The organism is Sorangiineae bacterium MSr12523, from assembly GCA_037157775.1.
In the GTDB taxonomy this organism is placed as follows: domain Bacteria; phylum Myxococcota_A; class Polyangia; order Polyangiales; family Polyangiaceae; genus Pendulispora; species Pendulispora brunnea.
Genome location: CP089982.1, coordinates 5,362,058 through 5,823,430 on the forward strand (window position 1 = coordinate 5,362,058; position 461,373 = coordinate 5,823,430).

The window sequence follows — 461,373 nt, forward strand, 5'->3', positions numbered from 1 at the left end:
GCGCCCCGAGGGCTTTCCCACGTGGCGAAAGCCGTAATCGCGCGGGATGCCGCCGCGCGACTCCAGATTGTACTTGAGCATCAGCCGCTGCGCGGCGAGCGTCGCGGCCTCCGCCTCGTGCACGTTGGGGCTTTCCGCGAGGGCGAGCAGGCGCGCAATCCGCTCGACGATGCGTGCTTCGCGGTCATCGGCGAAGGTTTCGCCCCAGCTTCCCGTGCCCCCCGAGCCGTCCGGCGCCTTGGGCATGCCGGTGGCCTTTGCATCGATGCCGTGGCGGCGGCACGTCTCGCGGAAGGCAGGTCCGTGCGGCGTCTCGTCCGAGGCCCCGAGCACCTCCGAGACGTATTGGTGGGCCATCTCGTGCTTCAGGACCTCGACGACGATGCCCCACGGCTGGGAAAGCAGCAAGGGACGCGAGATCTCGAGCGTGCGCGTGGCGTGCGACCAACGCCCGAGAACGGATTGGGTTCGCGTCAGCTCGATGGTGGGCGCGACGAGTGCGTCGCCGAAGTAGGAGGCGTTGATCTGCTTCCACACGGCAAAGAGCTCGCGCACCAAGGCCGTTTCGAGCTTCGTCGACAATTCGTTGTTCGCGTTCGATTCGGAAGAGGGCACCGGCGTGCGATCTTGATGAACGGATGTGTCCCGTCAAGTGCTGCACGGCATGGTGAATGCACTTTCTGACGACGAGGACACCGAAAAGGAGAATGCCATGCCGAGAAAATCGACCATTGCAAAGGCACGCCAAGCAAAACGAGAGGGAAAGGCCCCCACGACCCAAGCGGGTGAGTTCGTTCACGAGGAGATCGAACACGTCCGCGAAGGCAAACACGGCGCACGCTCGGCCAAGCAAGCCATTGCCATCGGTCTCAGCAAAGCGCGGCGTGCCGGGGTGAAGGTGCCGAAACGCACCACGAAGAAGAGCAGCGCGCCGAAGCGCGCGAGCGCCAAGCGAGCCACTCCGAAGCGCGCGACGTCCAAGCGCACCTCGCCCACGTCGCGCACTCGTTCCCGCGCCACGACGCGTGCCTTGAAACGCGAAGGAAAGAGCGCCGTTTCGAAGCCGGCACTCTCTCGGCAAGCGCGCAGCGCCGCGCGTGCCCGCGGACAGAAGACGCACGCGCCGAAAACGGCGAAGCGTCCGACGCGCCGCACGCGTTCCACACCGAAGCGAACGAGCCGTTCGAAGCGCGCGTCCTAGACGCAGCGGTGCAAATTGCCCCGTCCGATGCGTCTTACGTAAACGGTGCTAGATAGGACGGCGTGCAGACGTACATCCTCGAACATGCCACGCCGCGAAGGTTCGCCCGCGCGGAATACGATCGAATGCTGGACCTCGGGTTCTTCCGCGGGGAACGTGTCGAGCTCATTCGCGGCATGCTCCTGCAGATGACGCCCACGGGGCCGCAGCACGCGAGTCGCGTGACGGCCCTCATGGAGGCCTTCGTTCCGCCGCTACTGAATCGGGCGACGGTTCGTGTGCAGCAGCCGTTCATCGCGCACGACGAGTCGGAGCCTGCGCCGGACGTTGCGCTGGTTCCGTTTGGCCGCTACGCCGGCATCCATCCCGAGCGTGCCTTTCTCCTCGTCGAGGTGTCCGACGATTCCTCGCTCGAATACGATCGGACCACCAAGGCGGTGCTCTATGCCGAGTCCGGTGTCGACGAGTACTGGATCGTGAACCTGCGCGACGGTGTCGTCGAAGTGCACGGGGCGCCCCTGGATGGCCGGTATGCACGGGTCGAGCGCGTCGCCAAAGGAGCGATTTTGGCTCCCTTGGCGTTTCCCGATGCGGTGGTTCCGCTCGAGCGGCTCTTTCCGTGACCGCTACTTCTTGATCGCGTAGACGACCTGAATCTGGCCGTGGAAGGTCATCTCGCCGGCTTCGACCGGCGTATTGACCGAGGACTCGGCCTTGGCGGCGGCGTACGGCATGGGGGGCGGCATGTCGCGGCCGGAAACGACCTCGCTCACGGAAACGATGGAGCCGACTTCGACGCCGCTCAACTTGGCAAGCGCTTCGGCGCGGGTCCGGGCGTCGGCAACGGCCTTCTGGCGGAGATCGGCCTCGACGGCGTCCTTCTTCTCGAGCTCGAAGTTGATGCCCCAAATGTTGTTCGACCCCGCTCCCGCGGCCGAATCGATCACGTTGCCAACTTTCGTGACGTCGCGAACGACGATCTGGACGTTGTTGCTCACCAGGTAGAACCCCGCGGGGCCGGTCTTCGCCGGCGGTGACGGGGGAATGCTCTTCGCGGCCGTCGTGGGGGCGGGCAACGTTTTCGGTCCTTTGGGCGCGGCGCCCGGCTTGCCCGGGGCCGGTGCGGGCGCGGGAGGCGCAATTTCCGGCACGCCGGCGCCGCCGACGTAGGGCTGCGGCGGTATATTCAATTCGCGCTCGAAACGAACATTGAAGTTGCTCGTTTGAATATCCTTTTCGGCGATCCCAACGCGCTTCAGCGCGGCCACGAGCTGGGTCATTTGAGCCGAATTGCGCTGCATCGCTTCGGTGACCGTCGGAGCGCGCTCCTCGACCCCAAGATTGATGTACGCGATATCCGGTTTGGCGTGCGTCTCGGAATGGCCGACGACCAGAATGGACGGCGGCGAGGAAGGCGATGCGGCACCGGCGCCTTCGCTGTTGTTTGCACAGCCGCCCGCTCCCACCGAGAGTGCGAGCGTGGTGGCAGCGAAACCGATTTTGGCCAGCATCGAGAACGAACGCGTGAAAAGAGTCATGGGAGGATCTCCGGTCAGGTCTTTCTTGGCAGTCCTTCTACATCAACTGCACCTACCCGAACGCGATTCTCGTACCCGTCTTACAGTTGGGTTTCTCGAAAAAACGAAAAGCCCAACAATGGAAGAGGCGAGAAGAGCGGCGAACGGTCTCGTCCGTTCGGCCGGCTCAATCGGCGTCGCGGCAGCAGCGGAAGCCAGTTTGATAAAAGGAGAAATGCTCGTCGTGCGCGCGGGTCACGACGCGACATCGGTTACGCACCGGACCCCAATAGCCACCCATCGACGAGGACGCATGCCCGGATGCGCGCCCGTCGACCCATTCGTCGACGTTGCCCGTCATGTCGAAGACGCCGAACGGACTTTGGCAACGTGGCCGCGATCCCGAGGGCTCGCGCTGATCGATCGGGGTGAGCCAATGCGCGGGCGCCGATCGGCCCTTCGGGCTTCCCGGCGGACGAAGCGGTGCATCGATGTGGCACGCCGACGCATCCCTCGTGAGCCCGTAAGGGTAGGGCAGGAGCTTGTCTCCCTCGCAGGCGAGCATCCATTCCTCCGCGGTGCAGAGGCGTTTGCCCCGGCTCTCGCAGAGCTTCGCGGCCTTCGGCCAGCTCACGTCCACCATGGGCAACTCGCCGGCGCGGCCTGGGTATTCGTAACGATCCATATAGAAGGACATGTGCCGCGTCTTCGTCTTGCACACGCTCGGGGCAAACTCCGCGCAGCGTAGCGGCTCGGGGCTTTTGACCTCGTCCGTGTTGGGCAACCAACGACGGCAGTGTTGCTCGATCTGCGGGCAGAACTCGCCGTCCACGCGAGCCGCCTCGACCGGCTTCTGCTGCTGCGGTGCCGTCCGCGGAAGAATCGGCAGGGCCACGAAGGCGACCCCGAGCATGCTCTTCCACCGATTCACGCGCGGCATTCTCCCGTTAGCTTGTCCCGACCTGCGCAAGAAAGCCACTTTGATCGAGCAAGCGAACACGGCTTGGTGTACGCTCCCGCGCAAGCAAACGAAAGAAAACGAAAACATTGCGAAGGTGACCTCATGGATCGACGAGAATTTCTTCGTACGGCAGCAGCAGGTTGCACTGTGGCAGCGTCGGGAAGCGCGATCTCGTGCGGCGATGCGCCCGCGGCATTGACGGAGCGAACGGCCTTGGCGGGCCCCGTCGGCCAGAATGCGCGCCGCACGGGGCTGACCGTCGAGGGAGACCATTTTCTCCTCGACGGGGAGCGATTTCGAATCATCTCCGGGGCGATTCACTATTTTCGGATTCACCCCGATCAATGGCTCGATCGACTGCAGCGCCTGCGCGCGATGGGGCTCAACACCATCGAGACGTACGTCGCGTGGAATTTTCACCAGCCCACACCCAGCGAGGCCGACTTCAGCGGATGGCGTGATTTGGGACGCTTCATCCGCCTGGCCGGCTCGCTGGGCCTCAAGGTGGTGGTGCGCCCGGGGCCGTACATCTGTGCCGAGTGGGACTTCGGCGGTCTGCCGGCTTGGCTGCTGGCGAATTCGAAGATTCAATATCGGTGTAGCGATCCGGAATACGAAAGGGCCCTGGACCAATGGTTCGATAAGTTGATTCCACGCCTCGCGCCCTTGCAGTGGAGTGCGGGCGGTCCGATCATCGCGGTCCAGATCGAAAATGAATACGGTAGCTTCGGCAACGATCAGGCGCATCTGAAACACATCGAGGGCGTGCTTCGCCGGAATGGCATCGACAGCCTTCTCTTCTGTTCCAACGGGACCGCCGACTGGATGCTGCGCGGAGGGAATCTGCCCGGCGTGCTCGCCACCGCGAACTTCAGCGGCGACCCGACGGGCGACTTCGACGCGCTACGGAAATTCCAGCCGAATGGCCCTCTCTGGTGCACGGAGTACTGGGATGGGTGGTTCGATCACTGGGGGGACAACCACAATCGGACCGACCCCGCGGAGACGGCCGCGAACGTCGACAAGATGCTGGCCATGGGGGCCTCGGTGAATCTGTACATGGCTGCGGGTAGTACCAACTTCGGATTCTGGGCCGGCGCCAATTACGGGCCTCATTATCAGTCGACGATTACCAGTTACGATTACGATTCACCCATCGGGGAGGCGGGCGAGCTCACGGAGAAGTTCACCAAGCTGCGCGCGGTGATTGGCAAATACGCTCCGCTGCCCACCGATCCGCTGCCGGATCTTCCCCCGCGCCTCGCGCCCCAAACGGCCACGATGCGCAGCGCGACCACCCTGTTCGGGTCGCTCGACCGACTCGGCCACGCCGTGCATCGTGGTGCGCCGGTGCCGATGGAGCAGCTCGGGCAGGCGTACGGCTTGATCCAATATCGAACCCGCATTCAAGGACCGCGGGCCAAGGGCAAGTTGACCATCCAGGGGCTCGCCGATTGGGCGCTCGCCTATTTGGATGGCAAGTTCGTGGGCCGGTTGGATCGCAACACGCCGAGCGTGGGCCCCGACATTGCCGTTGCCGGCGAGTCGAGCCAGCTCGATCTTTTGGTGGACTGCCACGGGCGCATCAACTTCGGCCCGAACAACCGCGATCCGAAGGGGATCAACGGCAACGTGCTGCTCCACGGGCAGCATGCTCTGTTCGGCTGGGACATTTGGCCGCTGCCCCTCGACAACCTCGATGTCCTGCAGTTCGGCGCCGTGCCCGCGAGCTTCACCGGCCCCACGTTCTACCGCGCGAGCCTGACCATCCCGAGCACCGCCGACGGCTTTCTCGCTTTCCCGAATTGGCAAAAAGGCATGGTCTGGCTCAATGGCTTTTTGCTCGGCCGCTACTGGGACCGCGGCCCGCAACGCCGTCTGTATGCGCCCGCGCCATTGTGGAAAGCGGGTCGCAACGATCTCGTGCTCCTCGAGCTCCACGGCGCCGGCTCTCAAATCGAGCTGCACAGCGGACCCGATCTGGGTTGATCGGACATCCGCTTGACGCGGAGGATCGCCCCCCTCATCATGCGAGGGCCTCGGCAAAAGGGGGGCGATGGGCGCGTCGAACTTGCAAGCTCCGATTCCCGCGCGCGTCCTCGCGCGCATCGGCGCCACGGTTCAAAATAAATACCGCATCGACCGGATGCTCGGCATGGGCGGCACGGCCGCTGTGTATTCGGCGGTCCATCGCAACGGCCACCGGGTGGCCATCAAGTTTCTGCTCGATCGCTACGCGGACGATCCCGAAATAAGCCAGTTGTTCAGCCGCGAGGCCTACGTTGCCAACCAAGTGGGCCACCACGGCGTGGTGCCGGTGCTGGATGACGACGTGGACGAGAGTGGGTGCCCGTTCCTCATCATGCCCCTGCTCGAGGGCGAGAGCCTCCGCTCCCGCTGGGAGCGCGCTGACAGGCGCCTGCCCTTGGACGAAGCGCTCGTTCTCATGGCCGATGTGCTCGACGTGCTGGCTGCGGCGCACGCCCAGGGCATCGTCCATCGGGACATCAAGCCGGACAACCTGTTCGTCACGACGGCCGGCCACGTTCGCGTGCTCGACTTTGGCATTGCACGCCGGCTCAATGCCGATGCCACGGTGAGCATGACCGGTCGCATGGTCGGAACCCCGACCTTCATGCCCCCCGAGCAGGCCATGGGCGAGCGCCGCCGCGTCGGTTCGCATAGCGACTGCTGGGCCGTAGGGGCGACCCTCTTCGCGCTCCTCACGGGGCAGTTCGTTCACACGGCCGAAAGCGCCGAGGCCCTACTGGTGGCCGCCGCTACGCGAACCGCCCGTTCGCTTCGAGAGCTTCTTCCGGAGGCGGCCCCCGCGCTCGTGCACTTCGTCGACAAGGCGCTGGCCTTCAACCCCGAGGACCGCTGGCTTTCCGCCCGCGAAATGCGCACCGCGCTGCCCGAGGCCTTCGAAGCCGTTGCCGGCGCCCCCTTCAGCACCGCCGTCTCCCGCATCCGCGCCGACATCGTCGACGAACTGTCCCCGCGCAGCAACGATTTGCGAAACCAACCGACGCTCCGGCCTCACCAGCAGGAGCCCCCCGATACCGACGTGGATCCCGCCAGAGCGTTCAAAACGGAGCAGATCCTCCCAAGCCTTCCGCCGACCGAAGCGCCCCGTCGCGACCGAACGAGCCACATGCCAACGATGCGCGCCGGAGCGCCTCGTTCCCAGACGCCGCCCATGGTGCAAGGCGCCTCTTCAATGGGTGAAGACCTGGCGAGCGATCGCTCAGGGCGACTATTCCATTGTGCGAATGGCATTGCGGTTGGACATTGGGGATGCGTCTCGTTCGTCGTGTGGCGGGAGGGAGTTACACGCGAGAAGTTCGCCGAACAGAGCGACGGCCTCGCCGAAGTCGTGAGGAGTCATCCCGCGGGAGCGGGATTCATGTGCATCATCGAAGCGGGGACCAAACCCCCCGACAACGCTTTGCGGAGAGCTTCGGCGGAGATGCTGGCCTCACACGAAAACAAGATAAAGTGCGTTTCCATCGTGTTGGGAACCGACGGATTTTGGGCTGCCATGACCCGCAGCGTGCTCATTGGAATGGGGCTGTTGCTCCCACGCTTGCCACCGGCCACCGCCTCATCGCGTGTCAAAACCTCCCTCGAATGGATGCGCAGCTACCTGACCATTCCAAATGTCGACCGTGGTGCGGACTTCATCGAGCACGCGCGTAAGCAGCTGCGCGAGCAGAAGGCGGATCTTTGAGCCGCTTGCTCGGTGTTTCTCTAGCGCGATCGTTCAATGCCTTTCGCTCGATGGCGATGCTTTCCATCAGATGCCGAATGTCCATCTCGGTATTATTGATTGACACGGTGAATCGGATACCCTCCTGACCCTTCGGCACGGCTGGAAATCCACCAGGGCAGGTATAAATGCCGCGTGAGCGAAGTCCTTGCGCAAAGTGAAACATCGCTTCCAGCTCTCCGCAGGGAACGAAGAACATCGGACTTCGGTCTTCGGCGACGAATCGAATGTCGAGTTGGCGTGCGAGCGACAAGACCAAATCGATACGATCGGTCAGCTGCGTCTGAAGATCCGAAAAGTCGGAGCGTAAGTGAAGGTCTGCGGATGCGACGGCCGCACCGAGCATGGGCGGCGGGACGGGGCCGGAGAACAGCATGGGCCCGCCGCAAAGACGTACGCTGGTCCGCATCTCCGCGCTTGGAAAAACGATGGCGCCACCGCCGGCGGCAAACGCTTTGTTCAATGAAAGAGCGACGATGACGCGGCGTCGATCGGAAAACTGTTCCAATATCCATCCCCGGCCGTGCTTGCCGAACCACGAGGTGGAGTGCGCATCATCGACGTAAAGATGGAGAGCTGGATACTTCTCCATCAGAGCCGCCAAGTCCGAAACCGGAGCGAAGTCCCCATACATCGAATACAGTCCGTCGAGAAGCAGCCAGACTCGTCGATGTTTGCAGGCGAGCCTTGCGAGCTTTTGATCGAGTCGATCGATGTCAAAATGAGGCACGGTCGCCACCGGCATGCCATCGAGCAAGCACGTCGCCATCTTCACGCTGGCATGGGTAAACACGTCCACGAGAACAGCGTCCTCGGGTTGAACGAGGACCGGCAGAGCGGCCATATGCGCGAGCGTAGTGGACGGCGCGACGAGCGGAAAACCACCGGTCATCGCTTCGAGAGCGCTCTCGAGCTGCAGATACAGCGCCGACTGCAAGTACGCCCGCGAATACGAAAATTGCGTTCCGTAGCGACGAATCGCACGGACCGCGGCATCGTTCAATTCAGGGCGTTGTTCCAGCCCGAGGTAGCTGCATCCACCGAAGTTGAGGAGGACCTGACCACCGATCTGAACCTGCCGACCGAAGTACTCCGTGTCGTCGGCGGTCTGCATCATCAGACCGGCCCGGGCAGTCTTGCCGATCCGGCGTTCGACGAGCGGGAGAAGGTGCGACGGAGCATAGGCTGTCATCATTTCCTCTGACGGCACGAGAACAATGCTCTAATAAGCAGCGGAGTATTCTCTCTCGCTGAACAGGGTGCGACATGGCAGACGCCTTTCAAAAGCCAGCCACTGGGGTGCAAATTCTGCATCGAACCAGTGGAATGGCCGTCGCACAATTCGGTCGCTTGTGTGTGGTAATCTGGCGGGACGCCGTAACACAGCCCACGTTCGACTTGCAGCGGGCCGGCCTGGAGCACGTCGTGCGCAGTCATCCCGATGGGGTAGGGTTCTTGTGTGTGATCGAGCCGTCGACCAAACCTCCGGATGATGCTTTGCGACGGGCGTCGGCGGAGATGGTCATGTCCCACGGCGCTCACTTGAAGTGCACGGGCGTGGTGATTGAAGGTGAGGGGTTCCGCGCTGCCATTACCCGGGGTGTTTTGTCAGGCATGGCTCTCTTGCTCTCCCGCAAGGTGCAGGCGATGGCCTTTTCGGACACCTTGAGCGCGCTCAAATGGATGCGCAGTTACGTCCCAATCGGTCCCATCGACAGGCCGACGACGTTCATCGAGCAAGTGCGACAAGAACTTGCGCCCTTGGCCGATCGATAATCGCTTCGCTGTCGCGTTGCGAACATTGGATTAGGTATATTCAAATACGTGTCGTTGTTGACTGCGTAATATACCTGTGATCGTTCGCGATCACGCGCTCGGGCGCCGTGCCGAGATACTATATATACGTCTAACGGCTCGAGAAGTTTATAGTCTTTATCGGAGTTGCCAAAAATCAACTCCCTTACGTCAAAAAAGTGTCGCTCGGGCACCAACGGAAGTGGCCGGAGACGGGCAGTGGTGGTCACCTTCAAACACACGGGGGGACAGGCTCTCCGTTAGGGTTCCGCGGCCCGGCACCGCGAACGATGTGCGAGTGAATACGAAGGTATCGCTGCAAAATTATGAATGCCGATCACGAACGGCTCGACCTGCTTCAAAAACCCCTCTATATCGCGATCATGGGGAGGTGTACCGCACATGATACGATGGAAGTGGGCAGCACGGTTGCTGGTATGTACATCGCTGTACGCATGCGGGAGTCCTTCCGACGCGCCGGCGAATGAATCGAGCCGCATCGAGCAGTCTTCCGCGGCCAGCGTCGGCGAAGTCCCTCCGGGTGTCGAGCGAGGGAAGCCGGGTAACATCGGCGTCAGCGTCGACTATGCCTACAGCGATATACCCATTGCGGGCGTGGCCGGCGGGAAAAACGTCGTTTTCGTAGGTCAGCCGATCAACGGCAAGGTGGTGGCCCTCGATCGGTTCACGGGGGAACCGGTCGGTGAGTTACCTTCGCCAGCCGAGGGCTTCGCTGTCCCATTCATCATCCACACCGTGGGCGATCCCGACGAGGGAAGGGTCACCGTCCTCGGGGCCGGGGGATACCCGAGCCCGAAGCCGTTCGTTCCGGCCAATCCTACTTTGTACGAGTTCACCTATCACTACGATCGGCTGCACGGATTCGGCGCCACGCGCACACGCGACATTCCCTTTACCAGTGTGCTGGTGGGCTTCGCGGAGGACTTCGTGCACCTCGACGATGGCCGATACCTCGTTTCCGACGCCATCCTCGGCAGCATTTGGGTCGTCCAGACCGACGGCTCCATCACTCCCGGTATCGTTCCGAAAACGTGGCGCGCCGAAGATCGCATTCCACAGTTGGCCTTCTGCGAAACGGGACCCACCACGCAGGTCAACGGTTATCCCTTCCGCTTCTCCGGTGCTACCCAGCCGGGCGTGTCGCCCCTCGCTGTACGACGAGGTACGGTTTACTTCAACACGACCTGCGGGCGCGGCCTCTATCGATTTCCGTTGCGCAGTCTCAGCGACCATCGCCAACCCTACGAACGTGCGCGCGACATCCGCCTCGTCCAGGCTGTTCCGCCCCATGTCGTCATGGAGGAGCTCCTCGACTTCACCTTTCACCCGTACGATCCATCCGATCATTGGCTCTATGCGGCCGACGCGCTAAAGCTCCGAATCATCCGCATCGACGTGGACACGGGGCGCCGTCAGATCGTCGCCGAGGACGCGAGGCGCTTCGATTTTCCCTCGTCTCTCGGGTTTCTTCCGCCCATTGCGGGGATCTCGCCGATCGTCGTGGTTTCCAACCAGCAGGAGCGGACTCCTCTCACCAACGATGCCGTAACCACCACCACGTTTCAGTTGCCTTTCATCGTTGCAAAGGTCTTTGTGCCGTAATCGGCTCTACGGTGCAGACCTCTGCCGAAGTTGATTTTTGCGTCAGATGCACCTAGGCAATGGGCCCCGAGATGATCGGTATTCCAATAATGGTACGCTGATATTCAACTACGCCCACTTGACTCACCGGCGAAGCGACCGTATGTGGTCGATCTCGACCAAGCCCGTCAAGAAAACATCGGATTGGCGCGAGTCTTCCATATAGGCATTTGGTATCTCTCGGTGATACGTGTCAGGCCGCCTCGCCCTTCAGCTTATTTTAGTGCGCTACGAACTTTTGCAGTGCGGCAACCAAGGGGAGACAACGAGAGAGGTCAATGTCCGAAATCGACGTCAACGATGTGGCCATTTTCGTCCGCGTGATCGAGCTAAGTGGCTTTGCGAATGTGGCACGAGAGCGCCGAGTCCCCACGTCTACCGTGAGTCGTGCCGTTTCCCGCCTCGAGCAGGCGCTTGGGGTTCGTCTGGTTCAGCGCACGACCCGCAACATGATGCCGACCGAAGAAGGCCGGATGTTCTACGAGGACGTGGCGCCAGCGCTCACCGTCGTCCGAAATGCCGCACGCGGTCTGGAGGGAGCGGGGCGTTCGCCGCGCGGACGGCTGCGGTTATCCGCCCCGCACGACGTCGGCACGACATTCCTCCCGCCGCTCGTCGTCGAGTTTGCGCAGCGGTTCCCCTTGGTCAACGTAGAGGTTCATCTTTCGTCGCGCATGGTCAATCTGGTCGAGGAAGGGTTCGACTTGGCCGTGCGCGCGGGTCCGTTTTCGGAGACCAGCTTGGTGTCGCGGCGGGTCGGTGACATCGAGTGGGATCTCTACGGCTCCGCATCGTACGTCGAGCAAAACGGGACACCGCGAACGCTCGAGGACCTGGACCATCACACGTGCGTTCTGTTTCGTCCGCGCGGTGGCGAGACCGAGTGGCGGCTGCACAGCCGTGATGGAAAAGAGCCGGAGACGCGCAAGGTGCGCGGCCGCATCGGCGGGGACGATTTCGAATTCGTGCGCGCCGCCATTCTGGCCGGCGGTGGCATTGGGCTTCTGCCGCGCATCACCGCCTCGGGCGACGTGGCCGCCGGCAAACTGGTTCGCGTTCTGCCTCAGTACGAAGTGCACAGCGGCGTGCTGCACATCGTTTATCCGTCGGCGCGTCAGGTACCGGCCAAGGTCGCGCTGTTCAGCGACTTCGTCATCGATATTTTCGCGCGGCTGGACCTGGGCGATGGCATCCCCGACGGGCACGTGAACCATCACGCACCCCAGGCGGAACTCCTCGAAGGCGAATAGCGAGAGGCGCCCCTCACGGAATGATTCGGCGGCGACGGAGGTCGCCGAAGATGCCCAGGAACATGGCCTCGGTTTCCACGTACTCGTGAAATCCCGCGCGGCGGGCCTTCGAGCCGTCGGCGAACATGTCGTAGTCCCACGAGAAAACGAAGTCCCCAAAGCGCCACGACGAGACGGCTTCGTAGGGCAGGGGCTCGAGGCCGTGCTTCTCGATCATGCGCTTCCAGAGCGGCGCCTTGTCGGCCATGACGACGTCGAGCGACATGGTCAATGGCGGTGCCACTTCCAAATCGAAGAAGCGCGCAATCTTGGGCCACATTTCGTTCCAACGGAAAAGATCACCATTGTTGATGTTGAAGGCTTGATTGGCGCAAGCCTCGCTCGTGGCAGCCCAGACCGTTGCCTTGGCAAGTAGTCCGGCGTCGGTCATCTCGAGCAGCTTGTCGTAGGCGGCCACCTTGCCGGGAAAGCGCAACGGCACGCCGAGCTCTTTCGAGATGGATGCATACACGGCAATGACCATGGCCAAGTTCATCGGGTTGCCGAGGCCGAACCCGCACACGACCGAAGGTCGGATGGCCGACCACGTCCAAGCTTTGCCCTTCTGCCGAGCCTCGAGAAAGCTCTGCTGGTCCACGTTGAACTCGGGCGGCATGTGCCCGGCGTCGCTCTCGCGTGCGGGCGTCTTGAACGGTCCGAGGTGGGCGCCGTAAACCTTGTAGCCCTGCATCAAGCTGATGTGCCGCAGGCCGCGCGCGACCGGCTCGATGGCCTCGACGACGTTCACGAGCATCGCCAAGTTCGGCGGCACCAGTTCGGCCCATGTCGGACGATCCTGGTAGGCCGCGTAGAAGACGTGGGTGACGTGGGTCAGATCGGAAAGCTTGGCGCGGACGTCCTTCGGATCGAGAAGATCGACGCTGACGTGCTTCACGTTCGGACGCGACGGCGTCGCAGCGCGACGCGAAAGACCGATGACCTCCCAGTCCTCCAAGGTCGAGAGATGCTCGATGAGATTCCCCCCGATGACCCCTTGTGCGCCAACGACGAGGGCGACGTTCTTGCGTGTGCTCATGTTCCTGAAAGTGGGGGTGCCGGGCCGCGGCCGTTAGCCGGGCCCAGGGCACATCATTTGTGAATCGAAGTCACGTGGGCGTGTTCCAGCCGCCCACGGATTCCACGAGGCGATCGGCCTCTTTCGGTCCCCAGGTGCCAGGCTCGTACGCGTGGAGCGGGCTCGGTCCATGCAGAATCGGGTCGACGATCGCCCAGGCTGCCTCCACCACGTCTTGCCGTGCGAAGAGCGTCGCATCGCCGGCCATCGCATCGCCCAGCAGGCGCTCGTACGCTTCCATGCGCCCGCCGTGGCCTTGCTCCGGCTCCTCGACGATGGAAAGCTCGATGGGCTTTCCCACCATGCGATCGCCGTACTCCTTGGCGCGCGCACCCAGGGCGATGACCACGTTGGGGCTGACGCGGAAGCGGATGTAATTGCCCATGCTGGGCGCCGCCTCCTTGAAGACGACCTGCGGCGGGTTGTTGAACTCGATCATCACCTCGGTGACCGTCTTCGCCAGCGACTTGCCTGCGCGCACGTAGAAGGGCACGCCCTGCCAGCGCCACGAATCGACCCACAAGCGCAGCGCGGCGTACGTGCCGATGTACGAATCGGGCTTCACCCCGGGCTCGCCGCGGTAGCCGTTGAACTGCCCGCGCACCAGGTTCTCGACGTCCAGCGGACGGATGGTGCGCAGGACCTTGGCCTGCTCGTCGCGAATGGCCTCCGCGTAGGTGCTCGAGGGCGCCTCCATGGCCAGGTAGCTCACGATCTGCAAAAGGTGATTCTGCACGACGTCGCGGATGACCCCCGTCTCGTCGTAGAACTTGCCGCGCCCCTTCACGCCGAAAGATTCGGCCATGGTGATTTGCACATTCTCGACGTAATGCCGATTGAGGATCGGTTCGAGGAAGGCGTTGGCAAATCGGAAGTAGAGGATATTTTGCACCGCCTCCTTTCCCAGGTAGTGGTCGATGCGGAAGATCGACGACTCGGGAAACACTCCGTGCAGCGTCTGATTGAGCTTCTTCGCGGTCTCCAGATCGCGACCGAACGGCTTTTCCACGACCACGCGTGCGTTGGTGGCATTTCCCGATTTGGCCAGCTGCTCGACCACCGTAGGGAACATGCTGGGCGGGATAGCCAGGTAGTGCAGCGGCCGCTGGGCACCACCGAGGTGCGTGCGCACCTGCGCGAACGTCTGCGCATCGGCGTAGTCGCCATCGACGTAGCGAAGTTGGGATACGAGTTTCGCGAACGCCGCCTCGTCGAAGTCGCCCGCGGCGTTCAAACTGTCGCGCGCACGCTCGATCAATTGGTCGCGCGTCCAGCCGGACTTGGCCACACCGACGATGGGCACATCGAGTCGCCCGCGCCGGATCAGCGACTGCAGAGCGGGAAAGATCTTTTTGTAGGCCAGATCGCCGGTGGCGCCGAAGAACACGAGTGCATCGGAGTGGGATTCCTTCTCGTTGCTCATGTGCATCATGTAACCGGTTCGGTGCATCAAGGTACAAACGTTTCGATAGGGCTATGCACGTGGGGCCACGGGGCGGCCGCGATGCCAGACGGTCGAGATGGCTTTGCTGTTCGCGATGGTGTGCGATGGATCCGCATCGAGCACGATGAAGTCGGCTCTCTTTCCGGGCCCGAGCACCCCGCGGTCGCCGAGCTGGAGCAGAGCCGCGGCATGCTGCGTGGCCAGGCGGATGGCTTGCAGCGGTGTAAGCCCGGCCTCGACCATCAGCGCGAGCTCGCGATGCTCGGACACACCGGGCACGCGCAGCGGTGTGCCGCCCGAGTCGGCGCCGAAGCCGATGGAAATGCCTGCATCGTGCAGCGTTTTCAAATTGCGAAGGTTCGTCGCGAGCGAGGCGCGGGCCGCGGCGGATTTGGGCTCGCCCTGGGTCCGTGCACGCCACGCGGGATCCTCGAACCGCGCGCGAAGGGCGGGCTGAAGCGCGCGCTGGGTGAAGGACTCGGTGGTCCAATCGGGTCGCTCGGCGTAGGCGAAGGTGGACTCGTCGAGCGCCAAGGTGGGGACGTACCAGGTGCGGTTCGCTTCGAGCAGGCGCACGAACGCGTCGTCGACACGCGCATCGCGCACGCCGTGGGCAATGAGGTCGACCCCGGCGCGGGCGACCGCTCGGGCGTCTTCCAGATCGTGGATGTGGGCGGCCACGCGAACGCCGCGCGCGTGGGCTTCGTTTATGACGGCCTCGTAAATGGCGGGCGCCATTTTGACGGGAAGCGCGCCGGCGAAGTCGTCGAGCCAGAGTTTGACGAAGTCCGTGCGCCGATCGGCCATGTCGCGCACGGCGGCGCGGGCCTCGGCGGGGGTGCGCGGACGCACGAGCTGGTCGTTGCCCAAGGGAAACATGGCCTCGGGCGGCGCTCCGTTGGGCACACCGATCCCGCGGTCGACGCCGAACAAGTCGGCGCCGGGGTGCTTGCCCGCGTGCATCTCGTCGCGTAGCTCGCAGAACAATGCGCCGTTCAGACCGAGGGACGTGACCGTGGTGACGCCGTAGGCCTCGTACTGCGCCAGTTGGCGAAGGATGTTCGGTCGCGTGTAATGCCCCGGGCCGACGTCGGCCCCATCGACGAGCCCCACGTGGGCATGGTTCGAGACGAGGCCGGGCATGATGGTCTTGCCCTCGCACGCGACGATGCGCGCGCCCTCGGGGATCGGGCCGGCGTCGTCACCCGCGGCGACGATGGTCTCGCCCCGCACGACGAGGATCGCGTTGGCGATCGGTGCCCGATCGGTGCCATCGATGAGCGTGGCGCCGCGCAGAACGACGGTGTCGCTCATGCCGTTTGCCCTCCGTCGATGACCACGAATTGGCTGGTTACCGCGCGCTGCGTGGCCAGGTTGTACACGAGTTGGGCCACGTCCTCGGGCGTGGTCGGCTCACCCAGGAGCGAGCGCTTTCGAACGCGCTCGGCCACGTCCTCGCGCCCGGCCCACCATCGGGTCATCACGAAGCCGGGAACGACGCACGACACGCGCACCTCGGGCGCGAGGGCCCGCGCGAGCGACTTGGTCAAACCGTGCAAGGCGGCCTTGGAGACGGCGTACGGCAGCGACGAACCTTCGCCGGTCAGGCCGGCGATGCTGCCGATGTTGACGATGGCCCCGCGGCTTGCGCGCAGGTACGGCGCTGTGGCCCGTGCGGCGTGGAACGCACCGCGCACGTTGACGGCCAACACCGTGTCCCACACGTCGTCCGGGATGGCCTCGAGATCGCTCGCCGAGCCACCGGGTACCGGCGGGCTCACGGCCGCGTTGTTCACCAGCCAGTCGATGCGCCCGTGCTCGCGAACTGCCGCGTGCACCATCGCGTCGACGGCATGCGCATCGCGCACGTCCGCGCGAACCGCCCGCACGCGCAGGCCGCGCCGTTCGGACTCCGCGACGGTGTCCTCCGCCTCGCGCTCCGAGCGGCTGTAACTGAAGACCACCTGCGCGCCCGCCTCCGCGAACCGCAACACCGTGGCCCGACCGATTCCCGTACCTCCGCCCGTGACGATGGCGACGCCTTCATGCATGCGCCGTAATTAGGGAACGATCGGTTCCAAATCAAGGGCCTCCTCGTTCGACGGCGCCGGAAGGGCGTGGAGATCGCGTTCCAACGCCTCGGCGATGCGCGCGGGCGGCAAGGTTCCCGTGAGCCAGCCGAGTTTCAACCCGGTCATGCTGCGCACCATCTCGCGGTGCACGAAGGGAATGCGCGAGACGGCGGCCATAAAACGATCGCGCATCCACCCGAGAAGGCGCGCGTCCGATTGAAAGAACGGCGTCAGCGCCCGCGTGGCCAGTTGATAAAAGCCGAGATGCCGCCGCCGCTCCTGGGTGTAGCGCTCGAGCGGGGCGGGGCCGGTGAAGCAGTCGGCCAGGATCATGGCATCGTAGAGCGCGAGGTTGCAGCCTTGTCCGAGCTGCGGACTCATCGCGTGCGCGGCGTCGCCGAGGTAGACGACGGAGCGCGCGCCCCAGCGCCGCATCGTGACATCGCTGTACGACGAAAAGGTGATCTGCTCCGCGCCCTCGATCTGATCGAGCACCGGCCCGGCCATCGGGGCGTGCGCGCGGACCTCGCGCTTCCACGCGCCGAGATGCATGCGCACTTCGTCGAAGCGATCCGCGCGCAGGCTCCAGAACAAGGTGACGAGCGGCTTGGCCTTGGTGCCCCGTGCACTCGGGCCCAGCCCCGTGGGCAGAAGACCGAGCATGCGCTCCGTTCCGCGCACGATCTGGTGCAGCCGCCCGGTGAACTGGCCCTCGGGATCTTCTCCGATGAACCAGAGCGCGCCCCAGCGGTACGGCCGCACGCGCGCCTCGGCGTTTCGAAGGCGCGAGCGCGCGCCGTCGGCCACCACGACGAGCTGGTACGGGCCATGGCGGCGCCCCTCCTCGTCGATCACGTGCGACGTGCCGTCGGCGTTTTCATGGATGCTCTCGATGGAGACGCCGCAGCGAACCGTGATGTCGCTCCGGCGAACCGCATCGAACAGCGCCTCGAACAGGACGCCGCGATGCAGGCCATAGCCCGTGAGCCGGGGCTCCAACGTCGCATACGACAGGTCGAAGATGGCGCGGCCCCGCTCCGTCTCGCAGAGGAGTCGCTCGACGCGCGCCCCGCGTGCGGCCACCTGCGGTAGAAGCCCCAGTCGACCGAGCACCGCCTGACCAATGGGCTGCAGCACGATGCCGGCGCCGACGGGACCGGGCTCGGGCACCCGCTCGTAAATGGTCACGCGGTGGCCGGCGCGCGACAAAAAGAGCGCAGCGGCAGGGCCCGCCGTTCCGCAACCGACGACGGCGATCTCCAACGGAGCATTCTCGGGCATGGTGAGCTCTTGTCTTTTACGTGAGGAAGCCTAAGTTACTACCCGTAGCCGTCGTGGCTACCCGGACGAGGTGCGCCGTACCCGGTAACGATAAGACGACGCGATTCCAAGGAGGAACGCGTCATGGCATGGGTGTATCTCGTTATCGCAGGTCTTCTCGAAGTCTGCTGGGCCATCGGCATCAAGTACACCGAGGGCTTCACCAAGCTCGGACCGAGCGTGGTCACCGGGGTGGCCATCGTGGCGAGCATGCTGCTCTTGGCCTACGCATCGCGCACGCTGCCCATCGGCACCGCCTACGCCGTCTGGGTCGGGATTGGCGCCTTTGGTGCGGCCGTCCTGGGCATGGTGCTTTTCCACGAGCCATTCACCGCAGGCCGCGTCTTCTTCCTCGCGCTTTTGGTCATCTCCATCATCGGGTTGAAGCTCACGAGCCCCCAGGCCTCCTCGTAGCGACCGTGCTAGAGTCGCCGTAGCATGGCGGTTCCCGCGTTGGAGCTTCGCGAGGTCACGAAGCGCTTCGGTGACAAGGTTGCGGTGGATGGCCTCTCCCTGTCGCTCGAGCCGGGGGCCTTCCTCGGGCTGCTCGGCCGCAACGGGGCAGGGAAGTCCACCACCCTCAAGATGGTCACCGGCCTGCTCCGTCCCACGCGGGGAAGCATCCGCGTGCTGGGCTTGGACATCGAAAAGGAGCCGCTCGAGGTCAAACGCCAAATCGGCGTCATGCCCGAAGACATGGCGCTGCTCGACATGCTCACCGGCCCTCAATACCTGCGCTTCGTCGGCCGCATGTACGGCCTCACCGACGACGTCATCGATGCGCGCGCCCAGGAGCTTTTCCTCAAGCTGGACCTCACGCCCGGCCCGCGCGCATTGCTTGCAGACTACAGCTTTGGCATGAAGAAGAAGGTCGCGCTCTGCGCGGCCATCCTTCACGGTCCGCGCCTGGTCTTCTTGGACGAACCCTTCGAGGGCATCGATCCGGTGACCAGCCGCACCATCAAGGACATCCTCGTGGCCATGCGCGAGCGCGGAACCACGCTGGTGCTCACCTCGCACATTCTCGAGGTGGTGGAGCGTCTCTGCCCGCTCATTGCCATCCTGCACGATGGCCGGCTGCACGGGTTTGGCCCCGTCGAGCAGCTTCGCGCGGGCGGCGCCTCGCTCGAAAGCGTGTTCGTCGATCTGGTCGGCGGCGCCCGCACCGGGGAGCTTTCTTGGCTGTAGCCTCGAACTTCTCCTTGGTGCGCGCCGTCATCGCGAGCCATGCGCAGGGTGCGGCCAACCGCATGCGCCGTGAAATGGGGCGACGCGGCCTGGTCATCATGGTGCTCTTGATGACCCTCCTGGTCACCGTGCTCGTGATCCCGCTCGTCGGCTGGGCGGCGACCATCGGCTACTTCGGCGGAAAGTACATCACGGAGCCGTTCATGCAGCGCATGCTCGGGCTCTTTCTGCTCATGGTCTCCTTCGGCGGCGGGGTGCTCAGCGGCACCACCGGCGGCGGGCGTCAGATCGCCTGGGAGAGCTACCGCGCCTTTCCCGTGCGCCACGCCGCGCTCTTCGCCGCGGAGCTCGTGGCAAGCTTGCTCGATCTGGTGCCGCTCATGCTGTCCGCGATGGTCATCGCCCACGTGGTGGCCCTCGGCATCGCATTGCCGCGCGCGGTGCCGGTTCTCGCGTTGGTAACCTTCGAGACCATCGGCTTCGTGCTCATCACCCAGACCGTGATCTCCAGCCTGGCCGCGGCACTTCTGCGACGGCTGCGCATCGCGTTTTCCGCGCTCATGGGGGCCATTGGCTTTGCCTCGTTGATCTTCGCCTCCGCGGTCGAGGGACCGGCACCCAGCTTGACCGCGAAGGCCGTCATGAGCCGGATGACGCAGGCGCGGGCGGCCATCGAGGTCGCGGCCGAGTGGTTCCCGGGCACGTGGGGCATCCGCAGCGTGCGGCATGCCGCGAATGGGAACTACCTCGCGGCATTGGCCGAGCACACGTACCCGCTGGGGGTGCTCTTGGTCGGCGTCTTCTTCGCGTCGCGTTTGATGGCGCGCGAGGTGGCCTCGGGTGGCATCGTGGCCTCGGCCCAAGCTTCGCGGCTGTGGAGCTTCCGCTCGCCGGCCTACGGCGTGGCGCGTCTCACCTGGCTCACCTTGATGGATAGTGCGCTCGGGCGCGTGGGACTCATTGCACCGCTGCTCACCATCGTCCTGATCCGCCTTCCGCTCCTGCACTGGCTCGGCACCGGCTTGAGCACGCCCGGCGCGTACGCGTACGTCGCGCTATCGACGTCGGCCATCCAGCTCAATCAATTCGGCCTCGATGGCCATGGCATCAAGTCGCTCTTCCTCCTGCCCGTCTCCACCGAGGATCTCTTTCGCGGAAAGAGCTGGGGCCTGGCGACCTATTTTCTTCTGCAGGCCGTGTTGCTCGCGCTGCTCTTCGCGCTCGTGCAGAAGACGCCCACGATGGAGATCGTCGCCGGAAGCTTCCTCGGAGGGGCCTTCTTCCTCACGCAAAACATGGTGGGACGATGGACGTCGGCGTGGCTGCCGCGCCGACTTCCTCGCCGGGACATGCGCGGTACGGGGGCACCGGGCGCGTTGCTCTTGGTGTCGCTCGCCTTGACCGTGAGTACCGGCGCAGCCTTTGGCGGACTGTACGCGGCCTGCCAGCGTTTCGCGCCCGCGTGGCTCGTACCAGTGAACGTCACCGTGTTCACCGGTTTGCTCATTCTCGATCGGCTCACGCGTCCCATCGCCGTGCGCTACTTCGAAGAACGCCGCGAACGTGTGCTCGAGGCCATCGGCTAGCCATGGGTTAGCACGCCACGTGCTAGACCTGAGCCCAACATGCGTGAAAAGCGGCCTCGGGCGCAGGTTCATCCAGTCCTCGCGAGCATTCGACACATGATTCGCGATCGCCGCGGCGTCTCGGCGATTGAATTCGGTCTTCTCCTCGTCGCCATCCTGCTGCTCTGCGCGGGCGGCTACCGAATGCTGGCCAAGAGGGACCAAAAGGCCACGCAGGTCGCCGAGGCGACGATCGCCGGCAATGCCGATTGGACGCCCTCGGGTGGAGGCGGCGAGCGCGGGATCGGCGGCGGGAGCAATCCGCCCGGCGGTGAGAGCAGCCCGAGTGGAGACTTGTGCGATGGTCGCTCGTGCGGTGCACCGGGTTCCTGTTTCGTTGCCGGCACGCAGGTGGCCACGCCCTCGGGCGATCGCCCCATCGAGAGCCTGCACGCGGGCGATCTCGTGGTGGCTCGCAACGAGGAAGGCGACGTCGAAGCGCGCCCCATCGTACGCACCTTCGTGCGCCCGGCCCGCGCATTGGTCGACGTGCACACGGTCACCGTCGACGACGCCCACGATCGCGTGCGCTCCACACCGGAGCACCCGTACTTCACGCTGAACCACGGTTGGACGGCGGCGGGTGCCCTCGCGGCGGGCGAGACCTTGCTCGATCCCGCGGGGCACGAAGTGCAGGTGACCAAGGTCGTGCGCATCGCGCAGGAGGCCGAGGTTTACAACTTCGAGGTCGACGTCGACCACACGTACTTCGTGGGCAGCCATACGAAGGTGCTCGTCCACAATGCGTGCGGCGATCCCGACTTCAAGGATTACCCGCGTCCCACCGGCACCACGGGAACCGATGCCGTCAAAGCAGAGAGCGATGCCGTGAAGGCTGCGCAGAAGGCCGCGGCCGACGCGAAGAAGGCGGCGGACAAAGCCAAGGCCGAGCAAAACAAGGCGGACCGCATGGACGCCAGCGTGGCGGCGGGCGCCAAGATTCCCCCGGAAAGGGTCCAGAAGGTCAAGGACGACGCGGCCGCGGCGCAGACGACGGCGGACAAGGCGAAGCAGGATGCGGAGGACGCGAAGAAGCACGCGGAGAGTTTGGCCCCCGCCGCGGAGAACCAGCATATCCACGATACGCTCGACAAAATTCCCGGGAAGGGCTCGACGGATTGGGGAGCCAATGCGCCGCCCGGCAAGATGGGGGACAACTGGGGCGTGCAGTACGGCAACAACGGCGGAGACCTTCCGCCCCCGGCGAAGGCCGACCCAAGTCCGTACCGCGAGTACCGCGTCGATCCGGGCGGGACGGCCATCGACGGAAAAGCCGGCAATCGGCGCATCGTCATCGACACGCGCAATGGCGATGCGTACTACACGTGGACGCACTACGGCTCGCACGGCGATCCGGCGTTCGTGAAGATCCGCAACGGGTGGCCGTGAAACTCGATCTCAAGGTGAGCGGGGTCGTGCACGTGCCGGACTTGGACCTGGACGCGGTGCGCGCAGCCGCCAAGGTGCACGGTGCCATCGTCTACGCGTTGCCGGATACGGGCATCACCGATCGGGAATCGTTCTTCGGGTGGTTTCGCGCGAACGTGCCGCAGGATCCGCCGCTGGTGAGCGCGCGGAGTTGGGACGCCTTCCGCGACTCCATCCGCAGCGGTCTGCTCGACGAAAAACCGCGCCGCTTCGTCATCGTGTGGCCCAACTCCGCCGCGATGGGCCCTGCGGAGGAGCGCCAGAACGCGCTCGACGTCCTCGCCCAAATCGTGAGCGATCTGGCCGACACGCGCGCAACCCGCGGCCGCACGAAGCACGTTAGCGTTCTCGTCGGGTAAAGCGCCCGGCGATGGGCGATGCGATCGGTCGAATGCGCGACTCGCACGCGCGTTCGACCGATTTTGTCATTCCATCATCGAAAGATTGAACGGAGTGACCGAAGGGGGGCACTGCCTTCGCTGAGGGCCTTTCGGCCGCGGATTCGGGTCGAAAAATCTTTGCAATTATTAATGGCGATGATCGCAACTTCTAGTTGCGGTCCGTATGGCCCGCCTCTAACAAAATCGCAATGCAACTGCGCCTCACAGCCGCTTTTCTTTTGCCGCTTGTCTTCACCGCATCCAAGCCCGCGAAAGCACAGATGGCCGACTCGCTCGCGTCCGTCAGCTACGAGCACTACCCGAACGTGGACTCGCCCAGGGACTCGGGCTCGACGATCGGTCTCGAGGTCTTTCGCTTTCGAGCCGGACTTCCCATCCCGCTCACCGAATCGAAAAAAACGATTCTCCTTCCCGGCCTTTCGTACGAACTGCTCGGTTTTCACGGGGAAGGGGCCAACAAGCCGAACATCGGCACCTTGCATGCACCTTCCGCCTCGCTCGGACTCCTGCAGGTCTTCGGCGATCGGTTCATCGGCATGGCCATGGTGGGCGCCGGCTTTGCCTCGGACTTTCGCGACCCCGTTTCGGCCGACGATCTTCTCTTCACCGTCACCGGGATGTTTCTCTACAAGTTCGACAAGAATTTTACCCTCGGCGCGGGCGTCACCTACGACCGCCGCTCCGGCAATTTGCTGCCGCTGCCCGCCATCGGCGTCAATTGGCAGATCAACAACGAGTTTCGCATCCGCGGCTTCATCCCGGCGAGGCTCGACGTGGAGTACCGCGCGCTGCCATGGCTCACGGTGGGCTTGCGCGGCACCTTCGAAGGCAATCGCTTCCATCTCAGTGAGAAGCAGTATGGCGCCTCGGATCTCCAGCTCGCGTACTCGATCATCACCGTCGGGCCCAAGGTCACCTTCCGCCTCGCGGACATGATGCATCTCGATGTGTACTCGTCCGTTGCCGTCATGCGCCGCTACGAAGCTTTGCGGGATGGCGACTCGCTGGGCAGCGCCTACCTGCATCCCACGGTGCTCAGCGGGATTCGGCTTTGGTTCGGTCCCTCGGGTTGGCGCACCGACCAAGACCCCGCGCCCATCCCCCCCAAGGAGGGAGAATCGAAGTAAGTCGTTGGACGACTACCGATTCGCGGTTCGACGGCGTGGCCTCGCGCTACCGGCGCGTTTCTCTGGCGGAAGGAGGCCCGTAAGCAGGGCGTCCACGAGCCGCACGATGTCATCGCGCGCCGGCGCTTCCCGTTTGGCGAGGCTCCTGAACATGAGGGTGCCCCGCACGGCTTCGCGGAAGGTCACCCAATCGAAGGTCCTCGGGATGTCGCCCCGAGCGATGGCGCGGTTCACGATGGCGTCGATGCCGCGGGTCTCTTCGTAGGCCATCCATGCGGCGCGCACGCTCGGGAACACGGGGGTCCTCTCGCGATCGTCGAGCAGCGCGACCCGCAGCATCGCCTTGCCGCCCACGGTGTCGACGAAGCGGGCCATCCCACTGAGCCACTCGATGACATCGGCCCGGAACGAGCCCGCGTTGGGCAGGGGGCCAAACTGCGCGGGCAGCGATGCGAGCGCTGCGGCCACCAAGGCGTCTTTGGTGGGCCAGCGCCGGTACACGGTGGTCTTGTTCACGCCCGCGCGCGTGGCCACCTCTTCGATGCCGAGCCCCGCGTACCCCACGCGCACGACTTCCTCGAGGGTCGCCTGAAAGATAGCCTCCACCACCGGGGCGCCGCGCAGGGCAGCGGCCTTCGCCTTCTTCGTCATTCGGAAGCTCTCGTTCCCCGTCTTCGCATGGATTTTCGCCCGCCGGAAGCCTCCAGCGCCCGCAGCTCGTCACGCAGCCGATCGCACCATGCGAGCTCGTTTTGCCAGAGACTTTCCAGGTGCCCGAACGTGGAGGCAAAGAGCACCCTCTGCGGCGCATCGATGGCGTACTGCTCGGCGTTGCGCGCGAGCTCCTCTCCCTCCCGCGCGATATGCGCAATGTGCGCTTTGCAGAACTCCGCGTAATGCTCCACGAGCATCGTCCGCTCCTCCGGCGCGAGCAGATCGAAGGCCGTGACCTTGTAAGAAAAGAGCTCCCGGTATTCGCGCGGGCTCGACTTCGTATCGAGCATCAACTCGCGAAAGCGCAGCGAGCCCCGATCGGTGATGGCATACGTCGTGGCTTGTCGCCCGCTGCGCTGCGCGGCCGGCACGCGCTGCTCGGTGATGTGCTTGTCCTTCTCGAGGGCGGCCAAGAGCGGGTAAATGCGCCCGTTGCTGGCCTTTGCAAAGGGCCCGATGATGTCGTTGATGATCTGCGCCATGAGGTAGCCCGTGGTGGGCTGGCGCATCAAAAGGGAGAGGACGATCAGCTCGTACATCGCGTTCGGTTCCACCGTACGCGACGCGCGGGCGCGCGGCCATCATTGGGGACAATGGCAATTGCCGTCGCAGAAGAACACGCGGGGGCAGGCCGTCGGGCGACAGGCTTGGTCGCAGGCGGCCTTCAGCGTGTAGTACGTCCCGTTGTCGTCGCAGAACCACCGGGAGGGGCAGATGATCTGCGTCGAAAGGACCTCGTCCAAAACCGTGCTTGGCGATTCCGAATCACCATCGGGGGCAGTGCTGCAACCCATCGCGACGGCGAGGATGACGCCCGCGAAACCGAGAATTCGCATGATTGGCTCCTTCGTTGAACGTCCAGCCGCTGCTCATGCAACGCGGGATCCACGCGAAATTGCCGCGAAATTCGACGAATTGGGCCGCCGATGCAACGTTGCATGTTGCACGATGCAACGGCGGTCAGCCGTCGCGTGGGTCGCGCGCGAGCTTGCGTAGATCGGGCGCACCCACGGGGGCCTCACCTGCGTAGGCGTCGGTGACGAATTCGAGCTTGTTGCCGAAGGGATCCAAAAAGTAGAGCGAGGCTTGTCCGGGCGGGCCGAGGCGGCGCGGTCCATCGAAGGGCACGTCGGCGGCGGCCAACACGTCGCGCGCCCGGTCCATGTCTTCGCCCTTCACGGCGAGTGCGAGGTGCGGGTGCCCGCGTTCGGGCGCGGGCTGACCGTCCCCCTGCAAGAAGAGATCGACGCGCGGCCCGAAGCCTTTGCCGAAGCGGAGGGAGAGATGCAGCGGGCTATTTCCCTCGTTCTTCAACTCGCCCGCACGCTCGGGCCGGCGCTCGCGGAAGGCCGCCGCCTCGTCGAAGCGGCCAATCACCGTGGCGCCCAGGAGATCGACGTAAAAGCGCTCGGCCAGCGCCAGATCGCCGACGGGGAGGGTGAGATGATCGACACCGCGAACGACGTTTTTCAGGGAAATGGACATGCAGGGCTCCTTGAAGACAGGTCTCAATGACCTGTCATGATGACTTATTGGATCCCACGAGCCTGCTTGTCAATGCGGGCCCGGCATGTTCCTCTGCGCCCGTGCTTCGCCGTCTTGCAGGAGTTCTTCTCTTGGCCGCCGCAACGACGGCGGCGTGCGGGGGGACCGAGCCGCCTCGCACGGTCTCACTGCGCATGAAAGGGCAGCCCCCCGCCGCCACCGTGACCATCGACGATCAGTGGATCGGCACCCTGGCGCGGGTGACCCGATTTGGAGTGGCCCTGCCGCCGGGCCGGCATCGCATCACCGTGGAGGCGCCCGGCCACTTTCCCTGGGACCGCCTCGTCGAGGTGAAGGAGGGGGATGCCCCCGTCCAGCTCGACGTCGCGCTGGTCCCCGTGCCGGACTGAGACGACGTTCACAGCGGAAAATCGTTGTCTTCTTGACGAAACCGTGGCACTTGTCCGCCCCCTACCACAGGAAAGAAGGATTGACCGAATGGCCAACCGCGCAATTTGGAGCATGAGAAAGCGTCACGAGTGGCTCGCCAAGCCCCCGAAGACCCGTCGCATCAAGCGCGCCACGCGTCTTCGCTGCGGCCTGCAGGACGCGATCGACCGCAAGAACACGGGCTCGCAAGAGCAATCCTGATCGGCCTCGCGAGCGAGTCCGGGGCCTGATCGGCCCCCGAGCGGGTCGGGGCTGATTTGTCCGGGCCACGCCCGTCGTCAGGAGTCCGCGCGAAACTTCGTCGCGGCATAAGCGAGCAGCGAGAGGGCCGGTACGATCGCCGCGGTGAGCACGATTCCCCGCGATGACCGGCTCGCCGCCGCAGCGGCCGCATGAAAGAGGAAGATCGTCGGAAGGATCGCGAGAAGCACCGCTGCCGCGAAGCGCAGCGTCGTGCCGCCGTCCTTCCTTTCGGTGCGTCGGACCGACGCCGCCAGCAGCGTGAGCGCGCCGCCGGTGAGGGCGGTCACCGCCGCTGCGACCGAGCGCCCCGCGGCACCGGGGCCGCTTGCTTCCTCTTGTTGCACCGTGGCGGTTGTCCCCGACGCGACGCTCGCGCCGTCTTTCGTGACGCGAATGCCACGCGTGTGATCGACGAAGTCGCTGCCATCGAAGGTCCAATCCGAGCCGCGGGCCATCGTCGGGAAGAAGCCCTGCAAGTCGATGCGTGGGCAGGCGACGAGCAACGCACCCGCCAAGAGGGAAACGAGAAGCCCCGCCGCCACCGGCCCCGCCGCATTCCGCCGAGGGCTACGCCCTAGCGCTTCCAGTGCAAGCCGCTCGCTTCGCGCCCGCACGCCCGCGAGCGAGGCCCATACACCTACCCCAGCACACACGGGGGCGACCGGCCACGTACGCCCGACGCGCACCAGCCAGGCGACATCGCCTTCGTCGGTGGTGGCCGTCAGCAGCAAGGCGAGGGCCAGAGAAAGGCCCGCGAAAACAAGAGCCCGCCGAGCTCCCCGGAGATCCCATGTCCAAGCCGATCCGACGGACATTCGGGCGGGGAATCGCGCGAAAGGTGAAAAGCGCGAAAGCTTGGAAAAAACTCCGGGCATCACGTGTTACAGTAGCGAAAGGCGTCGTGCTCGGATGCTACTCAAGTCCAGCGATAATGCGGCAAGGGAAAACCCTGGCGGGCACGGCACAAATCGGGCTTCGCGCAAGCGGCCCATTACGGAAACACTCGCTGCGGCGGCGGAATCCCCGTTGACCCCCGAGTGCCGGCATGTCCGGAGGAGGAAAAGCGTCATGCAGAGTACCTATGGTCCCAATCCGAAGGGGCTGTCTCGGTAAAATCTGACGCAGGACCACCCTCGACAACGCCAGCCGATGGTTGCGACGCAGCCATCGCACCGCGCTGCGCGGGAGCCTGCCGCATCGCAGGGGCCATCACGAGAGTGTACGCCCAACGATGCGCGGCAGCGGTCATCCGTAAGCGTCCCGAACATCCCCTGATTCCGCGGCCTCAATGGTGAGGTTGGCGGATTCGGGAAGGGGCCAGTACCGGCGGCCCGGGTGAACACAAACCTTCACCCGGGCCGTTGACTTTTCAGAGGCCACCGATTGCCCGATCTGGCATATTGACGAAGGCCACACGACAGCGCTACGAAAGCGCTTGCAGCACGCGGGAATAACTCAGTTGGTAGAGTGCAAGCTTCCCAAGCTTGATGTCGCGGGTTCGAATCCCGTTTCCCGCTCTGATTCTTCGAGAAAAGCGCTGCTTTCGCGGACAGCCCGACAAGGCGCAGACTGACGAAGCAGGCGCTCAGGCAGGGAAGCCGTCAGCGACGCGGTCGCGTACGGCGTCAACCGCGCGGGTTTAGCCCTGCGTGGTGGTGAAGTTGGAGTGGCCCGCGCGCTGCATGATCTTGAGCGGCCCATCGCCGCGGATCGCCATCCACGTGATCCCGGAGCGCGTAGGTCGTGGAAAGTGATGGCTTCATCCTCGTTGTCGTCGTGAAGAGCTCCGCATGCTTGGTACCTGCCCGGTTAAGGTCCTTCCGGAAGAGGGACACGAGCCCACCGTTGCCGGCCGGCGGGGGCATGTACGGGAAGAGTGGGCCTTTGCCATCGCGTTCACGGTGCAGGGTGACCACGACGGGCAAGAGCGCTCTTCGAACGAGAATCGTCGTCTCGTGCCGTTCTTCGGCATAGCCACGATGTCGGGCCCGCGGATGCGGTCTACGGCTTGGTGGATGAGCACCACCCGATGTCGAGGTCTTCGCAGGATAGAGGACCGAGCTGCCCACCGCGGGCGTAGAGGTAAGTGGCAAAGGTGTTGCGCTAAACATGACTGATCGACAGCGTGAGCTCTTCGGTGCAGAAGACGCGTGCGCGGCTCACGCCGAGGCCTAAACCGGGCTCTGTTCGAGGCGGCTAGCGCACATGTCCACACGAAACTTCTAACGTTGATGACGACCGCGCCCGTGGGTTCCTTCAGCTTCGCGCTCGATGGCTCGCCCAACAAGGCAAAGTAGAGTGTTCGCGCGAAGGAAGCCACGCCGTAAGGTAAGCCGCGCCCCGGTGATTCGGCAATATTGTGATCGGTACGCAACGGACCACGGGCATAGGCCGAACCACGGCGAAGTGTGTAGATTGCGGTTCATCCAAAAGGGCAATGCAGTGACCCAAGACCAGATAGAGATTTGGAATCGCGCCGCGCTGGATAAAGGTGGGGCCAACCCGCGCGCGGGTGACATTGCACTGAGCTCCCTCCTCCTTGCCCATGGCACCGTCTGCAACGGAGGAGTTTTCCACGCGGTCGTGGACGTGTTGGACGCCGAGGAGGTACGAGCCTCGTGCGCGGGGTACCGATTCTTCGGTTTCGATGACGTGGCGGAGCTTCTCGAACTCGCGAGGGAGCGGGCCGATTCGTGGCGAGACGAAGACAGCGCGATCTTCGATTCTCGATACGGACGGTCTATCCCCCAAGACCATGCCATCGTGGAGCGCTTTGAGGCGCACCTCGCTGGGCATCCTGACTTGTACGCGCCCCCGGACAGAGTCGAGAGGCGCGCGCTTATCGATCCCGAGTTCGTTAGCCGGCTCTTCCGCCCTCGTTCCTGATGATCCACGTCCGTCGGTTCTCTTCGATGACACCGGCCTCGCAAAGAGTCTAGACATCGTACGAGGTGACGCACGCAGCATCGGCCAGCTTGGCCGCCGTGAATTTTTTTATGGGTTCTTCCTGATGACGTCCGTCCGCGCGTTCGTCGCTCGTCGGGGCCGTTTGAGGAGAAGTGGCTTCTCGTTTCCACTGCCTTTCCCGTAGGTAAGATCGCCGCGGGCGAGCATGGCCTTGACCTCGTGGCGGACCTTCTGCTGTTTCTTGCCGAGGAGTTTAGCAAGATCGGTCACGCCTACATGCCCTCGTCCGTGGAGATACAGCTTGATCGCCTTCTGGAGCTCCTCGGGAGATTCTGCATTTGCGCGCCGCCTGGACGGCTTCCTCTTCGACGAGGACCAGCCCCTTCTCGGCCATCGAAACTTCGAACGGCGCCGGCTTCCTCCCCGTACGCGTCTTGATGCTGGCGATGCGCATCTTCTTGGACGTTTCTCGTCGGTCGATTCGAAGCCGCAGCAGAAGTCGAGTGCCGCGAAAAGCGCCGAGGTGCCGCGCACCTTCTCCCTTCGTCGCCCCGATCTCCCTTGTTGGCGTGGTGGATGAACAGCACGGTGGCGCCGGTATTTTCCGCGAGCGCTTTCGCCTTCAGTAGTGGTCCGGCGGCGCGTACGTGGTTCTCGTCGGCCGCCGGGGCCGCGGATGCCAGGCCGTCGATCACGACGAGAGGGGGAGAAGGTTTTCGAGCTCGGTCCCGAAGGTCTCATCGTTGGCGTAGACATCGGGAATGCACAGCCGAAGTCCTCGTTCGCTCCGCCGAGCACCTTCACGCGCCGATGCACCTCATGCCGCCCGTTCTCGTAGTCGACAAGGATCGTCTTCCCTTGCTTGACTCCGAACTTCCCGAGAAGCCTCTCGAGCCATCCGGACGCGTCGATGGCTCGAATCGATTGCCGAAGTCCAGCGCCGACCGCGGCAGCGAGAACTTGCGAGTCCGTTATGGTCAATCGACGTTTGCGTTTAACCTGCTTCGGTGAGAAAGCGACGGATGTGCGCGGCGATGGCCGTGTGCTCCTCCTCTAGGGCGAAGTGGCCGGTGTCGAGGAGGTGGGTCTCGATATGGCGCAGATCCTTCGCGTAGGCCTTGGCGCCTTCCACCGTGAAGATCGGATCGCCCTTTCCCCAAACGACGAGCGTCTTGGGCTGGTGCTTGGCGAAGTACGCGTGCCACTCCGGGTAGCGCGCGGGGTTCGTGTGGTAGTTCGCGTGCAGCGCGTACTGGATATCGAAATTGCCGGGGCGATCGAGGCCGGCTTGGTCCATGTTCCACGCGTCCGGGTTCATGGCGTCGGGGTTTTTCGCGCCCGTCTTGTATTGCGAAATGGTGCCCTCGCGCGACATCAGCTTGCGTGCCGCCTCCTCGCGCTCGGCGTTGCGAGGGCCCGCAAGGGACGAGAGAAACTCGCGCGCCATGGGGGATAGGCCCTCGTCGTAGGCATTCGCGTTCTGCACGATGAGCGCGCGGATCCACTCGGGGCGGCGCGTGGCCAGGCGAAAGCCCACGGGGCCGCCGTAATCCTGGACGTACATGGCGAAAGGCGGAAGGCCGATCGCCTGGACGAAGTGCTCCATCACGTCCGCGAGATGATCGAACGTGTACGCGAAGCGATCCGCGGCCGGCGCATCGCTGTTGCCGAAGCCGGGGTAGTCCGGGGCGATCACGTGGAAGTCCTGCGCAAGCTCCGGAATGAGATCACGGAACATGTGCGAGGACGACGGGAAGCCGTGCAGGAGCAGAACCGGCGTCGCACCCTTCGGGCCGGCTTCCCGGTAGAAAATGGAGAGTCCGTCGACCTTGGCGGTCCGGTACGCAACGAGGGAAGCAGACATGGCCGTGATCCTTTCGGTGTCATCCGTGACACCATCAAAACAATGTTTTGACGGTGTAAGGTCGGTGGCGTAACCTGTCAATCGTGATATCGACGGTTACAGCGCCGTTCCTCTTCCTTGGGAACCATCCAGCGCTCGACTTTCTCAACACGGCGCCGCGGGATGGCGAGCGGCTCATGGACTACCGCACCCTCGCAGCGTGGACGGAGGAGGCGGGCCTGGTGCTTCCGGAGGACGCGGCCGTTGCCGCCTCGCGCTGGGGAAGCACCGCGGAGGCCGCGGCGGTCCTCACGCGTGCCCACGCCCTTCGCGAGCTTTTTCGCGACGTCGTCCACTGCATCATCTTCGGCAGCACCGTCGCCGCGGAGTTGCTCGTGCAACTCAACGCGGCCCTGCGCGAGGAATCGGGCGCCTACATGGAACTAAGCCGCAACCCCAAGACGGGCGGCTTCCAGCGCATCACCCGGCTGGCCCTCGCCAACGCGAGCGATCTCCTCGCGCCCATCTTGCGAGCGATGGGCGCGTTCCTGGCCGAGGCGAACCTGGATCTGCTGCGCGCGTGCGAAGACCCGACCTGCGTCCTCGTCTTCTATGACGTCTCCAAGAACCACGCCCGTCGCTGGTGCAGCATGGAAGCCTGCGGCAACCGCCACAAGGTCAACGCCTACCGCGCACGAAAGTAACGCGACTCATGCTCTCGAGCTTGCAGGTCGCAGAGGCCAACGGCTGCATCGTCGTCACCGACAATGAACGCGATTTCAACGGCGTGCAGGTCCTCAATCCACTCCGGGGTGGATAAGTTTCACTCCACCCGCGTTCCGTGACACCGGCCCGCAACCTTCTTCATACGATGATGGCCCGCGGCAACCGGAGAAGGCAATCTGTGCTCTCAAACCAGCATCGACTGCTGGGCGAAGATACCTGCCATCGCGCCGTGCGATGATGCCGTGGTGACCGAGGCCATGAGGGGGTTGGCGAGGTCGCCGGCGGCGTAGATGCCGGGCATGCTGGTTTCGCGGCGCTCGTCGACTTTGAGGGCGATGCCGAGGGGCGTATCCACCGTGGCGAGGCCCAGTGATTCGTGCAGGCTTGCGGACGGCTTGTTTCGCGGATGGGCGAACAGGATGTCGACTGCGACATTGCGGCCGGTATCGAGATTGACGGTGGCGATATGGCCCCCGTGATGGGCGATCTCGGTGATCCGGCCATCGACGACAGGTATGTTGCGGCGCGCCAGATCGGCCCGGATATCGGGTGGAATGTCGTGACCATCGGCGAAGAGCGTCAACGTGTCGGTCCAATCGTGGTACAGCCTGATATAATTGTGCGACTGCGGGCCGGACCAGATAAGGCCCCAATGCTGGCCGGCGACTTCAAAGCCATCGCAATAGGGACAGGGCACGATGGACGTGCCCCAGCTTTCGGCAAAGCCCGGAACATCAGGCATCTGGTCGGCGACGCCATAGCTCAGGATCAGGCGGCGCGCGCCAAGGCTTTCGCCATCGGCAGTGAGGACGGAGAAATCGTCGATAGCCCCGGAGACGCGGTCGGCCCGGGCACTGACCAGCCTGATCGTGGGATAACGCGCCAGCTGCTGCCGTGCCTCGGCCAGGATGTCCAGCGGTGGCTTGTGATCGTGACCGAGCAGGCCATGCGAGTGGCCCGCAAAGCGATTGCGCGGCAGGCCGGTATCGAGAACGGTGACCTTGCGGCGGGCACGGCCTAGCTGCAGGGCGCCGGCGAGACCGGCAAAGCTGCCGCCGATGATGATGACGTCATCCAAGGTGATAAGCTCCGTGTTGTGGATGGAGGGGGTTGGGCTGGGCCTGGCGCGAAATATCGTCCAAGCGATACGCGCCGGAGACGAGCAGCCAGCAGGGCTTCGGCATCGACGAGAAAGTCGCCCATCGCCGGCGCGGCTCGGGGAAACTTGTTTTGGAGGACAGGTTGAAACCTGCCCATTGCCTTGCACAATTCAGATACTGCATGGTATCGTAATCCAAGGATTAGGATACTGTCAAGTACTGGAATTGCCGTGACCGAAAACAGCCAGGGCCGGCGCGGCCGGCCCGTCAACGAGGCGCTTGGCCAAACGATCGTCGACGCCGCGTGCGAACTCTTTGTGGAATTGGGCTTTCAAGCGACGACATTGGACAAGGTCGCCCAGCGGGCGAAGATATCCAAGCTCAGCATCTATCGGCACTTCGAGAACAAGGAGGCGCTGTTCAGCGCGGCCATCGCGGCCCGCTGCCATCAGTTTGCACCACAGGCCCTTGTTGAAGGCCTCGACGGTTCGGCCGAAGATCAGCTCATGGCGGTGGGATCATCCCTGCTTCGCACGCTGTTGAGCCCGGACGTCCGCAGTGTCGAAGCCATGATCATGGCCGACAAGACGAATCAAACGTCGTTGAGCAAGCTCCATTACGAAGCCGGCCCCGCCCATGTCATCGCCCAAATCGAGGCCCTGCTGCGTCAGTTGCATGCGAAGGCGCTTCTGAACGTGCCCGATCCTCTCCGGTCCGCCCGCTTGTTTGCTGCGCTTTTCAAAGGATCCGATCTCCTGATGATCGCACGCTTCGATGAGGCGAGAGCAGAGGACGACAACGAAATCGAATCCTATTGCCGGTCGGCCGTCGCCATGTTCATCGCCGCGCACGGTGGCAACGACCACGCGGGCGGATAAGCATTTGATTGCTCCGGCCGTTTCCCTCACTCCCACTCGATGGTGGCCGGCGGCTTCGACGAGATGTCGTACACCACGCGGTTGATCCCGCGCACCTCGTTGATGATGCGGTTCGAGATGCGCCCGAGCAAGTCGTAGGGCAGGGGAGCCCAGTCGGCGGTCATCCCGTCCACTGAGCGCACGGCTCGGACGGCGCAGGTCTCTTCGTAGGTGCGCCCGTCGCCCATGACGCCGACGGACCGCACGGGGAGTAGCACGCAGAAGCTTTGCCAGATCTCCTCGTGCAAACCGGCCTTGTGGATCTCGCTGGTCACGATGGTGTCGGCGGCGCGGAGTACGGCGAGGCGCTCCTCCGTGACCTCACCGAGGCAGCGAATCGCCAGACCCGGTCCGGGGAACGGCTGCCGGTAGAGCAGATCGCGCGGCATGCCCAAGGCCTCGCCGGCGGCGCGCACTTCGTCCTTGAACAGCTCGCGCAGGGGCTCGATGAGCTGCAGGTTCATGCGCTCGGGAAGACCGCCCACGTTGTGGTGGCTCTTGATGACCGCACTGGGGCCCTTGAAGGAAACGCTCTCGATGACGTCTGGGTAGAGCGTGCCCTGGACCAGGTAGCGTGCGCCTTTGACCTTGGCGGCTTGCTCCTCGAACACGTCGATGAAGACCTTGCCGATGATTTTTCGCTTTTGCTCCGGATCGGTCACGCCGCGCAGGGCGTCGAGGAAGCGCTTTTTCTCGTCCACCGCGATCAGGTTCAAGTGGAAGTTCTCGCGGAAGGTCGCGACCACTTGCTCCACCTCGCCCTCGCGCAGCACGCCGTTGTCGACGAAGATGCACGTGAGACGATCGCCGATGGCCTTGTGGCAGAGCACCGCCGCCACCGAGGAGTCGACACCGCCCGAGAGGCCGCACACCGCGTGCTCGTCCGGGCCGACCTTCGTGCGCACGATCTCGATGGCCTCGTCGGTCCACGAGCCGGGGGTCCACGTCGGGTGAAGTCCCGTGACGTCGAACAGGAACGAGGCGAGGATGTCCGAGCCGCGCGGCGTGTGCACGACCTCCGGGTGGAACTGCACGCCGTACACCTTGCTCTCGGTGTTGCCCACCGCACAGAAGGGCGTGTTGCCCGAGACGCCGATGGTCGCGAAGCCCGGCGGCAGCGACACGATGCGGTCGCCGTGCGACATCCACACGTCCAACGTTTCGCGCTTGGAGAAGCGATGAAAGATCCCCTCGGGCCGCTCGACCACCACACGCGCGGCGCCGTACTCGCGCGCGTTCGCACGTTCGACCTTGCCGCCGAACGCCTGCGCGATGAGGTACAGGCCGTAGCAAATGCCAAGAACGGGAATGCCCAGCTCGAACACACGCGAATCGACTTGCGGGGCACCTTCGTCGTAGACGCTGGAGGGGCCGCCCGAAAGGATCAGCGCTTTGGGATTGAGCTCACGCACCTTCTCGAAGGGAACGGTGCAAGGATGGATTTCGCAATAGACGCGCTGCTCGCGGATTCTTCGCGCAATGAGCTGCGTGTATTGCGAGCCGAAGTCGAGAATTAGGACCAGCTCGCGCTTTTCACTCACACGCGCGGCATAGCAGGAGGGCCGTCCGCACGCGACGGAAATGCGACGGAAATCCGCGGAAAAGCCGACGGGTGTGGTACGCAGTCCCCATGGTCCCCGACTTGATGATTGCGGTAGCGCGCACAGGCCCGGTCCAGGTTCCGCTGCCACGGTACCAAACAGCGGGTTCGGCAGGAATGGACCTCGTGGCCGCACTCGAAAAACCCGTGCGCATCAAGCCCATGGAGCGCGTGCTCATACCGACCGGACTGCGCTTTGCGATCCCGCCTCAATTCGAAGGGCAAGTGCGGCCGCGCTCCGGGCTTGCCGCCAACGATGGCCTCACCGTGCTCAACGCGCCGGGCACGATCGACTCCGATTACCGCGGCGAAGCAAAGGTGCTCCTGGTCAACCTCGGTTCGAAGGCTGTCACGATCGCACCGCTCGATCGGATCGCCCAGCTCGTCATCGCGCCCGTGGCACGCGCGCAGCTCTTCGAGGTCGCAGCCCTGGATGAAACGGCCCGCGGCGAGGGCGGTTACGGCTCGACGGGCAAGTAAGCGCCAGCCTATGTGCCAACTCGAGCCACGCGCTGACCGATCTGTCCGGAAGAGCTGGTTACATCGTCAATTATTTCAATTGGTTGCGTAAAATTTGTTCGTGGCTCACCGCTTGCTGAAAGGGTGGGCCATGAGGAAGACCCATTCGCTTTTTTGGACGGCTTGTTTCGCAGCAGCCGGCTCGCTGACCATCGGCGGTTGCGGAAGTAGCTCGGGGGGCCAGGCGGAGGAGGAGACGGGCGAGATCAACGCCTCCCTTCACCGCGCGCAGGGATGCGGCGATCTCCTCGACGACTTGAAACGCGACACGCGCCTGAAGATGGAGAAATCCATCGACCAGCAGATTGCATCGCTCCAGCGCTGCTTGCTCACGGACTGCAACGGCTCCGGCGGCGTGGGCATGGACTCGGGCTCGAACGGTGCCCCGACGGACGCCGGCGGCGCCGGGGGAGGCCGCGGCGGTGAATCGGCCAAGTCCTACTCGCAGACGAACACGCAGGTGAAGGGCGTCGACGAAGCGGACTTCGTCAAGAACGATGGCAAGTACATCTACATCCTTCACGGGCGCGCCTTCAAAGTGCTGAATGCGTGGCCTTCCAAGGAATTGAAGGAGTCCTCCACGTTCGACATCGAAGGCAACCCGTCCGAGATGTTCGTGGCCGACGGCAAGGTGGTGATTTACTCGTACGTGAACGGCGTCGATGTGTTCACCGCCGCCGGCGTGTCGCCGAAGAATCGCATGCCCAACTACTATGGCTACGGCTTCGCCGGCGATGGGCGCGCAACGGACGTGGCCGGGGCTCCTGCGCAGGGCGGAGGCTCCAGCACGCCCTACGTGCCGCTCACCAAGATGACGGTGCTCGCCCTCGAGGGGACGACGCCCAAGGTGGCACGCGAGGTCTACTTCGAGGGAAGCTACCTCGATGCACGCCGCGTGGGCCCGCACGTGCGCACCGTGCTGCAGGGGTACGCGTATGGCCCGCGACTCAAATACAGCTATTACGATTTGGTTCCGCCGACGGCGCAAGGCCAAAGCAATTATCCGAAGACGATCCCCGAGCAAATTGCGGTGCTCCAGCAGATTCGCGCGGACAACGAGGCCATCATCGATGCGAGCACCTTGGCGGATTATTTGCCGTACACCTTCGTGAAGAGCGCCGAGGGGACGAAGGCGCAAAGCGTGGCGTGCGAGGACTTCTACGTGCCCACCGTGGGAAGCACGGAAAGCGGCGTTTCCGAGGTGGTTTCCCTCGATTTGAACGATCCCCATGCGGTCCCCAAAGAGACCGCGATCCTCGGCCGCGCCGATACGGTTTACGGCGGGACCGATACGTTGTACCTCGCTGCGCGCGCGTGGAGCTGGCCTTCCTTCGCGTGGCGATCGGGGAGTGTGCCGTGGGGCGAGCAGCCCGCGCTGCCGGTGAGGGCCATTTCGTCGGCGCGCACGCACATTCACAAATTCGAATTCAAGACGGATGCGAAGTTCCCAAATTACCAAGCATCCGGCACGGTCAAAGGAGCCATCAAGGATCAGTTCTCGCTCGATGACCAAGATGGCTACCTGCGCGTCGCCACGACGGAGTCGCGCACGTACATCGATGGGAAGGGCCGGTATTTCTGGCCCAGGGCCACCCTCGATGCGAACGGCGAGCCCACACCCGATTCGCAGACCAACCAATGGCCCACCGCGATGAATCAGCTCGCCGTGCTCCAGCAAAAGGACGGGCTTCTTCTGCCAGCGGGCAAGGTGGAAAACCTGGCCCCGAACGAGTCGATCTACAGCGTGCGCTTCGTCGGCTCGCGCGGGTACGTGGTGACGTTTCGCCGCGTCGATCCGCTGTTCGTGTTCGACTTGTCGTCGCCGCAGAATCCCAAGGTGCTGGCTGCGCTCAAGATTCCGGGCTTCAGCGAGTACATGCACCCCATCGACGATCGGCACATCCTCACCATCGGGCGCGATGGCGACCAACAGGGCAGGGCGCGTGCGTTGCAATTGCAGATCTTCGACGTGGCGGACGGCGCCAACCCGGTGCTGAAGCATCGCTTTACGTTCGAAAGCGGCACGTATGGATCCAGCGAAGCGGAGTACGATCACAAGGCGTTCACGTACTTCGCGGACAAGAAGCTTCTCGCGTTCCCGTACTACAATTACGGATCGTACACGGGCACCACGACGAGCACCCTCGAGCTCTTCAAGGTCGACGTGAACACGGGCATCACCAAGTTGACGAGCCTCGATCAGTCGCCGCTCGTGGCGCAGCAGCATGGGCAGGGCTACTGCGGCGGGTATTACCAACCCGGTGTTCGCCGCGGCATCTTCCTGGAAGATTACGCCTACTCCATCTCGTACGGCGGACTGGTGGTGCGAAACGCGGCCAAGTTGGACGAACCGCCCGTGACCCTGGCGCTTCCCAGCCCGCAGATCAACAGCGGGTACGGGCCGGCCTGCTATTAGAGCGACAAACAATTCGACTCCCGTCGGCTTTCTGCGGATTTTCGTCGCATCGCTTCGTTGCTCCTCCTCGAATTGGCAAGAGCAGTTATCGTCGGAGCGCCTCGCGCTGCTAGAAACTCCTTGAAATCCTCGGTCCGTCGAACTGTTTGTCGCTCTAGGCGATTCGAAGCCGAGCTGAGAATCTTTTTCGCCGTTCGCACGTCTCTCGAGGGTGCGAACGGCGATCGTCTTTTTGTCGGCTTTGGCGCTGGGGGTCGGCGGCTGCAGTTCGGAGCCCGAGCGGCCTGAGCCTCTCTTCGTTCGGGTGGCGCTGGTTGGTGCCACGGTCGGGCCGGCGAAGTTCGATGGCACGCGTTGGGATGCGCTGACCGTGCTGCCCAACCTCGTGGCCGGCGTCACCCGCGAGGCCGGGGGCGAGACGGGTACCGCGATCATCGCCGCGCATATGACGGGGGAGGTGCTTGCGCCGTTCGAAAAGCCCGATCCTGCGGGCTGGGCCGAGCTCACGGGGGTGCGCCGCCCGCTCACGGGTTGCGGGAGCGATACCTTGACCCCCGCGTGGTCGTCCGCCGAGTGGCGGCACGTGCGCCTTTCCGATGCCACGCGGCTTCGTGTTCACCTCGTCGATCGCGACGACATCGGCAGCGACGAACCCATTGGCGACGTGGACGTGCACGCCGGCTACCTGCGCGAGGCGCTCGAAAAGGGCATCGTCGTGCAGGTGCCCGTGTCCGATCAGACCCACGGGCAGCTGCTCTTCGTCGGCGTTTCCGTGGCCCCCGAAGCTTAACTCGTCGGCGTGGGGCGCGGGATGCGCACGGCCGCGCTGCCCAGGCCGGAGGGGAGGAACGCGAAGCCTTTCTTCGGTGCTTCGGGCTTGGAGCGGTAAACGCGGCGGAGATCCACCTCGGTGTAGCGCACGCAGTGGCGGTGCCACTCCAGGATGCCGGCCATCCAGGACTTGAGATGGTCCGCATGGCGCTGAAGCAGTGCTCGCAGAGGCGCATCGAGCTTGAAGTCTTCGAACAAGGCCGGCAGATCGTTTTTGACGACGTGCTCGAATTGCTTCATGCGCTCTTTCATCAAGCGCACCACGATGTCGCGCGCCTTCCAGCGGTCCACGTCGAGAAAGTTCTCCACCACGAGAACGATGTTGTGCACCTCGCCCTCGAACTCCATTTCCTTTTGGTACGAGAACAAGTCGTTGGTGAAGCAGGCGTAGTCTTGCGCCGCCGTCTCGAGTTCGCGCAACACGCGCGTGTGGCGAATCTCCTCGGGGATCACGTCGAAGTGGGCCAGGCGCTCGAGGGACAGGGTCAGATCCGAGCCAAACGTCTTGCGGCGCATTTCGACGTAGTCGATCGGATCGGGGATGCGGTTCTGCGCCTGGTTGGCGAGCTCCCAGAGCCAGCTCGCCAGCATGTCCTCGATGGACTGGCGGAACACCTTGCGCGCCGCCGCGCTCATCGGACCTGCGGTGCGATGCCATAGGTTGCCGAGGCCGCGTTCCAGCGGGTTCGTCGGCTCGGGGGTGGCACTGGCATCGAGCGGCATGAACAGCGCGAGCCGGTCGTTGCAGGCCTTGGCCCCGGCGTGGTTGCGCGGCACACCGAAGACCTGCGGGTAGAAATCGTCCGCGTAGGTCCCCCACGAGAGCCAGTCCGTCGAGAGGAAAACCTGCTCGCGCGTGCCCTTGGCGTGGATCATCGCCGCGCAGTGCGCGAGATCCAATCCGAGAAAGCGCCGCTCGTCCCAGATGCCGCGCTCCAGGCCCGGCACCGCCTCGAAGAGGCCCATGCTCTGCGCCCATCCCACCGAGTAACGACGTGCCGCTGCCAGGTGTTGGCTGGTTTGGATGGGGAAGGGCATGTAGAGCTCGGGCAGCTGGAGGTGCCCGACGGGCTGCAGCGGCTTGTGCGAATGCTGGCGGGCGTGCCCCCGGAGGCCTGGGCCGAACGACAACTGACTCGCCGAGATGCCGATGCCGGTGGGGCCAGGCAGGGTGGGCCCGGACGAAGCCTGCAGGCTCTCGTTCATGTAGCGGCTCGAGCGCGCGTGCCACTCGTGGCCACCCGATTGCCAATCTTGAAGGCCTTTCACGTACGCCGCGACGCCAAGCTGCGCGTTCGCCGGGACCGCGTGCTCCACGAACAGACCGGGCACCTCCGTGAGGGCGGTGTTCTCGAATTGTTGCAGGCGCGAGGTCAGAAGATCGTTCACCCGATCCGCGGCTTCCTGCGTCGAGCACTCGAAGAAGCGTTCGAACACGAGCACGGCATTGGAGTTTTCGCCCTCCTGCTGCACCTCGCGCTGGTACGAGAACAAGTCGTTTCGAAGGTGCACGGCATCCGCGAAGGCGTCGGAGAGCACCTCCATCGGCCGCGTGCCCGCGAGGTTGGCCGGGATCTCCGCCCCCACCGCGTATTCCACGAGGTTCGCCGACCAGGGCGCGCCGCCGACCCTGCGGCGCATGTGCATGTACTCGATGGGGTTGGCGATGCGACCGATGTCGATGTTGATGAGCTCCCACATCGACTCGACCATGAGATTGTGGGTGCTCGTGATGAAGCGGTCGCGCCATGCATCGGACATCGCCGGTGTGGTGCGCGCCCAGAGATCTTTCAGCCCGGCCTCGGCGGGGTTGGTTGGCTCGGGCGATTCGTCCTTGCCGCGGGTCATGAAGCGCTCGAGCTGGGCGAGGTAGGCTTGTGCGCCGGCGATGTCCCGGGAGTGCTTGAAGTGCTCGAGAAAATGGTCGTCGAAGAAGAAGACCCAGACGTACCAATCGGTGATCAAGTCGAGCGCAGGCCCGTCGCAGTCGGGATGGGTATACGCGCACATGATCCCGTAGTCGTGCTTGAGCAAGTCCTCTTCGGTCCAGACGACGCCGCCCCCGGGCTTGGGCGCATCGAGCATGCCCAGCTGCCGTGCCCACGCCGTGCTGTGCTCGCGCGCCCTCTCCAGGTTCGGGTTGAGACGCGCTGGATACGGCATATAGAAATCCGGCAACCTGAATGCCTGCATGACGAAAAGCCCTCCCGACGGTCCTGTTGCGCGCGTGTGCGGCGCCCCGACGCAAACCTGCGAAAGCACTCGTATCATCGCGCGCGCGCCCTCGTCCAGGTGCGACGTGCGCCGTTGTTTCGATGTCACCCTTCGCGAAATTCAATATTGCGAATACCAACTTCGCACTGCGCTTGCGGGGTGGTCCAAACATCGCCCGAGACTCTCGCCTCAAGCGCATCGTTCGTGTGCGCCGAAGTGCGCTCGATGGGCGCCGCATCCTGATCGAGGGCGCGTGGTGAGTCGGTTGCGCTTCGCTCCGACCCGCACCGCATCGCAGGCGTGGATTCGCGGTCGCGCTAAAATGCTTGAGTAACCTTTTTTTTGCGCACGGCATTGAGGCCGCACGAACGATTGTTATCGTTCAATGTATTGAACTGCGTCATGGGCGAGATACCGCTCGTTGGGAGCACGATCCGGGGGTGGCGTCTGGTTCGGTTGCTCGGCGTTGGCCCGGTCTCCGCAGCCTACGAGGTCTACGACGACAAGGGGCAGCACGCTGTGCTCAAGCTGTGCACCATCCCCGAAAGGGACGCGCACAACCTCTTCCTGCGCGCCGTCTACGCAGCGAATCGCTTTCACCATCCCCGCGTGGTGCCGATCCTGCAAGACGGTACGGACGAGAGCGGTGCGCCGTTCGTGATACGGCCGTGGCTCGATGCACAATCGCTCGCGGAGGTTGCGGCCGAGCGTGACATCACCGAGAAAGAAGTGCTGCGTATGGCGGAGCAGCTGCTCGATGCGCTCGAGATGGCGCACGCGCATGGCCTCACGCACGGCGCGCTCACGCCGCACAACTTGTTGCTCACGCCCAAAGGGTCCGTCCGCCTTTGTGACTTTGCGATGACCCCATCGGTGGGCATCGATCGCCCATCGAACCGCGCGAGCCACGCCGAGGTCCGCGATCGCGTGTCCGAAATGCGCGCGGGCCCGTACACCGCGCCCGAGCGGACGAGCTGGACCGGCGGACGCGCCACCGAGGCAGGCGACGTGTGGTCCGTCGGCGCATGCATGTACTTTGCACTTTGCAAGCGATCGCCCAAGGGCGAGCGGACGTCGCAGAACCTACTGAACGAGCTGCCGCACATCTCCAAAGCGACGCTTGCCATTTTGAACCACGCGCTCAACCCCAATCCGGACGATCGCTACGAGAGCGCCTACGCGATGCTCGGTGACGTGCGCCGCGCCATGCAGGGGCGCCGGCCGAAGCTCTCGTTTGCCGAAAAGCCCATCCCGTCCGGCGGCTACCGCGCCCTGTCGGTGGTCACGGGCGAGCACGTGGGCGCGGCGCTGACGCGCATCGGCCGCCCATCGATGACCGACCTCGACGTCCGCGCCCAATGGCGCGGCAACGCCGCCCTGATTCTCGCCATCGTCGCCCTCGTCGGCGTCGCCACCGCGGTGATGGTCCACGAAAAACTCACCGACCCCCCCTCGGACCCTGCGTCGAGCGAGTCGAGGTAGCTCCCAGAAGAAGATTCACAGGGAGGCGGGGAGGCGGGGAGGACTGACGGCAAGGGCGGCACAGAAGGCTTTTTTGGGGTTTCCAGTTGGCCCATTGGCCCGATCGGGAACCAAAAAAACTCCCCGCCTCCCCGCCTCCCTGTTCAATCCTCTCGAGCCGTTAGCCCTCGCCGCGCTTGATGGAGAAGGCGCGGATTTTTTTGTGGAGGTTCGTGCGCTCGACGCCGAGGATGACCGCGGTGCGTGAGATGTTCCAGCCGGTGAGCTTCAAGGTGTCGACGATGTACTTGCGCTCGGAGAACTCGCGGAATTCGCGCAAGGTCATGTAGGTACCTGGGGCGGGGGGGCTCGAGAGGGTGCCTTCGTCGTGGTCGCCGTCGGGCGGGGAGGGGAGGATCGACGGGCTCTCCGTGCCCGGTGCATCGCGCTCGTCCTCCTCGCCGAAGGGGCTCTCGTGCGGGTCCTCGGGTAGATCGGCGATGGTGACGCGGTCGCCGGACAGAATGGCCATGCGCTCGACCACGTTTTTCAGCTCGCGCACGTTGCCGGGCCACTTGCGTGCGATGAGCGCCTTCACCACCTCGGGGTCGATCGGCTTTTTCTTCGTGCCGTTCTCCCGCGCGAAGGCCTCCATGAACGCCTCGGCCAAGAGCGGAATGTCCTCCACGCGCTCGCGCAGCGCCGGGCTGCGGATGGGGAACACGTTGAGTCGGAAGAAGAGGTCCTCGCGGAAGGTCTGACGCTCGACCGCCTTGGAGAGATCCTTGTTCGTCGCCGCGAGAACGCGCACGTCGACGTGCATCACGTGCTCGCTGCCCACGCGGGAGATTTCACCCGACTGCAGCGCGCGGAGCACCTTGGCCTGCGCGACCAGGTCCATGTCGCCAATTTCGTCGAGGAACAAGGTCCCGCCGTGCGCCTGCTCGAAGAAGCCGCGCTTGCGCGCCTGGGCGCCGGTGAAGGCGCCGCGCTCGTGGCCGAATAGCTCGCTCTCGATGAGTTCGCGCGGGATGGCCGCGCAATTCACCTTCACGAACGGCCCGTCGGTGCGGGGGCTGAGTCGGTGGATGGCGCGGGAGATGAGCTCTTTGCCCGTCCCGCTTTCGCCCGTGATGAGCACGCTCGCCTTGGTCGGCGCCACCTTCTCGATGTCGTGGAACAGACGACCCATCGCGGGGCTCTGCCCGATCATCTCGTAGCGCTGCGACTGCAGGCGCGTGACCTCGGCCAAGGCGCGGCGGGTTTGCGCCGCGTCGAGCACGTTCTTGACGCTGACCAGGACGCGCTCGCGGGCCAGCGGCTTCTCGAAGAAGTCGCTCGCACCCAGCTTGATGGCCTGCACCGCGTCGTTCACCGTGGCATGGCCGCTGATGACCACCACCGGCAAGTCCTTCGTGGCCTCGTCGCGGCGGAGGCGTTCGAGCGCTTCGAGCCCGCTCATGTCGGGCAGCTTCACGTCGAAAATGGCCAAGTCCACCGGCGATTCCGGGCTCGCCAAGATGCGCAGCGCTTGGCCCGCCGTTTCGGCCAGGAGCACGCGGTAGCCTTCGCCGGCGAGCACCAACTCGAGGGCGCGGCGGATGTTTTTCTCGTCGTCGACGACGAGGACGGTCTTGGCTCCGGGGGCCCCCGAATCGGCCGTCAGTGGTTGTCCCGATGATCCGCCGACGCTCATGGTTTTAGACTCCTCGAGCCTTCATGAATTCCAGAAAATTGTCCGCCTGCAGAACCAGCGCGCTCTCCGGGTAACGCTTTTTGAGCGTGTTGAAGGCCTCGCGCGCCTCGGTCCATTTTCGCATTTTGAGGTACGTCTCGCCGAGCAAGAGCAGCGCTTCCGGGATGAGGCCGAACTCCGTGCGAAGCTCGCTCGGCTCGCCTTTCTGCAGCGGATCGGGTGTGGTGTGGCGGCAGGCGAGCTCGCCCCCGAAGTTTCGGATGGCGTACTGCACACGGCCGACGGTGGCCTCGAAGTTGTTCTTCGCCAGGTAGAAGCGGCCGACGCTCAGCTCGTGGCCGACCAGCTTGATGGTGACCTTTTCGAGCAAATCGCAAATGCGCGGGCTCTCCTTCGCCTCGGGGTAGTCCTGAAGGAAGCTTTTGAGCTCGCGATACGATTCGAGGGTGGCGACCTGATCGCGTTCTTCGCTGGCGGGCAGCAGAAAGGAATCGCTGATCTGATTGTACTGCGCCTCGGCGATGCGGGAGCGCGCGTAGCCCACCTCCGCGGTGAGCGAGCGGTGGTCGTGCACGAATTGCTTGTAGCCGCGAATGGCCTCCCCCAGCTTGTCCTGCTCGAAGTCGGCATCGGCGATGCGGAGCTCGGCGAGCGGGGCATACCGCGAATAGGCGTACTTGCGTTTCACCTCGCGGAAGAGGGCCTGCGCCTGCAGCCAATTGTGCGCTTTGAACTCGTCCAGCGCCTTGTTGTAGTCGCGCTCTGCGTTGGCGGCGTAGGAGAGGCCGGTCTTCGACTCGGGGACCGGGCAGCCGGTGAGGCCGAGGGTGGTGGCGCCAAGAATTAAGGTGAAGAAGGTAGATTGGAGGAGACGCGACATGATGCCGGCCCCACGTTTACCGCGTTCAGGCATCTGGACGCCAGCGCAGGATCCGCCTCGGGGGGGCGGTTCCTTCGCTTTCGGCGTGCCGGACGAACATACGCATCAAAAGACGGGTCTTGTCCTGGATGTCATCGGGCGCATCGCCCCCGATGTCGACGGTCCCGTCGGCTAGAACGTTGACCACGAGGCGGTGCTTCTCTTTGGCCGTGAACGCGAACCCTTCGTAGCGGTACGGGGGTGCGTAGGCTTGCGTGGGGGCAATCTCGATGCGGCGTACGCTGGCGGGACGCGATGCAACGGGGATGTTCGAAAAGGACTCCGGGGCCTCGGGAATACCGGTTGCTTCCGCACGTTCCGCGCGTGCGACATCGTCGGGCGGCAGACGGGCGTCCCGTTCCAGGATGAAGCGAATTCCCCGTTCGGGGTGCGCACCGATGATGGCCATGGTTCCCCTCCAGCTATTTGACCTTTACCTGCTCGGGCGGCAACTGGCCATAGACCTATGGTAAACCTCTCGCCGTGGAAAAGAACCCGATAACCCCCGAGGGCTATGTAAGGCTGCGTGACGAACTCCATAACCTCAAGAGCGTGGAGCGGCCGAAGATCATCCAGGCCATCGCCACGGCGCGAGAACATGGAGATCTCAGTGAAAACGCGGAGTACCACGCCGCGCGCGAGAAACAGTCGTTCATCGAGGGCCGCGTCAAGGAGCTCGAAGCCAAGCTCGCCCTCGCCGAGGTGATCGATCCCGCCAAGCTGTCCGGCGACAAGGTTGCCTTCGGCGCCACGGTGAAATTGTCGAATCTGACGACCGATGAGGAGGTGCAATACCGCATTCTCGGCGCCGACGAGGCCGATCTCGCCCAGGGCACCATCAGCGTCACGAGTCCGCTGGCGCGCTCCCTTCTTGGAAAAGAGGTGGGGGACGAGGTCAAAGTTCGCATGCCCGGCGGCGACCGCACCTACGAGATCCTGGAAGTCTCGTTTAAGTAAGTACTTGCTGAATTTCTTATCGTTGCAATGAGCGCCGTAAGGCCCGAATGAGTGCCGCTCAACTCTCCTGGAGCGATCCGGTCGAGAGGCTTCCGGGAATTGGCCCCAGCTCCGCGAAGGTTCTCGCGGAGCAAGGGGTGACGTGTGCTGGCGATCTCGTGTGGACGTTGCCGATCGCGTTCGACGATGGGCGCCATCCTTCGAGCGTCGCGGAGGCGCTGGCGGGCGATCCCGCAAGCCGTGTGTGCGTGCGCGGGCGGGTGAAGTCGGCCGGGCCCGTGTTCTTGCGCGGCCGGCGTGGGGTTCGCGTCATCGTGGAAGATGAAGAAGAAAAGAAAGAATCGGGAGGGGGATCGGGATCGAGAGGGGGGAGAGGAAGAAGCAAGAAGCCGACCCTGACGGCGTGGTGGTTCTTCATGGCGCACGCCGTCGTGGCGGCGGCCAAGGTGGGGGAGTTTTGTCTTCTGACGGGCCGCGTGAACCCGGAAAAGCGCGTGATGGCGCATCCCGACTTCGCGATGGATGTTCCGGGCGCGCGCACCGTGAGGGCGCGCTATCCGCGGTTGGGCATCTCCGAAGGGGCCGTGCGCAAAGCGATCGCCGCGGCGCTGGAGGGCGACGCCGTGCCGGATCCGGTGCCGCCGTCGATCGCGGCGCGTGAGAAGATGCCGGCGCTCGAGCCGGCGATGCGCGCGGTTCATGGGCGAGGGGGCGTGCTCGAGGAGCCGGCTTCGGCGGAGGTTCTCGCGTGCCTGGGGGAGCGCCTGGCATGGACGGAAGCGTTGGCCCACGTGTGGGCGCGTCTTGGTGCGGAGGAGCAAGGGCCGCAAGGTGGCGCGCGGCCGCTGGCGCGCGACGAGACCGTGCTCGCGCGGCTCCGCGCGGAATTGGGCTTCGAGCTGACCGCGTCCCAAGAGCGCGCCATCGCGGAGATCGGCGAGGACTTGGCGGGAACGGCGCCGATGCGGCGGCTGTTGCTCGGTGACGTGGGAACCGGGAAGACGGCGGTGTTGCTGGCGGCGGCCGCGCAATGCGTGGCGGCAGGGGCTCAGGTCGCCATTTTGGCGCCGACCGGGGTGCTCGCAGAGCAGTACCTCGATGCAGCGCAGCCTTTGGTGCGCGCCACCAAGGGCATGCTCGCGCTGGTGACCGCTGCAACGCCCGCCACGGCGCGACGCCGGCTTGCGGAGCGCGTGGCGCGGGGCGATGTGCACATCGTCGTGGGAACGCATGCGCTTTTGTCGCAGGATCTGCAATTTGCGAGGTTGGGCCTCGTCGTGGTGGACGAACAGCACCGTCTCGGGGTTGCCCAGCGCTTGGCCCTCGTGGGCAAAGGCAAGGAGCGCAAGGAGCGGCCGCATTTGCTCACGGTGAGCGCGACGCCCATCCCGCGGACTCTGGCCCTGGCTTTGCGCGGTGAGCTGGCGACATCGCGGCTCGAGGAACGGCCGATGGGGCGCCCGCCGGTGACGACCCGCACGTGGCCGCGCGCCGGGATGGCAAAGATCATCGAGCGGCTGCGCGACCGGTGTGCGCGCGGGGAACGGGCCTTTTTCGTCTCGCCCCGCATCGAGGTCGATCCCGACGATCCCGCGGGCGATCCATCGAGCGCGGCCGTCGTGCGCGCGGACGAGCTGGCGAAGGCGCTTGCGCCGCACACCGTAGCCCTGGTTCATGGAGGGATGCGACCCGACGAGAAAGCGGCGGCGATGCGCGCGTTCCGTCGCGGTGAAGCGTCCGTGTTGGTCGGCACCACCGTCGTGGAGGTGGGGCTCGATGTGCCGGAGGCGACGATCATCATCATCGACGGCGCCGAGCGATTCGGCCTGGCGCAGCTTCATCAGATGCGCGGGCGCGTGGGCCGCGGCGCGCAACCGGGCACGTGCGTTCTCCTGCACGACGAACCGCTCGAGGGCGAGGCCAAGCGCCGGCTGGAGGCCATCTGCCGCCTTTCCGATGGCGCCGATGTCGCGCGGGCCGATCTGGAGCTGCGCGGCGCCGGTGAGCTCGGGGGCACGCGTCAATCGGGGGTGGAAGAGGAGTTGCGCTACTTGGATCCCACGCGGCCGCCTCCGTGGCTCGATCGCATCGAGGCCGATGCGCGCGATCTCTTCGCGCGCGATCCCAAGCTGGAGAAGCACCCGTACTTGGCCCGCGCCGTTCGGCGGCTCGGGCTGGCCATGGCCGTGCGCGAGGAGGCCGGATGAACGCGGCATGGACCTTTGCCCGAAAGGCGGCGCTGCCTCGCATCGGGGCCATCTTGCTGGCGTGGATCGCGCTCTTGGTCGTCGAGCACGTGGCGGTGGGTTTCGGCTACCGCGCGCTGTTCGTGGGCACGTGGGAGATGGGCGCGGCGCGCAACTTCGTCAGCCCGATTGCGCTTGCCATGCTGCTGCCGGGCGCGGTGCTCGCGTACCTCTTCGCCGAGCTCGCGCGCAACAGCGTCATCGATCACGCCGCGCGCGTGGCTTGCGGCGTGTTCGCCGGGCTGGCCTCGGCGGCGGTGGCCATCGGCGTCTCCGGCGGACGGCACATGGAGAGTCTCGCCGTCCGGGCACCGTTCGTGGCGCTCCTCACGCTTCTCGGGGGCGTTGCGTCGTACCTGGCGGCGCCGCGGCTCGTCGCGCTCGCAGCGCGGGCGCCCCGTGCTTTCGCGGCCGCGGGTGCGGTGGGTGCAGTCCTTTTCTGGGCGGCGGACGCCTTCGTGCTGCCGCGGCTTTATCCGGCGTTCCACCTCGGGCTCTTCGTGCTGATGCTCGCCTCGGCGGCCTTCGTGGCGCGGCTCGTGTGGGATTTCTGGCGGACGGGCACCGTCGTGCTGGCGTTCGCGCTGGCCTGTGCGCTGGTCACGCCCTGGGCGGCGAAGCGGCTCGCGACCGTGGACAATTTGCGCGTGGTGCTGCTGGAGCATGCTCCGCTGATGGGGCGCGCCGTGCTGCTTGCGGCGGCCATTGCGCCGCCGGCCGAGGATCTGGACGGCGGCGATGGCCCGGCGAGCCTCGATAGCGTGACCAGCGCGAAGCTGGTCACGGCGCAAACGGGGCAGGTTCCGCGTGCCCTGGATTGGACCGGGCGCGACATCGTGCTCATCTCCGTGGACGCGCTTCGGGCGGACCACGTGGGCGCCTACGGTTACGATCGGCCGACCACCCCGAACATCGACAAATTGGCCGCGGGGGGCACGCTCTTCGAGTCGGCGTACTGTCCCACACCGCACACGTCGTACTCGATCACGTCGATGATGACGGGCAAGTACATGCGCCCGCTGCTCCTCGTCGGGCTCGGCGAGGATTCGGAAACGTGGGCCAAGTTGATGCGGCAGTACGGGCACCTCACCGCGGCGTTCTATCCGCCGGCCGTGTTCTTCATCGACGCCTCGCGCTTTACGACGTTCGAGAAATCCGGTCTGGACTTCGAGTACCGCCGCGTCGAGTTCTCCACCGCCGACGAACGCGCCGACCAGGTGGGGCGCTACCTCGAGCGCGGCGCGCAGCCTTCAAAGCCGCTCTTTCTGTGGGTGCATCTCTTCGAGCCGCACGAGCCCTACGTGATGCACCCCGAGCACCCATTTGGCTCGCCGGATGCCCTGACGGACCGCGATCGCTACGACAGCGAGGTCGCCGCCGCGGATGCGGGCATCGGGAAAATCTTGGCGCGCGTGCGCGAGAAGCGCCCCAACGCCGTCGTGATGCTCACCGCGGACCACGGGGAGGAATTCGGCGAGCACGGCGGTCGCTACCACGGCACCACCGTGTACGACGAGCAAGTGCGCGTGCCGCTGATCGTGGCCGGTGCGGGCAGCCCGAAACGGGTCGCGTCGGTGGTGCAGACCATCGATCTGCTCCCCACGACCTTGTCGGCGCTGGGGATCCCCCGGCCGGCCCGCCTGCGCGGACGCGATCTGGGCGCTTTGATCGCCGATCGGCCGTCCCCGGAAGCCGCCGCGGGTGGCCTGGCCTTCGTGGAAACCGACCATTTTACCCTGCTGGCGCGCGGTCAGGACCGCCTCGTGTGCGCGCGCAAAGCCGGGGCGTGCACTCTGTACGACGCGAAGAGCGATCCGCACGAGGAGCACGACGTGGGCGCGGCCCACCCGGAGACGGTGAAGGAGCTCCGTCAATTGACGTCGGCCATTGCGCGCGAGCACGGCCGCCTGGAACGCGGGGAGGCGCAAGGTTGGCCCGAGGCGCTTCGCCGCGGAACGCAGGGCGATGTGGAGGCCGCAGCCGATGTGGCCATGCTTCTCGATGACGTGCGGCTCGATGTGCGCCGCAAGGCGGCCGAGGTGCTCTTCGATCTGCGCGCGCCGGCGACGGCACCGGCGCTGCAGCGGGCGCTCTCCACTGCGGAGGATCCCCAGGTTCGCGCGGGTTGCGCGCTGGCGTTGGTCCGGCTGGGCGAACCTCCCTCCCACGCGGCCGAGGATGCGCTCAAGTCGCCCTTGGAGTGGAAGCGCCGGGCGGCGCTGGCCTTCGCGGAGCGGGGCGATGCGCGTGGGCTCTCGGAGCTGCTCGCCTGGTGGAACGAAAGCAGCGGCGAGCGCGAGATGAAGCTCGATTTCGAGCGCGCCAAGGAGTTGCTCGCCGCCTTCGCCAAGCTGCGCGATCACAATGCCGTTTTGCCCTTGGTGCGGGCGCTGGGCGACGTGCGGTTGCGGCCATTCATCGCCGATGCGCTGGCCGCCATCGGGGAGCCTTCGGCCCGGCCGGCCTTGTTGGCGGCGTTCGCCACCGAGCGCTACGTTCCCACGCGCCCGCATTTGGCCCGGGCGCTTCTCGCCCTGGGCGCCTCGCGCGAGGAAATGCGCGCGCCGCTTCTGCGCTTCGCCGGGTTGCCCGAGCCCATGCCCGAGGCCCTGGGGTTTGCCATCGAGGCGAAGATCCTCGACGAAGCCCACGGAGGCTGGGTGTCCCCATCCGCGAAAGGCGGCGCCCCGAGCCCCGAGGTCGCGCTGATCTTGCCGACGCCGCGGCAGAAGCGCGCTGCGCCGTTGCGCTTGCTGGTGCTCCTCGAAAAAGAGGGCGACACCGTCCAGGGCACCGCCGAGGGGCGGCCGGTGTCCTCCGCCTCGGGCGAAGGCGCCCTTCGCGTCCTGGAGCTGGGGCCCGAAGCTCTGGAATTGCCCCGAATCCACCTCCAGCTTGCCGCCCCCGGTGGCATCCGGGCGCTCTGGCTTTTGCCGCATACCGAAGAGATTGAGCCGCCTCCTCCGGAACCATGGGATGCCGGAAGCGTTGACCCCGCGGATTCCGGGCAATAATACCCTCGACGGCAAGAAGCCGGCCTCGCCGGGAGTATTCCGCTGCCGCGGTTCGACTTAGGCGCGGATTTTGATTCGAATCGTATCATCTCGCAGTAAAGGTAGTCCGCGCATCGGAGGCGAGACCGTGGCCGAGAATCCCAAAGAAGAAGAGAAGACGTCGGAAGCGAAGGACCAAGCCGAGGGCACCCACCCGGAAAGCCCCGCCGCCCCCGAATCGCCTGCTGTCGAGGAAGCCGAGAAGCTCGAGGAAGCCGAGAAGGCGGAAAATCCGGACGAGCAAGGCGACGAGGACGACGAGGACGAGGAAGACCAGGCCGCGACCCAAGAAGCCATCGCCCGACGCGTGGCCGCCCTCGGCGAGGAAGACGCCATCGAGCGCATCGCCCGCGCCGAAGAGGAAAAGCTCGCCGAACGCCGTCGCTTGCAGCGCGAGGCCAAGAAGGGCAAGAAGAAGACGGGGCTCGAGGCTGCGGCGTCCAAGCGCCTCGCCAAGATTGGCACCAAGGCGCCCGGGCCCAAGCGCTCCGTCGCGACCGCGGTGGACGCCGATCCGCTCATCGAGAAGACGGCCGAGTTCTCCAAGTGGGTCAAGAAGAACCAAAAAGGCGTGGGCATCATCGCCGCCGCCGTGGCCGTTGTCGGTATCGGCTTCGGCGTCTATGCGTACATGCAAGACAAGCGCGAGAACAATGCCTCCGTGGCCCTGGCCGCCGCCGTGGCCGACGAACGCGGACGCATTGGCGATCCGGCCAAGGAAGACAACGATCCGGATCGCCCCAAGGATCCGCGCCCCATCTTCAAGACGGCGGTCGAGCGGCGTGATTCCGCGCTCAACAAGTACCGCGAGATCGAGACGAAGTACGCGGGCACCGGCGCCGCGTTCCTGGCCCGCCTGGGTGAGGGCTCGCTCCTCCTCGACAAGCAGGATCCCGAGGGCGCCATCGCCGCCTTCAACGATGCGCAGAATTCGCCGCTGGCCAAGGTCGATCCGGAAGTGCGCGGCCGCGCCCTCGAGGGCCTCGGCTTTGCGTACGAGCTGAAGGCGCAAGCCGCGTCCGGCGACGAAAAGACGAAGTGGCAGGACGAAGCGCTCAAGCGCTTTCACGAGCTGGAAAATACGGACATCGAGGGCTTCAAGGAGTTCGGCATCTACCACCAGGCCCGCGTTTCCCAGGACAAGGGTGACAAGGACAAGGCCAAGGAGCTGCTGAAGACGCTGAACGAGCGCCTGAGCAAACCCGGCGAGGGCAAGGTGTTTCCGGCGCTGCAGCAGCTCGTCGAAGATCGGCTGCGCGCGCTCGATCCCACCGCGCTCCCGCCGAAGACGCCGCTCGGCGCGTTCGGTGGCAACAAGCCCACGGAGGCGCAGATTCGCGCCATCCAGGAAGCGATGCGCAAGGCCCAGCAGAAAGGTGGAGGCGCACCTCAGTGAGAGCTTGGAAACGAACCGCGCTGGCAGCCTTTGGATTGCTGGCGATGGGCGCCGGCTGCGCAACGTCCGAGACCGCCAACGATCGCGTCAGCCCGGAGGTTCCGCTTTGGTACCGCCGCCCGGCCAACACCATGTCCGTGTTGCTCAAACGCTCGCTCACCGCGACCGGGCGCACGACGGGTGAAGACTGGGAACGCGGCCGCACGGAGATCGATGCCGCCCACGGCCGCATCTTCCTGGGCACGGCGGATCGCGGCTTCTACGCGCTGCGCGCCGGAGATGGCAGCACCATCTGGCGCTTCGAGACACTCGGCGTCGTGCAATGCGAGTCGCTGTACGATCCGGAGCTCGACCTCGTGTACTTCGGCTCGCACGACGGTGCGCTTTACGCGGTGCGCGCCTTCGATGGTTCGCTCGTGTGGCGCTATTTCACCGGCGCCGAGGTGGCCCGCCGGCCCGTGCGCAATGGCGAGATGCTCTACTTCGCCAACGGCGCGGACCAGCTCTTCGCGGTCGATCGCCGCACCGGAAAGAGGAAGTGGCAAGCCCAGCGCACGTCGGCGCTCGGCATGGAGATCGCGGGTTACGCGGGTCCGGCGCTCGCGAACGGCAAGGTTTACCTCGCGTACTCGGACGGCCACGTCGTGGCCTATGACGCGCGCGATGGCAGTGAAAAGTGGACGCCCGTCGACCTGTCCGCCGAGGCCGAGCAGAACACGAGCGCGGGCGAGGTGCCGCGTTACCTCGACGTGGACACGACGCCGGTGCCCAACGAGATCCCAGGCTCGGGCAACGTCGTGTACGTGGCGAGCTACGCGGGCGGCGTCTTTGCGCTGGATGCGGAGACGGGCTCGCGCGTCTGGGTGAACGATCAGGCGCGCGGTGTGACGGATCTCACGCTCTTCAACGAACCGGCGCACGCGCCCGATCCCAACGGTCCCGATCGCGACGGTCCCACGGTGCCCGCGCGCAAGCTGCTCCTTGCGTCGAGCGGCACCACGGGCCTCTGGGGACTCGACCCGGCGACCGGAAAAATGGTGTGGCGCAACGACGTGCCCGAGGGCGGCGTTACCGCGCCCGTGCAAGTCGCCGGCGCGCTGCTCGTAGGCACCACGCGCTATGGGCTCTTTCTTCTATCGCCGCGCAACGGCCGCGTGATCGACGGCTTCGACATGGGCACGGGCGTGGCGCAGACACCGGCGGCCTTCGGCAACCGCGCCTATGCCATGACCAACGTCGGCACCTTGCTCGGTATTCAAATCGACCCGCCGGCCCGTGTCGCGTCATCGTCGCGGCGAGCCTACTGGTCTCCGTAATATCGGATTACGTCACGCTGGGGGCCTTCGCGCGGAACTCCAGCGTGTCGCCGTTGATGAATCGGGTCAGTCGATCGAATTCATCCGTCTTCTTGAAGGCACGATAGAGCGCGGTTCCTTGTTGGACCGCGCCATCGATGAGCGGAACGCCGTCCTTCACCGGCGGTAGCACGTCATTGCCATTCGGGCTGTGCACGAAGGCGGCGTATCCGAAAAGCGCAATCTGGTCCTTGCCCGCGCCACCGGTGCCCGCGTAGTCGAGCTCGATCTTCCCATTCTGATCGGCATCGAGCACGAGGACCATGGCCCCGTAGGCGATGCGGTATTTCGAGGCCGGCAGACAGGGGCACTTGGCCTCGTCGTCGCAGGAGCGCTCGCAGAAGAAATTGGCCTCGCTGGGCAAGGGCGGCGCATCGAAGGTGATGCTGGTCGATGCCAAATCGAAGGGCACATCGATGGCAACCTCGGGGAGGGGATCCGGATCGCCCCCGGCGAGCTGCGCCCAAATGACCCCGAAGCGGTACTTCTTCGCCGGATCGAGTTGCGTCTCGAGGGAAATGGGAACGGTGCGCGGGAACGTGTTGCTTCCATTGCCTGCGTCCGGGGACGGATCCGACGAATCGTCGTTCGAGCTGCACGCGGACAGCGTGGACAACGCGAACGACGAGACGGCGGCACCGAGCAACGTAAGCAAGAAGGAGCGGAGAACCATCGCTCGAAGTTACCACGCCACGCCGCGAGTCTTTTCGCGACGATGCGACGATCCATGGACTTTCACGGGCTCACATTGAATCCGGACACCTGGACGTGTGGGATGCTCCCTGCGAGATCGGAACGTCGGTAGTCGGCGCGCAACGTGATGGCCTCGCCGGGCCACAAGGTGACGTAGTTGTCCGACCATCGCACCGGTACGACCTCCGCACCGTCGCGTCCTTGGCGCAAACTTGCACGCAGAGCCAGGGCTACGACCTGCGATGTGTTGCGCAACGTCACCTCGGTGGCGAGATTCTCTTCACCCGTAGCGAACGTCTTCGACGACGATGCAACGGTGGCGGGCGCCAAGCTCTCGAGGCCGGTCAGATCGGCATACGATACCGTGGGCGTGTACCACCACGTCGATTGCGGATAGTCGAGAACATCGGCCTTCGTCGAAAGCCAATACACGTTGCGATCGACCTCGCGCCCCGACGCGTCCCCATCCCCATCCCCATCCCCATCCGAGAGCAGCAGCCGGACCAGGTACGTGCCCGTCGCACCCGATGGCGCGGGTAGGGTGAGCACCCGCTTGGCGGCGTTGGCATCGGCCACGATGGCGGACGCCTTTTCGTCGGAGAGCACGGTGCCGTTCATCGCGAACGCGGTCGCGCGAACCGTGAGCCCGCCCTTCGCCTCGAGCCCCGTGTTCACGACGACAATCGAGCGATCGTCGTACGAGTACTGCACATGGAGCGGCCGCAAAGCCTTTTTGGCGCCGAAATACGAACCGGCCGTGGCCAGATTGTGGTCCCAGAGATGCCAATAGAGCGTGGGCCACGCATTGTTCAGCATCCAATAAATGACGCCGGTGGCCGGATTCGCCGTATCGGAAAAATCGCGCCCGAACGCCTCGAATTGCGCGCGGTTCGCTTCGTAATTGGACAATTGCGCTTTGCGCAGAAAGTCCGCCTGGTCCTTGGGTGCACCGTACCGATTGGCGAGCGCGGTGGAGAACACGGCCAGCTTGGAGAACACTTCCTTCTTGGCCAGGTGGTAATGCGCCTGATTCGGCTTGCTCCAGAGGTCCTCGATTTCCGTCGGCGTGAGGAATCGCCGTAGGCTATCCAGCTCGGGAATCGTGGGCCCGGAGCCCACCTCGGATGCGAATCCGTAGGCGCCACCCAGCTTGTCCTCGTACCAGTAATGCGGCGGGATCCACCAGTACGGGCCATCCATTTTCATGCCCGAAGCCCCGAGCTGCGGCGTGGATTTCGCGGCCGCCGACGGGATGATCGGTGCCTGGAAATCGGCCGCGCGCAAGGCATCGATGTACGTCTGCTCGACGCGTGCGGTGGCGGCGTTGTCGCTGCCGATGAAGAAGCCGAGCACGCTCGGGTGGTTGACCATACGTTGCGCCTCGGCCAACGTCGATGCACCGGCCACGCGGTAATCCTGCTCGCTCCACGTGCTGTACTTTTCCCACTTGGTACAGCACTCCCAGCCCGGCAAAAGCATGATGCCCAGGCGGTCTGCGAGCTCGAGGAGCTCGTGGTCTTCTTCTTTGCCCTCCATGCGGATCGTGTTCAGCCCGAGATCGCGCGCGTAACGGAGTTCGTCGGCGAGCCGTTCGGGCTGCGGGCGCAGGAACAGATCGGACGCCCATCCGCCGCCGCGCACGCCAAAGGGTTTGCCATTGACCAGGAAGCGCCGGTAGCCCTGGGGGGTCAGCTCCGAGCGAACATCGCGGATGCCGAACTGCGTCGTGGCACGGTCGGAGCCGTACGAGGTGTCCGCGGAGACGGTCATCGCGAGCTCGTAGAGCGGTTGGTCGCCGAACTGCGCCGGCCACCAGATGCGCGGGTGCTCCAGCCGCAAGCCGGCATGGGTTTCCGGTGCGAATGTGACGGTCTTCGTTTCGTGGGGACCGAGTGCGATGCGTTGCTGGATGCGGATCGGGCGGTCGGCACCGGTGATGATGGCGGCCACGGTGGTTTCGGTGGCCGTGTCGCCGTGGTTCGAGACTTCCGCCTTGATGGTCAAGCTGGCGCGGCCGAGGCCCGGGAGTTCGAGCGACGGGAGTGCGCGCGGGTTGGCGACGGACACGGGGCCGGTACGTACAAGGCTGACGTCGCGCCAGATGCCCATGTTGTTGTCCGGCGCCAGCGGGCTCCAGTCGAGAAAGCTGACCGTGAGATCGCGGAACGGGTCGGCCGGCATGGCCTTGATGGCGATGGCGTTGCGGCCGGGCCTCAGGAGATGCGTGATTTCGAACTCGTACCTGGGGTACGCGCCCGCGATGTCGTCGGTGCCTGAGGCGCCCGAGACGCCGGAGACCTTGGTGCCGTTGACCCAGAGCTCACCCCGCGAGATGACGCCGCCGGCGAAGCGCAGGAACGTGTGGCCTGCGGTGCCTGCCGGGGGCGCGACGAACTCCTTGCGGTACCACCAGGGCACCTTGAAGTCGGCCGGGTCGACCGAGTCGCGCAAGTTGGTCGAGAAGTTCGGATCCGGGTAGCGGCCGTTGGCCACGAGGCCGGCCATCACGGTGGAGCGCGCCGGCACGGTGAGCCAGGTGCGGTCGTCGAACCGGGGTGCGGAGAGCACGTCGCCATCGACGTCGAGCGACGCCGAGGATTGCATGCGCCAGTTCTGGATGACGTGGGTGCCATCGCGCAGCGTGATGATGTCCAGTGCGTCGGTCCGAGCGTCCGCTGTCTCGGCCGGCGTCCCAGACGTCGACTCACAGGCCGGCAGCGAGGCGCCGAGCACACCGAAGATCAATCCGCCCGCAATCAAGGATCGATGTCGTCGCATGAGGGCACGCTAATGCCATCATCACGACGACGACATCCGGAACGTCTCGAAACGGATCACGATGTCGCTGCGTCTTCGCGATGACATCCCACGCGGCGCACGTGGCCATGGTTCGACGTGCGCGTAACGCCGTGACGCGATCTCGGTGGCACCGGGGGCGGTGAGCGTGGGCCGTACGAACCGGCAGAAAACCCCGGGCTTTGCCCCGCTCGAATGTCGCATAAGATGCATTATGTAAACTTTTCGAAACCCCGTGGAGAAGCCCGCCGGAAGCCTGACGGAAGCCTGACAGAACCTAGCGGGAGCCGCCCGCGGAGGCCCTGGGAAGACATGTTTCGCTCTCTCGCTTTCGAGGGAGCGCCGGCATCATGACCGCCGATGAACGTGCATGATCCGATTGCGGTCGTCGGTATGGGGTGCCGGCTGCCCGGCGGTGTGTCGTCGCCCGATGCGTATTGGCGATTGCTCTGCGACGGGGTCGATGCGACCTGCGAAGTCCCGAACGGACGCTGGCCGGAACTCGAGGCCTTGTACGATCCGAACCCGGGTGCCGTCGGCAAGATCTACACGACGCGCGGAGGCTTCCTGGTGGCGGACGTCGAGGCGTTCGACGCCGGCTTCTTCGGCATCTCGCCTCGTGAGGCCATGGCCATGGACCCGCAGCAACGCTTGTTGCTCGAGGTCGCGTGGGAGGCGCTCGAGGACGCGGGCCTGCCGCCCCGAGGCCTCGCCGGCGGACGCACCGGTGTCTTCGTGGGCATCTGCGCGAGCGACTACGCCGAGACCAAGGACCCGGCCGACGTCTACTCGGGCACGGGAAACTACTTCAGCGTCGCCGCAGGCCGGATGGCGTACGTGTTCGACTTCCGGGGGCCGGCCATCGCCATCGACACCGCATGTTCGTCGTCGCTGGTGGCGGTGCATTTGGCCTGCCAGAGCCTCCGACTCGGCGAGTGCAACGTGGCGCTGGTGGGTGGCGTCAACTTGCTCCTGTCGCCGAGCAACACGACGTACTTTTGCGCACTGAAGACCATGGCCCCGGATGGGCGCTGCAAGACGTTCGACGCCGCGGCCGACGGATACGCCCGCGGCGAAGGATGCGTGGTCCTCGTGCTCGAGCGGCTCTCGGATGCCGTGGCGAACGGCCACGACGCGGTCGGGCTCATTCGCGGTTCGGCGGTGAATCAAGACGGCCGAAGCAACGGCTTGACCGCGCCGAATGGCCTTGCGCAGCGGGACGTCATTCGCGACGCGCTTCGGGCGGCGGGCCTGGAACCTGGCGATGTCGCGGCCGTCGAGGCGCATGGAACGGGCACGCCGCTGGGCGATCCGATCGAGATGGAGGCGCTGGCGACGGCGCTGGGCGAAGGACGCCGGAGCCCGCTCGTGGTGGGCTCCGTGAAGACGAACTTCGGTCATCTCGAGGGTGCGGCGGGCCTGGCGGGCCTGCTCAAAATGCTGCTGGCCGTTCGTCATGGTCGGATCCCGCGGCATCTGCATTTCCGCGATCCGAGCCCGGACATCGCGTGGGACGAGCTTCCGGTCGTGGTCCCGACGCAGACGATTTCGTGGCCGCCGGGCCGTCGCATCGGCGGCGTGAGCTCGTTCGGGCTCAGTGGCACGAATGCCCACGTCATCGTGGAGGCTCCGCCGGAGGTGGCGATCCCGGACCGCCACGAAGGGCCTGCCGAGCGGCTGCTGTTGATCTCCGCCTCGAGCGCCGCGGCTCTGGAGGCCCGCGCACGGGCGTTCCGCAACACGGTGGCCTGTACGGACCTCGCGGATCTCTGCTACACCGCCGGCGCCCGGCGCGCGCACCTCACGCACCGGCTGGCGGTCGTCGGCACCGATCGCCGCGGTTTGCTCGAAGGCCTCGACGCCTTCGTCGCCGGCCAGCCCCTCGCGACCGTGGCGACTGGGCGTCACGAGACCGGCTCGAGGCAGCTCGTGTTCGTCTTCCCAGGACAAGGCGGTCAATGGCGCGGCATGGGTCACGGACTCTTATCCGAGCCGGTCTTTCGCGACGTGCTCGTGCGGTGCGACGAACGGGTTCGTCGTGAGGCCGGCTGGTCGCTGCTCGAGGAGCTCTCGCCGGACAACGCGGCCAGCCGAATCGATGCAACCGAGGTCACCCAGCCGGCGACGTTCGCGCTGCAGGCCGGCGTGGCGGCGCTCCTCGCGTCGTGGGGTGTCGTGCCCCATGCCATCGTCGGGCACAGCTTTGGAGAGATCGCGGCCGCGCACGTGGCCGGTGCGATCGGCCTCGAGGACGGCCTGCGCATTGCGCTCGCCCGGGGCCGCGTGATGAAGGCGTCGTTTGGCAGCGGCCGCATGGCGCTCGTCGAGCTTTCCGTCGCCGAGGTGCAACGCGCCGTGCCGCACCTCGGAACGCGCGTATGGATCAGCGGAATCAACGGCCCCAAATCCGTGGTTCTTGCCGGCGACGGCCCTACCCTCGTCGACGTCGTTCGAGGCCTGGAGGAGCGCGGCCTGTTTGCTCGCTTGCTCTGGGGCGAATACCCGTCGCACTGCCCGCAGATGCTGCCGTTCGCCCGCGATCTCGCGCAGTCGCTCACGGAGCTCGACGTTCACGCGCCCAAGGTCCATCTGGTGTCGACGGTCTCGGGCCGCACCTACGCGCCGGGCGATTTCGAGCCGGCCTACTGGGGTCGCAACCTGTCCGAACCCGTGCAGTTCGAAGCGGCGATCCGGCACCTGGCCGCGACGGGCGCCGACGTTTTCCTGGAGATCGGTCCGCACCCGCAGTTGACCAAGTCGATGCGAGATTGCCTGCCGCCCGAGACCGTGGTCGTCGGATCCTTGCGCCGCGACGGCGGCGAGCGGCCGGCGGTTCTCTCCGCCGTTGGTGCGCTGTATGCCGCGGGGTGCGACCATTCCTGGGAGCAGCTCTTTCCAAAACGTCGCCTCGTGCCGCTCCCAAGCTATCCTTGGCAGCGCGAGCGGTACTGGCAACGCCGAAGTCGACCCGGGCACCGCGAGCCCATGGAGCACCCGCTCCTCGGGCGGGTCGAGTCCACCGCCGGGGGCTCGTTTCGATGGCGCAACCGTTTGACCGCGGACGGGTTGCTCGGCGATCACCTGATTCACGGCGAACCCGTCATGGCGGGCGCCGTGTACGTCGAAATGGCGCTCTCGGCCGCCCACGAGATTTTCGGCAGCCTGGATGGCGTGGCCGTGGAGGATCTGCGTCTGCTCTCGGTCTTCGTTCCGCCGCGCGAGCTCGAAGCCGTGGCCGAGCGCGAGCCATCCGGAGACGTGCTCTTGCGATTCGGCAGCCGCGGTCTCGATGCCGAGGCAACCGCACGCATCGAACATGCCTCGGTGCGCCTCGTTGCGGGGCGGGTGCCTGCGCAGACCGTCGCATCCCAGGACATCGAGAGCATCCGCCAGCGTTGCCCCGAGCACGTTCGCCAGGCGGATTGGCTCGCGTTCCTCGGCGGCGTCGGCGTAGAGCTCGATCGTGGCTTCGTGTGCCTCGAGCAGCTATGGCGCGGCGAATCCGAGGCCGTTGCCCGTGTCGCCATCTCCAGCGATCTGCGCTCCGAGGCTCGAGGGTTCTGCCTCTACCCCGCATTGATCGAGGGCGCCGTCGAATGCCTGGCCGTCGCCTGTTTGTTCCAGCGGCCCGAGTTGGCGATACCCGTTGGCATCGACTCGATTTGCTTTCATCGCGCGCCAGGCTTCAAGGCTTGGGCCCATGCCGTCGTCCGCTACGGTGCGGACGGTTCGCCCGGCGGGGATACCTTTCTGTTCGACGAGAACGGCGACATCGCGCTCGAATTGCGCGGTGTCCGACTCCGCCGGATCGACCCGGCTGCGCCATCCGGAGAGCGGGTGGCGGACTGGTTCTACGAAGAGGCCTGGGAACCCCTGCCCTGCGCCCCGCTCACGACCGACTCCATTCCGAGCAAGGCGAAATGGCTGGTGTTCGCCGATCGCTCCGGAACCGCGACCGCACTCCGTGCGGCCCTGGCCGAGCGCGGCGAAGCCTGCCTTCTCGTGTACGCCAGCGATGGGTACGAAGAGATCGAACCGGACGCGTACCGAATTCGACCGACGCGGGCGGACGATTACGCGCGTCTGTTGGCCGAGGGCTTCGCCGATCGTCCCTGCGCCGGTGTGGTGCATCTCTGGAGCCTCGATGTGGCGCCGTTCGAGCAGACGACCGTCGAATCACTGGAGATCGCGACGGATCTCGGGTGCATTTCGGCGCTGCATCTCACGCACGCGTTGCAGGCCACGCAACCGCGGCCGAGACTCTGGCTCGTCACATCGGGGGCGGTGCCTTTGGGCGATGCCCCTGTCCAGCCTGCGCAGGCGCCGCTCGCGGGGTTCGGCAAGGTACTCACGCTGGAGCACCCCGAGTTCTCCTGCAGCCGCCTGGATCTCGACCCGCGCGCCCGAAGGGACGTTCGCCCATGGTTGCAGGAGCTCACGCAACCGGGCCAGCGCGACGGCCGAATCGCGTACCGCGATGGCATGCGCTACGTGGCTCGATTGGCGCGCGCGAACGTCGGGTCGTTCGCGCCGGACGACGTGCACGTTCGGCCGGACGCCACGTACCTCGTTACCGGAGGCACCGGCGGGCTCGGTCTCGCATGCGCGCGGCGGCTCGTTGAGCGGGGGGCTCGTCATATTGCCCTGCTCGCGAGGGGCAAGTCGAGAGCTCGCTCGGATGTCCTCGAGGGCTTGCGCGAGCGGGCAAACGTCGAGGTGTTCCATGCCGATGTCGGACATCGCGACGAGCTCCGCGCGATGCTCGCCGAGATCACCGCGCGCATGCCGCCCGTTCGCGGTCTTCTTCACGCGGCGGGAACGCTGGCCGATGCCACGATCGACCAGTTGACCGAGCCGCGTTTCCGCGCGGTGTTGCCGGCCAAGATCGCGGGCACGTGGCATTTGCACGAGGCGACCCGGGAGCTGCCGCTCGATTTCTTCGTCCTGTTCTCCTCGGGGGCATCGCTCCTCGGCTCGGCGGGGCAAGCAAACTACGCCGCCGCCAATGCATTTTTGGACTGCCTCGCCCACGCACGACGGGGGCTCGGACTTCCGGCCCTGAGCATCAACTGGGCTGCTTGGTCGGAGGTGGGGATGGTCGCATCGCGCGCGGAGGACGGCACGCTTTCATCGTGGGCGGGGACGTCGCTGACCACCGAACAGGGGCTGCGCGCTCTCGAGGTGCTGCTCCAGTCCCGCATCGCTCAATGCGGCGTTTTCCCCTTCGACCCCATCTCGCGGGCGGCCTCCAATTCGGACAGCCCTTCGAGCCTTCGCCAGCGGCTCCTCGCCGAGCCCCTTGCGGGACGAGAAATACTCGGGCAATTCGTGCTCGACAGCGTGGCCCGCGTGCTGAGGATCGCGCCGTCGAAGCTGACGACCGATGCCCCGATCAACCACTTCGGGCTCGATTCCCTGACGGCCATGGAGCTCAGGAACGCGATTCAAGCGGAACTCGGCATCGCCCTCAATACGATTGCCCTGCTGCGAGGTCGCAACATCGCCGACCTTACCGTGGAACTTTTCGAGCAGTTCCTGCTCGACCACATCGACGAACTTTCTGACGCGAATGTCGGGGCCCTGACGCAACAGCTAGAGGGATGATCCCGCCACTCTGGACCACGCGCTCACGAAGGGCGGCAGCATCAGGACGCCGTGTTGAGCCAGGGTCTCGTCCCGCAGCCGCGCCGCGAACGTTTCGATGCCGACGTCCGCGGCGCTGGCCAGCTCGAACCTTTCGATCACCGGGAGCATGCTGCGCAGGCCGGCGGCGATGTACTCGTAGCCCGCCCAATCGGTGCCACCACCCGCGGGCGCTTCGACGTGCATTCGAGGAGCAGGCAGCCCGGCATCGACGAAGGCGCGAAACAGCTTGAGCCCCATCCGCGTTTCCAGCCCCGCGCGCTCGAACGCCGGAGGCGCCCAGTCCCACACCCGAGAAAGCAGGGACGATGGCGGAAAGGCTACCGGTCCGATGGACCATTCGATGTCTTGAAATGCCACGATTCCGTTCGGGCGAACGTGGGCTGCGAGGTGGCGCACCCACCGCGCCGGCTCCGGGATGTACGTTAGAACGAGGCGTCCCACCACGGCGTCGAAGTCATCGTCCAGCGCGATGGTCCGTATGTCGCCTTGGAGGAAGGAGACGTGGTCGAATCCGAGCTGCCGAGTCCTCGCCCTCGCCTTCTCCAAGATCGCGTCGTGGCAATCGACACCGATGACCTGCCCGGTGGGCCCGACGAGGTCCGCGAGGAGCAAAGCCACGTCACCGCCTCCGCTGCCCACGTCCAGCACCTTCATCCCCGTCGAGATCCCCGCCTGCTCGAAGAGGCGGCGGGTCGTAGGGTCGAAGAGCATCGACTGTGCGCGCAGACGCTCCGTTTCCGCGTCGGAGCGTCCCATGACATAAACCGAATCGTCGCTCATGGACAGGCGACGGTTCCGGTAATGACTCCGTTCCGATAGAAGGCGCCGGACGGCCGGAAGTTGGCCGCCCGACCACTGTCATCGGCTCCAATGCAGATGATCTGGATGTCGTTCGTCGCTTCCCCCACGGCGGGATTGAAATCGTGCGCGCCCATGGCGCCATCGTAGTCGATGCTCTGATTGCGCGTCAGCGCGTCGAATGCTTTCGAGATGCTGTCGGCGCCCGTCGCCACCACCGGGGCCGGCGGAATCAGTCGCTCCAATCCCGTTGCCAGGGCCGTGCCGGTGAGCGGTTGATCCCCCAGCGCAACGATGGAGTAGGCCAGGAGATAGGTCGCATCGTATCCGCCGGCCGCATAAAAGCTCGGCGTCGCGCCCTCGTTGGCCCCTTGGTAGAGAATCGTGAACTTGGAATAGAGAGGCCCGGTTCGGCCGGCGGCCGTGGCCACGATTCGCGTGCGCAGGCCTTTCGACGCAGGCTGCGCGTTGACGGTGGCGAGAAGATTTCCCGTGAGCGTGGCGCCGGTGATGTTCAACCATCGAGGCCGATACGTGGCCGTCCAGTTGGATTCGGTGGGGCCCAGGATCTTCTGGCTGATTTCATCGGCTCCGCCCGCGAGGATGATATGGGGCGCGAAATCTTTCAGTCGCGTGATGGCCTTGGCATATCCGGTGTCAGGATTGGGGTCCGTGCTGGGATCTCCATAATCGACGTCGGCGTACTTCTCGTCGGCCAAGTTCTCGGCGGCCGTCTTGCCATTGTTGAATCGCATGTTGTCGAAGACGGTGCTCGCGAGGCCTTTCCCGAAATTGTCGCCACGGTGCAGGAGCGCCACCTTCATGGCCTCGTTGGCGGCGATGACCCCGGCGTCGCGAAGCTGCTTCTCGATCACGGGGACGAGCGCGGCGTGCGTGCGTGCGTGCTCGGTGTCCGAGGGAACCGTGCGCCAGACGAGCCGCTTCCCCTTCGGGCGCACATCGAGCGTCGTGATGAGCGCCGCACCCCCGGTGGGCCCCATGAGAAGCACGTCCGCACCGGCTGCGTAGTCGGTCGAGAGTTTGGCCACGTTGGAGCTGAACGAGGGGCCGATGATCGCGGGAACGTGGACATCGTCGATCAAATGATGCGCCGCCCGCATGAAACTCACTTGTTCGTCGCAGACGATGAACGCCAGTGGACGCCGAGGCCCGCCCTCTTTGGCGGGCGGCAACCCCGTGTTCGAGTTCAGCTTGAAGTCCTTCCGGGCGAGATCGACGGCATTGATGATCGGCGCGGCGGCCGAGGCTTGCGTGCCCGTCATCGGCATCATCAAGCCGAGGTAGATCGTGCTGTCGTTCGCGTAGTCGCTGGAATCCGCCAGCGGCGTGGTGCAATCCTCCGAGGTCAACTTGACACAGCGATGCGTTTGCTTGTCGCAGACATGCGGCGCATCCGCCCCATACCTTGCCATGCAGGTAGCGCTCGTGTCGCATCGGGTTTCATCGGTGATGGCCTGGCAGAGATGATCGCTGTTGCAAACCGTCGAGGCGAAATCCGGTCCGCGCGCCGTGCAATCGGCCGTGCTGTCGCATTGGGTGGTGTTCTGCCCGAGCAGCGCAACACACGAGCTCACGGTGAGCGTGATGAAAGACATGGCCGTAAGAACGGCGACACGAGAAAACGTTCGCACCATGGTAACCCCCATATCGCTAAATCTTGCGCACGTACGCGAGCAATGGAATTACGTCGGCGTCGGACAATTCGGGAAATGGATGTTTGAGCCCTCGCGCGAAGAAACGAAAGAGGCGCTGATAGTGAATCATGACATCTTCGAGCGTGGCTGCATTGTTGTTGTGAAAGTATGGCGCAGTCTTGCTCACGCCATAGAGAGGAGGAATGTCGAATCGATCGAAGTCTTCGATCTTTCCCGTCATGAGAATCCGCCCCGGGTCGTCGGTTTCCCTGATCTGCTGACTACCATCGGGCAGCGTGATCGTATAACGGCGAATCGGGAGTCCGTTGTTCTGGGGTAAATCGAACCCGGGCGGTTCAGGGGCGGATACGCCGGCATTCGTGAAGGTGGGAAGATTCGACCCGTCGTACGGGGGGACCAATCGCTTCTCGCGAAAGACCGTCTGTGTCGGGCCGTTGTGGCAACCGCCGCAGAAGTCCTTGAAGAGCTCCTTGCCCTTTTGCTCGAGGGGGGTGAGCGGCGGATCGGGATCGTGCGGGGTCGGATTTCCCGCCGACAGCTCGCCCTCCAGGATTCGTACGCCGAACGACGAAAACTGAGTGCGCTCGAAACGCGCGATCCGACGGAGGAACTCATCCCCGGGTTGTCGTTTGATCTCGGCATGCGATTGGAAGGCGGTGAGTGCTTGCGCTTCCAGAGCGGCGACCCTTCCGTCGAATTGAAAGGGTTGGCTGAATGCCGTATTGCGAATCGTGGGCACCGCGCGAAAGATGTCCACTTCGGTCGCCGCGGGATCGTCCGTGAGCCGCACATTCGGGGGAAGCGGAACTCTGACTCGAATGAGTCCTTTCGTGCGCAGTGTGGTGAAGTCGTTTCCAAAGTCATCCGCGTCAATCGACCGGAAGAGCGGATCGTCCGCCTTGGGATCGATCCGACGGGCTCGCAGCAAGGCTTGGTAACGCGCCTCGGCCGTTTGAGGCGTCAGCGCGAAGTCATCTTCGGGCCGATGGCACGTCGCACACGATCGCCGATTTCCTTCGAGTTGCGGCACGTCCGTGAAGAAGAGGAGAGCACCGCGAAGCGCATCCAATTTATCGAGCGGGTTCGGTAAGTCGATGTCGACGGAAATGCCCAGGCCCTGTAGCTCGCGCTCGGCGGCCACGATGGGATCTTGCTCTTCACGGGATTCGTTTGCACATCCCCCTGCCGCCGCCAAGACGATGGACCACCCCAACATCGAACTTCGAAGATTCGATATTCCCATGCGCCCTCTATTGCAGCATCCGCCGAGGTGGCGTCCACTAATATTGTTCGCAAATCTTATTTCCGGTATTCAATGCGTCCGCAGGGTATGCACGACGATGGCCGGGGCGACCCCCAATCGGATCGGCGGCCCCGAGGTGCCCAGGCCAGGATGGACGTACAATGAGGAGCGGCGCCTGCGATAAAGGCCCGAGGGAAAGGGGTGAAGGAGATGAAGCAACGAGAGGTGCCCCTTCGAAAAGGGGATGGCGACCTGCCCTCCGTGCGTGTGCCCGCTCAATGTAAGCGGGATTCCAGCTTTCTCCGCCTGATCGAAGCGCTCGGGATCGTGCGATAGAAGCACGGAGGGTACGCCAGCCGGGCAACCGGCCATGGCGCGTTCGAGATTGTCGCGTTGGGTCCAAGTATCGTCGATTCCGGCAAGGTAGAGGCGCGCTTTATCGCGGATGAGAAGCATTCCCTCGTTGCGAAGTACGTACGCACCGCGATGCCGAAGTGCGCACACCAGGCGTTCGGCGTCCCCGAAGTAATCGTGATTGCCCAGCGATACGAAAACGCCTCCCGGAGCGCGAATCGCGCCGACCACGGCGGCGGCATCCTCGAGGAAATCCGATCCGCCCACGATCAAGTCCCCCGTAACGACTACGATATCCGCCGCGGAACGATTGACCCGCGCCGCCCAATCTCTTCCCCACGCCTCCGGCGTCATGTTCCCAATATGAAGATCGGAGAGGTGCGCAATCCGGTATCCGTCGAAGCGCCGATCGAGTCCTCGGATGGGAACATCCAGTTCATGCACGACGATCCGCCGCCGCCGCACGAAGATGCCATAAGCGGCAATTGGGATTAGGAGGAGGTAAATCCAGGTATAGAGAGAAAGAATGGTTCCCGGATGGGGGCCCTGATACCCGAACGTGCGAATGGCGAATACCAGGGCGCACGGGACGATGCCGAGTGCACACGCATTCCAGTGCACGAGGAATGGAAGCTCGATGAAGGTCACGAAATGAGGATTTCTCCGTGGATCGTCGATCCATGCCCCGATGCGCAGGGCGAAAAAGAGCACACCCGCCAGTGCGCACGCGAGCGATGCCGTGCAACGGAGGCGCTCTTCCGTGCCGTCCAATGCGCCATGCACGGCGGCGGCGAAAACGGTGTGGGAGAGCATTGTCGCAAGAATCGTCGCGACGCGGATGCGATTCTTTTTCTTCATGAGGAGAGCGCAAATGCGAATAGCTGCGCATTGCCTTCTCATGATAACTTTCGAACATGAGCTCTTGGACGGGAAAGTCCGAGGAGACGTCGAAAAGCGTCGTCTCCTCGGATGCCCGAGCGAAGTTGCGGAGGTTGCTCGAGCAGCGCCGCGGAGTTACCCGCGAGCGATTCGCGCCCGCCGGGGCGGATGCACCGGAGCTCGCGTGGACACCGCTGTCGTTTGCCCAGCGGCGCATGTGGATGGCGCAGCAATTTGCGCCCGAGAGCACCGCCTGGAACATTGGCTACGGGATTTATCTGCGCGGCACACTCCGAGAAGATGCCTTGCTTCGCGCCTTTGGCAATTTGATCACCCGGCACGAATGCCTCCGTATGTCGTTCGGTCTGCACGACGGCGTGCCCACGCAGACGCCACTTCCCGATGGCCTCGAGCTCCTGGGGGCCGCGGAGGATCTCACGGCCATCCCCGCCGGGGCCCGAGACGCGGAGGTGCGCGCGCGGGTCATGCGGCTCTCGCGGCAGCCGTTCGACCTTGCCGCGGGGCCTCCCCTTCGAGCGCGCCTTTTGCGCGTGGCCGATGACGCGCACCTTCTCGTGGTGATTGCGCACCACATCTGCCTGGACGGCTGGTCGATTCTCCGGATCATGCTGCCCGAGCTCTTCGCGGATTACGCAGCCTTGGCTTCCGGAAGCGCCCTCCCGCGCAAACCGAAGTTGCCGCGCTGGCGAGACCTGGTTGCCGAGGAAGCGGCCCGTCTTGGCGATGCCGATCGCGATGCGGCCTACTGGCGCGATGCGCTCGCCGGCGCCCCGGCGCACATCGACTTTCCCAACGATGGTCCGGCACCGGAATTCGCCCGCGGCCGTGGAGACCGACGGCGTCTCCCCATGGCGAACGACCTTTCCCGCGCCCTCGACGATTGCGCGCGGCGCTACAACGTCACCCTCTTTCCCCTTCTCGTCACGGCGGCGTGCGCGACGTTCGCGCGATGGGCCGACCAGGACGACATGGTGATCGGGCTGGTGAAGTCGGACCGTTCACGCCACGACCTCGAAGGCAGCGTGGGGCCCTTCGTCAACCACCTCCCCTTTCGTTGCCAGGCCGCACGCGATCTTTCGCTCGGCGCTTTACTCGACAAGGTGAACACGTCATTGATGACCGTGCTCCACGAGCACGCAGGCCTCCCCTTCGAGCGGGTGGCCGGCGCGGTCGTGGCAGCCCACGGCGTGCGCGCGGCGCCGCTCTTCAACACCATCGTGCAAGTGCACGCGTTTCCACTTCCACAGGGGCGACTGGGAGATCCCGAGCTGCACGCGCGACTATCCGCGCTGGGGATGAGCGAGTTCGAGCACGACTTCGGGCGCCTGTCGTTCGCGGGGCTCGAAGGTGGATTCGGCCCCATCTACCACGGTTGGTCGCCGCGCGATTTTCGCATCCTCCTGCTGCGCCACGACGATGCGGATACCCTCGGCTGCGAGTTCGACGTCGATCGATTCGAGGCGCGCACGATCGATGCGCTTCTTCGCAGCGTCACGACGACGCTCGCCGTTCTCGCGTCGGAGCCGGAGCGCCTCGTGGGCAGTCTTGCCCTCGATCCAGGCCTCGAGGCCAGCAAGACCGAAGGCGCGAACGTCCCCGACTCACCGGAGATGCTGGCGCACGTCGCCTCGGCGCTCGCGCAGAGAATGGCCGTTTCCGTTCCGGCGCATGCGCTCGTCCGGTTTGCATCCGACACCCTGGGCGTCGACGTCACCGCGCTCGACGTCTCCGTCGGCGAGATTCTCGCCTCCCCTCCCCTCGCCCGCGCCGCCCGATTGCTGCGGCGGCCCGCTCACGGGCCCCTCGTTCGTCTTCGCGAGGGGGCTGGCCCGCCGCGAATCTTGGTTCATCCCCTCCTCGGGCGGCTCGACGGGTATCGAGAGCTCGCACGCCGGTTTCCAGGGGATGGCGCCGTTTTCGGACTCGAACCTCCGGCCGTTCACGAGGGGCTCGCATCGCATAGCTCCGTGGAGGAAATGGTCGTCGCCTATGCGGACGTACTGCTCGACGCGTTTCCAGAGCGTCGATACATACTCGGCGGTTGGTCATTCGGTGCACTCGTGGCGCTGGCCATGGCGCAACGTCTCACCGTGCAAGGCGGTGTCGACATCGAAGGCGTGGTCCTTTTCGACCCATGGCTCCCCAGGCATTCCGCGCCCGACGAACCTCTCGCCGGATTCACGCACGAGTTGTGGTGGTCGCTGAGTGGCAGTGCTCCACCACCTCTGGGGAGGGACAATCCGCCAATCCGATTGCCGGATATAGCCGCACGTGCCGTGGCCGAACGGATCGTTGGAAGTCCCGATACGGTTTTTCGTTATTTCGATCTTTACCAGGCACACGAAAAGATCGCGCTGGCCCATACTGTTCCGGTCTACACCAACGAGGCCATGGTGTTCTGCAGGCAACCAGACGGTACGCCTCCTCTATTTGGAGCCGCGCTGGACGAGGTGATTGCATGCCTGTCGTCCTAAGCGTCTTGGGTGTGGATAGTCCGTCACCGTCAATGCCGAAGAGTTTCGATTTGGAGCCCAACTTTTCGCAGTGGAGTTAGATTCGGAACAAATGAAGAGGACCTCGCATTACGTCGCCCTGGTGTTGGCGGCTTCGCTCGTTTCTTCGCCGATCGCCGCCCGTGCCCAGGGCCCGGCGCCGTCGGCCACGGTCGATCCGGCCAAGCTGGACGAGGCACGGGAACGTTACAATCGTGGACTGCGGCTTTACGAGCAAGGCAACCCCGTGGCCGCCCGCATCGAGCTCGAACGCGCCTACGAGCTCGCGCCGAGTTACCGCATTTTGTACAACATCGGCCTTTGTTATCAGGCATCCAACGACTATGTCGGCGCCCTCCGCGCCTTCCAGCGCTACTTGGCCGAAGGTCGAGACGAGATTGCCGAGGAGCGCCACGCATCGGTGAACAAGGAAATTCAGAGCCTCAGACCGAATATTGCCTCGCTCACCATTTCGAGCAGCGAGCCTGGTGTGGCCATCTCCGTCGATGACGTTGCGGTGGGGCAGACTCCCCTACCGGAGAAGGTCTTGCTCAATCCGGGAACCCGGAAGATCACCGCCAGCAAGAACGGCTTTTTCCCCCAGACCAAGTCGATCGTCCTGGCCGGCAGCGACAATGCATCGCTGGGCTTCGAGCTGGTTGCGCTCCCCGCACCCGGCGCCAAGGAGAAAGAGGGCGGCGGCAGTGCCCTTCCCTACGTGGCGTGGGGTTTGACCGGAGCGCTCGCCGTTGGTGCGGGTGTTACGGGGTATTTGGCCCTCAGGGCCAACGCGGATCAGAACGACATCATCGATCGTCCCGGGGCAACCAGCGGCCAGGTGGAGGACGCCCGAGACAAGACGCGAACGTTTTCCATCGCGGCCGATTGTTTGGTCGCAGCCACGGTCCTCACGGGGGGCATTGCGCTCTATTTCAGCTTGCGCAAATCCGACAAGGCGGCTTCCGGAGAGACGGCCGCCCGCGTGACCCCGGGCGGCATCAGCATCGTCGGCCGCTTTTGAACGGGCGAGCACGATTCTCGAACAGGAAGAAGGAAACCGCCAGGGCGCCAGGGGCCGCCAGGATCGCCAACTGAACCAACATAAATCCCTAAAAGTCGAGAGTTTATTGTTGGTTCACCTGGCGATCCTGGCGCCTCTCTTTTGGCGTCCTGGCGGTTTCCTCTTCTCTTGGTGACGCTCGCTGACTTTAGCGCCCCAGCTAACGGAACTCCCCGGCGGAAATGGCTCGGAGCGGATCGGAGAGGCGATCGCGAACATCGCGCAGGAACTTGCCGGCTGCGCGCCCGTCGAGGGCGCGATGATCGAAGGTCAGTGCGAGATAAGCCATATTGCGGACGGTGAGCTCGTCGTCGACGACGGCGGGCCGGCGTGTGGGGCGATTCAATGCCAGAATCGCCACCTGCGGAGCATTGAGCAGCGGCGTCGCGAGCAAACCGCCACCGTGCCCGGCAAAGGTCACGGTGAACGTCGCCCCCGCGAGATCGGCCGGTTTGAGGCGACGCTCGTGCGCTTCGGTGGCCAGCGACACGAGACGCTCTTCGAGTTGGTCGAGCGTGAACGTTTGGGCGTCGGCGAGAACGGGAACCAGCAGCGCATCGTTCGTTTGCACGGCGACGCCGACGTGGACATCGTCGTACGCCAGCAGCTCGTTCCGCCCTTCGTCGAAGACGGCATTCGCCAGCGGCGTTTCTCCAAATGACGCAATAGCAGCCTGGATCAGGAATGGGATGTAGCCAACCCCCGAGGCCCCTTGAATGCGATCGAGCGTCGTGAGGTCGGCCTCCTCGACCACGGTGACCGAGGGAATGCGCTGGGCGAAGGTCAGATGCTCCGCGGCCGCCCGTCGCGCTCCGCTCAAAGGGATGCGCTGGTGAGTGCCCTTCGGGGGCATGAACGACAGCGGCTGGACCGACGACGGTGGCGGCGGCGGCGGCGGAAAGCTCGAGAGAAGCCCGGCGTACTCGCCCTCGTTGTGGGACGCAAACCGCACCGTCTCCTCGAAACGAGCCTCGTTTGCCTGGTCCGCCGCACCAATGTCGACGAGGATGCTACCCACCGCAACGACTTGCTCGGGCGCGGCAAAGATGCGCCGGACGATGCCGCCGCATGGCGCCGGAATGTCCACCGTGGCCTTGTCGGTCAGCACGGCGAGCATCGGCGTCTCGGGCTCGATGTGTTCTCCCTCGCGCACGTACCAATTTACGATGGATGCCCGGCTGATGCCCTCACCGAGATCGGGCAGACGATACAACGTTCCCATCTTTCCATTCTCCCAAAGCGCGTTTGACGGCATGAACGACGCGCGCCACGTTCGGCCGGTGATGTTCTTCGAGTTCGGGAAAGGGGTACGGCACATCGAAGCCGCAGACCCGTTGAATGGGAGCACGCAGGCGGACGTCCCTGCTTTCGGCGATGCGTGCCACCACTTCGCTGGCCACGCTGCACGATCGCGCGGCCTCCTGAATGACGATGATCCTCCCCGATGCGCACGCCCGCAACATCCCGATTTCGTCGAGGGGTGAGAGCGTGCGCAAATCGCATACGTGGCATTCGATACCGCGCTGGGCCACGAGCTCCGCCGTGTTGACGGCTACGTCGACCATGCCGCCCCACGCAATCAAGGTAACGTCTTTGCCGGTTCGTACCGTGCGCACCCTGCCCAGCGGCGTCGTATGATCGCCATCGGGCACCTCGCCCTCGAGCGAGCGATAGAGCTTCTTGGGCTCCAAGAAAACGACGGGATCCGGATCGCGAATGGCGGATGCCAGGAGGCCTTTGGCATCGGCCGGGGTGGAAGGAACGACGACCTTGAGGCCCGCGGTATGGCAAAAATAGGCTTCGGGCGACTCCGAGTGGAGCTCCGGCGCGCGAACGCCGCCGCCGCTGGGCATGCGCAGCACCATGGGCATGCTCACCTTGCCCCGCGTTCGCCAGCGATAGCGACTCACGTGCGCGATGATCTGATTCATCGCCGGATACGAGAACGAATCGAATTGTATCTCGCAGACGGGACGCAGCCCGGCCATGCAAAGTCCCACCGCGGTGCCCACCATGCCCGCCTCGGAAACCGGGGTGTCGAAAACCCGCTCCGCGCCGAATTCGCGCTGCAGGCCTGCCGTCGCTCGAAAGACGCCGCCCGAGCGCCCGATGTCCTGTCCCAATAGAACGATGCTCGGATCGCGCGACATCTCTTCGCGCAACGCCGCGTTGATGGCTCGAACGAAGGTGAGAACGCTCATCGTGCCCGCCTTGTCGCCTTGTCGGCCAAGCGGCGCACGAGCTCACGATCGAGCGCGAGTGCGGGTGGAACCTCCGCCAGGGTGTTCTCGAAGAGCAGATCCACGTCAGCGGCGGGCATGGCCTCCGCCTCGGCGATGGCCTCGTTCATGCGGTCGCGCGCCTCACCGTGGAATGCGGCGAGTTGCTCGTGAAGGGCAATGCCATCGCGCACGAGTCGTGCTGCGAACGCCTCGACGGGATCGTGCTCGCGTGCCCGTGCCATTTGTGCTTCGTCGCGGTACTCGCCCGCGTCGTCCGAGACGGCGTGTCCAGAAGGGCGGTACGTGACGCATTCGATCAACGTGGGCCCCTGGCCGCGACGTGCACGCTCGGCCGCGTGGTGCACGGCCTCGTACACCGCAACGACGTCGTTCCCATCGACGCGCTCCGCGGGGATGCCATAGCCCGCGCCCTTGTCGGCAATCCGCGCGGCGCGCGTTTGTTTCTCCAGCGGCGTGCTGATGGCCCATTGGTTGTTGCTGCAAAGGAGGACCACCGGCGCCTCGGTCAGTGCCGCGAAGTTTGCCCCCTCGTGGAAATCTCCTTCCGACGTGGCACCATCGCCGAAAAAGACGAGGGCGACCGTATCGCGCCCGCGCAGCCGCTCTCCCCACGCGAAACCCGCGGCGTGCGATATATGCGATCCCACGGGAACACTGAGTGGGGCAACGCGATGAAGATGCGGATCCCAAAAGCCGCAATGGTGCCCGCGGGCGGCGGCGAAAAGAATCGAGGGGGACAATCCGCGAAGCATTCCCACACCGCCTTCACGGTACGAGGGAAATATCCAATCGGTGGGGCGGAGTGCTCGCGCCGCGCCCACCTGAACGGCCTCGTGCCCGCGGAGCAATGGCCAATTGCCAACACGGCCGTGCCGATGAAAGACGACCAACCGTTCGTCGAACGTGCGAAGAAGAATCATGCATCGCGCGAGGTCCAGCAATAGTTCGTTGGAAAAAGCCAATTCCACGCGATTCATTCGGCGACTCTCTGGTTGTTGCCTTGGCGACTGGAATTGAAATGCGTTTGCGCAATCTTTCAATATCCCAACGGGATGATGCTAAATGATTCGATTGTATGGACGCGCGCAATGAAATTCATTCGTCGAAGTTAATCCATCTCTCGGCTCAGGAGCGGCGTGCACGTATTCTTCTCTTCATCGAGGAATGCGTGGGGTCGATGCTCGGTGCCGCAGGGCCTCTTCCTGAATCCATTCCGCGCAAGAAACCATTGCGTGAAATGGGCGTCGATTCCTTCATGGCCGTACGTCTTCGACATGCGCTTCAAGACGCGTCGGGCGAACGCCTTCCCGCGTCGCTCCTTTTCAATTATTCCACCATCGAAGCTCTGGCCGAGCATCTCACCGTGCGATGGGCGTCGGCTCGCCCGGCGATGGCCTCCCTGCGCGGTTCGGAGATCGTCGCCCGTTTGAAGGATATGTCCGAGGATGAAGCGCAGACCTTTCTTGCTGCCGTGAAGTCCTGACTCGGAGAGATTCACTTTTTCCAGGGGTCGTCCTTGTCGAGCGCGTGCGTGGGGCCCGACGGTTCCACCACCCTCGGCGATGGAGGAGGAGGAGGTGACGGTGACGCGGGGGGCGGCGGCGGCGCTGGCGAGATCGGCGCGGCGACCGGCACCGGCGCCACGCGCGCTCTTGCTGCTTGCGGTCGCGCCTGTGCGGCGGGCGTGGGAGGCGCAGGAGCTGCGGCCCGGCGTTCTTTTTCCAAGGTCACCTCCACGTGGACGCTCGAGGCCCCGAACTTCACATCCGACGTTTTCGCGGAAAAACCCGGAGATTCCGCGCGAATCTTGTGCTCGCGACCGTCCTGCGGGAAGGTTCCTCGCGGCGGCCGCCCAAGCAAAAGGACGTCGTCGACGAACACCTGCGCATTGGTCGGAGATACATCGAAGGTGAGCTCCGTCATTGGCGCCGTCGCCAAAACGGGTGCGGCCGATGCGCTCGCCGCGACCTCCGGCGCCCCTGCCGAGGGAGCGCGCGCAATGAGCGCCGCTGCGACGATGCCCACAGCTATCGCCGCCCCCGCCCCTGCCAACCCCCAATTCGTCCGTGATGGGCGCGCCGGGACGCTGGGGGGCAACGGAATGGCGTCGACTTCGACCGTTCCCGTCGCCGTCGATGGCTCCAGGCGCGGCAGTTGGGCCACATGGGTGATCCCCGTCATGCTCGGGCTGGCGGAGAGGCGCGCCTCGATGGTCGCCTTCACCTCGCGCCGGCGTTCCGCGAAGGCCTTGCTCACCATGTCCGCGACCCCCGCCGAGGTAGCACCGCCGAGCGATGCAATCACGCGTTCCAGCTCCGCGTGCAGTGCGATGGCCGTCGGATACCGCGCGGCGGGATCGGCCGCCATCGCTTTTTGGCAGATGCGCACCAGCTCCGGAGGGATACCCCGCTGGGGCAATGGCGGTGGAATGTCGCGTCCTGCGAGGGCGTGAAGTGCTGCAACCTCGCTCGTTCCCGCCCAGAGACGCTTGCCCGTGACGACGCGCCACAAGATGGCGCCCACCGAAAAAATGTCGGCGCGCCGATCGAGCTGGCCCGACATGGCCTGCTCCGGCGACATGTACGCGAGCTTACCCTTGATGATGCCAACCTCGGTGCGGCTCTTCGAGTCGCTCGCTTTGGCGATGCCGAAGTCGAGCAGTTTGGTCGTGCCCTCGTAGGTCAGAAAGATGTTCTGCGGCGACACGTCCCGGTGAACGACGTTCAGCGGTGTACCGTCGAAGTCTTTGAGCTCGTGGGCGAAATGGAGTCCGACGCACGCGTCGGCGATGGCCCGGAGCACCAGATTCAGCGGGCGCTTGTCGGCGGGGATGCGGCGCAGCACGTCGTCGAGGCTGTGGCCCTCGAGGTACTCCATGGCCATGAAGTACCGAGAGCCATCGAACCCGACCTCGTTCGTTTGCGCGACATTGGGATGATTGATCCGGGCGGAGAGCCGCGCTTCCTCCAGAAACATGGCGCAAAAATCAGCTTCTTCGGCCAGCGAAGCACGCAGGAACTTCAGCACTTGCAACTTGTTGAAGTTTCCGGGCCCTTGAATGACCGCGAGCACGACATCGGACATTCCACCGTGTCCGAGTTCGAAGATGAGACGATAGCGTCCTGCGGTGCCCGGAGCGCTGGGGACGACGAGTGATGACCGCGCGGAGGACGGCCCCTGCGCCATCTCGATCGGAACTTCTGCGGAATGCCTGCTCACTCGATCGTTCAATCGGGGACGATACTAGCATGATCTGCATTGCCGATTATCGGGCAATTTAGCCGGGCAACTATGGTTCTCATCCGGGAAACAAAAGATCTCGAATATGAAATCAATGATTCTCGATGGGTGAATTCTTCCTCCAAAGTCGCATTTCGAATGCGCGACTCGTGTCATGGGGATGTCCCTGCGCCAACGCATTCATGATTGGGGTGCGCCGGGCGATGGCATTGCGGCCATCACTCGCTCCAAGGATCGCCGGTATCGATCGTGGCACGGGCCGAGGCGGGCCTGTGCACTGCGGGCTTCGACGGCGGTGACGCGGGCGGAATCGCGGGCGCGCTCTCTGCGGTGGCCGCGTTGGGCGGCGGGGCGGAGGCGACGCGTGCACGATTCATTGGCGCGTGCACCGGGGCGGGCGGAGGCGGCGTGGCGGCCGCTTGGTACCGCTCCTTCTCGAGAACCACCTCGACGTGAAGGTTTGCGCTGCCGAACGCCACCTCGAGGAACTTGGTCGCGAAACCGGCGGCCTGGACGCGCACCACGTGCGAGCGATCATCGCGTGGGAATGCACCGTGCGGCGGCCGTCCGATCAAGAAAATGTCATCGACGAAAACCTGCGCCTGGGGCGGCGACACGTCGAACGTGACCTCGCTCTGGAGCACGGCGGCCGCCGGCGGCGTCGTTTCGGTGGCCGCAGCAATGGGACGAGGCCCGTCCGGCGCCCCTCCCGGCGCACGGGTCACGACGACGGCTGCCGCCACGAGTCCCAGCGCCACGGCGACGCCCGCCCCCACGAGACCCCAATGGACCCGGCGTCGGAACGCTGGCAGCGGCGTCGACGACGACGGCGGCGCAACGTCCATCTCCGGTGGAGGTGCCGTCGACGGCAGCAACCGCGGAAGCTGGGCGGTCTCGATCGCCGGAATGCTCTGCGTCGAGGTGGAGAGGCGCGCGTCGATGGCGGCTCGCACCTCCTGCCGGCGCTCGGCGAAGGCCTTGCTGACCATGTCGCCGACATCGGCCGACGTGGCACCGCCGAGCGACGCAATCAGCGCTTCGAGATCGACCCGCAGCGCGGTGGCCGTGGGGTAGCGCTCCGCCGGATCGCAGGCCATCGCCTTCTTGCAAATGCGAATGAGCTCGGCCGGGGTTCCTCGCGAGGCTATCGGCGGTGGAATCTCGCGCGACGCGAGCGAATGCAGCGCCGCCACCTCCGTGGCGCCCGCCCAGAGGCGCCGCCCGCTGATGATGCGCCACAGAATCGCCCCCATCGAGTACACGTCCGCCCGCCGATCGAGCTGGCCAGTCGACATGGCTTGCTCCGGCGACATGTACGCGAGCTTTCCTTTGATGATGCCGACCTCGGTCCGACTGTGCGAGTCGCTCGCCTTGGCGATGCCGAAGTCGAGCAACTTCGTCGTGCCCTCGTAGGTCAGAAAGATGTTCTGCGGCGACACGTCGCGGTGAACCACCTTCAACGGTGTGCCGTCGAAGTCTTTGAGCTCGTGCGCGAAGTGCAGGCCCAGGCAGGCATCGGCGATGGCGCGAAGCACCACGGCGAGCGGTCGCTTTTCGGCTGGGACGCGGCGCAGCACGTCGTCCAAGCTCTGCCCCTCCAGGTACTCCATGGCCATGAAGTACCGAGAGCCGTCGAAACCGACCTCGTTCGTTTGCGCCACGTTGGGGTGATTGATGCGCGCCGAAAGCCGAGCCTCCTCCAGGAACATCGTGCAAAAGTCGGCTTCTTGGGCCAGGGACGAACGGAGGAACTTCAACACCTGCAGCTTGTTGAAGTTGCCCGGGCCCTGGATGACGGCGAGCACGACATCGGACATTCCGCCGCGTCCGAGCTCGAAGATGAGGCGGTACCGCCCAACGACGCCCCCTCCGGCGGCACGCGCCGGGGCTGCCGCGCTCGAAAGCATGGCGACCGGCCGAATTGGCGATTCAGGGTTTTGCGCAATCTCGATCGGGATATCCACCGACTGATTGTTCAAGTGATCATCCAAGCACGGTGAGCCTAGCACCGTCGACGTTGCTTTCAGGCGCCGGAGAGCCACATTTCGACCGAGAAGGCGCAGATCTCCAATGCGTAAACAGGAAATCTTCCAATCGAGAGAATAATCCGTTCCACATCGTATTTCAGCTCACCGGTAGGGCGTCCGTGCGATATCTCCGCGCCACCGAAGCCTAGCGACGCGCATGAGATGCAATGAGATGCCATGAGGCCGAGCGTGACAGAGCGCCCCAGCGGTGCGAAACAGCGCCATGTTCGCACGCGCCATTCACGCGCCCGCGCGCGAAGCTGCGGCGTCTCGTCGTGGTGCCCGGCATTGGGTCCACAAGATGCAGCGCGCACGTCATCATGATGCGCACAATCTTTGGATGCCTATTGGGATTGGCCGGGCTCGTTGGTGTGGCGTCGTGCTCCTCGCAACATCGCAACACCGCGGCCGTCGGAACGACGCAAACCACCAGCGGTACCATCGTTCCGAGCAAGGTCGCCGTCCAGTACGTCGCGGCGACGCGATGCAACCGCGAACACGTGTGCAATCAGATTGGGGCCGGCAAGCGTTACGACTCCGTCGAAACGTGCACGCGCGAATCTTGGCGTGACACCCACGCCGAATTGGGCGTCGAACGATGCCCCAACGGTGTCCACGAGTCCGCCCTCGACAAATGCCTCTACGACATTGGGACGGAAGTGTGCTCGACCTCCGTCGCCAACGTGCAACGCGTGGCTACGTGCCGCCGCGAGATGCTCTGCCCTTGACGTCTACCACCAGGTAATGTGGTACGTGCAGCTCGCATCGCCCCGTTTGCGGCACGAGCCCGACGCGTGTTCCACCAACGCATGGGGCTCGTAGCGGCGCGCGATGAAGAATTGCGCGCCGCGCTGCATGTCGCACGGCACCCAATTGTCGCATTCGAGGGCGATGAAATTCTCGCCGGGCTCGCCGTGGTATCGGATATGCCCGATTCCCTCGAGCATCCGCCCCGAGGTGGGATCGTACATCGGCTGCCCCCCCTTTCGGTGGGAAGCGTGAAAGCGGGCATCCGCCATGGCAAAGGCCGTGTGAATGTCTTCCCCGCCCGGATCGCCTTTTCGGGAACTCACGTGTCGATAGATGAGCTTCTGGAGCTCGAAGGTCTTCGTGGAGCCATCCACCGCCGCAATCTCATGGAGCGCGCGGGCGTAGGGCACCACGGGCCACCACGGGCCGGGATTGAGGACGAGCCCTTGCTCCGTGAATCGACCCAACCCGTGATCGGCATAGATTCGACGAGCCTTCTCCGTGAGCAAAGGCACGACGCGTCCGATATCGCGAACCTTGACCTCGACGTCGGCCAACTCCAGCCGATAGACGCTCGCAAGGCCAGGACGCACGGCCTCGTCGCCCGTTCCCTCGCCTGCCCCGCGCGTTTTTTGCTCCGTGGGGTGGGCTTCGGCTGCCCATGTTGCGACGAACTCGATGCGCGCGCGCCTTGCGACGTCGGTGACCGGTTGGCCAAGCACGTTCTCGAAGGCGGCGCGCATCGCGTCGCGCATGGCACGTGCGGAAGGCCATCGGTCGGCGGGATCGAACGCGAGCGCCTTGTCGATGAAGGCCACGACGGGAGCCGGTATGTTGGGCGCCGCCTCGGCGAGGGATCGCGCGGGCCGTGTGGCGGCGGCCGCGAGTTGTGCGCCTGCGCTGTCCGCCGGATGGACGAATTCTCCCGAAAGAAGCGCAAACATCGTGGCTCCGACCGCCCAACAATCGCTGGCGGGGCCGACGGCATCGCGATTTCCGATCGCTTGCTCGGGGGGCATGAACGCAGGCGTGCCGATCATCATGCCGGTGATGGTGGGGCTGCCTTGGCGGTCGATGCGGCGTGCAATGCCGAAGTCGAGAACGCGCACGTCGCCCGCCGCAGTCAAAAAGAGATTCTCCGGCTTGATGTCGCGATGGATGATGCCGCGGTCGTGCGCGCTCGTGAGAACGTCGAGCACGTCCGACATGAATACACCGACCTCGGCGATGGGAAGCCGCTTGTTCGCACGTTGCCAGCGTGCGTGCAGCGTCTCGCCTTCGAGCAGCGGCATGACCAGAAACGGAGAACCATCGTCGTCCACGTCGTGGGAGAGCACGGGAACGGCCCCGGGATGTCCAACTTGATTCGCGATCAAGGCCTCGCGCCCGAACAGTTGTTCGATGTTGGGATCGTCGCGAAAGTGCTCCAGCATGAACTTCACGGCGACGCGATGGCCGTCCCGATGGGTCGCCGCATAGACCGCCGCCATCCCGCCCACGCCGATCACGCGTTCGAGTCGATACTTCCCCACGATGCGCCCCACCCGCGCCAGCGCGCGCTGCCCCGCGGAGCTCATCAGAGCAGGTGCTTGCGCACCAGCCGGTGCATGTACGTGCGATCGAGCCCGGCCTGGCGTGCCGCCGCGGCGATGCTTCGCGAGTGCTGCGCCAGCACGCGCGAGAGGTATTCGCGTTCCCCCACCTCCAGCCATTGATCACGGAATTCGCGAAACGACTGCTGAAACGATATCGCTTTGAGCGATGCCGGATTGATCGCGGCCGTCGTATTCGAGCTGATCGGCGCTGCGGCACGCATCGTGGCGGACGGTGATGCCGTGCCCGTGCCGTGGTGCCCTGCCATCTGGAGAGCCTGCTGCGCGCCCACGGCACGAGCCCGCTCGATGAAATTGCGCAGCTCGCGCACGTTGCCGAGCCACGGCCGATCGAGCGTGGCCGCAAGGAGTTCCGCCGAGGGGGCACGCCCCAGGATGTGCTCGACCAGAAGCGGGATGTCCTCCGGCCGTTCGCGGAGGGGCGGAACGAGAATCGGCACCCCCGCCAATCGGAAATAGAGATCCTCGCGAAAGGCCCCCGCATTGACCATGGTTCGCAGATCGCGGTGGGTCGCGGCCACGATTCTCACGTCGACCCGACGATGTTCGCTCGATCCGACGGGACGCACCATGCGCGATTCGAGAACGCGCAAGAGCTTCGGCTGCATCGCGATGGGGAGCTCGCCGATCTCGTCGAGAAAGACGGTGCCACCATCGGCGGCCTCGAAGGCCCCTTCCCTCGTGGCCACCGCGCTGGTGAACGCGCCTTTCACGTGGCCGAAAAGCTCGCTCTCGAAAAGGGCATCTGGGATCGCCGCGCAATCCACGATGACGAACGGCCCCTCTTTTCGAGGCGAGGCATCGTGAATCGCCCGCGCAACGAGCTCTTTGCCCGTCCCCGTCTCACCTTGGATCATCACGGCGAGATCCGTGGCCGCGAACTTCGCGAGGCACGCGAAGAGCTGCCGCATCGCCACGCTGCCACCGACCAACGGCCCAAACCGATGCGCAGGCCAGAGCGGCGCGGCACCATCCGTCGTCATCTCGGAACCGAGTTTGAGCGTGGTTCCGCCCATGCGGATCGTCGACCCCGTTTCCAGGCGAGCTTCCCGCACCATCACGTTTTCGACGAACGTCCCGTTGCGGCTTCCGAGATCGCGCACCCACAGCCCGCGCTCGTCGAAATGAAACTCGGCATGGAGGCGTGAGACCGTGGGATCGGCAATCACAATCGCCGATTCCGCGGCCGACCCCACCAAGGTGCGGTCTTGAAGCTGTGCCGTATGCTCGCCCGAAGAATCGCGCCACGTCACGATGGACCGCTCTCGCGGCGGTGCTTGAAGGCTTGCGAGCGAGTGCACCAGCGTCTGGGGCGGAGGAGGAGGAATCGACGGCATCCTCGGACAGCTTAGTACATCCGTCGAGACAAGCGGTCGCGGAAGACCCTTCCCCTCGCGGCCAGCGGCTCCTCACGTGGCCATGGCGCGTACAGTACTGAACCCAGAGCCCGGGCTCGTATCGGCCGATGTGGTCCTCCCGTTCGGGGATCCCTACGTTGGAATTACTTCTTGTACGGAGACGTCACGTCAATTTCGAAGGGCTTCGGCTTTGCCGAGGGGGCCGGCTTCGTCGGAGGTGGCGCGGGAGCGCTCGGCGGCGGCGCCGGCGGTTCGGCGGTTTTCGGCGCCTCGGGCGGGGCAGATTTGGAAGGCGATGCCTTGCGCGGCGGAACCCACACGGGTTTCGTCTTCTCCGGAATCAAGTCCACGTGAAGGTCAATGGGGTCCGTGCCGGAAAACTCGACGAAATCCGTCTGGGAACGATACCCGGGGGCCTCGACGCGAAGCCGATGGGATTGGGCATCCGGCGTGACCGTCCCCACGTGAGGATTTTTCGGAAGACGCACGTCGTCCACGTAAAGGACGGCCGTGCGAGGGGTTGCCGAGATGCGCAAGCTCAAGGTCTTCGGGGCCGGAGCTTCCGGCGGGGCCGCATCGTCCGAGGTCAGTGGCACCGAGGAGACCGCGGTTGGGGCCGTGGCGGTCGGCGGCGACGTCCCCTTCGTCATGAACACGGCCGCCGCACCCACGCCGCCCACGAGCAAGACCCCGGCGACTGCGAGCGCCGTGCGCTTGGACCTGCCGCTCGGGGGCGTGACGTTCGCCTCCACCGCGGCCGCCGCCGTGGCCGCGGCCACGGGATCCATCGAGGCTGGTGCCGTCGGATCCGGCGCCACCGCCACGTAGCCTTCGTTGGTGGCCACCTGCGCGGCGGCCGCCGCCTCCTTGCGCAGCGCGCGGAGCTTTTCCTCGATCAACGTGTTGGCCTGCGCGCGCTCGGCGGTGAACATGTCCGAAACGACGAGGCCGATTTCCTCGCGGGTGGGACGCCCCATGTCGTCGATCAAATCATCGAGATCCGTTCGCAGCTCCTCCGCCGTGGAGTAACGCTGGTCGCGGTTGAACGCGAGCGCGCGCATGCAGATGGCCTCGAGCCTCGGATCGACGTTGGGCGCGACCGCGCTCGGCGGGGGAATGTGACCTTCGGCCAGGTGCCGGAAAATCTCCACGTCGGTCAGGCCTCGCCAGAGGCGCGTTCCGACGGCCGCCTCCCAAAGTGTCGCGCCCACGGCGAAGATGTCGCATCGTCGATCGATGCCGGAGTTCACGAATTGCTCGGGCGCCATATAGGCAACTTTGCCCTTGAAGATACCGGCGCGGGTCGAGTTGCTCGAGTCGGCGGCCTTCGCGATTCCGAAGTCCAGAACCTTCACCTGACCTTCGTAGGTCACGAAAATGTTACTTGGCGCGATATCACGGTGAATCATATTGAGCGGGTTGCCCGCAAAGTCCCGCGCCTCGTGCGCGTAGTGCAGGCCGGCGAGCACGTCGGAAATCACCTGGAGGTGCATCGCCAAGGTGAAACCGGAGGCCGCGGCGTGCGGCATGTGCAGAGACCGCGAAAACCCCTCACGCGTCGAGACCGGCCCGCCATAGGAAGGCCGCGTATCAGGCGGTCGGCCCGTGTACGAGGGCCGGCTACTCTCCGGCATCGGGCTGAAGGATGAGCCAATTGCGGCGGAAATGCGGGCGCTTCCGGCGACATCTCCGAGGCGCAACTTGCGCAAAATATAGAAAAGAGTCTGCCCTTCGAGGTATTCCATCACCAGGAAGTGGGCGTTTCCGTCGACCCCTACTTCCTTGGTCTGGACGATGTTCGGATGATTGAGGCGACCCGCGAGCCGTGCCTCGTTGAGAAACATCTCGATGAAGCTGTCATCCGCCGCCACGTCCTGGCGCAAGCGTTTCAGAACGTTGAGCTTACTGAACCCGCCCGGACCACGGGCAACCGCGAGAAAAACCTCCCCCATTCCACCTTGGCCGATTCTATAGATGCACTGATATTTTCCTATGGTGACGGGATGCGTCAGTTCGCTCATGCTCGCTTGGCCTCCGACGCTCGTGGGACGAAGTTTACGCTATCACGTCCGGCCGGCCCAGATCGTTGTGTGGCCCGCCTCGAGCGTATAGACTTGAGGACAAGATGATGCTTTCGCCTGTTGGAGCTCCGGGCAAATACGAGCTTCTGTTCGAATTGGGTAGAGGCGGCATGAGCCGAATCTACTTGGCTGTGATTCGGGGTCCTGCGGGCTTTAGCAAGCTCGTGGTCGTCAAGCGGATGCACGAGGAGCTGGCGAACGATCCCGAGTTTCGCACGATGTTCCACGAGGAAGCGCGGCTCTCTGCGCTGCTCAATCACCCCAACATCGTGCAAGTGAACGAAGTCCGACAGGATGGCGTCCATTTCGACATCGAGATGGAATACCTCGAGGGCCACTCGCTGGATGCCCTCATGCGGCGCGCTGCATCGCAGGGCGCCGTGGTTCCCCAGGCTCTGCATTTGCGCATCCTGAGCGATGCGCTGACCGGTTTGCACTACGCCCACGAACTTCGCGATTTCGAGGGCCAACCGATGCACTTGGTCCACCGTGACGTTTCGCCGCACAACATTTTCGTCACCTACGACGGCCATGTGAAGCTTCTCGACTTCGGCATCGCCAAGGCGGCCGATTCCGCGCAGCAGACGCGCACTGGTGTGTTGAAGGGTAAGTGCGCCTACATGGCGCCGGAGCAACTGCTCACGCTGCCCATCGACCGCCGCATCGACGTCTACGCGATGGGCGTGATCCTCTGGCAGGTCGCCACGGAGCGAAAGCTCTGGAAGGGCATGTCCGACATCGAGATCTTCCAGCGGGTGGCCGGGGGCGAGATCCCCAGGCCCTCCAGTATCAAGCCGGACGTGCCGCGCGATCTCGAGGCGATCGTGCTGAAGGCTTTGGCGCGCGATGCCGACGAGCGCTATGCGTCGGCCGAAGAGTTGCGCTTTGCCATCAACGACTACCTCAACGCGCACTCGGGGCGGATCGACGAGCGCGATGTTTCGCAATACGTCGTGAGCAAATTCGAGAAAGAGCGGCGCGAGATTCGCTCCGCCGTCGAATCGCAGATGCGCAAGGAGACGCGCCCCTCGCAGCCGGTCGTTCCGGCGGTTCCGCGCATGCCCATCATGACCACCACGGGCACGATGGAGCTGCTTTCGCGGGATTCGGACCCACCGAAGAGAAAAGCTGGATCACGTGCCGTGTACGTCCTCGCCTTCTTCGGTGCCGCCGCGGTGGCGGGGGGTGGCGGCTATTACTACATCCATCGGCTCGCCCCGCAGGAGACGGCGGCCCCCGTGGCGTCGGCGGTGCCCGTGCCCGCGGTCTCGTCCCACGAGCCGGAGCACGAGGCCAAAGAGCCCCATTCCGCGGCCGCCGTGGAATACATCGAGCTCACGATTTCCGGGACACCCTCCGACGCCCGCTTTTCCGTGGACGATGTGCGGTTGTCGTCGAACCCCGTGCGGCAACAATTCGTTCGGGACGGAAAGGTGCATCGGATCGCGGGGTCTGCGCCGGGTTATGCCACCGCGGAGCAGTACGTGAAGTTCGCTGCGCCGACGGGCAGTGTGCAATTGGCGCTCACCAAATCGCCGACCACGGCTCCCTATCGGCCGTCCAGGGGTTCTTCCAAGACGGCGGTGGAATCGAACAACGACAACACACCGGCGCCGCCTCCTCCCGTGGTGAATCCACCGACCGCACCGGCACCACCCGCCAGTTCTCCACCCAAAAAGACGGGCATCGGTATCGATCAGGACAATCCGTATAAGTAGTCTTTTGCTCGTAAATGAGCGAAGATGACCGGCGTCTCTTACTTTGGATACGAGCAGAGAGGGCTGTCATGAATACAAAGATGCTCGGGCGGGGTTTGATCACCATCACTGCAATTGCCGCTCTCTCCGTTGCACCGGTGAAAGTCGCCTTTGCGCAAGATGCGACCGCTGCGTCCCAGGAGGAGGCCACACCGGCGAACAAGCTCGAGTCCGCGCGGCTGCATTACGAGCGCGGGGTCGAGCTGTTCAACGAAGAAGCCTACGAGGCCGCGCTGGTCGAGTTTCAACGCGCCTATACGCTCTCCCCCTCGTACAAAGTGCTCTACAACATGGGCAAATTGCACAAGGCCCTCAAAGACTTCGCCGCCGCCCAGCGCGATTTCACGCGCTACCTCGAGGAGGGTAAGTCGGAAATCGCGGCCAGCCGGCGGGCGGAGGTGCAGAAAGAACTCACGTTGCTCGAGGCGCGCGTGGCGCGGGTCGAAGTATCGAGCCCCACGAAGGGCGCCGATGTTTCCGTCGACGACGTGGTCGTGGGCAAGACGCCCCTCACCTACTCCATCGTGGTCAACCCCGGCCGCCGCAAGATCACCGTCTCCAAAGAGGGATACGCGCCCGCGAGCAAGGTCGTGGAGGTCGTCGGCTCCGATTCGATGGCCGTCGAACTTCGGCCTGTCAACTTGAGCGTCTCCGCGCCGGATCAGGGACCCGAAAAGGACTACGCCCCGCGCAACCGCGCGATTGTCAGCTGGGCGGCCACGGGAGCCCTTGCCGCGGGTGCAGGCGTGTTCGCCTACCTCGCCTCGCAGAAGTCGAGCGATCTGGACGATCTCAAAGGCCAGACCCAGCAAAATCGCAATGCCATCGACGATGCGCATAGTGCCATGCGGCGCGATGCCGTGATTGCCGACATCCTCGGCGGCGCAGCCATCGTGGGCGCGGGATTGTCGATCTACTTCACGGTGAAAGCCGTCCAAGCCGACTCCGAGCCCGAGAGCTCCAAGACGCCGGCCGCAGGCACCGTTCGACTGAAGACGGGGCTCGGGTCCGTACACCTCGTGGGCACGTTCTAAGCTGCGAGCTGCCATGGCTCGGCCGTGGAGAACCGTCGCGCTGTTGGCGACCCTCAACGTCGTCTGCTTCGTCGATCGACAGGTCATCTTCGTTCTTTTCGAGCCGTTGAAGCGGGATCTCGGACTGAACGACGCGTCGCTTGGCCTTCTGGGCGGACTCGGATTCTCGCTGGTCTTTGCGGTGGCCGCCCTTCCCTTGGGGCGTCTCGCGGACGTCTGGAACCGGAAGCTTTTGATCACGCTCGGCCTGGTGGCCTGGAGTGGAATGACGGCGGTTTCGGGCCTGGCGCAGAGCTTTCGACAGCTTTTCGTGATGCGCATGGGGGTCGGTATCGGCGAGGCTTCCCTCGGTCCTGCGGCGCTGTCCATCATCAGCGATCTCTTCCCCCCGAACCGGCGTGGAATGGCGCAGTCGATTTTCGCCGCCGGTATGCCCATCGGAGCGGGGCTGGGGCTGTTCATCGGCGCATTCGTCGCGGCCCGCTTTGGCTGGCGCGCGGCGCTCGTGACGCTGGGGGTGCTCGGGCTCGTGCTCGCGTTGCTCGTGTTGCGCTTGCGCGAACCACCGAAGGCGGCGGATGCTGCGCTCCCCACCGTCGCTGCATCCGGATCGGGAGCCGCTTTGCGGAGGGTTTTTGGCATTCGACCCCTGCGCTATCTCGTTTTGGGGATGGCGTTTCATGCGCTCGGTAGCAGCGGTTTCGCCGCGTGGTTCCCGAGCCTCCTTCTGCGCTACTACGGATTGAACCTGCGCATGGCCGGCCTGCTTACCGGCATCACCTTCGCTACGGCCGGGCTCATTGGAGCGCCATTGGGTGGGTACCTCTCCGATCGGCTTGCCAGCAAGCGCGCCGACGGCCGCATGTTGCTCCTCACGCTGGCACTGCTCCTCTGTGCGCCACTAGCGCTCTCCACGATCTTCCTGCCGTCGACCGCCCTTACGATGGCCTGCTACTGGATTCTCGTTTTGATCAGCGCGATGTCGTATGGCCCCGCGACGACGGCCGTGCATGACTGCGTGCCGCCGAACGACCGCGGAACGGCCATGGCCATCCACATGGCTTGGCTCAATGTCTTCGGCTACGCCTTGGGGCCACTGGCGATCGGGATCCTGAGCGATCGACTTCATGGACTGCGCGGTGCGATGTGCCTATCGCCAGCAGCCGTTCTTGTCGGTGCTGCACTCCTGCATCTCGGCTCACGATCCATCGTTCCTGCCGGCGTATCCGCCGCGCAAAGCCCGACGTACTAGTCGGCGTAGCGCGATGATGCACGATCCCCTGCCCGGCTCATCGCGATCGACGGTTGCGAAACGAGGAAAACTTCGTCACGCTGGCGTGCTTGGATGGGACTTCACGCGCTCTTTGGCCGCGCCCGCGAACTGACCGACCTGCAGACGGCACTCCGTCGTGCACTCGCCGGGCAGGGCAGTGTTTTCCTTCTTTCGGGTGAAGCCGGCATCGGCAAAACGCGGCTGGCCGAAGAGAGCGCTCGCCTGGCACGCGATGGTGGTGCCAGCGTCATCTGGGGGCGCGCCTGGGAGGTCGAAGGCGCTCCGCCGTGTTGGCCATGGGTGCAAGTGCTGCAGGCGTGCCTCGAAATGGCCGAAGGGGCAGCCTTCGCGACGAACCACGCCCGCGGCACCGATCTCGCACCGCTTTTGGGCGCGGCTGGGGCGGGTGCGGTGGATGCACACGAGCCCTCGCTGGACCCGCTGCGCGTGGGGTCAGCCATCGTCGCATTGCTCGATCGGCTGGGTCGCGATCGGCCGTTGCTTCTCGTGTTCGACGATTTGCACGCCGCCGACGTCGCCTCCCTTGAGCTGCTCTTGGCGGTCGCTCGGGAGCTGCGACGGCTTCCCGTATTGCTTGTTGGCACGTACCGTGAGCTCGAAGCGCGGCGCATCCCCAAAGTATCCGCGCTCCTGAACCATATCGCGCGCGAGGGGACCCTTCGCCCCTTGGGACGCCTCGACCCTGCCAGCGTCACGCAAATTCTGACCGAGGTGCTCGGTGACGAGCCGGCCTCCGATCTCGCCGCAGCGGTGTTTGCTGCGACCGAGGGCAACCCGCTTTTCGTCGATGCCTTGGGCCAACTTCTCGCATCGCGCGGACGAGTTTCACTGCAAGACGGCTTTATTTTGCCCGACAGCATCCGCGAGACCGTCCACGAGATGCTGCGGCGTCTCTCGGACGAGAGCCGGCGCATCCTCGATGCGGCCGCGGTGCTGGGCCGCGAGTTCTCCGTGGTCACGTTGCAGCTCGTGTGCGGGCAGCCGGCCGAGGACGTACTCACGGCCGTGAGCGAAGGGCTCGCGGCCGGTGTGCTGGGGGGTGAGACGAAACCGGTCCGCCCCGTGCGGTTTGCGCACGTGCTCATCCGCGAAACGCTGTACCAGGACCTCTCGCCCACGGAGCGTATGGGGTTGCACGCCAGCGCCGCGCAAGCCCTGGAGAGAATGCATGGGGCCGATCTCGATGCGCACCTCGCCGAGCTCGCGCATCACAAATTCGAAGGCGCGCCACTTGGCTCGTGGCTCGATGCGGCGGATTTTGCGATCAAGGCGGGACACCATGCGATGAACCTCTGCGCCTTCGACGACGCGGCCCGGCACTTCGAGCGTGCGTTGACGGCACTGGAGCACGGCCAAAGTCGCGACGATGCGCAGCGCGCGGATCTGCTCTGGCGGCTCGGTATCGCGCGCATTCGCGTGGGCCAGGCGCAGGTGGGAAGGGAGCTTTGCGAGCGCGCCGCGGTCCTTGCCGAGCAGGCGATGCAGCCTCGCATCTACGCGAGAGCCGCCTTGGCCTACGGCTTCGAGAGCCAGCGGGGTCGCGTCGATCCTCGCATGGTCGAGTTGCTCGAAACGGCGCTGCAGCTCAATCCCGAGAAGGACGCGCTCCACGCGCAGATCATGGCGCGGCTCGCGACGGCGATGACCCCAACCTTGCATCGCGAGAGGCCGTTGAGACTCGCCCGCGAGGCAATGTCCGTGGCTCGCTTACTGGGAGATAGGCGCGCGTTGCTCACGGTGCTCGCCACGGCGCGCGGTACGTTCGGTGCGCCTGACGAGCTGACCGAGCTCGTGCCCATCGATCGAGAAATCGCAACTCTCGCAGCTGAGTTCGGGGATAAGCCTCTGGAGTTTCACGCGCACCACCGATTGGCCTTCGCCGCGATGTACCTAGGCGATCGGGATACAGGGGAACTCGAGATTGCAATACAACAGCGGCTTGCCAACGAGACTCGCGTCCCGCAGCACCAACTGCAAGCCGCCGGCATCCGCCTTCTCTGGGCAATCGCCTGCGACAATGCGCCCGACATCGTGACGGCCGAGGCCGATCTGCGCGAGCTTGGCGAACGTCTTGGGGATCCGTTGGCGCTTGCCTTGATCGAAGCCAATCGGTTCGTTTGCGCCGAGCGTCAAGCCGACGCGGCCGGCGAGGCCGCGGCCATGAGAGGGCTGCAGGCCTTGGAAGCAGCGCACCCATCGTTTGCCTCGTGGAGTCTGCTGGGAGTGCCCGTGATGGGGTGGTGGCGCATGTTCCGCGATAAGGCGTCGATGGACGACCCGCGTTTGCGCGAGGAGCACCGCATCTGGCTCGAGCAACTGACCCCCGAGCGCACCAAGGTGATGCTCGGCCCTTTCACCGCTTTTATGGCTCCTAGGTTCATCCGTCTTCGCGATCGAGATGGGATGGGGGCGCTTTACCGGACGCTGCTTCCCTTCGAGCTGTGGATGACGGGAGCTCCCGGGCTGTGGGCGGTCCTCGGACCGGTCTCCCACGTGTTGGGCGCTCTGGCGGCCGCCCTCGATCGAACCGACCGCGCCGGCGCTCATTTCGAGCAAGCCATCAGCTTCTGCAAACGCGCGCGCTTCCCCGCATTCGAGGCGCATGCGCGCGCGGCGCTTGCGGCGCTCTCGTCCTCACGTCCTCGCTTTCAGGAGAGCGCGTTGGCACGCGTCGGGACGTTCGTGCACGGCTATCGCATCGAGCGCATCCTCGGCACCGGCGGAATGGGCACGGTCTACGCCGCATCGCACCACGATGGCCGTCGGGTGGCCATCAAGTTTCTGCACGAGCGGCTTCGTGACGATGAAAGCGCACTCCATCTTTTTCACCGCGAGGCTACCCTCGCCAATGACGTGGGCCATCCCGGCGCGGTGCCCGTGCTCGCGCATGACACCGACGAGGGCGGTCATCCTTTCTTGATCATGCCGCTGCTCGAGGGCGAGACAGTCCGGGCCCGTTGGGAGCGCGCGAACAAGCGCCTGCCCGCAGGCGAAGTGGCTGTCATCATGAGCGCCGCGCTGGAGGTACTGGCCCATGCCCATACCGCCGGCATCGTTCATCGCGACATCAAGCCCGAAAATCTGTTCATCACATCGAGCGGCGAAATCCGCGTGCTCGACTTTGGAATCGCTCGCCGCCTCGATGGGGATGGGAGCATCACCATGACCGGCCAGGTGATTGGCTCGCCCGCCTTCATGCCCCCCGAGCAGGCGCTCGGCCGGCGCGAGGCGATTGGCCCGCACAGCGATTGCTGGGCCGCAGGTGCCACGATCTTTACGTTGCTCTCGGGGGAGTTCGTTCATCCCGCCGACAACGCTCAGGCCCAACTCGCCGCGGCCGCAACCCGTCCTGCGCGCTCGCTCGGGCCAGTGATGCCGTACTTGCCGGTCGCCATCGTGGCCTTCGTCGACAAGGCCGTCGCGTTCGACGCGACCGAGCGCTGGCCATCGGCCCGTGAAATGCGTGCGGCTCTCCACGCAGCCTTCGGGGACGCGTTGGGATGCCCCGTCGATGCGCTTGCCGAGCGCTTTCGCACGGAGCCCACCGTGGAATGGTCGAACTTGACGACGATGCGCGGCCCTTCGTAGCTTTTGCGCGGGCTCGGAGCGGGACGGTTGCGAAAAGACGAAAATTTCGCCACCCTCTCGTGCTTGAATGGCACGCCATGCGCTCATAGGCCGCGGCCGCGAACTCAGCGATCTCGAGACCGCGCTCATCCGCGCTTTGGCCGGGCAAGGGAGCGTCTTTCTACTCTCGGGTGAGGCCGGCATCGGCAAAACGCGACTCGCGGAAGAGGGCGCCCGTTTGGGGCAGGAGCATGGCGCCGTCGTCGTCTGGGGCCGGGCGTGGGAGGTCGAGGGCGCCCCGGCGTGTTGGCCTTGGGTGCAAGTCCTACAGGCGTGCCTCCAGATGCCCGAGGGCGCAGCCTTCGCAGCGGACAACCCTCGAGCTGCGGATCTCATGCCGTTCGTGGCGGCTCCGAGTACGGGCGCGGCCGATGAAGGGACCCTCGAACCGTTGCGGGTGGGCTGGGCTATTGTCGCACTGCTCCAGCGGCTGGTTCGCGAACGGTCCTTGGTGCTCGTATTCGACGACCTGCACGCCGCGGACGTTGCCTCCCTCGAGCTGCTCCTCGCTGTTGCGCGTGAGCTTCGACGGCTTCCCGTGTTGGTGGTCTGCACTTACCGCGAGCTCGAGGCGCGGCGCATCCCGAAGATATCCGCGCTTTTGAACCGACTCGCGCGCGAGGGGACCCTTCGTCCCCTAGGACGCCTCGACGCGGCGAGTGTCACGCGATGTTTGACGGAGGCGCTCGGGGACGAGCCGGCACCAGATTTGGCAGCGGCCGTATTTGCTGCAACCGAGGGCAATCCGCTTTTCATCGATGCAATCGCCCAGCTTCTCGTATCGCGCGGCCGTGGAGCATCGCTGCCCAAGGGCTTTGCCCTGCCGGACAGCATCCGCGAGACGGTGCACGAGATGCTGCAGAGGCTCTCCCCCGATAGCCGGCGCATCCTGGATGCGGCCGCGGTGCTGGGGCGCGAGTCCTCGGTGGCCACGTTGCAGCTCGTGTGCGCCCGGCCCGCAGAAGACGTACTCACCGCCCTGAACGAAGGTCTCACCGCCGGTGTACTGGGGGCCCAATCCACGCCGTCCCACCCGGTACGATTTGCGCACGTCTTGATCCGTGAAACGCTGTATCAGGATCTCTCCGCGAGCGAGCGCGTGGGGCTGCACGCCAGCGCCGCGCAAGCGCTCGAACGACTGCATGCGACGGATCTCGAGGCGCACATCGCCGAGCTTGCGCATCACAAATTCGAGGGCGCGCCACTCGGATCATGGCTCGATGCGGCGAATTTCGCGTTCAAAGCGGGGCTTCACGCCATGAGCCTCTGCGCTTTCGACGACGCGGCCCGGCACTTCGAGCGTGCGTTGAGCGCCTTGGAACATGGCCAAAGTCGTGACGATGTACAGCGTGCTGATCTCCTGTGGCGGCTCGGCATTGCACGCATTCGCGTGGGCCAGGCGCAGATCGGCAAGGAGTTGTGCGAGCGCGCCGCAAGCCTCGCCGAGCAAGTCAGGGAGCCTCGCATCTACGCGAGGGCAGCGCTGGCCTATGGCTACGAGAGTCAGTCAGCTCGTGTCGACCCTCGCATGGTCGAGCTGTTGGAGACGGCGCTGCAGCTCAATCCAGAGAAGGACGTCCTGCACGCGCAGATCATGGCGCGTCTCGCAACCGCCATGACCCCGACCGTACACCGCGAGAAGCCATTGAGCCTTGCCCGCGAGGCGATGTCCCTGGCGCGCTCACTGGGAGATCGGCGCGCGTTGCTCACAGTGCTCGCCGCGGCGCGCCCGACGTTCGGAGCGTCGGACGACATCATCGAGCTCATGACGCTCGATCGGGAAATCGCCGGGCTCGCGTCCGAGCTTGGAGACAAGCCCCTGGAATTTCACGCTCACCAACGCTTGGTTCGTATCGCGATGTACCTAGGCGACGGCGACGCCCTGGAGTACGAGATCGCGATCACACAGCGGCTCGCGAACGAGACGCGCGTGCCGCAGCATCAGTTGGTGGCGGCCAACCTGCGGCTCGTCTTGGCAACGCTGTCCGACAGTCCATCCGAGATCGAGAGCGCCGAGAACGACTTTCGTGACCTTAGCGAACGCTTCGACGATCCGATGGGGCTCGCATCGATTGAAGCCAATCGGTTCATTCGCGCGGAGCTTCACGGCGATGCGGCTGGAGAGATTGCCGCGATGAAAGCGCTGGAGTCATTGGAAGCCGCCCACCCATCGTTTGCCTCGTGGAGCCTTCTTGGAGTCCCAGTGGTCGAATGGTGGCGCATGTTCCGAGACAAGGCATCCATCTCGGATCCGCTGCGGCGCGAGAAGCACCGTACCTGGCTCGATCAATTGGACCCCGAGCAAATCCAGGTGATGCTCGGCCCGCTCGTCGCCTTCATGATCCCGAGGTTCGTTCGCCTTCACGATCGGCCTCGGATGGACCAGCTATACCGCGCGCTCCTCCCTTTCGAGACGCGCGTCCCCGGCTTTCCGGCGCCACTGTCGTGCCTCGGGTCGGTCGCCTACAACCTCGGCGTTCTGGCCGCCGCCCTCGAGCAGCCGGAACGCGCAGCGGCTCACTTCGAGCAGGCCATCAACATCTGCAAACGCGCCCGATTCCGCGGATTCGAGGCCCGCGCGCGTGAGGCGCTTGCATCACTTTCGTCGTCGCGCCCTCGTTTTCAAGAGAGCGCGTTGGCACGCGTCGGGACCATCGTCCAAGAATATCGCGTCGAACGCATTCTCGGCGTCGGCGGGATGGGTGCCGTGTACGCCGCATCGCGTCCCGACGGTCATCGTGTGGCGATCAAGTTCCTCCACGAGCAGCTTCGCGATGACCCGGGCGCTCGGCGTCTCTTTCAGCGCGAGGCCGTCCTCGCCAATGACGTGGGTCATCCGGGCGCGGTGCCGGTGCTCGCGCACGATATCGACGAGGGTGGCCATCCCTTTTTGATCATGCCGCTGCTCGAGGGCGAGACGGTCCGCGCGCGCTGGGAGCGCGCGAACAAGCGCCTGCCCGCAGGTGAAGTGGCCGTCATCATGAGCGGCGCGCTCGAGGTCCTAGCCCATGCCCATGCCGCTGGCATCGTTCACCGCGACATCAAGCCCGAAAATCTGTTCATCACCTTGACCGGCGAAATCCGCGTGCTCGATTTTGGCATCGGGCGCCGCCTCGATGGTGATGGCAGCCTTACCTTGACCGGCCACGTGATCGGCTCGCCCGCCTTCATGCCTCCCGAGCAGGCGCTCGGCCGGCGCGAGGCAATCGGCCCGCACAGCGACTGCTGGGCTGTCGGTGCCACGATCTTCACCTTGCTCTCGGGTGAATTCGTCCACCCCGCCGACAACGCGCAAGCGCAACTCGCGGCGGCGGCAACCCGTCCCGCGCGCTCGCTTGGGGAGGTGATGCCGTACCTTCCCGCCTCCATCGTCGCCTTCGTGGATAGGGCCGTCGCCTTCGACACCGCTGCTCGTTGGCCATCGGCCGGCGAGATGCGCACCGCATTGCACGCGGCCTTCGAAGACGCGCTGGGTTGCTCCGTGGATTCGCTCGCCGAGCGCTTTCGCATGGAGCCGACCGCGGAATGGTCCAATCTGACGACCATGCGCGGCGCCTCGTAGCCGGTTGCGAAACGAAGAAAAGTTCGTCAATCTTCCGCGTTTGGATGGCACTTCAAGCGCTCTTTGGCCGCGCCCGCGAGCTCACCGATCTGGAGACCGCACTCAGCCGTGCCCTGACTGGGCAGGGCAGCGCCTTTCTTCTCTCGGGTGAGGCTGGCATCGGCAAAACGCGGCTCGCGGAAGAGGGCGCTCGTTTGGCGCGAGAGCGTGGCGCCACCGTCATCTGGGGCCGTGCGTGGGAGGTCGAAGGCACCCCGCCGTGTTGGCCATGGGTGCAAGTGCTGCAGGCGTGCCTCCAGATGCCCGAGGGCGCAACCTTCGCAGCGAACCACCCCCGCGGCGCGGATCTCACGCCGCTCTTGGCCGGGCGAAGCGCGGGGGACGAACCGTCGCTCGAACCCCTGCGGCTGGGCTCAGCCATCATCGCGCTGCTCGAGCGGCTGGCGGGCGAAGGGCCGTTGGTTCTCGTTTTCGACGATCTACACGCGGCCGACGTTGCCTCGCTCGAGCTGCTCGTGGCGGTGGCGCGTGAGCTTCGACGGCTCCACGTGTTGCTCGTCGGTACCTACCGCGAGCTCGAAGCGCGACGCATTCCGAAGGTATCCGCTCTCTTGAACCGTCTCGCGCGGGAGGGGACCCTTCGCCCCTTGGGCCGCCTCGACGCGGCGAGCGTCACACAATGCCTGGCGGCAACGCTTGGTGTTGAGCCAGCGCCCCATCTAGCGGCGGCGGTGTTTGCCGCGACCGAGGGCAATCCGCTTTTCATCGATGCACTGGGCCAGCTTCTCGCATCGCGCGGACGCGGAGCCTCGCTGCCCGACGGCTTTACCTTGCCCGATAGCATCCGCGAGACGGTGCACGAGATGTTGCGGCGGCTCTCACCCGATAGCCGGCGCGTCCTGGACGCAGCGGCGGTTCTCGGACGCGAGTCGTCGGTGGTTACGTTGCAGCTCGTGTGCGGTCGGCCGGCGGAGGACGTACTCACCGCCGTGAGCGAAGGGCTCGCCGCCGGTGTGCTGGGAGCCCAGTCGGCGCCATCCCATCCGGTGCGATTTGCGCACGTCCTGATCCGTGAGGCGCTGTATCAGGATCTCTCCGCCACGGAGCGTGTGGGATTGCACGCCAGCGCCGCGCAAGCGCTCGAGCGAATGCATGCGACCGATCTCGATGCTCACATCGCCGAGCTGGCGCATCACAAATTCGAAGGCGCGCCGCTGGGATCGTGGCTCGACGCGGCAGATTTCGCGTTGAAAGCGGGGCTCCATGCGATGAATCTCTGCGCTTTCGACGATGCGGCCCGGCATTTCGAACGCGCGTTGACGGCGCTGGACCACGGCGAGAGTCGCGACGACGGCCAGCGCGCCGATCTTCTGTGGCGACTTGGTGTTGCACGCATCCGCGTCGGTCAGGCGGAGGTGGGAAAGGACCTTTGCGAGCGCGCGGCGGCGCTGGCCGAGCGCACGGGCGAGCCTCGCATGCACGCGAGGGCGGCGCTGGCCTACGGCTACGAGAGTCAGACCGGTCGTGTCGATCCTCGGATGGTCGAGCTGCTTGAAACGGCGTTGCGGCTCAATCCAGAGAAGGATGCGCTTCACGCGCAGATCATGGCGCGTCTCGCGGCTGCCATGACCCCCACCGTTCATCGAGAAAGACCATTGAGACTTGCCCGCGAGGCGATGGATCTCGCGCGCTCGCTGGGGGACAAGCGCGCCTTGCTCACAGTGCTCGCAATGGCGCGTCCCACCTTTGGGGCACCGGAGGATCCGACCGAGCTCATGACGCTCGACCGAGAAATTGCTGGGCTGGCAGCCGAGCTTGGGGACAAGCCCCTGGAATTTCACGCGCACCACCGCTTGTATCGCGTCACGTTGTATCTGGGCGACCGCGATGCGCTGGAGCTCGAGGTCGCAATTGGAGAGCGGCTTGCGAAGGAGACGCGTGTGCCGCAGCACCAGCTGCTCGCGGCCACCGCGCGGCTTATCTTGGCAACCTTCTCCGACGGTGCGGCCGAGATCCTGAGCGCCGAGGACGACCTGCGTGAGCTGAGCGAGCGCTTCGACGACCCGTTCGGGCTTGCGTCGATTGAAGCCAATCGATTCGTGCGCGCGGAGCTTCATGGCGATTCGACCGGCGAGATCGCGGCCGTGAAAGCGCTGGAGGCGTTGGAAGCCGCCCACCCATCGTTTGCATCGTGGACCCTCCTTGGTGTGCCGGTAATGGAGTGGTGGCGTATGTTTCGCGACAAGGCATCGATCGCCGAGCCGCGCCTGCGCGAGAAGCACCGTGCCTGGCTCGATCAATTGGATCCTGAGCGGACCCAGGTGATGCTCGGCCCGATGATGGCATTCATGATCCCGCGATTCGTTCGTCTTCGCGATAGAGCCCGGATAGAACAGCTATACCGCGCGCTCCTTCCCTACGAGGCGCGCGTGACGGGCTTTCCGGGCCCACAGTCATGCCTCGGCCCGGTTGCCTATAGCCTAGGCGTGCTGGCCGTCGCCCTGGAGCGGCCCGAACGCGCGGCCGCCCACTTCGAGCAAGCCATCAGCCTATCCAAGCGCGCGCGGTTCCACGGATTCGAGGGCCGCGCGCGAGAGGCGCTTGCGTCGCTCTCGTCGTCGCGTCCTCGCTTTCAAGAGAGCGTGTTGTCACGCGTCGGGACCGTCGTACATGGCTATCGCATCGAGCGCGTCCTCGGCGTCGGTGGAATGGGTGCGGTCTACGCCGCATCGCATCCCGACGGCCGTCGCGTGGCCATCAAGTTTCTGCACGAGCAGCTCCGCGACGACGCGAGCGCGCTTCATCTTTTTCATCGCGAGGTCGCCCTCGCGAACGCCGTGGGCCATCCGGGGGCGATCCCGGTGCTCACGCACGACACCGACGAGAGCGGCCATCCCTTCTTGATCATGCCGCTGCTCGAGGGCGAGACGGTCCGAGCACGCTGGGAGCGCGCGAACAAGCGCCTGCCCGCGGGCGAAGTGGCCGTCATCATGAGCAGCGCGCTGGAAGTGCTGGCCCATGCCCACGCCGCTGGCATCGTCCACCGCGACATCAAGCCGGAAAACCTGTTCGTCACCGCGACCGGGGAGATCCGCGTGCTCGATTTTGGCATTGCGCGCCGCCTCGATGGCGATGGAAGCATCACCGTGACAGGCCACGTGATCGGCTCGCCCGCCTTCATGCCGCCGGAGCAGGCGCTGGGTCGGCGCGAGGCCATTGGGCCGCATAGCGACTGCTGGGCCGCGGGGGCCACGATCTTCACCTTGCTCTCGGGCGAGTTCGTCCACCCCGCCGACAACGCGCAAGCCCAACTCGCCGCGGCCGCAACCCGTCCTGCGCGCTCGCTCGGAGAAGCGATGCCCTATCTACCGGCCTCCATCGTCGCCTTCGTGGATAGGGCCGTCGCCTTCGACACCGCTGCTCGTTGGCCATCCGCCGGCGAGATGCGCACCGCATTGCACACGGCTTTCGAAGACGCGCTGGGTTGCTCCGTGGATTCGCTCGCCGAGCGCTTTCGCATGGAGCCGACCGCGGAATGGTCGAATTTGACGACCATGCGAGGCCCTTCCTAGACTAGCCTTCGCCGATCAGCGCCTTGTATTGCTTCTCGAGCTTCGACTCGGCTTCGGGGTCATTCGAAGGGGCACACGGTGAGGTGAACATCCCCTGCCCCGGCGTGAGCACGTTCTCGCGATCGTAGATCTGCTTGGCCAGGCAGACGGTAGGCCATAGCACGTCGAAATGGGTTTCCCAATCGGCGGGCGAGTAATTCGGTATGGCATTAATCGGATATTGCTTGCCGCCGAGCCTCACGATTTGGTCGTACGTGCGCCGGTTCGTCTCGACGACGGCCGAAGCACGGGAGGGGTCGACCAGCAGCGTTTTCAGTATCACCGCCATCCAGATGACCTCTTCGTCCCCCACGGGAGCAAAGCGGAGAAGCGGCGCCTTGAACTGCGACCGCTTCATGCACCAAATGCGAAAGAACGAAACGGGCGCGCCGTTGGGAGCTGTCGCAAATGCACCTTCGTGGTTGGCAGGTGCCGAGAGCAGGTCCAAAAGCACTTGCTTGCCGACGGACTTCGGCACCGAAAACGCGAGGAACGGAGCGGGCCGATCGAACGACTTTAGCGCCGCGAAGGCCGGCGCGCCGCGATTCTGGAAATCCGTGTACGGGAGCGATACGACCTGGGGCTGACCGACGAAGTGAAGACCCGCCAGCAAGGGCGCCTGATCGGGCGGATCTCCGCTGAAGAACGAAGTCGCCTCGATGGTGAATACGAAACCGTTCTGCGGAGCCGGTACCGCACCGCCGAAGAGCGCCTGGAAACGGCGCTCCCGGACGCTGAGAAACTCGTAGTCTGCCATGTACGCATCGATGTCGTCGTAGCTGAGGATGAACATCGTTGCGTTCGTGGGGGCCGCGGTGAGCGGAATGCGGGCCCTGACGATGACACCAAATTGACCCAATCCAGCCCGCACCGAGTGGAACAACGCCGGGCGAAGTGTGGCGGAGCACGTTTGCAGGGTTCCGTCGGCCAGCACCACGTCGAGTTCGAGGATGTTGTCCGCAACCGACCCGTTCGTGAACGACGTGATCCCAAGCCCGCCGACACTCAGCATGCCGCAGATCGTGAGCCCCGTGTGCTCGGCCCAAACGGGGAGCGTGCGACCCGGCGCCGCGGCATGAACGGCAGCGAAGGTGGCCCCTGGTTCGACATCGACGTAACCGTTACCAACGGAGATGCCCGTGAGCGACTGGGAGTCGATGACCAGGCCTCCTTCCACTTGGTCCTGTCCGTAAACCGAATGCCCAACGCCGCGCACGGCGAGCTTGACGCCGTTCCCATGGCAAAAGGCTACGACCTTTTGGACATCGGCCACGGACTCGGGTCGAACGACCGCCCACGGCTGCCGGCGAACGACGTTTCCCCAGTCGTCCGCCGCGGCCGTTAGCGCGTCGGTGTCCGTAACCACTTTAGCATCGCCAATCAGCTGGCGAAGATTGGAGGATGCGAGGTCCCTTTCCAGCGCCATGCGCAAGAACGCTACCGCACGCAGGGGCCTTTCTCAACCTTACAAATCGTCATGCCACGCCAATTGCGGTTTCGCTCCACGCGGCTACACGAATCCACATCAGCGATCGGGTGTGGTTCGCTTTCGCGCTTCGTGTGATGGTGCATCCATCTCCAGCTCGGGAATCGGCTGCGCACCTCGCCGACGCAACATCGCCGCGCCAAGCCCCAATGCTCCCAGGATCAACGCGGCGAACGAAGAGGTTCCGCGCGGACTCGCGCTGCAACCTGAGTCTTCCCGAGAGGAATCTCCCTCGACGGAAGGTGCCTCCTCGCCGAGGAGCGCACCGTATCGACTCTCGAGTGTCGACTCCGCTGCGGCCTCCGTGCGCAGTCGGGCTTCGTCCTGGTCATCGGCAAAGATGCCGCACGGAATGCATTCCGAGGTGAACATCCCCTGCCCCGGTGTGAGTACGTTCTCGCGATCGTAGACGAACTTGGCGAGGGAGACGACCGGCCATAGTAGGTCGAAATGCTTTCTCCAATCCGCAGGCGAATAATTCGGTATCGCGTTAATCGGATATTGCTTGCCGCCAAGTGGCACGATCCGATCGTACAATTGCCGGTTCGCCTCGAGCACGGCGGGAGCACGCGAAGGCTCGTTGAGCAGCGTCTTCAACATGATCACCATCCAGATAACGTCGTCGTCGCCTCCGGAAGCAAAGCGGAGAAGCGGCGCCTTGAACTGCGATCGCTTCATGCACCAAATGCGAAAGAAGGAAACGACGGCCCCATTCGGCGCGGTGGGAAATGCCCCCTCGTGGTGCGCGGGTGTCGCGAGCAGGTCCGAAATGGCTTGCCTGCTTGCAGATTTCGGTAACGAAAAAGCGAGGAAGGGAGCCGGCCGATCGAGCGCCTTGAGGTTGGCGAAGTTGGGCTGGTTTCGGTTCTGGAAGTCGGTGTATGGCGCCGATACGACCTGCGGCTGACCGACGTAGTGCAGGCCTGCCAACAACGCCGCCTGATCGGGCGGATTTCCGGTGAAGAAGGCCGTCGCCTCGATGGTGAATACAAAACCGGTTTGCGGAGCAGCGGCGGGCCGCGCACCGCCGAAGAGCGCCTGGAAGCGGCGATCCCGGACGCTGAGCAGCTCGTAGTCCGCCATGTACGCGTCGATGTTGTCGTAGGCGAGGATGAACATCGTCGCATTCGTGGGTGCCGGTGCGAGTGGGAGGCGAGCCCTGACGATGATGCCGAACTGCCCTAGCCCGGCCCGCACGGAATGGAACAGCGCCGGACGCCGCCTGGCCGAACACGTTTGCACGGAGCCGTCCGTGAGCACCACGTCGAGTTCGAGGATCGTGTCCGCGACCGATCCGTTCGAGAACGAGGTGATTCCAAGCCCGCCAACGCTCAGCGCACCACATATCGTGAGCCCCGTGTGCTCCGGCCAAACGAGGAGCGTGCGACCAGGGGCCGCCGCATGGACCGCGCCGAACGTGGCCCCGGGCTGGACATCCACATACCCGTCGCTCACGGAGATAGCCGTAAGCGACTGAGAGTCGATGACCAATCCCCCCTCCGCCTGGTCTTGCCCGTAGACCGAATGACCAACCCCGCGTACGGCGACTTTGATGCCGTTGCAGCGGCAAAACTTCACCATTTTTTGAATATCGGCAACGGACGCGGGCTTGAGGACCGCCCACGGCTGACGGTGAATGACATTTCCCCAATCGTCTGCGGCGGCGGTCAACGCGGCCGAGTCCATCGTGAGCTGGCCTTCGAGAGGCGGTATGGCATCACGCGATGGACAGGACTTGCCTGCAGCCTCCGCGACGCTGATCCACTGACGCGTGCGAACGTCGAAGGCGCCGACCACGGTCCCGGCTACGACCGCAGAAAAGCCCTGCATCCACGCGCGTCGCGAGTGAACATTCCGAATATCATCACCCATTTGAGCCACACCTTTGTCTGTTGTGGTTGGAATAAGCCGGCTGCGCGCGGAACGCTCTTTTGTCCAGGCGTATTGCCCCTCGTCCGAGGGACCGCACGAGTGTCATCGTCGTTGCAGCCCGAGCAACGAAAACCTCACGGTGGGCCGGAGGTTGCAGCGCGTGTACCAGCTTCGTTCGAGCCCCATCGAGGTGCGTGGAAATGTGTCGAGCGATGTGCATGAGGGATACTCCCCGTCCGGCCGAGAGACGCCATGGGCGAGTTTTGGCGTGATCTTCGGCATCATCGTGATTTCGTGTCGCCGACCGTGCGCACGGTTACTGAAATACCTGTACGGGTGTCGCGGAACTCTTGTTGCGGGAGCGGCCACGTGTTGCTGCTCCTGCAACACATCGACGTTGCGGGCTATGTAGCCAATTGGACTCTTCCCGACTCGTACACCGAGATGAATCGAATCGATAACATACGATCTACAGCATTTCCCGAATGCGGGCTTCGTTCATTCGAACTTTCACACGAGTGTCATGAATCGAGATGTCATCGCATTGCGCAAAAGCAGTGTCGGTAAGCGCATACACCCGCGCGGTTCGCGGGTGGTCGTTCGGACAACACTGTGGTGCTCTGCGTGGGGGGACAATGCAACGCCGACGGCCCCGCGACACGGCGAAAAGAGGGCCGCCGTGCATGACAAGCCCATCTAGCAAATGAATTTGCCCCATGGTATCGCTCGATCATAAATTCTTGTCCGGAGGCGAAATCCAGGTGAGGCATCTTCGTGGGGGCTTGGGTAGCGGAGTGCCGTACCGGTGCTCCTGGCGAGCTTCCGATGCGCCCGAGACTGCGGAGGGCGCAGGCAGGCGCGTCCCGAAATGCGGGCCGTACGTCGGGCTGACCGAGCAAGACCGAGAAGCGGAGGAACGATAGACCATGCGGTACAGATTTAGCTTTGGTTCGATTACCGCGAGCCTGTTTGTCGGTGGACTGATAGCGCTTAGCGTAACGGGCAATACGGGCTGCAGTGTCATTTTCAAAGACAGCGCCGAGCAGTGCTCCACCGATGGCGACTGTCGCGCGCGAGGACTCGTCGGGGCCATCTGCTCCGACCAGGTTTGCATTGCAGGGTGCACCAGCGCCGATCAATGTACGTCGGAGGCCGGCGGACGAGCTGCGATCTGCGGTTCGAACAACAAGTGCACGGTGCTCGAGATTGACGGGTGCACACTACCTCGGGATCAGGGGGTTCTCGTCCCCACCTACAAAGATCCCAATGCCATCTTCATCGGCGAGCTTTCGGCGACGACCTCCACGCAGATTCCGGGTGCCGGCGCGCACAACCAATTGGTGATGGCGAACGACGACCTGCGGACTGTCCAGGCTCCGGGGGTGCCGGGCGGACCGGGTGGCGTGCGGCGCCCGCTCGTGCCGATCAGCTGCGAGACGGGAGACGACGCGGCCAAGATGACCGCCTACGCGAAACATTTCGTGGATGTCGTCAACGCTCCTATCATCGTATCCACGTGGAACCCTCACGCGATCCGCGTGCACGCGGCGGTCACCGCGAGCCAGAAGTCCGTCTTCGAGTATTGTGTGACGTGTTCGGCAGACATCCGCCGATTCGCCGCGGGTAGCGGCGACGTTTCCACCATCTATTCGGGCACGGCGGCCGCCGTCGACCTTGCCGCGGGAATTGCCGCGAAGGCGTCGGAGCTCGAGACCGACGTTCGCGCGACGCCGGGTTTTTCCGGCAACGTCCGCCTGGCACTCCTCATTACGAGCGGGCTCGAGGGAGCTCCCCCGGACCAGACCGCCGACGAAGTGTTGAAGACACTGAGGTTCAACGGCAAGTCGGCCGCCGACAATGGGGATGATTACCGCTTTTTCTCGTATGTCGCTTCCGACTCTCGCGACGCCATCGCGGAGCAAGTGGCCGCGTTCGCTCCGCACATCATCATTCCCATTACGCTGGCGGAGGCGAATCAAAGCCTGTTTCCGCTCATCGAAGGCAAGTGGCGTGGTTCCATTCGGCCGCGGTACGTCGGTAATGTCGGGCAGCAGCAATCTTCGATGCTCACATTCGTGCAAGGAAACGACGAGCGGCGGAAGCGTGTCGTCATCGTAAACCAGACCCCGACGCCGACCGATGCCGCGAAGTTCAACGCCTGGTCGGCACTCTATTCGCAACGATTCGGTACCAACAGTGGGCCGTCCATTGCCTACGACGCCTATTATGCGCTGGCCTACTCCATCGTGGCTGCAGGGGCGCCGGCGTCCGGCAAACTGACGGGCACCGACCTGGTTCGTGGCTTGTTGAACCTCAAAGGTGGCTCTTCGTCTTATTTCGTGGGCAACGGCGACCTCGTGGTGGGAATGGCGGCAGCCCTGCAAGGAAAGATCGATCTGTCGGGCTACGTCTTGCCGCTCAATTTCAGCCCCGACACGGGCCGCATACCCTTGTCGAGGATCCCGATCTTTTGCATCGGTCGCCAACAAGCAGGGGCTCCGCCAGCGTTCTTGCCGTCGGGGCAAGAGTTCAATGTTGCGACCCAGCAGCTGCAGGGTAAGTACAATTGCCCAGGGGACTAACGCGTGCAACGATAGGGAGGACGCTATGGTCTCCTTTGGGGATCTCACGAGTAAGGGTTACGTCCTCCTACGCTCCTTTTTGACGCAAGAGGAATTGCAGGCGCTCCGCAGTGACTTCGAGTCACTGCGGCGCACTTCGCGCGGTGCGAGCGAGGTGCAGATGGTGGCGCTCGATACGCAGCGCCAATTCGAGGACAAGTTGGCCGCCATCGCGACGGCCGTGCACGCGGACACGGGAATTCGCGCGGACGCTCGGGCGGAGGCCGGTTACTTTGCGACGTCGACGGGTTTGGCTTTCCCGTGGCATCAAGACTACGGGAGCTATTTCATCTTTCAGCAGCACACTGACTACCTCAACTTTTACATCCCGATCGTCAAACCCGATCTGGAGACGTCGAACCTCAGCATTGTGCCATTCGATGCCCTCACGAAGAGTGCCCCCGACGAGGGCGCGAAGCTCGTTGGAGGCGGTGCGTGCCGTTTTTTGCCCATGGCCGAGGACGGAACGACGCGGGTCGTCGACGATGAGGTCGGCCAATCGTTTACACTGCCGGTCCATCTGGATGCTCTGGCCGTCACACCGAGGCTCGTTGCCGGGGATCTCTTGCTGCTCCGCGGCGACATGATTCACAAGACACAGGACGGGGCCACGGACCGAGTCGCGGTGTCTTTTCGGAGGGTCGGTACGCATCGAATCCTCAAGAGATCTCGATTGCTCCAGGGCGGGCCGACCAAGCAGGCCATCCTCGCCGCAAGTCGAGCGCTGTATGGCCCGATTCAGCACTTCTTTGCGCGCACGCGGAAGGACGAAGCGAGCACGGGGGAATACCTCGCCTTCGCCGAGAGGCTCATGTCAACATCGTTTGCCGAGCCGCATTACGTGCAGAGCCGCTCGGTGCACCACATTGCAAACGAACGGATCGTCGGCTGAGCAAAGAGACTGACCACGGAGACTTTGAGGTCGAAGGTTTGCTCGACGGCTTGGCGAAGGCCAATGACACCCAGTGAGTCCAAGACGGACTGCAACGGAGCATCGCTCGAGATGTCGCCCATAGGGGTACCGGTGATGCTACTCAATATTTCCAATAAGGTCCGGAGAACCAACTGCGCGCGATCATCGCCTTGAACGCGCCGGAGTTGAGATGCGAAGTTGGTCGTGCCATCGACCCGCTGCGCATCCATCCAGAGTTCCGCAAATGACTCGGAAAGAAGCAGCGGCACAGACGAGCCCAGGGCGAGTTGGAGAAGCTCCAAAGGAGCTGCGGATGAATCGGGCATGGGGGAGAGGTCTTCGAGGCGCCACGCTTCGCAGGCGACGCTTTGGGCGGGCAGCCCGCGTGCAATCCGGTAGTGCGTGAAGGCGTTCAAGAACGCCATCATCGCCCCGAAGTCAGCCTGATTCGGTGCACCAAAGACGTCCGATGTGAGAAACAGCGTCGTGAAGAACTCGAGCGGTTGCTCCAAGGTCAGCTCGTGGAGATTCCATACGGCTCGCAGGCTCGGCTTCATGTCCCGGAGGACGTCGTCGCGATCGACGATGCCCGTGTCGGTGCCGGCGGTCGTAGCATGGACGATGCCTGCGAGCGGCGGGATTTGCCGCGAGAGTTCGACGAGCGCATCGTGCAGTTCATCGCGATCGTCGGCGGCGAGCTCGACGACGCGAACGTCGACCCCCTGGAGAACGGGCGCGGAAATCTGTTCGGCGCGCCCCCTTGGAACCAAGACCACGACGTGGCGGGCTCCTCGCGCCGCGAGGCGTCGCGCCAGTTCCGCCCCGCCCAGGGCCGCGGCAACGAGGTACGTGCGATCCGAAAGAAGATGGGCATCACGGGATGGCAAGAGCAGCGCCCGGTCCACGCTTGCGATATCGAGCCTCGCGCGATCGATCGGATCGAGCCGGATCCCCGAGCTCCGGCGATTCAACCGGAGAGGCATCGCACGCGGAACCCATCGCTGTCCTTGGCGCAGGGCCACGCGATGCACGGGCTCGTGCGCGCGCAGCTCGTCGACCAGGGCATCGAGCGTTTCTGTCAGGCCCCAATCGACGACCGTGCATGCGAGCTCCGGAAGCTGCCTGTGCAGGATCACCCCGATGCCCCAAACGAGTGCGTCCTCCGGCCTCGTCACATCTTCGGCCACGGGCTGATTGCTCCTTGCCACCAGGTACAGTCGAGGCGTGTTCGCCCATCCCGTTCGTACGACGCTCTGGACGAGTCGTTGGATATGCCGGGCGTCGCGCATCGCCGGCTCGAGCCTCGGAATCGCTTCACCTTCCGCGGCGAGGTCGCGCACGAAGATGACACGATCCGGCCCTGTCGAGCCGAATGCCTCCTTCAGCAGAGCACGAACCTGCTCGAATTCTCCACGGTCTACCTCGTAGGAGTTTTCAGAGATCCGCGCCAGTGACTTTCCAGACTTCGCGGTGACCACGCGGTACGTGCGAGGAAGCTTCGCACGCACGAGTTCTCCGAGCTGGCCTTCTGCCACGACCAACCAACACTCGGATCGCCCGGTCGGAATGCGCGACCGCGTCGGCTCCCGTTGCCACCCGAGTGTGACGAGCCCAAACTCGATGCCATCTTTCTCCTCGCCAGCATCGAAGACGGCGCTTTTGGGATCGACCGGCCGCATTTGCGCGCGCTCGAAATCGAGAAGCACATCACCGTCGGCAGAGACAATCTTCAGGCAAGCCTCGAAGTCCGTCGAGCCATCTTCCGGACGGCTCGTTTGAACCCACGCGGCCTCATGGCGATGGCCCGTAACCCGCACGCGGCCAAGCCGAACGGGCCGAGGCAACGTATCCGGCGCACGGGAGTCGGCCAAAGCAGCAAAGCTGTGAAACGCTGCTTCGACCAGGGCGGGGTGCGCATAATGCTGTCCCACATTCAGTGACAACGCGCGTTCGCTTACGAATCGGCCGAGAATGAAATCCAGACCTCCGGCCAGCGAGTCCAGGGCTTTGAATCGCGGGCCAAAGTGTGCGTGGCGGTCGGCAAGCCTTTCGTAGATTTGCTCACCGTCCACGGTGCTCGAACAGCCTTCTCTGAGAGCGGCAAGATCGAGCTTTCGGGGTGGTTTCTCGTTGTCCGGAGCAATGTGTCCCGTGGTGTGAGGCACCCACGGACCGTGACGAACACGCGAGGCGACCTCGAATCGATACCCTCTCGACTCCTGCCTCAGCGTGATCTGGAGCGTCGTCGCACCATCGTCCCCCAACGTCAAAGTTGGTCCAGTGAGATCCATGTCCTCGATCACGAACCTTCGAGCTCCGAGGAGCGTATGGACCGCCTCGATCACCATTTCGAGAAACCCGGACATCGGAAACCGAGCCGACTCGTGGATCGTGTGATCGCGTAGGTAGGCGAAGCTTGTGTCCCGTAGATCGACCGATGCCTGCGCAACGTGCGTGTCACCCGGAGAGATGGCCAGTTGCGTGGCGACGAAAGGATAGCGCACGCTGCGTGCGACTGCGAGGGCTTGTGTGGCCCTTTCTCCAGTCTGGTGGGCCGTTGGCCAATACCGCGTTTGTTCCCACGAATACGTCGGCAATGTGCATACCCGGCGGTGTGCGGGGTAGAGCTTCTTCCAGTTGACCGCACCGCCGGCGCAATGGACGCTGCCAAGTGCCGCGAGCAACGTCGCTTGCTCCGGTTTCTCTCGGCGCAGGGTTCCCACGGCGACGGCCGATGCCTCGAGTTCTTGGAAAATCTCGGTCATCGGTCCAATCAGCACCGGGTGCGGACTCACTTCCACGAAGACGTCGTACCCGCCCTTTGCCAATTCTTCGATCCGCTCGGCGAAGCGGACGGGTTGGCGGAGGTTCTTCCACCAATATGCGTTATCGAGGGAGGCTGGCTGCTCTTTCACGGCGGTCGACCAGAACTTCACGGTTCCGGGGCGGGGCGAAATTCCCGAGAGACCATCCAGCAGCGGTGCCCGTAGCGCATCCACGAATCGGCTGTGCGATGCGCCTTGGACGTTTTTGATCGGGCGTGACGAGACGCCGTTTCGTTCGAGAAGCCCCTTCAATTCGGAGATCGTTGCGGTATCGCCTGCCACGACGGTACTTCGCGGACCGTTGCTGGCGGCGATGGTTACGCGATCGCCGAACGAGGCGATCGCCTGTGTCGTATCTCGCCTGCCGAGCTCGAGGAGGAGCATCGCGCCGCCGGTCGCCCCGCCTTTGAGCAGACGGCTGCGTAGACAGATGATCCGGGCCCCATCGTCGAGAGCAAGTCGCCCAGCGACGTAGGCTGCTGCGACCTCGCCCAAGCTGTGGCCGACGACGGCGTCGGGTTCGATGCCCCACGAACGCCAAACCGCGGCGAGACTGGACATGACGGCAAACAGGACCGGCTGGAGCACCTCCAGATCATCGAGGCGTGACGCCGACATGGTCTCGAGTTCGGACTTCACCGAAAACGGAGCGTGCCTTCGGATCGCCGCATCGCAGGCCTCGAGCTCGTGGCGAAAAACGGGATCGTGGCGTAGAAGCTCGCGCCCCATCCCGGCCCATTGTCCACCTTGTCCGGGAAAGACGAACACGATGCGGGGCGAACGCCCGCCATTCACGACGCCAGAAATGGCTCCCGCCGAGGTTCGCCCCCCTGCATACGCCGCGAGCACATCCCGCCATTCGCCAGCATCGCGTCCCAGCACCGCCAGCCGATGATCGTGATGTGTCCGCCGCAGGGCGGCGGTATACCCAATGTCGTCCTCGGTCGCTGGCGGCGTCGGGCCCATCCCGAGCCACTCGGACACCGCGCGGGCCGCGTTGCGGAGGGCTTTCGGTGTCTTGGCGGAGAGAACGAGCACGCGCTCGGGCGGGTTGGCGGCTTCGGGTTTCCCTGGTTCGGCGGTCGTCTCAGGAGGCGGCTCGCTCACGACGACATGGGCGTTCGTTCCACTTTGCCCAAAAGCACTGACACCTGCAATGAGGGGTTCGCCAGGGTTGGGCCAATCGGACAGCTCCGCCTGAACCCTTATCGGAATGTGCTCCCACGGGATGTGTGGGTTCGGCGTTTCGAAGTGGAGGCTGGGCGGTAGCTTTCGATGACGAATGGCCAGGATCGTCTTGATGAGGCTCGCGATCCCCGCCGCGCCGAGCAAATGCCCAATGTTGGACTTGACGGAGCCGATACGCAGCGGTTGGCAACGATCGGCAAAGACGCGCGACAAAGCCTCGACCTCGATCGGGTCGCCAAGCGTCGTTGCCGTTCCGTGTGCTTCGACGTACTGCACGTGCCGCGGTGCCGTCCGTGCCGCACGGAGTGCTTCGCGAATCACGAGCTCCTGAGCGTCGGGATTGGGAGCCGAGAGACCGTCCGAGGCACCATTGTGGTTGACTGCCGAGCCGCGGAGGATGGCCCACACGACGTCTCCATCCTTCACGGCGTCCGACAGACGCTTGAGAACGACGAAGCCGCAGCCCTCCCCTAGCCCGACGCCACTCGCGGTGGCATCGAAAGGCCTGCATCGGTCGTCGGCGGCAGGGATACCGGCCCCCTCGATCTCCGTGAGAAATTCCGATGAGAAAATGACGTTGACGCCGCCGCAAAGCGCGACGTCGCAGGAACGTGCACGGAGATCGGTCATCGCAAGATGCACGGCAACGAGGGATGCAGAGCACGCCGTGTCGATGACGAGACTCGGCGAGGTTGCTCCGAGGAAATGCGAGATACGCCCGGCGGCCGCTCCGACCATCTTTCCGGTCGTGATGAACGGAGCCGACGAAGCCGGGGCGCTCGAGGGAGTGGGAAAAAATTCGCCTGGGGAGGTGACCCCGACGTAGACGCCGCAGCGACCGAGCTGCGCCATGGGCAGCCCCGCGACCTCGAGGGCCTCCCACGCCACCTCGAGGAGCATCCGCTGCCGCGGATCCATCACGCAGGCTTCCGCCGCGGTCATCCCAAAGAACGCCGCATCGAACCTCTCCACATCGTCGAGGAGTGAGGCAACGTGCGACGTCGCCTCCCCCTGCCAACGTCCGCGAGGAATGGTCCGCGGCGCTTCGCGCGCGTCGACGAGCATCGACCAGAAACGCTCGCTGCTGCCGTCCTCCGGGGGAAGGCGCATCCTGAGGCCAATGACGGCAATCGGCTCGCGCAAAGCGTCGACCCGCGTCCGCAACTTTCGCAGCGTGGTCAGGACCCGGTCGGCGTCACCCAACTCGTGCGCCTCAGTCATCGTCCTGCGCCTCGATCTCCGCGAGCTCTCGTTCGATCTTGCGAAGTGTCTCGTTCGGGCGACTCTCTTCGTGCGTCGTGTCTTGGGACTTTGTTGGCGCTTCCAGTGTGGCCTGGCATTGCGCGCTCACGCGCGCGTTCGACTCACGAGTAATTTGGGTCAGCAGCATCGCCGCAAGCCTGCGAACGGTGGGGCTTCCAAAAATATTTGCCATTCGTATCGCGATGTCGAATTCCTCTTCCAGCATCGTCTTCAATTGCACACCGCGGAGGGAATCAACTCCGAGTCTCGTCAATGGCGCATTGGGATCGAGGGTTTCCGCGGCGCGCCCCGTGAGCGTCGCCACGATCTCCGCGACGGCGCTTTGGATTGCGTGCGGCCAATCCTCCTTTGGGAGATCCGGCAAGATTTCAGCGGCCCTCGGCCTCGTACCATGCTCAGCGTCCATCTCCTCCACGCCCGCGTAAGACGCTTGCTGTACGACGCGGAAGCTACCGTCTTGGTAGCGCTGCTTGCAGACGCTTCTTTGGATTTTTCCGCTCGAGGTCTTGCTAATGTCTCCCTCCTCGACGAGGAGGATCGCATGCACGGACAACTCGTGCTCCTCGGCGATGGATTGGAAAATGTCGGCGAGCACCCGCTCGAGATCGACGCCCTCACGATCTCGCTTGATCTCTTGCACGACCACGACGCGCTCCTCGTCGTTCTCCGAAATGGAAAACGCCGCGGTGCACGTGAGCCTCAAAGCCTGGTGTGCCTCCCCTACGGTCCTCTCGATGTCCTGCGGATAGTGATTGCGCCCCCGTACGATGATCAGGTCCTTCATCCGCCCCGTGATGAACAGTTCATCGTCGTGCAGGAAGCCGAGATCGCCGGTGCGGAGGAAGGGGCCCTCGTTGGTATCCTTCAACATGGCCCGAAACGTAGCGGTTGATGCTTCTGGCCGGTTCCAATAGCCCTGCGCCACACTCGGGCCCTTGACCCAAATCTCTCCAATCTGATCCGGATTGCACCGCACGTGGTGATCGGGATTCACGATGGCGAGCTTTTGATCTTCCGCCGCGGGACCGCAGCCCACGATGTGCTGCACATCCTCGTTTTGGTCCGCCGCATCCTCCACGCGATGTTGCTCCAATGCCGCCTTGCGGATCGTTCTCACGTTGGGGCCGTTGGGTAGCCTGTGGCCGGTGGTGACGAAAACTGTCCCTTCCGCAAGCCCGTAGCCCCCGCGAAATGCGCGTTTCTCGAAGCCGCAAGGACCGAACGTCTCGGAAAAACTCTCCAGCGTTCGCACGAGAATCGGCTCGGCGCCGTTGATGACATTCTCCAAGCAACGAAGGTCGAGCGTCTCGCGCTGTTCTGAGGTGATCTTCTGCACGCAGAGTTCGAACGAGAAGTTGGGACCGTACGTGACCGTTCCCCGATAATGGGAAATCGCATGGAGCCAGCGATAAGGCTTTTGAATGAACGCCGTCGGCGCGAGGAGCACCGCTTTGTAGCCAACGTATATGGGAAGAAGAATACCGCCGATCAGCCCGAGATCGTGGAATTGGGGCAGCCAGGATACGCCGATGCTGGACGGCGAATAGTCGCAGCGGTCGCGGCTGCACTGCAAATTGTGAATGAGGTTCCCATGAGAGACCATCACCCCTTTGGGGTTCCCCGTGGAGCCGGAAGTATACTGCAGAAAGGCGATGTCCTGCCGATCGATGACGGACTTCTGCCACCGCGATTCGACGTTCTCTTGCAGTGCGTCGGTGGCAATCCAGCGCAGCTCGGTCGAATGCTGCCACCGGTCCCGAGTGGACCTACCGATCTGCGCGGTGGTCAGTGCGATCTCGGCCTGGCAGTCCTCGACGATCGCGTGCACGCGTGACAAATTCCGATTCGCGCGAGGTGGATACGCTGGAACCGCGATGACTCCGGCGTAAAGGCAGCCGAAAAAAGCTGCCACGAACTCCAGCCCCGGCGGGTAGAGCATGATGACCCGGGCACCTGGCCGGCACTGCGCCTGTATCGTGGCCGCAACGGCCCGGGCCTGCCGATCCAGCTCGGCATAGGTCACCCTGATTTCGTCGAGCTCACCACCTCTCAGATAGATGTAGGCAGTCTGCTCGGGTTGCTGGCGGGCCCGCGCTTGTAAGATGTCGCCCAACACACCATCCAAGGTCTCGCCAAGGGTCGAAATTTCGCGCGTCATTGTTGACCTTTCCAGACCATGGAACGGACCCCTCGAATTGCGAGTTGCTGTGCGGCTTGGCGATTAACTCGCCGCAACGTCAGTGTATAGATACGACCGCCATAAGTCGACCAGACGGGACGGATAAGAGCCTGTCGGTATGCTGTGGTGGGAAATAACCGGAGGTGGTGGATGAGCAAGGCGGATGCGTGGTTTCTCTATGCTGGTGATGGCGCCGGAGTCCGTGGCCATCTCGTTCGCGAAACCATCGAACTTCCCGCCCTCCGAGAGGGCGAAGTCCTTGCAGAACCGTTATTTGGATGTTGGGAGGCGAACATGGCCCACGCGCTCGAGCGTGTGCCGGTCGATGTGTGTCGGCTGCGCGGCGAGGAGAAGATCATTCTTGGGAATAGCGGTGTCATTCGGATTCTCGAGGTCGGGCCGGGGGTCGACGGCTTGCAACCCGGCCAAAACGCGTTGCTTTACGGCACTTACGGCATCATGGACCGTCACGGCTATCCCCAAAAGATCCTCGGTTTCGATGCTCCGGGAACCATGGGGTGCCTCGCAACCCGGGTGAAGCTGAATCAGCAACAAGTCATTGCGCTGCCAGAGGGGACGCGATTTTCCCTTCCGCAATGGGCCGCCTTCGCCGTTCGCTACGTGAGCGCATGGTCGAATTGGCGTCTTGCCTGGGGCACGTTTTGCTTGCAATACGAAGACACCTCGGTGCCGGTCGCCAACGTGTGGGGATGGGGCGGCGGGACCACGCTTGCAGAGCTCGACCTGGCGCGACGTTTCGGTTGCAGGACCGTGATGCTCTCGGGAACGGACGCTCACCTCCGAGAGATTCAGCGTTACGGCATCACCGCGGTCGATCGGCGTCCGTTTGGCTCTCTCGAATACGATGTCACGCGCGCCGAACGCGATCCTGCGTATTTGGCGCGCTACCGTGCTGGCGAACAACGATTTCTCGATACCGTGGCACGTCTTACGGAGGGCGATGGTGTGCAGATCTTCGTGGATCACATCGGTGGTCCCCTCCAGCGAGCAACCATCAAGTCTTTGGGCCGCGAATCCGTTTTGGCGACGGCCGGGTGGAAAGCAGGTAAGCGTCTCTGGTACCTGCGCCCTTCGGCTTGCATCGCGCGCCAGCAGTTCATTCACACACACGGTGCAAGCCGTCCCGAGGGAATTGCCGCCGTGGCCTACGCGGAAGCCAACGGCTGGCTACCTCACGTCGATGAACGCATTTACGCATTCGACGAAATTCCAGAGCTCGTCGAGACGTACTTTGCCAACGAGACGGGGATGTTTCCGTGCTTTTCGGTTGCTGTCTGAGAAAAGGAGCCATTACACACTTACGGGCACTCGGGCGGCGCCGCGCAGGTTGATGCGGTTGTTCCACGCGACGTCATCCGCAAGAGATAGGTTGGGAAACCGTTTGACCAAGCGTTCGATGGCGATCCTGCCTTGGAGCCGCGCGAGGGCGGCGCCCACGCAGCGGTGCGGCCCAACGCCAAAGGATATTTGGCTGCGGGCCTCGGGCCGTTCGATCCGCAGCTGGTCCGCGCTCGATCCGAAAAAGCGCTCGTCTCGGTTGGCCGAGCCGAGACAAGGGATGATCAACGAGCCGGCCGGGATCTCCTTGTCTCCTATCGTGTGAGGGGCGATCGTGATGCGGCGGGTCAACTGGACGGGGGTGTCGTAGCGCAGAACCTCTTCGACGGCGTTCGAGGCCAGGTGTGGCTGCGACCGCAGCAACTCGAGCTGGTCGGGGTTCCGGAGTAGGGCGACGACGCCATTGGCGATGAGGTTGACGGTCGTCTCATGCCCCGCCACATAAAGGAGGACAACCTGGGAGACGAGTTCGTCTTCGCTGAGCACCGTGCCTTCGTGCTCGGCCGCGATCAGTGCGGTAAGCAGGTCATCGGCCGGATGGCGGCGCTTCCAGTCGATCAGCGAGCGGATAATCTGCATCAGTTCCGCGCTCGCGTGAATGAGCGTGTCCATGATCTCGCTGTCCGCAATGGGCTCCCACGAGCGCACCAGGGCTCCGCTCAGCTCGCGGATTCGCGTCGAATCGGTGGGGGGCATGCCAAGCATTCGAGAGATCACCGTAAACGGCAGCGGGAAAGCCAATGTCTCGACGAGGTCCGCGGTACCGGCGCACGCCAGCCGCTCGAGTGCATCATCGACGAGGCGCGCGATCTCGGGTTCGAGTGCAGCGACTGCCCTGCGGGTGAACACCTTTGCCACCAGAGAGCGCAGCCTCGTGTGGTCGGGTGGATCCCGTTCGAGCATGGAATGGTTGTCCACCAACGCACGCGTCCCGGATAGCGCTTCGCTCTGTTCGAAGACGTCACCCGTGGTGAGACTTCGCGCCTCGACGGACAGCCCGGCACGGAGCACGGCGGACACATCCTCATACCGAGTTAGGAACCACAGTCGCAGCATCGGATGCTCGTGAACCGGATCCTCGTCCCGCAGCAATCGGTACTGCGGATACGGATCGTCGAAGAACCCCGGCTCGAACGGATCGAACATCGGCGGGATGGTATCGCTCATCGCCATCACCCCACCCCCTGAAGCTCCAGCACCGACGTCGCTTTGCCCGGTCCGAACGTCACGAGAAATACCGTGCTCTCGAGGGGCACGCCGCGCTCGAGGCCGCGGGCGAGCACGCGAAGCACGGCGGAACTTCCGAAGTTGCCATCCTCGAGATCCGTTCGCGCCAGCTCGGTGCCGACGATTCCTGCATCTTGCAAGTGGTCGAGCAGTGCGCGACCGCCGGGGTGCAAGAACACCGTGCCGGGATCTCCTTTCAGGATGGCACTGGCTTCGGGGACCACCCTATCGCGGATTTCCTTGGCAATGCGGAAGTCGAGGCTGTTCTGTGTCGCGCGAAGGACGTTCCAGTCGAGCGTTTCGGTGCCCCACAAACGCGTTCGCAATTTGCAGGCGCGGTATGCGAAAAGGCTTTTCTCTCGGGTATCGGTCGCGTGGAGGACCACGGCGGCGGCGCCGTCGGAGCCGAGGCAACGCGCGACGATTTCCTCGACGGATGGCGATGGCGACTCGATGGGGGAACATGCCATGGCGCCCACCGCATCGCTTGCAACGACGCACACGCGGCGGTGACCGCGCTGAAGAAGCGCGTCGGCCACGTACCAGCCTTGTGTCGCGCCCACGCAGCCCGCGTTGCCGATATCCAGGCAGGTGCACTCCTCGGGCAATCGCAGTGCGACCTGCAGGCGCCGCGCCAATCCTGGATAGCCAAAGAACGAGCTGCTCACCACGACGAGAGCATCGAGATTCATGAGATCCGGAACGCCACCGAGTGCGCGCAAGGCCATGCGGTGCGAGGCCTCGCTCAATACCGTGGCCCAATCGGTGCGGCCCTCGAGTTCCTCCGGGGCAATCTCGAAATGCCGCCGCAGAATGTCCGCTGTTTCGCCGATGACGCGCACGATCCGCGCCGACCGACGTCCAGGCAGTCGGGACGCTACCCTCTCCAGGAAGCGCTCCTGTTCGATGCAGTGAGAGCCGGCTACGATCTCAAGGTGCTCGACCGAGACCATCCGATGTATCCCGAATGCGCACGGCGAGGTCTGCGATATTCTTCAGCGTTTTGAAATTAGCCGCCAGAATGTCACGTCCGTGGACGAACACCCCGCATTCCGTCTCCAGGAATGTGAGCAATTCGATCATGCGCATCGAATCGAGGATGCCCAGCTTGAGCAGCGGCGTATCGTGATCGAGTTCTTCCCCTTCCCCTCCCAGATAATTTTCCACGATGAAATCGTAGACGCGTTCGTAGATTCGCTCGTCAATCATGGAGCTCACCGCCTGCCATTCTTGTGAGAAGGTGCAAGTCGATTTTACCATTCGTGGTCTTCGGCAGCTCGTCGAGGTAGGTCACCTCGTCGATGATCATATATGTCGGAAGGCGTTCGGATAAGTACGATTTGAGTTCCAGCAATCGCAGCGGGCTGCTTGCCACGACGAAAGCTTTCAGGCGGGCCGAAACGCCCCCGCCGCGAAGCATGACGACAGCCCGGGAAATCGAGGGATGAGTCTCCAGGGCTTTCTCGACTTCGCCGAGTTCCACCCGATATCCGCGCACCTTCACCATGGAATCCCTGCGCCCGAGGAACTCGTAATGGCCGTCGGATCGTTGGCGACAAATATCCCCGGTGGCATACGGTCCGGAGTGCGGCGGAAGGCCCCAATATCCCAACATGACCGTAGGTCCTGCGACAATCAGCTCTCCGATGTCCGTGCCCTCGCCGTGATCTCCGCCTTCCCACGCGGTCTCGAGGGGCTGGAGCCACACTTCGTCCCCGCTCGCCGCGCGGCCGATGGGAACCGGTCGATCGATCACCTCGTTGCGATCGACCTCGTATGCGGTGCACACGTTGGTTTCGGTCGGGCCGTAGAAGTTCCACAGTCTGGCCGATGTGAATCCGGCACGTAAGTCGTCGAGCTCGCGCGTTGGAAAGCGTTCCCCTGCGAAGATGAGTGCGCGCAATGCGGACTCCGGCGCCACCTCGAGCAGACCTCCATGTCGCATCATCAGGACGAGGGCGGACGGCACGGAGTACCAAACCGTAATGCGGTTCGATAAAACGAAATCGACGAGCGGCCGGGGCATGTAGGAGAGCCCCTCTGGGACGATGAAGGTCGTCGCCCCCGCCAAAAACGACGCATAAAGGTCGAAGACGGACAGATCGAACACGAAAGGAGCGTGGTTCGACACCCGGTCTGCCGCGGTCAGGCTTACCTCCGCGGCCGCCCATTCCACGAATGCCATGGCATTCCGATGGCTAATGCAAACCCCTTTCGGGACGCCGGTGGAGCCGGACGTGTAAAGGATGTACGCGAGATTGGTTTCCGTGGGCCCGTCACCGGCAAGGTCGTCGCCATCGCAATGCTGCACTTCCTGCCAAGGCGACGCGGTCTCGAGGAGCACCGATGCTCGAACGACACCTCCGGCCGCTCGAAAGTTCGCGAGGTGTTCGGCCGTGCAAACGACAACCGCCACGTCAGCATCGTCGAGGATTCGAACGAGGCGTGCCTGAGGCCAACCAACATCCAACGGCACGTACGCAGCTCGGCACCGCAACGCGGCTTGCATGGCCACGACGGCGCGAACGCCCTTGTTCAGCAGGATGCCCACTCGATCGCCCGGTCGTACGCCAAGCTCGAGAAACCGCCGCGCAAGTCGATTGGCGGCGGCATCCAGCTCCCCGTAGGTCATCTCCCCGTCTGGGGCGACGATTGCCACCTTGCCCGGCGTGGTGCGGGCCCAAGCTGGGACGATTTGGTCGAGGGTCATCGCGCGGACCTGCTCAGGCTGTTCGCGACGATGTCGCGTTGAATCTCCGAGGTCCCCGAGAAGATGCGCGCCGCGACAGCGTCACGAAGTCGCTTTTCGATGGCCGCGTCGCGGACGTAGCCCAAGCCGCCGAAAATCTGAATGGCGTCCAGGCCCGAGTCGACCGCCGCTTCGGCAACTGCGATCTTCGCAAGCGAGATCGACATCGTTGCATCCTCGCCCTGCTCAATCGCCCAGGCGGCACGATAGAGTAGGAGGCGGGCTGCCTCCAATCGTAATTTCATATTGGCGAGTTTGTGCGCGATGGCCTGATTCGAGCCAATGGCCCGACCGAATTGCTTGCGCTCACGCGCGTACTCGACGCATTCCTCGAGCTGCAGCTCCATCTGCCCGACGTAGGCGCCGAACAAGCATGCGCGCTCCCATTGCATCGACGTCGTGAAAATGCGGGCGCCGACGCCCTCCCGCCCGAGGCGACGTTCCACCGGGACGCGGCAGTCTTCCAGCATCACCGAGGCCAACGACGCGGATTCCAGTCCCATTTTCTCGATGGGGGAGCCCACCTTCACGCCGGGCGAATGGCGATCGACGAGGAAGGCGCTGATGCCCAGGTAACCCGCGTCGGGTTCGGTCTTGGCGTACACCAGGATTTCGTCGCACACTGCCGCATTGGTGACGTACGTCTTCACCGCGGAGATGACGTAATGTTCGCCCTCGCGACGAGCTGTCGCTTCGAGTGCGAAAGCATCCGAGCCCGCCCCTGCCTCGGTGATGGCGTTGGCTCCGATGGCTTCGCCCTGTCGAAGGCGCTCGGCAATCGCGCGAGTCACGTCATTGTCGCAAAAGAGTTGTGCCGGGACGGTGCATGCGAAGGTATGCGCCGCGAGCCCGAACACCGCCCCCATATCCGCGGCGCCGTAACCGAGGGCCTCCATGAGTCGGGCCGCTCGCAATGCCCCCGACAGCGGGGTGGTCGCGGTGGGGACGCACGCGTCGAAAAGGCCGATGTCGCCGCAATCGCGCCACAAACGGCGTGCCTCGTAGTCTGCCGAACGCAGTCGTGCGCGGGCAAACCTGACGCACTTGTCGAATATCGCCTGGTCCTCTTCGCCCCATGAAAAATTCATTGGCGCTAATCCACTTTCCGAAACGCAATTGCGTTTCGGCTCCACCAAGCATCAGGTTAGCACGCGCCCATGCTCCGAGTTAATCTCCCGGATTCGGAAACGAATTTGTTCGCCCTCCCATAGCCTTTCGCGCCAGTCTGCTTCCCGGCGCGCCACTCAATTCTAGTGGGGGTGTCAAAGACATCGGATCACCGAGGCGCGTGAAAAACATAAGACAAATAAAGAAGCGTATCGCGAAGATACCTTCTTTAGTTCGGCTGCCCGACCGATAGTTGTGAGCATGGGTGGGTGACGTACATCTTCACCAACCGCCGACACCTGCTGCTTTTCCAGGCGGTGTCTGCGGAGTGACTGCGGTGTTCTGCTCGATACGTGGCAACCCCGACGGGGGGCTTCAATTCCGGCTCAGCCAAAACCGATCAGTGTCATCAGAGTTTGCGCATACAAGCGAACAGGAGCACCGTCGTTGACATAAGCCGTATTGGAGTTTCTTGCGCGCAGCGCCCGGCTTTCGACGATATGCAACAATGTAGAAAATATCGTCGTGCGCGGCGGTGCAAAGTAAGTACGTTCTATATTCGAGTCTGGAACAATCGATATCCGCATGTCGCGAACGCGCGCGGGAGTAATCGCGAATGCGCGCGAGGACGGTCGCGAGCGCGCGCGAGAGCACGTGAAGACCAGTGTCTCGACCAAGTCTTCGCCAACGCACCTGCCACCCCACCTGAATGAGATCGCGCTCGTTGACGCGTGAGGGCAACGCGTTTTGCACGAGCGCCCCAGCTCGCCAATGCTGCCGAGCCGGACCGACCGAACCGCGCCAAGGAGCCACTTCGCGTAGCCTTTTTTGCAGTGCGTAGGGCGCCACGGGCCATCGCTTAAATGACGCACCTACCTCGGCGCCTCGTTGACGAAGCGACGGCGGAGTAGGAAAGATGCACGGCTGATGAAGTGCCGCCGGCGCAGGATTTCACTCCTTCTGATCGCAGCCATCACCACGGCGCCCTTCGCGGCGCTCGCGCAAACGCCTCCGACATCGGCCTCTCCGCCGCCGCAGACGACTCCTGCGGCCCCCTCCCAGGGCGCGGGCAAGTCCGGTGGTCAACCCGCGTGGATGAGTCCTCGCATGGAGGAGGCGCGCACGCGCTACACGCGCGGCTTGAAGTTGTACGACGAGGGCAACACCGTTGCCGCCCGCGTGGAGTTCGAGCGCGCGTACGAGCTCGCACCGAGCTACCGCATCCTCTACAACATCGGGCTTTGCTACAAGAAGACCAACGACTACGTGGAGGCGCTGAAGGCCTTCGAGCGCTACTTGCTCGACGGCGGTGACGAGGTCCCCGAGGACCGTCGCACTGCAGTGAACAAGGAGATTCAGGACCTGCGGCCGAACATCGCCACGGTGACGATCACGACGAGCGTACCGGGTGCCTCCATCACGGTCGACGACGTGCCGGTGGGTCAGACGCCGCTTCCTCAGAAGATCCTCGTCAATCCAGGACGCCGCCGGATTGCCGCGACGAAGCCAGGTTACTTCCCGGCGACCAAGTCACTCGTCTTCGCGGGATCGGATGCCGAGCAGGTTAGCATCGAGCTGACCGAGCTCCCCAAGCGCGACGTGGCCCAGCGCGAGGAGCGGAGCGTGCCCTGGGTGGCATGGGGCATCACCGGTGCGCTGGCCGTTGGCGCGGGCGTCACGGGCATTCTCGCCATCAAGGCCAACTCGGACCAGAACGACGCGCTGGATCGGCAGGCCGCGAACGCGCGCGACCAGATCGACGATGCGCACTCCAAGACGAAGACGCTCTCCATCGTGGCCGATGCCCTCACCGCCGCCACGGTCGTTGCGGGTGGCATCTCGCTCTACCTCACGCTGCACAAGCCGGAAAAATCCACCTCCGCCCAAGCCTCGGCGCGCGTGACGCCCGGGGGTGTCAGCATCGTCGGGCGTTTTTGAGCCGAGCACGGAAAGAACGATCATGATTCGCACTCCCCTCCTCGTAGGCACCTTGGCCATGGTGCTCGGCGGCTTCGTGGCGTCGAACACCGCGTGCACCGCGACCCTCGGCAAGGACGTCGATCAGTGCAACGTCAATCAGGACTGCACGCGGTTTGCGGGCACGAACTTCTGTCGCAAGAGCGACAAGACGTGCCAACCGCTGACCAGCAGCGACTGCCCCTACATCTACGGCAACCATCAAGATGACAATGCCGTGTACATCGGCGCTGTGATCTCCCTCACGGGGGACTACGGCGACAATGGCCAGTACAAGCCGTACGAGGCCGCCGTTCGTACGGCCATCGACGATTTCGAGAAGGAAACGAAAGGCCTCCCTCCGGTTGCCGGTTCGGGCGGTCGGACGCGTCCGGTCGTCGCCATCGTGTGCGACGACAAGAGCGCGTCGGAGAACGACAACGCCACGGTCTTGCGCAGCGCGCGCCACCTCGTCGAGCGGGTCAAGGTGGCGGCGATCATCGGTACGCCGTCCACCAGTACGACGGTTGCCATGGCAACTGACGTGACCATCCCGAACGGGGTGTTCACCATTTCGCCATCTGCCACGAGCGACAACATCACACTGTTGCGCGATTACGGTCCTGGGGAGACATCGGCGCAAGGGCTTCTCTGGCGCACCGCTCCGTCGGACACGTACCAGGCGCAGGCCATCGCCACCTACGTGCAGCAAAAGCTCATTCCGGGGGTGCGCGCGAAATACAACCTTCCCGCCCAGAGCAAGGTGCGCATCCTCACGTTGCTCCGCGGCGACGCATACGGTGAGGGGCTGAATGCCACCTTCCGAAATACGCCCGCATTCACCACGGGAATTCGCACCGAGGACTACCGCGACTACAATTACGGGACCAGCGAGAACGCGCCCACGCAGTCGGAAATTCAGCAGCAAATCCGAGACTTTGCACCGCACATCATTCTGACCTTCGGGCTTGCAGAATCGAGAACCCAAATCATTCCGCAAACGGAACAATTGTGGGGAAATCTGCAGAATACGAAGAACCAGCCGCGCCCCTACTACGTGGCCACCGAGGGGCTGGTGACCGATCTCGAAGGCCTCATGCGCGATTATCCCACCGTTGCATCGCGCACGTTGTACACGTCGCCGAGTCTCGGCTCCGTGGAAAATTCCGTGTTTTCCAACTTCAGAGACAACTACTTTGCATTCGTCGACAACAATTATCCGGCGGAGAAAGACAGCATCAAAGGCCGCGTGAATGAGTTTGGCCTGGCGGGCACCTACGATTCAACGTACATTATTGCTTACGCTGTCACGAGTGCGAGCAGCGGCAATAGGCCGCCGAACGTGACAGGGCGAGACATCGTGGCAGCCATGAAGAACCTCGTGTCCGGCGACGTTGCGGATCTCTATCGAAGGCGAATCGGCGTGGCGCTGACCACGTTGGGACGCGGCCAATCGGTGGACATCAACGGTGCCTCCGGTCCACTGAACTTTGACCTGAATACCGGGGACGTGGCCGCTGACATACCTTTTGCTTGCCTCAAGAGCCATCCCAACACGAGCCAGGGAGAAGGCTTCTCGCAGGATTCTCTGCTCGTTTATCGTTCGGAGCCGCAGAGCATTCAACAGGGCACCGGCACGCCCAACTGCGACTACTCCCTCTAGCTCTAGATTTGCTTAGCGCCCGTCAGCACGCCCGCCACCCAACGCGAAGGGGATTTCCACCTCCATGATGAATCGCCTTTATGCCCTCACCACGGTCAGCTCGATCACGCTGTTCTCGGCCCTCGCTGCTTCAGGTGTTAGCGGGTGTGCCGCGTCCACCAATTCGGATCCGACGACGCAGCAATCGCTCGACGAGGATCTGAAGAATCACAAGTGCGATGTACGCACCGCGCCGCGTGGGTCGACACCCATGGTTTCGACCGAGCTGATTTTCGGGCTCGATCGCAAGGGCACGCCGATCCCGGAGACGGACTTCGCGGCGTTCGTGGACGCAGAGATTACCCCCCGGTTCCCCGATGGTCTCAGCATCATCGACGTGAAGGGCCAGTACCGCATGTCGACGGGCCAGATCATCAAGGAGCCTTCGAAGCTTCTCCTCGTCTACCACGACGGATCGCGACAAAATTCGCAGAAGCTCGAGGATATCCGCACCGCGTACAAGACGCAGTTCGAGCAAGAGTCCGTACTGCGCACCGACGAAATCATCTGCGTCGCGTTCTAACGGCGCAGAAGAAGGAAACCGCCAGGACGCCAGGGTCGCCAGGTGTCGAACGGAAACGACCCTGGTCCCTGGTTGTTTTGTTTAAGAAACAGAAAAACCAGCCGTAGACCCCTGGCGGCCCTGGCGTCCTGGCGGTTCCCTCTTCTATTTCTTCCAGGGATCGTCTTTGTCGATGGTGTCGACGCCGGGCTTCGCCGTTTTGGCGGGCGGGGGCTCGGGCGGTTGGACCGGCGGCGGGGACGAGGCGGCGGGCGGCGGGGACGGGGCGGCGGAAGGTTGGGAGCCCTTGCCCTTCCCCGAGGGGCGCCAGGTCGGGGTGGGGCGGTGCTCTTTTTCGAGCGAAAGCTCCAGGCGGACGCTCGCGATATCCAACGCGACGTCCTGCGTTTTCGCAATGTAGCCTTCCGCTTGCACGCGCAGGCGGTGCTCGCGCCCATCGCGTGGGAAGGTGCCGCGCGCAGGACGGCCGGTGAGCATCACGTCATCGATGTAGACGGCGGCTGTCGGCGGGTTCACCTCGACGGTCACTTCCGTTTCGGCCCTCGACCCCGTCGACGGAGGAGGAGGCGCCGCGGACGACGGCGGGGGCACGCTCGTGGGCTCTGCGGAAGGTGCGGATCCAGGGCGCGCGATCAGCGCAGCCGCCACCAGCCCGCCCGCAACCACCACCGCACCAATGAGCCCCCAATGGCGCTGCGAGGACGGCGGCGGCGGCGAGACGCCCGACACCTCGGGATTCGACATCGAGTTCCCGGACGTGTCGAGCAAGCCGCTCGCGGTGGCCGTGGGCTCCAAGCGCGGAATCGACCGCGTCGTCGTAAAGGGCATGGGCTCCGACGTCGTGAGCCGCGCCTCGATGGCCGACGCAATCTCCTTGCGGCGCTCGGCGAGCAGCTCGTTCACGAAGACCGAGACGTCTTCGTGCGTGCCGCCCGGCATCTTCGTAAGCAACGCCTCGAGGTCGCTCTTCAACGCGGCCGCCGTGGGGTAGCGCTCGGCCGGATTGGCCGCGATGGCCTTCTTGCAGATGCGCACCAAATCGTCCGGGATGCCCGGAAGCGGCACCGGCTCCGGAATGCGATGGTTCGCCAGGCTTTGGAGGATCTCCATCTCCGAGGCGCCGGCCCACATGCGCTTTCCCGTGATGGTGCGCCAGAGCACCGAGCCCGCGGAGAAAATGTCCGCCCGCCGATCGATGTGGGCCACGCCGAGAAGCTGCTCGGGTGCCATGTAGGCAATCTTGCCTTTGATGGTCCCCGCCTGGGTGCGAATGTTCGAGTCGCTCGCCTTGGCGATGCCGAAGTCCAACAGCTTGGTGATCCCGTCGTACGTGACGAAGATGTTCTGCGGCGAGACGTCGCGATGGATGACGTGCAGCGGTGTGCCGTCGAAGTCCTTCAGCTCGTGGGCGAAGTGGAGGCCAGCGCACGCGTCGGCCAGCGCCCGCACCACGACGCCCACCGGGAGGGCGAGTCCCCTCGCCTTCGCGCGACGCATCAGCTCGTCGAGGCTCTGCCCTTCGAGGTACTCCATCGCGATGAAGTACCTCTCCCCATCGAAACCGACCTCGTTCGTTTGGGCGACGTTGGCGTGGTTGATGCGGGCGGAAAGCCGGGCTTCCTCGAGGAACATCGAGCAGAACTCGGGCTCAACCGCGAGCTCCTGGCGCAAGAGCTTCAGCACCTGGAGCTTGTTGAATCCGCCGGGCCCCGAAATGACGGCGAGCATGACATCCGCCATCCCGCCCCGTCCCAGCTCGAAAATGAGACGGTACTTCCCGGCGATCGAAGCGGTGGAAGCCGTACGGTTAGATGCGGGCGCCGTAGACATGGTGGAGTTCATCGTCGTGGCATTGGTCAGGAGCCCCGTTCGAGTCCACCGGGACGATAGCACGCTCCCGCAAGCATTCGAAAGATCCGCTGCCGGCGCGAACGCCGAAGTTTGCTAGGTCGCCGGCGGCGTTGCCAGAGCCTCGGTGACCACGGGCGACGGTTTGTCGCTGGCGATGCACCAGAGTTGATGCGCTGCGCGTGTTGCACCGACATAGAGCGCATGACGCGCCTGCGAGGTTGCCGGGTACGTGGTCGCTGTCGTCTCGAGCAGGATCACTTCGTCGAACTCGAGGCCCTTGGTCTGGCGAACGTCGGTCACGTCGAAGCCGGGCTCCCAGCTGAAATCCTGCTTGGCCACGCGCCGGACGCGGGGCACCTCGGCGCGTTCCAGGCCTTCGTAGATCACGTCGGCCTGCTGCGGGAAACGTGCGACGAGGGCCACGTTGGCGTTGGGCTCGTCCTGCGCGAGTTGCTTCAACGCATCGGCGAGGAATGCGACCGACTCGCCCACCGACGCAAAGGTGAAGAGCTCCACGTCGGGCCCGCGGCGGGTGGTGATGGGCTCCGCCTCGTGGGCAAACGGCCCCAGCACACCGCGCGCGAACGTCGTGATCTCGGCAGTGGAACGGTAGCTCACCTTGAGCGGCTCCAGCGTCGTGGCCGCCATGCCGATCTCGGCGAGGAGGCCCTTCCAATCGAACTCGCCGCGCGAATCGTCGTCGTCGAGCATACGTTGGGCGCTATCGCCCGCCAGCGTGATGGAGCGATCCTTGTTCGCCAGGTCGAGCAAGACCCGGAGTTCGACGGGGCTGTGGTCCTGCACCTCGTCGATGAAGAGGTGCGCCATGCGGATCGGCGTACCGTCGGGCGCCGTGAGCGGCCCGCGCATCACCTGCCACAAACGCAGCAGGATCGGGATGTCCTCCACGTCGATGGCCTCCAGCTCGCCGTCGCGCTCCCCTTCTGCGCGGATGCGCGCCTGGCGAACGCACCACTCGTGTACGCGATCGAGCTGGCCCGAGCCGAAGTCTTTCTGGCCGCGGAAGGCTTCCCCGAGCATCTCGCGCGAGGTGAGGATCTCGTCCCACGCGCCGATGACCGAGCGCGCACGACTGCGAAGCTCCTGCCCGAGGCGCTCGACCGCGCCCCGCGTGACCGGGGGCAACATGGAGGCGAGGCCCACGCCATCGATCGAGCGCTTGCCTGCGAGCCACTGTGCGAACGTGGTGACGCGCTGATCGGCCACCGGTTCTTCCTTGGTGCCCGGCGCGGGGGTGCCCCCAGGCCCCGCTTTGGGGGCCGCACTTGGCCTGGTTGCCTTCCAGGCGGTGACCACCTTTTCGCCCATGGGCCACTTCTCCATGACCTTGGCGACGCGGGCATCGAGATCGTCGTTCAGCCGCGAGCCATAAGCGTGGATGGCCCGGAGCATGGCGGAGTGCGTCTTCGCGCGCACCACCACGGGCGGGGTGTCATCGTGCAGACGGTGCGGAAGCTTCGGGAAAAGCTCCGGCAAGAGGCGCCGCGCAAAGCGCGGGAAGGTCGAAATGGGCACGCCCTCGACGCCGAGCGAAGGCAACACGCGCGCAACGAAGTGCATGAGCGCTTCGTGCGGCACGACGACGAGCATGCGATCGGCCCGGAAGCGTTGCGGCTCCGCAAAGGCCAGGTAGGCGATGCGGTGCAAGCCGACGGTGGTCTTTCCGCTGCCGGCGCTGCCCTGGATGGCGATGAGGCCTGCGCCCGGTCGCGTGATGAGGTCGAACTGCGCCGCATCGAGCATCGACGCGATGGCCGGCAGGTGCTTGTCTCCCGCCGCGTGCGCGGGCAGCTTTTTGGCGCCCGATGCTTCCGAGCGCGCATCTCGCGCTTCCGTGCGAAGGCGCGCGGTGAACGCATCGAGGCGCTTCCAGCGCCCATCTTCGCCGCGCACGAAGGTGCCCTGCGGCGAGGACACGCGCACGAGCTCTCCTGCGGAGATGGCGACGCCACGGCGGGCGAGCACCACGCCCTCGACGGGGCGACCGCCGAGGGTCTCCTCGTAATCGTCGTCCTCGCGGTAGCGGTAGAAGATGCGGCTCACGGGCGCTTGGCGCCAGTCGACGATCTTGATGCCCGAGTTGGAGTCGACGTACGACTTGCCGCCGATGAGGATGTCGCGGCGCTTGCCGTTTTCCTCCAGCCGAAGGTGGCCGAAGTACGGATTTTTCGGGTCGACGGAGCCCACCACGCCTTTTCCGCGCTGGGCACGCAACGAGCCCAGGTGATGCATCTGCTCGAACAGCGCGGGCAGGTCTTCCGGCTTGGCGACGGCCACGTCCTCGCGCAGCTCCAGGAGGCGCGCATCGTCGAGCTCGCGGCCGCGGAGGGCGGCGGTGTTGGCACTGGCCTCCGAACCGAGCGCAGCTTGCACGGTGGCGAGGAGCTTCAGTTCTTCTCGCACGACACGGGAAGCGACTTCATCATCCTCCAAACCGGGGATGGCTTCGTGTTCCAGGGCGCGAGCGGGGGTATGGGACATCTTGGTAGGGGCAGTGATCACGTAAGCCCCAACGTTTGATACCGCGCGCGCACGAGCGCAAGGGAAAGAAAACGCGTGCGCGTAGAATGCCTAAAGAATGAAGTGTTCTCCGAGGTTTAGGACCGTCAAGTTGAGGCCTTTGAGCTTGGCGCACTCGCGCTCCACCTCACCCTGGAAAGTAGGTTTCATGTGATAGAGTAACGTCGCGAGATCTTTGGGGTTCTTGTACTTGGCAAGCTCCGGACCCAAGGTCTGCGGCGTGTGGTGCCCGCTGATGGTCGCGAGCTTCTGTTGCGCGTTGGGAAAACTGACCTCCATCAGCAGGGCCCGCAAGCCATCCAGCTCGTTCAGGACCTCCCAGAAGCGCGTCGTCGGGCCGGTATCGCCGCTGTACGCGAGGGCGCCGCCGGGGTACTCGATGACGAAGGCACTGCAGTCGATGGTGTGGCTCACCAAGATGGCACGCACCGTGAGGCCGGCGACCTTGGCGGGCACTTCGGGCTTGAGGATCTGGTAGACGATGGTCGGCTTGGAGGCCGTGGGGATGGTCGTGAAATCCGGCCAGAGCTTCCCGTTGAAGAAGTGCTTCTTTAAGAGCTCGATGGTGGGCTTGATGCCGCACACGATGAGGGGCTTCGAACCGTTCTGCGCGCGGTTGTCGGCGATGGTGGCCAGGTCGCGGATGTGATCGAGGTGCGCATGGCTGACGAGGACGGCCTCGAGCCGGCACTGCGCCTCCAGATCCATGCCGCTCGTGAGCGAGCCGGCGTCGATCGCCACACGATCATCGAGCAAAAATGCGCTCGTCCGATGGCGCGGCGTTTCCCCTCCATGGCAGCCGATGACCCGTAGATCCATTTCTTGGCCCGTTCCGCGCGCTTTTGACTGCGCCGGAACGTCCAAATGAGCTTACCGTGCCGTTTTGTAACAAGTCAAAACAAGGGCGGTGCTTGTAAGCCCTTTTTGCAAGGGACCGATGCGCATTCTATCGACGCTGTTCTTCATCTCGGGCTTCGCAGCCCTCGTCTACCAGGTCGTCTGGCAGCGGACCCTGTTCGCGATCTACGGCATCAACATCGAGTCCGTGACGGTTGTGGTCACCGCATTCATGCTCGGCCTCGGCCTGGGAAGCCTCGCGGGGGGCGCGGTTTCGAAGGATCCGCGGCGACCGGTGGTCCTCTTGTTTGCGGCCGTCGAAGCGACCATCGGGCTGTTTGGGGCGGTCTCCCTTCCGCTCTTTCGGGGCGTGGGGCAAGCCACCTTGGCCTTGTCGCCGGCGGCGGTCGCCTTCGTTACGTTCCTGTTGATCCTCGCGCCCACCATGCTGATGGGATCGACGTTGCCGCTGCTCGTGGCGCATTTCACCCGGCTCTCGAAGAATGTCGGGCGGTCGGTGGGGCTGCTGTACTTCATCAATACGCTGGGCTCGGCGTTGGCGTCGGTGGTCTCCGTGGTGGTGCTGCTGCCGCGTCTCGGTCAGGGGCACGCGGTGCACGTGGCCGCGCTGCTGAATCTCGCGGCGGCGGCGACGGCGTTCGTGCTCCACCAGCGGCAAAAGGGCGCGTCGGGCGAGACGTCGTCCAGCAGCTCCAGCTCCTCCAGCTCCTCCAGCTCCTCTTCCAACGCCGCCGAGCTTGCACGATGAGCCGGCGCTTTTCGTTGACCCTCGTCGTGGCGTTGATGGCGGGCTTCATCGCGCTCTCGTACGAGATCCTCTGGTACCGGGCCTTTTCCTTCGTGAGCTGGGGGCGGCCGACGGTGTTCGGGCTTTTGCTCGGGTGCTACCTGCTGGGCGTGGCGCTGGGCTCGTCGGGCAGCCGCCGATTCTGCCGCGAGGACGACGGGGATGAGCGCGGGCGCGAGCGGTCGCTCCGGGCGCTGGCCGCGTTCGTGTTCCTCTCGGACGTCGCAGGCTTTCTGGTCATTCCGATCCTCGCGCGCCTGGCGCAGTACACGTGGTTCCCGGCGTTCGGCGTGGTGGCCATCTCGGCCGGGCTTCTCGGTGCGGTGCTGCCGCTGGTGGCACACTTCGGCATCCCGGCGGACGACCGTGCTGGGCAGCGGCTGTCGTACGTGTACCTGGCCAACATCCTTGGCTCGGCGGCGGGGAGCTTTCTTACGGGGTTCGTGCTGATGGACGTGTGGTCGACGCAGACCATCAGCGCCTTTCTCGGGGCGGCGGGGTTGGTGATGGTGGCGCTGCTGTTTCTCGCGAGCCGGCCCTCTCCGCGCGCGGCCGCGTTGGGGCTGGGAACGGTGGTGGTGGCTGGAGTGGCCTCGGTGTTCGCGTCACCGGTGCTGTTCGAGCATTTGTACGAACGGCTCCTGTACAAGGAGCTCTATCAGCCCGAGATGACCTTGGCCGACGTGGTGGAGAACCGACACGGCGTCATCGCGGTGAATCATTATCAGCAGGTGTACGGCGGAGGGGCGTACGACGGGGCGTTCAACGTGTCGCTGGTGGACGACAAGAATTTCATCGAGCGCGCGTTCGCCGTTTCCGCGATTCACCCGAGTCCGAAAAATGTGCTCATGGTGGGGCTCTCATCCGGTTCGTGGGCGCAGGTGGTGGCCCATTTGCCGGGGGTGGAGCATCTGACGGTGGTCGAGATCAACCCGGGTTATCTGGAGCTGATTGCGAAGCACCCGCACGTGGCGAGCTTGCTGAAGAACCCCAAGGTCGACATCGTGATCGACGATGGGCGCCGTTGGCTTTTGCGCCACCCGGAACGCAAGTTCGACTTCATCGTGATGAACACGACGTACCACTTCCGGGCGCACGCGACGAATCTGCTCTCGGCCGAGTTCATGGAGGTGGCGCGCTCGCATCTTCTGCCGGGCGGCATCCACTACTTCAATACGACGTCGTCGGATGACGTGCAGCGCACCGCGGCCACGTTGTTTCCCCACGCGATGCGCATCGTGAACTTCATGGCGGTGAGCGACTCGCCGCTCGTGTTCGATCACGCGCGCTGGGAGCAGACGCTCCGCGAGGTCTCCATCGACGGCGTCCCCGCCTTGGACCTGAACGCGCCGCACCAGCGCAACGTTCTGACGCGGCTGCTGGCCATGGGTCATTCGATCGAGCAGCACGCCTACGACAAATACGGCCTCGAGGGTCGCGACGATCTGCTGGCCCGCACCGCCGGCGCCCGCATGGTCACCGACGACAACATGCTTTGCGAGTGGGAAGACTTACTGAAGTTCCCGAAGGGCGCCGATTTGTGACTAGCCCACGGAGCGGAGGTGTAACGGCTAGAGGATCGAGCACGAGCGCGTGCACGTAGACGATCACGATCACGATCACGATCGCGTGATCGTGCTCGTTCACGTGTTCGTGATCGTGTTCGTCTACGTGCACGTGCACGCGCACGCGCACGCGCTCGTGCTCGATCTTCTAGCGTCCCCACCGCCGCTAATTGATGGCCCCGCCAACGAAGAGGGCTATATTACCCTGAAACGGCGGCAACGTCAGGATGGCGCCTCCCTCTCCGTAGCGGTGGTAGTCGCCCCAGTAGGCGCCGGTGGCGCGGGCGCCCAACAAGGCCCAGCGGGCGATGGTGGCGGAGAGGCCGAGGGAGAGCTCGGCCGCGGGGTAGTTGCGCGAGATATCGACTGGGGGAAGGCCGTTCCACCAACCGCCCGTGATGGTGGTGATGTGCAGGGCCCCTCCGATCCCCGGCTCCAGGGCCAAAATGGAGCCGAGCGGGATGCGGCCGCGCAGGGCCGCGGAAACGGTGTGGTCGGCGAAGCGCCCGAGGTAGCTCGGCACCGCGTCGAGGCACCAGCCCGGCCCATCTTCATAGCGGACGGCTAGGCCGAGCCGGTCCTCGAGGAAACGAGGCCAGAAGGAAACGGCGAAGCCCACGCGCGACTCGAAAAAGGTGCCCGTGGAAGCGTTGAGGCGCGAGCCGCCATCCAGCTCGAGGCGGAAGACCCCGGGGCCGCGGATGCGCGACTCGGCGCGCCCGCCCAACCGCTCTTGCGGAGGCGCCACCGTGCTGGCGCGAAGCAGCGTCTTGAGCGACAGCGCGATGGACGCGGCGGAGGCGTCGTCGATTTCGCCGGGGATGACCGTGCGGGTGACCGTCTGATCGTCGCGCACGTCGTAGAGCCAGATGGCGCGATCGCCTTCGTTCTCGACGAGCCACGCGATGGCGTCGACCTCCTTGGCGACGGCAATGGCGCGCGCATCGCGTGTGGCCAGGTAGCGCGAGTCGGGGGCTGTCTCCAAGGAGACCGTGTCGATTTCCCACGGCGAGAGCGCGATGGAAACGGCGTGCGCGAGCCGCTCGGGGGCACGGATGAAGCCGAGCCGCCGCCGCTCCGCCCACGCTGTGTTCGTGAGCAGGAGCACGACGGAGACGATCAGCGTGCGCAGGGCGAACGGCATCGCGGGGCTACTTTACGGTAGCTTCGGTTTTCCTTTGAGCCGATTCAGAAGATCGCGTGCATCGGCTGCGTTCGCGCCACGCGGAAAGCGTGCGAGGTACTCCTCCAGCGTCCGGCGCGCCGCTTCGTGCATCCCGCGATCGGCCTCGAGGCGCCCCGCGGCGAAAAGCGCGTTCGCGGCCCATGGATCCGAGCCACGCGCCAGCTCCCCGTACTGCGAAAGCGACGTCGCCGGATGGCTCGACTCGAGGCGCGCCGCCGACTCGAACAGGGCGCGGCGTGAAAGCGCTTGCGTTGCCGCCGGCGACGCGGGCTCCGGGGGCGGCTCGGCCTGCGGCGGCGTGGCCGCACGCGTTTCGGGCATTTCGCGCATGCCGCCCGAGACGAAGTCGTCCGGCTCGACCTCCGCAGGACGCGTCGACGACGCGGCGCTACGCCGATCGCGGGGGCTCGCTGGCGCCGGCGGCTCCACCTGCGACGGCGACGGCGTCAAGGGCGAGACGACCGCGGTCTCCAGTTTTTCACGAGAAGGCCACTGCTCGCCCGCGTGCACGTTCACGATTTCACCCGGCGTCCGCACCTCGACGGAGCCGCTCGCCACCTCGACGCGAACGCCGCCGCCGCGATCGACGGTGAAATGCGTGCCCGTGACGCTCACGCGTGCCTCGCCCGCCTGAACCACGAACGACGGCCGACCGTGGCGCGGTGCCACCTCGAACTCGACGTGCCCTCGCTCCAGGACGACCAGCACCCCGCGCGCATCGTCGCCGTTGACGACCAACGCCGTTCGGGGCCCCACGTCGAGCGCCGCCTCGCCGATGACCAGATGGGTGCCGCTCGCGCCGGTTTCCACCTGCGAGGTGATGGCCGGCGGCGGATCGGGGTGCCACACCGCGTGCGTCACCAGCGCGCCGATGGCGGCTGCAACCGCCCCAGCTACCACGAACGCCGCACTCGCGCGCCATCGCGTGCTCGGGGGCGCCTCGATGAAGTGCGGCACCGCCACGCGCTGGTCGTGCTCCAGTTCATGGAAGATGGCGCCCTCGATCCGTGCCCAGCGCGACTCGCTGAGCGGCTCGACGTCGATGCGAGGCTCGCTGGCCATCACCCGTCCTCCTTGCCACTCACGCGACCGATGCGCCCGGCCGAAACGAAATCGACCAGCGCTGCGTCTTTTCCGGCCTTCGCGGAAAGAGCGCGCCGCGCGCGCCATACGCGCGTCTGCGTTGCGACCACCGATGCGTCCATCAACTCGGCCACCTCGGCCAAGGACCGGCCATCGATCGCGTGCAGTGTGAACGCGGTGCGCTGCTTGGGATCCATCGCATCGAGCGCCGCGTAAAGGTGCCGCGCCGCCTCACGCGCCAAGGCGCGCTGCTCCGCCGAAGGATCCCCCGCCGGGATCTCGGGCACGAGCTCGAGCGACGGCATCCGCGCCCTGCGCTGCGCAATGTGCGCGTAGGCGACGCGCACGGCGCATCGATCGATCCACGTCGCGAGCAGTGCCTCCCCGCGGTACGTGGCGAGCGAGCGAAAGACGTTGATGAACGTCTCCTGCAGCAGGTCGTCCATGCTCGCGTTCGATCCCACGATGCGGTACAGCGTGGCATGAACGCGACGCCGGTGCGCGTGAAAAAGCTGGTGCTGCGCGGCCCGATCCCCCGCGACGCAGCGCTGCGCGAGCACGTGATCGTCGAGACGAACGCGCTCTTGCGATGGCGGCTGCGGTGGAATCGAGAGGCGCAAACCCATGCTAACCCTCGTTTTCGGCTCGTTCGGTGCGAGCGTTCCGCCGGCGGCGGAGGAAGATCGCCCCGATGGCCATCAGCGTACCCGAAAGAATCACGGACGCATCCGGCAACGCACGCCGAGGACTCACCGGGCTGATAGAGCTGCCGCAGCCATAGCTCGGGGTCTCCTCACCTGCCCCATTCGGATCCGTTCCCAGTCGCAACTCCTGGATGTCCGGCACGCCGTCGTTGTCGACGTCCGAGCCTTCGGCCTGCAGCGCGGTGAGCGCCGTCTGCAGTGAGCCCTCGTCCTCCGGCACCAGACCGCGCGAGCGCATCTTCATGCCGAACGGCTGCGTCACCGTGCCCGTCCCGCCCGCGGGGTTGTTGTGGCAAAGGGTGCATTGCGGCGGCGCATTCAGTTGGAGATCCCGCTGGATGGCCGATGGAAAGTTCGGTGTCGCCGACGCGGGCAGCGCGGCCGAAACCACCACGACGAACGAGGCGAGGCGAAGGCTCCAGGGTTTCATCGTGTGGCTCACTCAGAGATACAGGTGGAACTGCGCAAGGAAGGTGGTGGCCGTGACCGCGTTGGTCCCGTCGGTATTCAGGCGGTGCAGCATCCCGTCGACGCGCACGTCGGCGTGCGAGAAGAAGAACCAGGCGCACCCGGCCCACCCGCCGTAGGAGGTGCCCGTCTGGGCGAGACCATCGCGCTTCATCTCCCCCGTGAGGATGAAGTGCAGCCCCTGCCATGCCTCGTAATCACCTTGCACGAAGGTCGCGAATCCGGCGTTGGTCCCGCCCCTCTCCTTGGGCTGCGTGTTGACGAGAAGGTCGGCCTCCGCCGTGAGCACCAGGGGCTGAATCGGCGAGTAGCGTCCGAAGACGCCATGGGCCTGGCGGGTCAGCTCGGTGCCGAGGCGCAGGTCCGTCTTGGCGTGCGTCACGAGGCTGCTCGCGCCGAAGGCCAACGTCGTCATGGGGGCCCATTCGATGTAGCCGGCGTAGCCACGCTCGCGGTAGGCGTCGGGATTGAGCTGGTAATTCCCCAGGATGGCCATCAGCTCGCCGCGGATGCCCTCGGAGTTGTACGCGAGGGCGACGCCGTGCTGCTGCGCGGAGTGGTCGGCACCGCCCTTGGTGTCGGTGCGGGTCAGATCGCGCACGAACAGCGTGTGCTCGATCTGCCGGATGCCGAACGGCATGTTCATGCGCCCCGCGCGCACGAGCCACTGCTTGTCCTCGCCGAGGTCCATGCCCAGCCAGTGAACGCGCGAGATCAGGTTGTACTCGTCGCGGTGGGTGATGGCGTTGGTCTGCGCGCCCTTGTAGTCGAAGCCGATGCTGGCATTGGCGCGGAAGCGGTCGATCATCACTTGGCCGGTCAAGTCGGCCTGCATCGAGATGAACCGGTTGTCCGTCGCCGCCGGCCCGTTCTCCGGCTTTTGGCGCGCCGCGAGGTACGCGTTGCGCACGTCGCCGCCGAGCAGAATCGTGTTCTCGGGAAGAGGCACGATGCCCCAGAGAAAGTCCTTCAGCTTGCCCGGCTCCGCATCGTCCGCTTGCTTGCCATACTGACTGCGCAAGAGCAGCTCGCCCTGGGCGCGCCCGTAAGGCGTGAGCAAGCTGCCGCCCGACGGATCGGCGTGGCATTGCGCGCACGAGGTGTAGTCGTGGCGAATCATCCACGCATAGGCCTCCGCGGGACGCGTCCACGCGATCATGACGAGTGCGAACAGCACGCACGGAAGAAGGCGAACGAGGCGGAGCGCGGCTCCGAACGCAAGCTTCGAATGGCCGTTCCCGTCGCGCAATCCGTTTGCCGCCGAAGAGCGGCAGCGGAACAATCCCGGCGAGGCCGGCGCCCTGGTCCGTCCCCCGAGAAAAGCTCGCCGGACGCCGTCGCGTCGCTCGTTATCTTGGACCACACGTTGCGCCAGTCCCGCCGGCTTCGTCCCGCTGCCGCGCTCCTTGCAGGACGACGATTCGAAACTGGTCCGTTGGCGCGAGAGACGCGTCAGAGGCTGTTTGGTTTTCATGAAGGACGTGAACGGGAAGGAGGGAAAAGGAGGACGAGGAGATGGATGGTCGTTACTGATCTTTCGCAGAGAACTGCACGTCGATATCGATATCGGGTTTGACCGTCACCCCCAAGTAGCTCGGCACTTCGATCCCGAAGTCTTTGATGTTCACGTGCATGGTGCCCTTGACCGCGTACACATCGCCGTTCTTGCGGGCGGTGTACTTGGCGGTGGTGGGCTTGCTTTGCCCGTGGATGGTGAGCGTGCCTTGCGCATCACCCGAGGTTTCGCCGCTGGCGGCGGGGAACTTGATGTTCGCGCGCTGCACCTCGAAGGTGGCGTTCGGGTACGTGCCCACCTGCAGGTACTTCTCGCGCATGTGTTTGTCCCGCAGCGAGATGCCCGTGGTCATGTTGCCGAGCGGCACGATGACCTTGATGACCTTGTCGTCCCCATCCGTGTTGAGCTCGTTGGTGGTCCCGACGATCTTGAGCCCGGCAGGGCCCGACGCATTGAAGTGAACGACCGCGTCACCCGTACGCGCAAGCTTTGCGTCTGCCCCGAAGGCCACTGTGGCCAGAATCACCAGGAGCGAACACGACAACGCTTTCTTCATGTGGGTCTCCAAGGAGAAGGGAGGGAGCCTATCGGAACCCTCACGGTTACAGTGCAGCGTTTGACGGGCGGGCATGCAAAAATTTTCGTGCTTCTGTGGCACAGCCCGATGACAAAAAAATCGCGGGCCCAAGGCGATGAGCCAGGGCCCGCGAATCAGGCTGTGCAGTAAGGGCGTAGCCCTCAGTGAGGCTGCGGCCAGCGTTCCGACTGGATGGACGTCAGTCCATGTCGAAGTCGCCGCCCATGCCCCCCATTCCACCCATGCCGCCCATTCCCATGCCGCCCATACCTCCCATTCCACCCATTCCACCCATTCCACCCATTCCACCCATTCCACCCATGCCTCCGCCGGCGCCGCCTGCGGATTCCTTCTTGGGTCGGTCGGCCACGACGGCCTCGGTGGTGAGCATCATGCCGGAAACGCTGGCGGCAAATTCCAGTGCCGAGCGCACGACCTTTGCGGGGTCGATGACGCCAGCGGCAACGAGATCCTCGAACTGCTCCGTCTGGGCGTTGAAGCCGAAGGAGCCCTCGGCCGAGCGCACCTTCTCGAGGATGACCGAGCCGTCGGCGCCGGCGTTGCGGGCAATTTGACGGAGGGGCTCCTCGATGGCGCGGCGCACGAGCTTGACGCCGGCTTCCTGGCCTGCGGGAACCTTGAGCTCATCGAGCGACTTGCTCGCGCGGAGCAAGGCCACGCCGCCGCCGGGGACGATGCCCTCTTCGACGGCCGCGCGCGTTGCGTGGAGCGCGTCCTCGACGCGGGCCTTCTTCTCTTTCATCTCGGTTTCGGTGTGAGCGCCCACCTTCACCACGGCCACGCCGCCGGCAAGCTTCGCCAAGCGCTCTTGGAGCTTCTCGCGGTCGTATTCGCTGGTGGTGGCTTCGATCTGCTTGCGGATCGATTCGACGCGGCCCTTGATTTCGGCCTTGTCCCCTGCCCCATCGACGATGGTCGTGTTGTCCTTGTCGACCGTGATGCGCTTGGCGCGCCCGAGATCCTGCAGGGTGATGCTCTCGATCTTCACGCCGAGATCGTCCGAGATGACCTGGCCGCCCGTGAGGATGGCGATGTCCTTGAGCAGCTCCTTGCGGCGGTCGCCGAAGCCGGGGGCCTTGACCGCGGTGACCTTGAGCAGGCCGCGCAGGCGGTTGACCACGAGCGTCGCGAGCGCCTCGCCCTCGACGTCTTCCGCGATGATGAGCAGCGGGCGCGCGTCACGGGCGACCTGCTCGAGCAGCGGCAGGAGGTCGGCCATGGCGGAAATCTTCTTCTCGGAGATGAGCACGAGCGCGTCGTCGAGGACGGCGGTCATCTTCTCGGGATCGGTGACGAAGTACGGCGAGAGGTAGCCGCGATCGAACTGCATGCCCTCGACGACTTCGAGCGCCGAGTCGGTGCCGCGCGCTTCTTCGACGGTGATGACGCCTTCCTTGCCGACCTTCTCCATGGCGTCGGCGAGCATGTTGCCGATGGCCGAGTCGCCGTTGGCGCTGATGGTGCCGACCTGCGCGATGTGGGCCTTGTCCTTGGTGGGCTTGGCGATGCTGCGGATGGCCTTGGCGATGGCTTCCACCGCCGCGTCGATGCCGCGCTTGAGATCCATCGGGTTGTGGCCGGCTTCGACGAGGGCGAGGCCCTGCGTGTAGAGGGCCTGGGCGAGGACGGTGGCGGTGGTGGTGCCGTCGCCAGCCTTGTCGCTCGTCTTGGACGCGACTTCTTTCACCATCTGCGCGCCCATGTTTTCGAACTTGTCGAAGAGCTCGATCTCTTTCGCCACGGTGACGCCGTCTTTGGTCACCACCGGCGCGCCGAAGCTCTTCTCGATGACCACGTTGCGGCCTTTCGGTCCGAGGGTCACCTTCACGGCGTTGGCGAGGTGGTTCACCCCTCGCAAAATCTTGCTTCGTGCGCTGCGGCTGTATTGGATGTCTTTCGCGCTCATGAGCGGCTCCGCTTTTCCTTGAGGGCTGGGCCCAAAACCTGGGGCTTTCCACCGAGTTGGCACTCGAACGAAGCGAGTGCCAAGCGCCGCGCAAGCTAAACGTCCCGACGCCCACGTCAAGTCCCTACCTGCAAGGGGACGTGCGCGGCGCCTTCGGAAGCCTTCTCGACCGGCGAACGACGGCCCGATTACGAAATGAATGAGCCTCGGATCGAAATGCTTGACATCTGTTCTGGGAAAGGTACCCTGCGCATCCCTTCGCTTGAGCAGGAAGGCAAATTCTTGGGGGATCGTCTAACGGCAGGACGCCAGATTCTGGCTCTGGCTATCAAGGTTCGAATCCTTGTCCCCCAGCAAGGTCCACCAGACTCGTAAAGGACCTTTTCTTCTTCGATTCTCTTCTGACTTTTCTTCCGATTCTTACTTGATGAACTTTCGCGGTTGAAGTAGTCAAGGCTCCCTCTCGCAAGGGAGCATTGGCCCCATCGTCTAGCGGTTAGGACATCGGCCTCTCACGCCGGTAACATGGGTTCGATTCCCATTGGGGTCGCCCGCATGGACTTGAAGGTGAGATTCAAGTCAACGTTGATGACGCCCGTTGCGGTACTTCGGTACACAACGGGCGTTTTCCGTTTAAGCCATTCCAATGGCCCGATGGCCGGCAACGGCCAAGCTGTTCATCACGGGCTCTACAGTCCGTTCGACGAACTCGAACTCGCGTAGAGACATCCACGCGTCTCGTAGAACATGCAAAACATGAATGAGTTGGAGCGAGTGCTCCGAGCTCGATCTCACTAGGTCGATATCGTCGACGCGCAGAGTCACGTTGGGATTGCCCTGCCGCGCACGCCTGCTGGAGCGCGATAGGAAAGTTCCCTGGCACCCGCGAGGTGTATGCTGCGAGGATGTCCATCGAGGGCCATGGCGCACGCCGCGATGCGCGCGCATCGACGACGACTTCGAGCGAGCTGGCAACGCGAAGCGATTCGGGACGGGAGAGCCTCCTGGGCGAAACGCCCGCCGAGACGCAATTGGCCAAGGTCTCGGTCGATGGCCGTTGCAAGGAAGCCGCCGGCATCCCCGCAATCGTCCAGACGATGAAGTGCGGTCTGCGGGAAATGGGCGTCGCCCGCAGCACGCGATCGTTTTTGAAGGTCAACAAGATCGATGGCTTCGACTGTCAGAGCTGCGCGTGGCCGAGCCCCGACAACAAACGCAAGGTCTTCGAATTTTGCGAGAACGGCGCCAAGGCGATCGCCGACGAGCTCACGCGCCGCAAGGTCGAGCCGGCGTTCTTCGCCAAGCACTCGATTGCGGATCTGATCGAGCAGTCGGACTACTGGCTCAACGCGCAGGGCCGGATCACGAACCCGATGATCAAGCGCGAGGGCGCGACGCACTTCGAGCCCATTTCGTGGCCCGACGCGTTCGCGCGCATTGGCGCCAAGCTGCGAGCTCTGTCGAACCCCGACGAGGCCATCTTTTACACCTCGGGAAAGACGGTCAACGAGGCGGCGTTCCTCTTTCAGCTGCTTGCGCGACAACTCGGTACGAACAACCTGCCGGACTGCTCGAACATGTGCCACGAGGCGAGCGGCACCGCGCTCTGGGACACGATTGGGATCGGCAAGGGTACGGTCACGCTCGAGGACTTCGACCACTGCGACACGATTCTCATCATCGGCAACAATCCGGGGACGAACCACCCGCGGATGCTGACGACGCTCGAGGAGGCGAAGCACCGGGGCGCGACGATCGTGTCGATCAACCCGATGCCCGAGACGGGGCTGATGCGTGTCATCAACCCGAACCCGCAGGACTACTCGAACCCGCTCAAGCTCCCGCTCGCGCTGCTCGGAACGGGGACCGCGCTCACCGACCTTTTCGTGCCGGTCCGCGTGAACGGCGACGCAGCGCTGCTCCAAGGCGTGATGAAGCTCCTCGTCGAGCGCGATGGCAAAGCCCCCGGCTCGGTGATCGATCGCGCCTTCATCGCGGAGCACACGAGCGGTTGGGACGACTTCGTTGCAGGGCTCGAGCGATCGACGTGGGAAGAGATCGTCGAGAGCAGCGGCGTGGAGCGCGCGACCATCGAGCAACTCGCCGACATCGTCGGCCGCGGCAAGCGCATGATCGTGCTCTGGTGCTTGGGGCTCACGCAGCATCCGAACGGCGTCGAGAACGTGAAGCAGGTGGTGAACCTGTGCTTGCTCGGTGGCCACATCGGGCGGCAGGGCGCGGGGCCGTGTTGCGTCCGCGGCCACAGCAATGTGCAGGGCGACAGGACCATGGGCATTTGGGAGCGCCCGAAGGAGACGTTCCTCGCCGCGCTCGATGCCGAGATGGGGATCCGTTCGCCGCGCAAGCCTGGGTGCGATACCGTCGAGGCGCTGCACGCGCTTCATGACGGCAGCGCGAAGGTCTTCTTCGCGATCAGCGGCAACCTCTTTTCCGCCGCTCCGGACACGCACTTCACCGCCGAAGCCTTCCGTCGGTGCCCGTTCGTCGTCCACGTCTCGACCAAGCTCCACCGCGGGCACTTGTTCGGCGGCCAGGAGTCGATTCTCCTACCCTGCCTCGGCCGCGCCGAGCGTGAGGTGTTCGGCGGCAAGGTGCAGCTCTCGAGCGCCGAGGATTCCATGGGCATCGTGAACCCGACGCGCGGTACCGAGGAGCCGGCCGCTCCGGATCTCTTGAGCGACACGGAGATCATCGTTCGTGTGGCGCAAGCTACCTTCGGCAAGAAAGCGGGGCCGGTCGATTGGGAGTCGCTCCTCGATCATGACCGCGTTCGTGAGCGCATCTCGCGCGTGGTTCCAGGGTTCGAACGCTTCAACGAGCGGTTGCGCGAGGGCTTCTTCTACTTGCCCAACGCCGCACGCGAGCGAACGTTCCGCACGTCGACGGGCAAGGCGAAGTTTTCCTCCTGCGGGATCCCCAAACACGATCTCGCGTCCGGGGAGCTGCTCATGACGACGGTGCGAAGCCACGACCAGTTCAACACGGTCGTGTACGGCCTCGACGATCGCTATCGAGGCGTGTGGGGCGGGCGCCGTGTCATCTTCGTGAATCCCGACGATTTGAACGAGCTCGGTCTCGCCGATGGGCAGTGGGTCGACATCACCAGCCACTTCGACGGCGAGACGCGCACGGCGCACGGCTTCCGCGCCATCGCGTATCCGATCGCGAGGAAGAGTGCCGCGAGCTATTACCCGGAAGCCAACGTCCTGGTCTCGGTGCGCGCGGTCAATGAGTCCAATCAGCCGGCCCACAAGTGTGTACGCGTCACGCTGCGCGCCTCGGTGGCGCCTCCCGCCCTGGCCGCGAACGAGCCTCGAAGGCTTGCTTAACGGCCAATCCGCTCCGGGCTGGTGTAGATGGTCATCGCCTCGTCGCGGACGAAGCCGACGAGCGTGATGTTCGCGCGCTTCGCGAGGTCGATGGCCAGAGATGACGGTGCCGAGACCGAGGCCACGATCGCGATGCCGGCGGAGAACGCCTTCTGCACGATCTCGAAACTCGAGCGACCGCTGACCACCAGAACGCGGTTCGAACAGGGCACCTCGCCCGCGAGCACCCGCGAGCCGAGTACCTTGTCGACGGCGTTGTGCCGGCCGACGTCCTCGAACGTCGCGATCACGCGTCCGTCGAAGTCCACGAGCGACGCCGCGTGGCAGCCCCCGGTCCGACCGAAGATCCGTTGATGGTCGCGGAGGGCGCGCACAGCGCTGGCGAGCGTGCTTCGCTCCATCCCGAGGTCCGTCTGCGCGAGTGGACGGATGCTCTCCACGAGATCATCGATGGAGCGGCGCCCGCAAACCCCGCACGCACTCGTCGTGAGGGTTCCACGGCGGGTGAGGAGTCCCGTCTCGGGATCGACTGGCGGCTTCACACCCGGCACGAGCTTCACGTCGATCGTGTTCTCGCGCGCTTCGTCGCCGATGCGCCCGCAATAGGTTGCCGAGATGACGTCCATCGCCGACGTGATGACGCCTTCGGCGAGCAAAAAGCCCAGCACGAGCTCGCGATCATGGCCTGGCGTTCGCATCGTCACCGCAATCGTCTCGCCGGCGATGCGGATCTCGAGCGGCTCCTCGACGACGACGTCGTCGCGTTCGTTGATGGGGGGCGCGTCGCCGTTGAGTCGACGTGCCTCGATCGATCGAATACCAGGGATCACCATCGGATCTCGCGCGCCCTCGGCGAACAGTTAGCACAAAGCCGACGGGAGAAAGCCTGACGCCGCGCGGCGTCGGTAGCGGCGGTTGGCGCACGCCGTCGTGGCGCGGGTCGGCCCAGCCGCAGCGATGGTCACCAGCTCGCTTCGCGCTCGCGAGGGAGAGCTCTCACGGCTCGTTCGGGCAGTGCAAACTCGCACGCCGCGCACGCGCGGTTTTCGCGGAGACACTGCGCGGTTCCTTGCCCCACCGTTTCAGCACCACGTCGTAGGCGGCGCACGCACCTGCCGTGTCGCCGGTACGTTCGAGCGCCATGCCGAGGTGCAGATGAAGCCATGTGTGCTCGAAAGGCCGCCGCAGGGCCTGGCACCGGCGCGCCCCATGTCGAAAATATCGAACGGCCGTGTCCGTATCACCCGCGAGAAAGTACACCTTCCCCGCAGCGAGTTCGTCCTCGGGCTCCTGCCGAATGACATCCCAAACGGGCGGATTTTGCGGCAGAGCGCGAAGTGCGGCCAGGGCGTCGGCCTGCGTGACCGCTGCATGCGCGTACGCCTCGGTCCAGCGCGAGTTGAGCTCCTCGATGCGCGGCGGGCCGTTGCTCACGCGGTCCAGCCACGCTTGCCGGCGCGTTTCGAACGCTTGCCGCGACAACCCGCCGGCCAGGTATTGCGTGCGAAGCGGCACGATTTCCCAATCGTACATCGAGGCGAGCAACGAATCGCGTTGCGAGAGGTACTGCGCGGCGAGCTGCGCGGCACGACGGCGATCGCCGAGCTCCATGGCCAGGTTGAATCGCAGGCTCTCGACCGGCACATGGTCGATTTCGTACTTCTTGCCCGCGAGCAACTTGTTCCACGCATCGAGCACCCGCTCCAGCTCGGCGAAGTTGCCTGTCAGCACATCGAATCGGGCCTCGCCCCTCAACCGGGTCGCCTCACGTTCCGCGGGTGCTGCGGAGCGCCATTGCTGATCGAGTACGTTACGGACGCTTTCGAGCGTGCCGCCGCGGCCATAAATGGCGTCCGCCAGCCGTATGCCCCACCATTTGGGCGCGAGTGGCGTCGCCATGAGCAGGCGCGCGCTTTGCTCGGCCTCGGCGCATCGGCCTTCGTCCATGTCGAGCCACATCAGTTTGTCGAGGCAAGCGTCGGCATGGGCTGCGCGCCGAACGCACTCCTCGACAGAGGACCGCGTTTGCACGGCGTCACCCAAGAAGGAATGGGCTTCGGCCTTGTCGGACCATGCGAGTCCGACGGAAGGGTCCTCTCCCAGAAGCTCGTCGAGGAGAGGAAGCGCCTCGCTCCCCTTTCCGCTCTGGACCTTCAATCCCGTAATGGCGGTGATCACGACCCAGTCCTTCGCATATTCGTCGCGAATGGTGAGCAGGCGCTCGGCCGCCGCGTTGAGATTCCAAGGCACGGTCATCGCGACGCCAAACGCGTCCAAGATCGCTCGATCGCGTGCTTTCAGTTCATTGCGATGCGCCACCGCGTTCTGATAATGCTCGCGCACGACCTCCTCGTCGTTGAGGAGCAGCATGGCGTAAAAGTGCGCTTCGGCGAGGCTCGGGTCGAGCTCCAACGCACGGTCGAAGTCTTGCTCGGCAGCAAATATGGAGCCGTCTCGCCAGTTCTGAACGCCCGCCCGGACGTGCGCCAAGGCCGGATTGTTCACCGGCTCACCCGCCTCGCGCTCGGACGCGGTGACGGTGACCGGAGCGCCCACCGCGCCTCCCTGGTTCGTTGCGCGGCGGAGTCCAAACGCAGCGACGGCGATCCCGAGAGCCGCCGCTCCTGCGAGCAGCGCCTTCGTGAAGGAGCGAGATCGCTTCCGGTTGCTCCGCTCCATCGAAACCGCGCGCCCGTCGGGCAGACGCGCCGGTGCTTGTGTTTCGGCCGCCTCCGAACCATGGGCCGCGAGTTCCGCTTCGACCTTGGCACGAACTTGCGGTGCCAGAGCTTCCACGGGAGCTCCCAATGCGCTTTCGAGGGCCTCCAGCAGCGCCACGCGCATTTCGCGCGCCGAGGCCCAGCGGTCCTTCGGGTCGAATGCCAGCGCTTTGTCGACGAACTGCACCACGGCGGGCGGCAACGTCGGCATGACGTCGCCCAGCGAACGCGCCGTGCGCGAAATGGCCGCCGCGAGTTGCGCGGACGCACCGTCGGCGGCGTGCACGAATTCGCCCGACAGCAGCGTAAACATCGTTGCACCGACGGCCCAGCAATCGCTGAATGGCCCGATGGCATCCCGGGCTCCGGAGGCCTGCTCGGGCGGCATGAATGCCGGTGTTCCGACCATGCGACCCGTCACGGTCGCCGTGCCAGCACCGTCGATGCGGCGTGCAATTCCGAAGTCGAGCACGTGAACGTCCGCGGAAGCCGTCACGAAAAGGTTCTCGGGCTTGATGTCGCGGTGGACGATGCCCTTTTCGTGCGCACTGCTCAGCACCTCGAGCACGTCGCACATGAAGACGGCGACTTCGATCACGGGGAGACGCTTGTCGCTGGCGCGCTCCCACCGGCGGCGAAGGGTCTCCCCATGGAGCAGCGGCATGACGAGAAAGGCATTTCCATTGTCGTCGACGTCATGATCGAGCACGGGGACTGCGCGCGGATGCTCGACCTGGTTGGCGGCATGGGCCTCGCGGTCGAAAAGCTGAAGCACATCGGCATCGTCCGAAAATCGTTCGAGCAAGAATTTGATCGCGATCCGGCGTCCTTGGTCGTCCGTGGCCGCGTAAACGGCGGCCATTCCCCCGATTCCGACGAGCCAATCGATTCGGTATTTTCCCTGTACGATCGTGCCCACCCGCTCCAGTGCACGCTCGGAAACCGAAAGCCGAGGTCTCAACGTAGGCATCTTTCCAATGGGGGACGATAAGCCGATTCAGCATCGGCGCGCACCGAATCCGCTCACTTCACCAAATAGCGCGCAAGGCGCACGGACCCATCGCGCTCGACCCAAACGACGACGGGTTTTCCATCGCGTTGCACGGTGAGGCTCTGCGGGCCCATGGGGGCTTCGGCGATGGGGGTCATTCCGTTGTGGCCGAATGTCGCATCGAGGCCATCGGGTCCGACGCGGGCGAGGACGGCGACGTCGTTGCCCAGGGTGCGGTGGGCCGTGGCCAGGGCGAGGATGCGGCCGTCGGGCTGGGATGCGATGACGTTGACGTGGGCGACGGCGAGCTCCTGGGTCGCGAAGGAGGGAAACTGGAAGATGCCCCCGTCCCAGTGCGATGGATCGAGGCGCCCATTTGCGGCCAATCGCACGAGCAGCCCGCGGGCATCGTTGCGGGTTGCGCCCAGCAAATAGCCCGCGTCATCGGCCCATAGCGCTTCGGTCCGGGTGACGAAGATCCCGCCGACGCCGCCGTCCTCCCCAAATGCCGTATCGAGGCCGCCGTCAGCGTGGAATCGGAGCCAGAGGGGCGCGCGCGCGCTGTCCTGCGAGCCGGCCACCACGATTTGTCCATCCGCGCGCATCACGGCTCCGGCGACCTCCGCACTCGAGGCCGTTCCCACGGAAACGGTCCCTTGGCGGCCGAAACCTGGGTCGGCTCCGCCATCCTCGAGAAAGGCGTGAAGGGCCAAGGTCGATCCATTGGAATCGATCGTGGGATCCACCGTGACGATGCGCGAGGGACTCGCCGTGATCGCTCCCTGAGGAAGAGCGATGCTCGTGCTCGTCTGCTGGACCAGGACTCGGACGCCGCCGTCGCGCGCGACCTTGGCCACGTTCGTCGACGTGCCGGGTACCTCGGGCGTGATCGCTTTGAAATAGACCAGCAGGCCATCTCCCGCGGGGGCCAATTCGGCCGTGGCCACGAGCTGGGTGCCGGAACCTTGTTCGGAGAACAGCGTCGCCGGGTGCGCCGCGTCGCACACGCCGTCGCCGGTGCAGCGGAAGACGTGCAGGCTGGGTTGCTCGGTGGCCACGAGCAGGAGCAGATCGTCTCCATCTGCGATCACCGCGACGAAGCGCGACGGGAACGGCATCGAGAGGGTGCCTATCCCCTGCCGGCCGAACGTCGGATCGAGCGTGCCCGCCGCGCCAAGGTTGCCCGAATCACCGTCTCTCCGAGCATCGGGCCCGCCGTCCGCGGTTGGCGAACGCGGAGGAAGATCGTCCACGCCGAGCAGGGTGCTGCATGCGGCGACGAACGCGCAGGAAAGAAGCCCCAACGCGATCCCTCCCCGAAACGTGCGCGCCCGGGATGTCTTCATTCGAGCAGGTAACGGGCCACTTTGATGAAGCCGTCGGCGGAGAGCCACGTGATGATGACTTTGTGGCCAGCCTGCAAAGCCATGCTGGAGTGCGCCGCGACATATCCTTCGTCAACCACGATCTCTCCCACCTTACCAAAGGTCGGATCGACCCCGTTCCGAGAAACGCGGGTGAGGATGATCTCGGGCGCCTCGAGCACTGCAAACGTCGATCCCAGGATCACGACCGACCCGTCTGGCTCGATTCCGAGTGCGTCGAGGTTCGTGGGCGGAGGCACCCCCGCGTCGTCTTTTTGCACGAGCGAATAGACCCCGCCGTCCCAATACGAGACATCTTCGCGGCCGTCATGTTCGAGTCGCAGGAGTGCCCCCCACCCCCGTCGATCGCGGCCGCCGAGCACGTAGCCACCCTGGTGCAACGCGAGCGACTGCACCTCCGGGAGGAGGGTCGAACGAGCCACGCCGGCCTCCTGCCCGAAAGAGCGATCGATGCCGCCGTCGTCGCTGAAACGGAGCACCCAACTGGCCGCGTTGTCGATGACCGTACCCGTCACGACGATGCGGCCATCCTCCTCCATGAGCCCATCGAAGGGCGTGAAGTGCCCGGATGCCGGCGCGAAGGCCACGAGGCCATGGCGGCCAAAGCTCGGATCGGCCGCGCCGTCGGGAAGTCGGGCGCGCAGATTCACGGTGCTCGCGTCCTCCGGTCCGGCGTTGTCGATGGCCACACTTCGCCTTGCCCCGGCCGCAAAGGCCGTATCGAGCTGCGTGAACGGCGCCGGCAGCGTCTCGGTCGCGAGTTCGACGCTGCGGCCGTCGCGCGTGACCCGCCACAGATGCACGATGTTTTCCTCGTCGTTCCCCGGCTTGGTTTGCACGCCGTAAACGAGCACCCCCGAATTGCGCGGATCGGTCACGGCAGTCAGGCGACGCATGCCGGAGGGTGACGCCAAGAGCGTCGTGGGATGCGCGGAATCGCAGCTCCCCTCGTCCGAGCAGCGGATGGCCACGACGTTCCCGGCGGCGGAGTCGGGCACGATGAGCACGATCTCCTCCCCATCGAGCACCACGGACGCGGACGCTGGCTTCTCGAAGGGCACTGGGATGACCGCGATCCCATGGTCGCCGAACGAGGGATCCAAGGTGCCTGCCCGGCTCGGTGCGGCGTCCGTCGAGGCCTCCCGCGGAAGCTCGTCGCGAGCATCGGCCCCACCGTCGGCGCCCCGGGACATGGGCGGGAGCTCGTCGAGCCCGATGATGGCCCCGCATGCGACCCCCGCCGAGCCCACCGCCAGCACGAGAAGCGCGAGAAGGCACGTTCTCAGTCGGCGGTAGGCTCCCATCATCTCCGGGGAGTGTAGGCGGCAAGGGCCCCCGTGTCGATTCGCGCGCCTACCCCTTGCAAGCGCTCGATGCCGCGGGCTCGGTGGCGTTCGCCGATCGACCTAAAAAATGCGCAATCGGTGGTTTCTCGGGAACATTCGACGCGCGTTGCGGCTGCTACGTTGCACGTCGCATCTTGCAACGGGATGTTGCTCGCGCGCAGCGTGATTTCAGCTGATCGGAAACGGCTCGAAAGTTGAATTGGGTCTCCGCGACACGCCGGGAATTCCTCCCGGCCGGAGGTCGAGGAGACGGGCCATGGCGGATGGCGGAGATTTGCGTGTGAACGTAGGGGCCGGAGCGCAGGCCACGGCGCTGGCGCCGGCGGTCCAGACGGCACTCAGTACATTGCAATTGGAGATATCGCTGTTGTCGGGGGCGCTCGTTGCGTTGACCCAGATCCCTCCCCTCTTGCCCGCGCACGCGGCCGTGATCACCCCAATCGCGACGCAGCTCGCACAGATGGCGCAAACCGTTGGCAACGCCGTCAAAGCGTTGGAGTCGAAGCAGTTGTTCTCCGACTAGGCAGCCCTTGGAAAGGTACATGCTGCGATGGCAAACGAGCTTGCAATCGAAAATACGAGTCAGGCGCTGCGTCGAATCCTGATCGACGAGCTGAGCGTTCGCGAGTTTACCGAGGATCACGTCGCCATCGAATCCATCGATGCCATTCCTGACCCTCCGCGCGTGCCTCGCATTACCATTTTTCTATTCAACATTCGCGAAAACAGCTTCTTGAAGAATCGCGAAATGAGCTTGGTACCCGGCCCGGGAGGCGCGGCCGATCTCCAACCGCCACCCATCGTATTGGATCTCGACTACATGATTTGCGTTTGGCTCGCCGCAGGGCACACCGCCGACGAGCACGAGGTGCTGGGAGACATCGTCCGCGTGTTTTACGACCACTCGGAGCTGAGTCCCGCGCTGCTCGGTCCCAGCTGGAAACGCGAGGAATCCGTGCAGGTGACCTTGAACAATCCGAGCATCGAGGACCAGACGCGCATCTGGACGAGTTTTGGCTTCAAGCGCTTCAAGCTTGCCCTGTATTACCGCGCTTCGATCGTGCCCATTGCGTCGAAGCGCACGTTTGCCGAGTCGCTCGTGCGGCAGCGGGACTTCAGAGACTCGGTTCAGGATCCCCGGGAGGGCGCGTCCCCTCGGAAAGTGGGTTGAAAGATCGCATGCGCCCGGGACTCGTAAGCTTGCCCATCCCCGAATCGCACCTCGGCTTTGCCATATCGGATTATTCGACGGGGCGCCTTCTCGGCGGTCGCGTCGCGGATCTTCTCGTGCTCGTGCCGCGGCGGGATCGGGCCATGCGGCGGCGCGCGCAGGGGTCGATTCCGCCGCCGTCCGACAAAAGGCTTTTCTTCCGCACGGCAGCGAATGCCACCGGCTATGTCGTGGCCTTCCACGTTCCGGGCGGGGTTTACGACGTTCATGTGTCCGCGCGCGGCTATCTGCCATTCCACGGAACCGTGGCCGCCCCGTCGGAATCGCCGGTGAACATCACGATGTACCGCAACGTCGATTATCCGTTCGGGCCCGAGGATACGGTCCTCATTGGACGGGTGGAAAAAGCTTCGGGAGAGCCCCATATTGGCTTCGAAGTCGAGCTGCGCGACCCTGATCCTCGTGTGCCGAGCCACAGGGTTCCGTTGAATGCGCGCGGAGAATTCACCGTTTTCATTCCCGAGAAGCTGCCCCCGCCGCCCAATCCCCCACTCGGTCCCCCGTCCGTTGCCGTCATGTACGCCGGGGGCGAGGTTCTCACCGAAGTATCGAATTTCAAACTGAATCGCACGAATATCGCACCACTTACCAAGGTGCCGTAACGGAGGAGACATGGCTGAATATCTTGCTCCCGGAGTCTACGTCGAAGAGCGACCAGGACAACGGACCATCGAAGGCGTATCCACGAGCACCGCGGGTTTCGTGGGAATGACGGAACGGGGCCCGGTAAAGGGTTTTCCCATTCTGGTCGCGAGTCTCAACGAATTTCAGCGCGTATTCGGCGGCTATCTGCCCCTCAACGAGTCCGAATCGACCATGGGGGTTCATGGCTATCTGCCGATTGCCATTCAGCAATTCTTCGAAAACGGCGGCAAGCGGGCGTTCATTTCGCGGGCCTTCAAATCCACGAAAAAGTTCGAAGAAGACGACCTGCGAAGGATTTATCTGAGGAGCGGCGTCGTGGCGCGCCTGCGTGCCAGCGCCCCCAAGGACGCAACGACCCTGTATCTGACGACCCTTCGCGGGTTCGACAAGACGGTCGCAAAGCTGTTTCGCGACAAGGATCATGAAACTTCGCTCCTCGGTGATCCGGACTTGGCGAGCGGAAAGGTTACCTGCCCCGCGCTCGCCGACGAGCATCGGGCGGATACGGCGTTCGTCCGCATCTCTGCGGCCATCGGGAAGGAGAACGAAGGTACCGAGTTGCGGGCACGCGAGCCGGGGCTGTGGGGCGAGGACGTCGGCGTCGAGGTGCGCCCGACCAACGGCCCGTTGGCAGATATCCTCGCCGCGGTTACGCCGGCGAATGCCGAGGGCGATCTCGATACCCGAAATGTCACCGTTGGTTCGAGCGTCAGCTTTTACCTCGGCGCCACCGTGGAGCTTTCGTGGAACAAAAAGCCCGTGGGAACGCCGCCCGTCGGGGAGCTCGCGTTCGTTTACGGCACGGTGACGAAGATCGTCGGCAATGTGCTCACGGTCATCGCGAAGAAGGAATCGCTCAAGGACTTCAACGAGCAGGGTACCGCCAATCACAAGATCGCAGTGGCCGAGGTGAATGTCTCCGTCACGTGGCGCGCGCTCTCGGAAAGCTTCACCGGCTCCTGGTGGTCCATCCGGGCGACCGCCTCCATCCCTTGGTTGACCGATGCGCAAAAGGCGGAGTTCAACGCGGCGCACTCGGTGTGGCACGCCCTGCAGCGGGGTTCGCAGCTCGTCAAGCTCGACACCGAGAGCAATGGTGACCTCAAGGTCAAGCCGTTCATGACGACGGAACCACTCGCGTCCCATCCGACGACCCCCACCGGCGCGCGAACGACACTGGGGCCCGCGCCCACGCGAGATACGGAGGGAAGGCAGGAAGTAGACACCGCGACGGGCGATTACAGGCTCGCCGCACGCGGCGACGCCGACGATGTGCCCGGGATCCCCGAGTACGTCGGCAACCCCGGCGCCGGTCCCGGTGACCGTACCGGCATTGCAGCGCTCGAGGACGAGGAGGACATCTCGATCGTCGCGGTTCCTGGGATTACCAACGAAAGCATCCAGGGAGCGCTGCTCGGGCATGCCCAGAGAATGAAGTACCGCTTCGCCGTCCTCGACGGCCCGCACGATGCGGATATCGCGCGGATTCGCCTGCATCGCAGCAATTTCGATTCGACCTACGGTGCCATTTACTATCCGTGGGTCCAGATTGCGCATCCGCAGACCGGTAGTCTCATCAAGGCACCGCCGAGCGGCTTGACCATCGGCGTCTACGCGCGCGTCGACGGCGAGCGAGGCGTGTTCAAAGCGCCGGCGAACGAAGTGGCGCTCGGAGCGCGCGACGTGCTCACCCGTGTGCTCACCGGTGAGCAGGAGGTCCTCAACCCCGAGGGAATCAACGTCATTCGCGATTTTCGGCCGCACAACCGCGGGATCCGAATCTGGGGCGCCCGGACCATCTCCAGCGATCCGCAATGGAAGTACATCAACGTGCGCCGCTTGTTCCTCTATTTGGAGCGCTCGATCGACGAGGGGACGCAGTGGGTCGTCTTCGAACCGAACAACATCGACCTATGGGGTCGGGTGCGGCGGACCATCGAGGCATTTCTCGAGTCGGAGTGGCGAAAAGGCGCACTGCTCGGGGCCACCGCGGCCGATGCATTCTACGTGAAGTGCGACCGGACAACGATGACGCCGCAGGAGATCGCCAATGGCCAACTCGTTTGCGAAATCGGCATCGTTCCCACGCGGCCGGCCGAATTCGTCATATTCCGAATTGCCCAACTGACGGCCGATGCCCGCACGGCGAATTGAGGAGATGATTCATGGCAATCGCTAGAAATAACCCTTACGGCGTATTCAATTTCAAGGTCGAGTTCGGGAACGGGGTCACCGGCGCATTCTCCGAGATCACCGGCCTCGACTCCGAGCAGGGCATCATCGAGTACCGCACGGGCGACGAAGAGGTGGCGATGCGAAAGCTTTCGGGCATTCGCAAGCACCCCAACGTGGTCATGAAGCGCGGCATCGTCGGCACCGACGGCTTCTGGAAGTGGCGCAAGCAAGTCGAGAATGGCCAGGTCGAAGATGCCAATGTTCGCACGTTGGTCACCGTGCATCTCTTGAACGAGAAACGCGAGACGGTGGTCACCTGGAAGATCAAGAATGCGTGGCCCTGCAAGCTGTCCGGGCCTTCGCTCGCTGCTGGCAAGAACGAAACGGCCCTGGAGTCCCTCGAGCTCGCGCACGAGGGCGTCGACCTCGAGTAGACATGAGCCTCGCCCCCGGAATCGCATTCGTTCGCGCCGAACGGCCCCAGGACGCCGACGCCCTTCGGGCGGACATCGTCGGTTTCGCCGGGATTTTCGAGCGTGGCCCGCTGCTCGTGGCCTCGCGCATCGAAGATCTCGGCGAGTTCAGGGCGACGTTCGGCGATCTGGTTCCAATCGCCGGTGCAACGGAGGACCAGCGCACGCGTGAACCGCAACTCCGCGCCCACCGAGGCTTTGCGCTCACGCCGCTGGCCGTGCACGGCTTTTTCCAGAACGGCGGCGGAACATGCATCCTGTTCCGTCTCGCATCACCGAAGATGCGGGCGTCGTCGGCGTACGTGCGGGACTTCGCCACGGGGGCGACCATCGGGCTCGGCGCATCGTCGGCCGGCTCCTGGTCCGAGGGCCTCGAATTGCAAATCCCGATTGTCGTCCGAAAGCGCGCGGCGATTGCCAAGTTCCCGTTCGAGGCGCCGGGGTTCTCGGCCGGTGACTTGGTGCGCGTCTTCGGCAAGGACGGCTCGCTCGCCTTCGGGCGACTCGTCCCGGCCGAGGCGGGAGGGCTCGAGCTCTCTCCTTCCGCCGCGACGAAGGAGCTGCGAACCATCGAGTCCATCGACCCGACGGTGCACGTCACCCTTCGCGATGCGCGCGGGGGTGTGACGGAGCGCTTTCGCAATCTCTCGCTGCTTCCCGAGGGGCCACGCGCGATCTGGCGATTTTTCGCAGCCAAAGAACCGCTGGGGCCTTCTTTGCAACCGGAGGTGCCGCCCGCATGGCTCCCGCTCGACGATGCGCTGGCGCTCGCACTTCGGCTGCAGGCGCCGGGCGAATCCGCGCTGCTTCGCTCCGAAGCGCCTCGGGCATGGCCGAGTGGCGCGAGCACCGTGCTCGAACGACCGTGGGCGGCCCGCGAAGGTCGTCTGCCCGAGGGGGCCGACGGGGCGATGGTACGCATCGTTCTTCGTGGCGGTGACGACGGGACGGGGGCCATCGATCGGGCCGCGTTCGAAGCCGCCATGGCCGTTCTCGCGTCCCACCCCGCACCGAGCATCGTCAGCATTCCCGAGTTGATGCTGCCTTTCAGTGCCCAACTCGACCCGTGCGGGGAGCTGCCCACGGACATCCCCATCGAGAAGCCACCGGCGGCGCCGCCACCACCGTGCGCCGAGCCGTCACCGCCCCCTGCCCCGCCGTCGGGCTCGAAACCGCGCCCTGGTGTCGAAGGAGAAATCGACAACCGCATGCCCGACTTTGCGGCCAGCGTTCCGCGGCTGCAGGAGGAGCTTCTCTCCGCACTCGGAGCCACTCAGGAGGGCCGCGAGCGCATTGCGCTCATCGATCCGTTGCCCTCGCTTTCCACGCGCGGGGCGATTGCACGGGCGCACGAGCTCGGGACCTCTGGCAACGAGCAGCCCGGGGGCAGCCTCGGAGCCATGTTCTATCCCTGGGTCCACGCGATTCGCGCGCGCTCGGACGCCGGTGAAACGGTCTTCCTGCCGGCGTGCGGACACATCGCCGGAATCATGGCCCGCACCACGCGCGAGCGCGGTCCCTCGGCCCGCTTCGCCAACGAACGACTCGAGGGTGTTGCGGCGAGCGAACGCGCGCTGTCCGAGCAAGAGCGCGCCGATCTCAACGACGGCCAGGTCTCGGCGGTGGCATCGTTTGCAGGGCGCGGCGTGCTCGTCTACGGCGCCCGCTCCCTCTTCGCCGGCATCGGGCCGCAGAAATACGTGCCCGCGGCCCGCGTGGTCGCCTTCGTGCGGCGCATGCTCCGCGTCACCGGCGAAACGCTGGTGTTCGAGCCGAACGATCCGTTCCTCTGGATTCACGTTCGCATCACCTTGGAAGCGTCGCTTCACGAGTTGTTTCTTCAAGGTGCCTTTGCCGGTGCCACGCCCAACACCTCGTATGCGGTGCGCTGCGACGAGACCACGAACCCGCCCGACTCGGTCGCCTTGGGCCGGGTCATCGCGGAAGTCGACATCGCACCCAGCGTACCCCTCGAGTTTCTCACCATCCGCGTGGGCTTTTCACGCGACGGCTCCGAGGTGCTCGATCTCACCGGGCCGCGACGGCCAGAGGTGGCGTAATGCCCAATCCCCTTCCCGCATTTCGGTATCGCGTCGTGCTGGTCGACACCCCCGGTCAGGCATTCAAGTCGATTGGCAGCGGCCTGAAAGCGGTGGCCGGCGGCGCCGCTTCTGCGGTGGCCGGTGGCTTCACCGACTGCTCGGGGCTCGAGGTCTCGGTCGAAATGCTGCCCTACGCGGAGGGCGGCGTGAATGGCTATGTCCACAAGCTTCCGACGCGTACCAATCATACGGACATCGTCCTCAAGCGAGGGCTTCTCTACACGAGTGAGCTCTCGACCTGGATCAAGGACGTGGCGTCGGGAACGTACCAACGCAAGAACGGTTACATCGTTCTTTTGGCCGCCAACGGCAAGCCTGCGCAAACCTGGTGGTTCGTCCGCGGGCTTCCGACGAAGTGGTCGGGACCCACGCTGTCGTCCTCGCAAAACGGCGTCGCGACCGAGGCCCTCACCATTGCCCACGAGGGGCTTTTCAACCTTGCCGATGAAGCCGTCGGCGCCGTCACCGCATTGTTCTGAGGAGGAGATCATGCCGCTCATCATTGGAGAGCTCATCGCCCGCATCGAAGTGACGCCGCCCGCCGCCCGCCCGAACACCTCGGAAAACGCCACGGCCGAGGCCGAAGAGCAGCGACAGCGCACGCGGGCCGCGCTGCGGCTGGAGCGCGAGCGACGGTTCGATCTGGAAAGCCGCGATCACGAGGAGTACTGAGGCCGTGGACGACAAGCTCAAGAAACTTCGAATCACGCCCGATGGCGACAAGGCGGCGGAATCGAAATCGCGCCGTGGAGCCGCGGGCGGCCTCGCCGCGGCGGCAGGCCGTGTCGGCAGCGCGGTTGCCAACACGGTCAAGGGCGCCCTCGGTTTGCCTGGCGCCGGCCCGGGCGAATTCGAAGTGCCGTTCAATCCCAAAGAGTACGTCATCGAGCAGTCGAATACTTTCGCGGAAATTGCCATTCCGGGGCTCGAAGCGCCCATCATTCAGTTCGTACGTGGCAATACGGAAAAGCTCTCGTTCGAGCTGCTCATCGACACGACGGACCACCCGCCGGGCTCGAAAGGTCGGGACGCGAGGACCAAGGCGAACGAAATTTTGCGGCTCGCACGCATCGACGGCGAGCGCCATGCGCCTCCCGTGTGCCTCTTCGAGTGGGGCGAGGAGGTCATGCGCGGGGTCATCGAATCGGTGCGGCGGCAATTCGTTCTCTTCGATCCCGACGGCACGCCCACGCGCATCCAGGTGACCCTCGGCGTAAAGCGTTATCGCACGTTGGTCGAGCAGCTCGGCCCGATGAATCGCCAATCGCCCGATCGCACGAAAACGGACGTCGTGCGTCAGGGTGATACCCTCCCGGCGATTGCCCATCGCATGTACGGCGATGAAACGTTGTGGCGCGAGATTGCCACGCGGAATGGCATTCGCGATCCGGCGAAGCTCACGCCCGGGCGTGTGCTGGAGATCCCCAAGGTGGACTTCGTCCGAAGAGTGACGGAGGGCGGAACGTGACGAAAGATTCGCTTCTCGCCGTCAACAGCGACAAATACGCGCCAACGTTCTACGCGCCCGTTTTTTACGTCTACGTCGATGGACAACAGCTCCACGAGCACGGGTCGGACTGCCTGAGCGTGCAGGTCAAAGATTCCTTGATGGGGCTGACCAGCTTCGAGCTCGTTCTCAACAATTGGAACGACGGCGGCGATGGCAAGCCGCCTCGCTTCAAGTACTCCGACGACCAGAAGACCCTCAAGCTCGGCGCGCGTGTGGCCATCGAAATGGGCTACGCCGACGCCCCAGCACGGACGTTGATGATGGTGGGCGAAATCACGGGCATCGAACCGCAGTTTCCAGCGGCGGGCGGCCCCACCGTTCGCATCTCGGGCTTCGACCGCCGGCATCGATGGCAGCGGAAAACGAAGAGCAATCAATGGCCGAACTCCAGGGATTCCGATATCGCCAAGAAGATTGCGGACGACAACAATCACATGGCCTGCCGCGCCGATGAAACGTCGCCGGTGCATCCAGAGATGCCCCAGCACAACGTGGACGATCTCAAGTTTCTCGCCGATCGGGCTGCGGCCAACAATTACGAGATTCTCATGGAATTCGAAGGCTCCGGGAAAAACGCCCGCGAGGTTCTTCTCTTTCGAAAAATGCGCGAGGGCGAGGAGCCGACCATGGCGCTGGAGTGGGGAACGTCGCTCGCTTCGTTTTCACCATCGTTGACGCTCTCGGGGCAGCTCACCAAGGTCACCGTCGAATCGTGGCACGTGGGCGAGGCGCGCCTCATCAAGGCATCCGCCGACCGCGCGAGCCTGGCCGAGGCGCAGGGGGACAAGAACGCAGCCGAGGTATTGAACGTGGCCTTCGGCGAGGGCAAAGAGCTGAAGGTTACCCGCAAAGGGATCCAAACGGACGAGCAAGCGAGAAAAGAAGCGGAAAGGATCCTCCAGGAGGCGGCGAGGACCTTCGTCACGGGGCAGGCTTCCACCGTCGGCCTCCCCACCCTTCGCGCTGGGCAGAACATTTACCTGGGCGGTCTCGGCGAGCGCTTCAGCGGCGTTTATTACGTCACGGAAACGACGCACCGGATCGACGGCAACGGCTACCAAACCACGTTTTCCGTGCGGCGGGGGTACACATGAGTGCAGGCAACCGGCACGTCGGGCTCCTCATCGGCATCGTCGTCGACCGTGACGATCCCAAGAAGCGCGGCTATGTCAAATTGAAGTTTCCCGCCCTCGACACCGTGAGCGACTGGTGCCCGGTCATGACACCGTTTGGAGGCGACGGTCACGGCCAACTCTGGGTGCCCGAGGTCGAGGACCACGTGGTCGTCGCGTTTCAGCACGGCGATCCCGCGAATCCCATCGTTCTCGGTGCCGTGTACTCGGAAAAGCACGCACCGCCGGGCGACAAGGACGAGCGCGTATTCAAATCACGCACGGGACATCGAATCGTACTTTCCGAAAAATCCGGCGAAGAACGAATCGAGATTACCACCAAAAATGGCCAGACGCTGTCCATCGAGGAGGGCGGCGGCCTGATCACGCTCAAAGCCACCACCCGCGTGCGAATCGAGGCGGCGGCGCAAGTCGAAGTGAAGTCTCCGCGTATCCAACTTGGATGAAGTTCGAAAAAGGAACGAATCGATGCTTCGAAGAGAGCTTGGACGAGGCTGGGGTTTTCCCCTCCGCATCGGCCGTCATGGCGGATTCGTGCTCGTGGAAGGACAGGATGACATCGAAGAATCCATCCGCGTGATCATCGGCACACGCCTCGGTGAGCGGGTCATGCGCGCGGGGTTTGGCTCCGAGGTGCCCGCACTTCTCTTCGAGCCGGCGACCAGCGCCACCGCCTCGCGCATTGCCGATGCCATTGCCGCGGCCCTCACGCGATGGGAGCCGCGGATCGACGTGATTGCGGTCACCGTCATCCCCGATCCCGACGTGGCCACGCGGCTCACGGCGTCTCTCACGTACCGCATTCGGGAGAACAACTCCGTATTGAATCAAGTTTATCCCTTCTATTTGAACGAAGGGACCGAGGAGCCCTAGATGCCCTTCACGCCCAAAAATCTGGACGATCGTACGTTCAAAGACCTCGTTGATGAAGCCAAACGGCGCATCGTCGCGTACCTGCCGACGTGGACCGATCACAACGAGAGCGATCCTGGCATCACGTTGGTGCAGCTGTTTGCATGGCTCACCGAGACGACGCTGTTTCGCTTGAACCAGGTGCCCGACGAACGAATGTACGTTTCGTTCCTGAACCTCGTCGGCATCGGGCCGAGTCCCGCCATCGCGGCGACCGGTGTGGTGGAGCTCGAGGTGAGCCAGCCAAGCGACCCATTCACCCTGGAGCCCTTCGAGCTTCGCCTCAGCGCACCGGGCAAGGAGGACGACATCCCCTTCGAGGCGAGCGAACGGGTGCACCTGGTCGGAGCCTCGCTCGGCGCCGTACTCGTGGACGACGGGTTCAGCGCGGAGCGGCAAGATCTCACGGCGACGAATCAAGCGGGAAAGGTGGCGTTTGCGCCCTTTGGTTTGACCCGCCTGCGCGGGCGCTCCCTCTACTTGGGACTCGATGCCGAGCCGCGGCTGGTCAAGCCGGGTAGCTCCGCGGAGCTTTCGATCTTCGTGCGCACCGACGAGGCGGCGGTGAAGCTCGAGCCGGCGTCGACGTCGAATCCGACCGAGATCGTCGAGCTCGAAGGCGACGTGCGCTGGGAGGGCCGGACGGGCGCCTCGTCATGGAAGCGGCTCGAGCTGGTGCACGATGAAACGCGCGGCCTGCGCCGGAGTGGGTTCATTCGCGTGAAGGTGACCGACGACTTGGTGCGCACCAAAGAAGCTGGAGATCTCGAGAAGAAGGAGCGCTTCTGGATTCGCGCGGTATCCGACGACGTCACGGAGATCGAGACGCGCTCGGTGCGGTACGTGTCCATCAACGCGGCCCGCATTCGGCAATGGCGCACGTATGCCAACGAGCTGCTCGTACCGGGCAGCGACGGCACACCCGATCAAGTGCGCACGGTGCGGCACCCGCCCATTCTGATGGAGACGAACGATCCGCCCATCGTGGAGGTGAACGAGCCGGACGACAAGGGATCGTTCTCTTGGCAGGCCTGGCCCTACACCGTCGATCTGGCCTCACGAAAGACCGCGACGGAGGTTGCGCGCGATGGCTATCCGCTGCGGGCCTTCACCGTCTCGGAAGATCGGTCGCAAATTGTATTTGGCAATGGCATCGAAGGGCGCATCCCGCTGCGCGGTCCGAACAACCTGCGCGTGACGTACCGTTCCGGTGGAGGGACGCAGGGCAATGTGCAGGCGGAAGCGATTTCGCTGGCCACGTCGGTACCGAACCTGCGCGGCGTCACCCAGCGCGAGCCCACGGCGGGTGGCGAGGACGAGGAGACCATCGACCATGCGAAGCTCGAGGCTCCGCGGAGGCTGCGTACCGCCGAGCGCGCGGTGACCGCGGCCGACTTCGAGACGATTGCGAAGGCCCACGCCGGCGTGGCGCGCGCGACGGCGATCAATCGGCACCATCCGCTGTATCCGCATGCACCGCTCACCGGGGCGGTCACGCTGGTCGTCGTTCCGCCGCGAAAGGGTGAGGAGACGGCGCCGATGCCGACGCAGACGTTCTTGGACGGCGTCTCGGCGGCCATCGAGCCGTACCGCATCCTGACCACGGAGCTTTTCGTCGTCGCGCCGCGGTACCGCACGGTGGTGGTCGACGTCACGGTGCGCGTGAAGAGCGAGCAGGATGCCCCCGACGTGCGGACCGCGATTGGTGAGAAATTGCGCGCGTATTTCGACCCCATCCGGGGAGGGCCGGACGGCAGCGGATGGCCCCTCCAAGGAACCATCGTGCACGGCGAGGTGATGAGCCTCGTTCTGTCGGTGGACCGTGTGGCCGCCGTGAACGATCTGCACATGGCCATCGATGGCCTGACCGCGCCGGACTGCACCGACGTTCCGCTCGATTCGAAGCTGGATCTGCTCGCGTCGGGTTCGCACTCGGTCAAGGTGGTCACGGAAAGCATTCGGAGGTGATGCATGCGCCCGCTCGGCATCTCCGCACCGAAGTATTTCCACCTCGATGGTTGGAACGGATGGCGTCTCGCGTATCCGGAATATCCCGTCCCGCGTGATTGGGGCGTCGTGTTCGGGCCGGATGGCCTCACCCTGCGCGCGGGCGAGCTTCCCAACACGGAGCTCGCGCGCCCCGTTCATGCGCGCGCACGCGGGCTCGCCTTCGATGCGATGGGTGGCGCCATCGCGGTCCGTGACGATCGACGCGCCCTTTGCCTCGCCGGCGCGCGTGGTACGTGCGAACCCGGCGCACCCGCAGTGTGGGGGCTGCCCGAGTTTCGCAAGGCGACGTTGGGCCAGCTCGCGGTCGATCGCCGCGGACGGCTCTTCGTCGCGCTGCCGCGGCTCGGGGAGATTCGCGTGCTGCGCCTCTCGCCCGCCGGAGAAATTGGGCGGATCCGGACGCCGAAGCCCACCGCGATCGCCGTCGGCAGGGACGACACGCTCTATGTGCTCGACGAGACCGATGGCCCCATCCATGGCGACCAGCGCCTCGCACGCATCGTTCGGATCCGCAAGGCCGGCGATGCCATCGCGGTATCGAAAAGCGGAATCGTCGCGATCGTTGCCGCCGGCAAAGAGTCCGTGCTCATCGGTCCACCGAACGATCTGCGCGAGTTCCAGCTCCGCCGCCCCGCCCTCCCTGCGGTCGCGTTTGCGCTGGATGCCGACGACGTCTTGTACATCGGGGATGCGCGCTCGGGACGCGTGGTCAAATACCAACTTCGCGACGGACGACTCGACGCCATGGCTTGGAGCACGGAAGTCCGGGGTTGGAGTGCGCTCGCGTGGCGCGGCCAAACGCTGCACGGATTGTCCAACGAATGCCGCGTCGAACCCATCGCATTCGAGTCCAATGGGTTCTACGTCACGTCGGCCAGTGTCGTTCTGGGGCCGCTCGATTCCGGGCTGCCCGCGACCGAGTGGCACCGCATCACGGGCCTCGTGGACACGCCGCCCACCGCAGGGGTGACGGCCGAAGTTCTCGCGGCCGACGATTGCCACGCCTTCGTGCCCGAGGCCCAAGAGAACGACGCACGCTGGACGAGGCCGCGCGACCTCGTCCTCGCGCGCAAAGGACGGCCCGCAGAACTCGTTCTCGAAGGGGCTCGCGGCCGCTTCGCATGGGTGCGCCTCACGTTGCACGGCGACGGCCGAACGGCGCCACGACTCAATTGGCTCCGCGTCGAATACCCGCGCGATTCGTACCTTCGGTATCTCCCGGCCATCTATTCCGAGGATCCCGACGGGCGCGATCTCACCGCGCGCTTTCTCTCGCTGTTCGAGGCCGAGAACGTCGACATCGGTGCCAACATTTCGCTGCTGCGCCGATTGTTCGAGCCCTACGCAGGGGATCCCGAATTCTTTCCATGGCTCGCCGAGCGCATCGACCTGTTCCTCGAGCCGTCATGGCTTCCGGAGAAGCGACGCGACGTGTTGGCCAAGGCGCTGCCGCTCTTTCGCAAGCGCGGAACGCGCACGGCCATGCAGACGTTCCTCGAGTGGTACGGCGGTCCGAACATCCGCATCGTCGAGGCTTTCCGGGCACGATCATCGTTCGTCATCGGCGCATCGGGGACGAATGCGGTTCTCGGATGTTCCACGATCCTTCCCGGCGCGTGCGAGCCACCGCGCATGCAACTCGGACGCGGCCTTGCCCTCGGTGCCGCGCGCGTCGATGGACGGCCATTTCCCGAGCTCGATCCCATTGCGGAAAGCCGCGGAATGCTCACCATCTTCGTGCCCCCTGCCCTCGCGGCCCATGGCGAGATCCTCGAGCGCATCGAGCGCATCGCAAGGCAAGAAGCGCCCGCCGGGGCCGAGGTGCGCTTCGTCGCCGTGAGGCCGCGCTTCTCGCTCGGGCAAACCGGACGCCTCAATCTCGATGCCGCACTCGGGCGAAACCTCCCTTGGACCTTGCCTGCCGAACCCGCACCCGACACGGCGCCGGCAGCGCCTCCGGTCGCGATGCTTCTCGCACGCGAGCCGGCTTCCGGCGCCGCCATTCAACTTGGAACGGGGCTCCGGCTCGGAATGGACTCCACCCTTTGAAAGAACCAGGAGACAGAATGCATCCGCACGATCACGCCCACGGGGAGACTGGACATCACAAGCATCGTCCGCTGACGGGAACGAACGACGTCCACCGCAGCCGGTACTTCTACAGCATGCTCCTCGAGGCCGAGGACATGTCCGTGGAGCAGGATTTTCACCTCGGAAACATCCGCCGCCACAACGCCGAACTTCACGGCTACGGGACCGTCTGCGGTCTAAGGGTCGACGATACCGAGTGCAATGAACGCGTCATCCTCCGGAAGGGCGTGGCACTCGATTGCCTTGGACGCGAAATCCGCGTCGAGCGCGATGTCGAAATCGACCTTCACGAGGCTGCCGAAGCCGCGCTTCGCGCGCGTCAGCGGGGTGAAGGCACCCACGAACACCCGAGCGAGGACGACGACGACGAGGATTGCAAACCGGATCCGGTCGATCTCTATATTTCGATTTGCTACCACGAGAGCTTCGAGCGGCCGGTGCAGGCACTCGGCGGGCCGGAAACGTGCTGCGCGCCATCGTGTGAGCCCTCGCGCGTCCGCCATGGATTTCGCATCGAAGTCTCGCTGGAGCCGCCCGATCCGGGGCCGGAAAAGATCACCGAGCTGCTCGAAGACATCGACAAGTGCGAGCACAAGAAATTGTCCGAGTGGATCAGCGACTGGATCACCGACTGCTGCTGGTCGTGCCGTCCCGATCCCTGCGACAAAGACCATCATTGCTTGGGGCTGGCGCACGTGCGCGTCATTCCCGGCGGCAAAGTAACCGACATCGACAATAGGAAAGGGCGCCCGTTGGTGCTGCCCACGGTTTTGATTGCCGCACTTGCTCAATATGCCGTGCAGCACCGGAGGGCACGATGAACGCGATGACCACGACTTCGTCTTGTGGATGCTCGAAGAAGGGACAAGGACAGGGAACGGCGTGCAGTTCGTGCGCCGCTGCGGCGGGTCAGGCCGGCGCGCAGGATTGCACCTCGGGGACGGAGGAAGCCACGTCGCGCAAAGGCGTGGTGGCGCCGGCGTGCCTGAGCCCGCGACCGCGATTCTTCCCGGGCCAGATGGTCACCGATGCCGATTTGCGCGCGGTGGTGGATTACCACCGGAACCAACAGCGCGTCGCCGAGAGCGTCACCGGAGGTTGGGGCGTGTATTGCGGGTACGAGCTCACCTTGGAGCCCGAGACGTGCTCCATCGTGGTGCACTCCGGTGTCGCCTACGACGCGCGCGGAAGGGCGTTGATTCACCCCGCCGAAACGCGTCTTACCCGGCCGCTTCCCGCGGACGTGGGAAGGCCAAAGCGCGATCCTTGCGATCCGTGCGTGACCCCGCCGCAGAACGAGAGATTCTACCTCGCCGTGGTGTACGACGATTGCCTGGACGCGGCAAAGCCGCGCTACGGCACACCGTGCGGACCAAGCGCCGACCCCGGGTGCGATTTCTCGCGGGTCAAGGAGCGGGTGCGCTTCGTGTGGCTGAACGAGATCTCCGATTCGTATTGGACCTCGGGGTGCCTGGTCGACGAGTGCAAAGATCCTGCGCCGCCTCACACGACGTTCGTCGATGATTGCGCGTACACGGATCCGACACAGGAACCGGCAGAACGGCTGCTTGCCAAGTGCACGCCCGACGTTGGCATTCGGGGTGGCGTCGGCACGTACACGTACGCGCGCCACCTCGAGCATCGATGGAACCTGAGCAAGAACGTTTCCTTTCTGCAGCACGAATTGGCCCGCGATGGGCAGGGAACGCCGGAAAATCGCGGTGCGGCGGCGGGCGCGTTGCTCGACGTGATTTCCAGTGTGGGTTGCGAACCTTGCCCTGGGGAGGCGGTCGTCGTGTTGGCCGAGGTCTTTTTCACGACGCTCGCGGACAGAACCCCGCAGATTGTCGTAAAGCCTTTGCGCCGGCGTGTGCTTTCCAATGCCGACTTGACCATGCTGGTGGGCTATTTGCTCGGTCAGCTGGTGGGCCAACCGCCGCAGGGTGAGAAACCCGCCGCCGAGGGAACGGAGCCGCCTAGGCAGGACGCCCTGTGCACCGATCCGTGCGGCTCGTCGCTGATTGGGCAAATTGGAAAAGCCATTACGGCGATGGCGCCGAACATGACGCCAGTTCTCCAGGATACGGAAACCGCGAAACCGCTGACCAAGTCCGTGAAGCTTGCGCAATCGGATATGGCGTTGCGCGTGATTCAGCACGGGAAACGCGTGCCCGGGGACTTCAAGCAGGACGAATTCGAAGACATCGTTCTTCAAGCGATTCCTCAGGGCACGGTGGTTCCGGAAGCCGTTCGGAAGACGGGCTACAACATTTTTCTGGGCCTCCCGGAGCGCGTCGGCACCGCTCCCGATCCGGCGCCCGCTCTCGCGGACGTGCTGAAACGACTCGCCGAGGCCGAGCAGCAAGTGGAGCGGCTCAAAAGGGAGCAGGAGAAGCCCTCGTCCGAGCCCGATGAAAGCGGAGAGGCCGCCGCAGCGACCGCCGACGAGCCCCCGAGACCCGATGATCCGGCGAAGGCCGACGAGGCGCAGAAGCTTCTCAAAGGCGACAAGAGGAGGCGCTAGGCCATGGCCAATGCCGACAACGTGCGGGTTCTGTATCAAGATGGACTCATCCTGGGTGCCGACGAGCTGGCGGGCGATCAATCGTATTTTCGTGCGGCACTCGAGCGGCGTTCCCTGACGCGCGACGCATTTGGGATTGCGTGGGGGCTCGAGCTGGAGCAGGTCAAGAACACCATCCTGGTCAAGCCGGGCGTGGCGTATGGCGGCGACGGCAAGGTCATCGTGGTTCGCCAAACCGTGGAGGTCATTTCCCGAATCAAGTCGCAGCTGCGGGTCCCCTCGCCTGCGATGGTGTACCTCACGTACGCGGAATCGAGCGACCGCCCGAAGAACGTGCTGTCGTTCTGCGGCCAGGCCACCGATCCGCGCGTGGTCGAGGACTTCGATATCGAATTTGGCGATCCCCCGCCGTTCAATGTCGGGCAGCGCGAAGGGGCACGTGTCGAACCTCACGTAAACCTCGGCGGGCCCGGCGATGCGACGAAGAGCCGTGTGGCCCTCGGCGTCATCAAGAAGCTCGACTCGGGGGACTGGGTGGTCGACCCGAACAGTCCGCGCGACACGTTTCGGGATGCGCCGGCTCCCGTCGCCGGGACGGTCGCCCCCATCGACAGCGCACAGTACATCGGGGTTCTCGCGAGCTCCGTCGTGCACCCGTGGGCCTGGGAAGCCGGACGCGGTGGCCAGGTGAAGCCGGCCATCGAGCTCGATCCGCGTCTGGGCGTCACTTTTCATCACGAGGCGATTTTCCGCGAGCACGTCATCTTCCAATCGGGCGCCGTGGCGTACGAGCTTCGGGCCACGGAAGAGGAAAGAGAAAAGCAGCAAGCGGGGACCCTGCAGCTCAATGCGGTGGGCGCGGGCACGTCGAAGCCGAAATTCGTCGTCGGGGACAAGGTCCCGCTCGAGATTCGGGACAACCTCGCCGTTCGCGGCCAATCGGCCTTCACCGGCGAAGCCTTGTTCAGCGATGGCGTGACCATGAAGGGCCGGCTCGATGTCGACGGCAAAGTGACTTGCAAGAACCTCCTCGTCATCGAGGACGCCGAGTTCAAAGGAAAGGTCACCACGACGGGGACGATCAACCTCGAGGGCGACCTAACCTTGGGCGGCGACAACAAGGTCGTCACCATCAAGGGCACCACGACGCTCACGGGGCCGACGACCTTCGAGGACACCGCCACGTTCAAAAAGGGCATCAAGGTCGTTGCCGGCGCCGCCGAGCTCACGCAGGGTGCGACCGTGAGCAACGGGCTCACGGTGAACGGCGCTGCGAATTTGACCGGCGGCGCCTCCGTGGCAGGCAATCTTGCCGTAACGGGCACCGCCACGGCGGCAACGCTGTCCGTGAGTGGCGCCGCCAATGCGAACAGCGCGAACGTGACCGGCGAGGCGAAGATCGGGAGCAACGCCACGGTGGGCGGCACGCTGACCGTGGGCGGTGCATCGACGGTGAATGATCTGACGATCAACGGCCGACTCTCCGTGCCGAGCGGCTTCGCGGGCGCCTTCGTGCACGATTTTCCCGCCGCTGCAGGTGTGACCAAGGGCACGACGGTGTCCTCGGACGGAAGCGCCGTGAAGCCCGCCGGTGCCGACGACGACCCCATCGTCGGGGTTTGCGTCGATATCCTCCCCGGCAACATCGCGCGCGTCGCCGTTGCGGGAAAGGCCAGCGCGCGCTTCGAAGCAACTGGGAGCGTCAAGCCGGGAGCCTTTCTCCTCATGAAGGCCGGCACGCCGGGCGTTCTTACCAATGGCGCCGCTGCAACCGGCAAAGTCGTCGGCAAGTACCTCGGCGCCGACGGCGCGAACGCGCTCGTCGTCCTCGCCTTCTCCTGATCGCAATCCACGAGGAACCCCGATGGCCGCGGCCGCAGCGCAGGGTGCGAAAGCGAAGAGCGCGCATGTGTCCCCCTCCAAGGGGGACGCGGCCGCGGCGACTCCGGGAAAGGCCGCGAAGCGAGCCGCGTCCCCATCGGGGCGAATGACCGCCAAGCAGGCCTACGCGGCGGGGCGGGCCGATGGAGGCCCGCTGCTGCTCGAGGCCCATCGCGCGAACGTCGCGGCGAAAAAGACGGCGATGCGCGATGCGGCCACGCAGCGAACGTCCGCGATTCTGGCCAACGCGCGCGCGGACAAGGCTGCCGCCGAAAACGCCATCGAAGGCGAGGCCAGGCGCGTGGAGCAAGCCCTCGATACCACGCGCGGGCACGTCGATGCCGTGACGGACGCTGCGCGCAACGAAATCGAGAGCGCGCGCCAGACTCGCACCGATGCCTCCATCGCGAACACGGAAGCGCAGCTCGAACGCCTCGACGGCATGGTGCAGGCCAAGCAGGAATTCCTGGGCGGGACGAGCGAGTCGCGCGCAACGGCCATACTCGAGGAGGGACGCGCGCAAGCACGTCGGGCCACCGAAACGTGCGCGGAGAAGAGCAAGGCTGCATGGATTCTCGCATCGCGAAAGCGCGCGCAGTACGGGAGTGGCGAACGCGCTGATGAAATCGCGAATGTCATTCAAGACATGGCGCGCGAAGCTGCCGACGGCATCACCGCCGCGGGAAGCGAAATGGCGGATGCGTCCCGCGCCGATGCCGCGGCCCTGGCCGCCAAGTTTCGTCAGGAGTCGGCAGACGCCAAATCGGATTTTCCGAGTGTCCTGCGCGACACGTCGACCGAGATCGCGGATGCGCGCCAACGGGCGATCACGGACATCACGGAGACTGCGGCCAGGGCGCAGAGCCAGCTCGATGACGCGCATCAGGCCGCGGTCGCCGAATTGGAATCGCATCGTGGGAATCTCGCAACGCCGGTTCGCGAGGCCGCCGCGTTGGCGGGTACAGGCATCGATCAACAGGCCACCCAAGCCTGCGAGCAACTCGAGACCGAAGCCGACAACGCCACCGCGAAGCTCGACGAATTCGAAGCGACCGTCGTTCCGCGGCTGGCCATCCTGCGAGGTCGGGCACTCGAACGGAGCATCGCCGAGGCGGACCGCGAAATCGAAGCTGGTCATGGCGGCTTTTCCCAGGCCCTCGATCGATTCGTTGCAACGAGTCGTGAAGGCGCGCTGGACGGCGCGAACAAGCTCGTGGGCGATGCGCAACGCATGGCCGCCGCCGGCGTTTCCATCGCGGCGCTGGGAACGAGGTACGAGACCGCCGCCGCGAGCCTATCGGGCAAGGCCGCGGAGGCGATGGGCCAGATCGAGAGCGAGGCCACCTCCGGCGCACAACGGGCCATCGACAAGCTGGATGGCGAGTTGCAACGCAAGATCGACGACGCGGACGTTCGATGGTCCGAACAGCTCGAAAGCGGCAAACGCCAAATCGCAGCGAAGATCGATGACGGGCTTGCCGTTCAAGGGCAAACACTGGAGAGCCTCGCAACGAGCATCGACGAGAAAGCCCGCGAGATCCGCGACGAGAGCTGGCTATCCCGTGCGGCGACGTTCGTCGGGGGCGTATTCGCCGGCGTCCTCGAGGGAGCATGGGAGCTCCTGAAAGGAGTGCTTCTCGTCGCATTGGTCGTCCTGGCCATCGCGATCGTCGTGGTGCTCGTCTTCGTGGTGCTCGTCTTCGTGGCCCCGGAGCTCGCCCTCGCGCTCCTCGTGGGGGCCGCCGCCGTTGCGGGTGCCGTGGCAGGATTCGTGGCGGCATACGGCGCCGTGATCCTCGGCGTATTGGCCGTCGCCGCCATTGGGCTGGTCATCTACAATTTGTACACCGCATTCACGACCAAGGGCATTGGCGACTTCGATCTCGGTCGAGCCGTCGGCAAGGCCATTTTCGATGTCGTTTCGATTGCCTTTGCCGAAAAGATGTTCGGCTGGGCGGGCCGGTTGATCGCCAGGCTCGGGCGATGGCTCGGGTTCGTGGGCGAAGACGGTGCGCGGTTGGCGCGATTGCTCGAGTTGCTGGGCGGAGACGAGGCCAAGCTCGAAGGCCTGGTCGGTGCCTTCGGAGGCAACGCCGCTCGGCTGGAGCGCGTGCTCGGCTTGGTGAACAAGGATGCCGCCAAGCTCGAACGACTTCTCGCGCTGGTCGCGGGCGAAGGCGCGACGCTCGAGCGGCTGCTCGGTCTGACGGACAACGACGCCGCGGTGCTGGAGCGCATTCTCAAGGCGAGCGACGACGCTGCCCAGGCGGAACGGCTACTCCTGGCAGCCAAAGGCGACGCCGTACTGCTGGACCAGCTCCTGACGAAAGCAGGGGCGGCACGGGGCGCCAACGACGGTGCCAAACGAGTCGAGACGTTGATCCAGCGGGCCGAGGAAAAGAGCCTGGCTCTCGTCGAATCCGCTCTCGACAAGGCAGCAGATAAGTCCGAGGACCTCGACCGGCTGACCGAAACCACGGGGTGGCTGGGCAAGGGAGATTTGACACTCACGCCGCAGGAGGCAGGCGCCGTTGATGACTTTCTACGCACGGCCGCGGAAAATGAACCAAGCATCACCAAGGAGCTCGAAGCTATCCGTGGGAAGATCAACGGTGCTGAATTCGAGGGGTTTGCCAACAGGCTCAAAGGAGAAGACTCCCTCAAGCGCAAGGTCGCGACGGCACTAAGAGAGGACCCCAAACGATCTCTGGAGCGGGCCTTGAACAACATCAAGGATGCCGTGCGCTATACTCTGAGGATGCCCGCCGACGACTATGCACTGGGCGCCCAACGGGCGCTCGATGAGCTTCAGGCGCGTGGGTTCAAAGCCATCGGAAAAGACGTCAAAAACACATGGCCGGCCGAAGGTCAGCGGCCGACAGGGTACCCTGGCATCAATTCGCACTGGCGCGATCCGGCAAGCAACCAGGCCTTCGAGCTCCAGTTCCACACGGCAGAGAGCTTCGAGGCCAAGACGGTCAGTCACAAGCTCTACGAGGAGCGGCGTCTGCCCAACGTGTCCGAGGCCGACAAGAACAGGCTGGAGCGGGAGGAAGCAAGGATCTTTGGAGAGGTCCCTGTACCTTCGGGCGCTGCATCCGTTCGACTCAGCAAGTGAGGTAGGCTCGATGGAGAAGGTTACGTATTACGCAAAGTTCGATGAAGGTTATTCGCGCGCCAATCCTTGCGGCATCGTTCGTCGCCGGGTGGTGGACGGAATCAAATACGACGAGGCGTTCACGCGAAATCTGCGCTGGGAGCCTACCGAGTATCTCGAGCTCTATCGGCTGGGGCACAATGAGGTCGATCACGAAGAAATCACGAAAGAGGAAGCAGACGCCTTCATCGAAGAAGTCACCAAGCACATTCGAAGTCAGCGCGAGTAAGCGCAAAAAGGACGTCTCATCGTGAATCTCACGTTGGCCGAGGTCGAGGAGCTTGCTCGGCGGGTTCACGCTACCCAGACCGACAAGGCAGGCCGTCCGTACGTGGAACATCTCGCGGCGGTTGCTCATGGGGTCGCCGTTCGGGGCGGCTCGGTCGAACAGATCGCTGCGGCCTGGTTGCACGACGCCGTCGAAGATGGGTGTCTCTCCGCTGAATGGCTTGCCGGGGCGCCGTTGGCGCGGAAGACGAAAGACATCGTGCTGGCGGTCACCAAGCGACCCGGCGAGCCGCTAAAGGACTATGCCGCGCGCATTCTTGCCACCCCGGGGGCATTGCTCGTGAAAGAGGCGGACTTGGCGCACAATGCGGATCCTGTCCGACTTGCGGCGCTGGATCCCGCGGCGCGCGATCGATTGACGGCAAAGTACGCGATGGTCCGCGCGCTGCTTGGCGTGTAGCGTCTGCGTTGCAAGAGCAACGTTGCACGATGCATCGTGCAACGCGGGTTGGTCGGCGGCACCGAGAAACGTCGCGTAGAGCCTACGGGCCGCGCTTTGCATGAGATAGGCGCGATGGCCGCGGCCGCAGCGCAGAGTGCAAAAGCGAAGAGCAACCACGCGGCCCCTTCCAAGGGGGCGGCGGCGGCCGTGCCGGGAAAGGCTCCGAAGCGTCCCGCATCGCCGTCGGGCCGGATGACGGCGAAGGAGGCCCACGTCGCACGGGGCGATATTGTTGCGCCGGCAACATCGGGCGAGGCTGGCGTGGCGCCGGTACGATTGACGGCGAAGGAGCGCGCACGATTGCAGGCCGTGACGTCGCGTGCGGGTGAGCAAGGGCAATCCGCCAAGATGCACCAAAGTGCGCAGTCGGCCACCGAGGAGGCACGCGCCGCAGCCCGGGAGCCGAAGGCGGAGGCGGACGGCAAGGCGCTCGGAGAGCACGCGGCCAAGCTCGAGGACAGTGCGCCGCCCGATCCCGAGATCGTGAAGAAGGCCGCCCGCATTCGACAATTGATTCGCGAAAAGCGGCCGCTGGATGAGGACGATCTTGGCAAGGCAAAACCGCGTGAGATGGCCCAGGCTGCGGGTGAAGAGGTTGCCGGCGATGTGCGTGCGGCCGCGCAAGGCGTGAAAACCGGGTACGAGCCGGTTCACGACAAGCCGGAGGGGCACGTCACCAAGGAGGTGCTGCCCATTCCGCCGCTGGCCGCGGCGCCCCCCGCCCCCGCGGTGAACGCGGCAACGGCAGCGCCGGATCCCGTGGCGGCTGGGGAGGTGTCGCTCGAGGCCGACAAGAATGCGATGGCCTCGCGAAGCAAGGCGGCGGGCCTCGACCGACCCGAGGCGGCACTCGTTCAAGACGGGCCGGTGGCAGCAGCACGGGCGGCGCGCGGTGAGTTCGGCGAGCTCGCGATTTGGGGCCCGGCGCAGGTCGTCAAGGGAGACAAGGAGCTGCGCGCGGCGGCGACCGCGGACTTCGCGCAGGCCGAGGCGCAAGCCCTCGCCCGGATGAAAAAGGCGCGGGCTGACAAGCTGGCGGCCGTCGAGGGCGAAAAGATCGGGGCCATCTCCGCCGAGGAGAGGAAACGCGAGGCGCTTGGAAAGACGCTCGAGGCCATTTACGCAGTCGCCGAGGACAAAGTGCGCGCGAAGCTCGAGCCGCTGGCCGACCGCGCGACCAAGATGTGGGACGACGGGCTCGACCCGATCAGCAAGAACTTCGAGCAGACGCTCGCGCGCGTCGACCATTGGATCAAAGAACGGCGCGAGTCGACGCTGTCGAGCATCCGCGACTTCTTCGCCGGATTGCCGGATTGGATCGTCGAGGCCTACGACAAGGCCGAAACGGAGTTCGGCGAGCAGATCGGCGAACTGGCCATTTCGGTCAGCAAGTGGGTCAACACCGTCATTCGCGATTGCCAGCAGATCATCGCGGAAGCGCGGCGCGAGATCCAGAAGACCATTGCAGGCCTCGACGGCTCCTTCAAGGAATTCGCGCTCGACAAAGAGGCGGAGATCGGGAAGAAGTTCGACGCCCTCTCGACCGAGGTGGAGGGCGCGCGCAAGAACTTCACGCAGGAGCTCACGGGCAAGCTCACGTCCACCGTCGCCGAGAAACGCGCCAAGGTCGACGCGCTCCGCGAGCAGTCGAAGGGCCTCTGGCAGAAATTCGAAGATGCGGTCGGCGAGTTCATCGACGATCCGGTGCGGGCGATCGTCAATGGCTTGCTTCGCATCGTGGGCATCCCGCCGGCATCGTTCTGGGCACTGGTCGACAAGTTCGGCGCGGTCGTCGATCAGATTGCCGACAAGCCGATGGTGTTCGCGAACAACCTGCTCGAGGCGCTGAAGCTCGGGTTCAATCAGTTCAAGGACAACATCGTCTCCCATCTGGGCAAGGGCCTTCTGACGTGGCTCACGTCGAAGATGAAAGACGCCGGCATCGTCCCGCCGTCGGACTTCAGCGTGAAGTCGTTGCTGACGTTCTTCCTGCAGATCCTGGGGGTGTCCTGGCCAAAGATTCGCGCGAAGCTGGTCAAACACATCGGCGAAAAGAACATCGCGCGCATCGAGCTCGCCGTGCAGTTCCTGACGACCTTCATCAACGAGGGCTGGGAAGGCCTCTGGAAGCTGGTCAAGGACAAGCTGGATCCCGAACAAATCGTCACCGCGGTCAAGGAAGCCATCGTCAGCTACGTCACGCAAGCCGTCGTAACCAGGGCAGTCGAGTGGGTCGTCTCCCTCTTCAACCCCGCCGGCGCCGTCTTCCAAGCGCTCAAGCTGATTTACAACGCCGTCATGTGGGTCGTGAACAACGCCGCCCGCATCTTCAGCCTCGTCGAAGCCGTGGTGAATGGCGCGGCGAACATCCTCTCGGGCGCCATCGGCGGCGCCGCGAATCTGATCGAGAAGGCCCTGGGCATGCTGGTGCCGGTCGTGATCGACTTGTTCGCGCGGCTGCTCGGGTTGGGGGGCATTCCCGATGAAGTGAAGAAGACCGTGGGCGGGCTGCAAGCCGCGGTGGATGCGGGGTTGGACAAGGTGATCGATTGGGTGGCTGCCAAGCTAGCCCTCAGTGACCCACCATCGAACAGTGTAGCGAAGAAGGACGCGCAACTGGACAGTCAAATGGATGGGGAGACGGCTGTCGATCCAAACGCGCGAACGAACGACGAGCAAAGAAGTAGAGCCGTGAAGATCAAGGCGCGAGTCATGCTTTCCGGACCGATTGCGGCGAAGATCCACGATCGGGAGACGCTGCTGAATATCCTTGATAACATCTTGAGGTCGCTCCGTCCCGAGGGGCTCAAAACTCTGAAAGCAGCTCCGGTCGAAGGCCGATCGCAGGACTTCAGGATAGTCGCGAGTGCCAGTGCGGAGGAAGAGGTTGGCAAGGCACATTTCGAATCCGGTGAGACGATTAAGCTCGCGGAGGAAGTCAACAAGGCCAGCGACGATGCAAAAGCGCGCCGCTTTCTCTTTCGAGCGGACGACGAATGGGTCGTCGGGACTCCCATCGGGCTGCCTCTCGACAGTGAAGAAGCCAATACCGCAGATATTCAAACACCGTGGGAGCACGTTAGCGAAAAGAAGGGAACGATGACCAGCCGGTATGTGTCCTTCTCGGAGATCATCGGAAGCCACAAAGGTGGAGCGGCAAAATTCACTCGTAAAGACATTATCGCCAAAGCGGTATGGGAGGCGTTGCAGACTCTGCAGAAGGAGGGGAAAATTCGGATACTTACGCCGAATGACGTGGTTGCTATGATGCAGGCTGAGAAGCCAAAGGTCCGAAGGCTTGCAAGCGCTGTCAAGGCAGATATGGAGAAGAACAAAGAGATTCTCATCGAAGGTCAAATCCCCGCCGAATATCTCACGCGAGCAAAACAATGAAGAAGACTCGTACCCCCGATGCAATAGAACGCGAGAAGAGGTTGGACGAAGCCATCGCTCAGTCGGCGGATGGGCTGTTCGAACTTCTGTTGGAATCCATTTCGGATGTAGATTCTGAGGTGCGTGAGACCGCAGCATACGGGCTCGGTGAGTTAGCCGACGCACGAGGCATTCCTCTCTTGATCGAGTTGGTCGAACGTGATGTCGACGAAAAGGTCGTCTTGCACGCGCTCGTATCGATGGAGTCATTCCGGGACTCACGTATTCACCAATGCCTCCTTCGAGAGGCCGTGCGTATACGGGCTACGCGCTCGCCGCGTCAACATGTAGCACGACAGCTGCGCTGGTATGATTCCCAAGAATCCGTGGATGCATTGCGTGCTCTGCTCACGCAAGACGACGCCTTGGTGAGTCAGTTGGCCGAAGAGTCCTTAATCGTCCTACGACCGGCCGAACGCGAATTGTGGGAGAGGATTGTGGCCGGGGGAAAATCTTGAGTTGAAGTCGATTGTCTTGAACGAAAACTAGAAACAGTGCTGCAGCTCGAACCTGGGTGAGATATTGAGCGAACAGGTTGTCATAGCTTCCGCAGAGTTGGATATCAGGGGCCTCAACGCGGTGCCCTCGAGCGCGAATGCGTGGGTGCGGGCCATTCTTGTGGTGCTCGAGCAGGAACTCGATGCCGCCCTAGAGTTGAATACGTCATGGATTGCTATTCCCAGGCTCGAGCTCGATTTGCGAATCGACGCTGGAGACGATCCGCGGGCAATAGCCGATGCCGTGGGGAAGGCCATCGCAATGGAAGTGCTTTTGGCGGCATCGCAAGAGAGCGGGCCCGTGAACGGGCTGCGACGAGACGTTCGTCCGCCGATGGAGCTTATCCGCTTGGCGCAAAAGGTTCGAAGTGGGCGGGGGTTGGGTGATGTCGACGCCCTCGGCACGACGGACGACGAGTTTGATTTGGGCAATAAACTGATTGAGCCCGCGGAAGCGTGGCTCGGCTTGGCGGGAGCGCAACGTGTGCTCGAAGCCCTTGGTCAGCTGGCGCGGGTGGGGCGGCTCGGGGTGATCTTGGCGGCAGATTTGTCGGTCATTGTTGCGATTCTCGAACGGGTGCGTGGCCAGCTTGGCGATGTTGGTTCGGCGAGCTGTACGCCCGCGGACGTCGAGCGGGTGGCGGTTCGGTTCGAGCGTGCAGCGGATCGGGCACTTGCGCGCATCGGCGGGGCTCGCGATAGCGTTGGAAGCGGCGGGGTGGATGTGCACGCGTTGCGGCGGCTTCTCCTGGGGATCGCCGAGCTTTCGCGGATCTCGCCCGAGTTGATTCTTGCGTCGCCGACCACGGTGTCGGCGTTGTTGGTGCTTCTGCAGCGCGTGTTGCTGACCGATGCTCGCCCGCGCGGAAATGACGGAGAGAGCGCGCGGAGCGAGGTCGCGGCGCCGCTGGACGCCTCGCGAACTGCCGATTCGATCCGCGAGGCTGGGCGCCCGCTCCTCCCGGAGAGCGCAATGCCTCGCGACACGAAAACGCACGCGCCGGTTACCGCGGAGACTCCCTTCCCTGCACTCGATTCTCCCGTCGGTCCCATTTCCCTCGACGAGGACCCCCTCGCCGTCGAGCCCTTCATCTACGCCACGCGCATCGCGGGCCTCGCCCTCTTCGTTCGTCCGCTGCTCGATCTTGGTATGGCCCAGGCCCTCGAGGCCATTCATCCTGAGCCCACGTTTGCGCTCTTCGAGGTACTCCGGCGCATTGCGCTTTGCGTGCTCGGTCGCGAGCCCCATGATGAATACGCGATCGCGGCCCTCGCGGGGCTTCTCGATGTGCCGCCCGCCGACGAGCTCGCCCTCGACGCCGAGCAATGGCCCCCCGCCGAATGTGCCGCGTTTGCGCTGGCCGCGTGCGACCAGAACGAGAACGACACCGCGGCCCACAGCCGCGACACGGCATGTGACGCATGGGCGCGCGCCTGCGTCGGGGAGGTTCGCTCACGGCTCCAGGAGGTCGATCCCACCGTGGACCTCGCCCACGATGTTCTCTCCCTCGAAGGCCGCCTCGTCCCCACGGAGGATGCCCTCGAAGTGCACCTTCCCTTTACGCCCGCGTACGAGCCCCTGCTTCGCGCGGGGCTCCTGCTCGATAGCCCGTATGTGCCGTGGCTCGGTCGGCGGGACTTGAGGCTCGTTTTCGAGAATCGGCCTTACGGACTTCACGAACCATGAAACCCAATGATGAATCCCCGGAGTCCCCGCCCATGAGAGCCACCCTCGCGCTCGTCGTTCGGTTTGCCGCGCATGCCATTGCGGAAGCGCTCGCGCGTCGCAGCCCAGGAGCGGACACCTATTCGCCGCGTGCCGAGGTGGAACGGCTCGTGGCGGAGCTTTCCGCGCTCGATGCGGCAAGGACGGGGCTCGAACCGGGGGGGGCCGCGGAGCTTGCGCGCGACACACTCGATGACCTTGCGGAGTGGGACGGTGGCGATCCCCTCTTTCGTGCCGAGCGCGTCGTGGCAACGACCCGCATCGAACGCGACGTGTTTCGCCTCTTGCTCGCGTGCAGCCTCGACCCGCGCACGGGGATCCTCATGGCGCACCTGCACGACGCACTCAACGAGACCCGCCCCACCGTCGGAGCGCTCGCGGAAATACTTCGCGATCCCATCGCGGTGCTCGGGGCCTTCGACCCGGCCTCGGACCTGCGGCGATGCCTGACCGCCTCGCTCGAGCCCGATGCGCTTGCCCACTATGCGCACGCTGCGCTCGACCCGCGCGTCGTGCGCTACGTGACCTCAGGCGAGCTATCCCCGCACGTCACCACGGCGGGCACGTACACCCTCACCTCGGCGGTGGTCGTCGCGGCCTCGACGCCGCTCGCATCCCGGCAGCGCGCCGAGCCCCTTCCTCGATATGGCACCCTCATCGTCTCCGGTCCGCCGGGCATCGGGCGGCGCTCACTCGGGTTGGCGCTTGCCGCACGCGAACAGCGTGCGGCACTCGTCCTCCAAACGCGTGCCGCCGATGCATCGGCGCTCGTCACGCGCGCCATCCGCGATGCGCAGTTCGCGGGGGCGCGGCTCATCGTCTCGGGTCCGCTCGACCCTCCGTCGGCCGAGCTCCTCGCCGCCGCTGCGGTGCCCGTGGCCCTTGTCCTCGATGCAGGCGTCACCCTTCCGGAGCCGTTCTACCAGCGCCCCTTCACGCCCGTGGAGCTCCCCCTCCCCTCGGCCCTCGAGCGAACCCAAATCTGGCGCGATCTCCTCGGCGACGCCATCTCCGACGAGCGTGCCGCCGGCATCGCCGCGCGCTACGCCTTTACACCCGGGCAAATCCAGCGCGCGTCCATCCAAGCGACATCGTGCGGCCTCGAGAATGCATGCAAACTGCAACTGCACCATGGTCTCGATGGACTCGCCACCCGCGCGCAGCCGACGGAGGCGCGCTGGGACCGATTGGTCCTGCCGCCGGGCGCGCGCGAATCACTGCGCGCCATTTGCAACCAAGTCAAACACGGCGCTCATGTCGGTGAGACCTGGGGCTTCGCCCGCCATCACGCCCTTGGCCATGGCGTGAAAGCCCTCTTTTTCGGCCGGCCCGGTACGGGGAAAACCCTCGCGGCTGAAATCATCGCCAACGAACTCGATATGCCACTTTATCGAATCGACCTTTCGCGCATTCTTTCCAAGTGGATCGGCGAGACCGAGCAAAATCTGGGGCGCATTTTCGACGAGGCCAAGAAGGGCCAGAGCATTCTCTTCTTCGACGAGGCCGATAGCCTCTTTGCCAAGCGCACCGGCGTATCCTCCTCCACGGATCGCTATGCCAACATGGAGGTCAATTACCTGCTCCAGCGCGTCGAGGCCCACGAAGGTGTCATTCTCCTGGCCACCAACGCCAAGGCCAACATCGATGAAGCCTTTGCGCGACGCCTGCACTACGTCGTCGAATTCCCGGAGCCGGATGCGGCGGCCCGCGAACGCATTTGGCGCCTCGCCGTGCCGCCCGACGCGCCCGTTCATGCCGAGGTGGATTTCGCATTACTGGCACGCCGCTTCGAGATCCCCGGGGGCGCCATCAAAAACGCCGTTCTCTCCGCCGCCTATGGGGCCGCCGAATCCGACGCCCCGATTCGCCTCGCGCATATCCTCGTGGCCGTTCGCCGCGAATACGACAAGCTCGATCGGCTTTATCCCAAGGGCGATCTGGAACGCACCCTCGCGGCCGCCAGTTAGTCATTCGAAATACTGCTTGAAGCCGAATTGAACGAAGAAGTGCCGATCCGGATGGATCATCGTTCCCGCATCGAATCGAAGTAGCAGCTGCGTGAGCGACGTGGGAATGAGGCGCAGGCCACCGCCCGCCGACCAGGCCGACTGCGCAGTCATGGTTTCGGCGTGGGCGTCGAAGGGGCGAAACACGGCCGCGTCGGTAAAGAGCACGCCCTGCACCGCCCACCGGCGGGCGAACCGCCACGCTTGCCGGGCCTCCACGTTGACGAAGGCCTGCACCTGATTCCGAAAGAACGCGTCATCGAGGCCGCGCACGCCCTCGAGGCTGCCCAGGAGCGCGCTATGGTTCACGTTTCCCTTGGAAAAAACCTCTCCGCGCATCCGGACCATGAGCGCGGTCGTCTCCGTCGGGGCGATGGCGCCGATGAAGTTCACCTTGAGCGAGTGGCGCGGCTGGTTCGCCGGGAAAAATCCACCCGTGATTCCGTGGACCGTTAGCTCGACGCCGCTCGGGGCGAGATCGCGCCATGTGTAGCGATCCCACGTGATCTCGAGTGCCGAACGCACGGCGTGCCCGTCGCCCGGCGTGTAGGTGATATCGGGCTCGGTGCTCGTTTCTCGGTAATAGTTGAGAAATAGCTCGTAGCGAAGCGGTGTGCCGTACGTGAACGGTGGGTGCAGGCGGACCACCGCACCGGCGCGATTTCGGTACCAGCCATCGCCGGAATCGAAACGGAAGCCCGCACTTTGATAATACGCCTCCGCCCCCAGCATGAAGCTGTTGGCCGCGAAGACGTGCTCGGCGAAGCCAATTTCGAAGTTCGGTCCCCGCTGCTCGTAGCTCGCCTCGCCCCAAGCCATGAGCGCGCGGCCGAGAAAGTCGTATTCGGTGAGCCCGAGCATCACGTACGTGTCGGCCAGCGACTGCCCGCTGGAGAACTCGATCGAGGGCGTGAGCGTGAATTTGCGCCGCACCGCCACGTTCATCGTGCCCTTCGCGGCGTCGTAGCTCACCGAGACGGAATCGTAGATGCCCAGGTTGTTGATCCGGCGCTCGAACTCGACCATTTCGTCGCCGCGCATCGTCGCCGGCAAAGGCCGCGGTAGGAGCGACGCGATGGTGTCCTTGTGGGTCGTGCCACTCACCTCCAGGGCCCGCACCAGGGCGACCGTGGGAAACGAGACCACTTCGACCGAGGATTCGTCGTCGGCCCATGCGCTGCGAGGGGCCGCGCTCGCGGCCAACGCGAGCACGAACCCGAGCATTTTTTTCAAGCTAAGGTACATCGTGTACTGCAGGCCAAGGACCGGCTCAATCGAGGGGCGTGCTTGCCTCGATGAAGCCGAGAATCTTCTTCGCGACACCTGATTTCACCGGGTTCGTGCCATGAATCAGCTGCGAGCCCCAAAAGAGCGCCGTTCCCTTCGAGGCGCGGGTCGTCCAGCGTGTCTTCGGGATGCTGCGGAACCAATCGTTGTTGTAGGCAGCGAATGGAACGGTGCGGGGCGAGGCGGCATTGGGCATCCATACCTGCTCCGAGCCGCAGCTTTCCACGTAAAATTCGCCCCCCGTGAAGTCGTCCGCCAGCGTGATGCTGAAGGCGCCCGCCTTGCGTGGCGCGACATTGCCGGGAAGCCCCACCGAATCCACATGGGACGTGATGAGTTGTCCCGGCCCGTATTCGACGTACGTCCACTCGCGGGCCCAGGCTACCGACGGGTATACGCGGCGAATGTCCTCGATGCGCCGGTAAAAGGCCGTATCCAGCAAATCGAGCACGGATTCCGGGAGTTGCGACAGCTCCACCCGCCCGTTCGGCTCGAAGACGGACACCGTTTGCTTGGCGTTGAGTGCGAGGGGTCCCAGGTTGTGCACCGTCTGACCGTTTAGACCGGCCTGCAACTCGTCGGGACGGAGGCGCTCCTTGAGCGTGTCCATGCTCGAGAGCACCTTCGCGATCTCGTCGTCGGACAAGAAGCCTTCCACGCTGTGCGTGGCGAGTGTTTCACCGAGCAGCATCGACGTGACCTCCAGTCTGATTTGTCTGGTTTTGCGCACCGAACGAGGGAGCCATGCCCAATTGCGGAACGAGTTCCAAAAGCCCCGCTTCGATCTGCAGGCTGACCACCTTGCCCTGGCTCACGGAAAAGACGAACGACCCCGAAAACTGGACGGGCCGCCCCGTGGGATGAATGTTGAAAAGGCGCCCTCCGTGCGTGCCCCGCGCCACCCACCGGCAAGCCAGGCTGGAGCCCTGCCCTACCGTCTTGGTGCACTCGAAGACGAGATCCGGAAAGGCTGAACGGAAAAAGCCAACCAAGAATTGAAGCCCGCCGATTCCCGGCGGCAGCGGCGGAAATCCAAAGATGGCAGCGCTGGTGGCAACCTGAGGCGAAAACTCCGCGCCAGAGGCCGGCGGAGCTCCGTTGAACGTGCCAAAGATCAACGATTTTGCAGCATCTAGATCGAACATCGTGGGTCCCTTCTACATGCGACGAAGTGAATTGCTCATTTCCAACAAACTCGGAAGCGCGGCGGCCGCGCGGTTCTCCGAGATGTTCCACGCGGCGTCCAGATACCGTGCGAACGGCCCGGTGGCGTGTTTTTCCTCGACGATCTTCGCGTGGCAATCTTCCAGCGCCAGGGTGTGAAAGTACTTTGCCAAATCAGGATACGGCGATTCCTGCGATTGATTCATCCAGCGCTCCACATCCTCGCAATACCGAGTACCGCCGGGGCCCTTCATGTACCGCTGGAGCGCATCCACCGTCGGTCCATCCGATGAGGCGAATTCGACATAGTGCCGCGCAACGATGGCGTGAAGATCGGTCCGGTGCTCGAACTCGGCCCACGCGGGCTTGTCCTTCGCGTGGACAATCGACTTCAAATGACCGCCGAAATTCTGTTTGAGATGCAGAAGATGGTCGGGCACCCACGCATCGGAAAACGGTCGCACGGCCCGGCGCCCATCCGGAACGGGAACCAAGGTGAGCGCCGCCAGCGCCGCCGATGCGCGCACGTCGGTGGAGTGATTCTCCACGCGTGCGTAATCGGCCAACTCGGCGCGCAGGGCGGCGGGCTCCGTGGGCTCGGCAAAGGCGTAAAGGTGCCCGTGCAGAAAGAACTCGCTTTGAAAAAGCGAGGCAAACCCTGCGTGGAGCAACGATGACTGAAGATGCCGCGACGCGGAAAAGGCTTCTTCCTCGGCCAACCCGTCCGGAACGTAGTTGTCCATGAGGTTCGTATTCATGTGCAGGACGCCGTGGGGCGCGAGGCGCTTTTTGACGAGCTGCCAGAACTCCAGGGAGATGCAGTGCACCGGCACCTGCTCGCCGGCGAAGATGTCCGCGATGATGTAGTCGTACGTCTCCTGGGTCTCACGCAAAAAGACGCGCGCATCGTCGACGACGAACTTCACATGGGGATTCTCCAGCCGCGGAGCGTATTTCTTGGCCAAATCGACGAGCAACGGGTCGATTTCCACTGCGGTCACCTCCACGCTGGGGTCGAGGTCCATCAGGGCGGAGGCAACGCCACCGAGGGCGGTGCCGAGCAACAGGTACTTCTTCGCGCCCCGTACGACGCCCACGTTGATGTGCGCGGTGGTGAACTGATTCTTGAGCGGCTTTTTGGGGTGCACCTGCGAGTGCTCGTACCCGCGCCAGGGCATGAGCACCAGCTCCTCGTCGCCATCTCCGTCGAGCTCCCGAAAGACTTTGACGTTGCCGTAGTGCGACTCCGACTCGAAGACGAGCGTGCGCTGATTCTCCTGTACCGGCTCGCTCGACATCGCGGGGCGCGGTGCAATCACCAGCGCGATGATGGAGACCGCGGCGGTGATCGCCATGAGCGCGCGCTGCCGGCTTGCCGCGACCGCCCACCCCAGCACGAGCAACAACACGATGAAAAGCTTGAAAACTCGCATCGTACCGCCCACGCCGAAGTGCGGAATCAGCACGAACGACGGCAACAACGTGCCCACGATGCTCCCGATGGTCGAAATGGCCATCAAATTGCCGCTGGTGGCGCCCACGGCGGCCTCACTTGTGACGCTCGCATCCTTCGCATCGCGCGCCGCCACGACGGACATGACCTTGATCAGATAAGGCGATATCTGACTCAAGATGATCATCGGCACGAAATACAGAATGAACGTCGCCACCGACGGCGGAATCGATTGCGCCGCCAACAGGTTCGGCATGGCCTTTCGCAGGCCGAAGGACCAATCGAGGACCGGTTCGGCGAGCACGCCATCGACGAGAGCCGCGTAAAGCACCGCGCCCACGAGTTGAAGGAACAGCACGCCCAGCGACGAAGAGCGCTTGGAAATGGCACCTCCGAGGTAATAGCCCGCGGAGAGCGCAATCATGATCAGAGCGAGCAGCACGCCGGTCACGTAAATCGACGAGCCAAAGTTGGTTTGGAGCACGCGAAAGGCGCACATCTCCAGCAACATGACGGAGAAGCCGCCGCCAAAGGCGAGCAGGTAGCAATAACTGCGAAACAGTCCGGATCGGATCATGCGCGTTTCCCCATGAAGTTCGGGAGCCGGAGTTGCCGGCCATACTTGGCGACCCAATTGAAGGTCTCCATCCGCGCGCGATCGAGGCTTCGCCGGCGCTGGGTGAGTGCGGTAAATGCGAGCGGAATGCGGTGGCGTATGGGCAAACCGGTCGTGGAAGCCCAAATGCGCGCCGTCGAAGCTTGCACCGCAAAGGTGTTGATGTTGAGGGATACCTCCTCGGCGACCACGAAATGCCACCAGAAACGCGGCACGTACATCATATCCCCGGGCCGTAGGGTGGCTTTGACGAATTGGACATTGGCCGCGCGGGGATGACGCTCCAGATCGGGGGCCAGAGGATGAACGGGTGACGCGCTGAATTCGAACGGGTCGAGATTCGAATAATTGGACGGATGCGCGAGGTAGAACGTTTTGCTCCCGCACACCTGGAAATTCAGGTTCTCGAAGCCGAAATCGTGATGAAACCCCGACGTGCCGCCGGGGGGGGCGAGCCACAGATTGTGCATGAGAAAGGGCGCGGAAAAATATTCGCGGAAGTATCCGTCGCGTTCGAGTTCGTGGCGCAATTCGGGGATGATGTCGAGGAACTCGAGCGATCGCAGTCGGTACTCGCGGGAGCCCGACGTGATGTTGTCGATGACATCGGAAAGCTTCATCGGCACGTATTTGCGATGAACGGCGATGAATTCGCCGGTGTTCGCTTCGATCATGCGGTCGCCGAATCGTTGCTTGAGCAACTCCGGTGTCCAGCGCTCGCGCCAGCCGTGGGCATCGCCCTCGATGATCACGGGGCGGCCCGGTAGGAAATGCTCCTCGATGAACGTGGTTCGGCCCACGTTGGAGCGGCGTTCACACTCGACGAAAGGCAAGGCGGATAATTCGGTTTTCATGGCTCAAGGACTTCCAAGCTCGGGAAGCTCGTCTTCGATGTTGCGGATGCGCGGGTGGAAAAAGGTCACGCCGACCATCACCATGAGGACGAACCCGAGGGTGACGAACAGCAGGGAATTTCCGCGGGTATGGCCTCCCAGGAGGGCCACCAGCGGGCCGGCGGAGAGCTGCGCCACGGGGGCCACGCACCAGGCAATCATGGTGATGGCACCGAACACGCGGCCTTGCACGTCGGCGGCCACTTTGGACTGCCAAATGGCCAAGTTGGTGGTTTTGACCAAGGTGACGCTGAACATGATGGCGAAGCCCGCGGCGGCGATGAGCACCGCCGAACGCTGCAAGCCCGCCAGGACGAAGCTTGCGGCGTAGACAGCACCGAACGCGTACACGGCGAGGACGCGTCGGCGGGGGCCTCCCCAGATGCCCATGAGCACACTGCCGACCAGCACGCCCATACCGCAGCAGAAAAGTACGCGGCCGAGGATGACGCGGCCTTCCTCGGGCGACGGCACCATGTCGAGCACGTACGGCGTGAGCAACGTCTCGGCGGCGCACAAGGCGAAGTTGATCACCACGGCGAAGGAGACCAAACCGAGGAGTCCCGGGCGCTCGCCGATGTAGCGGAAGCCGAAGCGAATGTCGCCGAGGAGCCCCTGGGCCAAGGCGCCCTCGCCTTTCGGCGCCGCGGGGATCCGCACCAGGACGAGCGGCAGGAGCGCGACGGAAAAACTGACGAAATCGAGCAGGAGGACACCGCGCAGATCGATGGCCAGCAACAGGTACGGGCAAAGCAACGGCGGAACGAGCTGCTCGGCGGCCTGTGTGATGGTGGGCGCCACGGCGGCGCGCCCCAGGTCCTTCGAGGGCACCAAGACGGTGGCCACGGAGTTGAGGGCGGTGTTGCGGTAGGTGTGCGCGATGGCGCTCACCACGATGACGGGGTAGACGTGCCAGGTCCGGAGCCATCCCGCCGAGAGCAGCGCGAGGACGGCGAGCGTGCCCGTGGAGGCCAGCGACTCGGCCGCGATGAGGCCTTTTCTGCGGTCCCAGCGATCGATCAGCGAGCCCGCGAGCGGCGATAGCACGACGAATGGGATGGATCGGCATGCAATGGCGGCGCCGAAGCGGGTTACGGAGTGCGTTTCCTGGTAGACCCATACGCCGAGTGCGAAGGCCGTGAGACCGGAGCCCAAGAAGGACACGAACTGCCCGGCCATCATGGCGTAGAAGAGCGCGAGGCCGTTGGTGGGGCGGATGGTCTCCGAGCGGCTCACGCTTCCTCCTCGGGCATCGAAGCGCGTCGCACCAGGTCGGCCACGGCCTGCACGTGCGGCGATTTCACGAGACCATAGTGATCGGCGGCGAGCGCATGCGATTCGATGGCGAGGTCGGTCGTGCGCTGCCATGTGTCGCTCAGGATGGCGACGTGCGCGTCGGCCGCGATGAGCACGATTTTTCCCGTGTAGGCGCGCAGTTGGTAGTTCGAAAGCGCGCGCGCGTTGGCCTCGTACGTGCGCAGCACATGCTCGGGCGGCATGCCGGCTCCCTCGGGCAAGAGCTGCTGGAAGTCCTCGGCGATGGCCTCGCGTGAGGCCTCCTCGGACTGGAACGGGCGCGGATGGCTGTCCAGCAGCACGAGCGAGGCGACCGTTTCGCCTGCGGCGAGGAGCTGCTGCGCCATTTCGAAGGCGACCACGCCGCCCATCGACCAGCCCCCGAGATGATAAGGGCCTTTGGGCTGCGCGCGCCGGAGATCGGCAAGGTACGCCGCGGCCATGCCCTCGATGCGGTCGCGCGGCGTGGCTTCGCCGTCCAACCCGCGGGCCTGCAGCGCGAAGAAGGCGATGTCGGGCTTCAGCGCACGGGCGAGCTCGGCGTAGCAGAAGACGGATCCGCCAATCGGGTGGACCCAGAAGATCGCGGGGCCGGGGCCACCACCGAATGCGACCAAAGAGGAGCCGCGTGCATGGGTATCGCCGCCGCCGTCGATTTTGGCTGCCAGCTCCGCAAGCTGCGGGGCCGTGAAGAGGCTCCGCAGATGAACGGTGGTACCGAATCGCTCCTGGATGGCCGCGACCAGTCGCACCGCCAGGAGCGAGTGCCCTCCCAAATCGAAAAAGTCGTCCGTGCGGCCCACGCGCTCCGCACCGAGCAGCGTGCGCCAGCACTCGGCAAGCGCCACCTCGGTCGGCGTCTCCGGGGGCATGTGGTTCTCGTCGCCGGTCCGCCGCGGCGCCGGAAGCGCACGGCGATCGATTTTGCCATTGGGCGAGAGCGGCCACGCCTCGATGGCGACGAAGGCCGCGGGCACCATGTACTCGGGCAGCTGCCGGCGCAAAAAGCGACGCAGGTCCGTAGGCGAAGGCGCACCATCTTTCGCATGAAAATACGCGCAAAGAATGGCCTCCCCGCGATCGTCACGGATGGCCGCCACGGCCTCACCGATGGCCGGGTGCTGCTCGAGCACCGACTCGATCTCGCCGAGCTCGATGCGGTACCCGCGCAATTTGATCTGCGAGTCCATCCGGCCGAGGAACTCGTGCCCTCCGTCGCGGCGCCAACGAACGAGATCGCCCGTGAGGTAGAGGCGACTTCCGGGCGGCCCGAACGGATGCGGGACGAAGCGCTCCGCCGTGAGATCCGGTCGTCCCAAGTAACCGCGCGCCAGTCCGATGCCGCCCAGTGCGAGTTGGCCGGGAACTCCGACCGGCACGGGATCGAGCCGCTCGTCGAGGATGTACGTCTCGATGTTGGCCACGGGGTGGCCGATGCATACAGGGCCGGCGGCGGGGACCTCCGACGTGGTGGAGTAAATGGTCACTTCGGTGGGCCCGTAGCCGTTCCACACGCCACGGCCCGCGCGACTCCGAAGCGCGTCCGCGAGATCGCGGGACAGGGCTTCGCCGCCGCAGAGCACCTTGAGCTCCGGCACCGCGCCCAGGCCGGCTTCGATCAGCATGCGCCACATCGACGGTGTGGCCTGCATGAACGTGATGCCCGAGGTCTCGAGCACCTGCAGAAGCCGATGCGCATCGGAAACGGTGGCCTGGTCCGCCAGCACGATGCGGGCGCCCACCATGAGCGGCACATACAACTCGAGGGCCGCGATGTCGAACGCGAGGGTCGCCACCGCCAGGAGCCGATCGGCAGCGGTGAGCGCGAGCTCGTCCTGCATGGAGAGGATGACGTTGGTGAGCGCCTCGTGCGTCACCTGCACGCCCTTGGGCCGTCCCGTGGAACCCGACGTGTACAGCACGTACGCGAGCGAGCCGCCGGCTGGCGCCTGCGCGTGGTGGGGCGGAGCTTCCGCGTCCTCGTTCACATCGAGAACGCGCGCGCGGGTCGTTGCGAACCGCTCCCGCAACGATGCTTGCGTGATCAGCACCCGCGCGTTGGAGTCCTCCAGCACGTAGGCCGAGCGCTCCACCGGATGCGCCGGATCGAGCGGAACGTAGGCGCCCCCGGCTTTCAGCACGGCCAGAACGGCGACCACCATTTCCACGGATCGCTCGAGCGCAATGGCCACGGGCACATCCGGTTTCACGCCGAGTTGCACGAGGCGCCCCGCCAGGCGACGCGCGCGCGCATCGAGCTCGCGGTACGTGAGGGTTCGATCGCCAACTTGTAGCGCGATGGCGTTGGGCGTCTCGATGGCCTGCCGTTCGAACAGCTGGTGCACGCGAAGCCGGCTCGCCGGCGCATCGACGTGGGCGTTGGAGCGGCACCAGCCGGCGAAGAGTTGGCGCTCCTCGTCAGGCGGCAAACGGAGAGAGAGCTCCGAGACGCGATGCTCGGGGCGCGCCACCACGGCCTCGAGGAGTCTGACCAGGTGGGCGACCATGTCGCGCACCGTCTCTTCGTCGAAGAGCGCCGTGCTGTACTCGAGCCCACCTTCGAAACCGCCACCCGATTCGAACAGGACCAGGGTCAGGTCGAACCGGGCATTGTTCCGCGGCGGATCGATGGCCGCCACGCGCAGTCCCTCGAGGGCCGGCGGCGCGAACGGATAATTGTGGAGCACGAACATCGCCTGAAAGATGGGCGACGTCTTCAGGTTGCGATCGGGCTGGATGGCCTCGACCAGCTTCTCGAAGGGCAAATCCTGATGGGCATAGGCGCCCAGTGCCACATCGCGCACCCTACGCAAAAGCTCGCGAAAGCTGGGATCGCCCTCCAGATCGACCTTCAATGGAAGGGTGTTCACGAGCAGGCCGACGACGCCCTCCAACTCCTGATGGTGCCGGTTGGCGATGGGGCTGCCGATGACCACGCGCTCCTGCCGCGCATAGCGGCCGAGCAGCAGCGCATACGCCGCGAGCAAGGCCATGAACGAGCTCGCCCCTTCCTCGAGGCAGAGCGCGCGCAGCCTCTCGCCGAGTCCGGACGGAAGCGTCACCGGAAAGATGGCGCCGGGTTGGTCGACGGAAGCACCCCGGGGTCGGTCCAAGGGTAAATCCAGGACGCGCGGCGCCCCGTCCAGGTGCGCTTTCCAATACGCGAGGAGCGGCGCGAGGGCCTCTTCGTGCAAGGTCGTCCGCTGCCAATGCGCGAAGTCGCTGTACTGCACCGAGGGCGGCGGCAGTGGCGAAGACGATCCCGCGGCGAAGGCGCGGTAGATCGATTCGAGCTCGCGAACCAGGACGCCCATCGACCAGCCGTCGGTCACCAGGTGGTGCAAGTTGATGACGAGCAGGTGCCGCTCCTCGGCCTCGCGAACGAGCGTCACCTTCCAAAGCGGGCCCGCCTCCAAGTCGAAGAGCACCCCGGCCTCGCGTTCGAGGACCTGCTCCACCTCCCGCGCGCGTTCTTCGGGTGCGAGGGCGCTCAGGTCGACGAGATGAAGGGGGGCCTTTTGTCCCGCGGGATGAATGATCTGCCAGGGCTCGCCGCGCTCCGCCGTGAACGTGGTGCGCAGGGATTCGTGCCGCGCCGAAAGCTCGGCCAATGCGCGCTCGAGCACGGCCAGAGGCAGCAACCCCTCGAGGCGAAGCACCAGCGGGACGTTCTGCGTCGCGGTGCCGGGATAGAGCTGCTCGAGAAACCACATGCGCTCCTGCGGGAACGACAGGCGCGCGCGTTCGCGCGGAACCCGTTCGAACCGCCCCGCAATCGGGGCATCGGCCCCACGCGCCTGCTCGACGACGGTGGCCAGTCCCGCCACGGTGGGGGCTCCGAAGAGCGCGCGCAAAGGTAGCTCCACCTCGAGCTCGCGCCGCACCCGCGAGACGAGCCGGGTCGCCAGAAGCGAGTCGCCGCCGAGGTCGAAAAAGTCCTGCGTGACGCCGAGCCGGGAAACGTCGAGCACCTCGCTCCAAATCGCGGCCAGCTTCGACTCGAGCTCCGTCCGCGGTAAGAGCAACTCGGTCCCCGCCGACTCGGCCGGCGGCTCGGGCAGTGCGGCCCGATCCACTTTGCCGTTGGACGTAAGAGGCAACGCCTCGAGCTGCACGAAGACGGCAGGTACCATGTAACCCGGCAGGCGCCCCGCCGCGTGCTCCCCGAGCTGCCTTGCCTCGAGCGCGGCGCCATCGCGCCCCGTCACATAGGCGACCAAGCGCTTTCCTTTGACGAGAACTGCACACTCGGCCACGCACGGGTGCTGCGCCAACACGGATTCGATCTCGCCAAGCTCGATGCGAAAGCCGCGCAGCTTGATCTGATGGTCCACGCGACCGACGAAGTCGAGGACCCCATCGGGGAGGTAGCGCGCGATGTCGCCGGTCGCGTACATGCGTGCACCCGGCACCTTCGAGAATGGATTGGGCAGGAACTTCCGTGCCGTCAGGGAGGGATCGTTCGCGTACCCGAAGGCGACGGCATCGCCCGCGATGAAAAGTTCCCCCCGGACACCGATGGGGCACGGATTCAACGCAGCATCGAGAACGTGGTACTGCACGTTGGGCAAGGGGCGCCCGTACGGGATGCTCGCCCAGCCGGGCTCCACCCGGTCCACCACGTAATAGTTGGACCATACCGTCGACTCGGTGGCTCCGCCGATGTTGACCACCTTGGCACGCGGAAACACCGCGCCCACAGTCTCCGGCAGACGAAGCGGCATGGTTTCGCCACCGATGAGCACCCACCGCAAGGACTGCGTCTTCAGCCCCGGGGCCTCGGGCAGATCGTCCAGGAGCTGCACGAACAGGGCCGTCGCCGAATGCCAGACGGTGATGCCGGCATCGCAGAGGAGCTCGACGAGCTTTCGCGGCTCGCCGGTCACGGCGGGTGGGGCCACGACGATGGTTGCCCCAGCAACGAGGGGGCCCACCATGTCGTAAATGGATAGGTCGAACCCGAGGGATCCCGCGAACAGGAAGCGGTCCTCCTGCCCCAGCCCGAAGAGGCGGTTCGTGCAGGTGACCATGTTCACGAGGGCGCGGTGTTGCACGACGACGCCCTTCGGCTTACCCGTCGAGCCCGAGGTGAAGATGACGTAGGCCTCGCCTTCCGGCAGCGCGCTCGCGGGAAGGTCGTCCCCGGGGAACGCTGCGGACTCGTCCCCATCGAGCACGATGGCCTCGAACCGCTCCGCGCGGCGGCATCGCGCACGGGTGGTGAGCACCCGGCGAACCCCCACCGATTCGAGCACGTCCCGCAGGCGCGTGTCGGGCCACTCGGGATCGACGGGGACGTAGACGCCGCCCGCCTTCCACACGGCGAGAAGTGCCACGACGGCCCACGAGGACCGGTCCATGAGCACGGCCACCCGCTCCCCGGCGCATAAGCCGCGCGCACGCAGCGCATGGGCAACCCGGTTCGCGCGTTCGTTCAGGGTACGGTACGAGAGCGACTCGTCGCCCTCGACGACCGCCGTCGCATCGGGCGTGCGCCGGGCCTGTGCCTCGACGAGCGCATGGATGCACACGTCGTGCGGGTAATCGGCCGATGCGTCGTTCCACGCGTGGACGATCGTGTGGCGCTCCTCCGCGGAGAGCAGCGGCACGTCGAGCAGGCGCACGGCTTCGTTCGACACGACGGCCGTGAGGAGATTCTGCCAATGCGACACCATGCGGTCGATGGCCGCGGCATCGAAGATGTCGGTGGCGTACTCCAAATTGCCGACCAACCCGTCCGGCGTTTCTTTGAGCTCCAGCAGCAGGTCGAACTTGGACGTCCCCGTCGCAATCTCGATGGGCGCGAGCTCGAGGCCGGGGATCTGGACGTCGGCCAGCGGCGTATTCTGAAGGACGAACGCGGTCTGGAAGAGCGGCGTGCGGTTCTCGGCGCGCGGTACCTGGAGCTCGTCGACGAGCTTCTCGAGAGGCATGTCCTGATGCGCGTACGCTTCGAGCGACCGATCCCGAACTTGCCCGAGCACGTCCACGAAGCGGGGATCGTGCGCGAAGTCGATGCGCAGCGGCAGCATGTTCACGAAGTAGCCGATGAGGCCTTCGACCTCGGGCCGGTTCCGGTTTGCAATGGGCGCCCCGACGATGACGTCCGTCTGACCCGAGTACCGTGACAGCAGGGCGCCGAAACCGGCGAGCAACGTCATGAACAACGTCGCGCCTTGGCGCCGCGCCAAGCTGCGCAGAGCCTCGGTGAACGCCGCGTCGAACGCGATGTCCTTGCGCGCTCCCCCGCCCGACGATCGCGCCGGGCGCGGGCGGCTCGTCGGGAGATCGAGCACGCCGGAAGCGCCTTCCAGCCGCCGTTTCCAATATGCGAGCTGCCCATCGAGGCCGTTGCCCGCGAGCCACTGACGCTGCCAGACGGCAAAGTCGGCGTATTGGAGCGGGAGCTCCGGCAACGGCGACGGTGCGCCCGCCGCGTACGCGAGGTAGAGGGCCACGCACTCGCGAACAAGCACGGCCATCGACCATCCGTCCGAAACGACGTGGTGCATCGTGAGAAGCAGCACGTGCTCGTCGTGGCGAACTTTGATCAACCGGGCGCGAAAGAGCGGGCCCGCGGACAGATCGAACGGCGATGCCGCCTCGGCCTCGGCCTGCCGCATCATCTCCGCCTCGCCGTCGTCGAGCCCGGAGAGATCCACGTACGGCAGGGCGCGGTGCGATGGCGGGGCAACCACTTGCGCCGGCTCGTCGCCGATCAGTGCGAGGGTCGTCCGCAGCGATTCATGGCGGCGCACCACCTCGTCGAGCGCCCGTTCCAGCGCGAGGCGATCCAAGGTGCCGCGCAAACGCATGGCCTGGTGGACGTTGTACTGCGCGGAGCCGGGCTGCAGCTGGTCGAGAAACCAGAGGCGCTGTTGGGCAAAGGAGACCGGAAGGTGCTTCGGTTTGCGCGCGCGCTGTTCGAGCAGGCGGCGCAATGCGCTGCGATCGGTGGTCTGCATGGCGATTACTCTCCGGCGCTCCGTTCCTCGGCCTCGAGTTCCCGGAGGAGGCGGGCCACTTCTTCATCGGAGAGCTCGTCGACCTTGGCCAGCATGGCCTCGGAGGTCGATTGCGTGGTGCGCGCAAGCTCGGGGGCGCTGGGAACCGTGCCCGACTCGGGTGCGGCCGCCAACGCGAGCGACTCGAGGTACACAGCGAGGTTCGCAATGGTGGACGCCTCGAAGAACGTGCGCACCGTGAGATCGACGTCGAGTGCGGAGCGGATGCGCGAGATGACCTGCGTCGCCAGGAGCGAGTGCCCGCCCAGCTCGAAAAAGTCGTCCTCGACCCCCACCCGCCCGAGGCCGAAGGCCTCCGCCCAGATCGCGGCCAAGGTCTGCTCCAGCGGCGTCCTTGGCGCGACGTACTCCGCCGAGGCGGCCGGCGCCGGGCGCGCGGGGCTCTCTTCGCGAACGCGGCCCAGCGACTCGAGGCCGGCCAGGTCGATGTCACCCATGGCGCGCGCCGGATCGGCGGCCACGCCTTCGAGCAGCAACCGATAGGCATCGAGGATCCGCTCGGCGGTCGCCGCTTCGAAAAGATCGACCGCGTACTCCATCGAGGCCTCGAGCCGCCCGTCGTTCTCGATGCACGTGACGGTGAGGTCGAACTTCGAGGTTGCGCTGTGCACCGCAAAGGGCGTCACGCGAAGCGCGGTCAGCCCCAAGGGAGCATTTGCCGGCGTGTCGAGCAGGAACATCACTTGAAAGAGCGGCGTCCGGCGCATGTCGCGCGGCACGTTGAGCTCCTCGACGAGCTTTTCGAAGGGCAGATCCTGATGCGCATGGGCGCCGAGCACCCGCTCGCGGACTTGCCCGAGCAGCTCTTGAAAGGCCGTCTCGCGGGAGACGTGCGCGCGCAGGGCGAGGCTGTTGACGAAGAAACCGATCAACCCTTCCGTGGTCCCGTGGTGGCGGTTCGCGATGGGCGAGCCGACCACGATGTCCTCTTGCGCCGTGTACCGGGCGAGCAGCGCCTGAAACGCGGCCAGGAGCGTGATGAACAGCGTCGTTCCGTGCGCGTGGCTCAGAGCTTTGAGGCGCGCCGTGAGATCGGCGGAGAACACGGCACGCACCGTCGCACCTCGGTAGCTTGGCTCCGCCGGGCGCACATGATCCGTGGGCAGTGCCAGCATGGGCGGTGCGCCGGAAAGCTCCGTACGCCAGTACGCAAGCTGGGCCTCGAGGCGCTCGCCCGAGAGCCACGCCCGTTGCCAGGCTGCGAAGTCCGCGTATTGCACCTCGAGCTCGGGCAGCGCGTTCCCCTCGTAAAGCGAGGCCACCTCGCGCACCAACACGTCGAGCGACCAGCCGTCCGACACGATGTGGTGCATGGTCACGAGCAGAACGTGCTCCGTCGCCGAAAGCCGGAGCAGCCGCACGCGGAAGAGCGGGCCGCGCGCCAAGTCGAACGGGGCCCGGGCCTGCTCGTGCGCCATGGCGGCCACGTCGGCCTCAGAGGCAACGTTCGCCACTGGCAGGGACAGCGGCTGCGCAGGCTCGATGATCTGGGCGGGCTTTCCGTCCACCGTCACGAAGCGTGTGCGCAGCGACTCGTGGCGATGCACCACGCCCTCGAGGCTTGCCTCCAGCGCGTCGCGATCGAGCGGTCCCGCGAGGCGCACGCCGATGGGCATGTTGTAGGACGGATCGCCGGGTGTGAGCTGCTCGAGGAACCAGAGGCGCTGCTGGGCGAACGACAGCGGCAGCGGCCCCGTTCGCGGGCGCCGCACCAGTCGTGCGACCTGGGTCTCGGCCGTCGAACGATCTCCGTGCAACTCCACCGCCCGCGCGAGGCCGGCAACCGTGGGCGCATCGAAGAGCGCGCGAAGCGGAAGATCCACATCGAAGGCACGGCGGATGCGGGACATGAGCTGCGTGGCCAGAAGCGAGTGCCCACCCAGCTCGAAAAAGCTGTCCTCACGCCCCACCGACTCGGCACCCAGGAGCTCCCGCCAGAGCGCCGCAATTTGGCGCTCGGCCGGCGAGCTGGGGGCGGCGCTGCGCGATCCTTCGGCGCGCACGGGGGCCGGCAGCGCCTTGCGATCGATCTTGCCGTTCGGCGTGAGCGGCAACGCCTCGAGTTGCATGAACACCGCGGGAACCATGTACTCGGGCAAGGTCTGCGCGAGGGCAGCCTTGAGGATCGAAGCTTCCGGCGGCGTGCCGGGCGCCGCGGCCCAGTAGCCGACGAGCTGCTCGTCGCGCACCACCACCACCGCCTCGCGAACCCCGGGCTGGCGCACCAGGCACGCCTCGATCTCACCGAGCTCGATGCGGTAGCCGCGCACCTTGACTTGGTGATCGGCGCGGCCGAGAAACTCGATGTTCCCGTCGGGCAGGTAGCGCGCGACATCGAAGGTGCGATAGAGCCGAGCCCCCGGGGTCGACCCGAACGGATCGGGCACGAACGCGATCGCGGTTCTCTCCGGATCGTGCAAGTAACCCCGGCCCACGCCGATGCCGCCGACGTAGAGCTCCCCGGGCACGCCGACCGGCACCGGCTGCAGGTGCGCATCGAGCAGGTAGATGCGCATGTTGGCCACGGGCCGGCCAATGGGCATGTGAACGACGGAATCGGGCGGCGGCTCGTGGATCGCGTAGTGGGTGACGTCGTCCGAGCATTCCGTGGGACCGTAGGCGTTCAGCAACGGGATGCTCGGGTACTCGCCCAGCCAGCGGCGCGCGAGCTCCGGCGGCAGGGCCTCGCCCGTGGGGACGAGCCAGCGGAGCGCGAGCTGCCTTCGCGCGGGCTCGGCGAGCAAGGTGCGCAGCACCGAGGGCACGGTCTCGAGGATCGTGATGCGGTCTTGCTCGATGGCCTCGAGGAGCCTCCCCGGATCGGTGGCCACCTCGTCGTCGTAGACGTGGACGGCGCCCCCGGTCACGAGCGAGACGAGGAACTGCCAGACGGAGATGTCGAAGCATTGCGACGCGGTCTGCGCGACGCGGTCCTCGCGGGTGAGGCCAAGGTCGGCGATCTTCGCGTAAATGTGGTTCAGCATCCCGCGGTGCTCGACCATGGCGCCCTTCGGCAGGCCCGTCGATCCGGAGGTGTAGATCACGTAGGCGAGATCGCCCGGGCACGCGCGCTGCGGCACGTTCGCGAGGGATCCCGGACGCGCCAGGAGCTCCTCCAAACCGAGCACGCGCGGGCGCTCGCCCGGGAGCATGGCGAGGGCGGGTTCGAGGCGCGCGCGAAGATCGCCGCCGACGAGCACCCAGGGCGCTTGGCTCTGCCCCAGGACTTGCGTGTAACGATGCGCCGGATGCCGCGGATCGAGCGGGAGATAGGCGCCGCCGGCCTTCAACACGGCGAGCACCGCCACGAGAAAATCGTTGGACCGCTCCGCCAAGAGCGCGACGATCCTTCCCGGGCCCACCCCCAGCTCGGCGAGCTGCCACGCCAGCCGATTGGCCTTCTCGTTCAGCGCGCGGAACGAGAGTGTGTCGTGCCGATCGACCGCGGCCACCGCGGTGGGGGTACGCGCCGCCTGGGCCTCGAAGAGCGCGGGCAGGCACACGTTCTCGGGCACGGCCCGCGCCGAGTCGTTCCACGTGACGAGCTGCTCGTGCTGCTCGTCCGCGGTCAGCAGCGGCAGCTCGGAGAGCCGCAGCTCGGGTTGCTCCGCAGCGCCCGCGAGCAGCGTATTCAGGTGCCGTGCGAAGCGAGCCATCGTCGCTTCGTCGAAGAGCTCCGTGCTGTACTCGAGTGTACCTGTCAGCCCCGTCTCGGTCTCCGTCAGGAACAGCGTGAGATCGAGCGTGGTGTACCCCGTCGGCACCTCCTCGCGGCGCAGGGCGAGGCCGGGCAGCGACATCGATTGCACCGGGAGATTCTGCAGGACGAGCATCACCTGGAAAATCGGAGCACGGCTCGCATGCCGCTCCACCGCGAGGGCATCGACCATCTTCTCGAAGGGGACGTCTTGATGCGCAAACGCCCCGAGGCTCCGCTCGCGCACCTGGCGAACGAGCTCCGCAAACGATGGATCCGCTGAAAGATCGGCCCGAACGGGCAACGCATTGACGAAAAAGCCCATCATGGGCTCCGTCTCGGGGCGCGTGCGGTTCGCCACGAGGGTGCCCACCACGACATCACGCTGGCCGGACAGCCTCGCGAGCAGCGCATGGAATCCCGCGAGCACCGTCATGAAGAGCGTGGACCCCTCGCGCTTGGCGAGTGTGGCGAGGGCCTCCGCCGTGGCCAGCGGAACGTGCACATCTCTGCGCGCACCGCGGTACGTTTGCGCGGGCGGACGCGGGCGGTCCGTCGGGAGCTCCAGCGCCAGTGGTGCATTTGCAAGCTGCTCGCGCCAGTAACCGAGTTGCGATTCGAGCGCGTCCGGTGAGAGCGCCCGGCGCTGCCAGGTTGCATAGTCGGCGTACTGGTAGGCGAGCTTGGGCAGCTGCGACGGCTGCCCTCGGGTGAAGGCCGCGTAGAGCTCTCCGAGCTCGCGGGCCACGACGCCTGCGGACCATGCGTCGGTCACGATATGGTGAAACGTGATCGCCAACGCGTGCTCCACGTCGCCGAGCCGGTAAAGGGTCGCGCGGTAGAGCGGCCCCACGGCCAACGCGAACGGGCGGCCTGCGTCCTCGCGCATCCTGCGTGCGAGCTCCGCCTCCCTCGGTCCCTCCTCGAGCATCGAGAGATCGGCCTCGGATACGCGGGACAAGATCTCCTGCGCGTCGAAGGCGGCGATGCGCTGAACGGGGCGGCCGTCGCGCCCCTCGAACGTGGTGCGCAGGATCTCGTGCCGGGCCACGAGCTCCGCGAAGCTCCACTTCAACGCGGCGACGTCGAGCATCCCCGAAAGTCGGAGCACACTGGCGGTGTTGTACGCGGGGCTCTCAGGCTCGAGCTCCGCGAAGAACCAGAGCCGCTCTTGCGAGAACGACAAGGGCAGATCCCCGTCGCGGGCAACCCGCTCGAAGGGCACCTGTCCCCTGCCCGCGTCCACGAGCTTCGACTCCACGACGGCCGCGAGCTCCTCGACGGTGGGCGCTTGGAAGAGGCTCTGCAGCGGCAGCTCGATCTGGAACGCCGCACGCACCCGCGAGGCGAGCTGCGTGGCAAGAAGCGAGTGGCCTCCCAGGTCGAAGAAATCGTCGTTCGCCCCCACCCGGGGCCGGCCGAGCACGGACCCGAAAAGCTCCGCCAGCTGCTCCTGGACCTTGCCCTGCGGCGCGACGTACTCCTCCGAGGTCGCGGCATCGTTCGCATCGGGCGCGGGAAGCGCGCGCCGGTCGACCTTGCCATTGAGCGTCAGCGGAAGCGCGTCGAGGAAGACATAGGCCGAGGGGATCACTTGCGAGGACATCCGGTCCCGCAGGTGCTGCGTCAGATCCTTCGGCGAGGGCTCGGCGTCCCGGCTCACCACGTACGCCACGAGCCGCTTTTCCCCGCCGTCGTCGCGCACGATCACGGCGCAGTCGGCCACATCTGGATGTTGCCCAAGCAGCGATTCGATCTCGCCAATCTCGACGCGGATCCCGCGAATTTTGACCTGGTGGTCGGTGCGGCCCAAGAACTCGATGCTCCCGTCCTCGAGGTAGCGAACGCGGTCGCCGATCCGGTACATGCGGCTGCCCGGCACCTCCGAGAACGGATCGGGAAGGAATGCCCGTGCGGTCTTGACCGGATCTCCGAGGTAGCCCCGGCCGACGCCGACGCCGCCGATGAACATCTCGCCGGCGACGCCGATGGGCACGGGCTCGAAGTTCAGGTCAAGGATGTAGACCTGAAGATTGGGCAAGGTGCCGTTGATGGGCATGGCCGCCCAAGAACGCACGGGGGCGGTCTCGATTTTGTAGTGTGCCGTATCGTCGGAGCATTCCGTGGCGCCGTACGCGTTGATCATCTTGGCGTGCGGCACGCGCGCGAACCAGCGAACGCATAGCTCGGAGGGCAACGCTTCGCCGTTGACGATGAACCAGCGCAGCGCGGACAGATCGTAGGCGTCGGGGTTGGCCTCGAGTTCCTCGACCATCAATTTCATGTGGGCGGGCACCGTCTCGAGGATGGTCACGCCGTCGCGTGCCATTTGCGCGAGGAGGCGCGCGGGATCCCATGCGCTGTCGTCTCGGAAGATGGCCGTGCGGCCGCCCACGAGGAGCGCCGACACGAATTGCCAGATCGAGACATCGAAGCTCTGCACCGCGATTTCGGCCACCACGTCGGCCTGGGTCATCTCGAGGTCGAAGACCTTCGCGAGCAGGTGGTTCTTCATGCCCACGTGCTCGAGCATGGCGCCCTTCGGCGTGCCGGTGGAGCCCGAGGTGAAGATCACGTACGCCAAGCCGCGCGGATGCAGTGCGCGCGATGGCTTCGCGGAATCGGCGCCTTGGACGAGCGCTTCGACCGACGAGAGGCGGCCTGCACCACCGTCGAGCGTCCTCCCGAGCTCCGCGTGTTCGTCTCCGCAGAGGATGAGCGCGCAGCGGCAGTCTTCCACGATCGACCCGAGGCGTGCCGCGGGGAGTGCGGGGTCGAGCGGGACGTAAGCAATGCCGCTCTTGAAGAGGCCAAGCATCGCGACCAGAAATTCCAGATCGCGGTCGTGCAGGATGGCCACGATGCGCTCGGGGCCGATGCCCCGCGCCCGCAGGGCGTTGGCTACACGGTTGGCGCGTGCGTCGAGCTCCGCGTAGGTGAGCGACTCGCCCTCGCACGTGGCTGCGATGGCCGAGGGGGTGCGCTCGACCTGCCGCTCGAACATGTCCGCGAAGTAGCCCTCTTGGTTCCACTCGATTGCGGTGCGGTTGAAGTCGACGACGAGCTGTTGTCGCTGCTCGGGCGCGAGGAGCGGCAGCGACTCCATGGCGCGCTCCGGGTTCTCCACGATAGCCTCGAGCAGGACGCGGTAGCTCGTCGCGAGCCGCGCGATCGACGACGCATCGAAGAGGTCCGTGTTGTACTCGAACCAGCCCTCGAGGCCGTTCTCCGATTCCTCCAGCAGAAGCTCGAAATCGAACTTGGCCGATCCGCTGTCCGTGGGCTCGATTTCGAGGGAGAGACCGGGGGCGGAAATGCCGCGCAGCGGGGCCGGCTCGAGGCTGAAGACGACCTGGAAGATGGGCGATCGGCTCGGATCGCGCTCGATGCCGAGCCCGTCGACGAGGCGCTCGAACGGAACGTCCTGATGCGCGTACACACCGAGCGCGCGCTCGCGCGTCCGCTGCAGGAGGTGCGTGAAGCCGTGCGACGTGTCGACCTGCGTACGGACGGGAAGCAAGTTGACGAAGTGGCCGATGAGGCCCTCCGCCTCGGCGCAGCCGCGGTTGGCGAGCGGGACGCCCACCACGACATCACGCTGAACGGCATAGCGCGATACGAGGAGCGAGAACGCGGCCAGGCAGGTCATGAAGAGCGTGGCTTCGTGGCGCAGGCCGAGCGCACGCAAGCGCGCCGTCAGATCGGGCGGTAGCGCGATGCGATGGCGCGCGCCCCGGTAGGTCTGCACCGGCGGCCGGGCGCGATCCGACGGGAGGTCGAGGCTCGGGGGTGCGCCCTCGAGCTGCGTGCGCCAATAGGCCAACTGCGTCTCGACGACGGAGGCGGTCATCGCCTCGCGGGTCGCCGTCGCGACGTCGGCGTACTGCACGGGCAGGTCGGCGAGCCTCGCGGGGCGGTTCTCCGCCCGCGCCGAGTAGACCTCGACCAGCTCGCGAAGCATGATGCCCATCGACCAGCCGTCGCTGACCATGTGGTGCACCGTGAGCAAGAGCACGTGTTCCTCGGGGCCGAGGCGAACCAGCGCGGCACGCAGCAGCGGTGCCGTCGCCAGATCGAACGGCTCCGTGGCATAGCGGAGCGCCAGGGTTTTCAAGGACGCCTCGCCCACGTCGACCAAGGGCACGTCGAAGGGTGGCGCGGCCATCACATGCTGCAGCACCCGGCCATCGGGCTGCGCCACGAACGCGGTGCGAAGGGTCTCGTGCCGCTGGATCACCTCCCGGAGGCTCTCGATGAGTCCTTCGCGGTGGAGCACGCCGCGCAGGCGAACGGCAGCCGGCATGTTGAACATGGGGGAGCCGGGCGCGAGCTGCTCGAGGAACCAGAGACGCTCCTGCGCGAACGAGAGCGGCATCGCGCCTCCCCGCTCGCCGCGCGGAACGATGCCCGCCGTCGAGGTGCTGCGGGCGCTTTCGACGGCGCGCGCGAGGCGTTCCACCGTGCGCGCCTCGAAGATGGCCTGCAAGGGCAGCTCGACACGGAAGTTCGCGCGCAGCCGCGAGACCAGGCGCGTCGCCAGGAGCGAGTGTCCGCCGAGGTGCCAGAAATCGTCGGTGGCGCCGATGTGCGGGTTCCCGAGCAACTCGGCAAACGCGCGCGCGACGGTGCGCTCGGCTTCGGTGCGCGGAAGGATGACGTCCCGCTCGAAGATGGCTTCGTCGACCGCGGGCAAGGCTGCGCGATCCACCTTGCCGTTGGGGGTCAACGGCAGCGTATCGAGCGCAACGAAGACCGCGGGAACCATGTAATCGGGCAAGCGCTGGCCCAAGGGCTCGCGCAACTCGGCCGCGGAGGCGTGCGCGCCCGCGACACCGGGCACCCAATACGCCACGAGGCGCGGTGTGCCGCTCGGATCGAGGTCCGTCACCGCCACGGCGTCGTTCACTTGGGGAAGGTCGCGCAGCGCGGCTTCGACCTCACCGAGCTCGATGCGAAAGCCGCGGATTTTGACCTGACCATCACGCCGCCCGAGGCACTCGATGTCGCCCGATGGAAGAAACCGCGCGATGTCCCCGGTTCGGTACAAGCGACTGCCCGGCCGCGGGTCGAAGGCATCGGGCAAAAATCGCTCCGCGGTAAGTTCGGGACGACCGAGGTAGCCTCGTGCCAATCCGGCGCCGCCGATCATGAGCTCCCCGGAGATGCCCACGGGAACGGGCTCGAAGTGCTCGTTCACGATGTGGATCGTCGTGTTGTCGAGCGGCCTGCCGATCACCACGGGGCCTTCGCCAAGGCGCGCGGCGGTGGACCAGATCGTCGTCTCGGTGGGGCCGTACACGTTCCACGCACCACCCCCTGCCCGCGCATGAAGGGCATGTGCAAGATCCGGAGGCAACGCCTCTCCGCCACAGAGAACCTTGAGCGACGGCCGGTGGCCCATGCCGCTCTGCACGAGCATCCTCCAGGTCGACGGCGTCGCCTGCATCACGGTGGCTTCGCCGAGGCGCGCGAGCAAAAGCTCCGCATCGGAGGCGGTGCGCTCATCGGCCAGAATGACGCGGGCACCCACCGTGAGCGGCCAATAGAGCTCGAGCGCGGCGATGTCGAAGGCCAAGGTCGTGACGGCCAACAAGCGATCGCCGGGCACCAAGCCGATCGTGCGTTGCATGGCCGCGAGCAGGTTCACCACCGCGCGATGGGAAACTTGTACGCCCTTCGGACGTCCCGTCGATCCGGACGTGTAGAGAACGTAGGCCAGCGAACCGGGATCGCGCACCGGGAGCGGCTGCACCGGGACATCGCGATCGATGCGGTCCACGAAGACGGTGCGCGCCTCGCTCGCGGGCAGTCGCTCACGAAGCCGCGCCTGCGTGATGATCACGCGGGCGCCGCAGTCGGCGAGCACGAAGGCGATGCGCTCTTTCGGGTGGTGCGGGTCGACGGGCACGTACGTACCGCCGGCCTTCATCACGGCGAGCACCGCCACGAGCACCTCGACGGACCGCTCGAGCGCAATGGCGACCAGCTCCTCGGGGCCCACGCCCCGCGCGAGAAGGTGCTGCGCGAGCTGCTCGGCACGCGCATCGAGCTCCGCGTACGTCACGCGTGCCTCGCCGAATTCGACGGCCACCGCGTCGGGCGTTTTCGCAGCTTGGCGTTCGATCCACTCGTGGATGCACACGTCGCGTACGGTCGCTGCCGTGTCATTCCACGCGGCAAGCTGCCGGTACTCCTCGTCGCCGAGCAGCGGGAGCTGGCCGAGGGCGCGATGCGGGTCGGCGATGGCGGCGGCCAGCATGCGCGTGAAGTGGCCAGCCATGCGGGCCACCGCGGTGCCATCGAGGCGGTCCGCGTTGTATTCGAAGCTACCGACCAGTCCTCGGGCACCGCGCGCGACGTTCAGCGTGAGATCGAGCGGCGTGTCGTGCACGAGCGGCGGCATCGATTCGACGTGGAGCCCATGCAGGTCGAGCACGCCGCCCTCCCGCCCCACGGCAAAGGGCGCGAAGGCCGCTTCGTCGAAACGAACGCCGCGCTGGAGGCTGAACATCACTTGGAAGATCGGCGACCGTCCCGCCTCACGCCGCGGGGCCAAGCGCTCGACGAGCCGCGCGAAGGGATAATCCTGGTGTTCGAGCGCCGACGTGACCTTCGAGCGAACCTTGCGCAGCAGCGAATCGAAGGTCTCGCCCTCGTCGAGCTGAACGCGCAAGGCCAGCGGATTGACGAAGTAGCCCACCAGCGGCGAAAGCCCGGCATGGCGGCGACCGCTCGTGGGCATCCCCACGACGAGATCGCGCTCGCCGGTGTACCGATGGAGCAAAGCCTGGAAGGCCGTCAAAAGCACCGTAAATACCGTGCTGCCGGTTTCGCCCGCCAGGGCCTCCAGCGCGCGCGAAAGCCCCTCGTCCAGCGTGAAGGGCTCCGAGCCCGCGCGCTGGCTCGACGGGTTTCCGCCCCGGCGTGCGCAAAGGTTCAACTCGGGCAAGCTGCCGCCCAGTTCCTTTTCCCAGTAGCGAAACTGCTGCTCGGCGTCGTTGGAGGCCAGCCATCGAGCCTCGCCGAGGGCGTGCTCCTGGAAGGTCGTCGCGAGGGGTGGCAGCGCTCCGCCGGTGTAGAGGGTCCCCAGCTCGTCGAGCATGACCGTGAGCGACCAGAGATCGCTCACCAGGTGATGGACCACCAGGAGAAGGACGTGTTCGTCGGGTGCGGTGGAGAGGAGAAGGACGCGGAAGAGCGGACCATTTCCGACGTCGAAGGGCCTGCGGACCTCGGTCTGGAGGCGCAACTGCACGGCGCCTTCGTCGGAGCCGTACCGCACCTCGTGTGCGAATGCGACGTCGGCCTGGGCATGCACGCACTGCCGAGGTTCACCGTCGGCGGACTCGAAGGTCGTGCGCAACGCCGCATGGCGATCGACCAGCGCTTGAAATGCCGCCTTCAGGGTCGCGACGTCGAGGGGCGTGGTGATCCGCACGGCACGGGCAATCGCGTACGACGAGCTCTCCGGCATGAGCTCGTGCAAGAACCAAAGCGCGCGCTGGCCCTCGGACAGGGGCGACGCGGCCGACGGCGCAAGCTCGGGCGAGGGCGAGCGCGAAGGCGACGGAGACGCGGATGGCGACGCCCAGCGCTCCATGTCGGCGGCCAGCGAACCGATGGTCGCACCTTGCAGCAGGCTGCTCAGCGCCGGCGCCGCGCCGAGATCGGTCTCGATGGCGTGCAGCAGCTCGATGCTCTGGATCGAGTCGAGCCCGTACTGCGTCACCGGCACGTCGACATCGATCTCCTCCGGATCGACGCCCACGACCTTGGCGACCTTCAAGGCCAGGAAAAGCGCCATGCCGGCCGCGTCCTTCGGCTTGCGTGCTCGCTTGCCGGCGCGCGCTTTCTCCGGCGCGGTCACCTTCCACGACGCGAGTGGCTGAAGGTCGCCCCGCACGAAGGCGTCACGGCACGCGCGCCGCTGAATCTTGCCGCTCGACGTCTTGGCGATCTGCCCGGGTCCGAGCAGGACCACCGCCGCGGGTTGAAGCTCGTGCTCCTCGGCCACCGCGCGGTGTACCGCCGCGAACACATCGTCGAACCCCTCGACCCGACGCGGGTCGACCTCGCACACCACGACGAGCTGCTCGCCGTCGGCCGCATCGACGGAAAAAGCCGCCGCGCAGCCAGCCCGCAGCGCGGAATGGCTCGTCTCGACGGTCCGCTCGATGTCCTGCGGGTAATGGTTCTTCCCGCGCAGAATGATCAAATCCTTGCATCGGCCTGCGATGAACAAATCCTCGCCATCCAGAAAGCCGAGATCGCCCGTGCGCAGATACCGCTCGCCGTCGATGCGCGCTCCGAACACGGCCTCGGACTCGTCGGCCCGCCGAAAATAGCCCTGCGCCACACTTTCGCCACGAAGCCAAATCTCGCCGATGGCGCCGGGCGCACACGGTTCGTTCGTCGTGGGGTCGACGATGCGTAGCTGCTGCTCCGAGAATGATCGGCCGGAACTCACCAATGCCCGTCCATCGAACCGACGAACCACCGGCACACCGGTGCGCGGCCCGCCCGATACGATGAGCGTCGCCTCCGCGAGGCCGTAGCAGGGATAGTACGCCTCGCGGCGGAACCCAGAGGGCCCGAACGCCTCGGCAAACCTGTCCAGCGTATCGGCGCGAATGGGCTCTGCGCCGCTGAAGGCGACGGTCCACGAGCTCAAATCGAGCGTCGCGCGCTCCTCGGGCGTGCTCTTGCGAACGCACAGATCGTACGCAAAATTGGGCCCCCCGCTCACCGTGCCGCGATGCTTCGAGATGGCCTCGAGCCAGCGCAACGGGCGCTGCAAAAAGCTGATCGGCGACATCAGCACGGTGGGATAGCCGGTGAACATCGGCTGGAGCACGCCGCCGATGAGCCCCATGTCGTGATACGGCGGGAGCCAAATGATGGCGCGCGATTGCTCGTCCAGCTCGAAGCCGCGCTCGATGAGCCCAAAGTTGTGAAGCAGATTTCCGTGCGTGAGAACCACGCCCTTGGGCGAACCCGTCGAACCCGACGTGTACTGCAAAAACGCCACCGTCGCCGCATCCACCGCCGTCGGACGCCAATCGTCCGCCTCGCCCGCGTGGATCACGTCCGTGGCAATCCAGGGCAGCCCGGCCAACGCGCCCGACTCCGAAAAGAGCGCAGGCCCCACCGAAACGATGGCCTCGGTCGCGAGCAAGAAGCGCGCATCGGCATCCTCGATCAGCGAGAGCAGCCGCGGAAGCGTCCGCCCGAGGCGCGCGGGATCGGGCGGATACGCAGGCACCGCCACCACGCCCGCATAGAGGCAGCCGAGGAAGGCCACCACGTAATCCACGCCTGGTGGATAGAGAAGCACCGCGCGCTCGCCGGACGCCCCTTCGCGCATGAGACGCGCCGCCACCGCCCTCGCTCGGCGATCGAGCTCCGCGTAGGTGATGTCCACCTCGGAAGCACCTTCGAGGAAGGTCAGTGCGGTGCGATGGCCCATGTGGGTGGCCCGTCCACGAAGGAGGTCCACGAGAGACGAGACGGCGCGCGGATTCAAACTAGTTCTCCTGCATCTTCTCGCGGAGGCTCCGCGGACGCATGTCGATCCAGACTTCTTTGATATGGGCCAAACACTCGGTCTTCGAGCCGCTCTTGCCGGCGTCGCTCCAGCCGAGCGGATTCGCTCGATGGGCAGGCCAAATCGAGTATTGCTCCTCGTGATTGACTACGACTTTGTACTGCGTTCGATCTTCGTCATCGTGTTGCATGGGGATACCTTTCGATTGCCTTGCGCATGTCGCTGGCCATTTCGGCGAGCAGCGGCATGGGCGCCTTGAGGAACTCGTAGTGCGAGCCTTCGAGCACGATCTGGCGGAACGAGCCCGCCTCCGTGTACGCGTCCCACCCCTCCATCAGGCTGGGCGCCACCTCGCGGTCCTCCTCCCAGCCGAACACGGTGATCGCGCACGGTAGCTTCACCGGCGCATCGAGGCGGTAGCCCTTGTTGGCCTCCACGTCGGCGCGCAGCACCTCGAGCCCCAGTTCGACGAGGCTCGGATCGGGAACACCGCCCATGGCACGAACGAGCCCCTCGAGCTCGATCGCGAGCTCGCCATCGTCCATCGAGAGGAATCGTCCATAGGGTCCCCGGTGCGGGGCAACTTGCGACGAAATGAAAAGACACGAAGGCACGGGCGCGTGCTCCGACGGCCCGCGCTCCTGCAAGGCGCGCGTGAGATGCAGCGCCGTCGCGAAACCCGGCAGGGCGCCGCCGCAGTGCCCGAAAAAGGCGAACGGCCGATCGAGGTACGGCAGCAGCACCGGCACGAGATCGGCAGCCAGGGCCTCGTACGTGCCGTAGTGCGCATCACGCAGGCGATTTTCGCGCCCGGGGGGCTGCAGAAGGCACACCTCGGCGGGACCAATGCGTTCCGGCCATCGGCTGTACATCGAGGCGCCGCAACCGGAATACGGCAGGCAGAAAATTCGGGCCGGTGCGTCGTCTTTCGGGCGCCGCAAGAGCCACTTGCGCTTGTTTTGGTTCGGTTCCATCGAGGATCAGGCGCTCTCGAGCAGCTCGGCGGCGCCGGCCCGCAAGCGCGCCGCCACCGGCAGATGTTTGAGACCGGCGACGAAGTTCGACTTGAGGTGCACGGCCGGACCTCGCCCCTCGAAGGCCTCCACCACACGGACGATCTCCTCGAACAGCAGATTCAGCGCAATGCGGGCCAGCGGGGCGCCGATGCAATAGTGCGGACCGAAGCCAAAGGCGATGTGCCGATTCGGAGTGCGCCCCACGTCGAAGCGGTACGGATCGGGAAACGCGTCCTCGTCCCGATTCGCCGAGCCAAGCCAGACGGCCAGCGCATCGCCGCGCTGGATGGACACGCCGCGCAAGGTCAGATCGCGCACGGCATAGCGCATGAAGTGGTTCGCCGGTGACGCCCAGCGCAGTCCCTCCTCCACGGCGCTCGGTACGAGGGCGGGCCGTTCGAGCAAGCGGCGGTACTCGCCGGGGTGCTCGATGAACGCCTGCACGGTCGTCGCGATGGCGTGGGGCGTGGTGACGTTCGCGCCCAGCAGCAGGCTGTAGCAGTTGTACACGATCTCGTCGTGGCGGAGCCGCTCACCGCCCGCCTCCATCCGGATCAGGAAGTCGATGAGATCGCGATCGCGGCTGCCATCGCGCCGGTGCACCTCGTCGGAGAAGTACTCGAACAGCTCGTGGTGCGAGGCTGCCAAGGTGGCGCGGGAGCTTCCCTCCTGGAACTCCGAATCGTCGGGCGCGATCGCCATGGTGGTGAGCCGCGTGAGACGAGGCCAGTCGGCTTCCGGAAGGCCCATCAGGGTCCCGGTGAAGGCCATGGGAAAGTTCGCCCCCGCTTCCGCAATGTCCCAGGTCGCCCCGTCCGCGAGGGGCGCGAGCAGCCTGTGCACGATGCGGCGGATCTGCGGCTTGCGCTCATTCAACGAGCGGTGCGAGAGCATCTTCATCAGCGGCTCACGCATCGCCCCGTGGCGGGGCGGGTCCGTGGCGGCCATCATCTTTCCGCTGGCCGGATCGTCCTGACCGAGAATGCACAGCAAGGTGCCGCGTTGCGACGTGAAGCGCGTGTGATCGCGCAGGACATCGTTGGCGTCGTCGTACTTGGTCACCGACCAAAAGAAACGCCCATCGCGGAGCGTCTGGCGGTGAATCGGGGCGCGTTGCCGCAGCGCTTTCCACAGCGGGTGCGGATCGCCCGATGCGTACAGCTCGGGGTCGAAGAGATCGATCGCATCGAGATCGACCTCGAGCGGCTCTCGGGGCACGGAGATCTTCATGGCAGCGCGGCGGCTCCTGCGGGTGCGGGTTTTCGCTCGGACATGCTTTGGACGAGCCGCGCGAGCTCGGCGACCGTCGCATTCTGGTAAAAATGGCGAGCGCGGATGCTCACGTCGTGCTCCATGGCAATCTGGCGGGTGATCTCGCTGGCCATGAGCGAATGGCCCCCCAGCTCGAAAAAGTCGTCGTCGACGCCGACCTCGCCCACCTCGAGCAGATCGGCCCAGAGCGCGGCGAGCCACTCTTCCATGTCGCCTTGCGCCGCCCGAAAGGCCACGCCCACGTCGGGCCGGTCACGGATGGTTCGCGCTTCCAGCGCCGTTCGATCGACCTTGCCGTTGCGGGTGAGCGGCAAGGATTCGAGCCGCACGAAGGAGGACGGCACCATGTACGGCGGAAGCGATGCCGCGAGCCGGCGGCGAAGCTGCGGCACCGCGATCTCGTGCTCGGAGACGAAAAACGCCACCAGCCGGCGGCCCGTGCGCGCGTGCTTCGGAGCGACGACGGCCACATCGCCGAGCTCGGGATCGGCGCGCATCGCGCTCTCGATTTCACCGAGTTCGATGCGAAAGCCGCGCACCTTGACCTGGCCGTCGGAGCGGCCGACGAACTCGAAGACGCCGTCCGCATTCCGGCGCACGAGGTCGCCCGTGCGGTACATGCGTGCGCCGGGTGCGCCGTCGAAGGGGTCGGGCACGAATCGTTCGGCGGTGAGATCGGGCTGGTTCGCGTAGCCACGGGCCACGCCCTCGCCACCCGCGCAGAGCTCTCCGACTTCGCCGTCCGGCACGGGCTGCAGCTCGGCATCGAGCACGTAGACGCGGGTGCCCGTGATGGGGACACCAACGGGCACCGAATCGGTTTCCACGGCGCGGGAGATGACGTGGCAGCACGTGAAGGTCGTGTTCTCCGTGGGACCGTACCCGTTCACCAGGCGCGTTTTGGGAAGGGCGGCGACGGCCCGGTTGACGTGCGGCACCGAGAGCACGTCGCCGCCGGCGAGCAGGTAGCGCAGCCCGGCCAGGCGCTCGATGGGGCCTTCGACCATCTGGTGAAACAGGCCCGCCGTGAGCCATGCGATGGTGATCGCTTCGTCGTGGATGACGTTTGCCAGCTCATCGAGCGAAGGCTCGCCGGGAGGAAAGACCACGAGCCGCGCTCCGTGCAGCAACGGCGCCCAAATTTCCAAGGTGGACGCGTCGAAGGCGATGGGGGCGAACTGAAGCACGACGTCATCGCTCGAGACGGACAGGTAGTTGGGATCGCGCACCAGGCGAAGCACCGCACGGTGCGGAACGGCGACGCCCTTGGGCTTTCCCGTGGAGCCGGAGGTGTAGGCCACGTACGCAACGTGCTCGGGCCCCACCGCGATCCCGAGATCCGCGTCGAGCGCGGGATCACCGGCGGCTGGGTGCTCCACGATCACCGAGGCTGCAAGCCCTTCGAACGGCTCGCGGAGCGATGGCTGCGTGAGCACGACGTCGATCCCCCCGTCGTGCAGCAGCAAGGCATGACGCGATCGCGGCTGCTTGGGATCGAGGGCTACATAACTCCCGCCCGCCTTGAGGATGGCGAGCAACGCGACCATCATGTCCAGCGAGCGCTCCATGCAGATCCCGACGGGGGTCTCGAGCCCTACGCCGCGATCGCGCAGCGTGCGGGCGAGGCGGTTGGCGCGCGCATTGAGCTCGACGTAGCCGAGTTCCTCGCCCAGAAAGCGGACCGCCACCCGACCCGGCGCGGCGTCCTTCACCGCCTGCTCGAATGCTTCGTGTACCGTCGTCATCGTTCGTTCCTTCTCTTCTGACTTTGAACGTCCGCCGCCGCGCGCTCGAGGCGCTCCTCCCCTTCCCTCCACCCTCGCGCCAGCGCCCGAACAGCGCTTCGCTGCCGAGTCCACGCCGACGAGAGCACCTCGGTGCAATGCTCGATCGAGGCCGGCCCAGGCCCGCCGCCGAACGACGAGGCGTGGGCCACGCGGACGACATCGAGCCCCGAAATCGCCACGCGCAGATTCGACGCGGCTTGCCAGCGCTGCGCCGCCTGCTCGAGCGGCTCCCCGCCGCGCTCGATGGCGTCGTTGATCAGCGATCCTACGGCATGGTGAGCGCTGCGAAACGGCATGTGAGCGTCGACCACCAGCCGATTGGCGAGCTCCGTGGCCGCCGTGTAACCCTCCTCGGCGCGCCGCCGCATGGCTTCGGCCTCGGGCTTTGCGCCACGCACCATCCAGCGAAGGATCTGCGCCGCCTCGCCCACGGCCTTCACCGCGCCCCACACCGGCGCAACGGCCTCGGTGCCGACCGAAATCGAGTTCGTGAACGGCTTGGCATGCATCGATGTCGCCGAGCTGACGAACGCGCCCAGCGCCTGCGCGCTGCGGCCTTGCACGTGCTCGAGCAGGTACGGGTTGCGCTTTTGCGGCATCATCGAGCTTGAGCCGACGAGGTGATCGGGCAGGCTCAGGAAGCCGAACTCCACGGTCGTCCACGTCAACAGGTCGCCGGCGATGCGGCTCAGGGTGACGCCGAGCATCGAGGCCGCCGAGAGGAGCCGCAGGACGACGTGGCGCGAGGCCACGGCATCGATGGAGTGAAACACCGGCTCGGTGAAGCCGAGCAGCTCCGCGGTGCGCTCCGGCCGAATGGGCAGCGACGTACCGCCCACCGCTCCGCCGCCGAGCGGGCATCGATTCAAGTCGTCCCCGGCCTCGAGCACCGCGTCGATGTCCCGCGCGAGCGCCGTGGCCACACCCGCGAGGTAGTGCCCGTACGTAATCGGGAGCGCAGCCTGGAAATGCGTGTACGCCGGCATCACCACGTCCGCGAAACGCCGTGCCCGGACGAGCAGCACGGCTTGCAGCCGCAGCGCTTCCCGCAAGAGTCCCACGAACGGCGCACGAAGGCGCAACCGCAACGTGGTCGCGCCCAAATCGTTGCGCGAGCGACCCGTCTGCAGGATGCCGCCCGTGTCCATGCCCAGCTGATCGCAGAGGTGGCGCTCGTACAAGAGGAAAAGCCCACGCGCCGCCGGCTGCCCGCGAAGCGGCGCAAAGGCCTGCGCGCGCAGTTCGTCGAGACCATCGAGCAGCGCTTTGGCGTGCGCCCGCGTGATGAGGCCGGCCTCCGCGAGCATGATCAGATGCGCGCGGTCCACCTGCACGACGTGCGGGAGCTCGGTGTCGATCGCCGCATCGGCCGTCTCGCCGAACACGATGCGCCGGATGGACACGGGTACCGGTCGCGCGATCCGGCCGGTACCGGCGCTGCTCGAGTTGCCGGGGTCGTTAGGCTGACTCATGCCGCCTGTTCGAGCACTTGCTGCAGGGTGCGCCGATTCCACGCAAACGACGCCCAATGCCCGGTCGCCGTGCGCGGATCGTCCGCCACGAGCGGCGCTTGCGGGAGCGCGTCCAAAACGAGGTCTTTCTCGCGCAACCACGCGTCGTTGTAGACCGTGTCCTGGTAGCGGTATCCCTCGTCGGGGAAGATGACCACGGCCTTTTTGTCCGGGTGCTGCTTGGCCCACCACCGCGCGACCAAATAGGCCGTTCCGCTCGTCGGCCCCATGTAGAGCGCGTGCTCGCGGTGCAGGGCACGGGTCGCCGCAAAGCCGGCGGCGGCGCTCACCCAATGCGCCTCGTCGATTTGAGGATGGTCGACGTTCTTGGGCATGATGCTGTTTCCCAATCCGCGCAGCAAACGCCCCTTTTGATCGGGCTGCCCGAAGAGAACGCTGCCGAAGGTGTCGATGCCCACGACCTTCATCTTCGGAAAAAGGTGCCGCAGGTACGCGCCCGTACCGAATACCGAGCCCCCCGAGCCGACGGTGCCGAGCAAACAGTCGACCTGCCCCACCGACTCCGCCACCAACTCTGCAAACGGCGCATACGCCGCGGGGTTGTGCGGGTTCGCATACTGGGACGGCCAAAAATGCTCCGGATATTCCGCCTGCAATTCGGCCATGCGCGCGAGCCGCGCGCCCTGCAGACCACCGGTGGGAGCCGGGGTTCGCACGATCTCGACCCGGGCGCCCAGCTCCTCCAGCCGGCGCTGCAGGGGCGGCTCGATGGCCGGATCGCTCACGATGATGAGCGGATATCGACGAAGACAGCAGATCATCGCCAGGCCGAGCCCCAGCGTGCCCGATGTCGTTTCGATGACCGTCGTGCCGGGCTTCAGGCGCCCTTCCGCGGCCGCGCGATCGAGCATGAAGCGCGCGGGAAGCAGTTTCATCAACGTGAAGGCCGCACCGTACAGATTTTCCGAAAGGCGAATGATGCGTGGAAGCGCCTGCGCGTCCACCACCGACGAATCGGGATGACGATTTCTCATGGAGTTCTTTCGCTGGATCAACGAGTTGAAAATCGCGTCGTGCACGAGAATCCGAGCGCCTCGAGCCGCGCTTCGATGCACTCGAGCTGCTCGGCACCGCACGCTTCGCGCGGGTCGAAAATCAGCCCCACCACCGGCCCGCTATGCGCCACTTGCAGACCGATGGCCCCCACCTCCTCGACGAGGCGTTCGATCGCCTCGAAATGAGGTTTGGGCAGGTACGCCTGATTGATGCGCGCACTCGCCGTGGCCACATGGGCGACGAGCCGCGGATCCTGCGTGACCATGGCTCGCCGGAAAAGCCCGCGCAGAACGCGAAAACATTCAAGCTCGCGCCAGCCATACTGGGCGGGCGAAAGGCTCAATGTATCCAACCCGCCGCGCGCATCCGTGGTGAAGCCATGAATATCGAGCGCGGGAATCGACACACCGAAGTCTTCCAGAATGGTTCCATTGCGCTGGGCAAAGAGGACGGTGCGATCTTCGAACATCGTGGCGTCCGACGCCACCTCCGCACGCACCGCCAAATCCGCCACCCTTCGGGAGTCCACGTGCTGGCCGATGGCCTGCGACACTGCGCGGATCGTGGCAATGACATCGCTCGTGGACGAGCCGAGGCCCCAGCCGACGGGCGTATTGCTGTCGATAACGAGTTTCCCGCCCAGAGCCTCGCCGCCGCCCCAACGCAAAACCAACTCCGCGGCGCGGCGCGATTTCACCTTCCAATGAGGAAGTACCTCGAGTGGCGATCCGACATCCGGCGCAAACGTTACTCTGGAGGAATAAATGCCGCAGGCCAGCGTGACCAAGCCACCGTGAACTCCCCCGCGTTCGTCCTCGAAGACGCCCTGCAGGATTTCGCCGTGATGGCCGGTGGAGACTCCGTTTCCTACTCGAAATGCTACTCGTGACCTCGCCGATGCAATCGCGCGCGCCCCATCCGCCTCGAGAAAATCGGCGGGCAACCGACTAGTGGACATGCGTTGTAAACCCTTCGCCTGTGGGTGTTAGGCAGCACAAAATGCCGTGGCAATAAGCAATCTCGCTGCTGCTCGCGGGCGAGCGATCGCCCAATACGCAGCGGGTGAGTAACATGAAACGTTAATCAAAGTTCGGCAACCTGATTAATGTGACAAATGTTTGTCGCTTTATGTGCGCCATGAATCGAATACATCGTATCGGGATAGAGACGGCGAAACTTGGGCGATGTTGCGGCCAGAGCACGCAAAATGTGCGACCGCAACGAATTTACCTGCCAGTGCGCAAGTAGAACGATGCGCTTCTCCGTTAAGGGACCTCTACGCCGAGGTGGCGGGTTGGCGTACGCGCTCTTCGGGACTGGATTCTTCACAGAACGTCTTCATGTCCACCCGGCTAGTTAGTACGGAATTGCAAGTTTCATATTTCGAACTCGCAACTGGACCGCCTTGGCGTCTCGTGCAATGTTTCGCAAACTCGATTTCCTAGAATCGAGTAAAGACATGCTCCAAAGCGCAAATCCTGCGATGACCATCGTCATTCCTGCGCGGTACAACGGTCCCCCCCACTCGGCGAATGGCGGCTATGCATGCGGGCTGCTCGCCGGACGGGCGAACTTTTCGAACGAGCCTTTTTCCGCGGCCGCCGTCACGCTGTTGGTGCCTCCTCCTCTGGAAACACCGCTGGAATTTCGCGCCGGTGCGAAGCGCGCCTCGGCATGGCTGGGCGAGGAATTGATCGCCACCGTGGCCCCGGCGACGGGCGCAATTCCCGTGGTTGCCACGGTGCCGGCAAGCATTGCGCGTGCGGCCTCGGATCGGTATCCAGGCCGGTCCGCGCATCCTTTCCCTACTTGCTTCGTGTGCGGAACGCATCGTCCAGAATCGGATGGACTCTTCCTGTCACCGGGGCCGGTTCCCGATGACCCGGAACGTGTCGCTTGCACATGGACACCGGATAGTTCAGTGAGCAACGAGGAGGGGCACGTGCGGCGGGAGGTCGTTTGGAGCGTCCTCGATTGCCCCGGCGGATGGACATGCGACTTGGGAAACGCTCCCATGGTTCTTTCCCGCATGACGGCGCGTATTTCGCGCCTACCGCTCATCGGCTCGACCTGTGTCGTCGTCGGCCGGTGCGAACGGCAGCAAGGACGCACGGCCACCAACGTCACGGCACTCTATGACGAGGAGGGCACGCTGCTGGCGAGTGCCTCCGCAGTTTGGACTCGAACATGAGACACTTCACTTTCATCGAAAGCAACACGACCGGCACTGGACGTCTGGCGGTCCGGCAGATCCTCGAACGGGGCGACGCACTCACGTTCGTTACTCGTCAATCGGACAAATATCCGTTTCTGCGAGAACCTCACGCGCGACTTCGCGTGCTCGATGTCGAAACCAACGATTTGGACGCCACGCACGCGGCCGTCGAGAAGGTGCATCGGCGAGAGCCCATCGACGCCCTGCTGACGTTTTCCACCTTTTATGTGCCGCTGGTGGCGCGAGTTGCCTCGAGACTCGGCCTCTCTTATTTGAATCCCGAGGCGGCCACGCTCTGCCACGAAAAGCACGCCATGCGCGAACGGATGCGCCAAACGGGGCTGCCGCACCCTGAATTTTGGCTGCTCGCGTCCGAGATCGAGGCCGAGACGCTGGCGCCCTCCCTGCCCTATCCCGTGATCGTCAAACCAACGGCGGAAAGCAGCAGCAACGGCGTGGTGAGGGTCGAGAACGCCCAGGCATTGCTCGAGCATTACCGCACCCTCTCCGCGCGCAAGGAAAACGAACGAGGCCAGCGGGTCGACGGTTTGGTCCTGGTGGAAGGCTTGATCCAGGGGCCGGAGTTCAGCGTGGAGACGTTCACGTTTCCCGATCGGGGTACCGGCCGGCGAACGACCGTGGTCGGTATTACGGAGAAGCATCTCTCGCCGCCTCCATTCTTCGTCGAGATGGGCCATGATTTCCCTGCCGCCATCGACGCGGAGGCCCGCGCGTCCTTGGAGGAGGCGACGCTCGCGGCTCTCGACGCGGTGGGTTTCGATTTTGGGCCTGCCCATACGGAGCTTCGGCTTTCCGCACAAGGGCCCGTGGTGATCGAGATCAACCCGCGGCTTGCGGGCGGGATGATCCCGGAGCTCGTGCGCCTCGCCACGGGGATCGATCTTTTGAACGCGGTGTTGGAGCTTCCCTTCGGCCTGACGGACCTCCCGGCCGCCAGCCGAAACGATGTCGCGTCCATTCGCTTCATCACGTCGCGGGAGAGCGGCACGCTCGCGTCGGTTCGTGGCCTCGATCGGGCGCGCGAGTTCGACACCGTCTGCGAGGTCGCGGTGGAGAAGAAAACGGGCGCGCCCGTCCGGCCGGCGACGAGCGCGCTCGATCGACTTGGCTACGTGATCGGCCGCGGTGGGCAGCGTGCCCGGGTCGTCGCCGAGGTCGAGGAAGCCCTTCGCGGGATCGAGCTGGATCTGGGGCCGCGTTGAACCTGGCGAGGGCGGCGGCGGCGGCGATGTTCGCGGCTGCCGTATGGCTCGGCGCGGGCGCGCTCTCGACACCGGAGCCAGCGGGGCCGACGGCACCGTTGGAGAGCTTTTCGGCGGCGCGAGCCTTCGCCCACGTCGAGGCCATCGCGCGGGAGCCGCATCCCATGGGCTCTCCGGCGCACGAGGATGTGCGGAGCTATTTGCTCGAGCAACTCGGTGCACTCGGTCTCGAGGTGCAGACGCAAGAAAGCGTCGCCGTGGCCTCTCGGTCCGATGGCCGCTCACCCGTCGAAATGGGGCGGGTGCGAAATGTCGTGGCACGCCGGAGGGGAAACGGGAAACACGGCTCGCGGGCCATTTTGCTCGCGGCGCATTACGATTCGGAGCGGGCGAGCTTTGGCGCTGCCGATGACGGCTACGGGGTGGCAGCGCTGCTGGAAACGGCGCGCGCCGTCGCGGCGGGTGCGGCGCTGGATCGCGATGTGCTGTTTCTCTTCAGCGACGGCGAGGAGCGCTCGCTGCTGGGCGCGGCCGCGTTCATGCGGGAGCATCCGTGGCGGCACGACGTGGACGCGGCGTTCAACTTCGACGCGCGGGGCAATCGGGGGCCGGTCACCATGTTTCAATCGAGTGCGGCGAGCATGGATCTCGTCGAGCGCTACCTGCGTGCGGCACCGCACCCCGTGGCCAACTCGATCAGCGAGGAGCTTTACAAGCTTCTCGACAATGATACCGACTTCACGGAGGTGCTCGCGGGCGGGTTGCCCGGGTTGAACTTTGCCAATTTCCGCGGGGTCGACAGCTACCACGATCGCGGAGATCGCGCCGACGCGGCCGACCAAGGGACCCTGCAGCACCACGGCGAAACCGCGCTGGCCATGGTACGTGCGTTCGCGCCGGTGCAGGATGCCGCGTGGCGTACGCGCAGCGCGGTGTACTTCAATCTTGGGCCGCTCTCACTTTGTATGCCGTCCGTGTGGATGCTCGTGCTCGCCGTCGCGTGCGCCGCGGGTCTGGCGCGGCGGAATGCGATCACGGATCTCGTCGCGGGTGCGGGTTGGGCTTTGGGCGGCGCGGTGCTCGCACCTGCGTTGCTGCTCGGCGCGTTCGAGTGGCTCCTCGGGCGCGTGCTTCCCGATTTTTCGATGCGCCTCGCCGCGCATCCGGTGGCCGAGGCGCTTTACACGACGGCGGGGGCGTCGTTGGCGCTCGGCCTAGCGCTGTTCACCCTGCAACGCATGCAGCGTCGCTGGCCTCGGCTCGCGCAGGGCGCTGCTGCGCTTTGGTCGGTGCTGGCAGTGGTGACGGCCATCGCGCTGCCGAAGGCGAGCTACCTGGTGACGATTCCGCTCTGCGGCTTCGTCGTGGCATCATGGCTTCGAGAACGCACCGGCGCATGGCTCCTGCTGCACGCTGCGCTGGCAATCCCCGGTGTGATGCTCGCATCGCTCCACGCGCGGCTGGTGGTGGCGGCACTCGGATCGGACGTTCCCGCAGCCGCGCTGGTGGGCTTTGGCGCGACGTTCGTCCTGCCGTGGCTCGGTCCGTGGAGCGAGCGCACGTCACGTGTGTTGCTCCTGGGCTCGGGCGCAGCGCTTGGCGGTGCACTGCTCTTGCTCCTGGGGCGTGTGCCGCATGCTGGAGAGGGATGGCGAAGCTACACGGTGAGCATCGACGCCGGCTCCGAGAACGCGCGCTGGGTGAGCATCGGCGCGTTCGATCCGTCCTGCGGCCCAGAAGCACCCAGTTGGAAGCGCGAGCGGCTGCCGGAGCTCTTTCCAGGTCGGGACATCGAGATCCACTCGAGAGACGCGCGTGCGGCGTCTGTCACCCGCCCCACGCTCGACGTTCTCGAGGACGTCCGCACGGCGCATCGAGCCCTTCGCATGCACATCGGTGGCACCGCCTCGGGCGCCGCCGGCATCTACATCGGCCGGGACTTTAGGGTAACGCGGGCCAGCCTCGAAGGCCGGCCGGTTCCCCTCACCGCGAAGGGCGATCTCGCAGTTCGCTTTTGGGCGCCGCCTCCCGAGGGCCTCGACCTGGAGCTCGAGCTCGAAACGCCATCCCGCGCGACCTTGCGCGTGGTCACCGATACGCCGGGCGTGCCGGCGCATGACGATTTCGCCGCGGAGGCCGCGTGCTTCGTCGGCGCACGAACGATGGTGACCACGACGTTCGAGCTCTAGGCCCCTTTTACTCGGCGCAGTTCGGCGCGCCCTCCGAGCGCGGAGGACGGCCCGTCACCTCCGTTGCATGACCCGTCGGGTCGACGGCCACCGTCAACTCCATGGGCGCATCCGCGCACGTAAGCGCGAACGTCGCGTGCGTGGCGCCGTCGCTCTCGACGGCGCGCTCGATGCTGCATTTACCGTGAACAGCCGCCAATTGCGTGAACGCCTTTTTGACACGCGCAAGCTCCGCATCCTTCGCGAACAGTGCCGCGGCGCCATTGTCATCCCAGCGCCCGAGCATCTCGACGCTTGCCTCCCCTGCCCGGCGGAGCGCAGCGCTCGGCGGAAAGTCCTCGCGCATCTCGAGAGCCTGCACGCGCGGCTTCGATCCCGGTCCGAGCCCGGCCGCAAAGGTGATCGATCCCCGTTCGCACGCAACCTGCCATCGACCTCGCATGCGGTTGACGAATCGAGGCTCGCCTTCGAGCCGGCACGTGCCGTGTTCGCGCGTGAGCCGTGCGAACCGCTCTCGGAATGCATCGATGCTCTGGTACCGAAAGAACGTCGGCTCGAGCAGGTCGCGCGCACGTGCATCGTTCCAGTTCGTCATGAGCTGGTCGACGGCACCCGGCACCGCGGCCATCGCGGGCAAGGGCTCGACGCGCGGGGCGGCGAGAAGGCCCGCCTCCCGCAACCGATTCATCGTGCGCGAGATCACGCGCGTGCCGGCACGCTCGTCGTTGAGGAAGACGACCATGCCAAACCCCTTTTGCGGCAACATGCCCATCAGCGTGATGTACCCGGGAAGCCCGCCGGCGTGCTCGACGTAGAAGTCCTCCTCGCATGTGCGATGTGAGAACAGACCGAACCCGTACGCCCCCGCGTCGGCCTTCAGATGACCGTCCTGAAGACGTGCCATCGGCATCGGCGAACGCAGCGTCAGCACCCGCACGAACTCATTCGAGCTCGAAGCCCGTACCCCCTGTTGCATCTCCCGCACACTGCTACGCCGGAGAGGACCGCTCTCGGCGTCATCACGCGCGGGCCACGCCGAGACGTGAAACGAGACATAGCGCAACAGATCGCGCACCGTCGTGTGGATGCTGCCCGCCGAATCCAACACACCGAGCTCCGCGGGCGGTGCGATCTCCCGGGACGCGGTCATGTCTTCGTTGCGATCGCGCCCGCGGTAGCCCACCGCCACCGTGCCCTTTGCAAACGCACTCGGGCTCCAGTCGGTATGGGTCATGCCGAGCGGTTCGAACACCATCCGTCGAATGGCATCGCGCAGGGGCATGCCGCTTACGCGCTCGACGATGCGACCGATCACCCCCCAGGCGAGATTCGAATATTCGTACGCCACCCCGGGCGCGCGCGACATGGCCGCGCCGTCCAAAAGCTTCGCCATATCTTGCTCGGTAAAGTGCTCGGTCACGTCGCCCCAGGGGTTGTCCTCGGGCATGCCGCTCGAGTGCGAAAGCAACATCCGCAACGTGATGGCCGGCGAATCCCGCGTGGCGCGCGCAATCCGCCCCAGCGGCGGATAGTAGCGCTCCGCCGGCACATCGAGATCGAGCTTTCCTTCATCGCGCAGCCGGAGAATCGCCATGGCGGTAAACGACTTCGTGACCGACGCAATGGGAAATGGTGTATCGGCCTCGAACGGGCGTTTCCGCTCCACATCGCGAAGCCCGAAGCCCTTGGCATAGACGATCTCCCCGCCAAGGACGATGCCCACGCCCATCCCGGGAACGTGGCTGGCCCGCTGGTCATCCGCAAAGAGCTTATCGAGCTCGGGCACGAGCCGCTCGAACTTCGCGCGAGGGTCGGACGCGAGCTTCGAGGGCTGCCAATGTCCGAGCGGCGTCGCCGGGGGACCGGAAATGGATTGGGAGCAGCCCGCAGCTACCCCGAGAAACACGAAAAGCGAAGCAAAGAAGGCGTGGGTACGCATGCGAAATCCTTACCAGAACGTCGCCACACCCCGCGTCAAAAGGTGCACTGCATCGCATGACGGGGCGGTGGGGACTCGTGGGCCAACGCCGAGCGGATCGATTGGCAGGCGCGCAGTGCGCCGATGCGATCCTTGGGCGACGACGGCCCCACGGAGAGAAGACGTTTCACGACCCGGCCGCTGCGGTTTGCCACCGTGCGACAGAGGATGACCGGCCGATTGAGAATCGCTTCGACGCACGAGCGTTAGTCATTTTCCCAATGACCTCGCCCAAAAGATGAAGCCCGAACCGCGCTTCCCACTCTGCGAAATCTTGAGAGGACACATCGTTCGTATCGAATGTCACATTGAGAAAGAGCACCGGTAGCTTGCCGCCTGCAATCGCGAGGACTTCGTCGCTATCCAGTGCCTCATCCTCAATCTCGTCTCTGGAAAACAGCGCTCTGCCGGACCACCTGGCCCGCTTTCCCTTCAAGGGTTCCTTGAGCGCATCGCTAATTTCCCACAGCTGCTTCTGTACCTCGACCGGGTCGGAAGAAAGGTCCCACATCAGATATTCGCGAGCTGCTAACACGACTTCCACACCTCTCCCTTTGGGGCCGACAACCGTAGTGCCCTCGGGCTCGAATGCTCGAATCAGTCATCTAGCGTCTCCTTCGCTTCGGGCGTTGGGGGCTCGAAGCCGTCGGAAGTCACGCCGTCGCCTTCGTACTCGGATGGCGGTCCGAATTCCTGCTGCAAACGCTCAAGCATTCCCCTGAGGATGGGTGCATTGATGCGAGCAAGCTCACGATTGTCCATCCCGTCGCGGGAATGGGGCCGGAATAGCGTATGTCCTATTTCGAACCAGAAGCGAGCTTGAGAGTACTGAGAAGCTGGAGAAAATACTCCCTCCGTGCGGTCGCCGACCCAAACCATCTCCAATGGCCCGCTCTCCTTCGAGCGAGCAAAAACACGAAGTTCGAGCTCGAGGACGATTGTTCCCAATTCTCCGCGAAATGCGCGAATGTGAGAGATGGCTTCGGTGAACGTGACGATTCCACTCGACGGAGCGAGATTGAAGACGTCACCCTGATAGTGTTCGCAGGATTCAATACGAATGGCGCGAACACGAGCATCCTCTCCCAGACTTCGGTAGAAACGCCGAAGCGATTCTTCCGGCCACGCCTCCTCGTTTTGCGGGCTCCTAAGGCACCAGCCGACGGGGTACTCCAGGAGGCCCCACGTATCTCGAACGTAGGTCTTAAGTGGGGTGAATGTCATTGCGCCGATGCACACGCCGTTCGGGTTAGCTGTTTCTCACCGGCGCCACCAGGTGTGCGTTCTTGGAACGTAGTCTGGAGCATCGAATGCGAGACCTTCGGCTCCTTCTCGGAGGTCTCGATCGACCTCCTCGCTTTCGTACTCGGCGAGGAACTGGTCCGCGGAAGTGTCGCGAAACACCTCGCGAACGAATGCGTGCTGGGAGCGCCGTCTCAGCGCCCACTCCTTGAGTTCTTCGTCACCGTCGTCGAAAAGCCTGCCCGTCTCACTCTGCCACTCGTTCATCGTGAGAATCGACGCATGCAGCCGTTCAGCATGGCGGAGTGCCCACGGTCGAGCCTCGTCCCAAGCAGCGCCCCCTTTGGCGACCTCACGCGCAAGGCGCTCAAAGCAATACATGAATCGACTCATCGAGGCGAGCTGCTCTTTCCGTGGGCCCGTCAGCGACGCCTGAAGGGCGTTGTCAGCACAGGACAGAATCTCGTCAGTGATGGTTGACATGCATTGGCCGTCATGAGGTAGTCATCTATCAAAGAATATCACATCGACACGAATGGCTTCCACATTCAAACAGGTCCTCGCAGATCCACTTGGAGTCAGCCGTCGTCCATCGCGGGATCGGAGGAAGTTGGTGGCTCGAAGCCGTCCAACGTGACGTCTTCCCCGTCGTACTCGTCCGCTGGGCCGAACTCCAATTTGAAGCGCTCCAGTATTTGGCGTAAGACAGGCGCGTTGAGATGTGCGAGCTCGCTATTGTCGGCTCCGTCGCGCGAATGGGCACGGAAGAGCGTATGTCCTAGTTTGAACCAAAAGTGGGCATTGGAATGAGGACCCGTCGGATAAAAGATTCCTTCGGTACGCTCGCCGACCCAAGCGATTTCCAGTGGCCGGTTCTCCACCAAACGGACGAAAACGCGAAGCTCCAACTCGAGCACGACCGTTCCCAGTTCTCCTCGGAAGGCCCGCAGGTGGGCCATGGCCTCGTCGAACGAAATTGTCCGGTTTTCGGGGCAGAGATTGAAAACATCACCATGGTAATATTCGCCGGATTCGATGCGAACGGCGCGAACACGACCATATTCCCCCAAGGCTCGATAGAAACGTCGTAGGGATTCCCCTGGCCACGCCTCGTCGGTTTCGGGGCTGTTGAAGCACCATCCGACTTGGTATTCCAGTAGGCTCCAAGTATCTCGAACGTAGCTTTGGGATATCCGCGTCATGGGTCACAACGTACCTTAGCTCTCGCAACGCTTTGTCATTGAAGCGTCGGGATGACAGCACGCACGTAGAGGCCACGAATCATGCGGTCCGTGCGGGGTGCTCAGGCCCGTGATCCTGCCCTCGAACATTTGGACAATGTTGGATGCGCGGAGATCGACTCAAGCTCCGCGCGATACGCCGCAAGAAGCTCGAGCGAGGCCAGCACGGCGCAGCGTCGAGTGTCGTTCGGAGGAGGGGCACCGCGACGATGCTTGAGATTCGTTCGTCTTCTCCCAGCACGACGTGAGCGAACCTCCTTGAATTGCAACTGCTGCAATGCCACTCCTGCAAGAGCAGCAGCGGTCCTCGCTCAGGGAGCGATCGGAGCACAATCGAGTCGGCGATCGCTTCCATTCGAAGGTCCGGCACGAGGTCCCCGACTCGCAGGATAGCTCCGCCTGGCTCATCGACGATGCGAGTATCCATCACCGTCGTGGAGTCCTCCGGCGACAGGACCCCGCAGTACACACATTTCAACGCAGCGACAAGATATCCGGTGCTCATGGTATTATTGCGGCGCAACCACCGCGCTGATTCGGAATCTCCTTGCCCATGCACGTCGAGCCCCGCACCAGTTGGGGGTCCGCCATTCGTGAGGTGTGCATGTACAACGTGAACTCGATGCTCGCCATCTCGGCCTCCCTTGAGAGACGTATTCACCATCGCCACCAGGTGTGCGTCTTTGGTACGTAGTCTGGAGCATCCAATGCGAGATGATAGGCCCATTCGCGGAAGTCGCGATCAACCGATTCGTCCTCGTAACACGCAAGAAGCGCGTCGGCTGCCGTTCCATCAAACAACTCGCGCGCGAAGGCGTGTTGAGAGCGTCGAGACAGAGCGTACTCCCTGCCCTCTTCATCCGTATCGTAAAGTAGCCGGCCGGTTTCGTCCTGCCATCCCTCTAGCGCTTCACTAGCGCTGCACAGTCGCTCGGCGTTGCGCCTTGCCCATGGCCGGGCCTCGTCCCACGTCGCTTTTCCCTGAGAGACCGCCCGTGCGAAACGCTCGAAGCATTCCATGAACTTCGTCATCGAGGCAACGCGCTCACCTGCATCGCCTTGCAACGACGCCGCAAGGGAGTTGTCGGCGCAGGACAGAATCTCGTCGGTGATGTTTGACATGTGTTTGGCCGTACAGAGGGAGTCACCGTACCAAAGGTGATGAGCACAGGGCGATCCATGCGTTCTTCACGAGCACCGTAGAGATATTACACCGAAATGCCGGGTGACCGCGCCGCTTCGCGCAATCATGTGCTGACGAAATCGATCGTTCGAAGGTATCGCAACATGCTCGCAAGTTCGGCCCCTCTTGTCGTCGAAACCGACATCGCCGCGATCCCGATGATTTTTTTCGCCCTTTGCTACTTGCTAGCCTGTGGAGCGGACGTTCGGGCCATCACAGTATCTCCAGGAGATCCCGATCAAATTGCGATTGCAAAGTTCGTGCTGAGTGAGCTCGGTCTGGAGATCCCAGTTGGCGCCGGCGACCCACACGCAGCACATCATCGTCGGGAGGGATGCATTATCAATTGCTCACGAAGTACGGCTTCCCCTTGCGGGCGGCTCCAGATGGGCCTGGGCCGACATCTTGCTCGACGTGGCAAAGGACACCGTTCCCGAATTTTTCGCCTGCGGGCGGCTCGATAGTGTTGGCGAGTACCTGGAACGCGGAGGAACGTTTCGGCGTGCGACGATGCAGGGTGACTGCCTGCCTTACGAGATGCACACGCTCGCTGTCGTGAAGCTCGCCAGATTCGAAGGTCGTAACGCCGTCCCGACCTTCAGCCTCAATGGCAACCTTTCTGCCGCCGAAAACCGTCTCACGCGCAAGCATTTGTCGATTCTTCGGTTCCCTCGCCAAAAAGGTAAAGCGCGAACCGCGCTTCCCACGCCGCGAGATCTTGAGCAGTGACATCCCCCTTGTCGAATGTCACATTGAGAAAGATTACCGGTAGCTTGCCACCCGTAATAGAGACGACCTCGTCAACGTCCAGCGCCTCGTCTTCAATGTCATCTTTGGAAAATAGCGCTCTGCCGAAGCAACTCGCTCGCTTTTCCTTCAAGGATTCTTCGAGCGCCTCCCTGATCTCCCACAAGCGCTTCTGGACCTCGACCGGGTCGGAACAAAGGTCCCACAGCAGGTATTCTCGAGCGGCCAGAGACAAGTTCACATTCCTTCGTTCAGTAGGCGAACAACGATATCTCTCGTTGTTTCCCCGGGGCCAGGCTCAACGACACGTTTGGATGATACCATTCTCATCGAAGACGTAGATCGGCTCGCCGACCGTCGCCTCCAGGATTCGCTCGGGATCATCGCCGATCGCAAAGGTGACCGTAAAGAACTTGTTGTTCACATTGGACGAGGTTGTCTTTCGAGGAAGGCGCAACGTCGGGTAGCCCTCGAGCCTCGCCGAGACTTCAAAACCTACCTCCTCACGCATCCAAAAGCCCTGGAACTCACATTCCGGATGAAGCTCGGCCAGCGGAGTGAGAACATCCTTTTGGAATTTAATGTAGGCGGTACCGGAGAAGTACACGTCGGTGAAAGCAAATCGGGTCCTAAATCGTTGTCGTCGGCCGTGCTCGCCGAGTTCCGACGAGTGCTTGCCGAAACCTTGACAGCTTCTGCCATCGACAGGAAAGGCAACGGTTGCCGAGCGCAACGAATGGGGCGACCCGGCGCGGGACCCGATCTTCATTGTCGGTATGCCCCGGTCCGGCTCGACCCTGCTCGAGCCGAGCCTCGCAAGTCATCCGCTCGTCGACGACACACCCGACGCGCCTAAGGACGTGGAGCCCAAAAGAACACCAGGGCCGCGCCGCGACGGGCTCCACAGGTTCGAACGACCGTTAATTCGTCTAAGAAGAAACGATTTCGCTCGCGACTTCTTGAGTTTCCAACCCGACATGGTAGCGTATTACGAAATCGTTTTCGTATCCGCTATCGGACAAAGGTGATCGCCGGCCGATCGGGTTGGATAACTCGCCTCGGACCGTGACCCGGGCGTCTCAGCTTCGGCGAACTCCTCGAGGAAAAGGAATACATGATGATGAACCGTCGTCGGTTTCTGTACGCTGCCGCCGCAGGCGGGGCGATGCTGTCACTGCCCTATATGCCGAAGCTGTGGGCGGCAAGCTGCGACTTGATTGTCAGGGGCGGACGGGTCGTGGACCCATCGCTTGGCATCGACGGGATCCGCGACGTGGCGGTCGCCGGCGGACGAATCGTCGCTATCGGGGAGAACATCAAGGCTGATGCCCCGGAGACCATCGACGCGCGCGGCAAGCTGGTCACGCCGGGGCTCATTGACATTCATTGCCACGCAGCCCAGCTCAAAGACGGGCCGGCGCTCGTGCTTCTCGACGGTGTCACCAGTTACCTCGACGGCGGTTCGTACGGTGCCGATGGCATCGATCAGGCTGCCTCTCTCGTGAAGAGTGGACCGAACCTTGGTCGCCTGCTTGTCAACATCTCGCGCATCGGCGTCGACACCCAGAAAGGCGAGCTGCGCGATCTGAGCCTTGCTGACGTCGACTTGGCGCGCGCCGCCATCGCGCGCAACCGCGGTGTCGTCATCGGCGTGAAGGTACGGCTTTCCAACAACGTCACCGGCCCCAACGATCTCGAGGCGTTGCGGCGAGCGCAGGAAGCCGCCACCCCGTTCGGGCTGCCATTGATGATCCACATCGGCCAGTCCTACTCGCCATTGCCGGCGATCCTGTCGTTGCTCAAGCGCGGCGACGTGGTCACGCATGTATACGCGCCGGCGCCCAATGGCATCCTCGACGACAGCGGGCGCATTCTTCCCGAGGTGCTCTCCGCCCGCCGTCGCGGCGTCCTGTTCGACTTCGGCAACGGCACGCTCCAACACTTCAATTGGGACGTCTTCGAACGCGGCGTCAAACAGGGCTTCCTCCCGGACACCATCTCCACCGACTGGGTGGGCCCTCAGTCACGCACGACGAACGTTGTCGATTTGCCCAACGTCATGTCGAAATTCCTGACGTTCGGCCTGTCGCTCAGCGACGTGATCGCCCGTGTCACGGTCAACAGCGCGCGTGCGTTCGGTGCATTCAGCGACCGCGGCACCCTCAAGGTAGGCGCGCCAGCTGATATCACCGTGCTGGAGCTGCGCGAGGGATCGTTCCAGTTCCAGGACAATTACAAAGGCGTACGGACCGGCCGCCAACGGCTGTTCCCGTTTGCCACCGTAGTCGGCGGCAAGAAGGCACCGCACCGGGTGTGAATGACGGTGAAGCGTTCCTTCTCGCGATGCGCGCAGCTAGTCAATCGCCTCGGGGTCTCCGTTCGACGCGTACCGGCGTTGATCGAATAACGACTACTCTGACGCAAGCGGCCAACGCCACCAGGTGTGCGTCTTGGGAACATAATCTGGAGCGTCCAATCCCGCACGCTCGGCACCCTCATGGAAGTCCTCGTCAACGTCTTCCGCCTCGTAGGCGGCGAGGAATTCGTCCGCTGACGTATTCCGAAACACCTCGCGCGCGAATGCATGTTGGGAGCGCCGCAGCAGCGCCCACTCCATGCGTTCTTCCCCACCACCGTAGAAGAGTGCGCCCATTTCAAGCTGCCAGTCATCCATTGCGAGGCGAGCCATGCGCAACCGGTCGGCGTTGCGCAACGCCCATGGGCGAAAGTCGTTCCACGTTCCTTCGTCCACGGCGACCTCGCGCGCCAGACGTTCGAAGCACTTCATGAACCGCGTTATCGACCCAAGGCTCTCCCTTGGCTCGCCTTGCAGCGACGCGCGAAGCTCGGCTTCGGCCTCCGCTAGAGTCTCATCGATAACGAATGTCATTGGTCAGTCTCCTGCCTTACCATATGTCGAGATAGCCGCTTTCCCTTCGCTGGTAACATACACCAGTGCCCGTATCCCTCGGTTCGACGACTACGGTGCGCGAGTCCTTTGGGTTCTCGCGCACCTCGCAGGTCTCGTTGCCAATCAACTTTCGAGCGCACTCCAGGTACGCGGTAAGCGTCGACACATTTGTCCAAGAATCATTTAGTGCCTAATGCACGTATGGTGCCCGCTTTGGCCGGGTGAGCACGACGGCTCCGACTGGAGTCCAGTTTCGGGTATTGAGTGTCCATGGGCGTGGCGTTCCACGACGCGCCTGCTGGTCGAGGGCATGGCGTGCTGCCAAAAGTTCGACGTCACGTCCCGCGTGGCGGTCCGCGGGGGTACGTAGCGAATCGCGCCTATTCGGCACCTGGCTGCAGAAGGGCGATGTTGTCGTCGAGGCATTGCCGATGCCTATCTCGCCGTGAGACATCCGACGTTCGGGACCGCGCCCATGATCGCACCGATCATGGGCGCATGATCCCCATCATCATTCAGCGCCGCGATTTCGAACTTACTACCGATCGAACGAATTGAGATTCATCCGAGCTATGATTTAATTCGGTTATCTGCAACGGTTACGCATTTAAACGATTATGATGCGCGCACGCGCATGAAACCTATTCTGCCGCAACGCTCGATTGCCATTTTCGCAACCGCACTTCCCACGATTTTGGCGTTGGGCGCCAGCTTCGTGGCCTGTTCATCGACGGACTCTCCCGCTCGTTCGAACGGCCCGCAAGATAGCGGGAACCCTCCTGCGCTCGACGCTGCCAATAACGCACTCGATGGCGCCAATGACGCTTTGGAGGCGGAGGCGCCCCCGCCCTTCATGCCCCCTGCGATTCAAGCCTGGCGCGCGCCGGCGTATCCTCTCGTTGCCTCCGATCCGTACTTCAGCATTTGGTCCTTCTCCGACAACCTCTGTCAGAGCTGGCCGCGCCATTGGACGGGGGCCACGCAGGCCTTGCAAAGCATGGTGCGCGTGGACGGGCGGAGCTTCCGACTCATGGGCCTCGCCCCGAACGGCGTGCCTTGTGCGACGCAAACCAGTGTCAAGGTCACGCCGACCCGCACGGTGTACGAGTTCATCGCGGCCAGCGTCAACGTGAGGCTCACGTTTCTCACGCCGCGCCTCACCGACGATTTGGACGTGTTCTCGCGTTCGGCGTCGTACGTCACCTGGGACGTGCGGGCGAACGATGGCAAGTCGCACGAGGTCGCCGTGTACTTCGATAACTCGGCCGAGTCCGTGGTCGATTCGGTGTCGCAGCAGGTCACCTGGGATACGGTCGCCGTCGATGGCATGCTCGTTCGGCGCATGGGCACCGTCGAGCAGCCGGTGCTGCAAAAGAAAGGCGACAATCTGCGCATCGATTGGGGCTATCTGCACCAAGCCGTGCCCGCGGCGGCCGGCGTCAAACAGGTCGTCGCCGCCGACGTCGATGCGCGAAACGCCTTTGCCGCCAACCAGGAATTGCCCAGTAGCGACGACGCCCGCAAGCCCCGAGCCGCCAATGACGCGTGGCCCGTCATGGCCAGCACGTTCGCCCTTCCGGGCGTGGGCTCGGATTGGACATCGCGCACGTTGATTCTCGCCTACGACGACGAATACAGCATCGAATCCATGGGCACGCGTCTGCGCCCGTATTGGCGTCGGAACGGCGCCGGCGCGGTCGATCTCGTCAAGGCTGCCCAATCGGATTACGGCGCTCTGCGCGCACGCAGTGAGGCTTTCGATGCTGCGCTCGTCGAAGACCTCGAGCGCGCGGGCGGGCCCAACTTGGTGCGCATCGGCGCCCTCGCCTACCGGCAAGCCATGGCCGCCCACAAGCTGGTCGCGGGCACCGATGGCAAGCCGCTCTTCTTCTCGAAGGAGAACTTCAGCAATGGCTGCATCGCCACGGTGGATGTCACCTACCCGTCGGCGCCGCTGTACCTGCTCTTGAATCCGACCTTGCTCGAGGGCATGCTCGCGCCCATTGCCGATTATGCCGCTTCGGCGCGCTGGAAATTCGATTTTGCGCCGCACGATCTCGGCACGTACCCCATCGCCAATGGCCAAGTGTACGGCGGCGGCGAGACCAGCGAAGAGAACCAGATGCCCGTCGAGGAGTCGGCCAATCTGGTGCTCTTGTTTGCTGCCTTGGCGAAGGCACAGGGAAATACGGACTTTGCAACGCGCCATTGGAATTTGCTGGTCAAATGGAGCGCGTATTTGGAGAAAACCGGATTCGATCCGGGAAGCCAGCTTTGCACCGACGATTTTGCCGGCCACCTCGCGCACAACGTGAACCTCTCGGCCAAGGCCATCGTCGCGCTTGGAGCCTACGCACAATTGCTCGATGCCCGAAAAATGACCGAGGAGGCCGCGCGCGTGCGCGGAGTTGCCAAGGAATTCGCTGCCAAATGGCTCGAGCAGTCGAAAGATGGAGACCACACGCGGCTGGCGTTCGACAAGCCCGGCACGTGGAGCCAGAAGTACAACCTCGTGTGGGATCGCATTCTGGGGCTCGGATTGTTCCCCGATTCCGTCGCCCAAAAGGAACTCGCCTATGCGCGCACGCGCATGCTCGGCTATGGCCTCCCGCTAGACAATCGCGAGGTGTACACGAAGCTCGATTGGACGATATGGACCGCCACGCTCACCGGCAATCGCGCCGACTTCGATACCCTGGTGGCACCGGTCGCCCAGTTCTTGAATGACACGCCCGATCGCGTGCCCATGTCCGACTGGTACATGACCTCCGACGGGCACCAGCGGGGCTTTCAGGCGCGCTCCGTCGTCGGCGGTGTCTTCATCCCCCTCCTTTATGACGGCCCCACTTGGCAGAAATGGCGCCAAGGTGGCGCGCATGGTGGCAACTGAGCGTGGCGTGAGACGCGCGTGTGGTCACCACAACCGCCTCGAATGGGTGGGCTTGAAGACTACAAAAATGCAACCGCGGGCAAATTTGGCCGCCATTCATGGTATCCGTCGAGATGGGATGGGGTCGATGGCTTATGTGTTGATCGGTCGGTTGAGCGTAAATGTTTATTCGCCATCCTCACCGACCGACGAAGAATGGGATGCCTATTTGAAATACCGCGTCACGCACATGCCGCGCATCGATTCGGTGCTCGTGTACACGCAGGGTGGAGCATCGACCATCCCGCAACGCGAGCGACTGAATCGAATGCCGGCGCGGGTTCTCGGCGTGACGGGCGCGGTGGTGACGTCCTCCGTGTACGTGCGGGCCATGTACAAGGCGCGCCCCGAGACGCACTCGCTTTGGAAGGTGTTCTCGGAAACGGAGTGGGATGCCGCCTTTCGCCACTTGAGCGTTCGCCAGGAGGAGCGCTCGCCCATCCTGTCGATGGTGACGAAACTGGGCGTCGACCTCGGCCTGGCCATGCCCTTGCTCCCGTCCTAGAGCGGCACGAGCGGCACGAGCGGCACGAGCGGCACGAGCGGCACGAAACAGAGCAACATCTTCGGCTCGACGGCCGACTGGGTCTTCGTGGTCCCTTCCTCGCCGGAACGAAACATCGATGTCATCGTGCGCCCCGTCGACCGGTTTTCCCGCGCCAATGGCCGCCCGCTCAAGGCCGACCCGTCGCCGGGCCTCATTCGGGTGGTGGGCGTGGCGGCCCAGCGCGAGCTCGCCCCGCCCGATCCGAACACGGGCCTCTATTGGATCGTCACGGCCCTGAGCTCGGACGATCGGGTCGATTTTCAGATGTTCCGAGCGGCCCTCCGGCAGCGAAACCTCGTGGCCATGGGCGTCGTCGCCGGCGCCCCACCTGGAACGGGCGCCGTGCTTCTCGTTCCCATCAAGGAGGGCTTCGCCCTGCACGCGATCGATCGGTCCAACCCCACCGGGCCGTTCGAAACCCCCTTTTCGCAGCGTCACGTCCGCCTGGTCATCTACAACTGGCCCGATCGCATCGCCCCGGGCAGCAACCCAGGTAGCGGCGACGGCGGCCCCCCCGACGACGAAGACGGACGGACGAAACTCGGCGGCTAGCCTATTTCGGAATGTAGCTCACCAACAGATTCCACAAAAAGTAGTCCGTGCCGTGCGGATACGACGAGCCTGCGGGCGGCGTGTAACCGCAGCCCCAATCGGCCTGGCAGTTGTCCCCGACGACCATGAATTGCTGTTCCGACAGCTTGGCAATACCCATGTAGCCGCTCGATCCATGGTGGATCCAGAGCCGTCCCTCGGGCGCAATGCCATCGTCGCCGGCGGGCGGCGTCGGGGCATTGTCCCAACGTTTGCTATCGGGCCAGCCCTTGAAGGTCTCCCAGTGATCGCCTTCGCCGGTCGAATCGAATGCCAGAATGTTGCCAGGGCGGCCGAACGCGAGCATCAGCGCGCCCCCACCCATGCGTACGAGCTTCGGGGATACACCGTACACGGGCAGCCCAGAAACGGGGCCGCTGCCGCTGTTCGGAACAGCGATTCGCGCGGGCGCGGACCAGGTCGCGCCGTGATCGCTCGAAATCGATTTGTACAAATACGATCGGACATGCTGGTCCGGCGAGAGACGCGTGTCCAGGAACCACTGATCGCAACGGACCACGGCCAGGAGCTTTCCCGAGCGGGTCTCGGCGACCGTTGCCTCGGCGAAGCCATTTCCGCCGGCGGGTGCGGAGCCATCGGCCGGAATCAGCGGGCGCACGACCGCCTTGGGTACGGATTGGAAGCCCGGACACCAGGGGGTCTGCTGCGCAATCATGCCTTGGTAGGACCAGCTTTGGCCACCGTCGGTGCTCTTGATCAAGGCTTGGTTCCAACGCCAATAGGTATCGGCGTTGCGGTAATACATGGGGAGAAGCAAGGTCTCCACGCCCCCGACGGAGGTGACGGTGATGCCTTGATGAATGAGCCCGGGCGGCACACCCGCGGGGAGCGTGAGCGGCGCATAGGAAAGCTCCCACGAGACGCCATGGTCCGTCGATTCGTGCCGCACCAGCATCCATCGGCCGTCCACTTTCACAGGTCGGTAACTGATGGCCACCAACGTGTGATTCGCATCCTGGCGTTCGTAGACGTTCCCGAAAGATCCTTCGTTGCCCGGCGCGGTGTCGTGCAACCCCTTGGTCCAGTCGATGGTCGTGCCCACGCGCTTTCGAGCGAGGTGCCAGCCGCCGTTGTCGCCGTAGTCGCGCCAGAGAAGCTGCATCGACACCGAGGTGCCGTCCGCGTGATTGCTGAAGCTGAGTAGCTGACGCTTCTTCGCCACGCCATTCTCGACCCAGCTGGTAACGAACGTGGCAGGCATGGACCTTCGTGGATTGCCCGCACCGGCCTGCATCCAATTCGGGTTGGCGGCGCTGATCGTCGGCGGCCACCCGGGCTCCACCGAGGAAAGGTTTCCCTCGGTCGACGGGGTATCCACTGCGGTATCGTCCGATGCGCACGCCGGCAAGGTCAGTGCACAGAGGGCCAAAATCGAAAAAGAAACTCGGAATATTCCCTTCATGCATGGGACCTCAGCACCCACCATGCCAGGCGCTTCTGTCTGGCCGCCGAACGCGAATCGGGCTTGCTTGCCGCACGCAGCCCCGTCGCGATGGATGGAGGGCGGACCAGAATGATCTCGCCCAGCATCCCACGATGAGAAATCGTCAGCGCATCCTTCGGGGGGCGCGATTTTGCGGACGGCTACTTACCTTACGAAACTTTACGAGACCGGTCGCGCTTCAGCGCGGGTGACACCTGGGTCGATTTTGACGAAGATACAGGCCTGATGAGGCCTCGGACCTCGCTGTTACGGGCGACAGACCACGCCGTTCGTCAAAGGCCATGTTGCACACGATGGTGGATCGCCCGCACTGGCCGTGGCGAGGCAGTCGGCTGCGACCGAAGCCGGACTGCTGCAACTGGTGCTGCAGTAGGTGCGCAAGTCGTCGCAGCTTCGATCCGGTGTGGGATTCGGGTTGCCACCGGCATCGAATCCCGGCGATTCCGGCGGAGGCGACGTGACCGTGCAGGCGCCGCCTTGCACGATTTGGCTTTTCTCGCCGCACGCGATCGTCACGCCGCCCACGCAGGCCGTCTCGCCGCATGCGAGCGTGCGGCGCTGGCCGTTGTACTCGGCGGCGCAGGTGCAATCCGTGTTCGAGGACGAGCACGCACCGAGCATCGTCATGCACGAAACAAGCGCGACGAGGAGGGGTATCGCAGCGGAGCGCATGTTCGAAACATAATACGGAGAACGATTTCGTGATCTGGCAACGTAGTCTGTTGACGTTTCTCTTGTTGCTCTGGTCGAGCGCGGCTGCCGCCGAGGGCCCTCTGCGGCTCGAGGATGCCGTACGCCTCGCACTTCAAAACAACGAGCGCGCGCAAAAGGCGCCGCTGCGCGTGGAGGTCGCCGAGGGCCAACTCGACCGCGCGCGGGATGCGTTCTTTCCAACGCTGGCCGCGCAGGGATCGAGCGTGTATCGACCGGACGCGGCGGGACGCTCGAACCCGACCAACAGCGGCACCTTGACGTTGACGCAGCCACTGCTCAATCCAAGTGCATTTCCGCAGTATTCGCAGCAAAAGCACAATCGCGAGGCGGAAAAGTGGGGCGCTGCGCAGGACAAACGGCAGCTCGCGTTCGAAACGGCAAAGGCCTTCATTCAGGCCCTCACCACGGAGAATGTGCTCACCTCCGCACGGCGCAAACTCGATAGCGCGCGCATCAACCTCGAGACCTCGCAGGCGCGCGCCGATGCCGGCCTGGCCAGCACCAACGACGTGACGAAGGCCCAACTGCAGGTCTCCACCTCCGAAGGCCAAGTTGCCAATGCGCAAGGCAACGTTCGCCGGGCCTACATCCAACTTTCCTTTCTGGTCGGACAGACCGTCGCGGGGCCGCTCGTGCCCCCGGACAACACCACCAAGGCTGCCGAGCGGTTCGAACAATCGCGCGCCAACCAGGTGAAAACGGCCTTGAATCGACGCGAGCAGGGCCTGGCGGCGGCGCAGGATCGGAGGCCCGACGTGCAGTCGCTCCACGAACGCAACGAGGCGCTGCAAGCATCGGCCAAGGAGCCGCTCTACCGGCTCATTCCGACGCTCAATGCATCGGGGCAGCTTCGCTTCGTCCCCGATCCGCTGCCGGGCGAAAAAGGCGTCGACGAGCAAGTGGCGCTGAACCTTTCGTGGCAGATTTTCGATGCGGGCTTCCGCTACGCCGACCGAAAGCAGCGGCTGGCGCAACTCGAGAGCTCGCGGCTCGATGAGAAACTGCTGCGAAGGTCCGTGCAGAACGACATCGCGCTGGCGCTCGCGGCGCTGCATGCGGCGCGGGAAAATTTCAATGCCGCGTTGGCTGCAGCCACCGCAGCGCAGAAAAACTCGGAGGAAACCGCCATTCTGTACAAGCAAGGCCTGGCGAGGGCCATCGAGGTCAACGACGCCAACGACAAACAATTCGAAGCCGACGTCACGCGCGAATCGGCCAAGCTCTCGATGGAGCAGGCTTACCTGGATCTGCGCAATGCGCTGGGGTTCGGGCCGCTCGACACGGATCGGGGGACCGAGCCATGAGCCACCGCCTTCTCTTCGTCGTGGCGCTGGTCGCGTCCGTGTTTCTCCTCGGGTGCAAAAAGGAAGAACCCGCGCCGCCGAAGTCCGCCGGCGGAGCGCCCCGTGGAGCGCGCGGCTCGGCGGCGTACGCGGTCGATGTGATGCCGGTGCAGTCGAAAACCGTCGACTACATCGTGCAGGCGCCCGGCACCTTGGATGCCTTCGAGCGGGTGGAAGTGACGGCGCGCGTGGCGGGCGTGGTCGACAAGGTGGCCTTCACCGATGGGCAGCAGGTCAAGAAGGGCGATGTGCTCGTGGTCATCGACTCCGAGCGCTACCAGCTCGCCGTTAACAGCGCGAAGGCGGGCCTGGAGAAGGTGCAAGCCTCGCAGCACGACGTCGAGGCCATGGTCGCGCGACGCCAGGGCGCGAGCGACGCCCACCCGGGGCTGATCCCGGGCGAGGAGCTGGAGACCTACAAGACGAAAACGTTGACCGCCAAGGCCGACACCGCGGTGGCGACCGAGGCGCTCAAGGTGGCCCAGCTCAATCTGCGCGACGCCTTCGTGCGGGCCCCCATCGAGGGCACCATCCAGACGCGCACGGTGGAGACGGGCCAATACGTCAACACGGGATACCTGATGGCCACGCTCCTTCGGGCCGATCCCCTGCTCTTGCGCTTCCAGGTCGAACCGGAGCATGCCGTGCGGCTCAAGCCGGGCATGGTCGTCGACTTCTCCATCCGCGAGACGCAAAACCAGTACAAGGCGAAGATTTCCCTCGTGGCCGGCGCCGCCGATCCCGCGACACACACCGTGGCGGTCACCGCGCAGGTCGATGCGGACAGCAAGCGGTACTGGCTGCGCCCGGGCTCGTTCTGCGACGTCACCATCGACGTCGGTGCCCGCCGCGAAGCCCCCGTCATTCCGCGCGCCGCCACACGCGCGACCGACCACGGCTACGTGGTCTACGTCATCGAGGGCGACGCCGCCGTGGAAAAAGTGGTCACCCTGGGCATGAACACGAAGGATGGCTGGGTGGAAGTCCGCAATGGCCTTTCGGCCGGTGAATTGCTCGTCGTGCGCGGAGTGGAATCCATGACCAGCGGCGCACGCGTGACGGCAAACAAAGTGGACTCCTTGGATGCATCGGCGCCGGAGGTCCCACTGGAGCTCGACGCAGGCGCGCGCGACGGCGGCAAAGGCGGACGGAAGCGCGCGGCCGGAGATGCAGCGCCGTGAACATCACCGACGTCTCCATCAAGAATCCGGTGTTCGCGTGGATGCTCATGGCCTGCACGGTGCTCTTCGGCATCGTCGCCGTGACCCGCATCGGCGTGAGCCAGTACCCGGACGTCGACAACCCGAACATCACCGTCTCCCTCTCCTGGCCCGGCGCCTCCCCGCCGGCGGTGGAGCGGCAGATCGTCGAGCCCATCGAGCAGGCCATCTCCCAGGTGGAGGGCGTGCAGTCGCTTGCCTCCCAGGCGCGCTCGGGCAGCGCGCGCATCACGGCGACGTTCGACATGTCGCGCGACGTCGATCTCGCCCTGCAGGACATCCAGGCGCGGGTCGCGCAGACCCAGCGCTCGCTTCCGAAGGACGTCCAGGCGCCCACGGTCTCCAAGTCGAACCCCGACGACACGGCCATCCTGACCATCGGTGTTTCCGGCCCATTTTCGCGCCAGATGCTCGCCGATGCCGCGCGCTACCAAGTGCAAGAGCGCCTGCAAACCGTGCCCGGCGTGGGGCAGATCACCCTGAACGGCGTCGTCGACCGCAACGTGCGCATCTGGCTCGACGCGAGCAAGCTCGCCGAGAAGGGCATCGTGGCCAACGACATCATCAGCGCCATTCAGCGCGAGCACGTCGAGGTGCCGGGCGGGCAGCTCATGAGCGGCGGCCGCGCGCTCGACGTGCGCCTGCTCGGCGAGGCGCTCGATCTGGACAGCTTCCGGCGCCTGGTCATCAAGCGCTCCAAGCCCGCACCCGTGTACCTGGAGGACGTGGCGAGCGTCGAGGACGGCTTCGCCGACGCGACCAGCATCGCCTTGCTCGACGGTGTGCCGTTCCAGGCGCTCGGCGTGCTCAAACAGCGCGGCACCAACGCCATCGCCGTGGCCACCGGCGTGCGCCAGCGCGTGGCCGAGATCCAGAGCAGCCTTCCCGACGGGATGAAGGTCGACATCCTGTTCGACTCGACGACCTTCATCGAGGAGTCGGTCCACGAGATCGAGCTCGAGCTGGTCATGGCCGTGGTGCTCACGGCCTTCGTGTGCTGGCTCTTTCTCGGCTCGCTCTCCAGCACGATGAACGTCGTCCTCGCGATCCCCATGTCGCTGCTGGGCACCATCGCGGTGGTGTACTTCTTCGGCTTCACCTTGAACACCTTCACCTTGCTGGGCCTGTCGCTGGCCGTCGGCTTGGTGGTCGACGACGCCGTCATGGTCATGGAGAACATTTTCCGCCACGCGGAGATGGGCAAGGACCGAAAAAAGGCGTCCAGCGATGGCACCAAGGAGATCACCTTCGCGGCGCTGGCGGCGACGCTCGCGGTCATTGCCATCTTCTTGCCCGTGATCTTCATGAAGGGCGTCATCGGCCGTTTCTTCTTCCAATTCGGTGTGACCCTTTCGGTGGCGGTGATGCTCTCGTACTTCGAGGCCATCACCTTGGCGCCGGCGCGCTGCTCGCAGATGCTCTCCACCTCCCGCGAGGGCCGAAGCCGTGTGGGCAAGGCGGCCGACGCTGCGTTCTCGTGGCTCGAGCGATTCTATGCGCGGGTGATCGCCGGCGCGTTGAAGCGGCCGAACACGATCCTGCTGGCGGCCATGGTGGTGCTGGGCGGCTCGCTGGCGCTTGTGAAGCTCGTGCCCACGGAGTTCGTGCCCTCGCAGGATCAGAGCCGGCTTACGGTGCGCGTGCAGACGGAAGGAGGCTCGTCGATCGAGGCGGCGGCACCGCTTTTGGCGAAGGTCGAGGAGCGCCTGGCAAAGCACCCCGAGATCGAGCACACGATGGTGACCCTGTCGGCCGCCAACGGGCAGTACACGCTAAACCTCGTGCCGCCCGACAAGCGCAAACTGAGCGCGCAGCAGCTCATGGCCGTGCTGCGCAAGGAGCTCTCGGGCATTCCCGGGGTCAAGGCATCCATTCAGGATCCCTCGCAGCAAAGCTTTGGCGCCGCCAAAGGTTCGCCCGTGGCCTTTACCGTGCGTGGCTCGGATTGGGACCAGCTGGTGACGGCGTCGACGAAGCTGCAAGAGGATCTCGAGGCCAGCGGGGTGGCCGCGGACTTGAACTCCGACTACCGCATCGGCTCGCCCGAGCTGCAGATCATCCCGGACCGCGCGCGGGCGACGGAGCTGGGCATCTCGGTGTCCGATTTGGGAAGCACCGTGAGCGCGCTGGTGGGCGGCAACACCGTGGGCAAGTTCACCACGGAGGGACGGCGCATCGACATCCGCATGCGGCTGCTCGCCTCGCAGCGGTCGCGACCCGAGGATCTGTCGCTCATCCAGATGCGCACCGCCACAGGACAGCTGGTTCCCATGTCCATGGTGGTGTCCCAGCGCGAGCAGCCCGTGTTGCAAACGATTAGCCATTTGGATCGCGAGCGCGCGATCAGTATCAATGGCAACGTGGGGCCGGGGCATTCGCAGCAGGAGGCCATGGCCAAGGTGATGGAGCTCGCCAAGGCGCTGCCCATGGGCATTCACGTGGTGGCCACCGGGCAAGCATCGCAGCTCGAGGAGACGACGGGCGGACTCTGGTTCGCCCTCGGCATCGGCATCCTCGTCGCGTACATGGTGCTGGCGAGCCAGTTCAACTCGTTCCTTCACCCCGTCACGGTGCTCACCATTCTGCCGCTGGCCGTGGCCGGCGCCGTGATGGGGCTCGTGGTCTCGGGCAAGTCGCTCAATCTGTTCAGCATGATTGGGCTTTTGCTCTTGATGGGCATCGTGAAAAAGAATGCCATTCTGCTGGTCGAATATGCGAACCACGTGCGCGAGCAGGAGCCGCACCTCGATGCCGCGGAAGCGATGAAGAAGGCGGGGCCCCTGCGCCTTCGGCCCATCTTGATGACCACCGTGGCCACGATGATGGCCGCCGTGCCGCCCATCTTGGGGCTCGGCCCGGGCACCGAGACGCGCAGTCCCATGGCCGCGGCGGTACTTGGAGGGCTCACGGTGTCGACCATTCTGAGCCTGGTCGTCGTGCCCGCGTTTTACGTGGTCACCGATCGGGCCAAGGCGCGACTGGCCGCCCGCCTCTTCACGGCGCGAGCGCCATCGCCGTGATCGTGCGCAAAAGCTCGTCCTCCAACGCGAGCACGGAGCGGGCGCGTCCCGCCTGAACGGCCGCCGTCATCGGTGCGTTGACCGCGCCGATGATGGCCTGCGCGCGCACCTCGCTGATGGGCGGATATTCGGGCCAATGTTCACGCGCCGTTTCGCGGCCCTGGATGTAAATCCGTTCGGCGAGGCGGTGGGTGGCCATCATTTTTGCGGTGGCCTGGGGCCCTGCGGCAAAGGGCTCGAGAAGCAGGAGCCGCGCGCGATGCTCATCGTCGGCGACGAAGCGCAAGATCGCCCGCAGGGCACGACGAATGCGCTCCTCGGGACGAAAAGGGCCCGAGGTTTCCGCCGCCATGATTTTTACGGCTTCCCCGACGGCCCGTTCGTAGGCGGCGATGAAGCAGGCCTCCTTGTCGTCGAACAATTCATAAAATGTGGTTTTGCCCACACTGGCAAGTCCGACAATCTCCGCCACGGTGACCTGGGCAAATCCTTTGGTGGCGCACAATTCCGTAATTGCATCGAGCATACGCTCGCGCTGCGAGGCCTCCACCACGTCTCGACTCAAGTGGTGAGTCCCGCGGGGAAGCGCATAAGGAATTTTTGCCGCGCCGCGTTGCGACGATTTGGTCATCTGGATTCGAATTTTAGCAAATTAAGTACGCACGCGTACATTAATGATAAATGAAGTACGCGGCGGTACTTAAGGCCGGTACCACGAGGAGGGTGTCATGCGAAAGTACGTATGCGCGGGCATGATCGCATTGGGCATGTCGCTCGTCGGCGGCGACGTGGTGGCAGCGCAAGCAAGTGAGAGCGCAAATTTGCCCGTGGTTTACAATGCGCTTGCGGCGGCCCCCGGCATCGTGGCGCCGGATTCGCCGCCGCCGGGTGCCAATGACTGGAATTGTACTCCGAGTGCCGCACACCCCTACCCCGTGGTACTGGTGCATGGCACGGGCGCCAACATGCGCCTCAATTGGAATGCGCTTTCGCCGCTGCTGAAGAACAATGGCTATTGCGTCTACGCGCTCAATTTCGGCGCCAACGTGATTACGAACCTCAGCGGGGGGGTGGTGCACGCGCTCGGTCCCGTTGCGCAATCGGCGGGCGAGCTATCGGCATTCGTCGATCAGGTGCTTGCGGCAACGCATGCGCCCAAGGTGGACATCGTGGGCCACTCGCAGGGCGGGATGATGCCCAACTACTACATCAAGTTCCTCGGTGGGGCGCCCAAGGTTCATCATATGGTGGGGCTCGCGCCGGACAACCATGGGACGGACGTGGACGGCCTACTCCGCCTCGCCAATGCATTGACGCAAGCCTTTCCAGGGCTGGGCGCCTTCGTTTACGACATCGTGGGCGCGTTTGCTCCGGGCGCGGTGGATCAGAAATTCGACTCGCCCTTCATCAAAAAGCTCAACAGCGTGCCCGACACCGTTTCCGGGGTTCGCTACACGGTCATTGCCAGTCGCTACGATCAGGTGGTCACCCCGGTGGCATCCCAGTTTCTCGCGGGTGAAAACGTGACCAACGTCTACGTGCAGGACAAGTGCTCCCTCGATCTTGCAGAGCACATCGCATTGGCCTTCGACCATATCGCACTTCGCGAAGTGCTCAACGCGCTCGATCCCGACCACGCGAGCACCACCGAGTGCACCCCAGTCGCACCGTATCTCGGCGGCTAACGCCAAGGGATATTGAACAGGGAGATCTCCCTGTAGAATCCTACTCGTCACACGACGACAACGGCCGTCGAAGCGGGAATTCTCTCGCGTTCCAACGGCTCCCCGCTGGTGAACGAGGCGGTACGTCCACGGAATGCATCGGGCAGCGGTTTGGCAATGCCATCAAAGTTCACCAGCAAATGACGCTGCTCGGCGTCGCGCCATTGGTGCACGATCAGGAACCCGGCCTCGGTGCTGGCGCGGAGCCGCTCGCGCGAGCCGTGGCGAAATACGGGATCCTCTCGGCGAAGTCGTAGAAGCTTCCTGTACAGATCCAGAACGCGCGCATGCGGGGCTTCGTGGCGCTCCGGCCAGCGAAGACGGGAGCGCTCGAACGTCGTCGGATCCTGCGGATCGGGAAAATTGGCGAAGCTGGAAAACGACTTGAACTCGTTGCGCCGGCCCTCGGACACCGCGCGACCGAGCGGCTCCTCGTGGTCGGTGAAGAACAGGAAGGGCGTCGAGGCGGCCCATTCCTGGCCCATGAAAAGGAGCGGTGTCATGGGCAAAAGCAGCAACAGCGTGGAGGCTGCGCAGTAGGCGTCGAGCGAAATGGACTCGGTCAGGCGATCGCCGAGAGCACGATTGCCGATTTGGTCGTGGTTCTGAATGCAGTACACCAGCGCCTGGGCAGGCAACGCGCCGGCAGGTTTGCCTCGAGGTTTGCCCTTCGGCGCGTAGAATTCACCTTGGTAGAGCCACCCGCGGTCGATGGTTTCGGCAATTCCGGAAATGCCGGGCGTGTAGGCGCCATAATATCCATCGCGCTCGCCGGTGAGGGTCGTGCGCACCTGATGATGAAAATCGTCGGCCCAGACCCCGTTCATGCCCAGGGTCGTCACGATCGCCGGATCGTTGCGCTCATCCTCGGCAATGAGCACCTTACGCGGCTCGAGCGCCGCCACCATGTCCGAGAGCTCCCGCAAAATGGGATATGGCCCATCGTCCACGATGGCATGCACGGCATCCAGCCGCAGCCCATCGAAGTGAAACTCGGTGAGCCAGTAGCGCGCATTGTCCAACACGTAACGGCGCATGGCCGCATGCGAGAAATCCGGCGCATCGCCCCACGCGGTGCGGATGTCCGCGTTGAAGTACTGCTCGCTGTAGGCCGATAGGTAATTTCCGGACGGCCCGAAATGGTTGTACACGACGTCCAGCAGCACGTTCAATCCGTGGCCATGCGCTTCGTCGATGAACCGGCGCAGCTCGTAAGGCGTCCCGTACGGCGCGAACGGCGCATACAGGGCCACGCCGTCGTATCCCCATCCCCGCTGCCCGGGAAAGGCGGCCAGCGGCATCAGCTCCACGGTCGTCACCCCGAGGTCCACTAGATCACGGAGACGTTGCCGCGCAGCCTCGTACGTGCCCTCGGGCGTGAAGGTCCCCACGTGCAGTTCGTAGATCACCTGCTCCTCGAGCGGCCGAGCGCCCCCCACTCCATGGCGCCACGCGTGCGTCGAGTCCACCACCATCGCGGGCCCGTGCACGCCCTGCGGAAGGTACCGCGCATACGGATCGGGCAGGTCCCGATCGCCCACACGATAGCGGTACAGCGTGCCGTGCCCTGCACCTTCCAACACGATCTCGAAATGCCCATCGCCCAGCGCTGTCATGGCATGCTCGGCGATGAGATTCCCTGCCCCATCGTACAAACGAACCGCACACGTCGGGCTGGTCGTCACGAAGGCGCGAAAACGCGTTCCGGCTCCTTCGATTGCCGCCCCGAGTTGCACCGTCATGACGCCTCCGGTTCACGCAAGAGCAACGCCACCGGGAACGTCGCAAGAACGTCGGCCACCTTCACCTCCTCGCCGAGGCGCAACGATGTGCCGGTCAGCACATTGCGATAGGTCCCCGGCTGCGGTACGCGCAGTCGCTCCTGACCCCAGACGCTCCCAATGGGCCAAGGCGTCTCCCCGCGGGTCAGCAGGTACGAAAAACGCGGCACGCAGCAAATGAGCCGCTCGCGCTCGAAGCAGCGCACGAACGCCAGCACGTGCTCTCCGCACGGGAGACCCTCGTAATCGCCACGCAGGAACAGCTCGCGCTTTTGCCGGCGTGTCTCCAGTGCCACGTGCGTCACGTACAGCTTCACCGCACCATCGACGAAATTTGCGAGCAAGTCCCGGCTCAAGGCATCCCGATCGGACAGGCGCTCGCGAATGCCTCGCAAAACCCGCCGCCGCAACTCGTAATCCACGGGCTGCCGGTTGTCGGGATCCACCAGGCTCTGATTCCACATCTCCGATCCCTGGTACGTATCGGCCACGCCCGGCACGCAGAATCGCAACAGGCACTGGGCAAGCCCGTTGACCGCGCCATAGGTCGCAATGCGCTCGCAAAAGCGCCGCGCGTCCTCGAAAAAGGCATCATTGGCCGCGAGCCGCCGGATGAAGCGTTGCACAGCCTCGTCCTGCGCGGCATTGGGGGTGGTCCACGACGTTTCCTGCTTTGCCTCCTTGGCGGCTTTCAGCACGAACGCCTCCAGCCGCCGTGCGAACGCCTCGCGCCCTTCCCGGCCGTCCCACCCCACCGGCCATGCGCCAATCAGCGTCTGGTAAAACAGGTATTCCTGATTGCGGCTGGGCGCGGGCGCCCCGTCCACCACCGTCTTCATCTTGCTCGCCAGCTCACTGAATCGCCGCACGGTGCGCTGCCAAAGTTCGGGCATTTCGGTGAGCACCGCCATGCGCGCGGACGTATCCTCGCCCCGCTTCGTGTCGTGCGTGGACGTCGTCACCATCGACACCGGCCATGCCCGTGCGCGGTCGACGTTCTGCAGGTGGAACTCCTCGATCGTGGTCCCATACTTCGATGGCAACCCGCCCACTTCGTCCAGGCACAAGAGCCGGCTGTATCGATAAAAGGCGGTATCCTCGACGGCCTTGGCCATCATGGGCGCGGTGAGCTGTTGAAAACGCAGCGCAAAGCGCACGTGCTCCTGCCGCTCCTCCGGCGTGGCCTCCGCGCGCAGCAGCAGCACATCCTCGAGAAACGCGAACACCGTCTCGCTGATGGACGGATTGTTCCGCCGCGCCGTCGCCACGGCCTGCATGATGCGGCGCCGATCGTCGTCCGCCGGGGGCTCGTTCTCGCGCAGGTACGTGCGGTACACGGTGAAGGCCGCAATGATCTCGGTCACCGCGCGCGAGAGGCTCACCAAGGTAAAGTCCCGCCAACGCCGGTTTTTGCCCGCGATGCGCTCCAGATCGCGCGCGATGATCTGAATCTCGCTCGCCAAGCTGAAACGCATGATGTGGCGCTTGCTCTCGTAAACGTGCTCCTTGAAGGACCGCCCGTCCAAGGTAAATTGCTGATAAATCCGGGTGAGCGCCGGCTCCGAGCGCGGGTCCACCCAGAGCGTGCGCACCGCGAAGAGAAAATCGTACCCCGTCGTGCCATCGACGGGCCACGACGGAGGCAGCCTCTCGCTCGGCTCGAGGATCTTCTCGATGAGAAGCGGCAGCGGCCGCGCCAGATCGTCCGGTCCTGCCTCCGACAAATCGACGCCGGGCACCCGGTGAAAGCGCTGCTGGAGCCCTTCGAAGTAGCCGAACGGATCGTAGAGCCCGTCCGTATGATCGAGCCGCAGGGCTTGCACGCGGCCCTCGTCGAGCAGCTGAAACAATTGCGCATGCGCGCGCTCGAACACCTGCGGAAGCTCCATCCGGATGGCGGCCAGATCGTTCACGTCGAAGAATCGCCGGTAATTGATCTCCTCGGCGGCCACGTGCCACGATGCCAGCCGGTAACTCTGCTGCTGCAGAATGCCATCCAGCACGTCGAAACTCCGCGGATCGTCGGGCGAGCCGTTGATCTCCTGCAGGGCGCTGTCGATGGCCGTTTTGATCTCGGGCGCCCGCCCGAGCAGCTCCTCCAGCCGCCGCTTGATGATCTCTTTCTCCCGCGCCCGCTCCTTGCGCAGCTCCAGCGCGGTTTCGCGTCGATCCGGCAGATGGCGCATGGCCGAGAGGATGCTCTCGAACTCGAGCCGCGCCTCCGCATCTTCCGGCAAAGTCACCTTGGCCAGTGCCGACTCCATCAGGGGCATCAAGGTCTCGGGCGCCAGCGGAAGTCGTTTATCGAAGTACGCGACCCGGAAGAATCGCCCCTCCCAGACCAGCGTAAGCTCCCCGCGTTCCAGAACGACGCCGTATTGATCACCCAACACCGGCAAAAGCACCCGATTTTCCAGTGCCGCCTTGGGCGGGCACCAGTCGATATCGAAGTACTCCGCGCACAGCGAACTGCGCCCATTCTCCAATACGTCGTCCCATGTGCGATTTTGCCCGGCGGGGATGCCCATATGATTCGGCACCCAATCGAGCAACAAGCCCATGTTGCGCTTTTTGATCTCGTCGGACCACGCACGGAAATCGTCCTCGGTGCCCAGCTCCGCATTCAAGCGCTCGTGATCGACCACGTCGTAACCGTGAATGCTCCCGCGCGCGGCCGCGAAAATGGGCGACGCGTACACGTCCGTGACGCCCAGTTCGACGAGGTAGTCCAGAACGCTCGCGGCCTTTCGAAAGCCGAAATCGGGCGTGAGCTGCACGCGGTACGTCGTCCCCAACGTGTGCAGTGCGCCCCCATTGCGCACCACGCGCGACGGCGCTCGAAAGAGCTTCAGCGAGTGCGCGGCCAGGCGGGTCGATCCATCCGGCGCGCGCTCCTCTTTGGCCCGGTCGTCGGTGGTATCCACCAAGAGCTGCCATGGCTCGCGCACCTGCTCCAGCCGCGGCAGTGCAAATGTCGCCTCCGCCGGCGATGCATTGAGGAGCCATAGCAAATTGTCGTCGACCAGCCGGCGCCCCGTTTCGTCGACCTCGTCGATGTTGCGCCCCGCAAGGAACATGACCAGACGTACCCGTTCAGCGTTCCAATCCTTGTCGGACATGGGTTGCCCGTCCTCGCGGAACCAGGCCAGATCGGGCAACTGCGTGCCGTGGATGTCGCGGCCCTGGAAGAATTTGGACCGCTGCAGCGCCGGGTGCTCGCGCCGGATGCGCAAAAGCTTTTTCGTAAATTCGAAAAGCGCTTTTCCTTCGTCGGACCAATTCCAATCGAGCCAGCTTATTTCATTGTCCTGGCAATACGCATTGTTGTTTCCCCGCTGCGTGCGGCCGAATTCGTCGCCGGCCACGAGCATGGGTGTGCCCTGCGAGAGCACCAAGGTCGCCAGCAAACCGCGCAGGAGCCGCTGCCGGAGCGTGCGAACTTTGGGATCGTCCGTTGGCCCCTCCACCCCGCAATTCCACGATGATTCGTGGTTCGAGCCGTCCTGGTTGTTTTCCCCGTTGGCCTCGTTGTGCTTGCGCTCGTAGCTCACCAGATCGTGCAAGGTAAAGCCGTCGTGCGCGGTGATCAGGTTGATGCTCGCCGAAGGGCGCCGCCCATCCTCGTACAAATCGCTGCTGCCGGTGAGGCGATAGCCCATTTCGCCGAGCACCTTGCCGCTCCGGCGCAACCAGAAGGCGCGCACCGTATCGCGGTAGCGCCCATTCCACTCGGCCCATCGAATGGGGAAATTACCGACTTGATAGCCGCCCTCGCCCACGTCCCAAGGCTCGGCAATGAGTTTGACCTCGCTCAACTCCGGCGATTGATGGATCAGCGTGAAAAAGCTGGAGAGCTGGTCCACGTCGTGAAGCTGGCGGGCCAGCGCCGAGGCCAGGTCGAAGCGGAACCCATCGACGTGCATCTCCGACGCCCAATAGCGCAGCGAATCCATGATGAGCGCGAGCACCTGCGGGTGCCGCACGTTCAGCGTGTTGCCGGTGCCCGTGTAATCGAAATAGTGCCGCAGGTCTTCCGGCACCAGTCGATAATACGTCGTATTGTCGATTCCCTTGAAGTTGAACGTGGGGCCGAGGTGATTGCCCTCCGCGGTGTGGTTGTACACCACATCGAGAATCACCTCGATGCCTGCGCGGTGCAGCGCCTTGACCATCGATTTGAACTCGCGCACCTCGCTCCCCAGCTCCGTTCCGAGCCGGTAGCGCACGTCGGGCGCGAAGAAGCCGACGGTGTTGTATCCCCAATAATTGCGCAGCCCCTTGTCGAGGAGCATCTTGTCGTCGATGAAGGCGTGAATCGGCATCAGCTCGATGGCCGTCACGCCGAGTTCGCGCAGATGCCGCACGATGGCAGGGTGCGCGATGCCCGCATAGGTGCCGCGAAGCGCCTCGGGCACCTCGGGGTGCAGCTTGGTGAGGCCGCGCACGTGCGCCTCGTAGATCACCGAGCGATGCAGCGGGATACGGAGCGGTGTGTCCCCTTCCCAATCGAACTCACCGTCGATGACGATGCCGCGCGGCACACCGAGGGCTTCGCTCTCGATGGGCGCGAGATCGCCCGACGCCTCGCCGACGCGGTATGCGAAGCAGCCCGCCTCCCAGCGTTCCACGCCGTCGACGGCCTTGGCGTAAGGATCCAGCAGAACCACGTTCGGGTTGAAGCGAAGTCCCTGCTCGGGCCGATACGGGCCGTGCACGCGGTAGCCGTAGCGTTGACCTGGCCCCAAACCTGGAGCGTAGGCGTGCCACGTAAAGGCCGTGCGATGCGCCAAGGGAAACCGCGTCTCGGTTCCTGCAGCGTCGAAAAGGCACAGCTCAACCGCCTCCGCACCCTCGGAATAAAGCGCGAAATTGACACCGGAACCATCCCATGTCGCGCCCAGCGGATACGACGATCCGGGCAAGAGTTTCATGGGCGCCGACTCTATCAGCCTGCGAACAGTTGTCTCCATGTGCGTCGCAATACGCCGGACTTCTCACTGTCACCTTCGAGCAGACTCGTGCCGAATGCTTTCGCCTGCTTCAACGTGATGTGCGGAGGAAGTGGTGGCACGTCGGGATCGGTCATCATCTCCAGAAGCACGGGGCCGTTGGCCGCGAGCGCGGACTCCCACGCGTCGCCCACATCCTCGGGTCGATCGACACGGATGCCACGCATGCCGATCAGCGAGGCGTAAGCGGCGTAGGGGAACGGTGGAAGATCTTGCGAGGCTGCGAAGCGCGGATCGCCCGCCATGGCGCGCATTTCCCAGGTGACCTCGTTGAGGTCTCCATTGTTGAGAACGGCCACGATGAAACGCGGATCGCTCCACTCCTTGCGATGTCGAAACGCCGTGAGAAGCTCCGCATTCCCGTTCATCTGCATGGCGCCGTCGCCCACGAGGGCGATCACGGGGCGATCCGGGTGGGCGAACTTGGCCGCAATCGCATAGGGTACGGCGCAACCCATGGTAGCGAGCGAGCCCGAGATGCTGGCCATCATCGACGGGCGCAACTTCAAATTGCGGGCAAACCAGTTGGCGGCGGAACCGCTGTCGGCGGTGAGGATGCAGCCATTGGGAAGCCGCGGGGACAACTCGGAGAACACGCGCTGCGGGTTGATCGGGTTCGCCGGCGCGAGCGCGCGCTCGTTCATGAGCCCCCACCATTCCGCGACCGAGCCCTCGATGCGGGCGCGCCATTCATGGCGTGCGGCCTCGTGCGCGCTTTGTTGCGGAGGACGCAGCAGCGGCAACAGCGCTCGCAACGTTTCGCGCGAGTCGCCCACGAGGTGCACCTCCATCGGGTAGCGGAGCCCCACGAAGCGACCGTCGATGTCGACTTGAACACCGCGCGCTCGTCCCTCCTTCGGAAGGAATTCGCTGTACGGAAAGCTGGAACCGACGACGAGCAACGTGTCGCAGTCGCGCATCATCTCGTAGCTCGCGCGCGTTCCCAATAGACCGATGGCGCCGGTCACGTAGGGCAGATCGTCGGCCAGGACTGCCCGGCCGAGCAGCGCTTTCGCCACACCGGCGCGAAGCCGTTCGGCGACCGCCATCACTTCCTCGGCGGCCTGCGCAGCACCCGCGCCCACCAGCATGGCCACGCGCTCACCGGCGTTCAACACGTCGGCCGCGCGCTTCAACTCAGTTTCGCTGGGCATCACGTGCGCCGGCGCATAACCCACGCTGGTGTGCACCGTGTCGTGCTCGTGTGGCGGGACGGGCACCGCGGCCGCTTCCTGAATGTCCTTCGGCACGATGACGCAGGTGACCGTGCGCTCGGCGTGCGCAATGCGAATGGCCCGATCGATCACGTGGCGTGCAGCCTCGGGGCTCATGATGGTGTGCACGTATTCGTGCGCCACGTCCTTGAAGAGACTGGGCAGATCGACCTCTTGCTGGTAATCGCCGCCAATGGCGGTGCGCGCGGACTGCCCGACGATGGCCACCACCGGCGCATGATCCATCTTGGCGTCGTACAACCCGTTCAAGAGATGGATGGCCCCGGGCCCCGAGGTGGCGAGGCACACACCCACGCGGCCGCTGAATTTCGCGTAGCCGCAGGCCATGAGCGCGGCCATCTCCTCGTGCCGCGCTTGAACGAAGCGCACCTTCTCGTTCTCGAGACGCTGAAGCGCGCCCAACACCCCATTGATGCCGTCGCCCGGATATCCGAATACGCAGTCGACGCCCCAGGCCTCGAGGCGCTGCACCAGGAAATCGCTAACGGTTCGTGCCATGTCCTTTCTCCTTTCGGAACGTGGCGGCCGTCGTCTCGATGAGCCGTGCTGCCGCATCGGGGCCTTTCCAGCCTTCCACGCGTGCCTCTTTGTCGGTCATGAGCGTGGCGAGCAAAAAGAACTGCTCCAGCTCCTCCTGGATTCGCCGCGTGAACTGCGTCGCATCCTTCCAGCGCTCCTCGTGGGTCGGAACGACGATCAGGCGATCGTTCCGCTGCCGTTCCGCCTTTCCCTCGGCCGCCTGCGACAACTCGACGACACCGATGGCCCGGCATGGAACGACGAGCCCCGGAAAGCCCGTGCCGCCGTGGTAAATCATGGCATCGAGCGGATCGCCATCGGGTGCCAACGTGCTCGGAACGAAGCCCCAATCGTACGGATACGAAACGCCGAGTACGAGCGGGCGTCGATATCGAAATACGCCAAGTTCGCTGTCGTACGCGATCTTGATGCGCGATCCGCGCGGCGTCTCGATGACGATGTTGAGTTGCTTTTCGGAATCGTGGGTGGGTAGCTTCGACAGGTTCACATCGCGATATCCAAGCAATCGCCAGGCCGTCATGTGCATGAGGCAAAGCGGCACGCGCCATGCGTGGTGTGGCGATCATGAAGACGAATCTCCATCGCCGTGCCCTTCTTCTCGGTTCGGGCGCTTCGCTGCTGGCGGCATCCTGCAAGAAAGACTCGCGTCCGGCGGAGGGCAGCGTCGCACTTCCGCCGGCGTCGGCGACGAGTTCGGCCATGCCCATGCGGCCGCTCGGAAAGACGGGCGTATCGGTATCCATCGTGGGCATCGGTGGATTCCACATCGGTGAACCCAGCGAGCAGGAGGGCATCCGCATCGTGCGCACCGCGCTCGACCGGGGCATCAACTTTCTCGACAATTGCTGGGACTACAACGACGGCAAAAGCGAAGAGCGCATGGGCAAAGCCCTCCGCGATGGCTACCGCGACAAAGCCTTCCTCATGACCAAATTGGACGGCCGCACGAAACAATCCGCCCAGGAACAACTCGAACAGTCGCTGCGCCGGCTCGGCACGGACAGGATCGATCTGGTGCAAATCCACGAGGTGATTCGCGACAGCGATCCCGATCGATGCTTTGCCGCCGGTGGGTGCGTGGAGGCGCTCGTGGAGGCCAAAAAAGCGGGAAAGATTCGCTTCATCGGCTTCACGGGTCACAAGCACCCGAACATCCATCTCGCGATGTTGCGCGCCGCGGACACCCACGGCTTCGCCTTCGACACCGTGCAGATGCCGCTCAATGTGATGGACGCGCACTTTCGGAGCTTCGAGCACAACGTACTTCCCGTGCTCGTGGAAAAGCGCATTGGCGTGTTGGGCATGAAGTCGATGGGCTCGGGCATTCTGCTCGAGAGCAAAACCGTCACGCCGGTCGAATGCCTGCACTACGCCATGAACCTGCCGACATCGGTGGTCATCACCGGTTGCGACAGCATGGGCGTGCTCGAGCAGGCGATTTCAGCCGCCATCTCGTTCAAGCCGATGGACAAGGCCGAGGTCGCAGCGCTCTTGGAAAAGACCCGCGCGGCTGCGGCAGAGGGCAAATACGAGAAATTCAAAACGAGCGAGCAGTTCGATGGAACCGTAAAGAATCCCAAGTGGTTGGAGACGGCCACCATTTAGACGGCACGCTCTCTGCAGGTTTTCCAGAAGACACAGTGAGCCGTTGGCCTGGGGGAGAAAGGTACGTTTCTCATGCTGTATTGGGCGGCTGTCTTTTTCATCATTGCCATCGTGGCCGGCATCTTCGGTTTCTTCGGAATCGCGGCGAGCGCGGCGGGTGTTGCAAAACTTCTCTTCGTCGGCTTTTTGATCCTGGCGGTCATTTCGCTGCTCGTCGGGCGTAGGAGCACGCTGTGACGACACGCCACCATGCCGCGGATCCGGCTCGAGCTAGCGCTAAGGAGGTGCTGCGCGCCACGATGCCGCGGCACACGACCGCGGCCGCATCGGCGCGCACCGCGGTGGAAGGAGCCACGAGCCTTCTCGGACAACGGCTCTGGCTCCTCGCCGTAGGGCTCTGCGCCCTCGGCGTCGCGGCCTTGTGGCGTTCCGTGAGGCGTCACGCGGCCTGACGCGCAGGCGGCGTGCCCATGAGCACCGCCGCCACGCGTGCCCGAAAGTCCGCACCGAGGATCTTGCGCCGCTGCTCGTGCGCCTCGCGCAAAAGGCGCTTGTCGGCCCGTGCGCGTTCGACGAGGTAATCCTCGAGCGCACGGGTGCGCGGCAGGCGGCCGTCCTCGAGCCATTTGGAAATGCGGGACACCGCGACGTGGTGGTCGTGGAGATCGCCGAGCTGCGATTGGGCCCCTCGCAAATCGGAAATGACGGTCGCGGTATGCGCGGGCGCCTCTTCGAAGAGCTCGAGCAGGTACCGCAATCGCCGGCAGGCGCCGCGAAAACGATGCAGGCTCTCGTGATCGATCGGTGCCGTCTCGTACGCGAGCACCGCGTCGAACCCACGCGCGATCTCTTCGGGCCCCAGGTGCCGAACGAGCACCGGGTGAACTTTGCCCGCGCGCGGTGCGAGCCGAACGTCGGCATCCGGCTCGCACCGGCGCACTTTGCGCACCAGCGCGCGACCCTTCGACAGGGTACGCCGCGCCTGGCGCTCCTTCTTCTTTCGGGAGCGCTCGAGCCGTTTCACCAAGGGACGGAGGCCGTGCTTCGCGCCGGCATCCTCGCGCAGCACGTCTTCGTCGCGGATGTCGCCGAGGGCTTTGTCCAACGTGTGCAATCGGTCCTCGAGGCGGCGCATCGTCCGCGGGTTGGACGCGTGGCGGGCGAGTACGTCGAGCTCGAGCCGGAGACGCCGCACCGTGGTGCGTGCATCATGGACGCCCTCGGGATCTCCTTTTTTTGCGCGCCGCAGCCGCTTTCGGAGGCGCTTGGCGTGACCGTGCAGTTCGCCCGCGAGCGCGGGCACCATGGGCTCGTTCGCACGCATATCCTTCTCCATTTCGAGACACCGCGTCAGATTGCCACGCTAGCTCTTGCGCCACTCGATTCGGGGGTCCTTGATTTGACGCATCGGATCCCCGTCGGGCCCAAAGGGCGGGTCGCCCAATGGCGGAGGCGGAGGGAGCGGTCCCTTCTTCGGAGGGTCCTTCACGGGCGGCTTCTTCGGCGACGGATCCCGCGCGGGCGGGCGGGGCGGCTTTTTTTGACGCGATGCCATGCGAACCACCCAGGCATCGTGCGTGCCACCTTTTGCCGATTCGACCCTATAAATAGGCGATCATGAGTTCCGACGCACCCGCGATAAGCACGGCGCCCATTCGACGATTGACCCTCGACGACCTGCAGGGATGCTTTCTGCTCGCGACCGATCGCGATTGGCCCGTCGAAGAAAAGAAGTGGCACCTCTTGTTCGAGATTGGCTCGGTCTACGGAATCGACGACCCCGACGGGGGGCTCGCGGGAATGGTGGTGTGCACGCCGTACGGCCGTGAACTTTCCGCCATCGGCATGATGGTCGTGGCCAAACGGCACGAGCGACGCGGCCTGGGTGGGAGATTGATGCGCCATGCCATGGAGCAATCCGGCACGGCCACCACCTGGTTGACGGCCACGGCCTTCGGGCAACCGCTCTATGAGAAATTGGGCTTTCGCATCATCAGCCAAATCACGACGTACCTCAGTGAGGCTCACCTTCTGCCGCAGGGCGATCTCGTTTCGCGGCAGGCCACCCAAGCCGACCTTCCCGCGATCCTCGAGCTCGATCGGGCGGCGTTCGGCGCCCCGCGCGCGGAGCTCCTCACCCGGCTGCTCGCGCGCGCCGAAGCCTTTCGCGTCATCGACTCGGCGGGCGGCATCACGGGCTTCGGTGCCTCGTGGCAAACCACCGAGTTCGCGTGTCTCTCGCCCGTGGTCGCCGAGGACATGGATGCTGCCCTCGGCCTTCTCTCGGATCTCGCGCGGGTGACGCCATGCCGCGTGCGGATCGATGCGGACCATCGCTTTCCGCGCCTGCACGCGTGGGCCGAGGCGCACGGCCTCCAGAAAGGCTTCCAGAACGCCGTGATGATCCACGGCGAGCCCCTTCCCGGCGACCGTGCGCGCGTTTTCACCCCTACGATGATGGCGCTAGGCTGATCCGCGCGCGGTGTGCCGCCTCGACCATGTGGCGAAGGGCCGACTCCACCTCGGACCAGCCGCGCGTCTTCAGCCCGCAGTCCGGGTTCGTCCAGAGTTGCCCGGCGCGCAGCACACCGGCGGCCCCCTCGAGGCGATCGGCCATTTCGTCGGCGGTGGGAACGCGCGGCGAGTGAATATCGTAAACGCCGGGCCCAATCGCATTGGGGTACCGGAATCGCGCAAAGTCGTGGAGCAACTCCATGTTCGAGCGCGAGCTCTCGATGGAGAGCACGTCGGCGTCCATGTTGGCGATGGCCTCGAGCATGTCGCCGAACTCCGAGTAACACATGTGCGTATGAACCTGGGTCTCGTCGGCGACGCCGCTGGTGGCCAGCTTGAAGGCCTCCACCGCCCAACCCAAATAAGCTGGCCAATCGCGGCGGCGCAGTGGCAGGCCTTCGCGGATGGCCGGCTCGTCGACTTGAATCATGCCGATGCCCGCCGCCTCGAGATCGGCCACCTCGTCGCGCAGGGCGAGTGCGAGCTGAAGGCAGGTCTCGCTGCGCGGCTGATCATCGCGAACGAAGGACCACTGCAAGATGGTCACGGGGCCCGTGAGCATGCCCTTCATCGGGCGCGTGGTCAGCGACTGCGCATACCGTGACCACGCGACGGTCATCGGCCGCGGCCGCGACACGTCCCCGAAGAGCACCGGCGGCTTCACGCAGCGTGAACCATAGCTTTGCACCCAGCCGTTCTCGGTGAAGGCAAAGCCTTCGAGCTGCTCGCCGAAATACTCGACCATGTCGTTGCGCTCGAATTCACCGTGCACCAGGACGTCCAGCCCCACGGCCTCCTGCCGCTCGATGCAGCGGCGCGTCTCGGCCTCGAGGAACGCTTGGTACTCGTCCGCGGTCACACGGCCTGCCCGCCACGCCGCACGGGCCGCACGCACGTCACCGGTCTGCGGAAAGGAGCCGATGGTCGTCGTGGGAAAGAGCGGCAGCTGAAAGCGCTGCTGCTGCTTTCGCGCACGCTCGGGAAAATGCGACGCGCGCTGGAACATCGCCGGCGAGACGGCCAGCGCCCGCGAGCGCACGTGTGTGCGGCGCGTTCGCGGGGAGGAGCGGCGCCCCTCGAGGGCCTTGCGCGTCTCGAGCCGCAGCGACGTGTCCGCCGTGCCTGCGAGCGCGCGGATCTCCGCGAGCTTCTGCTTGGCGAAGGCCAGCCAGGTTCGCACCTCGCCATCGAGCTTTCGCTCCACATCGAGATCGACGGGCACGTGCAGCAGCGAGCACGAAGGCGCGACGAGAACGCGCGCCTCACCGAGCGCGCGAACGGCCCGCTCCACGAGCCGCTCCGCCGCATCGAGATCCGTGCGCCACACGTTTCGCCCATCGACGACGCCCACGGACAGCGCCATGGCCGATGGAATGCGCGCGAGCACGTCATCGAGCTGCTCCGGCGCGCGAACCAAGTCGACGTGCAAGGCATCCAGCCCCGAGCGCGCCGCCAACCCGAGGTTGTCCCCGAGCGCGCCGAAATACGTCGCGACGAGAACGCGCGGCCTCGATGTGCATGCGCCGAGCCGCTCGAAAGCACGCGCGTAGGCGCTTTTTTGGGCATCGTCGAGGTCGAGCACCAGGCATGGCTCATCGAGCTGCACCCAGGAAATGCCCTTGGCAACGAGCTTCGCAAACAGCTCGTCGTACAGCGGAAGCAACGCGTCGAGCTGCTCCAGCGCGATGCCGCTTTCCATCTTTGCGAGCATCAAGAACGTCACCGGCCCCACGAGAACGGGCCGCGGCTCGACGCCGAGCAAACGCGCCTCGTCCACCTCGGCGAGGATCTTCGAGGCATCCAAGGTGAACACCTGCCCGGGCTCGAGTTCGGGCACGATGTAGTGGTAGTTCGTATCGAACCACTTGGTCATTTCCAGCGCCGGCACATCGAGGCCCGCCTCGCGATCCTGAAGCCCCCGCGCCATGGCGAAGTAGCGCGCGAGCGGATCGCGGATGCCACGGTAGCGCGCCGGCACGATGCCAAACGACACGGCCGCATCGAGCATGTGGTCGTACAGGGAGAAGTCGTTGCTTGGAATATGGTCCAACCCCGCCTCCTTCATCGCCAGCCAGTGCCGGCGGCGAAGCTGGGAGGCGACGGCTTCCAACTCCGCGGAGGAGAGCTTTTTGGACCAATGGCCCTCGAGCGCTTTCTTGAGCTCTCGAGCGACACCAATACGAGGATGACCGAGACACGTTGCGAGCACGGTGACCGACCTTTTCCGCCTCCCGCGAGGCTTTAGGGGGGACCGGCGGCGGATTTCTCCCGGGCGCCGGGTGCTGGCAGGTCTTCGGGCTTACGAGCATCTCCGGCGTTTGCCGGCGTTCCTACTGTCCACCGCTTCCCAGGCTCCTACTAGCCAGAGCCCAGTGCGCTGCGTGGAGGTCGCTTCTCGATTACCGCTGCGGGGCAGCCCCGGATGTTCGCCGGGTTCCCTTTTCAGCCCGTGGCCAACGAGGCCAAAGGCACCAACACGGATCGTAACCTAGGGGCGTCCTGGCCTCGCCGTCAACTAGGAGCCTTTGCTCACGTAGGCGAAGAGCTCGGGGCACGTTGGAACCCGAGTAGAGGACGATTGGCTCCCTGCTGGTGGTCCTCTCGAACGGCGCCCACGCGCCGCTCGAGTCACCGGCTTACGGCGAGCTATGCTCCGCGGTGACGCGCTTTCTCGAGGCGCGCCTCTAGAAATCCGCGTCGCTGGGCCAGCCCTCGCGGGTGCCGCGGTGGATGACGCGATCGCTCGGGAGGACATCGCCCGCGCCGAACGCGGGAACGCCGCGCAGCCGCGCGTAGGTCGGCGACAGATCCGGCAGCGTGGCCTCGAAGAGCGATTCGAAGCTGTCGATGACGAAGTACGTCTTCTGGAAGCTGTCGATGCGGTACTTGGTCCGCATCACGCGCTCCAGATCGAAGGCGATGCGGTTCGGCGAAGCCGATTCCAAGCTGTAAATCGATTCGGCCTTCGAGCTCATGATGCCCGCGCCGTAGATGCGCAGTCCTTCATCGGTGCGCAAAAGCCCGAATTCCACGGTGAACCAGTAGAGGCGTGCGAGGTTCTGCAGCGCCTCCGGCCCGATGCGCGAGGCCTTCACGCCGCCGGCGCCGTACGCGGCGACGTAGTCGGCGAACACGGGATTCAAGAGCAGCGGGACGTGCCCGAACAGGTCGTGGAACAGATCCGGCTCGGCGATGTAATCGAGCTGCTCCGGCTTGCGGATCCACCAGGTGACGGGGAAGCGGCGCATCGAGAGGTGCTCGAAGAACGTGACCTCGGGCAGGAGCCCTTCCACGGCGATGAGCTCCCAACCGGTGGCGCGGCGGAGCACCTTGTTCAGTTCGTCGAAGCGCGGAATGCGATCCGCCCCCATGCCGAACCGGTGCATGTTCTCCACGAACTCGCGGCAGGCGCGACCGGGAAGCAGCTCGTGCTGGCGGCGAAAGAGGGCGGCCCATACCTCGTTGTCGGTCCGCGTATACGACGACCACGGCTGTTCGACGACCTCGGTCGCATAGTTCGGGACGAACCCGTTGTCCGTTTGGCGGTATTCGACGCGGCGGGGAGTAGACGGCGTGGCGGTGTTCACGATGAGGAGAACTTAGGGCTTCTCCCCCGCAATTTCCTTGCTTTATTGCCAGCCAATTCGAATCATGAGCAATATTATTGCTCGTTTAATAATTCGCGAGGCATAAAATGACCACAAGCCGACTCGACAGCACGGATGTTCGCATTCTCGAAGTGCTTCAGCGCGAAGGGCGCATCACCAATGCCGAGCTCGCGGAGCGCGTGAGCATCTCGGCCTCCCCTTGCCTGCGGCGCCTTCAACGGCTCGAAAGCGAGGGCGTGATCACCGGCTACCGGGCCCAGCTCGATCCGCGCGCCATCGGCCTCGGCCTCCAAGCCATCGTGCGCGTGCAACTCGAAAAGCACGGCACGGCCATCATCGAGCGCTTCGTGGCGCGCGTAAACACGTGGGACGAGGTCGTCGCCTGCTACGCGCTCACCGGCGACATGGACTACCTGCTCCACGTCTGCGTAACGGACTTGGAGCACTTCTCGCGCTTCTTGCTCGACAAGCTGCTCAACGACGCCGGCGTCGCCGATGCCAACTCGAGCTTCGTTTTGCGCACCGTCAAAGAGGCGCGTGCACTCCCGCTCGGTCAGGTGGAGGGCGGCCGCTAGTTTCGAATTCTTTCGTTTTCTTGCACCACGCGGTTCGGGGCTGCGTCTCTTTATCCGAGGAGAGCAGTTCATGAGCCGTAATTGCAAGACACTGAGCTTTATCGTCTTGTCTTTGGGCGCCACCGTGGCCGCCTGTTCGGATTCGGGGTCGGGGAACACGCCCTCCGAAGCGCCACCCTTCGTTGCCATTACGCGGGTGCGCGAGGTCAAGAAGCCGGGTGTGTCCTCGTCGGCACTTTCCCTTCGCAGCGTGCCGGGGGCCGACAGCCCGACCACGTTTTACCTCGCCATCAGCAAAAAGGCGCTGCATGAAACCTGGTTTCTGAGCGCCTTCCTCAAGCAGTACTTTCCCGGCGCCGCCGTCAACGGTGCGGCCCGCAGCCTCGGTACGCGCGTGGTGACCTTCCGCGAACGAAACGGGAAGGTGTACGTCTTCGATGCATCGAACAATTATGCGAGCTCCGATGCTTTCGATCCTGCGCTGATGATCGAGGCGTATCCCGTCGTATCGGCGGACGTGGCTTCGGCCGATGGCTACGTCGTGGTCGATCCTGCCGCGGGCCTGCATCGCTTTGGCGTGACCGAGGCCGGGAACCTCGTGAGCAACAAGCAAACGACCACACCGTTCAAAGTCGACTTGGCGTTTTCACAGCATTTTCGACAGCTCCCGGACGGCGCGACCTTCGAGGAGATTTTCACCGGTTCGAGCTCGTCGCCCATTCCGCGGGAGGATCTGCGAACCGACACCGGAAGAACCCCGAACCCGCTCGATGCGGAGCTCGAACGCGACGCCTTGCGCGCATCGGGAACTTTGGGTCTCTCGTTCCGGCGCTACGAAGAATCACCGTCGTTCGCCGCCATGTCGCCCCCGGACGTGCCCCATTATTTCACGGGGGACACGCACCTCGAACGCAATACCGACACCACGCAGAGGCGCGTGGCCCGTTGGGCCATTCACCCTGGAATGAGGCCCATTCGCTGGATCCTTTCGAGCGACTTCACGAAGGTGCAACAGGCGTATCCGGAGTACGACATCCTGGGCGCCGTCCGGCGGGGGATCACGAACTGGAACGAGGCTTTCGGCTTCGAGGCGCTCGCCGCCGAGGTCGCGACGGAGGGTGATTTCCTCGATGACGACGACAAGAACGTCATCTACTTCGATGCCGATCCGCGGGCAGGCTACGCCTTTGCCAATTGGCGCACGAACCCGAACACCGGCGAGATTCGCGGGGCGAGCGTCTACTTCAGTGCCGTGTTTCTCGCACCCGCGAAAGCTTCGAGCGCCGCCTCGAGCCCCCAACTCACGCAGTGGGGCGCCTTCGAGGCTCGCGGACTTTGCTCCATGCCGGTGCGGGCCCCGGCGAACCCGTCCGATAAGGCCGCGGTGGAGGCGGAGATCACGCACACCATTCTGCACGAGATCGGCCACACGCTCGGCCTGCGGCACAACTTCAAGGGCTCGCTGGTGCCGCCTTCCTCGTCGGTGATGGATTATCTGACGGCGAAGGACAGCGTCCAACGGACCGTCCCCGGCGCCTACGATCGCGACGCACTCGCGTACCTGTACGGCCTGCACCCGAATGCACGGCTGCCCTCGCAACCGTTCTGCACCGACGAGCACGTGAGCGCGGATCCAGAGTGCGCCCGCTTCGACGCCACCGACGATCCGCTCGCAAAGGACGCGGGCCCGAGCTACCAGGCGGCGTTGGTCGCGTACCTCAAAGGAGGTTCCTTCGGCGATTCGGAGACCAGCACGTTCCTCGCCGTGGCCAAGTGGTTAGCCGGGGAGCTGCCCCACGATGCGGCCGCCCGCACGCGCCGGCAGGATCAGAAGCTCCAGGCGTGGGAATACCTGCTCGCGCCGCTCCGACCGGGTGCGACCTCCGGAGCGACGGCGGACCGAATCGACCAGATGCTGCTGTTCACCTTCAAGGTGCTCTACGACTACGAGAAGTCGCCACCACCGCCGGCCGACGATCGCCTCTCGCCGAAGATCGCGCAGGACGCCAGCGATGTCCTGATCGGCGCACACGACATGGCGCTGCGCCGCCTGGCCGTGATCGTGCTGAAGAAGCTGCAGACCGAGGATGCGGATCTGAAGCTCATTGCCGCTCGAGCCACCATCGAGGGCCAGAGAGGCGTTGGCCCGGCCGCCGTCGCGGGCAATGCCAAGTTGGACGATCTCCTCGCGCGCATCGACCAGGCCACGCGCCCGTATTACGAGTAGCACCCACCGCAATAGGCTTGTTTTCAAATCTTTTGTTTTGCGGAGCAATTCATGAGTTGTAGTTTCACGACGATTGGTTTTTTCGTCTTGTCTTCGGTCGCCACCTTGGCGGCCTGCTCGGATTCGGGGGCCGGAAATACGGTCTCGGAAAATCCGTCGTTCTTGGCAATCTCCGATAAGTCGACCACGTCTTATCTCGCGGTCAGCAAGGAGGCGCTGCACGAGAAGTGGTTTCTCGATATCTTTCTGAAAATGGACGGCAGCGGCTGGGCCAATCCGAGCGACCTGCACGTGGTGACCTTCCGTGAACGAAATGGAAAGCTCACCGTCTTGGACGCCTCGGACGATGCGAAGGCCGGCACCTCCGAGCGGGTCATCGGGGATTACCCCATCGTGCCGGTAAACGTCGCGACGCGGGATGGCTACATCGTCGTGGACTCCGCGAAAGGGGACGGCCTGCTCGGTATGACGGACTTCTGGAAACTCCTGACGCCGCAGTGCAAACCCGCCTCGGTAAAGTCGGGGAACTTTCGACCGTTGAGCGACGGCGCCACGTTCGAGGAGACCTGCACCGGGGACTCATCGCCCGCCCCCTCGCGCAGCCCGGCAACGTTGGGTCTTTCGTTTCGGCGTTATGTGGAATCGCCTGTGTTCCAACGTCTATCCATGCCGTCCTCCGCGTTTTACGGTCCGGCGTGGCAGCGTGATGACGGTGGAATATCGAATTTGGCCGCGCACTGGCCGATTCATCCGGGAATGAAGCCCATTCGGTGGGTCCTTTCGAGCGAATTTTCGAAGGCACAGAAAGATCATCCGCAATACGACATTCTCGGCGCCGCCCAGCGAGGCATTACGAATTGGAATCAGCTATTCGGCTTCGAGGCTCTGTCCGCGGAGGTGGCAAAGGACGGCGAGCCGGTCGACCGCTTCGACACCAACCTCGTGTATTTCGACGCAGCTACGGCGTTCGGACGCCTCCCCGAAGCCTTCCGGCGGACGAACCCGAATACGGGCGAAATTCGACAGGCGAGCATCTATATCCCCTCACGCGTGCTCACCGAGGCCGCTGCGACGCGTTCCCCCACGATCCCGGCAGCGAAGGACCAAGTGGAGGCGTACATCACATTCATCATTCTCCACGAGATCGGCCATGCGCTCGGCTTGCAGCACAATTTCAAAGGTTCGCTGGTGGCGCCCTCCTCGTCCGTGATGGACTATCTGACCGTGGACGACGGGCGTCGCATGACCACCCCGGGGGCCTACGACCGAGACGCCCTGGCGTATCTCTACGGCTTGCGCCCGAATGCGGCCCTGCCCTCGCAGCCATTTTGCAACGAATCCCACGTGACGAGCGACCCGGAGTGCGCGCGTTTCGACACGGGCGACGACCCACTGGCCAAGGATGCGGGCCCCAAGTACCGGGAGGAATTGACCGCCTATCTCACCGCCAAGTCCGATGATCTCCCGCACACAACGCTCAACAAGGTCGCCAAATGGTTGCGCGCGCATCCGTCCGGCGATGCGGCGGCCCGAACCCGGCTGCAGACGCAGAAGCTCCTGGCCTGGGAATACCTCGTCGCCCCGCTTCGGTCGGGGGCGACGGCGGGTGCAACGCCGGAGCGGATCGATGCGGCATGGCAGCACGTGCTCAATCGGCTGTATGTCGATCCGCCGGAGCTGCGCGACGGAAGCGTGTTCGCCACCCACGATCCGCCCAGCGATGAGCGCCTCTCGCCGAAAATCGCGCAGGACGCACGCGACCTCCTTGGCGAGGCGCACGACGTTGCCGTACACAATGTGGCCGGCGTCGTGCTGAAAAAGCTGCAGACCGCGAACGCGCCGTAGAAGGCACCTAGACGGTGCTCTTCATCTCGGCGAGCACGCGCTGGACGCTGACGTCGAATTCGCTCAAGAGCACCCCCATCACGCTCTCGAATTCGGCTTGATTCAGCTGCAGCCGCTCGGCGAGGCGGCGGCGCATGCCGTCGAAGAGGGCATCGCGCGCGTTGGCGATGCGTCGCGTGATCGTGGCGCGGTGGACGCCGAAGACGCGCGCGATGGCCTCGGCCGGCAGGTGGTCCACGATGGAAAGGCGCAGCACGTTTCGCTCTTCCGACGTGAGATCCGCCAGCGCGTCGTGGAATGCGATGCGAAACGCGTCCGTGTACTTCGCGCGCAGGTGATCCAGCTCGGGGTTGTCCGCCGCCGCGAACGTGTAGAGCGCTTCGATGTCCGCATCGTGGGCTTTCGTGGTGGCGCTGCGCTGAAGGCTGAGCGCCACCCGCGTGGCCGCCACCCGCACCCACGCCGCGAGCGGACCGCGCCCGCCGTACGTCGATATTTTGGCCGGGCGCTGGTTCGCCGCGTCGGCCACGAAAAGCTTCTCCCGGAGCAACTGCTCCACGTCGGCCGGATCCACGTGACTCATTTTCGCGCTGCGCACGTGCACCGACGCGGGCTTCAAAAAGGTGCGATCGAAGTGCGCCAGCGCCCGCGGATGCCCCTGCGCGCAGGCCAGAGCCAAATACAGGTCGCTCGCAAAAAGCGCCGGCAAAGCTTCGGCCGTCTCCAGCACTGCGGCGATGTGCCGCATGAAAGCTTCCTCGGTCACCTCGAGATCGGGCCAGGTCCCACGCGCTTTCGCCACCAGATCCGCGAGCACCCCGTCCAAGTCGTCGACCTTCCGAAGTTCGTCGCCGAGTCCGCCTTTCGCATGCGCAAGGAGCGACGCTGCGAGGGACGAGACACCGGAGACGGAGACCATGCGTCTTAGTGTAGTACGCTATGAGGCTCCGATGGCTTCGTCTGCATGCCTCGATGACAACGATCTGATGGCTCTGTTCGAGAACGACGGGGCTGCCGAGACGAGTCGTCAAAAGACCTTGCAAGCGCACCTGGATGTGTGCTCGGACTGCCGGCACCTGGTCGCGGAGCTCGCCCGGTGCCTGGCCGAAGAAGGCAGCCTCGTGGCGTCCACGGCGGACCTGCCGGACGACGGCCAGGCGGAAGCGACCGACGTCCGGGCCCTCTGGGGCGGGGCCATCGTTGGACCGTACCGCCTCGAGCGATTCCTCGGCCAAGGTGGTCTTGGCATCGTTTGGTCGGCCACCCACGTGAAGCAGGGCGGCCACTTTGCGCTCAAGTTCCTCAAAACGAGCGAGCCCGCCCGGGCCAAACGCTTCCTTCGCGAGGCGCGGGTCACCGCAGCGCTTCGCCACCCGAACATCGTGCACGTTCACGAGGCATTCGAAGCGCAGGGCCTGCCGCCGGTCATCGTCATGGATTTGCTCCGCGGCGAATCCTTGCGCGCGCCCATGCGCCGCCTGGGAACGATTCCGTGGAATCAGACCTCGCTCCTGCTGCGTCCCATCGTGGCCGCGCTCGCGGCGGCGCATGCGCACGGTGTCATCCACCGCGACTTGAAGCCCGAGAATGTTTTTCTCACGGGCGACACCGTGAAGGTGCTCGACTTCGGCATGGCCAAGCTCACCGCTGTCGAAGGAGGGTGCGCGGCCACCGCGGAATTGACGCGCAGCGGTCACATCTTGGGGACGCCGACCTACATGGCCCCCGAGCAGCTGTTTGGCGAAAAGGACATCGACGTGCGGGCCGACGTGTGGTCACTCGGCGTGATGGCCTTCGAATGCCTTTCGGGGCAGCGTCCCTTCGAGGGCCGCACGTTGGGGCACGCCATCCGGGCGTTCGCCAGCGGCAGGATCCTTCAACTGGCCGATGTCGCACCACATCTACCCGGGCCGGTGACGAGCTTGGTTACCCGGATGCTTTCCGTGGAACGAACCCAGCGACCCTCGCTTGGGGAAATCGACGCCGTTCTTACCTCAAGCTAACATGACCTACCCTTGATGCCCGGTCGGTCTCCGTCTCCCTCGAGTGGCTCCATGGGCGCGACGATGCTCGCGCCCGGTGCGGTGGTTTATGGCCGCTACGAGTTGGAGACCGTGCTGGGCGAAGGCGGGATGGGCGCAGTTTGGGGTGCCCGCCACACCGTGACCCGCAGACCTGTGGCGCTCAAATTTCTCAAGCGCAAAGGGGCCGAGCACACGCGGCGGTTTCTGCGCGAGGCCCGCATCGTGGGGGCGCTCAAGCACCCCAACGTCGTGACCATCTACGACATTCTGCACGAGGGGGACGATCCGCCCGTCATGGTGATGGACTGGCTCGTCGGCGAACCCTTGAGTGCCCGGCTTGCTCGCGAGGGTACGATTCCCTTGGGCGATCTCGCGCGCATCATGACCCAGGTGGCGGATGCCGTGGAGACGGCGCACCGGAACGGGGTCGTGCACCGCGACTTGAAGCCGGAGAACATCTTTCTCTGCCGCGAATCGCCACCCAACCAGGGCGGAGAGGTGAAGGTTCTCGACTTCGGCATCGCCAAGCTCACCGCCGTTTCGGGCGACGCCGCCAAGACCGCGGGCCTCACCACCACGGGCGATCTGCTGGGTACACCTTATTATATGGCGCCGGAGCAGGTGTTCGGCGACAAGGAAATGGATCACCGGGCGGACATTTGGTCGCTCGGTGTGATTCTGCATCAATGCCTCGCCGGGCGCCGGCCATTCGACGGCGAGAACGTGGGCCAGATCCTCAAAGCCATCACCATGGGAGCCGTCGCGCCGCTGGCCAGCGTGCGCCGTGATTTGCCCGCCGACCTGACGACGTTGGTGGATCGCATGCTGGCCCGCGACAAGGAGCAGCGACCCAAGGATCTCTCCGGATTGATCCGGGTGCTCTCGGAGCTTTCCGGGGTGGAATCGACGGCCCCCACCCATGTGACGCCGCCCCGAAGGCCGCGTGCATCGCGTGCTCTGTGGGGGCTCGGCGCGCTCATCGCCGCGACGGCCATGGCGGGCGCCTTTCTCTTGCTGCCTCCGTCGCCGACAGTGGAACAAGCGCCGGTCGTCCCCTCGCCGCCTCCCTCGACGGCGCCCGTCGCGACCATCGAGCCAGCGGCACCTGCGCCATCGGTGGCCATGGCCGCGCCCGAAGATGCCGCGCCGCCCCCGGTGAAGGCGGCGCCGAGTCCGCGCGCCCATGCAGCCCCGCTCCGGCGCCCTCCATCCTCCGCACCGCCCGCGGGTGCGACCGCGCCGAGCGCTTCTACCTCACGCCTGCCCGGCGGGGTCTATGGAGAATCGCCTTACAAACCATAGCTTTTGGAAATTTGGATGCGCCCCCTCGTCGTCGTCGTTTTTCTCCTTCTTTCTTCGTCGTTTGCGTTCGCGCAATCGAAGACCGCCGAAGCGGATGCCGCGTTCGCGCAGGGCAAGGCCCTCGTAAACCAGGCCCAATGGGCCGGGGCGTTGGCGGCCTTCGAGCGGGCACGCGAACTGAGCCCGCACCCGATTGCCACGTTCAACATCGGCGCATGCGAGCGCGCCATGGGGCGCTACACGCGCGCCTTTCGCACCTTTGCCAGCGCGCTCGACGAGAACGCGGCCGCAGGCGGAAACGCCCTGCCCCGCGACCTCGTCTCGGATGCCAAAGGCTTCCTCGGTGAGCTCGATCGGCTGCTGGTGCGCCTTACCCTGGAGGTCACCCCCGAAGGCTCGCGTGTGACCGTGGACGGGCGCCCGCTCGAAAAAAATGCGAAATCGCCGGAGTACGCCGCAGGCATCCGCCCGCCGGGCCTGGGCGATCCCAGTCCGCGTGGCCCTTTCGTGGTGCTCCTCGATCCCGGCATGCACGTGATCACCTTCGCCCGTCCGGGCTTCGAGGATGCTGTCGTCCGCCAGAACTTTTCCCCGGGCAATTCCGTATCGCGGCGCATCGAGCTGACCCAGCTGCCGGCCCAGATCCACATTTCGTCGAGCCAGCCCCGCGCCATCGTGCGCGTCGATGGCATGGACGTGGGGCCTGCACCGGTGGACGTCCTTCGCCCCGCGGGCAGCCACAAAGTCGTGGTCAAGCATCCCGGCTTCGAGCCGTACGAGGCGCGCGTGAACCTGCGCGCCGGCGAGCAGACCGATCTTCGCGCCAGCTTGGTCGAGAGCAACCCATCGATCTTCAGCCGATGGTGGTTCTGGACCGGGGCTGCCATTCTGGTAACCGGTGCCGTCGTGGGCACCTACGCCATCACGCGCCCCGACAACCGCGAGCCCGTGGGCGGCGGGAGCCTCGGTTGGGGCGTGGTCGTCCCGTGAGGACGGCGCGTATCTTCGCCACGACGCTGCAGGTGTCCGCGGTGTTGGCCGTGTCGGGGGTCGCCTGCTCGGACAGCACGCAGGAAGGGCACATCGTCTTTTACATCGATACGGACGCACCGCTTCTTTCCAAGCCGCGAGACGCGCCCCTCGATTTGCGTCCGCCGGCCCTCTTCGACAAGCTCCGGGTCGAATTTTTCTCGCCGACGGATCAGGAGCCTTGCAGCAGCTGTGTGCGCGAATTCGAGGCGCGCGAGGACCTCTTCACCAACGCCGCCTCGGTCACCGTGCGCGGCAACGTCGACAGGGTGCGCGTGCGGCTTTATCGCGGCATGGATCTCGTCGACGGCGACACGTCCCCGCAGACGACGATCGATGTGGTGGCACGGCTGCCGCCCGTTCCAGCCGAGGGGGCCGTGTCCGTGAACGTCCTTCTCGAAACCGTGCGCGTCGGCTCACCGAATGGAACCTTGAACGCGCCGACCACGGCCTCCCCCGGTTCCATCACCCGCGGGCACGTGGGCACGTGGGCGCCGGCCCGTCGGACGCCATGTGCGGGGCCCGCGAACAAAGACGAAGTGTGCGTGCCAGGCGGCGCCTTCTTCATGGGATCGAGCCGAAGCTCGGGCGACCTTTTGAACCTCTCGCCACGCCTGATCGTGCTCTCTCCCTTCTTCCTCGACGCCCACGAGGTCACCATCGGCGCGATCGCGGACTGGGCCGCGCGAACCAAGAAAGATCCCAAAAGCTTTCTGGTCCTCTGGGATGAACAAAATGCTCCCGGTACGAACTTCTGCACGTACGGCCGCCCGAACCGTGACCTGCCCGTCAATTGCATTCTCAAGAGCGCGGCGCTCGAATATTGCCACGATCAGGGAAAAACCCTCCCGACGGAAGCGCAGTTCGAATACGTGGCCAGCAGCACCAAGAGCTCTCCCTTCGTTTGGGGACGGCCTCCGCCCAAATGCGGTGAAGCCGTGTGGGGTGTGCGGCCGGAGCTCCTCATTTGCCCGCAGTCGAGCACGGGACCCATCGCGTGGACCGACGATACGGTGAGAAAGCTCGATCGCCTGCCGCTGCGAACCGGCGCCATTCTCGATCTGGCGGGCAACCTCTCCGAGTACGTCCTCGACAACGTGAGCGTCGAGACGGATCCCTGCTGGCAATTGACCAACGGTGGATTTCTGCAGGATCCGCTGTGCACCCGCGAAAATACGCGACCCGATCCGCGGCTCGAGGACACCTATGCGACGCGCGGTGGAAGCTGGAACGACGAGTCCCCCGAACGTCTGCGCTCGACCGTGCGCGGCGTCACGTTCGCCTTTTCGACCGCCGAGCCTCCGGCCAACAGCGATGTCGGCTTCCGCTGCGCGCGAAAGCCGTAACTACGTGGCGGCGCCCACGGTTTGGTGCACGAAACGCAGCTTCTTCACCGCCTCCGTCGAGAGCACGAAGGGGTATGCATCATCGTGGCCCATCCCGCGGTTCAAATTGTTGAGCGCATAGGTCACGGCGCTCCAGCTCGTGATCATGCGCTCGAACGAGACGTCTTCCGCGATGGGATCGGGCACCTTTTTCACCGTGGGCTCGTCCCGCCGTGATGGCACCAGCGCAATCCCGCACGCCGCCGCCGTCTCCAAGGTGTCGCTCATGTGAAGGTAGTGCGCCCACGTCTCGGCCCAGTCTTCCCAGGGATGCATGGTCGCGTACGCGCTCACGTAGCGATCCTGCCAATCCTTCGCGGGCCCTTGCTCGTAATGGCGCTTCAGCGCCTCCTGGTAGTCCGCCTGCTCGTCGCCGAAGAGCGCGCGGAAGGCCCCGAGGCGCTTCGGATCGTCGCGGATCAAGCGGTCCCAATAGTAGTGCCCCACCTCGTGCCGAAAATGACCGAGCAGGGTCCGATAGGGCTCCCCGAGCTCCGTGCGCCGCTTCACGCGCTCGGCATCGTTGGCCTCGGCGACGTTGATCGTGATCACGCCGTCGGCGTGGCCGGTGAGCACGCAGGCGCCATTCCCGTCGGGCCCACCCGGTGCGTCCTCCAGGAACTCGAACGCCAGGCCCGCTTTGGGGTCCTCGTGCTTGGTCTGGTACGGCAGCCCGAGTTGATCGAGCGTGTAAACCAAGCGCCGCTTGGCCACCTCCAGCTTGTACCAGAGACGGATGTTTCCTTCGCGCGACAGGTTCGGAATGGTCCGCGTGAGCAGGCAGGCACGGCAGAGAGCGTTACTCGCCTCTCGCTTGTGGCCGCGTTTCGGAATGGGAATGGCCCAGTTGCATACATTGTGCTGCGAGTAATTCGCGCACAGCCGAAACATGGTCCCAGGCGCCACCGGCGAGGTCCAGCGATGGCGACCCGCCGGATCCAGCGACGTCAAGCCCACCTCGGGCACGTACGCGAGCGTACGCCTGCAGCGCACGCAGTTAACATTCTCGAAAAAGAGGAGCTGGTCGCAATGATCGCAGTGGAAAACTTTCATCGATCGCTCGGCTTTGCGCGTAGATTGACCTCAGCCGATGTCCATCCACGTCGCCCTGCATCATCGCACGAGCTACCGCTACGATCGTCCAATAACGCTGGGCCCTCAAAGCGTGCGCCTTCGACCCGCGCCGCATTGTCGCTCCCGCATCCTGGGCTACTCGCTCAAGGTCCTGCCGCATCCGCATTTCGTGAATTGGCAGCAGGATCCGCAGTCGAACTACATCGCGCGCCTGGTCTTTCCGGAGCGTACGGACGAGTTCTCCATCGAGGTCGATCTCGTCGCCGAGATGTCGGCGATGAACCCGTTCGACTTTTTCCTCGAGCCGTCCGCCGAGAAGTGGCCCTTCGACTACGATCCCGTGCTCCGTGACGAGCTCGCACCGTACTTGCGCATTGGGCCGGGGTCGCCGCGGCTCGATGCCCTCGTGGAGAGCATCTCGCGCGAATCGCGTTCGACGAACGACTTCCTGGTGAGCTTGAACCAGCGGCTGTGCGAGCAGATCGCGTACAACATCCGGCTCGAGCCGGGGCTGCAGACGCCCGAAGAAACGCTGGAGAAGGCATCGGGCTCGTGCCGCGATACGGGCTGGCTGCTCGTGCAGATCCTGCGGCGCCTCGGCTTGGCGGCGCGCTTTACGTCGGGTTACCTCGTCCAGCTCACCGCGGACGTGAAACCGCTCGAGGGCCCGGAAGGGCCGAGCAAGGACTTCGTCGATCTGCACGCGTGGTGCGAGGTGTACTTGCCCGGCGCGGGGTGGATCGGACTCGACCCCACCTCGGGTCTTCTCGCCGGCGAAGGCCATCTGCCGCTCGCATGCACGGCGGAGCCGCAGCTTGCGGCACCGGTGAGCGGGCTGCTCGAGAAGTGCGAGTCCACGTTCGAGCACGAGATGACCGTTACGCGCATCGTCGAGACGCCGCGCGTCCAGAAGCCGTACACCGACGAGCAATGGGGCTCCATCGTCGAGCTGGGCCATGCGGTGGATGCGGAGCTCGCGCAGGGCGACGTGCGCCTCACCATGGGCGGCGAGCCCACCTTCGTGTCGTCCGAGGATCTCGACGGCGAGGAGTGGAACACCGCGGCCATGGGGCCGACCAAGAAGCGCCTCGCGGCGGATCTGTACCACCGGCTGCGCGACAAATACGCGCCGCAGGGGCTCGTGCACTTCGGCCAGGGCAAATGGTACCCGGGCGAGCCGCTGCCGCGCTGGGCGCTGAACCTGTTCTGGCGACGCGACGGCGAGCCGCTCTGGAAGGAGCGCGCGCTCGTGGCCGACGAGCATGCGCCGAGCGGCGCGGACGATGCGGTGGCCGGCCGCTTCTTGCACGAGGTGGCCACGCGCCTGGGCATCGATCCCGGGTGCGCGTTTCCGGCATTCGAGGACGTCTACTATTACCTCTGGCGCGAGCGGCAGCTGCCCATCAACGTCGACCCCTTCGATTCGAAGCTCGACGATCCGCTGGAGCGTGAGCGCCTGCGGCGCATCTTCACGGTGGGGCTCGACAAGGTCGTCGGCTATGCGCTGCCCATCGATCGCGATGCCTACGGGGCGTGGAAAACCGGTCCGTGGACCTTCCGCGCGAAGCGCTGCTACCTCGTGCCGGGCGACTCGCCCATGGGCTTCCGGCTGCCGCTCGATGCGCGCACCTGGATTGCGCCCGAGGACCGCGAGGCCATTTCTCCGCCCGATCCCGCGCAACCGGTCTCGCGGCTTCCTGCGCGGGCGGAGCTGCGCTTTCAACGGCCGGATGCGCCGGTCGCCGAGGGCACGGGCGTCAAGCATGGGTACCCGCCATTCACCGCCTTGTGCGCGGAGCCGCGCAATGGGGTGCTCTACCTCTTTCTGCCGCCGACGCGAACCTTGGATGACTACGTGGCCTTGGTGGCGGCCATCGAAGCCACCGCCGAGTCGCTCCACGTGCCCATCCTCGTCGAAGGCTACCCGCCGCCACGCGATGCGCGCCTCGCGCAACTGAGCGTCACGCCCGATCCCGGCGTCATCGAGGTGAACATCCACCCCGCCACGAACTGGGACGAGCTCGTCGATCACACGACGCACCTTTACGAGGCGGCGCGCGAATCGCGGTTGTCGGCGGAAAAGTTCATGCTCGATGGCCGCCACGTGGGAACGGGCGGAGGCAACCACGTGGTGCTCGGCGGCGCGACGGTGAACGATTCGCCGTTCTTGCGCCGGCCGGATCTTCTGCGCAGCCTCATCGGCTATTTTCACCAGCACCCGTCGCTGTCGTTCCTCTTTTCGGGCATGTTCATCGGCCCGACGTCGCAGGCGCCGCGCATCGATGAGGCCCGCAACGACTCCATTTTCGAAATCGAGGTCGCCTTTCGCGAGGTCTCGCGCAAGCTGCGCGGCTACTCGGATGGAGGCGAGGTTCCCCCGCCCTGGCTGGTCGATCGCCTCTTCCGTGATTTGCTCACGGACGTCACGGGCAACACGCACCGCGCGGAGTTCTGCATCGACAAGCTGTTCTCGCCGGACGGCGTGTCCGGCCGGCATGGCTTGCTCGAGTTGCGCGCCTTCGAGATGCCGCCCCACGCGCGCATGAGCCTGACGCAGCAGCTTCTCTTGCGCACCTTGATCGCGCGCTTCTGGAAGACGCCGTACGCGCCGGAGCGTCTCGCGCGTTGGGGCACCGAGCTGCACGATCGCTTCATGCTGCCGTTCTTCGTCTGGCAGGACTTCGAGGACGTGGTCAGCGACCTGCGCGCGGGCGGCTATCCGCTGGAAACCGCGTGGTTTGCGCCGCACTTCGAGTTCCGCTTTCCCAAGTACGGCGACTTCGCGACCCGCGCCGTGGAGCTCGAACTGCGCGGCGCGCTCGAACCGTGGCACGTCATGGGCGAGGATGCGACGGCGAGCGGGACGGCGCGCTACGTCGACTCGTCGCTCGAGCGGCTGCAGATCATCGCCCGCGGGATGGCGCCCGAGCGCTATGTCGTCACGTGCAACGGCCGCGCCCTGCCCCTGCATCCGACGGGCACCAACGGCGAATTCGTCTCCGGCGTGCGCTACCGCGCGTGGCAACCGCCGCGGTGCCTGCATCCGCACATCGGCGTGCACGCCCCGCTCGTGTTCGACTTGGTGGACACCTGGATGAAGCGCAGCCTCGGCGGTTGCGAGTACCACGTGAGCCATCCCGGCGGGCGCGCCCACGACATTCGCCCCATCAATGCGCTCGAGGCCGAGGGGCGCCGTCGCGCGCGCTTCTTCCGCATCGGCCACACGCCCGGCCGCATGGAGGTGCGCCCCGCCGTCCCCAGCGCGGACTTCCCGTTCACGCTGGATCTGCGTAAAACCTAGGCGATGGGCGAGCACCGTTACGATGAAATGCTGGACGATGCCGGCAGCCCGCGGCCGCATTGGCGCGCGTTCCTCGCGCACCTCGACGCCCTGCCGCTGGAGACGATGCAGCGGCGCTGTCGCTTCGTCAACGATGCCATCGCATCCGACGGCGTGACGTACAACGTCTATGCGGACCCCAAGGGCGCGAGCCGCCCGTGGGAGCTCGATCTTTTGCCGCTCATCCTGCCCGCGAACGAGTGGCGCGCCATCGCCTCCGCGGTCGCGCAGCGTGCGCGCCTTCTCAATGCCGTGCTCGCGGATCTGTACGGACCGCAGACCTTGCTCGCGGAAGGGCTCATCCCTCCCGCGCTCGTCTTCGGCCAGCGCAGTTTTCTCTGGCCGCTGCACGGTGTGACGGCCCCCACGGGCCTCCATGTCTACGCCGCGGACCTGGCGCGCTCGCCCGATGGCCATTGGTGGGTCCTCGCAGACCGCACCGGCGGTCCCTCCGGCGCAGGCTACGCGCTGCAGAACCGCATGACCTTGGCGCGCGCGTTCCCGGACGCCTTCCGCGAGCTGCACGTCGAGCCGCTGGCACCGTTTTTCAGCGCGCTCCAGGACTCGTTGTACCGCCTTTCGCCCACGCGCGGTGGCGAGGCGCCGCTCGCGGTGCTCCTCACGCCGGGCCCGTACAACGAGACGTACTTCGAGCACTCGTTCCTGGCGCGCTACCTCGGCTTCCCGCTGGTCGAGGGCCAGGATCTCATCGTGCGCGGCGACTCGGTCTACCTGAAGACGCTGCGCGGCCTGCGCCGCGTTCACGCCATCCTGCGCCGGCTCGATGGAGACTACTGCGATCCCGTCGAACTGCGCGCCGACTCCGCACTGGGCATTCCTGGCCTCTTGCATGCGATTCGCGCGGGCAACGTGGTCATCGCGAACGCGCTCGGAAGCGGGGTGCTCGAGACGGGGGCGCTGGCTGGCTTCTACCCTGCGGTGAGCGAGCGGCTCTTCGGCGAGAAGCTCGGCATGCCGTCCATCGCCACCTGGTGGTGCGGCGAGGCGCCGGCGCTGGAGTACGTCATCGAGCACCTCGACGAGCTGGTCATCAAGCCGTCGTACCCGTCCATCCGCATGGAGGCCGTCTTCGGGCACACGCTCGACGAGCTTGCGCGCGCCCAGTTGATCGCGCGGCTGCAGGCGCAACCCCACGCGTACGTTGCCCAAGAATGGGTGCGCCTTTCGCACGCGCCCACGTGGGGGCGGGAACGCGAACACGAGAAGCACGACAAGGCACCGCATTCGCGGCGCAGCCGCATGCACGCACGATCGGCCACCTTGCGCGTCTTCGCGGTGGCCACCGCCAATGGCTACACCGTCATGCCCGGCGCCCTGACCCGCGTGGCCCAGTACGATGGCGACGTGGTCTCCATGCAGTGGGGCGGCTCGAGCAAGGACACGTGGATGCTCGCCGATCGGCCGGTGACGCGCGTCTCGCTCCGCCGGCCGCGTCTCGGCGCGGACGACGTCGTGCGCAGCGTGGCCTTCATCCCCTCGCGCGTCGGGGAAAATTTGTACTGGATGGGGCGCTACACCGAGCGCTGCGAGGGTATTGCGCGCTTGCTTCGCGCCGCCCTCGTGCGCCTCGCGGATGCCGATCCCGAGTCCGAGCCCGCGCTTCGATCGCTGGCGTCGGTGAGCGATCGGCTCAAGATTTTCGCCAAGGGCGACGAGCTCGATGCCCGCGACTTCATCGCCGCCGTGGTCGATCCCCAGGTGCAAGGCGGCCTCGCGGCCAACGTGCTGCGCTTGCACGCGTGCGCGAACCATGTGCGCGAGCGCATGTCCACGGACAACTGGCACCTCTTTCATCGGCTGCAACAGAGGCTGCCCGGCCCCGACGCCTCCCTGGGCTACGCCTTGGAGTCGCTCGACGACATCATGATGACCTGCGTGTCGCTGGCCGGTTTCGCGCTGGACGACATGACCCGCGACGAAAGCTGGCAATTCCTCGTCTTGGGGCGCCGGCTCGAGCGGCTCGCCCACGTGGCGGGCATCGTGGCGCACGTCCTCGGGGCCTCCGCCGCCGAGCGGGTCGACGCGCTGGAATGGCTGCTCGAGGCGACGAACAGCATCGTCACCTTCCGCGCGCTCTACCGCCGCACGCCCGAGCTTTTGCCGGTGCTGCACCTCGTCGTTCTCGACGACACCAACCCGCACGCCGTCGCCTTTCAGATCCGCGACCTTTTGCTCGTCCAAGAGCGCGATCTCGGGCTCCATGCCCTCGCGCCGTTGGGCGAGGCTTTGCGCCATACGCCGCTCGGGGGGTTCCAGGCGGAGGCCGGCGAGGTGCTCGAAGCTTCGTGCACCGAGCTGGCCGGGCTCCTCCTTCGCATCGAGCGCGCCGCCTTCGGCTTGTCCGACGAGCTGCAGCGCCGCTTTTTCACCCATGCGGGCACCCCGGTGCCGGTGGGCATCGAGGCGCAGTGATCCGCGAGTACGTCGTCGTCCACGAAACGCGTTACCGGTACGATCAGCCCGTGGGGCTCTCGCGCCAGATCGTCCATTTGGCCCCGCGCGAGACCTCGTACCAAGTTTGCCGCGCGCACACGCTCACGGTCACCCCGGAGCCGGAAATCCTGGCCATCGGGCATGACGCGTTCGGCAACCCCTCCACCTCGCTCTGCATCGAGGCCGACCATGCGGAGCTCTCGGTGGTCGCGGAGTCGTGGGTGGGGCTCACCGAGCGCATCTACCCGGACGACGAGGACACGCCGCCTTGGGACGAGGTCCGTGCCCGGCTTTCCTACCATGCCCGTCAACGCCCGCACCCGGCCGATCTGGAGGCGGCGCGCTTTCTCTTCGAATCGCGCCGCGTGCGCAACAAGCGCGAGCTCGCCGCCTGGACCAGCGCCTGTTTCCCGCCCGGCGCACCGCTTCTCACGGGTGTCCGGGCGCTGATGAACCGGATCCACGACGAGTTCACCTTCGACCCGAAGGCGACGACGGTTTCGACCCCCGTCATGGACGTGTTCGCCCTTCGCCGCGGCGTCTGCCAGGACTTCGCCCATTTGATGCTCTCGTGCCTGCGCTCGATGGGCCTCGCGGCGCGCTACGTCAGTGGCTACGTTCTCACCCGACCGCCGCCCGGGCGGCCGCGCATGGTCGGCGCCGACGCCTCGCATGCCTGGGTCTCCGTGTATTGCCCCGACGTGGGTTGGGTCGATGCCGATCCGACCAACGCGGTGTTCCCTTCGCTCGAGCACATCACGCTCGGCTGGGGTCGCGATTACGACGACGTCATTCCGCTCCGGGGCGTTCTCCTCGGGGGCGGAGAACATGCCCTGGACATTGCGGTGACCGTTGCACCGCGAGCGGACTTTCAAGCGATTTTCGGGCGCCCTCCCCCCGTTGCCACCGTCGCCGGTCGGACCTAGAAATATCGGGTGAGATGGAACAAGAACAGGCGAAATACGCGGCCTGGATCCACGAGCTAGAGACCAGGCGCGAGACCCTCGAGCGCAACCTTCGCTATTTCGATTACATGGTTCCGGTGGCCGCGGTCCTCGCGCCCTTCGGCTTGTTTGCGTCCAAATGGGTGGCGCTGGGCATCATCGCGGTCGGCATCGTCATCGCCGCGATCGGTCGCTACCTCATCATGATGTACCGCTGGGACTACAAGCTGCAGATCGAACGAGCGCATTCCGACGCACAACGGCTCGCCGAGTACCGCGCCGCCCCGCACAAGTTCGATCTGCCGCAAGACGCGGACGACGAGGAGCGCGCCCGCTACGCCAAACACCGCATCCCCCGCCGCGCCGTCTGGCGTTGATCGAAGCGCCGAGAGAGGCCAACCGCCAAGACGCCAAGAGCGCCAAGGTTTGGGGGTTGGTGTTAAACCAACCCATCTTGGCGTCTTGGCGGTTCAAATCAGCTACGGGTACAACTTCGCGACGGCGGAGAGGTCGCCGGAGCTCAGGGCGCTGCGTTGGCCGACGTCGGCGCCGTTTTTCGTCGTGATGGTGGGCTCCCCGTTCTTCGAGAACGCGGTCTCGCCGTAGTGCATGATCGAGCCGTAGTCGTAGCCATTGATATCGTCGCCGTCGGAGACGTGCTTATCGAAATTGTGCTCCATCCCCTCCTCGATGTTGTCCCAGTGGATGGTCACGAAGTTGTCGCGGTCCTCGCGCGATTGCTCGTGCCATAGACCCACGGCGTGGCCAATCTCGTGGATGGTGTTGCCCGTGCTGCAGCCGCTCCCGAGGTTCACGTACTGAACGCCGCCCTTTCGGCCGACTGTGGAGCTACACCCGCTGCTGCTGCGGAAAACGACATAATCGGGATACTTGCTGGCATTGGAGCTCGTTCGCTTCACGAAGGTGAGCTCCGTCTTGTTCTCCCAATGCGCAATGGCATCGGACACGCGCGCGGTATTGGAGAGGCCCGAATCGATCGCGTACGGGATCACCTTGTTCGGCCAGCGCCGCGAGCTGCCCGAGATGGCCACACCCTGCGGATCGAGTCCTTGCACATGCAACCCGCCCGCGGCCTCCGTATGATCCAGAATGATATCTCCCTCGAAAATTCTCTCTCCGTCGACGACGGCGTATGTCACCTTTTGAACGACGCCGTTTCGTCCAACTGGAAAGTAGCCGCTTTGCAGCGGCCCCCGTGCCGTTTCCGGCGCGGCGGGTCCATCGTTCGACGGCGCGGATCCATCCGCGGCGCACGATGCACTCATCAGGCACAGCCCGAGCAGAAAGGCCCCCATGATCGCGTTACGCATGGCACACAGCTCCTCCCTCGCCTGAGCGAGTCGGCTTGCTCTCCAGAGCGGTTGTTTTGGGCGCCGCACGTGCTCAGGGCCGGCACGAACCGTTTGCGCAAAGCACCACAAGAAAGAGTGAAACGATCGTTCCGCAAGGGTATCCGCAGCTTGTCGACGCGAGCCCACATCGCATCGCCGCTGCAAACCCGCTCATCCGGAACGACCCAATTCGCTTAGCATAGGTTGCTGCGGCCCTCAGCAACAAATCATCAATCGGTGAACTTTCCCGAATTCGGTTACGCCGTGCGGCGCAAAGCACACCTGCGCTCGGCCGCATCGCGTCAACGAAGGGCACATCCTTATAGTTGTCATAATTGGATATCCACCTGAATACAAACTCCGACTTCGAACTCGAAACATTCGTGAAATAATTAATCGACTAGGTGCAACTTATGCTAAACAGCGCAAGGCTGTTCCGGATGAGAGGATCTGCAGTGGTGCAATGTGAGCTCCACCCCAATTCTGCGGATGCCCTTGCGGGATACCCGGCATCATCTCGCGACAAACTCGCAATTTGCGCATCACTTCCCAATGAAGGCGGCATGCGGACCTGGGCGTGATGCAATGCGTAGCGCGAGACCTTGAGTGAATTATAGATCCTAGTTGGAATCTTTTGGATTCACCGAAAGAGTCGGGGAGGTTGTTTCCCATGAAGCTGGAGTCTTCCGAACTCGTCCCAAGTTCCGTACCGGGTCGGGGCCCCTCTTCGGCCCCAAGTTCCAGAGGTAGACGCAGAACGGCACGCGCCGTGTGGAAAGGCGTCATCTCGGCCATCACCACACCGTTCAATGCCGATTTGACGATCGATCACGGTGCGCTTGCCGATCATTGCCGCTGGCTCGCGGAGCACGGCGTCGTTGGCATCGTGCCCGTGGGCTCTTTGGGCGAGTCGTCGACCTTGTCGCACGCGGAAAAGCGCCAGGTGCTCGAGACGTGTGTCGGTGCCGTCGGCGAACGTGTACCGGTTCTGCCCAGAATTTCGGCACTTGGTACACCCGAGGCCATCGCGATGGCCAAGCATGCGCGCGCCGTGGGATGCCGCGGGTTGATGGTGACCCCGCCCTACGACCACGGGAACGATTGGCGCGAGATCCGCGCCCACGTCTCCGCCGTGATGGGTGCCACCGATCTGCCGTGCATGCTTTACAACCACCGCCCCCCGCATCGGGTCGAGTTCCGGCCCGAGCACATTGCGGAGCTGGCCGCGGAGTTCCCACATCTGGAAGCCCTCAAGGAGCCGGTCATCGATGCCTCGCGCATTGGTGCCATCCGGGATTTGCTCGGGCCCCGACTCGAGATTGTCGTCTGTGTGGAGGACACCATCGTCGAAGCCGTCCGTGCGGGTGCCAGTGGATGGATCGCCTGCCTGGTCAATGCCTTCCCCGCCGAGTCGGTCGCGCTCTATCGTTACGCGCAGGAGCGCCGCGAGCGGGAAACGTCGGAGCTTTACAGCTGGTTCGCTCCGCTGTTGCGGATGGATACGCTTCCCAAGTTCGTTCAGCTCATCAAACTGACGCAGGAGCGCGTCGGCCGCGGCACCTCCCGCGTGCGGCCTCCCCGGCTTCCCCTCGAGGGCGACGAACTTCGCGAGGCGCTCGCCACGATTGAAAACGCCCTCGCCACGCGCCCTCGCCTCGCCGTGTAAGACGGCACATCGTCAAGTCCAGATGGCAGGCCAGATGTCGAGGGCCCCGAGAAGGCCCTAGACTCGGCCCATGACGAAGCACGAGCGCATCACCGTCGACAGCGACATCACGCCTCAGTTCACCGCCTGTTACCTCCGCATTGCCGGCGACGAGTGCGCTTTCATCGAGGCGCACACGGCGCACGCGCTCCCAAAACTGCTCGCAGCGCTGCGCACCCAGGGAAAAAAGCCCGAGGATGTGCGCTGGATCCTGGTCACGCACGCCCACCTCGATCACGCCGCCGGTGCCAGTGCACTCGTGGCGGCGTGTCCAAATGCCATCTTGCTCGCGCACCCGCGGGCGGCGCGGCACCTCATCGACCCGGAAAAGCTCGTACAGAGCGCCACCGCGGTCTACGGCGAAGAACGCTTTCGCCAGCTCTATGGAGAGATCGCTCCGATTCCCAAGGAGCGGGTCCGCACCCTCGAGGACGGTGAGAGCGTGCCACTCGGCGACGCCACCTTGACCGTGTTTCACACCTCGGGGCACGCGAATCACCACTTCATCGTCGACGATCCGCGGCTCGAGACCGTCTACACCGGCGACACCTTCGGGGTCATCTACCCTGCCCTGCAGAAGCACGGCCTGTTCGCCATCCCCTCCACCAGCCCCACGAACTTCGACGCCGCGGCCGCGAAAGCCAGCATCGAGCGCGTCCTCTCGCTCGGAGAGCGCTACGTCTGCCCGACGCACTTCGGCCCGTTCGAAAACCCGCCCGCCATCGCCCCGCAGCTCCTTCGCTTCGTGGAGCGCGCGGGGGCTTGGGTCGAAGAGGCATCACGCGGCGACGAGTCGCTCGAACAGATGACCGCCCGGCTCGCGCGGGCCTGGGAGAACGCCATTGCCGAGGAGGCCCCCGCCTTTGGCGAGGCGGAAAAGAAGCATTTGGCCCTCGATGTGGAGCTGAATGCCCAAGGGCTCGCTTTCGTTGCAAATGCCCAGCGCGCCAAGCGGCTTGCCAAAACGTGAGGCTCCCCTCATATTGTGGCGCACCATGGATGACGTTCTGGATGCGAGCGCGCTCGAGCAAGTCGAACTCCTTCGAGACGGCAAGGTCTCCAGCGAGGAACTGGTCCGCGGCTATTTGAAACGGATCGAGCGGCTCGATCCGAAGATCAACGCCTTCGTCAGCGTCCAGGCGCGCCGCGCGATCGCATCCGCGCGGTGGAAAGATTGGCTCCTGCGCCGCAATGGCCGGCGCGATCTGCCCGTCTTTCACGGCGTGCCCATCGGCATCAAAGATTTGAACATCGTGCGGGGCACGGTCACGCGATGGGGCTCGCGTGGATCGCTGCCCGTGGTGCTTCCCGTGGACGACTACACCGTGCAGCCGCTACGGCGCGCGGGGTTCGTCTTCCTGGGCAAGCTGGCCACCTCGGAAATCGGTGCCATGCCGGTCACCGAGCCGGATATCCACCCGCCCACGCGCAATCCCTGGTCACTCGACCACAGCGCCGGCGGCTCCAGCGGCGGATCGGGCGCGGCCCTCGCCGCGGGCATGCTCCCCGTCGCACAAGGTTCGGACGGCGGGGGCTCCATTCGTATCCCCTCGGCCTTTTGCCATCTGGTGGGGCTCAAACCGTCGCGCGGGCGTTTGCGCAACGCGTTCGGCGCCCCCGATGAGCGGATCCTGTACACCTCCGGGCCCATGGCCCACACCGTGGACGACGTCGCCGCGATGCTCGACGTGATGTCCGAGGTCTCCTTCGGACGCCCGCATTGGGCGCCTCCCCCACCGCGTCCCTTCGCGGAGCTCGCGCGCGAGCGCCCGTCGGGGCTGCAGATCCGCGTGCTCACGCGCACGCCCCTCGCCGACACGCACCCCGAGATCGTCGCCGCGGTCGAACGCATTGCCAAAGAACTCCAGGCCCTCGGCCACCACGTCGAGCCCGGCCCCCAACTCGAGGGCACGGTGGAGGAGTTCGCGCCGCTCTGGCAAACCTTGGTCAGCACCTTTCCGTTCGCGCGATGGAAGAACACGCAGCCCATCACGCGATGGCTCGTCGAGTCGAGTCGAAAGCACCCGCGCACCGCCATGAAGGAGCTTCACGCCTCCCTCGACGCGCGCTGGCGCCCCACGCTCGAGAGCGTGGATCTCTGGCTCACGCCCACCGTGCCACAGCCCGCCCCGCGCGTCGGTGCCTTCCGCGATCTGCCGCCCGAGCAGGCCTTCGCCGCCGCCGCCCAAATCGCCGGCTACACGGCGATCTTCAACCTGACGGGGCTACCCGCGATCAGCCTTCCCATCGGCCTCACGCAAGATGGGCGCCCCATCGGCCTTCAGATCGCCGGCCGCATGTTCTCCGAGGGCCTGCTGCTCGCCGTCGCCCGCCAGATCGAAGAACGCTTCCCCTGGCGCCACCGCCGAGCCCCGGCGCTTTCCTGAAGCGTCGTAGAAGAGGGAACCGCCAGGACGCCAGGGTCGCCAGTTTGAACCGACCCTGGCCTCTGATTTTTTGTTCTTAAAACAAAAAAAAGCCGTTTCCCCTGGCGATCCTGGCGTCCTGGCGGTTTCCTTCTTCTGCGGGTCCGACGCAGGACAAAATAAAAAAGGCACCGCGCAGGGCCCGGGGGGGGAAGGCCGTCAACGCGATGCCGTCCGCCTATAGAGCGAAGGCCGTGCCAGGAGCGCATGCGCGAATTTCTCGAGGTTTAGCGATTGCGCTCGCCTTGAATCCTTTCAAAAGTGAGATTTTGCCTTCCAACTTTGCGAAACGGAACGACGGCTTGGAGCATCGCCCGTTGCATCTACGCAAGAGTCGGCAAACGTCACCCTTGCCCCCTTTGAGGAGACTTCATCCATGATTCGGATCCGAGAAATCGATCACCTCGTCGTGCGCGTCGTCGACCTGGACGCGTCGTTGCGTTTCTACTGCGACGTGCTCGGCTGTCGCATCGAACGGCGGCAGGACGAAATCGGTCTCATCCAGCTCCGCGCCGGCACCTCCATGGTCGATCTCGTGCCGCTCGACGGAAAGCTCGGTCGCGCCGGCGGTGCGCCGCCCGGCGAGGAAGGGCGCAACATCGACCATTTCTGCTTCCGCATCGATCCCTGGGACGAAAAGGGCATCGTGAAGCACCTGGCCACGTTCGGCATCGATGCCGGCGAGGTCGCGCCCCGCTTCGGCGCCGAGGGCGAAGGTCCCTCGATCTACGTGCGCGATCCCGACGGCAACGTCGTCGAGCTCAAAGGCCCTCCCTATCGCAAGTGAATTGCGGTCTCGCCTTGACGCTACGCAACTCGTTTGCTACGAAGTTCGTAGTATCGAGATGGCCAAAGTCGATCGCGACGTCGAAGAGCTGAACGAGGCCGTGCATGCGCTGCTTCTGCGCATGCACGTGGCGCGTTTGGACCTGTGGTCCGAAAAGCTCGCCGGCATTGGCTACCTCGACTTGCACGCACTGTCCTTCGCCGAGGAAAAACCCGACCACACCTTGGCCGAGATGCGGGAGTTTCTCCAGGTCCCGCAAAGCACCCTCACGAGCATCATCGACCGGCTCGAAAAGCGGGACCTGCTGCGCCGGGCCATCCACCCGACGGACAAGAGGTCCTACCGCATCGAGCTCACCGACAAAGGCGTGGAGCTCCAGCAGGAGCACCATCGTGTCGAGCGCATGATCATGCGCCGCATCCTGGACGCGCTGCCCAACGGGGACGATCGCGGCGCGTTCATCAAGTTGTTTCGCAAGATCGCGAGCAAAGTCTGAGCGCGCTGCATGCGCAAGAAGGTGAATCCATGTCGGGCAATAAAACGAATTTCGTACCTTCCGAATCTAGTGCGAATGAGCTGTCCTTCATCGAAACGACCGCCCTGATCGTCGCGTACCACCGCTCTTTGGAGCATGCGCGACCCGATCGCCTCTTCGATGATCCGTTCGCGGGGGCCTTCGTGGCAGCTGCGCAGGCCGAGGGCATGGCCAGCGACACGATGCCGGCGGCCCCCACGGATTACTTCGCCGTGCGCACGCGGTTCTTCGATGAGTACCTATTGAAGGCGTGCCGTGCGGGCTGCCGGCAGATCGTGACCCTGGCGGCGGGCCTCGATGCGCGGGCGTTTCGCCTGCAGCTACCGCGGGAGGTGCGTCTTTTCGAGGTGGAGCTGGCCACCATGCTGCGCTTCAAGGAGAGCGTGCTCTCGACGCTGCGGGCACGTCGCGACTGCGATCGCGTCCTCGTTCCGGCGGATCTGCGCGACAACTGGCCCGCGGCCCTGGTCGAGGCGGGCTTCGATACCGCGTCACCCACGGCGTGGCTGGTCGAGGGGCTCCTCTTCTACCTGACCAACGACGATGGCGATCGCTTGCTCGAACGCGTCACGCAGCTATCGGCACCGGGCAGTTGGCTCGGCGTGGAACACGTCAACCGAGCGACCCTCGATGCGATGGGGGCCGTTCTTTCGCGGCTCGCACAGGGCGGCGCCCCATGGCAGTCGTTCATCGAGAACCCCGATGCGTGGATGGCACGACTGGGGTGGGTCTCCCGCGTCTCCCCGCACGACGAACTCGCGCTTCGTTACGGGCGTTCTCTGCAAATCGGCCCCTTTCCGCAGGGCGAGCCGCCGAAGGCGTGGCTCATCGAAGCAACGCGGGCCTAAGGTGCCTTGGCTGCCTCGAGAATGTCGACCAGCTGCTGCGAATGCTCCGCCGGTGCGCGCCACGCGGCATCGAGCACCTCCTCGGCCTGCAAGGTGATGGCCGTGTCCGCGACCTCGAAGAGGTAGCGAAAATCCCAGTGCTCGTGGGCCGGCTCGCCCTTCTTCGGGTTGGCCGGTATCCCGTGACGGTCGATGTGAACCGGCACCTCGTGCCACACGAGCGGTACCCGCAGCGCCTCGGGCGGGAAGCCGACCTCCTCCGCCAGCTCGCGCGCCGCGGCCCCAAGCAAGGTGCGGTCGACCGCCTCCAGGTGCCCGCCGGGCATGAGCCATCGATCGAGCGCGCGATGGTGCACCAAGAGCACGCGCCCCTCGGCATCGCGCACCACCGCACCACAGGTCACATGCCCGCGAAACTCGTGGCGTGACGTGACCTCGCCGCCTTCCGCGATGAGCGCGCGCAAAGGCTCGAGACCGGCGGCACGCTCGGGGAATCGCTCGGCGTAGAGATCGACGATTTCGAGCACGTGGGCGTGGCGGATCATGGAATAAGGTGAATGCCATGCCCGCGGCGCGAATGAAAGTGCTCGGTCCACGCGCCTTGAACCGCGCCCTCCTCGATCGACAAATGCTGCTCGAACGCCACGCGATCACCGCCTCGAAGGCGATCGAGCGGCTCGCCGGCATGCAGGCGCAGTCGCCGTACGCGCCCTATTTCGGCTTGTGGACCCGCCTGGCCGGCTTTCGCCCCGACGCTTTGTCGGTGCTGATCGAAAAGCGCCGCGCCGTGCGCATCGCCCTCATGCGTTCCACGGTGCACCTGGTCACCGCGCGCGATTGCCTCGCGTTCCGGCCCGTCGTGGCCGCCGTGCAGGAGCGCGCGCTCAGCGTCGGCACGACGTACGGCCGCGACATTGCGGGCATCGACGAGCGCGAGCTCGTGGCCACCGCGCGATCCTTGCTCGAGCAACAACCGCGCACCTTGGCGGAATTGGGCGAGCTTTTGCGCGCGCGCTGGCCGAAGTACGACGCCCACGCGCTCGCCTACGCCGTTCGCCTGCTCGTGCCGCTCATTCAGGTGCCGCCGCGCGGCGTCTGGGGAAAGGGCGGGCAGGCCCTGAGCACGACGGCCGAGTCGTGGCTCGCCCGCAGCTTCGACAGCGCATCCTCCGAGCCCGACGCGATGATTCTGCGTTATCTTGCCGCCTTCGGGCCCGCCAGCGTGCGCGATGCCCAGATCTGGTCGGGGCTCACCAAGCTGCAGGACGCCTTCGAGCGGCTGCGCCCGCGACTGCGCGTCTTCCATGACGAGGCAGGTCGCGAGCTGTTCGACCTTCCCGACGCGCCTCGGCCGGATCCCGAGATCCCTGCCCCGCCGCGCTTTTTGCCGGAGTACGACAATTTGCTCTTGTCGCACGCGGTTCGCACGCATCTCATCGCCGAAGAACACCGCCCGCACGTCTACGTGGCCAACGGCATGCGCCCCGCGGTCCTCGTCGACGGCATGGTGAGCGCGACCTGGAAGCTCACCCAAACGCGCCGCCGCGCCTCGCTGGCCATCGGGCCCTTCGTGCGGCTCTCCAAAAAGGACCAAGCCGCCCTCGAACGCGAAGGTAAGGCCTTACTCGCCTTCGCCGCCCCAGACACCGAACACGACGTCCGATTCACGGAGGTGTAGTGCCCGCGGCGCTCTCGGTGGCCGGTTTGATTTGAACAGGGAGATCGGGAGATCGGGAGCAGTGATTTTTGATCAAAAACTCCCGATCTCCCGATCTCCCGATCTCCCTGTCCATTCCTCAGGTGGACGTTTCCTACTCGACGACTGCGAGCACGAAGCCGTCGTAGCCTTTGACGCCGACGGTCTGCAGCGCGGTTGCGTTCACCCGTTTTTCGTTGGAGAGGCGCTCGTAGAGGCGACGGACTCCGCGAACGGCGGCGTCCTTGCTCGATGCATCCACCACGGCGCCGTGGCGCACCACGTTGTCGACCACGATGATGCTGCCGCTGCGGGCGAGCTTGAGCGCCCAGTCGAAGTAGCCCACGTTGTTCGTCTTGTCGGCGTCGATGAACACCAGATCGAACGGGCCGCGGTTCTCGGCCGCGATTTTCGGCAATGTTTCCAACGCCAGCCCAAGCCGCAGGTCGATGACCTTGTCGAGGCCGGCGCGTGCAAAATTCGCGCGAGCCACCTCGGCATGCTTCGGATCCGCCTCCAACGTGACGAGGCGCCCATTCGGGGGAAGCGCACGCGCGAGCCAGATCGTGCTGTACCCGCCGAGCGTGCCAATTTCCAAGATGGACTTCGCCCCCGCGATGCGTGCGAGGAGATGCAGAAACTTACCTTGTGCCGGCGAGACCTGGATCGCCGGCAAACCGGCCGCAACACTTGCTTCGAGCGTGGCCTCGAGCGCGTCATCCGCAGGAATGAGCGCGTTCGCGATGTAGTCATCCACCACAGCCCACGAGTCGTTCGTCATGTTCGGGATGCTAGGGTCGGCCCGATGCTCTATGGAAGATGCATGCATCCGATGGTCATCGACGATCCGCAGGGGATCGAAGAGCTGCTCGCACGCACGCACCGCATCGCGGTGCTCGGCATCAAGACGGAAGCGCAGGCCAATCAGCCAGCTTTTTACGTGCCGCAGTACATGCTGAACGCGGGCTTCGACGTCATACCCGTCCCCGTTTATTACCCGGATGCAAAGATCATCCTTGGCCGCCCCGTCTTCCGCCGTGTTGCGGATGTGCCGCCACCGGTCGACATGGTGAACGTCTTCCGCCGCCCGGAAGATCTGATGCCCCATCTCGACGACATCCTCGCTGCCAAGCCCGCAAGCGTGTGGCTCCAACAAGGCATCCGCCACGATGCTTTCGCCGAGCGCCTCGCGGAGAGCGGAATCACCGTCGTGCAGGATCGCTGCCTGATGGTGGAGGCCAGGATGCGCGGGACGCGGCTGCGCCGATGATCGATTCGGTTCAAGCCCTCCTCGATGCCGCCGGCCAACATGGTCTCGAGCTCACGGCGGATCACGACGATTTCGACAAGACCGGGCTCGATTTCCTGGTGGTGCACGCCAAGGACGCATCGGGCACGTGCTGGGTCGTGCGCACGCCCCGCCGCCCGGAGCTCCTCGAGACCGCCCGCATCGAAGCGCGCGCGCTCGAGCTCCTCGCGCCCAAGCTGCCGGTGGCCATTCCCGAATGGCGAATCCACGCCGACGACGTGATCGCGTATCCGCGGCTTCCCGGCACCCCGGCGGTCACGCTCGATGGATCCGGTGCGCCACAATGGCATCTGGATCCAACGGCCCCATCGGAGTTGTTCCTCGATTCGTTCGCCGGCGCACTCGCCGCGCTGCAAAGTGTCGAGGAGGCCTCCGCCCGAGAGGCCGGCATTCCGACCAAGCCCATCGAGGCTGCCCGCATCGCCCTCGCCCGATCCATGGATGAAACGCGGGCCGCTCTCGCACCGAGCGATGCCATTTGGTCACGCTGGCATCGCTGGCTCGAGAACGATGGCTTATGGCCGGATTACTTGACCTTGGTTCATGGCGATCTCCATCCGGGTCACATGCTGCTGGACGCGGAAGGACGGCTTTCGGGTATCCTGGATTGGACCGAGGCGTGCGTCACCGATCCCTGCATCGACTTTGCGATGTTCTTCGGCTGCTTCGGACGCAGGCCCCTCGAACGGCTCGTCGAACGATTTGCGATGTGGGGTGGGAGAACGTGGCCTGGGCTCGTAGCCCACGCCGCAGAGCGTTGGGCATCGTTTCCTGCATTGGTGGCGGAGTGGGCATTACGAACCGACAACGAAGCCATCTTGGAGCACGCCCGAGCGCACCTCGCATCGGTGACGCAAAATCTGGAAAACCTGCAGAACCAGCAAGACCTGCAAGGCCAGGCCGACTTCGCAGACGAGATGCCAAACGAACCTTTGCCAATCGACTGACGGCAACTCGAGTGACCATCCGTGCGACATGCAGCCTGTTTTTCGAGGGTCCTGCGGTTCGGCTGCTCTCGATGCGCGTGGGCGACGGCCTTGGCCCGCCTCGGTCCGCCTCCCACCTCGAAAAAACTTTGGGGGTAGTCTGCTCAGCTTTTGAGCGTTACGGCGAATGTCGTGTTAGCCTAATGTCGAAGTTTTTTATGGGAAGTATCCCGAGCAGCTCCGTTCTAAGCGTTCTAGCGGCAGTGGAGAGGTGGCATGGGGGAGCCCAACCGGGCCAGTAGCAGCATGGTGCTTCCGACAATCGGTCGTTACCGAATCATCGCGCAGCTCGGTGCGGGCGGCATGGCCGAGGTGTACCTCGCGGTCATGATGGGGCAGCGCGGCTTCAACAAGCTCGTTGTCTTGAAAGTGCCCCGCAGCAACGTCGCAGCGAACCCGGGCTTGCTGGGCATGTTCATCGACGAGGCTCGGGTCGCTGCCCGCCTCAATCACCCGAACGTCGTCCAGACGTACGAAGTCGTTCACGAAGAAGAGCGGGACATCATCGTCATGGAGTACCTGGACGGGTACCCGCTCAGCAAAGTCATCGCCCAGGGGCGCAAGCTGGGGTCGCAGCTTCCATTGTGGATGCATTACGAGGTGCTCGTCCATGCGATGACCGGCCTGCACTATGCCCACGAAGCGAAGGACTTCGACGGCTCGGCGCTCAACCTAGTTCATCGGGATGTCTCGCCACACAACATCTTCGTGACGTTTGATCGGCAGGTCAAAATCCTCGATTTTGGAATCGCCAAGGCGCGCACCTCCACGCACGAGACGGAGGTCGGCACCTTCAAGGGCAAGGTGCGTTACATGCCCGCCGAGCAACTCACGGGCAACAACGTGGACCGACGGGCCGACATCTTCGCGCTCGGGGTCGCCATCTGGGAGGCTGCCGTCGGCGAGCCACTCTGGAAGGGCAAAAGCGACATCGAAGTCATGGGCGCTTGCCTCGCGGGCGAAGTTCCCATGCCGCGGGACGTGAATCCTGACGTGCCCCACGCGATCGATCTCATCTGCCGCCGGGCCATGGCCCACCGCAAGGAAGATCGGTACGCCACCTGTCTCGAGCTCCAGGCGGATCTGGAAGCTTACCTGGCAAGCCTCCCCGGCTCGAAGGGCCTCAAGCCCATCGTCGGCTACATGCAAATGCTCTTCGCCGAGCCCCGGGCCGAACGCCAGGCGTTGATCGATCGTCAGCTCGCCAAGGCGGAATTGCTCACGGGCGAATACCCGCATTTGGGCAGCACGTCGGCGTCCCAAGTGGGCATTCTGCCCTCGATTCCGCTCATTTCGGCGGCCCGGAGCGAAAGCGATCCGCACCTCCCGGTAGGCCAATCGCTCTATCCGGACCTGACGTCGGCCTCCGGCGCGACGATGAGCCGTTCGCGCATCACCGCGCAGCAGCCGCAGCCGCGGCGCAAGGTCGCCTTCCTCGCGCTGGCCGTGTTGGCCTTTGCCGGCCTCGTCGCCGTATGGTTGATTTTCGCGCGCAAGAACGAGCAGCTTGCGGACACGGGTCTGGCCAAGGCCGGCGAGCACAAGCTTCCCGCGACCTCGGAGATCTCGACGCAGGAGCCCAACGCGTTGAAGGTCACCGTCTTCGTCCGGGCGGAACCGAGCAGCGCAAAGCTGTACCTCGACGACAGCACCACACCGCTGGACGCGAATCCGCAGATCCTCTCGCTGGTGAAGAACTCGGTGCACACGATCCGGGCGGAAGCCAAGGGCTACACGCCGAAGACCATCGGCATCACGTTGGAGGCCGACAAAGAGGCCCTCGTCGTCCTGGAGAAGGACAAGTCCGAAGCCCCGTCCTCCTGGTCGCGTCCCTCACGCGGCAGCAAGGGCTCGGCCGCCGCCGCCAAAGAGCCTGCGCCATCCGTCGAACCTGCGCCCGCAGGCCCGCCGGGATTCCTCACGATCGACACCTACCCGTGGACGCACGTGTCCGAAAACGGCCGTGCCCTCGGCCAAACGCCGATCGTGCGCCTCGCATTGCCGCCGGGCGATCACGTCCTCGTGCTCGAGAATCCGGAGCAGGGTTTGAAACAGACCTACCCGGTGACGATCAAGAGCGGCGAGACGCTGAATCGGCGTCTTGGATTGAAGTAGCGCTTTTCAGCGGAGAGCTTGCCGCGTACCGCGCTCGATGTCGTTCGAGCGCGGTCGCGATCTGCACGAATATTCTACTGACACTCGCCCGCGCAGAACTTCGTCAACGCGGTGCACGTCGTGCCGTTGATCAATTTTTGGGCCGCATTCGGGTCTACGGGAACCAGGGTAATCGGCTCCGCGAAACTGCCCGATCCTAGCGTCAGCTTGGAGCAGCCAACCATCACGTCTTTGCCGTCTGCACCGAGGCCCACCACGCCGACGGCGACTTTGCCAAAATTGACTTCCGGCACCTTTACGCTGCTCGGAGCGCGAACGAGCGTGCACGTGTCGAAGGGCTGGCTCGACTTCGTCCACACGTCTCGCCATTTTCCGGTGGCCGTACGCCCGGTCACTAGGTCGTTGCACTGAGTGTCGCTGCCGTTGGGAAACACGAAAATCTCGAGCTTCTGCGTGACGACGGCCAGTTGGGGATTCGAAAAGTTAATTTTGAGCTCCCCTTGGGTGGGGGGATCCTCGCTTGAGCTGCAGCCCACCGCGACGAACGATGACGCCACCAGGATGGAGAACAGAAAGGAAGTCACTCGCACGGAACTCACCCCTTTTGCCGAACCTACCATAGTGCATCCTATCATTGCTGAAACTTGCGGCGGTGCCCACCTTTTGAGAGACTCCGCACTCTAGGATGTGTCGACTCTATACGCCCAACCTCGTGGGGACGAGGGGCGGGGCCTCCGAGGACGAGGCTTTCATCCCGGTGCGGAAGGTCTAGACGACATGAAATGCTTATCGATCCCAAGAAGAATCCGAACCAACACCTTCGTTGTCTTGGTCACGTGTGCATCGCAACTCGCGATGCCTCTCAGCTTCGCGCAGGGTGCACCCACGGCCGTGAGTGCCGCTGGCGTCGACGATGAATTGGCCGAGGCCGAAAAGTTGGTCGCCAACGTCGACTTCGAAGCGGCGATCCCGGTGCTCGAACGCATCTCGAAGCGCAATGGGCTGACGCACGAGCAACTCATTCGCACCTACCGCAACTTGGCAACCGCACATGCCGTCGTGGGCCACGCCAATGTCGCACGCGATATTTTCGTCAAGTTGATCGCCATCGATCCCGACTTCAAGATCGACCAGAACATGAGCCCGCGTGTGAAAGCGCCATACTTCGAGGCGCGCGGGTCCTGGAGTGCGCAATCGATCAAACCGGGCATCGAAGCGACGGCGCAAGTCCATCGCAGCAGCGATACCCGCGTCACGGTCACCTTGCGCGATCCCATGCGGATGGCAAGCAAGGTGGTGGTCGGCTACCACTGGGAGGGAAGCGATCCCTTCACGGTCAAAACCTCCGGGGCGACCGCCACGACGACCCTCGTGGTTCCGCCACCGAAGGACAAGTCGACCTACCTGGAAATCTACGCGCAAGGATTGGACGCGAACGACAGCGTGCTGTTCGAGAGCGGCAGCCCCGCGAAGCCTATCGTCATCGAGGCGCCGGCGTCGGCACCCGCCGGAGCGCTCGCTGGGAGTGACGGAGGCCAGAACGACCATTCGTCGTCGATCTTCGCAAGCCCAATCTTCTGGATCGTGGCCGGCGCCGTCGTCGCAGGTGGCGCCGCGGCTGCGTACTTTGCGCTGCGTCCGTCCGATCCCGCGAAGGGCCAGCAACTCGTCCCGACGGCTTATTGCGGCGGCGCCCCCTGCCCTTGAAATAACGGTGCAATCATGAACAGAAAAGTCTCACTTTCGCGCATTGGGGCGATCGTTCTCTTTGGGGCTTGTGGCTCCACGTTGCTCTTGGACCAAGTCGCGTGTTCGAAAGAGGACGTGCCTCCTGCGAGTCAGGATACGATCACGATCGGAATGTCGGCGGCGTTGACGGGCGGCTATTCGGGCGTCGGCAAGGCCATGGCACAGGGCGCTCAAACCGCCATCGATCTGATCAACTCGAAGGGCGGTGTTCTCGGCCGGCCGCTCCGGTTGGACGTGCAGGACGACCGAAGCAGCAATGCGGACGACAACGGCTTCGCGACCCTGAAAGAAGTGTTCAATGGGTTCCGTGACAGGAAGGTCTCGGCCATCATCGGGCCGGGGGCCAGCGTTCAAACCACCGAAGCGCAAAAGATCACCTTTCCTGTCCCGATTCTCCAGATTTCAGCCTGGTCCACCGGTGTAGGCATCAGCGATCTCCAGCAACCCTGGCCAAGCCGATACCTCTATCGCACGGCGCCTTCCGATGTTTTCCAGCGGATCGCCATGAAAAAGAGGATGCAGGAACAGGTGTCTGACGGAACGGATGGAGGCACCAAGGCGCGTTGCAGTGCACCGTTCCTCGTCTACGCGTCGGATCCATTGGGGCTCGGGTTTTCCGAGTACTTCATTCCCCTCATTGGGGAGCAGAACACGCTCAAGGTCGATACAGGTCAACAAAGCCAGTACACGCAGGCCGTTCAGAAGATTCGCGCGGCCCGTCCCCTACCGGACTGCGTGCTCTTCGTCACGTACGAGCAAGTTACGGCGGCCTTGATCATCGAGCTCAAAGCTCAATACAAACCGACGGAAAAGCTGCAATTGATCGGCACGGACGCGACCTACGATCCGGGATTCCTCCGGGACGTGGGCAACCTCAAGCTGGTCGAAAACATGATTGGCGTGGTGCCGGACACACGGCCTCGAACGCAATCCTTCGCCGCATTCAGCCGCATCTTCCACGCTCAGAGCGGTCCGGGAGACGCGGCAGATGATCCCCCGCCGTTCGCCTCGAGCGCTTTCGACGCGGCCGCCCTCATTGCCCTCGCCATTCAAAAGGCCAAAACCGCCGACAATGCCGAGGCAATTCGCAATGCGCTCGTCGAGGTATCGCGCGGATATCCGGCCGATAAACCCGGCAAGTCGGGCCAGGTGCAACTCGTGCGGCCCGACTCCATCGCCTTGGGGTTGAGCGTGCTGGCCGGGGGTGGAACCATCGACTACGACGGTGCGTCCGGCACCGTGGATTTCGACGAAAAGGGCGACATCCGCAGCGGTTACGTCAAGTGGGAGATCATCAACGGAAACTTCGTCGACGTCGACCGCTTCACACAAGACGAGCTCAACGAATAGCGATCAAACGACGTAGTCCGACGGCGCGGGTCAGGTATCCCTATCCAGCAGTGACGTCTTCTTCGTGTCGGTCATGCGCAGGTATGCGATGAGCGACACGAAGATGCACGCGCTCACGTACCAGTAGAAATACGGCTCGTGGCCTTTGTCTTTGAACCAAAGGCCCACGTATTCGGCGGTGCCGCCGAAGATGGCCACGGTGATGCCGTATGGGAGTCCGACGCCGAGGGCGCGGATTTCGGTGGGGAACAGTTCCGCCTTCACGATGGCGTTGATCGACGTGTAGCCGCTGACGATGACCAGGGAGATCATCATCAGGGCAAAGGCCACCCAGGTGCTCTTCGTCTCGCTCAAGGCGGTGAGAATGGGCACGGTGCCCAGGGTGCCGAGAATGCCGAAGCCGAGAAGCAGCGGACGCCGGCCGATGTGGTCCGAGACGAAGCCGAACAGCGGCTGCATGAGCATGTAGAGGAAGAGCGAAACGAAGGCGAGCAACGTCGCGGTGTCCTTGGGCATGCCCACGGAGTTCACGAGGAAGTTCTTCATGTACGCGGTGTACGTGTAGAACGCGACGGTGCCGCCCAAGGTGAGGCCCACGACCAGGAGGAGCGCCTTCGGATGGCGCATCAACTCGGCGATGGTGCCCTTGCGCTCGCGCTTCTCTCCTTGGTCCCCTTTTTGGGCATTGAACGATTCGGTCTCCTCGAGGCGGCGGCGCAGGTAGAGAGCCACGATGGCGAGAACGGCGCCGATGGCGAAGGGGATGCGCCATCCCCATGCGGACAACTCCGCGGGGGTGAGCACCAAGCGTTGCAACACGAGCTGCACGGCCAACGCGGCGAGGTGGCCGCCGACCAACGTGACGTATTGAAAGCTCGAATAGAAGCCGCGCCGATCGCGGGTGGCGACCTCGCTCAGGTACGTGGCCGAGGTGCCGTATTCGCCGCCGACCGAGAGGCCCTGAAGCAGGCGCGCCGTGACCAGCATCACCGGCGCGGCGATGCCGATGGTCGCGTAGCCCGGCGTGAGCGCGATCATCAACGAGCCGAACGACATGAGAAACACCGACGACGTGAGCGCAGCCTTGCGGCCGACCCGGTCGGCGTAGCGACCGAAGACCCAGCCGCCGATGGGGCGCATGAGAAAGCCCACCGCGAAAATGGCCGCCGTGTTGAGAAGCTGCGCCGTCTGGCTGCCCTTCGGGAAGAACGCCGGCGCGAAATACAGGGAAAAGGCCGAGTACGCGTACCAATCGTACCACTCGACCAAGTTGCCGATGGAGCCACCGAAAATGGCGCGCAGACGCCAGCCGACGTCATGGGATTCGCGCGCGCGTTCGGAGGGCGTGGCGTCGGCGGTTACCATAGGATTATGCCCCCTCACCTGCTGGTCCGGCGGCCGGCGCTTCCGGTGTGGCTTCTGCGGCTTCTGCGGCCATTTCGAGCCGCTCCGGATCGAGCTTCAGGCGCTCGGCGAGTTTGTCGCGGTCGAGCTCATTTTCCCATCGTGCGACCACCACCGTGGCCACGCTGTTGCCGATGATGTTCGTCAGCGCGCGGGCCTCGCTCATGAAGCGATCGATGCCCAGGATGAGCGCCATCCCTGCCACGGGAACGTCGGGCACGACGGCGAGCGTCGAGGCCAAGGTGACGAAGCCCGCCCCGGTGATCCCCGAGGCACCCTTGGAGGTGAGCATGGCCACGACCAAAATGGTGAGCTCCTGCCCCAGGGTAAGGTGCGTATTGGTGGCCTGCGCAATGAAGAGCGCCGCCATCGTCATGTAAATGTTCGTGCCGTCGAGGTTGAACGAATAGCCCGCGGGCACCACCAAACCGACGACCGACTTGGAACAGCCGACCCATTCCAGCTTGGTCATCAGCTTGGGCAGTGCACTCTCCGAGGAGCTCGTCCCGAGCACGATGAGCAGCTCCTCGCGGATGAAGGCGATGAGCCGGAGCACGCTGAACCCCGCCATGCGCGAAATGGCGCCGAGCACCACCACGATGAAGAGGATGCACGTCATGTAGACGGACCCCATCAGCTTGGCCATCGGAAGAAGCGACGCGATGCCGTACTTGCCAATGGTGAAGGCCATGGCGCCAAAGGCCCCGAGGGGCGCCACCTTCATGATGATATTGACCACTCCGAATATCGCTTTTGCGCCGAGCTCGATGAAATGCAAAATCGGTTTGCCGCGTTCACCGAGCGCGCTCACCGCGAAACCAAAGAGAATCGCGAGGAGCAGCACCTGCAAAATCTCGCCTTTGGCGAAGGCGTCCACCACCGTGGTGGGGATGATGTTCAGCAGAAAATCCACCGTATGCTGCCCTTTGGCGCGGGTGGTGAATTCGGCGATTTCCTTGGTGTCCAGCGTGTGCGGGTCGGCATTGAAGCCGGCGCCGGGTTTGATCACGTTGGCCACGACCAATCCAATGCCCAGCGCAAAGGTGGAAACGATTTCGAAGTACAGAAGCGCTTTGCCACCGATGCGCCCGATCTTCTTCATGTCCTGCATGCCGCCAATACCGGCGACGATGGTGCAGAAGATGACCGGCGCAATGATCATCTTGATAAGCTTGATGAAGCCATCACCGAACGGGCGCATCTCGACGGCGAGCTGGGGCCGCACGTAACCAAGCACCACGCCGCACGCGATGGCGAAGAGGACCTGGACGTACAGTATCTTGTAAAGAGGCTTCTTTTCGGCGGCGGAGATCATGGTCGGAAAGCGCAGCTTCTCACCGCACGTACGTTCGGGACTACCTCCAATTTCGCAATTTTCGCTGTTCCGACGAGTCGGGAGTGAAAACCGTCAGCTCGAAGATCCATACATCGCGCATGCCCACGCGCCCTTCGTAGACGTGAAGCTCACTCTGCAATCCACGACGCGATGCGACACCTTCGATTTGCTCCGCCAGCGTCGAGACCGGCGCGGGACACTTCGCCAATGGAGTGGATTGGGCTTCGTGCGAGAGCGTTCGCAAATCACGCGCAGCACCTTCGATTTCGACAGCGAGACGGGTCAACAATGGAGGCCAGTACCGACGCGGCATCATGCCCATCAACATACTGAACAAACGCCCAGCGTCAAATCCATCCACCGATCGCGGCGTTGTCGAGGGAGATTTCACATGAAGGCGGGAAGGCGGGAAGGTTTTTTGATTGGGGAAACCGGTCCCAGCGGAAATCCTAACCCCTTCCCGCCTTCCCGCCTTCATGTGAAATTCTCTTCTGGTTACCGAGCGCCTCGAGCTTTCCAACGAGTTCCTCGAAGCCCTCGAGGTCGCGCAGGAGCCAATAGCGACCCTGCCATGGCGGGGCTGGGGCGATTCGAACGAGCACGCGATCGCGAACGAGGAAGCGGCGCACGCGAATGGACGCGACCTCGTGCATATCGAAACTGTGACGACGTCCATAGCGACGGAATGTCAGTGTGGAATCGTCGAGCTCGATCTGACTCGGGAAGTGCAGCGTGAGTGCGCCCCAAGCGAGGACCAAGGGAATGGCCACGCGAAGGGCGACGGCTACGGAGCCGAGGGTGCCCTCGGGTGTCCACTCGAGCAGCGCCACGAACACGGCTGCGAGCAGCGCATCTTGGCCGACCAGCGATACGCAATAGTGACGCCGCGCGTACGAAAACCGATGCATCCCTCGCCCACGCTCAAGCGCTGAGAAGCTTGACGATGCGCTCGATGTCCTTGTCGATACCGATGCCGGTGAGAAAGCTCACGGTTCGAACGATGGGTTTTCCCTTGGAGTCGCCTACTTCCGTGGTGGAAACGACCAGATCGAAGCCCGAGATTTTGCTTTCCACTTCCGAGGCTTTGCATTGCTCGATTCGAACGAACAACCCGCGCGCACGAAGAAGCTCGCCCAGCTTTTGAACGACCACCGTGGAGGTTGCGATCCCCGAGCCGCAAGCAACCAAGATTTTCTTCACGCTCCAAGAATCGCCGAGCATGGATGCCGCAGCAAGGGGTTGTCACCGATTCCGTGGACCTTCGGTTTCACCCAAAGCCACCTTGACCGACGCGATGCGTTCACATGCCACGCTGAGAGCGTCTACGCCGAGGCCGACGAGCTGCCGTGCCATCTCCGGATGTCCTGCGAGTTCTCCACAAACCGTGACCTTTCGGCCCGTTGCATGGGCTCCGTCGACGATGGTGCGAATGACGACGAGGAGGCGCCCATCGTGCAACGACAACTCCGGCGATACTGCACGATCGACGCCAAGCACACTTGAGGCAAGATCGTTCGTGCCAACGGAGATGAAATCGGATACGCGCGCGATGGACTCGATGGCGCCTGCGGCCTCGTGTGTCTCGATCATCGCGCCCACCGGTGCATCGCTTTCCAAACCTGCGCGCACGCGCGCAATGTCCTGCGCCGATCGCGCCATGGGAACGAGAACCTGAACGTCTCCATGTTCACGCGCGCGATCGATGGCCCGCAGCTGCACCTCGAGCACGCGTGGGTGCGCGAGCAAAAGCTCCACGCCCCGGGCATCTCCGGGCAGCCACGGCAGCGGCTTGTCGCCGCCCGCATCGAAGAGGCGCACGATGCACGGCTTGCCCGAGACCCGGTTCGCCAAGGCCGCGTACACGCTGGCCTGCTCCGTTTCGCCCGGTGGGGAACGGCGGCCGCTGAAGAGGAGTTCCGTTCGCACGAGGCCAACGCCATCGGCGATGGACGGGATGTGCTCGTTCAAGGTGCCGACGTTGGCCCGCACCGGCGTGACCAGCCCCGTCGAGCACACGGCGTGCGCGATGGATTCGTCGCGGCGCTTCTGCGCGACCCATGCATCGTGCCGTGCGCGCGCGGCCTCGAGGAATTCTGCACTGGGGCTGCTCCAGAATTGGCACGATGTCTCGGTGCACTCGATGACGATGGTCTCGTCGCGCCGGATGGCCGAGACCACGTGCGCGGGCGCGAACACCAGCGGAAGCCCTCGCCCGCGTGCCAAGATGGCCGCGTGCGAGGTGTAGCCCGGGCCGGTGTCGCCTTCCGCGATGATTCCGCGAAAGGAACGCGGCAGGCCGACGAGCAGCGACGGCGTCAGAACGCGGGTGACGAGGATGCGATCGCCCTCGCCCGCGAGCAGCTCGGCGGTGACGAGATCGACACCGAGAAGCACCGCGCGCACGCGCTCCAGTGCATCGCGAACGAGATCGCTCCGCTCGGTGCTCGCCGAGGCCGCGGCCGCGTCGAGCGCGAGCACGGCGCTCATGCCCGCCTCCAGGTTCGGCAAGGTGGCGTTCATCAGCTCCGTCAAGATGACGAAGAGCGGTTCGAAGAGCTGCGCCTCGGGCGGCGGCAAGCCCGCGATCATGCGATGCAGTTCGCTCTGCGCGCGCGCGAAGGCAGCATGCACGCGGCGCCGGCTCGAGGGAATGTCGTCCGAGATGCTGTAACCGGGCATCGACTCCGGCGCGGCCTCGGCCACGGTGGTGAGGAGCAGCGAGGCGCGTCCGATGGCCATGCCTGGCGCGGCCGCCGTGGCGATTTCGGGCAGCGCATCGGTGGAGAATCCGTGGTGGATCAGATCGGACAGGCGCTCCAGCGCCAGGGCGGCATGTTCTCCGCGTGCGACGAGGCGCACGGTGCTGCCTCGAACGGCGCCCAGCTTGAGCACCTCGAGGATCTTTTTGGCATTGGCGCGCCGCTCCTCGAAGACGATCTCGATGGCAGCGCTCTGACGCGACGCGAGCCGCACGAGCATGCTCGCGGGGCGCGCGTGCAGTGGCTCGGGGAGCTCGATGTCGATCGCCTGCTCGTCCGTCACGAGTCCTCGTCTGTTTCGTCGATATCGTTCGTGCCGCCCAACTCGTCGATCTCGTTTCTGTATTGTGCGCGCATCTCCCCGCGTACCCAATACCAGGCGCCGGCGTAAATCACGCCGACGGCGAGGGCGCGCCAAAAGCCGGGTGTGCCCGGCTGAAAGAGGTTGAGCACGATCCAGGGCAGGATGTGGCTTCCCAGATCCAAGGCGGACCATTCTTGGTACTGCGAGGCCAGCTGCGTCGTGGCCTCGGGACGAACCCCGGCCGTGTGCGCCAGCTCGGTGGTCAACGGGCCCAGGCTGGTGCCAATCCAGAGAATGGGCACCATGACCAGGATGGCGTTCACCAGCCCGCGCACCATGTTCCCGCGCGAAGCGGCCACCGCCCAGAGGACGAAACATGGGAGCGTGGCCAAGTCGGCGAACGGAAGCAGGCGATTGCCCGGCAGGAGCACCGCAACGACGAGCATGATGGGCACGCAAAGCAGTGCCACGGCCATGTTGGCGGGGTGCCCGAAGACGACGGCCGCATCGAGACCGATGAACAAGTCGTGCCCGGGGAGCCGCTTGCGCAGGTATTCGCGCGCGCCCTCGGAAACCGGGATGAGCCCCTCCATGAGGATGGCCACGACCTTGGGCAGCACGATGAGCACCGCCGCCATGGTGACGGCCAGCGTGGAGACTTCTTTGAACCACGCGCCATAGCGGTGTTCCCGCCATAGCGAGATTCCGCCGAGGGCGCCGATCAACGCGCCGAGGGCCGCGCCCATGAAGATGGGCTCTCCCATGATGCCGAGTCGGCCGCGGATGGTCTCGGGACGGATCTCCAATTTGGAGAGACCTGGAATGCGCCGTTCGATGCGCTCGAGCGCGTACATGAGCGGGGCCCAATTCACGCTCTCCGTGTGCGGCAGGGAGATGCCGGGCAAACCGAAATGGTGCTCGATGGCCGGCGCGGTCCAATCGGCCAGCTTGAAGACGATGAAGGCCGTGATGCACGCCCCCACGACGCCCAACACGATGGAGTGGGTCGCCGCATGAATGAGGGCGCCCGTGTAGATGAAGTGCCAATAGTTCCACAGGTCGACGTCGACCGTGCGCGTGACGCGGGTGGCCACCAAAATGACGTTGAGGACGAACACCGACGGAATGAGCGCCGCCGAAATGGGCGATGCAAAGGAGACCGCGGCGCCCATGGGCCAGCCCACGTCGAGCACATCGAGCTTCAGGCCCAGCACGCTGGCAAAGGCCATGGAGCGCGGGCCCACCACGCCGATGAGAAGCCCCACCACGAGGCCGATGGCCACGAAGCCCACGCCGACGGTGAGTCCCGCGCGCAGCGAGCGCGCCATCCCCTGCTTGAGCACGAGCCCGAACAGCGTGATGAAGATGGGCATCATCACGGGCGCGCCCAAGTCCAAAATGTAGCGGACCGTCGCCTCCAACATGGTCACCCCCCCTTGAGAGCCTCCCCGAGCACGCGCGCGAGTTCGTCCGCATCGCCGGCGGCGGCGAGTGCCTCGCGCAGCGCTCGATCTTGCAACGCCGCCACCAACTCGGCGAGCTCGCGGGCCGTCTCCGTCGTCGCGAAGGCCGGCACGATGACGATGGACACGTCGAGCACCGTTTCCGGAGCGCCCATTTCGCGAAACGCCACGGGCGCATCGAGCGTGAGCACGGCCACGCTCGACGCGATGACGTGGGACGCGTCGACGTGGGGAAGCGCCACGGCGGGGGCGTCGAACGGCAAGCCGGTGGGCAAGTGTTTCTCGCGCAGGATGCACGCCGGTCCAAAGGACGGGCGCACCCTACCCCGGGCCACCAGCCGCCCGGCGATTTCCAAGATCGCATCTTCCGCGGAGCTGGCGCTGGACCTGGCGATGCACCACCCCGCGTCGATCATGAGCTCGTAGATTCACAGGAAGGCGGGAAGACGGGAAGCATTTTGTTAGGCTTCCACGCCGTAAACGCGGAGAAACGCGTCGGCCTCCGCACAGATGCGCCCCAGGGATTTCACGAGCTCGTGCCCATCGTCCACCTCCACGAGGCGCACGTGGCGCTTTCCTTTCGCCCACGCGCGGGTCAAGTCGATGCTGGCCACGTCGTCCGAGATGCCGTGCACGATCAACGTGGGCACGCGCACCTGCGGCCAGCCGCCCGAGCGCGTGTCGATGGATTCGAGATCGCGGATGAAGCCGAAGTCGACGGTGGTGCGCTTTTTCTCGGCGTGATCGTCGATTTCGAGCGCGTCGGTCTCCTGCCAACGGCGCCAATCGTCCTCTCCGAGGCGCGCGCGCCAGCGCGGTGCGATGCAAAACGCTGGCGCGAGAAGTACCAGTGCGCACACACGCGGGTCTTCTTCCGCCACGCGGCACGCCGTGAGCCCGCCGAGGCTCGATCCAAAGAGCACCACGCGATCGTCGGCGCTGCCGATGGCGTCGCGCACCACGCGCATCATGGCGGAAAGGCGCAAATGCTCCAGCGAGGGAACGCGCAGATTCAAACGCTCCACGGCGATGCCGCGCGCGGCGTAATGGTCGGCGATGGCGACGCCCTTCGACGATTGGGGACCCGAAGCGAAACCATGCAAGTACAACCAGCGGGGACCGGGATGGGGCTGCGGCGGAGTAATCGTGGTACGCATATTCGACTACTCATTAGGTCATATCGACATCGAATGCACTAGCTACTAGGGAATGTTCGCTTTATCTGTCGTGCCCGCGAATGCGGACTCTCCAAAAGATTTCATGGCTGGTTGCGCTGGTTGGTATCGCTGGATGCGCAGAAAAGGATATCGACCCGTCGGTCCAAACGACGTCGGACGAAATGACATCCAGCAAGCATTGCACGCTCTTCCACCACGGCAGGATCTTCACCGGTGAGGGGCATGCCGAGGCCATCGGCATGTGCGGATCGCGGATTGTCTTCGTGGGGAACGCGCGTGAGTTCCGCGAGCGACGCTACGACGCGGTCGACCTTGGCGGGCGCACCGTGGTGCCAGGCATCGACGATGCGCATGCGCACGTGCTGGGGATCTCGGGCACCCGATTGAACACGGGCGATTTCGTGCCCGGTCCGGGGCCCGATCTCGACGAGGTGAAGGACATCGTTCGCAAGGGAACGACGGCGCACCCGCCGGGAACGTGGCTCGTGGTGACCGTCGGCGAGGCCATTTTGGCCGATCCCGATGCGACGCGCTTTGCGCTGGATCCCGATTCGCCCGACCACCCCGTGGTTCTGCGTTCGTGGACCGGGCATGGCACGGTGATCAACACCCGGGCGATGAGCACCCTGGGCATCTCCGAGACGGAGGCCGATCCCTTCGGTGGCCGCTACGTCCGCGTGGCCGGCTCGAACGTCATCAATGGCGTGGTCCAAGAGTACGCCGAGCACCTGTTGAACCGCAGGCTCTTCGACCGAACGAGCGATGCGGATTTGGTGGCGTCGTACCGCGCGTTCGCCAACCAAGCCGTCAAGTTCGGCTACACGAGCATCCAGGACATCCCCCTGGGTCTCCCCCGTGCGCGCGCCACGAGCGTGCTATCCATGGCCGCACTTCCGATTCGAGTGCGATCCATTTGTTTTCCGCTCACGGTCGACGAGCCTTGCGACAGCCAATGGCCGGCAGGAACATCGCCCGGGAAGAACACGCTCAGCGGGTTGAAATGGATCACCGACGGCACGCCGCTCGAGCGCAACGCCTTTCTCGAAGCACCCTACGCCGACGCACCCGATTTTCGCGGCGTCTTCAATTTCTCCGACACCGCCCTCCGCGCCATGCTCCGGCGCAGTCTGCGCAGCCAGCGTGAGCAGCGCGAGCAGCCGATCTTCCACACCGTGGGCGACGGCGCGCTGGACGATGTGCTCGATGCGGCGCGGAGTTTCGGCCCGAGGGCGTGGCGCGGTCGCCGCTTTCGTATCGAGCACGGTGACCTCATTTTTCCGCAGCATTTCGCCTCGCTGCGCAGCCTCGAGGCGACGGTGGTTCAAAACCCTCTCCACCTGGCGCTGCCCGATCTGATGCACGAGCGCCTCGGCCCCCCGCGCGCGTCCACCATGCAGCCGCTTCGCTCCCTGTTGGAGCAAGGCATCGGCCTGGCCTTTGGCACCGACTCCATCGGTGCCGTGGCCTCGCCGTGGCTCGACATGTATTTCGCCATCACGCACCCCACGCACCCCTCGGAAGCGATTTCGCTCGAGCAGGCCCTCCTCGCCTACACACGCGGCGCAGCCTACGTCGAGTTCGCCGATCACGAGAAGGGCACGCTCGGACCGGGAATGTTCGCCGACTTCGCGGTGCTCTCGCAGGACATCTTTCGCGTCATCCCCAGCGATCTACCTGCTACGACCAGCGTACTCACCGTGGTGGGCGGTCAGGTCGTGTGGGACTCGGGCCAAATCACCAGGTGATGGAATAGGCGCAGCTGGCGCCACTTTGCTTGCGGCAGGTGTTCGTGCGGACGTGTTCGACGAACGCGTACGGTTCGAAGCGCAAGGCGAATCCGAAGAGGATGCCTCGGTCGATGTCGCACGGATACGGGTTTTCGCACACGATGGTGATGCGCTTTTCGCCCGGGTGCGGATGGTACCAATAATGGCCAATCCCCTCGGTCATCTTCCCGGTGGCCGTGTCGAACATGAGCTTGCCATTTTTGCGATGATTCAAATGGTACGCCACGTCGATCGACTCGAAGGCACTCTGCATGTCGACGATCGTCGGCGGGAGTGCGGCATTCTCGGGAATCCGCTTTCCAATGGTGAGCGTCTTCGACGGACCGACCGCCTCGCTGATCTCGAATAGAGCGGCCAGGTAATTCTCCATCGGCCACCAATTGCGCGGATCCGGAACGAACTTTCCCTCTTTCTCGATGATGCCCAAACCGTGCTTCGCGAAAATGCGATACGCGATTTTCGGTATCAATCGAAAAGCGGCGATGACATTGGCAACGGCGTCGTATCCGTTGACTTCGAGTCCGGGCTCCAGGCGCATGTTTCGGTCGGGAAAAGAAAGGATACGAAAGCTCTGTTGCCCTTCTTATTGAAGATGATCATCCCGGACAAGCGTGTTCGATCCGACCGCGCGCGCCAAATGCGCGAGGGCTGCGGCCACGCTCGTCGACAGCTCGACCAGGGGCGTCTCGCCGGTGCGCACGTACACGAGGAAGTCGCGCGCAATGACATCGTAGCGCGCGCGATGGCGCAGCATGCAGAGTGCGCTGCCGTTCTTCAACGTGAGGCGCGGACCCTCGAGGGCAATGTCCTCGGCGAGCGGCTTGCCATATCGAGCCATCACCTGGTCGAGCACGGCCAAAGGCAACTCCGCGTCGAGCTCTCCATCGATCACGATGCGAACGCCACCTTCACACGACGACAGGCGCGTCCCTTGGAGCGTGCCATCGGGACGAAGGTGCTCGTCGATGGTGAGCGCCGGGCTCTCAAGCGCCACGATAGACGCAGCCCGAGGTGCAGGTTTCGCGAACCACCACTTGGCTGAGGCCCGGAAGACCGGGCTTGAGGCGATCCCAGATCCAGCGGGCGAGGTTTTCGCTCGTCGGGTTCTCGAGGCCCTCGATTTCGTTCAAAAGGTAATGATCGAGCTTGGCATGGATGGGGCTGAAGGCCTTGGTGAGATCGGCGAAGTCCATCACCCAGCCTTGGGGCTGCGCGAGCGGGCCTTCGACGTGGATCTCCACGCGAAACGAGTGCCCGTGCAGCCGCCGGCACTTGTGCCCCTCGGGCGTGTGCGGCAGATGGTGTGCGGCCTCGAAGCGAAACTCTTTGAAAATCTCCACGATGGTTCTACTCCGTCTGCCGGCGCTCGATGGTGATGCCCGCCGCCGCGGCGTCGGGAAACACGTCGAGTTTCTCCAGCCGCACCCGCACCAACCGAACGCGCGGATCCTCCAGGCCGATGACGGCGACCTGCTCGGCGAGGGTTTCCAGCAATTTGACCCGGGCCGCGCGCACACAGGCCCGAACCCGCTTCACGATTTTCTCGTAGTCGACGACCGCGTGAAGCTCGTCGGGCAGCGGGCCGGGATCCTCGCGCACCGACAGGTCGATGTTCACGCGCAGGCGTTGCGCTTGTTCGCGCTCGGGCGCCGGCACGCCGATGAAGCAAGGGATCATCAGGTCACGGATGAAAACGTGGCGGAGCTTCTGCCCTGCATCGGCCATCGTGTGTCGCTCGTACATGGTCATTCCTCGAGGTCGTCCGGGCCGGGGGGCGCCCAACCCAAGTGCTCACCTCCGTCGAGCGCGAGCATCTGCCCGGTGACGGAGTGGGCTTCGATGAGAAAATTCACGGCCTGGCTGATCTCTTCCGGGCTCGCGCCGCGCTGGAGCGGAAGCCGCTCGACCTGGCGCGCGAACTGCTCGGGCGATTGATGCACGCTCGGCAAGACGGGCCCGGGCCCGACGGCGTTCACGCGGATGCGCGGTGCCAGGGCCTGGGCCATCGTCCGCGTGAGGGTCCACAAGGCCGACTTGCTGACCGTGTACGAGATGAAGTTCGGCGACAGGTTCCACACCCGTTGATCGAGCAGGTTGATGATGCACCCCGAGTGCGTCTCGGGAAGCGTCCGCGCGAAGTCCTGCGAGAGCACGAAGGGCGCGCGCAGATTGGTCTCCAAGTGGAAATCCCACGATTCGCGGGTGGCGTTGGCCACTGTGTCGTACTCGAACGTGGAGGCGTTGTTGACGAGGCAGCCCAGCGGGCCGATGGCCTCGATCGCACGGCCGACGACGGTGTGCATCTCCGCCTCGCGCGAAAGATCGGCGGCGAGCGCCACTGCCTGACCGCCCTCGCCGGTGATCTCTGCGACGACGGCCTCGGCCTCGGCCCGCGAGCGGCCGTAGTGCACTGCCACGCGAAAACCGCGGCGAGCCAGGCCGAGGGCGATGGCCCGGCCGATGCGCCGGCCGCCCCCGGTGACGAGCGCGGCGCGCGAGAGACGTGGAAGAGTCGCGTGCATGGGCGCAGGCATATAACACGGCCTTGACCAACGTCACTCTGTCGAGTAGAGCGAGCGCGCACTTACGGGCCGTTGCCGGCCTCCGCCGCAGGCCGTAAGCGATACTAGAAAGAGCAGATCCTTATAGTGACCCTCCAAACCTCGGCGTTTTCGCCGCTCGGTCTGTCCACGCCGCTCTTGCGCGCCGTTCTGGACGAGAAATACGCATCCCCATCCCCCGTTCAAGCGGAGGTTATCCCGCACGCCCTCGCAGGACGCGACGTGCTCGCGTGCGCCCAAACAGGCACCGGCAAGACGGCCGCCTTCGTTCTCCCCATCCTTCAACGCCTCGCCGCAGAGCCCCCGCCGGGGCACCGGCCCATTCGCGCCCTCGTGCTGACCCCCACGCGCGAGCTCGCCGCACAGATCGCCGAGCGCGCGTCCGTGTACGGGCGCTACCTCCGGGTGCGCCACGGCGTCGTGTACGGCGGCGTGAACCCGAACCGGCAGGAGGCCGCCCTCCGCACGCAGCCCGATCTTCTCGTGGCCACGCCGGGGCGCCTGCTCGACTTCCTTCGCCAGGGCGTCCTCCACCTCGACGAGGTCAAGCACTTCGTCCTCGACGAAGCCGACCGCATGCTCGACATGGGCTTTCTTCCCGACGTGCGCCGCGTCTTTGCTGCGCTGCCGGCGACGAAGCAGGTCCTCTTCTTCTCCGCGACCATGCCGCCCGCCATCGAGGCCCTCACGCGCACCATGCTGCGCAATCCGGCACGCGTGGCCATCAAGCCGGCGGTCACCACCGCGGAGCGGGTCGATCAGTCGGTCATGTTCGTCGACCGCGCGGACAAGCGAAAGGTCCTCGAGAGCGTGCTCCGCAAGGCCGACGTCGAGCGCGCCATCGTCTTCACCCGCACGAAGCACGGCGCCAGCCGCCTCTCCGCGCAGCTCGACCGCGCGGGCATCGCCGCGGCCGCCATCCACGGTGACAAAACGCAGAGCGCGCGCGAGCGGGCGCTCGATGCCTTCCGAAACGGCACCACCCGCGTCCTCGTCGCCACCGACGTGTTCGCGCGCGGCATCGACGTCGACGGCATCTCGCACGTCATCAATTTCGACCTACCCAACGTGGCCGAGAGCTACGTGCACCGCATCGGCCGCACGGGGCGTGCCGGCGCCTCGGGTCGTGCGATCTCCTTTTGCGATCGCGAGGAGCGCCCGCTTCTCAACGACATCGAGCGCTTCATCCAACGCCGTCTGCCGGTGCAGCAGCCCGCTCACGCGGCGACGGCGATGCCCAATGTCTCGCGCAAGTTGAAGTAGGGCTCGCTCACGCTGAAGACGACGAGCTCCTTCAATTTGTCCGAAGGAGCCATGTCGCCCGGAAGCTGCGGCTCGGCCATGATGACCTTCTTGGCGATCTCCAGGTCCGCGCAGAGCAAGAGCCCCGCGCGGATCGCGGTGACCTCCACGGTCTGAGCCCACTTCTTCAGGTCGACCTTCATCCCATCGTCGATGAAGCGCTGCACCACCACGCGAAGCGAATCGCGCTGGATCGGCTGCATGTACTTCGACAGCTCCTGCGCCGCGCCCTTCACGCCCTCGGCGATGTCGGCCGGCACGTTGAAATCGGGCTTCGCGATTTTGATGGCGGCGAAGAACATCACCTTGAGTTCGTTCAACGACGGGAACAAATTCCGCATGTAGTGCCCGCCGCGGTAGTACGCGAGGTGCTTGCCCACGATGAACGTGAGCTCCTGCGGCGTGAACCCGCTCAGGATCGTCTGCCCGGCGACGCTCGCCGGCGGCGAGTACGGCACCGCGAGCAGCGAGCCTTGGATGTCCGGACGGACGTAGAGCTCCGGTGCCGGCACGCCCAGCACCTGCGCCGCCCAGCCGAAGGTCTTCGCCAAGGTCACCGTGCTCGTGACCGGATCCTGCCGGTAGCGCCGGTCGAGCACCGGCAGCTGATTCTGCGCGCGAAGCTGGTTCAACTTGGCCACGATGGCCGCGGGAACGAGCATCTCGAAGATCTTGTCGACGTAGAGATCTTCCTCGGTGTGCAAGAGGCTGCGGACCCACTGCTCGTTGCCCAGGCGGCTGCGCACTTGGAGCATCCGGCGCGGGCGGTAGCTTTCGAAGAACTGCTGCTCGCCCTCGTCGGCCTTGCGCAAGAAGGACAAGGCGGCGCACAAGCACCACGCGCGATCGTACTCGTGACGGCGCAAGTACAGCTTGCACATCGCGCGGTACGGTTCGATGCGCATCGGATCCTTGGTGAGGATGCGCGAGTACTCGGCAATCGCCGAGTCGGTCTGATCGGTAGCTTCGAAAAGCTCGGCCAGGATCTCGCGATCGATGGTGCGCTCGGGGTGGGCGGCCTCCCCTGCCCTCGCCGCGAGCTTGAACGCTTCGATGGCGCTGGGTACGTCGTTCAGGCGGTCGCGGTAAATGAGCCCCAGGCTGTGCCACAGGTTGTTCTGCAGCTCCATGTCCGTGCTCTTGGTCAGCCGCCGCAGCATCTTCCGGAACGAGCGTTCCAGCGCCTTCCAGTCCTTGTTGACGGTGAGCATCTTGACGATGCGCTCGAAGGCCTCGAGCAGCCCTGGATTGAGATCCAGCGCCTCGTTGAAGTGCTCGATGGCTTTCCCTTCGTCGCCCAGCTTGTCGCGGTAAACCTGGGCAATCGCGTAAATGTATTTGCTCTTGCGCGTCGGATCGCGATCGAGCGACGCCATGGTCCAAATGGTCTCGATGACCCGCGGCCAATTCTCCGTCTGCTGGCAGAGCGCCACGATGCGATGCATGAGCGGATAGCAGTCCGGCTTGAGCTTGAGCGCGTCCTCGAGGCACTCCAGCGCCTTGAACAGATCCTTGGCCTTCTGCTCCCAGAGATCGGCCATTTCCAGCAGCATCTGGTAGCGCTTTTCGGGATCGCTCTCGCTGTCCAGCTGGCGCTTTTTGAGGCCGGCCACCTGCTTCCAGTCCTTTTGATCCGTGTAGAGCTTGATGCACGCTTCGAGCGTGGGCTGGTGCACCTCGTTCGAGGTAAAGGCCTTTTCGAAGTTGGCAATGGCCTGTTTGGCAAAGCCTTGCTCGCGCTTCATGCAGCCAAGTTTGAAATATACGTCGGCGCGTAATTCCTTTTCATCCTGCGGAAGGGACGTCAAAAGCTTGTGGTATCGGGTGAGCGCCCCGTTCCAATCGCGCATGTTGAACGCCGCATCGCCAAGACCGCGCACGGTCTCGAGATCGGTGACATCGAAGCGGTACGCCGAGGTGAAGGCTTTCAGCGCCTTGTCGTTCTTTCCGAGCGCCAGCGCCACCTGACCCTGCCGCTTGAACAGCGCATGCTGCTCTTCGCGCGGGCGCTTGTTGCCGCCCTTGCGAATGACCAGCTCGATCGGTCCCTCGGCCTTCGCCCACTCTTTGCGCTCGATGTACTCCTCGATGAGCGGACGCGCGGCCTCCTCGTTGTCGTCGTCCGCCTGGTACGCGGCCTCGAACGCCAAGAGCGCACTCTTCGAGTCGTTCATCTTGTCTTTGTGCAGATTTCCGAGCTCCACGAGAAGCTTGGAGCGCGTGCGCGCATGCGGCGTGTGACTCTGCTCCTGGTCGAGGTAGCGAATCGCGCGCTCGTAATCGCTATTGTCCATCGCGATTTTGCGCGCCGCCGCCAGGGCGCGGACGTGCGTCGGATCGAACCCGATGGCCAAATCGTAGCGATCTTGCGCCTCGAGGCGGTTGCCGGTCTTTTGCTCCAGCGCCTTTCCAATCTTGAAAAAGGCCTCTGCACGCTCCTGCGGATCGCGCGTGAGCTCCGCCAGGCGGGTCATGTGCTCGAGTGACTGATTGGAATTACCCTGCCCCTCGTACAGCTTGGCCAGCGCGGCATTGGCCTCGACGTTGGAATCGTCCATGGCCACGATGTGGCGGTAGGCGTCGATGGTCCGCTTGGGATCGGGCAGATCGTCCGTGTGGATCTTGGCGATGGCCGCATACAGCTGGACCTTGATTTCCCGGCTGGTGGCAATCTCCAGGTGCCGCTCGTACGTGCGAACCAGCTCGCGCCACTTGCGCGTCCGCTGGTACATGCGTTCGAGCACCGCGTACGCGTCCTCGTGCGTGTCGTCGATCTCGAGCACTTGCTCCAAACGGCGGGCCGCCTGGTCGTGGCGAACGAAGTGTTCCTCCTCCAACTTGGCCAGCCGGAGCAAGATCTCGATGCGCTCGGCGCCCGTCTCCGCCACCTCGACCGCCGCCTCGAGGACGCGTTGCAGCTCCGTCCACTGGTGAAGCGCCTCGTGCACGCGGGCCAGGCCGAGCATGGCCTGGAGGTTCGTCGGATCGGCGTGCAGCACCTCGCGGTAGACCTCGAGCGCGCCCGCGTTGTTGGGCATCATCTCTTCGATCTGCGCGTAATAGGCATGCGCGTATTGCGTATGCCCATTGAGGTTATGCCATTTGGCCAAATGCATCAGAATGCGAATCTGGTCTTTTGGCTCTTTGCGCTGCTCGAGCCACCCGGTGGCCGTGCGAATCAGCTCCTCCCATTGGCCGGTCGCACCGGCGACGCGCTCGATGTAGCGCGCGGTTTCGCCGTCGTGCACGTCCTCTTCGAGCGCGCTCATCAGGGCGACGAACGCCTCGTTGGCGTCGCCCAACCCCTCCTCGCATACCTGGGCAATCTTGTGCAGAAGTGCGATTTTCTCGGTCTTCCCGGGCCCGGCATCGAGGCGCGCCAGGAGCAGATCGATGAGCTGCGGCCAGCGCGAGGCGCGCCGGTGGCGGCGCTCGAGCTCCTCGAACGCTTCCGAATTGTGTGGGTCGAGCTCGAGAATTTTTTCATACGCCGCCGTAGCGCCATCGGGCTGACGGAGCATCTGAGTCCAAATCGTGGCGATGCTTCGGTATTCTTCGATTTTGGTGGCACGGTCCCGCAGGATCTCCGCGCGCATCATTTTGATCTGCACCACGTCGGGCCAGCTCTGCATGTCGCGGTACATGTTCTCCAGCGAATCCAAAGCCTGCGGATCGGCGTCGATTTCGAGGAGTTTGCGCCACGCCTGCGCGGCTTCTTGGTGCCGGCCCAGGTGACGGCTGTAGATCAAGGCAAGTTCGCGGTAGATCTCCTTGAGCTCCTCCGGATCGAGGAGGTGCGAAGCGCGCCCAACGATTTGATGAAGGGCGTGGACGAGCTGATTGGCATCTTGTTGGCGGCGACGGATGGCCGCAATCGATCGAAGCGCTACCAAGTTCGCATAATCGATTTCGAGAATGCGTTGGTAATCGACAATCGCCTTGTCGTCCCGGTGGAGCTTATCGAGGAAGATCCTCGCCCTCCGGGTCAGGATGTTGAGTCGGTCGTCCTCGTTGGGGACGAGGGCAAGCGACCGTTCGAGGACCTCGACGAGGTCCCGCCACATCTGCTGTTTTTCGTAGAGGTTAGCTAGAGCCGCAAGCGCTTCCGGGTCCCCCCACCTTAGATCGAGTGCCACTTCACCATGTACGATGGCGCCCTCTGGTTACAGGGTGCGACTCTGCGGCATATTTGCTCCGTCCCCCCTCCCGCTCCCGCTCCAGCTCCCGAGATCTCAAGTGGGAGAACCTCGGGAGGGGGAGCGGGAGCGGGAGCGGGAAGAACGGCTCCGGTTGAGCAATTGCCGCTCAATGCATGCGCAACCTTTGCCCACGGCACGCAACCATCGCGCAATACGAATGTGGATATATTCCGTATTCGTTAATCATGAATTTAAACTTTGACTCATCGAAGCTGCATGATAGTGCGAATTCATACTGAATCGCAGGCCCTCACGTTTTCACTTTTACACGACGAAGGAGAGGCGAATGACATTGCGTGTAGCTTTGGGTATCGGTCTATTGGTGCTCGCGGCCGGGTGCGCCGCGAACGGTGATGCGGATACGGGAAATACGACGGAGAATCCCATCGCGAAGCCGTCGAAGATGTGGATCGGCGCCGACGTGAACAAGCCGGACAACAAAATTGGCTCGTGGCTCGCGGAATCCGACGAATTCGGACCATGGCGTGTTCGCCGCTCGTTCAATTCGGGTTTGCCGAACCATATCGACAAATCGGCCGCCGCCAAGGACGCGGAGAACAAGGTCATTTCGTTCCTCTCGGTGAAGCCGCCGACCATCGGCGGTGTGGCCAAAGGGAAATACGACGACGACATTCGTTCGCTCGCCGCCTCGTTTCCCACGGACCACACGACGTACCTCACGATGTACCACGAGCCCGAAAATGACATGGACGGGCCCACGTTCGTGGACTTATTCAGGCATTTCTACAAAGTCGTGAAGGAAGCGAATTCACATATCCAAGTTGGATACGTCGCCATGTCCTATCAATGGCGTCCGGGCTCCGACTCCACGAAGAACCAAGATGACTGGTGGCCCGGCTCCGACGCCACCGACTTTCTTGGCGTCGACGACTACAACGAGGCCACCACGAAAAAGCGCACCCATGCGGGCAACGATCCGCAGTTCCAGCGCTGGTACGATTGGGCGAAGACCAAGGGAAAGCCGTTGGCCGTCGTCGAATTCGGCCGGATGGAAAATCCGGACGACCCTGGCGCGCGCGCAACCGATCTGCTCGCGACGGAGACGTACCTCCGCGACAAGGGCTTCTTCATGTTCCTCTATTGGGATGCCACCGGAACCGGAAACACCGACTGGCGGCTGAGCGGCGGGGCCACACGGGACGCCATGCGCGCCATCGCCTCGCGCGGTCAAACGGGCTGGTAGGCGCCCGTCCGGGAATGCGTTCGGAAACTTCGGCGTACCGACGCTGTCTGCCCTTCGTAGATCCTACGTCGGGGAGCAACGTACGAGGTTTCCGATGGTCAACCGGTACATCGTCACCAGTCTCACGTGCGCGTTGGGGGTGCTGTCCACCGTAGCGTTCTACGAGGGCAAGGAGGCCCTCGGAAAGAACCGGCACCCTTCCTCCATCTCGAAAGAACCCAAGAAGGCGCCGGCCGAGGCCGCCGGCGCCGCGGGCATCGAGGATGCGCGGCAGCAGTTGGCGGACTCGCTGATCCGGTGCCAAGACGAGCTGACCCGGACGCTGCACGGCGGCGCTTCTGACGAGCAGCCCACGGCTGAGCTAAGCCTCACGAGCGAGCCGCTTACCGGCCAGCCGGCCCAGCCGCAGCCTCCCGTGGAAGATCGCTTCGATCCGAGCCCGGATGAGTGGCAACGCCTTGCGCAGCGCGGTCAGGTGAAACTGAGTCGCCCGTGCATCATGGGCGACGACTGGGAGCCGGTGGAGGGCGATCTGCAGTCCGTGGGCCTGGGGTCGCGCGATGCCCAGACCGTGGCCGAGGCCTTTCGTGCCGCCAATGCGCGGGCCTGGGAAAGCACCCGCGCGAGCTGCGCCGAATGGCTCGGCGCCGATGCCCGGGTGGCGGAGCGCATCGGCGCGGAAACGTGTGAGTCGCTGCTCGACCAGCATGCCCAGGAAGACGAGGGTATTTTCCGCCACGTCGCGGAAGTCCGCGCGGGCTCGCGCAACGAGGGCACCACCCAGGGCCATCCCCTGGAGCGGTACTACCTCGCCAAGACGCGCGAATTGAAGGACTTCGAGGCCGATCTCACGCGCCGCGTAGGCGCGGACGCCGCCCGCCGCATCACGTCATCGACGACCTTTTGCATGAACCGCGAAGAGTGGCCCCCCACGGACCGGGAGTGAGCGGCTTCAGAATTTGAACAGGGAGAGGGGGAGGCGGGGAGGGATACGGCACAAATCCCACCGCGCACCGAGGCTGGTTTGGGTTTTCACTTGGCTCACGAAGCCAACTGAAAACAAAAAAAAAGCCTTGGCACTCGGTGGGATTCGCGTTGTTTCCCTCCCCGCCTCCCCCCCTCCCTGTTCAATCATCTCCAGCGCAGCTAGGGCGCCTTGGCGAGGTTTTCGACGATGGTGACGCCGGGCATGGTGCGGAAGATGGCGGGGTCGAGGCGCAGCTTCGAGGAGCGGCTTCCGCCGCCTACGACGACCCGCGCGCGGGACATCACCGCGGCGTCGACGAACAACGGTAGCTCGGGGGGCAGACCGAAAACCGTGACGCCACCGAGAATCATCCCGGTGATGCGCCGGGTCTCGTCCGCGTCGGCGAAAGAGGCGCGTTTGCATGCGAGCTGCTGGCACACGGCCTTGTTGACATCGAGCCGCGTGGTCGCCAGGAGCACGCACACCGCATATTTGCGCGGCTCGCCCTTGCTGGCCACCAAGATTGCATTGGCGGAATCTTCCATTTCAATTCCGTAATGGGCACAAAACGCAGCCGTATCCGCCAGGGCGGGATCACACGGCAGCACCTCGAAATCGGCACCGACGGCGCGCGCGTGGGCATGGACACGGTTCTCGATGGTCGCAATATCGTCACTCTTCTCGTGCATGGGCATTGTCGACTAGGGCAACGACCGCGGCGCGCCAAGTCCAACACGCTGTTAACGCAACTTTCGATGGTTCGTCCCGGGTCTGGCGAACATGTTGCAGTCGAGCAGCGGTAGCGGGAGAACCCCGGCGAGGCCGGCGCCCTCGTCCGTTTCTCGTGCGAGGATCGCCGGGCGCGGTGGCGATCCTTTTTTGCTAAACCACACATCGCGCCGGTCCCGCCGGTTTCCTCCCGCTGCCGCGGTTCTCGCACGGCGAGGAGGCAAGACCGCTAGATCTCATTTGAAAGCAGCCCTACGGAGGTGAAATTTCTCTACTGGCTGGAGCGAAGAGAGCGGCAAAACCTCTCGCCATCGAATTCAAACCCTTCGCCACCCGTCATCCACCCTTCGCCGTTCTTCACTCGACAGTTACTCGTCGTCGTGATTCTTCCCCATCATGCCCGCTGTCCTTCTACCCCTACTCTTTGCGCAAGCCGTCTCTGCCGTGCCGCCCCCACGAATTCTCACCCTTCGTGAGGCCATGGATACGGCGGCAACGAATCAGCCCCTCATGCGCCAGGCACGGGCAAACACCGCCGTCTCGAAGGCGCGGGTCGAGCAGGTTCGCTCGGGCTACCTCCCGCAGCTCACCGGCACCGCGACGTACCGGCGCGGAACCGCCAACGCGGTCCCCGGTCCCGCGGGAGGCCAAAACAACGTGAGTTGGACCGACACTTACAACTCGTTCAATTTCGGATTGAATGCCACGCAGTTGATATACGACTTCGGGCAGACCGATGGCCGGTGGCGCGCGGCGGATCGCACCGTCGATGCCTCGCAAGCCAACGAACGGACCGCGCGCGTGACGACGCAATTGAACGTCAAGAACGCTTACTACTTCGTGCGGGCCACCAAGGCGCTTGTGAAGGTGCAAGAGGAGACGTTGGCCAACCTCGATCGGCACGTGCAGCAAAGTCAGGCGTTCGTCCAGGTCGGTACGCGCCCGGAGATCGATGTGGTGCAATCGCGAACGCAATACGCCAATGGTCGCGTGCAACTCATCACGGCAAAGAACAACTTCGAGATCTCCAAGGCCGCGCTCAATCAGCAGATGGGCATCGTCGCCGATACGAACTTCGACGTGGGCGAGGAAGACGTCGGCCCGCTGCAGGACGAAGACCTCCCCGTCGACGCTGCGATCAAGAAAGCCATCGCCCAGCGACCGGAGTTGATGACCCTGGCCAAGCAGAAAGAGGCGCAGGAGCTGATCATTCGCGCCTCGAAGGGCGCGTACGGGCCCAGCTTGGTGGCCACGGCGGGGCTCACCGCCGCGGGCACGGAGATTGAGCACTTGGGACCGAATTGGAGCGTGGGCGCCTCGCTCAACTGGCCCATCTTGTCGGGCTGGCAGACCCACGGCATCGTGCACGAGGCCGAAGCCACCTTGACGAACATCGCCGCCCAGGTCGATCAGCAGCAGCTTCAGGTGAGCTACGAGGTGCAGCAGGCCTGGCTCAACGTGAAGGCCAACCGGGAGGCCATCGATGCCGCGCGCGAGGCGCTCACCAATGCGCGGGAGCAGCTTCGGCTGGCCGAGGGCCGCTACCAGGCCGGCACCGGCAACATCATCGAGCTGAACGATGCCCAAGTGGCGGCTACCACGGCAGCAGCCAATGTGATTACGGCGGATTACAATTTGGCAACGGCCCGCGCTCAGCTTCTTGCCGCCATGGGTCGATCATGAACGGAGCTCGCATGCGCGCGTGGCGGTGGATCGTAGGCTTGTTGGTGATCGGTGCCGTCGCCTTCGGGTACGTGAAGTACCAGGCGAAGAAGAAAGGTGCGGCTGCAGCGGGAGGTGGCCCGCCCGAGGCCGCGGCGTCGGCTTCGGCCGCCGCGAATCGCCCGGTGCCCGTGGTGCTGGCCAACGTCGAGTCGAAGGATATGCCGATTTACCTGTACGGCCTCGGCACGGCGACCGCCTTCTACACCGTCACGGTGAAGTCGCAGGTCGATGGGCGTCTGCAGCAGGTGCTCTTCAAGGAGGGGCAGGCCGTGAAGAAAGGCGACGTGCTCGCCCAGGTCGACCCGCGGCCGTTCACCATCGCGCTGCACCAGGCAGAGGCGGCCCTGGCGCGCGACACCGCCACGGCGAAGAACGCGAAACTCAATTTGGAGCGCTACCAGACCTTGGTGGGGCAGAAGCTCATCTCGCAGCAGCAGTTCACCGATCAGCAGGCCGCGGCCGATACCGCGGATGCGACGCTGCGGGCGGACCAGGCGGCGATCGAGAATGCGCGCCTGCAGCTCGAGTACTCGCGCATCACCTCGCCCATCGACGGCATCACCGGCGTCCGTAACGTCGACCCGGGCAACCTCGTTCAGGCGAACGGCACCGACGGCATCGTGATCATCACGCAGCTCGATCCGATTGCCGTCTTCTTCACGTTGCCGCAAGACGATCTGCCGCGCGTGTCGGAGGCCATGAGCCACGGCCCGCTCACGGTGGACGCGTTCAGTCGTGACGGGGACCAGTTGCTCGGCAGCGGCACGGTCATGCTCATCGACAACCAGATCAACACGGCCACGGCGACCATCCGCCTCAAGGCCAGCTTCCCCAACCCGGACAAGAAGCTCTGGCCGAACCTCTTCGTCAAGGCGCGACTGCTCTTGACGAACCGTCGCGGCGCCATCGTGGTGCCCACACCGGTGGTGCAACGCGGGCCGCAGGGCGCCTTCGCCTATGTGGCCAAGCCCGATCAGACCGCGGAGATGCGCCCCATCGAGGTCGACCTCACGCAGGGCGATTGGACGATCATTTCCAAGGGGCTGAACGCCGGCGAGCACGTGGTGCAAGATGGCCAGTTCCAACTGCGCCCCGGCTCGAAGTTGGCCCCCCGCGCGGCGGACAAGCCCACCGCCACCCGCCAGGGTGAGTCCAAACCCGCGCCCAGCAGCAGCGCGGTGGCGGCGCCGTGAGCATCTCCGAGCCGTTCATCCGGCGTCCGGTCGCGACGTCGTTGCTGATGGTCGGCCTGATGCTCGCGGGCCTCATCGGCTTTCGGCAGCTGCCCGTGTCGGCGCTGCCGCAGGTCGACTACCCGACCATCGTGATCTCGACCATGCTGCCCGGCGCGAGCGCCGAGACCATGGCCTCCGCGGTCACGACGCCGCTGGAGCGCCAGTTCGGGCAGATGCCGTCGCTCACGCAGATGACGTCGGTGTCGAGCTTCGGCAGCTCGCAGATCACCGTGCAATTCTCGCTCGATCGCGACATCGATGCGGCCGAGCAAGACGTGCAGGCGGCCATCAACGCCGCGTCGAACCTGTTGCCGCGGACCTTGCCCGTCCCACCCACGTACAGCAAGAGCAACCCGGCCGACACGCCGATCCTCACGTTGAGCGTGAGCTCGGACACCATCGCGCTCGATCAGGTCAACGACTACGCCGACTCGATTCTGGCGCAGAAGATCTCGCAGGTGTCGGGCGTGGGCCTGGTCACCTTGAATGGCGCGCAGAAGCCCGCCGTGCGCATCCAGGTGGATCCGGTGGCGCTTTCGGGGCTCGGGCTCGGCCTGGAGGACGTGCGCTCGGCCATCGTGGCCGCCAACGTGAACCAGCCCAAAGGCAACATCGATGGCACGCGCCAGGACTACACCTTGGCGACGAACGATCAGCTCTCCAACGCGGCGTCGTTCCGGCCCATCGTGATTGCGTACAAGGACGGCGCGCCGGTGCGGCTGCTCAACATCGCCTCGGTCATCGATGGCGTGGAGAACGCGCAGCTCGCGGGTTGGGCCAACGAGAAGCGGGCCATCATCCTCAACGTGCAGCGCCAGCCGGGCGCCAACGTCATTCAGGTGGCCGACGGCGTCAAGTCGCTGCTCCCGCAGCTCCGCGCCACCTTGCCGCAGGGCATCGACGTCAAAATCGTGAGCGACCGCACGGAAACGGTGCGCGCCTCGGTGGAGGACGTGGAGTTCACCTTGGTGCTCACCGTGGCCTTGGTCGTCGCGGTCATCTACCTCTTCTTGCGCAGCTTCCGCGCCACGATCATCCCGGGCATCGCCGTGCCGCTGTCGCTCATCGGCACCTTCGGGGTGATGTACCTGCTCGGCTACAGCTTGAACAACCTGTCCCTGATGGCGCTGACCATCTCGACCGGCTTCGTCGTGGACGACGCCATCGTCATGATCGAGAACATCGCGCGCTACATCGAGGAGGGCGAGCCGCCGTTCGAGGCCGCGCTCAAAGGCGCCAAGCAGATCGGCTTCACGATTCTGTCGCTGACCATTTCGCTGGTGGCGGTGCTCATCCCGCTCTTGTTCATGCAAGGGCTCATCGGGCGTCTTTTCCGGGAGTTTGCCATCACCTTGAGCGTGGCCATCGCGGTGTCCGCCGTGCTGTCGCTCACCCTCACCGCGATGATGTGCGGCCACCTGCTCAAGCCGCACCAGCCGGAGAACGAAGGGCGCTTCTACAAGGCCTCGGAGGCATTCTTCGAGAAGATGATCAGCGTCTACGACGTGGGCGTGCGCTGGGTGCTGCGCCACCAGTTCTTCACCTTGGTGGTCACCCTGGCGACGGTCGCGCTCACCGTGGTGCTCGCGCTGATGATCCCCAAGGGCTTCTTCCCGCAGCAAGACACCGGCATCATCACCGGCGTCTCCGAGGCACCCGCCGACGTGTCGTTCACGCGCATGCTGGATCGCCAGCGCGCGCTCGCCGACGTGGTGCTGCAAGATCCCGACGTCGCCTCGGTGGCCTCGTTCATCGGCGCCGATGGAACCAATGCCACGATGAACAGCGGGCGCCTGAACATCACGTTGAAGCCGCGCGCCGAACGCCACGCCAACTCGGAGGAGATCATCGCGCGCCTCCAGCCCAAGCTGGCCCATGTCGAGGGCATTGCGCTCTACCTGCAGTCCGTTCAAGACCTGCAGATCGACAACCGCATCGCGCGCACGCAGTACCAGTACACGCTCGAGGATGCGAACATCGAGGAGCTGCGCACGTACACGCCGCAGGTGCTCGCCAAGCTGAAAACACTGCCGCAGATCCGCGATGTGGCCAGCGATCTGCAGGTGGCCGGTCTCCAGGTGGCGCTCACCATCGACCGAGACACCGCCTCGCGCCTCGGCGTCTCGCCCCAGGCCATCGACGACGTTCTGTACGACGCCTTCGGCCAGCGGCAGATCTCGACGGTCTTCACGCAGCTCAATTTGTACCGCGTCATTCTGGAGGTGAAGCCCGAGTTCCAGGCGAACCCGCAGGCGCTCGACCGCATTTACGTGAAGGCGGCGAGCGGCGTGCAAGTTCCCCTGAGCGCGTTCACGCACTTCGAACCGAAGCCGGTGTCGCTCTCCATCATGCACCAGGGGCAGTTCGCCGCGGCGACGCTCTCGTTCAACTTGGCCGATGGCGCGTCGCTCGGGCACGCCGTCGAGGCCATCACCAAGGCGACGCACGAGCTCGGGCTGCCGCCGGGCCTTCACGGTGAATTCCAGGGTGCGGCGGCCGCGTTCGAGGAGTCGCTCGCGAGCGAGCCCGTTCTCATTCTGGCCGCGCTCATCACCGTCTACATCGTGCTGGGCATTCTCTACGAGAGCTACATCCACCCCATCACGATTCTGTCCACCCTTCCCTCCGCCGGCGTGGGTGCCCTGCTCGCGTTGATGCTGATGAAGGTCGAGTTCAGCGTCATCGCGCTCATCGGCATCATCTTGCTCATCGGCATCGTGAAGAAGAACGCCATCATGATGATCGACTTCGCCCTGGAGGCGGAGCGCGATGAAGGGCTTTCGCCGCAGGAGTCCATCCACAAGGCGTGCTTGCTCCGGTTCCGGCCCATCATGATGACCACGCTGGCGGCCTTGTTCGGAGGCATTCCGCTCGCGCTCGGGCAAGGCACGGGCTCCGAGCTGCGGCGGCCGCTGGGCATCGCCATCGTGGGCGGCTTGCTCATTTCGCAGGTGCTCACGCTGTACACCACGCCGGTGATTTACCTCTACATGGAACGCTTCGCGCGCTTCGTGAAGGGCAACCGGGCGCGGACGGCCGAGGCGGTGGCGGAGTAAGGCCATGAACATTTCGGCCCCGTTCATCCAGCGCCCGATTGCAACGTCGCTGCTGGCGGCGGCGGTGTTGATTGCGGGGATCACCGCGTACCTGTTTCTGCCGGTGGCGCCGCTCCCACGCGTCGACATGCCCAGCATCAACGTGTCGGCGTCGCTGCCCGGCGCAAGCCCGGAGACGATGGCCTCGGCCGTGGCCACGCCGCTCGAACGGCGCTTCGGGCGCATTGCGGGCCTGAACGAGATCACCTCGACCAGCTCGCTCGGTACGACGTCGATACAGTTGCAATTCGATCTCGATCGCGACGTCGAATCGGCCGCGCGCGACGTGCAAGCGGCCATCAACGCGGCCGCGGGCGAGCTGCCGAGCAACCTGCCCTTCCGCCCGAATTACCGGAAGATCAATCCGGCGGACCAACCGATTCTGATCATCTCGCTCAAGAGCGACACGATTCCGCTGTCCCAAATCTTCGACACGGCGAACAGCATCCTCGCGCAGAAGATTTCCCAAGTGCAGGGCGTGGGGCAGGTTTTCGTCGGCGGAGGACAGCAACCCGCCGTGCGCGTGCAGGTCGATCCCGCGGCGCTGGCCGGTATGGGCCTCAATCTGGAGGACGTACGCACGGTCATTTCGCAAGCCACCATCGACCAGCCCAAGGGCGGACTCAGTGGCGCGGACCAGGCGCACTCGCTGTCGGCGAACGATCAGCTTTTCGGTGCGAAGCAGTTTCAGGAGCTGGTGGTCACCTACCGCGACAACGCGACGGTCCGCCTCAAGGACGTGGCGCGGGTGGTCGACGATGTCGAAAACAACCGGGTTGCGGCCTGGGCCAACAACGAACGCGCGGTGTTGATGATCGTCCGCCGGCAACCGGGCGCGAACATCATCGACGTCATCGGGCGCGTGCGGGCCATTCTGCCGCATTTGGCGGATTCGATTTCGCCGGCGGTGAACATCTCGGTGACGCTCGATCGAAGCCAGACCATCCGCGCCTCCGTGCGCGACGTCGAGCAAACCCTGGTGCTCAGCGTCGGGCTGGTGGTGCTGGTCGTCTTTGCCTTTTTGCGCAATCTCCGTGCGACTGCCATTCCTACGGTGGCCGTGCCGCTGTCCATCGTGGCCACCTTCGGCGTGATGTACCTGCTCGGCTACAGCCTGGACAACCTGTCGCTGATGGCGCTGACCATTTCGACAGGGTTCGTCGTCGACGATGCCATCGTGGTGACCGAAAACGTCACGCGTTTCATCGAGCTGGGCGATTCGCCGATGAACGCGGCGTTGAAAGGCGCCAAGCAAATCGGCTTCACCATCGTTTCGATCACGGTGTCGCTCATCGCGGTGTTCATTCCGATTTTGCTCATGGGCGGCATCATCGGGCGCCTTTTCCGCGAGTTCGCGGTCACCTTGAGCATCGCCATTGCCGTGTCGGCCTTGGTGTCGCTCACCTTGACGCCGATGATGTGCTCGCGCCTTCTGCGGCACAAACACGAGGAGAACCAGGGCGCGTTTTACCGCGTCTCGGAGCGCTTCTTCGAGCGCATGCTCTCCATTTACGCGCGCGGGCTCAAGTGGGTGCTCGGCCATCACCGGCTTACCTTGGCCGTCACCTTGGTGACGTTGGTGGTCACGGTTGCACTCTACATCCTCGTGCCGAAGGGGCTGTTCCCGCAGCAGGACACCGGCTCGCTGGCCGGCTTCTCGGAGTCTTCGCAGGACACGTCATTTCCGACGATGCGCGACAAGCAGGCGCAGATCAATGCGATCCTCAAGGCCGATCCGGACGTGGCGCAGGCGCTCTCCTTCATCGGCGGCGGCGGTACGGTGAACACGGGCAGCGCCTTCGTGGAGTTGAAACCGCTCGGCGTTCGCAAGTCGACGGCGGACGAAGTCATCGCGCGCCTTCGTCCCAAGCTGTCGCAGGTGCCAGGGGTCAACCTCTACCTGCAGTCGGTGCAGGACATTCGCATGGGCGGAAGAACCACGCGCACGCAGTATCAATACTCGCTGCAGGACGCGAACCTGCGCGAGCTGCGCGAATGGGGTCCGAAGATGGTGGAGCGCCTGAAGAAGCTGCCCGAGCTGCGCGATGTGGCGTCGGATCAGCAGACCTCGGGCATCGAGCTGGGGCTCGACATCGATCGCGATACGGCGTCGCGTCTGGGCATCTCGCCGCAGAACATCGACGACACGCTGTACGACGCCTACGGGCAGCGGCAGGTCGCGACGGTGTACACGCAGTTGAATCAAAACCGCGTCATTTTGGAGATCAAACCCGAGCTGCAGAAGAACCTCGACGGTCTTCAATCGATTTACGTGCGCGCGCCCGACGGGAGCCAGGTGCCTCTGAGCAGCCTGACCAAGCCCGCATCGCGCCCGACGGCGCTGTCGATTCCGCACCAGGGTCAATTCCCCGCAACGACCCTGTCGTTCAATCTGGCGCCAGGCGTGGCCTTGGGCCAAGCCGTGGATGCCATCCATCGCGCCGAACTCGAAATCGGCCTCCCGCCCAGCGTGCACGCGGATTTTCAAGGCACGGCGCAAGCCTTCAAGTCGTCGCTGTCGAGCCAGCCGATTCTCATTCTGGCCGCGTTGTTCACCGTCTACATCGTGTTGGGGGTGCTCTACGAGAGCCTGATTCACCCCGTGACGATTCTGTCGACGTTGCCATCGGCGGGTGTCGGAGCGCTGCTGGCGTTGTTGGCCTTCAAGACGGAGCTGAGCATCATTGCGCTGATTGGCATCATCTTGCTCATCGGCATCGTGAAGAAGAACGCGATCATGATGATCGACTTCGCCATCGAAGCCGAACGCGACGAGAACCTATCGCCGCACGATGCGATCTACAAAGCCTGCGTCCTGCGCTTCCGCCCCATCATGATGACGACATTGGCCGCGCTGCTCGGCGGTCTGCCTCTGGCCTTGGGCCACGGCATGGGCTCGGAATTGCGGCGGCCCTTGGGCATTGCCATCGTGGGCGGTTTGCTCATATCGCAAATGCTCACGCTGTTCACGACACCGGTCATCTACCTGTACATGGACCGATTCTCGCGGCGAAAGGCGCACCCGATCAAAACGGAGAGCGCGGAGCCGGGGTCGACGTCGATCCCCTTCGCCACCGGCCAGCCGTAGGGGTGATAGTCCGCCTCATGGGATGAGGGGTTCGATCATTCTGGATCGCCGGTTCAATCCTTCGAGCGAGACGCGGGCGTGCCTCCCTCGATGAAGTCGCGTCGATACGCGGCGCGAGGGCGGGCACGACCCCTGCTAAGGCCCGCCCTTCATGAACGCAAAACGACTACTTGGAATCTCGTTCGCATTGGTCTTCTCGACCCTCACCATGGCGTGTGCCTCCGAGGCCACCATGTCGGAAGAGGAATCGGAACCCGCCGCGCAAGCGCTCCAAACCGAAACGGCAAACACGGGCGATGTCATCGCGCCCGCGCTCTACTGTCACGGGGTAGAAAAGCACGACCCATCGTACTGCCATACGAAGTCGTCGCTCATGCTGTGGGCGGACAAGACGTGCAGGAGCCTGGGGTACAAGACCGCCATCAACGCCGGCTACGAAACGCAGTTCTGCAGCGGCGGGAAGGTCGGCGCCGTCTACTATCAATGCTGTGACGAAGGCTGACGGAGCGCTCTAGGCTCGCATGGCGCGCTCGTCGCGAGTACTCGCCATGCGAGGCGCTCGAGACCGTGGGAAGCGTCGAGGCCGCGCTCGACGGCGAAGGCCAACAGGGCGCGGCCATTTTCCTCGAACGCGCGTCGCTCTGCCGTGCGCAAGCGCGTCAATTCGCGCTCCAGTGTGTCCCCATCCGGGGCGTAGCGGCGGCTGATCGCCTTGGCGTATTTCACGTGACGCTCTTCGTCGCGGGTGATGCGGTCGATCACGGCGGCGCTCTCGGGATCGAAGGGGCGCATCGCCTTGGCGATTTTGGGGAATTGCCGCACGCCGCGTTCCTCGATGACCTGCAGCAACAGGTACATTTGCATCACGGTCGCGCGGCCGTCGACGAAGGATTCGCCGACGCCGCCGGCATGGTGCCCGATGCGTGCCACCACGTGGAGCTCGGGCGGGACCGGCTCGGGCTCGAGCCCATTTCTCTGCAGGCACTCGCGCAGCATGGCGGCGTGGCGCGTCTCGTCGTCGCGGTGCACGCGGACCAGCTTGTTCAACTCGGGATCGTCCACCCGCGCGAGAAGCGCGTCGAAGACCCCCAGCTCGTCGCCTTCCTCGGCTTGGACCATGAAATGAAGCATGAAGGCCCTACCTCGCGGCGAGCGCAAAAGGCGCCCGAGGTACAGGCGCGCAATGGCGTCCATCATGACGTCCTCCTTGTTACAATCTTGTAAGTAGCTCCACTTACAAAATTGTCAATGACGGAGACCCCAGGAATGCCACGCCCGCGACGAAGCGCCGATGAGGCGCGTCAGATGATCCTCGATGCCGCAGAGCGGCGCCTGCGTGAGGCGGGTCCGGCCAGCATTCGCCTCCAAGAGGTCTCGGCCGACGTGGGCATCTCCCATCCCGCCGTGCTGCACCACTTCGGCAATCGCGAAGGCCTCATCCAGGCCGTCGTCGAGCGCGCCGTCGAGCGGCTGCAGAGCGATCTTCTCGCGACGCTCGCCGAGACGAAGGACGTGCCAAATGGCATGGCCCTCTTCGACCGCGTCTTCGACGTCCTTTACGAGCGAGGCCACGCGCGCCTCATCGCATGGCTCGTTCTCTCCGGCTACGATCCGTTCGACTCCGAGGCGTCCCGCGCGGGCTGGGAAAAGATCGCCGAGATCACGCACGCTCTCCGCACACGCGGGCGCAAGCGCGGTGATGCCCCCAGCTACCGCGACACCCGGTTCACCGTGATCCTTTCGGCCCTCACGCTGTTCGGGCAAGCCATCATTGGTGAGCCCACCCTGCGCGTGGCCGGCTTCGGCGACCGCACGCGCACGGGGCGCGAGTTTCGCAAGTGGCTCGCCACCCTGCTCGCGCACCACCTCGAGGGGTAAACGCGTTCAAACGGCCCCGATGCATTCGCGGGCGAATCTCCGCAGGATCCGGGCGAGCGCGTCGGGTGCTTCATCGGCCGAAAAATGGCCCGAACCCTCGACGAACTCGCCCCGCACCTGGGCGAGCCCACTGGCCGAAAGCCCCTGAAGGTAGTCGCTCATCGGCCCCGGCTCGGCGTCCCCGCGGACGTTGAGCACGGGCGTCGTCACCGCGATTCGTTTCTTGTTTTCCTCGGCATCGGCGGACATGGCACGGTACCAATCGAAGCCTGCCCGCAATGCATCGGGGCGCTCGTAGTCTCGCGCATACGCGTCGCGAGCTTCGTCGGGGATGGCCTTTCGATCGCGCGAAATCGCATCGAAGAAGAAATCGAAGTACGCTCGTTGATGGCCCAACACGAGCACCTCGGGGAGGTTCGGGATCGCGTGGAATGCGAAGTGCCAAATCCGAGGATTCGAGAGAACCTTCGACCACGCCGGCTCGAGGCCAGGAATGACCGTGTCGACGATCGCGGCGCCGCGCAGCTCGGAGGCGAAATGGCGCAGGTATGCAAACGCAATCATGCCTCCGACGTCATGCCCCACGAGAACGACGGGACGCGCACCGCTCGCCTGAATGACATCGCGCACGTGCCCAGCCAGCAGACTCTTGCTGCCGGATGCCGCGGGTATCCGCGACCCGCCCACTCCCGGCAGATCCGGCGCAAGCACGTAGAATTCGTCCGCGAGGTGCTGCATCACCCGCAGAAAGGCGCGGCTACTTTGCGGCCACCCGTGGAGCAGAACGATGGCCGGATCGTCCTGGTTGCCTGCCGCCCGCACGGCGATCTCGAGGTTGCCAGAACGCACGAGCTTGATGTCGACCATGCCGACGTTGCGAGGCATCCGCCATGCCCCGCAACCACGCGTGCGTCAACTGGAAGGCTGAACCCGGCCGACGTCCTCGGGGCGCAGCGCGCCCGTGAGCAGCCCCACCACTTCGTTCATCGTATGCGTGCGCGGTGAGACCAGGGCGATGCGCTTGCCCAATCGATGCACATGCACGCGATCGGCAATCTCGAAAACGTGCGGCATGTTGTGGCTGATGAGCACCACCGGAAGCCCGCGCTCGCGCAGACGCCCGATGAGCTCGAGCACCTTGGCCGATTCCGTCACGCCCAGGGCTGCCGTGGGTTCATCCATGATGACCACGCGCGTGCCGAAGGCCGCCGCCCGCGCCACGGCGATGCCTTGCCGCTGGCCACCGGACAGCGTCTCCACCAGCTGCGTCATCGAGCGAATGCCGATGCCCAGCTCGCGCAGCACCTTCTCCGCCTCGGCGCGCATCCCTTTCACGTCGAGCATGCGCAGCAGCGCCCCCCGCCATCCCGGCAGCCGCCGCTCACGCCCCAGGAACAAGTTCGACGCGATGTCCTGCGCGGGCGTCAGCGCCAGGTCCTGGTACACGGTTTCGATGCCGTGTTTGCGCGCATCCAGCGGACCGCGGAAGTGCACGCGCTCCGTCCCCACGCGGATCTCGCCCGCATCTGGCACCAGAGCGCCCGACAGCGCCTTGATCAGACTGGACTTCCCTGCCCCGTTGTCGCCGACCACCGCCAGCACCTCGCCGGGCAGCAGATCGAAATCCGCCCCGTCGATGGCCGTCACGTTGCCATAGCGCTTCAACAAACCTCGCGCCGAGAGCGCGGTTTCGTTTGCCGCCATGATCATCGCTGCCTCGTGGTGCGGGAGAATCGATCGACGGCGACGGCGGCGATGACCAACACGCCGGTGGCGACGTCTTGGTACAAATCGTCGATCCCCGCTTGCGTGAGGCCCGAGCGAAGCACCGCCACGATGAGCGCGCCCACCAACGTGCCGAACACGCTCCCGCGCCCACCGAACAAACTCGTCCCGCCGAGCACCACCGCGGTGATCGAATCGAGATTCCCCGTTTGGTAGGCATTGGGATCGGCGTTGGGCACGCGCCCGAGCGCCTGCCACGCGGCCACGCCGTACACGAGCCCCGCGAGCAAATACACACTGAGCACCGTGCGCGGCACGTGGATACCCGACAGACGCGCCGCCTCGGGCTCGTTGCCGATCGCGTACACGTGGCGGCCCCACGCCGTGCGCGTCAGCGCGTACCAGATGAGCACGAACATGCCCAGCGCCAGCGGCATGCCGTACGTGATCTCGATGCGCCCGAAGAGAAACTGCCGCGTCCCCAGAAAGCCGAGCACCGGATCGGTTACCCGCACGCTCTGCCCGCGCGAATAGATGCGCCCCACCGCCGTCACGATGGTCAAAAGCCCCAAGGTGACGATGAACGGCGGAAGCTTCACCCGCGTCACCAACGTCCCCGCGATGCCGCCGATGGCCGCCGCCAAGGCGAAGCCCGCGATCAACGCACCGAAACCCGCGCCCTCCGAGAGCGCGAGCTTCGACATGAGCAAGGTCGCCAGCACCGTCGTCGCCGCATTGGCCAGATCGATTCCCGCGGTGAGGATGACCAGCGTCTGGCCCAACGCCATCGTGGCGACGACGAGCGATTGCTCCGCCACCAGCGACAGGTTGTCCATCGCGAGGAACGTGCTCGTGGTCAGCGAGAAAACGACGATGGCCACCACGAGCGCCAGCGCCGGGCCCACCCCCGGCGTGCGCAGGACAAACTCGAGCACGCCCCCGCGATCGCGTTCGAGCCTCACTTCCAGCAGTTTTCCAGTCCCCACGCGGTGTCCTTGCTCTCGACGCCCTGCATCGGCTTGTCGGTGATGACCATCGACCCGGTGTCCTGGAAGCCACTCGGCTTCTTGCCGCTCTTCGCGAACTCCACGGCCGCGTCGACGCCGAGCTCCGCCATCTTCTTGGGGAACTGCATCACCGTGACCGCGTATTTCCCGTCCTTTACGTCCTGCACGCCCTGACATCCGCCGTCGATGGAGCCGACGACCACGGAGGCGGCGAGCCCTTTCGCCTTGAGTGCCACATTGGCGCCACGCGCGGTCGGCTCGTTGAGCGTGTAGACCGCGTTGATCTTTGGAGAGCGCTGGAGCAAATTCTCCATGCTTTGTTGCGCCTTGTTCTGGTCGCCGTTCACCGACTGACGTCCGCGAATGTGCGCATCGCCATCGGCCATGCCGATCCCTTGGAGGAAGCCGGTATGCCGCTGCGTGTCGACGGACGATCCCGGCGTGCCATCGAGCATGATGACCTCGGGCTGCTTCGCCCCCACGGCTGCCTTCACGTACGCACCCTGGTGGCGCCCCGCCGCGGTGTTGTCCGTGGCGAACGTGGCATCCACCGCGCTCGGCGGGTCGGTTTCCGTATCCAGGGCAATGACAAGTACCTGTTTGTCCCGCGCTTTTTTGATGGCCCCAAGCACGCCCGTGGAGCTGTTCGGCGTGATGAGGATCGTGGTCACACCCTGCTGAACCAGGTTCTCGATGGCGGTAACCTGCCCATCGTTGTCGCCGTCGAACTTGCCGGCCAGCGCGACGAAGTCGGCCCCCAGCTTGGCAGCTTCCGCCCTCGCCGCCTCGCGCAAGGTGACGAAGAACGGGTTGCTATCGGTCTTGGTCACCAAACCGACTTTGGCGCGTCCGGTCGGCTTGGTCTCTCCGCCCGAGGAAATCGACGCGGAGGCGCTGGCGGCCGGCGCCGTGTCCCCTCCGGTGCGTTCCTTGGTACATCCTGCTGCTCCTGCAGCAGCAAGGACCATCGTCAGCGCCATGGCGACCCGAATACACCGTTTCATCGTTACCTCCTTGCTGAGGGCCCTTTTCGGGCACGATATTTTCGTTATATGCTGGCGCAAACGTTTGCGCAACGCTACTAGGAAGGAACGACGGGCGCTCCCTTGGTAACCATGAAGGACATCGCCGCGCTGGCCGGCGTCTCCATCACGACCGTGTCGCACGTGGTCAACGACACGCGCGTCGTCTCCGAGTCGACGCGTTCCCGCGTGCTGGAAGCGGTGGCCCGCACGGGCTACACCGGCGACGCCATCGCACGCTCGCTGGTCACGGGCACGGGCACGCGCTCACTCGGCGTGGCCATCTCGCTGGTGGCCAATCCATATTTCGCAGAGTTAATAAAAGCCATCGAGGGCGCGGCGTCGGCGGCAGGACACACCCTGCTCCTGGTCGACACGCACGACGAGGCCCACACCGAGGCCGACGCGGTGCGGATGCTCAAGGCGCGCCGCGTCGATGGGTTGCTCTTGCTTCCCTCGCGCGCGAGCACGGTGCTTCCGGAGCTGCCGCGCCTCGGGCTTCCCGTGGTGCTGGTCGACCGCATCCCGGACGACTCGCCCTTCGACTGCATCGGTCCCGAGAACGTGGAATCGATGGCCACGTTGGTGCAACACCTGGCCGAGCGCGGGCATCGCCGCATCGGTCTGGTGCGCGGAGCGTCGGGCTTCAGCACATCGACGGAGCGCGTGAATGGCTACCGCCTCGGGCTCGAGCGCGCGGGCCTTCCGTGGGATCCCAAGTTGGTGGCCTCGGGCAAATCCGTGTCGAAGCTGGGCGCGACGGCGCTCCATCGTCTTTTGGATTTGCCGAAGCCTCCGACCGCGGTGGTCGCCGCGAACAACGCGATGCTCGTGGGCGTGCTGCACGCGGTGCGCGAGCGCAAGCTGCGCATCGGCAAGGACCTCGCGGTCGTCGGCTACGACGATGTCGAATGGGCGGATCTCGTGGAGCCGCCCATCACCACGATGGCGCAACCCATCCGCGAAATCGGCCGCACCGCCGTGCGCATGCTCCTCGAGCGCATCGAGGACCCGACGACCCCGCCGCAGATCGTGCGGTTGCCGCCGGTGTTCATGCACCGGCAATCGTGCGGCTGCTCTTAGCTATTCGTGCGCGTGATCCGGCGGCGGTGGGCCGGGGGGATGTGGGGGCGCGCAAAATAGCCTCGACTCGCCCGCGTCCTTGGGAGGAGCGAGGCATTTGCCGTCGAGCGACTTGTCGCGGAAGGTGACGGTGCAGGCGGCGCCTTCGGTCTTGCCGGTGCACGCGTCGAAGGCTTCGGGCGGCGGCGCATGCAGGGGTGGCTGTGGCGGCGCGTCGCCGGACGCCAGCACGAACCCGAGCATCGCGGTGCCCGCGAGGAAAGACAGTGCGTGAAACATGATCTCGTGACCTCCTTTGGATCACGAGCATGCATCGCCACATCTTACGTTTTCCTTACGGGGCCGCAGACGACATGGCGAACGGCACAAAATGAAAAAGGCACCACTCAGAGGCCCGGGGGGGGAGAGCCGTCTGCGCGATGCCCGTCCAACGTTATTGCTAAGATGGTGCCAAGTGCTCGCGCTTCGTTTTCTCGAGAGATCGCAACTCCGGGTGGCCCGCACTCTTCCAAGAATGAGATCTCGTCGTGCAACTCTGCGATGGTCACTCGTGTTCGTTCGCTGGCTCGATGGCAATGGCGTGACGAAGACGTTGCCAGAGGGCGTCGCGGCCATCGCCCGTGACCGAGCTGAAACCGATGATGGGCCCCTTGAATTGGCGCTTCACTTTCTCTAAGGCGGGCTTCTGTTGCGCCCGTGACAATTTGTCGATCTTCGTGGCGGCGAGCAGGATGCGCGGAGGCGTCTCCAGCGCGTGCAGAAAGTCCACCAGCTCCAGGTCGTCCTCCTCGGGGCCACGGCGAACGTCGACCAGGATCGTCACCGCGCGCAGCACGCCGCGCGTCGAGAGATAGCCCTCGAGCATGGGCCCCCAGCTCGACTTCTCGGTGCGCGATCGCTTTGCGTACCCGTAGCCCGGCAGATCGACCAGGTGCACGTGAAGACCGTCGGTCCAGGCCACCTCGAACAAATTGATCTGCCGCGTGCAGCCGGGTGTGCGGCTGGTGCGCGCCAGGTTCTTGCGCTGCATCATCGTGTTGAGCAGGCTCGATTTTCCAACGTTGGAACGGCCGGCGAAGGCCACCTCGGCGAGTGCAGGCGCGGGCAGCTTCCCGGGGTCGCTCGACGAGGCCACGAAGGCGGCGGAGACGATGCGTGGCTCGGTCATCGCGCTGCCTTACCACGAGCGAGCCGCCGGCGGAGCCCCGACACGAGCGGCGCGAGCTCTGGGGAGCCAAAGAGGTGCGCCCAGACCAAAAACGCCCCCACGAAGACCACCATGGCCGCCACCCCGGGCGCGGCATGCTCGAAGGTCCCGCCCGCTGGCCCCAGCATGGCCGTCCCCCGCGCCGCGAGCGCTCCGGCCGCCGCCGCCACCAGGGACGCGGCCAAGGTCCGCACCGCCGAGCGCCCGATTTCCCGAAGGTGCAGATCCGGCAGACGCCAGCGCAGCGCCGCGAACAGCAGCACCATCTGGACCGCGCTCGAACCGGCCACCGCCGCGCTGATGCCCGCATGCCCCATCGAACCTCGAAGCCCCACGGCCAGCGCGATGAACGCGACCAGATCGAGCGCGCTCACGATGACCGGAGTGCGCGTGTTCCCCAGCGCGAAAAACACGGGCACCAGCTGCCGCACGGCGGCCACCGTCCAGATCGCCCCGCCCTGCCAGATCAACGCGCGGGACGTTTCGCGCGCCGCGAAGGCGTTGAACTCGCCGCGCTGAAGCAACGTGGCCACGATGGGCTCCGCGAGAAACGCGAGCGCGCAGCTGGCCGGGATGGCCACGAACAGCGACAGCCGCATCCCGTGCGCGTACGTCTTTCCCAGCTCCTGCATGTCGCCGCGTGCCGCAAACGCGGACAGCGAGGGCAACGCGGCGGTGGACAGCGCCAGCACGAAGATGCCCTGCGGAAATTCGCACAGCCGCATGGCCCAGGAGAAATAGCTCTGCGCGCCCGGCCCGAGCTCCGACAGAAACCGGCGCGACAGGACCAAGTCGATGTAATAGACGCCGATGCCGAAGGTCATGGGCACCATGCGCCGAAAGACCTCACGCACCCCCGGATCCGAAAAATCGAAGCGCGGCCAGCTCGCGTAGCCAATGGCGCGGAGCGCAGGCCACTGCGCCAGAACCTGCAGCGCGCCGCCGAGGAGCGCCCCTGCGACCATCGCGTGCCCCGGGTCGATCCCCGCGCGCTCGAACGGCCCCGGAAGCAGGAACACAGCCAGCAAAAAGGCGACGTTGAGCAGCCCCGGCGCAAACGCGGCCACGGCGAATCGCCGCTTGGCGTTGAGCGCGGCCATGCCCAAAGCGGCCGTGCCCATGAAGAAAATGTACGGGAAGACGACCCGTGTAAATTGCACGGTTCGCTCGAATTCGACGGGCCGCGTGCGGTATCCGCCGGCGAAAAGCTCGGTCAGCGGCCGCGCGAACACGATGCCCAGCACCGTGGTCACCAGCAGCGCGATCAGCGAAACGCCGCGCACGTTGGCGAAGAAGGCGCGCGCGTTCTTTTCGCGGGCATCCTCCGTGGCGAGCTTCCCACTCAGCACGGGCACCACGGCGCTCGTGATCGCCCCCTCGCCCAGAAGCTGCCGAAGCGCATTCGGGATGGTGAACGCGACGAAAAACGCGTCCATCATCTCCACGCGAAACAGCGCGGCGCATGCCATTTCCCGCGCGAGACCGAGAACGCGCGACACCAGGGTCCCCGCCCCGACGATGCCGGCCCGTGCGACCAGCTTCTTCCGTTCCTCGCGGCCGTCCTCGCGTTGCCCCTGCATGAGCCCGCGTTCTACATCCGAGTGAGCTCGAGGCGCTCTTTTTCGGCGTAGTTCGGCTGGCACTCGTTGCAGTGGCAGAGCGCGCGCAGGTAGCGGTACGAGTAAAGGCCCGTGTTGTGGCCGTCGAACCATTTGAGCGCGAGGGCGTAGTTGCCCACCGGCTCGAGGTCATCCAACTCGATTTGCACGCCGCTGCACTCGATGAAACGGATGGTCGCCGAGTGGCCTTGGCAGCCGGCGCACGGGCAGTAGCCGCGCAGAATATCGTGCGGGTAGATGCCCTTGTGACCGTCGCCCCAGTCGATCTCGGTCACCGTGGCGCCGCGCGGCGAACGCACCTTGAGGCATTTGATTCTCGGGTCGGCCACGATCAGGTCCCTCCAAGCTTGGAAACGGCAATCACGCCCAGGCTATGCCCACGCGAAAGGGCGTCCGTCCAGAGATTTGGGTCACCCCACGCCGCAGAGCCTGGCCCCGCCTCCTTCTCGACGAGGTGCGCGAGCACGCCCGCGATGAAGGCGTCCCCCGCCCCGGTCGCATCGACGGGGGTCGTGGGCGTGGGGGCGATGGACACTCGCCCGGAGCTGCCGAAGTAAGCCGTCGCCCCCTCCGCGCCGCGCGTGACCAGAACGACGGCGTCGGGCGCGATGTCCTTCAGGTCACCGATGCCGATGCCGAACGCGACCAGGTCGCCCAGCGACGCTTTGATGAGCGCGCACCCGGGCAGAAGCCGCTCCAGCTCGTCGAGGGCCGCGTTCTGGTTGGCCCAGAGGTTCGGCCGCGCGTTCAGGTCGATGGACTTGTACGCGCGGTGCCGGGCGGCGTGCGTCTCGAAGGCGCGCGTGGCCTCGACCATGCCGTTGCTGTTCGCAATCAGGCTGCACGTGCCGAGATGGACCCACCGCGCCCGCGCCATCGACGACGTGATGTGCCGCGCCGCGAGCGCCAAGTTCGCCGATGCCTGGCGGTAGTTCGTGAAGTGCGGCTCGCCATTCGCATTGCGCGCGATGAAGGTGAGCGCGGTGCGCTCGGCCAGGCGCACCATGAACTGCGTGTCGACGCCGAACTCGTCGAGACGTCGGATCAGTTCATCCCCGAAGCGATCGCGCCCGACCCCGGCGACCACGGCGACGCGGCGCCCTTCGCGGGCAAGCGCCACCGCGACGTTGGACGAGCCGCCGCCCACGAAGCGGCGGTAGGTGTCCTCCCCATCGTCGAAAAGGTCCCAGAGCACTTCGCCAAAGGTGATGACGTCGTAAGGCACTTTCATTCGAGTCCCGGTGCGTGCACAGCCATCGTCGCGTCGACCAACACGAGCAGCTCCTCCGCTTCGTCCTTCGTCAATGCCGGGTTACCGCCCGCGGCAATCTCCAACGCCCGCTCGCGAAGATCGCCCCCCAGCCGCATCCGCGCTCCGCCGCACGACTGGCACACGAGCCCGCCGCGCGATGGATCGACGAAGGCCGCCTTGCCCGCCGGACAAGGCCTTCCACAACGCACGCACTGTTCGAGCTCCAGGGCGTACCCCACGTCCGCCAAAAGGCGCAACGCTGCGGCGGCCAACGCCGAACGTGGCGGCTGCTCGCGTGCGTCGAGCACATCGAGCAAGGTATTCATCGTGTCCCACGCGCGGGGTTCCGGCGTTCGCGGCGGACAGACGTGCCGAAGCCATCGAAGCGCAACGCCCGCCGCGTCCAGAGCATCCAAGTCACCCACCACGCCGGAACGCTGCCTCACGACCCGCGCCTCCTTGAGCGTGGCAAGCTCGCGCCCGCGATCTTCGAGCGACACGAGCAAAGTGTGGACCGGCTCCAGCGCGCCCCCGACCCGCCGCACGCTCTTGCGTGCACCACGCGATAGCGCGGAGATCTTCCCTTCGGTCCGCGTGAAGAACGTCGCAATGACATCACTCTCCCCGTATGCCACGGCCCGAAGGAGCAGTGCCTCCGTTTGAATCGCCTTCACGCGGGGAAAGTTTACGCCTTATTTGGCCGCACCAAAGGTGGCGAGTTAGCCTCGTTTTACGTGCACGATTTCGCTGGATGCGTCGTCCATCTGTAGGAACGACAGCTCCTTGGGCATGTCATGCCCACGCGGCTTCAGCACGATGGAGAGGGCCAGCGTAAACAGGATGAGCAGCAGCACGAACGCGATGGCCACGCCAAAACGGCGCCCCTGCCCTTCCCGTGCGGCATGCACCGGGCTCGGCGTGGGAAGCGGCGTCACGAAGACGACACGCCGGCTGGACGTGTATCGAGCAAGAACCTCGTTGGGAACGACTCCTACCGCTTGCGCGTACGACCTCAGGAACCCGCGGACGAAGACTTCTCCCGGCAAGTCGTCGAAGTGGTCGCTCTCGATGGCGGAAAGTGTGGCAGCGGGGATACGCGTAACGCGCGACACCTCCGCGATGCTCATCGCTTTGAGCTCCCTTTGACGTTTTAGAAAACTGCCGATCGATTCCGTGGTCACGCAAACCTCCGGTACTTCGGACGCATCATCCTGATAATGGCCAACCGCAACTCGGGAGCTCCCTTGTTTTTTGCGGGTTCCGGATTAGTCGAGCGGCCACGGCGCGTCAATCGCGAAAACTCCGAGTTAATATTCGCGTAAGCCCTTGTATTTGCAGGACAAAGTACCGTTTTTGGTCCGTAAGGTCAGGCAGAGACCGTGAAATTCTCGCCACACGAAGAGATGGAACGCAGGTTTCTCACAAGAAACTACGCGCACTTAGCGCTGCGTACTCTCTCCGTGGATCTCGTCTTTGGTGCCCAGAAGCACGTACAAACGCCGTAGGGCCTCCACATCGGGGATCTCGATGCGCTCGCCTACGATGCGCACGTACTGCTGCTCACGAAGTCGCTGAACGGTGCGCTTCACGGTGTCGACGTCCAACCCGACGCGCGAGGAGAGCTCCACGGGCGACATGGCAATCTCCGCCGAGCCCATGGCCCGTTGGGCGAGCTTCAACAAAGCGCTCACGACTTTGAGCTGCGTGTCGCGCAGCAGCATGATCTCGATTTGGTCTTCCGCGTCGCGCACCCGGAAAATGAGCTGCTCGATGACCCGGGTGGCAATCCCCGGGTAGTTCTCGAACATGCCGCGAAAGGCGCTGCGACTGAGGACCAGCAAGGTCGCGTCGGTCAATGCCACCGCCGTGGAATTGCGCGCGACCGCCCCCTCCGCGTGGCGGCGAATCATCGCGTCCTCGAGGCCGCCCGCCGCGGAAAGCGTGCCGGATTGCCGCAAGGACACCTCGCCAATGGGCATCGCCGAAAGCGGGGTGTCGCCGAGGAGCGCGGCCTCGCCAAAGAGATCGCCCGGCTTGAGGAGCAGCAAGCTCCGCTCGACCATGCGCACCCGTTTGAGGAGGCGAATGCGTCCGTCCTGGACCAAAAAGGCCTCGGTGGCGGGTTCGCCTTCGCGAAAAATCGTCTCGCCGGCCGAAACACGACGGCCATAGCGGCTAATGAGGCGGGCCTGTTCGGCTGGTCCAAGCTCCCCATCGACGGCGGGCACGCGCTCGCTGTAGCGCGGTCGACTGCTCTCCAACCTGCGATCCATACCAAGCGATAGACTACAAGATTCGGTTGGGGTTGGCACTGTGCGCATTACCCCAAATGAACGGAGATGGACTTTGCGGCCCTAAGTCTCCAGGGAGAGAGCGATGGCAACCAAACTTTATGAAGGCAGCATATCCCCCAACTCGCGCAAGGTGCGATTGCTAGCCGCCGAGCTGGACATTCCCATCGATTGCGTGACGCTGAATTTCGCGAAACGCGAATTCCGCTCGCCCGAGTACCTCGCCCGGAACCCCAACGGGAAGGTGCCCACCTTGGAGGAGGATGACGGCTTCGTGCTCTGGGAATCCGGCGCCATCTTGAAGTACCTGGCGTCGAAACGTCCCGATCGCGAGATGGTCCCCACCGACCCACGCGAGCAAGCGATGCTCGACCAATGGTTGCTATGGTGGACCGCCCATCCCGAGGCCGCACTGTACCGTTTGATCATGGAGCGGCTGGTGAAGCCGTTCCGCGGTGTGCGCGGAAATGATCCGACGATTGTCGCAGACGCCGAGGAAGATCTCGCCCGGTTCCTGCCCATTCTCGATCAGCACCTGCAGGTGCATGAGTACATCGTTAAGCGCCTCTCCGTGGTCGACTACGCCGTCGCTCCATGGCTCGAGGCCGCCCAAGGGCCACTCCACGTCGATCTCCGCGGCTATGGGGCGATTGCTGCATGGCTCTCGCGCATGCAAGCGCGACCGCGCTGGATCTCCCTCGAGGCCCGTTAGACGACAGTCCCTCACTTGCGCCGAATGGATCGATCTGATTGCCTAAATCAGAGAGAACACCGCGGGCGGGGAGGAGCAACGGGTGTATTCGGTCACCAATCGAGTAGGTCGTCTCATCGAGGCGTGGGTGGTAACGCCGGTGTCGCAAGAGGAAGCCAACCGGCAATTTCTAGAAACGCGAACGATGGTCAGCACCATCGCCGCCTCGGGGCGCAAAGTCGTCATCGTCGTCGACTTCACCCAGGTGCAGCTGTTCGGGCCGGAAGTATCGGAGAAGCTGCTTCAAATCATGCGCGGCGACACGCCCCACATCGATCGGGTCGGCTTCTGGATCAACGATGCGCAGCCGATGTTCAACCTGCAGCTCCAGCGCATGATCCGCGAGGCGGGCAGTCCCGCACGGCGCGCGTTTCCCCGTCGACTGGCCCTCGAATCGTGGCTCGCCGAGCGCCTCTCGCCGCCCGAACGCGAACGCCTGCACGCGTTCCTCGACGAGCGCGAGAGGGTGTTCGCGTCCTTTGCGGCGGGCGCTTCGTAGCGTCGTTTACTTCTTGGTGCTCTTCTTGAGGAGATCGGCGAACGTACCGAGCGATGCCGGGGCCGCCGCCTTGCCGCGCGCGGCTTCGTAATCGCCGCGTTCCTGATCGGCCAGGGCGCCCTTGATGGAGAGGCGTAGCCGCCCGTCGCCGGTCTCGAGCACCTTGGCGGTGACCTTCGTGCCCTCGGGGAAGGACTTTCGCAGATCCGTTCCACGCGGGACGCCGATCTCGGCCACGGGAACGAGGCCGCGCCCGGCCTTGCCCTTGGTGCCGTCGATTTGGACGAAGAGGCCGTACTGCTCGATGCGCTCCACCGCGCCCGAGACGATGGCGCCGACCTTCACCGTGCCCGTCGCCACCACGCCGCCGACCTGAGCATCGTCCGGTGCGGGCACGAGCGAGATCTTTCGCGACGCGCGATCGATCTTCTTCACGACGACGCGGATCTCCTGTCCTTCGGCGGGCTTGGTGCCGCGGCCCAATTCCGAGACGTGCACCAGGCCTTCGACGCCGGGACCGAGTCGCACGAAGAGGCCGAACTCGGTCTCGCGCGTGACGGTTCCCAGGGCGACGCGCCCTTCGACGAGCGCAAGCTCGGCCCACGGATCTGCGGTGAGCGCTTTGAGCGACAGCGTGATCTTCTTGGTCGCGCCTCGGGCAGTTGAAGCCTTGGCCGGCTCGACGTCCTTCACCTCGCGGACTTGCACCTCCACGGTGTCGCCCGGCTTGAGGGCGTCGTCGACGGAGACACTGCGGTCGTGTGCGATTTCCGAGCGCGGAATCAGGCCTTCGATGCCGCCCAGATCCACGAAGGCGCCGAAGTCGCGCACGCTCGAGACGGTGCCCGTAAGAACCGCGCCGGGAACGATGTCGACCAGCGCGCGGGCCGCCGCTTCGGAGGACTCTTGCTGCAAGAACGCGCGGCGCGAGACGACGATGTTTTTCCCGCCGTCGCGGATGTCCGTGACCACGAAGCGAAGCAGTTGGCCGATGAGCGCTTTGGCGTCGGCGTCTTCTACGCGGCGCACGTCGATCTGGGACATGGGGCAGAAGGCGCGCATGCCGCCCACGTCGACGTCGAGACCGCCCTTGTTGACGCCGGTGACCTTGCCCTCGACACCGAGGCCCGATTCTCTGGCCTGCTCGAGTGCGGCCAGGCTGCCGGGTTTGCCCATCGAGCGCCCGAGGCGGATGATCCCTTTGGCGTCGTCGGATTCCACGACCTGCGCGGTGACGCGGTCGCCCTCTTTGACGGAGATGGTGCCGTCCGGCGCGCGAAGTTCCGCGGCGTCGAAGAAGGCTTGCCGCTTTCCATCGAGCTCGACGAAGACGGAGTCGCGGCCAACTTGGACCACCACGCCATCGACTTTGGCACCGACCCTCGGGGCCCCTCCCCGCTTTCGGTTGCCCATGGCGGGGGCCTCGCGTTCGAACATCGCGGCAAAGGAATCTTCAGTTCCGGGCGTTTCGCGCTTCTCGCTGCTCATGACGGCACGCTCTGTAGCATGCCCCTCGAAAAAAAGGGGGAGGCTCGAAAAACCGGCATACAAGGAAGCCCGAGGGCCGAAGCCCCCCTAGGAAAGCCCTACGAGCGTAATTCCCGGGAGGCGAGCACGATATCGGTGACCGTGAGCCGGCCATCGCTATGGGCGGCCAGGAATTCCGCGGCTTCTTCCACGGTGGCCACGGTTTTCACTGGATAGCTGGGGCGGATGACCAGGGCCATGCTGGTCACCACCGCGCGCATGGTGGCGGCGCGGAAGCCGTCGCCCTCGACGGCGTTGGCCACGGCGTGAATCTGCGATCCCAGCCGCGTGAAGGCATTGGAAATAACGCTTCGAACGGCGTTGCTCGGCGCCGGGGCCGTGGGCGGAAGGACGGCCAATACCAGCACACGCCCCTCCGTCCGCCCCAAGGTCGAGAGGACCTCGGCCGCGTGATGTGCCTGCTCCGCAGTTTGCTGCGACTCCCAAAAGCTGATCGCCAAATTGCCGATCGAGCCCGTCGCAAAGCCAGGCGCTCTCGTCACCAGTCGCAGGTTCATCTGCTCTACTCGCCCCCCTAAGCGAGCCATCGTCACGAGAGCGGAACATACTCCATGTTACGAACGAGGACACGGGAAACGATTCACGCTCATGTACTTTGGACACGCAATTCCCGACATGAACGTTCCGTTTCCGCAGAGCTGGAATGGCGTCTTCAGGAGCGCAGTCCTGCCGCTGCTCAATGTGTCTTCAAGAATTCGAAGACGAAGTTTTTCCACTGATCGCTGTACGGAGAATTTTCGATGCGGGGAATGTGGTTCGCTCCTTCGATGCGTACCAACGTCGCCACACCCCCACCACGGCTTCCATAGGATGCGCGCAGATCGTCCGCGTCGGATTGCTCCGCCGTGTTGTCCAGCGTGCCTTGAATGATGAGCGCCGGCACACGCGCGTGCGTCGGATCGAACCAGGGTAGCCCTTTCGCCGGGGCAAGCATGGTTCCCACGGCGTACTTGCCAGGCTGCGTGGCGAGAATCGCGTCCTGCACGGGTTTGGGCGAGCGCGGTACGATGTTGAAGTACAGATCCGCTGTCGTGTTCATGTAGCCCTGCGGCTGGCCATCGATGAATGCGAGAAATGCGGGATCCAGGAACACCGAATAGAACATTGGCGTACCCGTGCGGTAAATCATCGACGAGAGCACACACGAGCGCGTGCGCCTCGCATCGTCGCAAAGCTCACTTGCGACGGCGCCTCCATTCGACTCGCCGAGCACGTCCACACGTGGGACGCCGCCGATGTGGCGGACGGCTTCGAGCACCCTGCGGCTCTCCTCGACGAGGAACCGATGCGTCACATCGTGCCCATCATCCGGGTACGAGCTCCCGCCGCTTCCTTCGTAGTCGGTGGCGAAGGTATCGTACCCCGCCTTGGCCAACTCGGTTTGGAACCGATACCCGTCGACATCGATGTCGTAGAAATCGGCTTTCACGATGGTGCCCGGTAAGAGCAGCACGGAACGCCGGTCCTGGCGTCGTGCGCATCGCTTGGTGAACTTCTGCACCACGTGCACCGTGCGGTGCCAACCCACGGGGACGTAGTGGTGCACGGTCCGAACCTCGTCGAGGTCGGCGTCGGCGGCCAGCTGCGGGTTCTTCTCGTCATCCTGTAAGACAGTGCTGAGCGGCCCCTCCCCCGTCCCGATGCGATCCACGCTCTCCGGTTGCGCAGGCTCGCCCGCCGCGCAGCCGACCAACGACAGGGCCCATGCGATGAAACATGTCGCCACCGACGCTCTCATGGTCTTACGCTCCTTCCTCCACGAACTCGATTCGCCCATTCGATCGCTCCCCGGGCCTATCGAGCCCGGTGAGCTCCAAGCTCACGTCCCACATGCGTGCGGCAAGAACCTCGTCGCGCGCGGCCGGCGTCACCTCCTGAATCTTCAGGTCCGTGAAGTACTCGCCGCTCACGTTCTCGACCTCGGGCGACGTCGCCAGGTACACGCCCGTCTCCGCCCCCTTTTCCGGGCGGCGAAGCAAGAAGCCGAAGTTCCTCCACATCCAGCCGATCCAGTTGGGTTCGTCCTGCGCCATGCGCGAGCGCGTCCCCCCCGGGTGAAAGCAATTGAAGCGAATCCCATCGCCCGCGAAGCGACGCGCGGCCTCGCGTGTGAAGTGGATGATCGCCAGCTTCGAGTTCGCGTACTGGGTCAGGCCTCGCCAGCGGCCCTTCGTCATCATCAGATCGTTCATGTCGAGGCGCGCCGACCGGTATCCGACGGACGATGTGGCCACGACCCGCGCATTGCCGGCCGCGGCGAGGCGATCGCGAAGCAGGTGCGTCAGGAGAAACGGCGCCAGATGGTTCACGGCGAAAACGACGTCGTACCCATCGACGGTCTGGCGCCGGTTGGGAAGGTAAAGGCCTGCATTGTTCATCAAGACGTGGATCGCCTCGAAGCGCCGGCGGAGCCGCTCCGCGAGACCGCGCACCTCGGCCAGGCTCGAGAGGTTCGCCACCTCGAGGATCGGTTCCTCGCGGTCGCCGCGAGCTTGCGCGACGGCTTTCACCTCGGCGAGCGTCTCCTGCCCCAGCGCCTCGGAACGCGAGCACACGACGACGCGGGCTCCGCGGCGGGCCAATTCGATGGCCATGGCTTTGCCAACGCCACTGCTCGCGCCCGTGACGACACAGACCTTACCTTGCATGATCACCCTCCCTGACTCGAGGCCTCGGTGGCATCGAGTGCACGCTGACGGTCGCCTGTTGGCGGCGCGATCGCAATGCTAGAAATCGCGACTTCGTCTTTCGTCGACGGCTTGGTCGGATATGGCCCAAGGGCGATGTCACCTGCACGCAGTACGAGTGCGCTCGAGGTGGAGGTGCTTCCGATGGAGTACATCCCAACGACATCACCCGGCTTGATGCGTTTCGCGTGAAGGTCGTGGTAGAAGGTCGTCGGCATCAACGCGGCGCCGATGTTTCCGTACGTCGTGTACATACTGTGATAACGGCCTTGCTCGACGCCCAAGGTCTGTGCGCAGAAGTCCGCGTACCAAGCATTGGGCGTATTGAAGACCCAATAGTCGACGTCCTTCATCGACATGTCGGCCATGGCGAGGGCGCCCTCGACGGTGGTCTTCAAATACGGCTGCGCCGTGTCCCGCGCGATGCGGTTTGCCTCGGGGTGCGCGGCCGTGCAGAAGCGCGTGCCGCCCTGCGGCGTGGAGACGGTTTGGATGACGAACATGTCGATCGTCTCCAGCGAGTTGATCGTCTTCCAGCCGAGTAGGCCATAGCCCTCGGGAACTCGTTCGACGATGAAGGCACCGGAGCCATCACCGACGAACCAGCCCAAGGTGTCGACGTCGGTCACCTGCACCGAGTTCGACGTGGAGACCACCACGAGGATGCGCCGGTAGTCGCCGCTACGAACGAGGCTCGCCGCCGTGTGCAGACCGACCAGCGATCCGGAACACGCGGTCTCGTAATTCCAAGCCGGGGTGCGCAGCCCCAGTTCCTTCGCGAGGTAAATCGCATTTCCCGTACCCAGCCGGTCGCCAACGAAAGAGGTCACGATGGTGAGGTCGATGTCGTCCGGCCCGAGCGACGCGGCTTCGAGTGCACCGCGCGCGGCCCGCAGCTCCATGCTCAGGGCCGTCTCGCCGGGGGCGCGCAACCGCCGCTCCACCGCACCGCGGAAGGGATCGCCCATGTAGGCGGCCGCAGATGCGTCGAATGCATCCGGCTTCTCCGCCTTGGCCCAGAGCTTCGCCAGCGAATACTTCTCCGCCTCGGCGACCATGGCCGGGTAACGCGTGCGCCAGTAATCGTTGGTCCGCAGGACGCTCGGAAAGCCAACCGCGAGCGAACGGATTCCAATGGGGATCTTGGGCCCTCTCATGCTCTCCCTCCTTGTTCTATGATTTCGAAAGCCAGTAGCCGATCAGCCTGAAGCGAAGTTGCTGATCTCTTGAACACGCGAGTTCATCGGAAAGGCCGCTGTCGGGTCGATGCGGGCGTCGATGACCGTGGGCACGTCGTTGCGTGCACGACGCAACGCGGAGCGGAGTTGGTCGACGTCGGCCGCCACGAAGCCCTGTGCACCGTGGGCGCGCGCGAGCTCGGCGAAATTGACCCGCGGACCGTGCATGGGGAGGGTGCGTCCGTAAATGCGATCGATGCCCGCTTCGACCATGCGCATGCGGTCGTCGTTCATGACCACGAATACGACGCCCAGACCTTCCTGGACGCACATGTTCAAGTCCATACCGTACATTTGAAAGCCGTAATCGCCGCAAATAGCCACTACGCTACGCTCCGGTGCGGCGAGCTTGGCCCCAATGGCCGCACAGATGCCCGACCCCATGGAGCCGAGGGCATACGAGGCCATGAATTGATCGGGATAGGACAATTGTAAGTAGTGTAGGGCGAACAGAAGGTGCTCGCCGATATCGGAAGTATAAACCGTGGTGGGAGGCATTTCTTCCTGCACCACACGCAAAACGCGCGCGGGCGCCAGGGGCACGCGATCGCCTTCCAGCATATGTGGGTCCAAATAACGGATGCCCGGAAGCGTCCGTTCCCACGGCGCACAATTGGCCAGCCGCCGGCGAATCTCCCGAATGACGTCGGCCGCATCGCCCTCTATCGCCAAATCTGGACGATAGTTTCTTCCAAATTGACTTGGGTCGATATCGACCTGAATCATCGTATGCGAGGCCTGCAGCAACGATGACCAGCTATTCGTGCTCGGCTCGGTGAGGCCGCAGCCCAATGCGAGCACCACGTCGGGTGGATTCTGTTGGACGAATTCGGTCGCCGAAGGATGACCGCCGTATCCGAATACGCCCACGCAGTAGTCCGCCATTTCCGGGACGATGCCTTTGGCCTTGGGCGATGTGATCACCGGGATGCGGAGCTTCTCGGCGAGTGCACGAATTTCGTACGCTGCCCCGCGAGCGCCCGAGCCGACGAGCAACAGCGGCCTGCGCGCATTGCGCAGGGCGTCGGCCACGTCGTTGAGCAGTGCCTGATCGAGTGTGGGGCGCGGACGTATCGTACGTGCGAACTGAATCGGCGGGGTGGGCGCCACGGCCACATCGAGCGGAAGGGACAAAAACACGGGTCCGCGTTCCGTTTTCGCGCGATCGATGGCGGTGGCGAGTTGATACGCGGCGTGTCCCGGAATGGTAATGCACGCAGCGGATCGGGTGACCGTCCGCACGATGTTGACCACGTCGATGGTCTCGGCGCTTCCCTCTTGCAGCGCGCGATGGCCAAACTTGGCCCGAGGCACCTCGCCGCCAATGACCACCACGGGAACGCCCTCGCCCAACACAGCCGCAAGGCCGGTGACCGAATTGGTCACCCCGGGGCCGGAGGTTACGAGTACGCAAGGAATGGAATTCGGGCGCACGCGGGTGTGCCCAATGCTCATGAAAATGGCACTGGTCTCGTGCCGGGCGTGGACGACACGGATGTTCGGGTGATCGTACAGCGCATCATAGATGGGGCTGATGGCCCCGCCCGGTACGCCATAAACGGTGTCGATGCCCGCCCCCTCGAGGACATCGACGAGCCGATCGGCACATCGGCTTTTGCCGACGGATTCCGCATTTCGCGAAGGACGATTCGGAGCCCCCGCCGTCACCACATTTCGCGGTGAATCCGGGGGCGGAGGATCGGAATCCTCCGTTCCGACACGCTCTCCGACCAAGTGTTCGCCACTCTCGTCGAAAATGCGGTCAGACTCATCGCTTGAGACGTCGGGTCCCTGCGGCGCCACGAGGCGACCGCGCTCATTCAGCGTTATTGGAACATCCAACGTCCGCCTGGGTGCTGCCATAACCCCCTCCGCCAAATTGCAGGTGGATGTGCGGCAAAACGCACGTGTTTCCAAAGTGCGTACGCCAGTCCGATTCCACCTACGTTAGCGGTCTTCTTCTCGGCGCGACACTCAAACTTGAAAAGAGGTTGTGTTCTAAGTGTTGGCAGGTCAAGGGTATTTGAGTTTAATTACCATTATTTGACGCCGACACTGGATCAAATAGTGGGTTCGACGACGCCGATGTCCATACCCGCGGGCGGCGAAATCGTTTGCTCTAAATCGAATATCGCAGCGACAGCATCCCTACGAAGCCGGAGCGTCGGTAATCGCCGGGCGCACCGTTTTGGGATGCATTGACCTGATCGCCGTGATCGATCAGCCACCACATGGCCGCGTCCACCAGCCATTTGTCGAACTTCACACCGCCTCCGAGGGTGGGCGCCGCATAGAAGTTCGAGGGCGGTGACGAGAACGGGCTCACGTACTCTTTTCGTGCGTTTTCGTTGCCGATGATAACGCCCGCGCGAAGTGCCCACTGCTTCTCCAACCAGTACTCGGCGCCCATCTTGGCCTCCCAAAACGTACGGTCGTTTGTGACCGTCGTACTCGAGGTTGGCGCACCGGGCGTGTCGATGGTGGTCGTGGTCGATTGATCGATCCAGGGACTCATGACCAGTGCGCCCTGCAGGTTCAACAGAAGCGCGTCGTCGAGAAGTCGCTGCGAGATGCCGAGGGTGAACTTGTCGGGCGTGGCCGCGTGCGAGTGCGTGCTGTAACTGCCCGTTGGCAGATCCGTGGTGCCGTCGATGTCCTTGGACATCTGCGATCGGTAGGCGAACCCGATTCCGGTGCCGCGAACAGGCTCGTAATAGATGCCGGCGGCCGCGCCCAAAAAGTTGAACCCGTCGAGGGTCGTCTTCATCTGGAAGACGCCGCCTGGAACGTCGAGCGGCGTTTTGAGCGTTTGATTCACGTAACTCGCGCGGTACTCCACGCCGATCCACAGGTTGTCGAGCAACGCAAAGGAGGCCGCGAGCTGCGCCTCCGCGGTGATGGCCGTTGCGGACAACTCCATCCCATTCCTTGTCCCATTTTTGAGCTCGTAGCGGCCTGCGGAGGCGGAGCCCGGAAGCACCGAAAGGCCGACGACGAACCGCGGCGAAAGTCGATATGCACCGCCGACCATTCCGAAGGGCGCGAAGATGTTCGACGTGCCTTTGGGCTCGTCCGGATACGGGAGGGGTGCCTCTTGATGGGCATAGAGTCCACTCAAGCCCAGGACGAAACTGGCCTTGGTCACGGCTTGCAACCGCGCGGGGTTGTGGTGCGTGGCCGACGCGTCCTCTGCCGCGGCGACGCCGAGACCACCCATTCCGAGGCTGCGCGGATCGGGCGTGACCAGCTCCGGGGTCGCGGCGGCCGTCATCGACCAACCCGCGGCAAGGGTGAATGCTGCGCTCCGTACAACTGCGTGAAGGCACTGCGTCGACCGCGCTGGGATCACAGTTTCGCGAATATCATGGTTGAGTCCTCTGCGCAGATTTCTGGCCGAGCAAAAGACAGGTGCCATGGTTGGGCTGTCGCATTTGACCAATGCGATAAACCCATTAGTGACCTGATGAGGTAACCAACTGGTCACTTGCGGGCAAGCAGAGAGAATTGAACAGGGAGGGGGGGAGGCGGGGAGGGAAACAACGCGAATCCCACCGAGTGCCAAGGCTTTTTTTTGTTTTCAGTTGGCTTCGTGAGCCAAGTGAAAACCCAAAACCAGCCTCGGTGCGCGGTGGGGTTTGTGCCGTATCCCTCCCCGCCTCCCCCTCTCCCTGTTCAATCTTCTGGGAGCGCTGACCGAACCAGCGCGGGCCTCGGCGACGGGAGCCGGGAGCGACAAAGCACGAAGGCCCCGCGGGGTCTTTCCCTGCGAGGCCTTTACCGTCGTGTCCGCGGTGCGAAGGGGGGGACTTGAACCCCCATGCCAATTACGGCGCTAGCACCTCAAGCTAGTGCGTCTGCCAGTTCCGCCACCTTCGCGTTTTGCGTCGTTCGTGTCGCTGTCGTGGGCGCGAAAAGACAATAACCTGAGTCGTAAGTCAAGCGTGCTTTCGTCGAGAAAGTGCTTCGACCACTTCGCTGACCTCGAAAGGCTTACGAACGCAGTGAATTTGCCCTGCAAGATGCTCGGGGAGCCGGTCGACGCTTCCGGTAATAAAAACGACCGAGGCGTGGGGCGAGCGGGCTCGGAAGGCCGCGAGGGCCCCTTCCACGTCCCCGGAGATGGGGGACAGGTCGAGCAGGGCGGCGTCGTGGTCCCGGCGGTCGATGGCCCTCGCCAGATCGCTCGCGTTGCGCGCAACGGTCACCTGAGCCCCCCGAGCCCCCAGGGAGGCCTCCAAGAGCGTGCAAACGTCGTCGTCGTCCTCCAGAACGAGGATGCGAACGCCCTCCAGGGTACGGGGGCGCGCCGTCGAGGGCGGTACGGCGGCGAGGTGGCCGTCCTGCGGCCAGAAAATTCGGAAGCAAGCTCCACGAGAAGGGTCGCCCGGTCCCTTTTTGGCGAGCAGAAGCTCTCCGCCGTTGGCCCGGGCCAGGGCGCGGGCATGCCGCAGCCCGACCCCGGCCCCGCCTGTGCGCGTGGAGACGCCGTCGAACAGGGTGACGACCCGTTCCTCGGAGATCCCCGGACCGTCGTCCTCCACGTCAATCTGGAGGCCGCGTGGGGCGATGAACGAGCGCACGCGCACGGTGCCCCCGGAGGGCGAGTGCGCCATCGCATTGAGCAGAAGGTTCGTCACGATCTGCGCGAGCTCCGAGGCGCCGGTGATGCGGGCACCGGTCGGCGGTGTCACGAGCTCGAGGGAGACGTGCAGGTGTTGCGCTTCCACCGTGAGCCCGTCGATCGTGTCACTCAAGGTCACGTCGACCAGCTCGAAGTCGTCGGTGCGCGGGATCTCCACGCCAATCGCGCGCCGCGCCAGATCCCGCGCCGCGCGCCCGCGCTGCTCGATGATGCGCAGCGCGTAGGCGACGGCGTCGGACGACGCACCGGGGAGGCGCGCTTCCGCGACCCAGCCGAGTAGGACCGTGAGCGCGTTGGAGACGTCGTGCAGCGCGCCCGCCAGATCATGTCGCGGGTCTGGGGCTGCACCCGGCATGCTGGACCTGCCGTTTGCGCCCTTGCCGTTCATGTCGTCGTCTTGCGCCAACCAATTCCTCCGTGAGCGACCACGCCGGCGTTGAGCCGGACATGCGAGCTAAGGATACACGGTGTCACGCGCCTGCCACACGTCTCCTTCGATTTCATCGCATGCCCCAAGGCAAGAGTCGAGGGAACGTTCTAGGCTTGGAATGACCTGGTGCTGGAACGGCGGCCGCGAGACGAACCGGCGGGACCGGAGCGACGTGTCGTCCGGAAAAACCGGGATCGCCATTCCGCCTGGCGACCCTCCCGGCTACGAACGGACTCAGCGCCGGTTCTTGCCCGCTGCCGCGGGCTCGACCGACTTAACCCGAACCTGAATACGAGTTCCGGCAGAGTTCCGGGGCGGCCTAATCTTCGACGAGGGTGGCGCCTTCGCCACCGTCGGTGAGCAGGACGAGGGCCCGCTTGGCAGCCTCGAGGGTGATATCGCGCGCCTCGACGATCATCGCGGCGACCCGCTCCACGACCGACCCCTCCGCCCCGGCGGCAATGGCCACCGAGCGCGCATGAAGGGCCATGTGGCCGCGTTGGATACCATCCGTCGCCAGGGCGCGAACGGCCGCCAAGTTGGACGCGAGGCCGACCGAGGCCGCGATGGCGGCGAGATCCCCTGCCCCAGGATTGCCGAGCATGCGCAGGGCCAGCCGCGCCGCAGGGTGCACACGCAGGGTGCCGCCCACGGTGCCGAGCGACATCGGAACCTCGATGTGGCCCACGAGGCTCGGGAGGCCTTCGCTTTCGCGACGCCAGGTGGCCAGCGGCGCATAGTGCCCGCTGCGCGCGGCGAACGCGTGGCAGCCCGCTTCGACGGCGCGCCAGTCGTTGCCGGTGGCGATGACCACGGCGTCGATGCCGTTCATGATGCCCTTGTTGTGCGTGGCGGCGCGGTACGGATCGAGCTCCGCGAAGCGCGAGGCGTTGACGATGCCGTCGATGACGTCGTCGCCATCCATCTCGTCCGTCGCCAGCTCCAACGCGGCGATGTTGCAGGTCACGCGCACTTTGCGCTTGTCGCAGAGGTTCGACAGGATGCGCAGACCCACCTTGCCGTGCGCGAGCTCGGCCAGGCGATCGCCCACGGCCTCGGCCACGCCGTTGACCAGGTTCGCACCCATGGCGTCGCGGCAGTCGACGATGATGTGCACGACGAGCATCTCGTCTTGCTTGGTGCCGATGCGTCGCACCTCGATGTCTTGCGTGCCGCCCCCGCGGGCGATGAGCCCCGGAATGGCGCGGTCGGCGAGCGCGATGATCTCCTGCTTTTTCTCGAGGATGCGCTGCTCGGCGGCGAAGGGATCCTTCACGCGCGTGAGCTGCACCTGGCTGATCATCAGCGGCGGATCGATCTCGGCCTGGAAGCCGCCGCCGCTGCGAATCATCTTGGCGGCGTTGGAGGCCGCGGCGACGACGCTGGGCTCCTCGACGACCATGGGGACGACGTAGTCCTTGCCGTTGACGCGCACGTTGAGCGCGACGCCGAAGGGCAGCGCGTAGGTCCCGAGGACGTTCTCGACGAATTTGTCGGCCGTCTCGGCCTCGAGCCCTCCCGCCTCGAGGGAGCGTTCGATTTCACCGATCTCGGTTCCCGTGACGTCGGCGACGAGGGCGCGGCGCTCGGGGACGGTAACTTTGTAGAAGCCGGGCAAGCGGGAGGTTCGGGCCATGGCGGGGGGGTTCCTTGTTTCAGTGGTCAGACGGGTACTTCGGCGGGAAGAACGCGCACGCCGTCCCGGTCGATGCCGAGCGTGAGCGCGTGCATGCCGAGTTGCGAGGCACGTTTGAGGAAATTTTCCGAGGGGGGCGCCTCCCCGAGGAAGACGCCAATGTCACCGCCCCCGGCCCCCGATGGTAGAAACGTCGCGCGCTCTTCGGCGGCTGCAACGGTGAGGCGCTTGAACGACAGGGGCACGATGACGCCATCGCCCGCATCGCTGGTGGCCTCGCTGAGCTCCTCCAGGGTTTGACCGAAGTAGCGCACCGCCGCGATGAACTCGGCCGCGGTTCCCGCCTCACATTGGCGCACGGCGTGCTCCGAGGCTTGCCCGAGCGCGAGGATGCAGCGTCGGTGGGCGTCGGGATCGCGCTCTTTGAAGGTGCGAACCTGGCCGAGAAGATCGCTCGTGCGAGCGCTCTGACCGCTGAAAAAAACCGAGAAGTGCAGCTTTTCGGGCAGCTCCGTGGTGAGGACGCACGGCACGCCGGACAGCAAGGAATACCGAAGGACGCCGCCGTACGTGCTCGCGGCCACGTCGAAGCCGCTGCCACCGCCCTGCACCTCGCGATGCACGTCGCGGGCGCGGCTGAAGATGCTCGAGCGGACCTCGGAATCGGCGAGATCCTGTCCGCGCGCCGCGTAGACGGCGCCGAGGGAGGCCACGAGCACCGCGGCGCTGGAGCCGAGGCCGATCTTCGTGCCCTCGTGAAACAGGTGACCGCGATCGCACGCCGGAGCGCGATCGCCCAGCGCGTGGGCGACCTCCGCGGTGGGATCCTCTTCTTTGCGCGCCGTATCGGCCTGCGCGTAGCGATCCACCGCCACGACGAGCGCCGGGGCGCCCTCGAGGACGGCGTAGGCGCCCGTGAGCAGGACCTTCCCCGGCGCGCGCGCTTTCATCGCACGATCACCGCGCCGCCGCCGGGGCGCGTTTCGATGATCCGGAGAACGCCGGGCACTTGGGAAAGCGCCCCTTTGACGCGCGCCAGGTCGGCCGAGCGCACGAGCACCTTCACGTGCGGGCCCGCGTCGGCGGTGAAGTACGCCAGCGTCCCCTCCTGACGGAGCTTTCGAACGGCCGCGAAGAGATCCAAGGTGATGCCGCGGATGTACACGAGCCCCGCGGCCATCGCCGCCGCATGCATGGCCAGCGCGCTTCGCTCGGTGAGATCGCCCAGCTTTTCCCAATCGCGGGCCTCGAGGGCCAGCTTCATGGCGGCGAAGATCGCCGGCGCGGCATCGAGCCATGCGGGATAATACGGGCTGGTAAGCGCTGTCGTTTGCATGCCCGACGTGGAGCCCACGTTCTTCGACGCCTCGGTGACGACGCACACGAGCACGTGCAGATCGAGATGGTCCGGCGGCGCGATGGGCCGCGCACCGGAGATGCCCTCGCCCGCGGGAAGCTCGACGAAGCCGCCGAACAGGCTGCGCGCCGCGCTGGCCGAGCTTTGCCGCGCGAGATCGCTCACGCGCTCGATGCTCAGATCGAGACCCGGCATGGCGTGGACGGCGGCGAGGGCGAGCGCCGCGAAACCGGAGGCGCTGGAGGCCAAGCCGCTGGCCGTGGGAAAATCATTGGCCGATTCGACCGAGGCCCGCAGGCTTTGGCCCGCGAGGGCGCGAACGCGATCGAGCAAGGTGACGACGCGTCCATGCACGTCGCCGGTGGCGACCGCGCCGTTGAGCACCACGTGATCGGCCTCGAGGCCCGCATCGAAGCGCACCGTGGTGCGTGTCGACATGCCCTCCAAGGTGATCGAGAGACTCGGTACGGCGGGGTAGTTTCCGGGAACGGGCTTCTTGCCCCAGTATTTGGCGAGTGCGAAGTTCGTGTGGGCGATGGCGGTGGCCGCGGTCACGGCGACCTCTCTAGCTCACCGAGGTCTCGGACGCTCGCCCGCGCAGGCGTTTCTCCACGTTCGGCCGGACGGTTCCTGTCCGGCGTTTCGGCCAAAAAGCCTTCGAAGCCCGCTTCTTTCCAGGCGCGGAGAATGCGATCGGCGACCTCCCGATTTTCGACCAAGGCCGCCACGCACCCTCCCCCACCGGCCCCCGTCAGCTTGGCGCCCAGCGCACCGGCATCCCGTGCGAGCCCGCACATCCGCTCGATTTCCTGCGTGGAAAGGAACAGACCGCTCAGGAGCATTTGATTCAGGTCCATCAATTGGCCGAGCGCGCGCACGTCGCCGGCCTCGATGGCCAGCCGCGCGTTGCGAACGAGGGAGCGAATGCCCTCGAACGACTTTTCGACCATCTCGGGGCGGCGTTCGCGCAGGCGCGCAACGGCCTCGACCATGGACTTGGTGCTCGAGATGGTGCCCGTGTGACCCACGCACAAGAGGAGCGGCGCGCTGGACTCCACGCGCTCGAAGCCACGCCCGCGTTCGAAGTAGATGCAGCCGCCCTCCGCGGACACGGCGGTGTCGACGCCCGAAGGGTTCCCGTGAAAGACGCGTTCCCAGGCCATCGCCCGCTCGGCGGTGAGTGCCGCGTTGGCCGCCGGATCGAGCGCTCGCGCAAGGGCGACGCCCAGCGCCGCGGAGCAACCCAGGCCTGCGCCCGGTGGCAAATCCGTGCGTGCCTCCACGACGAACGAGCCATGGACGCCCGCGGCCTCGAGCACCGCGCGAAAACCGCGCGCGAGATCGCGTTCTTCATCGTCGGCCCGCAGGTCGACGGGCAGCCCTTCGAGCCGCAACACGCTGGTGCTCTCGTCGCACGGGATCGCCCGCGCCATGGCTCCGCGGGAGATCCCCACAGCAATGGCGGGCACGCCGTACACCACCGCGTGCTCGCCCAGAAGAATCACTTTGCCCGATGCATGCGACCACGGCCTCGATTGCGTCATCGTCATCTTTCGCGCTCCCCCAACGCCGAAACGGCACCTGCGAGTATCGTTCGTGCTTCCTCCCGCAAGTCCATTCGCGCCAGGTGCGCGCGCGATTCGTCCAGCAGCGCGGAGAGGCGAGCCTCCACGCGCGGCCGGGCCGTCGCCAGGCGCTCGAGCACGCGCGCCACGTCGGCGGCCGGCGCATCTTTGATGCCCAGCACACGCTCGACCAGCGCGCGATCTTCGCCACTGCGATCGGCGGCGAGCAGCTCTTGAACGAGCGCCGTGCGCTTGCCCTGCTGCAGGTCGCCCGCGGCCGACTTTCCCGTCTTCCGCGGGTCGCCAAAGGTACCGAGTAGATCGTCGCGAACTTGAAACGCGAGCCCCAGCGGCTGCGCGAAAGCTTCGAGCTCCGCCTTCTGCGAGGCGCTGGCCCCGGCGAGCGAGGCTCCGAGAAGGAGCGGCCCGCGGACCGTGTAGCTCGTTGTTTTGAGGTCGTGCACCGTTTCGACTTTGCCGTCGTGGTACACGTCGAGGACTTGCCCTGCCACCACTTCCACTTGCATACGCGCGAGCTCGCGGGTTGCTTCCGCAAGACGGTCCGGTGTGGTGCGGGTTTCCAGCAAGGCCGTGAGCGAGTAGCCCATGGCCAGATCCCCCGCCAAAACGGCGCCAATTTCACCGGCGCGGGACGACGCAAAATGCTCACGAAGCGCCACGTGCACCGTCGGTCCGCCACGACGGACCTCGTCTTCGTCCATCCAATCGTCGTGGATCAGCAAGTAGGCCTGAAGAAGCTCGACGCTGAGCAGCGCCGGTAGGATCTCCATCGCCGATTGTCCGCCGTAGGCTTCGAACGCCGCGCCCATGAGCACCGGGCGCACGCGCTTGCCACCGCGCGTCACGAATTGCGCAATCGCGTCAGATACGGCGAAGGCGGTCCCGCCGAGCTCTTTCGCTTTGGCCACGTGGGGTGCAAGCCACCGCGGCAACTCCCGGTCGACGGCCTCCTTGATGGTATGGGCAAAGTCCCCAAAACTTCGGGACACGGAGGAGCCGACAACCACCTCTTTCATAGGCGCACCATCATCTATTGCCGGGCGGAGCGTAGGGCGGTAGAAAAAGACTGTCAAGCCGGACTTCCACGGATTTCTCGTTTCAAAACAATAACTTTCATGTTTCTCTGAAAATCCAAAAAGTCTCGAGAGCTTACAGAAGGAGCACCCATGTCCGGTTCGATTGGGGAACGAAAAAGCGATCACCTCACGCTCTGCGCAACGGAAGACGTCGGCTTTCGCACACGGTCGACGCTGCTCGAGGGGGTGCGTCTGGTGCACGATGCCCTCCCCGACTTCCACGCGGACGAGATCGATCTGAGGTGCACGCTCGCCGGAAAGACGTTGAAGGCTCCCCTCGTCATCGCGGCGATGACGGGCGGTACCGAGGAGGCTTTGCGGGTGAACCGCGGGCTGGCCCAGATTGCCGAGGAGCGCGGAATTGCCTTTGGCTTGGGCAGCCAGCGCGCCATGCACGTGCGCCCCAACAGCAAGGACACGTACCGGGTGCGCGAGGTCGCGCCCACGACGGTGGTCTTGGGGAACCTCGGGGTGGTGCAAGCGCGGGAGATGTCCACCGCGCAGGTGCAAGACTTGATTGGCTATGTGGGGGCCGATGCACTCTGCATCCATCTCAATCCGGCGATGGAGCTGGTGCAGCCCGAGGGCGATCGCGATTTTTCGCGCGGGCTGGAGACCATCGCGCGGCTTCGGCACGAGCTTTCCGTGCCCGTCGTGGCCAAGGAGACGGGCTGTGGGATCTCGCGCTCCGTCGGCGAGCGGCTTCGCTCCGTCGGGGTGGAGCACGTCGATGTCTCGGGTGCAGGCGGTACGTCGTGGGTGGGCGTGGAGACCCGGCGGGCCGAGAAGGCAGGCGATGCCCAATCCAAGAGCCTCGGGGAGGCCTTTTGGGATTGGGGCGTTCCGACGGCAGCCTCCGTGGCCGCCCTCGCCCCATTGGGGTTCCGCAGTGTGATTGCGACGGGCGGCGTCGCGACCGGTCTCGACGTAGCGCGGGCTCTCGCACTGGGTGCGACCCACGCGGGCATTGCCCGGCCCATGCTGCGCGCCTTCTCGGAAGGCGGTCACGATGGGGCGATCGCCAAACTGGATGCGATCCTTGCGGAATTGCGTTGCGCAATGCTGCTTACGGGCAGCAAAGATGTAGCGACGCTTCGCACCGCAAAGCGCATCATCGTGGGTGAGCTGGCGCTATGGATCGACCAAATGTGATACGTTAGCCCGTCATGGCGGACCGAAAAACCGGGGGGGGACAGCAGCCCGACGCCAAAGGCGAGGCATCCGGGGATATCAAAACGGACGCCAGCGCAAAGATCGAACGGGACTCGTTCGTGCACACATTCTTCAAGAAGGGCGCCGAGTTCACGGACGAGCTCTTGCGCGAAAACGACCGGCTGCGAAAGCGCTTGTTCGATCTGGAGAGCGAGAACGCTGCGTTGCGCACGCACCTGGCGAGCGACGAGGCCATCCGCGAGCTGCTCCGCAAGATCGAGTACTTGGAGCGGGAAAAGGAGCAGCTCCTTTCCCACGTCCGGGAGGCCGAGCGCAATTCGTCGCATCTCTTCACACGGTATTCCGAAGTGGAAGAGGAGCTGTCGAACCTCGCGCACCTTTATGTGGCGAGCTACCAGCTCCACTCGACATTGCACCTGCGCGAGGTGCTGCGGCACCTGAAAGAGCTCCTCACGCAACTGGTCGGTTCCCGTGCGCACGCCTTCTACTTGAAGGACGGCTCCGACCTCGTCCCCATCTCGAGCGATGGCATCGAGCTATCGCGCCTGCCCCGCCTGGCCATCCACGCGGGATCTCGAAAAGAGGAAGATCGCGGCTCGCGCGATCGTACGGGGGATTTGATCGAGCGGGTTTTCATGACGGGCGTGGCGCACATCGAGGAGGGGGAGCTCAGTACGGCGCCGCGAGACCAACCGGCCGCGTGCGTTCCGATGCGCATCGACGATGCCGTCGTGGGGGTGATCGTGATTTATTCTCTGTTGGATCAGAAAGAGCAGTTCTTACCCGTAGATTACGCGCTCTTCAAAATGTTGGGGGCACACGCGGCCACGGCACTCATGGGGGCGCTCCTTTTCGCAAACTCGAACGGCAAGTTTCCTGGCCTCGAAGCCATCGATGCGATCACACGTAACGTCGGAGACGACTTGAAATGAGCGCCGAGTACACGTGCCTGGTGGTGGAAGACTCCCCCATGATGCGGCAGCTTCTCGTCTTCGCGCTCTCGCGAGTAAAGAACCTGCGCGTGACCGAAGCCGACGACGGCGTCGACGGCCTCCGCAAATTGGCCGCTGGCCGTTTCGACATCATCCTGACCGACATCAATATGCCGATCATGGACGGTCTGAAATTGGTGAAGCGCGTGCGCTCCGATCCGATGCACAAAGACACCCCGGTCATCATCATCACCACCGAGGGCGCCGCCGAAGACCGCAAACGAGCCATCGAACTGGGCGCCAACGCCTACATCACCAAGCCGATCCAGGCCCCCCAGGTCATCGCCAAGGTGAAAGAGCTGCTCAAAATCGTGCCGTAAGGACACGTTGACGTCTTGCGTTGACGTTGACGTAAGACGTCGACGGGTACGTGGATGTTGGGCGGTGCTAGCCTTGGGCTGTGACCAAGATCAAGATTTGCGGCATTACCAATCCTGAGGATGCGCTGGCTTCCATTGAGGCGGGGGCCGATGCGATTGGGCTCAACTTGGTGCCGTCGAGCAAGAGGTACGTCACGCCGGAAGAGACTCGGTTGATCTTGCGCACGGTGGCGGCGGCGGCGCCCAAGTTCCTGACCGTTGCGGTGGTGGCGGATTTGCCCCTGGAGGAGCTGTTCGAGTTGCAGCACGAGTTCGGCTGTCTGCAGCTCCATGGACATGAATCGCCGCAGCAGCTCGTACCGCTATTGCCTCATGCATACAAAGCAGTGCGCATTGCGGATGCACAAGATGTTGCCTCCGCAGCAAATTATCCCGGCGAGCATCTCCTGGCCGATGCCAAAGTGACTGGGGCGCTGGGCGGAACCGGGACGGTTTTCGATTGGAACTTGGTGCGCGAGCTAGCTCGAGCGCGAAAACTCACCCTGGCGGGCGGGCTCGACGCGACCAATGTTCATGAGGCCATTTCGACCGTGAAGCCGTATGCGGTCGATGTGGCGAGCGGAGTCGAGCTCGTGGGGAATCCAAGAAGAAAAGATTCCGCGCGCATTCGCGATTTCGTGCGCGAGGTGAAGAGAGCAAGCTAAGAATTGGAAGCAACGCTACGGACGAAGAAGAGTCGAGCAGTATGAGCGGCCCAAATCGGGGGGGAACGTGGAAAACCAGGGGAATCTCCATCCCATGAGTACGCTGACGGTGGCCCCTGCGAGGGTCGACGCCGTCAGTCCGGATTACTGCATGGCCCGATGGAAGCAGTTCTACATCGATATTTGGCGCGTCCATACGTCGCTGGTCGCTCTGCGCATCCTCGAAAGAAGCTTCAACGAATTTCGCCGCGCCTTTCCTGAAGGCGTCGGTCTCATCACCATCGTCGAACCTGGGGCTCCGCTTCCGCCGACGGAAGCGCGTCAGGCGCTGGGGCAGCTCCTTGCCGACAACGCGAGCTTCATCCGCTATTCGGCGGTGGTCTACGAGGGCAGCGGCTTTCGCGCGTCCGCCGTTCGCGGCGTCGTTTCCAGCCTGACGCTTCTGGCGCGCCCGCCCTATCCGCACCGCGTGTTCGCCACCGCCACCGAGGCCTGCACCTGGTTCCAGCGCAGCTTCGGCGCAGACCAGGTGAATGGCAAAGAGCTCGAGACCGCCATTGCCGATCTGCGGCGCCGCATCGGCGTCCGCGCTCTCCGTTAGCGCCGCGGCGGGAGGGAGAGAGGGAACCGCCAAGGCGCCAAGAGCGCCAAGAACGAGAGAGGTGGCAAGGGTTCCCGAGGCTTCAGCACATCAAGCTATCTTGGCGTCCTTGGCGTCTTGGCGGTTTCCTTCTTCTGTTCGGTCTGGGCACTGTCGGCGTCGCTTGCGCGTCAAAGGTGCACTGTCGAGTCAGAGCTCACGGGGGGTGATGGCGCATCGTAGGTGCTGGGGGATTCGTGCTTACGCTGGCTCCTCACGCATTGACCGGAAAAGACCTCGACGAAGCGCGAACCTTTCGTGTTCTCGCCCTCGACGCGGAAACTCTCCAAGCTCGCATGGATGCTCCTTGCGAGCCGGGCCTCGGCTCGCGGCATCTCTTGGAGTTGCACGCCGATGTCGAACCGATACTCGGCGAGATCGTCGATGTCGTCCCCTCGCCCTCCGGCCCGGTGGTCGACTACGCCGTCAGAGAACTGCCGCTCCAAGCGGTGCGCGAGTTGCTCTCGCTCATCGACCGACTGCGCGCACGCGGGCTCGCAGTTCAAAATGACGTCGCGCGGCCGCGCGAGCGCGAGCTCATCGCCGATCCACGGCGGCTGCGTGAAGTGCTGCGCGCGCTCATGGCCAACCGCTGCCCGGCGCGCGCGGTGTCGGAGCAAGGGCGGCCTCTGACGAAACTGATTCCAGCGGACATCGTTCCCGATCAGGCCCTGCCGCTCGAGTGGCAAACCGACGATGTCTTTCCCGACCCACCCTTCTTCATCGAGATCGTCAGCCACTTCTCGGTCTTCCGTTTCGCCGTGCCCCGCACGGAGCTGCGCGGCGATCGCATGGCGGCGCCCGTGCCCCTCGAGATCGAACGGGCGCGGCATCGCGCCTGGGTCCGCGCGCGTCCACGCGAGGGCGAAGGGTTCATCACCTTCATCCACCCGCGCTGGCCCGAGCTGCGCATTCGCCGCCCGTTGTCTGACATATCCTTCGACGGAGTGGCATTCGACACCAAGCGGCTCACCGACGTGCTCTACCCAGGGCTCGCCATCAAGGATCTCTCCATCCAGTGGCGTGACCGCGAGCGCTTCGATTTCCGTGGCGTGATCCGACACGTGGGCAACACCAGCAATTGGTCCGGCGAAGACATCGCCGGCATCGTGCTCGTGCCCCACTCCGAGGACGACGCCGCACGGTGGCGCGATCATGTCATTCGCCTCCTGAGCCCGAATACGCGCGCCGATGGGCGCTTCGCCGAGCAAGTGTGGGAGCTGCTCGATCGCGCCGGATACTTCGGCCTCTCGGGGATGTCGCAAAGCGACTTTCTCTCGCAGAAGGTCGGCTTCGGGAAATTCTGCCGCCGCATTGCGCGGGCGCCCGATCTCGGCTCGCAGGTCGTGCGGCCTTCGGCGCGGGGCGTGGAGGGCTCGGTTTCCGCGGTGCGGCCGTACGAGAGGAGCACCTTCTTCTACCAGACGGCACGGCATCCGAACCACGTGGCCACGGCAGGCTCCGGGCGCGGGCAGATCCTGCGGGACATCCACTTGGACATCATGACGCGGACGTACCGCGATTCGCCGAACACCGAGTGGCTCATGGCCATGGTGCAGGAGTCGGCACGCTTTCCGCGGCTCGCCTACTACGATATTCCACGCCGTTATGTCGACAGCGGTCGCGCGTACATCCTGCCGATTCGTCCGCTGAAAAAGACCACCACGCCAGGGGCCCCGCGGACGGTGTACGCGGACACGACCTTCGACACGGCGACCGAGGGCGAACGCAAGATGGTGTGCGACGTGCTCGCGCGCACCAAGAATCCGATTTACCTCGAGGCGCTCGACTTCGTGCCCGATCGGTTCGATCTGGCGCAGATTGGTGAGGAGTGGCGCGACGCAGGGATCTTGCGCAAGCGCGAGGTGCTCATCGCCCGCGGCCCGGAGGGCCCCATCGTGGCGGCCATCGTGGAGCTCGTCGATGAAGGCGTTCACCTCTTCAGCCTCCTCGATGCGATCCGCATCGTCCCTCTGCAGGAGGGCGTACTGCCCAAGGAGCTTTTGACGAAGCTCCTCGAATTTGCGGGCGAGTTCTACGAAGCACATCGAAAGACGACGTTCACCTATCACTTCGAAGGGAGCGACGGGCGAAGCGACATCGGGCATGCCCTCGACGCAGGCTTTCAAGACATGGGGAATGCCTTCCTCATTCTGCTGCGCTGGGAGCTCGTGCCGGAAATGTTGGAGCAGATCTATCAGGTTGCGGCACCGCGCGACCTCCCTGCCCTGCCTCCTCCGCTACCCGCACCACCGTGACCTCGAGCTCGAGCGATTGGAAGCCGGATCGTTACGAGGCAGGCGCCGAGCTGACGCGCCTGCGCTCGACCGGCCATGTGCTCGTCCATGATGCGATCGATCTTCAGCTCGCCGATTTGATGCAGTTGCGCTCTCCGTCGCGCAAGCTGGGCGAGGACGAGCTGCGCCGGCGGATCGAGGCGCACCTCGGTGGGACGCAGCCCGAGGCGTACGGGGCGTGGTTTCTCTATCCCTGGTCTCGCAGCCTCGTCCACGTCCTGCCGCCGGCGGAGTTTCGCGAGCTTCGCACGGGGGTGAATCGGCACAAAATCACGGCGGCGGAACAGGAGCGCCTCGCGCGGTTCACCATCGGCGTGGTCGGGCTCTCCGTGGGGCAAAGCACGGCGGTCACCTTGGCGCTCGAGGGCATCGGGGGCACGCTCCGGCTGGCCGATTTCGATCATCTGACCTTGGCCAACATGAACCGGCTGCGCGCCAGCGTGCAGGGCCTCGGTGTCAACAAGGCGGTGCTGACGGCGCGCACCATCTTCGAGTTCGACCCGTACGCGAACGTTGCGATTTTTCCCGAGGGGGTCACCGATGACAACATCGAGGCCTTCCTCGAAGGGCTCGATCTCGTCTTCGAGGAGTGCGACGACCTTCGCATGAAGGTGCGCCTGCGGGAGCGCGCACGCGCCCGGCGCATTCCCGTGATCATGGGCACGAGCGATCGCGGGTTGCTCGACGTCGAGCGCTTCGACCGCGAGCCGGATCGGCCGCTGTTTCATGGCATGACGGGGCCGCTCGACGGCGAAAAGCTGGACGGACTCACCGCGTACGAGAAGCTGCCCATTGCCTTCGCCATCGTGGGTCGCACCCTCTCGAAGCGCGTGGCGGTCTCCTTTCTCGACGTGGGCACGAGCATCGGCACGTGGCCGCAGCTCGCCTCCGCCGTCGCGCTCAACAGCGCGGTCAACGCCGACGCCGCACGGCGCATTCTGCTGGGGCAGTTCACCGAGTCGGGGCGCTTCTTCGTCGATCTCGAAGAGCTCGTGCGCGATGGAGCCGGCGCCGAAACTCCCCGGCCCTCCTTCAGCGAGGACTCTGTCCCGCCGCCATCGCCCGATCCGGTGCCGGAGCTTTTGCCTTCCAGCGCGCGGGGCGAGCGCTTCTCCATCGACGAGGTGCGGACGCTCTTGGCATACGGCACGCGCGCCCCATCGGGCGGCAATTGCCAGCCATGGCGGTTCGTCGTGCGGGGCGGGCGGATCCTCTGCCTTCACGACGAAGAGCGCTCGCGCTCGGGGAGCATGCTCGACTTCGAGCACGCCGCCACGCACTTGGCGTTCGGGGCGCTGGCCCGCAACATCGAGCTCGCCGCGCGCGAAATGGGGCGGCCGGTGACCATCGTCCCCTTCCCCGAGCCGGGCATCGTCTGCTCCGTCGAGCCGCTGCCCTCGGCGGACACGCCGCAAAGCGAGCTTGCGGCCTTCATGGCGGACCGCACCACGAACCGGCGCATCGCGCCCTATGCGCCGCTGGAACGCTCCCACCGCGCGGCGCTGATCGAAGCCGCAAAGCGCGCCGGCGCGACCTTGCAACTCGCCACCGACGAAGACGTTCGCGCGGCGCTGGGCAACGTGCTCGGGCAAGGCGATCGCGTGCGGTACCTGTCGCAGGCCATGCATCGCGAGATGATCGGCGAGATCCGCTGGACGCGCGAGGACGCGCTCGCACGACGCGACGGCTTGGATCTGGCCACCTTGGAGCTCGGAGCCGGCGATCGCGTGGGACTGCACCTGGTGGCCGACGGCGATGTGATGAAGATGGCGCGCGAGCTCGGTGCGGGGCGCGGGCTCGAGCTGCCTGCACGCAAAGCGCTGCTTGCATCGTCGGCCGTGGGGCTCCTGAGCATGGCAGGAACCGATGCACGCGCCTACTTCGATGGGGGACGCGCCGTGCAGGACGTGTGGCTCACGGCCACGGCGCACCGGCTGGCGTTTCAGCCCATGACCGCGTTGCTCTACATGTTCGCGCGCCTCGAGCGCGGCGGCGGCGTGGGTTTCTCACGCGAGGAGCAGGCGGAACTCTCCACCTTGCGCCATCGCTTCCGCGAGCTCTTCGAGGTACGAGCAGATCACGCAGAGCTCATGCTCTTTCGTATTTCTTACGCCAACCCGCCGTCCGCGCGATCGCTGCGCCGACGACTCGGCGACGTGATCGCCGTCGAACCATGACGAAGAGCAGCAGCGTCGCACTCATTTGGTCGGGATTGACGCTTGGCGCACTCGCACCGAACGCCAACGCGGGGCCTTGCCGCGTCGCCGATGGGCCATTCACATCGATGCTCGATCATGGTTCCGCGTGCAGCGCATCACCCATCTGGACTTGCACGCATGGACGTCTCGAGGGCAATCTGGATGCGAAGTACGAGTTCACATTCAAGACCCTCGTCCCCGATGCAATGGAATCCGGTCGCCTGAATTACGAAGGAACGAGCGTGATCACCATGGCCAACGGTGCTCGGATGTTCGGCCAGGACAGCGGCTATTTTCAGCTTCATCCCGATGGCAGCGGTGCCTTCGAGACCACCGTGCACATTCAAGGCGGTACATCGGATTATTCCAATGCATCTGGCCGTATCGTTGCCAGCGGCTCTTTTCAACGAAGCGGTTCGGCAGTGGGCTCTTATACCGGTTTCATATGCCCATCAAGCGATGCTTCGGGTTGCAACCAATAGCAGTGCAGTGCCGATGATCCAGGGTGGGATGATCCACCCTCGTCGACGAAACAGAGAATCACGCCGAGTCAGCACTCACGCGCGACGGGCCGATCAGCACTGAAAATTGGCCTATCTGCCGAGAATCATGCTTCGGCCCGGCTAGTGCATAGGCGCAGCTTAGGCAACGAATCATGCTTTTCACACGACAACCACCGTCGCAGCCATGCGGGCGGCCGGGAGGAGGTCCTATGCGCTACGGCTCTTTATTCAACCGGGCAACCATCGCCGGGTTGGCATCCATCGCCGCATGGCTTGCGGTGACAGCTAGTTGTAAATCGAACAGCGGTGATCCCGCGATCACCGAAGATGAAGATGCGGGAGGAGGAGGCACCGGTCCGCAGTCGTACTTCGATTACCCGACATTCCAAACCAAGATCCAGCCGGCCCTGGACAACGCGGAAACCACGGGCTGCACGGCCTCGGCTTGCCACGGCGCGGACGAAGGCGCCGGAGGGTTCAAGCTTTACAAAGGCCCGGCTGCCGGGAGCGCCGAGGAGTTGGCGAACTTCACGGCGATGACGGATTTCAGTAGCCCCGACAAGAAGGTCGATCTGGATACGCCGAACAATTCGGAGGTCTACAAGCGGGCGAACCCCGCAACGGACAAGCATGGCAACGGCAAGTCCAAGAAGTTCTCCGAGGAAAGCACCGGAGACCTTCTTCAATGGATCCAAGCGGCCAAAGCCGCAAAGGACGCCCAGAACCAGCCGCCCACCCAGCCGGGCGACGGTGGCATACCGCAAGGCAACGGGTGCGTGGATCCGAGTGAGTTCAACTTGGGCACGTTTCAGGCCGACATTCTGCCGATTCTGACCGGGCAGAAGGACTACAACGTCAATGACCAAGTTGGGAATGGGAACGGGTGCGCGGGCTCCACGTGCCACGGTCAGGACAAACCGGGCGCCCTCACGATCAAGAAGAACGCGAGTGCGGCGGACAACCTCAGGAGCTTTGCCTGCTACGTCAATAAGCAAAATCCCGTTCAATCGCAGATTGTCGTCTGCCCGCTCGGCAAGAACAACTGCAAGAAGTCCCCGCACCCCGGGAGCACGGTCTTCCGAAATCCCGGCGACCTGAATTACCAGCGGATCATGTCGTTCCTCTACGCGACGAAGACCGCCACGACCCCCCTCGATTTTGCCTTCTTCTCGCGTCAAGTCGCTCCGATTTTCGAGAATACGCAGGTCACCGGCGGCCGGCCGTGCTCCGACACGACGGCTTGCCACGGGGTTGGGGAACAGACGCAGGCACCGCCGAACGGCTCGCATTTCCCCATGATCACGGGGGCCATCGACAAGGCCCGACTGGGGTTCAGTTTCAATGCCGCGTCGAACTTCACGAGTTTCCTGAATGCCAGGGACAGCTACCTGTTCTTGTATCCGACCAACGAAATCGCGCGAAACCCGGCCGTCGATCAAGGGGCGAGCAAGTTCGCGAAGGGCGTCGCACACACGGGCGGTAAGCTCATCGATCCGTCGTCCTTCGAAGCCCAACAGATTCTCACGTGGGCCCAAGGTCTGCGATTGGTCGGGAACGGCTTCAATCTGAATTGGCTGGTTGCAGGTGACTACGCAGGCACCAACAACATCAACCAGGAAACGCCCGCCGGCCCCGAAAAAACGACAAATCCCGCGATCTTCGACAAAATGGGTTCGAATACGTTCCAGAACGGCATCTGGGACGGGCTGTTCGAGAATCGCACGTTCATCAATTTCAACGAGCGTTTTCCCCGCGCCGTCGCGATCGATCGTGCTGCGTTTGCCGTCGCGTACATCGTGAACCTGTCGGGCACCGATATCAATGCGCGAATCACCGTCCAGTCCCCCAACGAAATCAAGGTTTACGTCGACCAAGACGAGAAAGCCGTCAAAGACGCACAACAAGACAGCACCCAGACCTCGGCGATTCTCACAGCGCCCAGGGCTGACAAGAAGAGCACGCGGATCATGGTCAAAGCCCTTCAACGTCAAGGGGGTTCGAACCAGTTCGGATTCGCCTTGAACATCACCGATCAGAACGGAAACGCCATTCCCGTAGAAGACATCGTCATCAAGCTTTCTCCCGACGGAGGCATCTAACATGCTGGCCAAAACGAGATATCTCACGATCGGTCTAGGGCTGGTCATGGCCGCCGCCGCGAGCGCACCCGGCTGCAAGACCCCTGCGCCCAATGACCTCTCCGAGGACCCCCTCTGCAAAGAGCCAACGGCCCAGGATTGCGGCAAGAACATCGGTACGGGCGGGCGAACGCCCCCATCGGCGCTCGAGCCGCCCAAGATCACGACGTACAAGCGTAGTTCACTCGTGGCCCCGTTCCAGCTCCTGCCCTTGGCCGCGCAGGGGCGCATCAACGAGGACAACCGGCCCTTCACCAATGCGGACTACACGACCGCCGACGTGACGGTGTCGACCGACGACAAGCTGACGGAGATCCAGGCTCAAATCAATCGGGAGCGCGCGGCAAGCCAGCTTCCGCCGCTCGCCACGGACATCGTCAGCGCCACCGACAAGTTCGTCACGCAGCAAATCCCATTTCGAGGCAACCCGTCCGACGTGAAATACGTCAACGTAAACGGACGCGGAAAGGCCTATATCCCGCTCGGAGGCGACGTCACCACCCCCGGTAACGAGGTCACCATCGTCGATGTCAGCAACAACGGCAGTATGCGGACACTCGACAAGCTCAAAGTAGGCCTCCGACCGCAGCGGCTCGCTCTGCACCCTGCGGGCGACCTGATGTTCGTCTGCAATCAGTATTCGAATTACATTTCGATCATCGACACCAAGACGGACAAGATTCTCGAGCAGGGCGGTAAACCCGTCGAGATTCCGACACATTACTATTGCGCGGACGTCGCCTTCGTTCCGGAGGACGGTGTCAACAAGGACAACGCCAAGCTCTTCGTGGCCAACCGCTGGCGCCACAGTGTTCTGGAATACCAAGTCAACATCGAGCGCGATCAGATCAACAACCAGCCTGTCGGCATCAAAGACGTCAAAGAGATCGCGGAGATCATGGACGTCGGCAACAATCCGTACCGCCTGGTCGTCGATGATGCGCAGAAGAACGTCTACGTCGCGAACAACAAAGGCGGTGAGGTCGCGAAGATCGACGTTGCGAACGGCAAGGCAAGCGGGCGCATGACCATCAATGGTGCGTCGACCGACCTCACCGTCATCAACGACTTGGTGTACATCACCACGACCACCATCGATCGCGGCCTCCCGGATACGAACGAAAACCTTCCTGCCCAAGTCGCCGGGTCTCCCGTCAAGGTCAAAGGCATCGACGGCAAGCAGTACACGGCTCACCCCGGAGCGCTCGGGGACAGAACGCGAAGCTACAACTTCGAAGATCTGCGCAACGGCATCGTTCAACTCCCGATCGATCTCAACAAAGATCAGCTGAACTACTACACGGACAACAACTCGGGTGAGCCCAACTTCGAAGACGCGGTGAAGGTCATCGACGGCGCCGTCCCGACGACGATCATCCGCAACAAGCGAGGCGATCGCATCTACGTCGCCCTCGGTGCGACCGACACGGTGCAGGAGCTCGAGGTCAACACGGCCGCCCAGCCGAACACACTGCGGGCCCGGCAAACCTGGCACCTCGACCACCGCCCCTTCGGGCTTGCGCTGGACGAGGACAATGGTCGGCTCTTCGTCGCGGACTGGGCGAGCGAGCGGCTCGAGGTGTGTGACCTCAATTCGTTCGATCCGCAGACGCGCCGGGGACGCATGCTCGGCAAGGTCAATCTCGATTACGCGAACCCGCCGTATCCGGCGACGACGGTGGAGATCGGCGAGCGGTTCTTCTACGAGGCATCGTGGTCGAACACCGGCCGCAAATCGTGCGCGACGTGCCACGTCGACGAGCTGGATACCGACGGCGTCGGCTACGCGAACGGTGCGACGGCACCGACGGCGTACCACCAGGTGAAACCGAATCACAACTTGGCGGAAACCGATTCGTACTTCTGGAACGGCTCGTTTGCGAACGGCAATTACACCTCCTTGGCCTTTGCCGCGCAGACGCGCCCGAACTGCCAGCTCATCGAGTTCGGCTTCATCGATGGTGTCTCGTCCGATCCCAAGACGCGCATCGGTGACCGGAGAGGCAACTTGGCGCAGACGGGCAACGACTTGGAGTGCCGTCCCATCAGCGCCGGTCCGCGGTCGTCGCTCATAAAGAACCAGGCGCGGATCGATCAAATCGTCGCGCAGGGTGTCGCCATCATGGACCAACGCATCGCGGACATCACGCGCGATCTCCCGGGCGGACCGTTCTCACGGCGTGCGCTTAGCCGCGCCATCGACGCCTATTCCGTCGCCGAAATGCGCCTGCCGCCGAATCCCCTCAAGTACGCGGCCGCGTCGAAGCAGCTCGACGACGCGGTGATCCAACAGATCACGAAGGGCCAGCAGGCCTTCCAGAACGCCGGCTGCGCGGGATGCCACACCCCGGGCAAGTTCGCCGACGGATTGGATCACGGTCGTGGCGCCGCGTGGCTGACCCAATTCGTGAACACCTATCGGAACGATCCGCGTATCCAAGCCGTCGAGATCAACATCAACGGCCAGATCCAGCGCGGCTTTGCGCAAACGATGACCGACGCGATCCGTCCGTCGGTGGCCGGCCCGGAAATCAACGTGCATCCGCGGCCGCTCGACTACTTCGTCCCATTCTGCTTCCAGGCCGACAACTGCGTCGAGTTCCAGGATCCGCTCGCAGCGGGAGCCCCGGGCAGCAATGCGGAGGAAGATCGTCGGCTCAAGCTCCTGATTCAGTTCAACTTGGGAGATCCGGACCGCACCTTCATTCCGGGCAACGTGGTGGGTCAGCCCCACATCAACACGCCGTCGCTTCGCGGTGTGTGGACCCAGGCGGCCTTGCTTCACCACGGCATGGCGACCACCATCCGAGAGGCCATCCTCGCACCAGGCCATCCCGCGCTGGGAGAGGGTGAAGCCGGCTGGGCCGTCCTGCAGGATGGAACGAAGGACGTCCACGGCGTCACGTCGAGCCTTTCGAAAGAGGACGTCGACGCCTTGGTCCGCTACGTGGAGAGCATCGAGTAGTTAGGTCGTAAACCCCGACGAAAAAAGGGAGCGCGTTCTTCGGAACGCGCTCCCTTCGTCGTTTGGACCAAGCGACGTCGGAAGGAACTTCGCCAACGGCGCGGAACCGAGCCGAAGCCAACGACTTCCCGACGCCTCTCCCACGTGGAATGCGGGACGTGATCAGCGAGCTAGCATCAAGTCGGTGCGCTCGACGATCTGACGGCGCAGATCCGGAGCTTGCGGATCAAGCCCCTCGAGGAGCTTGTCCGCCGCGGTACAGCCCTGGGCAACGAGCTCGCGCAGCGGGACGAGGTGCACGCTTTCGTCCTTGCCGCTCTGGCTCTTGCGATTGCGGCGATGCAGACCGCCTTCGGCGATGGAGATGAGCTGCAGTCCCCACTCCGAGAGCGGCTTCTCACGGAACATGGCCTGGAGGCCCTCTTTCCAGATGCGCGTACGCAGGGCGCTGACCTCGGCGTAGGTCCAATCGCGGGTCAGTGCCTCGGCCTCCGCCAACGCTTTCGTATCGTAGAAGATGCCCGTCCAGAGCGCGGGCAGCGCACAGGCGAGGCGCGAGGACGGCGCGTCGGCGCCGCGCACTTCGATGGTCTTCTTGAGGCGCACTTCGGGAAACAGCGTATTCAGGTGCGTCTGCCAATCGTTCTGCGTCGGCTTCAACCCTTCGAAGCCGTCTTGCCAGAAGCTGCGGAACGTCTGCCCGGTGTTGGCGAAAATCTTCCCATTTCGCTTTACCAAGAACATGGGGACGTCGAGCGCCCACTCGACGTAATGGCGATAGCCCGCATCGGGACGCCAGAGCGGCTCGACCAGGCCGGCGCGGTCGTTGTCGACGTCGAGCCACACGCGTGCGCGGTAGCTCTTTCCGCCGTGCGGCTTGCCCTCGAGCCACGGGCTGTTCGAGAACAGCGCCGTCGTCAAGGGACCGAGGGCGAGGGCCACGCGCATTTTGCGCATCGCATCCTCCTCGCTCGAGAAGTCGTAATTCGCCTGCACCGTCGACGTGCGCTGCATCATGTCCAGCGCGTGCGAGCCGCGCTTGGGGAGGTACTCGCGCATGATCTTGTAACGATCTTTGGGCACCCAGGGCAGATCTTCGCGGCGCGCGAAGGGGTGAAATCCCACGCCGAGCCAGCGAATCTCGAGCTTGTCGCTGATCGGCTTCAGCTCGCGCATGTGCCCGCGGAACTCGGCGCAAACCTGATGCACGTCATCCATGGCGGCGCCGCTCAGTTCGAGTTGCCCACCGGGCTCCAACGTGATGGACGCACGCCCGCGCTTCAGCGCGATGATGGGCCCCTGCTCGTGCTCGCGATCGGCCTGCCAGCCGTGTTGGTCGATGAAATACTGGAGAACCGCAAGAACGCCGCGATCGCCATCGTATCGAATGGGCTCGAAGGTCCGCCCGCACACGCCAGGCTTTTCCATCTCCGGACCGATTCGAAACTCGGAAAATGGTTTTTCGGCCTGCCGAAAAACGGAAAGCAGATCGTCATAGGATCGGAGCGGTTCGTCGAGTGTCGGGTCGGTCGTCGTAGCCACGGTGGCTTCTTATCACAGGAATTTCCGCCGTCGACCGTGCCGGAAGTCACGAACGCGCGGAAATTCCGCCCTCAGAAGCACTTGCCGGACCCAAGCACCGACCCTACGCGGCTCGAAGAAGATTCACAGGGAGGGGGGGAGGCGGGGAGGGATACGGCACAAATCCCACCGCGCACCGAGGCTGGTTTGGGTTTTCACTTGGCTCACGAAGCCAACTGAAAACCCAAAAAAGCCTTGGCATGCGGTGGGATTCGCGTTGTTTCCCTCCCCGCCTCCCCCCCTCCCTGTTCAATTCTCCGGCCGTTATCGCGACGCGACTGCGAGGCTGGGACGGGCCGTTTTTTTGCGGTCGAAGATGCGGATCCGGCGCAGGAGCAGGTCGAGCAGGAAGACGACGATGGCGGCCAGAATGAACCGGGACCACAAATCCTGGTGGTACGAGATTGTTTCGCCGGCCGGGTCGAAAACCGCCTTTGGATCGGGATTCAGTTTGCCCGAGGTCACCTCGGCGGCGCGCGCCAGGGTGACGGTATCGGGGGCGAGGGCGAGGTATTCGCGCGGGTACGGGTTGGTGACGTGGCCAAAGCTTTCGGCCACCACCGCGGATTTCGAGCCGCCTTTCCCGTCGTCGACGGATTTCTCCAAGGCGGCGTGCAGCAGGAACGACCCGTAGCGTTCCAACGGGAAGTCGACCTCGTAGCGGCCGGGGGCCGTCTGCCGCATGGCCGTCTTTTTGGTCTCGCCCTTGCCGCTCTTGTCGCCCGCCTGCACCTGGGCAGTCCCGCCCATCGGGCCCGTGATTTCGAATTTGCCGTCCAAACCATTCTGGAACTTGTCGTCGCTGCCGACGGCATCGATGGAGGCCTTCACGTGGCCCGTGGCCGGGTCGATTTCGGCGCGCATGTCCAGCTGCTGCCGGCGCTTTTGCCGCATGTGTTCGCGCACCAACTGGCCCCAGAATTGGCCGTAGCCCGGCCAGCGAAGCCACTCCACCGCCCAGAGGTTCTTCACGTCGCTGGTCCAGGCCAAGGACCAACCCAGGCCGACGTGCCAGCGCGCCAGAATGGGCTCCTCGAGCTCGGACTCGAGGATCTTTTGCGCCGGCGACGGCTTCATCTTGGTCGCGACGTAGCCGTGCAGGAAGGGCGCACTGCGAACGTCGACCCCGCGCAAAAAGTCCGCCGGGGTGGCCACGCGCGGCTGGAAATACTCCTCCACGGCGGCCGAGCGGCTCACCATTTCCGTCTCGCGCGTAAACACGCGCGGGAGCGACTGCGGGTCGAGCACCTTGTAGAAACGCCCGCCACCGATGTCGGCCACCATGCGGAGCAGGGTCTCGTCCACGCCGCCGCCCAACCCGACCGACGAAACCGTGATGCCCTCGGCCACCATGGCCTGCACCAGATCGCGGATGCCGTTGTTCGAGGCCTGGCCGTCGGTGAGCAGGATGACGTGCTTGCGCCGCGCCCGCGTCACCGTGAGCGCCTGGTAACCGGCATCGAGCGCGCTGAAGATCTCCGTGCCGCCACCCGGTTGAATGCGCGCAATGTCGTTCTGGATGCGCGCGCGGTGCTTCGCGGGGGTCATCTTCACGACGCGCGTCGGCTGCGAGTCGAAGGCGATGACCTCGAGCAGATCGTCGCCCGAGAGCGTATCCGCCGTGGCCTTGGCCGCGGCTTTGGCCATCTCCAGGGGCATGCCGCTCATGGATCCGGAGCGGTCGATCACGAGCACCATGGCCACGCCCGGCTCGTCGCGCCGCTTCTCCGAGTCCATGCGCACCGGCAAAATGCGCTCGATGGTGGTGTGGTACCAGCCGCCCAACCCGTAACCGTGCTCGCCGCCGGCGAAGAGGAAACCTCCGCCCAGATCGCGCACGTACTGCTCGAGCGCCTCCTGCTGCGTCAGCGACACTGCCTCGGCGGGGGCGTCCGACAGGATGACGAAGTCGTAGCGTTCCAGCTCGCGCAGGCTCGAGGGAAGCTCGCGCGGATTGCGCACGTCGACATCGAATTGCTGCGCCGAAAGGGCGCTCGAAAGGTAGTTCGCGCGGGCGGTGTTGCCCTCGACGTAGAGCACCGCAGGCCGGCCCGGCACCGCCGCGGTGACGGCGTAGCGGTTGTTCTCTTTGAAGTGGTCCTCGCCGATGTCGCTCAGGTCGAGGGCGTAGGTCACCTCACCGGCCACGTGCACGACGCTCTTCCAGGAAATGTCGTTGTCGCCCGGCTTCAGGTCGAGCATCTTGACGCCATCGAGGCCGTTGATGGCCTCACCCTGCTTGAGCACGCCCTTCACTTTTTGCGCGCGGCTCGCGAACACGGTCGCGTGCAGCTCGAAGGGCTCGCCCACGTGCACTTTGTCGGGCACGCGCAGCTCGCGCACCGCCACCTCGCCCGGCACGGGGCGGTGGTACGCGATGGTAAAGATCTTCACACCGAACTGGCGCGCGCGGTTGGCCTCGGCCAAGACATCGCCGTCGGTCTGCACGCCGTCGGACAGAATGACGGCGCGGCGCAGATACCCCGCGGGGTATAGGCCGTAGGCCAGCTGCAGGGCGCTCGCCAAGTCCGTGGCGGCTCCGAGCCCGGAGTTTTTCTCGCCGTGCCGCTCCAGGGCCGGCGCGGTCTTCGCATCGTCGGCGAGCTGCACCACGCGCGGGCGCCGCGCGAAGGTGATGACCCGCACCAGCGCATCGCTGGGTTTCGCCTCGAGCCCCTTTTGGATCTCCGCGCGGGCATCCTCCAGGGCCGCATCCGGCACCGAGTCGGACACGTCCACCAGGTACACGGTGCACACTTTTTGGGTCGTCGCCGTGCGCGCCAGGCGCGCGAGCCCCAGGGCCAGCAGCACCACGAAGGCCACGCGCAGCACCACGGAGAGCACGCGCTGGACCAGCGGAAGATCGGCCAGGGAGCGGCCGATCATCCAGAGGAAATACGGCGCCAGAAGGCCGATGCCGAGCATGCGCGGCGAGAGCAGCTCGTAATTCTTGTCCCCGCGCGCCCAGGCCAAGGTCGGCCCCGCGTACCAGACGTAACGCAGGTACAAGTAGAGCCCCAGCACGCCGATGCCCACGATCAGCGCGCCGAACCCGAGTTTCTTCACGCGCGGGCTCATACCGTGATCCTCCGGTGGTACGTGGCCCACTCGAGCGCGGTCAAAAGCACCGCCGCGAGGAGCAGGTAAATCCAGATTTCACGGCGCACGCCCACGTGGAAGCCTTCCACCTTGCCGGCCGTCTTTCCATCGACGACCAACTCCGGCACCGGAGCAATCGTGCTCTCCTCGGCATCGAGCAGGTTCGCCGCAAAGGCCGTCTTGTTTGCTCCACTGATGGGGGCAGGCTGCTCGGGCGTCGCCGCCGTGTCGCCCGCCGTCAGCTCGTAAAAGCCGGCCCGCTCGCCGAGGTAGACCGCGCGACCTTCGTGCACGGGCACCCGCTCGGTGCCACCGCCGGGCAGCGACAACGTGGCCTCCGTCGCCTGCGTGGAGACGGGCACGCGCCACACGTCGCCGGTGCGGAAGCTCGAGATGTAGCGCGCGTCCTCGTCGGTGAAGAAGTTCACCGTGTTGAGCAAGAACAGCGGCCACGCGACGCGCAACGGCAGATCGGAGTCGCGCACGTCGAACCCGAGGGCCACGAATTTGTACGCGCCCCGGCTGCCCGAGACCAAAATGGGCGAGGTGCCCCCGAAGGCCCCTACGATTTTGTCGCCCGCCGCCACGTCGGGCACCAGCTTGTGCCCGTGGGCGACGTTCACGTCGTCGAGCGCCGTGAAGCGCACGATGGGGTGCTTTCGGTCGATCTTGTCGAACCCCGGCGCGGTCAGCTCCGCGTCCACCTTCACCGGCGATCCCGGTCCGCGCGGATCCAGATACAGAGCGTGCGCCCGCGGCGGCGTCGCCGGCGTGACGCGATCGAAGACCACCACGTCGAAGCCGCTCCCGCTCGCGTGTTTGTTCACGTAGTCCAGCGGCGTGACCTGCGTCACCTCGAGGTATTCGTCGAGCAAGAGGGCCGCCTCGAGGTACGTGTTTCCCTCGGTCACCACGAGCACCTTGGCCCGGCGCCGCTCCGGCAAAAGCGCGTATGCGTGATCGTCGGCGGGCAGCTCGTCGTGCGTGCCATCGACGTTGGCGAGCTTCGCCTCCAAGGTGCGGCTCGCCCCGGACAAGTTCGGATAGAAGCGAGGCAGCCGCTCGCCCGGCATCAGGCGCAGCTTGGTCAGGTCGACGACGTTGCCGTCGCCCAAGAGCGAAAGCTCGATGTCCTGCTGCTCGGGGCCGGTGTTGGTCACCTCGAGCATCACCTCGTAGCGGCTCTTGTCGAGCGGGTAGCGCCGCACGGAAAACTGCGTAATGCCGACGTTGCGCTTTCCTTTGCCGACGGAGACGAAGCTCAATTTGTCGTCGCCCAAGTGCACCGGGCCCGAAGCATCCAATGCGGGGCCCAAGTTGCCGTCCGACACCACGACGATTTCGCCCAGCTCCACGTTGCGGAGCGTGTCCGTCGCAAAGCGCAGCGCGCGCGGAAAATCCGCCCGCGCGTCCGTGGCCTTCACTTGATCGAGGGCGCGCTCCAGCTCCGACGTATCCCCGCTCATCGGGCCGAGCGGCGTCACCATCGCGTCCATCTGCGCGATGAGCATGCGATCGGCGCCGCCCAGGCCGCGGATCATCGCCTTGACCTCGTTCTTGGCCACCTCGAGCCGGTTCGGCGACACGTCCGTCGCCTGCATCGAGGCGCTGGCATCGACCAGGACCACCAACGTCCGCCCTTTGACCAACGTCGCCGCCGCGCGCGGATCTCCCAGCGCGAACACCAAGAGCGCGAGCAGGGCCAATTGCAACAGCAGCGACAAAAGGCGCTTCAACCGCGAGAAAAGGGTCGTCGCATCCTTGTCCTTGAGGATTCGTTGCCAGAGCGGCGAAAACGGAATCGCCACCGTGCGACGCCGCAGGCGCAGCACGTAAAGTCCCACCACCGCCGCCCCGGCGATGCCAAAAATGGCGGCCAACTGGGCAAAGCCGAGCCCCGCGAAAATCACCGGAGAAACCCTCCGCGCCGGAAGACGCGCAAAATGAGCTCGTCGAAGGGCACCGACACGTCGGCGCGCACGTACGGCACTTGCCGCGTGGCGCAGAATCGGTCGATGTCGTGAATGTACTTCTCGTACTCCTCACGGAAGCGCGCGAGGACCTTCGGCGTCACCGTCACCTCGCGCTCGTCGCCCGTCTCGCAGTCGTACAAAAGCACGTCGCCGAAGAGCTTCGGCTTTTCCTCCGTCTTGTCGACGACGTGGACCACGAAGGGGTCGAATTTGTTGTAGCGCAGCACGTTGATCCCGCGCTCGAAGCCCTGCGGATCGTACAAATCGCTGATGAGCACCGCCAGGCCGCGGCGTTTGTGCTGCGCGACGAAGGTCTTCAGCGCGTCGCCCAAGTCCGTGGTGCCCGCCGATTCGAGCTCGCGCAAGAAGCGGAATACCTTGAAGATGCGCGCTTTGCCGCGCGTCTCGGCCATGCGCATCATCACGCGATCGCTGGTGGAGACGATGCACACGCGGTCCAAGTTGGCGAGCCCCACGTAGGCCAGGGCCGCGCAGATGCGCTTCGCATAGCGCAGCTTCTCGCCGGTGCCGAAGGCCATCGATCCCGAGGCGTCGACGATGAAATAGATGGCCAAATCCTCTTCTTCTTCGAAGAGGCGCAATAAGAGCTTATCGAAGCGCTGATAGACGTTCCAATCGAGGTATCGAAAATCGTCGCCCGGTTGGTATTCGCGATGGTCCGCGAATTCGACGCCGCTGCCGGTCTTCTTGGTGCGCCGCTCGGCGCGCATGCGGCCGGCGAACACACGCCGGCTCACGATGGCGAGGTAATCGAGCTTCCGCTGGAAGTCGTCGTCGAACAAGTCCTCGTCGCCGCGGCTGCCCCCGGCGTCGCTGCGGCGCGAAAAAGAGTTACGTAGGCTCTCAAGCAGCCCCAACGTGGACTCCCTTCTTGTCCGCGTCCTTCATTCCAGCCTTCGTCTCCACCACCGACTTCAAAATGGCCTCGATGACCTGGTCGCTCTTGATGCCCTCGGCCTCGCCCTCGAAGTTGAGCAGCACGCGATGGCGCAGCGCCGGCAAGGCCACCGCGCGCACGTCGTCGATGCTCCCGGCGAAACGCCCCTCGAAGAGCGCGCGGATTTTCGCCGCCAAAAGCACCGCCTGCGCCCCGCGCGGCGAGGCACCGAAGCGCACGTAGCGCTTTGCGATTTCCGGAGCTTCGGGCCCCTCGGGGTGCGTCGCCTGGAGCACGCGGATGGCGTAATCCTGGACGTGCCGCGCGATGGGAACCTGGCGCACCAGCTTCTGCATCGCCAAAATGGAGGCCTTGTCGAGCACCTCGCGGCGTCGCCCCTGCGACTCGCCCGTGGTCAGGTCGAGGATCTGGTGCAGCTCCTCGCGGTTGGGGAACGGCACGTACAACTTGAAGAGAAACCGGTCGAGCTGCGCCTCGGGCAGCGGGTACGTGCCCTCCATCTCGAGCGGGTTTTGCGTGGCGAGAACGACGAACGGCTCGTCGAGCGTGTACGTCTGCCGGCCCACCGAGACGCGGTGCTCCTGCATGGCCTCGAGCAGGGCGCTCTGCGTCTTCGGCGTCGCGCGGTTGATCTCGTCCGCGAGCACGATGTTCGAGAAAATCGGGCCCTTGCGGAACTCGAAGGCCTTGGCACCGTGCTGCGTTTCATCGATGACCGTGGTGCCGAGGATGTCGGCCGGCATCAAGTCGGGCGTAAACTGAATGCGCGAGAACGTGAGGTGCATCACCTCCGACAGCGTGCGCACGAGCATCGTCTTGCCGAGCCCCGGCACGCCCTCGAGCAGCGCGTGGCCACCGGCGAGCATGCACGTGAGCACCCCATCGACGACCTCGCGGTGGCCGATGATGGCGCGCCCGATCTCCTCGCGCGCTACGGAAATCTGCTGCCGAAACTGTTCGACTTGGGCGTGCACGTCCGATGAAACGTCATTCGGTTCGGTCATTGGGTTACCTGGTTTCTGATTGCCCGTACACGTTCCCGTTCCCGTACACGTTCCCGATCTTCCTCACGCCCGAGAGAAGAGCGGGAACGGGAACGGGAACGTGTACGTGTACGTGTACGGGGAGAGAGGACATGACCTCTAGTCTCGAGGCCGAATCAATTGGAAATAGCGGCGCACGTAGAAGCGATACCCACCGGGGATCTCGTCCTTGTTGAGCGACTCCTCGGCGACGTTGTGGTACTCGGTGTAAACTTTGGTGTAGCCGCGGTTGGCAAAGCCGCGCTCCGCGGCGCCTTGAATGACTTCGCTGCGGCTCGAGCCCTGGCCCGTGTCCTGGCCGGCCACCTGCGTGTCCTGCGTGCCCACGTTGGGGTTCGTCGCGCCGCCCTGCACGTTGGAGTCGTGACCCTGGCCCCAGCCCTTCGGGTTGGGCTGCCCCCCACCCTGCTGCCCGCCGCCTTGCTGGCCGCCGCTCCCTTGGCCCTGGCCCTTGGTGAGCATCAGGATCTTCTCGCCGTTCGGCCCGACGACCCAGACCTCGCCCTTGCCGCCGCCCTGGCCCTGGCCGTTCTGCCCCTGGCCCTGACCTTGGCCATTCTGGCCTTGGCCCTGCTGGCCACCTTGGCCTTGCTGGCCTTGCCCCTGCTGGCCGCCCTGCCCTTGCTGTCCTTGGCCTTGCTGCTGGCCGTCCTGCCCTTGGCCCTGGCCCTGCTGACCGCCTTGGCCGCGCGCGCGTTGTTGGAAGCGTTGCAAGCGCACCATCTGCTGCTGTCCGCCCTGCCCTTGTTGACGCAGCATCTCGCGCAGCTCTTGGATTTTTTGCCGCAGTTGCTCCTTTTCTTCCTGCGACATCTCCTCCTGGGCCATCCGGTTGATGTCCTCGGCGCCCTTGTCCAAGTCGTCGGCGGAGGCCCCCATGTCCTTCAAGAGATCTTCCGCGGCCTGCGCCAGCTCGCGATCCAAGCGATCCAGCTGGCGGCCGGCGTTCTGCTGCTCGCGCTGCTCGCGATTCAGGCGCTCGAGCTCGCGTTCGCGCTTGTTGAGCAGGCTCTTTTCCTGTTCGCTCACGCCGGCGTCGCTCTTGTCGCGTAGGCTTTGCTTTTGCTGCAAAAGCTGCTTTTCCAGCTCCTCGCGCTTCTGTGCGAGCGCTTCCTCGCGCTTGGCCTGGTTCTGCGAGGCTTGCTTCAAGGCCTCGCGCATCTTCTCGAGCTGCGCCTTGTCGACGTTCTTGCCCTGCTCGCGCAGCTTTTTCGCCAAGTCCTGGAGCTGCTTTTCGGCGTCGACGAGGTTCTTGTTCTCCAGCGCCTCGCCGGCCTTCTTGGTCAGCTCGGCCTTCTTCATCTCCTCGCCGATCTTCTGCAGTGCGGCCTCGAGCGCCTTGGCATCGGCCTCGCGCCCTTCGAGAAGCTTGTCCTCGAGCGCCTGCATGCGCCGGAAGGCCTCCGTGCGATCGAGCCGCTTGGCCGCGAGGTCTTCGATGAGTTGGTTGAACTCCGCCGTCGCCGCCTTGGTGTCCTCGCTCTGGTCTTTCTGCTCCATCTGATGGAGGAACTCGCGCATCGCATCGAGGTCGTCCGCAGTGACCTCGACGGCGTCGATGGTCTTCGCCTGCGTCGGCGCCTCGTGGTGGCGCACCTCGAAGAGCGCGAGCACGAGCACCGCCACGCCGAGCCCCAACGCCAGCGGGGCATCGCGCGGAACGGTGAGCGGCACGGCCTTCTTGGGCTCCACGCTCCCGGCAAAGGTGAGCGCGTCGGCGATGGCCGCGTCCATGAAGGGCGTGCGCTCCGACACGGGAAGGTCGCCGAACGAGAGCGCGCTCGAAAGACGGTCCGACAGGCCGTGGTGCCGATCCAACGCAACCGCGCCAGCCCGCTGGGCGAGCGGCCGCGTGTAAGCGAACAGCGCGATGGCCAGAACCTGAAGCGCCGCGAGCCCCAACAGAATGCGCGCGGGCCACTCCGCGACGATGCCCGTCTTGCGCAAGGTGAGCGTGATCGCCGCCACCAGGAAGCCTGCAGCCAGAGCCGTCGCCCCTTTGGTGAGGGCACGCCCGAATCGGATGCGCCTTTCGGCAGCGAGCGCGGCTTTGTGGATGTCGTGAAGGTCGCGCACGCTCATGATTGGTCAGTCAAGAAGGTTCGCCTTGGGCTGGTCCTAGCAGGTCTCAATACGTTCAGACGTTTCAAGCGCCGCAGGGTTGTGACGCATTCCTTGAATGTAACGAATTTTCTCAGCGGTGCATGGCAAGCCCTAGGGCAAACCCCACCACGAAGAAGATGAAGGCCACGAAGACCAACGTGAGGATCACCTGCGAGCGCGCACGACGCCGACGTGTGCGCACGTTGCCGATGTCACTTAATGAAAGGCGCGACACCGTCGCTTGCGACGCGGCTTGCGCCGAGAGGCTTGGGAAAGAACGCCGCGGTCCGGGTTCGTCCTCCCGCCGAAGTGCCTCTTGAACGACCGCCGCCGGTGCGATGCCGGTGATCGGCCCGAGCTTCTCCGGTGAAAAATCCGGAGAAAAGGGCTTCAACGCGACCGGTTCGGCCGCTCCTTCGCCGGACTCCCCGTCCCGCTCCACCGCCACCTCCGAATACCGTGATGTGACCTCCTTCGCGGGAACGCCGCCCTTGTTGCCGGTGCTGGATCCGTGATCGCCCTCAATGTTGAATCCGCCCATGGGCGTGGGCCGTGCAAGATCCTCGCGCACGGCGGCGAGCACCACCGCAAGGTCCTCGCGCCCTGGCTCCGTGTTCATGTTGGTCGATACCGCCCGGCGGAATTCTTCCGCCGTGATGCTGCGCACTTGCGGATCGGGCTCCAGCGCCCGCGCCACCGCGTCCGTCAGTGTCGCCGGCAGATCTGGCCGCAGCGCAGCAAGGGGCGGAAGCCGCGGATTTTTCATCGCGCGAAGCATCTCCACCTCATCGTTGCGGTATTTGCCGAAGGGTGCAAACCCCGTGGCGAGGCGCCACGCCAGGAGCGCGGCGGCATAGACGTCGGCACGCTCGGTCACCGGATCGCCGCGCGCCTGCTCGGGCGCCATGCAGCCCAAGGTTCCTTTGACCAAGCCGAGCTGCGTGTTCGAGGCAACCCCCAGCATTTTGGCCATGCCGAAGTCGGTCAACTTGGCGTCGCCGGCCCAATCGAGCAGCACGTTGCCCGGTGTGACATCGCGGTGAACGATGGGCGGCGTCTGCTGGTGCGCGTAATCGAGCGCCGCCAAAATGCGCTCCACGATGTGCCACGCCGCCAGATCCGACAGGCGCTCCCCCCGCCCCGAGAGAAAGCGCAAGAGCCGGCCCAGCGCCACGCCCTCGACGTAGTCGAACACCAGGGCCGACACCCCCTCCTCTTGAACGAGCGCGCGCACCTGGACAATGGCAGGATGCGACAGCCGAACGCACAGCGAAGCCTCACGCGCCAGGGTGGCCGACTCCTCCGGATCCGCCCGCGCGTTGTCGCTCAGCACCTTCACCGCGACGAGCCGCCCGCCCTTGCTGCGTGCAAGGTACACCTTTCCTGCGCCCCCCGAGCCAAGTCGCTCGAGGACCTCGAATCCGCCGATCGCAGAGGGGTGCTGCTCGTCCGGAAAAAGCATCAGGGGAGCCCGTGCCCCTGCCCGTGCCCGTGCCCCTGCCCGATCTTCTTCGGACTTCGGGCACGGGGACGGGCACGGGCACGTTTACGGGACAGAGAAAACGGGTGAATGTGTGTGAAATGTTACATCTACCATGATGGTCCGAATGCTCCCGCCTGCGATTCAGATCCGTGTCGACGACGAACAATCCCCCCACACGACGCCCGCTTTTCTGGAGGTGGACCGCTTGCGGCTCGTGGCGGGTTACCCCAACGGAACGACGAGCGAGCCGTTTAGCTACGACCTTGTACGGCGCCGTGCTCTCGATGCGGTCATCATCCTAGCCCACCACACTCATGCCAGCGGCGAAGTCCACGTCTTCCTTCGCTCTTCGGTGCGGCCCCCCATTTTGTTTCGCGACGAGCCGGCGCCCTCCGCGGTCCTCTGGGAGCTGCCGGCGGGGCTGCGGGAACCCGGCGAGTCGCCCCAGGTGGCGGCGGCGCGGGAGCTTCACGAGGAGCTCGGTGTCGAAGTCGACCCGACGGCACTGCACGAATTGGGGCCGTGGATCTATCCTGCTCCCGGGTTCATCGGTGAGCGCCAAATCTTCTTCCACGTGGAAATCGACCCTATTGCTCGGCAAACACCGCTCGAGGACGGCTCGCCGCTCGAACGCCACGCGACCATCGTCGACATCCCCTTGCGGGAAGCGCTGGATCTCGCGCGCCAAGGCCTCTTGCCGGACGGAAAGACCGAACTTGCGCTGCGAAGGCTCGCCGAGCTCGTGATCCGCCCATAAATGACGTACGACGTGAGTAGGCCTGTGGGGAGACCAAACGTGAAGAAGCGGGTGCTGGTCCTTTCGAAGCGCACGTCGTACCGCACGTTCGTCGAAGAGCAGAAGGACGAGCGCATTCAGGGGCTCATCGCGAAGGGCGATCCCACGGTGCTTCGCCTGCGCCGCTCGCACGAAGCCCACGAGGAAACGATGCGCGAGGTCACCTCCGCGCTGACCTCGCTGGGCGCGGAGGTCACCCTGCAGGTGGGCCCGCGCACGCCGTTCTCGGTGACGGGCATCGACATGGTCCTCACCGTCGGTGGCGACGGCACCTTGCTCGCGGCCTCGCACCAGATCGGACCCGGCGTTCCACTCCTCGGCGTCAACAGCGCGCCGGAAAGCTCCGTCGGTTTCTTCTGCGCCGCCGCCAAGGGAAATGTGCTCGAAACCTTGCGCGCGGCCTTCGAGGGAACCCTGCCCGCGGTGCAACTCGCGCGCATGCAGGTCGAGTTGAACGACACGGTCATCCACAAGCGCGTGCTCAACGAGCTGCTCTTTTGCCACGCCTGCCCGGCCGCGACGACCCGCTACATTTTGCGCCTCTCGCAACCGGACGGTGAGTTCATCGAGGAGGATCAACGCTCGAGCGGTCTTTGGATCGGACCTCCTGCGGGCTCGACCGCAGCACAGCGAAGTGCGGGTGGCCACGTGCTGCCCCTCGCGTCAACGAAGCTCCAGTTCGTCGTGCGCGAAGCTTACGTAAGACTCGGCACATCGCTGCGCCTGCCGATGGGCCTCGTGGAAGACGGCGGAACCATTTCGATTCATTGTAAAATTCGCGAAGGAAAAGCCTTCTTGGATGGCCTGCACATCGTGCATGACGTTGCCATTGGCGATCGCCTGGTGATGCGCCGTTCCGACGAGGACTTGACGGTGCTCGGCTTGACGCGTCGCGACGCCTAGCGGTTGGTGACTGCGGGTGACTGTCATGCCATTGTCATGACCCCGAAAGGGTTCGCCATTTGGCCCTGGCTCGGCTAGATCCCGCGCAAACGGATGGCGAAAATTGGATTCGAGATCATCGGTACCGGGCACTACGTCCCGGGCGAACCCGTAACGAACCATGATCTCGCACGTGTGATGAACACGTCCGACGAGTGGATCTACCAGCGCTCCGGCATTCGTCAGAGGCACTACGCGCCCGATGGTGTCGGCCCGAGCGACTTGGCATATGAAGCGGCGAAGCGGGCCCTCGAGTCGGCCGGCCTCACCGCGAAAGACATCGATTACATCGTCTTTGCGACGATGACCCCCGACTACGTGTTCCCGGGATCGGGCGCACTGCTCGGTGCGAAGCTGGGTATCGCGGGCACGCCGGCGCTCGACCTGCGCCAGCAATGCGCGGCGATGCTCTTCGGCTTGCAGATGGTGGACGGCCTCGTCCAAACGGGCGCGGCCAAGACGATTCTCTTCGTCGGCGCCGAGGCGCACGCCGGGTTCATGCCCTGGAAGGATTGGGGTGCATTGGACCCCAAGAATGGGCGCGAGGCCTCGATCGAGGACAAGACCAAGGTCGACAAGCACCGCAACTTGGCCATCCTGTTCGGCGATGGCGCCGGCGCGCTGGTCTTCCGCGCCACGGATCGCGACGCGGGCCTGCGCGGGATGAAGCTGCATTCCGACGGTCGGTCGGCCGAATTGCTCTACGTGCCGGGCGGCGGCTTCCGGGCGCGCCCCTACTGGCGGGAAGATAGCCACGAGGAAGAAGCCCACATCCCGCGAATGGACGGGCGCGAGCTCTTTCGCTTTGCGGTCACCAAGCTGCCGGCGACGGCGCGGGAGCTCTGCGAGGAGCACAAAGTCGGCATCGACGAGATCGACTGGTTCCTTGCCCACCAGGCCAATCGCCGCATCAACGAATACATCCGAGACCAGCTCGGTGTTCCCCCGGAGAAGCTTCCGTCGAACATCGACCGATTCGGAAATACCAGCGCGGGCACCCTCCCCATTCTGATCGATGAGCAGATGCGGGCTGGAAATCTAAAGCGCGGACAGCTCTCCATGATCCTCGCCCTGGGTGCAGGCATACATTGGGGCTGCGCTTTCCTCCGATTCTGAGCGTGCTAAGGTCGATCGCATGACACGCACTCGGTCGTCGTTCGCGCGCCGCGCGGCGATCATCGCCTTGGCTTTGGCACAGCTTTCTAGTTTTGGAATCTTGCTGAACGTCGCGACGAAGGATGCAGAGGCTTCGGTCTCCATCAGCGTTGCGTTCGATTCGCTCGTACAAGACTCGGTCAGTGCCGGGGTGATGACGCCCGTCGAGCAATACGCTGCTTTGGAAAAGGGCCGCATCTACACCTATACGAGGGTCAAGGTCGACAACGCGATTGCCGGCGACCTCGGGACCGGCGCAGAAGCGTGGGTCGTGACCGTGGGTGGCGTGATCGGCAACGTCGGGCAAACCGTGGACGGCGAAGCGGTGCTTCACGTCGGCGAGCCTACCCTGCTGTTCATCCGGCCCGATCCGAACTTCCCCGGCCTTTACATGGTGACCTCGCGCGGCCAAGGCCAATATGCCGTCGCGAACGATGCCGCGAAGAAGACCAAGGTTCTCCTCCTCGGCAATGGTCATGGCGCCGTTCTCCCGCCGCCAACGACTGCGTCGTCCAAGGCACCGCGCGTTCTCGCGCGCGATGCCATCGTCGGGCGCCCGCTCGACGAAACGATTCGCACCGTTGCAGCCGCGTGGGGACGGTTGCATGCGAAGTAGCATTGGTGTCGTAGGCGCTGCGTTTGCAGCGTTGATGTTCTCGGCCTCGAATGCAGATGCTTACTGCCGCACGACGACGGACGGGCTCATTTCGGGCTGCAACGTTGTCGGAAACCAATGTTGCTCGGTGGGCCGTCCACTCTATTGGGTGAGCAGCTGCGTCGGTTGGAGCCTGCAAAAGAACGGCACGCGGCAGCTCCCGTACAACACCGTCAAGAGCATCATCGGGGGCGCCTTCGAGAAGTGGTCGAAGGTGTCGTGCACCCGCACGAGCGGCACTTCGAAGGTGACACTGAACCTCGTGGAGCAGCCCGACGTCGACTGCTCCGAGGTCAAGTACAACAAGGAAGCGAAGAACCAGAACGTCATCGTCTTTCGCGATTCGAACTGGGACCACACGGACAGCAGCAACACGCTGGGCCTGACCACGGTGGTGTTCGACCCGAACACGGGCGAAATCTTCGACGCCGACATGGAGCTCAATACGGCGGACCAAACGCTGTCGCTCGATCCGGTTCCACCGAACGGGTACGACTTCGAGAGCATCATCACGCACGAGGCCGGGCATTTTCTCGGGCTCGCGCACTCCGGCGATCCGGAAGCCACGATGTACGCGCACTACACGCCGGGTTCGACGAAGATGCGCGACCTGTCCACCGACGACGAAAACGGCATCTGCAGCATCTACATTTCGGCCACCAACGATGCCAAGAACGGACGCCGGGTGACCGGGGACGGCGGGACGTACGTTCCGGCCGGTGACTGCGATCCCGAGGCGCGGCATGGCTTTTCCACCGCGTGCGCCGAGGCGAATCCGAGCAACAAAGGGTGCTCGATCGGTGCAACCGGAGGCGGGGCGGGACTCTTCGCCGCATTCGGGTTGGTCTTTTCGCTGGGCATGGCGCGACGGGCGCGCCGGGGCCGCCGGGAAACATGAAAGAACGCCGACGGGAATGAGCCGCCGCGACTCGCGCGGGGGGTTGCTCGTCGTCGCCGGAGAAGCTTCGGGAGATCGTGCGGCCGCGCGCGTGATGACCGAGCTCGCGGAGCTCGTTCCCGGTCGTGACCCGGGCGCGTTCGGCCTGGGCGGGCCGGCGCTGCAGGCTGCAGGCGTCAACCTGGTCGCCGATCTTCGGCACATCACCGCGCTGGGGATCTCCGAGGTGGCAGCACGCGCCGTGCCGATCGCGCTGGCGCATGCGCGCATCGTCAACGCGGCGCGCAAGCTCCGGCCGCGGGCAGCGTTCCTGGTGAACTACAGCGAGTTCAACACGTTGCTCGCCGGGCGGCTGCACGCGGCCGGGGTGCGCGTTCTCTGGTACATCGCCCCGCAGATCTGGGCCTGGCGTGCCTCGCGCGCGCAGACCTTGCGGCGCGCGATCGATCGCATGGCGGTCATCCTGCCCTTCGAGGAGGGGCTCTGGCAGCGGGCCGGCGTCGATGCGCATTACGTCGGCCACCCCGCGCGTGAGGCGCCGGCGATGGAACGCCGCATTGCGCGGGATGCCCTGGGGCTCACGCCGTACGCGTCGGCGGTGGCGATCCTGCCGGGCAGCCGGCCGCACGAGGTTCGAGCGCACTTGCAAATCATGCTCGAGGCGTACGAGCGCGTGCGCCGCGATCGGGCCAGTCTGGATGCGCGCGTGCTGCTCGCCGCCAGCCTGGATGCGCGCACGAAGTCCTACGCCGAGGCGGTGGCCGAGGCCTTCCGCGTGCCGATTTTTTCCGTGGATGCCTATGCAGGCGCCACGCCCGTTCTCGGAGCCTTCGACGCGGCGCTTTCCGCATCCGGCACGGCCGCCCTGGAGGCCGCACTCGCGCGGGCCGTGCCCGTGGTGGTGTACCGCACGGGCCTGGTGACCGAATTGGTGGCCCGCACCTGCCTCACCACGAAGCGCATTTCCCTCCCGAATATCTTGCTCGGCCGCACCGCCTTCACCGAGCTCTTGCAGCGCGAGGCCGATGTTCCGCGCGTGGCCAAGGCGCTCGTCGCCACCCTGAACAGCCGTCGCGAGCTTCTGAAAGCCTGCGACGAGGTGGAAGCGATTTTGGGCCTGCCGCGCTCGCCCTCGAAGGAAGTGGCTGGCATGCTCGCGCCTTGGCTCTCGTGAAAAAAGACTCGTTCATCTACAACACGCGCTTCGCCCTTTTCGCCTTTTCCCTCTTGCTGCTCGGCGCGCGGCTTTACGCCGCGAAGACCATCGGCTTCGGCGATAGCGAGGCGCTCTATGCCTCGTACGCGCTGCACCCTGCGCCGGCGTACCTCGATCATCCGGGCCTGGTGGGGCTTTTTGCGCGGGCCATTGGAAGCGGCACGGTGCCAACGCCTCTCGCGGCGCATTTCGTGACGGCGCTGATGGCCACGCTCTTTCCTTGGATCGTGTACGCCGCCGCACGAACGATGGGCGCCTCGCAGGACGGCGGGTTCGCCGCGGCGTTGGCTGTGGCGGTCGCGCCCGAGATTGGCGTGGGGCTTTTCGCCATGACGCCGGATCTCTTGCTGGCGTTGGCGTGGGTCTTTGCGCTTGGCCTTGCAGCGCGCGGGCTCACGGAGAAGCCGTCGAGCAGCGTCGCCGCCGCGTCGTTCGTGGCCTCGGGGCTTCTCGCCGGCGTTGGGGCGACGGCCAAGGTGAGCGGGCTGTTGCTGCTCGCTGCATTGGTGTGGACCTACGCCTCGCGCGATGCGCGCAGCCACGCGAGAACGATCTGGCCTTGGGCGGGGCTCGCCATCGGCACGATTGCCTTCGTTCCCGTGGTGCTCTTCGAGGCGCGCACCGGATGGCCGATGTTGCATCATCGCTTCGTCGATACGCAGGCCGGCTCCGGGCCGTCGCTTCTCAATGTGGGCAAGGTGCTGGGCGGGCAGCTGTTGTACGTCTCGCCGCTGCTCGCGGTGCTGGCGGTGGTCGCGGCCATCGATTTGTTCCGCCACCGCAACGACGACGTTCTCGCGGGCATGCTCTTTCGCAGCGCCGCCCTGCCCTTCGTGATCCTGCTGCCACTCTGCCTCTGGAGTCGCGTGGCCGAGCCGCATTGGCTGGCGCCACCGCTTCTCGCGCTGCCGTTGCATTTTGCGCGGCGCTTCGAGACGGCGGCCGAGGATGGCTCGCTCTTTCGGGCGCGCCCGCGTTTCACGCTGGCTGCGGTGTGGCTCGCGGCGATTCTCACGGCGACGGCGCACGCGTGGGTGCTCGTTCCGGGCTTCACGCGCATGTTGCCCGCCGCGCTGAAGGCCGATCCGAAGTACGACATTTCGAACGAGCTTTACGGCTGGAACGATGCCTTGATTTCGATTCGCGATACGGTAACCGAGCAGGCCGGGCGCGGTGAGTTCGTCGTGCTGGGACCGCACTGGGTCGTCTGCGCGCAGATGCATGCGGGGCTCGGTGCGGACGTGCGCGTGGGGTGCGCGACGCCGATCCGCGACGACTTCGACACATGGGAGCCACGCGCGCGCTGGCAAACGGCGGACAAGGTTCTCTTCGTGACGGACAACCGCTTCGATGTCGATGTGCGCACGATCCTGCCGAACCACGTCATCGCACGGCGCTCGCGCGTCAGTGTGTTGCGCGATGGGCACATCGCGCGGACCTTCACCTTGACGCTCCTCGAATCGCGGGCACAGTCCTAACCGCCATGCACCGCAATCCGTCGCGTTTGTCGCGTTTCGCCGTCGTTGCCTCTCTGGCTCTGCTCGCGCCTCTTGCGACCGCCGCGCCTGCCCGCACGAGCGTGGTCGAAGAAGCCGGGGCGATCTCCATCGCCAAAGCACGCACGCTGCCGCTCGGCAGCAAGGTCACCGTGCATGGGTCGGTCTCGACCCCGTCGGGCGCCTTCGAATCGAGCTTCGGCGACAAGGGCTTCGGTTTGCAAGACGCCTCCGCCGGCATCTACGTGAGCTTCGCCACCAACGTGAACACGGCCCCGAACGACGTGGCCCGCGTCACGGGCATCCTCGCGGATCACTCGGGCTTGCTCGTCATCGTTCCATCCACGACCGACGACGTAAAAATCCGTTGCGATGGCCCAAAGATCCACGCCGAGCGCGTGCGCACCGCGGACGTGGGCGAGTCCAGCGAAGGGCGCATCGTTCGCGTGGCGGGCACCATCACCGATGGCCCCATCGACGATGCGCCGTACGGCTTCAAATTCAGCGTCAACGACGGCTCGGGCAAGGTCGTTATTTTCGTCAACGTGCAGACGGGCATCGCCATGAGCAGCTTGCACCTGGGTCAATCGGTGCGCATCACGGGCTTCAGCAGCCAATACGCGGATCACTACGAGATCGATCCTCGCAGCCCAGACGACATCACCGTACGGCCGTAGTTCGAAAAGGTGCATGGCGCGCCAAAAAAGTTTAAGAATGCGCCAATGCGTACTCTTCTTCTCTCGGCCCTGGCATTGGGCGCGTTCACTGCGATTGCATTTGCGGCCCCTGGTTGTTCCTCATCGAGCGACAACAACGGTGGCGCCGACGGTGGAAACGGGGAGGATGCTCCCAGCGCGAACCCGCCGAAGCTCGGCTTCACGCCGTCGAACTTGTCGCTCGGCAACATCGACGTCACGGGCCTCGGCGATTTCGTCGCCGACCGTGACTGCACGCTCCGCAGCGACGAGGACGAGAACCCCTGCTCCGAGGCAAACGTCACCAAGTTCACGTTGGTGACGCAAAACGGCGGCGGCCAAAAGGTCGGCGTGTACCTCGCGAAATCGTTCCGCATCAACGCCAACGTGACGGTGAAAACCACGGGCGAGTACCCGATTGCGCTGGTGGCGCTCGACAAGATCGAGATCCTGGGCCACCTCAGCGCCGCGGCGGTGGGGTACACGCAGGCTGCCGGCGGCGCCGCAAGCACGGCGACCAACGAGAACGGCGTAGGCCTCGGCGGCGGTGCAGCGGGCAAAGCCGACAGCAACGCCGGCGGCGGCGGATCCTTCTGCGGCGTTGGCGGCAAGGGCCCCGCGCAGGCAGGTCTCAACGGCGTGGCCGCCTCCGGAGGCCAGAAATACGGCAACGCGACGCTGACGCCTCTGGTCGGCGGCTCCTCGGGCGGCGCAGGCGCCATCGTTTCGGGCGGCGCGGGCGGCGGGGCCATTCAGCTGGTCGCGGCCAACTCGATTGCCATCGGCGCGAGCGGCACGATCAACGTGGGCGGCGGCGGCGGCGCCCGCAGCGGGGCGGACGACGACTCGAAGGATCAATCCTCGGGCGGTGGAAGCGGCGGGGCCATTTTGCTCGAGGCCGGGCAAGTCGATATTGCAGGCATCCTCGCAGCCAATGGCGGCGGCGGTGGCGGTGGCGGTACCGACGACGAAAACGACGGAGAGAACGGCACGACCCAACGTGCGGGCCAGGACGTCGCCGCCGCGAAGGGCGGCAAGTCCAAGACGGAGAACCACGGCGGCGACGGCAGCGCGGGTGTGTTCGTCAACGGCGCCGACGGCGTCGGCACCAGTGTGGCCAGCGCCAACGGCGGCGCCGGCGGTGGTGGCGGCGGCGCAGGCTGGATCCGCATCAACACGCGCACAGGGAGTGCGACGATCACGGGCGTGCTGTCGCCCACGCTGAGTACGACCGCAGCGGCGTGTGCGACCCAGGGGCCCCTCACGCCCTGATTCGAGCCAGGCAACAGGGAACGATTCCTCGGCAGGTCTCGTAAGACGTACCGCGTGTCATTGGGACACGGGAAACGAGACGAGACGATGCCGAGGATCGCAACTGTGGCGGGGATGATTGTCGGTGCATTCTGCATTTATTGCGGGCAGAGCGCGGTGAACGAATACGGGGGCGGCCACGATGGTGGCGCGAATGACGGTTCGTTCGTGAAGGAAGCGGCGGCCCAATCGGCCTGCTGCGCCCCGCCCGCGAGAACGGTTATCTTCGACCAGGAAATTCAGCTGACGAAACTGGCCGATAACGCGTCGTGCGTAACGCCCGAATGGGACATTGGCCCGTACCAGCGTGTGGTCGCCCAGTCCGATAGCTTTTACAGCGTGCACGTCGAGCAAAAGCACGGGGTGGCAGGCTATGCCTTCGACATCTACAGCTCGACGGAGAAGTCCATTCAGCTCGACCCCATGAATGGCACGACCCTGCGCTACCGCACCACGCAAAGCTCCGGCCCCTGCCCCAAGATGAAAATCACCGTCGTCGGCGCCGGCGGCTGAGCATTCAAGGGTCCGCCGCTTTCCAGGCGGCTGCTCCGCGCACGCGGCGGGCCAGAGGCCGGCGGACTGCCGGCTGGAAGCCGGCGCTCCATGAAGGGGGGTGCCATGGATTTGCGATTCGCGAATCGCGAATCGCGAATCCATGGCACCCCCTCGGGCTCGCCGTTGGCATTGGCGCTTTCAGTGCGCTCGAGGGGGGCCCGCCCCTGCGGGCGCGGAATGCCATGCGGCGCGGGGAGCGTGGGGGACGGGGGGAAGCATGGCATGAGCACCCGCTTTGGGGCGGGCAGCAGCGCGAAATGGGCCCAATGAGAGCATCGGAGAGCGCTGCCGGGTGGGGCAGCATCTCTTCCTCGTGAAGCTGCTCCTCGAGAATGGCCCATGTCCAATAAGCCTGCGACGTCATCGCGGCGAGGGCCACCGTCTCGATGTCGACGGTCTCGTTGTTCGACTTGCCAACGACGCCGGTGTAGCGCTGCTTCTTGGCATCGGGAGCGAACTCCAACAGGAACCTCCGCCCATTGTCCCACGTGGCGTCGAAGTTCTTCCCGGCGAGGCCGGGCCGATAGTCGCGGGGTGTGCCCTCTCGAAGGCCTCGGATGCGGCTTTCTGTGGTGCGCGATGGGAACAATGCACGGAGCACGTCGACGCACACGCATGCACGTTCCGGCGCGATCCATGCGATGCCGTCACGATCCGTAACGTCCAAACGGTCGTCCGTCCGTCATATTGGATATCCCAATTGCAATTGCGAAATTGCAATATTGATATCCACCGATGTAACGATTCAAAGACATCACGGGCCATTTCGGGACATGTCGAGCCCGTTGGAAGGGTCGATCCTGACCTGATCGCAGCGATCCGGTCCGTTAGGATCCAGCGAGAAGCAAACGTTTGCCACCCGTCCGGGAAGTCGAGCCGCTGAAGCGCTGACCGTGGTCGGGGTCAGGGACATGTTTTTGTTCATACAGCGCACATGTGGGACCGGATGAGTAGCCAAGTTCGAATATCGCTATTTCCAATCAACGAGCGTCCCGAAAACATGATTTCCCGATGCGAACCATTGGGCACCGACCTTGCTCTGGGACTTCTCTGTGAGAACCACGAGACCCCACGCACGGGCCCGGACGCTCTCTGCGCTGAAGTACACGCTCGTCTTCTTCGCCACGTTGGCGATGATCACGACGGGGTTCTTCCTTACGGAGACGAACGTCGTCGCATCGGCAAGCGCCGATGGCGACGAGTGTAGGTTAGTTGACAACGTTGTCGGCCCTACAAAACGGGCACATTGCACGAGCCCTGGAAACTGCTTCGTCGCGGGGACATTGGTCGCCACGCCCTCTGGAAACCGACCCATCGAGAGCCTCGAAGTCGGCGATGAAGTGCTCGCGCAAAACGAGAACGACGGCGTCGTCTCCGCGCGGCCGGTGGTGCGTACCTTCGTGCGGGGAGCCCCGTCGCTGGTCGACGTTCGCATCGTCAATGTCGATGGCGAACGCGAGCGCGTGCAATCCACGCCGGAACATCCCTATTACACTCTAGACCGGGGGTGGGTGCCTGCAGGTAATTTGGTACCAAATGAACCACTGCTCGATCGAAGCGGGCACGAGGTTCGGGTCACCAGGGTCGTACCGATCGCTCAACAGGCGATGGTTTACAACCTCGAGGTCGGCATCGACCACACGTACTTCGTCGGCCTCGCCTCGGTCCTCGTCCACAATCAGTGCCAGCTCGATGGGCCCTCCTGGTCCGATCCTGGAAAAGGCGGCAAGGGCGGAAAAGGCGGAAAAGGGGGCAAGGGCGGGAAAGACGGGAAAGACGGTAAGGGCGGCGGCAAGGACAGCGGCCCGGGCAGCAACGGTAAGAACAACGGGGGCAACAACAACGGCAAGAATCCCCCCGGCACCACCGATCGCGGAGATCCCGGCGGCGGCAAGCGCCCGCTCGTCGATTACGACAGCGACAGCGACAGCGATACCGCACCGCCTCCCTCCAAGAAGCCGAAGCCGGGAGGAGGTCCGTCGACGACGCCCTCCGGGTCGCCCACGCCGCCTCCACCTCCTCCGCCGTCGGCCAAACCCCCGCCGCCTCCTCCACCGCCGCCGCCCGCTCCGTCGGCGAAGCCGCCGCCGCCTCCACCGCCGCCGGCGTCCACCGCTCCACCGGCACCTCCTCCGCCGTCGGCCAAACCGCCGCCGCCTCCCCCGCCCGCAGGCCCCGCACCCGGCACGCCCGCATGGGGCAACAACAACTGGAACGCCGGTCCGGCCGGCAGCGGCAACAACAACTTCAACGGCCATTGGAACAAGCACAAAAACGAGTTCCCGCCTGGCACGACCGCAACCGACTATGCGAACGAGGCCTCACGCATCACACATGGCGGCCCCGGTATCCAGAGCAAGCCCCTCGCGGGCGGGAAGACGGCTTACTACGAGCCATCGACCAACTCCTTCGCGGTCGTTGCGGCCAATGGCAAGATTTCGACCCTCTTCAAGCCAGGCGCCGGCCAGGCCTATTACAACAAACAAAAATGAAGCACCCTTGCCCCTGCTGCGGAAATCTCACCCTCTCCGACGCGCCGCCCAACACGTTCGAAATCTGCCCGGTGTGCCATTGGGAAGACGACGGCGTGCAGTTCGAAGACCCCGACTTCGAGGGCGGTGCGAACGAGGTGTCCCTCCGCACGGCGCAGGCCAATTACGTGGAATTTGCCGCATCCGATCGTCGATTCGTCGATCAAGTACGCAAGCCGCACGCTGACGAAATCCCGAAGCAAACCAAACCAGGCCAAACCTGAACCGAACTGACAGGTGACACGATGAAAACCTTACGAACATTGGTCGCGGAGAAGCGCGGCGCGGTGGCCGTCGAGTTCGCACTCGCATTCATGCCACTGGCAATTACATTCTTCTCCTTTACCCAAGTTGGGTTTCTCTACACGGGGCACCTGGTGTTCAAACATGCGGCGCTCGCTGCGGGGCGTGCGGCCATCACCACCGTCGGGCCGTGCAATCCCGGCGAGGAAATGGACAAGCGCCGCGATCCGCAGGACGTCAAAGATGCCGCGCACGATGCACTCGGCGCCGGCGCATGGCAGAACAAGTTTGCCAACTTGGAGGCGGAAGCCTCGTACGGCGGTGGCGACCAATACGGCGACGTGCACACGAAAACGTCGGCGCGGTACAAGTGCTCGGTGCCACTCGGCAATCGCATCGTCTGCACCGGTGGGTACGTGAAGATGGAAGAGGACGTCGTGCTGCCGCATCAAGGCGCGCGCTACAACAACGCAGGAGGGTGCCAGTAACCATGACGACGACGCTCCCCCTCTCCTTTAGGCCAGTGAATCGGCCGAGTCTCGCTCGGGACGAGAACGGTGCGGTGATGGTGATGGGCCTCTTCATGGCCATCTCCCTCATCGGATCGCTCTGGTTCATCCTCGGCATCGGCGACGCCATCATCATCCGCGACAAGGCCATCGAGGCTTCGGACCACGCGGCCTTCTCGGCTGCCGCCGTGCACGCGCGCGGGATGAACTTCGTCGCGGCGCTGAACCTCATCATGTTCGCGCTCGCGGTCATCTACGTGGTGCTCTGCATCGTGGCCGACGTGCTCATCGCCGTCGGCGCCCTCGGCGGAATGGCCTACTGGGGCATCATCAAGACGTGCTTGCCCATCCCGGTGCCCACCATCCTGATTCCCGGTGTCGCCGGCGTCGCAAGCACGGTGTGCAACACGGGGCACAGCATCGCGAAGATCGCGGAGAAGTACTCCGACATCCTCCAAAAGATCTTCATGGGCATCGGCGCGCTGGAAGACGTCATCCAGGTGGGCATGCCCATCGCCGCCGAAGCCGCCGCCGTCAACGTGGTGAGCAAGTACAAGCCGTACAACGGCATGATGCTCAGCGCCTCGCTCATCCCCTGCGTCAGCAAGGCCGAGGGAACGATGATCGGCCTGCCGCTGCAGAAGATCGAGGACTCCTTCCTCTGCGAAAAAGCGTTCAACGAGGTGGAGGCCAAGATCAACGAGTTCGTACCGCCGCCTGCCGCGCAGTTCCTGAGCTTCGTCATCAATCTGATCCAAGGTTACGTCGTCAACACGCCCTCCGAGGACACCGCCATCGGCATCGGCTGCGGCGACTGGGAAGACACGCACGTCCACGTGGTGAGCGACGGCGCCGGCAATGGCACGGACGTCATGCAAATGTGGGGCTTGGTCATCGGCGGCACCAAGGACGAGGAGAAAGGCCGCGCCGAGCGTCGCGTGAGCATGTCCAAGAACAAGGGACACAGCACGGAGCAGGAGCTGCCCAAGCAGAAGATCTACTACTCACAAGCCGAGTACTACTTCGACTGCACCAAGGACTGGAGCGACAAGGAGTGCTTCGACGACGACCTGATGAACGCGTCGTTCTCGATGCAGTGGCGGGCGCGCCTGCGCCGTGTGTACGCGCCTTCGTTCGGCAATCAGGCCATCGGGCTCCTTTCCAGCTTTGCCCTCTCGGGCGGCAACCCCATGGACTTCATGGCCGCGAAGATGAGCGAGAACCCTGCGGCGCAGAAGATGGCCGACTCGATCGACAAGGTTCGAAACGGCGCCATGTCTGGCCCCATGACCGGCACCGGCTTCGGCCAAGGCGCCGACAGTGCGATGAACTTCCTCACCGGCGGCGACAAGCCGATTCACTGAGAGGCCAGCGCCATGAGAAAGAGAACGACGAAACACGCAAACGAACGGGGCGCCGCGCTGGTGGAAGCGCTCATCGTGATGCCCTTCATGGTGACCTTTTTGGGCATGATGATCTGGTTTCACAACATCTACAAAGTGAAGCAGGACGTCATGCTGCAGGCGCGCGGGCAGATGCTCTCGTATGCCTCTCACTCGTGCGGCGGCTCCCCGCCGCCAGCGGACGGCAGCGCCAATGGCCTTTACGGCGATGCGCAGAAGGCCCGGAGCGCAAGCGGCGGCGTCAACAGCGCACTGAGCCTCGCCTTCAACGTGCAATCGAAGCATGCGGAGGGCAAAGCCTCCGGCAAATACCGCACGACCGCGGGCTGGAACAAAACGCTGAACCACGACTCGTATTCGATGTGCAACGAGCGCCGTCTCGACGGCGGGTTGCTCGACCTGATTCCGTTCGGGATCGGTTTGGCCAAAGGCATGTTTTAGGGCCCCCACCAGAAAGCGAGACATCGCATGTTCATCGTATCCATGTTGGCCTGGGCCAAACGAAACAAGCAGGGTTCGAAGTTGAAGTCGTTCGCCCGACTGGGCGTGTACGTGGCCGCCTTGAGCGGCGTCGCCTTCGCCTTCGCCGCGCACAACGCGCATGCCGGCGTCGCCGAGACGGCCTTGAACTTCGGCCGCGACATGATGCCGCTCAAGGATTACCTCCAGGAGCCGACGGCGCTCACGTTGAATGGCCAGAACATGGTTCTCGCCACGGGCATCAGCGACAAGAAGGCGCACGAGATCCTCGATACGTACGAGTCGTACTGCCGCACGTCGAAGGATGCGTTCGGGCAGGAATGGTCGAAGCTGGTCGATCAGGATGCGAACGTGAAGAAGCAGGTGGCCTCGAAGTTCAGCGGCTCCTTCGACATGGGCGTCTACCGCACGGAGAAGACGACCGGCGAGGGCGTGGTCCTCTGCTTCATGCGCGGCGCCGAGTCGCAGAAGACGCTCATCGAGGGGCTGCAGTCCTTCGAGCAGACGCACGATCTCGGCTCGCTGGGCAAGCTGCGCTACGCGTACGTGACCACCACGAAGGGCGGCCACACGATGGTCTTCACCGCGTGGACCGACGACCATTTCCGGCTCGATGCGTTCATGCCCCAGGAGAAAGACGGGGCCATGCAAGACAGCGCGGGCTCGGATCCGGCGGGCATTCCGCGTCCGCCCCACGCCTACCGGCTCCTGGCCGCGGAGCTCCGAAACTCGCCCTTCGGTGCGCACGTGTACCGGAGCGCCTCCACGCCGGAGCAAGTGCGCGAGCACTACGATCACGAAATGATGAAGGACGGCTACGCGCCCCTCGGGTGGGCCAATGACATGTACGACGCCAAGGCGATGAACCGCATGTACCTCAAAGGCGGCGTGCAGATCGCGCTGTCCACGAAGCCAGACGGCGACGGCTCCATCGTCTCCATCGGCGAAGTCGGCGCCGCGCCCAATGCGACCGCCGAACTCGAGTCCTCGCCGCTCAACCTCACCGGCGCGCGCAAGTGAGAACGAAACCAGGAGCAGCCATGAACAAGTTCTTGACCGGCACCATCGCGGCCCTCTCCCTCTTTCTTCTCTTTGCGAGCCAGCCCCGCACCGCCAACGGCGATCAGGCGGGCGCCTCGGGCAAGGCCCACGCGGAGTGCCGTCTGCGCTGCACGGCGGTGTTCAACGAGTACGCCACGGCGTGCGGCACCGGCACCTGCAAAGAGAAGTGCGCCGGCGCGAAGTCGAAAGAGGACGGCTGCAAGTCCTGCGTGGAGAGCTGCATCGCTCCGAAGAAGCAGGAGGTCATGGACTGCATGAAGAAGTGCCCTCCCCCGAAGTAGGCGACTCACCTACTTCGCCCTCCCCGGTGCCCTTGCGCTTTCGCGGGAGGTAGGTCACAAGGAAGGCTGGCAGAGCCCGGCTCACGGACGTGAGTCCGGGATGCCGCCTTTTGTGGAGAGTGAGAATGACCCGAGACGAACTATCGGTGGGGTGGATGAACGAGGCACCAGCCATAGGATCCATCGCGATCCGGCTCGCGCAACGTTCTCCTGCCATCGAAATTCTCGGTAAATCTCACGTCTGTGGTGCGGGCTCGACCACAATTTTCGCTGTTATATGAGAAGTTCCGTTGGCACGACGTGTGTAAAGAAATAGCTCAGTACGAAGAGGAGACGGCGATGCGGATCGACAAAGGGCAGCTCTCGAAGTTTCGAAGGAACCGTTTGGGGGCAATCGCAGTGGAATACGCACTCCTCGTGACGTTCGTCGCGGTGCCGACGGTCATCGGCCTCACGACGGGCGGCGTGAAAATGCTCAAGGATTACCGCGCTGGCCGCGAGGCCATGCTGAAACCGACGCCGTAGCACCCGGCGGGCTCGAAGCCCGCCGAAACATCGATGGGATGGGGAGCGAGGATGCTCGTTTGGAGGGCAGGATGAGTTGCGTCAAAAGGTTGGCGAAAGACAAAAAAGGTGCCGTGGCTGTAGAGTTCTTAATCGGCTTCATGCCGATGGCCACCGCCTTCCTTTGCTTCACGCAGGTCGGGTGGATCTACACCGCCCATCTCGTGTTCAAGCACGCCGCCTTCGCCGCCGCGCGCGCGGCCATCGTGACCGTCGAGCCTTGCAACCCCGGCAAGGACATGGACAAGCGCCGCCCCGACGATCCGAAGAACGCGTTCACCGCGGCCCTCGGCGGCGGCGCTTGGCAGCACACGTTCTCCTCGCCCAACGTGACCCCCACGTACAACGGCGGCGAGAAGTTCGGTGACGTGAAGACGGAGGTCACGGCGAAGTACAAGTGCAACGTGCCCATGGGCAAGCGCCTCGTTTGCTCGGGCTTCGGCTTCGTCAACATGAAGGAAACGATCACGCTGCCCCACCAGGGCGCGGCTTACGACAACGCCACGGGATGCGGGGAACAGTGATGGAAATGCACACCCGGAAGAATCTCGCGCAGGACCAGAACGGCGCGGTGATGATCATCGGCCTTTTCATGGCCATCTCGCTCATCGGCTCCCTGTGGTTCATCCTCGGAATCGGCGACGCCATCGTGCTGCGCGACAAGGCCGTCGAGGCCTCGGACCATGCAGCCTTCTCGGCGGCGACGGTGCATGCGCGCGGCATGAATTACATCTCCGCGCTGAACCTCATCATGTTTGCGCTGGCCAGCATCTACGTGCTGCTCGCCACCTTGGCGGACATCTGCATCGGCGTGGGCATCCTCAGCTTGGGCTGGGGAACGTGGATTGGCAGCACCTGCATCGGCTGGCCCATTCCGCCGCCCGTCGCAAAGATCGGCGAGCAGGCCTGCAAGATCGGCCATCAGATCGCCAAGATCGCCACGACCTACAACAAGGCGCTCAAGGGCGTGTTCAAGGCCATGGGCTTCCTCGAGGACGCCGTCCAATTGGGCTTTCCCGTGGTGGCCGAGGCGAGCGCCGTCAACTTGATTCAGAATTACCAGACGACGAGCGGCAATCTGCAAGGTGCGGTGATTTCGCCATCGATCGTTCCCATCAAGAGCATCAACAAGAGCGACAAGCCCATCGGACTGCCCGTGCAGCGCGAGGAGAACAAGTACCTCTGCGAGCGCACGTTCACCAAGGTGAAGGGCGTCATCAAGCAGTACGTGCCGCCGCCCGTCAACACCGTGGCAGGCTGGGGCCTCGACCTGATTGGCTCGTACTTGAGCATCCGCTCCCCCGATGATCCCGACGCCGTGTTCGGCATTGGCTACGACGGCGCGCCGTGGACGGACAAGGACATCCACATCGTCAATCCCGACTCCGCGGTGAAGAACGGCAGCGACTACTTCCAAATGTGGGGTCTGGTCGTCAACGTCGAGGACAAGGAAGTCGGCCGCGCAGAGCAGCGGGTGAGCATGTCCAAGAACAAGGGGCATAGCGTCGATTCGCAAAAGGCGGACAAGAAGATTTACTTCTCGCAGGCCGAGTACTTCTTCGACTGCACCAAGGTGTGGAGCGACAAGGAGTGCTACGACGGCGACGACAAGAACGCGTCGTTCTCGATGAACTGGAGGGCACGCCTTCGCCTGACGCACCCGCCGTCGTTCGGCAATCAGTTCATCGGCGCGGCCACGGGCATCCTCATGTCGGGCAGCTTGACCGGCTTCGCGGGTGGTCTCGCGGGCAGCACCGGGGCCGGGTCGTCGATTTCGAGTGGCCTCGGCAGCGTGGCGAGCAATCCCTTCTTCACGCGAACGGGCGCAGGCAATGCCGCTGCAGATGCTCAGAACTTCTTGAACGGCGACAGGCCGATCCACTGAGGAGAGTCATGAAAACCGTGTCTCACAAAGTATCGACGCGGATTCGCCGGCGACGCGGCCAGCTGGGCGCGGCGCTGGTGGAAGCCGGAATCATCATGCCGGTGATGGTGACGTTCCTCGGGTTCATGTACTGGTTTCACGACATCTACAAGGTGAAGGTAACCAAGATGTACGAGGCTCGCGCCGCGGTGTTGACGTACGCCTCCCGCGCCTGCGATGGCAAGGAGACGCCCAACGACGGCAGCGCGAGCGGCGCGCTGAATGCGGGCGGCGGCGGGAGCCACGCCCCCGAAGCCCAGGGCTCGGGCGGCACGAGCAGCAAGCTCAATATGGTGTTCGGCGTGGAAAACCGCGAAGCGCACGGCGAGGCGCATGGCTGGGGACGCACGTCGAAGGGCTGGAGCAAGCAGCTGACGCACACGTCCTATTGCATGTGCAACGAGAAGCACGTGCCCGAGGGCCTCGCGGGCATGTTCGAGTTCGGCAAGAACATCTTCACGTCGATGAAGCCGTTTTAAGGTCGGGGAGACGAGCGATGATCGGTTTGCATTTCATGACGTGGCGACGGTCGGAAAAACTGGCTCCTGCGCGCGGGACGATCCGGGTGGCGGCTTACCTGACGGTGTTGGCGGCGGCGGCCGGGGTTTTCTGCGCGCACAAGGCCCACGCCGGGATCTCGGAGACCACGCTCCAACTCGGGCGCGACATGATGCCGCTGTCCGAGTACATCAAGGAGCCGACGGCCATGACGCTGAACGGCGAGCGCATGACCCTGGGAACCGGCACGAGCAAGAAGAGCGTGCACGACGTGCTCGATGCCTACGAAACGTACTGCCGGAGCAGCGAAGGGAGCCTCGGCAAGGAGTGGGCGGATCTGGCGGCGCAGTCGCCCGACAAGCTGAACGTGAAGTCGCGTCTGGGCGGCTCCTTCGACATGGGCGTCTACCGCTCCGAAAAGACGGACGAGGGTGCGGTCCTTTGCTTCATGCGCGGGCAGAACTCGTCCAAGACGATGATGGAGTCGCTGCAGATGTTCGAGCAGACCAAGGATCTGGGGTCGCTCGGCAAGATGCGCTACGTCTACGTGAAAGACGCCGGCGGCGGGCGCGCGCGCGTCTTCACGGCGTGGACGGACGATCGCTTCCGCATCGATTCGTTCGCGCCCGAAGGCACCGCCGATGCGGCCGGCTCGGATCCGGTGGGCATTCCGCGTCCGCCGCAATCGCAGCGGCTGATGTCCGCGCAGATCGCGGGCTCTCCGTTCGGCGCGCACGTGTACCGCAGCGCGCAGAGCGAAGATCAGGTGCGTGCGTTCTACGATGCGGAGATGAGCAAGGCGGGCTGGACGCCCATCGGCTGGGGCGAGAACAACGACATCGATCAGGCCAAGCACCGCATTTACATGAAAGGCGGCATCCAGATCGTCCTTGCGAATGGTCGGGACGAAGATGGTACGCTCGTATCCTTGGGCGAGCTTGGTGCCCGCCCCGAGGAATTCACGCCGCCGTACGAGGAGAAATGAAGTCGAAATCGAGATTCTTCGCCACGCTCGCCATCGCTTCCATCCTATCGACGATGGCCCTCGCCACGACCGCGCCCGACGCAAGCGCGTTGCCCAAGCGCGACCAGTGCATCAAGGCGTGTATGGACAAGCAGGAGGGCGCAGTCAAAAAGTGTCAAGGCGGCGACTGCCGCAAAGACTGCCCTCCCGAGGACAAGAAGCCCAGCGAAGCGTGCGCCGCGTGCATGAAGCCGTGCATCATGCCGAAAATCAAAGAGATGAACGAGTGCGTCCAAAAGTGTCCGAGCTGACGCCGTCGTAAGCGCTGAAGAAGGTGATCGCCAGGATCGCCAAGAAGATTCGCCAGGATCGCCAGCTGAACCAACAATAAAACCCTAATTTTTGGGGTTTATGGTTGGTTCACTTGGCGATCCTGGCGAATCTTTTTTGGCGATCCTGGCGGTTTCCTCTTCTTTGCCGTTACACGGCGGGGGCCATGGTGGTGAGGCCGGCGTCTTTGATGAGGGCGAGGTCGGCTTCTTCCTCGGGGTTCGAGGTGGTGAGGAGCTTCTCGCCGTAGAAGATCGAGTTGGCGCCCGCGAGCATGCACAGGAGCTGGGCCTCGCGTGAGAGGGATTCGCGGCCTGCGGAGAGGCGCACGCGGGTGCGGGGCATCAGGATGCGGGCGATGGCGATCATGCGCACCATGTCGAGCGGGTCGACGGGGGGGCGATCGGCCAGCGGGGTGCCTTCGACGGGGACGAGCGCGTTGATGGGGACGCTCTCGGGCTGCGGCTCGAGGTTGGCGAGCGTGCGGAGCATCTCGCAGCGGTCGTCGATGCTTTCGCCCATGCCGATGATGCCGCCCGAGCACACCGTGATGCCGGCTTGCCGAACGTTCTGCAAGGTGCGGAGGCGATCATCGAAGGTGCGCGTGCTGATGATCGAGCGGTAGTGCTCGCGGCTCGTGTCCAAGTTGTGGTTGTACGCGTCGAGGCCCGCGTCTTTGAGCTTCTGCGCCTGCGACTCCGTGAGCATGCCCAGGGTCACGCAGGCCTCGAGGCCCAGGCCCTTGACCTCGCGCACCATCTCCAGAACGCGGTCGAAGGCCGGACCGTCTTTGACCTCGCGCCAGGCGGCGCCCATGCAGAACCGCGTGGAGCCGAGCTCCTTGGCGCGACGGGCGCTCGCGCGGACTTGCTCGATGTCGAGCATCTTCTCGGCGCCGACGGGGGTGTCGTAATGGCTCGACTGCGGGCAGTACGAGCAATTCTCGGGGCAGCCGCCCGTTTTGACGCTGAGCAACGTGCAGAGCTGCACCTCGTTGTCGGCGTGGTGCGCGCGATGAACGGCACGCGCTTCGTCGAGCAACAGGAACAACGGGCGATCGTACAAGGAGCGAACGTGGGCGCGGGTAAACGGGGCGGACGACATTGGAGGCACCATAGCAGGACCAAGACGGGCCTTGGAGTCTTCACGAGCGGGTCCGCTGTCGGTACTTTCTCCATGTGGCTCCTCCCGAGACAGCAGACTCATCTCGCACGGTGCTCGTCGCCGACGACTCGCCCGTGGTGCGCGCGGCCTTGCGAAAGGCGCTGGCGGCGGCGGGGTTCGCAGCACTCGAGGCGGGATCCGTCGAGGAGGCCTGCACCGTCGACGCATCGCGGCTCTTCGCCGCCGTGTTGGATCTCGATCTCGGCGATGGCACGGGACTCGATGTGGCAAAGGCGCTTTCGGCGGTGCGGCCTTCGCTGCCGTACGTCTTTTTCAGCAGCGGCGACGATCCTCTGCTCACCGCCGCGGCGCGGAGCCAGGCCCACGTGTTCATCAAGCCGCGGGAGCTCGATCGCGTGGTGGCCTGGCTTCAGGCTTTGTAGCGCTCAGGGCGGAGGCGGCGGGCAGCCGTAATCCGCGAGCATGCGCAAGGTGCGGACGGCCGCCTGCGTGACGGCTTTCGGCCTTTGCCCTTGCGCCGCCAGTGCGGACAGCTTGTCGCAGCCCGCGCGCAGCTCCAGGGCATCCTCCGGATCGACCGCGCGACGCGGGCGCGCGGCCAGGGCGCTCGCCGACTCGAGCGCGAGCGCCGCCTCCTTCTCGTTGGTGCCGGCGCCCACGTCCGCGAGCCACGGAAGCCCAGCCCATCCATCGGCGTACGCCAGGGCGCGCAGGGCGGTCTCACGCCACTCGGCATTCGCCGAGCCGCGCTCCACCAGGCCGAGTGCCCCCTCTTTGCGGGCGAGGCGCGCGAGCTCGTCGGCCTCCCCTTCCCTCGCCCGCGCCCACTGAGCATCGAGCTGCTCGGACGAGGCGCCCGGCGGCGCGGGCGCGGCTCCATCGACCGCGCCTGGGGTGCTCGAGGAAGGCGTTCCCGCCGTCGAGGTTCGTCCTCGCCCGCACGCCGTCGCCGAAAAGACGAGCGCGACCAGAAGGAACAGCCGCTTCACGCCGTGAACAGCTCCAACGTGCGGCGCCCCGCCTTGCGGTCCTCGTCGAGGCGCTTGTTGAACTCCTCGACGGCGCGGTTGATGTGCATCGAGCAGAACTTCGGCCCGCACATCGAGCAGAACTCGGCGCTCTTGAAGTACTCGTCCGGCAAGGTCTCGTCGTGGAGCGCCTGCGCGTGCTCGGGATCGATGGAGAGGCGGAACTGCTCCTTCCAATCGAAGGCGTAACGGGCGCGCGAGAGCGCGTCGTCGCGATCGCGTGCACCCGGACGGTGGCGCGCGATGTCGGCCGCGTGGGCGGCAATCTTGTAGGCGATGAGGCCCTGCTTCACGTCCTCCTCGTCGGGCAGACCGAGGTGCTCTTTCGGGGTGACATAGCAGAGCATCGCCGCGCCGGCGGTGCCGGCCATGGTGGCGCCGATGCAGCTCGTGATGTGGTCGTAGCCCGGCGCGATGTCCGTGACGAGCGGCCCGAGCACGTAGAACGGAGCCTCGTGGCAAAGCTCCATCTCCTTTTTGACGTTCATCTCGATCTGATCGAAGGGCACGTGGCCCGGGCCCTCGATCATGACCTGCACGTCCTTCTCCCAGGCGCGCTGGGTGAGCTCCCCGAGCGTCTTCAGCTCGGCGAACTGCGCGGCGTCGCTGGCGTCGGCCAAGCAACCGGGGCGCAGGCCGTCGCCGGCGCTGATGGTGACGTCGTACTTGCGGCAGATCTCCAGGACCTTGTCCCAGTGCGTGTAGAAGGGATTCTGCTTGTGGTGCTCGAGCATCCACTGCGCCATGATGGATCCACCGCGCGAGACGATGCCGGTGATGCGGTTGCGCACCAACTCGAGGTACTGCGCGAGCACGCCCGCGTGGATGGTGAAGTAGTCGACGCCCTGCTGCGCCTGGACCTCGAGCATCGAGATCATGTCGTCGGCGGTGAGGCGCTTCACGTCTTTGGAGATTTGGAGCGCCTGGTAGATGGGCACCGTGCCGATGGGCACGGGCGAGGCGCCGATGATGGCGCGGCGAATGCCGTCGATGTCGCCGCCGGTGGAGAGGTCCATCACCGTATCGGCGCCGTGTTTCAGGCAGACAGAGAGCTTGCTCAGCTCTTTGTCGACGTTGCTCACCACGGCGCTGGAACCGATGTTCGCGTTGACCTTGCAGCTCAACGCGATGCCGATGCCCATCGGCTCGAGGTTCGGATGGTTGATGTTCGCCGGGATGATCAGCCGGCCGCGCGCCAATTCGCTCCGTACCAGCTCGGGTTCGACTTTCTCGCGCTGCGCGACGTACGTCATCTCCTCCGTGATGACGCCCTTACGAGCGTAATACATCTGCGTGGGGGTCGAGTCTCCGCGGCGCTTGGCTATCCACTCGGTTCGCATGGTACCGAGTCTTAGCAGCTCCGTGAGTGGTACCCAACAGGGACCTATCTTGTCCGACGCGACGCAACACCGCATATTCGCAGACCCAAGGAGAGCCCCACCATGCCCCATGCGATCGTCATCCATGAAACCGGCGGCCCTGAGAAACTGCGCTGGGAAGAAGCCAATGTGCCCGCTCCCGGGCCCGGCCAAGTGCGGATTCGGCACACGGCCATCGGACTCAACTTCATCGATGTTTACCACCGCATTGGGCTCTACAAGGTGCCGCTGCCGACGGGCCTCGGGCAGGAAGCCGCCGGCGTGGTCGAGGAGCTGGGATCCGGAGTGACGGGTCTCGCAAAGGGCGATCGCGTGGTTTATACCGGTCTCATGGGCGCCTATTCGGAACAGCGCCTCGCGCCAGCCGACCGCCTGGTGAAACTGCCCGCGGACATCGACGATGCGACCGCCGCCGCGGTGTTCCTCAAGGGCCTCACGGTCGATGTGTTGGTCCGGCGCGTGTTCCCGCTTCGTGCGGGCCACACGGTGTTGCTCCATGCGGCGGCGGGTGGCGTGGGCAGCATCCTCGTGCCGTGGGCAAAGTCGCTCGGCGCCACGGTGATTGCGACGGTCGGCTCGCGCGAGAAGGCCGCCCTTCCCAAGGCGGCGGGCGCCGACCACGTCATCGTGACCGGCGAGGAAAATTTCGTTGCACGCGTGAAAGAGATCACCGCGGGCCGCGGGGTCGACGTGGCCTACGACTCGGTGGGCAAGGACACGGTCCCGGGCTCCCTCGACTCCCTCGTTTCGCGCGGCTGGCTGGTCGCCTTCGGCCAATCCTCGGGCAGCCCGGCGCCCATCGAGCTCGCGTCCCTGGGCGGAGCGCGCTCCCTCTTCGTCACGCGCCCCTCGCTCTTCGCGTACATCCCCACGCGCCCCGAGCTCGAAGAAAGCGCCGCCCACCTCTTCGAGAAGCTGCAAAAAGGCACGGTGAAAATCGCCCCTCCGCGCAAGTTCGCCTTGAAAGACGCCGCCGAGGCCCACCGCGCCCTGGAAGCGCGCCAGACCACCGGCTCCGTCGTTTTCACGCCCTAGAGGCCCATTTCGCGCTGCGGCCCGCCCCAAAGCGGGCCGGCAAGGCCGGAGGGGGGACCATGGATTCGCGATTCGCGAATGCCGCAATACCCCCCTTCACCCCTGAGGCCGAGTGTCCGCCCGTGGCACTAATTCGACGGCGTGTAGCGGTACATCAAGATGCGGCCGAGGAACATCTCCTCACGGAAAATGACATGTTCTCCCGTGGGGAGTTGCAGGGCGGTCATGCCTGCAAACCCATCGACATACCCCGCGACCTGCGCCACCTCCGGTCCCGCGTACAGGGATCCCGCGGGATCACCCGATTCCGTATCGAACGTGCGCACACGACCCGGCTGAAAAAGGTCATTGCCTTGATCGGCGACGTAAACGCGGTGGCCGACGACGGCCATGGCCTCGGGGGTGCAAAAGTCGATTTTGCGATCGTTGCTGAGGCAGGGCACGTAGAGGGGCCGAATTTCCTTGTTCCACTTCTTTATGCCGCCTGGCGTATGCGTGAAGCTATCGTACCGAGCCAGCGACCACGTCGATGACACGCTCCCGTCGATCGGATTGCCGCCAAGCACGTAAAGCGTGTCGGTCGCGGCGATGTATTTGATCCTCGCGATCGTTTTCATTCGCAAGTTGGAATTCAACGGAAACTGCTCCGGCACGGTGGCGCACGCCGTGGAACCCGCATCACCCGCACAGCTTTCGAGGTAAATGGGATTGTACCCCTCGAACCGTTTGATGGGGTAATGCAGAACGTGAGTGGTATTGGCGCTCCAGATGCCCCCCGCTTCGTCGATATCATGTGCAAGCGCAATGTAAGGTGTCATCACGTCTTCGAGCTCGCCGGGATCGATCGTGCAGTTGGCATTCTGATCCACCCATTGCCGACGCTTGCCTGAGGCCTGCGGCTCATTCGGCAATTCCGTGGCGCCCTCGGAGAATACGACGGATGGACGCGCGATCGCGTCATCGTCATCGAACCGATAGATTCCCAAGGCATTGGCTGCCGAGCCCCAGTTTTGCACGTAGAGATACTTCCCTTGCGCGACCCCGCGGTCATCTTTCAGGTGGCGGAGCGCCACGGCTTGGGACTGATGGAAATTGCCCGTTGTCGGATGCGGATTCCGCGCGTCATGCGGGCATCCTTTGCGGTCCACGGTCACGGAGGTGCGGTTGGGAGACCATTCCGTCCCCGGCCCCTGCTGCGAATAGTCGAGCGTGTACTTCCGTGTTGCCGAATAAACCTTGGTAGCATCGAGAGGATCCGCCACCACGATATCCTGGTAGTTGTATTTGACGGCTTTGGCCTGCAGTTGCTTCTGCGGCGAGAATCGGCGTAGGTCCGTGGTTCCCCCCACGCTTCGCGTGTAGCCGTTGCTTGCAACGTAGACATTGCCCTCGTCGTCGGCGCCCACCCCCGTCAGGTTGTCGAAACGGTCGTCGGCGTATTGCCCTTTCGCGGCGGCCACTCCACCCGGCTGCCCGAGCCGGCCGGCCTCGGCATACTTGTTTTGGCCGTTGCGTTGGTAGATGCGAATTTGCTGAATCGCCGCGGCGTTGTCGGCAATGTAAATCTTGTCCTGGCTGACGGCGATGGCCACGGGATCTACCAAGTCCGTAATGGTGTCGCCGGGTGATAACGTGCCCGAAGTGCCGATTTTCCATTCTTGGACGACGCGTTTGCCCCCGCCGTCTTCGATGGCGAACAAGCTGTTCGTCGAGGCCCGAAAGGCCAATGCGCCGGGATTGGTGACCGCATTGCTGGCCACTTGGGTCATGCCCTCGCGTTCGTAAACTCGAATCTCCTTCTTGTCCGGCAGGCTCACGAAAACGAAATGCGGCGGGTTCGCACCTGCGGGGTAGCCGACGGCCAGCCCCGCCGGAGTGGCGCCCAAGTTCCGCCCGGCCGTGAGCGACGAGCGCACGGAATCGCCGCCCGGGAAGGGCGACATCCGGATCCAATCGTAAAGCGGTTCGAGGTCGGTCGGATTGAATCGGACGAGAACACGACGCAGCTTCGGCCCGCCGTCGGGCCAATCACCGTCTTTGAACATGGCGTCCGCGTACAGGTACTTTTCGTCGCCCGTAATCGCTCGTCCGTCGCCGCCCTGTGCATAGGCTTCCAGCGCGCTGGCAACGGGTCGAATGGATCCTTTGTCCGTGCCGATGGGCGTGTCGCTGTAATCGTAAACGCCGAGGGTGCGCGAGGATTCGACCGGATGCAGCGTGTTGGCGTAAATCCTGCCGGACGGATTGACCCAGATGGCGTCTAGACGCGGTTGAATCCAGCGTCGCTTCTGCTTTTCCATACCGTCGCTCTCTCGGGTGGCGAGATCGAGCGGCTTTGACGGGTCGCGGGCCTTGGCATCGTCGGGCAAAAGCCATTCGCCGAGCCAGGAGGTCCTGTAGGTCAATATCGGTTCGCCCGCGTCCCCTGCGTCACCCGCGTCGCTTGTGCCGGTGGGCGGTGGTTGAGCCGTGGACGGTGGATCCTCGTCGCCGCTGCACGCACCGAGTTGGCTCGTGATTCCGAGGGCCAACAGCAGAGCCATGAGCGAGGAAAGGCCCTTCCAGTTCTTCCGGAGGATGGGTCGCATGATAGGAAAAACATCGGCCGCGCTATCCGGAACGTTGCTGACGGGAAGCCGCAGATGCTGCGACTCGAAGGCGACGTTTCCAGCGAGGGCGACTATCACTTCGGCCGGAAATATCCACGTCAGACGATGGCACCGTCGTGAGCCCGGTCCCTGCATTGCACGATGACAGGGGGTTCGAGAGCCATCATGGGTACCAAGATTCGTAGGGTCGCAATGTCCGCCACGTTGCCAACTTTGGCCGGACTAGCATTGACGGCGCTCTTCGCCGCAGCATGCGGCTCGGGCGGATCGACAACAGGGAACGGAGCGGACGATCAGGACGATCCGAACATCAACGCCGGCCCGGGGGAGGTCGGTGTCTGCACGCCGCTGGCGGTGGTGAAGAGCGGCTCGATCGAGCCCGCGTGCACCGCGGCTCCGTACGCAGGACGCGCACGCGTGGTGCAGGCTACCGTGCTCGACTCCGTTTCGACGTCGCTCATCGACACGGGCGAGTTGCCCGGCGAGGGCGGATCGCTCGGCGCAAAGGTCCTCTCCGTGTCGGTGCCCGACTTGCTGTCGGCCGACGTGGCTACGGCGAACATCGAGGGCGAAAACGGCACGACCACGGCCGACGCCAACGTGACCAAGCTGAATGCGACGGTGCTGGGCATCGGCATCTCGGCCGACGTCGCCCAGGCCAGCGCCACCGCGAAGTGCGCAGGTGCCGGGGTCGAGTCGTCGGGCAGCGGGCTGGTGACCAACCTCAAAGTTGCCGGGCTCAAGGTCGACGTGACCAACGAACCCAATCAGGTCTTCGAGGTCCGCGGGCTTTTGCGCATCGTCCTCAACGAGCAAATCAAGTGGGACGACGGCATGCGCGTGCGCGCGATCCACATCACCGCCCTGCCGACGGTGCAAGGCGGGGTCGACGTCGTTCTGTCCTCGGCCGATGCGCGCGTTGACTGCACCAGCGCACCGCCCTGCGGAGGCTCGAGCGGAGGAACCGGCGGATCCGGAGGCGGAAGCGGTGGTTCCGGTGGCGGATCCGGCGCCGGTGGCGGGGGTGGATCCGGCGAACCAGGTGCGGGCGGTGGGAACAACCCCGGCGGCCGTCCTGACTTCCCGATTGGCGGGGGCAAGACCGGCGAAGCTTGCGACGCGTCCCACGCCTGCGCCGACGGCTACAGCTGCAAGAAGTAGCCTCTCGCCCGTCCAACGAGGCCTACGCGGCCTGGTAGACGGAGGAGCTCTCGAACTCGCGCTTCCACCGCTCGATCGCGGCCGAACAGTCGAGATCGCGCGGGTGGAACGAGGGTTTGTAATAGAGGAAGTACAGCGGCAGGATCTTGCGCAGGGTGCCCGGGTTGCCGAAGAGGGCCCAGCCGAGCTTGGCCCATTCGCGGACCGAATACAGCGTGTCGTCGGACTTCATCATGTGGGCCTGGTGCTCGAAGACCCTGGTCCAGAAAACGATGCTGGCGAAGAGCATCACGGCCACGCGCTCACCGTAATAGCCGCCGGCCGCGAGGTAGACGTCGTAGGCGACGCATTTGTGCTCGTTCTCCTCGGCCGCGTGCCACTTCCAGAGCGCGGCCATGGTGGGATGGGCACCGTCGAAGATGTTCTTCTTCTTTTCCGCCTCTTCGAGCAGCGCGTGGGCCATCAGGGCCGTGAAGTGCTCCAGCGCGGCGGTGGCGGCGAGCTGCATGCGCTTCGGTAGGCGCTTGGTAACGCGGTCGAGCAGCTTTTCCACGCGCTGCTCCAGCTCCGCCACCGGATAGCCCTGGCGCTCGAGCATCTCGTTGTAGCGATCGTGCTCGCGGCTATGGATCCCCTCTTGGGCGCAAAACGCACGCACCTCTTTGTGCAAGCGGGCACCCTTCACGTGGCTCTGATGCGCGCGCACCGAGGCGATGAAGAAGCGCTCTCCGGCGGGAAAGAAGATCGACAAGTTGTTGAAAAAGGTGGTCACCGATTTGCGACCATCGACCCAATACTTGGGTACGCCATCGTCGACGCCGAATTTCAGATTGCGAGGTTCGAACGTCTGCGGGAACTCCGTGATTGTAGCGCTCATGATGACTAGGCCGCCTTTCGATAAGCCGGTGACGATTCGAATTCGCGCTTCCAGCGCGCGATGGCCGAGTTGCAGTCCAGATCGCGCGGGTGAAACGATGGGCGATAATATTGAAAATAGAGTGGAATGATCTGCCGCAGCCAACCCGGCTTCCCAAAGAGGTGCCAGCCGAGGCGCGCCCATTCCGCCGGCGAATACAAGATACCGTCGCGCCTCATGAAGGCGACCTGGTGCTCGAAGACTTTGGCCCAAAAGATGGCGGTGGCGAAGAGCATGACCACGGCGCGCTCGCGGTAATCTCCTCCGGCCGCGAGGTACACGTCGAAGGCAACGCTCTTGTGCTCGTTTTCCTCGACGGCGTGCCATTTCCAAAGCGCGGCCATCGTCGGATGTCCTTCGTCGAAAATGCCATTGTCGAGCGCGGCGTGGGCCATCAGGGCCGTGAAATGCTCGAGCGCACAGGTGATCGCGAGCTGCGCCCTTTTCGGTGCACGCGCGGAAACGCGGTCGAGAAGTTGCTCCACGCGCTTTTCCAGCGCGCGCGCCGGGTAGCCCTGGCGCTCGAGCATATCGTTGTAGCCTTCGTGCTCGCGGCTGTGGATGCCCTCTTGCCCGCAGAAGGCGCGCACCTCCTTTCGCAGGCGGTCATCTTTAATGAGGTGATGGTGCGCGCGAACGGCTTTGATGAAGAAGCGCTCTCCAAGGGGGAAGAAGATCGACAGGCCGTCGAAGAAGTTCGTGACCGACTTGCGGCCGCCGAGCCAGTGTCGGGGCACGTCGTCCTCGGAAAAGTCGAACCGCAAGTTCATTCCGGCCTTGCGGCCGTCATAGGCCTCATCTGCCATCGACTTCTCAGTCTGCGCTCGGTTCCGCACTTCCATCGCTACCTCCACCGACGGGGTCATGCTCTAAAGGTGGCGCCGATTGACGCGGGGCGGTAGGTTCCGTGGTGCCAGAGTTTTGTCAGTTCGGGCCAACCTCCATGTGGGAACCACGCGAAAAGCATAGTTTTCCAGCCGTCCACGCCCTGCACCTCGCCCAACTCGTGAAGCGGTGGCACGTCACCCCGGAGGAGCTCCTTTCCGGACTCGACCTCGACACGGACTTTCTCTCCGAACCCGACGCTCGCCTCTCCATCGCCATGATGGAGACCTTGGTCGAGCGCGCCCGCGCCCTCACCGGCGAGCCAGCCATCGGCTTCTTCCTCGGTTTGGAAATGCGCATTTCGGCCCACGGCTTTCTCGGCTTCGCGGCCATGAGCGCTTCGACCTTGCGCGACGCCATCGAGCTTGCCGTGCAATTCGCCCCCACGCGCACGACCGCGCTCTCGCTGCGCCTCTGCGTGGACGGTGGGGTGGCCTCGCTCATCGTGGACGAGCGCACGGACTTGGGAAAAGCGCGCGATGCGATTCTGATTTTCATTCTGGTGGGCCTCTGGCAAGTCGCCAATGCCCTCACGGGGCGCGAGTTGAGTGGCAGTGCGGACTTTGCATTTGCAAAACCGGATTATTTGATAAAAGCGCCGCATCTCATGTCGTTGGTTCGATTCGACCAACCATCGAATCAATTGCTCTTCGATGCCGCCGTTTTGGATCTACCGCTGACCATGGCCGATCCCGCCGCGTTGAAGCTGGCACGCGAACAATTGGAACGCGCGCTGGATGCCTTGGGCACCGATGGCCGGATCGAGGCGCGGGTGCGAAATCTCATTCCGAAGAAGGAGGGCGGGTTTCGCTCGCTGGAGGAGATCGCATCGGAGCTGCGTTTTTCGCCCCGCACCTTGAAGCGAAAATTGGCAGCGCAGGGCGTGGCGTATTCGTCGCTGCTCGAGGAACAGCAACGCGACAAAGCGCTGCTCTTGCTACGAGCCTCGGACTCGTCGATCGAGCACGTGGCCGAGCAACTGGGCTATTCCGACGTGGCGAACTTCACGCGGGCGTTCCGGCGTTGGACCGGAATGACGCCCGCGGCCTACCGCCGCACTACGGACCCACGTGCGTAGGTGCAGCGCCGTTGAGGATACCGGCGACCCAGTCGGTGAGGGCAACGTCGCCGACCTTGGTGGAGTAGAACTCGTCGCCGTAGAGGAACGTGTGGCGTTCGCCGGGGACGTAGTACGTGCTCGCGCGGCCCGTGGGCTTTAGGTAATTGTCGCGCAGCTCGGCGAGGCCCTTGGAGTATTGGTCGCCGGGGTATGTGCCGGGGAAGCCGTTGATGTTTTGGCAATTGTTGTTACCAAACGACATGAAGAGCCGAATCGTGGAATCCTGATCGGCCGAGAGCAGCCCGAAGCGGCCTTGCGGGTACTTGTTGATGATGAAGGGAACGGCGTTGACCAGGCCCCCCGCGCTGCCGCCGTCGGCGAGGTTGCAGGCCGTGCAATCGGCGGGAAGACCGGCGTTGAGGTTCCAGACATTGCGGAAACGCTGCTGCAAACAAGGCGGCAGGTACGTGTCGGACATCACCGGCCCGGCGTCGTCGATCATGACGACGGGGCGCGGGCAGAATGCCTTGGCGACGCGCTCGTAGCTGATGGACGCACCGAAGCCGCCGGCGCTGCTTCCGGTGAGAAGGACCTGGTCGACATTGGGAAATGTCGGAACGATGCGCTTCAAATAAGCGAGCACGTTGGCCACGCCCGTGAAGCGTTGGTCCTGGGGCCCGGAGGGAACGTCGCCGCTCTCCACGCTGCCGCCGAAAATGTCGCCGGAGCAATACGGGAAGAACACGGCGTTCCAATCCTTGACGGGATTGGCGGCGTTCGAGTCGCTCAGGATGCCGCCGCTGCTCTGCGTACCGTTCCAAGAGGCAAAGTCGAAGTTCTGAGGATTGGCGGCGCACGTCGCGGCATTGAAACAGGCCCCGCCGCCCTGGAGGTAGATCATGAGCTTCTTCGAGTCGGGCTTCGTGCGGATGGCGAAGCCCGTGTCGGAGCCGTCGCGGCACTTGGCCCCTGCAACGGGAACCCACGTCCACGCGTTCGCGGGGGCATTGCTCACAGGAGCACCGACGTCGAACGGCGCGCAGGTCAAACCGGAATCGCCACCATCCGCGGTCCCGCTGTCGTTGCCGCCGTTGCCCGAGTCTCCCCTGCCCCCGCCGCTGTCTCCGGATACGTTGCCGCCCGAGCTATCTTTGCCCGAATCGGGCCCGGGCGGGATGCCCCCCGTGTCGTCGCCGCCGCAGTTGGCCGACGAGGTGACCAGGGTGGCCAATGCCAAACAGGGGACGAACATGGCCGCAGAGAAGAGCGGATGGCTTCGCATGCACCGAGGATAGACGTCGCTGACCCGAGGTCAACAATGTTATCCGATATTTGGCAATCGGCGGCGACGACGCACTGCAAGAAGGGCCAATGCCGTCATGGGGAGTGCGAGGCCGTAGGAGGAGTGCGGCGCGAGGCCGGAGACGCTGCAACCATCGCTGCTCGCGACACCGTCGTTGTCGATCGCGTTGGGGGATCCGGCATCGGCCTTTCCAGCATCGGCACCGACGTTGGCGGGCGGGCCCGAGTCTGGCGCGGGCTCACTGGCTGAGTCGGGGGGATCGCCGCCCGCGGGGGCGCCGTCGGTGGGTGGCGCGGAATCAGCGATATTTCCAGCGTCTGCGGGTGGGGCGCCCGCGTCGGTGGGCGTGGAGCCGGCCGCGTAGCTGGCCACCAAGGCAAAGGGCTGATCGCCACTCGGCAGATTGAAGCCTCGCACCGTGATGGTGTACGTGCCCGAAGGTGGGCTGGCGAGAATCACCTGCTCGACCGTGTTGCGGCGATCGGCCGTGCCGCCGGTGGTGGACCCACCGTTGGTGAGCACATTGCCAAGATAGGTGCCTCCCGGGCCTTTGACCTCGAGATCCAGATCGTTATTCAGATGCGGATTGGCCGCCGGTGTCGACGGATAGTCGGTCCACGTCAACGTCACCTTGAGCGAAGCGCTAGAATCCACATCGAGTGAAAATGTCTTCGCCTGCCCCGAACCACCCTGCGGGAAGCCTGTGTCGTCGGCGGCAAACAACCGGCGGGCTTGCCCCGTGAAATAGAGAGCGTCGTCCAGCAGAACGCGGCCCCACCCTTGGCAATTGCCCGGCACCGAGCCCGCATTGGCCATCGACGCGGCCGAGTTGATCATGGTGGCCTTGATCAAGGCGGCCGATGGCGTGCGGCGATCCGCCGCGTTGGCGGCGCCACTGGGGTAGAAGCCATCGGTATAATACTGGCGAACCAGGGCTCCGAAGCCGGCGGCGCCGGGGGTGGCCATGCTGGTGCCGCTCATCGAGGTGGTGTTGCAGTTGTTCGAGGCCGTGTTGCTGTCGTTGCGCGCGGAGACGATGTCCGCCCCGGGGACGGTGATGTCGGGCTTGATCCGGTTGTCGTCGGTGGGGCCGCAGCTCGAGAAGCTGGCCATGGAGTTTGCACCCGTGCCACGCTCGGTCGCGCCCACCGAGATGCCACTCTTGGCGGTGGACGGGCTGCCCACGGAGCCGTTGCCGGGGCCGGAGTTCCCGGCGGCGAACAGTACCAGGAAGTCCTTGTGATTCCACATGAACTCGTCGACGTCTTGCGAGCCCGCCGTGTAGTTGTTCTGCACGGAGGCGTTCTCCTGGTCGCCCCACGAATTGGAGTGCAGCCGCGCGCCTTGGTCGTACGCCTGCTGGAAAATGGGATTCAAATCGACCACCGGGCAGCCGATGCCCGGCAGGTCCGCGCAATCGTCGCCACCGTAGCCGCCGTCTTGCACGACGAGCTTCGCGCCCGGCGCCATTCCGTCACCGGAATCGCGCGCAACGAGATGGGCGAAGTTGTCGCCCGCGATGGTGCCGGCCACGTGCGTGCCATGGCCGTGGGTATCCCATTCGGTGCTGGAGATGCCGCCGTTGCACTCTGCCGTGGCGAGGAAGTCCACGGCGAGGATCTTCCGTTGTGCAGCATCGACGGAGGTACCACCGTTGCAGGCATTGGCGGGTGGTAGGCGATTCAGCGCCGTATCGCGGAAGTAGCACGCGTCGGGATCGATGCCCGTGTCCAAAACGGCGACGGTCTGGCCTTCGCCATGGATACCCTTGTTGAAGATGGGTGTCGTCTGGCCGCCGGATAGGCCCGATTGGCCGACCCACACCGTAGTGTCGTTGTAGAGGACGCGGCGCGTTTCAGGCTCGATCCAGAAGACCTCGGGGACGGCCGCCAAGGCGGAGACCTGCGATAGAGGAGCGCGCAGACGCACCCGGGAGAAGCGGTCGCCCTGATGGCGCCCCAGGATCGTGGCGCCTGCTCGTTGCAACTGGGATGCAATGGCATCCAAGTCGGCGTCCGGGAAAACTTGGACGAGGAGCTGCTCGGTTCCCGCGGAAATCGCCAATCGGTCCTGAAGGGCGCGGGGGATTTTGTGCTCCGGCTGGTACGCGGCACTCCAGAACGACGTGACGGGCGAACGGGCCCGCACGAGAAACGTATCGTGTGGAAGATACGTGTAAATGCGGTCGACTTGCCTGCGTAGCCGCGCGATATCTTCACGCGAAACGGGCCCCGGAAATTTGACCAATTGATATGGTGACGACGTATCGCTACCGGCCAATCGGCTCCCAAATAATTCTGAGGACGAACTTGAAGAATCGGTGGGAATGGTCATCGAATCGAGCCAAATTCCCGAGCGACTTGCCGTTCGAGTGTCCTGCTGCGCAGGGCCGGAGCTGCACGCGACGAGTACCCCTGCAGAAACAATGAGTGCAGGCAAAGTGGGCGCCGGAAACTGGGCGTGTCGCCGCTTCATGCTCGATTCTCCTCCTGAGCCGATGTGGAAGCGCCATGATGGGCCAAAACGGAAGAGATGACACCTAGAAATCGCCCTACCGCATTGTATTTATCTACTATATCCGGACGATGAATAGGCAAGTGTAGCCATATAGGCTATATCCCCGGCGGTGCTTCCGTCGTTGGATAACTTGAGGTGCTTTCTGTCGGCCGCGCGGTTGCTCAACTTTCGCAAGGCGGCGCGGCCTTTGGGCATTACGCCGGCGGCATTCGGACAGCGCATTCGCCAGCTCGAAACGGAGCTGGGTACCGAGCTTTTTCGGCGTACGACGCGGTCCGTGGCCTTGACCGATGCGGGCATGGCGCTCGTGCCGCATGCGGAAAAATGCCTTGCGGCGGCCGGCGACTGCCTGCGCGCTGCACGCGGTGAGACCGGGCCTACGCCCATGGATCTCACCTTGGGCACGCGCTGGGAGCTCGGTATGAGCTGGATTCTGCCCCAGCTCGATCCCCTCGCCGCCCTGATGCCGTGGATGCACATTCATCTCTATTTCGGCTCAGGGCCCGACCTTCTCTTTCGTGTCCGCACCCTGGAGGTGGATTGCGCAATCACCTCGAGCCGGCTCGGGGATGCCAAGTTGGATTCCCTGCAATTGCATCGCGAGAACTACGTCTTTTGCGGTGCACGAACGCTATTGCGCAAAAAGCCGCTCACGCGACCGGAGCATGCGCGCGAACACGTGCTCGTCGATTATGCATCGGATCTGCCGCTGTTTCGCTATTGGCGGGATGCGGCCGGTGGCGGCGATCGGCTGCAGTTTCGGCAGATTACCTGTTTGGGAAGCGTGCATGCCATTGCCGTTCGCGTGATCGAAGGCGCCGGCGTGGCGGTGTTGCCGGAGTACATCATTCGGCGCGAGCTCGAGAATGGGACGCTGCAAGAGATCTTCAAGTCGGTTACGCCGCTGCACGACCATTTTCGGCTCGTGTTTCGGCCGGATGATCCGCGGCGGAGCGTGTACGAAGGGCTGGCGCGGGCGTTGATGAACGTGCCGCTTCAGTGACGTCGCCACACTCGGGCGCGGGCAACGTCGTGCAGGAGGGTGCCCTCGAAGAAACGCTGCACGGTGCGTTTGCGCATGGCGGGGACTTTGACGCCGTTTTCCAGCTTCGAAGTGTCGGAGGCGACGCAGAACAACAGGCGCACCTCCTTGTCGGAGAACCAGTTGCCGAGGGACGCGGCCAGTGGACCCATTTGAGGGCGGCGATTTCCGCGCGACGCGATGACCTTGCGCATTTCGACGACAGTGAGCACATCCCCGGAGATGCCGGAAAAGAGCGCGTCGAAGGCCGCACGGTCGAAGTTGCCCGCGTCGTCGAAGCCCCCCGTATCGAAGGGGTGTTTGCCCTGGGCAATGCGGTCGATGTGCACCTTGAAACCGGGTTTTCCCGTGGTGAGATATCCGAGAAAGCCATTGATGATCGGCGTCAAGACGAGCGCCAATGCCCAGGACACGCCAATCCGCGAAAGGCCGCGGAACGTCTGGCCCAAGGTGATCACGCCCGTGCCCTCGGGGTCGAAGAAGCTCACGTGCGTCTGCAGCGGTGTCATCGCGCGAGGATCTCTTCGAAACCGGGCGCGCTCATGGCCAGGCATCGCTCCACGTTGCGTACGCCTTGGGCCGTGAAAAAGTCGAGCGCGCGTTCCATCAATTCGGCGCCGGTGGCGCCGCCCAGCAAAGCGCCCAGACGGTGGCGTGCGCACGCGGCGAGATAGCCCAAATCGGCGCCGTCGAGCATGGGAACCGCAATCTCCAGTGCGGCGCGCGTCCCTTCGCGGTCGCCGCGGGCGGCCGTGGCGGTGGCGCGCAGCATGTAGCCCATGGCCGGCGCATAACGGAGCTTCTCGCGCAGAAGGCGTTTGGCGGCACGGTCGATCACGGCCAGCAGCTGCCGTTCGTCGATGAAACGCGAGCGATGCACCGCGAGCTTCTCGCACGTCACCGCCGAGGCCGCGGTGAGCGCCTGCTCGTACAAGGTGAAGGTGCGAACCATGGCCGCGCGCAAGAGATGCGTTTTCTCGAGCGCAGGCATGTCCCGCTCCGAGCGCCACCATGCGGCGACCCCGTCGCCCCGATAGCGTTGTACGGAGCATGCGGCAATCATCGCGCCCCAATGGGCGCTGGTGAAGATATCGCCATTGCCCGGGCCCGTATTCGAATGCCCCGTGTTCGAGTAACCGCTGGCGATGCCCTGCGTGACCCTCCAAGCTGCGTCGACGTCGTCCCCCACGATGTGCGCAATGCAATTCGGATAAATCGAGTGCATCAGCGCAAAGCGATCTTCGCGGGCGCGCGCTTCCTCCACGATGGACGGGATGCGCTCCCCTGCCTCGCGCAGCTCGCCGCTCAGAATGAGCACGTTGCACGTCCACGCTTGCGTGTTGGCCAGCTCCCACGCGGCAAAGCGGCACCGCGCGCGGAAGATGCCATCGGCGCGTTCCAGCTTTTTGCGGGCGCTGCGCCACTCGCCCAGGAAGAAATGCACGAACGCCGCCGCCAGCTGCGAAAGGGCGACACTATGCGGATCTCCGGTGTGGTCGGCGATTTGTTCGGCCGTGCGCACCATCTCTTCGGCGCGCTGGCGGCCAGGCTCCCCGGCGCTGGCGACGTTGCTCGCGGCCACGGCGAGCGCGCGGCACAATCGCAGTGGATCGCCCGCCTCCATCGCCAGAAGAAGCGCGCGTGTGCCGAAATCCGCGCCGCGCAGCACGTCGGTCAACGCGAGCCCGGTGGCCGCGGAAAACGCCGCGTCGGCGCGCGAGAGCTCGGCGCGGGACGGAGAGCGCGTGGACGTGGGACGGCGCACCGCCCATGACAGCCGCAGCCGCGCGTCGTTGTAGACGAAGGACGCCAGCGCCGCCTCCGTCGACATCGGGTAGCTCACGCCCACCGCCTCGAGCACCGTGTGCAGCACACGCAGCCCCTCGCGCTCGCGACCGCCCTTGAGCAGGTATTCCGCGGCCATGCGCCGCAGCTCGATGGCCTCCTCGGGCCCCGCATCGGCGGCTGCGGCCAGGTACGCATCGGCGGCTTTTGCGCCGCGCCCGGCACTCGCCAGCGCATCGCCCAATTCGCGATAGAGATCGCGCGCGGCGCCTGCGCCCAGCTCGATGGCCGCCTCGTACAACCGCGCGGCGCGCAAAAAGGCCAGGGCCTCGTTGGCCGCTTCCGCGGCACGCACCGCGTACTTTTTCGCGCTATCCCGATCGCCGCCTGCGAAAAAGTGTTGGAACACCGCCTCGGGATCCGCGTTCTCGCTCGCGGCGAGGGCCCGCGCCAGACCAAGATGGCACTGCTGCCTTCGTTCCTCCGAGAGGCTGCCCGCCATGGTCTCGCGGATCCGATCGTGCGTCGTCTCCGCCGAGTCGCGCGCCGAAAGGCCGCGCGTGTGAATCAGCCGCGCGCTGCGAAGCTGCAAGAGCGCCGCGAAGTACGAGCCCACGCTGCCGGTCGCGCTCTCCGCCACGCGATGCTCGAGCGGGCCCGCGGCCACGCTCAGCACCTCGAGCAGCGCGCGTGCATCCTCGGGCAGCTCCGCCACCCGCGCGAGGATCACCTCCTCCAGCGAGATGACCCCTTCGCTGCGCGCGAGGCTCGGTCGCTCGTTGGCCCATCGCGCGAGCTCGGCCACGAAGAATGGACTGCCGTGCGCCTCCGAAACGACAGCCCGCGCAATCGTATCGCCCGGGTGCCGGAGCAACGCGCGCGCGAGCTCCATCGTCTCGGGCGGCGAAAGCTCCCCCACCTCCACCCGCCGGAACAGGCACACGGGCTCGAGGCGCTCCTCGACGTCATGCAGGGCCTGCAGCGCGGCGCTCGTCTCTTCGAGCTCGGTTCGGTAGCTGCACACGAGAAGCACCGACGACAGCGCGGGCGGCGCCAACAGCGACTCGAGCAGCTGCACGCTGTCGACGTCGCCCCACTGCATGTCGTCGATGTGGATCAGCAGCGGGTAGCGCATGCTGATCGCAGCAAGAAGCTCCTTCAAGGCGACGAAGGCCCGGCGCCGCACTTCCTGAGGATCGGCCACCTCGGCCTCGTCGCGATCGAGCGGGGCCACCGGCGGCGCGGCCATGGATCGCGGTCCTTCGAGGCTGCTGTCGACCATGCGCGCATCGCGCAGCACGGGAAAGAGCCGCACCAGCTGATGGATGCCCTGCGGGACGAATCCCCAGACTTCCTCGTCGGGGCAGCGCAAAAGCCATCGACTGAGCTCGTCCACCACTTGATCGACGGCCTTGAACGGCACCGCCTCGCGCTCGTAGCAGCGGCCGGAAAGCACCAGCACGTCGGAGCGCGCCGCGAGGCTGCCCAAGAAGCGCGACACGAGCGCGCTCTTGCCCATGCCCGAGCGCCCGAAGATGCGGAGCACCACGGACTTGCCGCGCATGCTCAGTTGAAACGCCTCGTCGAGGACGGCAAGTTGCGTGCTGCGGCCCACGAACGGGATCTCCACCGACGAGGTGACGCTGAGCGATGGCTCGCCCTCGAGGCGGCGCAGCACTTCTTCGCCGCTCGGGCGCTCCTTCGGATCGGTGCGGAGCAAGTCCATGCACAGGCGCTCGAGATCCGATGGGATGCCGCTCACCAGCTCCGAAGGCGGCGGCGGCATGGCCTTCTGCTTGCGCATGAGCATTTCGCTCAAATTGCCGCCGAATGGCAGGGTGCGGGTCAGCACCTCGTAGAGAATGACGCCGATGGCATACCAGTCGGAGGCGGTGGTGGCGCGTTTGAAGGCCGCCTGCTCGGGCGCCATGTACGCGGGCGTGCCCACCAAGGCGTCGTACTCCGAGGCGCGTCGATCCGGCGTGCTGTCGGCAACCACGCCGAAGTCGAGCAGCACCACCCGGCCCGCGCGGGTGACGAGCACGTTGGAGGGCTTGACGTCGCGATGCAACTTGCCCGCCGCGTGAATGGCATTGATGCCGTCGGCGAGCTGGCGCAACCCATCCCGCAGACGGTCCACGTCGCGCACGGCAAAGGGTTGATGCCCACCGGCGGCGCGCAGGATCTGGGCGCGATCGTGCCCGGCTTGAATGGCCTCGTAGAATTGGAGCGGCGCCACGAGCGTCGGTCCGCCGTCCTCGATGAACCGGTTCGTGACGGTCCGCTCCACACTCGTCGGCGGAGGGCCACTCGAGTGCATGGCGGAGACGAAGTCCAAGCCGTCGAGCAACTCCATGGTGAAAAACCAGGAATCGCCCTCGGAGAACAGCTCGTAGAGCTGCACCACGTTGGCGTGGACGATATCGGCCAGGGCACGGAACTCGCGTTTGAAGCGCAGCAAGGCCGACGGGTCTACCCGCGTCATCAACTTGAGCGCGACCACCTCGCCGCGCTCGAGATCGCGCGCGCGATGGACGACGCCCATGCCCCCCTCACCGAGGTGACCTTCGAGGACGAAGCGTTTCGTCCCGCGAAATCCATAGGCCGCGCCACCCAAGTTGGACATGTTCGAATGAGTCTTCGCAGGCTATCAGAGGTCGCGGCCGAGATGCTGGAGAGCGCTGCGACTCGGAAGGAAAAAGTATGCGCCTCCACGCGTCTCGACGACCCTCGGCAGGTTGCGAAGCTGCCTCGGCGGATACCCTTGTAGGGTAAAGTCCGAAGCGGGAAAAGGGCACGCTCGTTGCGGCCCCAGCAGCGGATCCGGATCGCGACTCAAGCCCGCGAAGGTGGGATTGACCATCCAGTTCGAGCGAATGAACTCGAATTGCCGCGACAGATTCGCATTGAGGCAAAGGAAATGCATCCCGCGCTCCTCGGCGGCCAAGGCCTCCGATGCCGCGAGCATCGCCTCCGGATCGAAACTCACGTCCAGCGGAGACCCATAAGGTCGCCCGCGGCGAAGGATGCGATGCAAGTTTGCACGATCGATGCGCTCCTGTTGCACCGTCGGATCCTTGGGGTCGCCGCTCAACTCGGGATCGTGCGGGACCGGCAGCGCCGTGTCGCGTGGATTGGTCCGACGGATGTGGGACCCGATGGGACACTTTTCACCGAAGGCATCGCCCATGGAGCCAAATCGAAAGTCATTGTCATCTTGGTGCCGGATGCTTCCGCTTCGATCTGGATACGCGGTCATCGGGCTGCCGTTGGGCCAACGGCCCATTAGCTTGGCCGCGAGCCACATGGCCCCTTCCCTTCCAGATGGCAGCCAAGCCAATTTTTCGGCCGTGCGAAAGATGTAATTCCAGAACGCTTTGACGTCTTGCGCGAGCTGCCAGAAAACGAGATACGTTCCGTTTCGACCGAAATCGCGGCGCGGCGCCAGATGGTCGTCGCCCGGTTGAAGGAGATCGCCGCGGCGATCGATATGGATGGGCAGCTCGGGCGAGAGCGGCATTTTGCCGTAGCCGTTGGGATATCCCAGTACGACTTCGCCGTTGGCGATGACGTCCCGCGCCCCCTGACGCGCCAAGCCTGCGAGCCGCGGGTTGGAAATGCCATCCCGAAAGCCGAAATGCTCTTTGCGAAGCGCACGGTTCGTCGGCCACGTCTGGAGCACTTTCACCAAGCGAAGCCCATTTTCCTCGCGGATTTGCGAGGCGATCACCTGGCCGGGGAGCTCGATATCCCCGGGGTTCGCGTCCATTTGGCCGGCAAAGACAGCCAGCATGCCGTGCACGTCGGGGTTGTTCGGCCCGCCCCAGGTCCAATTCTCTGGCGCGCTCGGACCATCGTCGCCAAGACGGCGGGCACGGTGCGGATCGGAAAAGCCTTCTTGAAACGGCAGGCTGAATCCGCGCAAGGCCATCTGGTCCAGCTGCAGGGCCTCGAAGCCTTCGTAGGTGAATGCCAGGTTGATGCAGATATCCGCCAGCAGCGGGGGCATATGCCGTGGCGTGCGTCGGTATCCGCCAAATTGAATACTGGGCAGGATGCGCGCAATCCACTTTCGGGCGCGGGCGACATCGGTCACCTCGAACAGCGCGTACGACGCTGCCGGGCGGTCTCCGTAGCCGCTCACGATGAGCCCCTGAATCTCGTCGAGCTGCAGTGTGTACGACCGAGAATGGGGCTGCTCCGTCACGTGAGCCTCCGGAACCAGGTTTCGAGATCGATGGTGCCCGGTTCGTAGTGGAGACCGTAACGGATCCACGTATTGTTGTTGATGGTCGAGATGCTCAAATCCGGATACGCGCTGTAAAAGACCTGCGTGGGGCGCTGGTATTTGCGACCCCAAGCCTTGAAGGCCTCCTCGTCTTTCGCGCCGCCGGTGAAGAGCCAGGTGGTCTTCGGGTATTTTTCGGTGCACGACCAGGCCAGGTTCAAGCCGAGGGCCGCCGCGTCGATGAAGTCACCGAGGTAGCTCTCCCAGCTATGGTCGTAGTTGCTGAAGAAGAGGAGGCGCTTGCCGCCGTCGATCAAGAGCCACTTGGCAAAGTGGATGGTGGGAATGCCGCCCAGGCAGCCGATGTCGGCGAAGTGCTCGTGCGACATGCGATCGATGTAGGCGTGCGCTTGGCGCAGGACGGCCTCGCGGTCGACCCCCGCCTTGAGCGGCACCACGTGGGTCAGAGCATTCTGCAGGCCATAGTCCTCGGTGGCCGCGAGGTCGTTGAAGCTCTCCCGGTCCACGCTCGTCCAGGCTTGCTGCTCGTCGCTGGGATCGTAGCCGTCGTCCTCACTGTTCCATTTCACGATGCTGGGGATGCTCGGGAGCATCTTGGCCGCCGTAGGGATGCCCTGCTCGACCCAGGGAAAAAGCCCCGCCCCCAGCTTGTCGCTGCGCACCCGCGGGTCGGGTGACGCCGGAGGCGCCACGTCGAGGTCCAGCTCCTTCAGGCGCGGATCCTTGCGGGTCTGCGCGCGCACGTGGTCGCGGATTTCCCCAAAGAGCTCCAGCGGCGGTTTGGGTTGCCTCGTGCCAACGAAGTCGAGCACCACCTCGCGCACGTGCTGTTCGAGGCGGATCCGGTCCAGCGACCGCGAGGCGTGGCCCTCGTAGGTCACCGTGGCGGCAACCAAGTGGCGCTTGCAGTAGGCCCCGATCGCGCCGAGCGATGCGTCCTTGGGAAAGCCTTCGCAGCACGAAAACAGGGCGCGCATGACGTCTGGCTGGCTGCGAACCAGATCGTCGATATGCAGCTCGCGTGCTCGGTCTGGGTCGGGCGAATCGGAATCGAAGTTCGACTCGAGTGCCAACCACGCGTCGAAGCGCCCCTCGGACGGGATGTGCACCAACCGAGCAAAATGGATACCCAACTTCGGGTCGGCAAAGAACGCGGGCTGCTCTTTGATTCCAACGAGAACCCGCGTGCGGGCAATTTCCCCCAAGAGTGCCCGCAGCTTGGCCCCGTCGCGCACTTTCGCGACGAGGGTCAGCGTCTGCTGCTTCATTTCGTAACCTCGAAGAACCTCCGCCCGGAGCGTCCGAGCGATTCAAAACCAGGCCAAATTTGGCAGTTTGCAGTTTTGCAATTTGGACTAGCCGGGCCTCATTCCACGAAAGCGAAGTCCCAAGACCAAGGAATCCAAGTTCATACGCAAGTGCCTATCGAAACGAACGCGCATACGAATGCCGCACGGCCGGCGACGACCCCAAGCATTCGCATCAAGACACCATGGATAGCCCTGCTGGAAAAGCAAGGCCCTACGGTGTCCGTTCGGCATCAACGAATCACGCCAGAGCCCCCGCGCGGGATGCGGGGAGCTCTTATGTCACCGCCGAGGCATCCGACTTTGCCACAGACGCGCGGCAAACACACGACAGGATGCTCGGCAAATAGGAACAGGCGCATCGCCCACGCATGGCAACGTCGACGCAGGGACCTCGACGAAAAATGCGCCAGAGACGAACCTACCCATCGTTAGCGCACTCTCGCATCCATTCGGACTCGACGCTACAGCAAAGTGATAAAATTGTATAACCAAACAATACTGGTATTACGTTCAGGTTATTCAATTCACCTTAACGTCCGTCGCGCAGCCGACGACGATCCGGATCTTGCCTCCGGGGTCGCTCTTCAAGGTGCTGCAGGACGAGCCCTTGAGGAGCACTTTCTTCGGGTTGGAGTCGTTGTCGTAGATCCAGCCGTTCTGCGGATCCTTTTTCAGGTTCGTCTCCGCACCGTTGCCGGCGGTGTAGACGACGTTGACCTTGGCCGGGTCGATGTTGGGGGCCCCGTTCGGGTGCACCAGGTCGAAGTCGCAGGATTGGACGGTGTCGCGGATCTTGTCGATCGCGGCGATGAACTCGTCCCGGAGTTGGTCCGTGGTCTTGTCGCCCGGTGTGATCTGGAAGTGGCAGTTGGAATTCGGATCGCACCCATTCGGGGCGGCCCCACCGGCCTGGGCGAGGCGACCGAGGAAGGCTTCATCGTATTCGTTGGTGGGTGCGGAGGGATCGCCCACGCCAATGACGAAGGTGATGACGGACTGCTGCTTCAACGAGGTGACCGACGTGATTGCGCGCTCTTTTTCGGCGTCGCTGGGGTTGCCTTGCGAGTCGGTGGGGACGCCGTCGGTGATGACGACGAGGACGCGCTTTCCGCCGGTGGCCAAGGTGCTGCCGTCGGCGGTGAAGCCTCGCACGATGGCGCCTTGGCCATTGATGGCCGAGACCAACGGAGTGGCCCCGGAGCCGTACACGTCGCCAATGGGGTATCCGGGGGCGCCGTTGCGGGAAAGGTTGGGCGCGATGCGGGCTTTGAGGCGGCTCGATTGCGTGGCGGTCACGGCGCCGATGCCCACGTCGACCTGGCCGTCGGAGGTGGCCGTCGTGCTGTTGAACACATGGAAGCCGACACCGAAGCTCCTGTCGGCGGTGCCGCCCGACGCCGGTGTGAGCTTGTCCCAAAAGGAATAGAGCGCGCGCCGGGCAGCGAGCCACTTCTTTCCCGTCGCTCCACGGGGCCCCTGCCCCGCTTGCTCCGTGCTGTTGCCGCCATTGGGAATGGTCGGGCGCTGCGGATTCAAATCATCGGTATCCCGCGTGGTGCTGCCATAGACGCTCTGCCCATTCTGCACGATGACGCCGTCCATGCTGCCCGACCCATCGAGCACCATTTGCATGTAGATCGGTGTGCGGAACGAGTCCGCCGATGCCGTCGCACACGGGGCGCCGGTCCACGAGCCGCCACTGCCACCGCCTCCCGCTCCGTCGCCGAATCCCCCTCCGCTGCCCGTGCCCCCGTCGTTGCCGCCGCCATTGGGGTCACCCCCATTGCTGAATTCCGAGTCCGAGCTTCCGCACCCCTGCAAGTGGAAGCATGCGGCAAAGCAAATGAAGGCGGCAACCGGCCCTACGAACAGGGCGTTCTTTCGAAAGCGCATGGCGGCTCCTCGCGCACAGCGGGAAGTTGATAATGGCTGCGCGGTAAATTCACATTAGCAGAGGTGAATTCACTTCTCGAGCCATTGCCATGGATGTCGATGCAAATCGATAATGAAATATCTTACTCGGGACGGGCCGCGAGCGGCCGCGCGCTCATGACGAGCTTTGATCGAAATTCAGGACGACCGGTTGGTGACCGGTCGATACGAGAAACCGAATCAAGTCTTCGTCGCGAATGGAGGTCGTGCGATCGTTGGTCATTGGATGGCAAAGGACTTTGTGCCCCCGATTGCCAACCAAAGATGCGTCGATGGCCACCTTCACCTGGTGGTCTCGGTCGTGGATGACCGCCAGCGGGGTCACCGATCCCGGCTGCACGCCCAGGTGCTTGCGCAGGCGATCCGCCGAGCAAAACGACAGATTTCCCGCGCCGAGGCGTTCGCCGAGGCCGCGCAGGTCGACGACGCGATCTTCCTGCACCGAGACCAGCCACATGGCCCCTTTCTTATTGCGCAAAAATAGGTTCTTCACGTGAAGGCCATCGTGGTTCACGCGGAGCGCTTTGGCTGCTTCGACGGTGAAGACCGGAGGGTGTGCGACGGTCTCCGTCTCGATGCCGAGCTCTTTCAAATATCGAAACAGGACGTCGGCTGGATCGTGCGCGTCGATTTTCACGTCCACCATGCGGTCGCCGTCGAAAATGGAGACCAGGGAAAAACGGCGCCCGGCGAGCATGAGCGGCAGCCAAAGGCGATCGTCTGCCCACATTTCGTCGTACGGAATCGCGTGAAGCGGCGTCCAAAGTGGGAGCGCTTCGTCGGTCTCGATGGCGTCACCCTCGCAACCATAGGCGGCGAAGACGTGGCACAGGAGCTTGTAGCCATCGGTGAACTGAAAACGCAGTTCGCCCCATTCGCGCACACCGAGCGCGGCCACGCCGACCTCCTCTTTGGTCTCCCGCAAGGCTGCCTGGAGGGGCGTCTCGCCCGGGTCGAGCCGGCCACCGGGGGCGTTGATTTTTCCAGCGCCAAGGCCTCGCTTTTTTCGGATCAAGAGGATCTGCCCGCCTCGGATCACGAAAAGAAGCGCCGAAACCTCCGTCGGCGTCCATGTGGACCAATCGATATCGCTTACGGACTCCATCACGCGCACTTTGTTTAGCACTTGTTTACCATGGCCTCTTCCGCCATGAGCAAGGCCTTCACCAAGGACGATGCCTCCGACGATCCCGTGGTGGTCGTACCGCGGGCACCGCTACCCCCGGGTACACCGAACTACGTGACCCCGCGCGGCCTCGCAGCACTGCGCGCCGAGATGCGGGCACTCGACGCGGAGCGGGCTCGGCTCGAGGGGCTCGATGCCGAGGTGCATCGCGATCGGGCCCGGGAGCTGACCGCCGTGCATGCGCGCATTCGGGACCTCGGTGAGCGGCTGGCTGGCGCGGTGCCGGTCGACCCGCGTGGGCAGCCACACGACGAAGTGCGCTTCGGCGCAGAGATCACCGTGGAGGGCGAGCACGGCGAACGCCGCTACGAGATCGTGGGCGTCGACGAGGCGGATGCCCCCCAGGGCCGGATCGCCTTCGTTTCACCGCTCGCGCGTGCCCTCTTGGGAAAGCGCGTGGGCGACGAGGTGACCGTGCGCACCCCGCGAGGCAAGGAGGAGCTCGAGATTTTGGCCATCGCCTATCATCTGGGCGGCGTGGGAGAGGTGGAAGGGGAAGATCCAACGCACTGACGCGTACGACAGGGTCGCGTCATGCAATACCTCCAGTTGGCCTTCGTCGCGGCCGGAATTTGGACCTTCACGGGCTCCGCCTGGGCCGCGCCTCGCGATTCATCGGCCGCGGAGGCCCTGTTTCAAAGCGCGCGGCAAGCACTGGCGCGCGGAGATGTAAACACGGCCTGCGAGCGATTCGCCGAGAGCGAACGGCTCGATCCGGCGCCGGGCACGTTGATCAACCTGGCCGATTGCGAGGAGCGTCGCGGTCACATCGCCACCGCGTGGCAAGAATTTCGGGACGCGGTGCCGATGTTTCGTCCGGGCGATGATCGCATTGCGTACGCCGAAAAACGGGCGCGGAGCTTGGAGGCACGCGTGCCGCACGTGGTGTTGACCTTGGCGACGCGGGTGGATGGCGTGACGATTCACCGCGACGACGTCGAGCTCGGAATGGCGACCTTGGGCGTGTCGCTGCCCATCGATCCGGGGCGCCATCGCTTCGTCGTGCGCGCACCGGGGCGGGACGAGCGATCCATCGAGGTGGAGATCGCGCAGGGGCAATCGCTCACGGTGACTCTGGAACCTGCACGCGCGACGGCCGCCCCCACGCCTCCCGCCGCAAAGCCGCTACCGACATCGCCGCCGCCCGCGAAACAGGGTGGCTCCTCGCAGGCAACGTGGGGGTACGTCGCAGCGGGCCTCGGCGGGGCCGCATTGATCACGGGGATTGTCGCCACCTTGGGGATCGCCAGCGCGGCGTCGAGCTACAAAGACCATTGCCGCGACGGGATCTGCGATGGCGATGGCATGGACGCGGCATCGCGCGGCAAGACTTGGTCGCTGGTCGCGCCCATCGCCTTCGGTGTGGCCGCCGTCGGACTCGGAGGCGGTGCGTACTTGCTTTTGACGCGGCCTTCGCCCGGAACGGCAACCTCGGCGGGTGTGTCCGTCGTGGGGAGCTTCTAAATGCGTGCGAGCACGGTTTTTCGTAGATGGACGGCGTTGTTCGGCCTTACGGCGCTCACCGCCGCGTGCGGGAGCTTGTTCGGCGTCGACTTCGATGATGCGCGCCGGGCCGACGCCTACGGCCCGGACGCACCATTCGGCAATGGCGGCAATGGCGGCGATGGCGGCGTCGACGCCTCCGACGGCGACAACGGCCCGCAACCCCCCGGCCCCGACGGAGGCTGCGCCAGCGCCGATCGCGTGCTTTGCAACGGGTCGTGCGTGCGGCGCAACGATCCGGCGTACGGCTGCGGAAGCTGCACCGCCTGCCCCCTGCCCTCCGGCGCCGTGGCCACCACGTGCGGCATCTCGTCGTGCAGCTTCACCTGCCCCTCCGGGAAAAAGCCGCAGGGCAGCGCGTGCGTGGCGAAGACGTGGACCGGGAAAAAGGTCACTCCACAGGCCATCATGGGCATATGGGGCACTGGCAAGAACGATATCTACACCGTCGGACTCGGTGGCATTTACCACTTCGACGGCAGCGGCGAATGGAAGCCCCAATCGAGTCAGCCCAAAGCTGGAAAAGCGAAGGGCGCAAGCTTGATGGGACCGAGCCCGCAGAGCATCATCGCCATCGGGGGCGGCGCCCCGTACCTCATGACATCGCCCGAGCACTGGACGCCGTGGAACGAGCTTGGCTCGTGCGCCGACGCGCAGGCGGTATGGGCCAATGGCCTCGACGACATTTATGCGGTCGGGACCAATGCCATTTGCCACTCCAAGAATCGCGGACCCTTCACGACGAAGTTCCAACCGCCCGACACGATGAGTGCCGTATGGGGTTCGAGCACCGGCACGATCTACGCGGTGGGTAGCGGAAACACCGCGCCGGGCATCATTTACGCCTCCACCGGTGATGACGTTTGGAAGCAAGTTGGCAATACCCACGCCGCGCTCTACGGCATTTGGGGCACGGGGGACGACATTTACGCGGTGGGTGCCACGATGATCTTACGCAAGCACGGCACCGGTGAGTTCGTGCAGCAGGACACCCCCACGGGCGGCACCTATTACGGTGTTTGGGGAAGTGGCCCGGACGACCTTTACATCGTCGGCAGCCGGGGCAGGATATTGCATTCGTCCAACGGCTCGGTGTGGACCGAAGAGTCGCCCAGCGCCGACGCGGTCGACTTCTATGCCGTCTGGGGAACGGGCCCCGATGACGTCTATGCCGCCGGAGCCACCAGCGACGGTGGGTGGATTTTCCATCTCGAGTAACGCGGGTGACGTGATTCATGCTGCTGGTCGGTCGTCTGGTGGCGCACTGGTGTCGTATCGGCTCTACGACGTATCGAGCGCGTACAGCGTGATCCTTTGCGCGGAACGGATACACTGCTCGCAGTGGTCCAACGCTGGGTGGAGCGGGGTATGGCGACGTGACGCCGTTCGAGGTCTTTCGTCTCGACGAGTGGGGTCTCGATCTGGAGTCGCTCATGGGCGAATTCCGCTCTACGTTCGACGAACTGGAATGGGATCATTACGACGTGGTGTATCGGCGAGTGGCCCTCATGAAGAGCCTTCTCCCGCACCACGCCGAGGAACTCGATGCCTTTCATCGTGACGTCTTCCACGGCAAGCGCCCTCTCGGCGAGCCGGTGCCGTTCGAGGCCTCCCTCGATTCGGCCGATCGGGCGCGCCTGTTCGACATTCGACCTGCGAGGCGCCGGGCGATTTCCAAGTTCGTTCTGGATCGCGACGGCGACACATGGAGTTCGCGGCGAATTTCCATGGGCGCCTTCACCCAAAACACGGACGACTTTCGCTGCCTGCCGCGCATGTTTGCCCCGATGAACGCCGCGTTCTGCGACTCGGATCCGTTGCGACGCTTGCTCCACGGTGTGGCCGATCTCGTGCGGCGGGTGCGCGAGGGCGCGCGCGTGTTGGAGATGATCATCCACCAAATGAGCAGTGTGGCCCGCCAAGGCGCGTCGGCCAGCAATGCCCCGGAGGGCGCGCATCAGGACGGCGTCGATTACGTCGTTTCCGCCTTGGTCATCGAACGCCACGGCATCGAGGGCGGCGAAAGTCGCATCCTTTCGGGCGAGCCCCAGCGCTGCATCTTCAACAGGACCCTCTTGCCCGGCGAAGGCGTCTTTCACGCCGACCGTGATTCGGGGCTTTGGCACGACGTAACCCCCATCCACGTGACCGAGCCGCATGCCGATGGACTGGGGAAACGGAATCTCTTTGGTATCGACATCAACGTGATCGAATAACCCCGCCGGCGATACGAACCGATACACAGCGGTACCAACCGACACGGAGCCTCGGGCTAGCGTGTGGGCATGTGTTGGCTTCGAAGGGTGTTTTTCGCAGGGTGCATCTCTTTGGCGGCTTGCGGGTCCGAGGATGATACGAATACCGAGCCGCTCGATGCGCTCGTCGCGGGGGCAACCACGGTGAACTTTGGCGAGGATTCGCACGGCATGCGCGAGATCCACCGGCTCGTTCCGGAGGTGTTCGAGCGGCTCGTCGAGCGTCACGGTTTTCGTGTGTTCGCCTTCGAGGCGCAGTGGGGATTGACCGAGGTCCTGGCGGACTTCATGAACTCGCAGCGCACCGAACTCGATGTGCGCGAGCAATTCTTTCTCAACGGGGCCTTCGTTTCCGAGGACATCACGCGCATGCTCCTTTGGATTCGCGACTTCAATCGCGCCTACCCCGAAGACGCCATCGCTCTGACGGGGTATCAGCCGGAGCAACCGGTGACCGACGCGCGCGCGGTCGTGCGATTCCTCGACGAGACCGCCCCCGAACAAGCCGCGTCGCTACGCCAAGGAATCGACGTTTGCCGTGCGGCCAACGAGGCGTACGCCAACGATATGGAATTTGCGCAGGAGGTGTTCGCGCTGCAGCGCCAAAACCGCGTTTCGTACACCGCCTCGGAACGGCAAGCTTGCCTCGAAGGGCTCGCCCGCATCGATGCCGCCCTCGCCCCGGCGAAGTCGGATTCAGCCGCTCTGGTGCTGGCGCGCCTGCACGTCCTCAGCCTGCAAACGTACGTGGGAGTCCTTCGACGCACCGTCGACTCGTACATCGAGAACCCGCAAGCCTCGGCGGATATGCGAATTCGTTGGCAGGGCGAGGCGTACGCGGGCATCGACGAAGCGCGCTTTCGCATTTACGAGACGCTGCAGCGGATTCGGTTCCCCGGAAAAAAGGTATTTCACTGGATGCATGATTGGCACGCGGCGAAGCACGCATCCGAGCTTGGGCGGATCGACGAAGCGACGCCCGGCGCGCCCTTCGCGGAGGGGATACCTCGAGGGACGGTCTCCTTCGGCGAGCGCCTGGCGGCAGCCTCGGGGGCGTCCCTCACGACCATTGCGACGTTGGTGCCCTGCGGGACCACGTGCGCGGAGCCGCCTTCGTCGCTCGAGCCATCGTTCGCGCGGGCCTTTGGCGATGTTCCCACGTGGATCGATCTGCGCGTACCCCAGCCGAACCTCCCCGTGACCACCCCCGGTGCGGTGTTCGCCAATGACCACGGGTTTGGCTTCGGCAACGTGGTGCTCGCACACCAATTCGACGCCGTGCTGTATCTGCCCAAGTCCGACAGAGTTCACTGACGGCGGCGACGGAGAAAGACCAGGGCCATTCCGAAGGCTCCGAGCAGCGCAAATCCTTGCGGTATCGGCCGTGAGGAGACCGCGCAGCTGGGCGAGTCGTATTCGTCGTAGTCGTAGTCGGAATCGTAGTGGTAATCGGGCAGCGACCCTGCGTCGTACGGAGGCAAAGGCTCGTAGGGAGGCCAAGGCGGGTAATGGCCGGCGTCATAGGGCGGCGGCCAGCCGGTGCCCCCATCCGGCTTGGGCGGCGGCGCCGTGTATTGAATCGTCAACGGCGCCGAGCGGCTCGACGCGAAATCGCGATTTCCGCTGTATACGGCCACGACGTCGTGCGTGCCCGTGCTGAGCCCCTCGATGCGGACGGTGGCCGTGTAGTCGTATGGACCAATCCGGCCTCCGCCAACCCGCACGGAGCCCTCGTAAAGGTCCACGGACCCCTCGAACGTGAATCCTTTCGTGTCCGACGAGATGGTCGCCACGAGCGACGACCCCGTCCCCGTGAGCGACGTCTTGGTCGGGGCTTGGGTCACCACCACTGTCGCCGATCCCTCGGCGTATTCGTATTTGTCATCACCATAGAAGCGCGCACTCATCGTATGGGTGCCGCCCTTGGGGCGCTGAGAGTCCGTCGGCGTGTAGATGACTTTGCCGGGTGTTTCCACCCAAATCGTCTTGCTTTTTTGCCAGTTGTCCGGGCCGTCGAAGGAGTCGTAAAGCGTCACGGAATGAGGCACCGCCGGAAAACCGCCATCCGCGCCGGTGATGTGGATCGTGTACGTGACTGGCGCACCGAAAACGGCCGTCGTTGGCGAGATATCGACTTTCACGGTGGTCGCGTAGTGCTCGATTTTCTGGGTGAGCGGATCGTGCGGGGCGCTCTCGATGAAATTCTCGTCGCCGTCGTACCTCACCGAGAACTCGTAATTACCTACTTTGTATTTCGTCGCATCGAACACGGCCTGACCATGGGGGTCGAGCGGAAGGGCCGCAATCTCCTGGCCCTCGAGAAAAAAGTGCACTTTGCCGGATGGCACACGCGGGGCCGACGCCACGGCGGCCACGGTGGCCGTCACGCGCAACGAGCCCACCTTCGCCGGATTGGACGACGACGAAAGCACCGTCGCGGAAGCCGCCTTGTCGATGTAGAGGGGCACGCTCCACGACGATGCGGTGTGCGACGCATCGCCCGTATAGCTCGCGGCAACCTCGTTGACCTTGGTGCTCGCGGGGACGAAGGTCATGCTGGCGTAACCGGCGGCATCGAGCGCAACCAGCGTCTCGGTGTTTCCGGCGGGCGACTTCGTCACGAACCGCACCGATCCCGTTGGAACCTGTTCCCCCGCGGCCGAGGTGACCCGCGCCCGAACCTGCACCTTTTCTCCGTAGCGCGGCCGGTTCGGCGTCACCGTGAGCTCCACCGCGGTGGCGACGGGCGCGCCCGCATCGAGCTCCGGGCCTCCCGCATCGGCCGCGCCAACGGGTGGCGCCGATAGCCAAAGTGCCAGCAGGAGTCCCAATCCGATAAGCCATTTGTGCATGTCCAAGCCTCGTTTGGGACGAGGCTTCAGCAAACGCCGAGCCATCTTCGAATGGCGCGACGCTCGCAGCGTCGACACGCACCGTGCATGCGCGGTCTCGCGTAGCGTGTGGTGGCCAGGTCACAGCGTCGCCGGCGCTAGGGGCGAACGATCGTGCAATCGCGCGTGAGCGTCAGGGCTCCCGGACGCGGCTCCGGTGTCACATCGGGAAAGATGACACGAAAGCCAGGTTCGAGGATCTGACCGCGCGGGTTCTTCGAGATCTCGTTGGCGAACACTTCCGCACGGCGTTGGGCCAACAGCTCGACGTACGGCGTGATCTCCCCCGCCTGCAGCCTGCGCGAACATGCCTCGAGCATGGCCGCGGCCTGCGCGCGGTGCCACGCTGCATGGCGCGCCGGCTCGGTGAGGTTCGCATGGAGCTCGCGCGCCGCGGGCTCCTTGGACGCGGCGAGCGCGCGTACGAAGGCCGCCACCCAGCCATGCGCGTCCTCCGGCACGAGCCGCAAAAGTCCGCACCGCGCGCTGGAGAGCGCGGGATTCCCCATGTCCACCGCGAGAACGTCCGCGACGAACTCCTCGTCGACGGCGTGCTCGCGCACCAGCGCGGCGACGGCGGCGACATCGGCGGCCGCCTTCACGGGCCCGAGCCACGCATGATCGCCATCGGGCTGTCCGCTCTCGGGGAATGCACTCTTCAATGCCCGCAGGGCCGCATCGTACGACGGGCGCGACACCACGAGCTCGCGCGATGCGAGCCGCGGGTCCACGAAGAATGCGCTCGGCGCTTTCACGGCGGCGCGTGCCTCGTTGGGCATCGCATCCGACGCGAGATTCATCTCCTCGGGGCAGAACAAGGGCCGCAGCCGCTCCTGCCGCGTCCTTCCCTTTCGCGCGGCACGAAAAGCGACGCTCGCCTCGAGCCGTGCGTTCCCCTGGCGAACGCGCATCGCGAGCCGTTCCGCATCACCGAGGCCTTGCCCGAGGATGCGCGCGAGCGCAGGTTCCGGCGTGAGCCCCGCGAGGGGCAGCGGCCGTGCCATGGTCCACCAGTCATTGTGCGGTGCCTCGAGCTCTTTCATGATGGGCCCTCCGCCGAGGTGACACCCGGAGCATCGAAGGCGCTGCCCGAAGACGGGGTGCTCGGGATCGTCCTGCCGGTGAAGCGGCGCGATGTCGCGCAGAATGTCGGCGGAGTCGCCGCGGTAGAACCACTGCCCACGCGTGCCGTCGCCGCGAAGTTCGTAAAAGTTGAAGAGCCCCTTCGCCGGATCCCACGCGATGAGCTCGATGAGCAGCGCCTTGTCCTCGGGCGTCTGCGCCAGGACCAGCTCCGTGCCGCGCTTGTCGGTGAAATGCCCGAAGAAGAAGTCGCCCGGCGCGACCGGCACCCCGGCCACCACCCCCGTGACGCTTTCGAAAAGGCTGAAGCTCCCCGCCACGCCATTGTGAAAGCCGCGATTGTCCACGAAGGCCGTCGCCACCTTGGCCGGTTCGCGCTCGAGACGCCCGCGAAACTCGAGCACGTTGGACGGGCACTCGGACGATGCGGCCAACAGCGCCGCGACGGCATCGTGATTGGCCGCCGCGTTCGCCGGACCTTGGGTCACGCACCCGGCGGGCTTCAGCTCGGAAACCTGCGCCGGTGCATCCTCCGGCATGCGCGCGCACGCCGCAACCAACACGAGCAGCGCGACGCAGACGTTTCTCCAAAGTCTCATCGCACGGCCAGGTAGCTCGCGGCATGGATTCGGTCCATTTGAATGATATGATGGACTCATAAAATTCGCTGATGAGCCTCTCCGCCTTGCAGCTCGATGCCTTCTACGCCGTGGTGCGCGCCCAAAGCTTCGGGCGTGCGGCCAAGGCCCTTCATCTCACGCAGCCCGCGCTCTCCATGCGCATCAAGGCGCTCGAGGAGGAGCTTGGGCAGCGTCTCTTTCTGCGAAGCGCACGCGGCATCGCGCTGACCGATGCCGGAGCGCGGCTTCTGCGTTACGCCCAGGCGCGCGAAACGCTGGAGAAAGAGTTGGTCTCGGACCTGTCCGCGCCGGCCGGTGAAGGGCTCGGGGGCACCCTTCGCATCGCGGGCTTCTCGTCGGTGGTGCGCTCGCTGGTGCTCCCTGCCCTCGCGCCCATCGCACGGGCGAACCGGCGGCTGCGTCTGGAAATCGCGTCGCGCGAGGTGGAGGAGCTCGCGGGTCTGCTGGATCGCGCCGGCGCCGACTTCGTGTTGCTCGATCGCACGCTCGAACGCGTGGGGCTCGAGCACGTGCGGCTCGGTGTGGAGCGCCTGGTTCTCGTGGAGAGCGCCGTGCATGAAACGCCGCACGATGTCTTTCTCGACCACGATGCATCCGACACCACGACGCAGCGCTTTCTGCGGCGCAATGGGCAAAGCACCTCGCGCCTGACACGCTGGTATCTGGACGATATCTACGGTCTGCTCGACGGCGCCGCCCAGGGCCTCGGCCGCGCCGTCGTGTCACGCCATCTCTTGCGAGGCAGACGCCGGCTTCGTGAAGTGCCCGGCCTGCAGAGCATTACCTCGCCGGTGGTGCTGCACTACTGGCGGCAGCCCAGCTACCCACGCGCGCACCAGGCCATCTTGGATGCGCTTTTGCGTGACGTACCCACACGGTTGCGCGAGCAACATGGATCGCCGGCGAAGCAGTCGAGAGGGTAAATTCATCCAAATTCGCCAAGGCGTATTTGGCGTTTTGGCGCGCAATTTCGATTTGGACCGAGAGATGCTTTCCCGAGAAACGACTCGCGGAGCTATCCACCTTGAAAGCCAACTCGATTCCACCTTCTCGTGCGACTCGCATCGCCGGTGTTGTCGCGTGCAGTCTTGCGCTTTTCCCGTTTGCCTCGTTTGCCTCGTTCGGGTGCGGCGCAAAAAGCAATGGTCAGGGAACCGCCGGCACGGAAACCTCGTTTCTGAAACCCACCGGCGCATTCCTCGTACTGGCCGAAGCCTTCAATCAAGTGTCCTTCGATGCGCAGCCCGTCGGCACGCGCAGCGCCGCGCAATCCGTCGCGTTGCAAAACGACGGAACCGCACCGCTTACCATCGGCACACTCGCGATCGCCGGCGGGCAGGCCAGTGAATTCGTTCTCGGAGCGGGCACCTGCTCCGGCGCGACGCTGGCACCGGGCGGGCGCTGCACGATCGACGTGGCCTTCGCGCCTGCAGGCGACGGACCGCGCGCGGCGACGCTCGAAGTGCCCAACGATGCCGCGGGAAACACGCACGAAATTCCATTGCTCGGACGTGGCCGCGCGACCGCCGGCTTTACGCCGATGGCGGGCCCCGTCGATCCACGTCATGGGTTTCCGGCTTGGTACCAAGATGGCGCAGGCGTCCGGCTCGAACCGTGCCTCGAAAGCGCAAGCCTCTGCCCCAGTGCCCTGCCGGACTTGCTCGAACCACCGGCCGTCACGCGCGCGTTCACCAATTTTCCAAACGAAATGGCCTATTGGACGGCGGAGGCGGAAATCCGGCCCACGAATCGGATCCGCGCGCGGCTGATACTCGCCCTCGAAGGCGGCTTCGCCGGGGTCGGCAATGTGGCCATTGGCGAGCAAATCGTCTTTGGACGCGTTCGCCTTCGGCTCGAAGGCGTATCGCCATCGGTGCCCTATACGTTCACGCACCCGTTCGGGACGACCACGGTCTCGGCCGATGCCAGCGGTAAGATCGATTGGACCGAGGACGTCGGGTGCGGCGGCAGCCCCTGCGATTTCCGGCAGGCGGTGAAAAGCCAGGTGCTGCAGCGCTTCTTGAAGTGGGATCCCGCGTTCGCCCCGCAGGCCCCGCCGGGCCACCTCGGGGATCCCTCCGTCGCACACCGCATCGTGGGCAGCCCCACGGGCCACGACTTCTTCCGGGTCGAGGGCAGTGGGGTGGGAGGCAGCGGTATCTTCACCATCGAGACGAATCTGTTCGAGCTGGCGGGCAAACTCCTTCCCTGAGAGGCAAGGCACGATGCGCTTGTTGAAGTGGCGACCCAGCAAATTGGGCTTGATCGCGCGCCGCAATCGCCAAGAGATCATCGCGGCCGGCCTCACGCGGCGCGAGTTGCTCAAGATGGGGCTCATCTCCGCCAGCGGTTACCTGGTGAGCAAAGGCGGATTGAGCGCGTGGGCGAGCGGGGGCATCTCCACCTTGGCCTCCCCGCCGACGGCGCCCTTCACCGAGGAGCTGGTGATTCCTCGGGTGGCGCAGCCCACGGTGCTCTCGCCCGCCCCGGCGGAGGCACCGATTGCCGGCGAGGTAGCACGGGGCAACCATCTCTTTTGGAACTCACGGCCGCCCCAAAAGGCCTACGAGCTCGTTGCGCAGCCGATTCAACATCGGTTTCACGCGCAGCTGCCGCTCAATTCGGCGTGGGGCTGGGGCGGAACGGTGCCCGGGCCGACATTTCATGCTCGCTACGGGGAACCCATTACGGTGCGCATGCGCAATGCGCTTCCGGCCATTGCGCAGCACACCGGTTTTGGCCGCCCGGAAGTGTCGACGCACTTGCACAATCTGCACAATGCATCGGCGAGCGACGGGTTTCCCGCGGACTTTTACGAGACGGGGCTGTTCAAAGATCACCACTACCTCAATATGTATGCAGGTTTCACCCTGCCCGAATTCGCCCCCCTGGGCGATCCGCGCGAGGCACTGGGCACCCTTTGGTACCACGACCACCGCGTCGACTTCACCGCGCAGAATACGTATCGCGGTTTGTCCGGGTTCTATTTGCTTTTCGATGCGCTCGATTCGGGCGACGAGCGGGATCCGAATCCGGTGGCCCTGAGGCTGCCCAGCGGCGAGTTCGACGTACCCTTGCAGATCGTGGACCGTGTTTTCGACCAGGACGGGCAGCTCTTGTTCGACCTGTTCAATCTGGATGGCATCATTGGCGACAAGTTCATCGTCAATGGCAAGATTCAGCCCTTCTTCCGGGTGGCGCGGCGGAAATACCGTTTTCGTCTTCTCAATTCGGGGCCGTCGCGCTTTTACGAATTCTTCCTCAGCAACGGGGCGAGTTTCACGCACATCGCGAACGATGGAAATCTCCTTCCCGCGCCGGTCGCGGCGCAGAGCGTGCGGCTTGCGGTCGCCGAACGCGTGGACGTCATCATCGATTTCTCGAATTATGCCATTGGCGACAAGATTTACTTGGAGAACCGCCTCGAGCAGGTCGACGGGCGCGGTCCGACAGGCAATATTTTGCCGCCCGGCCAAGGCAACATGGTGCTCGAGTTCCGGGTCGACCGCGATGCGCCGGATCCGAGCCGCGTCCCGGCCGCCCTGCGTGAGCTGCCACCCGTCGACACGACTGCGGCCGCGGTGACGCGCGTGTGGGACTTCGGCCGAAGCCAGGGCGCGTGGACGGTGAACAACGCGTTTTTCGACGCCAACGTCATCCGGGCGCGGCCGCGGCAGGATACCGCGGAAATTTGGGTGCTGCGCAACACATCGGGCGGCTGGTCCCACCCGATTCACATCCACTTCGAGGAGTTCCAGGTCATCACCCTCGATGGCGCTCCGCCGACCTTGCGCAATGCCGGGCGCAAAGACGTGCTGGAGCTCGGGCGCGCCAATGGCAGCGAGGCGCGGGTTTTTCTTCGATTCCGCGATATGAAAGGTCGATACGTGATGCACTGCCACAATACGGTGCACGAGGACCACGCCATGATGATTCGCTGGGACATCGTCTGAAGCGCATGGCCCCTTTCCGCAAACGCCTCGCGCGCTGGGTACTTTACGGCATTTGCGCCTTCATCCCGGCGGCTTACGTGTTCGCGAAGGAGCGGCCACCGCGCACGACGCAGCGGTTGCCCCCGCCGATGCACGGGGGCTTCGGGGCGGGGTATTTCCCGGATATCGAATTGACGACGCACGAGGGAAAACGCGTGCGCCTTTACCAGGACCTTTTGCGCGACAAAGCGGTGGTCATCAATTTCATGTACGCGCGATGCGACGGCATCTGTCCGGGCACCACGAAGAACCTGCGCAAGGTGCAAGATGCGTTCGGCGAGGCCGTCGGACGTGACGTCTTTTTCTATTCGTTCACCCTGAAGCCCGACGAAGACACGCCCGAAGCCTTGCACGCGTACGCCAAGGCCAACGACGTCAAACCCGGCTGGATCTTCCTCACGGGCTCGCGCGCCGATCTCGACCTGGTACGCCGCAAATTCGGTTTCATCGACCCCGATCCCAGCATCGACGTCCAAAAGCGGTCACACATCGGCGTCGTTCTCTATGGCAACGTACGACACGAGCAGTGGGCTGCCTGCCCTTCCCTGTCGAATCCCGAGGTCATGGTGGAGCAGATCCGCTGGTTCATGGGATCCGATTTGCATTGAGCTGGACTTTGCTATGTTTCGGTCGTGGCTTCAATCGAGTTTCTCCAACCTTCGTATTTCGTGGATTCGGATCATCCGGCCGTCGTGGCGTTCGCAAAAGAGGCGTGCGGTGATGCGACCACCGATGCCGAGCGCGCGCGGTGTCTCTTTCACGCGGTGCGGGAGCGATTTCGCTACGATCCGTACACCATTTCGCCGAGGCGGGACGATTACCGGGCAAGCTCGGTCTTGAAGCAGTCGCGCGCGTATTGTGTGCCGAAGGCGGTGGTGCTCTGTGCGGCCGCACGCGCGGTGGGGATCCCGTCGCGACTCGGATTCGCCGACGTGCGAAATCACCTGTCCAGCGAGAAGCTGCGGCAGGCCATGCGGACGGACCTGTTCGTCTTTCATGGTTACACCGAGCTTTGGATCGACGGCCAGCCACTGAAGGCGAGCCCCGCGTTCAACGCAGAGCTCTGTGCGCGGGTCGGTGTGGAGCCGCTCGAATTCGATGGAAAGCACGACGCGCTCCTTCACGCCTTCGACGGCCGGGGCCACACGTACATGGAGTACCTGAACGACCGCGGGTGCTACGTCGATTTGCCGTTCGACGAGATGATCGATGCCTTCGTCTCCACCTACGGCCAGGTGGAGCTCACCCGCCCGGGCACACAGCCCGACGAGGTCTTCCAGCGTTGATGCCTTGACGGCACGCGAAGTTCGATCCAGATTGACCGCCGCTGCTGCGGAGAGGCGTTCCTGTGCGCTTCTTCGGGGACATTTCTCGCGGGGACGTGCTTCGTTGTAGAGACGAAGCGGCCGCCGTCGTTCGTTCTTTCAAGGCAGCTACATGTATGTTCAGGATCTTCAGGATTTGGCGCGTCGCCGATCCGACGCAGCCTGTTTCGATGTCGAGAACCCGCTCGGGCTCGACGTGCGACTCTTTGCGCACCCTTCGGTCCCCGTCGAGCGGGACGCGTTCTTACAGCTCTTCGACTTTCTCGACGTATGCCGCGCCATCGCGGACATCCGCGATGCCGAAGCGCGCGGCCGCCTCACCTTTTTCGGCGACGCGCCCGCGTGCATCGACAAAGTCGTGCTCACGCCCGACTTCCACAAGGGTTCCCTCGTACCGGTGGGCACCGTCGCGCGTGCGCAGCATATGTGCATTCCGCAAGCGATCGGAAACGACGTGTGCTGCGGCATGCGTCTGCTAGTCACCGATCTCCCCGCCGACGCACTGGAACCGCACTGGCCTGCGATCCAGAAGCGGCTTCGCGCCATCTTCTTCGCCGGAGAACGCGATATCCCCATGTCACCCCGCCAGCGCGAGGCCGTTTTGCGCGACGGCCTCCCGGGCCTCGTACGCACCGCGGCCGACAACGCCCATCACGGCATTTGGCAACGCTTCGACGCGGCCATCGAGAAGGAGAACCTCGCGCGCGCCCACGCCGAAGGGGGCTTCCCCACGCGCGGACTCTTCGGGTTCGAGCGCTTCATCATGTCCTCGGGCCGGGTCGACGGACGCGATCCGCAGATTGGTTGCGTCGGCGGCGGAAACCACTTCGTCGAGCTGCAGCGGATCGATGCCCTCTTCGATGGCCACGCCGCACGCGATTGGGGCGTCTCCAAAGGCTGCCTCGCCATCATGATCCACTCGGGCTCCGTGGGCCTCGGACACGCGGTGGGCGGTCATTTCATGGATCGCGCACGAAGCATCTTCCCCACGGGGATCACGTCGCCGAAGGGCGGGTTCTTTCCCCTTCCGACGTCGGGCCCGCGCGCCGAGGAGGGACACGCGTACCTCGATGGCATGGGCAACGCGGCCAATTTCGCCTTTGCGAACCGGCTCTTCTTGGGCCTCATGGCGGTGCGCGCGGTGGAAGAAGCGACGGGACGCACGGTGGGTGCAAAGCTCGTCTACGATGCGCCGCACAACCTGATCTTTCGCGCCGGCGAATCCCTCGTGCATCGCAAGGGCGCAACCCCCGCCCCCGGTCCCTCGGGCGCCGACTACCATGGCAAGCCCGTGATCATCCCCGGCTCGATGGGCGCCGCAAGCTTTCTGCTCGCGGGGTCGGGCCACGCGGACGCGCTCGAAAGTGCCTGCCACGGTGCCGGCCGCGCACTGTCTCGCGCCAAGACGGCGCACGTCCCCAAGGACGTCTTCGCGCGCGAGTTGGCAAAGCTGCGCGTCGTCGGGCCCATCGATCCCCGTGCACCCCATCTCGCCAGGCGCCGCGACATCCTCGAGAAATACGAAAGGCGCGTGATGGAGGAGGCGCCGTACGCCTACAAGGCCGTCGAACCCGTCATCGAGTCCGTGGAAGAAGCCGGCATCGCGCGCAAGGTCGCCCGGCTCCTGCCCTTGTGCACGGTCAAAGGATGATCGCGCTCAGCGCACGTGCAACGTGCCACCGGCGGCGACGACGAGGTTCACTTGGGGAGCCTCGCCACCGCAGTCGGGACCATTCGGGTAGACCAAGGTCGGAACGACGTCGATGGTCTGCGTCGGGTGCGCGGCGCCCGAGGCGTCGCTCATGTTGAGTGCAATCTGCACCGATTGGGTCGGCAGCTCCGGGACGGGGATGTAGGCCATCTTGCCGCCCGTCGGCACGGCCTGCCCGCTGCACACCTGGCCCTGGCATCCTTGGTCGACGGTCTTCGTCGCCGGCGTGAGGTACACGGTCGGCTTGCGGCACGTGCCGGCCCAACACACCGAGATGGTCGCCGATTCGACTTTCGGCGCGAAGGCCGGATCGATATCGAGCCCCAATCCGCGCATCGCCGCTGCCGCCGTGCACTCATGGTCGCGGCTGCCGTTGCCAAGTCCGTCTTGTTGCGATGACGACTGCGGCGCCGCGGAGCTACAGCCGGCTGCACCGACGAGAGCCGCCAAACATAGGACCGAACGAAGCAAGGCATTCATGGCAGGAGCCTCCACAGGTACGGAGCGTACCGTACCCAACTGAAAGCACGCGCCGATCCAGCGTACATAGGCGGATTTCTCGGCGAATCCGCAATTGGCGACCACGGGCGGTGGCCCAACGTTGCACACCTTGCGGTGCCGGCGTCATGGTGGGGGTCTCATTGCAATGACTTGTGGCCGACGCGTACCTGGTCCGCGCGCGAATCGCCGCTATGACCGGTGGATGAAGTCCGCCATGCGCACTCTGCCGTTCCTGGGGCTTCTTCTCGCGGCGTGCGCGAATGAAACGCACACGGTGCCGGCGATGCCCCGCCAGGACGAGCCTGTGGGCGGCGGCTTCGATGCGCATTCGCCGCTCGAGACGCGCATCACGGCAACACCCGTGGACGTGTTGCGCATGTTCGTCGAGGACGGCCAGGCCTCTCCCACCGAGCATGCGCTCACCCCGGAGGAACGGCGGAAGGTCGCGGCGGCTTTTGCGGCGCTTCCGCCTTTGCATCGGCGCATTTTGCCGGAGCGGCTGCACTCCATCAGCTTCCTCGATGGAATGCCCAATGGGGCGCTCACCTCGCCCGCCGATGCCAACGAGCCGCATCGGCTGTTTCACATCACGCTTCGTGCGGGTGTTCTGCGCGAGAATCTGTCCGAGTTTCTCACGCAGAAAGAACAGCAATGCTTCGATACGGCGGGCTCGTCGCGGCGCGTGTCCATCGAGGCGGGGACGATGGATGCCATCGTTTTCGTGCTCCTGCACGAGACCACCCATGTCGTGGACGGGAGCTTGCGGCTCACCCCGGATAGCGCCTTCACCACGAGCGCCTGGAGCGAGAGAACGCTGATCGCGCCCGCCTTTCGGGACCCGCTCCTGGCCAAGGCCAAGTTTCGCCGTGACGGCGAAGTTTTGCCCGTCGATCGCGCCGAGGCCGTCTATTCGGCCCTCGAGCGCACGCCTTTCGTATCCCTTTATGGCAGCAGCAATTGGTCCGATGACCTCGCCGAGGCCGTCGCGTGGTATCAATTGACGGAGCGGCTCGGGCAACCGTACCGCATCGTCATCCGGGACCAAGGCAAAGAGGCATTCGCGTACGAGCCCATGAAATCCCCCGTCGTGCGCAACCGATTCGACCAATTGTCAAAATTTTACGAGGAGCCAGGCTGAGACGATGAAGGTCACCGAGATCGAAGCACCGAAGGGCACCGTGCCGGACCGGCCGACCTTGGCGCTGACGTACGATCACTTCGACCAATGGATCGAGTCGCTGCAGCCGGCGCTGCTCGCCGAGCACTTCACCATGGTGATTGGCATTCTGCGCGGCGGTGCGCCCCTGGCGCTGATGGTCTCTCACGCAACGGGCGCGCACGTGGCGTTTCTACGCTACGACCGGCAGACACGCGCGGTGGCATGGGATTCCGCTTTGCCGCTGCCGGCTCGGGGATCGAAGGTGCTGCTCTGCGAGGACATCGCCGGCTACGGGTTTACCCTGCGCGATTGCATCGCGTTCTTGGAACGGCACGGCCTGGTCATCAAGACGCTGACCGGGGTCGTCGACGATCGAAGCGTCACCCGGCCCGATTTCGCCATCGACGCGCGCGGTTACGCGCCGCTGTTTCCTTGGGAGCGGCAAGCCCACACCGAGCAACATCGCGCCGATTGGTCGCTCGCACCCGATGGCTACGCCCGCAAAATGCGCGAGGATCACGAGTATGCCACCTACGCCATCGACCTGGATGGCATCTTGCTGCCCGACGTCCCCAAATCCCGCTACGACGAAGATCTCGACGCGGCCCTGAGGGAGCGGGACGAGCTTTTGCCGTTCGAGGTATTCCCCCATATCGATCTCGCGTCGGTGCGCCTCATCATCACGGGGCGTCCCGAGATCGATCGCGCGCGCACCGAAGCATGGCTCGCGCGGCACGGCTTTTCGCACATGGAAATCGAGATGCGCGTGATGGACCTCCACGACGAGACGCCGAGCGGGGCCGCGGCGCACAAGGCGGCGGCGGCGCTCCGCCGAGGGATTACGCATTTCATCGAGAGCGAAGCCGTGCAGGCGCTGCAGATTGCGCAGCTCGCGCCGCTCCTCCGCGTCATTTGGTGGGATCCGTACACGCAGACCGGCACCCTCGTCGGCGCGCACGCCTGGACGCCGTCGTCACCCGGCTAGGGGCAGGCGCCGTGGCCTTCGGCGCCCACCGCAGGGAGGCTCGGGCCGTTGGGCACGATGAGTGACGGATGATCGAAGGGCGCGCGCTGTTTCTCGGTGCGGCAGTCGGTGAGCCCATTGGTGAGAAAATCGACCAGCGCGGCCGCCTCGCCCGGGAGAAAATTGATCGCGCGCAGGCGGCTCGATGGATTCGCAAAGTCGCCACCCTGCGCATAGAAGTTCACTACGTCGGTCAACGTCGCCTTGCCACCATTGTGGAAATAGGGCGCGGTCAGCTTGATGTTGCGCAGTTGCGGCGTTTTGAAGGCGCCGCGGTCGACGTTCGCGCGGCTGACCGAAAACGGAATGCCCTTCGGTCCATTCGCGGCCCGGCCCAGATCCTCGGGATTGCGAAATGCCACCGGCCGCACCCCGATATGGTGAAAGCCTTGGTCGCCACCGTCTTCATTGACCAAGCCGTGCTGCGCGGCAAACGTGTACGTGGCATCGGAGAGCTCGGGCCCGGGGTGGCAATGGTAACACTCGGCCTTGCCGGCAAAGAGGTTCAGCCCCGTCACCTGCTTCGCGGTGAGCGCCGACGCCTGACCCTCCAGGTACCGATCGAGGGGGGTCTGATCCGGAATGAGCGTCGATTCGTAAGCTTGAATGGCCTGCCCCCAAATGCGTGAAAACTGAGCCTCCGCATTCGTGGCTACGTCCGCGCGAAAGGCCTTGTCGATGAGATCGTGGTATGTGCCTTGGAGACCCCGCTCGGGCGACGCCGAGAGCACGCCGAGGACGCCGTCGGTGGTCGCAACGTCCTGGAATTGAAGCGGCCGCCTCGCGAGCAATTTCGAGCCGACGCTTGCTGGCCCATTGAAAGGGCGGCCGGTGCACGACATCTCGACGTCGTTGGTCGTCGGGCCCGTGGCCTGGGATGCAAGGCCTGCGTGATCAATTTGGGTGAGCGATCCCCCCGCGTTGCCCGTGGTGCCAAAAGGATCGAGGCCATTGAAGACGTCGTGGCCGCGCCCATCCCAAAAGAGTTGGCGAAAGAAGACGGCGCCCACGACCGACGGGGTGTTGCGTCCCGTGACCTGCCGCTCGCCACCGAAGGGCGCCTTTGGATTTTCCACGCAGACGTCCGCCGCCGTGCCGGGATCCGAAGCGATGCCCACGAAGGTCGCGGAGCGCACGCCCTGGGAGCCCAGGCGATCGTCGTTGCCGATGTTCGAGACGACGGCGGTTTGGCCTGGGCCGGTCACGCCGTTGCTCTCGAATCGGTTGTTCGGGCCTGGATGCATCGTATTGATTACGCGGTTGTCCGCGCCAGCGGCGAAATGGCACGACGCGCACGCCGTCTGGCCATCGCTGCCCGCCTGCACGTCCCAGAAAAAGGCTTTGCCAAGTTGCACGGCGGCAGCACGGTCGACGATATCGCCATTCGATGGCTGGGGGATGGGCACCGTTCGGAGGGGGGCGAGTCCGGCGTCGTCCTCTTCTTCCACCCCGCCGTCGGCTTCGACGCCCGCATCACTTAGCTCTTGGAGGCCTTGCTTGGCCCCTTCGTCCCCGCCGGCACGGCTGGAACACGCGGTCAGGCAAGCCATGGCCAAAGCGAGAGCGCCCCATCGTTCCAAAACCGTATTCTGGATACTCATCGGTGCTCGTTCGGGCGTACAGCGCGGGGCGAGCACCGTCAACGGCGCAAGGCGCCATGCATTTACGGGCGTTTCAGGCCATCGGCGCGGAGGAGTGATTGCGACACCGAATTGCCGCGACCGTCCCGCGCAAAGGCACGCAGCGATACCACCACGAGGGCTGGCTCCCAATGCTGTGCGCCTAGATTGCGCTCTACCCGTATATCGAAATTCGATACCGTTCGACTCTCCGCCCGGCCGTACCGATCCCCATGAGAGGCAAGGCCGTTCGCGCCTGCGTGTGCTCGGAGCCGAATTGCCAAACCACGGTTTGTTCCGTCGCATACTGCGACCAGGGCAGGCCCTTCTAGCGGCAATGCCGTTCGCTTAGCGAATTTTCTTTCCCGTACACGTTCCCGTTCCCGTTCCCGTACACGAAAGCCCGAGAAGAAGATCGGGAAGGGGAACGGGAACGTGTACGGGTTAACTGAACGGCATTGCTTCTAGCGGGCACTTCGGCTCAGAGTTCGGCGCGAAATTCCGCGCCAACGCGGGCGCTGCTCCGCGGGCGCCGGACATGGTATGCGAGAGCCATGACCTTTCTTTCGAAGGTGCTTCGCTTTTCCGTCACGGGTGCATCCGTGCCTTTGCTCTCCGCGTTCGCGCTGGGCAGCAGCTCGGGGTGTTACGGCGATCAATGCGAGCAATCGGAAGCCAATGTCGACGCTCCGGGTCGTCTGATTGACGCCGACACCTGGGAAAGCACGCCCGTCGACTCGAATTGGCTGCTCTACAGCGGCCAGCACACCTGGGTGTTTCACCCGCACGTCCTCGACGGGCGCGACATTCGCCAGGTGAACGTATTCATCAGCCCCGACGAGTTTCCGAACAAGGACAAGACGGATACCGAAGGGCGCCATCAGTGGACGCAAGCCGGGGGCAACCTCGCGCAAATTACCGTTTTGAAAAAGGACGGCGGCAATGCCATCTATGTTTGGAACAACACCTGCGCATCGTACTTCGTGCGCATCGAAGTCACGGCTTATCCAGCATCATGAGTGAACCACTTACGGGCACGTTCCGTTCGCTGAGGGGATTCAATTATCGAACTTGGGCCACGGGCGGCATCGTATCCAACGTGGGAACGTGGATGCAGCGCACGGGCCAAGATTGGCTGGTGCTCACCCAGCTGACGCACAACAATGCGACCGCCGTGGGCGTGGTCATGTCGCTCCAATTCGGGCCACAGGTGCTGCTGCTTCCGTTGACCGGCTTCGCGGCCGATCATTTCGACCTGCGAAAAGTGCTATTTGCCACGCAGGCCACCGCAGGGGCGCTGGCCCTGGGGCTCGGGCTTCTCACGGTCTCGGGTGCGGTGCAATTGTGGCACGTCTACGTGTTCGCGTTTCTGCTCGGATGCGTCACGGCGTTCGACGCCCCGGCGCGCCATGCCTTTGCCTCGGAGTTGGTGGAGGAGTCCGACTTGTCGAACGCGGTGGCATTGAACTCCGCTTCGTTCAACGGCGCACGCATGATCGGCCCAGCCATCGCGGGACTTCTTCTCGCATCCGTGAGCTCGGGGTGGGTCTTCCTCATCAACGCGGCATCGTACATTGCGGTGCTCGTCTCGCTGAGCCGTCTGAAAGCCGACCAACTCCATCGCAGGGGCCGAGCGCAGCGAACGCGCAGCAGCCTCACCGAAGGCTTTCGTTATGTCTGGAAGCGCCCGGATCTTCGCGCGATTCTTTTGATGTTCTTCGTGGTGGGAACCTTCGGGCTGAACTTTCCGATTTTCATTTCGACGATGTCCGTCACGGTCTTTCACGAGGGCGCGCGCCATTACGGGCTGCTGTCGTCGACCATGGCCATCGGCTCGGTCTCCGGCGCGCTCCTCTCCGCCCGGCGTGCGAGCCCTCGCATGGGCTTTTTGGTGGCCGCGGCCGCTGCCTTCGGGGTCGCCATGGCACTCGCCGCCGTGATGCCCCACTATGCCGCCTTTGGGGCCACCCTGGTCGCCGTCGGGATGGGCGCCCAAACCTTCACCACGACGGCCATGAGTCTCGCGCAATTGTCCACCGACGCGGTCGTGCGCGGCCGGGTGATGGCCATTCTGCTGGCCATTGCACTGGGCGGCACACCCCTCGGCGCGCCCATCGTCGGCTGGACCGCCGATACCTTCGGCCCCCGCTGGGCGCTCGCGGTGGGCGCCTCCGCGGGCTTCATCGCCGCCCTGATTGGGATTCACTACCTCGGGAAATACCGCCCGTCGCGCGAAGCCTCTATTTCTCGATGAAGGCGTATTCGCGCTGCACGTCGGGCATGACGAGCGCGCGCTTGCCCTCGCGTTCTGCGATGACGAAGTCGATGTCGAAGCCGGGCTCGATGCTCACGAGCGAGGTGGTCCCGTCGTCGTTGGTGCGCGTGGCCATGGGAACCTTCCATTCTCCCGCATCCACGAACACGGCTTTTCCCTTGGTGACGATTGCGATGTCCCCGAGCGCGGGGTTCCCGTAGCGCTTCGCGAGCCCGGCGACGGTGGCGGCCGCCGGCGGCACCACGAGTCGCGCGTTCGCCTTCGCGAGGCGTTCCTTGCGCGCCTTGACGGCGAAGGCGAGATCCTCGTCGGCTTCGGGGCGGCCGTCGAAGAGCACCTCGAGGACCTTGCGGAGGTACGCCACGTGCACGAGTGCGCCGCTATCCGAGCTGGTGAGAATGACGCCGCCGACACCATGTTCCGGAAGCCAAAACATGTTGCTCTTGAAGCCAATCATCGAGCCGCCATGTTCGACGACCGGTGTATCGTATTGCGTATTCGTCTCGAGGCCCATGCCGTACAAGCGAAATTCGGACGATGCGACCTGCTTCTCCCGGCGTGCGAGCAGATTCTTCTCCGAGACGTACCGGCTGCCGTCCGGCAGCGTGCCCTTGGCGAGCTCCAGCTGCACGTACCGCGTGAGATCGCGAGCGCTCGACCACGCGGCCCCGGCAGGCCGTATCGGAAATACGGCCGCATTGATGGCCATGCTCGTGCGGGCGGGTGCTCCGTGGAGATCCTCCGCGTACGGCGATGCATGATTCGCGCGAAGCGCGCGGGCAAAGTCGAACGTGGTCGAGGTCATGCGCAGCGGCTGAAAGACGCGCGTGCGCATCGCCTCGTCGTAAGCCGCCCCCAGCTCTCGATTCGGATATGCGGCATAACCGCCGACGAATCCCGCCGCGGCCGCCAATGGATTGCTGTACTGGTACGTCTCGCCGAACTTGGTCGTCGGCTGCATGATACCGAGGACCTTCATCGTCGATGCCGCCGTGGAGTTCTTGAACTCGAAGAACCATTCGGCATCCTGCCGGGGCAAGCCCGTGCACGCGCAAACCAAGTGCTTCATTTGCACGCTTCGCGTCGTCTCGGCATCCCCCAATTTGAAATCGGGATAAACATCGATGACCGGGCTATTCCAATCGAATTTTCCTTCGTCCACGAGCTTCGCCAGGAGCAACGTCGACAGTGCCTTGGTGTTCGAGGCAATCATGAAGAGCGTGTCGGCATCGACCCGGGCGGGCTTGCCGAGCTCCCGCACGCCAAAGCCGCCCTCGAAGACGACTTTTCCGCCCTGCACGAGGCTGATGGCCATGCCAGGAACGCCGGCCATGTCGCGCCCCTGCTCGATGAACTTGGTGAGCTGGGCAATGCGTCCCGCATCGAGTGTGTGTGCGGTTTTTCCCTTGAAGGATTCGTGCTCGTATCCCTGGGGGCGAAGGCTATCTCGAATGATTTCCATTTGGGCTTGGCGCCTGCCATGCCCGGCTTCGGTGCCGTCGACGAGTACCACCGTCCACGTGCGTCCGCGGCGGCGCGCGGTGGCCCGAAGGACGAGTTTCTCGTTGGGTGACGTTTCGTATTCGTAATTGCGTTGCTGGTCCCAGCCATTGCGTCCCGGCCTATCGACGGCAACATCCACGGTGCGCCTGAAATCCGGGTGCACGGAGGCCCAAGCCGCCGCCACCGCCGCATCCGCCGTGGTCTCCTCCGTCTCGACGATGGCCACGTGAACGTCCGATTCGGGCCCGTCGAGCAGAACGCCGGCGCGCGCACTCCGCAGGGTCCACCCCGCAGGGGCTACGAAGGTAGCTCCGCCCGCGGTCGTTTTCCGCGCATCGCGCTCCATCGTTTCACTCGACGGCGCCACCTCCGGCTTGGCCGCCACGGGTTGCTCGGGCACCGGCTGCACCTTGGTGCCCACCGGCACCACCCCACCCGGCTGCCCCCCACACGCAACGAGCACCAACGAAGCCAAGACGGTTCTGTACGAAACGGACATGCCACGTGAATACGCCAAGATCGGCTTCACTGGAACTGCGGGGCGGATCCAAAGCTACGCGAGCCATGCCTCCGCGAGGGACAAGGTGCGCGCAACCGCAGGTACGTCTTCGAGGTAGCGCTTTCGCGCCGCGGGATCGTTGCAGCGGCCGGCGCGGGCCAGCACCCGTTCGCGGGCCATGCGGATGGCCGTGCGCGCGGCGGCAGCATCACCCGAGGCCTGAAGGGCTTCGGCGCGAACGAGAAGGATACCCACCTCCGTCGGCCCGATCGACCGAGGCGCCGTCACCAAGGCCATCGCCGCCCGACTGGCACGCAGGGCAGCCTCCGTCCGCCCGAGCGCAAGCCGCGCCCGAACCAGCACCGTGAACGCCAGGGCCGCAAAACGCTGCAAGGTCATGGTGAGACGCGTGGCCTGGAGGGCTTCGCGCTCGGCCTCTTCGAATCGACCCTCGAGCAAGAAAATCGCCGCCCGCCCCGCGCGCACCGTCCCCTCGCCCGCGGCAAATCCGCGTTCGACGGCGCGCTCGAGCGCCCAGTCCACCAACGAGTGCTCGGCTCGCCCGAGCTCGGCCAGATTGTACGCGAGCTGGCCGACGGCAATGGTCGGCCCCAACGCCATGTGCGATGAGCCCCGCAGCACATTCCGGCTCTCCGCCTCGTGCGCCTCGAAATTCGCGACGTCGCCAAGAATCAACGCGACCTCGCCCTGCAGGTGCAATACCTGCTGCGTGTCGCCTGCTTCCTCGAATAGCGGGACAGCCGATTGCACCAACTTCAAGGCCTCCCAGGGATCATCGCAATAGGTCAGCGCTCGAACGCTGGCCACACGCAGCCATACCGCGCGCCAATGGCGATCGCTCTCCGCCGCGGGCAGCGCATGCTGGATGAACGCCTGATACAGCGGCTCGGAGAAACTGTGCGCGCACGCGTAGTACGTCGACGGCAGGAGCGTTCCCAGCGTGTCCAGGTACGCCGGAAGCGCATCGCCGCTCGGACGCGCGTCGTAGAAGAGGCGCAGATTCCGTCGCGCGCGCGCCGAGCGCCCGAGCATCATGGCCGATTTGACCGCGAGCCCGGCGGCAGGCCACCACTCTTTCGAGCCAAGTTCGACGGACGCCATGGTCCGATGGGCGAGATCCGACACCGCGGCGAAGTCGCCACGCCAAACGTGCGCCCGCAGTTGCACGGTACGAAGCTGGTCGACGGTCTCGCGATCCGGCTCCGGACCGTGGGACGCGCGGGTGGTCAAATGGATGGCTCCCTCGGGATCGCTGCGACGGAGCGCCTGGCGCGCCGCGGCCAGGTAATGCCCCGGAGCACGCGCATCGCCCGCTTGCATGTAATGCTCCGCCACGACCGCCGACTCGGCCACGCCGGAGCGCTCGAGCCATTCGGCCGCCAGACGATGGCCTAGGATTCGGTTCGCCTCGGTGAGCGTGGAATACGCAGCGTCGCGCAGATACGCATGACGAAATCGGTAGGACGCCGACCCGATGTCATCGCCTTCCATCCGAACGAGCACCTCGTGCTCCACGAGAAGTGCAAGCCAATGGGCCATGCGATCGCGATCGTCCGCCGTCTCCAGGAGCGCCCGAACGTCGGCCTCGCGAAAGCTTTCGCCGAAGATGCTGCCGGCACGAAGCACCTGCCTCGCGTACGGCTCGAGCAAATCGATCCGAGCCATGGTCATCGCCAAAAGGGTCTCGGGGAGCGCATCCCCACGGCCTTCCACGACGGCGCGAAGGAGCTCCTCGAGGTAAAAAGGATTGCCATCGGCGCGGGCCACGACGCGCTCGAGCACCGCCTCGGGATGCGCATCGCCCAACACGTGGCTCGCCAGTTCGATGGCAGCGCGCGGGCGCAGGTTGGACAGCCGAAGCTCCTCGAGCCGTCGATTCGTCCAAAGGCGAGGAAACGCATCGCGAACCTCGGGGCGGGCCAGGCCGACGATCAACAGAGGCGCGTCAGCCAAGTGCCCGAGGGCGGCATCGAAAAAGCGCAGCGATGCGCCATCGGCCCATTGAATGTCGTCGAGGACGACCATGACGGGGCGATGCGCACATTCGCCCGACAGCAGCGCGAGGAAGCCTCGTCGCACGCGTTCGGCACGCACCGAAGGGTCGAGCGGTCGCGGGGCCTTGCTGGGCGGCGGCCACTCCTCGGCGACATCGCGAAACAACTCCGCGAGAAGCGTGCGAACATCGGCCATCTGCGGTTCGCGCATGCGCCCGGCGAGGCGCGCTTCGAATTTTTCCGCTCGTGCGGCGTACCGCAACGTCTGCGCAAGCATCCACAACGGCGCGTTCCCGCTGACTTGATCGGCACAGGCCGACCACACGTCGACGTCGGGATGCCGAGCGTGCGCGTCGACCAGGAACTCGTGGATCAAGCGCGATTTGCCGATGCCCGCGGGTCCGGTGACCAACACCGCACCGGGCCGGCGATCTTCGAGGCAGCCGTCGAGGATCGCCTGCAAATTGCCGAGCTCTCGATCGCGCCCCACGAAGCGCGATGGGCGACCGAGAAGCTGACGCCCCATGGCGGGTTCGTCGCGTGGCTCGAGGAGGTGCCCATCGACGATGCGGAAACGCAGCTCCAGCAACCGCGCACTCGTGTCGTCGACCGCGATCGTGCCGCCGGGCACCTTGCGGAGCAGGCTCACGGCTCGGTCCACGACGGCGCCCATCGGCCATTCATCGCGCAGCTCGGCGAGGCCGGTGCCGACGACCCACGATGCGCGCGGAAGCTCGTCGCGCATGGCGAGCGCACAACGCGCGGCCAGCACCACCTGGTCCACCGCGCTGCGGGTTCGCGGCCCGCCATGGCCAGGCGGAAGCGTCCTTTCCGTCTCCCCCGGGCCAGCCCGCAGGAGCGCCATCATCGTGCCATCGGGCAGCCACTCCATGCTCGCGCGAAAGGCCGCTCCGATATGACGAAGCCTGGCCCGGCGATCCCGATCCCATTCGCTGCGCAACGTGCCCGATGCGGAGTCCTCCTTGCGCGATGGCGGGCCCGCAAGGACGATGCAGACGATGCCCTGTTCTCCCGGGGCGAGAACGGCCGCCGGCTCGACGCACCGCGGAGGAACGGCGCCTGGTTCCAGCTCGCCCTCCAGGTTCCGCAGCTCGGCCTCGACCTCGGCGGCGCTTTGCGGCCGCTGGGCGGGGTGCTTCGCGAGCAAGCGATGAATCAGGCGCTCGAGCCCCGCCGGAAGCTCGGGACAGACCGTGCGCAATGGCGGCGGGTCGTCCATGAGCACCTTGAACATGAGTGCGAGCATGTCCTGAGCCGCAAACGCGGGCCGGCCGCCCAGGACCTCGAACAGAATGCACCCGAGCGCGAACAGATCGCTGCGAACGTCAATCGTGAGCTCCCCGCGGATCTGCTCCGGGGCCATGTAGCCCGGCGTGCCGACGATTCCACCGGCCACGGTCATGACGCTCCGGGAAAGCGCACGCGCCACGCCGAAGTCGACGATCTTCACGCGATGAGGCTCTCCGCCGAGGAGGAACAGATTGCTCGGCTTCAGATCGCGGTGAACGATGCCGAGGCCGTGCGCATGGGCCAGGGCTTCAACGAGTGCCCGCGCCAAGGCGAGCGCACTCGGCACATCCAGCGGGCCGCGGGCGAGGCGTCGTTGGAGATCCATGCCGTCGAGCCACTCCATGGCCAGGTACAGATCCCCCGCCGGGCCCTCTCCGTGGGCGATGTAGCGCACGATGTGCGGGTGGCGCAGCCCCTCGAGCAACGACACCTCGCGGGCGAAGCGTCCGCGATGCTCGGGCGCGTCGTCGCGGAGCACCTTGATGGCAACGTAGTCGCCCGTGCGGTGGTCGAGCGCACGGTAGATCGCCCCCATCCCACCGGACCCACGGAGTGCATCGACTTCGAACCGACCGGCGAGCAGGTGACCGGGCCGCATGGAAGCAGAATACAATGGGCGCTCTCGCCATGGCCAAACATGGCACTTTCACATCGAGGCCCTCGCCATCGAGCGAATTCGTCGGTGTGCAGGCCTCTAGCGTCGCCTCGACTCAAGGGCAGAACATGCGTCGCTCGCGCTACGACGGCCGCGTTCTCACGCGGGGTACATCGAGAAGGTCGTGAATGGCGCGTAGCAGGTCGACGTGGTTTGCGGGCTTTGCCAAATGCTCATTGAATCCCGCCTCCCGGGCGCGCTCCATGTCCTTCTCGTAGGCATAAGCCGTTAGCGCAATGGCTGGGATCGCGCCGCCGCGGTCCACGGGAAGCTCTCGAAGGCTTCGCAGGAATTGATATCCATCTTCGCGCGGCATGCCGATGTCGCAAATAATGATATCGGGCCCGAAAGCAGCCACGGCTTGGCGCGCTTCTTCGGCCGACGCCGCAGTCTGGACCGCCGCCCCGCGCGCACGAAAGAGGACATGCAAGAGCTCGCGCGCATCGGCCTCGTCGTCAACGACGAGCACGCGAATGCCTTGGAGGCTCTTGCTTGGCTCGCCTCGCTCACGTGCGGGCGTCGCTTCCCCGCCCTTTGGAGCGGTGCCTTGTGCCGAAATGCCGTCGCGGATGGGGATCCTCACGCGGAACGTGGCCCCCTTTCCGAGGCCCTGGCTCGCGACGGACACTGCACCACCGTGGAGCTCCGCAATGTATTTGACGATGGCGAGGCCAAGGCCGACACCCCCCACCTGCCGCGTCGTCCCGACCTCCGCCTGACGAAATGGCTCGAAGACGTGCGGTAGAAAACCCGCCTCGATCCCGTGTCCCCTGTCCGAGACGGAAAGGACCATCGAAGAATCGGCGCGCTGGAGCGAAACGGAAACCTCACCTCCTGCGTGCGAAAACTTCACCGCGTTCGAGAGCAAGTTCCAGGAAAGCTGCTGAAGCCGAACGGCGTCCCCCACGAGCAGCGCGGGCGCATCGGACTTCTCCATTCGGAGACGGACATCGCGGGCATCGGCTGCGGGCCGCACGACCTCCATGGCGTCGCGGACGGTGGCCGTGAGATCGACGGTGCGGAGCTCCAAACGCATCTTCCCGGTGACGATCCGGGACATGTCGAGCAGATCGTCCACAATCGTGATTTGCGCCTTGGCATTGCGCAAAATGGTATCGAGCGCCCTTTCGGTAATGGAAGGATCCTCTCCATCCTTCATCAGTTCGGCCCAGCCGACGATGGCATTCAGAGGCGTTCGCAGCTCGTGGGAAATGGTGGCCAGGAAATGGTCCTTCATGCGATTGGCTTCGTGCAATTTCTCGAGCTCGAAGCGCTCCCGTTGGGCTTCCAACCGCTCTTGCTCGGCCTTGCGCCGCTCGGTCAAATCGCGTGTCACTTTTGCAAATCCCACGAGCTGCCCCGAGCCGTCGTAGAGGGCCGTAAGGATGGCGTTGGCCCAAAAACGGGAACCATCCTTTCGCACGCGCCAGCCTTCGTCTTCGAAGCGGCCATCGCGCGCGGCCACTGCCAGCTGAAATTCGCATTTGCCCGATAGGACATCTTCGCGCGGGAAGAAGTGGGAGAAATGTTTCCCGATGATCTCCACGGCTGTGTAGCCCTTGATGCGTTTGGCCCCCTCGTTCCAAGTGGCGACGACCCCAGACGAGTCCAGCATGAAGATCGCGTAATCCTTGATGCTCTCGATGAGCATGCGAAACGTCACGGGGCTTCGCACGCTCGTGATGGGCTCGTCGAGCGATCGCGCATGTTCCTCGAGATCGCCGGTGTTCAAACGTTTGTTCGATTCGTCGCGTTCGCTCATCGTCACCTCGCAAGGGATGACGAGCCATGGCGAGGAATGCGTCGATAAATTGGGTTCCGTTCGCTTCGCACTGGCTAGCCTCCCCATGTGAGAGCTGGCCCCCCCGATGTGAACAGTGCGACAGAACCGCATCGCACCGTTCGTGTTGGTCTCGTTACGTGATGGACCGGTACGGCACGATTCGGACCATTCGTCGATAGCGTGCGGAAGCCTCGATCATCGAACGATGCGCCCGACAAAGTTGTCACATGAGGGCATGGCGCAACTGTACCGAGACGCAAGTACTCACTGGCATTCGCAATGCTGCGTCGGCCTCGATGGGGCGGTCACGCAGCCATGCGCGCGAGCGAGGAGACAATCGCGATCAAGGCATCGGGATCCACCGGTTTCGGGACATGTTCCATGAACCCGGCGCGCAGCGCGTGCCGGCGGTCTTCTGCGCGCGCGAAGCTCGTGAGGGCGGCCGCGGGGACCGCTCCACCTCGGGCCTTCGGACGAGCACGCACGCGGCGAATGAGATCGAACCCATCTTCGCCTGGCATTCCGATGTCGGAGAGCAACACGTCGGGCACCTCGTGCTCGAACTTCTCCAGCGCGTCGGCCACGCTGGCAGCCGTGGTGATGCGCGAACCACGGTCTTCGAGCAATTCTTGAATAGCTTCACGATTGTCGTCGTCGTCGTCGACCACGAGAACGTGCAGCCCGCGGAGTGGGAGCGAAGGATCCATCGGCCTCTCGACCGGTAATGAATCGGACGCGTCAGCGTATCGAAGCGCGGTTGCGCTCAGGAGTCGCGTATCCACGGCCTTCCCCCTTTTTTTCTTGGATAGCGGTTTACAGCAGCTTCTTGCAGGATGACCGCCATCGCAATGATGGCCTATACACCTATTCTGATGCGGCTCCGGCGCGTCGCGGTCGCGGTGAAACCGGCCAAAAATGGCCTCAGCTCAGGCACGAATCGTCGCAACGCCCTGAGCAGTTCCAAGCCAAAACAGGCCTCGGCGTGCTAAATCTTGGGTCGTGAGGCGCACGCCGATGGCTTCATCCCATGGTCTCGTGGCCGTCATCGTGTCCGCGCTTCTCGGATGCAAAGCCGTCCCCGACTTGCAGTTCGAGCAGGGCGGCCCCGATGGCCCCGTTGTCGACGGCTCGGTGGGTGCCGGCGATGGCGGCAGCTACATGGATGCAACGCTGTATGGCGAGGACGCTCGCTCCAGACAGGACGCCGGCTCACGACAGGACGCGGGCCCCGGAGAACTGGACGCGAGTCCTGGTGACGAAGACGCCGGCTCCGAAGATGCGGGCACCGCCGAAGAAGATGCGGGAGCGTGCGGCAGCCAAGGAGGCCCAGCCTGCTACTGCGGCTCTCGAGTTTGTGTCGGTAGCGGGTGCCCTCGGTACTGCGATCGATGTCCGAGCGACTGTCTGGGCGTTTGCTGCATTCGGATCAAGAAGAACGGCGACCCTCAGGGAAAGTGCGTGGGCACCGTCAACAAGTGCAAGTGGTGAGCGATGACGTTACGGCTCCAAGCGAAATATCGTGGTCGCGTTATTTCGCGTTTGCGTGAGGTAACACCCGGATGCGCTGAGCGATAGCGCTCCACCTTTTTTCGCGGGGGCGCTCGCAAGGCGAGTCCCGTCCACGCTCCGGTACACGGCGAGCTCGTGGGCACCGGCGACCGCGAAGAATGCATCCGTGCCACAGTGGACGACGTCGAATGGAGACTTGGGCTCGGGCCCGGGCGCCTTCGAGAGAACCTTCTGCTCGCGGGTATTCAAATTGAAATAGACGATATCGTTCCGAGCTGCACCAGCCGATCCGGCTCGGCGCAATCGACGCGCGGAGCTGCAGGCGGCGCCGCAACCTGGCCCGCGTCCACCGGCACCGCTTGCGGCTCGCCGCTGGAGCGAGAACACGCACCGAGGAAGAGGACAAGAACCCACCGCGCGACCATGCCCTTGCGAAAACGCCGAGGGCCCTACGGCGCTTCCAGAGAACTACAGCGCGAAGGCCCAGCCGATGGATGCGTTGGCAAATACGCCAAGGTTGTGCGCTTGGTGGGTGCTCGCGGGTCGGTCGCCGCTTGCAGCCACGGCCCATTCGCCATTTGGCAACGTGTTGGCGATGTTGGGCCAATAGCGAGCGTAGAGATCGATGTAGAGCCCGCGCACGACGAAGAAGCGCCATCCCAGGACGGGTCCGATGGAATACGTCTGGTATCGAACCTGATCCCCGGAGGGAGCACCGACCTCGTAGCGGTGGGTCTTGAACTCGAGACCGAGCCACACGTCGTCGATCAGGATGAAACCGACACCGAATCCCGTGGTGTACGGACTTTTGACGGACAGGCCGGCGTTTCGTTCGTCCGACGTGAGGCACATCGAGGCGCAGGCGCTGTAGTCGAGACTCTGCCCGTGCGAATATTCGAGCCAAAGCCGCTGATACCGAAATTCGCCGGCGATGTTGAACCCATGCGCAAAGATGGGTTGGATGAGGCCGAAATTGACGCCTATCTCTCCCCGTGGATAACGATGGGGTGCCAATTGGAATCGATGCGACGGAAACGCCGAAGATGCCGGCCCATGCTCGGTGGCCGGCGGCCCCTCGCTCGAGGCGGCGTGGCCCGTGGCGGACAGCGTCAGGGTTATCGCGATGACGGATCGTCGTAACATGGGGCACTCTCTATTTGGTTCGGCGTTTGGCGTGTCTCAAAGAGCTCCGAAAAGATCGTAATCGGCGCCGACGCCGACCACCAAAAAGGGCTCTCCGTCGTGCCTCGGATCGACGAGGTTGATGCCGGTCATGGCGAACAGTCGCGGGCGGGAGGCGAATCCGAATCGTTCGGCGGGCACCCAGAGAACGGCGCCACCCACGCGTTGCCGCGAGCGGTCGAGATCACGCGAATACGTCCACTCGTAAACCGGTCCGGCGTAGAGCCGTTCCACACGCCCGCGTGCCCAAAGCTCGCCGAGCAGCAGCGTTCGATCTTGAACGACCAGATCGCGGGGCATCAGGTACGTGTCGTATTCAGTTTCTTCGTAAGGCTCCTTGCCGCGCGGAAATTGATAGAACGAGAGAAATACCTGGTTCAGGAGAAGGATTTTCCAGAGTTTCCCGCGCAGGACGGGATTCAGTTGAAACCGATCGTACGCACGCGCAGAGTCATCTCCATACCGAACGAAATGATCGTAGCGCGCGCCGAGCTGGAGAATCGCGAGCGGAAGCCACTCTCCGAAAACCGAAAACTGTGAATACAGTGGATTGACGCCCGCGCTCGCCCCCACTTGAACATGAGGATCTCCGAGAACGGGGGTATCATAATGGGCATAGCGATACCGATAGAGCCCTCCGACGACGAGCATGATGCCGCCC

General features: G+C 64.7%; 345 protein-coding genes, 4 tRNA genes, 3 pseudogenes and 1 riboswitch (2 of these 353 only partly in view). Of the genes and pseudogenes, 177 read left to right on the forward strand and 175 right to left on the reverse strand.

Annotation, left to right across the window (positions count from 1 at the left end):
- Positions 1-615: the 5' portion of a DUF2786 domain-containing protein gene (locus LZC95_20580; GenBank protein WXA99206.1), read on the reverse strand. 540 nt of this gene lie to the left of the window's left edge; 615 of the gene's 1,155 nt are visible here — the first part of the coding sequence; the start codon lies at positions 613-615; the stop codon falls past the left edge of the window.
- Between the two features lie 97 nt (positions 616-712).
- Between LZC95_20580 and LZC95_20585 the strand changes: the two genes are divergently transcribed.
- Together LZC95_20585 and LZC95_20590 are read left to right on the forward strand one after the other, a co-directional pair.
- The gene (locus tag LZC95_20585) at positions 713-1,201 is read left to right on the forward strand and encodes a DUF6496 domain-containing protein (protein ID WXA99207.1); all 489 of its coding nucleotides are present in this window, start codon (positions 713-715) and stop codon (positions 1,199-1,201) included.
- A 62-nt stretch (positions 1,202-1,263) separates the two neighbouring features.
- Positions 1,264-1,824, forward strand: coding sequence for a Uma2 family endonuclease (locus LZC95_20590; protein ID WXA99208.1), 561 nt, complete (start codon positions 1,264-1,266; stop codon positions 1,822-1,824).
- Between the two features lie 3 nt (positions 1,825-1,827).
- On the opposite strand, the gene LZC95_20595 is transcribed toward LZC95_20590, so the two are convergent.
- Together LZC95_20595 and LZC95_20600 are read right to left on the reverse strand one after the other, a co-directional pair.
- Complete coding sequence (locus tag LZC95_20595) at positions 1,828-2,739, reverse strand: SIMPL domain-containing protein (protein ID WXA99209.1); 912 nt, start codon at positions 2,737-2,739, stop codon at positions 1,828-1,830.
- A gap of 166 nt (positions 2,740-2,905) precedes the next feature.
- Positions 2,906-3,649, reverse strand: a complete 744-nt coding sequence (locus LZC95_20600) for a formylglycine-generating enzyme family protein (GenBank protein WXA99210.1) — start codon at positions 3,647-3,649, stop codon at positions 2,906-2,908.
- Between the two features lie 132 nt (positions 3,650-3,781).
- Here LZC95_20600 and LZC95_20605 point away from each other — a divergent pair, with 132 nt between their 5' ends.
- Together LZC95_20605 and LZC95_20610 are read left to right on the forward strand one after the other, a co-directional pair.
- Positions 3,782-5,668 (forward strand): beta-galactosidase, encoded by a 1,887-nt coding sequence (locus LZC95_20605; GenBank protein ID WXA99211.1) that lies wholly within the window; start codon positions 3,782-3,784, stop codon positions 5,666-5,668.
- A gap of 67 nt (positions 5,669-5,735) precedes the next feature.
- Positions 5,736-7,409, forward strand: coding sequence for a serine/threonine protein kinase (locus LZC95_20610; protein WXA99212.1), 1,674 nt, complete (start codon positions 5,736-5,738; stop codon positions 7,407-7,409).
- Here the strand turns inward: LZC95_20610 and LZC95_20615 are convergent.
- Complete coding sequence (locus LZC95_20615; protein ID WXA99213.1) at positions 7,360-8,643, reverse strand: aminotransferase class I/II-fold pyridoxal phosphate-dependent enzyme; 1,284 nt, start codon at positions 8,641-8,643, stop codon at positions 7,360-7,362. The genes LZC95_20610 and LZC95_20615 overlap by 50 nt on opposite strands.
- Before the next feature lie 329 nt (positions 8,644-8,972).
- Here LZC95_20615 and LZC95_20620 point away from each other — a divergent pair, with 329 nt between their 5' ends.
- From LZC95_20620 to LZC95_20630, 3 genes are all read left to right on the forward strand, one after another.
- A complete protein-coding gene (locus LZC95_20620; protein WXA99214.1) occupies positions 8,973-9,224 on the forward strand; it encodes a hypothetical protein in 252 nt (83 codons plus the stop codon).
- A 420-nt stretch (positions 9,225-9,644) separates the two neighbouring features.
- Positions 9,645-10,865, forward strand: coding sequence for a PQQ-like beta-propeller repeat protein (locus LZC95_20625; GenBank protein WXA99215.1), 1,221 nt, complete (start codon positions 9,645-9,647; stop codon positions 10,863-10,865).
- Positions 10,866-11,182: 317 nt separating this feature from the next.
- Positions 11,183-12,154 carry a LysR family transcriptional regulator gene (locus tag LZC95_20630; GenBank protein ID WXA99216.1) on the forward strand — a complete coding sequence of 324 codons (972 nt, stop codon included), beginning with the start codon at positions 11,183-11,185 and terminating at the stop codon, positions 12,152-12,154.
- 13 nt (positions 12,155-12,167) lie between these two features.
- Here the strand turns inward: LZC95_20630 and LZC95_20635 are convergent, their stop codons facing one another.
- The 5 genes from LZC95_20635 to LZC95_20655 form a co-directional block, all read right to left on the reverse strand.
- Positions 12,168-13,229, reverse strand: a complete 1,062-nt coding sequence (locus tag LZC95_20635; protein WXA99217.1) for an SDR family oxidoreductase — start codon at positions 13,227-13,229, stop codon at positions 12,168-12,170.
- Positions 13,230-13,299: 70 nt separating this feature from the next.
- Positions 13,300-14,691, reverse strand: coding sequence for a glucose-6-phosphate dehydrogenase (gene zwf / locus LZC95_20640; GenBank protein WXA99218.1), 1,392 nt, complete (start codon positions 14,689-14,691; stop codon positions 13,300-13,302).
- Between the two features lie 51 nt (positions 14,692-14,742).
- Entirely contained in the window at positions 14,743-16,026 is a 1,284-nt protein-coding gene (locus tag LZC95_20645; GenBank protein WXA99219.1) for an amidohydrolase family protein, read from the reverse strand.
- Positions 16,023-16,763: an SDR family oxidoreductase gene (locus LZC95_20650; protein ID WXA99220.1), complete on the reverse strand. Its 741-nt coding sequence runs from the start codon at positions 16,761-16,763 to the stop codon at positions 16,023-16,025. The genes LZC95_20645 and LZC95_20650 overlap by 4 nt, the downstream gene beginning before the upstream one ends.
- A 9-nt stretch (positions 16,764-16,772) precedes the next feature.
- Entirely contained in the window at positions 16,773-18,065 is a 1,293-nt protein-coding gene (locus tag LZC95_20655) for an FAD-dependent monooxygenase (protein ID WXA99221.1), read from the reverse strand.
- Between the two features lie 123 nt (positions 18,066-18,188).
- Here LZC95_20655 and sugE point away from each other — a divergent pair, with 123 nt between their 5' ends.
- The 6 genes from sugE to LZC95_20685 all read left to right on the forward strand — a co-directional run bounded on the left by sugE (position 18,189) and on the right by LZC95_20685 (position 23,873).
- The gene (gene sugE / locus LZC95_20660; GenBank protein WXA99222.1) at positions 18,189-18,518 is read left to right on the forward strand and encodes a quaternary ammonium compound efflux SMR transporter SugE; all 330 of its coding nucleotides are present in this window, start codon (positions 18,189-18,191) and stop codon (positions 18,516-18,518) included.
- A 24-nt stretch (positions 18,519-18,542) separates the two neighbouring features.
- Positions 18,543-19,292 carry an ABC transporter ATP-binding protein gene (locus LZC95_20665; GenBank protein ID WXA99223.1) on the forward strand — a complete coding sequence of 250 codons (750 nt, stop codon included), beginning with the start codon at positions 18,543-18,545 and terminating at the stop codon, positions 19,290-19,292.
- Positions 19,283-20,878, forward strand: a complete 1,596-nt coding sequence (locus tag LZC95_20670) for a hypothetical protein (protein WXA99224.1) — start codon at positions 19,283-19,285, stop codon at positions 20,876-20,878. Before LZC95_20665 ends, LZC95_20670 begins: the two co-directional genes overlap by 10 nt.
- Before the next feature lie 96 nt (positions 20,879-20,974).
- Positions 20,975-22,306: a Hint domain-containing protein gene (locus LZC95_20675; GenBank protein WXA99225.1), complete on the forward strand. Its 1,332-nt coding sequence runs from the start codon at positions 20,975-20,977 to the stop codon at positions 22,304-22,306.
- A complete protein-coding gene (locus LZC95_20680; protein ID WXA99226.1) occupies positions 22,303-22,704 on the forward strand; it encodes a barstar family protein in 402 nt (133 codons plus the stop codon). The genes LZC95_20675 and LZC95_20680 overlap by 4 nt, the downstream gene beginning before the upstream one ends.
- 302 nt (positions 22,705-23,006) lie before the next feature.
- A complete protein-coding gene (locus LZC95_20685) occupies positions 23,007-23,873 on the forward strand; it encodes a DUF6268 family outer membrane beta-barrel protein (protein WXA99227.1) in 867 nt (288 codons plus the stop codon).
- A 12-nt stretch (positions 23,874-23,885) separates the two neighbouring features.
- Here LZC95_20685 and LZC95_20690 read toward each other — a convergent pair whose 3' ends face one another.
- The 4 genes from LZC95_20690 to LZC95_20705 all read right to left on the reverse strand — a co-directional run bounded on the left by LZC95_20690 (position 23,886) and on the right by LZC95_20705 (position 26,072).
- Positions 23,886-24,524, reverse strand: coding sequence for a TetR/AcrR family transcriptional regulator (locus LZC95_20690; GenBank protein WXA99228.1), 639 nt, complete (start codon positions 24,522-24,524; stop codon positions 23,886-23,888).
- On the reverse strand, positions 24,521-25,126 hold the full coding sequence (locus LZC95_20695) for a PadR family transcriptional regulator (GenBank protein ID WXA99229.1): 606 nt from the start codon (positions 25,124-25,126) through the stop codon (positions 24,521-24,523). The genes LZC95_20690 and LZC95_20695 overlap by 4 nt, the downstream gene beginning before the upstream one ends.
- Before the next feature lie 42 nt (positions 25,127-25,168).
- Entirely contained in the window at positions 25,169-25,423 is a 255-nt protein-coding gene (locus LZC95_20700; protein ID WXA99230.1) for a hypothetical protein, read from the reverse strand.
- A gap of 124 nt (positions 25,424-25,547) precedes the next feature.
- Positions 25,548-26,072, reverse strand: a complete 525-nt coding sequence (locus LZC95_20705; GenBank protein ID WXA99231.1) for a VOC family protein — start codon at positions 26,070-26,072, stop codon at positions 25,548-25,550.
- A gap of 101 nt (positions 26,073-26,173) precedes the next feature.
- On the opposite strand from LZC95_20705, the gene LZC95_20710 reads away from it, so the two are divergent.
- Entirely contained in the window at positions 26,174-26,482 is a 309-nt protein-coding gene (locus LZC95_20710; protein WXA99232.1) for a PEGA domain-containing protein, read from the forward strand.
- A 318-nt stretch (positions 26,483-26,800) separates the two neighbouring features.
- Here the strand turns inward: LZC95_20710 and LZC95_20715 are convergent, their stop codons facing one another.
- The gene (locus LZC95_20715; protein ID WXA99233.1) at positions 26,801-27,580 is read right to left on the reverse strand and encodes a hypothetical protein; all 780 of its coding nucleotides are present in this window, start codon (positions 27,578-27,580) and stop codon (positions 26,801-26,803) included.
- Positions 27,581-28,209: 629 nt separating this feature from the next.
- On the opposite strand from LZC95_20715, the gene LZC95_20720 reads away from it, so the two are divergent.
- A tRNA-Gly gene (locus LZC95_20720) sits at positions 28,210-28,282 on the forward strand.
- 2,384 nt (positions 28,283-30,666) lie between these two features.
- On the opposite strand, the gene LZC95_20725 is transcribed toward LZC95_20720, so the two are convergent.
- Positions 30,667-31,536 (reverse strand): alpha/beta hydrolase, encoded by an 870-nt coding sequence (locus LZC95_20725; protein ID WXA99234.1) that lies wholly within the window; start codon positions 31,534-31,536, stop codon positions 30,667-30,669.
- Between the two features lie 83 nt (positions 31,537-31,619).
- On the opposite strand from LZC95_20725, the gene LZC95_20730 reads away from it, so the two are divergent.
- Positions 31,620-32,219, forward strand: coding sequence for a CGNR zinc finger domain-containing protein (locus tag LZC95_20730; protein WXA99235.1), 600 nt, complete (start codon positions 31,620-31,622; stop codon positions 32,217-32,219).
- A 206-nt stretch (positions 32,220-32,425) separates the two neighbouring features.
- Here the strand turns inward: LZC95_20730 and LZC95_20735 are convergent, their stop codons facing one another.
- Complete coding sequence (locus LZC95_20735; GenBank protein WXA99236.1) at positions 32,426-33,319, reverse strand: NAD(P)/FAD-dependent oxidoreductase; 894 nt, start codon at positions 33,317-33,319, stop codon at positions 32,426-32,428.
- Between the two features lie 252 nt (positions 33,320-33,571).
- Between LZC95_20735 and LZC95_20740 the strand changes: the two genes are divergently transcribed.
- On the forward strand, positions 33,572-34,219 hold the full coding sequence (locus tag LZC95_20740; protein WXA99237.1) for a TetR/AcrR family transcriptional regulator: 648 nt from the start codon (positions 33,572-33,574) through the stop codon (positions 34,217-34,219).
- Between the two features lie 26 nt (positions 34,220-34,245).
- Here the strand turns inward: LZC95_20740 and guaA are convergent, their stop codons facing one another.
- The gene (gene guaA, locus LZC95_20745) at positions 34,246-35,799 is read right to left on the reverse strand and encodes a glutamine-hydrolyzing GMP synthase (GenBank protein WXA99238.1); all 1,554 of its coding nucleotides are present in this window, start codon (positions 35,797-35,799) and stop codon (positions 34,246-34,248) included.
- Between the two features lie 89 nt (positions 35,800-35,888).
- On the opposite strand from guaA, the gene dut reads away from it, so the two are divergent.
- From dut to LZC95_20760, 3 genes are all read left to right on the forward strand, one after another.
- Positions 35,889-36,338 carry a dUTP diphosphatase gene (gene dut, locus LZC95_20750; protein WXA99239.1) on the forward strand — a complete coding sequence of 150 codons (450 nt, stop codon included), beginning with the start codon at positions 35,889-35,891 and terminating at the stop codon, positions 36,336-36,338.
- A gap of 130 nt (positions 36,339-36,468) precedes the next feature.
- The gene (locus tag LZC95_20755; protein WXA99240.1) at positions 36,469-38,793 is read left to right on the forward strand and encodes a beta-propeller domain-containing protein; all 2,325 of its coding nucleotides are present in this window, start codon (positions 36,469-36,471) and stop codon (positions 38,791-38,793) included.
- 211 nt (positions 38,794-39,004) lie between these two features.
- The gene (locus LZC95_20760; GenBank protein WXA99241.1) at positions 39,005-39,583 is read left to right on the forward strand and encodes a hypothetical protein; all 579 of its coding nucleotides are present in this window, start codon (positions 39,005-39,007) and stop codon (positions 39,581-39,583) included.
- On the opposite strand, the gene LZC95_20765 is transcribed toward LZC95_20760, so the two are convergent.
- Complete coding sequence (locus LZC95_20765) at positions 39,580-41,817, reverse strand: germacradienol/geosmin synthase (protein WXA99242.1); 2,238 nt, start codon at positions 41,815-41,817, stop codon at positions 39,580-39,582. The genes LZC95_20760 and LZC95_20765 overlap by 4 nt on opposite strands.
- A gap of 423 nt (positions 41,818-42,240) precedes the next feature.
- Between LZC95_20765 and LZC95_20770 the strand changes: the two genes are divergently transcribed.
- A complete protein-coding gene (locus LZC95_20770; protein ID WXA99243.1) occupies positions 42,241-43,320 on the forward strand; it encodes a serine/threonine protein kinase in 1,080 nt (359 codons plus the stop codon).
- 160 nt (positions 43,321-43,480) lie between these two features.
- On the opposite strand, the gene LZC95_20775 is transcribed toward LZC95_20770, so the two are convergent.
- The 3 genes from LZC95_20775 to LZC95_20785 are packed head-to-tail and all read right to left on the reverse strand — an operon-like array spanning position 43,481 to position 46,323.
- On the reverse strand, positions 43,481-44,995 hold the full coding sequence (locus tag LZC95_20775; protein WXA99244.1) for a sigma-54 dependent transcriptional regulator: 1,515 nt from the start codon (positions 44,993-44,995) through the stop codon (positions 43,481-43,483).
- A 4-nt stretch (positions 44,996-44,999) separates the two neighbouring features.
- A complete protein-coding gene (gene bamD / locus LZC95_20780) occupies positions 45,000-45,875 on the reverse strand; it encodes an outer membrane protein assembly factor BamD (protein ID WXA99245.1) in 876 nt (291 codons plus the stop codon).
- A 25-nt stretch (positions 45,876-45,900) separates the two neighbouring features.
- A complete protein-coding gene (locus LZC95_20785) occupies positions 45,901-46,323 on the reverse strand; it encodes a hypothetical protein (protein ID WXA99246.1) in 423 nt (140 codons plus the stop codon).
- Positions 46,324-46,397: 74 nt separating this feature from the next.
- Between LZC95_20785 and greA the strand changes: the two genes are divergently transcribed.
- The 5 genes from greA to LZC95_20810 all read left to right on the forward strand — a co-directional run bounded on the left by greA (position 46,398) and on the right by LZC95_20810 (position 54,882).
- Complete coding sequence (greA, locus tag LZC95_20790; GenBank protein ID WXA99247.1) at positions 46,398-46,871, forward strand: transcription elongation factor GreA; 474 nt, start codon at positions 46,398-46,400, stop codon at positions 46,869-46,871.
- A gap of 47 nt (positions 46,872-46,918) precedes the next feature.
- Complete coding sequence (locus LZC95_20795; GenBank protein WXA99248.1) at positions 46,919-49,078, forward strand: DEAD/DEAH box helicase; 2,160 nt, start codon at positions 46,919-46,921, stop codon at positions 49,076-49,078.
- The gene (locus tag LZC95_20800) at positions 49,075-52,131 is read left to right on the forward strand and encodes a sulfatase-like hydrolase/transferase (protein WXA99249.1); all 3,057 of its coding nucleotides are present in this window, start codon (positions 49,075-49,077) and stop codon (positions 52,129-52,131) included. Before LZC95_20795 ends, LZC95_20800 begins: the two co-directional genes overlap by 4 nt.
- A gap of 127 nt (positions 52,132-52,258) precedes the next feature.
- Positions 52,259-53,566: a hypothetical protein gene (locus LZC95_20805; protein ID WXA99250.1), complete on the forward strand. Its 1,308-nt coding sequence runs from the start codon at positions 52,259-52,261 to the stop codon at positions 53,564-53,566.
- Entirely contained in the window at positions 53,563-54,882 is a 1,320-nt protein-coding gene (locus LZC95_20810) for a PQQ-binding-like beta-propeller repeat protein (protein ID WXA99251.1), read from the forward strand. Before LZC95_20805 ends, LZC95_20810 begins: the two co-directional genes overlap by 4 nt.
- 7 nt (positions 54,883-54,889) lie before the next feature.
- Here the strand turns inward: LZC95_20810 and LZC95_20815 are convergent, their stop codons facing one another.
- Both LZC95_20815 and LZC95_20820 read right to left on the reverse strand, forming a co-directional pair.
- Entirely contained in the window at positions 54,890-55,594 is a 705-nt protein-coding gene (locus tag LZC95_20815) for a hypothetical protein (protein WXA99252.1), read from the reverse strand.
- Between the two features lie 62 nt (positions 55,595-55,656).
- Positions 55,657-58,392 (reverse strand): hypothetical protein, encoded by a 2,736-nt coding sequence (locus LZC95_20820; GenBank protein ID WXA99253.1) that lies wholly within the window; start codon positions 58,390-58,392, stop codon positions 55,657-55,659.
- A 378-nt stretch (positions 58,393-58,770) separates the two neighbouring features.
- Here LZC95_20820 and LZC95_20825 point away from each other — a divergent pair, with 378 nt between their 5' ends.
- On the forward strand, positions 58,771-64,014 hold the full coding sequence (locus tag LZC95_20825) for a type I polyketide synthase (GenBank protein ID WXA99254.1): 5,244 nt from the start codon (positions 58,771-58,773) through the stop codon (positions 64,012-64,014).
- Here LZC95_20825 and LZC95_20830 read toward each other — a convergent pair.
- The 4 genes from LZC95_20830 to LZC95_20845 all read right to left on the reverse strand — a co-directional run bounded on the left by LZC95_20830 (position 64,003) and on the right by LZC95_20845 (position 68,985).
- Positions 64,003-64,836, reverse strand: a complete 834-nt coding sequence (locus tag LZC95_20830; protein ID WXA99255.1) for a class I SAM-dependent methyltransferase — start codon at positions 64,834-64,836, stop codon at positions 64,003-64,005. The two genes, LZC95_20825 and LZC95_20830, sit on opposite strands and share 12 nt — an antisense overlap.
- Positions 64,833-66,470, reverse strand: a complete 1,638-nt coding sequence (locus LZC95_20835) for an ABC transporter substrate-binding protein (protein ID WXA99256.1) — start codon at positions 66,468-66,470, stop codon at positions 64,833-64,835. Before LZC95_20835 ends, LZC95_20830 begins: the two co-directional genes overlap by 4 nt.
- A gap of 55 nt (positions 66,471-66,525) precedes the next feature.
- Positions 66,526-67,773, reverse strand: a complete 1,248-nt coding sequence (locus LZC95_20840; GenBank protein ID WXA99257.1) for a hypothetical protein — start codon at positions 67,771-67,773, stop codon at positions 66,526-66,528.
- Positions 67,774-67,842: 69 nt separating this feature from the next.
- Positions 67,843-68,985, reverse strand: a complete 1,143-nt coding sequence (locus tag LZC95_20845) for a metallophosphoesterase (GenBank protein ID WXA99258.1) — start codon at positions 68,983-68,985, stop codon at positions 67,843-67,845.
- 56 nt (positions 68,986-69,041) lie between these two features.
- Between LZC95_20845 and LZC95_20850 the strand changes: the two genes are divergently transcribed.
- Both LZC95_20850 and LZC95_20855 read left to right on the forward strand, forming a co-directional pair.
- Positions 69,042-71,501, forward strand: a complete 2,460-nt coding sequence (locus LZC95_20850) for a condensation domain-containing protein (protein ID WXA99259.1) — start codon at positions 69,042-69,044, stop codon at positions 71,499-71,501.
- 91 nt (positions 71,502-71,592) lie between these two features.
- Positions 71,593-72,540: a PEGA domain-containing protein gene (locus tag LZC95_20855; protein ID WXA99260.1), complete on the forward strand. Its 948-nt coding sequence runs from the start codon at positions 71,593-71,595 to the stop codon at positions 72,538-72,540.
- Between the two features lie 199 nt (positions 72,541-72,739).
- Here LZC95_20855 and LZC95_20860 read toward each other — a convergent pair whose 3' ends face one another.
- Genes LZC95_20860 through LZC95_20870 form a run of 3 tightly spaced genes read right to left on the reverse strand, consistent with a single transcriptional unit; the run spans position 72,740 to position 75,799 of the window.
- Positions 72,740-73,801, reverse strand: coding sequence for a 2-oxo acid dehydrogenase subunit E2 (locus LZC95_20860; GenBank protein WXA99261.1), 1,062 nt, complete (start codon positions 73,799-73,801; stop codon positions 72,740-72,742).
- Positions 73,767-74,780: an alpha-ketoacid dehydrogenase subunit beta gene (locus LZC95_20865; protein WXA99262.1), complete on the reverse strand. Its 1,014-nt coding sequence runs from the start codon at positions 74,778-74,780 to the stop codon at positions 73,767-73,769. The genes LZC95_20860 and LZC95_20865 overlap by 35 nt, the downstream gene beginning before the upstream one ends.
- Positions 74,777-75,799 carry a 3-methyl-2-oxobutanoate dehydrogenase gene (locus LZC95_20870; GenBank protein WXA99263.1) on the reverse strand — a complete coding sequence of 341 codons (1,023 nt, stop codon included), beginning with the start codon at positions 75,797-75,799 and terminating at the stop codon, positions 74,777-74,779. The genes LZC95_20865 and LZC95_20870 overlap by 4 nt, the downstream gene beginning before the upstream one ends.
- 200 nt (positions 75,800-75,999) lie before the next feature.
- On the opposite strand from LZC95_20870, the gene LZC95_20875 reads away from it, so the two are divergent.
- Positions 76,000-76,305 carry an acyl carrier protein gene (locus LZC95_20875; protein WXB00359.1) on the forward strand — a complete coding sequence of 102 codons (306 nt, stop codon included), beginning with the start codon at positions 76,000-76,002 and terminating at the stop codon, positions 76,303-76,305.
- Positions 76,306-76,316: 11 nt separating this feature from the next.
- Here LZC95_20875 and LZC95_20880 read toward each other — a convergent pair whose 3' ends face one another.
- Both LZC95_20880 and LZC95_20885 read right to left on the reverse strand, forming a co-directional pair.
- Positions 76,317-78,041: a serine/threonine protein kinase gene (locus tag LZC95_20880; protein WXA99264.1), complete on the reverse strand. Its 1,725-nt coding sequence runs from the start codon at positions 78,039-78,041 to the stop codon at positions 76,317-76,319.
- 239 nt (positions 78,042-78,280) lie between these two features.
- A complete protein-coding gene (locus LZC95_20885) occupies positions 78,281-80,041 on the reverse strand; it encodes a serine/threonine protein kinase (protein WXA99265.1) in 1,761 nt (586 codons plus the stop codon).
- A gap of 368 nt (positions 80,042-80,409) precedes the next feature.
- Here LZC95_20885 and LZC95_20890 point away from each other — a divergent pair, with 368 nt between their 5' ends.
- Positions 80,410-80,817, forward strand: coding sequence for a DUF6184 family natural product biosynthesis lipoprotein (locus tag LZC95_20890; GenBank protein ID WXA99266.1), 408 nt, complete (start codon positions 80,410-80,412; stop codon positions 80,815-80,817).
- Positions 80,818-80,820: 3 nt separating this feature from the next.
- Here LZC95_20890 and LZC95_20895 read toward each other — a convergent pair whose 3' ends face one another.
- The 3 genes from LZC95_20895 to LZC95_20905 form a co-directional block, all read right to left on the reverse strand.
- Positions 80,821-82,416, reverse strand: coding sequence for a serine/threonine protein kinase (locus tag LZC95_20895; GenBank protein WXA99267.1), 1,596 nt, complete (start codon positions 82,414-82,416; stop codon positions 80,821-80,823).
- Positions 82,416-83,789, reverse strand: a complete 1,374-nt coding sequence (locus tag LZC95_20900; GenBank protein WXA99268.1) for a sigma 54-interacting transcriptional regulator — start codon at positions 83,787-83,789, stop codon at positions 82,416-82,418. The genes LZC95_20895 and LZC95_20900 overlap by 1 nt, the downstream gene beginning before the upstream one ends.
- A 164-nt stretch (positions 83,790-83,953) precedes the next feature.
- On the reverse strand, positions 83,954-85,831 hold the full coding sequence (locus LZC95_20905; protein ID WXA99269.1) for a protein kinase: 1,878 nt from the start codon (positions 85,829-85,831) through the stop codon (positions 83,954-83,956).
- Between the two features lie 104 nt (positions 85,832-85,935).
- Here LZC95_20905 and LZC95_20910 point away from each other — a divergent pair, with 104 nt between their 5' ends.
- The 6 genes from LZC95_20910 (at position 85,936) to LZC95_20935 (ending at position 100,737) form a co-directional block, all read left to right on the forward strand.
- On the forward strand, positions 85,936-87,609 hold the full coding sequence (locus LZC95_20910; GenBank protein ID WXA99270.1) for a serine/threonine protein kinase: 1,674 nt from the start codon (positions 85,936-85,938) through the stop codon (positions 87,607-87,609).
- Between the two features lie 68 nt (positions 87,610-87,677).
- Positions 87,678-88,682: a PEGA domain-containing protein gene (locus LZC95_20915; protein WXA99271.1), complete on the forward strand. Its 1,005-nt coding sequence runs from the start codon at positions 87,678-87,680 to the stop codon at positions 88,680-88,682.
- 13 nt (positions 88,683-88,695) lie between these two features.
- Complete coding sequence (locus LZC95_20920) at positions 88,696-89,934, forward strand: MFS transporter (GenBank protein ID WXA99272.1); 1,239 nt, start codon at positions 88,696-88,698, stop codon at positions 89,932-89,934.
- A 93-nt stretch (positions 89,935-90,027) separates the two neighbouring features.
- Positions 90,028-93,564, forward strand: a complete 3,537-nt coding sequence (locus LZC95_20925) for an AAA family ATPase (GenBank protein ID WXA99273.1) — start codon at positions 90,028-90,030, stop codon at positions 93,562-93,564.
- 67 nt (positions 93,565-93,631) lie between these two features.
- Complete coding sequence (locus LZC95_20930; GenBank protein ID WXA99274.1) at positions 93,632-97,165, forward strand: AAA family ATPase; 3,534 nt, start codon at positions 93,632-93,634, stop codon at positions 97,163-97,165.
- Positions 97,166-97,209: 44 nt separating this feature from the next.
- On the forward strand, positions 97,210-100,737 hold the full coding sequence (locus tag LZC95_20935; protein WXA99275.1) for an AAA family ATPase: 3,528 nt from the start codon (positions 97,210-97,212) through the stop codon (positions 100,735-100,737).
- A gap of 1 nt (position 100,738) precedes the next feature.
- Here the strand turns inward: LZC95_20935 and LZC95_20940 are convergent, their stop codons facing one another.
- Both LZC95_20940 and LZC95_20945 read right to left on the reverse strand, forming a co-directional pair.
- Positions 100,739-102,142 carry an FAD-binding protein gene (locus LZC95_20940; protein ID WXA99276.1) on the reverse strand — a complete coding sequence of 468 codons (1,404 nt, stop codon included), beginning with the start codon at positions 102,140-102,142 and terminating at the stop codon, positions 100,739-100,741.
- A 159-nt stretch (positions 102,143-102,301) separates the two neighbouring features.
- Positions 102,302-104,134, reverse strand: coding sequence for an FAD-binding protein (locus tag LZC95_20945; GenBank protein ID WXA99277.1), 1,833 nt, complete (start codon positions 104,132-104,134; stop codon positions 102,302-102,304).
- Positions 104,135-105,060: 926 nt separating this feature from the next.
- Between LZC95_20945 and LZC95_20950 the strand changes: the two genes are divergently transcribed.
- Positions 105,061-106,716 (forward strand): hypothetical protein, encoded by a 1,656-nt coding sequence (locus tag LZC95_20950; GenBank protein ID WXA99278.1) that lies wholly within the window; start codon positions 105,061-105,063, stop codon positions 106,714-106,716.
- Positions 106,717-106,741: 25 nt separating this feature from the next.
- Positions 106,742-107,647, forward strand: coding sequence for a phytanoyl-CoA dioxygenase family protein (locus LZC95_20955; GenBank protein ID WXA99279.1), 906 nt, complete (start codon positions 106,742-106,744; stop codon positions 107,645-107,647).
- Here the strand turns inward: LZC95_20955 and LZC95_20960 are convergent.
- Positions 107,593-112,902: an acyltransferase domain-containing protein gene (locus LZC95_20960; protein WXA99280.1), complete on the reverse strand. Its 5,310-nt coding sequence runs from the start codon at positions 112,900-112,902 to the stop codon at positions 107,593-107,595. The two genes, LZC95_20955 and LZC95_20960, sit on opposite strands and share 55 nt — an antisense overlap.
- Positions 112,895-115,102 (reverse strand): AMP-binding protein, encoded by a 2,208-nt coding sequence (locus LZC95_20965; GenBank protein ID WXA99281.1) that lies wholly within the window; start codon positions 115,100-115,102, stop codon positions 112,895-112,897. The genes LZC95_20960 and LZC95_20965 overlap by 8 nt, the downstream gene beginning before the upstream one ends.
- Positions 115,103-115,273: 171 nt before the next feature.
- On the opposite strand from LZC95_20965, the gene LZC95_20970 reads away from it, so the two are divergent.
- Positions 115,274-116,422: a hypothetical protein gene (locus LZC95_20970; GenBank protein ID WXA99282.1), complete on the forward strand. Its 1,149-nt coding sequence runs from the start codon at positions 115,274-115,276 to the stop codon at positions 116,420-116,422.
- A gap of 12 nt (positions 116,423-116,434) precedes the next feature.
- Here the strand turns inward: LZC95_20970 and LZC95_20975 are convergent, their stop codons facing one another.
- The 5 genes from LZC95_20975 to LZC95_20995 form a co-directional block, all read right to left on the reverse strand.
- Complete coding sequence (locus LZC95_20975; GenBank protein WXB00360.1) at positions 116,435-117,655, reverse strand: cytochrome P450; 1,221 nt, start codon at positions 117,653-117,655, stop codon at positions 116,435-116,437.
- Positions 117,655-118,551, reverse strand: a complete 897-nt coding sequence (locus tag LZC95_20980; GenBank protein ID WXA99283.1) for a hypothetical protein — start codon at positions 118,549-118,551, stop codon at positions 117,655-117,657. The genes LZC95_20975 and LZC95_20980 overlap by 1 nt, the downstream gene beginning before the upstream one ends.
- An 88-nt stretch (positions 118,552-118,639) precedes the next feature.
- Positions 118,640-118,918 (reverse strand): acyl carrier protein, encoded by a 279-nt coding sequence (locus tag LZC95_20985; protein WXA99284.1) that lies wholly within the window; start codon positions 118,916-118,918, stop codon positions 118,640-118,642.
- Entirely contained in the window at positions 118,911-120,419 is a 1,509-nt protein-coding gene (locus LZC95_20990; GenBank protein ID WXA99285.1) for an amino acid adenylation domain-containing protein, read from the reverse strand. The genes LZC95_20985 and LZC95_20990 overlap by 8 nt, the downstream gene beginning before the upstream one ends.
- Positions 120,416-121,546: an acyl-CoA dehydrogenase family protein gene (locus tag LZC95_20995; protein ID WXA99286.1), complete on the reverse strand. Its 1,131-nt coding sequence runs from the start codon at positions 121,544-121,546 to the stop codon at positions 120,416-120,418. Before LZC95_20995 ends, LZC95_20990 begins: the two co-directional genes overlap by 4 nt.
- 946 nt (positions 121,547-122,492) lie before the next feature.
- On the opposite strand from LZC95_20995, the gene LZC95_21000 reads away from it, so the two are divergent.
- From LZC95_21000 to LZC95_21010, 3 genes are all read left to right on the forward strand, one after another.
- Positions 122,493-123,503 (forward strand): PEGA domain-containing protein, encoded by a 1,011-nt coding sequence (locus tag LZC95_21000; GenBank protein WXA99287.1) that lies wholly within the window; start codon positions 122,493-122,495, stop codon positions 123,501-123,503.
- A gap of 22 nt (positions 123,504-123,525) precedes the next feature.
- Positions 123,526-125,184, forward strand: a complete 1,659-nt coding sequence (locus LZC95_21005) for an ABC transporter substrate-binding protein (GenBank protein ID WXA99288.1) — start codon at positions 123,526-123,528, stop codon at positions 125,182-125,184.
- Between the two features lie 64 nt (positions 125,185-125,248).
- Positions 125,249-125,746, forward strand: coding sequence for a DUF3574 domain-containing protein (locus LZC95_21010; protein WXA99289.1), 498 nt, complete (start codon positions 125,249-125,251; stop codon positions 125,744-125,746).
- A gap of 144 nt (positions 125,747-125,890) precedes the next feature.
- Here the strand turns inward: LZC95_21010 and LZC95_21015 are convergent, their stop codons facing one another.
- The 3 genes from LZC95_21015 to LZC95_21025 all read right to left on the reverse strand — a co-directional run bounded on the left by LZC95_21015 (position 125,891) and on the right by LZC95_21025 (position 130,957).
- Positions 125,891-127,474, reverse strand: coding sequence for a serine/threonine protein kinase (locus LZC95_21015; GenBank protein WXA99290.1), 1,584 nt, complete (start codon positions 127,472-127,474; stop codon positions 125,891-125,893).
- A 216-nt stretch (positions 127,475-127,690) separates the two neighbouring features.
- Positions 127,691-130,099: an ATP-binding domain-containing protein gene (locus tag LZC95_21020; protein WXA99291.1), complete on the reverse strand. Its 2,409-nt coding sequence runs from the start codon at positions 130,097-130,099 to the stop codon at positions 127,691-127,693.
- Positions 130,100-130,189: 90 nt separating this feature from the next.
- Positions 130,190-130,957, reverse strand: a complete 768-nt coding sequence (locus LZC95_21025; GenBank protein WXA99292.1) for a 3',5'-cyclic-nucleotide phosphodiesterase — start codon at positions 130,955-130,957, stop codon at positions 130,190-130,192.
- A 118-nt stretch (positions 130,958-131,075) separates the two neighbouring features.
- Here LZC95_21025 and LZC95_21030 point away from each other — a divergent pair, with 118 nt between their 5' ends.
- Both LZC95_21030 and LZC95_21035 read left to right on the forward strand, forming a co-directional pair.
- On the forward strand, positions 131,076-131,744 hold the full coding sequence (locus LZC95_21030) for a hypothetical protein (GenBank protein WXA99293.1): 669 nt from the start codon (positions 131,076-131,078) through the stop codon (positions 131,742-131,744).
- Positions 131,741-133,327 carry a fused MFS/spermidine synthase gene (locus LZC95_21035; GenBank protein ID WXA99294.1) on the forward strand — a complete coding sequence of 529 codons (1,587 nt, stop codon included), beginning with the start codon at positions 131,741-131,743 and terminating at the stop codon, positions 133,325-133,327. The genes LZC95_21030 and LZC95_21035 overlap by 4 nt, the downstream gene beginning before the upstream one ends.
- 187 nt (positions 133,328-133,514) lie before the next feature.
- Here the strand turns inward: LZC95_21035 and LZC95_21040 are convergent, their stop codons facing one another.
- The 7 genes from LZC95_21040 to groL form a co-directional block, all read right to left on the reverse strand.
- A complete protein-coding gene (locus LZC95_21040) occupies positions 133,515-134,492 on the reverse strand; it encodes a hypothetical protein (GenBank protein ID WXA99295.1) in 978 nt (325 codons plus the stop codon).
- 12 nt (positions 134,493-134,504) lie between these two features.
- Positions 134,505-135,596, reverse strand: coding sequence for a FecR domain-containing protein (locus tag LZC95_21045; GenBank protein ID WXA99296.1), 1,092 nt, complete (start codon positions 135,594-135,596; stop codon positions 134,505-134,507).
- Entirely contained in the window at positions 135,596-136,243 is a 648-nt protein-coding gene (locus tag LZC95_21050; GenBank protein ID WXA99297.1) for an RNA polymerase sigma factor, read from the reverse strand. The genes LZC95_21045 and LZC95_21050 overlap by 1 nt, the downstream gene beginning before the upstream one ends.
- 1 nt (position 136,244) lies before the next feature.
- The gene (locus LZC95_21055) at positions 136,245-136,751 is read right to left on the reverse strand and encodes a thrombospondin type 3 repeat-containing protein (protein ID WXA99298.1); all 507 of its coding nucleotides are present in this window, start codon (positions 136,749-136,751) and stop codon (positions 136,245-136,247) included.
- Between the two features lie 12 nt (positions 136,752-136,763).
- Positions 136,764-138,263 (reverse strand): hypothetical protein, encoded by a 1,500-nt coding sequence (locus LZC95_21060; GenBank protein ID WXA99299.1) that lies wholly within the window; start codon positions 138,261-138,263, stop codon positions 136,764-136,766.
- A 52-nt stretch (positions 138,264-138,315) separates the two neighbouring features.
- Positions 138,316-138,861 (reverse strand): YceI family protein, encoded by a 546-nt coding sequence (locus tag LZC95_21065; GenBank protein WXA99300.1) that lies wholly within the window; start codon positions 138,859-138,861, stop codon positions 138,316-138,318.
- Between the two features lie 220 nt (positions 138,862-139,081).
- Positions 139,082-140,809, reverse strand: coding sequence for a chaperonin GroEL (gene groL, locus LZC95_21070; GenBank protein ID WXA99301.1), 1,728 nt, complete (start codon positions 140,807-140,809; stop codon positions 139,082-139,084).
- Positions 140,810-141,092: 283 nt separating this feature from the next.
- Between groL and LZC95_21075 the strand changes: the two genes are divergently transcribed.
- From LZC95_21075 to LZC95_21085, 3 genes are all read left to right on the forward strand, one after another.
- Positions 141,093-141,163: transfer RNA gene (locus LZC95_21075), tRNA-Gln, on the forward strand.
- Positions 141,164-141,287: 124 nt separating this feature from the next.
- A tRNA-Glu gene (locus LZC95_21080) sits at positions 141,288-141,359 on the forward strand.
- Positions 141,360-141,714: 355 nt separating this feature from the next.
- Positions 141,715-144,159 (forward strand): FdhF/YdeP family oxidoreductase, encoded by a 2,445-nt coding sequence (locus tag LZC95_21085; protein ID WXA99302.1) that lies wholly within the window; start codon positions 141,715-141,717, stop codon positions 144,157-144,159.
- On the opposite strand, the gene fdhD is transcribed toward LZC95_21085, so the two are convergent.
- From fdhD to LZC95_21105, 4 genes are all read right to left on the reverse strand, one after another.
- Positions 144,156-144,992, reverse strand: a complete 837-nt coding sequence (gene fdhD, locus LZC95_21090; protein ID WXA99303.1) for a formate dehydrogenase accessory sulfurtransferase FdhD — start codon at positions 144,990-144,992, stop codon at positions 144,156-144,158. The genes LZC95_21085 and fdhD overlap by 4 nt on opposite strands.
- Positions 144,993-145,155: 163 nt before the next feature.
- Entirely contained in the window at positions 145,156-147,840 is a 2,685-nt protein-coding gene (locus tag LZC95_21095) for a protein kinase (GenBank protein ID WXA99304.1), read from the reverse strand.
- A gap of 62 nt (positions 147,841-147,902) precedes the next feature.
- Positions 147,903-149,216: a hypothetical protein gene (locus LZC95_21100; protein ID WXA99305.1), complete on the reverse strand. Its 1,314-nt coding sequence runs from the start codon at positions 149,214-149,216 to the stop codon at positions 147,903-147,905.
- Positions 149,213-150,562: a hypothetical protein gene (locus LZC95_21105; GenBank protein WXA99306.1), complete on the reverse strand. Its 1,350-nt coding sequence runs from the start codon at positions 150,560-150,562 to the stop codon at positions 149,213-149,215. The genes LZC95_21100 and LZC95_21105 overlap by 4 nt, the downstream gene beginning before the upstream one ends.
- A 295-nt stretch (positions 150,563-150,857) precedes the next feature.
- On the opposite strand from LZC95_21105, the gene LZC95_21110 reads away from it, so the two are divergent.
- From LZC95_21110 to LZC95_21225, 24 genes are all read left to right on the forward strand, one after another.
- On the forward strand, positions 150,858-151,124 hold the full coding sequence (locus LZC95_21110) for a hypothetical protein (GenBank protein WXA99307.1): 267 nt from the start codon (positions 150,858-150,860) through the stop codon (positions 151,122-151,124).
- 27 nt (positions 151,125-151,151) lie between these two features.
- A complete protein-coding gene (locus LZC95_21115; GenBank protein WXA99308.1) occupies positions 151,152-151,772 on the forward strand; it encodes a DUF4255 domain-containing protein in 621 nt (206 codons plus the stop codon).
- An 8-nt stretch (positions 151,773-151,780) separates the two neighbouring features.
- Positions 151,781-152,434: a carboxypeptidase-like regulatory domain-containing protein gene (locus LZC95_21120; GenBank protein ID WXA99309.1), complete on the forward strand. Its 654-nt coding sequence runs from the start codon at positions 151,781-151,783 to the stop codon at positions 152,432-152,434.
- A gap of 10 nt (positions 152,435-152,444) precedes the next feature.
- Complete coding sequence (locus LZC95_21125) at positions 152,445-154,631, forward strand: phage tail sheath subtilisin-like domain-containing protein (GenBank protein WXA99310.1); 2,187 nt, start codon at positions 152,445-152,447, stop codon at positions 154,629-154,631.
- 11 nt (positions 154,632-154,642) lie between these two features.
- Positions 154,643-155,086, forward strand: coding sequence for a phage tail protein (locus LZC95_21130; GenBank protein ID WXA99311.1), 444 nt, complete (start codon positions 154,643-154,645; stop codon positions 155,084-155,086).
- A gap of 2 nt (positions 155,087-155,088) precedes the next feature.
- The gene (locus LZC95_21135; GenBank protein ID WXA99312.1) at positions 155,089-157,185 is read left to right on the forward strand and encodes a phage tail sheath subtilisin-like domain-containing protein; all 2,097 of its coding nucleotides are present in this window, start codon (positions 155,089-155,091) and stop codon (positions 157,183-157,185) included.
- Positions 157,185-157,706 (forward strand): phage tail protein, encoded by a 522-nt coding sequence (locus LZC95_21140; GenBank protein WXA99313.1) that lies wholly within the window; start codon positions 157,185-157,187, stop codon positions 157,704-157,706. Before LZC95_21135 ends, LZC95_21140 begins: the two co-directional genes overlap by 1 nt.
- Before the next feature lie 10 nt (positions 157,707-157,716).
- Entirely contained in the window at positions 157,717-157,899 is a 183-nt protein-coding gene (locus tag LZC95_21145) for a hypothetical protein (GenBank protein WXA99314.1), read from the forward strand.
- Between the two features lie 4 nt (positions 157,900-157,903).
- Positions 157,904-158,695, forward strand: a complete 792-nt coding sequence (locus LZC95_21150; protein WXA99315.1) for a LysM peptidoglycan-binding domain-containing protein — start codon at positions 157,904-157,906, stop codon at positions 158,693-158,695.
- Entirely contained in the window at positions 158,692-159,831 is a 1,140-nt protein-coding gene (locus tag LZC95_21155) for a hypothetical protein (protein WXA99316.1), read from the forward strand. The genes LZC95_21150 and LZC95_21155 overlap by 4 nt, the downstream gene beginning before the upstream one ends.
- Complete coding sequence (locus LZC95_21160) at positions 159,828-160,316, forward strand: phage baseplate assembly protein V (protein WXA99317.1); 489 nt, start codon at positions 159,828-159,830, stop codon at positions 160,314-160,316. The genes LZC95_21155 and LZC95_21160 overlap by 4 nt, the downstream gene beginning before the upstream one ends.
- 22 nt (positions 160,317-160,338) lie before the next feature.
- Entirely contained in the window at positions 160,339-160,743 is a 405-nt protein-coding gene (locus tag LZC95_21165; protein ID WXA99318.1) for a GPW/gp25 family protein, read from the forward strand.
- Positions 160,744-162,750 carry a putative baseplate assembly protein gene (locus LZC95_21170; GenBank protein WXA99319.1) on the forward strand — a complete coding sequence of 669 codons (2,007 nt, stop codon included), beginning with the start codon at positions 160,744-160,746 and terminating at the stop codon, positions 162,748-162,750. It abuts the gene before it with no gap.
- 3 nt (positions 162,751-162,753) lie between these two features.
- Positions 162,754-164,841: a phage tail protein gene (locus LZC95_21175; GenBank protein WXA99320.1), complete on the forward strand. Its 2,088-nt coding sequence runs from the start codon at positions 162,754-162,756 to the stop codon at positions 164,839-164,841.
- 17 nt (positions 164,842-164,858) lie between these two features.
- A complete protein-coding gene (locus LZC95_21180) occupies positions 164,859-165,704 on the forward strand; it encodes a hypothetical protein (GenBank protein ID WXA99321.1) in 846 nt (281 codons plus the stop codon).
- Positions 165,701-167,407, forward strand: coding sequence for a hypothetical protein (locus LZC95_21185; GenBank protein WXA99322.1), 1,707 nt, complete (start codon positions 165,701-165,703; stop codon positions 167,405-167,407). The genes LZC95_21180 and LZC95_21185 overlap by 4 nt, the downstream gene beginning before the upstream one ends.
- Positions 167,408-167,410: 3 nt before the next feature.
- The gene (locus LZC95_21190; GenBank protein ID WXA99323.1) at positions 167,411-169,249 is read left to right on the forward strand and encodes a hypothetical protein; all 1,839 of its coding nucleotides are present in this window, start codon (positions 167,411-167,413) and stop codon (positions 169,247-169,249) included.
- Between the two features lie 22 nt (positions 169,250-169,271).
- Positions 169,272-172,406, forward strand: coding sequence for a hypothetical protein (locus LZC95_21195; protein WXA99324.1), 3,135 nt, complete (start codon positions 169,272-169,274; stop codon positions 172,404-172,406).
- 10 nt (positions 172,407-172,416) lie between these two features.
- Positions 172,417-172,674: a hypothetical protein gene (locus LZC95_21200; GenBank protein ID WXA99325.1), complete on the forward strand. Its 258-nt coding sequence runs from the start codon at positions 172,417-172,419 to the stop codon at positions 172,672-172,674.
- 21 nt (positions 172,675-172,695) lie between these two features.
- Entirely contained in the window at positions 172,696-173,133 is a 438-nt protein-coding gene (locus LZC95_21205) for an HD domain-containing protein (GenBank protein WXA99326.1), read from the forward strand.
- 114 nt (positions 173,134-173,247) lie between these two features.
- Positions 173,248-176,568, forward strand: a complete 3,321-nt coding sequence (locus LZC95_21210; GenBank protein ID WXA99327.1) for a hypothetical protein — start codon at positions 173,248-173,250, stop codon at positions 176,566-176,568.
- Positions 176,565-177,065: a HEAT repeat domain-containing protein gene (locus LZC95_21215; GenBank protein ID WXA99328.1), complete on the forward strand. Its 501-nt coding sequence runs from the start codon at positions 176,565-176,567 to the stop codon at positions 177,063-177,065. The genes LZC95_21210 and LZC95_21215 overlap by 4 nt, the downstream gene beginning before the upstream one ends.
- A gap of 145 nt (positions 177,066-177,210) precedes the next feature.
- Positions 177,211-178,791 carry a hypothetical protein gene (locus tag LZC95_21220; protein ID WXA99329.1) on the forward strand — a complete coding sequence of 527 codons (1,581 nt, stop codon included), beginning with the start codon at positions 177,211-177,213 and terminating at the stop codon, positions 178,789-178,791.
- A 32-nt stretch (positions 178,792-178,823) separates the two neighbouring features.
- The gene (locus LZC95_21225) at positions 178,824-180,797 is read left to right on the forward strand and encodes an ATP-binding protein (GenBank protein ID WXA99330.1); all 1,974 of its coding nucleotides are present in this window, start codon (positions 178,824-178,826) and stop codon (positions 180,795-180,797) included.
- Here the strand turns inward: LZC95_21225 and LZC95_21230 are convergent, their stop codons facing one another.
- Genes LZC95_21230 through LZC95_21300 form a run of 15 tightly spaced genes read right to left on the reverse strand, consistent with a single transcriptional unit; the run spans position 180,798 to position 215,372 of the window.
- The gene (locus LZC95_21230; GenBank protein WXA99331.1) at positions 180,798-182,069 is read right to left on the reverse strand and encodes a hypothetical protein; all 1,272 of its coding nucleotides are present in this window, start codon (positions 182,067-182,069) and stop codon (positions 180,798-180,800) included.
- A gap of 37 nt (positions 182,070-182,106) precedes the next feature.
- The gene (locus LZC95_21235; GenBank protein WXA99332.1) at positions 182,107-182,814 is read right to left on the reverse strand and encodes a hypothetical protein; all 708 of its coding nucleotides are present in this window, start codon (positions 182,812-182,814) and stop codon (positions 182,107-182,109) included.
- Positions 182,801-183,268: an ester cyclase gene (locus LZC95_21240; protein WXA99333.1), complete on the reverse strand. Its 468-nt coding sequence runs from the start codon at positions 183,266-183,268 to the stop codon at positions 182,801-182,803. The genes LZC95_21235 and LZC95_21240 overlap by 14 nt, the downstream gene beginning before the upstream one ends.
- A 12-nt stretch (positions 183,269-183,280) precedes the next feature.
- Complete coding sequence (locus LZC95_21245) at positions 183,281-185,317, reverse strand: fused MFS/spermidine synthase (protein WXA99334.1); 2,037 nt, start codon at positions 185,315-185,317, stop codon at positions 183,281-183,283.
- On the reverse strand, positions 185,314-186,210 hold the full coding sequence (locus LZC95_21250; protein ID WXA99335.1) for a cupin-like domain-containing protein: 897 nt from the start codon (positions 186,208-186,210) through the stop codon (positions 185,314-185,316). Before LZC95_21250 ends, LZC95_21245 begins: the two co-directional genes overlap by 4 nt.
- A 3-nt stretch (positions 186,211-186,213) precedes the next feature.
- A complete protein-coding gene (locus LZC95_21255) occupies positions 186,214-187,485 on the reverse strand; it encodes an MFS transporter (protein ID WXA99336.1) in 1,272 nt (423 codons plus the stop codon).
- Positions 187,482-194,510 carry an amino acid adenylation domain-containing protein gene (locus tag LZC95_21260; GenBank protein ID WXA99337.1) on the reverse strand — a complete coding sequence of 2,343 codons (7,029 nt, stop codon included), beginning with the start codon at positions 194,508-194,510 and terminating at the stop codon, positions 187,482-187,484. Before LZC95_21260 ends, LZC95_21255 begins: the two co-directional genes overlap by 4 nt.
- Before the next feature lie 5 nt (positions 194,511-194,515).
- A complete protein-coding gene (locus LZC95_21265; GenBank protein WXA99338.1) occupies positions 194,516-207,733 on the reverse strand; it encodes a non-ribosomal peptide synthase/polyketide synthase in 13,218 nt (4,405 codons plus the stop codon).
- 58 nt (positions 207,734-207,791) lie between these two features.
- Positions 207,792-208,001, reverse strand: a complete 210-nt coding sequence (locus tag LZC95_21270) for an MbtH family protein (protein ID WXA99339.1) — start codon at positions 207,999-208,001, stop codon at positions 207,792-207,794.
- The gene (locus LZC95_21275; GenBank protein WXA99340.1) at positions 207,988-208,785 is read right to left on the reverse strand and encodes a thioesterase domain-containing protein; all 798 of its coding nucleotides are present in this window, start codon (positions 208,783-208,785) and stop codon (positions 207,988-207,990) included. The genes LZC95_21270 and LZC95_21275 overlap by 14 nt, the downstream gene beginning before the upstream one ends.
- 6 nt (positions 208,786-208,791) lie before the next feature.
- A complete protein-coding gene (locus tag LZC95_21280) occupies positions 208,792-210,057 on the reverse strand; it encodes a cytochrome P450 (protein WXA99341.1) in 1,266 nt (421 codons plus the stop codon).
- The gene (locus tag LZC95_21285) at positions 210,054-211,844 is read right to left on the reverse strand and encodes a non-ribosomal peptide synthetase (GenBank protein ID WXA99342.1); all 1,791 of its coding nucleotides are present in this window, start codon (positions 211,842-211,844) and stop codon (positions 210,054-210,056) included. Before LZC95_21285 ends, LZC95_21280 begins: the two co-directional genes overlap by 4 nt.
- Positions 211,841-213,358, reverse strand: a complete 1,518-nt coding sequence (argH, locus tag LZC95_21290) for an argininosuccinate lyase (protein ID WXA99343.1) — start codon at positions 213,356-213,358, stop codon at positions 211,841-211,843. The genes LZC95_21285 and argH overlap by 4 nt, the downstream gene beginning before the upstream one ends.
- Entirely contained in the window at positions 213,355-214,392 is a 1,038-nt protein-coding gene (locus tag LZC95_21295) for a cysteine synthase family protein (GenBank protein WXA99344.1), read from the reverse strand. Before LZC95_21295 ends, argH begins: the two co-directional genes overlap by 4 nt.
- A 17-nt stretch (positions 214,393-214,409) precedes the next feature.
- Positions 214,410-215,372 (reverse strand): hypothetical protein, encoded by a 963-nt coding sequence (locus LZC95_21300; protein ID WXA99345.1) that lies wholly within the window; start codon positions 215,370-215,372, stop codon positions 214,410-214,412.
- 501 nt (positions 215,373-215,873) lie between these two features.
- Between LZC95_21300 and LZC95_21305 the strand changes: the two genes are divergently transcribed.
- The 3 genes from LZC95_21305 to LZC95_21315 are packed head-to-tail and all read left to right on the forward strand — an operon-like array spanning position 215,874 to position 220,041.
- Positions 215,874-216,605 (forward strand): hypothetical protein, encoded by a 732-nt coding sequence (locus LZC95_21305; GenBank protein WXA99346.1) that lies wholly within the window; start codon positions 215,874-215,876, stop codon positions 216,603-216,605.
- Positions 216,602-217,852 (forward strand): ATP-grasp domain-containing protein, encoded by a 1,251-nt coding sequence (locus LZC95_21310; GenBank protein ID WXA99347.1) that lies wholly within the window; start codon positions 216,602-216,604, stop codon positions 217,850-217,852. Before LZC95_21305 ends, LZC95_21310 begins: the two co-directional genes overlap by 4 nt.
- Positions 217,849-220,041 (forward strand): M28 family peptidase, encoded by a 2,193-nt coding sequence (locus LZC95_21315; protein ID WXA99348.1) that lies wholly within the window; start codon positions 217,849-217,851, stop codon positions 220,039-220,041. The genes LZC95_21310 and LZC95_21315 overlap by 4 nt, the downstream gene beginning before the upstream one ends.
- Positions 220,042-220,048: 7 nt before the next feature.
- On the opposite strand, the gene LZC95_21320 is transcribed toward LZC95_21315, so the two are convergent.
- The 8 genes from LZC95_21320 to LZC95_21355 all read right to left on the reverse strand — a co-directional run bounded on the left by LZC95_21320 (position 220,049) and on the right by LZC95_21355 (position 227,201).
- Positions 220,049-221,980: a beta-lactamase family protein gene (locus LZC95_21320; protein WXA99349.1), complete on the reverse strand. Its 1,932-nt coding sequence runs from the start codon at positions 221,978-221,980 to the stop codon at positions 220,049-220,051.
- A gap of 166 nt (positions 221,981-222,146) precedes the next feature.
- Complete coding sequence (locus LZC95_21325) at positions 222,147-222,554, reverse strand: hypothetical protein (protein ID WXA99350.1); 408 nt, start codon at positions 222,552-222,554, stop codon at positions 222,147-222,149.
- A gap of 62 nt (positions 222,555-222,616) precedes the next feature.
- The gene (locus LZC95_21330; protein WXA99351.1) at positions 222,617-223,258 is read right to left on the reverse strand and encodes a hypothetical protein; all 642 of its coding nucleotides are present in this window, start codon (positions 223,256-223,258) and stop codon (positions 222,617-222,619) included.
- 581 nt (positions 223,259-223,839) lie between these two features.
- Complete coding sequence (locus tag LZC95_21335; GenBank protein WXA99352.1) at positions 223,840-224,463, reverse strand: hypothetical protein; 624 nt, start codon at positions 224,461-224,463, stop codon at positions 223,840-223,842.
- Between the two features lie 696 nt (positions 224,464-225,159).
- Positions 225,160-225,624 (reverse strand): hypothetical protein, encoded by a 465-nt coding sequence (locus LZC95_21340; GenBank protein WXA99353.1) that lies wholly within the window; start codon positions 225,622-225,624, stop codon positions 225,160-225,162.
- A gap of 403 nt (positions 225,625-226,027) precedes the next feature.
- The gene (locus LZC95_21345; protein ID WXA99354.1) at positions 226,028-226,336 is read right to left on the reverse strand and encodes a hypothetical protein; all 309 of its coding nucleotides are present in this window, start codon (positions 226,334-226,336) and stop codon (positions 226,028-226,030) included.
- Entirely contained in the window at positions 226,323-226,667 is a 345-nt protein-coding gene (locus LZC95_21350; GenBank protein ID WXA99355.1) for a hypothetical protein, read from the reverse strand. Before LZC95_21350 ends, LZC95_21345 begins: the two co-directional genes overlap by 14 nt.
- Before the next feature lie 63 nt (positions 226,668-226,730).
- Positions 226,731-227,201: a hypothetical protein gene (locus LZC95_21355; protein ID WXA99356.1), complete on the reverse strand. Its 471-nt coding sequence runs from the start codon at positions 227,199-227,201 to the stop codon at positions 226,731-226,733.
- Between the two features lie 345 nt (positions 227,202-227,546).
- On the opposite strand from LZC95_21355, the gene LZC95_21360 reads away from it, so the two are divergent.
- Positions 227,547-228,749, forward strand: a complete 1,203-nt coding sequence (locus tag LZC95_21360) for an amidohydrolase family protein (protein ID WXA99357.1) — start codon at positions 227,547-227,549, stop codon at positions 228,747-228,749.
- Positions 228,750-228,842: 93 nt separating this feature from the next.
- Here LZC95_21360 and LZC95_21365 read toward each other — a convergent pair whose 3' ends face one another.
- Both LZC95_21365 and LZC95_21370 read right to left on the reverse strand, forming a co-directional pair.
- Entirely contained in the window at positions 228,843-229,322 is a 480-nt protein-coding gene (locus LZC95_21365; GenBank protein ID WXA99358.1) for a hypothetical protein, read from the reverse strand.
- A 211-nt stretch (positions 229,323-229,533) separates the two neighbouring features.
- Positions 229,534-229,707: pseudogene (locus LZC95_21370) on the reverse strand (IS3 family transposase).
- 270 nt (positions 229,708-229,977) lie between these two features.
- Here LZC95_21370 and LZC95_21375 point away from each other — a divergent pair.
- The 3 genes from LZC95_21375 (at position 229,978) to LZC95_21385 (ending at position 233,371) form a co-directional block, all read left to right on the forward strand.
- Positions 229,978-232,233: a DUF4965 domain-containing protein gene (locus LZC95_21375; protein ID WXA99359.1), complete on the forward strand. Its 2,256-nt coding sequence runs from the start codon at positions 229,978-229,980 to the stop codon at positions 232,231-232,233.
- Positions 232,234-232,360: 127 nt separating this feature from the next.
- Positions 232,361-232,777, forward strand: coding sequence for a hypothetical protein (locus tag LZC95_21380; GenBank protein WXA99360.1), 417 nt, complete (start codon positions 232,361-232,363; stop codon positions 232,775-232,777).
- Between the two features lie 126 nt (positions 232,778-232,903).
- Positions 232,904-233,371, forward strand: a complete 468-nt coding sequence (locus LZC95_21385; GenBank protein WXA99361.1) for a hypothetical protein — start codon at positions 232,904-232,906, stop codon at positions 233,369-233,371.
- Position 233,372: 1 nt separating this feature from the next.
- Here the strand turns inward: LZC95_21385 and LZC95_21390 are convergent, their stop codons facing one another.
- Both LZC95_21390 and LZC95_21395 read right to left on the reverse strand, forming a co-directional pair.
- Positions 233,373-234,749, reverse strand: coding sequence for a glycoside hydrolase (locus tag LZC95_21390; protein ID WXA99362.1), 1,377 nt, complete (start codon positions 234,747-234,749; stop codon positions 233,373-233,375).
- Between the two features lie 372 nt (positions 234,750-235,121).
- Complete coding sequence (locus tag LZC95_21395) at positions 235,122-235,502, reverse strand: hypothetical protein (protein ID WXA99363.1); 381 nt, start codon at positions 235,500-235,502, stop codon at positions 235,122-235,124.
- A 74-nt stretch (positions 235,503-235,576) separates the two neighbouring features.
- On the opposite strand from LZC95_21395, the gene LZC95_21400 reads away from it, so the two are divergent.
- From LZC95_21400 to LZC95_21410, 3 genes are read left to right on the forward strand one after another with little or no spacing between them, the layout of a single operon-like run.
- Complete coding sequence (locus LZC95_21400) at positions 235,577-236,893, forward strand: TolC family protein (GenBank protein WXA99364.1); 1,317 nt, start codon at positions 235,577-235,579, stop codon at positions 236,891-236,893.
- Positions 236,890-238,113: an efflux RND transporter periplasmic adaptor subunit gene (locus tag LZC95_21405; protein WXA99365.1), complete on the forward strand. Its 1,224-nt coding sequence runs from the start codon at positions 236,890-236,892 to the stop codon at positions 238,111-238,113. Before LZC95_21400 ends, LZC95_21405 begins: the two co-directional genes overlap by 4 nt.
- A complete protein-coding gene (locus tag LZC95_21410; protein ID WXA99366.1) occupies positions 238,110-241,172 on the forward strand; it encodes an efflux RND transporter permease subunit in 3,063 nt (1,020 codons plus the stop codon). The genes LZC95_21405 and LZC95_21410 overlap by 4 nt, the downstream gene beginning before the upstream one ends.
- Here the strand turns inward: LZC95_21410 and LZC95_21415 are convergent.
- Positions 241,147-241,803 carry a TetR/AcrR family transcriptional regulator gene (locus LZC95_21415; protein ID WXA99367.1) on the reverse strand — a complete coding sequence of 219 codons (657 nt, stop codon included), beginning with the start codon at positions 241,801-241,803 and terminating at the stop codon, positions 241,147-241,149. The genes LZC95_21410 and LZC95_21415 overlap by 26 nt on opposite strands.
- A gap of 97 nt (positions 241,804-241,900) precedes the next feature.
- On the opposite strand from LZC95_21415, the gene LZC95_21420 reads away from it, so the two are divergent.
- Positions 241,901-242,857, forward strand: coding sequence for an alpha/beta fold hydrolase (locus LZC95_21420; protein WXA99368.1), 957 nt, complete (start codon positions 241,901-241,903; stop codon positions 242,855-242,857).
- 47 nt (positions 242,858-242,904) lie between these two features.
- Here LZC95_21420 and treZ read toward each other — a convergent pair whose 3' ends face one another.
- Genes treZ through LZC95_21440 form a run of 4 tightly spaced genes read right to left on the reverse strand, consistent with a single transcriptional unit; the run spans position 242,905 to position 251,981 of the window.
- Entirely contained in the window at positions 242,905-244,638 is a 1,734-nt protein-coding gene (gene treZ / locus LZC95_21425; protein WXA99369.1) for a malto-oligosyltrehalose trehalohydrolase, read from the reverse strand.
- A complete protein-coding gene (gene glgX / locus LZC95_21430; GenBank protein ID WXA99370.1) occupies positions 244,635-249,608 on the reverse strand; it encodes a glycogen debranching protein GlgX in 4,974 nt (1,657 codons plus the stop codon). Before glgX ends, treZ begins: the two co-directional genes overlap by 4 nt.
- Positions 249,609-249,622: 14 nt before the next feature.
- The gene (locus LZC95_21435) at positions 249,623-251,419 is read right to left on the reverse strand and encodes a thiamine pyrophosphate-requiring protein (protein ID WXA99371.1); all 1,797 of its coding nucleotides are present in this window, start codon (positions 251,417-251,419) and stop codon (positions 249,623-249,625) included.
- Positions 251,403-251,981: an inorganic diphosphatase gene (locus LZC95_21440; GenBank protein ID WXA99372.1), complete on the reverse strand. Its 579-nt coding sequence runs from the start codon at positions 251,979-251,981 to the stop codon at positions 251,403-251,405. Before LZC95_21440 ends, LZC95_21435 begins: the two co-directional genes overlap by 17 nt.
- Before the next feature lie 179 nt (positions 251,982-252,160).
- Here LZC95_21440 and LZC95_21445 point away from each other — a divergent pair, with 179 nt between their 5' ends.
- The 3 genes from LZC95_21445 to LZC95_21455 all read left to right on the forward strand — a co-directional run bounded on the left by LZC95_21445 (position 252,161) and on the right by LZC95_21455 (position 253,518).
- Positions 252,161-253,066 carry an aldo/keto reductase gene (locus LZC95_21445; protein ID WXB00361.1) on the forward strand — a complete coding sequence of 302 codons (906 nt, stop codon included), beginning with the start codon at positions 252,161-252,163 and terminating at the stop codon, positions 253,064-253,066.
- 72 nt (positions 253,067-253,138) lie between these two features.
- A complete protein-coding gene (locus tag LZC95_21450; protein WXA99373.1) occupies positions 253,139-253,303 on the forward strand; it encodes a DUF1328 domain-containing protein in 165 nt (54 codons plus the stop codon).
- Positions 253,300-253,518 (forward strand): hypothetical protein, encoded by a 219-nt coding sequence (locus tag LZC95_21455; GenBank protein ID WXA99374.1) that lies wholly within the window; start codon positions 253,300-253,302, stop codon positions 253,516-253,518. The genes LZC95_21450 and LZC95_21455 overlap by 4 nt, the downstream gene beginning before the upstream one ends.
- Here the strand turns inward: LZC95_21455 and LZC95_21460 are convergent.
- Both LZC95_21460 and LZC95_21465 read right to left on the reverse strand, forming a co-directional pair.
- Positions 253,506-254,390 carry a CHAD domain-containing protein gene (locus LZC95_21460; GenBank protein WXA99375.1) on the reverse strand — a complete coding sequence of 295 codons (885 nt, stop codon included), beginning with the start codon at positions 254,388-254,390 and terminating at the stop codon, positions 253,506-253,508. The genes LZC95_21455 and LZC95_21460 overlap by 13 nt on opposite strands.
- A gap of 39 nt (positions 254,391-254,429) precedes the next feature.
- Positions 254,430-254,621, reverse strand: a complete 192-nt coding sequence (locus LZC95_21465) for a hypothetical protein (GenBank protein WXA99376.1) — start codon at positions 254,619-254,621, stop codon at positions 254,430-254,432.
- 62 nt (positions 254,622-254,683) lie between these two features.
- Here LZC95_21465 and LZC95_21470 point away from each other — a divergent pair, with 62 nt between their 5' ends.
- A complete protein-coding gene (locus tag LZC95_21470; GenBank protein ID WXA99377.1) occupies positions 254,684-255,538 on the forward strand; it encodes a GNAT family N-acetyltransferase in 855 nt (284 codons plus the stop codon).
- Here LZC95_21470 and metE read toward each other — a convergent pair.
- Both metE and phhA read right to left on the reverse strand, forming a co-directional pair.
- A complete protein-coding gene (gene metE / locus LZC95_21475) occupies positions 255,516-257,789 on the reverse strand; it encodes a 5-methyltetrahydropteroyltriglutamate--homocysteine S-methyltransferase (protein WXA99378.1) in 2,274 nt (757 codons plus the stop codon). The two genes, LZC95_21470 and metE, sit on opposite strands and share 23 nt — an antisense overlap.
- A 57-nt stretch (positions 257,790-257,846) precedes the next feature.
- Positions 257,847-258,071, reverse strand: a riboswitch (cobalamin riboswitch).
- A 193-nt stretch (positions 258,072-258,264) separates the two neighbouring features.
- Positions 258,265-259,167 carry a phenylalanine 4-monooxygenase gene (phhA, locus tag LZC95_21480; protein WXA99379.1) on the reverse strand — a complete coding sequence of 301 codons (903 nt, stop codon included), beginning with the start codon at positions 259,165-259,167 and terminating at the stop codon, positions 258,265-258,267.
- A gap of 107 nt (positions 259,168-259,274) precedes the next feature.
- Here phhA and LZC95_21485 point away from each other — a divergent pair, with 107 nt between their 5' ends.
- The 3 genes from LZC95_21485 (at position 259,275) to LZC95_21495 (ending at position 263,835) form a co-directional block, all read left to right on the forward strand.
- On the forward strand, positions 259,275-259,763 hold the full coding sequence (locus LZC95_21485; GenBank protein ID WXA99380.1) for an Lrp/AsnC family transcriptional regulator: 489 nt from the start codon (positions 259,275-259,277) through the stop codon (positions 259,761-259,763).
- A 70-nt stretch (positions 259,764-259,833) separates the two neighbouring features.
- A complete protein-coding gene (locus tag LZC95_21490) occupies positions 259,834-261,990 on the forward strand; it encodes a zinc-dependent metalloprotease (protein WXA99381.1) in 2,157 nt (718 codons plus the stop codon).
- Positions 261,991-262,041: 51 nt separating this feature from the next.
- The gene (locus LZC95_21495; protein ID WXA99382.1) at positions 262,042-263,835 is read left to right on the forward strand and encodes a zinc-dependent metalloprotease; all 1,794 of its coding nucleotides are present in this window, start codon (positions 262,042-262,044) and stop codon (positions 263,833-263,835) included.
- 7 nt (positions 263,836-263,842) lie between these two features.
- On the opposite strand, the gene LZC95_21500 is transcribed toward LZC95_21495, so the two are convergent.
- Entirely contained in the window at positions 263,843-264,754 is a 912-nt protein-coding gene (locus LZC95_21500; protein ID WXA99383.1) for a transcriptional regulator, read from the reverse strand.
- 31 nt (positions 264,755-264,785) lie between these two features.
- On the opposite strand from LZC95_21500, the gene LZC95_21505 reads away from it, so the two are divergent.
- Genes LZC95_21505 through LZC95_21520 form a run of 4 tightly spaced genes read left to right on the forward strand, consistent with a single transcriptional unit; the run spans position 264,786 to position 269,536 of the window.
- Positions 264,786-265,838 carry a serine/threonine protein kinase gene (locus LZC95_21505; GenBank protein ID WXA99384.1) on the forward strand — a complete coding sequence of 351 codons (1,053 nt, stop codon included), beginning with the start codon at positions 264,786-264,788 and terminating at the stop codon, positions 265,836-265,838.
- Between the two features lie 51 nt (positions 265,839-265,889).
- Positions 265,890-267,161: a serine/threonine protein kinase gene (locus tag LZC95_21510; protein WXA99385.1), complete on the forward strand. Its 1,272-nt coding sequence runs from the start codon at positions 265,890-265,892 to the stop codon at positions 267,159-267,161.
- A 15-nt stretch (positions 267,162-267,176) separates the two neighbouring features.
- The gene (locus tag LZC95_21515; GenBank protein WXA99386.1) at positions 267,177-268,151 is read left to right on the forward strand and encodes a PEGA domain-containing protein; all 975 of its coding nucleotides are present in this window, start codon (positions 267,177-267,179) and stop codon (positions 268,149-268,151) included.
- Positions 268,148-269,536, forward strand: coding sequence for a formylglycine-generating enzyme family protein (locus LZC95_21520; GenBank protein ID WXA99387.1), 1,389 nt, complete (start codon positions 268,148-268,150; stop codon positions 269,534-269,536). Before LZC95_21515 ends, LZC95_21520 begins: the two co-directional genes overlap by 4 nt.
- On the opposite strand, the gene LZC95_21525 is transcribed toward LZC95_21520, so the two are convergent.
- Positions 269,537-270,568, reverse strand: coding sequence for a putative zinc-binding peptidase (locus LZC95_21525; protein WXA99388.1), 1,032 nt, complete (start codon positions 270,566-270,568; stop codon positions 269,537-269,539). It abuts the gene before it with no gap.
- A gap of 97 nt (positions 270,569-270,665) precedes the next feature.
- Between LZC95_21525 and LZC95_21530 the strand changes: the two genes are divergently transcribed.
- From LZC95_21530 to LZC95_21545, 4 genes are read left to right on the forward strand one after another with little or no spacing between them, the layout of a single operon-like run.
- Positions 270,666-273,950, forward strand: coding sequence for a transglutaminase family protein (locus LZC95_21530; GenBank protein ID WXA99389.1), 3,285 nt, complete (start codon positions 270,666-270,668; stop codon positions 273,948-273,950).
- A gap of 3 nt (positions 273,951-273,953) precedes the next feature.
- Complete coding sequence (locus LZC95_21535; protein ID WXA99390.1) at positions 273,954-276,422, forward strand: circularly permuted type 2 ATP-grasp protein; 2,469 nt, start codon at positions 273,954-273,956, stop codon at positions 276,420-276,422.
- On the forward strand, positions 276,419-277,369 hold the full coding sequence (locus LZC95_21540; protein WXA99391.1) for a transglutaminase family protein: 951 nt from the start codon (positions 276,419-276,421) through the stop codon (positions 277,367-277,369). The genes LZC95_21535 and LZC95_21540 overlap by 4 nt, the downstream gene beginning before the upstream one ends.
- A 14-nt stretch (positions 277,370-277,383) precedes the next feature.
- Positions 277,384-277,764, forward strand: a complete 381-nt coding sequence (locus tag LZC95_21545; GenBank protein ID WXA99392.1) for a hypothetical protein — start codon at positions 277,384-277,386, stop codon at positions 277,762-277,764.
- Between the two features lie 102 nt (positions 277,765-277,866).
- On the opposite strand, the gene LZC95_21550 is transcribed toward LZC95_21545, so the two are convergent.
- Entirely contained in the window at positions 277,867-278,718 is an 852-nt protein-coding gene (locus LZC95_21550) for a M12 family metallopeptidase (protein ID WXA99393.1), read from the reverse strand.
- A gap of 790 nt (positions 278,719-279,508) precedes the next feature.
- Between LZC95_21550 and LZC95_21555 the strand changes: the two genes are divergently transcribed.
- The 6 genes from LZC95_21555 to LZC95_21580 all read left to right on the forward strand — a co-directional run bounded on the left by LZC95_21555 (position 279,509) and on the right by LZC95_21580 (position 285,040).
- Positions 279,509-280,405, forward strand: a complete 897-nt coding sequence (locus tag LZC95_21555) for a dihydrodipicolinate synthase family protein (GenBank protein ID WXA99394.1) — start codon at positions 279,509-279,511, stop codon at positions 280,403-280,405.
- Positions 280,406-280,475: 70 nt separating this feature from the next.
- Positions 280,476-281,414 carry an MBL fold metallo-hydrolase gene (locus tag LZC95_21560; GenBank protein ID WXA99395.1) on the forward strand — a complete coding sequence of 313 codons (939 nt, stop codon included), beginning with the start codon at positions 280,476-280,478 and terminating at the stop codon, positions 281,412-281,414.
- Between the two features lie 25 nt (positions 281,415-281,439).
- Complete coding sequence (locus LZC95_21565) at positions 281,440-282,831, forward strand: amidase (protein WXA99396.1); 1,392 nt, start codon at positions 281,440-281,442, stop codon at positions 282,829-282,831.
- 415 nt (positions 282,832-283,246) lie between these two features.
- On the forward strand, positions 283,247-283,657 hold the full coding sequence (locus tag LZC95_21570; protein WXA99397.1) for a VOC family protein: 411 nt from the start codon (positions 283,247-283,249) through the stop codon (positions 283,655-283,657).
- A gap of 58 nt (positions 283,658-283,715) precedes the next feature.
- A complete protein-coding gene (locus tag LZC95_21575; GenBank protein ID WXA99398.1) occupies positions 283,716-284,153 on the forward strand; it encodes a MarR family transcriptional regulator in 438 nt (145 codons plus the stop codon).
- Positions 284,154-284,182: 29 nt separating this feature from the next.
- Complete coding sequence (locus tag LZC95_21580; protein ID WXA99399.1) at positions 284,183-285,040, forward strand: SAM-dependent methyltransferase; 858 nt, start codon at positions 284,183-284,185, stop codon at positions 285,038-285,040.
- Here LZC95_21580 and LZC95_21585 read toward each other — a convergent pair.
- Positions 285,037-285,585 (reverse strand): NUDIX domain-containing protein, encoded by a 549-nt coding sequence (locus tag LZC95_21585; protein WXA99400.1) that lies wholly within the window; start codon positions 285,583-285,585, stop codon positions 285,037-285,039. The two genes, LZC95_21580 and LZC95_21585, sit on opposite strands and share 4 nt — an antisense overlap.
- A 17-nt stretch (positions 285,586-285,602) precedes the next feature.
- Between LZC95_21585 and LZC95_21590 the strand changes: the two genes are divergently transcribed.
- Entirely contained in the window at positions 285,603-286,718 is a 1,116-nt protein-coding gene (locus LZC95_21590) for a winged helix DNA-binding domain-containing protein (GenBank protein WXA99401.1), read from the forward strand.
- 133 nt (positions 286,719-286,851) lie between these two features.
- Here LZC95_21590 and LZC95_21595 read toward each other — a convergent pair whose 3' ends face one another.
- Positions 286,852-287,517 carry an O-methyltransferase gene (locus LZC95_21595; protein ID WXA99402.1) on the reverse strand — a complete coding sequence of 222 codons (666 nt, stop codon included), beginning with the start codon at positions 287,515-287,517 and terminating at the stop codon, positions 286,852-286,854.
- Positions 287,518-287,559: 42 nt separating this feature from the next.
- Between LZC95_21595 and LZC95_21600 the strand changes: the two genes are divergently transcribed.
- The 3 genes from LZC95_21600 (at position 287,560) to LZC95_21610 (ending at position 291,146) form a co-directional block, all read left to right on the forward strand.
- Entirely contained in the window at positions 287,560-288,006 is a 447-nt protein-coding gene (locus LZC95_21600; GenBank protein WXA99403.1) for a CoA-binding protein, read from the forward strand.
- On the forward strand, positions 288,003-288,992 hold the full coding sequence (locus LZC95_21605) for a macrolide 2'-phosphotransferase (GenBank protein WXA99404.1): 990 nt from the start codon (positions 288,003-288,005) through the stop codon (positions 288,990-288,992). The genes LZC95_21600 and LZC95_21605 overlap by 4 nt, the downstream gene beginning before the upstream one ends.
- A 255-nt stretch (positions 288,993-289,247) precedes the next feature.
- A complete protein-coding gene (locus tag LZC95_21610) occupies positions 289,248-291,146 on the forward strand; it encodes a protein kinase (protein WXA99405.1) in 1,899 nt (632 codons plus the stop codon).
- 74 nt (positions 291,147-291,220) lie between these two features.
- On the opposite strand, the gene LZC95_21615 is transcribed toward LZC95_21610, so the two are convergent.
- Entirely contained in the window at positions 291,221-291,736 is a 516-nt protein-coding gene (locus LZC95_21615) for a hypothetical protein (GenBank protein WXA99406.1), read from the reverse strand.
- Between the two features lie 265 nt (positions 291,737-292,001).
- On the opposite strand from LZC95_21615, the gene LZC95_21620 reads away from it, so the two are divergent.
- Entirely contained in the window at positions 292,002-292,853 is an 852-nt protein-coding gene (locus LZC95_21620) for a hypothetical protein (protein WXA99407.1), read from the forward strand.
- Positions 292,854-292,868: 15 nt separating this feature from the next.
- Positions 292,869-294,245, forward strand: coding sequence for an ABC transporter substrate-binding protein (locus tag LZC95_21625; protein ID WXA99408.1), 1,377 nt, complete (start codon positions 292,869-292,871; stop codon positions 294,243-294,245).
- Between the two features lie 30 nt (positions 294,246-294,275).
- On the opposite strand, the gene LZC95_21630 is transcribed toward LZC95_21625, so the two are convergent.
- From LZC95_21630 to LZC95_21665, 8 genes are all read right to left on the reverse strand, one after another.
- On the reverse strand, positions 294,276-295,610 hold the full coding sequence (locus LZC95_21630; protein ID WXA99409.1) for an MFS transporter: 1,335 nt from the start codon (positions 295,608-295,610) through the stop codon (positions 294,276-294,278).
- Positions 295,611-295,614: 4 nt separating this feature from the next.
- Entirely contained in the window at positions 295,615-296,964 is a 1,350-nt protein-coding gene (locus tag LZC95_21635) for a dicarboxylate/amino acid:cation symporter (GenBank protein ID WXA99410.1), read from the reverse strand.
- Between the two features lie 470 nt (positions 296,965-297,434).
- Positions 297,435-297,893, reverse strand: coding sequence for a hypothetical protein (locus tag LZC95_21640; protein WXA99411.1), 459 nt, complete (start codon positions 297,891-297,893; stop codon positions 297,435-297,437).
- A gap of 13 nt (positions 297,894-297,906) precedes the next feature.
- Positions 297,907-298,206 (reverse strand): PTS sugar transporter subunit IIB, encoded by a 300-nt coding sequence (locus LZC95_21645; GenBank protein ID WXA99412.1) that lies wholly within the window; start codon positions 298,204-298,206, stop codon positions 297,907-297,909.
- A gap of 21 nt (positions 298,207-298,227) precedes the next feature.
- Positions 298,228-300,027: an HPr family phosphocarrier protein gene (locus tag LZC95_21650; GenBank protein WXA99413.1), complete on the reverse strand. Its 1,800-nt coding sequence runs from the start codon at positions 300,025-300,027 to the stop codon at positions 298,228-298,230.
- A complete protein-coding gene (locus LZC95_21655) occupies positions 300,024-301,472 on the reverse strand; it encodes a hypothetical protein (GenBank protein ID WXA99414.1) in 1,449 nt (482 codons plus the stop codon). Before LZC95_21655 ends, LZC95_21650 begins: the two co-directional genes overlap by 4 nt.
- 2 nt (positions 301,473-301,474) lie before the next feature.
- Positions 301,475-301,927 carry a PTS sugar transporter subunit IIA gene (locus tag LZC95_21660; protein ID WXA99415.1) on the reverse strand — a complete coding sequence of 151 codons (453 nt, stop codon included), beginning with the start codon at positions 301,925-301,927 and terminating at the stop codon, positions 301,475-301,477.
- A 45-nt stretch (positions 301,928-301,972) separates the two neighbouring features.
- Entirely contained in the window at positions 301,973-302,668 is a 696-nt protein-coding gene (locus LZC95_21665; protein WXA99416.1) for an alpha/beta fold hydrolase, read from the reverse strand.
- Positions 302,669-302,850: 182 nt separating this feature from the next.
- On the opposite strand from LZC95_21665, the gene LZC95_21670 reads away from it, so the two are divergent.
- Positions 302,851-304,434 carry an amidohydrolase gene (locus LZC95_21670; GenBank protein WXA99417.1) on the forward strand — a complete coding sequence of 528 codons (1,584 nt, stop codon included), beginning with the start codon at positions 302,851-302,853 and terminating at the stop codon, positions 304,432-304,434.
- Here LZC95_21670 and LZC95_21675 read toward each other — a convergent pair.
- Genes LZC95_21675 through LZC95_21695 form a run of 5 tightly spaced genes read right to left on the reverse strand, consistent with a single transcriptional unit; the run spans position 304,424 to position 306,998 of the window.
- On the reverse strand, positions 304,424-305,014 hold the full coding sequence (locus LZC95_21675; protein WXA99418.1) for a hypothetical protein: 591 nt from the start codon (positions 305,012-305,014) through the stop codon (positions 304,424-304,426). The genes LZC95_21670 and LZC95_21675 overlap by 11 nt on opposite strands.
- 45 nt (positions 305,015-305,059) lie before the next feature.
- The gene (locus LZC95_21680; GenBank protein WXA99419.1) at positions 305,060-305,470 is read right to left on the reverse strand and encodes a hypothetical protein; all 411 of its coding nucleotides are present in this window, start codon (positions 305,468-305,470) and stop codon (positions 305,060-305,062) included.
- A complete protein-coding gene (queD, locus tag LZC95_21685; protein WXA99420.1) occupies positions 305,460-305,816 on the reverse strand; it encodes a 6-carboxytetrahydropterin synthase QueD in 357 nt (118 codons plus the stop codon). Before queD ends, LZC95_21680 begins: the two co-directional genes overlap by 11 nt.
- Before the next feature lie 7 nt (positions 305,817-305,823).
- Complete coding sequence (locus LZC95_21690; protein WXA99421.1) at positions 305,824-306,219, reverse strand: dihydroneopterin aldolase; 396 nt, start codon at positions 306,217-306,219, stop codon at positions 305,824-305,826.
- A 2-nt stretch (positions 306,220-306,221) separates the two neighbouring features.
- Positions 306,222-306,998, reverse strand: coding sequence for an SDR family oxidoreductase (locus LZC95_21695; GenBank protein ID WXA99422.1), 777 nt, complete (start codon positions 306,996-306,998; stop codon positions 306,222-306,224).
- Between the two features lie 126 nt (positions 306,999-307,124).
- Between LZC95_21695 and LZC95_21700 the strand changes: the two are divergent.
- A pseudogene (locus LZC95_21700) lies at positions 307,125-308,243 on the forward strand (DEAD/DEAH box helicase).
- An 11-nt stretch (positions 308,244-308,254) separates the two neighbouring features.
- On the opposite strand, the gene LZC95_21705 reads toward LZC95_21700, so the two are convergent.
- Complete coding sequence (locus LZC95_21705; GenBank protein WXA99423.1) at positions 308,255-312,403, reverse strand: hypothetical protein; 4,149 nt, start codon at positions 312,401-312,403, stop codon at positions 308,255-308,257.
- Between the two features lie 421 nt (positions 312,404-312,824).
- Between LZC95_21705 and LZC95_21710 the strand changes: the two genes are divergently transcribed.
- Positions 312,825-313,742 (forward strand): hypothetical protein, encoded by a 918-nt coding sequence (locus LZC95_21710; GenBank protein ID WXA99424.1) that lies wholly within the window; start codon positions 312,825-312,827, stop codon positions 313,740-313,742.
- 94 nt (positions 313,743-313,836) lie between these two features.
- Entirely contained in the window at positions 313,837-314,688 is an 852-nt protein-coding gene (locus LZC95_21715) for a hypothetical protein (GenBank protein WXA99425.1), read from the forward strand.
- Between the two features lie 200 nt (positions 314,689-314,888).
- Here the strand turns inward: LZC95_21715 and LZC95_21720 are convergent, their stop codons facing one another.
- Positions 314,889-315,398, reverse strand: a complete 510-nt coding sequence (locus tag LZC95_21720; protein WXA99426.1) for a hypothetical protein — start codon at positions 315,396-315,398, stop codon at positions 314,889-314,891.
- Between the two features lie 436 nt (positions 315,399-315,834).
- On the opposite strand from LZC95_21720, the gene LZC95_21725 reads away from it, so the two are divergent.
- From LZC95_21725 to LZC95_21745, 5 genes are all read left to right on the forward strand, one after another.
- Entirely contained in the window at positions 315,835-317,121 is a 1,287-nt protein-coding gene (locus LZC95_21725; protein WXA99427.1) for a TolC family protein, read from the forward strand.
- Positions 317,118-318,356, forward strand: a complete 1,239-nt coding sequence (locus tag LZC95_21730) for an efflux RND transporter periplasmic adaptor subunit (GenBank protein ID WXA99428.1) — start codon at positions 317,118-317,120, stop codon at positions 318,354-318,356. The genes LZC95_21725 and LZC95_21730 overlap by 4 nt, the downstream gene beginning before the upstream one ends.
- 47 nt (positions 318,357-318,403) lie before the next feature.
- On the forward strand, positions 318,404-321,454 hold the full coding sequence (locus LZC95_21735; GenBank protein WXB00207.1) for a multidrug efflux RND transporter permease subunit: 3,051 nt from the start codon (positions 318,404-318,406) through the stop codon (positions 321,452-321,454).
- Between the two features lie 4 nt (positions 321,455-321,458).
- Positions 321,459-324,581, forward strand: coding sequence for a multidrug efflux RND transporter permease subunit (locus tag LZC95_21740; protein WXA99429.1), 3,123 nt, complete (start codon positions 321,459-321,461; stop codon positions 324,579-324,581).
- Between the two features lie 151 nt (positions 324,582-324,732).
- Complete coding sequence (locus LZC95_21745) at positions 324,733-325,083, forward strand: hypothetical protein (GenBank protein ID WXA99430.1); 351 nt, start codon at positions 324,733-324,735, stop codon at positions 325,081-325,083.
- Here LZC95_21745 and LZC95_21750 read toward each other — a convergent pair.
- Positions 325,062-325,778: a ferritin-like domain-containing protein gene (locus tag LZC95_21750; protein WXA99431.1), complete on the reverse strand. Its 717-nt coding sequence runs from the start codon at positions 325,776-325,778 to the stop codon at positions 325,062-325,064. The two genes, LZC95_21745 and LZC95_21750, sit on opposite strands and share 22 nt — an antisense overlap.
- Positions 325,779-325,886: 108 nt before the next feature.
- On the opposite strand from LZC95_21750, the gene LZC95_21755 reads away from it, so the two are divergent.
- The gene (locus LZC95_21755; protein ID WXA99432.1) at positions 325,887-326,459 is read left to right on the forward strand and encodes a TetR/AcrR family transcriptional regulator; all 573 of its coding nucleotides are present in this window, start codon (positions 325,887-325,889) and stop codon (positions 326,457-326,459) included.
- 6 nt (positions 326,460-326,465) lie between these two features.
- Here LZC95_21755 and LZC95_21760 read toward each other — a convergent pair whose 3' ends face one another.
- The 4 genes from LZC95_21760 to LZC95_21775 are packed head-to-tail and all read right to left on the reverse strand — an operon-like array spanning position 326,466 to position 330,195.
- Positions 326,466-327,344, reverse strand: a complete 879-nt coding sequence (locus tag LZC95_21760) for an alpha/beta hydrolase (GenBank protein ID WXA99433.1) — start codon at positions 327,342-327,344, stop codon at positions 326,466-326,468.
- 27 nt (positions 327,345-327,371) lie between these two features.
- Complete coding sequence (locus LZC95_21765; protein WXA99434.1) at positions 327,372-328,163, reverse strand: ATP-binding cassette domain-containing protein; 792 nt, start codon at positions 328,161-328,163, stop codon at positions 327,372-327,374.
- Positions 328,164-328,165: 2 nt separating this feature from the next.
- Positions 328,166-329,170, reverse strand: coding sequence for an ABC transporter permease (locus tag LZC95_21770; protein WXA99435.1), 1,005 nt, complete (start codon positions 329,168-329,170; stop codon positions 328,166-328,168).
- The gene (locus tag LZC95_21775) at positions 329,143-330,195 is read right to left on the reverse strand and encodes a substrate-binding domain-containing protein (GenBank protein ID WXA99436.1); all 1,053 of its coding nucleotides are present in this window, start codon (positions 330,193-330,195) and stop codon (positions 329,143-329,145) included. Before LZC95_21775 ends, LZC95_21770 begins: the two co-directional genes overlap by 28 nt.
- Positions 330,196-330,306: 111 nt before the next feature.
- On the opposite strand from LZC95_21775, the gene LZC95_21780 reads away from it, so the two are divergent.
- Entirely contained in the window at positions 330,307-331,296 is a 990-nt protein-coding gene (locus LZC95_21780; GenBank protein WXA99437.1) for a LacI family transcriptional regulator, read from the forward strand.
- Here LZC95_21780 and LZC95_21785 read toward each other — a convergent pair whose 3' ends face one another.
- The 8 genes from LZC95_21785 to LZC95_21820 form a co-directional block, all read right to left on the reverse strand.
- Positions 331,297-331,575, reverse strand: coding sequence for a hypothetical protein (locus LZC95_21785; protein ID WXA99438.1), 279 nt, complete (start codon positions 331,573-331,575; stop codon positions 331,297-331,299). It abuts the gene before it with no gap.
- A 265-nt stretch (positions 331,576-331,840) separates the two neighbouring features.
- A complete protein-coding gene (gene yihA / locus LZC95_21790; GenBank protein WXA99439.1) occupies positions 331,841-332,464 on the reverse strand; it encodes a ribosome biogenesis GTP-binding protein YihA/YsxC in 624 nt (207 codons plus the stop codon).
- Complete coding sequence (murJ, locus tag LZC95_21795; protein WXA99440.1) at positions 332,461-334,083, reverse strand: murein biosynthesis integral membrane protein MurJ; 1,623 nt, start codon at positions 334,081-334,083, stop codon at positions 332,461-332,463. Before murJ ends, yihA begins: the two co-directional genes overlap by 4 nt.
- An 11-nt stretch (positions 334,084-334,094) precedes the next feature.
- Positions 334,095-334,451, reverse strand: a complete 357-nt coding sequence (locus tag LZC95_21800; GenBank protein WXA99441.1) for a DUF971 domain-containing protein — start codon at positions 334,449-334,451, stop codon at positions 334,095-334,097.
- Positions 334,452-334,453: 2 nt separating this feature from the next.
- A complete protein-coding gene (locus LZC95_21805; protein ID WXA99442.1) occupies positions 334,454-335,353 on the reverse strand; it encodes a carbohydrate kinase in 900 nt (299 codons plus the stop codon).
- Positions 335,350-336,048 carry a DNA repair protein RecO gene (gene recO, locus LZC95_21810; protein ID WXA99443.1) on the reverse strand — a complete coding sequence of 233 codons (699 nt, stop codon included), beginning with the start codon at positions 336,046-336,048 and terminating at the stop codon, positions 335,350-335,352. Before recO ends, LZC95_21805 begins: the two co-directional genes overlap by 4 nt.
- A 45-nt stretch (positions 336,049-336,093) precedes the next feature.
- Positions 336,094-336,501: a helix-turn-helix domain-containing protein gene (locus LZC95_21815; GenBank protein ID WXA99444.1), complete on the reverse strand. Its 408-nt coding sequence runs from the start codon at positions 336,499-336,501 to the stop codon at positions 336,094-336,096.
- Positions 336,502-336,813: 312 nt separating this feature from the next.
- Positions 336,814-337,635, reverse strand: coding sequence for a Crp/Fnr family transcriptional regulator (locus tag LZC95_21820; GenBank protein WXA99445.1), 822 nt, complete (start codon positions 337,633-337,635; stop codon positions 336,814-336,816).
- 115 nt (positions 337,636-337,750) lie between these two features.
- Between LZC95_21820 and LZC95_21825 the strand changes: the two genes are divergently transcribed.
- Positions 337,751-338,377, forward strand: a complete 627-nt coding sequence (locus LZC95_21825) for a glutathione S-transferase family protein (protein ID WXA99446.1) — start codon at positions 337,751-337,753, stop codon at positions 338,375-338,377.
- A 184-nt stretch (positions 338,378-338,561) separates the two neighbouring features.
- A complete protein-coding gene (locus tag LZC95_21830) occupies positions 338,562-338,915 on the forward strand; it encodes a hypothetical protein (protein ID WXA99447.1) in 354 nt (117 codons plus the stop codon).
- 6 nt (positions 338,916-338,921) lie between these two features.
- Here the strand turns inward: LZC95_21830 and LZC95_21835 are convergent, their stop codons facing one another.
- The 14 genes from LZC95_21835 to LZC95_21900 all read right to left on the reverse strand — a co-directional run bounded on the left by LZC95_21835 (position 338,922) and on the right by LZC95_21900 (position 355,055).
- Complete coding sequence (locus LZC95_21835; protein ID WXA99448.1) at positions 338,922-340,403, reverse strand: S1 RNA-binding domain-containing protein; 1,482 nt, start codon at positions 340,401-340,403, stop codon at positions 338,922-338,924.
- Between the two features lie 98 nt (positions 340,404-340,501).
- Positions 340,502-340,960, reverse strand: a complete 459-nt coding sequence (locus LZC95_21840) for a hypothetical protein (protein WXA99449.1) — start codon at positions 340,958-340,960, stop codon at positions 340,502-340,504.
- A 179-nt stretch (positions 340,961-341,139) separates the two neighbouring features.
- Complete coding sequence (locus LZC95_21845) at positions 341,140-342,201, reverse strand: alpha/beta hydrolase (GenBank protein WXA99450.1); 1,062 nt, start codon at positions 342,199-342,201, stop codon at positions 341,140-341,142.
- Positions 342,202-342,205: 4 nt separating this feature from the next.
- On the reverse strand, positions 342,206-343,111 hold the full coding sequence (locus LZC95_21850; protein ID WXA99451.1) for an SDR family oxidoreductase: 906 nt from the start codon (positions 343,109-343,111) through the stop codon (positions 342,206-342,208).
- Between the two features lie 2 nt (positions 343,112-343,113).
- Entirely contained in the window at positions 343,114-344,307 is a 1,194-nt protein-coding gene (locus LZC95_21855; GenBank protein ID WXA99452.1) for a hypothetical protein, read from the reverse strand.
- A gap of 42 nt (positions 344,308-344,349) precedes the next feature.
- Positions 344,350-346,122, reverse strand: coding sequence for a thiamine pyrophosphate-binding protein (locus tag LZC95_21860; protein WXA99453.1), 1,773 nt, complete (start codon positions 346,120-346,122; stop codon positions 344,350-344,352).
- A 385-nt stretch (positions 346,123-346,507) separates the two neighbouring features.
- Positions 346,508-347,659, reverse strand: a complete 1,152-nt coding sequence (locus LZC95_21865; protein WXA99454.1) for an outer membrane protein transport protein — start codon at positions 347,657-347,659, stop codon at positions 346,508-346,510.
- Positions 347,660-348,180: 521 nt separating this feature from the next.
- Positions 348,181-348,264, reverse strand: a tRNA-Leu gene (locus tag LZC95_21870).
- A gap of 59 nt (positions 348,265-348,323) precedes the next feature.
- On the reverse strand, positions 348,324-349,436 hold the full coding sequence (locus LZC95_21875; GenBank protein ID WXA99455.1) for an ATP-binding protein: 1,113 nt from the start codon (positions 349,434-349,436) through the stop codon (positions 348,324-348,326).
- 343 nt (positions 349,437-349,779) lie between these two features.
- Complete coding sequence (locus LZC95_21880) at positions 349,780-351,096, reverse strand: hydroxymethylglutaryl-CoA reductase, degradative (protein WXA99456.1); 1,317 nt, start codon at positions 351,094-351,096, stop codon at positions 349,780-349,782.
- Between the two features lie 26 nt (positions 351,097-351,122).
- On the reverse strand, positions 351,123-352,046 hold the full coding sequence (locus LZC95_21885; GenBank protein ID WXA99457.1) for a hypothetical protein: 924 nt from the start codon (positions 352,044-352,046) through the stop codon (positions 351,123-351,125).
- On the reverse strand, positions 352,043-353,008 hold the full coding sequence (gene mvaD, locus LZC95_21890) for a diphosphomevalonate decarboxylase (protein WXA99458.1): 966 nt from the start codon (positions 353,006-353,008) through the stop codon (positions 352,043-352,045). Before mvaD ends, LZC95_21885 begins: the two co-directional genes overlap by 4 nt.
- Positions 353,005-354,003: a mevalonate kinase gene (gene mvk / locus LZC95_21895; protein ID WXA99459.1), complete on the reverse strand. Its 999-nt coding sequence runs from the start codon at positions 354,001-354,003 to the stop codon at positions 353,005-353,007. Before mvk ends, mvaD begins: the two co-directional genes overlap by 4 nt.
- On the reverse strand, positions 354,000-355,055 hold the full coding sequence (locus LZC95_21900) for a polyprenyl synthetase family protein (GenBank protein ID WXA99460.1): 1,056 nt from the start codon (positions 355,053-355,055) through the stop codon (positions 354,000-354,002). The genes mvk and LZC95_21900 overlap by 4 nt, the downstream gene beginning before the upstream one ends.
- 150 nt (positions 355,056-355,205) lie before the next feature.
- On the opposite strand from LZC95_21900, the gene fni reads away from it, so the two are divergent.
- The 10 genes from fni (at position 355,206) to LZC95_21950 (ending at position 369,045) form a co-directional block, all read left to right on the forward strand.
- On the forward strand, positions 355,206-356,267 hold the full coding sequence (gene fni / locus LZC95_21905) for a type 2 isopentenyl-diphosphate Delta-isomerase (protein ID WXA99461.1): 1,062 nt from the start codon (positions 355,206-355,208) through the stop codon (positions 356,265-356,267).
- Between the two features lie 14 nt (positions 356,268-356,281).
- Positions 356,282-357,220: a GAF domain-containing protein gene (locus tag LZC95_21910; protein WXA99462.1), complete on the forward strand. Its 939-nt coding sequence runs from the start codon at positions 356,282-356,284 to the stop codon at positions 357,218-357,220.
- Positions 357,217-357,600: a response regulator gene (locus tag LZC95_21915; GenBank protein WXA99463.1), complete on the forward strand. Its 384-nt coding sequence runs from the start codon at positions 357,217-357,219 to the stop codon at positions 357,598-357,600. Before LZC95_21910 ends, LZC95_21915 begins: the two co-directional genes overlap by 4 nt.
- 80 nt (positions 357,601-357,680) lie before the next feature.
- A complete protein-coding gene (locus tag LZC95_21920) occupies positions 357,681-358,304 on the forward strand; it encodes a phosphoribosylanthranilate isomerase (protein WXA99464.1) in 624 nt (207 codons plus the stop codon).
- A 94-nt stretch (positions 358,305-358,398) separates the two neighbouring features.
- Positions 358,399-358,905, forward strand: a complete 507-nt coding sequence (locus LZC95_21925; protein WXA99465.1) for a hypothetical protein — start codon at positions 358,399-358,401, stop codon at positions 358,903-358,905.
- 335 nt (positions 358,906-359,240) lie between these two features.
- Positions 359,241-361,202 (forward strand): hypothetical protein, encoded by a 1,962-nt coding sequence (locus LZC95_21930; protein WXA99466.1) that lies wholly within the window; start codon positions 359,241-359,243, stop codon positions 361,200-361,202.
- On the forward strand, positions 361,199-363,418 hold the full coding sequence (locus tag LZC95_21935) for an Rv1355c family protein (protein WXA99467.1): 2,220 nt from the start codon (positions 361,199-361,201) through the stop codon (positions 363,416-363,418). Before LZC95_21930 ends, LZC95_21935 begins: the two co-directional genes overlap by 4 nt.
- A 107-nt stretch (positions 363,419-363,525) precedes the next feature.
- The gene (locus LZC95_21940; GenBank protein ID WXA99468.1) at positions 363,526-363,921 is read left to right on the forward strand and encodes a hypothetical protein; all 396 of its coding nucleotides are present in this window, start codon (positions 363,526-363,528) and stop codon (positions 363,919-363,921) included.
- Between the two features lie 230 nt (positions 363,922-364,151).
- Positions 364,152-366,041 carry a hypothetical protein gene (locus LZC95_21945; GenBank protein ID WXA99469.1) on the forward strand — a complete coding sequence of 630 codons (1,890 nt, stop codon included), beginning with the start codon at positions 364,152-364,154 and terminating at the stop codon, positions 366,039-366,041.
- A gap of 1 nt (position 366,042) precedes the next feature.
- Complete coding sequence (locus tag LZC95_21950; protein ID WXA99470.1) at positions 366,043-369,045, forward strand: hypothetical protein; 3,003 nt, start codon at positions 366,043-366,045, stop codon at positions 369,043-369,045.
- A gap of 162 nt (positions 369,046-369,207) precedes the next feature.
- Here the strand turns inward: LZC95_21950 and LZC95_21955 are convergent, their stop codons facing one another.
- The 7 genes from LZC95_21955 to LZC95_21985 form a co-directional block, all read right to left on the reverse strand.
- Positions 369,208-370,587, reverse strand: coding sequence for a glutamate--cysteine ligase (locus tag LZC95_21955; GenBank protein ID WXA99471.1), 1,380 nt, complete (start codon positions 370,585-370,587; stop codon positions 369,208-369,210).
- Positions 370,588-370,890: 303 nt separating this feature from the next.
- Positions 370,891-373,704, reverse strand: coding sequence for a VWA domain-containing protein (locus LZC95_21960; GenBank protein ID WXA99472.1), 2,814 nt, complete (start codon positions 373,702-373,704; stop codon positions 370,891-370,893).
- Complete coding sequence (locus tag LZC95_21965; protein ID WXA99473.1) at positions 373,701-375,635, reverse strand: VWA domain-containing protein; 1,935 nt, start codon at positions 375,633-375,635, stop codon at positions 373,701-373,703. The genes LZC95_21960 and LZC95_21965 overlap by 4 nt, the downstream gene beginning before the upstream one ends.
- Positions 375,632-376,576, reverse strand: coding sequence for a DUF58 domain-containing protein (locus LZC95_21970; GenBank protein ID WXA99474.1), 945 nt, complete (start codon positions 376,574-376,576; stop codon positions 375,632-375,634). The genes LZC95_21965 and LZC95_21970 overlap by 4 nt, the downstream gene beginning before the upstream one ends.
- Positions 376,563-377,621 carry a MoxR family ATPase gene (locus LZC95_21975; protein WXA99475.1) on the reverse strand — a complete coding sequence of 353 codons (1,059 nt, stop codon included), beginning with the start codon at positions 377,619-377,621 and terminating at the stop codon, positions 376,563-376,565. The genes LZC95_21970 and LZC95_21975 overlap by 14 nt, the downstream gene beginning before the upstream one ends.
- A 138-nt stretch (positions 377,622-377,759) precedes the next feature.
- Positions 377,760-379,742: a hypothetical protein gene (locus tag LZC95_21980; GenBank protein ID WXA99476.1), complete on the reverse strand. Its 1,983-nt coding sequence runs from the start codon at positions 379,740-379,742 to the stop codon at positions 377,760-377,762.
- Between the two features lie 112 nt (positions 379,743-379,854).
- Positions 379,855-381,225 (reverse strand): serine/threonine protein kinase, encoded by a 1,371-nt coding sequence (locus LZC95_21985; protein ID WXA99477.1) that lies wholly within the window; start codon positions 381,223-381,225, stop codon positions 379,855-379,857.
- A 133-nt stretch (positions 381,226-381,358) separates the two neighbouring features.
- Here LZC95_21985 and LZC95_21990 point away from each other — a divergent pair, with 133 nt between their 5' ends.
- The 10 genes from LZC95_21990 to LZC95_22035 all read left to right on the forward strand — a co-directional run bounded on the left by LZC95_21990 (position 381,359) and on the right by LZC95_22035 (position 390,923).
- Entirely contained in the window at positions 381,359-382,003 is a 645-nt protein-coding gene (locus tag LZC95_21990; GenBank protein WXA99478.1) for an NUDIX hydrolase, read from the forward strand.
- A 39-nt stretch (positions 382,004-382,042) separates the two neighbouring features.
- Entirely contained in the window at positions 382,043-382,945 is a 903-nt protein-coding gene (locus LZC95_21995; GenBank protein ID WXA99479.1) for an NAD(+)/NADH kinase, read from the forward strand.
- Positions 382,946-383,038: 93 nt separating this feature from the next.
- A complete protein-coding gene (locus tag LZC95_22000; GenBank protein WXA99480.1) occupies positions 383,039-384,100 on the forward strand; it encodes a ketoacyl-ACP synthase III in 1,062 nt (353 codons plus the stop codon).
- Between the two features lie 19 nt (positions 384,101-384,119).
- On the forward strand, positions 384,120-384,755 hold the full coding sequence (locus LZC95_22005) for a hypothetical protein (GenBank protein WXA99481.1): 636 nt from the start codon (positions 384,120-384,122) through the stop codon (positions 384,753-384,755).
- Positions 384,745-385,692: a matrixin family metalloprotease gene (locus LZC95_22010; GenBank protein ID WXA99482.1), complete on the forward strand. Its 948-nt coding sequence runs from the start codon at positions 384,745-384,747 to the stop codon at positions 385,690-385,692. Before LZC95_22005 ends, LZC95_22010 begins: the two co-directional genes overlap by 11 nt.
- A 16-nt stretch (positions 385,693-385,708) precedes the next feature.
- Entirely contained in the window at positions 385,709-386,866 is a 1,158-nt protein-coding gene (gene lpxB, locus LZC95_22015; GenBank protein WXA99483.1) for a lipid-A-disaccharide synthase, read from the forward strand.
- A complete protein-coding gene (locus LZC95_22020) occupies positions 386,863-388,386 on the forward strand; it encodes a glycosyltransferase family 39 protein (protein WXB00208.1) in 1,524 nt (507 codons plus the stop codon). Before lpxB ends, LZC95_22020 begins: the two co-directional genes overlap by 4 nt.
- A 5-nt stretch (positions 388,387-388,391) precedes the next feature.
- Positions 388,392-389,081: a hypothetical protein gene (locus LZC95_22025; GenBank protein WXA99484.1), complete on the forward strand. Its 690-nt coding sequence runs from the start codon at positions 388,392-388,394 to the stop codon at positions 389,079-389,081.
- Between the two features lie 45 nt (positions 389,082-389,126).
- Complete coding sequence (locus tag LZC95_22030) at positions 389,127-390,371, forward strand: hypothetical protein (protein WXA99485.1); 1,245 nt, start codon at positions 389,127-389,129, stop codon at positions 390,369-390,371.
- A gap of 87 nt (positions 390,372-390,458) precedes the next feature.
- Entirely contained in the window at positions 390,459-390,923 is a 465-nt protein-coding gene (locus LZC95_22035) for a hypothetical protein (GenBank protein ID WXA99486.1), read from the forward strand.
- 4 nt (positions 390,924-390,927) lie between these two features.
- Here the strand turns inward: LZC95_22035 and LZC95_22040 are convergent, their stop codons facing one another.
- A complete protein-coding gene (locus LZC95_22040; protein ID WXA99487.1) occupies positions 390,928-391,632 on the reverse strand; it encodes a hypothetical protein in 705 nt (234 codons plus the stop codon).
- A 385-nt stretch (positions 391,633-392,017) separates the two neighbouring features.
- Between LZC95_22040 and LZC95_22045 the strand changes: the two genes are divergently transcribed.
- The 13 genes from LZC95_22045 (at position 392,018) to LZC95_22105 (ending at position 401,735) form a co-directional block, all read left to right on the forward strand.
- A complete protein-coding gene (locus tag LZC95_22045; GenBank protein ID WXA99488.1) occupies positions 392,018-393,457 on the forward strand; it encodes a Hint domain-containing protein in 1,440 nt (479 codons plus the stop codon).
- Positions 393,454-393,720, forward strand: a complete 267-nt coding sequence (locus tag LZC95_22050) for a hypothetical protein (protein ID WXA99489.1) — start codon at positions 393,454-393,456, stop codon at positions 393,718-393,720. The genes LZC95_22045 and LZC95_22050 overlap by 4 nt, the downstream gene beginning before the upstream one ends.
- A 21-nt stretch (positions 393,721-393,741) precedes the next feature.
- Positions 393,742-394,227, forward strand: a complete 486-nt coding sequence (locus tag LZC95_22055) for a hypothetical protein (protein WXA99490.1) — start codon at positions 393,742-393,744, stop codon at positions 394,225-394,227.
- A 35-nt stretch (positions 394,228-394,262) separates the two neighbouring features.
- Positions 394,263-395,612 carry a hypothetical protein gene (locus tag LZC95_22060; GenBank protein ID WXA99491.1) on the forward strand — a complete coding sequence of 450 codons (1,350 nt, stop codon included), beginning with the start codon at positions 394,263-394,265 and terminating at the stop codon, positions 395,610-395,612.
- A 12-nt stretch (positions 395,613-395,624) separates the two neighbouring features.
- Positions 395,625-396,092: a hypothetical protein gene (locus LZC95_22065; protein ID WXA99492.1), complete on the forward strand. Its 468-nt coding sequence runs from the start codon at positions 395,625-395,627 to the stop codon at positions 396,090-396,092.
- Positions 396,093-396,119: 27 nt separating this feature from the next.
- On the forward strand, positions 396,120-397,151 hold the full coding sequence (locus tag LZC95_22070) for a hypothetical protein (GenBank protein WXA99493.1): 1,032 nt from the start codon (positions 396,120-396,122) through the stop codon (positions 397,149-397,151).
- 20 nt (positions 397,152-397,171) lie between these two features.
- Positions 397,172-397,474, forward strand: coding sequence for a hypothetical protein (locus LZC95_22075; GenBank protein ID WXA99494.1), 303 nt, complete (start codon positions 397,172-397,174; stop codon positions 397,472-397,474).
- Between the two features lie 339 nt (positions 397,475-397,813).
- Complete coding sequence (locus LZC95_22080) at positions 397,814-397,999, forward strand: Flp family type IVb pilin (GenBank protein WXA99495.1); 186 nt, start codon at positions 397,814-397,816, stop codon at positions 397,997-397,999.
- Positions 398,000-398,112: 113 nt separating this feature from the next.
- Positions 398,113-398,562 (forward strand): hypothetical protein, encoded by a 450-nt coding sequence (locus LZC95_22085; protein WXA99496.1) that lies wholly within the window; start codon positions 398,113-398,115, stop codon positions 398,560-398,562.
- 5 nt (positions 398,563-398,567) lie between these two features.
- Positions 398,568-399,923 (forward strand): hypothetical protein, encoded by a 1,356-nt coding sequence (locus LZC95_22090; protein ID WXA99497.1) that lies wholly within the window; start codon positions 398,568-398,570, stop codon positions 399,921-399,923.
- An 8-nt stretch (positions 399,924-399,931) separates the two neighbouring features.
- Positions 399,932-400,441 carry a hypothetical protein gene (locus tag LZC95_22095; GenBank protein WXA99498.1) on the forward strand — a complete coding sequence of 170 codons (510 nt, stop codon included), beginning with the start codon at positions 399,932-399,934 and terminating at the stop codon, positions 400,439-400,441.
- A 35-nt stretch (positions 400,442-400,476) separates the two neighbouring features.
- Positions 400,477-401,445 (forward strand): hypothetical protein, encoded by a 969-nt coding sequence (locus LZC95_22100; protein WXA99499.1) that lies wholly within the window; start codon positions 400,477-400,479, stop codon positions 401,443-401,445.
- Positions 401,442-401,735 carry a hypothetical protein gene (locus tag LZC95_22105; GenBank protein WXA99500.1) on the forward strand — a complete coding sequence of 98 codons (294 nt, stop codon included), beginning with the start codon at positions 401,442-401,444 and terminating at the stop codon, positions 401,733-401,735. Before LZC95_22100 ends, LZC95_22105 begins: the two co-directional genes overlap by 4 nt.
- A 169-nt stretch (positions 401,736-401,904) precedes the next feature.
- On the opposite strand, the pseudogene bioB reads toward LZC95_22105, so the two are convergent.
- Positions 401,905-402,843: pseudogene (gene bioB, locus LZC95_22110) on the reverse strand (biotin synthase BioB).
- A gap of 125 nt (positions 402,844-402,968) precedes the next feature.
- Between bioB and LZC95_22115 the strand changes: the two are divergent.
- Positions 402,969-403,301 (forward strand): response regulator, encoded by a 333-nt coding sequence (locus LZC95_22115; GenBank protein WXA99501.1) that lies wholly within the window; start codon positions 402,969-402,971, stop codon positions 403,299-403,301.
- 3 nt (positions 403,302-403,304) lie between these two features.
- Here LZC95_22115 and LZC95_22120 read toward each other — a convergent pair whose 3' ends face one another.
- Both LZC95_22120 and thiC read right to left on the reverse strand, forming a co-directional pair.
- A complete protein-coding gene (locus LZC95_22120) occupies positions 403,305-403,868 on the reverse strand; it encodes a hypothetical protein (GenBank protein ID WXA99502.1) in 564 nt (187 codons plus the stop codon).
- Positions 403,865-405,247 (reverse strand): phosphomethylpyrimidine synthase ThiC, encoded by a 1,383-nt coding sequence (thiC, locus tag LZC95_22125; GenBank protein ID WXA99503.1) that lies wholly within the window; start codon positions 405,245-405,247, stop codon positions 403,865-403,867. The genes LZC95_22120 and thiC overlap by 4 nt, the downstream gene beginning before the upstream one ends.
- Before the next feature lie 102 nt (positions 405,248-405,349).
- Here thiC and LZC95_22130 point away from each other — a divergent pair, with 102 nt between their 5' ends.
- On the forward strand, positions 405,350-406,321 hold the full coding sequence (locus LZC95_22130) for a quinone oxidoreductase (protein WXA99504.1): 972 nt from the start codon (positions 405,350-405,352) through the stop codon (positions 406,319-406,321).
- 128 nt (positions 406,322-406,449) lie between these two features.
- On the opposite strand, the gene LZC95_22135 is transcribed toward LZC95_22130, so the two are convergent.
- Positions 406,450-408,909, reverse strand: coding sequence for a hypothetical protein (locus LZC95_22135; protein ID WXA99505.1), 2,460 nt, complete (start codon positions 408,907-408,909; stop codon positions 406,450-406,452).
- A 186-nt stretch (positions 408,910-409,095) separates the two neighbouring features.
- On the opposite strand from LZC95_22135, the gene LZC95_22140 reads away from it, so the two are divergent.
- Complete coding sequence (locus tag LZC95_22140; protein WXA99506.1) at positions 409,096-410,091, forward strand: hypothetical protein; 996 nt, start codon at positions 409,096-409,098, stop codon at positions 410,089-410,091.
- Between the two features lie 22 nt (positions 410,092-410,113).
- Here the strand turns inward: LZC95_22140 and LZC95_22145 are convergent, their stop codons facing one another.
- The gene (locus LZC95_22145; protein ID WXA99507.1) at positions 410,114-410,968 is read right to left on the reverse strand and encodes a metal-dependent hydrolase; all 855 of its coding nucleotides are present in this window, start codon (positions 410,966-410,968) and stop codon (positions 410,114-410,116) included.
- Positions 410,969-410,973: 5 nt separating this feature from the next.
- On the reverse strand, positions 410,974-411,813 hold the full coding sequence (locus tag LZC95_22150) for a metal-dependent hydrolase (protein ID WXA99508.1): 840 nt from the start codon (positions 411,811-411,813) through the stop codon (positions 410,974-410,976).
- A 200-nt stretch (positions 411,814-412,013) separates the two neighbouring features.
- Between LZC95_22150 and LZC95_22155 the strand changes: the two genes are divergently transcribed.
- The gene (locus tag LZC95_22155; protein WXA99509.1) at positions 412,014-412,970 is read left to right on the forward strand and encodes an AraC family transcriptional regulator; all 957 of its coding nucleotides are present in this window, start codon (positions 412,014-412,016) and stop codon (positions 412,968-412,970) included.
- Here the strand turns inward: LZC95_22155 and LZC95_22160 are convergent.
- Complete coding sequence (locus tag LZC95_22160; GenBank protein WXA99510.1) at positions 412,951-414,234, reverse strand: pectinacetylesterase family protein; 1,284 nt, start codon at positions 414,232-414,234, stop codon at positions 412,951-412,953. The genes LZC95_22155 and LZC95_22160 overlap by 20 nt on opposite strands.
- A 39-nt stretch (positions 414,235-414,273) precedes the next feature.
- Positions 414,274-416,403 (reverse strand): S8 family serine peptidase, encoded by a 2,130-nt coding sequence (locus LZC95_22165; protein ID WXA99511.1) that lies wholly within the window; start codon positions 416,401-416,403, stop codon positions 414,274-414,276.
- A 478-nt stretch (positions 416,404-416,881) separates the two neighbouring features.
- On the opposite strand from LZC95_22165, the gene LZC95_22170 reads away from it, so the two are divergent.
- Positions 416,882-417,775, forward strand: a complete 894-nt coding sequence (locus LZC95_22170) for a LysR family transcriptional regulator (protein WXA99512.1) — start codon at positions 416,882-416,884, stop codon at positions 417,773-417,775.
- On the opposite strand, the gene LZC95_22175 is transcribed toward LZC95_22170, so the two are convergent.
- The 6 genes from LZC95_22175 to LZC95_22200 form a co-directional block, all read right to left on the reverse strand.
- Complete coding sequence (locus LZC95_22175; GenBank protein WXA99513.1) at positions 417,769-418,323, reverse strand: caleosin family protein; 555 nt, start codon at positions 418,321-418,323, stop codon at positions 417,769-417,771. The genes LZC95_22170 and LZC95_22175 overlap by 7 nt on opposite strands.
- Complete coding sequence (locus tag LZC95_22180; GenBank protein ID WXA99514.1) at positions 418,320-422,225, reverse strand: protein kinase; 3,906 nt, start codon at positions 422,223-422,225, stop codon at positions 418,320-418,322. Before LZC95_22180 ends, LZC95_22175 begins: the two co-directional genes overlap by 4 nt.
- A 24-nt stretch (positions 422,226-422,249) precedes the next feature.
- Positions 422,250-423,806 carry a hypothetical protein gene (locus tag LZC95_22185; protein WXA99515.1) on the reverse strand — a complete coding sequence of 519 codons (1,557 nt, stop codon included), beginning with the start codon at positions 423,804-423,806 and terminating at the stop codon, positions 422,250-422,252.
- A complete protein-coding gene (locus tag LZC95_22190) occupies positions 423,803-425,116 on the reverse strand; it encodes a hypothetical protein (GenBank protein WXA99516.1) in 1,314 nt (437 codons plus the stop codon). The genes LZC95_22185 and LZC95_22190 overlap by 4 nt, the downstream gene beginning before the upstream one ends.
- A gap of 561 nt (positions 425,117-425,677) precedes the next feature.
- Positions 425,678-427,051 carry a VWA domain-containing protein gene (locus LZC95_22195; GenBank protein ID WXA99517.1) on the reverse strand — a complete coding sequence of 458 codons (1,374 nt, stop codon included), beginning with the start codon at positions 427,049-427,051 and terminating at the stop codon, positions 425,678-425,680.
- A gap of 154 nt (positions 427,052-427,205) precedes the next feature.
- Complete coding sequence (locus LZC95_22200) at positions 427,206-428,195, reverse strand: NUDIX domain-containing protein (GenBank protein WXB00209.1); 990 nt, start codon at positions 428,193-428,195, stop codon at positions 427,206-427,208.
- A gap of 30 nt (positions 428,196-428,225) precedes the next feature.
- Here LZC95_22200 and LZC95_22205 point away from each other — a divergent pair, with 30 nt between their 5' ends.
- From LZC95_22205 to LZC95_22225, 5 genes are all read left to right on the forward strand, one after another.
- On the forward strand, positions 428,226-428,789 hold the full coding sequence (locus LZC95_22205) for a GreA/GreB family elongation factor (GenBank protein WXA99518.1): 564 nt from the start codon (positions 428,226-428,228) through the stop codon (positions 428,787-428,789).
- Between the two features lie 21 nt (positions 428,790-428,810).
- Complete coding sequence (locus LZC95_22210; protein ID WXA99519.1) at positions 428,811-429,740, forward strand: hypothetical protein; 930 nt, start codon at positions 428,811-428,813, stop codon at positions 429,738-429,740.
- On the forward strand, positions 429,741-430,997 hold the full coding sequence (locus LZC95_22215) for a hypothetical protein (protein WXA99520.1): 1,257 nt from the start codon (positions 429,741-429,743) through the stop codon (positions 430,995-430,997).
- Between the two features lie 158 nt (positions 430,998-431,155).
- Positions 431,156-431,995 (forward strand): 2OG-Fe dioxygenase family protein, encoded by an 840-nt coding sequence (locus LZC95_22220; GenBank protein ID WXA99521.1) that lies wholly within the window; start codon positions 431,156-431,158, stop codon positions 431,993-431,995.
- Positions 431,996-432,064: 69 nt separating this feature from the next.
- Positions 432,065-433,348, forward strand: a complete 1,284-nt coding sequence (locus LZC95_22225; protein WXA99522.1) for an erythromycin esterase family protein — start codon at positions 432,065-432,067, stop codon at positions 433,346-433,348.
- Here the strand turns inward: LZC95_22225 and LZC95_22230 are convergent.
- Entirely contained in the window at positions 433,342-434,886 is a 1,545-nt protein-coding gene (locus tag LZC95_22230; protein WXA99523.1) for an Ig-like domain-containing protein, read from the reverse strand. The genes LZC95_22225 and LZC95_22230 overlap by 7 nt on opposite strands.
- 137 nt (positions 434,887-435,023) lie before the next feature.
- Entirely contained in the window at positions 435,024-436,607 is a 1,584-nt protein-coding gene (locus LZC95_22235) for a hypothetical protein (GenBank protein ID WXA99524.1), read from the reverse strand.
- 71 nt (positions 436,608-436,678) lie between these two features.
- Between LZC95_22235 and LZC95_22240 the strand changes: the two genes are divergently transcribed.
- The 6 genes from LZC95_22240 (at position 436,679) to LZC95_22265 (ending at position 443,617) form a co-directional block, all read left to right on the forward strand.
- Positions 436,679-437,572: a LysR family transcriptional regulator gene (locus LZC95_22240; GenBank protein WXA99525.1), complete on the forward strand. Its 894-nt coding sequence runs from the start codon at positions 436,679-436,681 to the stop codon at positions 437,570-437,572.
- Between the two features lie 101 nt (positions 437,573-437,673).
- Positions 437,674-438,861 carry a choice-of-anchor D domain-containing protein gene (locus LZC95_22245; protein WXA99526.1) on the forward strand — a complete coding sequence of 396 codons (1,188 nt, stop codon included), beginning with the start codon at positions 437,674-437,676 and terminating at the stop codon, positions 438,859-438,861.
- A gap of 13 nt (positions 438,862-438,874) precedes the next feature.
- On the forward strand, positions 438,875-440,602 hold the full coding sequence (locus LZC95_22250; GenBank protein WXA99527.1) for a multicopper oxidase domain-containing protein: 1,728 nt from the start codon (positions 438,875-438,877) through the stop codon (positions 440,600-440,602).
- Positions 440,603-440,607: 5 nt separating this feature from the next.
- Positions 440,608-441,249: an SCO family protein gene (locus LZC95_22255; protein ID WXA99528.1), complete on the forward strand. Its 642-nt coding sequence runs from the start codon at positions 440,608-440,610 to the stop codon at positions 441,247-441,249.
- A gap of 24 nt (positions 441,250-441,273) precedes the next feature.
- Positions 441,274-441,927, forward strand: coding sequence for a transglutaminase-like domain-containing protein (locus LZC95_22260; GenBank protein WXA99529.1), 654 nt, complete (start codon positions 441,274-441,276; stop codon positions 441,925-441,927).
- A 151-nt stretch (positions 441,928-442,078) separates the two neighbouring features.
- On the forward strand, positions 442,079-443,617 hold the full coding sequence (locus LZC95_22265; GenBank protein WXA99530.1) for an RtcB family protein: 1,539 nt from the start codon (positions 442,079-442,081) through the stop codon (positions 443,615-443,617).
- Positions 443,618-443,623: 6 nt separating this feature from the next.
- On the opposite strand, the gene LZC95_22270 is transcribed toward LZC95_22265, so the two are convergent.
- Positions 443,624-444,157: a hypothetical protein gene (locus tag LZC95_22270; GenBank protein WXA99531.1), complete on the reverse strand. Its 534-nt coding sequence runs from the start codon at positions 444,155-444,157 to the stop codon at positions 443,624-443,626.
- 235 nt (positions 444,158-444,392) lie between these two features.
- Between LZC95_22270 and LZC95_22275 the strand changes: the two genes are divergently transcribed.
- Positions 444,393-445,316, forward strand: a complete 924-nt coding sequence (locus LZC95_22275; GenBank protein WXA99532.1) for a hypothetical protein — start codon at positions 444,393-444,395, stop codon at positions 445,314-445,316.
- Between the two features lie 4 nt (positions 445,317-445,320).
- The gene (locus tag LZC95_22280; protein WXA99533.1) at positions 445,321-446,322 is read left to right on the forward strand and encodes a phosphoribosyltransferase domain-containing protein; all 1,002 of its coding nucleotides are present in this window, start codon (positions 445,321-445,323) and stop codon (positions 446,320-446,322) included.
- Here LZC95_22280 and LZC95_22285 read toward each other — a convergent pair.
- Positions 446,319-447,962 carry a hypothetical protein gene (locus tag LZC95_22285; GenBank protein WXA99534.1) on the reverse strand — a complete coding sequence of 548 codons (1,644 nt, stop codon included), beginning with the start codon at positions 447,960-447,962 and terminating at the stop codon, positions 446,319-446,321. The genes LZC95_22280 and LZC95_22285 overlap by 4 nt on opposite strands.
- 572 nt (positions 447,963-448,534) lie before the next feature.
- Here LZC95_22285 and LZC95_22290 point away from each other — a divergent pair.
- Positions 448,535-448,999 (forward strand): hypothetical protein, encoded by a 465-nt coding sequence (locus LZC95_22290; GenBank protein ID WXA99535.1) that lies wholly within the window; start codon positions 448,535-448,537, stop codon positions 448,997-448,999.
- The gene (locus tag LZC95_22295) at positions 448,996-450,234 is read left to right on the forward strand and encodes an MFS transporter (GenBank protein ID WXA99536.1); all 1,239 of its coding nucleotides are present in this window, start codon (positions 448,996-448,998) and stop codon (positions 450,232-450,234) included. Before LZC95_22290 ends, LZC95_22295 begins: the two co-directional genes overlap by 4 nt.
- Here LZC95_22295 and LZC95_22300 read toward each other — a convergent pair.
- The 4 genes from LZC95_22300 to LZC95_22315 form a co-directional block, all read right to left on the reverse strand.
- A complete protein-coding gene (locus LZC95_22300; GenBank protein ID WXA99537.1) occupies positions 450,221-452,233 on the reverse strand; it encodes a beta-lactamase family protein in 2,013 nt (670 codons plus the stop codon). The two genes, LZC95_22295 and LZC95_22300, sit on opposite strands and share 14 nt — an antisense overlap.
- A gap of 78 nt (positions 452,234-452,311) precedes the next feature.
- Entirely contained in the window at positions 452,312-456,181 is a 3,870-nt protein-coding gene (locus LZC95_22305) for a protein kinase (GenBank protein WXA99538.1), read from the reverse strand.
- Positions 456,182-456,320: 139 nt separating this feature from the next.
- Positions 456,321-458,000, reverse strand: coding sequence for an ATP-binding protein (locus LZC95_22310; GenBank protein WXA99539.1), 1,680 nt, complete (start codon positions 457,998-458,000; stop codon positions 456,321-456,323).
- Positions 458,001-458,326: 326 nt separating this feature from the next.
- A complete protein-coding gene (locus tag LZC95_22315; protein WXA99540.1) occupies positions 458,327-458,728 on the reverse strand; it encodes a response regulator in 402 nt (133 codons plus the stop codon).
- 292 nt (positions 458,729-459,020) lie between these two features.
- On the opposite strand from LZC95_22315, the gene LZC95_22320 reads away from it, so the two are divergent.
- Positions 459,021-459,509: a hypothetical protein gene (locus LZC95_22320; protein WXA99541.1), complete on the forward strand. Its 489-nt coding sequence runs from the start codon at positions 459,021-459,023 to the stop codon at positions 459,507-459,509.
- Positions 459,510-459,518: 9 nt separating this feature from the next.
- Here the strand turns inward: LZC95_22320 and LZC95_22325 are convergent, their stop codons facing one another.
- The 3 genes from LZC95_22325 to LZC95_22335 form a co-directional block, all read right to left on the reverse strand.
- Entirely contained in the window at positions 459,519-459,917 is a 399-nt protein-coding gene (locus LZC95_22325) for a hypothetical protein (protein ID WXA99542.1), read from the reverse strand.
- 81 nt (positions 459,918-459,998) lie between these two features.
- Positions 459,999-460,673 carry a hypothetical protein gene (locus tag LZC95_22330; GenBank protein ID WXA99543.1) on the reverse strand — a complete coding sequence of 225 codons (675 nt, stop codon included), beginning with the start codon at positions 460,671-460,673 and terminating at the stop codon, positions 459,999-460,001.
- A gap of 36 nt (positions 460,674-460,709) precedes the next feature.
- Positions 460,710-461,373 carry the 3' portion of a hypothetical protein gene (locus tag LZC95_22335; protein WXA99544.1) on the reverse strand. Its footprint extends 143 nt past the window's final position, so the window shows 664 of its 807 coding nt (coding positions 144-807); its start codon lies off the right edge, out of view; it ends in the stop codon at positions 460,710-460,712.

Bases quoted from the DNA above. Each gene is read 5' to 3' on its own strand.
- LZC95_20585 (WXA99207.1), top strand. From the start codon at position 713: ATGCCGAGAAAATCGACCATTGCAAAGGCACGCCAAGCAAAACGAGAG.
- LZC95_20595 (WXA99209.1), bottom strand. From the start codon at position 2,739: ATGACTCTTTTCACGCGTTCGTTCTCGATGCTGGCCAAAATCGGTTTC.
- LZC95_20605 (WXA99211.1), top strand. From the start codon at position 3,782: ATGGATCGACGAGAATTTCTTCGTACGGCAGCAGCAGGTTGCACTGTG.
- LZC95_20610 (WXA99212.1), top strand. From the start codon at position 5,736: ATGGGCGCGTCGAACTTGCAAGCTCCGATTCCCGCGCGCGTCCTCGCG.
- LZC95_20615 (WXA99213.1), bottom strand. From the start codon at position 8,643: ATGATGACAGCCTATGCTCCGTCGCACCTTCTCCCGCTCGTCGAACGC.
- LZC95_20620 (WXA99214.1), top strand. From the start codon at position 8,973: ATGTCCCACGGCGCTCACTTGAAGTGCACGGGCGTGGTGATTGAAGGT.
- LZC95_20625 (WXA99215.1), top strand. From the start codon at position 9,645: ATGATACGATGGAAGTGGGCAGCACGGTTGCTGGTATGTACATCGCTG.
- LZC95_20630 (WXA99216.1), top strand. From the start codon at position 11,183: ATGTCCGAAATCGACGTCAACGATGTGGCCATTTTCGTCCGCGTGATC.
- LZC95_20635 (WXA99217.1), bottom strand. From the start codon at position 13,229: ATGAGCACACGCAAGAACGTCGCCCTCGTCGTTGGCGCACAAGGGGTC.
- zwf (WXA99218.1), bottom strand. From the start codon at position 14,691: ATGAGCAACGAGAAGGAATCCCACTCCGATGCACTCGTGTTCTTCGGC.
- LZC95_20645 (WXA99219.1), bottom strand. From the start codon at position 16,026: ATGAGCGACACCGTCGTTCTGCGCGGCGCCACGCTCATCGATGGCACC.
- LZC95_20650 (WXA99220.1), bottom strand. From the start codon at position 16,763: ATGCATGAAGGCGTCGCCATCGTCACGGGCGGAGGTACGGGAATCGGT.
- LZC95_20655 (WXA99221.1), bottom strand. From the start codon at position 18,065: ATGCCCGAGAATGCTCCGTTGGAGATCGCCGTCGTCGGTTGCGGAACG.
- sugE (WXA99222.1), top strand. From the start codon at position 18,189: ATGGCATGGGTGTATCTCGTTATCGCAGGTCTTCTCGAAGTCTGCTGG.
- LZC95_20665 (WXA99223.1), top strand. From the start codon at position 18,543: ATGGCGGTTCCCGCGTTGGAGCTTCGCGAGGTCACGAAGCGCTTCGGT.
- LZC95_20675 (WXA99225.1), top strand. From the start codon at position 20,975: ATGATTCGCGATCGCCGCGGCGTCTCGGCGATTGAATTCGGTCTTCTC.
- LZC95_20685 (WXA99227.1), top strand. From the start codon at position 23,007: ATGGCCGACTCGCTCGCGTCCGTCAGCTACGAGCACTACCCGAACGTG.
- LZC95_20690 (WXA99228.1), bottom strand. From the start codon at position 24,524: ATGACGAAGAAGGCGAAGGCCGCTGCCCTGCGCGGCGCCCCGGTGGTG.
- LZC95_20695 (WXA99229.1), bottom strand. From the start codon at position 25,126: ATGTACGAGCTGATCGTCCTCTCCCTTTTGATGCGCCAGCCCACCACG.
- LZC95_20700 (WXA99230.1), bottom strand. From the start codon at position 25,423: ATGCGAATTCTCGGTTTCGCGGGCGTCATCCTCGCCGTCGCGATGGGT.
- LZC95_20705 (WXA99231.1), bottom strand. From the start codon at position 26,072: ATGTCCATTTCCCTGAAAAACGTCGTTCGCGGTGTCGATCATCTCACC.
- LZC95_20715 (WXA99233.1), bottom strand. From the start codon at position 27,580: ATGTCCGTCGGATCGGCTTGGACATGGGATCTCCGGGGAGCTCGGCGG.
- LZC95_20725 (WXA99234.1), bottom strand. From the start codon at position 31,536: ATGTCTGCTTCCCTCGTTGCGTACCGGACCGCCAAGGTCGACGGACTC.
- dut (WXA99239.1), top strand. From the start codon at position 35,889: ATGGTCCCCGACTTGATGATTGCGGTAGCGCGCACAGGCCCGGTCCAG.
- LZC95_20755 (WXA99240.1), top strand. From the start codon at position 36,469: ATGAGGAAGACCCATTCGCTTTTTTGGACGGCTTGTTTCGCAGCAGCC.
- LZC95_20765 (WXA99242.1), bottom strand. From the start codon at position 41,817: ATGCAGGCATTCAGGTTGCCGGATTTCTATATGCCGTATCCAGCGCGT.
- LZC95_20770 (WXA99243.1), top strand. From the start codon at position 42,241: ATGGGCGAGATACCGCTCGTTGGGAGCACGATCCGGGGGTGGCGTCTG.
- LZC95_20775 (WXA99244.1), bottom strand. From the start codon at position 44,995: ATGAGCGTCGGCGGATCATCGGGACAACCACTGACGGCCGATTCGGGG.
- bamD (WXA99245.1), bottom strand. From the start codon at position 45,875: ATGTCGCGTCTCCTCCAATCTACCTTCTTCACCTTAATTCTTGGCGCC.
- LZC95_20785 (WXA99246.1), bottom strand. From the start codon at position 46,323: ATGGCCATCATCGGTGCGCACCCCGAACGGGGAATTCGCTTCATCCTG.
- LZC95_20795 (WXA99248.1), top strand. From the start codon at position 46,919: ATGAGTGCCGCTCAACTCTCCTGGAGCGATCCGGTCGAGAGGCTTCCG.
- LZC95_20800 (WXA99249.1), top strand. From the start codon at position 49,075: ATGAACGCGGCATGGACCTTTGCCCGAAAGGCGGCGCTGCCTCGCATC.
- LZC95_20815 (WXA99252.1), bottom strand. From the start codon at position 55,594: ATGGTTCTCCGCTCCTTCTTGCTTACGTTGCTCGGTGCCGCCGTCTCG.
- LZC95_20820 (WXA99253.1), bottom strand. From the start codon at position 58,392: ATGCGACGACATCGATCCTTGATTGCGGGCGGATTGATCTTCGGTGTG.
- LZC95_20825 (WXA99254.1), top strand. From the start codon at position 58,771: ATGAACGTGCATGATCCGATTGCGGTCGTCGGTATGGGGTGCCGGCTG.
- LZC95_20830 (WXA99255.1), bottom strand. From the start codon at position 64,836: ATGAGCGACGATTCGGTTTATGTCATGGGACGCTCCGACGCGGAAACG.
- LZC95_20835 (WXA99256.1), bottom strand. From the start codon at position 66,470: ATGTCTTTCATCACGCTCACCGTGAGCTCGTGTGTTGCGCTGCTCGGG.
- LZC95_20840 (WXA99257.1), bottom strand. From the start codon at position 67,773: ATGGGAATATCGAATCTTCGAAGTTCGATGTTGGGGTGGTCCATCGTC.
- LZC95_20845 (WXA99258.1), bottom strand. From the start codon at position 68,985: ATGAAGAAAAAGAATCGCATCCGCGTCGCGACGATTCTTGCGACAATG.
- LZC95_20850 (WXA99259.1), top strand. From the start codon at position 69,042: ATGAGCTCTTGGACGGGAAAGTCCGAGGAGACGTCGAAAAGCGTCGTC.
- LZC95_20855 (WXA99260.1), top strand. From the start codon at position 71,593: ATGAAGAGGACCTCGCATTACGTCGCCCTGGTGTTGGCGGCTTCGCTC.
- LZC95_20860 (WXA99261.1), bottom strand. From the start codon at position 73,801: ATGGGAACGTTGTATCGTCTGCCCGATCTCGGTGAGGGCATCAGCCGG.
- LZC95_20865 (WXA99262.1), bottom strand. From the start codon at position 74,780: ATGAGCGTTCTCACCTTCGTTCGAGCCATCAACGCGGCGTTGCGCGAA.
- LZC95_20870 (WXA99263.1), bottom strand. From the start codon at position 75,799: ATGAATCGCGTGGAATTGGCTTTTTCCAACGAACTATTGCTGGACCTC.
- LZC95_20875 (WXB00359.1), top strand. From the start codon at position 76,000: ATGCTCGGTGCCGCAGGGCCTCTTCCTGAATCCATTCCGCGCAAGAAA.
- LZC95_20890 (WXA99266.1), top strand. From the start codon at position 80,410: ATGATGCGCACAATCTTTGGATGCCTATTGGGATTGGCCGGGCTCGTT.
- LZC95_20895 (WXA99267.1), bottom strand. From the start codon at position 82,416: ATGAGCTCCGCGGGGCAGCGCGCGCTGGCGCGGGTGGGGCGCATCGTG.
- LZC95_20900 (WXA99268.1), bottom strand. From the start codon at position 83,789: ATGCCGTCGATTCCTCCTCCTCCGCCCCAGACGCTGGTGCACTCGCTC.
- LZC95_20905 (WXA99269.1), bottom strand. From the start codon at position 85,831: ATGAGCGAACTGACGCATCCCGTCACCATAGGAAAATATCAGTGCATC.
- LZC95_20910 (WXA99270.1), top strand. From the start codon at position 85,936: ATGATGCTTTCGCCTGTTGGAGCTCCGGGCAAATACGAGCTTCTGTTC.
- LZC95_20915 (WXA99271.1), top strand. From the start codon at position 87,678: ATGAATACAAAGATGCTCGGGCGGGGTTTGATCACCATCACTGCAATT.
- LZC95_20920 (WXA99272.1), top strand. From the start codon at position 88,696: ATGGCTCGGCCGTGGAGAACCGTCGCGCTGTTGGCGACCCTCAACGTC.
- LZC95_20925 (WXA99273.1), top strand. From the start codon at position 90,028: ATGGGACTTCACGCGCTCTTTGGCCGCGCCCGCGAACTGACCGACCTG.
- LZC95_20930 (WXA99274.1), top strand. From the start codon at position 93,632: ATGGCACGCCATGCGCTCATAGGCCGCGGCCGCGAACTCAGCGATCTC.
- LZC95_20935 (WXA99275.1), top strand. From the start codon at position 97,210: ATGGCACTTCAAGCGCTCTTTGGCCGCGCCCGCGAGCTCACCGATCTG.
- LZC95_20945 (WXA99277.1), bottom strand. From the start codon at position 104,134: ATGGGTGATGATATTCGGAATGTTCACTCGCGACGCGCGTGGATGCAG.
- LZC95_20950 (WXA99278.1), top strand. From the start codon at position 105,061: ATGCGGTACAGATTTAGCTTTGGTTCGATTACCGCGAGCCTGTTTGTC.
- LZC95_20955 (WXA99279.1), top strand. From the start codon at position 106,742: ATGGTCTCCTTTGGGGATCTCACGAGTAAGGGTTACGTCCTCCTACGC.
- LZC95_20960 (WXA99280.1), bottom strand. From the start codon at position 112,902: ATGACTGAGGCGCACGAGTTGGGTGACGCCGACCGGGTCCTGACCACG.
- LZC95_20965 (WXA99281.1), bottom strand. From the start codon at position 115,102: ATGACGCGCGAAATTTCGACCCTTGGCGAGACCTTGGATGGTGTGTTG.
- LZC95_20970 (WXA99282.1), top strand. From the start codon at position 115,274: ATGAGCAAGGCGGATGCGTGGTTTCTCTATGCTGGTGATGGCGCCGGA.
- LZC95_20975 (WXB00360.1), bottom strand. From the start codon at position 117,655: ATGGCGATGAGCGATACCATCCCGCCGATGTTCGATCCGTTCGAGCCG.
- LZC95_20985 (WXA99284.1), bottom strand. From the start codon at position 118,918: ATGATTGACGAGCGAATCTACGAACGCGTCTACGATTTCATCGTGGAA.
- LZC95_20990 (WXA99285.1), bottom strand. From the start codon at position 120,419: ATGACCCTCGACCAAATCGTCCCAGCTTGGGCCCGCACCACGCCGGGC.
- LZC95_20995 (WXA99286.1), bottom strand. From the start codon at position 121,546: ATGAATTTTTCATGGGGCGAAGAGGACCAGGCGATATTCGACAAGTGC.
- LZC95_21000 (WXA99287.1), top strand. From the start codon at position 122,493: ATGAAGTGCCGCCGGCGCAGGATTTCACTCCTTCTGATCGCAGCCATC.
- LZC95_21005 (WXA99288.1), top strand. From the start codon at position 123,526: ATGATTCGCACTCCCCTCCTCGTAGGCACCTTGGCCATGGTGCTCGGC.
- LZC95_21010 (WXA99289.1), top strand. From the start codon at position 125,249: ATGATGAATCGCCTTTATGCCCTCACCACGGTCAGCTCGATCACGCTG.
- LZC95_21015 (WXA99290.1), bottom strand. From the start codon at position 127,474: ATGCTCGCCGTCATTTCGGGGCCCGGCGGATTCAACAAGCTCCAGGTG.
- LZC95_21020 (WXA99291.1), bottom strand. From the start codon at position 130,099: ATGTCCCATACCCCCGCTCGCGCCCTGGAACACGAAGCCATCCCCGGT.
- LZC95_21025 (WXA99292.1), bottom strand. From the start codon at position 130,957: ATGGATCTACGGGTCATCGGCTGCCATGGAGGGGAAACGCCGCGCCAT.
- LZC95_21030 (WXA99293.1), top strand. From the start codon at position 131,076: ATGCGCATTCTATCGACGCTGTTCTTCATCTCGGGCTTCGCAGCCCTC.
- LZC95_21035 (WXA99294.1), top strand. From the start codon at position 131,741: ATGAGCCGGCGCTTTTCGTTGACCCTCGTCGTGGCGTTGATGGCGGGC.
- LZC95_21040 (WXA99295.1), bottom strand. From the start codon at position 134,492: ATGCCGTTCGCCCTGCGCACGCTGATCGTCTCCGTCGTGCTCCTGCTC.
- LZC95_21045 (WXA99296.1), bottom strand. From the start codon at position 135,596: ATGGCCAGCGAGCCTCGCATCGACGTCGAGCCGCTCAGCGAGTCGCGC.
- LZC95_21050 (WXA99297.1), bottom strand. From the start codon at position 136,243: ATGGGTTTGCGCCTCTCGATTCCACCGCAGCCGCCATCGCAAGAGCGC.
- LZC95_21055 (WXA99298.1), bottom strand. From the start codon at position 136,751: ATGAAACCCTGGAGCCTTCGCCTCGCCTCGTTCGTCGTGGTGGTTTCG.
- LZC95_21060 (WXA99299.1), bottom strand. From the start codon at position 138,263: ATGAAAACCAAACAGCCTCTGACGCGTCTCTCGCGCCAACGGACCAGT.
- LZC95_21065 (WXA99300.1), bottom strand. From the start codon at position 138,861: ATGAAGAAAGCGTTGTCGTGTTCGCTCCTGGTGATTCTGGCCACAGTG.
- groL (WXA99301.1), bottom strand. From the start codon at position 140,809: ATGAGCGCGAAAGACATCCAATACAGCCGCAGCGCACGAAGCAAGATT.
- LZC95_21085 (WXA99302.1), top strand. From the start codon at position 141,715: ATGTCCATCGAGGGCCATGGCGCACGCCGCGATGCGCGCGCATCGACG.
- fdhD (WXA99303.1), bottom strand. From the start codon at position 144,992: ATGGTGATCCCTGGTATTCGATCGATCGAGGCACGTCGACTCAACGGC.
- LZC95_21100 (WXA99305.1), bottom strand. From the start codon at position 149,216: ATGAAGACATCCCGGGCGCGCACGTTTCGGGGAGGGATCGCGTTGGGG.
- LZC95_21105 (WXA99306.1), bottom strand. From the start codon at position 150,562: ATGATGGGAGCCTACCGCCGACTGAGAACGTGCCTTCTCGCGCTTCTC.
- LZC95_21110 (WXA99307.1), top strand. From the start codon at position 150,858: ATGGCGGATGGCGGAGATTTGCGTGTGAACGTAGGGGCCGGAGCGCAG.
- LZC95_21115 (WXA99308.1), top strand. From the start codon at position 151,152: ATGGCAAACGAGCTTGCAATCGAAAATACGAGTCAGGCGCTGCGTCGA.
- LZC95_21120 (WXA99309.1), top strand. From the start codon at position 151,781: ATGCGCCCGGGACTCGTAAGCTTGCCCATCCCCGAATCGCACCTCGGC.
- LZC95_21125 (WXA99310.1), top strand. From the start codon at position 152,445: ATGGCTGAATATCTTGCTCCCGGAGTCTACGTCGAAGAGCGACCAGGA.
- LZC95_21130 (WXA99311.1), top strand. From the start codon at position 154,643: ATGGCAATCGCTAGAAATAACCCTTACGGCGTATTCAATTTCAAGGTC.
- LZC95_21135 (WXA99312.1), top strand. From the start codon at position 155,089: ATGAGCCTCGCCCCCGGAATCGCATTCGTTCGCGCCGAACGGCCCCAG.
- LZC95_21140 (WXA99313.1), top strand. From the start codon at position 157,185: ATGCCCAATCCCCTTCCCGCATTTCGGTATCGCGTCGTGCTGGTCGAC.
- LZC95_21145 (WXA99314.1), top strand. From the start codon at position 157,717: ATGCCGCTCATCATTGGAGAGCTCATCGCCCGCATCGAAGTGACGCCG.
- LZC95_21160 (WXA99317.1), top strand. From the start codon at position 159,828: ATGAGTGCAGGCAACCGGCACGTCGGGCTCCTCATCGGCATCGTCGTC.
- LZC95_21165 (WXA99318.1), top strand. From the start codon at position 160,339: ATGCTTCGAAGAGAGCTTGGACGAGGCTGGGGTTTTCCCCTCCGCATC.
- LZC95_21170 (WXA99319.1), top strand. From the start codon at position 160,744: ATGCCCTTCACGCCCAAAAATCTGGACGATCGTACGTTCAAAGACCTC.
- LZC95_21175 (WXA99320.1), top strand. From the start codon at position 162,754: ATGCGCCCGCTCGGCATCTCCGCACCGAAGTATTTCCACCTCGATGGT.
- LZC95_21180 (WXA99321.1), top strand. From the start codon at position 164,859: ATGCATCCGCACGATCACGCCCACGGGGAGACTGGACATCACAAGCAT.
- LZC95_21185 (WXA99322.1), top strand. From the start codon at position 165,701: ATGAACGCGATGACCACGACTTCGTCTTGTGGATGCTCGAAGAAGGGA.
- LZC95_21190 (WXA99323.1), top strand. From the start codon at position 167,411: ATGGCCAATGCCGACAACGTGCGGGTTCTGTATCAAGATGGACTCATC.
- LZC95_21195 (WXA99324.1), top strand. From the start codon at position 169,272: ATGGCCGCGGCCGCAGCGCAGGGTGCGAAAGCGAAGAGCGCGCATGTG.
- LZC95_21200 (WXA99325.1), top strand. From the start codon at position 172,417: ATGGAGAAGGTTACGTATTACGCAAAGTTCGATGAAGGTTATTCGCGC.
- LZC95_21210 (WXA99327.1), top strand. From the start codon at position 173,248: ATGGCCGCGGCCGCAGCGCAGAGTGCAAAAGCGAAGAGCAACCACGCG.
- LZC95_21215 (WXA99328.1), top strand. From the start codon at position 176,565: ATGAAGAAGACTCGTACCCCCGATGCAATAGAACGCGAGAAGAGGTTG.
- LZC95_21225 (WXA99330.1), top strand. From the start codon at position 178,824: ATGAGAGCCACCCTCGCGCTCGTCGTTCGGTTTGCCGCGCATGCCATT.
- LZC95_21235 (WXA99332.1), bottom strand. From the start codon at position 182,814: ATGCTGCTCGGTGAAACACTCGCCACGCACAGCGTGGAAGGCTTCTTG.
- LZC95_21240 (WXA99333.1), bottom strand. From the start codon at position 183,268: ATGTTCGATCTAGATGCTGCAAAATCGTTGATCTTTGGCACGTTCAAC.
- LZC95_21245 (WXA99334.1), bottom strand. From the start codon at position 185,317: ATGATCCGATCCGGACTGTTTCGCAGTTATTGCTACCTGCTCGCCTTT.
- LZC95_21250 (WXA99335.1), bottom strand. From the start codon at position 186,210: ATGAAAACCGAATTATCCGCCTTGCCTTTCGTCGAGTGTGAACGCCGC.
- LZC95_21260 (WXA99337.1), bottom strand. From the start codon at position 194,510: ATGCAGACCACCGATCGCAGCGCATTGCGCCGCCTGCTCGAACAGCGC.
- LZC95_21265 (WXA99338.1), bottom strand. From the start codon at position 207,733: ATGGGCCATCGCACCGCACTGACCTTCCTCGAAGGTGCTTCCGAGGTG.
- LZC95_21270 (WXA99339.1), bottom strand. From the start codon at position 208,001: ATGCAACACGATGACGAAGATCGAACGCAGTACAAAGTCGTAGTCAAT.
- LZC95_21275 (WXA99340.1), bottom strand. From the start codon at position 208,785: ATGGAACCGAACCAAAACAAGCGCAAGTGGCTCTTGCGGCGCCCGAAA.
- LZC95_21280 (WXA99341.1), bottom strand. From the start codon at position 210,057: ATGAAGATCTCCGTGCCCCGAGAGCCGCTCGAGGTCGATCTCGATGCG.
- LZC95_21285 (WXA99342.1), bottom strand. From the start codon at position 211,844: ATGACGACGGTACACGAAGCATTCGAGCAGGCGGTGAAGGACGCCGCG.
- argH (WXA99343.1), bottom strand. From the start codon at position 213,358: ATGAGTCAGCCTAACGACCCCGGCAACTCGAGCAGCGCCGGTACCGGC.
- LZC95_21295 (WXA99344.1), bottom strand. From the start codon at position 214,392: ATGAGAAATCGTCATCCCGATTCGTCGGTGGTGGACGCGCAGGCGCTT.
- LZC95_21300 (WXA99345.1), bottom strand. From the start codon at position 215,372: ATGTCCACTAGTCGGTTGCCCGCCGATTTTCTCGAGGCGGATGGGGCG.
- LZC95_21305 (WXA99346.1), top strand. From the start codon at position 215,874: ATGCTCCAAAGCGCAAATCCTGCGATGACCATCGTCATTCCTGCGCGG.
- LZC95_21310 (WXA99347.1), top strand. From the start codon at position 216,602: ATGAGACACTTCACTTTCATCGAAAGCAACACGACCGGCACTGGACGT.
- LZC95_21320 (WXA99349.1), bottom strand. From the start codon at position 221,980: ATGCGTACCCACGCCTTCTTTGCTTCGCTTTTCGTGTTTCTCGGGGTA.
- LZC95_21335 (WXA99352.1), bottom strand. From the start codon at position 224,463: ATGACGCGGATATCCCAAAGCTACGTTCGAGATACTTGGAGCCTACTG.
- LZC95_21340 (WXA99353.1), bottom strand. From the start codon at position 225,624: ATGTCAAACATCACCGACGAGATTCTGTCCTGCGCCGACAACTCCCTT.
- LZC95_21345 (WXA99354.1), bottom strand. From the start codon at position 226,336: ATGCTTGCGCGTGAGACGGTTTTCGGCGGCAGAAAGGTTGCCATTGAG.
- LZC95_21355 (WXA99356.1), bottom strand. From the start codon at position 227,201: ATGAAGATCGGGTCCCGCGCCGGGTCGCCCCATTCGTTGCGCTCGGCA.
- LZC95_21360 (WXA99357.1), top strand. From the start codon at position 227,547: ATGATGATGAACCGTCGTCGGTTTCTGTACGCTGCCGCCGCAGGCGGG.
- LZC95_21365 (WXA99358.1), bottom strand. From the start codon at position 229,322: ATGACATTCGTTATCGATGAGACTCTAGCGGAGGCCGAAGCCGAGCTT.
- LZC95_21375 (WXA99359.1), top strand. From the start codon at position 229,978: ATGAAACCTATTCTGCCGCAACGCTCGATTGCCATTTTCGCAACCGCA.
- LZC95_21380 (WXA99360.1), top strand. From the start codon at position 232,361: ATGGCTTATGTGTTGATCGGTCGGTTGAGCGTAAATGTTTATTCGCCA.
- LZC95_21395 (WXA99363.1), bottom strand. From the start codon at position 235,502: ATGACGATGCTCGGTGCGTGCTCGTCCTCGAACACGGATTGCACCTGC.
- LZC95_21405 (WXA99365.1), top strand. From the start codon at position 236,890: ATGAGCCACCGCCTTCTCTTCGTCGTGGCGCTGGTCGCGTCCGTGTTT.
- LZC95_21415 (WXA99367.1), bottom strand. From the start codon at position 241,803: ATGACCAAATCGTCGCAACGCGGCGCGGCAAAAATTCCTTATGCGCTT.
- LZC95_21420 (WXA99368.1), top strand. From the start codon at position 241,901: ATGCGAAAGTACGTATGCGCGGGCATGATCGCATTGGGCATGTCGCTC.
- treZ (WXA99369.1), bottom strand. From the start codon at position 244,638: ATGACGGTGCAACTCGGGGCGGCAATCGAAGGAGCCGGAACGCGTTTT.
- glgX (WXA99370.1), bottom strand. From the start codon at position 249,608: ATGAAACTCTTGCCCGGATCGTCGTATCCGCTGGGCGCGACATGGGAT.
- LZC95_21435 (WXA99371.1), bottom strand. From the start codon at position 251,419: ATGGCACGAACCGTTAGCGATTTCCTGGTGCAGCGCCTCGAGGCCTGG.
- LZC95_21440 (WXA99372.1), bottom strand. From the start codon at position 251,981: ATGACGGCCTGGCGATTGCTTGGATATCGCGATGTGAACCTGTCGAAG.
- LZC95_21445 (WXB00361.1), top strand. From the start codon at position 252,161: ATGCCCATGCGGCCGCTCGGAAAGACGGGCGTATCGGTATCCATCGTG.
- LZC95_21450 (WXA99373.1), top strand. From the start codon at position 253,139: ATGCTGTATTGGGCGGCTGTCTTTTTCATCATTGCCATCGTGGCCGGC.
- LZC95_21460 (WXA99375.1), bottom strand. From the start codon at position 254,390: ATGCGTGCGAACGAGCCCATGGTGCCCGCGCTCGCGGGCGAACTGCAC.
- LZC95_21465 (WXA99376.1), bottom strand. From the start codon at position 254,621: ATGGCATCGCGTCAAAAAAAGCCGCCCCGCCCGCCCGCGCGGGATCCG.
- LZC95_21470 (WXA99377.1), top strand. From the start codon at position 254,684: ATGAGTTCCGACGCACCCGCGATAAGCACGGCGCCCATTCGACGATTG.
- LZC95_21485 (WXA99380.1), top strand. From the start codon at position 259,275: ATGACCACAAGCCGACTCGACAGCACGGATGTTCGCATTCTCGAAGTG.
- LZC95_21490 (WXA99381.1), top strand. From the start codon at position 259,834: ATGAGCCGTAATTGCAAGACACTGAGCTTTATCGTCTTGTCTTTGGGC.
- LZC95_21495 (WXA99382.1), top strand. From the start codon at position 262,042: ATGAGTTGTAGTTTCACGACGATTGGTTTTTTCGTCTTGTCTTCGGTC.
- LZC95_21500 (WXA99383.1), bottom strand. From the start codon at position 264,754: ATGGTCTCCGTCTCCGGTGTCTCGTCCCTCGCAGCGTCGCTCCTTGCG.
- LZC95_21505 (WXA99384.1), top strand. From the start codon at position 264,786: ATGGCTTCGTCTGCATGCCTCGATGACAACGATCTGATGGCTCTGTTC.
- LZC95_21510 (WXA99385.1), top strand. From the start codon at position 265,890: ATGGGCGCGACGATGCTCGCGCCCGGTGCGGTGGTTTATGGCCGCTAC.
- LZC95_21515 (WXA99386.1), top strand. From the start codon at position 267,177: ATGCGCCCCCTCGTCGTCGTCGTTTTTCTCCTTCTTTCTTCGTCGTTT.
- LZC95_21530 (WXA99389.1), top strand. From the start codon at position 270,666: ATGTCCATCCACGTCGCCCTGCATCATCGCACGAGCTACCGCTACGAT.
- LZC95_21535 (WXA99390.1), top strand. From the start codon at position 273,954: ATGGGCGAGCACCGTTACGATGAAATGCTGGACGATGCCGGCAGCCCG.
- LZC95_21545 (WXA99392.1), top strand. From the start codon at position 277,384: ATGGAACAAGAACAGGCGAAATACGCGGCCTGGATCCACGAGCTAGAG.
- LZC95_21550 (WXA99393.1), bottom strand. From the start codon at position 278,718: ATGCGTAACGCGATCATGGGGGCCTTTCTGCTCGGGCTGTGCCTGATG.
- LZC95_21560 (WXA99395.1), top strand. From the start codon at position 280,476: ATGACGAAGCACGAGCGCATCACCGTCGACAGCGACATCACGCCTCAG.
- LZC95_21565 (WXA99396.1), top strand. From the start codon at position 281,440: ATGGATGACGTTCTGGATGCGAGCGCGCTCGAGCAAGTCGAACTCCTT.
- LZC95_21570 (WXA99397.1), top strand. From the start codon at position 283,247: ATGATTCGGATCCGAGAAATCGATCACCTCGTCGTGCGCGTCGTCGAC.
- LZC95_21575 (WXA99398.1), top strand. From the start codon at position 283,716: ATGGCCAAAGTCGATCGCGACGTCGAAGAGCTGAACGAGGCCGTGCAT.
- LZC95_21580 (WXA99399.1), top strand. From the start codon at position 284,183: ATGTCGGGCAATAAAACGAATTTCGTACCTTCCGAATCTAGTGCGAAT.
- LZC95_21585 (WXA99400.1), bottom strand. From the start codon at position 285,585: ATGATCCGCCACGCCCACGTGCTCGAAATCGTCGATCTCTACGCCGAG.
- LZC95_21590 (WXA99401.1), top strand. From the start codon at position 285,603: ATGCCCGCGGCGCGAATGAAAGTGCTCGGTCCACGCGCCTTGAACCGC.
- LZC95_21595 (WXA99402.1), bottom strand. From the start codon at position 287,517: ATGACGAACGACTCGTGGGCTGTGGTGGATGACTACATCGCGAACGCG.
- LZC95_21600 (WXA99403.1), top strand. From the start codon at position 287,560: ATGCATCCGATGGTCATCGACGATCCGCAGGGGATCGAAGAGCTGCTC.
- LZC95_21605 (WXA99404.1), top strand. From the start codon at position 288,003: ATGATCGATTCGGTTCAAGCCCTCCTCGATGCCGCCGGCCAACATGGT.
- LZC95_21610 (WXA99405.1), top strand. From the start codon at position 289,248: ATGGGGGAGCCCAACCGGGCCAGTAGCAGCATGGTGCTTCCGACAATC.
- LZC95_21620 (WXA99407.1), top strand. From the start codon at position 292,002: ATGCCTCTCAGCTTCGCGCAGGGTGCACCCACGGCCGTGAGTGCCGCT.
- LZC95_21625 (WXA99408.1), top strand. From the start codon at position 292,869: ATGAACAGAAAAGTCTCACTTTCGCGCATTGGGGCGATCGTTCTCTTT.
- LZC95_21630 (WXA99409.1), bottom strand. From the start codon at position 295,610: ATGGTAACCGCCGACGCCACGCCCTCCGAACGCGCGCGCGAATCCCAT.
- LZC95_21635 (WXA99410.1), bottom strand. From the start codon at position 296,964: ATGATCTCCGCCGCCGAAAAGAAGCCTCTTTACAAGATACTGTACGTC.
- LZC95_21640 (WXA99411.1), bottom strand. From the start codon at position 297,893: ATGCATCGGTTTTCGTACGCGCGGCGTCACTATTGCGTATCGCTGGTC.
- LZC95_21645 (WXA99412.1), bottom strand. From the start codon at position 298,206: ATGCTCGGCGATTCTTGGAGCGTGAAGAAAATCTTGGTTGCTTGCGGC.
- LZC95_21655 (WXA99414.1), bottom strand. From the start codon at position 301,472: ATGTTGGAGGCGACGGTCCGCTACATTTTGGACTTGGGCGCGCCCGTG.
- LZC95_21660 (WXA99415.1), bottom strand. From the start codon at position 301,927: ATGATCGACGCGGGGTGGTGCATCGCCAGGTCCAGCGCCAGCTCCGCG.
- LZC95_21665 (WXA99416.1), bottom strand. From the start codon at position 302,668: ATGCGTACCACGATTACTCCGCCGCAGCCCCATCCCGGTCCCCGCTGG.
- LZC95_21670 (WXA99417.1), top strand. From the start codon at position 302,851: ATGACATCCAGCAAGCATTGCACGCTCTTCCACCACGGCAGGATCTTC.
- LZC95_21675 (WXA99418.1), bottom strand. From the start codon at position 305,014: ATGCGCCTGGAGCCCGGACTCGAAGTCAACGGATACGACGCCGTTGCC.
- LZC95_21690 (WXA99421.1), bottom strand. From the start codon at position 306,219: ATGTACGAGCGACACACGATGGCCGATGCAGGGCAGAAGCTCCGCCAC.
- LZC95_21695 (WXA99422.1), bottom strand. From the start codon at position 306,998: ATGCACGCGACTCTTCCACGTCTCTCGCGCGCCGCGCTCGTCACCGGG.
- LZC95_21705 (WXA99423.1), bottom strand. From the start codon at position 312,403: ATGTGGCGGGACCTCGTCGAGGTCCTCGAACGGTCGCTTGCCCTCGTC.
- LZC95_21710 (WXA99424.1), top strand. From the start codon at position 312,825: ATGACATTGCGTGTAGCTTTGGGTATCGGTCTATTGGTGCTCGCGGCC.
- LZC95_21715 (WXA99425.1), top strand. From the start codon at position 313,837: ATGGTCAACCGGTACATCGTCACCAGTCTCACGTGCGCGTTGGGGGTG.
- LZC95_21720 (WXA99426.1), bottom strand. From the start codon at position 315,398: ATGCACGAGAAGAGTGACGATATTGCGACCATCGAGAACCGTGTCCAT.
- LZC95_21725 (WXA99427.1), top strand. From the start codon at position 315,835: ATGCCCGCTGTCCTTCTACCCCTACTCTTTGCGCAAGCCGTCTCTGCC.
- LZC95_21730 (WXA99428.1), top strand. From the start codon at position 317,118: ATGAACGGAGCTCGCATGCGCGCGTGGCGGTGGATCGTAGGCTTGTTG.
- LZC95_21735 (WXB00207.1), top strand. From the start codon at position 318,404: ATGGTCGGCCTGATGCTCGCGGGCCTCATCGGCTTTCGGCAGCTGCCC.
- LZC95_21740 (WXA99429.1), top strand. From the start codon at position 321,459: ATGAACATTTCGGCCCCGTTCATCCAGCGCCCGATTGCAACGTCGCTG.
- LZC95_21745 (WXA99430.1), top strand. From the start codon at position 324,733: ATGAACGCAAAACGACTACTTGGAATCTCGTTCGCATTGGTCTTCTCG.
- LZC95_21750 (WXA99431.1), bottom strand. From the start codon at position 325,778: ATGATGGACGCCATTGCGCGCCTGTACCTCGGGCGCCTTTTGCGCTCG.
- LZC95_21755 (WXA99432.1), top strand. From the start codon at position 325,887: ATGATCCTCGATGCCGCAGAGCGGCGCCTGCGTGAGGCGGGTCCGGCC.
- LZC95_21760 (WXA99433.1), bottom strand. From the start codon at position 327,344: ATGCCTCGCAACGTCGGCATGGTCGACATCAAGCTCGTGCGTTCTGGC.
- LZC95_21765 (WXA99434.1), bottom strand. From the start codon at position 328,163: ATGGCGGCAAACGAAACCGCGCTCTCGGCGCGAGGTTTGTTGAAGCGC.
- LZC95_21775 (WXA99436.1), bottom strand. From the start codon at position 330,195: ATGAAACGGTGTATTCGGGTCGCCATGGCGCTGACGATGGTCCTTGCT.
- LZC95_21780 (WXA99437.1), top strand. From the start codon at position 330,307: ATGAAGGACATCGCCGCGCTGGCCGGCGTCTCCATCACGACCGTGTCG.
- LZC95_21785 (WXA99438.1), bottom strand. From the start codon at position 331,575: ATGTTTCACGCACTGTCTTTCCTCGCGGGCACCGCGATGCTCGGGTTC.
- yihA (WXA99439.1), bottom strand. From the start codon at position 332,464: ATGACCGAGCCACGCATCGTCTCCGCCGCCTTCGTGGCCTCGTCGAGC.
- murJ (WXA99440.1), bottom strand. From the start codon at position 334,083: ATGCAGGGGCAACGCGAGGACGGCCGCGAGGAACGGAAGAAGCTGGTC.
- LZC95_21805 (WXA99442.1), bottom strand. From the start codon at position 335,353: ATGAAAGTGCCTTACGACGTCATCACCTTTGGCGAAGTGCTCTGGGAC.
- LZC95_21815 (WXA99444.1), bottom strand. From the start codon at position 336,501: ATGAGCATCGCGGAGGTGTCGCGCGTTACGCGTATCCCCGCTGCCACA.
- LZC95_21825 (WXA99446.1), top strand. From the start codon at position 337,751: ATGGCAACCAAACTTTATGAAGGCAGCATATCCCCCAACTCGCGCAAG.
- LZC95_21830 (WXA99447.1), top strand. From the start codon at position 338,562: ATGGTCAGCACCATCGCCGCCTCGGGGCGCAAAGTCGTCATCGTCGTC.
- LZC95_21835 (WXA99448.1), bottom strand. From the start codon at position 340,403: ATGAGCAGCGAGAAGCGCGAAACGCCCGGAACTGAAGATTCCTTTGCC.
- LZC95_21840 (WXA99449.1), bottom strand. From the start codon at position 340,960: ATGAACCTGCGACTGGTGACGAGAGCGCCTGGCTTTGCGACGGGCTCG.
- LZC95_21845 (WXA99450.1), bottom strand. From the start codon at position 342,201: ATGAGAGCGTCGGTGGCGACATGTTTCATCGCATGGGCCCTGTCGTTG.
- LZC95_21850 (WXA99451.1), bottom strand. From the start codon at position 343,111: ATGCAAGGTAAGGTCTGTGTCGTCACGGGCGCGAGCAGTGGCGTTGGC.
- LZC95_21855 (WXA99452.1), bottom strand. From the start codon at position 344,307: ATGAGAGGGCCCAAGATCCCCATTGGAATCCGTTCGCTCGCGGTTGGC.
- LZC95_21865 (WXA99454.1), bottom strand. From the start codon at position 347,659: ATGACGGCCGCCGCGACCCCGGAGCTGGTCACGCCCGATCCGCGCAGC.
- LZC95_21880 (WXA99456.1), bottom strand. From the start codon at position 351,096: ATGGCCCGAACCTCCCGCTTGCCCGGCTTCTACAAAGTTACCGTCCCC.
- LZC95_21885 (WXA99457.1), bottom strand. From the start codon at position 352,046: ATGAAAGCGCGCGCGCCGGGGAAGGTCCTGCTCACGGGCGCCTACGCC.
- mvk (WXA99459.1), bottom strand. From the start codon at position 354,003: ATGACGATGACGCAATCGAGGCCGTGGTCGCATGCATCGGGCAAAGTG.
- LZC95_21900 (WXA99460.1), bottom strand. From the start codon at position 355,055: ATGAAAGAGGTGGTTGTCGGCTCCTCCGTGTCCCGAAGTTTTGGGGAC.
- fni (WXA99461.1), top strand. From the start codon at position 355,206: ATGTCCGGTTCGATTGGGGAACGAAAAAGCGATCACCTCACGCTCTGC.
- LZC95_21910 (WXA99462.1), top strand. From the start codon at position 356,282: ATGGCGGACCGAAAAACCGGGGGGGGACAGCAGCCCGACGCCAAAGGC.
- LZC95_21915 (WXA99463.1), top strand. From the start codon at position 357,217: ATGAGCGCCGAGTACACGTGCCTGGTGGTGGAAGACTCCCCCATGATG.
- LZC95_21925 (WXA99465.1), top strand. From the start codon at position 358,399: ATGAGTACGCTGACGGTGGCCCCTGCGAGGGTCGACGCCGTCAGTCCG.
- LZC95_21930 (WXA99466.1), top strand. From the start codon at position 359,241: ATGGATGCTCCTTGCGAGCCGGGCCTCGGCTCGCGGCATCTCTTGGAG.
- LZC95_21940 (WXA99468.1), top strand. From the start codon at position 363,526: ATGCTCGATCATGGTTCCGCGTGCAGCGCATCACCCATCTGGACTTGC.
- LZC95_21945 (WXA99469.1), top strand. From the start codon at position 364,152: ATGCGCTACGGCTCTTTATTCAACCGGGCAACCATCGCCGGGTTGGCA.
- LZC95_21950 (WXA99470.1), top strand. From the start codon at position 366,043: ATGCTGGCCAAAACGAGATATCTCACGATCGGTCTAGGGCTGGTCATG.
- LZC95_21960 (WXA99472.1), bottom strand. From the start codon at position 373,704: ATGAGCCCGCGCGTGAAGAAACTCGGGTTCGGCGCGCTGATCGTGGGC.
- LZC95_21975 (WXA99475.1), bottom strand. From the start codon at position 377,621: ATGACCGAACCGAATGACGTTTCATCGGACGTGCACGCCCAAGTCGAA.
- LZC95_21980 (WXA99476.1), bottom strand. From the start codon at position 379,742: ATGAGCGTGCGCGACCTTCACGACATCCACAAAGCCGCGCTCGCTGCC.
- LZC95_21985 (WXA99477.1), bottom strand. From the start codon at position 381,225: ATGCTTTTTCCGGACGAGCAGCACCCCTCTGCGATCGGCGGATTCGAG.
- LZC95_21990 (WXA99478.1), top strand. From the start codon at position 381,359: ATGATGGTCCGAATGCTCCCGCCTGCGATTCAGATCCGTGTCGACGAC.
- LZC95_22000 (WXA99480.1), top strand. From the start codon at position 383,039: ATGGCGAAAATTGGATTCGAGATCATCGGTACCGGGCACTACGTCCCG.
- LZC95_22005 (WXA99481.1), top strand. From the start codon at position 384,120: ATGACACGCACTCGGTCGTCGTTCGCGCGCCGCGCGGCGATCATCGCC.
- LZC95_22010 (WXA99482.1), top strand. From the start codon at position 384,745: ATGCGAAGTAGCATTGGTGTCGTAGGCGCTGCGTTTGCAGCGTTGATG.
- lpxB (WXA99483.1), top strand. From the start codon at position 385,709: ATGAGCCGCCGCGACTCGCGCGGGGGGTTGCTCGTCGTCGCCGGAGAA.
- LZC95_22025 (WXA99484.1), top strand. From the start codon at position 388,392: ATGCACCGCAATCCGTCGCGTTTGTCGCGTTTCGCCGTCGTTGCCTCT.
- LZC95_22030 (WXA99485.1), top strand. From the start codon at position 389,127: ATGCGTACTCTTCTTCTCTCGGCCCTGGCATTGGGCGCGTTCACTGCG.
- LZC95_22035 (WXA99486.1), top strand. From the start codon at position 390,459: ATGCCGAGGATCGCAACTGTGGCGGGGATGATTGTCGGTGCATTCTGC.
- LZC95_22050 (WXA99489.1), top strand. From the start codon at position 393,454: ATGAAGCACCCTTGCCCCTGCTGCGGAAATCTCACCCTCTCCGACGCG.
- LZC95_22055 (WXA99490.1), top strand. From the start codon at position 393,742: ATGAAAACCTTACGAACATTGGTCGCGGAGAAGCGCGGCGCGGTGGCC.
- LZC95_22065 (WXA99492.1), top strand. From the start codon at position 395,625: ATGAGAAAGAGAACGACGAAACACGCAAACGAACGGGGCGCCGCGCTG.
- LZC95_22070 (WXA99493.1), top strand. From the start codon at position 396,120: ATGTTCATCGTATCCATGTTGGCCTGGGCCAAACGAAACAAGCAGGGT.
- LZC95_22075 (WXA99494.1), top strand. From the start codon at position 397,172: ATGAACAAGTTCTTGACCGGCACCATCGCGGCCCTCTCCCTCTTTCTT.
- LZC95_22080 (WXA99495.1), top strand. From the start codon at position 397,814: ATGCGGATCGACAAAGGGCAGCTCTCGAAGTTTCGAAGGAACCGTTTG.
- LZC95_22090 (WXA99497.1), top strand. From the start codon at position 398,568: ATGCACACCCGGAAGAATCTCGCGCAGGACCAGAACGGCGCGGTGATG.
- LZC95_22095 (WXA99498.1), top strand. From the start codon at position 399,932: ATGAAAACCGTGTCTCACAAAGTATCGACGCGGATTCGCCGGCGACGC.
- LZC95_22100 (WXA99499.1), top strand. From the start codon at position 400,477: ATGACGTGGCGACGGTCGGAAAAACTGGCTCCTGCGCGCGGGACGATC.
- LZC95_22105 (WXA99500.1), top strand. From the start codon at position 401,442: ATGAAGTCGAAATCGAGATTCTTCGCCACGCTCGCCATCGCTTCCATC.
- thiC (WXA99503.1), bottom strand. From the start codon at position 405,247: ATGCGAACCGAGTGGATAGCCAAGCGCCGCGGAGACTCGACCCCCACG.
- LZC95_22130 (WXA99504.1), top strand. From the start codon at position 405,350: ATGCCCCATGCGATCGTCATCCATGAAACCGGCGGCCCTGAGAAACTG.
- LZC95_22135 (WXA99505.1), bottom strand. From the start codon at position 408,909: ATGCGACCCATCCTCCGGAAGAACTGGAAGGGCCTTTCCTCGCTCATG.
- LZC95_22140 (WXA99506.1), top strand. From the start codon at position 409,096: ATGGGTACCAAGATTCGTAGGGTCGCAATGTCCGCCACGTTGCCAACT.
- LZC95_22145 (WXA99507.1), bottom strand. From the start codon at position 410,968: ATGAGCGCTACAATCACGGAGTTCCCGCAGACGTTCGAACCTCGCAAT.
- LZC95_22150 (WXA99508.1), bottom strand. From the start codon at position 411,813: ATGGCAGATGAGGCCTATGACGGCCGCAAGGCCGGAATGAACTTGCGG.
- LZC95_22160 (WXA99510.1), bottom strand. From the start codon at position 414,234: ATGCGAAGCCATCCGCTCTTCTCTGCGGCCATGTTCGTCCCCTGTTTG.
- LZC95_22175 (WXA99513.1), bottom strand. From the start codon at position 418,323: ATGACACCGCTGCAGACGCACGTGAGCTTCTTCGACCCCGAGGGCACG.
- LZC95_22180 (WXA99514.1), bottom strand. From the start codon at position 422,225: ATGTCCAACTTGGGTGGCGCGGCCTATGGATTTCGCGGGACGAAACGC.
- LZC95_22190 (WXA99516.1), bottom strand. From the start codon at position 425,116: ATGAAGCAGCAGACGCTGACCCTCGTCGCGAAAGTGCGCGACGGGGCC.
- LZC95_22195 (WXA99517.1), bottom strand. From the start codon at position 427,051: ATGCGCTTTCGAAAGAACGCCCTGTTCGTAGGGCCGGTTGCCGCCTTC.
- LZC95_22200 (WXB00209.1), bottom strand. From the start codon at position 428,195: ATGGAGTCCGTAAGCGATATCGATTGGTCCACATGGACGCCGACGGAG.
- LZC95_22205 (WXA99518.1), top strand. From the start codon at position 428,226: ATGGCCTCTTCCGCCATGAGCAAGGCCTTCACCAAGGACGATGCCTCC.
- LZC95_22210 (WXA99519.1), top strand. From the start codon at position 428,811: ATGCAATACCTCCAGTTGGCCTTCGTCGCGGCCGGAATTTGGACCTTC.
- LZC95_22215 (WXA99520.1), top strand. From the start codon at position 429,741: ATGCGTGCGAGCACGGTTTTTCGTAGATGGACGGCGTTGTTCGGCCTT.
- LZC95_22225 (WXA99522.1), top strand. From the start codon at position 432,065: ATGTGTTGGCTTCGAAGGGTGTTTTTCGCAGGGTGCATCTCTTTGGCG.
- LZC95_22230 (WXA99523.1), bottom strand. From the start codon at position 434,886: ATGCACAAATGGCTTATCGGATTGGGACTCCTGCTGGCACTTTGGCTA.
- LZC95_22235 (WXA99524.1), bottom strand. From the start codon at position 436,607: ATGAGACTTTGGAGAAACGTCTGCGTCGCGCTGCTCGTGTTGGTTGCG.
- LZC95_22240 (WXA99525.1), top strand. From the start codon at position 436,679: ATGAGCCTCTCCGCCTTGCAGCTCGATGCCTTCTACGCCGTGGTGCGC.
- LZC95_22250 (WXA99527.1), top strand. From the start codon at position 438,875: ATGCGCTTGTTGAAGTGGCGACCCAGCAAATTGGGCTTGATCGCGCGC.
- LZC95_22255 (WXA99528.1), top strand. From the start codon at position 440,608: ATGGCCCCTTTCCGCAAACGCCTCGCGCGCTGGGTACTTTACGGCATT.
- LZC95_22265 (WXA99530.1), top strand. From the start codon at position 442,079: ATGTATGTTCAGGATCTTCAGGATTTGGCGCGTCGCCGATCCGACGCA.
- LZC95_22270 (WXA99531.1), bottom strand. From the start codon at position 444,157: ATGAATGCCTTGCTTCGTTCGGTCCTATGTTTGGCGGCTCTCGTCGGT.
- LZC95_22275 (WXA99532.1), top strand. From the start codon at position 444,393: ATGCGCACTCTGCCGTTCCTGGGGCTTCTTCTCGCGGCGTGCGCGAAT.
- LZC95_22280 (WXA99533.1), top strand. From the start codon at position 445,321: ATGAAGGTCACCGAGATCGAAGCACCGAAGGGCACCGTGCCGGACCGG.
- LZC95_22285 (WXA99534.1), bottom strand. From the start codon at position 447,962: ATGAGTATCCAGAATACGGTTTTGGAACGATGGGGCGCTCTCGCTTTG.
- LZC95_22290 (WXA99535.1), top strand. From the start codon at position 448,535: ATGACCTTTCTTTCGAAGGTGCTTCGCTTTTCCGTCACGGGTGCATCC.
- LZC95_22295 (WXA99536.1), top strand. From the start codon at position 448,996: ATGAGTGAACCACTTACGGGCACGTTCCGTTCGCTGAGGGGATTCAAT.
- LZC95_22305 (WXA99538.1), bottom strand. From the start codon at position 456,181: ATGCGGCCCGGTCACCTGCTCGCCGGTCGGTTCGAAGTCGATGCACTC.
- LZC95_22310 (WXA99539.1), bottom strand. From the start codon at position 458,000: ATGAGCGAACGCGACGAATCGAACAAACGTTTGAACACCGGCGATCTC.
- LZC95_22315 (WXA99540.1), bottom strand. From the start codon at position 458,728: ATGGATCCTTCGCTCCCACTCCGCGGGCTGCACGTTCTCGTGGTCGAC.
- LZC95_22330 (WXA99543.1), bottom strand. From the start codon at position 460,673: ATGTTACGACGATCCGTCATCGCGATAACCCTGACGCTGTCCGCCACG.